Source organism: Ensifer sp. 38_S197, from assembly GCF_056924495.1.
Genome location: NZ_JBXOVZ010000001.1, coordinates 849,950 through 1,304,056, shown reverse-complemented (window position 1 = coordinate 1,304,056; position 454,107 = coordinate 849,950). Strand labels below are relative to the sequence as shown.

At 61.7% G+C, this 454,107-nt stretch carries 411 protein-coding genes, 20 pseudogenes and 3 riboswitches (2 of these 434 only partly in view); of the genes and pseudogenes, 221 read left to right on the top strand and 210 right to left on the bottom strand.

Annotation, left to right across the window (positions count from 1 at the left end; genetic code table 11):
* From AC1Z3V_RS05995 to tcuB, 10 genes are all read right to left on the bottom strand, one after another.
* Positions 1-603: the start of an NAD(P)/FAD-dependent oxidoreductase gene (locus tag AC1Z3V_RS05995; RefSeq protein WP_483497806.1), read on the bottom strand. The gene continues 681 nt to the left of window position 1, outside the view; 603 of the gene's 1,284 nt are visible here — the first part of the coding sequence; its start codon is at positions 601-603; its stop codon lies off the left edge, out of view.
* Positions 604-646: 43 nt separating this feature from the next.
* Positions 647-1,381, bottom strand: a complete 735-nt coding sequence (locus tag AC1Z3V_RS05990; protein ID WP_483497805.1) for an aspartate/glutamate racemase family protein — start codon at positions 1,379-1,381, stop codon at positions 647-649.
* Positions 1,382-1,445: 64 nt separating this feature from the next.
* Entirely contained in the window at positions 1,446-2,285 is an 840-nt protein-coding gene (locus tag AC1Z3V_RS05985) for a substrate-binding periplasmic protein (RefSeq protein WP_483497804.1), read from the bottom strand.
* Between the two features lie 23 nt (positions 2,286-2,308).
* On the bottom strand, positions 2,309-2,971 hold the full coding sequence (locus tag AC1Z3V_RS05980; RefSeq protein ID WP_483497802.1) for an amino acid ABC transporter permease: 663 nt from the start codon (positions 2,969-2,971) through the stop codon (positions 2,309-2,311).
* On the bottom strand, positions 2,971-3,615 hold the full coding sequence (locus AC1Z3V_RS05975) for an amino acid ABC transporter permease (protein WP_483497800.1): 645 nt from the start codon (positions 3,613-3,615) through the stop codon (positions 2,971-2,973). Before AC1Z3V_RS05975 ends, AC1Z3V_RS05980 begins: the two co-directional genes overlap by 1 nt.
* Complete coding sequence (locus AC1Z3V_RS05970) at positions 3,612-4,376, bottom strand: amino acid ABC transporter ATP-binding protein (RefSeq protein WP_483497798.1); 765 nt, start codon at positions 4,374-4,376, stop codon at positions 3,612-3,614. The genes AC1Z3V_RS05975 and AC1Z3V_RS05970 overlap by 4 nt, the downstream gene beginning before the upstream one ends.
* A 275-nt stretch (positions 4,377-4,651) precedes the next feature.
* Complete coding sequence (locus AC1Z3V_RS05965) at positions 4,652-4,996, bottom strand: hypothetical protein (protein WP_483497796.1); 345 nt, start codon at positions 4,994-4,996, stop codon at positions 4,652-4,654.
* A gap of 101 nt (positions 4,997-5,097) precedes the next feature.
* Positions 5,098-5,388 (bottom strand): type II toxin-antitoxin system RelE/ParE family toxin, encoded by a 291-nt coding sequence (locus AC1Z3V_RS05960; RefSeq protein ID WP_483497794.1) that lies wholly within the window; start codon positions 5,386-5,388, stop codon positions 5,098-5,100.
* On the bottom strand, positions 5,388-5,633 hold the full coding sequence (locus tag AC1Z3V_RS05955) for a CopG family ribbon-helix-helix protein (RefSeq protein WP_483497792.1): 246 nt from the start codon (positions 5,631-5,633) through the stop codon (positions 5,388-5,390). The genes AC1Z3V_RS05960 and AC1Z3V_RS05955 overlap by 1 nt, the downstream gene beginning before the upstream one ends.
* Before the next feature lie 390 nt (positions 5,634-6,023).
* Positions 6,024-7,163, bottom strand: coding sequence for a tricarballylate utilization 4Fe-4S protein TcuB (gene tcuB / locus AC1Z3V_RS05950; RefSeq protein WP_483499564.1), 1,140 nt, complete (start codon positions 7,161-7,163; stop codon positions 6,024-6,026).
* A 146-nt stretch (positions 7,164-7,309) separates the two neighbouring features.
* Here tcuB and AC1Z3V_RS05945 point away from each other — a divergent pair, with 146 nt between their 5' ends.
* A complete protein-coding gene (locus tag AC1Z3V_RS05945; protein ID WP_483497790.1) occupies positions 7,310-8,767 on the top strand; it encodes an ISKra4 family transposase in 1,458 nt (485 codons plus the stop codon).
* Here AC1Z3V_RS05945 and AC1Z3V_RS05940 read toward each other — a convergent pair.
* On the bottom strand, positions 8,733-9,077 hold the full coding sequence (locus AC1Z3V_RS05940; RefSeq protein WP_483497788.1) for a four-carbon acid sugar kinase family protein: 345 nt from the start codon (positions 9,075-9,077) through the stop codon (positions 8,733-8,735). The genes AC1Z3V_RS05945 and AC1Z3V_RS05940 overlap by 35 nt on opposite strands.
* 199 nt (positions 9,078-9,276) lie before the next feature.
* Between AC1Z3V_RS05940 and AC1Z3V_RS05935 the strand changes: the two are divergent.
* The 7 genes and pseudogenes from AC1Z3V_RS05935 to AC1Z3V_RS05905 form a co-directional block, all read left to right on the top strand.
* Positions 9,277-9,731, top strand: a pseudogene (locus tag AC1Z3V_RS05935) (ISL3 family transposase); the annotation flags it as partial.
* Positions 9,732-10,075: 344 nt separating this feature from the next.
* Positions 10,076-10,264 carry a periplasmic nitrate reductase, NapE protein gene (gene napE / locus AC1Z3V_RS05930; RefSeq protein ID WP_483497786.1) on the top strand — a complete coding sequence of 63 codons (189 nt, stop codon included), beginning with the start codon at positions 10,076-10,078 and terminating at the stop codon, positions 10,262-10,264.
* Positions 10,265-10,272: 8 nt separating this feature from the next.
* The gene (napF, locus tag AC1Z3V_RS05925; RefSeq protein WP_483497785.1) at positions 10,273-10,773 is read left to right on the top strand and encodes a ferredoxin-type protein NapF; all 501 of its coding nucleotides are present in this window, start codon (positions 10,273-10,275) and stop codon (positions 10,771-10,773) included.
* Positions 10,766-11,072, top strand: a pseudogene (locus tag AC1Z3V_RS05920) (chaperone NapD). Before napF ends, AC1Z3V_RS05920 begins: the two are co-directional and overlap by 8 nt.
* On the top strand, positions 11,047-13,554 hold the full coding sequence (napA, locus tag AC1Z3V_RS05915) for a periplasmic nitrate reductase subunit alpha (protein ID WP_483497783.1): 2,508 nt from the start codon (positions 11,047-11,049) through the stop codon (positions 13,552-13,554). Before AC1Z3V_RS05920 ends, napA begins: the two are co-directional and overlap by 26 nt.
* 104 nt (positions 13,555-13,658) lie before the next feature.
* Entirely contained in the window at positions 13,659-14,114 is a 456-nt protein-coding gene (locus AC1Z3V_RS05910) for a nitrate reductase cytochrome c-type subunit (protein WP_483497781.1), read from the top strand.
* A gap of 4 nt (positions 14,115-14,118) precedes the next feature.
* Entirely contained in the window at positions 14,119-14,817 is a 699-nt protein-coding gene (locus AC1Z3V_RS05905) for a NapC/NirT family cytochrome c (protein ID WP_483497779.1), read from the top strand.
* A 635-nt stretch (positions 14,818-15,452) separates the two neighbouring features.
* On the opposite strand, the gene AC1Z3V_RS05900 is transcribed toward AC1Z3V_RS05905, so the two are convergent.
* Positions 15,453-16,739: a phospholipase D family protein gene (locus AC1Z3V_RS05900; RefSeq protein ID WP_483497777.1), complete on the bottom strand. Its 1,287-nt coding sequence runs from the start codon at positions 16,737-16,739 to the stop codon at positions 15,453-15,455.
* Positions 16,740-17,487: 748 nt separating this feature from the next.
* On the opposite strand from AC1Z3V_RS05900, the gene AC1Z3V_RS05895 reads away from it, so the two are divergent.
* From AC1Z3V_RS05895 to AC1Z3V_RS05880, 4 genes are all read left to right on the top strand, one after another.
* Entirely contained in the window at positions 17,488-17,757 is a 270-nt protein-coding gene (locus AC1Z3V_RS05895) for a hypothetical protein (RefSeq protein ID WP_483497776.1), read from the top strand.
* The gene (locus AC1Z3V_RS05890) at positions 17,754-18,467 is read left to right on the top strand and encodes a hypothetical protein (RefSeq protein WP_483497775.1); all 714 of its coding nucleotides are present in this window, start codon (positions 17,754-17,756) and stop codon (positions 18,465-18,467) included. The genes AC1Z3V_RS05895 and AC1Z3V_RS05890 overlap by 4 nt, the downstream gene beginning before the upstream one ends.
* On the top strand, positions 18,457-19,185 hold the full coding sequence (locus tag AC1Z3V_RS05885) for a hypothetical protein (protein WP_483497773.1): 729 nt from the start codon (positions 18,457-18,459) through the stop codon (positions 19,183-19,185). The genes AC1Z3V_RS05890 and AC1Z3V_RS05885 overlap by 11 nt, the downstream gene beginning before the upstream one ends.
* A gap of 225 nt (positions 19,186-19,410) precedes the next feature.
* Positions 19,411-20,343, top strand: coding sequence for a DUF6615 family protein (locus AC1Z3V_RS05880; protein ID WP_483497771.1), 933 nt, complete (start codon positions 19,411-19,413; stop codon positions 20,341-20,343).
* Between the two features lie 207 nt (positions 20,344-20,550).
* Here the strand turns inward: AC1Z3V_RS05880 and istB (AC1Z3V_RS05875) are convergent.
* Positions 20,551-21,099, bottom strand: a pseudogene (gene istB / locus AC1Z3V_RS05875) (IS21-like element helper ATPase IstB); the annotation flags it as partial.
* Between the two features lie 197 nt (positions 21,100-21,296).
* Here istB (AC1Z3V_RS05875) and istA (AC1Z3V_RS05870) point away from each other — a divergent pair.
* Positions 21,297-22,850, top strand: coding sequence for an IS21 family transposase (gene istA / locus AC1Z3V_RS05870; protein WP_483497769.1), 1,554 nt, complete (start codon positions 21,297-21,299; stop codon positions 22,848-22,850).
* Between the two features lie 17 nt (positions 22,851-22,867).
* Positions 22,868-23,644 carry an IS21-like element helper ATPase IstB gene (gene istB, locus AC1Z3V_RS05865; protein ID WP_483497768.1) on the top strand — a complete coding sequence of 259 codons (777 nt, stop codon included), beginning with the start codon at positions 22,868-22,870 and terminating at the stop codon, positions 23,642-23,644.
* A gap of 95 nt (positions 23,645-23,739) precedes the next feature.
* Here the strand turns inward: istB (AC1Z3V_RS05865) and AC1Z3V_RS05860 are convergent.
* From AC1Z3V_RS05860 to AC1Z3V_RS05835, 6 genes and pseudogenes are all read right to left on the bottom strand, one after another.
* A pseudogene (locus tag AC1Z3V_RS05860) lies at positions 23,740-23,943 on the bottom strand (IS21-like element helper ATPase IstB); the annotation flags it as partial.
* A pseudogene (istA, locus tag AC1Z3V_RS05855) lies at positions 23,876-25,442 on the bottom strand (IS21 family transposase). The pseudogenes AC1Z3V_RS05860 and istA (AC1Z3V_RS05855), both read right to left, overlap by 68 nt.
* 330 nt (positions 25,443-25,772) lie before the next feature.
* Complete coding sequence (locus AC1Z3V_RS05850; RefSeq protein WP_483497766.1) at positions 25,773-26,351, bottom strand: VapC50 family PIN domain-containing toxin; 579 nt, start codon at positions 26,349-26,351, stop codon at positions 25,773-25,775.
* Entirely contained in the window at positions 26,341-26,787 is a 447-nt protein-coding gene (locus AC1Z3V_RS05845; RefSeq protein ID WP_483497765.1) for a MerR family transcriptional regulator, read from the bottom strand. Before AC1Z3V_RS05845 ends, AC1Z3V_RS05850 begins: the two co-directional genes overlap by 11 nt.
* A 277-nt stretch (positions 26,788-27,064) precedes the next feature.
* On the bottom strand, positions 27,065-27,913 hold the full coding sequence (locus AC1Z3V_RS05840; RefSeq protein WP_483497763.1) for a DUF932 domain-containing protein: 849 nt from the start codon (positions 27,911-27,913) through the stop codon (positions 27,065-27,067).
* Positions 27,914-28,391: 478 nt separating this feature from the next.
* Positions 28,392-28,538, bottom strand: a pseudogene (locus tag AC1Z3V_RS05835) (IS5/IS1182 family transposase); the annotation flags it as partial.
* A gap of 547 nt (positions 28,539-29,085) precedes the next feature.
* Here AC1Z3V_RS05835 and AC1Z3V_RS05830 point away from each other — a divergent pair.
* From AC1Z3V_RS05830 to AC1Z3V_RS05805, 6 genes and pseudogenes are all read left to right on the top strand, one after another.
* Entirely contained in the window at positions 29,086-31,005 is a 1,920-nt protein-coding gene (locus AC1Z3V_RS05830; protein WP_483497762.1) for a methyl-accepting chemotaxis protein, read from the top strand.
* Positions 31,005-31,427 (top strand): annotated as a pseudogene (locus tag AC1Z3V_RS05825) (chemotaxis protein CheW). The gene AC1Z3V_RS05830 and the pseudogene AC1Z3V_RS05825 overlap by 1 nt, the downstream one beginning before the upstream one ends.
* A 96-nt stretch (positions 31,428-31,523) precedes the next feature.
* Positions 31,524-31,724, top strand: coding sequence for a hypothetical protein (locus AC1Z3V_RS05820; protein WP_483497761.1), 201 nt, complete (start codon positions 31,524-31,526; stop codon positions 31,722-31,724).
* Positions 31,725-31,793: 69 nt separating this feature from the next.
* Positions 31,794-33,950, top strand: a complete 2,157-nt coding sequence (locus AC1Z3V_RS05815) for a putative bifunctional diguanylate cyclase/phosphodiesterase (RefSeq protein ID WP_483497759.1) — start codon at positions 31,794-31,796, stop codon at positions 33,948-33,950.
* Positions 33,951-34,573: 623 nt separating this feature from the next.
* A complete protein-coding gene (locus AC1Z3V_RS05810) occupies positions 34,574-35,104 on the top strand; it encodes a helix-turn-helix transcriptional regulator (RefSeq protein WP_483497757.1) in 531 nt (176 codons plus the stop codon).
* Positions 35,105-35,487: 383 nt separating this feature from the next.
* A complete protein-coding gene (locus AC1Z3V_RS05805; RefSeq protein ID WP_483496668.1) occupies positions 35,488-35,874 on the top strand; it encodes a transposase in 387 nt (128 codons plus the stop codon).
* 96 nt (positions 35,875-35,970) lie between these two features.
* Here the strand turns inward: AC1Z3V_RS05805 and tnpC (AC1Z3V_RS05800) are convergent, their stop codons facing one another.
* Genes tnpC (AC1Z3V_RS05800) through tnpA form a run of 3 tightly spaced genes read right to left on the bottom strand, consistent with a single transcriptional unit; the run spans position 35,971 to position 38,292 of the window.
* The gene (tnpC, locus tag AC1Z3V_RS05800) at positions 35,971-37,563 is read right to left on the bottom strand and encodes an IS66 family transposase (RefSeq protein ID WP_483496664.1); all 1,593 of its coding nucleotides are present in this window, start codon (positions 37,561-37,563) and stop codon (positions 35,971-35,973) included.
* A gap of 44 nt (positions 37,564-37,607) precedes the next feature.
* On the bottom strand, positions 37,608-37,961 hold the full coding sequence (gene tnpB / locus AC1Z3V_RS05795) for an IS66 family insertion sequence element accessory protein TnpB (RefSeq protein WP_483496665.1): 354 nt from the start codon (positions 37,959-37,961) through the stop codon (positions 37,608-37,610).
* Positions 37,945-38,292: an IS66-like element accessory protein TnpA gene (tnpA, locus tag AC1Z3V_RS05790; protein ID WP_483496666.1), complete on the bottom strand. Its 348-nt coding sequence runs from the start codon at positions 38,290-38,292 to the stop codon at positions 37,945-37,947. Before tnpA ends, tnpB (AC1Z3V_RS05795) begins: the two co-directional genes overlap by 17 nt.
* A 144-nt stretch (positions 38,293-38,436) precedes the next feature.
* Here tnpA and tnpB (AC1Z3V_RS05785) point away from each other — a divergent pair, with 144 nt between their 5' ends.
* Both tnpB (AC1Z3V_RS05785) and tnpC (AC1Z3V_RS05780) read left to right on the top strand, forming a co-directional pair.
* Positions 38,437-38,766 (top strand): IS66 family insertion sequence element accessory protein TnpB, encoded by a 330-nt coding sequence (gene tnpB, locus AC1Z3V_RS05785; RefSeq protein WP_483497755.1) that lies wholly within the window; start codon positions 38,437-38,439, stop codon positions 38,764-38,766.
* Positions 38,767-38,841: 75 nt separating this feature from the next.
* On the top strand, positions 38,842-40,461 hold the full coding sequence (tnpC, locus tag AC1Z3V_RS05780; protein WP_483499495.1) for an IS66 family transposase: 1,620 nt from the start codon (positions 38,842-38,844) through the stop codon (positions 40,459-40,461).
* Positions 40,462-40,537: 76 nt separating this feature from the next.
* On the opposite strand, the gene AC1Z3V_RS05775 is transcribed toward tnpC (AC1Z3V_RS05780), so the two are convergent.
* The 3 genes from AC1Z3V_RS05775 to AC1Z3V_RS05765 all read right to left on the bottom strand — a co-directional run bounded on the left by AC1Z3V_RS05775 (position 40,538) and on the right by AC1Z3V_RS05765 (position 43,463).
* Complete coding sequence (locus AC1Z3V_RS05775) at positions 40,538-40,723, bottom strand: hypothetical protein (protein WP_483497753.1); 186 nt, start codon at positions 40,721-40,723, stop codon at positions 40,538-40,540.
* Entirely contained in the window at positions 40,723-42,675 is a 1,953-nt protein-coding gene (locus AC1Z3V_RS05770) for a methyl-accepting chemotaxis protein (protein ID WP_483497751.1), read from the bottom strand. Before AC1Z3V_RS05770 ends, AC1Z3V_RS05775 begins: the two co-directional genes overlap by 1 nt.
* Positions 42,676-43,328: 653 nt before the next feature.
* Positions 43,329-43,463: a hypothetical protein gene (locus tag AC1Z3V_RS05765; protein WP_483497749.1), complete on the bottom strand. Its 135-nt coding sequence runs from the start codon at positions 43,461-43,463 to the stop codon at positions 43,329-43,331.
* Between the two features lie 178 nt (positions 43,464-43,641).
* Between AC1Z3V_RS05765 and AC1Z3V_RS05760 the strand changes: the two genes are divergently transcribed.
* Genes AC1Z3V_RS05760 through AC1Z3V_RS05750 form a run of 3 tightly spaced genes read left to right on the top strand, consistent with a single transcriptional unit; the run spans position 43,642 to position 46,606 of the window.
* Positions 43,642-45,579 (top strand): pilus assembly protein TadG-related protein, encoded by a 1,938-nt coding sequence (locus tag AC1Z3V_RS05760; protein WP_483497747.1) that lies wholly within the window; start codon positions 43,642-43,644, stop codon positions 45,577-45,579.
* A gap of 17 nt (positions 45,580-45,596) precedes the next feature.
* Positions 45,597-46,172 (top strand): TadE/TadG family type IV pilus assembly protein, encoded by a 576-nt coding sequence (locus AC1Z3V_RS05755; RefSeq protein WP_483497746.1) that lies wholly within the window; start codon positions 45,597-45,599, stop codon positions 46,170-46,172.
* On the top strand, positions 46,169-46,606 hold the full coding sequence (locus AC1Z3V_RS05750; RefSeq protein WP_483497745.1) for a TadE/TadG family type IV pilus assembly protein: 438 nt from the start codon (positions 46,169-46,171) through the stop codon (positions 46,604-46,606). Before AC1Z3V_RS05755 ends, AC1Z3V_RS05750 begins: the two co-directional genes overlap by 4 nt.
* A 167-nt stretch (positions 46,607-46,773) precedes the next feature.
* Here the strand turns inward: AC1Z3V_RS05750 and AC1Z3V_RS05745 are convergent.
* Both AC1Z3V_RS05745 and AC1Z3V_RS05740 read right to left on the bottom strand, forming a co-directional pair.
* Positions 46,774-46,925: pseudogene (locus AC1Z3V_RS05745) on the bottom strand (P-type conjugative transfer protein TrbL); the annotation flags it as partial.
* Between the two features lie 392 nt (positions 46,926-47,317).
* Complete coding sequence (locus AC1Z3V_RS05740) at positions 47,318-48,133, bottom strand: amidohydrolase family protein (RefSeq protein WP_483497744.1); 816 nt, start codon at positions 48,131-48,133, stop codon at positions 47,318-47,320.
* Positions 48,134-48,202: 69 nt separating this feature from the next.
* On the opposite strand from AC1Z3V_RS05740, the gene AC1Z3V_RS05735 reads away from it, so the two are divergent.
* The 7 genes from AC1Z3V_RS05735 to AC1Z3V_RS05705 all read left to right on the top strand — a co-directional run bounded on the left by AC1Z3V_RS05735 (position 48,203) and on the right by AC1Z3V_RS05705 (position 53,757).
* Positions 48,203-48,988: an amino acid ABC transporter ATP-binding protein gene (locus AC1Z3V_RS05735; RefSeq protein WP_483497742.1), complete on the top strand. Its 786-nt coding sequence runs from the start codon at positions 48,203-48,205 to the stop codon at positions 48,986-48,988.
* Positions 48,989-49,018: 30 nt separating this feature from the next.
* Positions 49,019-49,864 carry a glutamate ABC transporter substrate-binding protein gene (locus AC1Z3V_RS05730; protein WP_483497741.1) on the top strand — a complete coding sequence of 282 codons (846 nt, stop codon included), beginning with the start codon at positions 49,019-49,021 and terminating at the stop codon, positions 49,862-49,864.
* A gap of 36 nt (positions 49,865-49,900) precedes the next feature.
* Positions 49,901-50,548 carry an amino acid ABC transporter permease gene (locus AC1Z3V_RS05725; protein ID WP_483497739.1) on the top strand — a complete coding sequence of 216 codons (648 nt, stop codon included), beginning with the start codon at positions 49,901-49,903 and terminating at the stop codon, positions 50,546-50,548.
* A complete protein-coding gene (locus tag AC1Z3V_RS05720) occupies positions 50,545-51,336 on the top strand; it encodes an amino acid ABC transporter permease (protein WP_483497737.1) in 792 nt (263 codons plus the stop codon). Before AC1Z3V_RS05725 ends, AC1Z3V_RS05720 begins: the two co-directional genes overlap by 4 nt.
* A gap of 10 nt (positions 51,337-51,346) precedes the next feature.
* Positions 51,347-52,123 (top strand): GntR family transcriptional regulator, encoded by a 777-nt coding sequence (locus tag AC1Z3V_RS05715; protein WP_483497736.1) that lies wholly within the window; start codon positions 51,347-51,349, stop codon positions 52,121-52,123.
* Between the two features lie 146 nt (positions 52,124-52,269).
* Positions 52,270-52,749, top strand: coding sequence for a PaaI family thioesterase (locus tag AC1Z3V_RS05710; protein ID WP_483497735.1), 480 nt, complete (start codon positions 52,270-52,272; stop codon positions 52,747-52,749).
* A 3-nt stretch (positions 52,750-52,752) separates the two neighbouring features.
* Entirely contained in the window at positions 52,753-53,757 is a 1,005-nt protein-coding gene (locus tag AC1Z3V_RS05705) for an NADP-dependent oxidoreductase (protein ID WP_483497734.1), read from the top strand.
* Positions 53,758-54,094: 337 nt separating this feature from the next.
* Here AC1Z3V_RS05705 and AC1Z3V_RS05700 read toward each other — a convergent pair whose 3' ends face one another.
* On the bottom strand, positions 54,095-54,712 hold the full coding sequence (locus AC1Z3V_RS05700; RefSeq protein WP_483497732.1) for a TetR/AcrR family transcriptional regulator: 618 nt from the start codon (positions 54,710-54,712) through the stop codon (positions 54,095-54,097).
* 440 nt (positions 54,713-55,152) lie between these two features.
* Here AC1Z3V_RS05700 and AC1Z3V_RS05695 point away from each other — a divergent pair, with 440 nt between their 5' ends.
* The 3 genes and pseudogenes from AC1Z3V_RS05695 to AC1Z3V_RS05685 form a co-directional block, all read left to right on the top strand.
* On the top strand, positions 55,153-55,986 hold the full coding sequence (locus tag AC1Z3V_RS05695; protein ID WP_483497730.1) for an SDR family NAD(P)-dependent oxidoreductase: 834 nt from the start codon (positions 55,153-55,155) through the stop codon (positions 55,984-55,986).
* A 258-nt stretch (positions 55,987-56,244) separates the two neighbouring features.
* Positions 56,245-56,703, top strand: a complete 459-nt coding sequence (locus tag AC1Z3V_RS05690) for a DUF2147 domain-containing protein (RefSeq protein WP_483497728.1) — start codon at positions 56,245-56,247, stop codon at positions 56,701-56,703.
* 230 nt (positions 56,704-56,933) lie between these two features.
* Positions 56,934-57,008: pseudogene (locus AC1Z3V_RS05685) on the top strand (IS6 family transposase); the annotation flags it as partial.
* 176 nt (positions 57,009-57,184) lie between these two features.
* On the opposite strand, the gene istB (AC1Z3V_RS05680) reads toward AC1Z3V_RS05685, so the two are convergent.
* From istB (AC1Z3V_RS05680) to serA, 5 genes and pseudogenes are all read right to left on the bottom strand, one after another.
* Positions 57,185-57,919 (bottom strand): IS21-like element helper ATPase IstB, encoded by a 735-nt coding sequence (gene istB / locus AC1Z3V_RS05680; protein WP_483497727.1) that lies wholly within the window; start codon positions 57,917-57,919, stop codon positions 57,185-57,187.
* Positions 57,852-59,418: pseudogene (istA, locus tag AC1Z3V_RS05675) on the bottom strand (IS21 family transposase). The gene istB (AC1Z3V_RS05680) and the pseudogene istA (AC1Z3V_RS05675) overlap by 68 nt, the downstream one beginning before the upstream one ends.
* Positions 59,419-59,506: 88 nt before the next feature.
* Positions 59,507-59,992, bottom strand: coding sequence for a DNA-binding protein (locus AC1Z3V_RS05670; protein ID WP_483497725.1), 486 nt, complete (start codon positions 59,990-59,992; stop codon positions 59,507-59,509).
* A 1-nt stretch (position 59,993) separates the two neighbouring features.
* Positions 59,994-60,308: a hypothetical protein gene (locus AC1Z3V_RS05665; RefSeq protein WP_483497723.1), complete on the bottom strand. Its 315-nt coding sequence runs from the start codon at positions 60,306-60,308 to the stop codon at positions 59,994-59,996.
* Between the two features lie 435 nt (positions 60,309-60,743).
* Positions 60,744-61,982 (bottom strand): phosphoglycerate dehydrogenase, encoded by a 1,239-nt coding sequence (serA, locus tag AC1Z3V_RS05660; protein ID WP_483497722.1) that lies wholly within the window; start codon positions 61,980-61,982, stop codon positions 60,744-60,746.
* 170 nt (positions 61,983-62,152) lie between these two features.
* Here serA and AC1Z3V_RS05655 point away from each other — a divergent pair.
* Positions 62,153-62,851 (top strand): annotated as a pseudogene (locus tag AC1Z3V_RS05655) (site-specific integrase); the annotation flags it as partial.
* A gap of 771 nt (positions 62,852-63,622) precedes the next feature.
* Here the strand turns inward: AC1Z3V_RS05655 and AC1Z3V_RS05650 are convergent.
* The gene (locus tag AC1Z3V_RS05650; RefSeq protein ID WP_483497720.1) at positions 63,623-63,964 is read right to left on the bottom strand and encodes a hypothetical protein; all 342 of its coding nucleotides are present in this window, start codon (positions 63,962-63,964) and stop codon (positions 63,623-63,625) included.
* Positions 63,965-64,111: 147 nt separating this feature from the next.
* On the opposite strand from AC1Z3V_RS05650, the gene AC1Z3V_RS05645 reads away from it, so the two are divergent.
* The 3 genes and pseudogenes from AC1Z3V_RS05645 (at position 64,112) to AC1Z3V_RS05635 (ending at position 66,025) form a co-directional block, all read left to right on the top strand.
* Positions 64,112-64,966 (top strand): hypothetical protein, encoded by an 855-nt coding sequence (locus AC1Z3V_RS05645; RefSeq protein WP_483497719.1) that lies wholly within the window; start codon positions 64,112-64,114, stop codon positions 64,964-64,966.
* A gap of 265 nt (positions 64,967-65,231) precedes the next feature.
* Positions 65,232-65,363 (top strand): annotated as a pseudogene (locus tag AC1Z3V_RS05640) (integrase); the annotation flags it as partial.
* Between the two features lie 455 nt (positions 65,364-65,818).
* Complete coding sequence (locus AC1Z3V_RS05635) at positions 65,819-66,025, top strand: KTSC domain-containing protein (RefSeq protein ID WP_483497717.1); 207 nt, start codon at positions 65,819-65,821, stop codon at positions 66,023-66,025.
* A gap of 258 nt (positions 66,026-66,283) precedes the next feature.
* On the opposite strand, the gene AC1Z3V_RS05630 is transcribed toward AC1Z3V_RS05635, so the two are convergent.
* A complete protein-coding gene (locus AC1Z3V_RS05630) occupies positions 66,284-67,195 on the bottom strand; it encodes a nucleotidyltransferase and HEPN domain-containing protein (protein ID WP_483497716.1) in 912 nt (303 codons plus the stop codon).
* Positions 67,196-67,656: 461 nt separating this feature from the next.
* A complete protein-coding gene (ltrA, locus tag AC1Z3V_RS05625) occupies positions 67,657-69,135 on the bottom strand; it encodes a group II intron reverse transcriptase/maturase (RefSeq protein ID WP_483497715.1) in 1,479 nt (492 codons plus the stop codon).
* Positions 69,136-69,840: 705 nt separating this feature from the next.
* Between ltrA and AC1Z3V_RS05620 the strand changes: the two genes are divergently transcribed.
* From AC1Z3V_RS05620 to AC1Z3V_RS05600, 5 genes are all read left to right on the top strand, one after another.
* On the top strand, positions 69,841-70,818 hold the full coding sequence (locus AC1Z3V_RS05620; RefSeq protein ID WP_483497714.1) for a tripartite tricarboxylate transporter substrate-binding protein: 978 nt from the start codon (positions 69,841-69,843) through the stop codon (positions 70,816-70,818).
* 223 nt (positions 70,819-71,041) lie between these two features.
* Positions 71,042-71,503 carry a tripartite tricarboxylate transporter TctB family protein gene (locus AC1Z3V_RS05615; protein WP_429819447.1) on the top strand — a complete coding sequence of 154 codons (462 nt, stop codon included), beginning with the start codon at positions 71,042-71,044 and terminating at the stop codon, positions 71,501-71,503.
* A 10-nt stretch (positions 71,504-71,513) separates the two neighbouring features.
* Positions 71,514-73,019, top strand: a complete 1,506-nt coding sequence (locus AC1Z3V_RS05610; protein ID WP_483497713.1) for a tripartite tricarboxylate transporter permease — start codon at positions 71,514-71,516, stop codon at positions 73,017-73,019.
* Positions 73,020-73,571: 552 nt separating this feature from the next.
* The gene (locus AC1Z3V_RS05605) at positions 73,572-74,399 is read left to right on the top strand and encodes a helix-turn-helix domain-containing protein (protein WP_483497712.1); all 828 of its coding nucleotides are present in this window, start codon (positions 73,572-73,574) and stop codon (positions 74,397-74,399) included.
* A gap of 52 nt (positions 74,400-74,451) precedes the next feature.
* Complete coding sequence (locus AC1Z3V_RS05600; RefSeq protein ID WP_483497711.1) at positions 74,452-74,667, top strand: hypothetical protein; 216 nt, start codon at positions 74,452-74,454, stop codon at positions 74,665-74,667.
* A 55-nt stretch (positions 74,668-74,722) separates the two neighbouring features.
* Here AC1Z3V_RS05600 and AC1Z3V_RS05595 read toward each other — a convergent pair whose 3' ends face one another.
* The 5 genes from AC1Z3V_RS05595 to repA (AC1Z3V_RS05575) all read right to left on the bottom strand — a co-directional run bounded on the left by AC1Z3V_RS05595 (position 74,723) and on the right by repA (AC1Z3V_RS05575) (position 80,896).
* On the bottom strand, positions 74,723-75,877 hold the full coding sequence (locus AC1Z3V_RS05595) for an RHE_PE00001 family protein (protein WP_483497710.1): 1,155 nt from the start codon (positions 75,875-75,877) through the stop codon (positions 74,723-74,725).
* A 485-nt stretch (positions 75,878-76,362) separates the two neighbouring features.
* Entirely contained in the window at positions 76,363-76,653 is a 291-nt protein-coding gene (locus tag AC1Z3V_RS05590; protein ID WP_483497709.1) for a hypothetical protein, read from the bottom strand.
* Positions 76,654-77,296: 643 nt separating this feature from the next.
* Positions 77,297-78,592, bottom strand: a complete 1,296-nt coding sequence (gene repC / locus AC1Z3V_RS05585; protein ID WP_483497708.1) for a plasmid replication protein RepC — start codon at positions 78,590-78,592, stop codon at positions 77,297-77,299.
* Between the two features lie 156 nt (positions 78,593-78,748).
* A complete protein-coding gene (gene repB, locus AC1Z3V_RS05580) occupies positions 78,749-79,762 on the bottom strand; it encodes a plasmid partitioning protein RepB (RefSeq protein WP_483497706.1) in 1,014 nt (337 codons plus the stop codon).
* A gap of 3 nt (positions 79,763-79,765) precedes the next feature.
* A complete protein-coding gene (gene repA / locus AC1Z3V_RS05575) occupies positions 79,766-80,896 on the bottom strand; it encodes a plasmid partitioning protein RepA (RefSeq protein ID WP_483499563.1) in 1,131 nt (376 codons plus the stop codon).
* A 387-nt stretch (positions 80,897-81,283) separates the two neighbouring features.
* On the opposite strand from repA (AC1Z3V_RS05575), the gene AC1Z3V_RS05570 reads away from it, so the two are divergent.
* Positions 81,284-81,460, top strand: coding sequence for a hypothetical protein (locus AC1Z3V_RS05570; protein WP_483497705.1), 177 nt, complete (start codon positions 81,284-81,286; stop codon positions 81,458-81,460).
* A gap of 143 nt (positions 81,461-81,603) precedes the next feature.
* Positions 81,604-82,383, top strand: a complete 780-nt coding sequence (gene hutC, locus AC1Z3V_RS05565; protein WP_483499562.1) for a histidine utilization repressor — start codon at positions 81,604-81,606, stop codon at positions 82,381-82,383.
* 55 nt (positions 82,384-82,438) lie between these two features.
* On the opposite strand, the gene AC1Z3V_RS05560 is transcribed toward hutC, so the two are convergent.
* The 5 genes from AC1Z3V_RS05560 to AC1Z3V_RS05540 all read right to left on the bottom strand — a co-directional run bounded on the left by AC1Z3V_RS05560 (position 82,439) and on the right by AC1Z3V_RS05540 (position 87,423).
* The gene (locus tag AC1Z3V_RS05560; RefSeq protein WP_483497703.1) at positions 82,439-83,692 is read right to left on the bottom strand and encodes an adenylate/guanylate cyclase domain-containing protein; all 1,254 of its coding nucleotides are present in this window, start codon (positions 83,690-83,692) and stop codon (positions 82,439-82,441) included.
* Between the two features lie 244 nt (positions 83,693-83,936).
* The gene (locus AC1Z3V_RS05555) at positions 83,937-85,406 is read right to left on the bottom strand and encodes a sensor histidine kinase (protein WP_483497702.1); all 1,470 of its coding nucleotides are present in this window, start codon (positions 85,404-85,406) and stop codon (positions 83,937-83,939) included.
* Positions 85,403-86,077: a response regulator transcription factor gene (locus tag AC1Z3V_RS05550; protein ID WP_483497700.1), complete on the bottom strand. Its 675-nt coding sequence runs from the start codon at positions 86,075-86,077 to the stop codon at positions 85,403-85,405. Before AC1Z3V_RS05550 ends, AC1Z3V_RS05555 begins: the two co-directional genes overlap by 4 nt.
* Positions 86,078-86,198: 121 nt before the next feature.
* Complete coding sequence (locus tag AC1Z3V_RS05545; protein WP_429819471.1) at positions 86,199-86,576, bottom strand: hypothetical protein; 378 nt, start codon at positions 86,574-86,576, stop codon at positions 86,199-86,201.
* A 535-nt stretch (positions 86,577-87,111) separates the two neighbouring features.
* The gene (locus AC1Z3V_RS05540; protein WP_483497699.1) at positions 87,112-87,423 is read right to left on the bottom strand and encodes a hypothetical protein; all 312 of its coding nucleotides are present in this window, start codon (positions 87,421-87,423) and stop codon (positions 87,112-87,114) included.
* Between the two features lie 610 nt (positions 87,424-88,033).
* On the opposite strand from AC1Z3V_RS05540, the gene AC1Z3V_RS05535 reads away from it, so the two are divergent.
* Positions 88,034-89,140 (top strand): hypothetical protein, encoded by a 1,107-nt coding sequence (locus tag AC1Z3V_RS05535; RefSeq protein WP_483497698.1) that lies wholly within the window; start codon positions 88,034-88,036, stop codon positions 89,138-89,140.
* A 10-nt stretch (positions 89,141-89,150) separates the two neighbouring features.
* On the opposite strand, the gene AC1Z3V_RS05530 is transcribed toward AC1Z3V_RS05535, so the two are convergent.
* The 13 genes and pseudogenes from AC1Z3V_RS05530 to AC1Z3V_RS05470 form a co-directional block, all read right to left on the bottom strand.
* Entirely contained in the window at positions 89,151-90,233 is a 1,083-nt protein-coding gene (locus AC1Z3V_RS05530) for an ABC transporter ATP-binding protein (RefSeq protein ID WP_483497697.1), read from the bottom strand.
* A gap of 3 nt (positions 90,234-90,236) precedes the next feature.
* Positions 90,237-91,283, bottom strand: coding sequence for an NAD(P)-dependent alcohol dehydrogenase (locus AC1Z3V_RS05525; RefSeq protein ID WP_483497696.1), 1,047 nt, complete (start codon positions 91,281-91,283; stop codon positions 90,237-90,239).
* Between the two features lie 34 nt (positions 91,284-91,317).
* The gene (locus tag AC1Z3V_RS05520; RefSeq protein WP_483497695.1) at positions 91,318-92,139 is read right to left on the bottom strand and encodes a carbohydrate ABC transporter permease; all 822 of its coding nucleotides are present in this window, start codon (positions 92,137-92,139) and stop codon (positions 91,318-91,320) included.
* A complete protein-coding gene (locus tag AC1Z3V_RS05515; RefSeq protein WP_483497694.1) occupies positions 92,139-92,999 on the bottom strand; it encodes a carbohydrate ABC transporter permease in 861 nt (286 codons plus the stop codon). The genes AC1Z3V_RS05520 and AC1Z3V_RS05515 overlap by 1 nt, the downstream gene beginning before the upstream one ends.
* A 97-nt stretch (positions 93,000-93,096) precedes the next feature.
* Positions 93,097-94,374 (bottom strand): ABC transporter substrate-binding protein, encoded by a 1,278-nt coding sequence (locus AC1Z3V_RS05510; protein ID WP_483497693.1) that lies wholly within the window; start codon positions 94,372-94,374, stop codon positions 93,097-93,099.
* Positions 94,375-94,601: 227 nt separating this feature from the next.
* Positions 94,602-95,534 carry a cupin domain-containing protein gene (locus tag AC1Z3V_RS05505; protein ID WP_483497692.1) on the bottom strand — a complete coding sequence of 311 codons (933 nt, stop codon included), beginning with the start codon at positions 95,532-95,534 and terminating at the stop codon, positions 94,602-94,604.
* A 57-nt stretch (positions 95,535-95,591) separates the two neighbouring features.
* On the bottom strand, positions 95,592-96,824 hold the full coding sequence (gene pepT / locus AC1Z3V_RS05500; protein WP_483497691.1) for a peptidase T: 1,233 nt from the start codon (positions 96,822-96,824) through the stop codon (positions 95,592-95,594).
* Between the two features lie 111 nt (positions 96,825-96,935).
* A pseudogene (locus AC1Z3V_RS05495) lies at positions 96,936-97,210 on the bottom strand (type II toxin-antitoxin system RelE/ParE family toxin).
* Positions 97,210-97,356: pseudogene (locus AC1Z3V_RS05490) on the bottom strand (CopG family transcriptional regulator); the annotation flags it as partial. The pseudogenes AC1Z3V_RS05495 and AC1Z3V_RS05490, both read right to left, overlap by 1 nt.
* Positions 97,357-97,373: 17 nt before the next feature.
* A complete protein-coding gene (locus tag AC1Z3V_RS05485; RefSeq protein ID WP_483497689.1) occupies positions 97,374-98,810 on the bottom strand; it encodes a pyridoxal phosphate-dependent decarboxylase family protein in 1,437 nt (478 codons plus the stop codon).
* Between the two features lie 348 nt (positions 98,811-99,158).
* Positions 99,159-99,941 (bottom strand): sulfite exporter TauE/SafE family protein, encoded by a 783-nt coding sequence (locus AC1Z3V_RS05480; protein WP_429819492.1) that lies wholly within the window; start codon positions 99,939-99,941, stop codon positions 99,159-99,161.
* Between the two features lie 7 nt (positions 99,942-99,948).
* Positions 99,949-100,824, bottom strand: a complete 876-nt coding sequence (locus AC1Z3V_RS05475; protein WP_483497688.1) for an MBL fold metallo-hydrolase — start codon at positions 100,822-100,824, stop codon at positions 99,949-99,951.
* On the bottom strand, positions 100,817-102,316 hold the full coding sequence (locus AC1Z3V_RS05470) for an aminotransferase class V-fold PLP-dependent enzyme (protein ID WP_483497687.1): 1,500 nt from the start codon (positions 102,314-102,316) through the stop codon (positions 100,817-100,819). The genes AC1Z3V_RS05475 and AC1Z3V_RS05470 overlap by 8 nt, the downstream gene beginning before the upstream one ends.
* Before the next feature lie 100 nt (positions 102,317-102,416).
* On the opposite strand from AC1Z3V_RS05470, the gene AC1Z3V_RS05465 reads away from it, so the two are divergent.
* Entirely contained in the window at positions 102,417-102,899 is a 483-nt protein-coding gene (locus AC1Z3V_RS05465) for an Lrp/AsnC family transcriptional regulator (protein ID WP_334197309.1), read from the top strand.
* 30 nt (positions 102,900-102,929) lie between these two features.
* On the opposite strand, the gene AC1Z3V_RS05460 is transcribed toward AC1Z3V_RS05465, so the two are convergent.
* Both AC1Z3V_RS05460 and uxuA read right to left on the bottom strand, forming a co-directional pair.
* The gene (locus AC1Z3V_RS05460; RefSeq protein ID WP_483497686.1) at positions 102,930-103,622 is read right to left on the bottom strand and encodes an RraA family protein; all 693 of its coding nucleotides are present in this window, start codon (positions 103,620-103,622) and stop codon (positions 102,930-102,932) included.
* Positions 103,623-103,630: 8 nt separating this feature from the next.
* Positions 103,631-104,821: a mannonate dehydratase gene (gene uxuA, locus AC1Z3V_RS05455; RefSeq protein ID WP_483499561.1), complete on the bottom strand. Its 1,191-nt coding sequence runs from the start codon at positions 104,819-104,821 to the stop codon at positions 103,631-103,633.
* Between the two features lie 200 nt (positions 104,822-105,021).
* Between uxuA and AC1Z3V_RS05450 the strand changes: the two genes are divergently transcribed.
* The 12 genes from AC1Z3V_RS05450 (at position 105,022) to AC1Z3V_RS05395 (ending at position 117,459) form a co-directional block, all read left to right on the top strand.
* Positions 105,022-105,765 (top strand): FadR/GntR family transcriptional regulator, encoded by a 744-nt coding sequence (locus AC1Z3V_RS05450; RefSeq protein WP_483497685.1) that lies wholly within the window; start codon positions 105,022-105,024, stop codon positions 105,763-105,765.
* 111 nt (positions 105,766-105,876) lie between these two features.
* Positions 105,877-106,836 carry a substrate-binding domain-containing protein gene (locus AC1Z3V_RS05445; protein WP_429819503.1) on the top strand — a complete coding sequence of 320 codons (960 nt, stop codon included), beginning with the start codon at positions 105,877-105,879 and terminating at the stop codon, positions 106,834-106,836.
* A gap of 71 nt (positions 106,837-106,907) precedes the next feature.
* Positions 106,908-108,452: a sugar ABC transporter ATP-binding protein gene (locus AC1Z3V_RS05440; RefSeq protein WP_483497683.1), complete on the top strand. Its 1,545-nt coding sequence runs from the start codon at positions 106,908-106,910 to the stop codon at positions 108,450-108,452.
* A complete protein-coding gene (locus tag AC1Z3V_RS05435; RefSeq protein WP_334197304.1) occupies positions 108,449-109,441 on the top strand; it encodes an ABC transporter permease in 993 nt (330 codons plus the stop codon). The genes AC1Z3V_RS05440 and AC1Z3V_RS05435 overlap by 4 nt, the downstream gene beginning before the upstream one ends.
* 107 nt (positions 109,442-109,548) lie before the next feature.
* Positions 109,549-110,334, top strand: coding sequence for an SDR family NAD(P)-dependent oxidoreductase (locus AC1Z3V_RS05430; RefSeq protein ID WP_483497682.1), 786 nt, complete (start codon positions 109,549-109,551; stop codon positions 110,332-110,334).
* Positions 110,335-110,353: 19 nt separating this feature from the next.
* Complete coding sequence (locus AC1Z3V_RS05425; protein ID WP_483497680.1) at positions 110,354-111,466, top strand: mannonate dehydratase; 1,113 nt, start codon at positions 110,354-110,356, stop codon at positions 111,464-111,466.
* Between the two features lie 9 nt (positions 111,467-111,475).
* Positions 111,476-112,375 (top strand): SMP-30/gluconolactonase/LRE family protein, encoded by a 900-nt coding sequence (locus AC1Z3V_RS05420; RefSeq protein WP_483497679.1) that lies wholly within the window; start codon positions 111,476-111,478, stop codon positions 112,373-112,375.
* Positions 112,372-113,445, top strand: coding sequence for a hypothetical protein (locus AC1Z3V_RS05415; protein ID WP_483497678.1), 1,074 nt, complete (start codon positions 112,372-112,374; stop codon positions 113,443-113,445). The genes AC1Z3V_RS05420 and AC1Z3V_RS05415 overlap by 4 nt, the downstream gene beginning before the upstream one ends.
* Positions 113,446-113,538: 93 nt before the next feature.
* Positions 113,539-114,534, top strand: coding sequence for a phosphotransferase (locus tag AC1Z3V_RS05410; RefSeq protein ID WP_483497677.1), 996 nt, complete (start codon positions 113,539-113,541; stop codon positions 114,532-114,534).
* The gene (gene eno / locus AC1Z3V_RS05405) at positions 114,531-115,850 is read left to right on the top strand and encodes a phosphopyruvate hydratase (RefSeq protein ID WP_483497676.1); all 1,320 of its coding nucleotides are present in this window, start codon (positions 114,531-114,533) and stop codon (positions 115,848-115,850) included. Before AC1Z3V_RS05410 ends, eno begins: the two co-directional genes overlap by 4 nt.
* The gene (locus AC1Z3V_RS05400) at positions 115,847-116,689 is read left to right on the top strand and encodes a fumarylacetoacetate hydrolase family protein (protein ID WP_483497675.1); all 843 of its coding nucleotides are present in this window, start codon (positions 115,847-115,849) and stop codon (positions 116,687-116,689) included. Before eno ends, AC1Z3V_RS05400 begins: the two co-directional genes overlap by 4 nt.
* A 20-nt stretch (positions 116,690-116,709) precedes the next feature.
* On the top strand, positions 116,710-117,459 hold the full coding sequence (locus AC1Z3V_RS05395; RefSeq protein ID WP_483497674.1) for an SDR family oxidoreductase: 750 nt from the start codon (positions 116,710-116,712) through the stop codon (positions 117,457-117,459).
* Between the two features lie 116 nt (positions 117,460-117,575).
* Here the strand turns inward: AC1Z3V_RS05395 and leuB are convergent, their stop codons facing one another.
* From leuB to AC1Z3V_RS05340, 11 genes are all read right to left on the bottom strand, one after another.
* Positions 117,576-118,685 carry a 3-isopropylmalate dehydrogenase gene (gene leuB / locus AC1Z3V_RS05390; RefSeq protein WP_483497673.1) on the bottom strand — a complete coding sequence of 370 codons (1,110 nt, stop codon included), beginning with the start codon at positions 118,683-118,685 and terminating at the stop codon, positions 117,576-117,578.
* A 95-nt stretch (positions 118,686-118,780) separates the two neighbouring features.
* The gene (locus AC1Z3V_RS05385) at positions 118,781-119,014 is read right to left on the bottom strand and encodes a hypothetical protein (protein WP_483497672.1); all 234 of its coding nucleotides are present in this window, start codon (positions 119,012-119,014) and stop codon (positions 118,781-118,783) included.
* Positions 119,014-120,402: an amidase gene (locus tag AC1Z3V_RS05380; RefSeq protein ID WP_483497671.1), complete on the bottom strand. Its 1,389-nt coding sequence runs from the start codon at positions 120,400-120,402 to the stop codon at positions 119,014-119,016. Before AC1Z3V_RS05380 ends, AC1Z3V_RS05385 begins: the two co-directional genes overlap by 1 nt.
* A gap of 11 nt (positions 120,403-120,413) precedes the next feature.
* Entirely contained in the window at positions 120,414-121,388 is a 975-nt protein-coding gene (locus AC1Z3V_RS05375; protein ID WP_483497669.1) for an ABC transporter ATP-binding protein, read from the bottom strand.
* Positions 121,385-122,401, bottom strand: coding sequence for an ABC transporter ATP-binding protein (locus AC1Z3V_RS05370; protein ID WP_483497668.1), 1,017 nt, complete (start codon positions 122,399-122,401; stop codon positions 121,385-121,387). Before AC1Z3V_RS05370 ends, AC1Z3V_RS05375 begins: the two co-directional genes overlap by 4 nt.
* Positions 122,398-123,258 (bottom strand): ABC transporter permease, encoded by an 861-nt coding sequence (locus tag AC1Z3V_RS05365; protein ID WP_483497667.1) that lies wholly within the window; start codon positions 123,256-123,258, stop codon positions 122,398-122,400. Before AC1Z3V_RS05365 ends, AC1Z3V_RS05370 begins: the two co-directional genes overlap by 4 nt.
* Positions 123,258-124,208 carry an ABC transporter permease gene (locus tag AC1Z3V_RS05360; protein ID WP_483497666.1) on the bottom strand — a complete coding sequence of 317 codons (951 nt, stop codon included), beginning with the start codon at positions 124,206-124,208 and terminating at the stop codon, positions 123,258-123,260. The genes AC1Z3V_RS05365 and AC1Z3V_RS05360 overlap by 1 nt, the downstream gene beginning before the upstream one ends.
* Positions 124,209-124,351: 143 nt before the next feature.
* Positions 124,352-125,830, bottom strand: coding sequence for an ABC transporter substrate-binding protein (locus AC1Z3V_RS05355; protein ID WP_483497664.1), 1,479 nt, complete (start codon positions 125,828-125,830; stop codon positions 124,352-124,354).
* A gap of 43 nt (positions 125,831-125,873) precedes the next feature.
* Positions 125,874-126,620, bottom strand: a complete 747-nt coding sequence (locus AC1Z3V_RS05350; RefSeq protein WP_483497663.1) for a glucose 1-dehydrogenase — start codon at positions 126,618-126,620, stop codon at positions 125,874-125,876.
* Positions 126,621-126,694: 74 nt separating this feature from the next.
* Positions 126,695-128,140 carry an aldehyde dehydrogenase family protein gene (locus AC1Z3V_RS05345; RefSeq protein ID WP_483497662.1) on the bottom strand — a complete coding sequence of 482 codons (1,446 nt, stop codon included), beginning with the start codon at positions 128,138-128,140 and terminating at the stop codon, positions 126,695-126,697.
* Entirely contained in the window at positions 128,137-128,820 is a 684-nt protein-coding gene (locus AC1Z3V_RS05340; RefSeq protein ID WP_483497661.1) for a GntR family transcriptional regulator, read from the bottom strand. Before AC1Z3V_RS05340 ends, AC1Z3V_RS05345 begins: the two co-directional genes overlap by 4 nt.
* A 200-nt stretch (positions 128,821-129,020) precedes the next feature.
* Between AC1Z3V_RS05340 and AC1Z3V_RS05335 the strand changes: the two genes are divergently transcribed.
* Both AC1Z3V_RS05335 and AC1Z3V_RS05330 read left to right on the top strand, forming a co-directional pair.
* Positions 129,021-129,773 (top strand): DUF599 domain-containing protein, encoded by a 753-nt coding sequence (locus AC1Z3V_RS05335; RefSeq protein WP_483499559.1) that lies wholly within the window; start codon positions 129,021-129,023, stop codon positions 129,771-129,773.
* 139 nt (positions 129,774-129,912) lie between these two features.
* On the top strand, positions 129,913-130,287 hold the full coding sequence (locus AC1Z3V_RS05330) for a DUF427 domain-containing protein (protein WP_483497659.1): 375 nt from the start codon (positions 129,913-129,915) through the stop codon (positions 130,285-130,287).
* A gap of 40 nt (positions 130,288-130,327) precedes the next feature.
* On the opposite strand, the gene AC1Z3V_RS05325 is transcribed toward AC1Z3V_RS05330, so the two are convergent.
* Positions 130,328-131,272 (bottom strand): LysR family transcriptional regulator, encoded by a 945-nt coding sequence (locus AC1Z3V_RS05325; protein ID WP_483497658.1) that lies wholly within the window; start codon positions 131,270-131,272, stop codon positions 130,328-130,330.
* Between the two features lie 91 nt (positions 131,273-131,363).
* Between AC1Z3V_RS05325 and AC1Z3V_RS05320 the strand changes: the two genes are divergently transcribed.
* Complete coding sequence (locus AC1Z3V_RS05320; RefSeq protein WP_483497657.1) at positions 131,364-132,323, top strand: MBL fold metallo-hydrolase; 960 nt, start codon at positions 131,364-131,366, stop codon at positions 132,321-132,323.
* Between the two features lie 93 nt (positions 132,324-132,416).
* On the opposite strand, the gene AC1Z3V_RS05315 is transcribed toward AC1Z3V_RS05320, so the two are convergent.
* Entirely contained in the window at positions 132,417-133,142 is a 726-nt protein-coding gene (locus tag AC1Z3V_RS05315) for a glutathione S-transferase (RefSeq protein ID WP_483497656.1), read from the bottom strand.
* 160 nt (positions 133,143-133,302) lie between these two features.
* Here AC1Z3V_RS05315 and AC1Z3V_RS05310 point away from each other — a divergent pair, with 160 nt between their 5' ends.
* From AC1Z3V_RS05310 to AC1Z3V_RS05290, 5 genes are all read left to right on the top strand, one after another.
* Positions 133,303-134,304, top strand: coding sequence for a LacI family DNA-binding transcriptional regulator (locus tag AC1Z3V_RS05310; protein ID WP_483497655.1), 1,002 nt, complete (start codon positions 133,303-133,305; stop codon positions 134,302-134,304).
* 168 nt (positions 134,305-134,472) lie between these two features.
* Positions 134,473-135,507 carry a sterol desaturase family protein gene (locus tag AC1Z3V_RS05305; RefSeq protein ID WP_483497654.1) on the top strand — a complete coding sequence of 345 codons (1,035 nt, stop codon included), beginning with the start codon at positions 134,473-134,475 and terminating at the stop codon, positions 135,505-135,507.
* A gap of 8 nt (positions 135,508-135,515) precedes the next feature.
* Positions 135,516-135,827 (top strand): MocE family 2Fe-2S type ferredoxin, encoded by a 312-nt coding sequence (locus AC1Z3V_RS05300; RefSeq protein ID WP_429814475.1) that lies wholly within the window; start codon positions 135,516-135,518, stop codon positions 135,825-135,827.
* A gap of 162 nt (positions 135,828-135,989) precedes the next feature.
* Entirely contained in the window at positions 135,990-137,195 is a 1,206-nt protein-coding gene (locus tag AC1Z3V_RS05295) for an NAD(P)/FAD-dependent oxidoreductase (protein ID WP_483497653.1), read from the top strand.
* A complete protein-coding gene (locus AC1Z3V_RS05290) occupies positions 137,195-138,076 on the top strand; it encodes a sugar phosphate isomerase/epimerase family protein (RefSeq protein ID WP_483497652.1) in 882 nt (293 codons plus the stop codon). The genes AC1Z3V_RS05295 and AC1Z3V_RS05290 overlap by 1 nt, the downstream gene beginning before the upstream one ends.
* On the opposite strand, the gene AC1Z3V_RS05285 is transcribed toward AC1Z3V_RS05290, so the two are convergent.
* Positions 138,069-139,010 carry a LysR family transcriptional regulator gene (locus AC1Z3V_RS05285; protein ID WP_483497651.1) on the bottom strand — a complete coding sequence of 314 codons (942 nt, stop codon included), beginning with the start codon at positions 139,008-139,010 and terminating at the stop codon, positions 138,069-138,071. The genes AC1Z3V_RS05290 and AC1Z3V_RS05285 overlap by 8 nt on opposite strands.
* A 153-nt stretch (positions 139,011-139,163) precedes the next feature.
* Here AC1Z3V_RS05285 and AC1Z3V_RS05280 point away from each other — a divergent pair, with 153 nt between their 5' ends.
* From AC1Z3V_RS05280 to pcaD, 9 genes are all read left to right on the top strand, one after another.
* The gene (locus AC1Z3V_RS05280) at positions 139,164-140,345 is read left to right on the top strand and encodes a muconate/chloromuconate family cycloisomerase (RefSeq protein ID WP_483497650.1); all 1,182 of its coding nucleotides are present in this window, start codon (positions 139,164-139,166) and stop codon (positions 140,343-140,345) included.
* A 10-nt stretch (positions 140,346-140,355) separates the two neighbouring features.
* Positions 140,356-140,646: a muconolactone Delta-isomerase gene (catC, locus tag AC1Z3V_RS05275; RefSeq protein WP_429814388.1), complete on the top strand. Its 291-nt coding sequence runs from the start codon at positions 140,356-140,358 to the stop codon at positions 140,644-140,646.
* A gap of 74 nt (positions 140,647-140,720) precedes the next feature.
* Positions 140,721-141,659 carry a catechol 1,2-dioxygenase gene (catA, locus tag AC1Z3V_RS05270; RefSeq protein ID WP_483497649.1) on the top strand — a complete coding sequence of 313 codons (939 nt, stop codon included), beginning with the start codon at positions 140,721-140,723 and terminating at the stop codon, positions 141,657-141,659.
* A gap of 98 nt (positions 141,660-141,757) precedes the next feature.
* Complete coding sequence (locus tag AC1Z3V_RS05265) at positions 141,758-143,116, top strand: Rieske 2Fe-2S domain-containing protein (RefSeq protein ID WP_483497648.1); 1,359 nt, start codon at positions 141,758-141,760, stop codon at positions 143,114-143,116.
* Positions 143,113-143,601, top strand: a complete 489-nt coding sequence (benB, locus tag AC1Z3V_RS05260; RefSeq protein WP_483497647.1) for a benzoate 1,2-dioxygenase small subunit — start codon at positions 143,113-143,115, stop codon at positions 143,599-143,601. The genes AC1Z3V_RS05265 and benB overlap by 4 nt, the downstream gene beginning before the upstream one ends.
* A 39-nt stretch (positions 143,602-143,640) precedes the next feature.
* Positions 143,641-144,663: a benzoate 1,2-dioxygenase electron transfer component BenC gene (benC, locus tag AC1Z3V_RS05255; protein WP_483497645.1), complete on the top strand. Its 1,023-nt coding sequence runs from the start codon at positions 143,641-143,643 to the stop codon at positions 144,661-144,663.
* Positions 144,660-145,448, top strand: a complete 789-nt coding sequence (gene benD / locus AC1Z3V_RS05250) for a benzoate diol dehydrogenase BenD (RefSeq protein ID WP_483497644.1) — start codon at positions 144,660-144,662, stop codon at positions 145,446-145,448. The genes benC and benD overlap by 4 nt, the downstream gene beginning before the upstream one ends.
* Positions 145,449-145,489: 41 nt before the next feature.
* Positions 145,490-146,821 (top strand): MFS transporter, encoded by a 1,332-nt coding sequence (locus tag AC1Z3V_RS05245; protein ID WP_483497643.1) that lies wholly within the window; start codon positions 145,490-145,492, stop codon positions 146,819-146,821.
* Between the two features lie 95 nt (positions 146,822-146,916).
* Positions 146,917-147,768 carry a 3-oxoadipate enol-lactonase gene (pcaD, locus tag AC1Z3V_RS05240; RefSeq protein ID WP_483497642.1) on the top strand — a complete coding sequence of 284 codons (852 nt, stop codon included), beginning with the start codon at positions 146,917-146,919 and terminating at the stop codon, positions 147,766-147,768.
* 28 nt (positions 147,769-147,796) lie between these two features.
* On the opposite strand, the gene AC1Z3V_RS05235 is transcribed toward pcaD, so the two are convergent.
* The 4 genes and pseudogenes from AC1Z3V_RS05235 to AC1Z3V_RS05220 all read right to left on the bottom strand — a co-directional run bounded on the left by AC1Z3V_RS05235 (position 147,797) and on the right by AC1Z3V_RS05220 (position 151,857).
* The gene (locus AC1Z3V_RS05235) at positions 147,797-148,201 is read right to left on the bottom strand and encodes a cupin domain-containing protein (protein WP_483497641.1); all 405 of its coding nucleotides are present in this window, start codon (positions 148,199-148,201) and stop codon (positions 147,797-147,799) included.
* A 438-nt stretch (positions 148,202-148,639) separates the two neighbouring features.
* Positions 148,640-149,797 (bottom strand): annotated as a pseudogene (locus AC1Z3V_RS05230) (Do family serine endopeptidase); the annotation flags it as partial.
* Between the two features lie 187 nt (positions 149,798-149,984).
* Positions 149,985-150,431 (bottom strand): hypothetical protein, encoded by a 447-nt coding sequence (locus tag AC1Z3V_RS05225; protein ID WP_483497640.1) that lies wholly within the window; start codon positions 150,429-150,431, stop codon positions 149,985-149,987.
* Positions 150,432-150,726: 295 nt separating this feature from the next.
* Positions 150,727-151,857 (bottom strand): citrate/2-methylcitrate synthase, encoded by a 1,131-nt coding sequence (locus tag AC1Z3V_RS05220; protein WP_483497638.1) that lies wholly within the window; start codon positions 151,855-151,857, stop codon positions 150,727-150,729.
* A gap of 74 nt (positions 151,858-151,931) precedes the next feature.
* Here AC1Z3V_RS05220 and AC1Z3V_RS05215 point away from each other — a divergent pair, with 74 nt between their 5' ends.
* Positions 151,932-153,023, top strand: a complete 1,092-nt coding sequence (locus tag AC1Z3V_RS05215; protein ID WP_483499558.1) for a citrate synthase/methylcitrate synthase — start codon at positions 151,932-151,934, stop codon at positions 153,021-153,023.
* A 13-nt stretch (positions 153,024-153,036) separates the two neighbouring features.
* Here AC1Z3V_RS05215 and AC1Z3V_RS05210 read toward each other — a convergent pair whose 3' ends face one another.
* A complete protein-coding gene (locus AC1Z3V_RS05210) occupies positions 153,037-153,372 on the bottom strand; it encodes a MurR/RpiR family transcriptional regulator (protein WP_483497637.1) in 336 nt (111 codons plus the stop codon).
* Between the two features lie 188 nt (positions 153,373-153,560).
* On the opposite strand from AC1Z3V_RS05210, the gene AC1Z3V_RS05205 reads away from it, so the two are divergent.
* From AC1Z3V_RS05205 to AC1Z3V_RS05160, 10 genes are all read left to right on the top strand, one after another.
* Positions 153,561-154,820, top strand: coding sequence for an ABC transporter substrate-binding protein (locus AC1Z3V_RS05205; RefSeq protein ID WP_483499557.1), 1,260 nt, complete (start codon positions 153,561-153,563; stop codon positions 154,818-154,820).
* A 67-nt stretch (positions 154,821-154,887) separates the two neighbouring features.
* A complete protein-coding gene (locus tag AC1Z3V_RS05200) occupies positions 154,888-155,763 on the top strand; it encodes a sugar phosphate isomerase/epimerase family protein (protein ID WP_483497636.1) in 876 nt (291 codons plus the stop codon).
* Positions 155,760-156,557 carry a 6-phosphogluconolactonase gene (locus tag AC1Z3V_RS05195; RefSeq protein WP_483497634.1) on the top strand — a complete coding sequence of 266 codons (798 nt, stop codon included), beginning with the start codon at positions 155,760-155,762 and terminating at the stop codon, positions 156,555-156,557. Before AC1Z3V_RS05200 ends, AC1Z3V_RS05195 begins: the two co-directional genes overlap by 4 nt.
* Positions 156,557-157,483: an ROK family protein gene (locus AC1Z3V_RS05190; protein WP_483497633.1), complete on the top strand. Its 927-nt coding sequence runs from the start codon at positions 156,557-156,559 to the stop codon at positions 157,481-157,483. The genes AC1Z3V_RS05195 and AC1Z3V_RS05190 overlap by 1 nt, the downstream gene beginning before the upstream one ends.
* Positions 157,480-158,553: an ABC transporter ATP-binding protein gene (locus tag AC1Z3V_RS05185; protein WP_483497631.1), complete on the top strand. Its 1,074-nt coding sequence runs from the start codon at positions 157,480-157,482 to the stop codon at positions 158,551-158,553. Before AC1Z3V_RS05190 ends, AC1Z3V_RS05185 begins: the two co-directional genes overlap by 4 nt.
* Positions 158,554-158,557: 4 nt before the next feature.
* On the top strand, positions 158,558-159,466 hold the full coding sequence (locus AC1Z3V_RS05180; RefSeq protein ID WP_483497630.1) for a carbohydrate ABC transporter permease: 909 nt from the start codon (positions 158,558-158,560) through the stop codon (positions 159,464-159,466).
* A 1-nt stretch (position 159,467) separates the two neighbouring features.
* The gene (locus AC1Z3V_RS05175; RefSeq protein WP_483497628.1) at positions 159,468-160,307 is read left to right on the top strand and encodes a carbohydrate ABC transporter permease; all 840 of its coding nucleotides are present in this window, start codon (positions 159,468-159,470) and stop codon (positions 160,305-160,307) included.
* Positions 160,308-160,339: 32 nt separating this feature from the next.
* Positions 160,340-161,425 (top strand): Gfo/Idh/MocA family protein, encoded by a 1,086-nt coding sequence (locus AC1Z3V_RS05170; RefSeq protein ID WP_483497627.1) that lies wholly within the window; start codon positions 160,340-160,342, stop codon positions 161,423-161,425.
* A 33-nt stretch (positions 161,426-161,458) separates the two neighbouring features.
* Entirely contained in the window at positions 161,459-162,025 is a 567-nt protein-coding gene (locus tag AC1Z3V_RS05165) for a TetR/AcrR family transcriptional regulator (protein WP_483497625.1), read from the top strand.
* Positions 162,026-162,092: 67 nt separating this feature from the next.
* Positions 162,093-162,944 carry a cupin domain-containing protein gene (locus AC1Z3V_RS05160; RefSeq protein ID WP_483497623.1) on the top strand — a complete coding sequence of 284 codons (852 nt, stop codon included), beginning with the start codon at positions 162,093-162,095 and terminating at the stop codon, positions 162,942-162,944.
* A 99-nt stretch (positions 162,945-163,043) separates the two neighbouring features.
* Here the strand turns inward: AC1Z3V_RS05160 and minE are convergent, their stop codons facing one another.
* The 3 genes from minE to minC all read right to left on the bottom strand — a co-directional run bounded on the left by minE (position 163,044) and on the right by minC (position 164,984).
* Positions 163,044-163,304 (bottom strand): cell division topological specificity factor MinE, encoded by a 261-nt coding sequence (gene minE / locus AC1Z3V_RS05155; protein WP_173519484.1) that lies wholly within the window; start codon positions 163,302-163,304, stop codon positions 163,044-163,046.
* Entirely contained in the window at positions 163,301-164,116 is an 816-nt protein-coding gene (gene minD / locus AC1Z3V_RS05150) for a septum site-determining protein MinD (protein ID WP_429814349.1), read from the bottom strand. The genes minE and minD overlap by 4 nt, the downstream gene beginning before the upstream one ends.
* A gap of 118 nt (positions 164,117-164,234) precedes the next feature.
* Positions 164,235-164,984, bottom strand: a complete 750-nt coding sequence (gene minC / locus AC1Z3V_RS05145; protein WP_483497621.1) for a septum site-determining protein MinC — start codon at positions 164,982-164,984, stop codon at positions 164,235-164,237.
* Positions 164,985-165,315: 331 nt separating this feature from the next.
* Between minC and AC1Z3V_RS05140 the strand changes: the two genes are divergently transcribed.
* Both AC1Z3V_RS05140 and AC1Z3V_RS05135 read left to right on the top strand, forming a co-directional pair.
* Positions 165,316-165,501, top strand: a complete 186-nt coding sequence (locus tag AC1Z3V_RS05140; RefSeq protein ID WP_057252114.1) for a hypothetical protein — start codon at positions 165,316-165,318, stop codon at positions 165,499-165,501.
* A 139-nt stretch (positions 165,502-165,640) separates the two neighbouring features.
* The gene (locus AC1Z3V_RS05135) at positions 165,641-165,904 is read left to right on the top strand and encodes a hypothetical protein (RefSeq protein ID WP_483497619.1); all 264 of its coding nucleotides are present in this window, start codon (positions 165,641-165,643) and stop codon (positions 165,902-165,904) included.
* A gap of 135 nt (positions 165,905-166,039) precedes the next feature.
* Here AC1Z3V_RS05135 and AC1Z3V_RS05130 read toward each other — a convergent pair whose 3' ends face one another.
* Together AC1Z3V_RS05130 and AC1Z3V_RS05125 are read right to left on the bottom strand one after the other, a co-directional pair.
* Positions 166,040-166,606: a hypothetical protein gene (locus AC1Z3V_RS05130; RefSeq protein ID WP_483497618.1), complete on the bottom strand. Its 567-nt coding sequence runs from the start codon at positions 166,604-166,606 to the stop codon at positions 166,040-166,042.
* A 208-nt stretch (positions 166,607-166,814) separates the two neighbouring features.
* Positions 166,815-167,888, bottom strand: a complete 1,074-nt coding sequence (locus AC1Z3V_RS05125; protein WP_483497616.1) for a nucleotidyltransferase family protein — start codon at positions 167,886-167,888, stop codon at positions 166,815-166,817.
* Positions 167,889-168,782: 894 nt separating this feature from the next.
* On the opposite strand from AC1Z3V_RS05125, the gene AC1Z3V_RS05120 reads away from it, so the two are divergent.
* Together AC1Z3V_RS05120 and AC1Z3V_RS05115 are read left to right on the top strand one after the other, a co-directional pair.
* On the top strand, positions 168,783-169,187 hold the full coding sequence (locus AC1Z3V_RS05120; protein WP_429814338.1) for a DUF1236 domain-containing protein: 405 nt from the start codon (positions 168,783-168,785) through the stop codon (positions 169,185-169,187).
* Positions 169,188-169,443: 256 nt separating this feature from the next.
* Entirely contained in the window at positions 169,444-171,438 is a 1,995-nt protein-coding gene (locus AC1Z3V_RS05115) for a calcium-binding protein (RefSeq protein WP_483497614.1), read from the top strand.
* Positions 171,439-171,515: 77 nt separating this feature from the next.
* Here AC1Z3V_RS05115 and AC1Z3V_RS05110 read toward each other — a convergent pair whose 3' ends face one another.
* Genes AC1Z3V_RS05110 through AC1Z3V_RS05100 form a run of 3 tightly spaced genes read right to left on the bottom strand, consistent with a single transcriptional unit; the run spans position 171,516 to position 174,488 of the window.
* A complete protein-coding gene (locus AC1Z3V_RS05110; RefSeq protein WP_483497613.1) occupies positions 171,516-172,238 on the bottom strand; it encodes an ABC transporter ATP-binding protein in 723 nt (240 codons plus the stop codon).
* Entirely contained in the window at positions 172,235-173,476 is a 1,242-nt protein-coding gene (locus tag AC1Z3V_RS05105) for an ABC transporter permease (RefSeq protein WP_429814330.1), read from the bottom strand. Before AC1Z3V_RS05105 ends, AC1Z3V_RS05110 begins: the two co-directional genes overlap by 4 nt.
* Before the next feature lie 7 nt (positions 173,477-173,483).
* A complete protein-coding gene (locus tag AC1Z3V_RS05100; protein ID WP_483497611.1) occupies positions 173,484-174,488 on the bottom strand; it encodes an efflux RND transporter periplasmic adaptor subunit in 1,005 nt (334 codons plus the stop codon).
* A 146-nt stretch (positions 174,489-174,634) separates the two neighbouring features.
* On the opposite strand from AC1Z3V_RS05100, the gene AC1Z3V_RS05095 reads away from it, so the two are divergent.
* Positions 174,635-175,321 (top strand): TetR/AcrR family transcriptional regulator, encoded by a 687-nt coding sequence (locus AC1Z3V_RS05095; protein WP_429814324.1) that lies wholly within the window; start codon positions 174,635-174,637, stop codon positions 175,319-175,321.
* A 21-nt stretch (positions 175,322-175,342) separates the two neighbouring features.
* Here the strand turns inward: AC1Z3V_RS05095 and AC1Z3V_RS05090 are convergent, their stop codons facing one another.
* Complete coding sequence (locus AC1Z3V_RS05090) at positions 175,343-176,170, bottom strand: IclR family transcriptional regulator (protein WP_429814321.1); 828 nt, start codon at positions 176,168-176,170, stop codon at positions 175,343-175,345.
* A 313-nt stretch (positions 176,171-176,483) separates the two neighbouring features.
* On the opposite strand from AC1Z3V_RS05090, the gene AC1Z3V_RS05085 reads away from it, so the two are divergent.
* The 7 genes from AC1Z3V_RS05085 to AC1Z3V_RS05055 are packed head-to-tail and all read left to right on the top strand — an operon-like array spanning position 176,484 to position 183,145.
* Positions 176,484-177,542, top strand: coding sequence for an ABC transporter ATP-binding protein (locus AC1Z3V_RS05085; RefSeq protein ID WP_429814318.1), 1,059 nt, complete (start codon positions 176,484-176,486; stop codon positions 177,540-177,542).
* Positions 177,542-178,414, top strand: a complete 873-nt coding sequence (locus AC1Z3V_RS05080) for an ABC transporter permease (protein ID WP_483499556.1) — start codon at positions 177,542-177,544, stop codon at positions 178,412-178,414. The genes AC1Z3V_RS05085 and AC1Z3V_RS05080 overlap by 1 nt, the downstream gene beginning before the upstream one ends.
* Before the next feature lie 4 nt (positions 178,415-178,418).
* Positions 178,419-179,213: an ABC transporter permease gene (locus AC1Z3V_RS05075; protein WP_429814314.1), complete on the top strand. Its 795-nt coding sequence runs from the start codon at positions 178,419-178,421 to the stop codon at positions 179,211-179,213.
* Between the two features lie 6 nt (positions 179,214-179,219).
* Positions 179,220-179,534, top strand: coding sequence for a (2Fe-2S)-binding protein (locus AC1Z3V_RS05070; RefSeq protein WP_429814311.1), 315 nt, complete (start codon positions 179,220-179,222; stop codon positions 179,532-179,534).
* Complete coding sequence (locus AC1Z3V_RS05065; protein WP_483497609.1) at positions 179,527-180,933, top strand: FAD/NAD(P)-dependent oxidoreductase; 1,407 nt, start codon at positions 179,527-179,529, stop codon at positions 180,931-180,933. Before AC1Z3V_RS05070 ends, AC1Z3V_RS05065 begins: the two co-directional genes overlap by 8 nt.
* Positions 180,930-182,072: an NAD(P)/FAD-dependent oxidoreductase gene (locus AC1Z3V_RS05060; protein WP_483497608.1), complete on the top strand. Its 1,143-nt coding sequence runs from the start codon at positions 180,930-180,932 to the stop codon at positions 182,070-182,072. Before AC1Z3V_RS05065 ends, AC1Z3V_RS05060 begins: the two co-directional genes overlap by 4 nt.
* Positions 182,073-182,089: 17 nt before the next feature.
* Entirely contained in the window at positions 182,090-183,145 is a 1,056-nt protein-coding gene (locus AC1Z3V_RS05055; protein WP_483497607.1) for an ABC transporter substrate-binding protein, read from the top strand.
* Positions 183,146-183,224: 79 nt separating this feature from the next.
* Here the strand turns inward: AC1Z3V_RS05055 and AC1Z3V_RS05050 are convergent, their stop codons facing one another.
* Both AC1Z3V_RS05050 and AC1Z3V_RS05045 read right to left on the bottom strand, forming a co-directional pair.
* Positions 183,225-184,961 carry a peptidoglycan D,D-transpeptidase FtsI family protein gene (locus AC1Z3V_RS05050; RefSeq protein ID WP_483497606.1) on the bottom strand — a complete coding sequence of 579 codons (1,737 nt, stop codon included), beginning with the start codon at positions 184,959-184,961 and terminating at the stop codon, positions 183,225-183,227.
* Between the two features lies 1 nt (position 184,962).
* Positions 184,963-187,416, bottom strand: coding sequence for a penicillin-binding protein 1A (locus tag AC1Z3V_RS05045; protein WP_483499555.1), 2,454 nt, complete (start codon positions 187,414-187,416; stop codon positions 184,963-184,965).
* A gap of 312 nt (positions 187,417-187,728) precedes the next feature.
* Between AC1Z3V_RS05045 and AC1Z3V_RS05040 the strand changes: the two genes are divergently transcribed.
* Positions 187,729-188,652, top strand: a complete 924-nt coding sequence (locus tag AC1Z3V_RS05040; protein ID WP_483497605.1) for a LysR substrate-binding domain-containing protein — start codon at positions 187,729-187,731, stop codon at positions 188,650-188,652.
* Positions 188,653-188,959: 307 nt separating this feature from the next.
* On the opposite strand, the pseudogene AC1Z3V_RS05035 reads toward AC1Z3V_RS05040, so the two are convergent.
* The 11 genes and pseudogenes from AC1Z3V_RS05035 to AC1Z3V_RS04985 all read right to left on the bottom strand — a co-directional run bounded on the left by AC1Z3V_RS05035 (position 188,960) and on the right by AC1Z3V_RS04985 (position 202,917).
* A pseudogene (locus AC1Z3V_RS05035) lies at positions 188,960-190,505 on the bottom strand (SpoVR family protein).
* 11 nt (positions 190,506-190,516) lie between these two features.
* Entirely contained in the window at positions 190,517-191,836 is a 1,320-nt protein-coding gene (locus tag AC1Z3V_RS05030) for a YeaH/YhbH family protein (RefSeq protein WP_483497604.1), read from the bottom strand.
* 25 nt (positions 191,837-191,861) lie between these two features.
* A complete protein-coding gene (locus AC1Z3V_RS05025) occupies positions 191,862-193,811 on the bottom strand; it encodes a PrkA family serine protein kinase (RefSeq protein ID WP_483497603.1) in 1,950 nt (649 codons plus the stop codon).
* Positions 193,812-194,282: 471 nt separating this feature from the next.
* Positions 194,283-195,974 carry a cis-3-hydroxy-L-proline dehydratase gene (gene lhpI, locus AC1Z3V_RS05020; protein WP_483497602.1) on the bottom strand — a complete coding sequence of 564 codons (1,692 nt, stop codon included), beginning with the start codon at positions 195,972-195,974 and terminating at the stop codon, positions 194,283-194,285.
* Positions 195,971-196,972, bottom strand: a complete 1,002-nt coding sequence (locus tag AC1Z3V_RS05015; RefSeq protein ID WP_483497601.1) for a 4-hydroxyproline epimerase — start codon at positions 196,970-196,972, stop codon at positions 195,971-195,973. The genes lhpI and AC1Z3V_RS05015 overlap by 4 nt, the downstream gene beginning before the upstream one ends.
* 13 nt (positions 196,973-196,985) lie before the next feature.
* Complete coding sequence (locus AC1Z3V_RS05010) at positions 196,986-198,233, bottom strand: NAD(P)/FAD-dependent oxidoreductase (protein WP_483497600.1); 1,248 nt, start codon at positions 198,231-198,233, stop codon at positions 196,986-196,988.
* A gap of 7 nt (positions 198,234-198,240) precedes the next feature.
* Complete coding sequence (locus AC1Z3V_RS05005) at positions 198,241-198,963, bottom strand: amino acid ABC transporter ATP-binding protein (RefSeq protein WP_173519532.1); 723 nt, start codon at positions 198,961-198,963, stop codon at positions 198,241-198,243.
* The gene (locus AC1Z3V_RS05000; protein WP_429814275.1) at positions 198,956-199,606 is read right to left on the bottom strand and encodes an amino acid ABC transporter permease; all 651 of its coding nucleotides are present in this window, start codon (positions 199,604-199,606) and stop codon (positions 198,956-198,958) included. Before AC1Z3V_RS05000 ends, AC1Z3V_RS05005 begins: the two co-directional genes overlap by 8 nt.
* A 13-nt stretch (positions 199,607-199,619) precedes the next feature.
* Entirely contained in the window at positions 199,620-200,285 is a 666-nt protein-coding gene (locus AC1Z3V_RS04995) for an amino acid ABC transporter permease (protein WP_429814272.1), read from the bottom strand.
* Positions 200,286-200,357: 72 nt separating this feature from the next.
* Positions 200,358-201,164 carry an ABC transporter substrate-binding protein gene (locus AC1Z3V_RS04990; protein ID WP_173519535.1) on the bottom strand — a complete coding sequence of 269 codons (807 nt, stop codon included), beginning with the start codon at positions 201,162-201,164 and terminating at the stop codon, positions 200,358-200,360.
* Between the two features lie 235 nt (positions 201,165-201,399).
* Positions 201,400-202,917 carry an aldehyde dehydrogenase (NADP(+)) gene (locus AC1Z3V_RS04985; RefSeq protein ID WP_483497598.1) on the bottom strand — a complete coding sequence of 506 codons (1,518 nt, stop codon included), beginning with the start codon at positions 202,915-202,917 and terminating at the stop codon, positions 201,400-201,402.
* A gap of 158 nt (positions 202,918-203,075) precedes the next feature.
* Here AC1Z3V_RS04985 and AC1Z3V_RS04980 point away from each other — a divergent pair, with 158 nt between their 5' ends.
* Positions 203,076-204,113 carry an Ldh family oxidoreductase gene (locus AC1Z3V_RS04980; RefSeq protein WP_483497597.1) on the top strand — a complete coding sequence of 346 codons (1,038 nt, stop codon included), beginning with the start codon at positions 203,076-203,078 and terminating at the stop codon, positions 204,111-204,113.
* A gap of 106 nt (positions 204,114-204,219) precedes the next feature.
* Here AC1Z3V_RS04980 and AC1Z3V_RS04975 read toward each other — a convergent pair whose 3' ends face one another.
* Both AC1Z3V_RS04975 and AC1Z3V_RS04970 read right to left on the bottom strand, forming a co-directional pair.
* Complete coding sequence (locus AC1Z3V_RS04975; protein WP_483497595.1) at positions 204,220-205,182, bottom strand: dihydrodipicolinate synthase family protein; 963 nt, start codon at positions 205,180-205,182, stop codon at positions 204,220-204,222.
* 112 nt (positions 205,183-205,294) lie between these two features.
* Entirely contained in the window at positions 205,295-205,999 is a 705-nt protein-coding gene (locus AC1Z3V_RS04970) for a GntR family transcriptional regulator (RefSeq protein ID WP_483497594.1), read from the bottom strand.
* Positions 206,000-206,366: 367 nt separating this feature from the next.
* Between AC1Z3V_RS04970 and AC1Z3V_RS04965 the strand changes: the two genes are divergently transcribed.
* The 5 genes from AC1Z3V_RS04965 to AC1Z3V_RS04945 all read left to right on the top strand — a co-directional run bounded on the left by AC1Z3V_RS04965 (position 206,367) and on the right by AC1Z3V_RS04945 (position 209,002).
* Complete coding sequence (locus AC1Z3V_RS04965) at positions 206,367-206,513, top strand: DUF1127 domain-containing protein (protein ID WP_173519540.1); 147 nt, start codon at positions 206,367-206,369, stop codon at positions 206,511-206,513.
* Positions 206,514-206,708: 195 nt separating this feature from the next.
* The gene (locus AC1Z3V_RS04960) at positions 206,709-207,440 is read left to right on the top strand and encodes a GNAT family N-acetyltransferase (protein ID WP_483497593.1); all 732 of its coding nucleotides are present in this window, start codon (positions 206,709-206,711) and stop codon (positions 207,438-207,440) included.
* Positions 207,441-207,548: 108 nt separating this feature from the next.
* Positions 207,549-208,064, top strand: a complete 516-nt coding sequence (locus AC1Z3V_RS04955; protein WP_483497592.1) for an EVE domain-containing protein — start codon at positions 207,549-207,551, stop codon at positions 208,062-208,064.
* Positions 208,065-208,328: 264 nt separating this feature from the next.
* On the top strand, positions 208,329-208,583 hold the full coding sequence (locus AC1Z3V_RS04950; protein ID WP_483497591.1) for a type II toxin-antitoxin system Phd/YefM family antitoxin: 255 nt from the start codon (positions 208,329-208,331) through the stop codon (positions 208,581-208,583).
* On the top strand, positions 208,580-209,002 hold the full coding sequence (locus AC1Z3V_RS04945) for a PIN domain-containing protein (protein WP_483497589.1): 423 nt from the start codon (positions 208,580-208,582) through the stop codon (positions 209,000-209,002). The genes AC1Z3V_RS04950 and AC1Z3V_RS04945 overlap by 4 nt, the downstream gene beginning before the upstream one ends.
* Positions 209,003-209,267: 265 nt before the next feature.
* On the opposite strand, the gene AC1Z3V_RS04940 is transcribed toward AC1Z3V_RS04945, so the two are convergent.
* The 3 genes from AC1Z3V_RS04940 to AC1Z3V_RS04930 all read right to left on the bottom strand — a co-directional run bounded on the left by AC1Z3V_RS04940 (position 209,268) and on the right by AC1Z3V_RS04930 (position 212,159).
* Positions 209,268-210,074 (bottom strand): class I SAM-dependent methyltransferase, encoded by an 807-nt coding sequence (locus AC1Z3V_RS04940; RefSeq protein ID WP_483497588.1) that lies wholly within the window; start codon positions 210,072-210,074, stop codon positions 209,268-209,270.
* Between the two features lie 167 nt (positions 210,075-210,241).
* Positions 210,242-210,922, bottom strand: a complete 681-nt coding sequence (locus tag AC1Z3V_RS04935; protein ID WP_483497587.1) for an adenylate/guanylate cyclase domain-containing protein — start codon at positions 210,920-210,922, stop codon at positions 210,242-210,244.
* Between the two features lie 448 nt (positions 210,923-211,370).
* Positions 211,371-212,159 carry a helix-turn-helix transcriptional regulator gene (locus tag AC1Z3V_RS04930; protein ID WP_483497586.1) on the bottom strand — a complete coding sequence of 263 codons (789 nt, stop codon included), beginning with the start codon at positions 212,157-212,159 and terminating at the stop codon, positions 211,371-211,373.
* Between the two features lie 94 nt (positions 212,160-212,253).
* Between AC1Z3V_RS04930 and AC1Z3V_RS04925 the strand changes: the two genes are divergently transcribed.
* Positions 212,254-212,958: an SAM-dependent methyltransferase gene (locus AC1Z3V_RS04925; RefSeq protein ID WP_483497585.1), complete on the top strand. Its 705-nt coding sequence runs from the start codon at positions 212,254-212,256 to the stop codon at positions 212,956-212,958.
* 198 nt (positions 212,959-213,156) lie between these two features.
* Here the strand turns inward: AC1Z3V_RS04925 and AC1Z3V_RS04920 are convergent, their stop codons facing one another.
* On the bottom strand, positions 213,157-214,101 hold the full coding sequence (locus tag AC1Z3V_RS04920; RefSeq protein ID WP_483497584.1) for an AraC family transcriptional regulator: 945 nt from the start codon (positions 214,099-214,101) through the stop codon (positions 213,157-213,159).
* Positions 214,102-214,291: 190 nt separating this feature from the next.
* Here AC1Z3V_RS04920 and melA (AC1Z3V_RS04915) point away from each other — a divergent pair, with 190 nt between their 5' ends.
* The 6 genes from melA (AC1Z3V_RS04915) to melA (AC1Z3V_RS04890) all read left to right on the top strand — a co-directional run bounded on the left by melA (AC1Z3V_RS04915) (position 214,292) and on the right by melA (AC1Z3V_RS04890) (position 223,237).
* Complete coding sequence (gene melA / locus AC1Z3V_RS04915) at positions 214,292-215,755, top strand: alpha-galactosidase (protein ID WP_483497582.1); 1,464 nt, start codon at positions 214,292-214,294, stop codon at positions 215,753-215,755.
* A gap of 113 nt (positions 215,756-215,868) precedes the next feature.
* Positions 215,869-217,953, top strand: a complete 2,085-nt coding sequence (locus AC1Z3V_RS04910; RefSeq protein ID WP_483497580.1) for an ABC transporter substrate-binding protein — start codon at positions 215,869-215,871, stop codon at positions 217,951-217,953.
* 68 nt (positions 217,954-218,021) lie between these two features.
* Entirely contained in the window at positions 218,022-219,032 is a 1,011-nt protein-coding gene (locus AC1Z3V_RS04905) for an ABC transporter permease (RefSeq protein ID WP_429814227.1), read from the top strand.
* Entirely contained in the window at positions 219,029-220,156 is a 1,128-nt protein-coding gene (locus AC1Z3V_RS04900) for an ABC transporter permease (protein WP_483497579.1), read from the top strand. The genes AC1Z3V_RS04905 and AC1Z3V_RS04900 overlap by 4 nt, the downstream gene beginning before the upstream one ends.
* Positions 220,157-220,161: 5 nt before the next feature.
* On the top strand, positions 220,162-221,841 hold the full coding sequence (locus AC1Z3V_RS04895) for an ABC transporter ATP-binding protein (RefSeq protein WP_483497577.1): 1,680 nt from the start codon (positions 220,162-220,164) through the stop codon (positions 221,839-221,841).
* 22 nt (positions 221,842-221,863) lie between these two features.
* The gene (gene melA / locus AC1Z3V_RS04890; protein WP_483497576.1) at positions 221,864-223,237 is read left to right on the top strand and encodes an alpha-galactosidase; all 1,374 of its coding nucleotides are present in this window, start codon (positions 221,864-221,866) and stop codon (positions 223,235-223,237) included.
* A gap of 109 nt (positions 223,238-223,346) precedes the next feature.
* On the opposite strand, the gene AC1Z3V_RS04885 is transcribed toward melA (AC1Z3V_RS04890), so the two are convergent.
* Positions 223,347-224,717 (bottom strand): sensor histidine kinase, encoded by a 1,371-nt coding sequence (locus AC1Z3V_RS04885; RefSeq protein WP_483497575.1) that lies wholly within the window; start codon positions 224,715-224,717, stop codon positions 223,347-223,349.
* On the bottom strand, positions 224,714-225,388 hold the full coding sequence (locus AC1Z3V_RS04880; RefSeq protein WP_483497574.1) for a response regulator transcription factor: 675 nt from the start codon (positions 225,386-225,388) through the stop codon (positions 224,714-224,716). Before AC1Z3V_RS04880 ends, AC1Z3V_RS04885 begins: the two co-directional genes overlap by 4 nt.
* Positions 225,389-225,692: 304 nt before the next feature.
* On the opposite strand from AC1Z3V_RS04880, the gene AC1Z3V_RS04875 reads away from it, so the two are divergent.
* The 7 genes from AC1Z3V_RS04875 (at position 225,693) to AC1Z3V_RS04845 (ending at position 233,388) form a co-directional block, all read left to right on the top strand.
* Positions 225,693-227,114, top strand: a complete 1,422-nt coding sequence (locus AC1Z3V_RS04875; protein ID WP_483497572.1) for a patatin-like phospholipase family protein — start codon at positions 225,693-225,695, stop codon at positions 227,112-227,114.
* 210 nt (positions 227,115-227,324) lie between these two features.
* Positions 227,325-228,584: an ABC transporter substrate-binding protein gene (locus tag AC1Z3V_RS04870; protein ID WP_483497571.1), complete on the top strand. Its 1,260-nt coding sequence runs from the start codon at positions 227,325-227,327 to the stop codon at positions 228,582-228,584.
* Positions 228,585-228,787: 203 nt separating this feature from the next.
* Positions 228,788-229,708, top strand: coding sequence for a carbohydrate ABC transporter permease (locus AC1Z3V_RS04865; RefSeq protein WP_483497570.1), 921 nt, complete (start codon positions 228,788-228,790; stop codon positions 229,706-229,708).
* A gap of 7 nt (positions 229,709-229,715) precedes the next feature.
* Positions 229,716-230,576 (top strand): carbohydrate ABC transporter permease, encoded by an 861-nt coding sequence (locus tag AC1Z3V_RS04860; RefSeq protein ID WP_483497568.1) that lies wholly within the window; start codon positions 229,716-229,718, stop codon positions 230,574-230,576.
* A gap of 4 nt (positions 230,577-230,580) precedes the next feature.
* On the top strand, positions 230,581-231,642 hold the full coding sequence (locus AC1Z3V_RS04855) for an ABC transporter ATP-binding protein (protein WP_483497566.1): 1,062 nt from the start codon (positions 230,581-230,583) through the stop codon (positions 231,640-231,642).
* A 10-nt stretch (positions 231,643-231,652) separates the two neighbouring features.
* On the top strand, positions 231,653-232,405 hold the full coding sequence (locus AC1Z3V_RS04850) for a formylglycine-generating enzyme family protein (protein ID WP_483499554.1): 753 nt from the start codon (positions 231,653-231,655) through the stop codon (positions 232,403-232,405).
* A complete protein-coding gene (locus tag AC1Z3V_RS04845) occupies positions 232,384-233,388 on the top strand; it encodes a ScyD/ScyE family protein (RefSeq protein ID WP_483497565.1) in 1,005 nt (334 codons plus the stop codon). The genes AC1Z3V_RS04850 and AC1Z3V_RS04845 overlap by 22 nt, the downstream gene beginning before the upstream one ends.
* A gap of 142 nt (positions 233,389-233,530) precedes the next feature.
* On the opposite strand, the gene AC1Z3V_RS04840 is transcribed toward AC1Z3V_RS04845, so the two are convergent.
* From AC1Z3V_RS04840 to AC1Z3V_RS04830, 3 genes are all read right to left on the bottom strand, one after another.
* On the bottom strand, positions 233,531-234,604 hold the full coding sequence (locus tag AC1Z3V_RS04840; RefSeq protein WP_483497564.1) for a glycoside hydrolase family 25 protein: 1,074 nt from the start codon (positions 234,602-234,604) through the stop codon (positions 233,531-233,533).
* 167 nt (positions 234,605-234,771) lie between these two features.
* A complete protein-coding gene (locus tag AC1Z3V_RS04835; RefSeq protein ID WP_483497562.1) occupies positions 234,772-236,331 on the bottom strand; it encodes a B12-binding domain-containing radical SAM protein in 1,560 nt (519 codons plus the stop codon).
* Positions 236,328-240,440, bottom strand: a complete 4,113-nt coding sequence (locus AC1Z3V_RS04830) for an AAA family ATPase (RefSeq protein ID WP_483497561.1) — start codon at positions 240,438-240,440, stop codon at positions 236,328-236,330. Before AC1Z3V_RS04830 ends, AC1Z3V_RS04835 begins: the two co-directional genes overlap by 4 nt.
* Before the next feature lie 126 nt (positions 240,441-240,566).
* On the opposite strand from AC1Z3V_RS04830, the gene AC1Z3V_RS04825 reads away from it, so the two are divergent.
* Positions 240,567-242,312 (top strand): amidohydrolase family protein, encoded by a 1,746-nt coding sequence (locus AC1Z3V_RS04825; protein ID WP_483497559.1) that lies wholly within the window; start codon positions 240,567-240,569, stop codon positions 242,310-242,312.
* 34 nt (positions 242,313-242,346) lie between these two features.
* Here AC1Z3V_RS04825 and AC1Z3V_RS04820 read toward each other — a convergent pair whose 3' ends face one another.
* The 4 genes from AC1Z3V_RS04820 to thiO are packed head-to-tail and all read right to left on the bottom strand — an operon-like array spanning position 242,347 to position 244,891.
* A complete protein-coding gene (locus AC1Z3V_RS04820) occupies positions 242,347-242,952 on the bottom strand; it encodes a thiamine phosphate synthase (RefSeq protein ID WP_483497557.1) in 606 nt (201 codons plus the stop codon).
* Entirely contained in the window at positions 242,949-243,722 is a 774-nt protein-coding gene (locus tag AC1Z3V_RS04815) for a thiazole synthase (RefSeq protein ID WP_483497555.1), read from the bottom strand. The genes AC1Z3V_RS04820 and AC1Z3V_RS04815 overlap by 4 nt, the downstream gene beginning before the upstream one ends.
* Before the next feature lie 3 nt (positions 243,723-243,725).
* On the bottom strand, positions 243,726-243,923 hold the full coding sequence (thiS, locus tag AC1Z3V_RS04810; RefSeq protein WP_334197205.1) for a sulfur carrier protein ThiS: 198 nt from the start codon (positions 243,921-243,923) through the stop codon (positions 243,726-243,728).
* Positions 243,920-244,891, bottom strand: coding sequence for a glycine oxidase ThiO (gene thiO / locus AC1Z3V_RS04805; protein ID WP_483497553.1), 972 nt, complete (start codon positions 244,889-244,891; stop codon positions 243,920-243,922). The genes thiS and thiO overlap by 4 nt, the downstream gene beginning before the upstream one ends.
* 157 nt (positions 244,892-245,048) lie before the next feature.
* Positions 245,049-245,169, bottom strand: a riboswitch (TPP riboswitch).
* Between the two features lie 427 nt (positions 245,170-245,596).
* Here thiO and bioB point away from each other — a divergent pair.
* Genes bioB through AC1Z3V_RS04780 form a run of 5 tightly spaced genes read left to right on the top strand, consistent with a single transcriptional unit; the run spans position 245,597 to position 250,638 of the window.
* Positions 245,597-246,610, top strand: a complete 1,014-nt coding sequence (bioB, locus tag AC1Z3V_RS04800; RefSeq protein WP_483497551.1) for a biotin synthase BioB — start codon at positions 245,597-245,599, stop codon at positions 246,608-246,610.
* Complete coding sequence (locus AC1Z3V_RS04795; RefSeq protein ID WP_483497550.1) at positions 246,607-247,752, top strand: 8-amino-7-oxononanoate synthase; 1,146 nt, start codon at positions 246,607-246,609, stop codon at positions 247,750-247,752. Before bioB ends, AC1Z3V_RS04795 begins: the two co-directional genes overlap by 4 nt.
* Positions 247,749-248,387 carry a dethiobiotin synthase gene (bioD, locus tag AC1Z3V_RS04790; RefSeq protein ID WP_483497549.1) on the top strand — a complete coding sequence of 213 codons (639 nt, stop codon included), beginning with the start codon at positions 247,749-247,751 and terminating at the stop codon, positions 248,385-248,387. Before AC1Z3V_RS04795 ends, bioD begins: the two co-directional genes overlap by 4 nt.
* Complete coding sequence (locus AC1Z3V_RS04785; RefSeq protein WP_483497547.1) at positions 248,384-249,652, top strand: adenosylmethionine--8-amino-7-oxononanoate transaminase; 1,269 nt, start codon at positions 248,384-248,386, stop codon at positions 249,650-249,652. Before bioD ends, AC1Z3V_RS04785 begins: the two co-directional genes overlap by 4 nt.
* A complete protein-coding gene (locus AC1Z3V_RS04780) occupies positions 249,649-250,638 on the top strand; it encodes a beta-ketoacyl-ACP synthase III (RefSeq protein ID WP_483497545.1) in 990 nt (329 codons plus the stop codon). The genes AC1Z3V_RS04785 and AC1Z3V_RS04780 overlap by 4 nt, the downstream gene beginning before the upstream one ends.
* Positions 250,639-250,660: 22 nt before the next feature.
* Here the strand turns inward: AC1Z3V_RS04780 and ubiV are convergent, their stop codons facing one another.
* The 3 genes from ubiV to ubiT are packed head-to-tail and all read right to left on the bottom strand — an operon-like array spanning position 250,661 to position 253,099.
* Positions 250,661-251,605 (bottom strand): ubiquinone anaerobic biosynthesis protein UbiV, encoded by a 945-nt coding sequence (gene ubiV, locus AC1Z3V_RS04775; RefSeq protein WP_483497543.1) that lies wholly within the window; start codon positions 251,603-251,605, stop codon positions 250,661-250,663.
* A gap of 7 nt (positions 251,606-251,612) precedes the next feature.
* Positions 251,613-252,590: a ubiquinone anaerobic biosynthesis protein UbiU gene (gene ubiU, locus AC1Z3V_RS04770; protein ID WP_429814158.1), complete on the bottom strand. Its 978-nt coding sequence runs from the start codon at positions 252,588-252,590 to the stop codon at positions 251,613-251,615.
* Positions 252,581-253,099: a ubiquinone anaerobic biosynthesis accessory factor UbiT gene (ubiT, locus tag AC1Z3V_RS04765; protein WP_483497542.1), complete on the bottom strand. Its 519-nt coding sequence runs from the start codon at positions 253,097-253,099 to the stop codon at positions 252,581-252,583. The genes ubiU and ubiT overlap by 10 nt, the downstream gene beginning before the upstream one ends.
* A 128-nt stretch (positions 253,100-253,227) precedes the next feature.
* Here ubiT and AC1Z3V_RS04760 point away from each other — a divergent pair, with 128 nt between their 5' ends.
* Complete coding sequence (locus AC1Z3V_RS04760) at positions 253,228-254,739, top strand: UbiD family decarboxylase (RefSeq protein ID WP_483497540.1); 1,512 nt, start codon at positions 253,228-253,230, stop codon at positions 254,737-254,739.
* Positions 254,736-255,314: a UbiX family flavin prenyltransferase gene (locus tag AC1Z3V_RS04755; RefSeq protein ID WP_483497538.1), complete on the top strand. Its 579-nt coding sequence runs from the start codon at positions 254,736-254,738 to the stop codon at positions 255,312-255,314. Before AC1Z3V_RS04760 ends, AC1Z3V_RS04755 begins: the two co-directional genes overlap by 4 nt.
* A gap of 55 nt (positions 255,315-255,369) precedes the next feature.
* Here the strand turns inward: AC1Z3V_RS04755 and AC1Z3V_RS04750 are convergent, their stop codons facing one another.
* The 5 genes from AC1Z3V_RS04750 to AC1Z3V_RS04730 all read right to left on the bottom strand — a co-directional run bounded on the left by AC1Z3V_RS04750 (position 255,370) and on the right by AC1Z3V_RS04730 (position 259,124).
* A complete protein-coding gene (locus AC1Z3V_RS04750; protein WP_483497537.1) occupies positions 255,370-256,272 on the bottom strand; it encodes a GNAT family N-acetyltransferase in 903 nt (300 codons plus the stop codon).
* Positions 256,273-256,504: 232 nt separating this feature from the next.
* Positions 256,505-257,197: an NnrU family protein gene (locus tag AC1Z3V_RS04745; RefSeq protein ID WP_483497535.1), complete on the bottom strand. Its 693-nt coding sequence runs from the start codon at positions 257,195-257,197 to the stop codon at positions 256,505-256,507.
* 10 nt (positions 257,198-257,207) lie between these two features.
* Positions 257,208-257,636 carry a hemerythrin domain-containing protein gene (locus AC1Z3V_RS04740; protein WP_483497534.1) on the bottom strand — a complete coding sequence of 143 codons (429 nt, stop codon included), beginning with the start codon at positions 257,634-257,636 and terminating at the stop codon, positions 257,208-257,210.
* Positions 257,637-257,995: 359 nt separating this feature from the next.
* Entirely contained in the window at positions 257,996-258,679 is a 684-nt protein-coding gene (locus tag AC1Z3V_RS04735) for a DUF1326 domain-containing protein (protein WP_429814137.1), read from the bottom strand.
* Positions 258,680-258,968: 289 nt separating this feature from the next.
* On the bottom strand, positions 258,969-259,124 hold the full coding sequence (locus AC1Z3V_RS04730; RefSeq protein ID WP_089044838.1) for a hypothetical protein: 156 nt from the start codon (positions 259,122-259,124) through the stop codon (positions 258,969-258,971).
* Positions 259,125-259,306: 182 nt separating this feature from the next.
* Between AC1Z3V_RS04730 and AC1Z3V_RS04725 the strand changes: the two genes are divergently transcribed.
* The 6 genes from AC1Z3V_RS04725 to AC1Z3V_RS04700 all read left to right on the top strand — a co-directional run bounded on the left by AC1Z3V_RS04725 (position 259,307) and on the right by AC1Z3V_RS04700 (position 264,995).
* Positions 259,307-259,864 carry a cytochrome c oxidase subunit 3 gene (locus AC1Z3V_RS04725; protein ID WP_483497532.1) on the top strand — a complete coding sequence of 186 codons (558 nt, stop codon included), beginning with the start codon at positions 259,307-259,309 and terminating at the stop codon, positions 259,862-259,864.
* 5 nt (positions 259,865-259,869) lie between these two features.
* On the top strand, positions 259,870-260,148 hold the full coding sequence (locus AC1Z3V_RS04720; protein WP_429814133.1) for a cytochrome C oxidase subunit IV family protein: 279 nt from the start codon (positions 259,870-259,872) through the stop codon (positions 260,146-260,148).
* 155 nt (positions 260,149-260,303) lie between these two features.
* Positions 260,304-260,756, top strand: coding sequence for a c-type cytochrome (locus AC1Z3V_RS04715; protein WP_334197185.1), 453 nt, complete (start codon positions 260,304-260,306; stop codon positions 260,754-260,756).
* 106 nt (positions 260,757-260,862) lie between these two features.
* Positions 260,863-262,209, top strand: a complete 1,347-nt coding sequence (locus AC1Z3V_RS04710) for a nitric-oxide reductase large subunit (RefSeq protein ID WP_173519587.1) — start codon at positions 260,863-260,865, stop codon at positions 262,207-262,209.
* A gap of 63 nt (positions 262,210-262,272) precedes the next feature.
* The gene (locus AC1Z3V_RS04705) at positions 262,273-263,085 is read left to right on the top strand and encodes an AAA family ATPase (protein ID WP_483497531.1); all 813 of its coding nucleotides are present in this window, start codon (positions 262,273-262,275) and stop codon (positions 263,083-263,085) included.
* Positions 263,086-263,093: 8 nt separating this feature from the next.
* Complete coding sequence (locus AC1Z3V_RS04700; RefSeq protein ID WP_483497530.1) at positions 263,094-264,995, top strand: nitric oxide reductase activation protein NorD; 1,902 nt, start codon at positions 263,094-263,096, stop codon at positions 264,993-264,995.
* A 461-nt stretch (positions 264,996-265,456) separates the two neighbouring features.
* On the opposite strand, the gene hemN is transcribed toward AC1Z3V_RS04700, so the two are convergent.
* Positions 265,457-266,809, bottom strand: a complete 1,353-nt coding sequence (gene hemN, locus AC1Z3V_RS04695) for an oxygen-independent coproporphyrinogen III oxidase (RefSeq protein WP_483497528.1) — start codon at positions 266,807-266,809, stop codon at positions 265,457-265,459.
* Between the two features lie 223 nt (positions 266,810-267,032).
* Here hemN and AC1Z3V_RS04690 point away from each other — a divergent pair, with 223 nt between their 5' ends.
* The 4 genes from AC1Z3V_RS04690 to AC1Z3V_RS04675 all read left to right on the top strand — a co-directional run bounded on the left by AC1Z3V_RS04690 (position 267,033) and on the right by AC1Z3V_RS04675 (position 269,663).
* Positions 267,033-267,311 (top strand): DUF2249 domain-containing protein, encoded by a 279-nt coding sequence (locus AC1Z3V_RS04690; protein WP_376741699.1) that lies wholly within the window; start codon positions 267,033-267,035, stop codon positions 267,309-267,311.
* Between the two features lie 148 nt (positions 267,312-267,459).
* Entirely contained in the window at positions 267,460-268,839 is a 1,380-nt protein-coding gene (locus AC1Z3V_RS04685) for a hypothetical protein (protein WP_483497526.1), read from the top strand.
* The gene (locus tag AC1Z3V_RS04680; RefSeq protein WP_429814121.1) at positions 268,820-269,350 is read left to right on the top strand and encodes a DUF2249 domain-containing protein; all 531 of its coding nucleotides are present in this window, start codon (positions 268,820-268,822) and stop codon (positions 269,348-269,350) included. Before AC1Z3V_RS04685 ends, AC1Z3V_RS04680 begins: the two co-directional genes overlap by 20 nt.
* Entirely contained in the window at positions 269,337-269,663 is a 327-nt protein-coding gene (locus AC1Z3V_RS04675) for a metal-sulfur cluster assembly factor (protein ID WP_429814119.1), read from the top strand. Before AC1Z3V_RS04680 ends, AC1Z3V_RS04675 begins: the two co-directional genes overlap by 14 nt.
* Positions 269,664-269,729: 66 nt before the next feature.
* On the opposite strand, the gene AC1Z3V_RS04670 is transcribed toward AC1Z3V_RS04675, so the two are convergent.
* Positions 269,730-270,953, bottom strand: a complete 1,224-nt coding sequence (locus AC1Z3V_RS04670; RefSeq protein ID WP_483497524.1) for an NnrS family protein — start codon at positions 270,951-270,953, stop codon at positions 269,730-269,732.
* Between the two features lie 340 nt (positions 270,954-271,293).
* Between AC1Z3V_RS04670 and nirK the strand changes: the two genes are divergently transcribed.
* The 3 genes from nirK to AC1Z3V_RS04655 all read left to right on the top strand — a co-directional run bounded on the left by nirK (position 271,294) and on the right by AC1Z3V_RS04655 (position 274,375).
* Positions 271,294-272,430, top strand: coding sequence for a copper-containing nitrite reductase (nirK, locus tag AC1Z3V_RS04665; protein ID WP_483497522.1), 1,137 nt, complete (start codon positions 271,294-271,296; stop codon positions 272,428-272,430).
* Between the two features lie 98 nt (positions 272,431-272,528).
* Positions 272,529-273,446: an SUMF1/EgtB/PvdO family nonheme iron enzyme gene (locus tag AC1Z3V_RS04660; protein WP_483497521.1), complete on the top strand. Its 918-nt coding sequence runs from the start codon at positions 272,529-272,531 to the stop codon at positions 273,444-273,446.
* 230 nt (positions 273,447-273,676) lie between these two features.
* Positions 273,677-274,375, top strand: a complete 699-nt coding sequence (locus AC1Z3V_RS04655; protein WP_334197174.1) for a Crp/Fnr family transcriptional regulator — start codon at positions 273,677-273,679, stop codon at positions 274,373-274,375.
* Between the two features lie 32 nt (positions 274,376-274,407).
* On the opposite strand, the gene AC1Z3V_RS04650 is transcribed toward AC1Z3V_RS04655, so the two are convergent.
* A complete protein-coding gene (locus AC1Z3V_RS04650) occupies positions 274,408-275,211 on the bottom strand; it encodes a class I SAM-dependent methyltransferase (RefSeq protein WP_483497520.1) in 804 nt (267 codons plus the stop codon).
* 106 nt (positions 275,212-275,317) lie between these two features.
* Here AC1Z3V_RS04650 and AC1Z3V_RS04645 point away from each other — a divergent pair, with 106 nt between their 5' ends.
* The 4 genes from AC1Z3V_RS04645 (at position 275,318) to AC1Z3V_RS04630 (ending at position 279,462) form a co-directional block, all read left to right on the top strand.
* Positions 275,318-276,451 carry an ABC transporter substrate-binding protein gene (locus AC1Z3V_RS04645; RefSeq protein WP_483497518.1) on the top strand — a complete coding sequence of 378 codons (1,134 nt, stop codon included), beginning with the start codon at positions 275,318-275,320 and terminating at the stop codon, positions 276,449-276,451.
* 88 nt (positions 276,452-276,539) lie between these two features.
* Positions 276,540-277,649: an ABC transporter substrate-binding protein gene (locus AC1Z3V_RS04640; RefSeq protein WP_483497516.1), complete on the top strand. Its 1,110-nt coding sequence runs from the start codon at positions 276,540-276,542 to the stop codon at positions 277,647-277,649.
* A complete protein-coding gene (locus AC1Z3V_RS04635) occupies positions 277,646-278,716 on the top strand; it encodes a FecCD family ABC transporter permease (RefSeq protein WP_483497514.1) in 1,071 nt (356 codons plus the stop codon). Before AC1Z3V_RS04640 ends, AC1Z3V_RS04635 begins: the two co-directional genes overlap by 4 nt.
* Positions 278,710-279,462 carry an ABC transporter ATP-binding protein gene (locus AC1Z3V_RS04630; RefSeq protein WP_483497512.1) on the top strand — a complete coding sequence of 251 codons (753 nt, stop codon included), beginning with the start codon at positions 278,710-278,712 and terminating at the stop codon, positions 279,460-279,462. The genes AC1Z3V_RS04635 and AC1Z3V_RS04630 overlap by 7 nt, the downstream gene beginning before the upstream one ends.
* A gap of 58 nt (positions 279,463-279,520) precedes the next feature.
* Here the strand turns inward: AC1Z3V_RS04630 and AC1Z3V_RS04625 are convergent, their stop codons facing one another.
* The 5 genes from AC1Z3V_RS04625 to AC1Z3V_RS04605 form a co-directional block, all read right to left on the bottom strand.
* The gene (locus AC1Z3V_RS04625; RefSeq protein WP_483497510.1) at positions 279,521-280,807 is read right to left on the bottom strand and encodes a sugar MFS transporter; all 1,287 of its coding nucleotides are present in this window, start codon (positions 280,805-280,807) and stop codon (positions 279,521-279,523) included.
* Positions 280,808-281,022: 215 nt separating this feature from the next.
* Positions 281,023-282,069 carry a glutathione synthetase gene (locus tag AC1Z3V_RS04620; RefSeq protein ID WP_483497508.1) on the bottom strand — a complete coding sequence of 349 codons (1,047 nt, stop codon included), beginning with the start codon at positions 282,067-282,069 and terminating at the stop codon, positions 281,023-281,025.
* Between the two features lie 69 nt (positions 282,070-282,138).
* Positions 282,139-284,022 (bottom strand): peptidase MATCAP family protein, encoded by a 1,884-nt coding sequence (locus AC1Z3V_RS04615; protein ID WP_483497506.1) that lies wholly within the window; start codon positions 284,020-284,022, stop codon positions 282,139-282,141.
* A complete protein-coding gene (locus AC1Z3V_RS04610; RefSeq protein ID WP_483497504.1) occupies positions 284,019-284,843 on the bottom strand; it encodes an N-formylglutamate amidohydrolase in 825 nt (274 codons plus the stop codon). The genes AC1Z3V_RS04615 and AC1Z3V_RS04610 overlap by 4 nt, the downstream gene beginning before the upstream one ends.
* A 90-nt stretch (positions 284,844-284,933) precedes the next feature.
* Positions 284,934-285,827: a LysR substrate-binding domain-containing protein gene (locus AC1Z3V_RS04605; RefSeq protein ID WP_483497503.1), complete on the bottom strand. Its 894-nt coding sequence runs from the start codon at positions 285,825-285,827 to the stop codon at positions 284,934-284,936.
* A gap of 100 nt (positions 285,828-285,927) precedes the next feature.
* On the opposite strand from AC1Z3V_RS04605, the gene AC1Z3V_RS04600 reads away from it, so the two are divergent.
* From AC1Z3V_RS04600 to AC1Z3V_RS04590, 3 genes are all read left to right on the top strand, one after another.
* Positions 285,928-286,128 carry a hypothetical protein gene (locus AC1Z3V_RS04600; RefSeq protein ID WP_483497501.1) on the top strand — a complete coding sequence of 67 codons (201 nt, stop codon included), beginning with the start codon at positions 285,928-285,930 and terminating at the stop codon, positions 286,126-286,128.
* Between the two features lie 281 nt (positions 286,129-286,409).
* Positions 286,410-286,622 (top strand): hypothetical protein, encoded by a 213-nt coding sequence (locus AC1Z3V_RS04595; RefSeq protein ID WP_483497499.1) that lies wholly within the window; start codon positions 286,410-286,412, stop codon positions 286,620-286,622.
* A gap of 46 nt (positions 286,623-286,668) precedes the next feature.
* Positions 286,669-287,271 carry a nitroreductase family protein gene (locus AC1Z3V_RS04590; protein ID WP_429814072.1) on the top strand — a complete coding sequence of 201 codons (603 nt, stop codon included), beginning with the start codon at positions 286,669-286,671 and terminating at the stop codon, positions 287,269-287,271.
* Between the two features lie 51 nt (positions 287,272-287,322).
* Here the strand turns inward: AC1Z3V_RS04590 and AC1Z3V_RS04585 are convergent, their stop codons facing one another.
* The gene (locus AC1Z3V_RS04585) at positions 287,323-287,640 is read right to left on the bottom strand and encodes a potassium channel family protein (RefSeq protein ID WP_483497498.1); all 318 of its coding nucleotides are present in this window, start codon (positions 287,638-287,640) and stop codon (positions 287,323-287,325) included.
* Positions 287,641-287,929: 289 nt separating this feature from the next.
* Between AC1Z3V_RS04585 and AC1Z3V_RS04580 the strand changes: the two genes are divergently transcribed.
* On the top strand, positions 287,930-289,606 hold the full coding sequence (locus AC1Z3V_RS04580; protein ID WP_483497496.1) for a SulP family inorganic anion transporter: 1,677 nt from the start codon (positions 287,930-287,932) through the stop codon (positions 289,604-289,606).
* A 1-nt stretch (position 289,607) separates the two neighbouring features.
* Here AC1Z3V_RS04580 and AC1Z3V_RS04575 read toward each other — a convergent pair whose 3' ends face one another.
* The 3 genes from AC1Z3V_RS04575 to AC1Z3V_RS04565 form a co-directional block, all read right to left on the bottom strand.
* Positions 289,608-290,042: a GFA family protein gene (locus tag AC1Z3V_RS04575; RefSeq protein WP_429814063.1), complete on the bottom strand. Its 435-nt coding sequence runs from the start codon at positions 290,040-290,042 to the stop codon at positions 289,608-289,610.
* 227 nt (positions 290,043-290,269) lie between these two features.
* Entirely contained in the window at positions 290,270-291,643 is a 1,374-nt protein-coding gene (locus tag AC1Z3V_RS04570; RefSeq protein ID WP_483497495.1) for an ATP-binding protein, read from the bottom strand.
* On the bottom strand, positions 291,643-292,305 hold the full coding sequence (locus AC1Z3V_RS04565; RefSeq protein ID WP_483497493.1) for a response regulator: 663 nt from the start codon (positions 292,303-292,305) through the stop codon (positions 291,643-291,645). Before AC1Z3V_RS04565 ends, AC1Z3V_RS04570 begins: the two co-directional genes overlap by 1 nt.
* A 115-nt stretch (positions 292,306-292,420) precedes the next feature.
* On the opposite strand from AC1Z3V_RS04565, the gene AC1Z3V_RS04560 reads away from it, so the two are divergent.
* A complete protein-coding gene (locus AC1Z3V_RS04560; RefSeq protein WP_483497492.1) occupies positions 292,421-293,176 on the top strand; it encodes a L,D-transpeptidase in 756 nt (251 codons plus the stop codon).
* Positions 293,177-293,361: 185 nt separating this feature from the next.
* The gene (locus tag AC1Z3V_RS04555; RefSeq protein ID WP_483497491.1) at positions 293,362-294,078 is read left to right on the top strand and encodes a L,D-transpeptidase; all 717 of its coding nucleotides are present in this window, start codon (positions 293,362-293,364) and stop codon (positions 294,076-294,078) included.
* Between the two features lie 45 nt (positions 294,079-294,123).
* Here AC1Z3V_RS04555 and AC1Z3V_RS04550 read toward each other — a convergent pair whose 3' ends face one another.
* The 4 genes from AC1Z3V_RS04550 to AC1Z3V_RS04535 form a co-directional block, all read right to left on the bottom strand.
* Positions 294,124-294,945: a L,D-transpeptidase gene (locus tag AC1Z3V_RS04550; protein WP_483497489.1), complete on the bottom strand. Its 822-nt coding sequence runs from the start codon at positions 294,943-294,945 to the stop codon at positions 294,124-294,126.
* A gap of 82 nt (positions 294,946-295,027) precedes the next feature.
* Positions 295,028-296,017 carry a hypothetical protein gene (locus AC1Z3V_RS04545; RefSeq protein WP_483499552.1) on the bottom strand — a complete coding sequence of 330 codons (990 nt, stop codon included), beginning with the start codon at positions 296,015-296,017 and terminating at the stop codon, positions 295,028-295,030.
* A 333-nt stretch (positions 296,018-296,350) separates the two neighbouring features.
* On the bottom strand, positions 296,351-296,605 hold the full coding sequence (locus tag AC1Z3V_RS04540) for a hypothetical protein (RefSeq protein ID WP_429814048.1): 255 nt from the start codon (positions 296,603-296,605) through the stop codon (positions 296,351-296,353).
* 159 nt (positions 296,606-296,764) lie between these two features.
* Entirely contained in the window at positions 296,765-297,673 is a 909-nt protein-coding gene (locus AC1Z3V_RS04535) for an SDR family oxidoreductase (RefSeq protein ID WP_429814046.1), read from the bottom strand.
* Positions 297,674-297,760: 87 nt separating this feature from the next.
* On the opposite strand from AC1Z3V_RS04535, the gene AC1Z3V_RS04530 reads away from it, so the two are divergent.
* The 3 genes from AC1Z3V_RS04530 (at position 297,761) to AC1Z3V_RS04520 (ending at position 300,043) form a co-directional block, all read left to right on the top strand.
* On the top strand, positions 297,761-298,333 hold the full coding sequence (locus AC1Z3V_RS04530) for a TetR/AcrR family transcriptional regulator (protein ID WP_483497487.1): 573 nt from the start codon (positions 297,761-297,763) through the stop codon (positions 298,331-298,333).
* 99 nt (positions 298,334-298,432) lie between these two features.
* Entirely contained in the window at positions 298,433-299,380 is a 948-nt protein-coding gene (locus tag AC1Z3V_RS04525; protein ID WP_483497486.1) for a serine hydrolase domain-containing protein, read from the top strand.
* Positions 299,381-299,548: 168 nt separating this feature from the next.
* Positions 299,549-300,043, top strand: coding sequence for a GAF domain-containing protein (locus tag AC1Z3V_RS04520; RefSeq protein ID WP_483497485.1), 495 nt, complete (start codon positions 299,549-299,551; stop codon positions 300,041-300,043).
* Between the two features lie 41 nt (positions 300,044-300,084).
* Here AC1Z3V_RS04520 and AC1Z3V_RS04515 read toward each other — a convergent pair whose 3' ends face one another.
* The 3 genes from AC1Z3V_RS04515 to AC1Z3V_RS04505 form a co-directional block, all read right to left on the bottom strand.
* On the bottom strand, positions 300,085-301,101 hold the full coding sequence (locus tag AC1Z3V_RS04515) for a zinc-binding alcohol dehydrogenase family protein (RefSeq protein WP_483497484.1): 1,017 nt from the start codon (positions 301,099-301,101) through the stop codon (positions 300,085-300,087).
* A 124-nt stretch (positions 301,102-301,225) separates the two neighbouring features.
* The gene (locus tag AC1Z3V_RS04510) at positions 301,226-301,897 is read right to left on the bottom strand and encodes an SDR family oxidoreductase (protein ID WP_483497482.1); all 672 of its coding nucleotides are present in this window, start codon (positions 301,895-301,897) and stop codon (positions 301,226-301,228) included.
* Positions 301,884-302,282 carry a VOC family protein gene (locus AC1Z3V_RS04505; RefSeq protein WP_483497480.1) on the bottom strand — a complete coding sequence of 133 codons (399 nt, stop codon included), beginning with the start codon at positions 302,280-302,282 and terminating at the stop codon, positions 301,884-301,886. The genes AC1Z3V_RS04510 and AC1Z3V_RS04505 overlap by 14 nt, the downstream gene beginning before the upstream one ends.
* Positions 302,283-302,374: 92 nt before the next feature.
* Between AC1Z3V_RS04505 and AC1Z3V_RS04500 the strand changes: the two genes are divergently transcribed.
* Positions 302,375-303,292 carry a LysR family transcriptional regulator gene (locus AC1Z3V_RS04500; protein ID WP_483497478.1) on the top strand — a complete coding sequence of 306 codons (918 nt, stop codon included), beginning with the start codon at positions 302,375-302,377 and terminating at the stop codon, positions 303,290-303,292.
* 546 nt (positions 303,293-303,838) lie between these two features.
* Here the strand turns inward: AC1Z3V_RS04500 and AC1Z3V_RS04495 are convergent.
* The 6 genes from AC1Z3V_RS04495 to AC1Z3V_RS04470 all read right to left on the bottom strand — a co-directional run bounded on the left by AC1Z3V_RS04495 (position 303,839) and on the right by AC1Z3V_RS04470 (position 310,821).
* Complete coding sequence (locus tag AC1Z3V_RS04495) at positions 303,839-304,855, bottom strand: LacI family DNA-binding transcriptional regulator (RefSeq protein ID WP_429814459.1); 1,017 nt, start codon at positions 304,853-304,855, stop codon at positions 303,839-303,841.
* A gap of 124 nt (positions 304,856-304,979) precedes the next feature.
* The gene (locus AC1Z3V_RS04490) at positions 304,980-306,257 is read right to left on the bottom strand and encodes a D-tagatose-bisphosphate aldolase, class II, non-catalytic subunit (RefSeq protein WP_483497477.1); all 1,278 of its coding nucleotides are present in this window, start codon (positions 306,255-306,257) and stop codon (positions 304,980-304,982) included.
* Between the two features lie 5 nt (positions 306,258-306,262).
* Entirely contained in the window at positions 306,263-307,204 is a 942-nt protein-coding gene (locus tag AC1Z3V_RS04485) for a tagatose kinase (protein WP_483497475.1), read from the bottom strand.
* Positions 307,205-307,296: 92 nt separating this feature from the next.
* Entirely contained in the window at positions 307,297-308,259 is a 963-nt protein-coding gene (locus AC1Z3V_RS04480) for an ABC transporter permease (RefSeq protein ID WP_483497474.1), read from the bottom strand.
* Positions 308,256-309,767: a sugar ABC transporter ATP-binding protein gene (locus tag AC1Z3V_RS04475; protein WP_483497472.1), complete on the bottom strand. Its 1,512-nt coding sequence runs from the start codon at positions 309,765-309,767 to the stop codon at positions 308,256-308,258. The genes AC1Z3V_RS04480 and AC1Z3V_RS04475 overlap by 4 nt, the downstream gene beginning before the upstream one ends.
* Before the next feature lie 163 nt (positions 309,768-309,930).
* Positions 309,931-310,821, bottom strand: a complete 891-nt coding sequence (locus AC1Z3V_RS04470; RefSeq protein ID WP_429814005.1) for a substrate-binding domain-containing protein — start codon at positions 310,819-310,821, stop codon at positions 309,931-309,933.
* 294 nt (positions 310,822-311,115) lie between these two features.
* Between AC1Z3V_RS04470 and AC1Z3V_RS04465 the strand changes: the two genes are divergently transcribed.
* Positions 311,116-311,400, top strand: a complete 285-nt coding sequence (locus tag AC1Z3V_RS04465) for an acylphosphatase (RefSeq protein ID WP_483497470.1) — start codon at positions 311,116-311,118, stop codon at positions 311,398-311,400.
* Between the two features lie 211 nt (positions 311,401-311,611).
* Here AC1Z3V_RS04465 and AC1Z3V_RS04460 read toward each other — a convergent pair whose 3' ends face one another.
* Complete coding sequence (locus AC1Z3V_RS04460; protein WP_429813999.1) at positions 311,612-312,292, bottom strand: TetR/AcrR family transcriptional regulator C-terminal domain-containing protein; 681 nt, start codon at positions 312,290-312,292, stop codon at positions 311,612-311,614.
* 207 nt (positions 312,293-312,499) lie between these two features.
* Between AC1Z3V_RS04460 and AC1Z3V_RS04455 the strand changes: the two genes are divergently transcribed.
* A complete protein-coding gene (locus tag AC1Z3V_RS04455; RefSeq protein ID WP_483497468.1) occupies positions 312,500-313,696 on the top strand; it encodes a multidrug effflux MFS transporter in 1,197 nt (398 codons plus the stop codon).
* A gap of 88 nt (positions 313,697-313,784) precedes the next feature.
* Here AC1Z3V_RS04455 and nrdF read toward each other — a convergent pair whose 3' ends face one another.
* The 5 genes from nrdF to AC1Z3V_RS04430 all read right to left on the bottom strand — a co-directional run bounded on the left by nrdF (position 313,785) and on the right by AC1Z3V_RS04430 (position 318,709).
* A complete protein-coding gene (nrdF, locus tag AC1Z3V_RS04450; RefSeq protein WP_483497466.1) occupies positions 313,785-314,759 on the bottom strand; it encodes a class 1b ribonucleoside-diphosphate reductase subunit beta in 975 nt (324 codons plus the stop codon).
* A gap of 70 nt (positions 314,760-314,829) precedes the next feature.
* Positions 314,830-316,983: a class 1b ribonucleoside-diphosphate reductase subunit alpha gene (nrdE, locus tag AC1Z3V_RS04445; protein ID WP_483497464.1), complete on the bottom strand. Its 2,154-nt coding sequence runs from the start codon at positions 316,981-316,983 to the stop codon at positions 314,830-314,832.
* Positions 316,953-317,369, bottom strand: a complete 417-nt coding sequence (gene nrdI, locus AC1Z3V_RS04440; protein WP_483497462.1) for a class Ib ribonucleoside-diphosphate reductase assembly flavoprotein NrdI — start codon at positions 317,367-317,369, stop codon at positions 316,953-316,955. The genes nrdE and nrdI overlap by 31 nt, the downstream gene beginning before the upstream one ends.
* Before the next feature lie 12 nt (positions 317,370-317,381).
* The gene (gene nrdH / locus AC1Z3V_RS04435) at positions 317,382-317,603 is read right to left on the bottom strand and encodes a glutaredoxin-like protein NrdH (RefSeq protein WP_483497460.1); all 222 of its coding nucleotides are present in this window, start codon (positions 317,601-317,603) and stop codon (positions 317,382-317,384) included.
* 291 nt (positions 317,604-317,894) lie between these two features.
* Positions 317,895-318,119: riboswitch (cobalamin riboswitch) on the bottom strand.
* 278 nt (positions 318,120-318,397) lie between these two features.
* Positions 318,398-318,709: a hypothetical protein gene (locus AC1Z3V_RS04430; RefSeq protein ID WP_483497458.1), complete on the bottom strand. Its 312-nt coding sequence runs from the start codon at positions 318,707-318,709 to the stop codon at positions 318,398-318,400.
* A gap of 129 nt (positions 318,710-318,838) precedes the next feature.
* Here AC1Z3V_RS04430 and AC1Z3V_RS04425 point away from each other — a divergent pair, with 129 nt between their 5' ends.
* Entirely contained in the window at positions 318,839-319,783 is a 945-nt protein-coding gene (locus tag AC1Z3V_RS04425) for a LysR substrate-binding domain-containing protein (RefSeq protein WP_483497456.1), read from the top strand.
* Here AC1Z3V_RS04425 and AC1Z3V_RS04420 read toward each other — a convergent pair.
* From AC1Z3V_RS04420 to AC1Z3V_RS04400, 5 genes are all read right to left on the bottom strand, one after another.
* Entirely contained in the window at positions 319,741-320,478 is a 738-nt protein-coding gene (locus tag AC1Z3V_RS04420) for an aspartate/glutamate racemase family protein (RefSeq protein WP_483497454.1), read from the bottom strand. The two genes, AC1Z3V_RS04425 and AC1Z3V_RS04420, sit on opposite strands and share 43 nt — an antisense overlap.
* 5 nt (positions 320,479-320,483) lie before the next feature.
* Positions 320,484-321,305: an ABC transporter permease gene (locus tag AC1Z3V_RS04415; protein ID WP_483497452.1), complete on the bottom strand. Its 822-nt coding sequence runs from the start codon at positions 321,303-321,305 to the stop codon at positions 320,484-320,486.
* 1 nt (position 321,306) lies between these two features.
* Positions 321,307-322,221, bottom strand: a complete 915-nt coding sequence (locus tag AC1Z3V_RS04410; protein ID WP_483497450.1) for an ABC transporter permease — start codon at positions 322,219-322,221, stop codon at positions 321,307-321,309.
* 212 nt (positions 322,222-322,433) lie between these two features.
* Positions 322,434-323,732: an ABC transporter substrate-binding protein gene (locus AC1Z3V_RS04405; RefSeq protein WP_483497448.1), complete on the bottom strand. Its 1,299-nt coding sequence runs from the start codon at positions 323,730-323,732 to the stop codon at positions 322,434-322,436.
* 31 nt (positions 323,733-323,763) lie between these two features.
* Complete coding sequence (locus AC1Z3V_RS04400; RefSeq protein ID WP_483497446.1) at positions 323,764-324,852, bottom strand: ABC transporter ATP-binding protein; 1,089 nt, start codon at positions 324,850-324,852, stop codon at positions 323,764-323,766.
* Positions 324,853-325,275: 423 nt separating this feature from the next.
* On the opposite strand from AC1Z3V_RS04400, the gene AC1Z3V_RS04395 reads away from it, so the two are divergent.
* The 5 genes from AC1Z3V_RS04395 to AC1Z3V_RS04375 are packed head-to-tail and all read left to right on the top strand — an operon-like array spanning position 325,276 to position 330,310.
* Positions 325,276-326,118 carry a metallophosphoesterase family protein gene (locus tag AC1Z3V_RS04395; RefSeq protein WP_483497444.1) on the top strand — a complete coding sequence of 281 codons (843 nt, stop codon included), beginning with the start codon at positions 325,276-325,278 and terminating at the stop codon, positions 326,116-326,118.
* The gene (locus AC1Z3V_RS04390; protein ID WP_483497442.1) at positions 326,115-327,281 is read left to right on the top strand and encodes an ABC transporter ATP-binding protein; all 1,167 of its coding nucleotides are present in this window, start codon (positions 326,115-326,117) and stop codon (positions 327,279-327,281) included. The genes AC1Z3V_RS04395 and AC1Z3V_RS04390 overlap by 4 nt, the downstream gene beginning before the upstream one ends.
* Positions 327,274-328,188 (top strand): carbohydrate ABC transporter permease, encoded by a 915-nt coding sequence (locus tag AC1Z3V_RS04385; protein ID WP_483497440.1) that lies wholly within the window; start codon positions 327,274-327,276, stop codon positions 328,186-328,188. Before AC1Z3V_RS04390 ends, AC1Z3V_RS04385 begins: the two co-directional genes overlap by 8 nt.
* Positions 328,185-329,021: a carbohydrate ABC transporter permease gene (locus AC1Z3V_RS04380; RefSeq protein ID WP_483497438.1), complete on the top strand. Its 837-nt coding sequence runs from the start codon at positions 328,185-328,187 to the stop codon at positions 329,019-329,021. The genes AC1Z3V_RS04385 and AC1Z3V_RS04380 overlap by 4 nt, the downstream gene beginning before the upstream one ends.
* A gap of 23 nt (positions 329,022-329,044) precedes the next feature.
* Positions 329,045-330,310 (top strand): ABC transporter substrate-binding protein, encoded by a 1,266-nt coding sequence (locus AC1Z3V_RS04375; protein WP_483497437.1) that lies wholly within the window; start codon positions 329,045-329,047, stop codon positions 330,308-330,310.
* Positions 330,311-330,375: 65 nt separating this feature from the next.
* Here the strand turns inward: AC1Z3V_RS04375 and AC1Z3V_RS04370 are convergent, their stop codons facing one another.
* Positions 330,376-331,359: a LacI family DNA-binding transcriptional regulator gene (locus tag AC1Z3V_RS04370; RefSeq protein WP_483497435.1), complete on the bottom strand. Its 984-nt coding sequence runs from the start codon at positions 331,357-331,359 to the stop codon at positions 330,376-330,378.
* A 233-nt stretch (positions 331,360-331,592) separates the two neighbouring features.
* Between AC1Z3V_RS04370 and AC1Z3V_RS04365 the strand changes: the two genes are divergently transcribed.
* The 8 genes from AC1Z3V_RS04365 to AC1Z3V_RS04330 all read left to right on the top strand — a co-directional run bounded on the left by AC1Z3V_RS04365 (position 331,593) and on the right by AC1Z3V_RS04330 (position 341,478).
* Positions 331,593-332,621, top strand: a complete 1,029-nt coding sequence (locus tag AC1Z3V_RS04365; protein ID WP_483497433.1) for a substrate-binding domain-containing protein — start codon at positions 331,593-331,595, stop codon at positions 332,619-332,621.
* 60 nt (positions 332,622-332,681) lie between these two features.
* On the top strand, positions 332,682-334,226 hold the full coding sequence (locus tag AC1Z3V_RS04360) for a sugar ABC transporter ATP-binding protein (RefSeq protein WP_483497431.1): 1,545 nt from the start codon (positions 332,682-332,684) through the stop codon (positions 334,224-334,226).
* A 28-nt stretch (positions 334,227-334,254) separates the two neighbouring features.
* On the top strand, positions 334,255-335,244 hold the full coding sequence (locus AC1Z3V_RS04355; RefSeq protein ID WP_483497429.1) for an ABC transporter permease: 990 nt from the start codon (positions 334,255-334,257) through the stop codon (positions 335,242-335,244).
* 1 nt (position 335,245) lies between these two features.
* On the top strand, positions 335,246-336,256 hold the full coding sequence (locus tag AC1Z3V_RS04350; RefSeq protein ID WP_483497428.1) for a sugar-binding transcriptional regulator: 1,011 nt from the start codon (positions 335,246-335,248) through the stop codon (positions 336,254-336,256).
* A complete protein-coding gene (locus AC1Z3V_RS04345; protein WP_483497426.1) occupies positions 336,253-337,248 on the top strand; it encodes an aldo/keto reductase in 996 nt (331 codons plus the stop codon). Before AC1Z3V_RS04350 ends, AC1Z3V_RS04345 begins: the two co-directional genes overlap by 4 nt.
* Positions 337,249-337,260: 12 nt before the next feature.
* Positions 337,261-339,009 (top strand): glycerol-3-phosphate dehydrogenase/oxidase, encoded by a 1,749-nt coding sequence (locus AC1Z3V_RS04340; protein ID WP_483497424.1) that lies wholly within the window; start codon positions 337,261-337,263, stop codon positions 339,007-339,009.
* Positions 338,982-339,824, top strand: coding sequence for a class I fructose-bisphosphate aldolase (locus tag AC1Z3V_RS04335; RefSeq protein WP_483497422.1), 843 nt, complete (start codon positions 338,982-338,984; stop codon positions 339,822-339,824). Before AC1Z3V_RS04340 ends, AC1Z3V_RS04335 begins: the two co-directional genes overlap by 28 nt.
* A gap of 124 nt (positions 339,825-339,948) precedes the next feature.
* Complete coding sequence (locus AC1Z3V_RS04330) at positions 339,949-341,478, top strand: FGGY-family carbohydrate kinase (RefSeq protein ID WP_483497420.1); 1,530 nt, start codon at positions 339,949-339,951, stop codon at positions 341,476-341,478.
* A 110-nt stretch (positions 341,479-341,588) separates the two neighbouring features.
* Here AC1Z3V_RS04330 and AC1Z3V_RS04325 read toward each other — a convergent pair whose 3' ends face one another.
* The 9 genes from AC1Z3V_RS04325 to AC1Z3V_RS04285 all read right to left on the bottom strand — a co-directional run bounded on the left by AC1Z3V_RS04325 (position 341,589) and on the right by AC1Z3V_RS04285 (position 352,383).
* Positions 341,589-342,215, bottom strand: coding sequence for an outer membrane protein (locus AC1Z3V_RS04325; RefSeq protein ID WP_429813924.1), 627 nt, complete (start codon positions 342,213-342,215; stop codon positions 341,589-341,591).
* Positions 342,216-342,423: 208 nt separating this feature from the next.
* Positions 342,424-343,761 carry a sensor histidine kinase gene (locus AC1Z3V_RS04320; RefSeq protein WP_483497418.1) on the bottom strand — a complete coding sequence of 446 codons (1,338 nt, stop codon included), beginning with the start codon at positions 343,759-343,761 and terminating at the stop codon, positions 342,424-342,426.
* On the bottom strand, positions 343,758-344,432 hold the full coding sequence (locus AC1Z3V_RS04315; RefSeq protein ID WP_483497417.1) for a response regulator transcription factor: 675 nt from the start codon (positions 344,430-344,432) through the stop codon (positions 343,758-343,760). The genes AC1Z3V_RS04320 and AC1Z3V_RS04315 overlap by 4 nt, the downstream gene beginning before the upstream one ends.
* A 361-nt stretch (positions 344,433-344,793) precedes the next feature.
* Entirely contained in the window at positions 344,794-346,533 is a 1,740-nt protein-coding gene (locus AC1Z3V_RS04310) for a M14 family metallopeptidase (protein WP_483497415.1), read from the bottom strand.
* Entirely contained in the window at positions 346,530-347,384 is an 855-nt protein-coding gene (locus AC1Z3V_RS04305) for an ABC transporter permease (protein WP_429813913.1), read from the bottom strand. Before AC1Z3V_RS04305 ends, AC1Z3V_RS04310 begins: the two co-directional genes overlap by 4 nt.
* Positions 347,385-347,388: 4 nt before the next feature.
* Complete coding sequence (locus tag AC1Z3V_RS04300) at positions 347,389-348,312, bottom strand: ABC transporter permease (protein ID WP_173519662.1); 924 nt, start codon at positions 348,310-348,312, stop codon at positions 347,389-347,391.
* Between the two features lie 62 nt (positions 348,313-348,374).
* A complete protein-coding gene (locus tag AC1Z3V_RS04295) occupies positions 348,375-349,862 on the bottom strand; it encodes an ABC transporter substrate-binding protein (protein ID WP_483499550.1) in 1,488 nt (495 codons plus the stop codon).
* Between the two features lie 90 nt (positions 349,863-349,952).
* A complete protein-coding gene (locus tag AC1Z3V_RS04290) occupies positions 349,953-351,833 on the bottom strand; it encodes an ABC transporter ATP-binding protein (RefSeq protein ID WP_483497413.1) in 1,881 nt (626 codons plus the stop codon).
* A complete protein-coding gene (locus AC1Z3V_RS04285; protein WP_173519665.1) occupies positions 351,799-352,383 on the bottom strand; it encodes a winged helix DNA-binding protein in 585 nt (194 codons plus the stop codon). The genes AC1Z3V_RS04290 and AC1Z3V_RS04285 overlap by 35 nt, the downstream gene beginning before the upstream one ends.
* Positions 352,384-352,510: 127 nt before the next feature.
* Here AC1Z3V_RS04285 and AC1Z3V_RS04280 point away from each other — a divergent pair, with 127 nt between their 5' ends.
* From AC1Z3V_RS04280 to AC1Z3V_RS04240, 9 genes and pseudogenes are all read left to right on the top strand, one after another.
* Complete coding sequence (locus AC1Z3V_RS04280) at positions 352,511-356,131, top strand: hydantoinase B/oxoprolinase family protein (protein WP_483497411.1); 3,621 nt, start codon at positions 352,511-352,513, stop codon at positions 356,129-356,131.
* Between the two features lie 291 nt (positions 356,132-356,422).
* Entirely contained in the window at positions 356,423-358,324 is a 1,902-nt protein-coding gene (locus AC1Z3V_RS04275) for a methyl-accepting chemotaxis protein (protein ID WP_483497409.1), read from the top strand.
* A 355-nt stretch (positions 358,325-358,679) separates the two neighbouring features.
* Entirely contained in the window at positions 358,680-359,705 is a 1,026-nt protein-coding gene (locus AC1Z3V_RS04270; protein WP_483497408.1) for a substrate-binding domain-containing protein, read from the top strand.
* Between the two features lie 163 nt (positions 359,706-359,868).
* Entirely contained in the window at positions 359,869-361,374 is a 1,506-nt protein-coding gene (locus AC1Z3V_RS04265) for a sugar ABC transporter ATP-binding protein (protein WP_483497407.1), read from the top strand.
* Complete coding sequence (locus tag AC1Z3V_RS04260; protein ID WP_483497405.1) at positions 361,374-362,366, top strand: ABC transporter permease; 993 nt, start codon at positions 361,374-361,376, stop codon at positions 362,364-362,366. Before AC1Z3V_RS04265 ends, AC1Z3V_RS04260 begins: the two co-directional genes overlap by 1 nt.
* Positions 362,363-363,319 carry an ABC transporter permease gene (locus AC1Z3V_RS04255; RefSeq protein WP_483497404.1) on the top strand — a complete coding sequence of 319 codons (957 nt, stop codon included), beginning with the start codon at positions 362,363-362,365 and terminating at the stop codon, positions 363,317-363,319. The genes AC1Z3V_RS04260 and AC1Z3V_RS04255 overlap by 4 nt, the downstream gene beginning before the upstream one ends.
* Positions 363,316-364,333: pseudogene (locus AC1Z3V_RS04250) on the top strand (LacI family DNA-binding transcriptional regulator). Before AC1Z3V_RS04255 ends, AC1Z3V_RS04250 begins: the two are co-directional and overlap by 4 nt.
* A gap of 87 nt (positions 364,334-364,420) precedes the next feature.
* Positions 364,421-365,665: a Gfo/Idh/MocA family protein gene (locus tag AC1Z3V_RS04245; protein ID WP_483497402.1), complete on the top strand. Its 1,245-nt coding sequence runs from the start codon at positions 364,421-364,423 to the stop codon at positions 365,663-365,665.
* A gap of 273 nt (positions 365,666-365,938) precedes the next feature.
* Positions 365,939-366,775 (top strand): universal stress protein, encoded by an 837-nt coding sequence (locus tag AC1Z3V_RS04240; protein WP_483497400.1) that lies wholly within the window; start codon positions 365,939-365,941, stop codon positions 366,773-366,775.
* Between the two features lie 72 nt (positions 366,776-366,847).
* On the opposite strand, the gene AC1Z3V_RS04235 is transcribed toward AC1Z3V_RS04240, so the two are convergent.
* Both AC1Z3V_RS04235 and AC1Z3V_RS04230 read right to left on the bottom strand, forming a co-directional pair.
* A complete protein-coding gene (locus tag AC1Z3V_RS04235; protein WP_483497398.1) occupies positions 366,848-367,297 on the bottom strand; it encodes a pyridoxamine 5'-phosphate oxidase family protein in 450 nt (149 codons plus the stop codon).
* Positions 367,298-367,598: 301 nt separating this feature from the next.
* A complete protein-coding gene (locus AC1Z3V_RS04230) occupies positions 367,599-368,093 on the bottom strand; it encodes an Lrp/AsnC family transcriptional regulator (protein WP_483497396.1) in 495 nt (164 codons plus the stop codon).
* A gap of 159 nt (positions 368,094-368,252) precedes the next feature.
* On the opposite strand from AC1Z3V_RS04230, the gene AC1Z3V_RS04225 reads away from it, so the two are divergent.
* The 3 genes from AC1Z3V_RS04225 to AC1Z3V_RS04215 are packed head-to-tail and all read left to right on the top strand — an operon-like array spanning position 368,253 to position 371,904.
* Positions 368,253-369,458, top strand: a complete 1,206-nt coding sequence (locus AC1Z3V_RS04225) for a diaminopropionate ammonia-lyase (protein WP_483497395.1) — start codon at positions 368,253-368,255, stop codon at positions 369,456-369,458.
* A 3-nt stretch (positions 369,459-369,461) separates the two neighbouring features.
* The gene (locus tag AC1Z3V_RS04220) at positions 369,462-370,637 is read left to right on the top strand and encodes a M20 aminoacylase family protein (RefSeq protein ID WP_483497393.1); all 1,176 of its coding nucleotides are present in this window, start codon (positions 369,462-369,464) and stop codon (positions 370,635-370,637) included.
* Positions 370,638-370,665: 28 nt separating this feature from the next.
* Positions 370,666-371,904: an allantoate amidohydrolase gene (locus AC1Z3V_RS04215; RefSeq protein ID WP_483497392.1), complete on the top strand. Its 1,239-nt coding sequence runs from the start codon at positions 370,666-370,668 to the stop codon at positions 371,902-371,904.
* Positions 371,905-372,066: 162 nt separating this feature from the next.
* Here AC1Z3V_RS04215 and AC1Z3V_RS04210 read toward each other — a convergent pair whose 3' ends face one another.
* Positions 372,067-372,681: a hypothetical protein gene (locus tag AC1Z3V_RS04210; RefSeq protein WP_483497391.1), complete on the bottom strand. Its 615-nt coding sequence runs from the start codon at positions 372,679-372,681 to the stop codon at positions 372,067-372,069.
* Positions 372,682-372,862: 181 nt separating this feature from the next.
* Between AC1Z3V_RS04210 and AC1Z3V_RS04205 the strand changes: the two genes are divergently transcribed.
* Positions 372,863-373,042, top strand: a complete 180-nt coding sequence (locus AC1Z3V_RS04205) for a hypothetical protein (protein ID WP_483497390.1) — start codon at positions 372,863-372,865, stop codon at positions 373,040-373,042.
* 231 nt (positions 373,043-373,273) lie between these two features.
* Here AC1Z3V_RS04205 and thiC read toward each other — a convergent pair whose 3' ends face one another.
* The 3 genes from thiC to AC1Z3V_RS04190 form a co-directional block, all read right to left on the bottom strand.
* Positions 373,274-375,091: a phosphomethylpyrimidine synthase ThiC gene (gene thiC / locus AC1Z3V_RS04200; RefSeq protein ID WP_483497388.1), complete on the bottom strand. Its 1,818-nt coding sequence runs from the start codon at positions 375,089-375,091 to the stop codon at positions 373,274-373,276.
* Between the two features lie 90 nt (positions 375,092-375,181).
* Positions 375,182-375,310: riboswitch (TPP riboswitch) on the bottom strand.
* 96 nt (positions 375,311-375,406) lie between these two features.
* Positions 375,407-376,771: a sigma-54-dependent transcriptional regulator gene (locus AC1Z3V_RS04195; RefSeq protein WP_483497386.1), complete on the bottom strand. Its 1,365-nt coding sequence runs from the start codon at positions 376,769-376,771 to the stop codon at positions 375,407-375,409.
* A gap of 3 nt (positions 376,772-376,774) precedes the next feature.
* Complete coding sequence (locus AC1Z3V_RS04190; protein ID WP_483497384.1) at positions 376,775-378,643, bottom strand: sensor histidine kinase; 1,869 nt, start codon at positions 378,641-378,643, stop codon at positions 376,775-376,777.
* Positions 378,644-378,871: 228 nt separating this feature from the next.
* Between AC1Z3V_RS04190 and AC1Z3V_RS04185 the strand changes: the two genes are divergently transcribed.
* The gene (locus AC1Z3V_RS04185) at positions 378,872-380,197 is read left to right on the top strand and encodes a dicarboxylate/amino acid:cation symporter (protein WP_483497383.1); all 1,326 of its coding nucleotides are present in this window, start codon (positions 378,872-378,874) and stop codon (positions 380,195-380,197) included.
* 80 nt (positions 380,198-380,277) lie between these two features.
* Here the strand turns inward: AC1Z3V_RS04185 and AC1Z3V_RS04180 are convergent, their stop codons facing one another.
* Positions 380,278-380,997 (bottom strand): helix-turn-helix transcriptional regulator, encoded by a 720-nt coding sequence (locus tag AC1Z3V_RS04180; protein WP_483497381.1) that lies wholly within the window; start codon positions 380,995-380,997, stop codon positions 380,278-380,280.
* A gap of 94 nt (positions 380,998-381,091) precedes the next feature.
* Between AC1Z3V_RS04180 and AC1Z3V_RS04175 the strand changes: the two genes are divergently transcribed.
* A complete protein-coding gene (locus tag AC1Z3V_RS04175) occupies positions 381,092-381,703 on the top strand; it encodes a glutathione S-transferase family protein (protein ID WP_483497380.1) in 612 nt (203 codons plus the stop codon).
* A 42-nt stretch (positions 381,704-381,745) separates the two neighbouring features.
* On the opposite strand, the gene AC1Z3V_RS04170 is transcribed toward AC1Z3V_RS04175, so the two are convergent.
* The 8 genes from AC1Z3V_RS04170 to AC1Z3V_RS04135 form a co-directional block, all read right to left on the bottom strand.
* Positions 381,746-382,246: a hypothetical protein gene (locus AC1Z3V_RS04170; protein WP_429813856.1), complete on the bottom strand. Its 501-nt coding sequence runs from the start codon at positions 382,244-382,246 to the stop codon at positions 381,746-381,748.
* A 97-nt stretch (positions 382,247-382,343) separates the two neighbouring features.
* Positions 382,344-383,267 carry a response regulator gene (locus tag AC1Z3V_RS04165; protein WP_483497379.1) on the bottom strand — a complete coding sequence of 308 codons (924 nt, stop codon included), beginning with the start codon at positions 383,265-383,267 and terminating at the stop codon, positions 382,344-382,346.
* Positions 383,260-386,643: a hybrid sensor histidine kinase/response regulator gene (locus tag AC1Z3V_RS04160; protein WP_483497378.1), complete on the bottom strand. Its 3,384-nt coding sequence runs from the start codon at positions 386,641-386,643 to the stop codon at positions 383,260-383,262. Before AC1Z3V_RS04160 ends, AC1Z3V_RS04165 begins: the two co-directional genes overlap by 8 nt.
* A gap of 191 nt (positions 386,644-386,834) precedes the next feature.
* Positions 386,835-388,238: a CehA/McbA family metallohydrolase gene (locus tag AC1Z3V_RS04155; RefSeq protein WP_483497377.1), complete on the bottom strand. Its 1,404-nt coding sequence runs from the start codon at positions 388,236-388,238 to the stop codon at positions 386,835-386,837.
* 7 nt (positions 388,239-388,245) lie between these two features.
* Positions 388,246-389,349 (bottom strand): ABC transporter ATP-binding protein, encoded by a 1,104-nt coding sequence (locus tag AC1Z3V_RS04150; RefSeq protein WP_483497375.1) that lies wholly within the window; start codon positions 389,347-389,349, stop codon positions 388,246-388,248.
* A gap of 13 nt (positions 389,350-389,362) precedes the next feature.
* On the bottom strand, positions 389,363-390,196 hold the full coding sequence (locus tag AC1Z3V_RS04145) for a carbohydrate ABC transporter permease (RefSeq protein ID WP_483497374.1): 834 nt from the start codon (positions 390,194-390,196) through the stop codon (positions 389,363-389,365).
* Complete coding sequence (locus AC1Z3V_RS04140) at positions 390,196-391,104, bottom strand: carbohydrate ABC transporter permease (RefSeq protein WP_483497373.1); 909 nt, start codon at positions 391,102-391,104, stop codon at positions 390,196-390,198. The genes AC1Z3V_RS04145 and AC1Z3V_RS04140 overlap by 1 nt, the downstream gene beginning before the upstream one ends.
* A 108-nt stretch (positions 391,105-391,212) precedes the next feature.
* Positions 391,213-392,574, bottom strand: a complete 1,362-nt coding sequence (locus AC1Z3V_RS04135; RefSeq protein ID WP_483497372.1) for an extracellular solute-binding protein — start codon at positions 392,572-392,574, stop codon at positions 391,213-391,215.
* Between the two features lie 230 nt (positions 392,575-392,804).
* Between AC1Z3V_RS04135 and AC1Z3V_RS04130 the strand changes: the two genes are divergently transcribed.
* The 3 genes from AC1Z3V_RS04130 (at position 392,805) to AC1Z3V_RS04120 (ending at position 396,246) form a co-directional block, all read left to right on the top strand.
* Positions 392,805-393,845, top strand: coding sequence for a LacI family DNA-binding transcriptional regulator (locus tag AC1Z3V_RS04130; protein WP_483497371.1), 1,041 nt, complete (start codon positions 392,805-392,807; stop codon positions 393,843-393,845).
* Positions 393,846-393,856: 11 nt separating this feature from the next.
* Positions 393,857-395,794, top strand: a complete 1,938-nt coding sequence (locus tag AC1Z3V_RS04125) for a DUF5054 domain-containing protein (RefSeq protein ID WP_483497369.1) — start codon at positions 393,857-393,859, stop codon at positions 395,792-395,794.
* 89 nt (positions 395,795-395,883) lie between these two features.
* On the top strand, positions 395,884-396,246 hold the full coding sequence (locus AC1Z3V_RS04120) for a hypothetical protein (RefSeq protein WP_483497367.1): 363 nt from the start codon (positions 395,884-395,886) through the stop codon (positions 396,244-396,246).
* Here AC1Z3V_RS04120 and AC1Z3V_RS04115 read toward each other — a convergent pair.
* Positions 396,168-397,517 (bottom strand): adenylate/guanylate cyclase domain-containing protein, encoded by a 1,350-nt coding sequence (locus tag AC1Z3V_RS04115; RefSeq protein ID WP_483497365.1) that lies wholly within the window; start codon positions 397,515-397,517, stop codon positions 396,168-396,170. The two genes, AC1Z3V_RS04120 and AC1Z3V_RS04115, sit on opposite strands and share 79 nt — an antisense overlap.
* Positions 397,518-397,896: 379 nt before the next feature.
* Here AC1Z3V_RS04115 and urtA point away from each other — a divergent pair, with 379 nt between their 5' ends.
* The 7 genes from urtA to AC1Z3V_RS04080 all read left to right on the top strand — a co-directional run bounded on the left by urtA (position 397,897) and on the right by AC1Z3V_RS04080 (position 405,794).
* Positions 397,897-399,189: an urea ABC transporter substrate-binding protein gene (urtA, locus tag AC1Z3V_RS04110; RefSeq protein ID WP_483497364.1), complete on the top strand. Its 1,293-nt coding sequence runs from the start codon at positions 397,897-397,899 to the stop codon at positions 399,187-399,189.
* A gap of 178 nt (positions 399,190-399,367) precedes the next feature.
* Positions 399,368-400,984, top strand: a complete 1,617-nt coding sequence (gene urtB / locus AC1Z3V_RS04105) for an urea ABC transporter permease subunit UrtB (RefSeq protein ID WP_483497362.1) — start codon at positions 399,368-399,370, stop codon at positions 400,982-400,984.
* On the top strand, positions 400,981-402,141 hold the full coding sequence (urtC, locus tag AC1Z3V_RS04100) for an urea ABC transporter permease subunit UrtC (RefSeq protein WP_483497360.1): 1,161 nt from the start codon (positions 400,981-400,983) through the stop codon (positions 402,139-402,141). The genes urtB and urtC overlap by 4 nt, the downstream gene beginning before the upstream one ends.
* Positions 402,142-402,146: 5 nt before the next feature.
* A complete protein-coding gene (gene urtD, locus AC1Z3V_RS04095; RefSeq protein ID WP_483497359.1) occupies positions 402,147-402,911 on the top strand; it encodes an urea ABC transporter ATP-binding protein UrtD in 765 nt (254 codons plus the stop codon).
* Between the two features lie 34 nt (positions 402,912-402,945).
* Positions 402,946-403,641: an urea ABC transporter ATP-binding subunit UrtE gene (urtE, locus tag AC1Z3V_RS04090; protein ID WP_483497358.1), complete on the top strand. Its 696-nt coding sequence runs from the start codon at positions 402,946-402,948 to the stop codon at positions 403,639-403,641.
* Positions 403,642-403,991: 350 nt separating this feature from the next.
* Positions 403,992-404,450: an RrF2 family transcriptional regulator gene (locus AC1Z3V_RS04085; protein WP_429813813.1), complete on the top strand. Its 459-nt coding sequence runs from the start codon at positions 403,992-403,994 to the stop codon at positions 404,448-404,450.
* Positions 404,451-404,561: 111 nt separating this feature from the next.
* Positions 404,562-405,794, top strand: coding sequence for an acyl-CoA dehydrogenase family protein (locus AC1Z3V_RS04080; protein ID WP_483497357.1), 1,233 nt, complete (start codon positions 404,562-404,564; stop codon positions 405,792-405,794).
* An 86-nt stretch (positions 405,795-405,880) separates the two neighbouring features.
* Here AC1Z3V_RS04080 and AC1Z3V_RS04075 read toward each other — a convergent pair whose 3' ends face one another.
* Positions 405,881-407,278, bottom strand: coding sequence for an LLM class flavin-dependent oxidoreductase (locus AC1Z3V_RS04075; RefSeq protein WP_483497356.1), 1,398 nt, complete (start codon positions 407,276-407,278; stop codon positions 405,881-405,883).
* 79 nt (positions 407,279-407,357) lie between these two features.
* Positions 407,358-408,575 (bottom strand): SfnB family sulfur acquisition oxidoreductase, encoded by a 1,218-nt coding sequence (locus AC1Z3V_RS04070; protein ID WP_483497354.1) that lies wholly within the window; start codon positions 408,573-408,575, stop codon positions 407,358-407,360.
* A 394-nt stretch (positions 408,576-408,969) separates the two neighbouring features.
* On the opposite strand from AC1Z3V_RS04070, the gene AC1Z3V_RS04065 reads away from it, so the two are divergent.
* The 10 genes from AC1Z3V_RS04065 (at position 408,970) to repB (AC1Z3V_RS04020) (ending at position 420,617) form a co-directional block, all read left to right on the top strand.
* A complete protein-coding gene (locus AC1Z3V_RS04065) occupies positions 408,970-409,356 on the top strand; it encodes a BRA0787 family protein (RefSeq protein WP_173519712.1) in 387 nt (128 codons plus the stop codon).
* Between the two features lie 145 nt (positions 409,357-409,501).
* Positions 409,502-410,404, top strand: a complete 903-nt coding sequence (locus AC1Z3V_RS04060; protein ID WP_483497352.1) for a LysR family transcriptional regulator — start codon at positions 409,502-409,504, stop codon at positions 410,402-410,404.
* Between the two features lie 226 nt (positions 410,405-410,630).
* Positions 410,631-411,575 carry an ABC transporter permease gene (locus tag AC1Z3V_RS04055; RefSeq protein ID WP_429813796.1) on the top strand — a complete coding sequence of 315 codons (945 nt, stop codon included), beginning with the start codon at positions 410,631-410,633 and terminating at the stop codon, positions 411,573-411,575.
* On the top strand, positions 411,572-412,390 hold the full coding sequence (locus tag AC1Z3V_RS04050; RefSeq protein WP_483497350.1) for an ABC transporter permease: 819 nt from the start codon (positions 411,572-411,574) through the stop codon (positions 412,388-412,390). Before AC1Z3V_RS04055 ends, AC1Z3V_RS04050 begins: the two co-directional genes overlap by 4 nt.
* The gene (locus tag AC1Z3V_RS04045; protein ID WP_483497349.1) at positions 412,387-414,030 is read left to right on the top strand and encodes an ABC transporter ATP-binding protein; all 1,644 of its coding nucleotides are present in this window, start codon (positions 412,387-412,389) and stop codon (positions 414,028-414,030) included. Before AC1Z3V_RS04050 ends, AC1Z3V_RS04045 begins: the two co-directional genes overlap by 4 nt.
* 1 nt (position 414,031) lies before the next feature.
* Entirely contained in the window at positions 414,032-414,889 is an 858-nt protein-coding gene (locus AC1Z3V_RS04040; protein ID WP_483497348.1) for a serine hydrolase, read from the top strand.
* 35 nt (positions 414,890-414,924) lie between these two features.
* Positions 414,925-416,469, top strand: coding sequence for an ABC transporter substrate-binding protein (locus AC1Z3V_RS04035; protein ID WP_483497346.1), 1,545 nt, complete (start codon positions 414,925-414,927; stop codon positions 416,467-416,469).
* Positions 416,470-416,583: 114 nt separating this feature from the next.
* Positions 416,584-418,023 carry a M20 family metallopeptidase gene (locus tag AC1Z3V_RS04030; RefSeq protein WP_483497345.1) on the top strand — a complete coding sequence of 480 codons (1,440 nt, stop codon included), beginning with the start codon at positions 416,584-416,586 and terminating at the stop codon, positions 418,021-418,023.
* A gap of 258 nt (positions 418,024-418,281) precedes the next feature.
* A complete protein-coding gene (repA, locus tag AC1Z3V_RS04025) occupies positions 418,282-419,535 on the top strand; it encodes a plasmid partitioning protein RepA (RefSeq protein WP_483499548.1) in 1,254 nt (417 codons plus the stop codon).
* 5 nt (positions 419,536-419,540) lie between these two features.
* Entirely contained in the window at positions 419,541-420,617 is a 1,077-nt protein-coding gene (gene repB, locus AC1Z3V_RS04020; protein WP_483497343.1) for a plasmid partitioning protein RepB, read from the top strand.
* A gap of 254 nt (positions 420,618-420,871) precedes the next feature.
* Here repB (AC1Z3V_RS04020) and AC1Z3V_RS04015 read toward each other — a convergent pair whose 3' ends face one another.
* Positions 420,872-421,084, bottom strand: a complete 213-nt coding sequence (locus AC1Z3V_RS04015) for a hypothetical protein (RefSeq protein ID WP_483497341.1) — start codon at positions 421,082-421,084, stop codon at positions 420,872-420,874.
* A gap of 85 nt (positions 421,085-421,169) precedes the next feature.
* Positions 421,170-421,376, bottom strand: a complete 207-nt coding sequence (locus AC1Z3V_RS04010) for a hypothetical protein (protein ID WP_483497340.1) — start codon at positions 421,374-421,376, stop codon at positions 421,170-421,172.
* A 122-nt stretch (positions 421,377-421,498) separates the two neighbouring features.
* On the opposite strand from AC1Z3V_RS04010, the gene AC1Z3V_RS04005 reads away from it, so the two are divergent.
* On the top strand, positions 421,499-422,524 hold the full coding sequence (locus AC1Z3V_RS04005; protein ID WP_483497338.1) for an IS1595 family transposase: 1,026 nt from the start codon (positions 421,499-421,501) through the stop codon (positions 422,522-422,524).
* On the opposite strand, the gene AC1Z3V_RS04000 is transcribed toward AC1Z3V_RS04005, so the two are convergent.
* Positions 422,521-422,982: a hypothetical protein gene (locus AC1Z3V_RS04000; RefSeq protein ID WP_483497336.1), complete on the bottom strand. Its 462-nt coding sequence runs from the start codon at positions 422,980-422,982 to the stop codon at positions 422,521-422,523. The genes AC1Z3V_RS04005 and AC1Z3V_RS04000 overlap by 4 nt on opposite strands.
* A 38-nt stretch (positions 422,983-423,020) precedes the next feature.
* Here AC1Z3V_RS04000 and AC1Z3V_RS03995 point away from each other — a divergent pair, with 38 nt between their 5' ends.
* The 5 genes from AC1Z3V_RS03995 (at position 423,021) to AC1Z3V_RS03975 (ending at position 427,962) form a co-directional block, all read left to right on the top strand.
* Entirely contained in the window at positions 423,021-423,281 is a 261-nt protein-coding gene (locus tag AC1Z3V_RS03995; protein ID WP_483497334.1) for a hypothetical protein, read from the top strand.
* 657 nt (positions 423,282-423,938) lie between these two features.
* Positions 423,939-424,880: a toll/interleukin-1 receptor domain-containing protein gene (locus tag AC1Z3V_RS03990; RefSeq protein WP_483497332.1), complete on the top strand. Its 942-nt coding sequence runs from the start codon at positions 423,939-423,941 to the stop codon at positions 424,878-424,880.
* Between the two features lie 835 nt (positions 424,881-425,715).
* Complete coding sequence (locus AC1Z3V_RS03985; protein WP_483497331.1) at positions 425,716-426,300, top strand: toxin-activating lysine-acyltransferase; 585 nt, start codon at positions 425,716-425,718, stop codon at positions 426,298-426,300.
* 52 nt (positions 426,301-426,352) lie between these two features.
* On the top strand, positions 426,353-427,078 hold the full coding sequence (locus AC1Z3V_RS03980) for a hypothetical protein (RefSeq protein ID WP_483497330.1): 726 nt from the start codon (positions 426,353-426,355) through the stop codon (positions 427,076-427,078).
* Positions 426,976-427,962 carry an HlyD family type I secretion periplasmic adaptor subunit gene (locus AC1Z3V_RS03975; protein WP_483497328.1) on the top strand — a complete coding sequence of 329 codons (987 nt, stop codon included), beginning with the start codon at positions 426,976-426,978 and terminating at the stop codon, positions 427,960-427,962. Before AC1Z3V_RS03980 ends, AC1Z3V_RS03975 begins: the two co-directional genes overlap by 103 nt.
* A 224-nt stretch (positions 427,963-428,186) precedes the next feature.
* Here AC1Z3V_RS03975 and AC1Z3V_RS03970 read toward each other — a convergent pair whose 3' ends face one another.
* Positions 428,187-428,711, bottom strand: a complete 525-nt coding sequence (locus AC1Z3V_RS03970; protein ID WP_483497327.1) for a PIN domain-containing protein — start codon at positions 428,709-428,711, stop codon at positions 428,187-428,189.
* Between the two features lie 68 nt (positions 428,712-428,779).
* Complete coding sequence (locus AC1Z3V_RS03965) at positions 428,780-429,238, bottom strand: helix-turn-helix domain-containing protein (protein WP_483497326.1); 459 nt, start codon at positions 429,236-429,238, stop codon at positions 428,780-428,782.
* 156 nt (positions 429,239-429,394) lie between these two features.
* Between AC1Z3V_RS03965 and AC1Z3V_RS03960 the strand changes: the two genes are divergently transcribed.
* Positions 429,395-429,673, top strand: a complete 279-nt coding sequence (locus tag AC1Z3V_RS03960) for a type II toxin-antitoxin system Phd/YefM family antitoxin (RefSeq protein WP_483497325.1) — start codon at positions 429,395-429,397, stop codon at positions 429,671-429,673.
* Positions 429,674-429,989: 316 nt separating this feature from the next.
* Here AC1Z3V_RS03960 and AC1Z3V_RS03955 read toward each other — a convergent pair whose 3' ends face one another.
* Positions 429,990-431,027: an IS110 family RNA-guided transposase gene (locus tag AC1Z3V_RS03955; RefSeq protein ID WP_334197338.1), complete on the bottom strand. Its 1,038-nt coding sequence runs from the start codon at positions 431,025-431,027 to the stop codon at positions 429,990-429,992.
* Between the two features lie 50 nt (positions 431,028-431,077).
* Between AC1Z3V_RS03955 and AC1Z3V_RS03950 the strand changes: the two are divergent.
* A pseudogene (locus tag AC1Z3V_RS03950) lies at positions 431,078-431,481 on the top strand (plasmid maintenance toxin (PemK-like)).
* Positions 431,482-431,799: 318 nt separating this feature from the next.
* On the opposite strand, the gene AC1Z3V_RS03945 reads toward AC1Z3V_RS03950, so the two are convergent.
* Complete coding sequence (locus tag AC1Z3V_RS03945; RefSeq protein WP_483497324.1) at positions 431,800-432,591, bottom strand: transporter; 792 nt, start codon at positions 432,589-432,591, stop codon at positions 431,800-431,802.
* Positions 432,592-432,615: 24 nt separating this feature from the next.
* Positions 432,616-433,341, bottom strand: a complete 726-nt coding sequence (locus AC1Z3V_RS03940) for a DUF481 domain-containing protein (RefSeq protein WP_483499546.1) — start codon at positions 433,339-433,341, stop codon at positions 432,616-432,618.
* Between the two features lie 1,025 nt (positions 433,342-434,366).
* Between AC1Z3V_RS03940 and AC1Z3V_RS03935 the strand changes: the two genes are divergently transcribed.
* The 3 genes from AC1Z3V_RS03935 to AC1Z3V_RS03925 all read left to right on the top strand — a co-directional run bounded on the left by AC1Z3V_RS03935 (position 434,367) and on the right by AC1Z3V_RS03925 (position 436,217).
* Positions 434,367-434,633 carry a hypothetical protein gene (locus AC1Z3V_RS03935; protein ID WP_483497323.1) on the top strand — a complete coding sequence of 89 codons (267 nt, stop codon included), beginning with the start codon at positions 434,367-434,369 and terminating at the stop codon, positions 434,631-434,633.
* Positions 434,634-434,802: 169 nt separating this feature from the next.
* Positions 434,803-435,483 (top strand): hypothetical protein, encoded by a 681-nt coding sequence (locus AC1Z3V_RS03930; protein ID WP_483497322.1) that lies wholly within the window; start codon positions 434,803-434,805, stop codon positions 435,481-435,483.
* 386 nt (positions 435,484-435,869) lie between these two features.
* Entirely contained in the window at positions 435,870-436,217 is a 348-nt protein-coding gene (locus tag AC1Z3V_RS03925) for a hypothetical protein (RefSeq protein ID WP_429813692.1), read from the top strand.
* A gap of 238 nt (positions 436,218-436,455) precedes the next feature.
* Here AC1Z3V_RS03925 and AC1Z3V_RS03920 read toward each other — a convergent pair whose 3' ends face one another.
* From AC1Z3V_RS03920 to AC1Z3V_RS03890, 7 genes are all read right to left on the bottom strand, one after another.
* Positions 436,456-437,202, bottom strand: coding sequence for a hypothetical protein (locus AC1Z3V_RS03920; RefSeq protein ID WP_483499545.1), 747 nt, complete (start codon positions 437,200-437,202; stop codon positions 436,456-436,458).
* Positions 437,203-437,257: 55 nt separating this feature from the next.
* Complete coding sequence (locus tag AC1Z3V_RS03915; RefSeq protein ID WP_483499543.1) at positions 437,258-438,523, bottom strand: alpha/beta hydrolase; 1,266 nt, start codon at positions 438,521-438,523, stop codon at positions 437,258-437,260.
* Positions 438,524-438,617: 94 nt separating this feature from the next.
* The gene (locus tag AC1Z3V_RS03910; protein WP_483497321.1) at positions 438,618-439,193 is read right to left on the bottom strand and encodes a HupE/UreJ family protein; all 576 of its coding nucleotides are present in this window, start codon (positions 439,191-439,193) and stop codon (positions 438,618-438,620) included.
* A gap of 23 nt (positions 439,194-439,216) precedes the next feature.
* Positions 439,217-439,774, bottom strand: coding sequence for a HupE/UreJ family protein (locus AC1Z3V_RS03905; RefSeq protein ID WP_483497320.1), 558 nt, complete (start codon positions 439,772-439,774; stop codon positions 439,217-439,219).
* A gap of 68 nt (positions 439,775-439,842) precedes the next feature.
* A complete protein-coding gene (locus AC1Z3V_RS03900; RefSeq protein ID WP_483497319.1) occupies positions 439,843-440,883 on the bottom strand; it encodes a HupE/UreJ family protein in 1,041 nt (346 codons plus the stop codon).
* On the bottom strand, positions 440,880-441,752 hold the full coding sequence (locus AC1Z3V_RS03895; protein WP_483497318.1) for a peptidyl-prolyl cis-trans isomerase: 873 nt from the start codon (positions 441,750-441,752) through the stop codon (positions 440,880-440,882). The genes AC1Z3V_RS03900 and AC1Z3V_RS03895 overlap by 4 nt, the downstream gene beginning before the upstream one ends.
* Before the next feature lie 34 nt (positions 441,753-441,786).
* Complete coding sequence (locus AC1Z3V_RS03890; RefSeq protein ID WP_483499541.1) at positions 441,787-444,021, bottom strand: DUF3604 domain-containing protein; 2,235 nt, start codon at positions 444,019-444,021, stop codon at positions 441,787-441,789.
* 562 nt (positions 444,022-444,583) lie between these two features.
* Between AC1Z3V_RS03890 and AC1Z3V_RS03885 the strand changes: the two genes are divergently transcribed.
* Positions 444,584-445,627 carry an AraC family transcriptional regulator gene (locus AC1Z3V_RS03885; RefSeq protein ID WP_483499539.1) on the top strand — a complete coding sequence of 348 codons (1,044 nt, stop codon included), beginning with the start codon at positions 444,584-444,586 and terminating at the stop codon, positions 445,625-445,627.
* 332 nt (positions 445,628-445,959) lie between these two features.
* On the opposite strand, the gene AC1Z3V_RS03880 is transcribed toward AC1Z3V_RS03885, so the two are convergent.
* Entirely contained in the window at positions 445,960-446,439 is a 480-nt protein-coding gene (locus AC1Z3V_RS03880; protein ID WP_483497317.1) for a hypothetical protein, read from the bottom strand.
* Between the two features lie 801 nt (positions 446,440-447,240).
* On the opposite strand from AC1Z3V_RS03880, the gene AC1Z3V_RS03875 reads away from it, so the two are divergent.
* Positions 447,241-448,146 (top strand): hypothetical protein, encoded by a 906-nt coding sequence (locus AC1Z3V_RS03875; protein WP_429819831.1) that lies wholly within the window; start codon positions 447,241-447,243, stop codon positions 448,144-448,146.
* A gap of 55 nt (positions 448,147-448,201) precedes the next feature.
* On the opposite strand, the pseudogene AC1Z3V_RS03870 reads toward AC1Z3V_RS03875, so the two are convergent.
* Positions 448,202-448,300 (bottom strand): annotated as a pseudogene (locus AC1Z3V_RS03870) (transporter); the annotation flags it as partial.
* A gap of 422 nt (positions 448,301-448,722) precedes the next feature.
* Positions 448,723-449,769: pseudogene (locus AC1Z3V_RS03865) on the bottom strand (IS1595 family transposase).
* Between the two features lie 366 nt (positions 449,770-450,135).
* Between AC1Z3V_RS03865 and AC1Z3V_RS03860 the strand changes: the two are divergent.
* Positions 450,136-452,322 (top strand): adenylate/guanylate cyclase domain-containing protein, encoded by a 2,187-nt coding sequence (locus AC1Z3V_RS03860; RefSeq protein ID WP_483497316.1) that lies wholly within the window; start codon positions 450,136-450,138, stop codon positions 452,320-452,322.
* 20 nt (positions 452,323-452,342) lie between these two features.
* Here AC1Z3V_RS03860 and AC1Z3V_RS03855 read toward each other — a convergent pair whose 3' ends face one another.
* From AC1Z3V_RS03855 to AC1Z3V_RS03845, 3 genes are all read right to left on the bottom strand, one after another.
* On the bottom strand, positions 452,343-452,855 hold the full coding sequence (locus AC1Z3V_RS03855; protein ID WP_483497315.1) for a YHS domain-containing (seleno)protein: 513 nt from the start codon (positions 452,853-452,855) through the stop codon (positions 452,343-452,345).
* 13 nt (positions 452,856-452,868) lie between these two features.
* Positions 452,869-453,462: an ankyrin repeat domain-containing protein gene (locus AC1Z3V_RS03850; RefSeq protein ID WP_483497314.1), complete on the bottom strand. Its 594-nt coding sequence runs from the start codon at positions 453,460-453,462 to the stop codon at positions 452,869-452,871.
* A 270-nt stretch (positions 453,463-453,732) separates the two neighbouring features.
* Positions 453,733-454,107: the 3' portion of a TadE/TadG family type IV pilus assembly protein gene (locus AC1Z3V_RS03845; RefSeq protein ID WP_483497313.1), read on the bottom strand. 960 nt of this gene lie beyond the right edge of the window; 375 of the gene's 1,335 nt are visible here — the last part of the coding sequence; its start codon lies off the right edge, out of view; its stop codon occupies positions 453,733-453,735.

Here is a 454,107-nt window from a genome sequence, read left to right as displayed (position 1 = left end):
CGCGCCCGCCGCAAGGGCCGCCGTCGCCAGACCGCGCACATAGGCAAGGGGCTGCAGGGTGCCAGCGCGCATATCCAAAAGAGAACCGGCATAGGCACTGGTTCCCACCCGTTTTGCCGTCTCGGCCGCATCGAGCAGCGTCACAGGTGCGCCGCGCCGGCGCCACTGGCCTGCGCGATCGGTGATTTCCTTCAGGCCGGCCTCGCCGACGGCGCAATGCAATGTGCCGTTGCGCTCCAGCTCGCAAGCAATGCTATGCCGTTCGATCAGATCCATGACGAGCCTCGGCGCATTGCCGAGCATTTCGAGCAGACGCTCGCCATGGATCTCGCCCAGCTCGCCGGGAAGATCATCTGGCATCACCCACATTCCGGCATTGATGAGTCCGACATTGCGGCCGGCTCCGCCAAAGCCGATTTCGGCGCCCTCGAGCACAATGACCCGTCGTCCCGCTTCCGCAAGATGGAGGGCTGCAGAAATACCCGTGAAGCCGCCCCCGATGATCACGACATCGGCGCGCCTGTCACCCGCTAGCGCTACCGTTGCCGGTGCTGCTGGCGCAGTCTTTTCCCAAAGCCCGTGAGAGCGTGCATCGTTGAGCATTCCCGCATTCCTTTCAGCGCGCCCGTTCGTTCCGGCAGCCTGATTACATGTTGCCCGTATAAGGCCGGCGTGTCGTACTCTGCTGCACGTAATTAATCATCGTTATGAAATCGAAGACCGGCCTACCGGTGGCGGCCTGCACCGCGTGAGCATAAGGCGGCAGATCGCTGCATTCGAGCAGGATCGACCTGACGTCGGGGTTGTTGGCCACGAGCTGTCGCGCGACCTCGGTCACTTCCCCCTCGATCACGGCGGAATCAAGTGTGCCGCGTTCTTCGAGGATTGCCTCACGAAATTCCGTCTGACCTTCCATGCCGGCAACCGCCAACGGAACATGATCACCGACATTGCAGGCCGCGAAATGACGCGAGGTCAGCCGCGAGGCATTCGCGGTGATCACACCAACCCGGCCACCGCAGAGTGCATGCATGAAGGGTATCTGCATCAGGCTGGAAAGGAAGACCGGAATATCGACTGCTGCCGCCACCTCTTCCTGAAAATAGGCCATGAAACCGCAGGCTCCGGTGATCGCCTTAACACCGCGGTTCTGCAACTCGATGGCCGCCTCGACAAAGACTTCTTTCAGCGCTGGATCGCGCTGGTTGAGCAGCCGGTCGATCGAGGCACCGCGTACTTCCTGAAAGCGCACCGGGTAGTCATAGGTCGTTGCGTTGCCGACATTTCCAGGCACGCAAGGATAGGCCGCATCGAGGATCAGGATGCCGATCTGCTCGCCGTACCATGACTGCGTCTTGCGCGTGACCGTATAGACAGTCATCGTTTTGTCTCCGATTTCCATTTCAGGGGCTGTGCGGGGGAACACCCTCCCCCGCGATAACCGTTTACTCAACGAGGCGCGGTGCGCCGGTGTCTGCCGCAGTGCCGTCGAGACCGTACGATTTGAGGACGGTGACAATCGTGCCGTCAGCCTGCATTTCAGCGATCCCAGCATCGAGGGCGATGCCCAATTCCTTGGCGTTAAAGGAATAGGGGAAGGCCGCCTGTGCTGCTTCCTTGGTTGCCTTCACGCGATCATCGGGTGCCGCGACATTGACCTTGATGTCGCCGAGCGCGCCCTTCTGCGCGGCGATCACGCCGGTCGAATAACCGTCAACGGCGACATCGATACGGCCGGACTTCAGGTCCTGCTGCATGTTGACAGAATTCGGGTAGAGCTTGAGGGAGCCACCAAGCAGGGTCTTGAGGTCGGCGACCCAGAGATAACCCTGCACCGTGCCGACCTGCTTGCCTTCGAGATCGGAGACGTTCTTGAAGTCTTCCTTGGAATAGATGCCCATCTGGTCAGTGTAGAGCGGTGCGGAAAGGCTCATGACCTTCGCGCGCTCCGCCGTGCGGTACCAATCGCCGGTCGTGATATCGGCCTGGCCGGAGAGTACATACTGGATGGCTGCCGCCGGATCGACGGCGACTGCCTTGACTTTCAGGCATTCACGCTTGGCAAATTCCGCAGCAATGTCGCCGTCGATGCCTTTCATGTTGCCACTGTCATCAATGAAGGAATGCGGCGCATAGGTCGTCACGGCAACTGTCAGCGTGCCGGCCTCGACCGTGGCGAACCGGTGTTTGGGCGTGCAATCTTGCGCAGCAGCAAGCGGCGCCGAGATCAGGAACCCGGCAATGCCGGCAAGAAGAATCTGCGTAGTGGTGGTCATGCTGGTCATGCAGGCATCCTTTCAACTGAGGTTCAACGGTGGGCGTAAAGGCTCGCACGCTTCTCGACATGATTGACGAGGAGGGCAGCGGGGATGGAGATGCTGGCGTAGAGCGCGCCAGCCGAAAGCAGCGCCGGGAAATAACGGAAGGTCGTGGAGCCGATCTCGTAGGCGCGGCTCACCAGTTCCGGCAGCGCGATGGTGAAGCAAAGGGACGTGCCCTGGAAGATCAGGATCGAGAAGCCGAGCAGTGCCGGAAGGGCAACGCGCAGGCCCTGGGGCAGCAGCACGTAGCGCAGTTCGTCAAGCCGGTTGAGACCGAGGGCGACCGCAGCCTCCCGCTGACCATGGGCGACTGATTGCAAGCTGGCGCGGATGATCTCGCTGGTGTAGGCGCCGGTGTTCCAGGCAAGCGCGATCACCGCGGCGGCATAGGAGCCAAGCGTCAATCCTGTTGTCGGCAGGCCGAAATAGATGAACTGCAGGAGCACCAGTGCAGGCGCGCCACGGCCGATCTCGACCAGAAAGAGGCTGAGGCCTTTCACCGCCCTGCTCTTTGCGAGGACGCCGAGCGCCAGAACGAGACCGAAGGGAATACCGATCAGAAGGCTCAGCGCTGTCACCTGCAGGCTGATCGACAGCCCGCTAAGGAGATCCGGCAGCCAGCCGGAGATTTCGTCGTATGTCGGAACCATCAGCGCGCCACCCTTGCCTGGAGATAACCATCGGCGATGCGTGAGAGCCAGGCGATCGGCAGGCTCAACAGTACGTAGAAGAGGCCCACCAGCGCGAACACTTCGAGGCCGCGATAGGACAGTTGCGAGAGCTGGTTGCCCTGATAGGCAAGCTCTGAGACGCCTATGGCCGAGGCGACCGCCGTCTCCTTCATAAGGCCAATGAGGTAGCTCGCCGCCGACGGCAGCGCGACGCGGAAGGCCTGCGGCGCGATGATGTCGCGGAAGACCGACCAACGGCCAAGATCAAGGGCCTTGGACGCCTCCCACTGGCCCTGGTGGATGGAGGCTACAGCACCGCGATAGATCTCCGCCATGTTCGCAGCTGCGATCAGCCCAAGGCCAGTAAGAGCGGCGTTAAAAGGGCTGATCGGCATGAAGCCCATGCCGAGGCCAAAAAAGATGATGAAGAGCCAGAGGATGGGCGGGACGGCGCGCACGATCTGGATGACGACCATGGCGATAAAGCGCAACGGCAGAAGCCGGCTCTGGCGGGCCGCAAGCAGCGGCACGCCGAGCACGGCGCCGATGAGAAACGCCCCGGCCGTCAGCGTGATCGTCCAGGTCAGGCCGCGCAGGAGTGGCAGCAGGTCCGCAATGCTCATCGATCGTGCACCGCACGGAGGAAGCGCTTGGTCCGTTCCTGTTGCGGATTGCGCATTACCTCCTTTGACGGCCCCTTCTCAACGATATGGCCATCGGCCATGATCATGACGGTGTCGGAAACGTTTTCGGCAAAACCCATCTCGTGGGTAACGACGATCATGGTCATCCCGCTTTCGGCAAGCTCGCGCATGACGGCGAGAACCTCGAGGCCGAGTTCCGGATCGAGGGCCGACGTCGGCTCGTCGAACAGCATGATTTCCGGATCGAGCGCGAGCGAACGGGCAATGGCAATGCGTTGCTGCTGGCCGCCGGAACACCGCACGGGGAACTGTGCTGCCTTGTCGGCAAGGCCGACGCGCCTCAAGAGCTGCATGGAGCGCTCGTCGGCTTCCTTGCGGCTGCGGCCGAGCACGCGCTCTTGGGCGAGGCTGACATTGCGCAGCACCGACATGTGCGGAAAGAGATTGAAGGATTGGAAGACCATGCCGACACGCCGGCGAAGACCGGATAGCTCCGCCCTCGCCACAGGCCGTGTCGCGTCGATCGTGGTCGCACCAATCGTTATCGTACCGCCATCCGGCGGCTCGAGATAGTTGATGCAGCGCAGAAGCGTGCTTTTGCCCGAGCCGCTCGGCCCGATGATGGCGAGAACCTCACCCGAACGCACCTCAAGATCGATACCATCGAGGACGGTGTGACTTCCGTAGTGCTTGCTCAGGGCCGAGAGACGAATGAGCGCGTTATCCGACGTCGTCGTCATCGCAGGTTGCGCCCCGCCCAATTTAACGAGCGGTCGATCTTCGCCTCCGACGTAAAGGATGGCACCGTCCATATCATCATGTTCCCCATGCAACAGCAGTCCACCCGCCGCTTTCGCGGGCTGGTCGTTCGCTTGAACCGCTTTCGTGTGAGTTAGCCGTCGGAGTTTCCGAATTCCGGCCGTGTTCCCGTTGTTATGCCAGGAATGTTAGCATTCTGGCGCGCGCTGAGCAGGGCGAAAAAATTGCCGCCCTGCCAAACCTGAGGTTATGCAATTTACGAGAGGAAAGTTGCGACGAAATGCTGGATCCGCCCCCCCTTGTGGACAACAAAGGTGCCGGTGCTGCCAGCCGCTCCCGCGATTACCCCATGTTGATAAAGGCCCGATACATTATGCGATCCCAGACGCACAGAACCGGAACAAAACGGCACAATGATCGTCATGCGCTCCTTTCGCGACTGAAACCAAGATTGGGCCAACCGCTCTGAAGCTTCCAGGTTGCCGTCGAAAATTTGCGCTCGCGTCTGATCTGTCTGGCAGTGATGGGAAATACCGACCGAGTTGCGGGCGGGACCTGGCCGCGCGACGACAGCGTTGGCAACGATATCGCGTTGCGGCATGCTGGCGCCCGGAAGGAGGTTGATGCAAGGTCATGATCATGCGTTTAGATGAGCCGTAAGCGGTCCACCTAATAGAAAAGACGGGTTTTGTTTGGTCGTGACTAGAGAACCTGCGGCCATCGCTGGTGAGCGTGCATGACCGTGAGGATCTCGACGTCCCGACTCACTCGGTAGGGAATGATGTAGGGAATGTCGGCTAACACGAGCTCACGCGTGCTCTTGATACGGCCAGGCCGCCCACTGGCAGGGTACTCGGCCAACGCATCCACGGCAGTGACAATCCTCGCCACGACGCGAGCGGCCGCATCCGGATTGTCTTTCTCGATATACGCGCCGATCTCATCAAGCCGCCGCAACGCCCGAAGCGTCCAGCGAATACGTTTCACACTCATTATTGACGGGCAGACCTGACGTACTTCCCAACGACTTTCGCCACATCTTCATCGCGGGCGAACTCACCCCGGTCGGCCTCGGCCAACCCGGCTTCAATCTCGGCGAGCTGCCATTCCTGCTGCTCAACGAAAGCCTCGATGGCTTCGGCAGCCATGTAAGAACGGGACCGATCCAGTTTCTCAGCGAGCTGATCAAGCTTGCTCGCGATTTCATCTTTTACACGCACGGTAAACGCCGCAGTCATGGGACCTAACTTTCATTGGTTCACTTTGATTATTAGTGAACCGCTCTGGTGCGTCAAGGTTCAGCAAGGCACTTCAATCGGTTGTTGTCATGGCCAAGCTTCGACATCTCGCGTGACCAGTAATGAGCACTCCCGCAGGCCTCCATCCCTATCGAAGTATCTTGCAGGGCCATAAACGCGCGAAAATGCACTTAACTCCTCCGGAAAAGCAAAGCTCCAAAGACCTGAAAAACGTTCTTCGCTAGATCGACCCCAATCATCGTGTTGTATGCCATGCCGCCATCCTTCCAACCCGACCATCCTCTGATAGGACGTGCCGGGTGGGTAGAGCGGCAACCACTCTATCTATTCACATTCCAAAGCTCCTGTTCACCTGCACGCGATCATCGCTCATTCGCTCCCCGCCTGGACTGGATTGGGACGTCTCTTCTCAATGGCGTGCTTCAGCAGCGCGGCGCAACGGAAGATGCCGTGGGCGAATTTTCCGTAGGGCAGTGTCACGAAGAGACCCATCACGAAACCAAGATGAACTGCGAGAAGAAGCGGCATCGCCGAGCTATCCCGCCAAGCAAGCAATACCAGGCCAGTGAGGCTGATGAAAAACAGCAAGGCGATGAAGCCACGGTCCATCGACTTCTGCCTCTCGTCCATCTGCATCGGGTTGCGCCGCATATTCAGCCAGAAGAGCCCTGCTGGCCCTATGAGTAGACCGATGCCGCCAAGGGTGCCCAGGATGACAGGTAGGCTGAAGATCGGATACGGAGCTTCCATACCGAAGAGATAATGGTAGAGCGTCGCCACCGACGTCGAAGCGAAGCAAAGCATGAAGCCGTAGAAGGTAAAATGATGGAACCGTCGACGCCAGTGGGTGAAAGCATCATCCTGGTTGTTGCACCCATCGCCATGGCCACCGTCCAAGTACTGCAGTGTAAGGGCGGATTTTGCCGCCTCCCCGACTGCGTTCGGAAGCGGAACGGGTTTTCCTGGCTCGGAAATCTGCCGCCAGAAGCGGGTGATGCCAACCGCCAGCGCGATCACGGAAAACAGCGATGCTGCGCCGAACACGGCCGCAAGGAGATTATGGGGGAAGATCGCATAGAACTGGCCTTCCAGGCCATGTACGAACAGGCTTCCCTTGATCATGATGGTTGCGATCAGAAACGCAGCGACGCCAAGACTCACTGCCATGGCAATCGTCAGTCCATTGCGGCGATACAGCTCCCCAAACGCCTTCGGAAAGGCATACTCGATGTAGGTGTCTTGGCGAACCTGCGCCAAAGTCTTTGGGACGTTTACACCGAACTCGTGTGGTGGCGCATACTGACAGGCATAAAGGCAGGCCGAACAGTTGTGGCAGAGATTGGCGAGATAGTGCGCGTCGGCGACATTGAAATCCAACCTCCTGGTCATTGCGGGGAACACTGCGCAGAAGCTTTCGCAGTATCTGCAGGCATTACAGATGTGGAGAATCCGGTCGACCTCCGCAACATTGCCATCCAGTTCCCGTTTCGCCTCGTTGGCGAGATCCATCAGACTATCGATGGCGACCATCTCAGTTTCTCCCGATCGTATGGCCGGCGCGCGCCGCCGCGGCGAGACCGGTAACTTCTCTGGGGTGCGCACGAACTGTTAGTGCCGGCTGGGCCATCTTGGTTGCTTCAATGAAGGAGGCAATGATGGCAGTGGAATGGACGATCACGATCGAGGGCAAGAATGAGTTCGGTGATATTTGCCGAAAGGAGGTTCGCATCGACAAGAGCTGGGAGCGTTTGTTTGATGGTGACCTCGGCCTGTCGATCGAGGACGGCAAGATAATTATGGAAGCGCTGCAGAACGCCGTCGTGAATCATGAGGCCGAGACCTATTCCCTTTTTCGCCGGGTCTGCCCGGACTGCCACACGTTCCGGGCGGTCAAGGATTACACGACGCGTCGCATCAGAACCGTCTTCGGCATGGTGAGGGTTCGCAATCCTCGCTGGATGCTGTGCAGCGATTGCTATCCAGGCATGGCAGGTGCCTTCGCGCCGCTGAAGGAAATCTGCCCCGATCGGACGACAACTGAGCTGATGGAGTTGACGGCGCGATTGGGAAGCGTTCTGCCCTACCGGCAGGCAGCGAATTTGCTCACCAGATTTCTGCCTGTTGAGCCAACCGAGACACACGCGACCGTGCGCAAGCGTACCATCAGGGTCGGCGAGCGGATCGACGATCAGATTGCAAAGGAAGAATGGCACGCAAAAAGGGAGATGGAGGAGCGGCATCAACTCGAAATGCCGCTTCCCGGTGATCGACGCAGAGAGTTCGTCATCAGCATCGACACGGCCCATGTCCGTAGCGCCGAGCGCAATTCAGCGCGCTGCTTCGAGCTTGTTGTGGCCCGATGTGGTCGCGGTGGTAGGGGCGATGCCGGCGGCCGCTATTTCGCTACCGCCAGCACAGAGCAGAAGGCGATCCGAGATCGAACTCTGCATGCGCTTCGACGGGAGGGGTATTGCGGTTATGGCGACGTCACCGTGCTCTCCGATGGCGCTGAAATCCTCAAGCGCCTGCCGCGCGCCATGCCGAAACCGACAACCCATATTATCGACTGGTTCCACATTGCCATGCGGGTCCAACCCATGCAGCAGATTGCGGACGGCATGGTACGATCCCAATCCGGTCTCTCCGAAACTCTTTCGTCCATCGACAGGGAGATCAAAGCCGTCAAGTGGCGCCTATGGCACGGGCGTGTTGATCGCGCCATCCGTGACCTTGAAGGGCTATTGGCACGGCTGAAGCCCTCACAGCAAGAAGGCGCCTTTTCGATCGCAAGGCTTCACAGCCTCGGTTCGCATCTCCTGACCTATATTCGTTCGAACCGTGGTGCAATCGTCAACTATGGAAAGCGCTATCGAGCAGGGTGTCGCGTCGCCACCACTCTCGCCGAGTCAGCGGTGAACTCGTTGGTCGGCAAGCGGATGGTCAAGAAGCAACAGATGCGCTGGACTCTCCATGGCGCTCACATGCTCATGCAGGTTAGGACGGCCGAGATCAATGGCGAGCTTCGCGATCTTTTGCGGGCACCGTCCCGGCAGCCAGGGCCGAACGTGCCTTCCCTGTTCAATCCCAAACCTCCGCTCCTGCGCGCCGCCTAGCCCCAGACAAGTTACCGGTCTCCATGCCGTCAAGTTCGGCGGCGATATGGCCCTTCAGGCGCGAGTCGACCTTCTTGAATAGGCGCGTTCCAGAAGGCAAAGCGGTGAGAGCCTCGGATGCCGACTGCTTCGCCGTTTCGGCAGCCAGCTCGCGCGAGCCGAGGTTGATCGAAATGACGTCAGGCTTTTGCCGGAGGGCACCGTCAATTGCCTCGTTTACCAAAGCGACCTCGACATGCATGCCCCGCGCTGCAAACGGCGCGGCTGCGTCGAGCGCTCCCGTCAAATCATCAGCGACAATGGCCAACATGGTCGAGATCCGGAAATTTGTTGTTATCTTTATAACTACACGAGACATTGAAATGTCAATATTTTTTGCACATAAATGACAAATTAATGGCGGGCAAGTGGAACACCTTGTTGCCTTTCGACGAGATCCAGATTCCCTGGAATTCGTCTCTACCGTTCAGGCAGAGTTCGCAAGGAAAGCTTTGCGACGGCGTTTGGAAGCAATCAAGGAACAGATGAGCGTTTACGGTCACGCCCATGTGAGACCGATTCTCTCCGAAGATGCTATCGCCTGCGCCAGGTCACAACAGCGCCGTGCCCGCTTGGCGCACAGGCAATCTCGTCAGGAAATATTCGACACGTTTCAAGCTTTGCGTCACCAGGGCCTCACCCACAGCGAGATTGCAAGGCGGACCGGATACGAGCGCCGCGGCATCGCGAATTGGCTTACTACCAGCGCACCTCGAGACAGAAACCGGGCAGCATTGAATCCCACATCGCCACTGTATTTTGAAGCTTTCCTGGCTGAGTGCTGGAAAAGTGGAAACCGGGTTGGGCGCCATCTGTTTTAGACATCAAGAACCGCGGTTACACGGGCAGCCGCTCCAATCTGGAGCGCCTGTTGAAGGTGTGGCGTGAAGTCGAACACCATCATTGTGAGGGACGACCACCGGCCCTTCAAACCTGGCGGGCCGGGTTCCGCCCGTTACACCATCTTCCCAGCCCAAAAGGTGAACATCACAGCAACAAGCCGTGCGAGCTCGTGTCAGCACATTCTGTCTGCCCCTTAGGCGACGTCCACGCTCACGTATGTGAACGGCCGCTTTGCGCCCTCATTCTGACCATTGTAGCTGCCACGTTTGTGGTCGCCACTTCTGCAAAGCGCAAATGCGCTGACCCTGCCCCGCTCTGCCCGGCATTTACGTTGCGGGAAGACGCGGATTTGTCATCCTGAATTCATGGGATTGATTTTTATTTCGGGTGACGCATCTTACCGTAGATTGTGTTGGGGGACGCAGGATGTCAGAGCTCGTTCAGCAGCAGCCGATTGAAAACCGGCCACGGTCACGGCGCGCGGAGCTCTTCACCTTCCTCGTGCTCGCCTTCGGCATCTGGCCGATCGTCGCCGTCGGCGTGGTCGGCGGCTACGGCTTCCTGGTCTGGATGCTGCAGATCGTCTTCGGCCCGCCCGGCCCGCCCGGGCATTGAGGCGAGCCATGGGGGCAGAACCTCTCTCACGCCGTGAACTCTTTACCGGCCGCGCTGCCGCCAAGCCCGTGCGCATCCGGCCGCCCGGTGTTTCGGAGTTGAGCCTTGCGGCCTGCACCGGCTGCGGCGCCTGCACCGAGCGATGTCCCACCGGCATAATCCGTCTTGCCGACGGCCTTCCTTTCATCGACTTCGCGCGCGGCGAATGCACCTTCTGCGGCGCCTGCGAGGAGGCCTGTGCGGAGCCCGTATTCGCCGAGAAGGACGTGCGGCGCTTCCCCCATGTGGCCGCCGTCACCGACACGTGCCTGGCGCGCCGCAACGTCGCCTGCCAGTCCTGCGGCGAAAGCTGTCCGGAGCAGGCGATCCGCTTTCGCCCGCGCATCGGCGGGCCGTTCCTGCCCGAGATCAACGAGGCGAAATGCACCGGCTGCGGCGCCTGTCTCGCGGGCTGCCCGGTCAGCGCCATCGCGGTCAAGGCACCGGAAGCGGAGGGGGCTCATGTCTGAGGCCGCAACGGCAAAAGCGGGAACGCCCTATCACATTTCGAGCGCCGTCGTCGCCACGATGCCTGACAGCACCGAGGCGGTGATCGCGGCGCTTCAGGGAATGGAAAACGTCGAAATCCACGGCCACGGCGGCGGCAAGATCGTCGTCGTCATCGAAGGCGGAAGCACGGGCGCGCTCGGCGAATGCCTGTCGAGGATCTCGCTGCTTGATGGCGTGATCTCGGCCAACATGGTTTTCGAGCATGTCGAAATGGAAGAGGAAAGGCAGGAGCCATGAGCGGAGAACTGACGCGGCGTGACATTCTGAAGGCCCATGCGGCCGGCATCGCCGCCGCTACGGCCGGCATTGCGCTGCCTGCGGCCGCACAGCCGGTGCCGGGCGGTGTCAACGCGCTGGAGATCAAATGGTCGAAGGCGCCGTGCCGCTTCTGCGGCACGGGCTGCGGCGTGATGGTGGGCGTGAAGGAGGGCCAGGTGGTCGCCACCCACGGCGACATGCAGGCGGAGGTCAACCGCGGCCTCAACTGCATCAAGGGCTACTTCCTCTCCAAGATCATGTATGGCAACGACCGGTTGACGACACCGCTTTTGCGCAAGCGCGGCGGCGTCTACGCCAAGGACGGCGAGTTCGAGCCGGTGACCTGGGACGAGGCCTTCACCGTGATGGCCGAGCAGGCGAAGAAGGTCCTGAAGGAAAAGGGGCCGACGGCGGTCGGCATGTTCGGCTCCGGGCAATGGACGATCTTCGAGGGCTATGCCGCGACCAAGCTGATGCGGGCGGGCTTCCGCTCCAACAATCTCGACCCCAATGCCCGCCACTGCATGGCGTCCGCCGCCGTCGCCTTCATGCGCACCTTCGGCATGGACGAGCCGATGGGCTGCTACGACGACTTCGAGAATGCCGATGCCTTCGTGCTCTGGGGCTCGAACATGGCGGAGATGCATCCGATACTCTGGACCCGCGTCGCCGATCGGCGCCTCGGCCAGCCGCATGTCCGCGTCGCGGTGCTTTCGACCTTTACCCATCGCAGCATGGATCTCGCCGATATCCCGATCGTGTTCAAGCCGGGCTCGGATCTGGCGATCCTCAACTATATCGCCAACCACATCATCGAGAGCGGCAAGGTCAACGAGGACTTCGTCAACAAGCACACCAAGTTTGCCCGCGGCGTGACCGATATCGGCTATGGGCTCAGGCCCGACAATCCGGTCGAGGTCAAGGCCGCCAATTCCAAGGATCCGGGCAAGACCGAGCCGATCGACTTCGAGGCGTTCAAGGAATTCGTTTCGGAATACACGCTGGAAAAGACCGTCGAGCTGACCGGCGTCGAGCCGGAATTCCTGAAGCAGCTTGCCGAGCTCTATGCCGACCCCAACCGCAAGGTCATGTCGCTCTGGACCATGGGCTTCAACCAGCATGTGCGCGGCGTCTGGGCCAACCAGATGGTCTATAACCTGCATCTTCTGACCGGCAAGATCTCGGAGCCCGGCAACAGCCCGTTCTCGCTGACCGGCCAGCCTTCCGCCTGCGGCACCGCCCGCGAGGTCGGCACCTTCGCGCATCGCCTGCCGGCCGACATGGTGGTCACCAACCCCGAGCACCGCAAACATGCGGAAGAGATCTGGCACATTCCGCACGGCATCATCCCGGAAAAGCCCGGCTATCACGCCGTGCAGCAGGACCGGATGCTGAAGGACGGCAAGCTCAATTTCTATTGGGTGCAGGTCAACAACAACGTCCAGGCGGGACCGAACACCTCGAACGAAACCTGGCAGGGCTATCGCAACCCGGACAATTTCATCGTCGTTTCCGATGCCTATCCGACGATCACGGCGATGAGCGCAGACCTGATCCTGCCCGCCGCCATGTGGGTGGAGAAGGAGGGGGCCTACGGCAATGCCGAACGGCGCACCCATGTCTGGCACCAGCTCGTCCAGGCGCGCGGCGAAGCGCGCTCGGATCTCTGGCAGATGGTGGAATTCTCCAAGCGCTTCGTAACCGACGAGGTGTGGCCGAAGGAAATCCTCGACGCCAGCCCCGAATATCGCGGCAAGACGCTGTTCGAGGTGCTGTTCAAGAACGGCGAAGTCGACCGCTTCCCGCTGACCGAGGTCAGCGCCGAGTACGACAACAACGAGGCCAAGGAGTTCGGCTTCTACATCCAGAAGGGCCTGTTCGAGGAATATGCCACCTTCGGCCGCGGCCACGGCCATGACCTGGCGCCCTACGACACCTATCACGAGGTGCGCGGCTTGCGCTGGCCGGTCGTCAACGGCCAGGAGACGAAGTGGCGCTACCGCGAAGGCTTCGACCCCTATGTGAAAGCGGGCGAGGGCGTGAAGTTCTACGGCCAGAAGGACGGCAAGGCGGTCATCCTCGCCGTGCCCTACGAGCCGCCGGCCGAATCCCCTGATGAGGAATACGACACCTGGCTGGTGACCGGCCGCGTGCTCGAACACTGGCATTCGGGCTCGATGACCATGCGGGTTCCGGAGCTCTACAAGGCGTTTCCCGGCGCGCGCGTCTTCATGAATGCCGAGGACGCCCGCAAGCGCGGCATCAACCAGGGCATGGAAGTGCGCATCGTCTCGCGGCGCGGCGAAATCCGCTCGCGCGTCGATATCCGCGGCCGCAACCGCATGCCGCCCGGCGTCATCTTCGTTCCCTGGTTCGACGCCAGCCAGCTGATCAACAAGGTTACCCTCGACGCCACCGATCCCATCTCCAAACAGACGGATTTCAAAAAATGCGCGGTCAAGATTCTTCCCGTCACCCTCTAGGGTTTTCTCGGCTGAAGCGGATTTGCGGAAACGTCCTGTCTCGTCGTTTCGCGGCCGTTCCAAAACCGCTTCTGAGCGTCACTGGCCCGACGCGATCCGTCTGGATGGCGATCGCGGCCGGGCTGATGGTGTTCGTCACGACTGCCGCCGTGGCTCAAGTGGTGGAAAAGCTGGTGCCGCAGCTCGAAGGGCCGACGCCGCAGATGGCGACGGAGGCGGCAGCACCGCTGCCGAAATGGGTGGTCGACGACAAGCGCAAGATGCGCGCCTATCCCGACCAGCCGCCGGTTATCCCGCATTCGATCGAGGGCTACGAGCTTTCGGTCAATGCCAACCGCTGCCTTTCCTGCCACAAGCGCGAGTTCACCCAGGACTCCGGCGCGCCGATGATCAGCGTCACCCATTACATGACGCGCGACGGGCAGATGATCGCCGACGTTTCGCCGCGGCGCTATTTCTGCACGGCCTGCCACGTGCCGCAGGCGGACACCAGCCCGCTGGTGCCGAGCAACTTCAAGGATATGAGTGAGTTGGGTTTCAAGCCGGCCGGAAGCGAGTGACGACATGATCGCATGGATCAGGAAAGCCATCCTCTGGGCCTGGGGGATCATGACGACGCCGGCCGGCACGCTGGGCCTGGGCTTCCTCACGCTCGGCGGCTTCATCGGCGGCGTGATGTTCTGGGGCGCCTTCAACACGGCGCTCGAACTCACCAACACCGAGAAGTTCTGCACCTCCTGTCACGAGATGCACGACAACGTCTACCAGGAGCTGACGCGCACCATCCACTTCTCCAACCGCTCCGGCGTGCGCGCCACCTGTCCGGATTGCCACGTGCCGCACCAGTGGACCGACAAGATCGCCCGCAAGATGCAGGCCTCGAAGGAGGTCTGGGGCAAGATCTTCGGCACGATCAACACCAGGCCGAAATTCCTCGAGAAGCGGCTGGAACTGGCGCAGCACGAATGGGCGCGCATGAAGGCGAACGACAGCCTGGAATGCCGCAACTGCCATTCCTCCGTCGCCATGGACCTGCAGAAGCAGACGCAGCGGGCGGCCGAGATCCACACCCGCTACCTGCTTTCCGGCAAGGCCACCTGCATCGACTGCCACAAGGGCATCGCGCACGAGCTGCCCAACATGGAAGGCATCGACCCCGGCTGGAAGATGCCGCCGGAGCTCGAGGGCAAGAAGATGGCGGGCCAGACGCCGATCGACGATCTCCGGCAGGCGCTGGCGGAACTGCACACGCAGGCGCAGTAGAACGCATCCTCCTGGTTGCGCTATCCGCGCGTTTGGAGCTTGCGAAACGACTGGCCGAGCTTCTGACCAACCGGACGGAACTCCCCTGGCACTCGGCACCGTCCAGGCGGAACTCTCGATTTCGGCGTTCGCGGCAAATGGCTGGTGCGCTTCCTTATCCTGTTGCCATGGACCGCGCCAGTCTCGCTCAGCGTCATCGGCTGACTGTGGATGCTCGAATCCATCTTCAGCCCCAGCGCAGCAATCCAACAGTCAAGCCGTGAGGAGATAATTGCATGATGCGAGCACGGCAAAACTGTAGTGCCCCGGAATGTCGCGGCTGACGCAAGCGGAGCGGTTCCACGCCCGCTGGCGGCCTGAAGCGTCGCTCATTATGCGGCGCCTTATCGAACGCTTACGGTGACGATCACGCACCGACCGCCTGGAGGGGTCGGCAGCCCGGATGCGGCGCTGACCCAGTTCCGGACGATACATTATGCGATCTTCGAAGCACAAAACGACAACAGACGTGAACGCCGGCTCCTCTGCCATGCATTTCTCCTGTGCCTGCGCCTTCCGCCTAACTGAGGAAGTATACCTCCGCAGTCGCTTTCGACCCGAATAGATTGAACTTGGTTCGGACCGAGTGCTGCATTTCAAGCGTGCCTTTCGACATCGAAGCCAAGGAAACGCAATCCTTTAATTGTCCGGCTATTGAACGGGGGTCGGTCGGGCGTGGCCCAGCCAGTCAACTCCATGACGCAGGATTCCCCGAACCGTCCAAGGCGATAACGTTCATCAAAAATGCAATCGTATGCGCGCTGGACCACATCACCTGGCCCTCTAACCAAGTATTCGATTGTTTGCTTAATTGCGGCCAGTGAATTTCTTTTGGCAAAGTCCTTCCGCAATCCTTCAAGCCCTCCCTCCGTGAATCGCAGAAGCTCTAAAAAGGCGTGGCAGCCAGTTAGCACGTCGAATAGATCATCATAGCTCAGAGCGAAGAGGCGCTCTCGATCGCCAAGCTCAAGTCGGATACGTGCGATATTGGTGATCTCCCTGTCAGCCTGGAACATATCGCCAGCGACAATGTCGCCTGCCTCTTTCCAAAAAGAAAGATAGTCAGCCACCCTGCCTTCAAGCTCCCGACCAGCTAATACTGGCGCCTCACGCCATCCTTCCCCGGCACCATGAATCAAGCGAACCCAACCCAGGAAGCGTCCGATTTCGATCTGAGGATCAACATCTGCAAATTCCGGTCGACCAAATGCACCCCGGGCCAGGATTTCAGCCACTCGACGCTGCGCTGGCACCAGAACTTCATCGTATTTTCTACGGAATGTCTGCAGGAATGACCTTTCACGAGTGACTTTGTCGCTACCCACGCGAATTGTGGGAGGTGCACAGGGCTTGATGAACTTATGGATGTACTTCTCGAAGTCCTCTTCATCGCTAGGCCGTCCCGGAGACCGATACGCCTTCTCATACGCCCGAAGCACGTCAACGCTGAGTACATCGGCGTAATCCCAGAGTGAGTCGAAGATGCCTGGCAACTCAACGAACGCAGCGTCTCGTGACCGGTGGAGTATAATGGACACCTCCCGATTGGCGTACATGCCCGCATCGGTGAGATTGGCGGAGCCTACCATCGCAACATCATCTACTACGTAGACCTTCGCGTGGAACCGCCGATCGGTGAAGTATCTAACCGCAACGTTGGGGTCATTTACGGCAAATTGTAGTGCACCCGGTGTCGTTGCGCTGCTCAGTCGCACCAAAAGCCGAACTTGGCATCCTTTGAGAGTCAATGCTTGAATAGGCTTGTAGGTATCGTAGAAAGGACTGGCCAGCAGGGCATCGCGCGCCCCAGGCGCCGCTAACTCAAAGAAGTCGATGGAATGACCGGTGTGGGACGTATTTCCATACAGGCTTCTCAGCTTCATTTCGGTCCCCATAGCAATCTGTTGTGCCTGCCTGCCAGCATAAGTAGTCGCCGTTAGCAATTCGTCATCGGTCCCTTCGGTTCCGATTAGGGCAGGTACACCATAGCGAGTTGGGATTGGCGCACGATGTGTGAGGCAATAGAGAGGTGATAATCTGCCGCCTTGATGGGACCTGAAGTCGCGACCCCTTTGTTTAGTGGCCGCATCTTTATCAAACTTCGCAATCGTGGCAGCTACTTGCTTTATGGAATGGCAGGTCATTGGGCCGTCTGGTCCAGCCCGACAGGTTCACTCCAATAAGGGGTTAACATTCCGAGCCGATTGACATACGTGCCGCTCCAATCTCCGTATATGGAATGCCAGCGCCGCGGAAATTACATTGACTATATTGACAAAACAGTTGGATGCGCCCTAGTGTCCTCAGTCCTAGGACAAAGGACAGGCGCAATGAAAAGTCAGGATATTGTCGTCCTGCTGAAATTGATCAGCTTACAGGACCAAGAGCTCGAAGAAGGGCTCAGAGCGACTGCGATCGGAATCGATCGGCGGGGATCCCTATGCTGTCCGAAATCTGGAAAATCTTACGGGCATTAGCAAAACAGAAATTGCCCAATCCATCAAGCGAAGCGTAGCATCCGGCATCGCGCGAAAAGACAACGCGAAAAATGAGCCACGCCCACACCGACGAAACCTGTTCAATTTCATCATTCACGGTTTGAGGTTCGTGTTCCCCGCAAACCCGGGACCCATGCAACGCGGCATCCCGACGGCGTTCGCGGCCCCTATGCTGGAAGGATTGCTCGTCAGCGGCGGAAGCTACAACTACGTGTGGCCATACGCCGAAGGGCGAGAGATGGGGCAATCGGTGGAACCACTGTTCAAGAGCGTGCCGGAAGCATCCTTGAAAGACCAGCACCTCTACGAATATCTGGCTCTGGTAGATGCCATCAGACTTGGCAACCAGCGCGAGGTCGGACTGGCAAGCGATCACCTCAAATCAAGGATGCTTGCGAAATGACCGAGATCCGCGAGCAGCTGTTGGAGATGCTGAAGGCCGTCGCTACCGCACTTGGCGATGACCTCCGAAACCGTCTCGTCTTTGTCGGAGGATGCACAACTGCGTTGTTCATCACAGACCTGGTGACGCTGGAAGACGTCAGGTCGACGGACGATATCGATCTGATCGTCGATCTTGCCGGACGACATGAATGGGCAATGCTCCTGGGAGACCTGCGCGGCAGAGGTTTCGTAGAAGCTGCGGACGATGATGTGATCTGCCGGATGTGCCTCGGCCGGCTCAAGGTCGATTTCATGCCTGATGATGAAGCGATCCTCGGGTTCAGCAATCGTTGGTATGCGACCGGGATCGAAACGGCTCAGCCGTACATCCTCGATGCGGGCCTAGAAATAAAGGTGCTGACACCACCCATCTTTATAGCAACCAAACTTGAGGCCTTCCGGGGACGCGGCAACGACGATCTATACTCCAGTCGCGATGCGGAGGACTTGCTGCTGATGGTCGACGGTCGCGAAGAGTTGCTAGCTGAGATTTCTGCCGCCCCCGATGAAGTGCGTCAATTCACCGCCGACGGGTTCCGCGCACTCCTCGCCAACAGTGACTTCGATGACTTTCTCGAAGGAAATCTCCGTAAACAGCCTGGCCGTCCAGCCATCGTGAAAGCCCGTTATGTTGCGATCAGCCAGTGTGATGGCCAAAATGCGGGCTGATCTCGAATGGCGCACGCTGAAGGGGACCCGCACAAGCGACAACCGGGACAGCGCCGGCGTCAGCATGAATGCGCAGGCTTCGCTGATGATCGTCACCGACGGATCGACGGCCGGGGAGAGCAATGGAGACCTTGCCCGCACGCTGGTCAAGGAACTGGTCGACTGGTTCGCCACGACTTCTCTGGTTTCAGCTGAGACCCTACGCGACTTTCTACGCGGTCTGCATCGTGAACTTGCGCCACGCTTCCCAAGAGGCTCTGCGAGCTATCTTATTGTGATCTGCGGAGTGCAAGGCTGTTTTGCGGCCTACGCAGGAGATTGCACATTGGGCATCATGGATGCGGATGGAGCAATATCCTGGATAACCGTCCCACACACCCTGACAAATGCAATAAAAGACCTCCCGCTTGCTGAAATCGCGAAATCGAAGGCGCGGCATCTCTTGACGTCAAGCTTCCGCTGCAGGGAATTTACTTCCCCCACGATTGAGCAAATTGAAGGGTCCGCAACGCGTCTGATCATTGCAACCGATGGCTTTTGGGCCGAGTTAAGTCCCGATCAGCAGACATTATTCCTGAAGAACGGCAGCAGGGAGGTGTCAACCAATCAGGACGACTGCAGTGCCCTGTTGATCAGCCTTGCCTATACGGAGAGCGTGAACGAACTCCGTCTCATGGAGGGTGGCTCGGACGGACTCTACATTCGAAGGCTCGACTGACCGTCTGTCGGTCGTCTGTCGCGATGCTTACATGCATCTGGACGACGCGATCCATCCTCGGCACTAAGTGTGCCTCCGCAACAAAAGGGGATTGACCACCGCAAGTTGTCAGGTACGTCTTCGCCACGGCGACATTGCGGGTCTCCGAGGGAACGCCGCCAGCGTCCCCGGGTGCGCAGTCGGCCTGTCGGCTATTGCCGGCATCGGAAACGGCATATCGAAGGAATGGCAAGTTTGGATTTCCTATGCAGCTTCGCTCATCGCTTCCCATTCCTGGCTGCCGGAATTCTGGATCGAGATCAGCATAAGCGAAGAAACTTTCGTGAAGAAACGATCACCGACATACTGATGGCAGGGCTCGTACCCTTCGAGCCGTTCGGGATCCGCGTCGATTTTCCCCGTGATGAGTCCATAACTGGCGAGGACATGGACTGGGAATTTGTGAATGAAAAGGCGACCGATGGGCGTCGGTATCTCCGCCTCCACATCCAGGCCAAGCGAGCCATCTCCAACAAGGGCAAAAAGCCGTACTGGTTTTATCGGGAACTCGATCATGCGTTGGTCCCGCCTGTAACAAGTGGAGGCAGCGGTGCGACCGGCGCCCCGGCTACGCCTCCACCAGCCAAACAGTATGGGTTGCAGCACACGGCCCTCCTAAATGAATCCGCGAAGATCCCAGGCTGCGTGCCGATATACATGCTCTATAATCCTGGCGCAGCGGAAGATCCGAAAAGCGGTGCATTACCTGCGGTCGAAGGAGTAAATTGGATCTTCGCCGACAAGATCGCTAAGAAGGTCACTCCGGGCCGATGGCCGGTAGAGGCGAAGAAACTGACGACGTTGCGGCCGCATTTCCATCCGCTGTCGAAGCTTCTGTGCTCTGGCCGCTCCAATTTCATGGCATTCCCATCGAACGCACGACCACGCTTCGCGCTGATTTTCGATCAGCCAGCGTGTCCAACACCGGGTGAGCTGAGCGATCGGCTAAATGAGCTGCGCCCTCTCGCGGACGGGGCCAAAGTTGATCTACCGCCGGTCGAGGCCGTGCAGGATATCCCTTTAATTACTCTGGAGGCGATTCGCTCAGCCGGTGGTACAAGCAAAGGGAGAGCGGAAATCCCAAGACCACGCATCATTTTCAACTCCGGCGAATACTAGTGCGCTTAACGCCCGTCAATCCAGGGGCATATTGGTGTGAGCAGACTGAAGAAAGCACTCGCCGGGCCACTGTCAATCGGCGCGGAATGTTGACCCCTTATCGGCGTCCAATCTTCACCCCCCTGTAGACGATCAGCGCTTGGCCTGCCCGGCGCTGGCCGGAGTTGCAGAGGGTAGGCCAAGTGCGGGTGATGGGTATCTTTGGCTTTAGCTTTGAGAGCGGTTCTTGAAGCGCCAGGACTCGTTTCCTGTTTCCACGATCTCGCAGTGATGGGTCAGGCGGTCGAGGAGTGCCGTCGTCATCTTGGCATCACCAAACACCGATGGCCATTCGCCGAAGGCAAGGTTCGTGGTGACGATGATCGAGGTGCGCTCGTAGAGCCGACTGATCAGGTGGAAGAGGAGCTGGCCCCCTGCCTGCGCGAACGGCAGATAGCCGAGTTCATCGAGGATGATAAAGTCGAGGCGTGTAAGGTAGTCCGCCGTCCGCCCTTGCTTGCCGTTGCGCGTTTCTGTTTCCAACCGATTGACCAGATCGACAACGTTGAAGAAGCGGCCACGTGTGCTGTTGCGGATGAGAGCACGGGCAATCGCGATGGCCAGATGGCTCTTGCCGGTTCCCGTGCCGCCGACGAGGACGACGTTGCGCTGGTCGGCCACAAAGGTGCCGGTAGCCAGTTCTCGGACCAGGGGTTCATTCACGGGCGTGTCGGCAAAGTCGAAGTCGTCGATATCCTTTGCCAACGGCAGCTTAGCTGCGGGTTTCGGTAATTCGCGGACAGCGATTCCATTAAATCGCGGACAGCGTTTTCGCTAAATCCGGGACAGGGATTTCGCTAATTCCCGGACAGCGATTTCGGTAAATCCCGGACAGTTTTCTCGGCGACAAAAGATCGACTTTCGCCCGCGCCGTCTTTGTCATTCTGCACCTCGATTTGAGCGAGGTGGGGTGAATGGCGAGACGGAAGCAGGCGAGACTTACGAGTGTGAAGGACATTCGATCGATTTTGAGACTGGCGCACGAACAAGGGCTTTCTGTTCGGGCGATATCGGAACGGCTGAAGATCAGCAAAACGACCGTGTCGACCTACCTTCTGCGGGCTCGGGAAGAGGGTCTGTCATGCTGGCCCCTGCCGCCCGGCCTTGATGACGACGCCGTTTTGCAGCGTCGCCTGTTCCACCGCCGCGGGCGGCCGCCGCAGGATCTGGACGAGCCCAGTTGGGCGAACATCGCCAGCGAGCTGAAGCGCAAAGGGGTGACGCTGACACTGCTATGGCAGGAATATCGCGAGCGGCACCCGAATGGCTATGGATACACATGGTTCTGCGAGCGGTTTGCCGCTTTCGAACAGCGAGCCAATGCGACTTTCCGCAATCGCCACACCGCCGGCGCGGCGATACAGACGGATTATGCCGGACAGACCGTGGCCATCATCGATCCTCTAAGCGGCGAGATCCGGCCGGCGCAGATCTTCGTCGCGGTGCTGCCGGCGTCGCTCTTGACCTTTGCCTATGCGAGCTTCAGCCAGAGGCTGCCGGACTGGATCGAGGGCCAGCAACGGGCGCTGAGCTTCTTCGGCGGCGTGCCGAAAGCCATCGTCTGCGACAATCTGAAGGCGGGCGTTGCCAAGCCCTTGTGGTTCGAGCCGACGATCAACGCGACGTTTGCGGCCTTCGCCGAGCATTACGACACGACGGTCCTGCCTGCTCGTCCAAAACGGCCAAAGGACAAGGCGAAGGTGGAAGGCAGCGTCCTCATCGTCGAGCGCTGGATCCTGGCGCGGCTGCGCAACGAGCACTTCTTCAGCCTTGCCGACCTCAACATCCGGATCAGCCAGCTTCTCGACGATCTCAACAATCGGCCGATGCGCCGCATCGGCAAGTCCCGGCGTCGGCTCTTCGAGGAGATCGAACGCGCGGCACTTGCGCCGCTTCCGGCAACCGCCTTCGAATATGCCGAATGGAAATCGGCGAAGGTCCATCCCGACTACCATGTCGAGGTCGATAAGGCCTTCTACTCTGTGCCGCATCGCCTGATCGGCCGGCAGGTCGAGGTTCGCTTGACCTCCCGGATCGTCGAAGTCTTCCACGATCACAAGCGTGTCGCCAGCCACCGCCGCACCTCGCAGCGCGCCGGGCACGTCACCGTCAGCGAGCACATGCCGAAGACGCATCAGCACTACGCCAACACCACGCCGGCGAGCCTGATCAAGCAGGCCGCGAAGGTCGGCGGCAATACGGCGATTCTGGTCGAGCGGCTGATGCGCGACAGGCCGCATCCGCAGCAGGGATACCGCGCCGCGCAGGGCGTTCTGTCACTCTCGCGTCGCTACGGCCCCGAGCGTCTCGAGGCGGCATGCGAACGGGCGCTGACGATCAATGCGCTCAGCTATTCGTCCGTCAGCACCATCCTCAAATCCGGTCTCGATCAGGCTCCGCCCGCCGCCGAGCCGGTTAAGCCCGCTCCTCCACACAACAACATCCGCGGCAGCTCCTATTACCAGTGAAGAAAGGAAGCCTCTCAATGCTCACTCATCCAACCCTCGACCAGATGATCGCGCTCGGCCTGTCCGGCATGGCGACAGCTTATCGCGAACTGAGCGACCAGCCGCAGGGCAACGATCTCAGCCGCGATGAATGGCTCGGCCTGATGCTCGACCGGGAGATCGCCGTTCGTGCCGACAAGCGCCTGACCAATCGGCTGGTAACCGCCAAACTGCGCTTCCCCGACGCCTGTATCGAGAACATCGACTTCGCCGCAACACGGGGGCTCGACCGTCGGCAAATCCTCTCGCTCGCGCAAGGAGCCTGGCTCAAAGCCCATGAACATCTGATCCTCACCGGACAAACGGGAACAGGCAAAACCTGGCTCGCCTGCGCCATCGGACGACAGGCCGCGCGGCTCGACTATTCCGTTCTCTATGTCCGCATGCCCAGGCTCTTCGAAGATCTGGCGCTCGCCCGTCTCGACGGCCGCTTCCCACGACTGGTCGACAAGCTCGCCCGCGTCCAACTGCTGATCCTCGACGATTGGGGCACGCATGCCCTCACCGATCAGCAGAGGCGCGATCTCCTGGAAATCTTCGAAGAGCGCTATCGCAGGAAATCGACCCTCATCACCGCGCAACTGCCGGTCGCCCAATGGCATGAGATGATCGGCGAGCCGACGATCGCCGACGCTATTCTCGATCGTATCGTTCACAACGCCCATCGAATTGCCCTCGAAGGCGACAGCATGCGAAAACCAAAATCACGGCTGCTCTTGACCACAACGCAAAACGACGAAATCAATAGCCGCTGACATCAACCAGGCGGACGAAAGTCGATCCCGTGAAACTGTCCGGGAATTAATGAAACGACTGTCCGCGATTTACCGGAATCGGTGTCCCGTTAATCCGAAATCCGCAGCTTAGCGATGCTGAGCTGGTAGCGGATGGATCGGGCCTGCTTCTCGGCGATCTCCGACTGCAGGAGATCACCGACGATGCGTGGCGGTTCGTGCTGCCGTTTGATGCCGTTGCCCATGACCTCATCATAGGCGCTTCGCATTCCGTAGAGCTTCAGCGTGCTCATCAGTTCGAGAACCTGCGTGCGTTCCATCAACTTACCCTCCTGAGCCTGTCGTAACGGGCGCAGTCGGCGACCGGCTCATGGGCAAGCCGAAGCGCATCCGGGATTTGCAGGGGTGCAGCAGGAGCCGGATCGCGGCTTCGCGCCAGAATGTTGATGATCACCGAGGCCGAGCAGACGCTGTGATCGAGCGCTTCCTGGCAGGCAGCCTCAACGGCGGTAAGACCATCAGCAGGAACACATCCGAGTATGCTGACCATCTGCCGATCACCATCATCGACGCTCTTCAGTCGCTTGCGAACCTTTTCCATCGCGGCAGGCAAAACCCATTCCCGGAACGGAGCGCCGTTGCGCAAGGCACCGGGTTTGCGAGCGAGGACAGGGACATAGTGCCAGGGATCATAGACGGTCTCGCCACGGCCGAAGCTGCGTTGGTGCTCAGCGACCGTCACTCCATCCTGTTTGATGACGACCCGATCAGCATAGGCATGGACCTCGACAGGGCGGCCGACGGCAGTCGATAGAACCGAGTATTTGTTGTTGTCGAAGCGGACGGTGCAGGTTTTGGATACTGACGCTGGCACACAATGGAAGCCGTCGAACGGCCCCACATAGCGCACGAGGCAGCCGCGTTCGGCCTCGAACATCTGCCAGATCGTCTGTCCCGTCTGTTCGGGATGGCTATGGGCCTTGGCATAGGCAACGCATTTGTCGAGCAGCCAGACATTCAGTTCCTCCAGGCTTTTGACCCTGAGGCGTGGTGTGAAGAACCGCTCGCGCACGAGGCCGACCTGGTTCTCGACCTGTCCTTTCTCCCAGCCGGATGCTGGCGTGCAGGCTACGGGATGGACGAGATAATGGCTGCACATCTGCAGGAAACGGCGATTGTAGAGCCGTTCCTTGCCGATAAAGACGGACTCGACCGCCGTCTTCATGTTGTCGTAGATCCCGCGCGTGCAGGTGCCACGGAAGAAGTCGAAGGCCTTGTCGTGCGCGTCGAAGACCATCTCCTGGCTCTCACGCATATAGGCCCGCGCGAACATCATCCGACTGTGGCAGAGCCGTACATGGGCGACCTTCACCGTCGTCGTCACGCCCTGGATCAGGACGATCTCATGGCTCCAGTCGAACTGATAGGCTTCACCAGGTGCATAATAGAGCGGCACGTAGGCTTCCGCCGTCACGGCACCCCGGTCCTTCGACCATCCCTTCGCATAGCGCCGGATCGCATCGTAGCTGCCGTCGTAACCCAACGCCCGAAGCTCTTCGTAAATCCGGATCAGCGTCAGCCGTTCACGAGATGGCTTGCCTTCATTCGCGGCCAGGAAGCGCTCGATCTCACCTTTCCACCGACCAGTTTTCGGTAAAGGTTGCCGCTCTCGCTCGTAGGAAAAGTCCGTCTCATCAGATCGCAGTATCTTGCGGACAGTGTTGCGGGAAACATGCAGCTCCCGGACGATCTTCTTCACTGACCAGCCCTGCACATGGAAGGCCCGGCGAACACGCGCAATCGTATCCACTCGCTTCAACTCCCCCTCCATCCGTCAGCAAAAGACGGATGGTCAGACGAAACAGGTGGGGGGTCAAAATTGGACGCCGGTCACCCCGCCAGAGGGGTCAATATTCCACGCCGAAACACATGTTCCGCTGCGGATGTGCCGAAAAGCCTCTTTCAGGCCAATTCACGGGAATGCGCCGGTTTCAACGAGTGGTGAGCAGTCAATATCGATTGAGCGGAGGACAACTCGTTCCTATGTCGAGAAACAACAACTAACCCAGCATCCCGAGAGACATGGGCTTCGGCCGGTTGGGGCAAAAAGCCGGCGCAAGCCGGTTTTTTCATAACCGACGCGGCTCGATCAGGCGATCAACGTCGGCTTCTGGCGGAGAATGGCGGCGAAGTCGACCAATCCCAGACGCGCCAAAGCGTCGATGAAATCGTTGACCGATGGCAATGACGTTCGAAGGTTGCGCCGGGCGCGGGCAGCGCTGTCGGTCAGAGCATCCGGATGTCGAGCATAGAGGTCGACAAGGAAGGCGTCGGGCGAGATGCAGGCGATGCCATGCGGCTTCAGGGCTTTCGCCGGGAAATCCTTCTTGTTCCAGCTCACGATGAGCGTGGCCTTGCCGGCGATGGCAGCGGCCAGGACATGCCGGTCATCGGGATCGGGTAATTCGAGGCCGGCAACAAGGGGTTCGTAGCCGCCGACATCGGCCTCGGGCAAAACTTGCTTCATCCGATCCCGCGTCGCCAGGAGCCGGCCGACGGTTACGCTGGGCGCGTTCGCGACGAGATTGCGAATCCATTCGGCATGAATCTCGTCGGTCCAGCGCGCATCGAAGAGACCGTCAAATGCGGCTTGGATAAGCACGTTGCGGAGGTGAAAGGGATAGAGAACGCAGGCATCGAGGACCGCGACGAGCGGTTTAAAGGCCATGGGTGCCGATCAGATCCTCTGTATCCGCCGTCAAGGCATCCATCGTCTTCTGGCGGGTATCCAGTTTCGCCTTGAGCGCCAGGACATCCTTGAGCGCAGCACGCCGATGCTTGCCGACATAACGGAAGGGAAGATCGCCGCGATCCATGCGCAAGACGACGAGGGGCCGCGAGAGACCGAGGATTTCGGAGGCTTCGGTCGGGCTGAGTTCCTGCTCTTCGGTGAGGACAGCGACGCGCTCCCCGCGGAGTAGCCCTTCGATCAACGTCTCGACCGCATCGGCGGCGACCGGCGGCAGGGGCATCAGTTGATCCTGCCCGTCCTGGCGTCGAACATGCAGCTCGAAGCGATCGCCAGCCGCCAGTTTCGGCAAGTTCGCGACTTTTTTCCGATCCCGGTCGGACAGACCGGCAAATTTAACGACGTGGCTGGCCATGGTTCAATCTCCTGACCGCCAATATAGGGAAGAGCCATCCTAACTGCAATAACTGAAAATTGTCGCCTGAAAGATAGATCTATCACCGCCCACATTCCGAAGCTGCCGGGTGGGAAGGGAGCGCGAGGGATGGGGCTTTGGGGCATCCTCGTCCTGGTCCGCGCCGCTCGATGCGGCAAGGGACAGGCAAACGGCAAGCGCCGGCGATCCGCCTTAAGACCTCACAAACATGAAGGGTATTGCGCCGCCTCTTTCGGCGGCGCATTGGCCTGCCTGCTCACGCCTTCAGCGCCGCCATTCTTTCGCCGAGCAGCCAAAGGGCCTTGTTGAGCTTGATATCCTGATCGATGCCGTTGACGGCGCGGGACTTCACACGGCGCGGCCTGCCGAGATCGTCGCGGCCAACGCCTCTCAACCCGCCTTTGACGGCGTTTTCCTGAACCACGTTCCAGACGGTCCAGAGATCGTTTGCACGATCGTCGTGGCGGCGGGGCACAAGCAACTGTTGCGCCTTGATCGGCGTCGTGGTCTCGCCTTCGTTGTCTCCGAAGCGCAGCACATGGGCGGCGTCGGCGAGAATGTCGGCTTCCTCATGGTTCAGTCGCAAGGTTGACCAATCCTGCGGCGCGGCAAGGGTTCGCTCGGCCTCGCCGAGAACACGATAGGTGCCTTCGATGACCTTGTGCTGGACGTCGCCGGAATGGCGAACCTTGATCGCGTCGATGGTGCCGGTCTGCGTCACCAAGGAATTGAGGCAACGGACGCGAAAAAGCCCGGCCATGAGCTCGTAAGCGCTCGTTCCGTCATTGGCATTCTTGAGCAGGATTTCGCAAACGGTGTCTCCGACATTGTAGACCTTGCCGTCGTCCATGCGGCGCAGGCGGATAAGGTGCTTGGTGAAATCTGCCTTGCCCTCGGTACGGCTGCGCGACTGCTTGGCCCCGACCGGCATGAAGCCTTCGTTCATCAGGCCGCGCAACACCTCGATGGTCGGAATGGGTTTGAAACGCTCGGACCGGCTCTCATGGGCGGTCACGGCAAAGATCGACGGCGCGGCGCGGCGCATTTCGGATTCCGTCATGGCACGACCGGTGTCGAAACGGGCGGTCTGGGTGTAGATGCTCATTTTCTGTCTCCTGATGTTCCCATTTCCCGAAGGGAAAGGCCCCTTTCGGGCGAAGCCTCCCCGGTCTTCCGGGGGAATGGCCTCTGACATTCCCCGGGACAGAGGGGGGAGGGCATAGCCCGCCCCACGGCGGAGAACGGGACTGTCAAGTGGCGTGGCGCGGAAGGTGGGGGATCTTCTCGGGTCCGCTCGCGGACTGGCGCGGAAGATCATCCACCTTCACGGGCCGCTTGACCGGCCGGTTACTGCTGTCATGGGGGCGGAAACATATAGAGACGGTTCGGGACGAACCTCAGAGCCGGGGGCGTGAGCCACCGACGGGACAAGCGATCGTTACCGGAATTGGCGGAGACGGCCGAAGGCTGGCTCCGTGCCCGCGGCATAGAGCGCGGCCGCCCAGCCCGGGCGGTGGCTCGGGAGAGCCGATACCAAGCTAATTTCGGTTTGTTTGTTATAACATACCTTCTCCCGAGCCGCACCAGCGACCACCGGAGCGGACCATCCACAGCAGCGCGCGTAAGAACAGCCGGTTGTTCTTACCCGGACGGCGCTTCCCTTTCGCGCCGCCTGGCACAAGTCCCCTGAGACGTTCCCACTCATCATCCCCAAGCGCATCGCAACCCATGGCCAATCTCTGAAATTAGCCTTGATGAGCGCCTCCGGCGGGAACCCAAATCGTTAAATCGTCACCCACCCTCAAACGTGCGACCCTTGTTGGCTGAAGGCGGGCGGGGCCTTGGCCTATTCACAAGCGTCGAACCAAGGTGCAATCCACTTAGCGTAACCTTATCCGTTTTCCGTACCCCTCCGCATACCTTCCCTGGCGCTTAACCCTCTGTTCAGGAAAAACCACGTTGGTGGTCAGCGCTGCTTTGTTCGCCATTGTGATTTCGGGGTCGGATGTCCGTCCACTGGAGCAGTGACGTGGCAAATGCGATCGGCTCAATTGCCGTTCACACCTGCGGAATGAATCCGCGGTTTTCCATTACCTGTACTTCAATGCTTTGGCGCTTCGCACCCCGAGTAGGTGCGTGGCTGGCCACGCATTCGAATCCGAACCCCTCCGCCAATGTCGCGGAAATTCCTCCCGTTTTCCGAGGCGGAGGAAACGGAATGAATTCTTGATTAATCGCGACCCAGACGTCTGCGCTTACAGTTTGGAGGTAGTTATAGTGAAACGACCAAGTGTGAAACTTTCCCTCATCGGTTCTGCTGCCGGGATGGTTCTCTTAACCGCGGTCCTCTCTTGGGTATCCATCCGTTCGCTCTCGGCGATCGACGTCAAAAGTGACGAGATTGTCGACAACTGGATGCCAAGCATCGAGCGCTCGAAAGAAATGGATACGGCACTTTCCGATTTGAGAGTGGCCTTTAACCGCAGAGCTTTGGCCGCCACTGTTCAGGAAGAGGGAGAGGCCGAGAAGCTGGTTGAGGCGGAGAAAGCCCGCTTTTCCAAGGTCGTCGACGACTACGCAAGCTTGGCGACCGAGCCTGGCGAAAAGGCGGAGCTGTCGACGATAAGGGAAAAACAGACCACGCTTTTTGAAGCCGGGACCAAGCTCACGGCGGCCATGATCGAAGGCAATAGAGACATTGCCAAGCGGATTCTGGTCGAGGAAATGAGGCCTTATTTCTTGGAAATTGCCAAGGCGATCGATATGATCGTCGCGGTCAACAAAGAGGGCGCGGCCCGCTCTGGCCAGACGATTCAGCAAATGCTGGAGGAAGCTCTGCGTTTCGTCTATTTCCTCTGCGGGATCGCTCTCGCTATCGGAATTGGCGCCATCGGCTTTGCTGTAGCCGGTATCGCCAACCCCATCAGCCGCATTACGGCCGCGATGCGCAATCTTGCATCCGGCGATGCCGCGTCGATGATCCCCTTCGCCGGCCGCCGGGACGAAATCGGCGCGATGGCCGAGGCCGTCGAAGTCTTTCGCCAGAACGCACTCGCCAATGCACGCATGGAACAGGAAGCGGCCCAGTCCCGGAGCGCGCAGGATGCGGAACGGGCTGACGTTCAGCGTCGCACCGAGAGCGAAGCCGAGGCTCTGCGATTTGCATCGGAAAATCTGGCCGCCGGCCTGAAGCAGCTTGCCGGTGGCGACCTCGCTTTCCAGCTCAATGAGGCGTTTGCGCCGGACTTCGAGCCGCTACGCCAGGACTTCAACCAGTCGGTCCGCCAGCTCGGCGCAGCACTTGGCTCGATTGCCGAAAGCATCGGCACGATGGACAACGGCACCCGCGAGATCGCGGCTGGCGCACAGGATCTCTCCAAGCGGACCGAGCAACAGGCTGCCTCGCTCGAGGAGACCGCAGCGGCTCTCGACCAGATCACCGCCAATGTTGGCTTGTCGACGAAGCGGACCGAGGAAGCGCGAACCGTCGCAAGTCAGGCGAACCAGAGTGCCACGAAGTCGGCCGAGGTGGTTTCCCATGCGGAGGAGGCGATGCGGAGGATTGAGGAAAGCTCCCAGCAGATCTCCAATATCATTGGCGTCATCGACGAGATCGCCTTCCAGACGAACCTTTTGGCCCTCAATGCCGGCGTCGAGGCGGCACGTGCAGGTGACGCCGGCAAAGGATTTGCCGTCGTCGCTCAGGAAGTGCGCGAGCTTGCACAGCGTTCCGCCCAGGCTGCAAAAGAAATCAAGGGGCTGATCCGCAACTCAACGACCGAAGTCGAAAGTGGCGTGAAGCTCGTGCGCGATACCGGCGAGGCTCTGAATGTCATTGGCGGCTTCATCGGTCAAATCAACGGCCATATGAACGCAATCGCCGTTTCCGCGAAGGAGCAATCCACGGGGCTTGCCGAAATCAACACGGCGGTCAATTCGATGGACCAGAGCACGCAGCAGAATGCGGCCATGGTGGAGCAATCGACCGCAGCTGCGTCGAGCCTGGCGCAGGAGGCGACCAAGCTCCGCGACCTTATCGCCGGCTTCAAGCTCGATGGGGCGTCTCGGCCACGTGCCGCGAACCGTACGAGCGTACCTGTCGCCTCTCCGGCGCACGTTCTCGGCAACAAGGTGGCCCGCGCCTTCGGCGGCAAGGGAGCAGCGGCGGCTGCCGTCAATGAATGGGCGGAATTCTGATGAAAGTGGACACCGTGGCTCCCGGTCAGGCAACGGCGCTGGAAAACATCGCCTTCCACCTCGGCGATCAGCAGTTTTGCATCAAAACGACCTCGATTAGGGAAATCCGGGGATGGGCAGCGGCTACGCCGCTGCCCCACGCTCCGTCCCATGTCCTTGGGGTGATGAACCTGCGCGGCTCCGTTATCCCGTGATCGACCTTGCGGCAAAGCTCGGTGTCAACAGCGCCGTCGATACGAGCCGGAGTGCGATTCCGACATCCTCTCGATCAGCAGCAACAAAATACTATCTGTGCCGGAATTCGGCACCGCCTCCGATCCACCTTTTCGCACGGCATCATCCCCCTGGAACACGGCATGGTCTGTTTCATCAACCTCGATCACATGTTCGCCAGCCTCGATAACACGGCGAGTGCCGCCTAGATCGCCCCCGGCGTGACCTCTCCCTCATTGTAAAACCAAATAGAGAATTAACAGATGTCCCATCAAACAGCACTTCCACCTCGTGAGAGAATACACATGACCGGTTCAGTTGAACTCTCAAGGGTACTCAGCGATGCCGAGATTCACGCGGCGTTGGAACGCGAGCGTGAGGACATGCGCCAGATAGCCAACTATCTGGAGGCACTCTGTGCCAGGCTCGCTCGGGACGCCAACGGCGGACCGCCTTTGTCGATCGTCGCGGAAAGCCCGCGGACAAACGTAGCGCAAACGGCATAGGCCAATCTTCGCCGCCACGGACGCCAGATATGTAGCCCCCGACCTGCCACTCCTATTTCCGGACTCTTTATGTCGTTCAACAAGACCCCCAAACGCGTCCGAGCGCAGACCTATTCCGTTATTGCGGTGACGGTTTGTTTCGTCGCTGTCGCTCTCGTGCTCACCGCTTTTGTGGGGCGTGTCGTTACCAGGATGACTAACTCTGCAAACAAAATCGATGATGCCCGCGCCAGCCATATGACCAACACAGTGGTCGCTGAGCTATCAGAACGAATCAGTACCGCTACAAGGGACAACGCTGTCTGGAACGTTATCTCTCCCGCCATTGGTTCTAATAGCGCCGCAGACCTCGCCTACGAGAACTGGGGAAAAACGAGCGAGAATTATTCGTTCTATGACGGCGAGATTGTAAGCGGACCCCATGGCGCCATTGTCTCCGCGCACGCGAAGGGGCAACCAGTCCAGCCGCACGATTATTTCGGGGATGCCTTCAGACGGCAGGTCGAGCTCGCCGCAGATCCGGGGCAGGAACCGGTGGTCAATTTCTTCAAGACAAAAACTGGTGTGGCGCTGGTCGCCTCGCAGGCACTCCAGCCCACTGAAGCCAACTCCAAACTTCCTAAGCTCAGCGTCTTGAGCCTTTACAAGGAGCTTACACCGGACGTCCTCGACGCACTCGCGGAAGAGCATGAACTGGACGGTCTGCGGCTTCAATCAATGCCCGAACCCGGTCTTCTGAGCGCCGTTATCAAGGATAGGCAAGGCGTCGCCATTTCCTACCTCGTCTGGCCGAGTAGGGCTCCTGGAAACGCCGTTTTCAACGAGGTCTATCCCGACGTGGTTTCCGCGGCCGGTATCCTGGCCTTGTTTCTGGTGGCTGTCCTGCTGGCCGGCGTGTCTGAGGCGAGACGTCTGCGCCGACTTGTAGATGCAGCCCGCTTTGAAGCAACTCACGACGGCCTGAGCGGCTTGCTCAACAGACACGGGGTACTCAGTACACTGGAGCAATTGGAGAGTGACGCTACAGTTTGGCTTTATCTGATCGATCTCGATGGTTTCAAGGCCGTCAACGACGCCTGGGGACATGCGGTTGGGGACGAGTTGATCCGCATTGTCGCCAACGCGCTACAGACTTGCCATCCGGATGTCCTGGTTGCCGCACGGCTTGGTGGCGACGAGTTCGCACTGTTGCAGGTTGGATCGGTTGGCCGCCGCGAGATAGAAGAAGCAATCCTCGCGCTCTTTGTCGCGCCGTTCAGAATTGAGGGGCGGACAATCGAAGTTGGGGCAAACATCGGAGTGGCGGCTCGAATCGGGAATGTAACGCCGTTGGAGCTGCTTCGCAGAGCCGACATGGCACTCTACCGCGCCAAGGAGAACGGCAGGGGCCAGGCGTCTGCGTATGATTTGGAGCTTGATCGAGAACGGCAGCGCGTCGCTAAGCTGGAAGGCGAACTGAGAACGGCCATAGAAAACGGAGCAATCGAGCCTCTTTTTCAACCGCTTGTTTCCGCTTCGACTGGTGCAACCATCGGCGTTGAGGCGCTGGCGCGATGGCGGAGCACGGCCGGCAGCATCAGTCCGGAGGTCTTCATTCCGCTCGCCGAAAAGTCCGGTCTTATCGATGCGCTCGGCACCCACATGTTGCGAACCTCGGTCCGCCATGCAAGGAGCTGGCCGAATCTAACCTTGTCGGTCAACGTCTCGCCAATTCAGTTGTGCAATCCGGACTTTGCCGCGCACGTGAGTGCGGTGCTCCGGGAGGCCGATTTCGATCCCAAACGCCTTACTCTGGAGATAACCGAGGGCGTACTAATGTCAAACCCCGAACAGGCGCGCCGGTCGATAGACCAGCTCCGGCAGGTTGGTATCAAGTTCGCGCTTGACGATTTCGGCTGCGGCTACGCAAGCATCGGCGCCTTGCGCCAGTTTGGCTTCGATCGCATGAAGATCGACCGCTCGCTTGTGTCGGGCGTGGAGGAGAGCGCCAATGGGATTGATGTTCTTCGGGCGACGGTGGCCTTGGCAATGGCCCTCGACATCCCCGTTACCGCCGAGGGTATCGAGAACACGCACCAGGCATCGATCTTGCGGGACACCGGCTGCGACCAGTTACAGGGCTATCTCGTCGGCAGGCCGATGTCCGCCCAGGAGATTTCGAGAAAGCTAACGCAACAAGATTTCGATAATTGCGACCGGGCTGCGGTAGGCGGCAAAGGTGATTGAGCTTGCACATAGAACGTGACTAGACAATTTTATCCGATACAACAGAAAACTAAATTGTCACGCGGTTCCAAGCTGCCCGAACGGATTGTTGGTTTGCTCAATGGCTTCTGAACTTTTTCCAATGAGTTTGCTGCGCCGATCTGCTCTACTCCAAACTTCCCGGCTTTCCTATGAACAATAATTCCCACACCACAGAGCGATGCACCGGTACAAACCTCCAAAGCATGGTCGATACATTGGCTGGAGTTGCTCGGCTTGAGGCATCGCCCGTTGCAACGACTGAAGGCTTTAGTTGGGCCGGTGATGGATGGTCTAACGGAACAGTTACGTTTGCCGAATTGGCATGTAATACCGAATTTTACTGTCGGCCAACCTCAGACGCCCCGGCGTGGCTTATGGTTTACGTTCCCCGCGACGGTGTTTGCGGCATGAGGCGGGGGGACATCCAGGCAATAGCGTCGCCCGGCCAAATACTGCTTGGACACAATCATGAGTCAAGCGACTTTCTCGCGGGAGGAATCCTTCACAGATCAGAGACGCTTTCCATAGATTGGAATTTGATTTCAAAGGCATTCGTAGAATTCTTTGACGCTCCCTTGAGCGGATCGCTAGGCCTGCCTCCGGTGATCGACGACTCGAGCATGTCAGGCCCTCTGTTCAGAAATTTGGTTGAGACGTTGACCTCGGGTTTGCGTGAAGACGGTGGCTTGCGCCACTCGCCTTTGGCGATGGCGAGTCTCACCGAGGGATTTGCTCATTTGCTGATTGGGTCGATGCAGCACTGTTATTCCACACAACTGGAGCAGCGGAAATTCACACCAGCGCCGTGGCACGTTCGCCGCGCCGTAGATTTCATGCAGGCGCATATCGGAAAGCCGATCACGATTTCCACAGTGGCTCAATCAATCAATGTCTCAGTTCGTGCGCTAGAAAAGGGATTTCGTACTTTCAAGGGCACGACACCGGCAAGTTACCTGAGGGCATTGCGGGTACAAGCCGCCAGGAAAGACCTTCTCGACCCGTCAAATCGACAGAGCGTCAAGGCTATTTGTCTGAAATGGGGCTTCTTCCATGCTGGTCGCTTTTCGGCATTCTACAAGTCTGTCTACGGAGAGACACCGCAGGCTACGAAAGAGCGGCAATCTCGCAAATAGCGGCTGTGCTGGTATTCAGGAGTCAAGACGCCACTCACCGTCGGCCAACCAGTTCCGGCGAGTGTGAAGGAAAATATGCAACGCCACCGTAAGAAAAATCTCTCGGTCACAATCATCGAGTAGACAAGCCCTGACTGATCGAAACTGTATTTGGCGCGCTTTCGTTGATTTCGCCTGTCATCGTTGATGTGTCATGTCAACGATGACAGTCAAAAGCTTCAGTCGGCGAGGCAAAACAGAGAAGCTCGTGGCCATCAAGAAGGATCGAAAACTGAGAGCTCTTAGTCTGCCTTAGCGGGATCTATAGTAAGCGGGTAGGTCACCCCACGTATCTTTAAGGCCGCTGAGCGCGCATTCTCTGCATGAGTCATGCGGAGAAATCTATGAGCGACAGTGTGAATCATCATCGAACATTCGAGGTCCTGACGGCCGAGCCGGTGCGGTCTCGACGCAAGCCGCGTCATTGGTCGGACGAAGAGAAGGCACAGCTTGTCGCCGAGGCGCTCACGCCGGGGGCCAACGTGTCGGCGATTGCGCGGTCTCAGGGATTGGACCCGTCGCAGCTCTATGCCTGGCGTCGTAAGGCGCTCTCGTCGGGAATGGTCGCGCCATTAACGGAGGGAGCGCACGCACCAGTCAAGTTCACGCGCTTTGAGGCGGTGGCCGGTTCCATGGTGGAGATCGTCGTGGGCGATGTTGTGGTGCGCGTCGGCGGCGATGTCGATGCCGATCACCTGACCAAGATACTCCGGGTGGTCCGCACGGCATGATCGCTTCCGGTGTGGTGGTTTACGTGTCGTGCCAGCCGGTCGACTTCCGGTAAGCGCGCATTTCGCTGCGCGTTATAAGTGGGCTTGAGCCGGCGGTCAGGCAGGCTGCCTTTTGAAGTTGAATGGTAGCAGGTCATCGATGTCGGCGTTGTCGGGACGCTGCGGCAGTTCGGTTAGGACGTGGCGCAACCACGCGAATGGTTCGACGCCACAGGCGCGACAGGTCAACATCAGGCTATAGATGACGGCGCTGGCCTTGGCTCCATCGACGGTGTCGCTGAACAACCACGATTTTCGCCCAGTGGCAAAAATTCTAATGTCGCGCTCGAGTAAATTGTTATCAATCGGCATCCTACCGTCGTCGGTATAGCGGGTCAGATATTCCCATTGATTGCGCGTATAGGAGACGGCGTCGCCAAGCTTGGTGTCGGGCACGACCTTTGGAGCGATCGCGTCGAGCCACGCCTTGAGGGCGTTCAGGACTGGGACGCTGTGTTTCTGGCGAAAGCGCCGCATATAGTGATCTGGCGTTTCACCGTCATCCGGCCTCTCGTCCCGCACCTGCCTTTCAATTCGGTAGAGCTGGTCGAAGAACTTGATGGCTTGTGCCGGCGGCCCGCCGGGTTTCTTGCGCGCCTTGAGAGCATCGACAAACTTCCGCCTGGCATGGGCCATGCAGCCGACATGCGTGGCGCCTTTCAACGTGCGCCAGGCCTGATAACCGTCACTCATCAGGATGCCGCAGTAGTCGCCAAGGAAGGCCTGCGGATGCTCCTGCCCGCGGCCGGGCTGATAATCGAACAGCACGATCGGCTGTTTGCTGTCCTCGCCGCTGCGAAAGGCCCACATATACGACGTGCTGGTCGCTTCCTTGCCCGCTTCCTTCAGCACCTGGACTGTGGTCTCGTCACCATGAATGACGGTCTGCGATCGAAGCCGCAGCCTCAGCCTGTCATAGATACGAGACAGGTGCTTTTCGCTCGAACCGATCACCCAGTGGCCCAAAGCGCCGCGGCTGACAGGAACCCCAGCGCGCTCGAAGGCCTGCGCCAAACGATAGAGCGGCGTGCCGTCGACATATTTATGAACGAGCGCGAAGGCCAGCGTTGAGGCCGTGGCGATGCTACCCGGAAGCGGCTGCTTCGGCATCGGCGCGATGATAACAGGCGTGCTGATCCCGGTGCGGTCACAGTTACGGCACGCATATTTGGCTCGCGCATTCTGCAGAACCGTGGCCTTCACCTCGATGTGAAGCTGCTCGGTAACGAGCTCGCCCATGCGATGCATCGGGTGGCTGCAGCACGGACAGACCTTCTGGTCGTCGGCAAGGTCATATTCGACGCGCTGGCGCGGCAGGTTCGCCGGCAATGGCCTGCGGCCGGGTTTCCTGCCCTCCGGCTTTTCGATCTCCGGCAATCCCGTGTCCGGTAGAGCGACGGCATCATCGGCGTCTTCGCTGTCCTCGTCCCCCTCAAGGGCAGCCTGCTCGGCTTCGTTGAAGATGCGATCCATGTGCTTTTCGCTGCGAGGAGCAAAACGATGCAACTGCGCCAGCGCCAGTTCTTCCTCAAGCTTGAAGACGCGCTGCGCGAGGATATCCTTCTCGGCCTTCAGCGCGGCGATTTCTGCAGCATTCGCCGCCAAAAGCGCCATCAATTCCGCAACATCAGGGGTGTCGGCTCGAGTCATCATAGTCTTGAATCTGAGCCGTTCCCTTACGTCAACGGCAAAGTTCAGCCGACAAATTCATATTGCCGCACCGGATGGCGCACCATCGCGTCGAGATCAATGCCGTCGAGCAACCAGTGCAGTTGTTCAGCGTCAAGCGCCACCACCGCCTCCTGCCGCCGCGGCCAGCGGAACTTGTCTTCCGACAGCGCCTTCAACACGAGCACAAAGCCAGACCGATCGAAGAACAGCAATTTCATCCGGGTTCTGCGACGATTGCAGAAGGCGAACACCGCGCGCTCGAACGGGTTGAGGCCCATAGACTGCTCCACCAGGATCGCAAGGCTGTTGATTCCCGCACGGAAGTCGATCGGCTCCCGGTGAAGATAGACGCGCAGATCATCAGCCAGCCGGAACATCGCAACGCCCCAGTGCTTCGATCATCGCCGACAGAGCCTCAGCATCCGCATCTTCAAGCTCAAGCCGCACACCGTTCGGTAGTGACGCCCTCAACCGCAGCCGTGGCGATGTCGGCCGAGCCGACGGAGCCGGCGGTCGCGCAATCGGCGCGGCCGCAACCACCGGAACGAAGGCCGGCGGCGCGCTGTTCGGCAGAACCGTCAATTCCTTCTCGCTCGCTTGCCGGCGTCGCCGTAGCGCCACCCAATTGCGCAACTGATTGGCGTTGACCCCGTGCGAAAGCGCAAGCCCTGCAATCGATACTCCCGGCTCAAGGGCCGCATCGACCAAGCGCTCCTTCTCAACCGGATCAAATCGTCGCTTACCGTTGCCAAGAACCCGAACCACTCGAAGCGGCCCTGATCTTCCCGCGCCATCCAATGTCATGTGTCCATAGTCTCCGTTGTGGACACAGAATCCCTCACTGCCACGTCTATGAACAGGTGCGGCGAATTCCGCGCTTACGACTTCCGCAAGGGGGCCGCGTCTTTGATGGCGCTGGTCCGAGACGGCGGTCTCGACCCATTCAATGGCTCGCTTTACGTGTTCCGGTCGAAGCGGTCGGACCGTGTTCGCATTGTCTGGTGGGACGGCTCAGGCGTCTGCCTCTATTCGAAAACCCTGGAGGAGCAAGGCTTTTGCTGGCCGGGTATCTCGGCGGCGCGGATGCGTCTCGACCATTCGCAACTGATGGCGCTTCTGGCGGGGCTCGATTGGAAAAAGATCCGGCCGGCCAAGATCAGGCGGCCGTTGTCGACGGGCTGAAACCGGCCTGCGGCAAGATGAATCATGTGGCTGTAATGATTGGGAAAGCGGCTGTTCTTGTGCTCTATTGCCTCCATGGATTTGCCCGTTTCCGATCTGCCAGACGACGTCGATGCGCTGAAAGCGATGATCCTTGCGATGGCGCGCGAGCAGGCTGCGAACGAGACCCGGCTTGCGGCCGCGGCGGCAGAGGTCAAGCGGCTGAAGGCCGTCGAAGTGAGCGCCAACGAGCGGATCGCCAACCTCACGGCGATCCTGAAAGTTTTGCAGCGCACGCAACATGGCAAGCGATCCGAGCGGCTGCGCCTGGCCGTCAATGACGAACAGGTTTCCTTTGCGTTCGAGGAGGTCGAGACCGGCCTTGCAGCAATCCAGAGCGAACTCGACCGCGCGGCCGGGGACAAGCCGAAGCGTGCGCCGCGTCCGCGCAAGGGCTTTGCCGCTCATCTCGAACGCATCGAGGAGGTTATCGAGCCGGAAATCCCGGCCGACTGCGCGGGGCTGGAAAAGGTTCTGATCGGCGAGGATCGCTCCGAGCGGCTGGACGTCGTGCCGCCGAAGTTCCGGGTGATCGTGACGCGCCGCCCCAAATACGCTTTCCGGGGCCGCGATGGTGTGGCCCAGGCCCTGGCACCGGCACATCTTATCGAAAGCGGCCTGCCGACGGAGCGGCTGCTCGCCTATATCGCCGTGTCGAAATACGCCGATGGCCTTCCGCTTTACCGGCAGGAGGCGATCTATCTGCGCGATGGCGTCGAGGTCAGCCGGTCGTTGATGGCGCAGTGGATGGGGCATCTGGGCTTCGAATTGCAGATGGTCGCCGATTATATCCTCGAGCGGGTCAAGGAGGGCGAAAGGGTCTTCGCCGACGAGACGACCTTGCCCACGCTTGCCCCCGGTTCCGGGAAAACCACCAAGGCCTGGCTGTGGGCCTACGCACGCGATGATCGACCCTACGGCGGAACCAGCCCGCCGATGGTTGCCTATCGCTTTGAGGACAGCCGGGGCGGCGATTGCGTGGCGCGTCATCTCGCCGGATTCAGCGGCATCCTGCAGGTTGACGGCTACTCGGCCTACACCAGCCTGGCCAAGACGCGGGCCAAAACCGGCAGCAATGAACCCATCCAGCTCGCAGGGTGCTGGGCACATCTGCGGCGCAAGTTTTACGATCTGCACATCAGCGGGGTCTCTCAGGCCGCAACGGAATCGATCGTCGCCATGACCGAGTTGTGGAAGCTCGAGGACAAAGTCCGCGGCCAGAATACCGAGAGCCGCGCGGCGCGACGCCAAGAAGAATCCGCGACCATCGTCGCCAGCCTCTTCGAGCTTTGGGAAAAGGAGCTTGGCAAGGTCTCGGGAAAATCCAAAACCGCCGAGGCGATCCGCTATGCGTTCACCCGGCGAGAGGCACTGGAATGCTTTCTCACGGACGGTCGCATCGAGATCGACTCCAACATCGTCGAACGGGCGATCAGACCCCAAACGATTACGAGAAAGAACAGTCTATTCGCCGGCAGCGAGGGCGGTGGACGAACCTGGGCGACGGTGGCCACCTTATTGCAAACGGCCAAAATGAACAGCGTCGATCCGCTCGACTGGCTCTCGCAGACCTTGACCCGCATTGCTCAAGGCTGGCCAGCATCCGAAATCGAAGCGCTCATGCCCTGGAACTTCAAGCCCGACGTTATCGGCTGACCGCTTACGATCGATTTGGTCCGCTTGAGAAAAACCGATCGAGCATGGGTGGTGTTGCAAGGCGTTAGGTTGGCCGCTACGATGCAGGAACAGATGCCTTCGTCCTGCCCAACTCATCCTGAATGATTGCTAGCTTGGCGAACACGTCCTGGATTTGCTTAAGCGCCGTTTTCATGGCCTCCGTTTCAAATACAAAATCGCGTTCGCTCAATTTCGAAGGGTTGCCGGCATAGCCCCGAGGGAATGCAATAACATTGCTCATTAGAACTCCTCCCATTGCTGCGTGGCGGACGCGGTTCTGCCGCCAAACGCCGCTGAGATTTTCTGAATCATATTTGAAGGCACTGATGGCCTTGGCAGGGACGTCGGAATGGTCGAGCGGATCAAGGCGACCTCGGCTCCGTCGAAACGGAATTTGGCAAGCTGCGCCGAAAGTGCCGTTGCTGCTGATGCCAGATTTTGCCCGGCCGCCGACGTCTCCTCGACCATGGCGGCGTTTTGCTGTGTCGACTGATCCATCGCATTGACAGCGATGTTGATTTCCCGCAGCGCTGTAGATTGTTCTTTTGCCGATTCCACGATCGAATCGACGTGGCGATTGATCTCCTGCACCTCCAGAACGATCTCCGTTAATGCCTCTCCCGTTTCGTCGACTAGCGCTACACCGGAGCGCACCTGCTCGGCAGAGGTATTTATCAACTGTTTGATTTCCTTGGCGGCTGTTGCGGAACGCTGGGCCAATTCCCGCACCTCCTGGGCTACAACAGCAAAACCCTTGCCGGCTTCGCCTGCACGAGCCGCTTCGACGCCGGCATTGAGCGCCAACAGATTCGTCTGGAAGGCGATTTCATCGATGACACTGATGATGCTGTTGATCTCACTCGAAGACTTCTCGATCTGTCCCATCGCATAGACGGCGCGCTTAACCACGTCGCCGGATCGCTCGGCATTCTCCCGCGTCTTGGCAACAACGGTGCGGGCTTCCTCGGCACGCGCAGTTGAGTTGTTGACGGTTGCCGTGATCTCGTCGAGCGCGGCTGCGGTTTCTTCGAGCGAGGCCGCCTGCTGCTCGGTACGGCGAGCCAGATCGTTGGCTGCCGTGCTGATTTCGGCGGCCCCGGCGTCAATCGAAAACGCATTGCCGCCGATGGCCTTCAGTGTCGATTGCAGCTTGTCGGCGGAATTGTTGAAATTCACACGTAGCGCGTCCAAGGCCGGGCCGAATGACCGAGCAAGGCGGAAAGCGAGATTGCCATCAGCCATGGCTTCGAGCGCCTGACCAAGTTGTGCGACGGCATCGTTGGTTTCTGCCGCTGCGGCCTCGCGCTCCCTACCAGCGCGTTCGAGTTGTTCGCGTTCTGCAGCGGCACGTCTCCCTTCACTATCAGCCCGCCGTACTGCCTGTTCGTTGAGCGAATCGCGGACGGCGCCGACAGCGCGCGCAAGATCGCCAATTTCGTCGCGGCGCGTATCGAGGCTCCCATCAACTTCGCTGCCTTCTCCGCCTACCATATGGTGAAGAGCAGACTGCAGTTTGGCGATGGGCCTCGTGATCGAACGGCTGGCCAGAAAGGCTGCGGCGATCGCCAAGATGATGGCAGCCGCCAGCGAGCCGAACGCCAATGTCTGGAAACCACTGGCGGATTGACGAACCTGCCCGCCGACCGTCTGGTTCAGAGCCTCCTGGTAGTCGATGAACTTGTTGATCGCCCCCAGCCAGGCGACGAACAGCGGCCTTGCCTGTTCAAGCAGGATTTTCTTCGCTTGTGCCGCCTCGCCTTTTGCCTGCAGATCGATGATCTGGGCGACGAGTGGATTGGTCTTCGCCTGAATATCGGCGATTTCGGCAAGGATCGCCCTTTCTTCAGCCGAAGCGCCTGCAGGAGAGAATACCATCTCCGCCATCTTCTTTTCGTTGACAGCGTAGGCATTGGCCAGTTTCGCAATGAGGTCTACGGCCGCCTGCCGATCTGTCATCGTTTCGACCAGCGTAACATCCCGGATCGCAATCGCCCGGTCATGGACGCTACCACGGTAGTTGATTGCGAAGCGCTGCTTGACACTATTGACGTCATTGATCTGGCCGAGATTGCTGTTGATAGCGTTGACCTGCGTGACCGAATATTGCGTCAGCCCCAACATCAACAGGAGCAGAAAGCCAAAGCCGATTCCCAATCGCGTTCCGATTCCGAAGGTTAAAAGAGTGCGTTTCATGTATATGCTCCCGGAGATGAGTTATGTGAGGAAATACGGCGCGAACGTTTGGGGGATGCTTAGGATGACGCCGGCCAGGGACATTTCACTTCGTCGTTTCATTGTTCTCACTCAAAATCTTGATGCTGAACTGATCCGACTTCCAAAGAACTTGTGTTCCATATTGCGGACAGTGATATTCGGCTTGCATCAAAGAGAGGATTGCGCGAGGACACCTCCGACCACTCGTCCGGGAAGGTTAACAAAGACTTGACTTCACCGAAGCGCTATCTCTTGACCCCGCAAAACGGACACGTTGGCGAAAAGCGGATATCAATCTATCCGATGGTTGGAATGTGGATGACTGAATGTGGCCGTCGTCAGCATCACTTTTGCAATAGAGAACAGATCAGTCGCCGCTACCTGATACATTGACTGGCAAGTTGTTCTTCTCAGAGCTTAGTGGCTGGCACGCTGATAGGTTCGTGTGCCGGACTGCGTGGGCGATAGAGTGCGGCGGGCTCCGCTCGCTTCGGTGGTATACGGAGTGAATTAGAATAGTTCCGTCTGTCCGAAATTAGTTTCTGGCATCCGATTGGCGAAGCAAAGTTGAGAACCGCAACACAGACCCGGCCCGGTTAATGGTCCATTAACTGAGCATTCCAAATTTGGGGTCAATCGAGAGGGTGATTGAACGCCAGGCCGGCATGACGACGGGTTTCGATGTGATTGAGGCACGTGCCCAATCGCCGTTTCAGCCCATTGCCTCTGAGGTCGCGAATGTCGAGCCACTCTTCCTGTTCGGTCACGCGCTATCCGCTTCCAGGGCGAAGTATTCGAGTTCCGAGCGATGCAAAGTTCCAGCTCGTGTCGCTCCGATCGCCCGAGCGCGCATTTCAATTAGCAGCGCTGATCCTCTGACGCTGCGCGATCCCCATACACCACATCCATCTTATCGAGCGTTGGCTCCCAAGGAGAGCTTGGACCATGAAAACCTTTCATCATCTAATTTTGCGGTGGAGCGCCGATCGCCATGGCGGCATAGCAATCATGGCGGCGATATGTCTGCCCATTATCATTGGTTTTGCTGCACTGTCCGTTGAATATGGTTACGGATTGCTGGTGCGCGACGAAAACCAGCGCGCCGCTGATCTGGCATCTTACGCGGGAGCGCTCGCCTACAGCGACACGAATTCGCAGGACCGAATGAAATCCGCTGCGCTTCATGTCGCGAAGCTCAACGGGGTGGACCCCACGAATGTCGCTGTCTCACTCACCTCTTCGCCAAAGGACGCTCGGCTTCAGGCTGTGCATGTGGAAGTCAAGACGACGAACACTTTATTTCTGGCGCCGGTCCTTGGCGTGAAACCTCAGCTTGACGTGGCGGCGGCGGCCTATTCGTCGTTTGGTGTCGCCGAAAGTGCCTGCATCATCGCACTCGACAAATCGGGTTCGGGCGTGAAGCTTTCAGGCGGTGTTCAGGTCGGTGCGCCAAATTGCTATGTGGCTTCCAACTCCGACTTGATCGCTCCTTGTGGGACCAAGATCACAGCCGAGAGCGCCACTTACTTTGATGGTTCTTCGCAGCCCTGTCCGTGGACCGCGAACATTGTGAAAGGTGACGGCAGCGAAGCTCCCGTCAACAAGCAGTACACTTCCGATCCTTTGGAAAACCACGCAGGTGTGGCGGAACTCAATGCTCGCCTCGACATAATTAGGAAGGCGTCCTGGCCGGCCGAAGCTTCGGTCACCAAAGGCAAGGACATCGAATTCGGTGGCAACACCTCACCCCCGGACACTGCCGCCGCCCTAAAGTCGATTGGATGCAGCTACGACCCGGCCAACTACAATCAGTACTGGATGGACAAGTGGGATGTGAGCTGCACGGGTTCAAAGATCAGCATCGGTTCTCTGCTGGTCCACGGCAACGTGCAGGTGAAGTTCAACATCTCTGGAAGCAAATCGACGGTCTATAACTTCTCGGGCAGGATTCAGAACGACTTCGGCACGAAGCTGGAATTCGGCGACGGCACTTTCAACGTTAAGGACGGGGTCTACGGTGCGAACCTGACGTTCGGAGCTGGTTCGTTCCATTTTGGCATGGGAGGCGAGAAATGCGGCGATGCGCGCTATAGCCTCTGTGCGTCGGGCAAGGTTACCATTGATGGACCAAGCACCTTCGTGTTCGACGCAGGTTTCTACACGGGTGCCGGCGCTACACTCAAACTCGGGGCCGGTACGTCCAACAGCTACACCATCGGGAAATCCAGCGGCGATAACGCCATCGGGCTTGACGGCGGCTCCATTACGTTCATGGCCGACGCCAGCACCGGCAAGGGCGTCTTCCGCTTGAACGGCGATATGAACGGCGGTGGTGGCGGTAGCTGCATCACCATCCCCGCAAGCGCCGAGCATGACATATCCGGAAACGTCAATCTGGCAGGTGGCGCCCGACTTGGCGCTGGTACCTATACCGTTGACGGGTATTTCTCGGCCAATACCGGCGGCTCCGCATGCAGCGACAACGTCGCGGTCTCCGGCAAGGACGTCACCATCGTCCTGTCAGGTATCGAAACACCTTCCGATTGGGAATGTGGCGGAAAGTCATTCTGCCTGACTGGCGGTAACGCCATCACGCTCAACGCCCCGAAATCCGGCCCCTATGCGGAATTGGCGGTTATCGGTCCGCAGTCTTCCAAGAACACGACAGGCGCTGAGATCACCTCTGGCGGCAGGGCGAAAATCTCGGGCGCGTTCTATTTTCCACACGGCATGATCGATTTTGGAGGGGGCGGCCAGCTTGGAGATGCAGGCAACGGCTGCCTGCAATTGATCGGCACAAGCATTTCGTTGTCCGGCGGTTCCCAGGCGATGTCCGAATGTACGCAACTGAGTGGAACCGGCAAGGTGGCCTTGGTCCAATGAGGAAGTCCCTGAGAATAATGATCCTGCGAGGACGCGCCGGCATCGGCCATGCTATCAATGTTTTGAGGGATACAACGGGCAATGCCGCAATCGAATTTGCCTTGGTGGTTCCCATTTTCGCTCTCGTGTTCGTGGCAAGCGTCGATCTGGGAATGCTGGTGTTCTCGCGATTTCAGCTGGAGGGGGCCGTCTCGGCGAGCGCCAGCTATGCCATCGCGCATTCAGACCAGGTCGATGGCAGCAATGGCAGCGAGCTAGCCAAGAATCTGGCCCTTATGATCGCCAGCAATTATCGCGGCGATGCTACCGCGGTCATTCAGATCAACAATGGTCCGCAGGCCAGCTACGACGGAACGAAGATCAAGATCGGCGGCGTGCCCGCTCAGGCTAATGCCTGCTATTGTCCAAAGGGGAATGCGGCATCTCTTGAGTGGGGCGCGCAATTCACATGCAACTCGTCTTGTCCTGACGGCGGACGTGCCGGGCGATATGTTGCCGTGACAGCCACGCAGGCATACACGCCGTTCTTCAAGATGTTCGATGTTGTTCAGGACGGCTTCATTGCTGCCAACGCAATGGTGCAGACGAAATGAGGCATTCCATTAGCAGGTACGTTCGTGACCGTTCCGGCGCCAGCGCCGTTGAGTTCGCGTTGGTCGCGCCGGTCTTTTTCTTGTTGCTGTTCGGTATGATTGAATTCGCTCGATTGTTCTGGACGACCCACGCTCTTCACGAGACAGCAATCGCTACGGCCCGCTGCATGGGCATCCCACAGCTAGAGTGCGAAGACGGGGGAACCTACAGCTCGGAAAACGCTAGCGCTTTTGCGAAGGCCAAAGCGGCGGGGTGGCTGATCCAAATTGACCCGACCGCGATCACACTCGATCGGAATGCCAGTTGCAACGGCCTGGAGGGTCTTTCGAAGGCAAGGATCGAATATCAGTTCACAACCGTCGTGCCAAATCTCCTAATGTCCCTAGCGGGCGGCACTCAGCTGGAAGCCGAAGCATGTTACACCAACTACTGAATCTGTCGCCGAACGGTGCATCGGTACCACGATGCGCGTCTCAACGGTTTGATCTGCCGTGGATGAATGGCGGGCGTTCCTAGGATGCGCGCATTCAGAGGCGCATGTATCATTTACAACGGTGCCGCCACAAGGGGATTGTGCAATTCGCAACTTGTCCTCCGGGCGAGGACCATGGCAAAGAAGCCGGCTATCGCCAGCCCATTGTCCTCCCACAAACCGAATTTCGCCTGCTCAACATCTTTGACGCGACGCGGATACCTACGTCGAATATATTGGCTGGCGAGGCGGACCCGACGCCGATCTGATAGAGGCTGTTGATGATCGGCCGTTCCTTATCCCTTAAAGTCTTGGCCGATCGAAGCTCAAAAGATGGAAGTTCCGCAAACCGGGCCCGATAGTTGGCAGCAAACCGACCTTGGTGGGCAAAGCCCTATTTGCGTACGATGTTGCCGGTTGTGGCCGGTACGGCAAATGTGTGAGCGTGTTCCTAAGAACGGTCTGGTCGATTCCGATAACGAGGTGCGCCATAGCCCCGCCACGTCATACAATCGAGACGGCCGCTGGGGCGTGCACATATAAATGGACCACGCTCAATTCACCCCGAGATGCGGAAATCGTCGTGTCAACTCTTGCAGCCACCTATCTCACCTCCGCAATTTGGGTTCAAATTGGGCAAGGGCGACCGGAAAATCGGCATGGATTCAACATTCATACGAGGCGCAATAATCTCGCTGCGTTTTTGGCTAAGATGTTTTGGACGTTACCTGCTCCGACCCAATCGGAAAGCCAGCTCAGGCAGTCAGCGTAGGTGTGTCGGCCTTCAAATTGAGTCCAAGGCCAATCGCTTCCCCAAATGACCCTCTCTGTTCCGACGGTGTCGACCAGGATGGCCGCGCAATCTTTCCCTGCCTGACTGCCGAAACGGTAGGGAGCGGAAAACTTGAACCAAACATCTTTCCGTCGGGCGACGTCCAAGAGGGCGTCAAACCCACCGCTGCCATGTGTGACCGGAGTCCGGCCAAAATGATCGATGACGAGCTCACACGGTAAATCGGAAAGCCTGGATGCCATGTCGTTCCACTGGTTGCCCTCCGCCTGAATTTCCAGAAACAGATCAAGGTCCGCGAGAAGGCGCGCGAACTTGCGGTAGGTGGCCGACTCAAGGTCCGGTGCCAGGCGGCCGATCGCGTTAAGGCGAACGCCGACGATACCACCCTCTGCGAGATGTTGCATCGTTTCCCGATCGACAGAAGGATCGATGACAGCGACGCCACGAAACCGGTTGGGATAGCGAGCAAGAGCATCGAGGAGGTAGGTATTGTCAGTGCCGAGAAAGCTTGGTTGCACAATCAACGCCTTACCAAGGCCATGCTCCGTCAATGTTTCGATCAGTGCTTCCGGCGTGGCCTCATAGTCAGGTTGGTAGCGGCGGGATGGCGAGAGCGTCAGGTCACGAGTGAAGATGTGGACGTGGCAATCCACGGTGTCCGCCACGAACGGGCTGCTGATTTTCTCAAGTGTCATCATAGCCTCTTGCCATGTCTTATAGAGTTATATAAGACTATATGTATCGAAGTTGCGAAGGAGGCGCAAGTGCAGGTTTCATTTTCAAAAGACGGTGCGGCGAACTCGGCGCTGTCCGATCTGCCGGCGGTTCGTGTGGATCGGATCAACAAGTACTTCGGAGCGCATCATGCGTTGCGAGATGTGAGCCTCGACATTGCTCTCGGGGAGGTCGTGGTCATCATCGGACCTTCGGGTTCGGGGAAGTCTACGCTCTGCCGAACACTCAATCGGCTTGAATCGATCGACAGTGGCCAGATCCTCATTGAAGGTCGTCCACTGCCCCAAGAAGGCGAAGCGCTGGCCGCTATGAGGGCTGACGTCGGCATGGTGTTCCAGTCCTTCAACCTGTTCGCCCACAAAACTGTGCTCGAAAACGTGACGCTCGGTCCGATCCGAGTGAGGGGTGTGCCTCGTGCGCAGGCCGAACGGGATGCGATGGAATTTCTTGCCTCTGTCGGCGTGGAAGAGCAGGCCGCAAAGATGCCGGCGCAGCTTTCCGGCGGACAACAACAGCGCGCCGCAATCGCACGCGCATTGGCGATGCGTCCGAAGATCATCCTATTCGATGAGCCAACTTCGGCGCTGGATCCAGAAATGGTTAGCGGCGTGCTCGATATTATGCGCGATTTGGCTGAACGGGGCATGACGATGGTCGTGGTGACCCATGAGATGGGTTTTGCCCGATCAGCGGCCGACCGGGTCGTCTTCATGGATGCCGGTCAAATCGTCGAACAAGGATCGCCGGAGGACTTCTTCGCTGCGCCGAAGAGTGCTCGTGCACGAGATTTCCTATCGAAAGTACTGCAACACTGACGGAAACAACTATCCATCTGGGAGGATATGATGAAAGCTATTATCGCAACCGCCCTGGCGCTGAGCTGGGCTTTTTCTGCCGCTCAAGCACAGGCCGAAAAGTCGACCTTTGCGGTCAAGCCGGGTTCGAGCGTCGAAAAACTTATGCGAGCGGATCGCATCCGCATCGGCGTGAAGTTTGATCAGCCGCTTTTCGGCCTGCGCAATCTGTCAGGCAAGCCGGTGGGATTCGACGTCGAGATCGCGAAGCTCATCGCTGGGAAACTTGGGTTTACTGAAGACCGTATAGATTGGCTCGAGACGTCGTCGGCAAACCGCGAGCCCTTCCTCCAGCAAGGCAAGGTGGATTTCGTGATCGCCACCTATGCGATGAACGAAAAGCGCCGCAAGGTGATCGACTTTGCCGGCCCCTATATCGTCGGCGGCCAGGGACTTCTCGTCACGAAAGATAACCCCGCTTCTATCCAAGGTCCCGACACTCTGGCTGGACACAAGGCCTGTGTGATCAACGGCAGCGAAGGGCAAGCCGTGCTCACCTCAAAGTATCCCAAGGCCGAGGTTGTCCCCTTTGACGTCATCTCGAAATGTGTCGAGGCGCTCAAGAATGGATCGGTCGATGCGGTTGTCACCACCAACTTGATCGAGGCTGGCCTTGTCAGCCGCAACCCGGATACGCTGGCGTTGGCCGGTTCACCCTTCACAGTGGAACCTTGGGGTGTCGGGCTACCAAAGTCCGACTCCGAGATGTGTAAGTTCGTCTCACATGTGCTCACCGAAAGTGGTCGCGACGGCACTTACAAGGCAATTTACGACAAGATGCTCGCAGAAATCCTCGGGGGCGACGGCGCACTCCCTGAACTCGATCAGTGCCGGTGACGCGGCCTCGTCCGGCGAAGGGAGCTGAGAAACCACATGTATGCCATTCTTGATAATATCGACGTTTTTTTCGCCGGTTTCGTGACAACGCTCTGCCTGGCGGCGGTATCCGTCGCTGTGGCCTTGCCGGCGGGAACCGCCCTTGCGGCCATGCGGGTTTCATCGGCGCCGGGGTTGCGAATCGCTGCTGTCGTGTACGTCGAAATATTGCGCAACACGCCGATCACCGTCGTATTCTTCTTCTCAGCCTTCGTCCTGCCGCAGCTCGGCGTTCGGCTTCCCTATTTCGCTTTCGCCGTCTTGGCACTCATTGCCTATTATGCTGCGTTCTTTTGCGAGGCGGTTCGGTCAGGGATCAATGCGGTTCCCGTCGGCCAGGCGGAGGCGGCCCGCGCGATCGGCCTGACGTCAACTCGAATCCTTTCTGAAATTGTCCTGCCGCAGGCATTGCGCGCAGCAATTCCACCAATCATCAACGTGGTTATCGCACTCGTTAAAAGCACAGCGGTGGCTTCTGCCTTCGGTGTGGCCGAAGCGCTATCCACGATGGAACAACTGGCGAACCGCGAAAGCTCAGCCGTCATATCGGTTCTCGTTGGGACTGCCCTTCTCTATCTGGCAATTACCATCCCGCTCGGTCAAATTGCGGGACGGATCGAGCAGAAAGTGAGATTTGCAAAATGAACGACACTCTTTTCGATGTCGCCGGTCCGCGGGCCGCCAGGCGCGACCGTATTTTGACGCTTGCAACCTTGGCATTCGGGGTGGTGATCCTGATCTGGGCAGGAAGCACTCTTGCGCGCAATGGAAAACTCGACGCAACGCTCTGGACGACATTGGCGAACCCGGAACTTGTCGTCCTGCTGGCGTCAGGGCTCGCTGCGACCTTCAAAGTAGCCTTCGTCGCGCTCGTCCTTTCCGTCGCTGCAGGGACAATACTCGCATGGGGTCTTCTGTCCAAAACCGCTTGGCACCGCATCCTCCTCAAAGGCTGGATCGAAATCTTTCGCGGATTACCGCTGCTGCTCCTGATTTTCTTCATTTTTCTGGGAGGACCTGTGGTCGGGGTCGAAGTTTCGACGTTCTGGTCCCTTGTCCTCGGCATTGTGCTCTATAACAGCGCCGTCATCGCCGAGATTTTCCGCGCCGGAATCCAATCGCTACCGAAGGGGCAAGAAGAGGCGGCGCTAGCCATCGGTCTCGGCGAAGGCGAAACGTTTCGGATCATTCTCCTCCCACAGGCTGTGCGCCGGATGATGCCGGCATTGGTCAGCCAGATGGTCGTACTGATCAAGGAAACGTCCCTCGGCTTTGTGATCGGCTATACGGAATTCCTTCGGGATGCCCGCACCGCCGTCGAGTATCTTGGGGGCGAGTACTCGCTGCCTATCTACACACTCGTCGCCGTTGTCTATATCTCCATCAATTGCACGCTGTCGTTCATTGCACGGCTTATCGAGGCGAGAAGATAGGACTGACCCTATGGCTGCAGGAAGACGAGAACAATCGGTGCAAGCGGAATCAGGGCCAACCAGCCTTGATGGAGACGTACACTTGCCGCTCTATCGACGACTTAAGGTGACAATCGCGCGGAAGATCTCGAGCGGAGAGTACAAACCCGGCTTCGCTCTGCCAGCCGAATTGGAAGTTGCCCGCATATACAACGTTGCTCCGGGAACGGCGCGCAAGGCAATCGAGGAGCTCGTGAGTGAAGGGCTTCTCGATAGGAAGCACGGGGCCGGGACATTCGTCAAGCGTCCCGATTTCAACAATAGTATGTTGCGCTTTTTTCATTTCCGCGATGTCCGCGGGGGGGAACTGGCCCCTGAAAGCCAGATCGTGTCGCGAACGGTTGAGGCGGCATCGGATTCGCTGGCTGCCCACCTCGCGCTATCGCCGGGTGAAAAGGTAGTCCATTTGCGGCGTCTGAGGTTTTGGGACGGCAAGCCGCGACTCGTCGAGGATATTTATCTACCTTTCACTCTATTCAATCCCATAATCGATCTCACGGAGGAAGCTATTGGACCTCTCCTGTATCCCGCCTATGAGGCTCATTGCGGGCAACTCGTCAGCTTCATCAAAGAAGAAATCTCGATTACCGACGCGGATGTTGACGACGCGGCGGTACTTGGGCTTCCGCCTACCGACCTGCTGGTCATAATCGACCGCTTGGCCATGAACCCGTCGCACACACCGATCGAATGGCGCCGTTCACGGGGAGAAGCGCGCCGCTTCCACTATGTCGTCGATATTGCATAGTCCCTGGTTGCGAATAGGTTGACAATTGCGCAAGGGCGTTCTCGGGAAAGCAACGCCCTCGGCACCTTGTCAGCACCGAAGGATTTGTTAGGTGTTAGGTTCAGGCGCCACCACAGCTTGATGCTTGTCAATGAGGAAGCATTTTAATGAGTAAGACGAACGACAATAGGCCGGACGGGCTGGTCCAGCTTCAAGCGATGCTTGCCGCCGACCGTCGTGCACCCATCGGTGAGACTTTGAACTTCCACCTGATCGAGGTCGAGCGAGGAAGAGCTGTGTTCGAGGGCACATCCGACCGCAGCGTCTATAATCCGCTGGGCGCGGTGCATGGCGGCTATGCCGCCACCTTGCTCGACAGCGCCTGCGCCATCGCCGCGTATCCGACCTTGGTGCCGGGGCGCGGCCATACGACGCTGGAGCCGAAAATATCCTACCTGCGCGGGCTCGGCGCCGATAGCGGAACAGTGCGCGCCACTGGGCGGGTGGTCTCCTGTGGGCGGCGCGGCGCCTTTGCCGAGGCCGAACTGTACGACGGCGACGCGCGCCTGCGCGCGACGGCGACCTCGACGCTTCTGGTCTTCGACGTCGAGCCGCGCGCGCGAGTCGGTGGCTTCGACGCGAGGTGACCGATGAAGGCCTACGCCCTCGAACGCTACGGCGCGGCGCTGACACCCCACGACCTGCCCGAGCCGATCGCCGGTCCGGGCCAGGTGGTGGTCGACATCGCGGCGAGCAGTGTCAACCCGCTCGACGAGAAGCTGCGCACGGGCGCCTTCAAAGCGATCCTACGCTATGACATGCCGCTGATCCTTGGGCACGATCTTGCCGGCATCGTCGTTGCCATCGGCGAAGGCGTTCGGCGTTGGCAGGTTGGCGACCGGGTGTTCGCCTGCGTCGGCGGCGACCGCATCGGCACCTTTGCCGAGCGGATCGCGGTCGCCCAAGCGGACCTCGCCTCCATGCCGGCGAACCTGGATCCGCCCGCAGCCGCGGCGCTGCCGCTAGTGTCGCTCACTGCCTGGCAAGTGCTGGTCGAACGCGCGAAGGTGCGGGCGGGACAGCGAGTGCTCGTCCATGCCGGTTCGGGCGGCGTCGGCACGGTGGCCATCCAACTCGCCAAACATCTGGGGGCCCATGTCGCGACTACCGTCGGAACCGCCAACGTAGCGCTCGCCCGCGACCTCGGCGCGGACGAGGTAATCGACTACCGCCAGGAGTCGTTCGAAGAGCGGCTGAGTGGTTACGACATGGTGTTAGATACGCGCGGCGGCGATGTGACGATCAAGTCCCTCGGCGTACTCAAACCAGGTGGCATGCTAATCTCAATCGTCGGGCCGCCCGATCCCGCCTTCGCTCAAACGATTGGTGCCAACTGGATAGTCCGCCAGCTGATCAGACTCGGCAGCTTGTCCATCCGCCGTAAGGCGCGAGCGCGCGGCGTCGATTACGGCTTCCTGTTCATGCGCCCGGAGGGCGGCCAGCTGGCGGAAATCAGCAAGCTGATCGAAGCCGGCGCCCTGCGGCCGATCATTGACAGCGAATTCGCGTTCGAGGACACCCCCGCCGCGCTGGAGAGATCGGCGTCTCGCCGGGCGCGGGGAAAGGTGATCATCCGGCGAACCGTTGACGGGTGAGGTAGGGCACCGTTCTGGTTTCCAAGAGCGGGAAATGTCGGGTCTATTGCGGTCCGCGGAGATGACATTAAGCACACAGTAGGTTGACGGTCGTTGCGGTCAAGGGGCTGAGGCCAACTCAAAGAAAGCCTTCAAATGGCGAGCGTTGCGGCGATCAACATCGAGACAACCGCGAACGTTTCGACACGGGCATTGGTAACGTTGCACCCGCATAGCGAGCGCGAGGTTGATGTCGTGGGTTCTGTGCGGAATCAACACTTCGACGAAAGCTGCTTGATCCTGTGACGAAGCCTGGAACACGACATCGATTGGCCATGCGGCCCAGGCCTCGTATCAGCTAAGTGTTCGGCTGAGGGATTGCCAGCCCATCCACCAGAGTGGCAATGGCGGCCTCCAGCGGCGCCGATCCGACCTTTTCTGGCACCAGAAGTCCATCGATCGCGAGCAGGGTGATGCCGTGAATGAGCGCCCATGCGGCGGTCGCCTGTCCCCTGACTGGCCGCTTGCGAATGGTCTCAGCAGCCTGACCGCGTCCGAGCATGTCCAGCACCACCTCGAATACCGCGAGCGCCCTTTGATCGAGATGCATTCCTACGGCCCGCCCCTCCTCCGCGCTGAACATCAGGCGATATAGGGCCGGGTTGTCGGTTCCGAACGCGACATATGCCAGAGATATCGGAGTGATTTCCTCAAGCAGCGATTGGGGGGCTTCGGGTTTCGCCTCCGCCAGTGCCTCGCGTAGTCGATCGAACCCAATCATGGCGAGTTCAACGAGCAGAGCAGTTTTGTCGGGAAAGTGTTTGTAGGGCGCAGCGTGGCTGACGCCAGCCCGGCGGGCCAGTTCGCGCAGCGTAAATTGCCAGTTCTTTTCCGCTCGAAGCATGTCCAGAGCGGTTTCAATAATTACACGACGGAGATCACCGTGATGATAGGGGCGTTGGGATGCGGTCCGCATGGTAGCTCAAAGTTTCTCATGGATACATTGTTGACAATGGCAACTTAACCGTCTATGTAAGGACATATGTTTCTTATGTCTACATCAACGTACACCCAGAAAGCTATAGAAAAAATACCTACGCCGATCATGTGAGCAGTCTTCTCGCAGGCCATGCGCCGGTACCATCATGCATCTCGGGCAGGACGACTTGCCTTTGGGCGGAGGCGACGCCAGCTGCCTATCACGGCGTAGAGGGATTCAAGCGACCAAGCCATACCAAAGGCATCTATAAGTGGGGACCGCAGAACAGCGTCAAATTGTTCCAACCCCAATGCGGAATGCTGACTGAGCGCATCATGAACCTCATGCTCCGCCGAACGTTCGAATTCTGCACGGGCGAGCAAGGCCGACATCGTGCCAGCTCCTCCGAGAGATCCACGTAGTTAATAGGAAAACAGATGCAACACGTTGCTAACTCGGAAACGCAAACGTCCTTCGTAGGAAAATTGAATGGTGCCACTGGGAAGCGGGCCCTGATCACCGGCGCCTCCAGTGGCCTTGGTCTAGAATTTGCCGAACTTCTGGCAGCGCAGAAGATCAATCTCGTGCTCGCAGCTCGGAGAAGAGAGCCAATGGAAAAGCTCGCAGCCGAACTTCGAAGCAAGCATGGTGTCGATGTCGTTGTCGAGCCGATTGATCTTGCCGCACCCGGTGCCGCGGCACGCTTGAAGAGTAGCCTGGACGAAAAGTCGCTGCGGATCGATATCTTGGTGAACAATGCCGGATATGGATTGCACGGTGAATTTCTGAAGACCCCGCTTGAGCGCACCATAGATATGATACAGCTCAACATCACGGCGTTGACCGAACTAAGCTTTGTGTTCGGGCGGGATATGGCAACCCGTGGGTCCGGAAAAATCCTCCTCATTGCAAGTCTGTTGGCATTCCAGCCCGTTCCCACATTTGCTGCTTATGCTGCGACGAAGTCTTATGTGCTGTCTTTTGGAGAAGCTCTGCACGACGAACTCCGCCCTCACGGCGTGGTCGTCACCAGTCTCTGCCCAGGGCACACCGAAACGGGATTCGATGCAGCGGCCGGCGCTCCCGTCTCGCCCTTGCTGCGGCTTCTGACGATGAAGCCTCGTCCCGTCGCCGAAACTGGTCTTCGCGCGCTGTCACATGGGAAAGCGTCCGTGACTGCGGGGTTCATGAACAAGGTCGCTGCATTTTCAAATCGCCTGACACCGCGTTCAATGCAGCGAGCCATCATGAAAAACGTTACGGGGGCTTAGAACTGCAATCGGCCGGCAACCGACGCGCTCGTTGCCGGCCTGCTGGTCTTGGCAGCCAGTCTGCCTTTTCGGGAAGGTCTGCCTCCGGATGGCCGGCGAGGACAGGGAGGACGAAGTCGCGCTTGGAAAGGGCGAATTGCAGGCGCTCGATGCCGCAATCCAGTCCAAAAGCTGCCAATGACATATTCGGCACGGTCCACATCAGACCCGGTCGCGGTTGGCTTTCGAACCAATAAACATCAAACATCTGGAGACAATATGTTGACTTTCAAATATGCGGGCGTGCTCGCAATCGCCCTCGTTGCCACCGTCATGTCTTCCGCCGCATGGGCGGACAACTCTTCGCCGGTTGGCGTGTGGAAGAACATCGATGATGTCAGCGGGAAGCCGAGGGTACTGATCCGCATTACCGAAACGAACGGCACCCTGCGGGGCACGGTCATAAAAGCCTTCCCCGGCCCGGGTGAAGATCAGAACCCGAAATGCGGTAAATGCGAGGGCACGCTCAGAAACACGCCGATCGTCGGCCTCCAAATTCTCTCCGGGCTGAAAAAGGATGGCGACGGATATACAGGCGGAGAAATCCTCGATCCAGAGAATGGCGAGGTCTACAGCAGTAATTTGCATCTCATCGACGGCGGCAGGAAACTCCGCGTGCGCGGCTTTATCGGTGTATCATTGCTCGGCCGTTCACAGACTTGGATACGCCAGGACTAGGGAGGCCACCGCACACCTCCCCTAGCCGGCGGAAACTTGGAAGCAGAATGCCACGCTTGAGAACATAGCATGAAGCCCTCTTCATCGATCGCTACGGCAAAAACAGCGTTGCTCAAATCGGCGAGAGACTGGACCCGCAGCTCATGGACAATGAGGTGTTGGTCCAGGTCCATGCCGCCGGCGTAAACCTGCTCGATTCCAAGATCAGGGATGGAGAGTTCAAACGGGCTGTGCGGAAGGGTTTTGGCTTTTCCGGTAACTGGAGCGTCAACGATCAGAACGATCTGCTCGTGCGCCTCTTGGGGTCGTTTGCGGCAGGAGGCGAAATACTAAGCGATCTGGCGTGTCAATCGGCGCGGAATGTTGACCCCTTATCGGCGTCCAATCTTCACCCCCCTGTAGACGATCAGCGCTTGGCCTGCCCGGCGCTGGCCGGAGTTGCAGAGGGTAGGCCAAGTGCGGGTGATGGGTATCTTTGGCTTTAGCTTTGAGAGCGGTTCTTGAAGCGCCAGGACTCGTTTCCTGTTTCCACGATCTCGCAGTGATGGGTCAGGCGGTCGAGGAGTGCCGTCGTCATCTTGGCATCACCAAACACCGATGGCCATTCGCCGAAGGCAAGGTTCGTGGTGACGATGATCGAGGTGCGCTCGTAGAGCCGACTGATCAGGTGGAAGAGGAGCTGGCCCCCTGCCTGCGCGAACGGCAGATAGCCGAGTTCATCGAGGATGATAAAGTCGAGGCGTGTAAGGTAGTCCGCCGTCCGCCCTTGCTTGCCGTTGCGCGTTTCTGTTTCCAACCGATTGACCAGATCGACAACGTTGAAGAAGCGGCCACGTGTGCTGTTGCGGATGAGAGCACGGGCAATCGCGATGGCCAGATGGCTCTTGCCGGTTCCCGTGCCGCCGACGAGGACGACGTTGCGCTGGTCGGCCACAAAGGTGCCGGTAGCCAGTTCTCGGACCAGGGGTTCATTCACGGGCGTGTCGGCAAAGTCGAAGTCGTCGATATCCTTTGCCAACGGCAGCTTAGCGATGCTGAGCTGGTAGCGGATGGATCGGGCCTGCTTCTCGGCGATCTCCGACTGCAGGAGATCACCGACGATGCGTGGCGGTTCGTGCTGCCGTTTGATGCCGTTGCCCATGACCTCATCATAGGCGCTTCGCATTCCGTAGAGCTTCAGCGTGCTCATCAGTTCGAGAACCTGCGTGCGTTCCATCAACTTACCCTCCTGAGCCTGTCGTAACGGGCGCAGTCGGCGACCGGCTCATGGGCAAGCCGAAGCGCATCCGGGATTTGCAGGGGTGCAGCAGGAGCCGGATCGCGGCTTCGCGCCAGAATGTTGATGATCACCGAGGCCGAGCAGACGCTGTGATCGAGCGCTTCCTGGCAGGCAGCCTCAACGGCGGTAAGACCATCAGCAGGAACACATCCGAGTATGCTGACCATCTGCCGATCACCATCATCGACGCTCTTCAGTCGCTTGCGAACCTTTTCCATCGCGGCAGGCAAAACCCATTCCCGGAACGGAGCGCCGTTGCGCAAGGCACCGGGTTTGCGAGCGAGGACAGGGACATAGTGCCAGGGATCATAGACGGTCTCGCCACGGCCGAAGCTGCGTTGGTGCTCAGCGACCGTCACTCCATCCTGTTTGATGACGACCCGATCAGCATAGGCATGGACCTCGACAGGGCGGCCGACGGCAGTCGATAGAACCGAGTATTTGTTGTTGTCGAAGCGGACGGTGCAGGTTTTGGATACTGACGCTGGCACACAATGGAAGCCGTCGAACGGCCCCACATAGCGCACGAGGCAGCCGCGTTCGGCCTCGAACATCTGCCAGATCGTCTGTCCCGTCTGTTCGGGATGGCTATGGGCCTTGGCATAGGCAACGCATTTGTCGAGCAGCCAGACATTCAGTTCCTCCAGGCTTTTGACCCTGAGGCGTGGTGTGAAGAACCGCTCGCGCACGAGGCCGACCTGGTTCTCGACCTGTCCTTTCTCCCAGCCGGATGCTGGCGTGCAGGCTACGGGATGGACGAGATAATGGCTGCACATCTGCAGGAAACGGCGATTGTAGAGCCGTTCCTTGCCGATAAAGACGGACTCGACCGCCGTCTTCATGTTGTCGTAGATCCCGCGCGTGCAGGTGCCACGGAAGAAGTCGAAGGCCTTGTCGTGCGCGTCGAAGACCATCTCCTGGCTCTCACGCATATAGGCCCGCGCGAACATCATCCGACTGTGGCAGAGCCGTACATGGGCGACCTTCACCGTCGTCGTCACGCCCTGGATCAGGACGATCTCATGGCTCCAGTCGAACTGATAGGCTTCACCAGGTGCATAATAGAGCGGCACGTAGGCTTCCGCCGTCACGGCACCCCGGTCCTTCGACCATCCCTTCGCATAGCGCCGGATCGCATCGTAGCTGCCGTCGTAACCCAACGCCCGAAGCTCTTCGTAAATCCGGATCAGCGTCAGCCGTTCACGAGATGGCTTGCCTTCATTCGCGGCCAGGAAGCGCTCGATCTCACCTTTCCACCGACCAGTTTTCGGTAAAGGTTGCCGCTCTCGCTCGTAGGAAAAGTCCGTCTCATCAGATCGCAGTATCTTGCGGACAGTGTTGCGGGAAACATGCAGCTCCCGGACGATCTTCTTCACTGACCAGCCCTGCACATGGAAGGCCCGGCGAACACGCGCAATCGTATCCACTCGCTTCAACTCCCCCTCCATCCGTCAGCAAAAGACGGATGGTCAGACGAAACAGGTGGGGGGTCAAAATTGGACGCCGGTCACCCCGCCAGAGGGGTCAATATTCCACGCCGAAACACACCTGGAGAAACAAGACGCAGTCGTGAAGAGTTCGTAGCCGAGCGTCGCGGTGGTAGCCCTGCAGCCGACACAACATGCCGGACAGTAAAGCGGCCCGGCCCAGAACGTCCGCATCAGGCGTGAACACGCGATGGGCCGGCATCGCCTTAACCGTGGCTCTGATTTGTTGAATAGCTGTTTTCGTCCCTTTGTGCGCCGGGTCGAGCACGCCAACGGTATGCATCAACTCCTGGACGGCGATTGTAGAGTGATTGCTGTGGCGAATATCAAGCAAGTCCGCCACAAGCTCTGGGGCTCGCCCTTGCAGTCCATCAATGTAGACGCACGTATCGAGTAGCAGCTCCAGCCCGGCTTCAGCGGGCTCGTCGAGGAAGGGCAGCTCATTGTCGCTGCGCCTTGAAAGGGTCCGTCCGGGATCGAGCCTTCCCCAGCGAACCGCGCCGTCGAAGTCAAAATCCGACAAGTCAGAAACCGAGTTTCAGGTCAGGGTCGACCGTTCCGCGGGTCTTGCGAAAAGCCGATCCAAAATCGTCGTCCAGGGCGACGGCGGCCAAAGCGAACTCGATCAAATCAGTATCGGTTTTGATGCCCGTGTGCTTCTTGGCTTGTTCGATAAGAGCGGGGCTGATCCTACCGCCGATCCTTTTACTCTTTTCGCCCAGCAGGCCGGAATGCTCAGCCGCTTTCATGACCGCATCAATCCGCGCCTTGCTGCTAGAAGTAAATTTGCCGACTTTCGCATCGCGCACAGCCTTTGCAAGCAACGGCTCTTTTGCCACTGACCGTTCTCCCATTCCACTGTGCTTTCCCATAACGACCTCGTGTCTGACAAAATGTAATTTCGTCCAACATAGTGCCGATCCTCTTCGATATCAAATTAGAGCGGCGCAGCGGTGGTGTGACTTCTGCGACCCGCACCACACACAAAGCCAGACCTGTTGGGGACCGCGAACGAATAATGAACCGAAGCGCCATGACCCCAGGTGATCGGAACAACCTGGCGCAGGAAACGGCAGAGCTTTGGCGACGCTGCTCTTTCCGCGCCCCCTCGCCACGAGGCATCCGGCTCCTAATGGATCCGACGCCGCACTGCCGGTGAACTGACCAAAATTTCCACCCAAAAACTATGGCCAGTGCTTCGGCTGTGAAGCGTCGAGGAGCGCGGTGAGCTCACCAATGACCGGCGTGCGTGGAATGCGGCAAACGAGCAGCTGTCAATAGAGTAATCGAGTTCGTATCGTTCCAGGAATTTCGCGTAGGGACTGAAGAATCTCCTCGGCATTTGCGGAAATTCCTTCGGCCTCGATCACAACATAGCCCGTGTCGCTATACGTCTGAAGGAACTCAGCCATGATGTTTAGCCCGCGCGACGAGAAGATCTCGTTGAGCTGGATGAGCATGCCGGGGCGGTTTTCATGCACGTGAATGAAACGCGTGCCGTTCGGGCGTTCGGGCAGCTGTACCTGCGGAAAGTTGACGGCGCCCATCGTTGAGCCGATGTCGGAATACTCGACCAGCTTCCTTGAAACCTCCCCGCCGATGCGCTCTTGGGCTTCCTCAGTGGAGCCGCCGATATGCGGCGTCAGAATGACATTGTTCAAGCCTTGCAACGGCGTCTCAAAACGCTCGTTGTTCGATGCCGGCTCCTTGGGGAAGACGTCGACGGCCGCACCCGCTAGATGCCCGTCTTTCAGGACTTTCGCAAGCGCATCGAGGTCGACCACCGTGCCGCGAGAATTATTGATGAAGATGGCGCCCTTCTTCATGCGGCGCAATTCGGTCTCGGTGATCATGTTATGAGTCGATGGTGTTTCGGGAACGTGCATTGTCACATAGTCAGAAATTTCGAGAAGGTCACCGAGCGAAGCCATCGACTCCGAATTGCCCCGGCGCAGCCGATCGGAAAGATCGAAGTAACGCACGACCATGCCCATGCTTTCGGCAAGCGAGCTGAGCTGCGATCCGATATTGCCGTAGCCGACAATCCCGAGCGTTTTGCCGCGGACCTCCCGGCTGCCGACAGCGGACTTCTCCCACCCACCTTGATGCGCCGAAGCCGAGCGCGGAAAGATCTGCCTTGTCAGCATGATAATCTCGCCGATCACAAGCTCGGCCACCGATCGCGTATTTGAGTAAGGTGCATTGAACACGGGAATGCCGCGCCGCCGCGCCGCATCCAGATCGACTTGGTTCGTACCCACGGAAAAACAGCCAACGGCGATCAGTTTCTTGGCGGATTCGAAGATCTCGTCCGTCAGCTGCGTGCGGGAACGAATGCCGATGATATGAGCGTCGGCGATGTGGCGCCTAAGATCGTTGTCGTCGAGCGCCTTCGGCAAATGAATGAGGTTGGTGTAGCCGGACGACGAAAAGTAGTCCACCGCGGTCTGGCTAATGCCTTCCAGCAGAAGCACGGAAATTCGGTCGCGTGGGAGAGAAAGTTGGCGGCTCATAAATGTTGCTCCGATTTCCGAAAGGCCGATGTGGCTTCGGCGCCTATGAAGGTTTAAGCGGCCAGACAGGCAAATATCAACGCCTTGGTACCGCGAACAGATCTCAACGTACCGCAGTTTTCCATACTCTCTACCCAAAGGTTGGCAACAAAGGATGACCTAGGATTCGCCAGCTCGCCACTGGCACTCCCCTCCCTTGGCTCGCGCCCGAGCCTGCTGCTCAAATTCGTCGGCTACCAACTCTGGGATCCGGTGAAGCGCGCCGAGGATCCGACCCACGGCATGCCGGCGGAGGTGGAAGAGCGCCTGGTGGACGTGCCCGATCGGGCTCTGCTTCTCGTCGCATTCGCCTCCGGCGGCATCGACGGTCCGAATTGGCAGCACTGCACATCGAGGACCTCACTGACGAAGAGCCCGTCCGTCCCGATCCTGCCGATCAAGACTCCCCTCTCCTCCCCTGCCTCTCCATCCGCCTGGGCCGAACGAAGACGACCGCCAGCGACGACGACGAACATGCGCTCCTGATCGGCCGGCCGGTATCGGTGCTGAAACGCTGGCTCGATGAAGCCAATATCCAGGACGGCGCGGTGTTTCGGCGCATTGATCAATGGGGAAACATCGATCGGCGCCCGCTGACGCCGCAATCCGTCAACCTGATCCTGAAAGGCCGCTACAAGCAGGCCGGTCTCGATCCGGCATTGTTTTCGGCACATGGCTTGCGGTCGGGCTACCTGACCGAAGCTGCCAACCGCGGCATCCCCCTCCTCGAGGCCATGCAGCAGTCGCTGCACAAATCGGTCAGGCAGGCGGCGAGCTACTACAACAACGCGGAGCGCAAACAGGGACGAGCGGCAAGGCTCATCGTCTAGCCTGCAGGGTTAATCGCGGACGAATTCAACAAAGGACAAGTCAGTCCGGATCATGCGGCGAACACAGTCGCGAACATCACCACCGCAGCGGAAAATACGGCTAGGCTTACGGCTTCACAGATGAGCTTCATGGTGGTCTTTCGAGTGTCCAGTTAGAATTTTAACGCGTAGCCGGGGCTTAGTGTGCCGGATCAAACGATCGGCTGACGTGCTCGGACTTCGCTCCGCAGTTGTTTAACTGTTGCAAACAGCATGACAAAAAACATCAGAGCCGAAAACAGAACCACTTCTAGATCCATTTCATTTGAACGTTTAGAACTGACGCTCAATTAGCATTCGTCTTTAGCGGGAACTGTTTCCCAGGAAACAAGTCGGGTTCGGAACATGTCCCCCTCGTTCGCGGCTATGCCGGGCTTCGCGAGCCTATGACGACACGCAGCGATCAGCGGAAGTCGATCGCATGCTGGTGGCTGATTTGATGAAGGACACCAGCGTGCGGCGAACATAGGACATATTTGTCGCCGCTGGCGTGCTTTGCGGTGTCGCTCATCAAGCGGGGCGTTGGGCGTCGGAGCTACCGATTGTGCAGCGACTGCTGCATCACTTCAGGGGGAAACACCTCGGCCTCGGTCAGAAAGTCTGACCTTACGCCGTGTGCCGCAATCACGGCCGGCGCGAGCCCGCCTCTCATCCCAAGCACGGCGAACTCCAACAACCACAACAACACGGAGCGAAAGGCTGAACGATCAGCTCGTCTGTACGTCTCAGCGACTACGCGCCGAAGAACGAATCGGCTCGCTTCTCGAACGACTGCCATTCTTCCGGTTCTGCTTTCGCGTCCGATGTGTCGCGTTGGTCGGCGGCGGACGCTGTCTTCCACCAGGCTTCAGCACGTTGCAACAACGACACCATCTCTGCCTTCAAACGATGCGAACGCTCCAAGTCAGCGGCGTGCTCGGCGTTTTTGCGGAGATCGTAGAACACGTCGATCGCCTCGCTGCGCGCCTGTCGTGCCGCTTCCAATTGCTCTTTCAAGCTCTCCAGCTCAGCTTTCGCCGTAAAATACTGTTTCATAACCGCGATAAGCTCGCGGTCACTGACGCTCTTTTCCACGATCCGTCCTCCTTCCAATTCCGCGGGCAAAGCCTAGCCTATCGGAAACCTTATCGTTTCTCGATGCAAAAGGCATACCCTCCGCTCTAGTAACGTCGTCAGGTTGAGGTAGTCTAACGGCACGATCCGTGAGCGGGGGCGCATCAAGTGCAGGTTCAGTCATTAGCGTCGCATTTCGTGCCGGTGCTTTATGCGCTTTTGCTTGTCTTGCTGTCATCGGCGATCGCGCCGACGCAGCAAGCCGATGTGGTGCTGGCGGTCGGCACAATCACCGATGACAGCTATCCCGGCCGAGAGTTTGCCGGCAATGGTCTGGCAGAAGCTATCCTGCACCACACCGTCACCATGCTGGGCGACGGCGGGGAGGCTGAATGGTGCGCGGGCAAGGTCGTCGAATGGCGGCGGATCGACGAGGTGATCAAGGAACAGAAGTTTCAGCAGTCGAAATATGCTGACCCGACCACGGCGATAAAGAAGCTGGGCACCGAGGCCCCCGACTTTCTTATTGGCGGCCGCATCACATTCGGCGCCGGGAAAGCCAACTGGACCATAGAAACAAGAACCAACCCCGGCGGCGACCTTGTTGACAGCTTCTCCGGCTTCTCGGACGACGATGGGTTTCTCGACGAGGCTGCCCGGATTGCCGAGCACGTGCTGGACAAGCTTTGCCCCGGTCCGTGGGCGGTCACCGGCGGCGGCGCCCGGATCAAGGTGAGCGGAACCGTGGCGAAGTTGAGCGAGCCGTTCGAGGTCGTCGGCAAGTTCCCCGGTGGCACTGCGGATTTCGTCTACACGCCAACGTCGCGCTCCGGCGGGACTGTGAAATATGTGCTTGCGGGCGGCGGTTTTTCAGGCGCTGGCAGCGGCACCTATACCATCGGTCCGTCGGGCGACGGCTCTACGCTGACGATCAAGCAAACCACGAAGGGCTGCATCAACGGCGTACCGGGTTCGTGCAAGACCAACAGCGAGGTGCTGACCCTGACCCCGGTTTCGCGCTGATGGTCCGCTGTGGGGCGAGGCGCCTTTCAACAGGCCCCCGGATACCGACTGTCTTTCGTTCGATATCCCGACCGTACGCAAACTCAGCCTTCGCGAGCGCGTAATCTGGATGTTGCCGTACGCCATTGTGAGGCAACCGAGATCGATCGCAGACAAGGTTTCACCAAGAGCCTAGCCGCAAGACATTGGCGTGACCCGAAAACTCCGAACGCTTGCTAGACCCCATTTGGTCAGCTCTCTGCGTTCCCGATAGAAACGCGGAGGACAGGCCGCAAACCGCGGCATTCCACTGCCCGAGGCCATGTAGCAGTCGCTGCACAGATCGATCAGCCAGGCTGCGCGTTACTATGACTATGCGAAGCGAAAACAGGAGCGGGCGGCGCGCTTGCTTGTCTAAGAGCCGCCGAACCCGGCGGCGCTACAGTCAAACGCCGAACAGACTCTTATCCCAGCAGACGGTTGGTGAAGGCTAACGCCGATCGCCGAATATTCGGGATGAGCAGGAATGATGAGAATATTGCTGTCGAGCCTTGCGACGATGCTTGGCATAATCAGAACCGCACTCCGCTTTTGTAAGCGCCATTCCTCGCCAAACTGCTTGCAGACGACTGCCTGCATGGTGTCCCCGCCCGTATCGCGGTAGGGCTGACGGAAGCCGCCAATCGCGGCATTCCCTCCCGAGGCCATGCAGTGGTCGCGGCATAAGCTCAGAAACCCGTCAGTCTGGCAGCTCCCGAACTGGAGTCTTTGGCGAACACCCCCGTCGCAGAGCTGTGGGAGCCCAACATCGAAAGCTTATGAGTTCGAACTAGATATCAAACGAGAACCACTTGCTTTTCACGGAGGTTCCTAATGCCCTCCAATCTCATCAGGCGGGCCGACTACGATCCGCAGACGCGAACACTTTCAGTCTGGCTAGTAACGACACAGAACCGATACGACTATGAAAACGTGCCGCCAGAGACATACGAGGCTTTCCGACGCGCCTTCTCTAAAGGTCGGTTCTTCAACCGTCATATTCGCGATCGTTTTCGCTATCACGTGACGCCGCTCGGATAAGCAGTCCAGTCGGCTCAGTCCGCGCAAGCGCAAAACCGAGAACAAAAGAACGAACGAGCAGCCCGGATAATCGGCTAACAACGCCGTTTCCGATGAGAGGGCATAGCGGGGGCTTCCCACCGCGATGCACCTCAAATGGCGAAGAATTCCATTGCCCGGCAATTCTAGACAAGATCGCGCCGGCATATGCGAGGCTGTCGCATCATTGCGGGCGCCGAGGCTTCATGAAGCGCTGACTTGCGCAAGCGAGGCGAGGAGTTAGGTCGCGGCCGCTGCCCTAGCCAGTTCGCTCAGCCGCTCCTGACAGATCGTCTCGATGAGACTGAGGAGATGCTCGGTGCGCTCGAGAAGCCAGCTGAGCCCTTCCTCGGTGATCTCAAAGTGCTTGGAGTAGCGTGCTTTCACATAGGCTTCGTTGAGAATGTTATACCAGGCGGCATAGCGGTGCTGATCGCGCGGCCAGGCCTCGACCAGCCGCTGGTCGCGATCCTCGGCGAGACCGCGGAGAAATTTGAGATTGTGTGACGGCGGACTGTAGTTGGTGAGGGTGAGGAGCACGCAAGAATAGGCAGATTCTACGGCTTGGTGCAGCAAAAAGACAGCTCGTTTCTGCCAGCGATGCTCAATGGCATACGCGGCGAGTTGGTGAAATTCCGTAGTGCTTTGGGACTGCCTCTCGAAATGCTCCTTCGCCACCCTGAGCGCATCGCCAGGCGAGAGCCGTTTCGGCTCGGCCAGGGGTCGGTCGTCGAGCTCGTAGAGCACGACGCCCTCGCGCAGGATATCGACGAAGAAATACTGTCCGTCCGCAAGGAAGTTGTTCACCTCCCGGGCGCCATGGACGATCAGCCCAACCGGCGTCGACACTCCTTTGTCCCACATCAGACGGTCGGTCGCCTTGTCCCAATATTGCGGTTCTGCGAGCTTCTTCGAATTGACGATGACGAGGATATCGTAATCGGAGCGATAGCCCTTCATCGTATGCGGCTCGTCGACAAAGGTGCCGCGGGCATAGGAGCCGAACAGGATGATCTTCAAGATCCGCCCGCGCTTCTTGAAGTCGGCCGAGCCACCCTCGAGCGCATCGGCAAACTCCTCGTGGATGATCTCCACGACGCGGGCAAGCTCGCGCTGCTTCTTCTCGGGAAGATGGTCCAGGCTCGTTTTCATACTCAACCGATAGGATAAAGACGACTCCTCGTCTACTACTGGAATTATGAGTGAGCCGGCGCCTCTGACGCACGTCCATGATCCTGCGTCGCTTGCTTCCGGCGAGCTCGCGATCCGATCCGACCGTTCGCACTCAGGCTCTGGGAATGGAGCTCATTACTCTCCGAACCCGGAAATCAGCGTGTCGGCTCCGCGCAAGATGATGGTAACCACTGGGCCTAGGACGCCCAACGGATCGACAGTCGAATAAGTCGCCACTTAAGTCCCGCTAAGACCTGCGGCAGCGAGCAAATTCGACCGGATGCGGCATTGAGTATAGCGCGACAATCAGCATGATACCCTCGTGCCGACCGCGACATAAGAGTCTCATCCAGATTGTCGCCGCCGTATCGCGGTAGGGACGCCCATTGCTGAGCGCCCCCCGCACAGATCCACGCGGGCGGGTTTCCCGCACGTGGCTCTTACCTCGGGTGATTGACGGCGAAACGTACATTCGGCCATGGATGAAGGATGCAAGGCTTGGGTAGGTAGTCGTTGGCTAGTTTCACGATCCTCTCCCACGTGACGTCGGCCCTCTGACTGCGCCGCTGTAGGCATCGCCGCCAGAGACCAATCACCCGATATCGGAGCGCGGAGAGCGCCCGGAGGTTCGTTGGAACCGCGAAGTAGGCGAAGTGTCCGCCGACGATCTGCCTCAGCCACTTTCCCTGTTGGGAGATTGGCCAGTGCATCCGCCGCCGCAGGTCCGCCTTGATGTCCTTGAGCTTCGCCCGCATGCGGTCGCCTCGGGTCTTCCGCTGAAGCTGGAAGTGCCCTTTGCGTGTTTTCCCGCAGATGAACGTGAACCCCAGGAAGGCGAAGGTCTCCGGTTTGCCGAGCCCGCGTTGCTTGCGGTTGACCGCAGCGAAGCGACCGAACTCAATCAAGCGGGTCTTGTCCGGATGAAGCAACAGCATGAACTCCTCAAGCCTCGCGCGCATCGCAGCGAGGAAGCGACGAGCGTCGCCCTCGCGCTCGAAACCGACGATCAGGTCATCAGCATAACGCACGATGATCATGTCGCCGGTGGCCTCGCGCTGTCGCCAGCGTTTGGCCCACAGGTCGAGCACGTAATGCAGGTAGATGTTCCCGAGCAGCGGTGAGATCACCGAGCCCTGTCCCGTTCCCCTGTCATCTACGGTCACGATCCTGTCTTCGAGGATGCCCGCCTTCAGCCATTTGCGGATCAGGCGGATGATGCGCTTGTCGCCGATCCTGTGTTCCAAGAAGCGAACCAGCCATTCCTGGCTGACCGCCCCAAAGAAGTTCTGGATGTCAGCGTCAATTATCCAGCTCATCCTCCGCTGGTCGATCGCCACGCATAGGGCATCCAATGCATCATGGGGTCCTCGCCCGGGCCGGAACCCGTAGGAGAAACCACAGAAGTCGCCTTCGTAGATGGCATTGAGCACCAGTACCGTTGCTCCTTGGACGATCTTGTCTTCCAGAGCTGCAATCGCCAGCGGCCGCTGCTTCCCATCCGCCTTCGGTATATACGTTCGGCGTGACGGTTGCGGGCGGTACGCTCCCCGTTGGACCCGTATGTGCAGATCCTCAAGCCGAGGCTCAAGGTCCGCCTCGTAGTCCTGCCACGTCATGCCATCTACCCCGGGAGCGGCCTTGCGCTTCAGCGCGTAGAAAGCCGTCCGAAGTGTATCGACGTTGATATGGTGGAGAAGCGCAGTGAACTGATCCTTTTTCCTCAGCCTTGCGGCCTTCCGTACGCGGTCCAGCGACTGGGACATGCGATCCCGGCTCTGTGTCCGGTGCGTGCGTTGCTGTTCCGCGCTCCCCTTGGTCCCCGGCCTTGGCTCCACCAACTCCGCCGCCGGTCGTCCGGCTTTGTTCGTTGGCTTCGCAGCTACTATGCCGGAGTCTGACTTCTCCTGTCCGTCCATCATCGGCTACGGCTCCTCGCCTTTCCGATGCGGACCGGCGTGGCTGACGCCACCCGGCCAGACAGGAGATCTCCCAGGTTCCGACGCGTTCCTTTCATGCGTGGCATGGCCCTAGACCCCGGCAGGGCGACGGCGCCTCGCGTATCGGCTCCGCCCATGTTGCCTTCGACGGATGAGAAAGTCTCGGCCCCTGCGATCTGATCATTATCGTGGCTCACTCCCATACCCCGCATGATTGCTGTGTACGCTTCGCCGTGGTCGTCACCGCCCACGCCGCAACACTCACTATCGGGCGGGAGCTACCCCTTACCCGAGCCGGACTTTCACCGGCTGGAACGCGCCAGCTTGTCCTGGCGCACCTCATCCTGATCGCCGCGCAGCATTGAGGTCACCAGAGCGCGCTGCCAGCAGGTTATCGTCTAGATGTAGAGACTAAGGGGCGTCTCCGCCTGGTCGGCGTGAAGCTGACAAAACTCGGCGCCGATCTCCGCTTGAATGGAAATCGGCCTTGAATGGGTGGAAATCCACCCGTGCGATCGGCCGCATGTTTCCAAATCCACCCAAATCAAAGCCAAAGCCCGACAAATGCATTCCCTCGCCCGGCTAAACCGTTGTCTGTGCTATGATTGCGTTTGCAAATGGGGGCACCCAGAACCGGCGCGGGAGGAAACCTTGCCGGCTGGCCGATATTTCATCCGGGAGGAAGAGATGAAGACCCTGAATGCCCTGCTCGGCGCTGTTGCCGCCCTTTCGCTTGTCGCCGTTTCCGCCAACGCGCAGACCTACCCCGAACGTTCGATCACCATGGTCGTGCCTTTCTCTGCCGGCGGGCCGACGGATACCGTCGCGCGTCTCGTGGCCGAATCCATGTCCAAGGATCTCGGCCAGCAGATCATCGTCGAGAACGTCGGCGGCGCGGGCGGCACCCTTGGCGCCGGGCGCGTCGCCCAGGCCGATCCCGATGGCTACACGGTGCTGCTGCACCATATCGGCATGGCGACCAGCGCCACGCTCTATCGCAAGCTTGCCTACGACACGCTGAATTCCTTTGAGTATGTCGGCCTCGTGACCGAAGTGCCGATGACCATCGTCGCGCGCAAGGATCTCGAGCCGACCGATCTCAAGGGCCTCGTCGACTACGTCAAGGCGAACAAGGATACGGTGACGGTCGCCAATGCCGGTATCGGCGCTGCCTCGCATCTTTGCGGCATGATGTTCATGAGCGCCATCGAGACACAGCTGACCACCGTGCCTTACAAGGGTACGGGCCCGGCGATGACCGATCTTCTCGGCGGCCAGGTCGACATCATGTGCGACCAGACGACCAACACCACGAAGCAGATCCAGGGCGGCACGATCAAGGCCTATGCGGTCACCTCGCCACAGCGCCTCAAGGTCTTCCCCGATCTACCGACAACGACGGAAGCCGGCCTGCCGAACCTTCAGGTTGGGATCTGGCACGGCATCTACGCCCCGAAGGGCACGCCAGCGGAAGTGACCGAACGCCTGTCCAAATCGCTGCAGGTCGCGCTCAAGGATCCGAACGTTGTCGCCCGCTTCGGCGAACTCGGCACAGAACCCTCGTCGGACGCTGATGCGACCCCGGCCGCGCTGAAGGCGAAGCTTGAGAGCGAAATCGCCCGCTGGAAGCCGGTGATCGAAGCAGCTGGCCAATACGCCGACTGATCCGCCGCTCGTCTCGCCGCGCTCCGGCTCGCCCGGAAGCGCGGCGGTTCTGACATTGGGACACCGCGACTGTGCCCGGAAAGGTTAAACGCCGTCAACCGCCGTTGACAGCTGTCAACTTTCCGCCGCCCAATGCGCGAACCGGCATTAGGCCGGCAATGCCAATGCGGGAGGCCGCTAGAATGCCTCGGCCGGCTGCCCCGCTAGCACAAATGGGGACACGATGAAATCACTCTCCTTCGATACCACCAATGCGCTCTGCGGCGGGATATTAACGGCGGTCGGGCTGTTCTTCGCCTGGCAGGCCTTCAACCTCGAGCTTGGCACCGCCTTCCGCATGGGTCCCGGCTACTTCCCGCTCATGCTCGCGATCATTCTGACGCTGCTCGGCATCGTGATCCTCGTGCAGTCAACCCGCGTCCAGGGCGAACCCATCGGCCCGATCGCGCTGCGCGGCATGGCTTTCATTCTGCCGGCCCCCATCTTCTTCGGCCTGACGGTCCGGGGCCTCGGCTTCGTGCCGGCGCTGTTCTTCACGGCGTTGATCGCCTGCTTCGCTTCAGGGCGGATGAAGCCGCTCATGGCCCTGGCGCTTTCCCTCGCGCTGACGGCCTTCTCCGTCGCGGTGTTCAGCTATGGCCTTGGCCTGCCCTTCCAGCGCTTCGGCCCCTGGGTTCAGTTCTAGGAGACGCGCGATGGACCTCTTCAGCAATCTTGCGCTCGGCTTCGTAACCGCCGCCTCCCCTGCCAATCTGCTCTTCTGCCTGATCGGCGTTTTGCTTGGCACCTTGATTGGCGTGCTTCCCGGCATCGGGGCCACGGCGACCATCGCCATGCTGCTGCCGATCACTTTCCAGCTCGAGCCGGTCTCGTCGCTGATCATGCTCGCCGGCATCTACTACGGCGCCCAATATGGCGGGTCGACCACCGCCATCCTGATCAACATGCCTGGCGAATCCTCCTCGGCGGTCACGGCTATCGACGGCTACCAGATGGCCCGCAAGGGGCGCGCCGGCGCAGCACTTGCAATTGCCGCTCTCGGCTCGTTCTTCGCCGGCACCGTCTCGACCTTCCTCGTTGCGGTCTTCGCACCGCCTTTGACCGAGATCGCGCTGCAATTCGGCGCCGCCGAGTATTTCTCGCTGATGATCGTCGGCCTCGTCTCTTCGATCGCACTTGCCCACGGGTCGATCGTCAAGGCCTTGGCGATGGTGGCACTTGGCCTGCTGCTCGGGCTGGTCGGTACCGACATCTATTCCGGCACGCCGCGCTTCACCCTCGGCATCCGCGAATATGCCGATGGCCTGAATTTCGTGGCGCTTGCCGTCGGCGTCTTCGGAATTGCCGAGATCCTGCGCAACCTGGAGAATGAACGTACCCGTGAAGTGCTGATGGCCAAGGTCACGGACCTGATGCCGACGCGGGATGATTTCAAGCGCATGTTTGCACCCGTCGTGCGTGGCACGATCATTGGCTCGGCGCTCGGGATTCTACCCGGCGGCGGTGCGATCCTTGCGGCCTTCGCCTCCTATACGGTGGAAAAGCGTGTCTCGGACCGACCCGAGGAATTCGGGCATGGGGCGATTGCCGGTGTTGCCGGTCCGGAAAGCGCCAACAATGCCGGCGCACAGACCTCGTTCATCCCGCTCCTGACCCTCGGTATTCCCGCCAACCCCGTCATGGCGCTGATGATCGGCGCGATGATCATCCAGGGTATCGTGCCCGGCCCGAACGTCGCCACCGAGCAGCCCGCACTCTTTTGGGGCATCATCGCCTCGATGTGGATCGGCAATCTGATGCTGGTGGTCCTGAACCTGCCGTTGATCGGGCTTTGGGTGAAGCTGCTCAAGATTCCCTATTATGTCCTGTTCCCGATTATCATGGCGTTCTGCTCGATCGGGGTCTACAGCGTCAACTCCAACGTCTACGACCTCTATGCCGTCGCCTTCTTCGGCCTGGTCGGCTACCTGCTGTTGAAACTACGCTGCGAGCCGGCACCGCTGTTGCTCGGCTTCGTGCTCGGACCGCTGCTGGAGGAGAACCTTCGCCGCGCCATGATCCTGTCGCGCGGTGATCCCACGACCTTCGTGACCCGCCCGATCAGCGCCATCCTGCTCCTGATCGCCGCACTCGTGCTTGTCGTCGTGTTCCTTCCGAGCGTAAAGGCCAAGCGCCAGGAGGTTTTTGTCGAGGAGGACTGATCTCTGTCGCCCGTTTTTGCGGTATTAGCAATATTAATCAATGACTTAATGTGCCGCGCGTCCACTCGATCGCGCGGCATTTTGCTGCCATGCGGCATTCTGCCCCTGCGCGGTTTGCCACATTGAGCTTTGTCAATCCCCTCGCCTATTTCTGGTTCATCGAAGAGACGCGAGGACGAACCTGAGCGATGACGTATCGCACGAAATCAAGATGGGACAGAGCTTTGCGCATCCTGTGCGCCATGGCCCTTTGCCTGCTCGGTTTCGCTCATCTCGGCCCGGTACTCGCCGCTTCGCTGCCTGCGGCCGAATATGCCCGCTATGCCCTGCCTGATGGCTCATTGCCGGATTTCTGCCAAGCGGGCAGTGATGAGAACGGAAAGGAAAAGCCGGCCCCCGAACATGTCTGCAGCGCCTGCCGGTTCTTTTGGGCCCTATTGGCGCCGCCAGGCGATTCAATCGGGGAGCGCCTGCAAGGAAGCCTCTCGTCCGCCGTTGCGGTGACGGCCGCGCCCCCAGCGATCCAGGTGCATTTTCCAAACTCCAGCCCGCGTGGACCACCCGGAGCCGTTACCCGGCTTTGAAACTGCGTTGACAGCTGTCAACGCTCCTCCTTCGACGTCGGATGTCAGCGAGGCGCTGTGCCTCCTTGCATCCGCAACGCGGACATTTTCCATGCCAGAAACCCAATCCGCTGCCGCCTCTACTGCGGGTCCTCCCCTCGCGTCCTTCGCGAGACCGGCGCGTTTGCCCGCCCGCAGCCGTGTGGTCGGTGAAAACTTCACGCTGCTTTTTGAGGGTGGCCGCAACCGCTCGCTCTTTCGCGTGCTCGACGGTTGTATCGTTCTCTCTCAACTGCTCGACGACGGGCGCAGACAAATCACCGATGTGCTCGGCCCGGGTCGGCTCTTCGGCTTCACCATCGATGGGCGCAACATTGCCACGGCCGAGACTCTAAGCATTGCGCGCATCGAAGCCCTGGGAGATGCCGAACTTCTCGCGAACAATTCGGCGATCGCCAGTGAGTTGAAGATGACACTGCACCGGCTGCAGGCGCATGCCACCCTGCTTGGTCGCAAGACCGCAAGCGAGAAGGTGGCAAGTGCATTGGTCGAACTGTCGCGCATCTTCAGTCACAGCGGTCGCCACGGCAATCCTGCAAGACTGGGCTTTCACCTGCACCTCACGCGGGCAGATCTTGCCGACTGGCTCGGCCTCACGGTCGAGACCGTCAGTCGCTGTCTCAATCGTTTCAAGCGGGAAGGGCTGATCGATTTCAACCATCCGAAAACCATCCGCTTGCTCGACCCCGAACGCCTCGAAGCTACCGCCGGCCTTACGCGCCAACGGTTGGCAGGAATCGGACGTCCCCGGAACTGAACGCCTCTCAACAGTCCCCCCCACCCGGACGCCCCCAAGGAAAGGAAGAAGAATGATTGCAAGACTGGTTTACAACGTGCCGATATTTGGCTGGATGCTGAAGGAAGCGGTGCAGGGATCGCAGACAGCAAAGGTGCTGTTTCTGATCAACTGCGTACTGATATGGTTGCTCGCGATCGTCGCCTTCGGCTACCCGGCGATCATCATTCCGGCGCTGGTTCTCGTGCCGACGGTCTTCGTCGTGTTGATCCTGATCACCATGGGCTGACATCAAGGCACCTCACCTTAGCGTCTCCCGTGGCGACGCAAGCGCCGCCCTGTAGCTAAAGCACCCCCCAGCCGCGGTAGCGTCCGCGGCCGGTCATTTCACGGATGCCGAGTTCCCGTATGAGGTTCAACGCACCACGCGGCGTCACCCCGGCATGTTGGGCGACGAGCGCAGCAGAAACGATCGGACGGGACAGGAGGAGCTCGATCAACGCGGGCAGGCTGCTGTTGGAACGGCGATCGCGGATACGCATCTCCATCTGGGTCTTGGCGAGCGACAGTCGGTCGAGCTCTTTCAGGCCGAGTTCTGCGGTTGCCGTCATCACTTCGAGGAATGCGCTCCACCGTGTCACCGGATCCTGCGCGCGCCGCCGTTCATGGCGAACCGCTTTCTGCCCGGTGTTGAAGGCGAGAAGATGCGAGGTAACCTTGCCGCGCGATCTCAGATAGGCGCTAACGAGCAGCGAGCCCAACCAGTGTTGGCGACGCAGCGGCTCGAGCCGTTCCCAGGCGTCGAAGAGAAGCGCAGCGCCGAGAGTGGCTGGTAGCTGATCCGCGGTCGTAACGGCATGGCGCCATTCGTCAATACGTGCATCCTCGTTCCATTCCTCGTCAAAGAGCAGGCCCAATTGCCCGACAGGCTCCTTTGCGGTTACACGGGCCACCCGTTCGGCGATTTCAAGGCTGTCCTTGTCGTGGGCTTCGAGCAGTTGCTGCGAACGGGCAATGGCCGCATCGATGGCCGCAAACTCGGCGGCCATGGGATTTCCCTCTTCTTCCTCCTCAAGCTCAGCACTATCGTCTGACGTCGATGGTGGCTCAGACCGAGCAGTTGCGAGCACGTCGCCGGCGTTGGCGACGTTCCCCTGTTCGCCTCGAAGGGCAGCGAGGCCCGGCAGCGAAAGCGCCCAGACCGGCTCGGCCAGCCAGATACGCCGCCGCGCCCGAAGAATCGAATGCGCTATCGTCAGTTCGTGCGTGGGGGCACGCGCATCCATATGGGCATCGTGCAATACCAGGTCTTCGACATGGACGAGTTCGCCGGCCACCCAAAGGGCCGCCGCTGCGTCGAAGAAGTGACCACGCTCACGAAAGCCGTCTTCGACCGCATGGCGGCTTGCACGTTCATCGAGTCGCGCCAAGGCGTCTTCCGCCGAAATCATAAGCGGAAGCAGCGCCGGATGATATGGATCGGGGATCTGGTATCTCATTTCAAACTAAGGATGTTGCCGTCGAAACGGAACGTAACACGATAATCATTTCCGTCACAGAGGCGACCCCTTCGGGGTCAGGTCGTCCAAACGCGGCACAGCCCAAGGTGTCGATCGAGGGAATAGGATCCGGCAAACGCGCAGGGCAAATCCTCGGATCTCAGTTCACCGGCCTGGGAATTCGATGCGTATCGATTGTTGACAGCTGTCAACGCGTGTCACCGCGAGCAAGGTCGCGACTCGGAGACGCCCCACGAACACGTCAGGCGGGCCGGAACGATTGGCCATCAGACAAGTTCGTTTCCGTGGCCGGACGCGGCCAGATACTTCCAGGATTGGCAATTGCTTCGCAGATCGTCTGAGCGGTCAACTCCGGCGTTCTCTGTATTTGGAACGACCTGCCCAAGCAGATGCAGGTTGCGTTCGATCGCCTGGTATGTCCGCAACACCATATCCCCCAATCGCTCGCGCTCAACGCGGTTTGCTTACCGATCGATAACGCGATCGATTGGTGCCCAAAGCGTGAAGACAGAGACGGGTGTCTTATCGGGTAATCCGCTGCAGAACAGATCAAGCATTTCGGCGTCGTCGAAAATGTATTCGAAGAGAACCTTGGTAGCTCCCATTGTCAGATAGGCAGTGGTGAGTGCCGCGCCGGCCCTGTAGGTGGAACCAGGCCCCAAGGTATGTCGAACGTCTTCAGGGGCGAAATGACGCAAAGCGTCGCCGGCAATGTTGATCGCACCGGGATGGCGTCTTGCCAGAATCCGACTCACCGTTGTCTTCCCGACCCCGGCCGGTCCGTTGATAACGATAACATGTGACATCGATTGAAGGCCTCTGCTGTTTGGTGCATCAACACTATTGTCAGAAGCTCATCGGTGTTGATGGCATGCACGTTTCGCTAAGAGGAAGGGCTAGATTTATAGTTGGGACAGGTGCGTTGCTGGCGGGACTTGGGTCCTAGCCGTTTGGCTCAGAATAAAACCTATCGCCTCATGCGGTTGACAGCTGTCAACATAAGAGCCGCGTTCAGTCCGAAGCCAGACCATCTGCGCCGTTCCCGGACCCGCCTAGCGTGCGAAACCTAGGCAATAGAACTGATCTTACGCTGGCCACTCCGCTTCGCTGAGAGCCAGCCGCTCTCACCTTCGCACCCGTCCAATAGGGTTTACCGCACGGTCGTCCGAGCGACGGAAAAAATCAGCCAATTTCCTTCCGTAACGGGTGAAAACATCAATCTTTTCTTGGAGATGGCGGGAGGCTGATTTGAATCCCGAGCGTTAGATTATCCCAAAGATATCAACGAATCCCTTCACAGCAGTTTCCCGCATTTACGCGCCTTAGACAAGATCACGCTGCCGACTATCGAAGAAGCACCGGCTGCCGGAAGATCGGTCTCAGCTCCCAGCGTGGCAATCATCCATCCATTGCTGCAACCGACGTCTGGGCGCGTAGGCGTGCCGCCAACATCGCGGAGACAGCAAACGACTGGGTCTTCGCCCGGCGCGTCAGATCCCTCAGATAGGCGCCTGCTGAATGAATGTGCTCTGCTCGTTCTAGAAGGCAGGCAAGCACGGTGGCGGTCGTTTCTGGGCCGAGTGTGGCGCAGGCTTCGTCATAAGCATCAGGGCTGATCGCAAGCATGTTTTTGACCACAGTTGCAGCCGTCAGAAGATCGCGCCAGTTGTCGATACGACCGGATGGGCCGTAGTCACGGATCTGCGGGCAGGCCTTCAAAACGAGCGGCAGGGGCACTGCGCGGTTCAGGGAAGGGGTTTCCCCGCGATGCTGATGGAGCTTTTGCACCGCAGATGGTTCGATCTTTGCGGCTTTATCTATATCCTGGCTGAGTTCCGGGATCCCTGTTGAAGGCTTGCGCGACGATTCCATCCCAACTCTTTCATCAGCCGGTTCAGATTCAGAAAGATAATCGGATTCTGAATTCTGTATGTGCCGCTCATTTTGGCGTTCATTGGCAGCCGTATTTTGCGTTTTCAGTAGGTTTTCCAGACGATTAGTGAGTTCGTCCTGCAGTTGGGCAAGAACGGGAAGGACGCGCTCGATTTCAGCGATGGAAGGCTTGCGCGACAGCGACATATAAACGGCCTGGCAGCGGGCTTCCGCCTGCTCTGCATAGGCGAGGTCAGAGGAGCGCAGCAGATCGACCAGCTTCGCAACGTCGCGGCGGCTGAGGCTCATGCGTTCACGCATCACCTGAAGATAGCGCCGTTCCGCTTCGAGACGCGCAGCCTCCGCTTCGAACTCGGCCATACGGGCGAGCAACGGAGCAAGGTCGAACCCGAATGCCTGGCCGATTGCGCCTTGACGGTCGCGCCGAGCGTAGCGTTTGCCGTTGGGGCTGTCGCGCCGGAGAATAAGGCCGGCCTCGATCAGGGTAGCGAGATGCCGCCTGAGCGTTGTCTCAGCCATACCGTGCGTTCTCAGCGAAAGCTGAGCGTTGGAGGGAAACACGACGAGGCCGTTGGCCGCCGCAAGTTCCGTCTTCGGGTAGAACGATAGCAAGGCGTTCAAGACGGCAAGTGACCGATCAGAAACCCCAAGGCTCGACTTGGCGGCGCAGACCGTTCGAAACAATTTCCATTTGTCGACCTTGCCTTCGTCGACGGCCGAAGTGCTGGAAAGTTGGTGTGCCAACATTCCAAGCGACATCGCCCGCCGCCCAAAGGGCGTCGTGACAATCCCACAATCCATTCGTCTTCACCTTTTTCAAGGCAAAAGAAATCCGTTCGCCGAAACGACGTTGAAAACTCTTGACACCGATTCGCGGAAATGGGATTCTCTAGTTGCTACACGAGAGAAGGGTTTCCGCAGCGCTAGTCGTTCGGAAGCCTTTTTCTTTTGCTCTGTTTAGTCTCCTGTTTCCTCTTGGTATTCGAGGTACAGAGATTTGAGCCTCTGCCTCACGAAATCTGCAAAGCCCGGCGCCTGTCTCCTATTGAAAGACAGCGTGGTTTCGCCGTCCGTTTCACGGATCCGGACCGGGGTTGTATCATCGGGCGCTACCCACGAGATGGCTTTGGCGCGCGCCTTGGGAGTGTTCAGGAAGGCACAAAGCGCATCAAAGCGCTGATCGCTTCCTGCCGCCTGGAATTGTTTGTCCTGCACGAAGACGTTGGCAGCCTCGCTCTTTCCACCTTGTGCCAGCAACTCGGCGAGCTCGAGCCAACGACGCCGGCCGACCGACGGTGCCGGCCCGACAGCCTCGATCAGTGCGATCGGTAGCCGACGAATGATGGAAATCATCTTTGACAATGCCGCCTTGTCGACACCAAGCGAAGACATGATGATCTCACGGGAGAAACCGCGATCCTCAAGCCGCGCGGCAAATAGCGCCCGTTCGATGAAGGACAGATCCGTGCGGGTGTTGTTCTCCTGCCCTTGCGAGACGACCAGTTGTTCGTCGCTGAGATCGCGGACAACCGCGCGAACCTTATTTCCAAGTGCGCGAGCGGCTTCTAGCCGGCGATGGCCATAGGCAACCTGGTATCGCCCATCGGCGTCAGGATGCGGCCGAACGAGGATCGGAACCTGTTGTCCGTGTTCGCGGATTTGCTCCGCGAGCGCGGATTGTGCATCCGCAGTGATCTCAAGGCGGTCGACGATGAAGGAAGCGTCGATAAGCGTCGGGTCTAAATCGACGACGACAAGTCCTTCGGCAAGTTGGCGCTCCAATTCCTGGGCGCGCTCAACTTTCTGAGTGATGTTCGACAGCGAACGGGTGATGCCGCCGACAGCGCTTGCAGGCCGGGCGCCGACGCTCAGGCCGGCGATCGGTCGCGCTGTGGTCAGGCGTTCCAGAGCCACTTCGGTGCCGTTTTCGAGTTGGTCAGCGGTAATTCCGATCAGATTTTTGCGGGCCACGGCTTACTTCCTCCCCCAAACCTGGCGGATCAGTTCTTCGATCTCGCCATTGACCTGGTTCAGCGAATCCATGGCGCGGTCGTAGGTGCCGCGGACGAATTGCGAGCGCTCGACTTCGTAAAGTGTCTGCTTCGTCACGCCGGCATCGGAAATGGCCGTCGATTTCACCATCGCGCTCTGCAGCATGCGATTGCCGAAAATGGCGCGCATGAAACCGGTCATCTGGCTTTGTGGACCGTCATTCGGCTCGAAACGCGTGCCGAGATAGCGCATCCAGTCGTAACTGGTGCGACCGCCGGCCTTCTCGACGACGCTCATCAACTCGCTCGTCATCGACAGGAACTGCGACATCGACATGACGTCGAGCATCTGTGGATGCACCGTTATCAGGACTGATGTCGCGGCGCAGAGCGCCGACATGGTCAAAAAGCCGAGTTGCGGCGGGCAGTCGATGACGACGATATCGTAGAAACTCTCGATTTCCGACAATACGTCGCCGATGCGTGCGAAGAAAAGGGTCTCGGCAGCACCACCCATCATCATTGCCTTCGGGGTCTCGTGCTCGAATTCCATGAGCTCGAGATTGCCGGGAATGAGGTGAAGATTGGTCGTATAGGTCGAACGCACGATGTCGGCGATCGGCCGCGGCTCGTCGTAGCGGATCGCACCGTAAAGCGTCTCGCCTTCGCCAACGTCTAGTTCCGGCTGGTGGCCGAAGAGGGCGGAGAGAGAGGCCTGTGGATCGAGGTCGATCGCAAGCGTCCGATAGCCGCGCAGCGCCAGATATTGGGCAAGATGGGCAGACGTCGTCGTCTTCGCCGACCCACCCTTGAAATTCATGACCGATAGAACCTGCAGCTTCTCGTCGCCGCGGCGGTGTGGGATGTATTTCCCGGACTTTCCGCCTTCGTCGAGAACGCGGCGGATGCGTTCGATGTCCTCTACGGCGTACATGCGACGACCGTTTGACAAGGGAGCGGGCCCATGGCCCTCTGAGGCAACCTGCCTTAGATAGCCTTCACCGATTCCAATGAAGGCGGCAGCTTCGGCAGGACTAAAGAGGCGCATTGCCTTCTCAGCTTGCGGAGGGAAGATCTTCTTTTGATGCTGCTGCAGCTGATGCGCCAGTTCCAAAGCGTCGGCAGCCAGAAGCGTCGGCAGATGCTCCTGTACGTCGTGACCTTGAATTTTCTGTTGCAACATTGAGTTCCCCAAAAACTGCGCAAAAATCGTCAGATCGCAACAATCTGCGCAGCTGCACTATGCTCCGATTCGGTTCGGTTTTACAAATGCCTAGCGAGTTATACCCAATGCCCCATTTTGCCGGCGAATGAACGCCCATTCCCGGCCAGTTGTCCGCGGACAACTGGCGTTTTCTGTTCCGGGGCGTTAGGGCTGTCGATGCGAATTCTCTGCCATCGCGAGAAGATCTGAAAGAGTATAGAATTTATAGACTATTGACAGGTGAGCGGATTGTGTCACCATTGCCTCCATCAGAGACGTGACGCGAGAAGGTTCGTTATGTTCTATCTTGGTGGAATGACCCTTGGCTATCTGGCGCCGCCGCCACCGAAGGCCGCACGGCAGTCGAGAGTAGAGATCGAGCCGGCACCGGTTGAAAAGTCCGACTGCGAAGAGTCCGATCGCAATCAGGAATGGGCGCGTGCATTCCTGACGCCCTGGCATCTCCTCTATTGACGATCAAGTGACAAGCGCTTGGCCGCACTGCGGTTGTTGACACCTGTCAACAGTGCGCCGGGACATCCGCCGCTATGGTGGAAAAGCACGAAACAGCGAGAGAAGGGCTGTTTCGCCGCCGGGAAATGATTAAGTTCGGTGTCATGGACACCAAGCAAGACCGAACCGTTTCGAACGATCAGCCCGACGATGCCGTCGACAATCAAGGGCAGCCCTTGTCTTTGCATCAGCGTATTCTCGGGGACGTGGAAGGACGCATCCTCTCCGGCGAATGGCCGCCGGGCCATCGCATCCCGTTCGAACACGAACTGACGGAACAGTATGATTGCTCGCGGATGACCGTGAACAAGGCGCTGACCGAATTGGTCAAGCGCGGCTTGATTGAGCGGCGTCGCAAGTCGGGTAGTTACGTCACCTTTCCCCAGGTGCAGTCGGCGGTCATGGAAATCCACGACGTCAAGCTCGAGGTCCAATCGTTGGGCCTCGATTACAGTTTTCGACTGGACGAGCGAAAGATCCGCAAGGTGGAAGGCCGGGACGTCGAACGCCTGGATCTTCCGGCATCGGCAAGACTGCTGGAAGTAACGTGCCGGCACTTTGCCGGCGGTCGTCCTTTTTGTTTCGAAGAACGCCTGATCAGCCTCGCGGCGGTGCCGGAGGCGGAGGCGGAGTTGTTTGAGGCCGCCGCGCCCGGTTCATGGCTGCTCGGCAAGGTGCCGTGGAGTACGGCCGAACATCGCATTCGCGCTGTCGCGGCGAACAAAATCGCAGCGCAAGCGCTCGACATTTCGACCGGCACTGCCTGCCTGGTCATCGAGCGCCGCACCTGGAGCGGGCGCGCGCCGGTCACGCATGTGCGGTTGACCTATCCAGGCGACCGCCACGAACTCGTGGCCCAGTTCGCGCCGAGCCAAATCGGATAGCCGGCTAACGCTCCTCTGTCCCGCTGACGTCCCGGCAGTTGTCCGCGGACAACCACTATTCTCCGACCGCGCGCAGAACCGGTGCCGGGCCATTGCCGGAAAAGGCGAAGACCTCGATCGGCTCGCCAATTCCTCTGACCGGATAAGAACCCAGATGCTCCATGCTGGAGGCGCAGCCTGCCAGTTCCACGAACGCCCGGGACAGAAGCACGGGCCGCTTTGTTTCCTTGGTCAGGCTCTCCAGCCGCGAGGCGATGTTGACGGCGGGGCCGATCACCGTGAAGTCCAGCCTGCGGCGCGAACCGATATTGCCGTACATGACATCCCCGACATGGACGCCGATCCCGTAGCCAAGGGGTTCACGACCCTTTTCGAGGTTATCCTTGTTGAGAAGGGCGATTGCCGCTTCAGCCTCACGGATTGCCTGCAGCAGATTTTCGGCGGCATTGGCATTGCTGAGCGGAAAGATTGCCAGCAGGCCATCGCCCATGAATTTGAGGATCTCGCCCCCGTGCCGCTCGATCGGCTCCGACATCGCGTCGAAATAGGCATTGAGCAGATCGATTACGTCGTCACGCGGCCAGAGGTCAGAGAGTTTCGTGAAATTGCGCAGGTCGCAAATCAGGATGGCGGCACCGACCGTGACGCCGCTGCCGCGCGTCGTGGCGCCGGCGAGGATCTGTTCGCTGGCATGCGGGCCGACATAGGTTTCAAGCAGCGTGCGCACGAACCGGTTCTTCAGTCGGATCTCGCTGACCAGCGCCAAGGCGGGTAGAAGATCCGACAGAAACGCGACGTGCTCATCCTCAAAGCCGCCCTTTCGGTCGGTGGTGAAGGTCACGACGTGGCGTTTGCCGAGCGTGTGTTCAAGCGGCCAGGCAATGTATTCCGTCAGCCCTTCAGCCTTCAGGTCGACATAAAGGGAGTTCTGAGCGTGCTCTTCCGCGAGCGCTTCCAGGTTCGTGCGAACCTCGGTACCGCCGTTGTTGATCACATAGAGCGGGCTGTTGAGATAGAGCGCGGTGTTTTGGACCCCATAATCGTAGAGATCGATTTCAGCCTCCGCCAGGCCCTTGCGCCAAAGAATGCGAGCACCAAGCCACTGCGGATGATTGATCCGGAAATGCAGGGTCGCACGCGCAACCGGCACACCTGCCGCCTGGAGCCGTTCGCACATTTCAACAAGGATGTTGTCGATAAACCGTTCGTTGCGCGTTTCGATGATCAGCCAGTCCAGCACGCTGCGGCGTCGAGTGGGCCAGCTTCCTTCCTCAAGCGAAGGGGAGGGGACCTGCGAAGACATCTGCATTTGCAATTCTCCATTCTGGTCGAACGCTCAGCCGCTCTTCGGCGACCGTTCGCGATGCATCGCTGCAAATGTGGAGCATCAGTGGCGCCTTGATAAGAGGGAGGCGGAGAGCTTTTGAAGAAAGGCGATGGCTACCGCATGTTTCCTTTGATCGTCGCTGGTCAAAGAAGAAAATCATGCAGCAATTCAAAGTTCTGCGGCGACCTTTGTGCATGTGGTAGACGCGCGGCGCCGTAGGGCGTGGTCACACGGATGCCGGCGTCGATTGCTGCGCCGGGCAGCCTCCGTCGAGAAGCGGCAATTGCAGCCGTACGCGCGCGCCCTGCCACGGGCCGACAAGAATATCGATGCGGCCGCCATGCAGGCGGGCGATCTCCCGTGCCAGATTGAGCCCCAGGCCGGCACCGGTGGATCGCGGACGCAAGCGATAGAAAGGTTCGAAAACGCGTTCGCGCTCCTCGACGGGAATGCCGGGCCCGTCGTCGTGGATTTCAAGGCCGCCCTCGGCATTGACCAGCACGGTGATCGTGCCGGTGCCGCCGCCATGTTCGATGGCATTGCGCAACAGATTGGCGACGGCCTGTTCGATCTGGCGTGGCCGGGCGCTGACACGCGCCGTCGGCACCTCGGTTTCGAACGCCAGTTCGTAGCCGGCTTCGAACGCTAAAGGCGCAAAGTCTGCAGCGATGGCTCTTGCCAGAGCAACGAGGTCCACCACCTCGAGCGCGCCACCGGCATGCTCGAGCACTTGTCGGTCGAGGAGCTGTTGGGCGAGGTGAGACAGACGTTCGATATCCAGCCGTAGACGGGTGTTTTCCGGAGCCTCCTGGAGAAGTTCGGCCCGGGTCCTCAAGATCGCAATCGGGGTGCGCAATTCGTGGGCTGCGTCGGTGAGGAAACGGTTGCGCTGATCGTATCCTTCGCCCAGCCGCGCCAGCGCCTTGTTGAAGGCGCGCACCAACGGTGCGATCTCGGTCGGCACCTGTTCGGTCTCGAGCTGGACCGCTCGATTGTCGATATCGATGCGGCCGGCCTGATCAGCCGTCGATATGAGGCCCGCCAAGGAACGCCGAACGACCGCCGGCGCCGTGACCAGCGTGGTCACGCCCATGACCAGAACGATCGGTAGCAGAAAGCATAGGATAAGCAGTGCGATCATTGGAACGACCTCGGTCCAGGTCGTCGTGCCGTCGAGGTCGCGCGCCATGTCGACATTGATGCTGATCTGCACATCCAGCGGTCCGTTGTCGCGTCGCGAGGAAACGGTCGAGGCGATGATCTGGACGCGGCCGGCGTCGGTGTCGGCATTGTGGAGGACCGCGTCCGGCAGCGTTCCGCCCTCATCGAAAAGCAGGTTCGCGCCCTCCACGCGTCGCAGCAGGTCGCCACCGCTTTCGTCATAGGGAGGAGGAACGTTTCCCTGTCGCAGAACCTGACCGGCGTCGTCGCGGATGATGAACCAGAGATTGGGGTAGGACTGGCGCAGCTCACGAAGGTCTTCGGTCTCACGGACAATCAAGGCGCCGCTCGCATCGCGCCCGACGGCGCGGTCGAGAACATCCACCGCCGCTTCGTTGTCGACGAGAAGGCGCGGCTGGACGATGAACATGGCCAAAAAAAGCAGCCCGATAAAGACAAACAATGTCGCGGCCTGCAGCAGGATGAGGCGGCGCACGAGCACCCATTGCAGCGAGCGGGGCCGAGCCTTCGTCATGTCGTTGCGCGCAGGAGATAGCCGAGGTTGCGGATGGCCCTGATCTCGACCCCGGCACCGACATCATCGAGCTTTCGACGCAGGCGCGACAGATGCGAATCGAGCGCATTGGATCCGATCTCGTCTTCCATGGCGTAGACCGATTCTTCGAGCGTCGCCCTGAGCACGGTGCGACCCGGCCGACGCATCAAGGCTTCGAGCGCAAGGCGCTCTCTGCGCAAGAGATCGAGCGGCTTGTCGTCGACGGCCGCTTCGCGGTAGTGGAAGTCGTAGATCAGGCGTCCAACCTTGGTTTGCTCGGCTTTCAATGAGACCGGGCGGCGGGCGAGCGCCCGCAAGCGGGCCATGAGTTCTTCAACGGCAAACGGCTTGGAAAGATAGTCGTCGGCGCCGGCATCGAGACCGGCGACCCGATCGTTGATCGACCCCAATGCGGTCAGCATCAATATGGGCGCCGCGACCCCGAGGTTGCGCAGTTTCGGAATGAGGTTCAGCCCCTCCCCATCCGGCAACCGGCGATCGAGCACGACGACGTCATAAGGCCAGAGCTCGGCGACGGCTTCGGCATCGGCCAGCGTCGAGACGTGATCGACGATCACCTGACGCCGCTCCAGCGCCGCCTTCAGGGCCGAAGCCATTTCCGGCTCGTCTTCCAGCAGCAGGATGCGCATGCAATTTCTCCCGATTAAAGGTATTCCTGAGCCGATCAATCAATGAAAAAAGGCATAAATTCAAACACTTATAGCAAGTCTCGTGTAATCCTGTGCGCCTTGCCGAAAGCGGCGGAAGCCGTCACTCGCATTCCAGCTTCGGCTGGCGGAAATTGGTGATGTACCAACGGCCCTGCTGCATCCGGGCATAGAAAGTGTAGAAGCATTCCTGTTCCTCGACATAGCCCGGCGTCGTGTACTCCTCGTAGCGCATTCCGCGCCGGGTGTCTCTGATTTCACCGCTCGACGTGCCTGAGACGACATTCGTCGAGATCTTGCGCCATTGATAGGCTCGCTCGTTCCAGCCGAGATCGAGAATGTTCGTCGGCGGGCCGTAGTCGATGATGACGGATTCGACCGGCTGGCCGATGTAGGTTTTCATCGTGTCGGAAGCGCAACCGGTCAGGAAAATGGCGGCGGCGAGGCATGCGAGGGCGCGACGCCCATTGCTGAAGAACATGACGGATCCCACTTTGCGCGCGGTGTGCCGCGCCACCCGGACGCACAACTGCGGTCGTTCATTGACTTGCCGCTTCCTCTGATCGATCGCGAGTCCGGAGTGGTGCAGCGCGAGACCGGGTGCTAAAGGCGCAAGATTACAGGGACATTGCGGGATCCGCGGCATCAGCGCAGGACGTAGGCGCGCTGCCATCGAACCAGAGCCGAATCGGAGAAGATGCAGCGGCTGGCGATGGGCAAGACGATGCAAAAAAGTTGCGGGCCTACGAACCGATGTTGCGCGTGCTCGGCGTCGTTCTGAGAGATCAGGGCCAACGAAAACCTACTGGAGGCGCAGATGCTTGCGGACGGCTTCCGTTCCGGCCGATAACTCCAGTGGATTCACTGCAGAGGTGATCGAGGTCAAAGTCATCGCACGGGCAGAGCCAACGGCAAATAGCCGCAATGTTCAGCTCTGCGAGACGAAAATGGCTGAGACATTGAGCCAGTCGACGCCTTGGATCGTGCGCTATGGACCATAAACCGGTAGGCTGCTGTCAGGCTGCGCGGTCCGCTTCGTTCGGCGTGGCACTCTCTTTCGTATCCGCCGCGTAGACGAGACCGGGCAGCACGATCCATTCGCCGGAGCGAAGTGCCAGCACGTCGAAACCGCCGCCAGGCAGGCGTGGCGCCACGCCGACGAAACGGTAGCACAGGCCGTCGCGATCGGTCACGGCTTCGCGGATGGGGCGGCCGGCGAGGTAACCGATGACGCCGCCTTCGAACGCGATATCTGCGAGCACGAAGTATTCGGTCGGCAAGCGGCGGCTTGCCTTGGAGGTGAGTTTGAACCCATTCCTGAATTTCATTGTCTTGCTCGTTGCGAGGCGCCTCGCGAAACCGGGGGAGGGCCGGTGGTGGCGGAGGCTGCGCTCTTTTCTGCTTTCGCGGCCCGCGGCTACGGCGGATACCCGCCAACCGAAACCAGGCCGATTTCTGTAAAGGTGGAACGTGCCGAGGGCTCCAAGGGTTCCGGGCGGCACGGCGCGTCTGAAGCCATCGAAAAGCGGCGCCATAAAGGCGAAGCCATTCATGACACCGTTGGCATTTGCTCGCGATCTCCTGTTAGCGCGAATGGAGGTAGGAAATCGCTTGGGAAGATTGGCCAGGCGAATAAGGAAAACGTAAGGGCTGGTGCACCGGGCGACGCTTGGGGGTACAAGATCGCTGGCATTTGTGAGGGCGCACCTTGGGCCAACCGCGTCAAAAAAATTCTGTTCCCACCGTTGGATCGTATCACTCGGCCATATTCTCGACACCGAGATTGTTGACCTCTCCGGCAGGCTGGGGACCACCCGGCGCTCACCGAGCGCCCGCTCCCGCTTCCTATCGGGGAAGCAGGAGCGGGCGTTTTGCGCCTATTGAAAGATCATCCACTTGTCATTCGACAGACCCTCCGGGCACGTCACGAAACGAATCGTGCTGCACTTTCCGGGCTTTGAGCCCTTGGACGCCGTCAAACATCAAGCGCGCTACAAGCGATCGGCGGTGAAGACCGCCACTCTTCACGATATCGAGGTCCAGGTGGGACCGGTGCAGATCGAAGGGCCCAGCCGCTACTTCGATGTGAACAGTCAAGGCGAGGATTGGCGAACGACGAGCCGCGTCTACGTCTTCGATCACGACGAAATCGTCAAAAGGCTGAACGGCCGGTCGACGCTGCACAGAATGGTTTCGGGGTATTTGAGTGCTGCGCGGGTCGTCTGGGAAGGTGGCGCCTTGTCCTACTTCAAACATGCGTGGCGCTTTGGTCTGTTCTTCCTGTTCCCGTTCCTGCTGGTGGCAATCGGCCTCGCTCTGAGCGTGCTGACCGGCACGGCGCCCTATTGGCTCGGACTTGACACATCGCTTCTGATCTTAGGCGCAATCGTCGCATATGTGGTCTTCTTCCGGCTCTTTCTTCCCTGGTCGGACAGATGGCACACGCTGCACCTCTTTTCCGATTGGGAGCTGGCGGTCGCTGTCGCCAGTCTGGAGAAACCCTATTTCAAGCAATGGGTTGAAGATAGCTTGGCGTCCGTACGCGCTGCGCTTGCCGAGCCCGCCGACGAATATGTCATCAGCTCCCACAGCATGGGCTCCAGCATCGCCACCCAGGTCATCGGCACTTTGGTGGAAAGAGAGCCCGGCCTGTTTGCGGGAAAACGCATCACCTTCGTCACCCTCGGCGGCGCGATTCTGCAATGTGCGCTGCTTCGCTCGGCCGAGGTCTTGCGGGCACGCGTCGGCGCCATTGCCCGTATGAAGGAGATCTTCTGGTTCGATGTTCAATGCCTGACCGATGCGATCAATTTTTACAGATGCCAGGTCGTGGCGCTCGCCGGACATCATGATGCACCTCAGCCGCCGATCGTCTTCATCCGGCTGAAGCACATGCTTTCACCGGAGCGCTATCGCAGGATCAAGCGCGATTTCCTCCGAGTTCACCGGCAATATGTGCTCGACGCCGACGTCCGAGCGCCCTTCGATTTCACGCTGATGACGTCCGGACCACGCCCGGCCGCCTCGTTCGCCAATCCGAGCTGATAGAGACATCTCAGGATTTCAGCAGGGAGATGCCGCTTTCCCGGTCAAAGAGATGCAGCCCTTCGGGTTCGACCGCGAAAGCGACGGCGTCGCGCGGCCTTGGGCAGGCGCTGGCCTTGACCAGCGCGCCGATTTCCTTGCCGGCAAAAAGAAAGGTCACCAGCGCGTCATTGCCGTGAAATTCGACGAGATCGGCGATGCCCGAGATAAGATTGGGCCCTGTCTCAGCCATCTTCAGATCGGCCGGCCGAATCCCGAGCATCAGCGACTGGCCATGGCGCAAGGCGAATTTTCCATCCGAAATAGAGAAGCTGCCACCGGCGCTGCGCAGCAACCACCCGCCTTCGGTCTTCTCGGCGGTGACATCGATGAAGTTCATGTTCGGCGTACCGATGAAGCCGGCGACAAAAAGGGTGCGTGGCCGCTCGTAGATCTCGGCGGGCGTGCCGACCTGCTCAATTGCGCCGCCTTTCATGAGCACGATCCGGTCGGCAAGCGTCATCGCTTCCAGCTGGTCATGCGTCACATAGATCGTCGTGGTCTTCAGCTTCTGGTGCAGCCGCGCGATCTCGACGCGCATGTGGTTGCGGAGCTTAGCATCGAGATTGGAAAGCGGCTCGTCGAAGAGGAAGACCCGCGGCGTCTTGATCATCGCGCGAGCGATCGCCACCCGTTGCTGTTGACCGCCCGACAACTCGGTCGGCTTGCGCGCAAGATATGGCTCGAGCCCGAGCGTTGCGGATACGGCGCGAATGCGCGTGTCGATTTCCGCCTTCGGCACCTTCATGCGTTTCAGCCCGAAGGCGATATTGTCGTAGATCGTCATATGCGGATAGAGCGCATAGTTCTGGAAGACCATGGCGACGCCGCGCTCGCGCGGCGGCAGGTCGTTGACCGTCCGGCCGCCGATCGACACGGTGCCGCCGGAGATGTCCTCGAGGCCGGCGATCATGCGCAGCAACGTGGATTTGCCACAGCCGGAAGGCCCGAGAAACACGATGAATTCGTGATCGGCCACATCGAGGTTGAAACCCTTGATGACATCGACGGCACCGTATTGCTTGTCGACGTTGGAGCAGACGATATTCGCCATGGCTCAATCCTTCCCGCTGTCCATGAGGATCTGCAGCTTGATATCGGTCGGCCGCGCCGAGGCGGCGCGTTCGAAGGCCTTGATGCTGTCTTCGAACCGGAATGTGTCCGTGATCAGTGGTTTCAGGTCGACCTTGCCGGAGGCGATCAGTTGCAGAGCCCGATCGAAGATGTTGGCGTAGCGAAACACCGTCTCGATGCGGACCTCCTTCGAGATCGCCCCCGGCACGTCGAATTGCACCGCTTCCACCGGCAAGCCGACCAACACGATGGCACCGCCCGGTCGGACCAGATCGAAGATCCCCGAGAACGCCTTGGCGCTGCCGCTCGCTTCGAAGACGACATCGGCACCCCAGCCGCCGGTCTCGGCGGCAATCACATCCGCAAACGAGCCCTCGGCGATGTTGACCGGTGTGATGCCCGGATATTGCGCGGCAATCGCCAGTTTCTCGGCGCTGAAATCGGAGATGAAAACGCGGCTGCAGCCGCCGGCAAGGGCGGCGAGCGCCACCATGATGCCGATCGGGCCGCAACCGATGACTGCGGCGACGTCGCCGGGCGCTATGCGTGCGCGGGCGGCTGCCTGCATGCCGATCGCGAAGGGTTCGACCATGGCGCCCTCGGCAAAGGAGACGTTGTCAGGGAGCTTGTAGGTGAAGGCGGCGGGGTGCACGGCGAACGGGGCGAGTACGCCATGGACCGGCGGCGTCGCCCAGAAGCGTACCTTCGGGTCGACGTTGTAGATGCCGAGCTTGGCGGCGCGTGACGCCAGATCGGGAATGCCCGGTTCCATGCAGACCCGATCGCCGACTTCGAGCGTTTCGACATTGCTGCCGACGGCGACGACAGTGCCGGCCGCCTCATGGCCGAGTACCATCGGCTCGCGCACCACATAAGGGCCGATGGCACCATGGGTGTAATAATGCACGTCGCTACCGCAGACGCCGACGGTGTGGATGGCAATCTTGACGTCATCGGGGCCGAGCTCCAGGGGGAGATCGATCTCCCTGATCGCGAGCTTGCCTTTTTGCTCGAGGACCAATGCTTGCATGTGGGACTTCCTTGTTTTTACCAGGTCTCGGTCTTCATTGGGTCTTGCGCTTGAAAGCGCTGTTGAGCATGCCGCTGAGAACCCCGATGAAGAGCAGGGGCGGGATGGAGAGCAGCACGACGGAAGCATTGAGGATGCCCCAGGGCACGTCGCGGCCGAGCTGGGTCAGTTCCGAGGCGACGATCGGCAGCGTCTTGGCGTCGGACGTCGTCAGCATCAGCGCGATCAGGAACTCGTTCCAGACGAGCACGAAGGCAAAGGCGACGGCACCGATCAGCGAGCGGAGCGCGATCGGCAGCGCGACCAGGAAGAAGACCGCGTAGGGGCCATAGCCATCGACGCGCGCGGCCTCCTCGACCTCCTTCGGCACGCGGGCAAAGGCCGGGACGCTCAGCCAGATGATGGTCGCTAGCGTCAGCAGCGAATAGGTGACGATCATCGACAGACGCGTGTCGTAAAGCCCGAAGTCGAGCCAGATCACCATCAGGGGAATGGCGATCGCCACCGGCGGCAGGAAGCGCAGCGATAGAACGAAGAACTGGATGTCGCGCGACCAGCGGTTCGGATAGCGTGCGATCGCATAGGCCGCCGGAAGCCCGAGGATCGCGCCGATCAGCACCGAAGCGCCCGATATCAGCAGCGAATTGATGAGACCGGCAAAGACGCTTTCGCGCCCGAGCACGTAGGCGAAGTTGTCAAGTGTCGGCTCGAAGATGAAGAGCGGCGTCGGTGTGACGATGTCGACGCGGTTCTTGAAGGCGTTGAGCGTCGTCCAGAACATTGGAAACACGGCAGAGAAGGCGGCGATGCCGAGGATCAGCCGGCCAACGAAGCGGCCAAGAGTGTGGGCGGTCATCACTGCACCCTCTTCCAGATGAAGGTGAAGGCGATCGAGGTAGCGATCATCATCAGAACAGCCATGCTGGAGGCATAGGAGATGCGGCCGGACTCGATGAAACCTTGCGAGAAGGCGTACATGTCGAGCGTCTCCGTCGCGATGCCGGGGCCGCCGCGGGTCATGACATAGATCAGATCGAAGGCGCGCAACGACTCGATCATCTTGACGAAGGCGAGCGAGATCAGCGGCGCCTTCAGCATCGGCAGCGCGATGAAGGCATAGATTTCGAAGGTGCGGGCATGGTCGAGCCGTGCTGCCTCGAAAGGTTGCGGCGGCAGGGTTTCCAAGAGCTTCAGCACGATGACGGCGAAGAACAGGCCCCATTGCCACACGTCCACCAGCGCCACGGTCGCAAGCGCCGTCGTCGGATTGGAGAGCAGATCGAGCGGCTCGCCGGTTATCGCCTTGTAGGGGTAGGTGGCGATGCCGTAGAGCGGATGGAAGGCAAACTTCCAGACGAAGGCTGCGGAAACGCGCGGCAGGATCACCGGTACCAGAAACAACAGCGCCAGCAGGTTGCGCATGCGCGGCGAGACGCATTCGAAGAGCAGGATGCCGAGGCCGACGGCGATGAGGAGGGTCATGCCGACCGTTACCGCTTCCCAGGTCAAGGAGACGCCGATCGCGTTGATGAAGCGCCGATCCGAGAAGAGGTCGACGTAGTTGGCGAAGCCGACAAAGCTGCCATCAGGGCGGCTGAGCTCCCGGTTCTGGAAGGATATGTAGATCGCATAGGCCGTCGGCACGAGAGCCAGAACGGCAAGGATCCCCATCGCCGGGGTGAGAAATACCGCCGGCAGGCTGTTTTTCTGTTTCATATGATGATGTCCTACGGCTAAGCGCGACGCGCTCCCGATGGTGCGGGGCCACCGGCGAAACTCACGCCGGCCGGTGGCCCCCTTGGGAGGAAGCGGCTTATTGGCTGCGGGCGACCAAGTCCTTGGCAAAGCCGTCGAGTTCGTCGAGACCTTCCTTGATGTCGGTGCGCGTGCCGGTGATCAGCTCTTCGAGGATGATGCCCCAGCGGTCGCCGAGATCAGGCCATTGCGGGCTCTGCCAGAAGTTGACGGCGGTGACCTTGCCGGTGTCGGCAAGTGCCTGGCCGAGATCGGGACCATAGAGCTCAGCGAATTTTGAGCTGGTCATGATGCTGGTGCGGTTGAGTTCGCTGAACTGGTTGGCTTCGAGCCGGCGCGCCTCGTTTTCCTTCGAAGTCGCCCAGGCGATGAAGAGACCGGCACAAGCCTTGGAGGCCTCATCCTTATTGGCTTTGGTGCCGATTGCCAGGCCATGGCCATAACCGCCGCCCGTCAGCGGTGCCGGGGGCGGCAGGTAGCCGACCTTGCTGGCGACCTTCGAGGACTTCGGATCGATCGCCATGCCGACGAGCGGGGTGGATTCGATCAGCATCGCCACCTGTCCCGAAGTGAAGGCGCCGACCGCCTCGTCCCAGCCACCGGTCTGGCTGCCCGGTGCCGAATACTTGAACAGTTCGAGATAGGTTTCGGTCGCCTTGACCGCTTGCTCGCCATCGAAGACGGGCGTCTTGCCGTCGAACCAGTTGCCGCCAAACCCTTTGAAGAGCGGCATCCAGCGCCAGACATTGGCACCCGAGCCACGCTGACCGCGAAGGGCGGTGCCATAGATGCCCTGGTCGGGCTGGTTGAGCTTCTTTACGGCCGCGATGTATTCGTCGAGCGTCTTTGGCGGCGCGATGCCGGCTGCTTCGAGCAGGTCCTTGCGATAGACCATGAGGTCGCCGCCGCCGGTGATCGGTGCAAACCAGACCTTGCCGTCATAGGTCGCGACCTTCTGCCGGCCGGGATCAAAATCGGCGTAGTCGTACTCTGCAGGATAGTAGTCCATCAGCGGCGCGACCCAGCCGGCGGACGCAAAGAGCGCCACATTGGCTTCATCGATGTAATAGACGTTGTATTTGCCGATGGTCGAGGCGTCGGCCTTGGTCTTGGCACGCCGGTCGTTTTCGTTGAGATAATCGATCTCGAAGGATGCGCCGCCGGAGAGTTTCTCGAATTCGGACTTGTAATCTTCGAGCAGCGTCAGGCCGTCACGCGGCTGGGCGAGCACCTTGATCGTGCCGGAGCATTCGGCAGCAGCTGCCAGCGTCGTGAGCCCGGTGGAAAGAAGGCATGCGAAGGCGATGCTCGAAACGAGCGTCTTGGCTTTTGTCATGTGAAGGACCTCCCCAGGTCTGCGATGCGCGCTGGAAACTCCTCAGATCCGGCGCGTTTTTCCGATAGCGAACCGTTTCGCTGATCCCGATGATAGGCGCAATGACGTGTCGAACTAGCGTGCGCGATGCGGCGATTCTATACTTTCATGCGCTATTGCAAGCTCGATCGATCTATTTGCGGTGCAGCAAATGCAAGGATTCATTGTTTTGCTATCGCGGAAAGGATCTAGAGGCGTGCCGGTCGACGTTGTCCCGTCAGCCGCCGATAGGCCGACGGCGTCATCTTGTGCTGACGCAGGAAGGTGCGGTTGAAGTTGGAGATGTTGAGGTAGCCGACTTCGAAGCAGATGTCGGTGATCGGCATGTCGGTTTCGGCAAGCAGCTTGCAGGCCTGCCAGATGCGCAGCTTGTTGACGTGGTCGGTAAAGGTGTTGCCGGTGTTCTTCTTGAAGAAGCGGGAAAATGCCGTCTCGCTCATCCCGGCGCGTTTGGCGAGGTGGGCAAGGTGGATGTCGGTGGCGATGTTCTCGTAGATGAAGGCGAGTGCGCCGCGCAGTACGTCGAGCGATTGCGCCTCTAACTCCGGCGCGAATTCCGGCGAAGAAAGCAGCTCGAACTCGTCGGTGTTGACGAGAAGATCGAGGAGCTGGATGAACAGCGAGAAGCGTGAGAGCCCCTTGAGATCGCCCATGCGCTCGATCAGCTCGGCACCTTTTGCGCGGGTCTCACCATGAAAAACCAGACCGCGTTCAGCGCGGGAGAAGAAGGCCTCGAGTTCGGCAAACTCCGGTAGGGCATCGATGATCGCGCGCATGCGATCCGGATGAAACTGGATGACGATGTCACGCCCTTCGATGATCTCGTCAGGTTCGGTGGCCGTTACCCAGTCGTGCGGCAGGTTGCTGCCGATGACCGTGAGATAACCCGGGCCGAACTCTCCGATGTGATCGCCGACGAAAGCAAGGCCCGAGGCCTTCCGGATGAGATGGATCTCGATCTCCGGATGGAAATTCCAGACGTTTCGCTCCCAAGGATAGTCGTCGAGACGCCAGAGAAACGTTTCGTCGACGTTGGTGACGATGTGCTCGAACGTCGGCGGATTGGCTGCAAGCGAAGCGGGCCTTGCCGGCGCGCGCCTGGTGCTTCGCGTCGTGCTCATTGCCCAGCCCCTGTTCGTGCCGTTCCGATCGCTCGTCTCCCTCGCAGAATACTTGCCTTAGGCGCGCTCCGCCCAGATCTTTGCCAGTTCGACGAGCGTCTTGACGCTCCTCTCCATGTCCTGTCGGCTGACCCACTCGAGCGGCGAGTGGAAGGCATGGCCGCCTGCAAAGAGGTTGGCCGAAGGTAGGCCCATGAAGGAGAGCCGCGAACCATCGGTGCCGCCGCGGATGCTGCCGCGTACAGGCTGCATGCCGGCGCGCCGGATTGCCTCGATCGCGTTCTCGACGATTTCCGGATGGCGGTCGAGAACGGCCTTCATGTTGCGATACTGCTCCTTGACCTCGAAGCTGAAGGTGGAGCCGGGGTAGGCGCTCATCACGTCCTTGACGATTGCTTCGAGCATCGCTTCTTTTTGGGCAAGTCCGGCCTCATCGAAATCGCGTACGATGAAACCGAGCTGGGCCTTGTCCATGGAACCCGTGACACTCGTCGGGTGCACGAACCCGTCGCGGCCTTCCGTTCCTTCAGGCGACACGTCACGCGGTAGCCGGCTGATGATTGCGCTGGCGATCTTGATGGCGTTCTCCATCTTGTCCTTGGCAAAGCCCGGATGGATGGCAACGCCGTGGATGACGATCTCGACGCCATCGGCGGAGAAGGTTTCATCCTCGATATGGCCGGCGGTTTCGCCATCGACCGTATAGCAGAACTCAGCGCCAAGCTTGTTCAGGTCGACCTTGTCGACACCGCGGCCAATCTCCTCGTCGGTGGTGAAGAGCAGCTTGATCGTACCGTGCTTGATATCGGGATTGTCGACGAGGATCTGCGCGGCCGTGACGATTTCGGCAAGGCCGGCTTTGTCGTCGGCACCGAGCAGCGTCGTACCGTCTGTCGTGATGATGTCATTGCCGATCTGGTCGTTCAGGACCGGATGGTCGCTGACGCGGATCACCTGTTGCGGATCGCCCTTGAGCTGAATGTCGCCGCCCGGATAGTTGCTGACGATCTGCGGCTTGACGTTCGTACCGGTGAAGTCAGGAGCCGTGTCCATGTGCGAGCACCAGCAGATGACCGGCACCGGCTTGTCCACGTTCGAAGGGATCGTGGCATAGACATAGCCGTTTTCGTCGAGATGGGCGTCGGCAAGCCCGATTGCCAGCAGTTCCTCGACAAGCACGCGGCCGAGGTTCTTCTGCTTCTCCGTGGAAGGCTGGGTCTTCGACCTGGCGTCGGACTGCGTGTCAATGACGACGTAACGAAGGAAGCGGTCGAGAACGGTATCGGTCATGGCGGGAATCCAATGAAGGTGGGCTTGGAACCGCTATACCCCCGCCACATGATTTCTCAAAATTGGAATTGATGCAGACGTGGGCGCGATGGCTCAGTTGATGCCGATGGTTCATCGATCTTCGCGTGTATGCCAGATACGAGGTATGTGGATCGTCGTCTCATGAGTGTCATAGCGCATCTCGTAATGCCCAACGAGCGGAGCCGAACTTCGCGAGGTGCAAATTCGTCAAGCCGCTCGCCGAGACGAGGCTATTCGATCAGCCGGTCGGGGCGCTTACCAGGGATTGGACGGTTCGCGCCGCCGCCTTCCTGTTGACGGGCGCCAGAAACGCGAAGAGGCGTGTGCCAGATCGGTAACGCCTTTTTCGTCCATTTCAGTCCCATCATTGCGGAATGGAAAGCGCCGTGTCGCTGTCGAGGCTGTCCGCCCAGGCCTGCACGGCCTGGTGATCGATAACACCTCCGGCATCCACATCGGCCAGCGCTTCGAGCGTCAACCGGCGCCGCTCTTCTTCCTGGTCCACCCAAGCGGGAAAACGGAGATGGTTCATGGGTTGGCTTCCGTCTGCTTCTGATGCTTATTCAGCGCGGCAGCGACTTCGATGATGACTTCGAAAGCGGTTTCTGCGTCCGCCTCCGTCATGTCGAACTGACCCGCCTGGAAGCGGATCGCGACGCGACCGTCGACACGGGTTTGCGTCAGATAGATGCGGCCGTCGTCGTTGATCGCGTTGACGAGCGCGATGTTGTGGGCGTCCGGATCCCCTTCACTGCGGTGGCGGAACGAAAACAGTGACAACATCGGCAGAGTCACGACTTCGAAGTTCTTGTGCTCCGCAAGCCGTTCCGCCAGTTGCTCCGACCAGCGCACATGGTTGCGGATCATTGTCTGCAGACCCTCCAGCCCGTGGAAGCGCAACAGGAACCAGAGCTTCAGCGCCCGGAAGCGCCGGCCGAGCGGGATCGTCCATTCGGAATAGTTGATGATACCGTCGCGGCCATGGGTTTTCAGATATTCCGGCTGGATCGCCAGCGTCTTGACCAGATCATCCGGGCTGCGAATGAAATGCGCCGAGCAATCGAACTGCGCGCCCAGCCATTTGTGCGGATTGAAGACGATCGAGTCCGCCTGCTCGACGCCGGTCCAAAGTTGCCGGAATTCCTCGCAGATCATCGCGGCACCGGCCCAGGCGGCGTCGACATGGACGTAGAGACCATGGGCGTGCGCGACCCGTACCACCTCCGCGATATCGTCGCAGGCGCCGGTGCTTGTGCCACCGGTGCAAGCGATCACGCCGGCCGGCAGCAGGCCCGCCGCCTTGTCTCTAAGGATGGCAGCTTCGAGCGCCTGGCAGTCCATGGCCCGCCTTGGACCCTTGGCCGGGATGCGCACCAGGTTTTCCTCGCCAATGCCAGAGACCCAAATCGCCCGGTCAATCGAGGTATGCACCTGATCGGAGGAGTAGATGCGAAGCTGCGGCTGGCTTGCCAGCCCCCTCTTGTTGCCCTGCCAGTCAAGCGCGCGCTCGCGCATGACCAGCACGGCCGAAAGCGTCGCCGAGGAGGCAAAGTCCTGGATCACCCCGCAGAAGCCGTCCGGCAGGCCGATTGCCTGGCGCAGCCAGTCGAGCACTTTCGTCTCAAGTTCGGTTGCCGCCGGTGAGGTCTGCCAGAGCATGCACTGCGCCGCCATGGCGGTGACGAGATACTCGGCAACGACGGAAACCGGTGCCGCATTCGCCGGGAAATAGGCGAAGAAACGAGGATGCTGCCAGTGGGTCATGCCCGGCAGGATGATCTTCTCGAAATCCTCGAAGATCGCCTGCATATCCTCGCCCGTTCGCGGCGGCCGCGATGGTATCTGCGCGGCAATCGCACCGGGTGCCGTCCTTGCGCGCACCGGCCGGTCGCGCAGCGAAGCACGATAGTCGGCACCCCATTTTGCGGCCTTTAGTGACCACTCACTGAAACTCTTCTGGTCCATTTACTAACTCCCGTTCGCTCCGCCTGCACTAGCCTTCGGTTTGGTTGGCATCCTCTACGACCGGACACTGCTCGGCAAGGACCTGACCGGCAGGCCGCGACCTGGAGATGGTGTCGGCGAGCCTGTTGCTCAGCTGGCCCGGCTGCAAAGCCTCTTCGGCGATTTCGAGGGCTGAACAGTTTCGGTAAAGGCACGCGGCCGCGCGGCACCTGCGGAATATAAGCCAGCCCAATGTCGATCAAGGCCGGCTGCCCTCCGAGGAAGAGTTCGCCGATGTCGACCCCGAGCCTCCTCGCGATAGCATCCAAGCGCGCTTTGCGGTCGCCGGCTAAAGACCGGGGGATGGGATCACGGCGCTATGTAGCTGCGCCAGAGAACGTAGAGGCTGACGGAAAAAATGATGCCGCGGAAGATCTGGGTCAGCGCATCGCGGTGGGTCGACAGTCGGGTGGAGACGATCGTGCCGACAATCCCGCCCGCAATGCCGCCGGTGATGAAGTAGCCGGCGACGCGCCAATCCACCAAGCCCGAGGATGCATAGTTGATCGCCGTCGTCAGGCCGAAGGTGCCGACGGCGAGAAGCGAGGTGCCGACCGCGTTGATGAGCGGCATGCCGGTCGCAAGCAGTAGTCCGGGAACGATGAGGAAGCCACCGCCGATGCCGAAGAAGCCGGAACAGGTGCCAGTCAGCAAGGCCGTCAGGCCGGTCTTGCCATGGGTGAGCGCAGAGAGCGATTGCGGCGTGCTGGCCGCCTGGCCCTTCGCCTTTCGCATCGCGAAACTGACGAACATCATCACGAGGCCGAAGAGAAACAGCAGCCGCTGTCCATCGACCAGCTTGCCGAGGCTGGAGCCGAAATAGGCGCCGAGCGAGCCGGCGACGGTGAAGATCAATGCACACCGCCACCACAGATGGCCGCGAAGCGCATGGCTGATAAGGTTGAGATAGGCGTTGGCGGAAACGGCAAGCGCACCGGTGCCGAGCGCTGTATGCACGTCGCGGATGCCGACGACATAGATCAGCAGCGGAGTTGCAAGGATCGAGCCGCCGCCGCCGATCAGGCCGAGCGTGAAGCCGGTCAGTGAACCGGAGCCGATCGCGAGCAATATTTGCTGGAAGGGGTCCGCCACGATGCCGCTACCCCCAGACCGAACCGGGAAGGGCGTCGAGCGGTATCTTCAGGTAGCGCCGGCCGTTGTCTTCGGCAGCCGGCAGTTCGCCGCCACGAACGTTCACCTGCAGCGCATGCAGAATGAGCTTTGGCATCGGCAAGGTCCGGTCGCGCGCCTCGCGCAGGCTGATGTAGTCCGCCTCGGTCTTGCCGGTGACGTGCGGGTTTGTGGCCTTCTGCTCCGCTACGGTGCTTTCCCAGCGTGCCTCGCGGCCGCCGTGGCAATAGTCGTGGCCGGTGAAGAGGCGTGTCTCGTCCGGCAACGCCAGGATCGCCTGGATCGAACGCCAGAGATCCCTCGCACTGCCGCCGGGAAAATCGGCGCGGGCCGAGCCGCTGTCGGGCATGAACAGCGTGTCATGGATGAAGGCTGCGTCGCCGATTACATAGCTGATCGATGCCAGCGTATGGCCGGGAGAATGGATGACTCGGGCCTTGAGTTCGCCGATCCGGAACGTCGCGCCGTCGACAAACAACCGGTCCCATTGCGAGCCGTCGCAAGCAAAATCCGGCCAGTTGTAGATCTCCCTCCAGATCCGCTGCACGCCTTTGACGTGTTCGCCGATCGCCGTCGGGGCGCCGGTCCGGCTCTTCAGATAGCGCGCTGCCGAGAAATGGTCCGCATGGGGATGGGTGTCGAGGATCCACTCGACCGTCAGACCCTTGGCGGCGATATGGTCGAGCATCGCGTCGGCATTCCACGTGGCGGTCGAGCCGGACTTCTCGTCGAAATCGAGTACCGGATCGATGATCGCGCATTTGCCGGTCGCCGGATCGGCAACGACATATTGTATGCTGCCAGTGCGGGGATCGTAGAAGCCGGTAACATCGGGCTTATGCATAGGCGAGGGCCTCTTCAGCCGTGGCGCACGGGAAGAAGATCGCGCGGGCGGGGTCGAAATCGTAGTCGGCTTCGAAGGCGGGCGCGTCCGCCGCGAGCTGCGTGACGCAGTCGAGGATGTACTTCACCTTTTCGTCCGAGAGCAGGACGCTGAAGTTCAACCGCGTGAAGCCGGGCTTCTCGATCTCCTCGCCGGCGAGGATCGCCTGGCGGATCTGTTCGGAATGCGCCGCATCGATCGATAGCAGCCGGTGAACGTAAGGCCCGGCACAGGCACAGCCGCCGCGCGCCTGAATGCCGAAGCGGTCGCTGAGCATGCGGGTGACGAGCTGCTGGTGGACATAGCCGCCCTTGCCGTTCCTGATGCGGAAGGAAAAGATCGGCAGGCGATCCGGCTCTTGAAGACCGAGCAGCTCCAGTTGCGGCACGGCCTTCCAGGCGGCAAACGCCTGCCTGGACAGCGCGCGGTTGCGGCTCGCGATCTCCTCAAGCCCGATCGCATGTTTGACGATGAAGGCGAGTGCGGCACGGATGTCGCCGACGACGTTCGGCGTTCCGGCTTCTTCGCGTGCCTCAAGGCTGCCGCTGTAGTCGTGCGTATCGGGCGAAACGAACTTGACCGTGCCGCCGCCCGGCCAGGTCGGCTTGTTCGTGGCGACGCCGTCGCGGCGCACGATCAGAATGCCGGAGGCACCCGGGCCGCCGATGAACTTGTGCGGCGAGATGACGACGGCGTCGATCTCTGCTCCGGCGGCTGGCGCCATCGAGACCGGAACGTAAGGGCCGGCGCCGGCATAATCCCAGATCATCTTGGCACCGGCAGCTTTGACCATCTTCGTGATCGCGACGACGTCGCTGGTGATCCCGGTGATATTCGATCCGGCCGAGAGGGTGCAGACCGTCAGCTCAGGCGAACCGGCATTGAGCGCTTCGCTAAGTTCAGCAAGATCTGGCCCGCCCGCCGGGCACTCGGTCAGTTCGATGATCTCGGCACCGCTTTCGCGCCAGGGCAGGATGTTGGAGTGATGCTCGTACGGGCCGATAATGACCCGGACCCGTTTGCCTGCTGCTGCAGCTTCGGCGACGCCGAACAGCTTGACCAGGCGGTTGATGCCCGAGGTCGCGCCCGACCCGGTGAAGATCACCGCGTGTTCTGCCGTCGCATCGCAGAATTCGCCGATCAGCGCGCGCGCTTCCCGGCGCATCCGGGTCATGAAGCCTCCGCAATAGGAGGCCTCCGTGTGGCTGTTGGCGTAATAGGGCAGCACCTCTTCGAGCACGAAGTCTTCGATCACACGCAAAGCGCGGCCCGAGGCGACATAGTCCGCGTAGACCAGGTCCTTCATCCCATAGGGACCGGCGATCTTCGCCTTGGCACCGACGAGACCGTCGCGAAGGTCGGCAACCACGTCCGGGCCACTCAAAGCCTGGCGGAAACGGGAAAGGGGGGTAAGGGCCTCTAAGGGCTGGCGGTGGACGGCAGGCACGATCATCTCGCTGACTCCTCGGAGCGAACATTGACAGCAATTGTAATCTCGTCCACGGTCGAAAAGTTCACCTATTTTCTGCAGTTTCGGCCATGGATTGTTTCAAATGATCGAATCTTCGTTCAAAATCGATGGCTTCGATCTGAACATCCTTACCGCATTGCAAAAAGATTCGTCGCTCTCGCAGCGCGACCTGGCTGAAAAGGTCGGCTTGTCACAGAATGCATGCTGGCGGCGCCTTCAGCGTCTGCAGTCGATCGGACTGATCCGGGGCTCGCACGCAGACATCGATCTGAGTGCGCTGGGGTTGGATCTGACCGTGTTCGTGATGATCCGCACCCGTCATCACTCCAAGGAGTGGAGCGATGGTTTCCGACAGCATGTCGAGCGGCTGCCGGAGGTGATCGACTTCTATCGGATCGGGGGTGATTGGGACTATCTGATCAAGGTGGTGACCAAGGGCATGCGTGGCTACGATAGTTTCTATCAGAAGCTGATCACCAATTTCGACCTCGCAACCGTCACCGGCTTCTTCTCGATGGAAGCGATCATCAACAATCGCCCCGTGGACCTCAGCCGGTTGAAATGAGGCGCCGGCGCTCCCGGCGCTCCACATCGATCACATGACGCCGAAACGCTCGAACGCCTCGACGGTGCTCATGCCGGCCTCGATCGCGAGGCGAACCTTGTTTTCGGTTTCGGCCTTTTCCAAAGCCAGCGCGATTGCTTCCCGCTCAGCCTCGCGCGGAATGACGAGCACGCCATCGCGGTCGCCGAAGAGAATGTCGCCCGGCCGGATACGGATGCCGCCGATCTCGATCGGAATGCCGTAGTCGACGACCTTGCCGCGCGGGCCCTGGTCCTGTGCATAGGATCCGTAGCAGAAGGTCGGGAAATCAAGCGCAAGAATACCGGCGCTGTCGCGGCAATAGCCATCGCAAATCGCACCCGCCGCCTTCAGCTTCAGCGCCCGTGTCGACATCAACTCGCCCCAGACGGCATAACGCGGCGAGGAGCCGGAGCAGACATAGATCTCGTTGGGCTTCAGGCTATCGAGCGCGTGGAACATCAGGCCGAACGGCTTGGCGCTGAACGCCGAATTTCCACTTGTCTCGGCGGCCGCGAAGAAATCGGCCTCGAGCACCGGCATTGCCCGCCCGACAGCGACCATGTCGTCGCGAAGCGCCCGGATTTGCGGTGGCAGGAACTGATGCTGCAGGCCCATGGTGTCCAGGATATCGCCGACCACGGCCGTGAACAGCCGACTGCGCATGGCGGCAAACAGTTCGGTATCGTCTTCAAAATGGTTCATTTCTTCCCTCAAGCCTTGTGCGCCATGGCGGTTGCGATGCCCTGCATGACGCCTCTGATTTCCGCGAGGCCCTTCAGCCGGCCGATCAGCGAATAACCGGGATTGATCCGCTCCTTGCCGATATCGTCGGCCAGCAGGTGCCCATGGTCCGGCCGCAGCGGAATCTGCCAGTCGCGGCGGCCGTCGCGCACACGCCGTTCCTGTTCCTGCATCAGCGCGAAGATCACCGCCGGCATGTCGCTCGATCCGCCGAGATGGTCCGCCTCATGGAAGGAACCGTCCTCCTCGCGCTGAACGTTGCGCAGATGGGCGAAATGGATGCGCGGGCCAAATTCGCGGACCATGGCCGGCAGGTCGTTTTCCGCGCGGGTTCCATAGGAGCCGGTGCAGAAGGTGATGCCGTTGGCCGGACTGTCGACGGCGGCGAGGATTTGCCGGACATCCGCCGCGGTGGAGACGATGCGCGGCAGGCCGTAGAGCGAAAAGGCCGGATCGTCGGGGTGAATGCAAAGCCGGATACCGACTTCCTCGGCGACCGGTACGATCTCCCTGAGGAAGTGCGCCAGGTTGGCATGCAGGTGATTGGCCGTCACGCCATCGTATTCGGCAAGGGCGGCTAGAAAGCTCGCCCGGTTGAACTGGCGCTCGGTTGCCGGCAGGCCGGCGATGAGATTGCGCTCGATCCGGTCGATCTTCGCCTGGTCCATCTCATCGAAGCGCTCGCGGGCGGCGAAAATCTGCCGCTCGGCGTAGCTATCCTCGACATGCGGGCGCTTCAATACGAAGAGGTCGTATGCGGCAAAGTCGACCGCATCGAAGCGTAACGCGTAGCCACCGTTCGCCAAGGGCTGCATCAGCTCGGTGCGCGTCCAGTCGACCACCGGCATGAAGTTGTAGCAGACGATGGTTATGCCCGCCCGCGCCAGGGCGCGAAGCGTGTCCTTGTACCAGCCGATGTAGCGAGCGCTTTCGGCGGTGGCGAGCTTGATCGAATTGTGCACCGGAATGCTCTCGACGACGCTCCAGCGCATGCCCGCGGCTTCGATCAGTGCTTTCTGCTCCAGGATCGCTTCGTCGGGCCACGGCGATCCGTCGTAGATGTGGTGCAGCGCCGATACGATCCCTGTCGCGCCTGCCTGCCGGATATGGCTGAGCGGCACCGGATCGTTCGGCCCGTACCAGCGAAAGCACTCTTCCATCAGTCTCATGCAGAACTCCTACCCGCTTCCGTGTCTATTGTTGGACCACGTTGATCAATAATGTCCGATTGGTCCAACAATTCAAGCCGTGAAACGAGGATTTAGCCCAGTTATCATGCCGTGATGCAGATTTTTCGAGTTTGCGCTTGACTGACGCCGCAATCTGGACCAACAAATAAACATCGCAGGGAGGATGGCCGGTGAGCAGTTCGGTACGGGAAGATGCATTGTCGGGGGTGGAGGCGGTCGAGCCAGGCAAGACCTCGGCCGTCGATCGTCTCGTCGAGCAGATCCGCGACATGATCTCCGAGCGCGGCCTCGGCATCGGCGATGCACTGCCGACCGAGCGCGATCTCGGCGAGCAGTTCCAGGCCGGCCGCAACACCGTGCGCGAAGCGCTGCAGGTGCTGCGCGCCTATGGCATGGTCGAGACACGGCCGAAGGTCGGCGCCGTCATCAGCGGCGGACACGGCGAGGCGATCCGGCGGCTCTTCGCCTTTCACAATGGGATTTCACCCGACTCGTTCCGGGATCTCCAGGGCTTCCGGCGCATCATCGAGACAGGCGTCGGCGAGCACATCATCCTGACGGCTGCCGATGACGACTTAGCCCGGCTGGATGCGATCAATGCGCGGATCCTGGAGGCCGAGACCGTCGAGGATGCGGCGCGCTGCGACTACGAGTTTCATTCGGCGATCGTCGAGCTCTCAGGCAACCGCACGACGATGGCCGCCTACCACATGCTGCGCTCGGTGATCGAGGAGGTCATGCGGCTCGGCAAGGCTGAGCGCACGGTGCATGCGGAAACCTTCGAGGCGCACGCCGAGATCATCCGGGCGCTCAAGGCTCGTGACCGCATTGCCTATGTCTACCTGATGAGCCGGCATCTGGAGTTCGGTATCCGCTTCGTCGATGCCGTGCCGGGCGGTCAGCAGGCGCGATGAACACATTGGAAATTTGAGCCACGCCGCCTTGGCGGTGCTGGCGGCCGTTTGCCGGATCCACTCGCCCGTTGGTCCGGCGGCACGCACAGGGCACTTGGGAGGAGAACCAATATGAGCAACATGAAACGTCTGGCGCTTGCCGCGCTACTTGCCACCGTCAGCTTTGCGCCGGGCGCGGCCTTTGCAGGCGGCAAGGCGATCGCCGGCATCGTCTTTCAGCAGGACCAGTATTTCCGCGGCATCCAGATCGGCATGGAGAAGGCAGCGGAAGCGGCCGGAGACGAGCTCCTTGCCGGCAATAGCGACAGCAAGCTGGAGAAGGAAGCCCAGCTGATCGACACCTATATCGCTCGCGGGGTGAACTCGATCGTCGTCGCGCCGCTCTCGGCCGATGCCTCGGTGCCGGCGCTGAAGAAGGCGCGCGACGCCGGCATCACGGTCGTGACCTATGGCACATCTGCCAACGGTGACGTCGCCCAGGCGACCGTGACGAGCTCGGACCGCGATATCGGCATCGGCACCGGCAAGGCTGCGACCGATTTCTTGAAGACGCTCGGCAATGGCGAGAAGGTCAAGATCGGCACGCTCGCCTTCAAGGCGCTGCTGCCCGAACAGTCCAATGCCCGCGTCGAGGGCTTCTTGAGCGTCGTCAAGGATCAGGTCGACATCGTCGCTCAGCAGGACGCCTGGCTTGCCGAGAAGGCCCTCGCTGTTGCAAGCGACATGCTGACAGCCAATCCCGACATCCGGGTGATTTATGCCGCCAACGAAGGCGGCACGATCGGCGCCGTTCAGGCGGTGAAGAAGGCAGGCCTCGAAGGCAAGGTCTTCGTCTTCGGCACCGACGGTTCCGAGCAACTCGCCAACATGCTGCTGAATTCCGACAATGTGCTGCAGGCAACGACGGCGCAGCAGCCGCTCGAGGTCGGCAAGCAGGCGATCGAAGCCGCGCAGAACCTACTCGACGGCAAGAAAATAGAGACGAAGGTCAACGTGCCGGTTCTGCCTCTGACCCGCGCCGACGCGGAAGGCGTCGCTGCCTACAAGGAAGGCCTCAAGGCCTTGAAGTAAGGGCCCGGAAGTGAACTGGCGGCGGGAGCCTTGTCCCGTCGCTCCTTCACCGCGCACAGTAGGAAATCCGCATGAGCTATCCGCAACCAAGGTCAGCCGCGTTGCAAGGGATTCAGGGACGGCTGGACTTTCGGGCCGTGACCAAGCGTTACGGCCCGACTGTCGCCCTTTCCGAATTCACCCACAGCTTCGCACCCGGCCAGGTGCATGCCCTGATGGGCAAGAACGGCTCGGGCAAGTCGACGCTGGTCAAGCTTCTCGCTGGCGTCACCGAGCCGACATCCGGCATGATCAGCGTCAACGGCGAGGACCGCCACTTCACCTCGCCGCATGACGCCTTCGCCGCCGGCATCGTCACCGTGCATCAGGAGCTCTCGCTGGTGCCGGAGCTTTCGGTCGGCGAGAACATCTTTCTCGGCCGGCTGCCGCATCGGCGGCGCGCCGGCTTCAGCGTCGTTGACTGGGCGGGCCTGCACCGGCGCGCTGGCGAACTGCTCGCCGACATGGGGCTTGCGCTCGATTCCCGCCAGCCGGTCTCCGCCCTCAGCGTCGGCCAGCAGCAGGTCGTGGAGATCGTCAAGGCGATGTCCTTCAACCCGTCGATCCTGTTGCTCGACGAGCCGACCTCGGCGCTCGCCACCCGCGAGGTCAAGCAGCTCTTCGCGCTGATCGAACGCTTACGCGCCCGCGGCGTGACGATGATCTATATCACCCACCGCATGAGCGAACTCTTCGAGATCGCCGACACCTGTACGGTGATTCGCGACGGCCACTACATCGGCTCGGTTGCGATGAAAGAGACGACGCCTTCGGCCATCGTCGGCATGATGTTCGGCGATGCAGCGCGCGCCACGCGTCCGCCGCGGCGCGCGCTCGATCGCACCAAACCCGTGCTCGAAGTGCGCGAGCTCAGCCGGTCAGGGCATTTCCACGACGTCTCCTTCGACCTCTATCCGGGCGAAATCCTCGGCATCGCCGGCTTGCTTGGCGCCGGGCGCACGGAACTGATGCGCGCGATTTTCGGCGCCGACCGGGTCGACGGCGGTTCCGTCAGGTTCGATGGCCGCATCATGACTGGCGCGAGCCCGCGCGATATGCGCAAGGCGGGGCTCGGCTACACGCCGGAAAACCGCAAGGAGGTCGGGCTCGTACAGTCGCTCTCGACCGCCGACAATCTCTGCATGGCCAGCCTCGGCCCGATCTCGAACAGGGGCTTCATCTCGCGCCGGCGCGAACAACCGCATGTGCGCCGCCAGATCGCCGATCTGCATATCAAGTGCGGCGACCCGGAAATGCCGGTGTCGTCGCTTTCCGGCGGCAACCAGCAGAAGGTGGTGATCGGCAAATGGCTGAACCGGCAGCCCTCGGTGATGTTCTTCGATGAACCGAGCCGCGGCGTCGATGTTCAGGCCAAGCGCCAGATCTTCGACATCATCTGGCAGAAGGCGGCCGACGGCCTCGCTAGCATCTTCGTCTCGACGGAACTCGAGGAGGTCCTCGAAGTCGCCGATCGCATCCTGGTGATGCACCACGGCGCTGTTGTCGCCGAAGTCGATCCGACGAAAACCGATCTTACCGAACTCTACGGCCTGTGCATGGAAGGGGCCAAGCAATGACACTTGTGAGCCAAACGACCGAGGCCGGCGGACAGAACACACCGCTCAAGTTCCTCAAGACCTATCCGATGGAGATCATTCTCGCGGCGCTGGTGATCTTCCTGATCCTGGTCGCGCCCGGCTTTGCCTCGACCAGCAACGTCTTGAACGTACTGCGCACGGTCTCGATGCTCGGCATTATCGCCTTCGGCATGACGGCGGTCATCATCAGCGGCGAGATCGACCTTTCGGTCGGGGCGGGCGCGGCCCTTGCCGGCTGCATCGTTGCCTGGTTTGCCGACCGCTTCACCGATGCACTCGGCGATTGGGGCGCGGTCACGGTCGGTTTTGCCGTGGCGCTGTTGCTCGGCTTCATGCTCGGCTATCTCACCGGCCGTTTCCGGCAATGGTTCAACGTGCCGACCTTCATCACCACGCTTGCGCTTTTTGCGGCGCTCCGCGGGGTCGCCAATCTCATCACCGGCGGCTTCCCGATGTCGTCCTTCCCGCTCGGCTTCGATTTCCTCGGCGGCGGCTATCTCTTCGGCATCCCGTTCCCCGTCTATATCTTTGCGCTCACCTTTGCCGGCATGCATTTCCTGATGAAGTATACGAGCTTCGGCCGCGAGGTTTATGCCGTTGGCGGCAACATGGAGGCAGCCCGCCTCTCCGGCATCGATATCTGGAAGGTAAAGGCGCTGACGCTGGGGCTCACTGGCGCGCTCACCGCCGTCTCCGGCACGCTGATTGCCTCGCAGATCGGCGCCGGAACCGGGACGACGGCAACGGGCATGGAGCTCGACGTCATCGCGGCCGTGATCATCGGCGGCACCTCGCTCTTTGGTGGCAAGGGCCGCATTTGGGGCACGCTGATCGGGGTCCTGTTCCTCGGTTGCATCTCCAACGGCATGACGCTGATGAATGTCAGCGAATATTGGCAATACGTCGTGCGCGGCGGGATCATTCTCGGCGCCGTGCTCTTGAACCAGGTTCTGGAACGGGTGCGCTGAGACCGGCGCGGGGTGCTCGCATCCCGCGGCCCTCACGAAAATCGATCACGCTTATGATCTTGGGTCGCCGCCGATCCAAATCATCGCGATCCATCGCGGAGACAATCATGACTGAATTCAAAGGAAAAATCGCACTCGTCACCGGCACGTCCGGTATCGGTCTCGCCTCGGCGATCCGCCTGGCCTCCTCCGGCGCAACCGTGCTCGCCTGTGGCAACGACCTTGCGACCAACGAGACATTCGACAAGATCGCCGGCGAGCGCAACCTGCCGATGTCGACGCGGCTGACAGATGTCTCCGTGGAAGCCGAGGTCGAAGCGGCGGTCCGCGAGGCGGTGCTGCGCCACGGCGGCCTCGACATCATCGTCAATGCCGCCGCCGTCCATCCCTATGGCACGGTGCTCGATACCAGCGCCGAGACCTTCGCGCGCTGCCTGTCGGTCAATGTCGGCTCGATCTATCTTACCGGTCGCTTCGGCATTCCCGAAATGGTGAAGCGTGGCGGCGGCGCCATCGTCAACATTTCCTCGGTGCAGGGCCATGCCTGCCAGCAGAACGTTGCCGCCTATGTTGCCTCCAAGGGGGCGATCCACGCGCTGACCCGCGCCATGGCGCTCGACCACGCGGCGGTGAAGGTTCGGGTGAATTCGGTCAGCCCCGGCTCGGTGCGCACGCCGTTATTGTCGCTCGCGGCTCGCACCTATGGCGGCGAGGGCGTTAGCGAGGCGGAAGCCTTTGCCCGCTTCGGTGCGGCGCACCCGATCGGCCGCATTGGCGAACCGGAGGAGGTGGCCGAACTGGTCGCCTACCTCGCCTCCGACCGCGCCGCCTTCGTCACCGGCTCGGATTTCCGCATCGACGGTGGCCTCACCGCTGGTATCGGCGTCAAGTAATCAGACAGGAAACGTCAACATGAAGATCGGCCTTGGGCTCTACCGGGAGCAACTCACCCCGGATAATTTCCAATTTGCGTTGCAGGCGGGTGCGACCCATGTCGTCGCGCATCTGACCAATTATTTCGCCGGCAAAGATCCGAAGATCGACAGTGGCGATCAGGGCGGCTGGGGCGATTGCTCCGGCGATCGGCTCTGGTCTTTCGAGGAGCTGTCGGCGCTGGTGAAGGATGTGCGCGCCGGCGGCCTTGAGGTGGCGGCGATCGAGAATTTTTCGCCGCGCTTCTGGCATGACGTGCTTCTCGACGGACCGGAACGGGCGCAACAGATCGAGGGCCTGAAGCAGCTCATCCGCGACGCCGGCCGCGCCGGCATCCCCTGCATCGGCTACAATTTCTCGCTCGCCGGCGTCTATGGCTGGACCCGCGGGCCCTACGCCCGCGGCCGTGCCGAGTCCGTCGGCTTCGGCGTCGAAAACAGCATTGCGCCGGCCCCGGATGCGCCGATCCCTGACGGCATGGTCTGGAACATGCGCTATCGCCGCGGCGTCGCCGGCGCCATCCCCGTTTCCGTCAGCTCGGCGGAACTTTGGGACCGCCTCGGTCGCTTCCTGAAGGAGGTCGTGCCGGTCGCGGAAGAGGCGGGTGTCGTGCTGGGCGCCCACCCCGACGATCCGCCGGCGGAGGAACTGCGCGGCACGGCGCGGCTCGTCAACCGCCCGGAGAAATACGATCGGCTGATGGCGATCGTCGACTCGCCCTCGAACGGGCTGGAGCTCTGCCTCGGCTCGCTGCAGGAGATGCCGGGCGGCGACATCTACGATCATGTCCGCCGCTTTGCCCGCTCCGGCCGCATCGGCTACATCCATTTCCGCAACGTGCGCGGAAAGATGCCGCGTTATGTCGAGACCTTCGTCGATGAGGGCGACATCGACATGGCCGAGATCATCCGCATCCTGCGCGACGAGAACTACCAGGGCGTGATGATCCCCGACCATACGCCGGCCATGACCTGCGGCGCCTCCTGGCATGCGGGCAAGGCTTTTGCGCTCGGCTACATGAAGGCGCTGGTGCAGAACGCCGAGGCGCTCGGGCCATCGCGCTCGATCCCTGCAAGCATGGCGGCGGAATAGGAGGCAGCGATGGCCCGTAAGCTTGTCTGTGTCGCGCCCGTCGGCGACCGCTGCGGTGAGGGCGCCGTCTGGTCCGCGGACGAGGCGGCCGTCTACTGGACGGACATCAACCGTTTTCTCGTGCACCGCTACGACGAGGCAACGCAAGCGGTCAGAACCTGGCTGTTCGACGAACCGGTGGTCGCCATCTCGCTGACAAAGGATGCCGGCCGCCTGCTCGTTGCTCTCGGTTCGAAACTCGTCTGGTGGTGGCCGAAGGCCGACCGGCGCGAAGATCACGGCTTCCGCCTGCCTGGCGCGCCGCGGGTACGGCTCAATGATGGCCGTACCGATCCCGCGGGCAACTTCTGGGTTGGTTCGATGAAGAACAACGTCCTGCCCGATGGTGAACTTGGCGAGGCCGGCCCGGACGAAGGCGTTCTCTACCGGATTGCGCCCGATGGCGCCGTCACCGAGTGGTGCCATGGGCTCGGCATCTCCAATACGCTCTGCTGGAGCCCGGACCGGCGCACCTTCTACTTCGCCGACACGTTGGCAAACGAAATCTATGCCTTCGACTATGACGCAGCCGAGGGGGCGATTTCAGGCGAACGGCATTTCTTCGCCGGATTCGATCGCGGCTCGCCCGATGGCTCGACGATCGACAGCGAAGGCTTCCTCTGGAACTGCCGTTTCGGCGGAAGCTGCATTGCCCGGATCGCGCCCGATGGCCGCCTTGCCGAAGTGATCGACATGCCGGTGACCAACATCACCACCTGCACCTTCGGTGGTGCCGATCTGAAGACGCTCTATATCACCACCGCCGGCATTCTTTCCGGCCCCGGTGAACGCCTCGCCGGCAGCCTTTATGCCATGCGCGTCGAAGTTCCCGGCCTCCCGGAAAACCGGTTTGGAGTGACAACCAGGTGAGCACGGAGACGAAACGACGCGCGCTTGCCTGGGCGCATGGCTGCCTCTCGGTGCAGTCGCTCGGCGGAATGCTCGGCCCCGTGCTGTTTTTGCTGCCGAACGGGCGGCAGGTCAGTCCCTTGCATGTGGCACCTTGGGGGAATGATCTCGAGCGCGAGGCGCTGCCCGAAATCCTGCAGGAATTGCGCGGCGAATGGCCCTGCGTCCCCTTCGGCGGCGATGCCGATCGGGCGCTTCCCGCAGGCTGGTCTGCGACAGGCGAAAGTTTCGATGGCGCCGGCGTGCCCCATGGCCATAGCGCCAATGCGCACTGGGGTTGGGGCGCTTGCGACGACCATCAGATCACCATGGAATGCCGTTACCCGGAGGACCATCCGATCGGCCTCTTGCGGCGGAGGATTATGCCGGATCCAAACGCGGCCGCCGTCGACATCACCCTGGAAATCGAAGCGCGGCGGCCATGCCGCCTGCCGATCGGTTTGCATCCGACGTTCCGGCTGTCGAGCCGCCCGGGTTCGGTCACTATCGAACCCGGTGCCTATGATGGCGTCTGGAGTTTCCCCGGCGACGTCGAACCGGGCGCGGCCTTGTTCTCGCCCGATCGGCAATGGCCATCGCTCGGCGAAGTCGAGACGCGCAGCAGTGCGACAATCGACGCCTCGCAGGTGCCGCTTAACGAAGAAACCGAGGATCTGCTGCAGCTCTTAGGTGTCGACGGCAGTCTCGCGCTCCACTACCGCGACAAGGGGTTTCGCGCGCGGCTCACCTGGCAGAAGGATCATTTTCCGAGCCTGCTACTCTGGTTCAGCAATCGCGGCCGCAAGGCCTATCCCTGGAACGGGCGCCACGTGGCGCTCGGCGTCGAGCCGATCGCTTCTGCCTTCGATCTCGGACCGGCGGTCTCTACGGCGGCCAACCCGCTGGCGTTATCGGGCGTTGCAACGGCGATTGCGTTCGAGCCGGGTCAGACCTTCACCACCCACTATCGGCTTTCGGTCGAAGTCGCTCCCATCAGCAATCCTGCCGGGCACGCGGCCGCGACAAGCCTGGCTGCAGTTCGACAAGTTTAGTGGTCACTGCTGGCCGACTAATGCCTGGCCGGTCAGCATTTTTCATTGGGGCAAGTCATGTCTCGTCTTGCGTGCATACTCGGGGCCGGAAATGTGGATCCCGCCATTCTCGAATTCCTTCACAGGTCCGGGCAGGTCCAGGATGAGCAGGCGTGGGCGATCGAGCCGCTGACCGGCGGCGTCGCATCGGACATTTGGAAGGTCACGACGAATGAAACGAGTTTCGTCGTCAAGAAGGCGCTGGCGAGCCTGCGCGTAGCCCAGGACTGGAAAGCGCCGGTCACGCGAAACGCCAGCGAGGTCGAATGGATGCTCGAGGCTGCAAAGGTCGCTCCGGATGCCGTCCCGCGCATCCTTGCACATGATCCGTCGCTCGGTGCATTCGCGATGACCTATTTCAATCCTTCCGAAAACCCGGTCTGGAAGGAGGAGCTGCGCAATGGGCGCGTCGATGTGACGTTCGCGCGTCGTCTGGGGAGCGTTGTCGCGGTAATTCATGCGGCGACCGCGCACTCGCAAGATATCGGCCGCCGCTTCGCCAATGACGAGGTCTTTCACTCGATCCGCCTTGAGCCCTATCTTGAAGCGACGGCGCAGGTGCATCCTGATCTTGCAGCACCGCTTCTTGCACTGTCGCGGGACGTGATGAACACGAAGACCGCACTTGTTCACGGGGACGTCAGTCCAAAAAACATTCTGATTGGCCAGGACGGCCCGATCATCCTCGATGCAGAATGTGCCTGCTATGGCGACCCATGCTTCGATCTTGCCTTCTGTCTCAATCACCTGCTGCTGAAGTGTATCTGGCGACGGCAAGATGCGGCGGAGCTTCTGTACAGTTTCGAGGCTCTCGTGAAATCATATCTCGCGGGAGTGACCTGGGAGCCGGCAATTGTGCTTGAGGCCCGGGCTGCGAGGCTTTTGCCAGCTCTTCTGCTGGCGCGCGTCGACGGAAAATCGCCGGTCGAATACATCACGACACGCACGGACAAGGACTTCGTCCGCCAATTTGCCCGTAACCTGATCCAGTCACCCCCAGCCACCCTGGCCGATATAACGCGGGCCTGGGCCGAGGAACTCTGCAAATGAAAGACACGCAAATCGCCGGGATAAAGGGCCGGCGCGTTTGGGACTCGCGGGGAAACCCGACCGTCGAGGCCGAAATTACGCTTGCCAGCGGAGCGCAAGGCCGCGCGATCGCACCGGCCGGCGCCTCGAGAGGAACCCGCGAAGCCACCGACTTGCGTGATGGCGGCAGCAGCTTGTGCGGCAAGGGCGTTGCAAAGGCCGTGGCAAATATCGACGAGCCGATTGCGAGGGCGCTGATCGGAAGGGACGTCTTCGATCAATCAGGAGCAGACGCTGTCCTCTGCGCGCTCGACCCGTCGCCATCAAAGGCGGTTCTCGGCGGTAACGCCACAGTCGCCGTGTCACTTGCGGTGTTGCGCGCCGCTGCTGCGGCCGCCCGCGAGCCGTTGTGGCGCCGTGTTGCCAGCGCATATAGCCGGCAGGCGTCCATCCCTCTGCCCGAGATCCAGATATTCGGCGGAGGGGCTCACGCAGGCAGGCGCGTGGACGTGCAGGATTTCATGATCATGGTTCCGGGCGCCTCGAGTTTCGAAGAGGTGATGGAGATCACCAATGCCGTTTACTTCGCCGCCGGCGATATTATGGCGAGAAAAGGCCGGCTTGCGGGGGTGGCGGACGAGGGCGGATGGTGGCCCGCTTTCGATAGCAACGAAGAGGCGCTCGAGACGTTATGCGACGCTATCGTGAAAGCGGGCGAGACACCGGGCGACCGGGTCGTCATCTCGCTTGACGTTGCTGCCTCGGAGTTCGGACGGAGCGGCCGCTACAAATTGGCGCTGGAAAATCGCGAACTGGATTCGGGCGAGATGATCGACCAGCTGGGCCGATGGCTCGATACCTATCCGATCGCGTCGATCGAAGACCCTCTGGCCGAGGACGATATCGAAGGTATGGCGGCATTTACGACCCGCTTCGGGGGGCGTGTCCAGATAATCGGCGACGACTATCTCGTGACAAATGCGGCTCTCGTCCGCGATGCAGCCAGCAATGGCGCCTGTAATGCCGTGCTGATTAAGGTCAATCAGGTAGGAACAGTCACGGAAGCCGTGGAAACCTATCTCACCGCCGAAAGGGCTGGTTGGCGATCGGTCGTATCGGCACGTTCGGGAGAAACGGAGGACGTATCCATCAGTCATCTCGCCATAGGGCTCGGCGCCGGCCAGCTGAAGGTTGGCTCTTTCACGCGATCGGAGCGGATGGCCAAGTGGAATGAGTGCATTCGAATCCAGGAGCAGCTCGGTGCCAGCGCGTTCGTGGCCGGCGCGCCGCTGCACAACACCTGGTGGTCTAAAAAGAACAATAGGACAACGGTATGAAATTGATCCGGATAGGCGACATCGGTCGCGAAAAACCGTGCATACTCGACAAGAACGGCAAAGCACGGGACGTATCCTCGTTGATCGAGGACGTCACGCCCGAAACGATTGGAACTGTAAACGCGCAGCTGGCAGAGGCCGATTTCGACGCACTTCCCGAGGTTGCGCTTTTGTCGACGCGTATCGGCGCTCCCATCAAACAACCGCGCAACATTTGGTGTATCGGCCTCAACTATTCGGACCATGCTGCTGAAGCCGGGCTGCCGGTGCCTGCTGAACCAATCCTCTTCAACAAGGCGGCCGGTACCTATTGCGGTCCGAACGATCCGATCCTCCATTCGAAGACGATGTCCAAGCTCGACTGGGAGGTCGAGCTCGGCATCGTCATCGGCAAGCGGGCATTGAATGTTTCGCGTAGCGAGGCGATGGACCATGTCTTCGGCTACACCGTTGTCAACGATGTCTCTGAACGCGCCTGGCAAATGGAGCGCGGCGGCCAATGGGTGAAGGGCAAGAGCTTCCCAAACTTCTGCCCGACGGGTCCGTGGCTCGTCACCCGTGACGAGGTGCCGGATCCGCAGGCGCTTTCGATGTGGCTCGACGTCAACGGCGAACGCATGCAGGCAGGCACGACCGAGCGCATGATCTTCGATGTCGCGACCATCGTCTCCTACATGAGCGAGTTCTGCGTGCTTGAGCCCGGCGATCTCATCTGCACCGGCACCCCGCCAGGCGTCGGCATGGGCAAGAAGCCACCGCGTTATCTGAAACCCGGCGACGTGGTGGAACTCGGCATCGACGGGCTCGGCCGCCAGCGCCAGATCGTTCAGTCACTCTAGGCTTACAGAAAGGGCTCACCATGAATCGAAAGACGGAACGTTTGGCCGGACGCGTGGCCGTGGTCACGGCGGCCGGCCAGGGTATCGGCCGTGCCGTCGCCGAGCGGCTGATGTCGGAGGGCGCCGAGGTTCACGCCAGCGACATCAACGCCGACCTGCTCGCCACCCTTGACGGCGCCGCGACGACGCGGCTCGATGCGACCGATCACGCAGCTGTCGCCGCCTATTTCGACACCTTCGCACGGATCGATATCCTGGTGCATGCCGTCGGTTATGTGCATCAGGGCACGATCGAGGAATGCTCGGCTGCCGACTGGCGCCGCTCGGTAAACATCACCCTCGACAGCGCCTATAACGTCATCGCCGGTGCGGTCCCGAAGATGAAGGCTGATGGCGGCAGCATCATCACCATCGGTTCGGTCGCCTCCTCGATCAAGGGCTTTCCGCGGCGCGCCGCTTACGGCGCCGCCAAGGGCGGCGTCATCGGCCTGACCAAGGCAGTCGCGGCGGATTACGTGTCGGAAGGCATTCGCTGTAATTCGGTCTGCCCCGGAACGGTCGCCTCGCCCTCGCTAGAGGACCGCATCGGCGAACTCGGCGAGAAACTCGGAAGCCGGGACGAGGCTTACCGGTCCTTCATCAGCCGACAGCCGGCCGGGCGTTTCGGCACGGTGGAGGAGGTCGCTGCCATCTGCGCCTTTCTTGCTTCCGACGAGGCGGCCTTCATCACCGGCCAGGCGATCAACATCGACGGCGGCATCACGATCTGAGGCGATACTGTCGCTCAAGGCGTCAAACGCAAGACACCTCCGGATGCGCTCCGGAGGTGCCTGTTTGTCGGGTGGTGGCCGGCGCCGGGCCGGTGCCATGCGGCATCGTCCGCTGATCAGGCCGACAGCGCCTTGAACTCGGAAAGGATGGCGTCGCCCATCTCTGTCGTGCCGACCTTCCTCGCGCCTTCGGCCATGATGTCGCCGGTGCGGATGCCCTGGTCGAGCACATTGGCGATCGCCTTTTCGAGATTGTCGGCCTCCTTCGTCAGGTTGAAGGAGTAACGCAGGCACATGGCGAACGAGGCGATCATCGCGATCGGGTTGGCAATGCCCTTGCCGGCGATGTCCGGGGCCGAGCCATGCACCGGCTCGTAGAGCGCCTTGCGCTTGCCGCTGACCGCATCCGGGGCGCCGAGCGAGGCCGACGGCAGCATGCCGAGCGAGCCGGTCAGCATCGCCGCCACGTCCGACAGCATGTCGCCGAACAGGTTGTCGGTGACGATGACGTCGAACTGCTTCGGCTGGCGCACCAGCTGCATGCCGCCGGCGTCGGCCAGCATGTGCTCGAGCTGAACGTCGGCATATTTCGCCTTGTGCGTCTCGGTCACCACCTGGTTCCACAACACGCCCGACTTCATGACGTTGCGCTTTTCCATCGAGCAGACGCGGTTCTGCCTTGTGCGGGCGAGCTCGAAGGCGACGCCGGCGATGCGCTCGATCTCGTAGGTGTCGTAGACCTGGGTGTCGATGCCGCGCTTCTGGCCGTTGCCGAGATCGACGATCTCCTTCGGCTCGCCGAAATAGACGCCGCCGGTCAGCTCGCGCACGATCAGGATGTCGAGGCCTTCGACGAGCTCCGGCTTCAGCGACGAGGCGGCCGCCAACGCCGGATAGCAGATCGCCGGGCGCAGGTTGGCGAAGAGCTCGAGGTCCTTGCGCAGGCGCAGCAGACCGGCTTCCGGGCGGACCTCGTAGGGCACCGCATCCCACTTCGGACCGCCGACGGCGCCGAACAGCACCGCGTCGGCGGCCAGCGCCTTCTTCATGTCCGCTTCCGAGATCGCCTGGCCGTGGGCGTCATAGGCCGACCCGCCGACCAGGCCCTCGTCCGTCACGAAGCCGGCGCCAAGCTCGGCATTCATGTAGGCGATGATTTTGCGGACTTCCGCCATGGCTTCCGGGCCGATGCCGTCGCCGGGAAGGATGAAAAGCTTACGAGCCATTTCGGCACTCCTGTGATTTCAGTCTGATTTAAGCGGCATGGCCGCGTTGGGGTTCGTTGAGAGTTTTGCCCGGCTATGAGGCCGCGGCGCCATGTTCAAAGCTTGACAGCGGTCGAGCGCCCTCGATTTGCGCGATGCGTTCCCTGAGCGTGTTGGCTATGGCGTGCGAAGCCGAGGACACGGCGATCTTCGAGGTTCGCCTTGCCTCCATCCACCTCTATGGCGAGCTTGGAAACGCTGACGCCGAGTCGGCGAACGATGTCGAGCAGACGGGACACGATGTTTTCCAGGTCGCCGTTCTCGATGGTGTAGCGCATCGTGTCGCTCATCATGCGACCTTCGGCCAAGGCCGCTGCTCAGGGCGCATGGTTTCAAAGGCGTGTGCGAGACGCAGCACACCGATGTCGTCGAAGGACTGGCCGATGATCTGCAGACCGATCGGCAGGCCGCCCGAAGTATAGCCACAGTTGATCGAAATCGCCGGTTGCCCGCCCATGTTGGCGGCGACGGTGAAGGCAATATGCTCGAACGGTTTTTGCGGGTCGTTGATGGGCGACGCCCATTCGGCCGGATAGGACGCCGTCGGTGCGGTCGGCGAAAGGATGAAATCGAAGCCGTTAAGGGCCGCATGCAGCGCGTTGCGCATAGCCTCGATCTGGGCGAAGCCGGTATAGACTTCGCGACCGGAGAAATTCTCGGCCGTTTTGATCCACTCGAAGATGTAGGGCAGGATCTGCGCCTGTTTTTCCGGCGAAAGGCGCGACACATCCTCCCAGCCGCGCGCGCGCCAGAAGCGGTCGAGGCCGTCGATCATCTCGCGGCTGAGGAACGGGCCGACCGGTTCGATGATCGCGCCGGCATCGGCGAAAAGCTTCGCCGCTTGGCTGATCGCCTGTTCCGTTTCCGCGGTAACCGACTGGCCAAAGCCGGCGTCGAGCCAGAGACCGATCTTCAGGCCCCTCATGTCGCAATCGAGGTCGAGCCACGGGAGTTCCGCGTAGGGCAGAGCCATCGTGTCGCGGGCATCGGGCTTTGAGAGCACGGACATATAGAGCGCGGTGTCGGCGACCGTCCGGGTCATCGGTCCGGCGACGCGGCCGATGAAGGGCGGATTGATCGGGATCCGGCCCGCCGAAGGTTTCAGGCCAACGATGCCGCACCAGCCGGCCGGCAGGCGGACCGAGCCGCCGATATCAGTACCGATATGTAGGGGGCCATAGCCCGCGGCGGCCGCCGCTGCGGCGCCGGCGCTTGAGCCACCGGGATTGGCCGAAAGATCCCACGGGTTGCGGGCAAGCTTGTGGAAGCTGGAAAGGCCGGAGGAAAGCATGCCGTAGTCGGGCATGGTGGTCTTGGCGAGCAGAATGCCGCCCGCCTCTCGGGTGCGTGCGGCCGGCGGCGCGTCAGCGGCGGCCGGTGTGAGCGTTACGGCGGCGCAGCCGAGCGGGACGGCTGTCCCCTTGGTTGCGATGTTCTCCTTGATCGTCACGGGCACGCCATCGATCGCGCCCAGAGGAGCGCCTTTCGCCCAGCGTTCTTCCGAGGCCTTTGCGGCCTTCAGCGCTTCGGCCGGGTCATAGGCCCACAGCGCGTTCAGTTTCGGTTCCGAGGCGTCGATGCGGGCGATGACGGCTTCGGTGACCTCGACGGGGGAGAGCTTTTTCGAGCGGTAGGCCTCGACAAGATCGACGGCGGAGAAATCGGCAAGTTCGGACATGGGATCAATTCCTAGGCGAAATGGCAGCGGGCGGACCAGGCCGGCGTCACCGGCTTGGCCTCTGGCGTTCGGGTCAGGCAGATCTCCTGCCTCATCGGACAGACGGCGGCATAGGCGCAGCCGGCTGCGGTCGTTGCGGTATGGACGGGCGTTTGCACCGGTGCATCAGAGCGGATCCGCCTGCGACGGCCGGAAAACGGTTTCGGCACGGCAGCGACCAGCGCCTGGGTATAGGGGTGGCGCGGATTGTCGAAAACCTCGGCCGTCGGTCCCTCCTCGACGATCCGGCCGAGATGCATGACCGCGACGCGATCGGTGATGGCGCGCACCACGCCGAGATCGTGGCTGATGAAGAGATAGGAGAGGCCGAGCTTCTCCTGCAGGTCCATCATCAGGTTCAGGACCTGCGCCTGGATCGAGACGTCGAGCGCCGAAACGGGCTCGTCGGCGACGATCAACGCCGGCCGGGTAATGAGCGCGCGGGCAATGGCGATCCGCTGGCGCTGTCCGCCGGAGAATTCGTGCGGATATTTGTCGGCAGACGCAAGCGGCAGGCCGACGGCTTCCAGCACTTCGGCGATGCGCTTGTTGCGCTCCGCCATGCCGGTGCCGCGTTCCAGCGAAACGATCGGCTCGGAGATGATCGTGCGGACCGTATGGCGCGGATCGAGTGAGCCGTACGGATCCTGGAAAATCGCCTGGAAACCCTTGCGCGCTTCGCGCAGTCCGGCGCGGTCGAGCGCATAGATGTCCTTGCCGGCAATATTGACCTCACCCGATTGCGGCGGCTCCAGTCCCATAACCGCCCGTGCCAGCGTCGATTTGCCAGAGCCACTTTCACCGACGATGCCGAGGCTCCGGCCGGCTGCGAGTTCGATGCTCACGCCGTGCAGCACCCGCAGGCGGCTTTGCTTCGAAAAGATCGAAGGGCGCGGCAGATCGTATTCGCGCACAAGATCAGTGGTTTTGAGAATAACCTCGCTCACGGTGCCACCATCCTTTCGCGCGGATGAAAGCAGGCGGCGCGATGCTCGACATTTTCATCGGTGCTGATCAGATCCAGCGCCGGGATCGCCCGCCGGCAATCCGGCTGAACGTAGGCGCAGCGCTCAGCGAAGGAACAGTGGAGCGGCCGACCGAAAGGATCGGGAACGATGCCGGGGATAGCGTTCAGTCGCGGCCGTCCTCCGCCCGCTTGGCGTGGCGCAAGGGCTGCGCCATGTGGCGAGGCGGCAAAGAGGCCGCGGGCATAGGGATGCGCCATGCGCGCGAAGACGTCGTCGGTCCGCCCGGTTTCGATGATGCGGCCGGCATACATGACCGCGATGCGGTCGGTCATCTCGGAGACGACGCCGAGATCGTGGGTAATCAGCATCAGCGCGGTGCCGGTGTCTTCGATCAGCTCGTCCAAGAGGTCGAGGATCTGCGCCTGCACGGTGACGTCGAGCGCGGTCGTCGGCTCGTCGGCGATCAAGAGGTCTGGTTCGCAGGCGATCGCCATGGCGATCATCACGCGCTGCCGCTGGCCACCGGAGAGCTGGTGCGGATAGAGATCCAGATCGAAGCGCGGCGCCGGCAGACCCACCCGGTCGAGTAGCGCGCGGGCCCGCTTTTCAGCATCGGCCCTGGTTTCGCCGAGGTGAAGCCGCCGTCCCTCGGCAATCTGCGCGCCGATCGATTTCACCGGGTTCAGCGCCGTCATCGGCTCCTGGAAGATCATCGCCATGCGCCGGCCGCGATAGCCGCAATAGTCGGCTTCTGGCAGCCCCGCGAGATTGCGGCCGTCGAAGGAAAGTTCGCCCCGCACCCGCATGCGTTGCGGCAGCAGGCCCATGACGGCAAGCGCGGTCATGGATTTGCCGCTGCCGGATTCGCCGACGATTCCGAGGCGCTCGCCACGTTTGAGCTCGAGATCGATGTCGCAGACGATATCGACCTGGCTCGTGCCTGCCGTGAGTTCGACCGACATGCCGGTCATTCTAAGCAAGGGTTTCGTCATCGTTGCCGCCTCACGCGCGGGTCGAGAATGTCGCGCAGGCCATCGCCCAAAAGGTTGAGGCCGAGCACGGCAAAGGTGATCGCCAGCCCCGGGAAGATCGCGAGCCAGGGCGCCTGGTAGATGAAGGTCTGGGCGTCGTTCAGCATCTTGCCCCAGCTCGGCATCGGCGGCTGCGTGCCGAGGCCGACATAGGAGAGGCCCGCTTCGGCGACGATCGCCAAGGCGAACTGGATCGTCACCTGGACGAGCAGCACGTGGTTGATGTTGGGCAGGATGTGCAAAAGGGTGATCGCCACGTCGCCGCGGCCGGCGCAGCGCGCCGCTTGCACATATTCGCGCTTCCAGAGCCCCATCGAGGCGCCGCGGGTGACGCGGGCAAAGACCGGGATATTGAAGATGCCGATCGCGATCATCGCATTTGTTGCACCGGGGCCGAAGATGGCGGTGATGATGACGGCGGTCAGAAGCGCCGGAAAGGCGAAAGCAAGGTCGCTCATGCGCATGACGAGGCCATCGACAAAGCCGCCGCGTGCGGCAGCCCAGGCGCCGAGCGGCACGCCGATGCCGGCGCCGACGAGAACCGCGACGATCGAAACGCTGATCGAGTTGCGGGCGCCGACCATGATCATCGACAGGATGTCGCGGCCGAAATTGTCGGTGCCGAACCAATGGGCAAGACTCGGCCCCTGCAGCTTGTCACGGAAGTTCATCGCGGTCGGCGAATAGGGCGTCCAGACATAGGAGACGATCGCCATTGCCAGGAGGATGACGGTGACGGTGGCGCCGATCGTCAGGCTTCTGCTGCCGATGAGCTTGGAGATTATGCCGGGTTCGGAGGCAACTGTGGGACTGGACATCAGTGACCTCCTCGCGACAGCCGCGGATCCAGATAGCCGTAAACCAGATCGACGAGGAAATTGATGGTGATGACGGAAGCGGCGAGCAGCGTCACCAGCGTCTGCACCGTCACCAGGTCGCGCTGGGCGATCGCCTGGAAGACCAGGCGGCCGATACCCGGCAGGTTGAAGACGTTCTCGATGATGATGGTGCCGGCAAGCAGGAAGGAAAACTGCAGGCCGATGATCGTGACGACAGGGATCAGCGCGTTCGGAACCGCATGCTTCCACAGCGCGCCGGACCGGCTGAGCCCCTTGGCGCGGGCGGTGCGGATGAAATCCTCGCCGAGGGTCTCTATGACGGCCGAGCGCGTGACGCGCCCGAGAATGGCGGCAAGCGGCAAGCCGAGCGCGAAGGCCGGCAGGATCAGCGAATGCAGGCCGTTCCAGATGCCGCCTTCCCAACCGGCAAAGCCGGAGGCCGGAAACCAGGCAAGCTTCAGCGCGAAAAGCAGGATGAAGAGCAGCGCCAGCCAGAAATTTGGAATGGCGACGCCAACCTGGGCGATGCCCATGACCACCGTGTCTGCGGCCTTGCCGCGATTGGCGGCGGCATAGACGCCGATGGCGATGGCGACGACCACGGAGATCGCCATCGAGACCAAAGCCAGCGGCAGCGTTACCAGGATGCGCGGACCGAGCAACTCGCGGATCGGCACGGAATAGGTGAGGCTCATGCCGAAATCGCCGACAACGAAGCCGCCGATCCAGTGGAGGTAGCGGATCCAGATCGGCTGATCGAGGCCCAGTTGCCTGTGCAGCGCCGCAATCGCGTCCGGGTCCGCGTTCATGCCAAGCATCAGCACCGCCGGGTCTCCGGGCAATACCTGCATCAGCAGAAAGACGATGACTGAGGCGACCAATGTCGTCAAAACCAGCGACACGAGGCGACCGCCAATGAAGGAAATCACATCAACCTCCCGGAAAGAGCGAGCGTTGACCGGCGCCGGGTGCGGCGGTCAACGGCAGATCTGCAACCGCCCTTCCCGACGAGGAGGGCGGGATGCCGGAGCGGGGTGCGGTTTCCGCCCGCATCCCGCTCATTGATAGTCGATCAGTTTTCCCAATAGGTTTGGGTCTGATCGTCGGCCGGTACCGGCATGTTCTTCCACAGCCCCTTTACCTTCTTGTTCCAGACGCCGATCTTTGGCAGCGCATAGAGGAAGACGTTCGGTTCGTCGGCTGCCAGCTTGCGCTGGAGTTGGCCGATGAGGTCCATCTGCTCGGCTTCGGTCGAGGCGAGCGTGTAGGACTTGTAGAGCGCCTTGTATTCCGGGTTCTGGTAGTTGAAGTAGTATTTGTCGCGGGCATAGATATCGAGGTCGCGGGCCTCGGCATGGGCGATGATCGTCGCGTCGAAGTCCGAGTTCTTGAACACCTGATCCAGCCATTGCGCGAACTCGATCGGGACAAGGTTCACCTTGACGCCGACTTCGCTGAGCATGGCCGCGATGATCTCGCCACCGCGGCGGGCATAGGCCGGCGGCGGCAGCATGATGGTGATCTCAAGACCCTGGACGCCTGCTTCCTGCAACAGTTGCTGCGCCTTGCCGGGGTCATAGGGGTAGGTCTCGTTCAGATCGACATAACCCGGTTCGACCGGCGAATAGTGCGAGCCGATCGTCGTGCCGAAGCCGGAATAGGTGCCTTCGACCAGCGCCTTGCGGTCGATTGCATAAGCGAGCGCCTGACGGACACGCACGTCGTCGAACGGCTTCCTTGCATTGTTGAGGGCGAGGACCACCTTGCCCGAGGTACTGCCGACCTCGACCTGAAGGTTCGGATCGCTCTGGAACTGGCTGACGAGTTCGGCCGCCTGGAACATTGGGAAGGCATCGACATTGCCGGCGAGAACGGCAGCCGCGGCGGCGGAAGGATCGCTGATGAACTTGAAGGTCACTTCGCTGAGCTTGGCGGGTTCGCCCCAGTAGTCGGCGTTCTTTTCGAGTACGACCTTGTCGCCCTTTGCCCATTCCTTGAACTTGAACGGACCGGTGCCGACAGGCTTGGTCTTGTTGTCGGCGGCCGATGACGGCGCAATCATCACCGCGTCGCCCCAGGCCATGTTGAAGAGGAAATTCGACGCCGGGCGCTTCAGCGTCACGACGGCGGTGGCCGGATCCGGGCATTCGGTCTTTTCGATCGGCTCGAACAGGCCCTTCTGCGCATTGGTGGAGTCCGCCGCGACCGCGCGTTCATAGGAGAACTTCACGACCGAGCAGTCGAACGGCGTGCCGTCATGGAACTTGACGCCCTGGCGAAGCTTGAAACTGTAGGTCTTCTGGTCGCTGGAGACCGTCCAGCTTTCGGCAAGCAGTGGCTTTACCGTGCCGTCTTCCACCACGCGCACCAGGCCCTCGAAGAGGTTGCCGTAGGTGATATAGCGGATCGGTGCTGCGGCACCGGCGGTCGGGTCGAGGCCCGGCGGCTCCAGCACCTGGCCGACGGTGATCGTGTCCTTGGCCATCGCCGCCGTCGTCAGCGACGCGGCGAAGAAGCACGAGGCAAGTGCCCATTTCGTCAAGTTCATCATGGTTCCCCCGCTTTGCGGTTTCGTTGTATATGGTCCCAGTTACTTAGATCGAGCGTCCGCCGTCCACATCCAGTGCGACGCCGGTGATCATCGAGGCCTGCGGCGAGGCGACGAAGGCAGCGGCCTCGGCGAGATCCTCGGGCTTCAGCAGGCGTCCGAGCGGAATGGAATCGCGGAACTTCTTGCGGATTTCCTCGGTGTCTTCTCCCATGAAGGTCGAAAGCAACGGCGTCTCGCCGGCGACCGGATTGAGCGCCACCACGCGGATATTGAACGGCGCAAGTTCGATCGCCAGCGCCTTGGTGGCGGAGACCACCCAGCCCTTGGTCGCATTGTACCAGGCCAGATTCGGCCGCGGCCGGTTGGCGCCTGTCGACGCGATGTTGACGATGACGCCGGCCTTATTCGCCTTCATGTGCGGCAGCAGCGCCCGGGTCATCAGGTAGACGCCGCGCACGTTGACGCCGAGGATGCGATCGAACTCATCAGGCTCGACCAGTTCGGCGTTCTGCGGCTTGTGGCCGATGCCGGCATTGTTGATCAGGATATCGACGCGGCCGAACGTCTCGATACCGACCGCAACGGCGGCTTCGACATCGGCCTGCTTGGCGATATCGGCAACGACGGCAATCGCATTGTCGCCGAGTTCCTTGGCAACGCGCTCGGCGCCGACGGCATCGCGGTCGACGACGATGACCTTGGCGCCGCCTGCGACGAAGCGTTTCGCAATGCCCTCGCCGAAGCCCGAACCCGCGCCGGTGATGAGAGCGACTTTACCTTCTAATGACACGTGTTCCTCCAGGGGCAAGCTTGGATCAGAAATGAGAGCGGGATGTGGGCGGAAAACGCCCACGGTTCCTGGCTCTAGCCATGGTAGACAGAAATGGTTTTCATGCTGGCAAAGCCGTAGAGGGCCTCGAAACCCTTTTCGCGGCCATGGCCCGATTTCTTCACGCCGCCGAAGGGCAGCTCGACGCCGCCGCCCGCGCCATAATTGTTGATGAACACCTGGCCTGCGTGCACGGCGCGCGCCATGCGCAACTGCCGTCCACCGTCATTGGTCCAGACGCCGCAGACGAGGCCGTAGGCGGTGCCGTTGGCAAGGCGGATCGCCTCCTCTTCGCCGTCGAAGGGCATGATCACCTGCACCGGTCCGAAGATCTCTTCCTGCACAGTGCGGTGTTCGTGCGGCACGTCGCGCAGAAGCGTAGGGGCGACATAGGCACCCTCGGTGGGTGCGTCAGCGACGATCTCGCCTTGAGCCGCGATCTTCAGGCCATCCTTTGCAGCGTCGGCAAGGAAGCCCTCGACGATCGCCTTCTGCCGCTGCGAGACGACCGGACCGACCGAGAAATCGGCGCCAGCCGGGCCGACCTTGAGCGCACGATATCTCTCGCTCATGCGCGAGACCACCTCCTCGTAGACCGTCCGCTCAACGAGAATGCGCGACGACGCCGAGCAGGTCTGGCCGGCGTTCTGAATGCCGGCATTGACGAGGAAGGGAATGGCGCGGTCGAGATCGGCATCGGCAAAGACGATCTGCGCCGACTTGCCGCCGAGTTCCAGCGTCACCGGCACCGCATTCTTCGCGGCCGCCGCCTGCACCATCTCGCCGGTGCGGACCGAACCGGTGAACGATATGTGGTTGACGTCAGGATGTTCGGAAAGGGCTGCACCGGCCTCCGCGCCGAAGCCGGTGACGATGTTCAGCGCGCCCGAGGGCAGGCCCTCTTCTTCGGCGATGCGGGCAAATTCCAGAATGGTGAGGCAGGCTTCTTCCGCCGGCTTGACCACCGCCGCATTGCCCATCGCAAGGGCGGCACCCAGGCTACGGCCGAGGATCTGCATCGGGTAGTTCCAGGGGATGATATGGCCGGTAACCCCGTGCGGTTCATAGACCGTCAAGACGGTGAAGCCGTTCTGGTAGGGGATCGTGTCGCCATGCACCTTGTCGGCGGCGCCGCCATAGAATTCGAGATAACGGGCGAGCGCCACGACGTCGGCGCGCGCCTGCGTCAGCGGTTTGCCGACATCGCGCGCCTCGAGCTCCGTCAGCAGATCGATATTGCGCAGCACTGCCGCCGAAATCCGGCTCAGCGCCCGCCCGCGCTCCGTGGGCGTCATGCGCCCCCAGTCGCCGGTAAGCGCCGCGCGTGCAGACCGCACAGCGAGATCGATATCCTCCCGGGTGCCCCGGGCAATGCGCGCGAATTCCTGGCCGTTGGAAGGGTCTCTGACGGCGATGAACTCTCCGCCGGCTGCATCCTGCCATTTGTTCGCGATGAAATTGCCGTAGGTCTTCACGATCATGCCTCTTTGTCAGTCTCGCGCTCCTCGAGGAGCGCTTTCAATCTCGTTGCGGTCGCGTGGATATGCGCGCGCGCCAGCTTCTCGGCCTCGTCGAGGTTCCGTGCCGCAATCGCCTCGACAATCAGCCCGTGTTCGGCGACGGCCGCGCTAGCGCGTTCGCTCGAAAGCGAAAAGGCCGGCGCAAAGACCTGTGAGGTCATGCGCAAAAGCGGGCCGAGCGGTGCCAGCGACGCATTGCGTGAGGCGGCGACGATCGCCTCGTGAAAAAGGACGTTGGATTGGGTGTAGGCCCCGGGATCCCAATTCTCGACGATCTTGCGCTGTCGCTCGACCTGCTTTGCGAGATCCTTGATTTCGGCCGATGTCGCGCGCTCCGCGGCGTTGCGCGCCGCGACACCGTCCATTGCCTCGCGGACAGCATAGGCGTCGAGAAGTTTCGGCAGGTCGGCAGTCGCGACCCTGACGCCGCTGCCCGGCTTGTTGACCACGAGCCCGTCGCGCTCCAGCACCCGCAGGGCTTCGCGCAGCGGCGTTCGGCTGATGCCGAATTCGGCAGCGATCCGCTCCTGGCGGAGCGTCGCTCCGGGGGCGTAGACACCGGCATAGATGCGTTCGCGAAGCGCCTGCGCCACTTCGTCGAGTAGGCGCGATTGGCTTCGCCATTCGAAGGACTGGTTCATCGATCCCTCCCAAGACCGAGGCAAATTGTATCCAGGATACAGATCGTGTCAATCCGTCGATGAAACGTAAGTGGCTGGGGTGTTCAATCCGCGAGGCCCGCGACCCCGCCCATGGTCAATCCCGACAACGCCGACGCGTTGACGAGTCGCGCGTCGCGGCTTCTATTAGGAATAGCTGTGGTGGGAGGCTGGCCGTGCAGATGCTTGATTGGATTGCGATTATCCTGTTCCTCGCGACCTGGGTGGGATTGGAGCCGATGATGGCACTTGGCTGGCCGCGTCGAACGGACAGCCTGATGCTGGACATGGTGCGTATCCGGCGGGCCTGGATGCGCGAGGTCCTGACGCGGGACACTAATTTCATCGGTGATGCGGCCATCCTTGGCCACACGATCAATTCGGCCTCGTTCTTCGGTTCGGCCAATCTCATCGTCATTGTTGCCATGAGCAGTGCGCTTTTCATCCAGCCGACGATCGGCCTTCAGGCGGGGATCATCGCGATGTTCGCGCCAATCGAGCCGCTATGGCTGTTTCAATGCAAGGTGCTGCTCGTCATGGCGACACTGCTGCGAGGGCTTTCCGAGTTCATTTGGGCTGTGCGGCAGATCAACTATTGTCTCGCGGCGATCGGAGCCAGCCCGTCGCGGGATGAAGTCCGAGACATCACTGCCTGGACCCACGCCCTGTCGCTGATGATCAATCCGGCGCTTCGCTCCTTCAGCCAGGGCGTTCGCTCGTACTACTTCACAGTTGCCGCGGCTCTGTGGTTCCTGGGCCCGGTCGCGTTTCTCGTCGGCATCGTCGGCTCGGTAGGACTTCTCGTCTGGAGACACAGCTGGTCGGATACGGCCAAGGGCGTGATGGAAGTGCGTAAGCTGCTCGACGAGAGCAATCCACCCGCCGGCGTGCCACAGCCAACCACAGCGATCAGTTCTCCGGCCGCGGATAGCTGAGGACGAACAGCAGTGAGGACCTGCGAATTCGGTATGTTCCGCTGTCCAAGGCGTAGCGGCTACTTTTGGCTGGATGGGTTGGAATTCGCCGACAAGGCAACCATCTAGAGATGACCAAGGTTTGAAAAAGGCGGCGCCTATGTCCGACAATCAGATCAAGATTCCCGGCCCCGATCATCCGATCAGTATCGATCGAAACACGGCGCGCGTCGTCGTCATGCTCGATGGACGCATCATTGCCGACACCCGCGACGCATTGACGTTGCGCGAGGCGTCCTACCCGCCGGTTCAATACATTCCGCGTGAGGATGTCGACATGTCCTTGCTTCAGCGCACGGATCATGCGTCGCATTGCCCTTACAAAGGCGAAGCCTCCTATTACAGCATCCCGCTCGGCGGCGAGCGGTCGAAGAATGCCGTTTGGACCTACGAAAACCCGCATGCGGCGGTGGCCGAAATCAAGGGCCGCCTGGCCTTCTATCCGGAACGGGTGGATATGATCGGGGAATTGTAGTTAGTCACCTTGCCCGTCCGCCTCATGGGTTGCCGAGGCGTCATGGCACGATCGTCGTTCTTGAGGCCGGCCATTGCTCAGTCCGAACACGGAACGTCTCGCGCACGGCCTTCAGGAATTGCGCCACTTTCGGCAGATCGCCCAGTTGCTGATGATAGAGGTAGTAAAGGGTCGTGGGCGGCCCTGACCATTCGGCGAGAACCGGAACCAGCCGCCCCGTGGCGACCCCGTCGGCGGCGAGCGCATCACTGAGCAGACCGATACCGAGGCCCTCGGCAATCACGCGCTCCCCAATGGCAGGATCGTCGACCACGATGGATGGTGGGCGCTCCAATGTGAAGTGCCGGCTGCCGTCCGACAGCAGCCAGTGGGCGAGTTCCCGCCGCATGCGCGTCCGATGCGCCACCAGGGCGACTTCCATGAGGTCTTCGGGTGACGACAGGGTCAGGCCGCTGGAGTAGGCCGGGGCGGCGTAGAGGCGCTGCGCGATCGTTCCGATCTTCCGGTAGATCATCTCGCTGTCGACCGGCTCGCCCATCCTCAGCGCCACGTCGACGCTTTCGCCGATCAGGTCGACATTGTGATGCGTCGTCTGCAGGTCGACCTGAACGTCGGGGCAGAGATCTGCGTAGCGCTTGAGGATCGGCGGCAGGTAAGTGCGCGCGAAGGCCACCGACGTTGCGACCCGCAGCCGCCCGCGGGCCGTTCCGTCGGCGGGGCGGAAACCGGCAATGCCGCGATCGATCAACTCCACTGCTCCGCCAATCGACTCCAGCAGCTGCTTGCCGGCTTCGGTCAGGGAGACGCGGCGCGTCGAGCGCAACAACAATGCGACGCCGAGCGCAGTCTCTAGCTCGAGCAGGCGTCGGCTGACCGTGCTCGGTGGAAGGTGCAGGCGAAGTGCTGCGGCGGAAAAACTCTCTGTGCGGGCGACCTCGAGGAAGATCCTGAGGCTATTGAGATCGGGAGACTGGGGGGATTTCATGCGTTTCCGGAACAATCACTTCCATGATCGAAGGATAATCGACGAAGGGTTGAATTGATAGCTTCATCGCATCCAATCGAAGGAGCAGATCATGACCACCCGCAGACAAGCTTTGGGTCTTCTCGCCGCCACCGCCCTGTTGCCACTCGCGCCGCGCCTGGCCTTTTCCGCCGCGCCGTTCTCGACCGTTGCCAACGCCGGTTTCTACCGCTTCCGCTTCGGAAAATATGAAGTCACCGCGCTGTCGGACGGCACGCTGGCGCTGCCTATGGCGACGATCTATCAGAACGAACCGGTGGACGACCTGCAGCGCAAGCTCGACGACAACTTTCTCGGCAAGGAGCCGCATCTGTCGATCAATGCCTATCTGGTGAACGACGGCGAACGCCTGGTGCTGATCGACGCGGGGTCGGGTGCGCTGCTCGGCGCCGCTGCCGGCAAGCTCCTTCGCCACCTGGCGGCCTCCGGCTACGGAGCCGATCAGGTCGACGCCGTGATCCTGACGCATGTGCACGCCGATCATTCGGGCGGCCTTACCGCCGATGGCAAGCCGCAATATCCGAATGCCGAGATCCATCTCGCCGATCGCGAATATCGGTTCTGGATCGGGCGCGAAGGCGTGACGTCCATGACCGAGGCACAGAAGACCGACTTTCAGCGTGCCCACGATGCTCTCGCTCCCTATATAGCCGCCGGAAAGGTGAAGCGTTTCGCCGACAACGCCGACGTTTTGTCGAACATCGGTTCGATCCTCAGGGCCGGGCATACGCCCGGACATTCATCGATCGTGTTGAAATCCGATGACGGTCAGCGCCTCGTCTTCTGGGGTGACGTGATCCACGGCGACCACATCCAGTTCGATGCACCCGACGTCTTCGTTACCTTCGACGTCGACGGCGCTGCGGCGATTGCAACTCGCGCCGTAGCACTTGCAGATGCGGCGGACGGCCGTTACCTCGTCGCCGGCGCGCACCTGCCGTTTCCAGGCATCGGTCACGTGGCCAGGGACGAAACGCTCTATCGCTTCATTCCCTGGAATTACGTCGAGTAGCGCGCGCTCTCGCCGCTGCCTGAGGCGACGAGATCACCTCGAAACGAACGGTTTCCCTCACGCGGCGAAACTGCGAAGGGAGGCCGGTTCGCTTTAAGGCTCGATATCCAGCTCGCGATAGCGACGGAAGATGCCGTCCTCGTTGAAGGCCAGCCGTCGCGGCGAAGCGAGATAGGCGCCAAGCCTTGGCCTTGCCTTGACCGAGGCATGCAGCTTCAAGAGGTTGGGGTACAGGTGCTCATAGTGCCGCATCGCCCTGGGAAAGGCATAGCGCAATCCTTCGATCACCTGGAACAGCGAGAGATCGACATAGCTAGCGGCGCTGCCAACGGCGTAACCGCCGCCCTCAGGGTTCTGCGCAAGAACGCGCTCGAAATAGCCGAGAAACTTCGGGATGCGGTTCGTGACGAATTCGGACGCGCGGGCTTTTGCCTCTTCCTTCTGGTCTTCGTAGTATTTCGACGTTGCGATCGGGTGGTGTGTGTCATGCACTTCGGCGACGAAATCGGTGATGGTGAGCTGCAGGCCGTTGGCGTACCAGCGCAGCGTCTCCTCGTTTGGTGCAAGGCCGAGCTTGGGACCGAGGTAAAGGAGGATGTTCGCCACATGCGAAATGATCTGGTCGCCGTCTCTTAGGAACGGCGGCGCGAAAGGGATGTGTGCGGCGGTGGTACTTCCCATGAGCTTCATCATCTCGCCGGTGCCGCGGTCAGCGACGCGTGTGACATCGACGTAAGCGGCACCGGCATCTTCGAGCGCCAGTCGTACGAATTCGCCACGGCCCTGAATGCCGTTCCAGTAGTACAATTCATAAGTCATGGAAGCCTCTGTGGTTCTTGGGGCATCCGGTTGATATAGGCCATCGGTGGTAAGCGGCGAGGGTAACTGAGCAATTGCGGCGCGCACGCTGTCGAACGGGCTGCGCCGCATGCTATGGCGCTGTGGAGATGCATCGGAAATCCAGGCGAGGGATGCTGGGGTGAGCAAACCGAACTATCGCGATATCGCCAAGCTGGCAGGCGTCGGAACCGCGACGGTCGAGCGGGTGCTGAACGGGCGCGGCGGCGTTCGCCCGGATCTGGTCGAAAAGGTCGTCGTCGCTGCCCGCACGCTGAATTACCCGCGCACGCTTCCCGATACCCATCGTGGGCTGCTGCGCATCGATGTGCTGATGGTGCGGCCCGAAACCACGTTCTATCGGCGGCTGTCCCAGGCGTTCCAGCGGATTGCCGAGACGCTCGATCCGCTCGTCGTCGTCCAGCGCAGCTTCGCCGAGGAAATGAAGCCGGAGGAGATTGCCGGGCGGATTCTGTCGAGCGAGGTGCCGCGTGCCGGCCTGATCCTTGCAGTGCCCAACAGTCCGCTGATCAGCGCCGCGGTCGAAGCGGTCGTCGCGCGCGGCGTGCCGGTGGTCCACGTCGTCACGCGGGCGTCCGAGACGCTCGGAGAGTTCGTCGGGATCGACAACCATGCGGCCGGAAGAACGGCGGCCCTCTTCATCGCCCGCATGGCGCGTCGGTCCGGTCCTGTCGTTGCGCTCTGCCATCCGATCTATCAGGTCCATCGCGATCGTATCAGCGGCTTTTCGGCTTATTTCCGCGAACACCCGGGCGAACGCCGGTTCGAGTGGCTGGGCTTCACCCGCGATGAAGAACTCTACGGCGCCGAAGCGTTGCGATCGGCGCTCGAGATCTATCCCGATATGGCCGGTCTCTATAATGCGGGCGGGGCCAACGCCGCTCTGATCGACGTGCTTCGCCGGCATCCGCGCGGCAAGGAGATCTTTTTCGTCGGCCACGAACTCACCGACTATACGCGCAACGCTCTTAGCGACGGCATCATGGACGTCGTGCTCGATCAGGCACCTGAAGCTCAGGCCCGTCGTGCGCTTGATATTGTGCTCCGCCGGATGCGCCTTAGCGAAATGGAACCCGACAGGGCGCCCATTCGCTTCATCACCGTCACGGCCGAAAGCCTTTGATCTGATTTGATCAAACTAGGTTTCGTCGTTCAGGCCGTCTCCTGCTAGATTTTGTCAAGAAGGAGGCCGGGCTCCAGCGGCGAACCGGAATCGGCAAAAGCGCCGAAGGCGCCTCCTCCATCATTGAAATTGTGCGGAGTGCAGGCGGTCCGCCGGGAGGAGAGTGTCATGGATGATCTGAAGTATGGAACGCGCAACAAGCGCGGCGACTGGGCGCCGAACCAGCCGATCGAGACGGCGCCGCTGTTTGCCTTTCCACCGAGGCTCGTCGCCCTGATCAAATGGCTGCCGCACTATTTCTTTCCGTGGAATGCCATCTTCGCCGCTTCGGCGGTCGCCTATTGGGCCTGGGTGATCCCGCCGATGGAAGCGATGCAGACGCTTGGTATCGGCTGGATCGCCTGGCTTTATGTGGTGAACGCCGTCTGCGTGTTCCTCTTTTATGGCGCTTTCGAACTGCATCTCTATGTGCTGAAGCGGCAGGAAAACCGCTTCAAGTACAATGGCAAATTCCCGGCCGAGCAGAAAAGCAAGGCCTTCTGGTTCGAGAGCCAGAACCTCGACAACATCCTGCGCACCTTCCTTTCGGGCGTGACCATCTGGACTGCCGTCGAGGTCATCATGCTCTGGGCCTATGCCAATGGTTATGCGCCATGGCTGAGCTTCGAGGAAAACCCCTGGACGCTCGCCGCGGTCGCGCTCGTCGTGCCCGTGATCCACGAATTCCACTTCTTCTGCATCCACCGGCTCATCCACATACCGTTCCTCTACAAATGGGTGCATTCGGTCCACCACAATTCGGTAAATCCATCGCCGTGGTCGTCGCTGTCGATGCATCCGGTCGAGCACCTGCTCTACTTCGGAACGGCCTTCTATCATCTGATCCTGCCGTCCAACCCGATCCTGATGCTCTATCAGCTTCACTATGCGGGCTTCGGCGCCATTCCCGGCCACGTCGGCTTCGACAAGGTCGAGGTCGGCGAAGAGACCCTCGTCGATAGCCACGCCTATGCGCATTACCTGCACCACAAGTATTTCGAGGTGAACTACGGCGACGCGCTCATCCCGCTCGATCGGTGGTTCGGCACCTGGCACGACGGCTCGGCCGAGGGTGAGGCGCGGATGCAGGAACGCTACCGCAAACGCAAGGAAAAACTCGCAGCCCGCAAGGCACGCAACACGATCGGGGAGGCCGCCAAATGAGCAACGTGATCACCTGGGTACCAGCCTGCAGGCTTGAGGACATCGAACAGGAAGGGGCGATCCGCTTCGACCATGCCGGTCGCACCTATGCGGTCTACCGCGGCCCGGACGACAGCGTCTATTGCACCGCCGGCCTCTGCACCCATGAGGCGATCCATCTCGCCGATGGGCTGGTCATGGACTTCGAGGTGGAATGTCCCAAGCATTCCGGCGCTTTCGACTATCGCACCGGCGAGGCCCTCAGGCTTCCCGCCTGCGAAAACCTCAAGACCTACCCCGCCGAAATCGTCGACGGAGAGGTCCGCGTGGCGCTCGGCTAGAGCCGCCTTCGGCGCCGCCGTGCCACGATTGATCGGGCCTGCCGGCCTTCCGGATGCGATCGGGTGATCCGGCACCCATTCGGAGGATATCATGAAATCCATGTACCTGGCGGCAGCGCTTGCCGTTTTGCGGGAAGTGCTGCCTCGGCGGAGGAGCAAGTCATGAACGGCATCGTCATCATCGGCGCCGGAGAATCCGGTACCCGCGCGGCCTTTGCACTCAGGGAAACTGGTTTTACCGGCTGCGTCACGCTGGTCGGCACGGAACCGCATCTGCCCTATGAGCGCCCGCCGCTGTCGAAACCGCTTGATGGTGCGGTGCAGATGAAGCCGATCTGCGGCGCTGAAGCGCTGGAGGTTGCGGGCATTGGCTACCTACAGGGTGTATCAGCTTCGCAGCTCGATGCCGATGCTCGCTCCGTCACCTTGAGCGATGGGCGGACGCTTGTCTACGACAAGTTGCTGCTGGCCACCGGCGCCCGCCCGCGACGGCTCAATTGCCCAGGGGTCGACCGTGCGCTCGATTTTCGCAGCTATGCCGATGCGGCGCTGATCTTCGCCCGTGCCGAAGCCGGCAAAAGGATTGCGATCATTGGCGGCGGGCTGATCGGCATGGAGCTTGCGGCCGTGCTGCGCGGCAAGGGTATCGCCGTCAGCGTCATCGAAATGGCGCCGAAACCGCTTGGCCGCGCCGTTCCTGCGCGCTTCGCTACAAGGCTCCACGCCCGCCATCAGGATGAAGGTGTTGTGTTTCATCTCGGGCGGGGTATCGCCGAAATCACTGACGATGCGATTGTTCTCGCCGATGGCGTTGCGTTGCCGGCCGATATTGTTGTTGCAGCGATTGGCGTTCAGCCGGATATCGCGCTCGCCGGGGCGGCGGGGCTTGCGACAGGAAACGGCATTCTGACGGATGGTCATCTGCGGACCAGCGACCCGAATATTTATGCGGCTGGCGATTGCGCGGCCGTGGCGCAGCCGGGTGGAGGGCATATGCGCTTTGAAAGCTGGCGCAATGCGCGCAGCCAGGCGGAGACGGCGGCTCGGAACTTAGCCGGCGGCCAAGAAACATTCATGGCCATCCCCTGGTTCTGGTCCGATCAGTACGATCTCGGCCTGCAGGTGGCGGGCTTGCCACATCCAGACCATCAGAGCGTCACACGCCAACTGGACGGCGGCGAACTCGAATTCTACCTGGATGGCGGGCGTCTCGTCGCGGCTGCAGGCCTCGGTCTCGGCAATAGTCTCGCCAAGGATATCAAGCTGGCGGAGATGCTGATTGCCGCCGGCGTCAGACCCGACCCTGCCGCACTCGCCGACGCGAGCGTGAACCTCAAGGCACTGCTCAAAAGCGCGCGGGCGGCCTGATGCAGAAGCTGCTTGTCTTTCAATCACTCTGGGCGATGGAACGCCGGCATGCCGACGGCTACGAGCGCAGCCTCGAAGAAAACATCGCTGATATCGTCGCGGCCGGGTTCGACGGCATCAGCGCACACTACACCAGCCGTCGCGACGTCGTTCGCCTTAACGAAGCGATCCGGGGCACCGGCCTGAAGATCGAGGGCGTCTGCTTTCCACGGACTGTCGAGGACCTGCGGCTGACGCTGGAACTGGCGACGGAGTTTCCCGTCAGCCACATCGATCTGCAGGCGGATGTCCGTCCGCGCCGCATCGAGGACTGCCTGCCGCTTCTCGACGGGTGGATGCGGCTCGCAGAGGAGACAGGCGTTCCCGTCTATATCGAAACCCACCGCCACCGGATCACCAGCGACCTGTTGTTCACGCTCGATCTCCTCGAGCATCGACCCGATCTGCCGATTCTCGCCGACCTTTCGCACTATCTGGTTGGTCGCGAATTCGCCTTCCCGGTCGAAGAGGAAAGCCAAGCGCAGATCCGGCGCATCCTCGACAACGCCGAGGCCTTTCACGGCCGTATCGGTTCGTGCCAACAGATTCAGGTCGAGATTTCCTTTCCGCACCATCGCCCCTGGGTCGATCTCTTCTGCGGCTGGTGGAGCTATGGTTTCGCCAACTGGCAATCCCGTGCCCCTGCCGATGCCGAACTGGTGATGACCTGCGAACTCGGTCCCAGGCCCTATGCGATCACCGGGGCGGACGGCGAAGACTCCACGGACCGGTGGGCCGAAGCGCTTGCGCTTCGGCAAATCGTGCGGCAGCTATGGGGTGAGAGCAAAGGCGCGTCGGGCATCCTGTTGCCCGACGCTCGAAGGCCGAACCTCATCACGTAACGAAGGAAGGCCGGAACGGGAGATTGTGCTCGAGGCCGAGCCAGGGCGGGTTCTCCGCATACATTTCCTCGATCAGCTTCTTGATCAGCTCGATATGGCGCGAATTGTCGCCGACCCGATGGTTGAGGATGACAGGCGAGGTCGCGCGTTCCCCCTCGATCATGCGGTAGTGGAGATCCGAGCGCACCTGGCGCGCCGAGGAGGGGACAATGCAAAGACCCGCTTCCGAGGCGACAAGGCCAAGGGCGCTCTGGATCTCGCGCACTTCCTGCACCTCGGCCGGGCGCACATCGTGGGCGTGAAGCAGGCTTAGCACGTGGTCGGCATAGCTCGGGCGCGGCTCCTTCGGATAGACGATCAGCGTCTGGCCACCAAGCGCACTTAAGGGCAGGGGCGACGTTTCCTCGGCCAACGGCGTGCCCTGGGGTATCGCCAAGGCGAGGCGTTCCTCACGCATGAGGATGCCAACGACGTTGGGATCGCTGTGGTGCAGCCGGCCGAAGCCGACATCGATCCGTCCTTCCTTCAACGCCGCGATCTGCTGCACCGACACCATCTCGAGCAACCGGATATCGAGCTCGGGCGCGTTCTGGCGCAGCTTGCGCACGAGCGTCGGCAAGCCGCCATAAAGTGTGGAGGCGACGAAGCCGATGGACAGGACGCGGTTCTGGTTGAGGCCAACGCGCCGCGTGGCCTCAACCATCTGCTCGACTCGTCCCAGAACCTGCATCGACTGTTCGTAGAACAACCGGCCAGCCTCAGTCAGCCGCACCGGCCGGCTCTTGCGGATGATCAGCGGGACACCCAGCTCTTCTTCCAAAAGCTGGATCTGCCGGCTGAGCGGGGGCTGGGCGATGTGCAACTGCTCGGCGGCGCGCGTGAAATTGCGCTCACGGGCGACGGCGACGAAATAGCGAAGCTGGCGCAGATCCATGGTCGAGCTCCCGATATTTTCCTACTGTTACGGTATGTTGCGATGCGGCAACTGCCTGAATACCTGAAATCTTTGTTATACTATATCATAAAGGTATCATAGCGAACCTAATTGGTGTTGGACGCCGGCGGGTCAGCGGCGCACAGTCACGCCATGAACAAGATCCTTGCCCCCATTGCTCCGACCGCAGCCCTTTCTCCCGTTGTCGAACGGGTCGAAACGATGCTGGTCGACCTGCCGACCATCCGGCCGCACAAGCTCTCGGTTGCGACCATGACCGGCCAGACGCTGATGCTGGTGAAGGTGCACTGCAGTGACGGCACGGTTGGCATCGGCGAGGGCACGACGATCGGCGGTCTCGCCTATGGGGGCGAGAGCCCGGAAACGATGAAGCTTGCCATCGATACCTATTTCGCGCCTGTCATGATCGGCGAGGACGCGAGCCATGTCCGCGGCTTGATGATCCGGATCGGCAAGGCGGTGAAGGAAAATCGCTTCGCCAAGAGCGCGGTGGAAACCGCCCTGCTCGACGCCCATGGCAAGCGTCTTGGCCTGCCGATCAGCGAACTGCTGGGTGGGGCATTGCGCAAGCGGCTGCCGGTCGCCTGGACGCTTGCCTCCGGTGATACCGCAAAAGACATTGCCGAGGCCGAGACGATGCTCGACCTTCGCCGCCATCGGATCTTCAAACTGAAGATCGGCGCAAGGCCTTTGAAGGACGATATCGCCCATGTGGTGGCGATCAAGCAGGCGCTGGGTGACCGCGGCGCCGTGCGTGTCGACGTGAACATGGCCTGGAGCGAATTCGAGGCGGCCTACGGCATGGCGGCGCTGGCGGAGGGCGGCTGCGAACTGGTCGAACAGCCGGTCGCTTCGACGGCGGCGCTCAAGCGCCTGGTCCGCCGTTTCCCCGTCGCGCTGATGGCGGACGAGTCGCTCACCGGTCCGGAATCTGCCTTCGAGATGGCGAAGAGCAAAGGCGCCGACGTTTTTGCCGTCAAGATCGAGCAGAGCGGCGGCCTCTTCAATGCCCAGCGCGTTGCGACGATCGCCGATGCCGCCGGCATCGAACTCTATGGCGGCACGATGCTGGAAGGCGGCGTCGGCACAGTGGCGTCAGCCCATGTGTTTTCCACCTTCGCTCATTTGCAATGGGGCACGGAACTCTTCGGCCCGCTGCTTTTGACCGAGGAAATCCTCACGACGCCGCTCGATTACAGCGACTTCGAACTGGCGGTGCCGGATGGACCGGGCCTCGGGATCGAACTCGACGAAGACCGCCTGAAGTTCTTTGCGCGCGATGGGCTGCGCAAGACGATCAGCGTTGCAAAGTGAGGAGCAGGTCATGCTGTTTCACGTCAGGATGGACGTCCGCATTCCTCATGATTTCCCCGCCGAACAGGCGGCCGAAATCATCGCTCGGGAAAAGGCCTATTCGCAGGAGCTGCAGCGCAACGGCAAGTGGCGGCACATCTGGCGGATCGCCGGTGCGTACGCGAACTACAGCGTCTTCGACGTAAAGGACAATGCCGAGCTGCACGAGGTCCTCTCCGGCCTGCCACTCTTCAAGTTCATGGAGATCCAGGTCACGCCGCTGCTTCGGCACCCGTCCTCGATCCGTGAGGACGATAGCTGAGTATTCGTTCGGCCGTCGCCGGGAGGTTGGTAGACGGCACCCGATTTCAAACTGATCCAAGTGGAGGAATTGATATGAGCGTGAAGATTTTCGACCGACCGGAGACCCAGGACTTCCTGAAGATCTTAAGCGGCCTCGACAAGGACGGCGGTAACCCGCGCGTCAAGCAGATCGTGCACCGGTTGATGTCAGACCTGTTCAAGGCGATCGACGACCTCGACATCACCCCGGACGAATACTGGACGGGTATCGCCTGGCTGAACGAGATCGGCGCGGCCGGCCAGGCCGGCCTGATCTCGCCCGGTCTCGGCCTTGACCACTTCCTCGACGAACGCCTCGACGCGATCGACGAAGCGCTCGGCATCCAGAACCCGACGCCACGCACCATCGAAGGGCCGCTTTATGTCGCCGGCGCGCCGGCATCGGAAGGTTTTGCCCGTCTCGACGACGGCCGGGACACCAATGGCAAGACGCTGATCATGCACGGCACCGTCTATGGTTCCGACGGCAAGCCGCTCCAGGGCGCGACCGTCGAAGTCTGGCACTGTGATACCCGCGGCTTCTATTCGCACTTCGACCCGACCGGCCTGCAGGCACCGTTTAACATGCGCCGCACGATCGTGACCGATACCAAGGGCTGTTATAAATTCCAGAGCATCGTGCCGCATGGTTACGGCGTCCCTCCGGGAAGCCCGACCGAACAGTTGCTCTCCGCGCTTGGACGCCATGGCCAGCGCCCGGCCCATATCCACTTCTTCATCAGCGCCGATGGCCACCGGAAGTTGACGACCCAGATCAACATCGCCGGCGACCCGCTGGTCAATGACGATTTCGCCTATGCGACGCGTGATGGCCTGGTGCCTGATGTCACCGAGCGGACCGACGAGGCGAGCATCAAGGCCAACGATCTCTCCGGCCCATTTGCCGAAATCGAGTTCGACATCCACCTTACCGCCTTGGTGAATGGCGTCGACAACCAGATCAACGAGCAGCGCAAACGCGCTGCCGCCTGATCCTTTCCAGCGGCGGCCAAATGAGCCGCCGCCCCCGACACCGACATTGTTGCAATCGCCGAGCCGAACACGGGTCAGCCGTTTGCGGGAGAAGAACCATGTCTGCGATTATCGATAAAGCTGAGGCCCTCGACAACCTGCTCGCGACCGCAGTCGAGGATGATCATGAGGCCGGCACGTTCCGCTGCCGTCGCGACATCTTCACCAACGAAGACCTCTTCGAACTGGAGATGAAGCACATCTTCGAAAGCAACTGGGTCTACCTCGCCCACGAGAGCCAGATCCCCGAGAACAACGACTATTACACCACCTATATCGGCCGGCAGCCTGTCGTCGTCACCCGTGACAAGACAGGTGAGCTACATGCGGTCATCAATGCCTGTGCCCACCGCGGCGCGATGCTCTGCCGGCGCAAGCACGGCAACAAAGGCAGCTTCACCTGTCCCTTCCACGGCTGGACCTTCTCCAACACCGGCAAGCTCTTGAAGGTGAAGGACGAGAAGACGACACAATATCCGCCGCAATTCGGCAAAGACGGCTCGCACGATCTGAAGCGTGTCGCTCGTTTCGAGAGCTACCGCGGCTTCCTGTTCGGCAGCCTGAATCCGGACGTCTCGTCGCTCGAGGACTATCTCGGCGAAACCAAGGTCATCATCGACCAGATCGTCGACCAGGCCCCTGGTGGTCTCGAAGTGCTGCGCGGCAATTCCTCCTACATCTACGACGGGAACTGGAAGCTGCAGATGGAGAACGGCTGCGACGGTTATCACGTCAGCTCCGTACACTGGAACTATGCCGCCACCATGGGCCGCCGCAACGAAGAGGGCACCAAGGCGGTCGACGCCAGCAGCTGGAGCCGCTCGATCGCCGGCGTCTATGGCTTCGATAATGGCCATATCCTGCTCTGGACCAATACCATGAACCCGGAGGTTCGGCCGATCTTCCGCCATCGCGAGGAGATCAAGGCGCGCGTCGGCGAGGTCCAGGCGGATTTCATCGTCAACCAGACGCGCAACCTCTGCCTCTATCCGAATGTGTTCCTGATGGATCAGTTCAGCACGCAGATCCGCGTGACCCGCCCGATCAGTGTCGACAAGACCGAGATCAGCATCTTCTGCTTCGCGCCGAAGGGCGAAAGCGCTGCCGATCGCACGCTGCGCATCCGCCAATATGAGGATTTCTTCAACGTCTCCGGCATGGGCACCGCGGACGATCTCGAAGAGTTCCGCGCCTGCCAGCAAGGCTATGCCGGCATCACCGCGCTCTGGAACGACCTGTCGCGCGGTGCCCCGCTCTGGATCGATGGTCCGGACGAGAATGCCAGGCGCATGGGTATCGAGCCGCTGATTTCGGGCGAGCGCAGCGAGGACGAAGGCCTCTTCGTTCGCCAGCACGAGTATTGGGCGAAGGTGATGCGCGCAGCGCTCGCCTCTGAAAGGAAGGGAGCGGTCGCATGAGCATCTCCTTTGAAGCCGCCTGCGCCTTCCTCTACCGCGAAGCGCGCCTGCTCGATGACCGGCAATGGGACGAATGGCTGACCTGTTATGCGCCCGACGTCAGCTACTGGATGCCGGCCTGGGACGACGACGATCAACTGACCGAGGATCCGCAATCTCAGATTTCGCTGATCTATTATCCGAGCCGCGACGGCCTGGAAGATCGCGTCTTCCGCATCAAGACCGAACGCTCCGGTGCGTCGACGCCGGAGCCGCGCACGAGCCACAACGTCACCAATGTCGAACGGTTGGCTGATCGCGGTGAGGAGGCGGACTTCCGCTACAACTTCCACACGCTCAACCACCGCTACAAGGTCACCGACCATTTCTTCGGGACCATGTTCGTCACGCTGCGCAAGAGCAGCGCTGAGCTCATGATTTCGCGGAAGAAAATCGTGCTGAAGAACGACTACATCCGCCAGGTCATCGACGTCTACCACATCTGATGATCGTCGCCTGACAAGCCAGGAATGGGAGGAGCAATCATGGCCAGCTACAGGATCGCTTTGAATTTCGAGGACGGCGTCACTCGCTTCGTCGAATGCAGGGACGATGAGAAGGTGCTCGACGCCGCCTTCCGCAACAAGATCAACCTGCCGATGGACTGTTCCGACGGTGTATGCGGCACCTGCAAGTGTCGCGCCGAAAGCGGCGCCTACGACCTCGGCGACGACTTTATCGACGATGCGTTGACGGCGGACGAGGCTCAGAGCGGACTGGTCCTGACCTGCCAGATGAAACCGTCGAGCGATTGCGTCATCGCGGTGCCGACGACATCGGCCGCCTGCAAGACGGGGCAGCAGACGTTCTCGGCCACCGTGGCGCGCGTCGTCCCGCACAATGATGCGGCGATCGTCCTCGAACTGGACGTGGACGCGGCGCCGGCCTTTCTGCCGGGTCAATACGTCAATATCGACGTGCCGGGCAGCGGCCAGAGCCGTTCCTATTCCTTCTCGTCAGCACCCGGTGAACAGCGCATCGGCTTCCTGATCAAGAAGATCCCGGGCGGCCTGATGAGCACCTGGCTGGACCGTGCCGAAGTCGGCGCGAAACTCAACCTGACAGGCCCACTCGGCAGCTTCTATCTGCGCGAGGTCCATCGTCCTCTCTTGCTTCTGGCTGGCGGCACCGGCCTTGCGCCGTTCCTGTCGATGCTTGAACAGCTCGCCCGCACAAACGCCGAGCAGAAGGTCCATCTGATCTACGGCGTCACCCGCGATCTGGACCTGGTGCTGGTCGATAAGATCGAGGCCTACGCCAAACAACTTCGCAACTTCACGTACGCGACCGTCGTCGCGGACGCCGCCACCAGCCATCCGCGCAAGGGGTGGGTCACAGAGCATATGCCGGAAGAGCTGCTCAACGGCGGTCATGTCGACGTCTATCTCTGCGGTCCGCCGCCGATGGTCGACGCGGTGCGCAAGCACTTCGACGAGAGTGGCATTACGCCCAACAGCCTCCACTACGAGAAGTTCACGCCGAATGTCGTGGCGAAGGAGGCAGCATGAAAACGGTCCGCTTCGCCGACCGTTTCGCCGGCAAAGTAATCGTGGTGACCGGTGCCGCCCAAGGCATCGGCCGTGCCGTGGCGCTCCGGGCCGCGGCGGAAGGCGGCAAGGTGCTGTTCGTCGACCGTGCCGATTTCGTCGCCGAAGTGGCGGCGGAGGCCGACAGTGAGCGGGCGGCCGCTTTCGAAGCCGATCTCGAAACCCATGAGGGGGCGGCAGCGGCGATGCGCTTTGCCGCCGAAAAGTTCGGCGGCATCGACGTCCTGATCAACAATGTCGGCGGTGCGATCCGTATGCGTCCCTTCGAGGAATTCGAGCCGACGCAGATCGACGCGGAGATTCGCCGCTCGCTGATGCCCACGCTTTATTGCTGCCATGCCGTGCTGCCGCATCTCTTTGCCCGTGGCGGCGGCACCATTGTCAATGTGTCCTCAAACGCGACGCGCGGCATTCATCGTGTGCCCTACTCGGCGGCGAAGGGCGGCGTCAATGCCATCACCCAGTCGCTGGCCATGGAGCTTGCGGAGCGCAACATCCGGGTCGTCGCAACAGCGCCGGGCGGGACAGAGGCGCCGCCGCGCCGCATTCCGCGCAATGCGGAGGGTGACAGCGAAGCCGAGAAGGCCTGGATGGGAGACGTCGTTGCCCAGGTAAAGAAGTCGAGCTTCATGAAGCGCTACGGCAGCATCGAGGAGCAAGCGGCGCCCATTCTGTTCCTGGCCTCGGACGAGGCCTCCTACATCACCGGCAATGTGCTGCCGGTCGCCGGCGGCGATCTCGGCTGACGGTTCCTTGTTTAAACGCGCAAACACCTGGGGAGGAGACGATGCGCACGATCGATGTGAATGAGGCAATAGACGGGAGCCCTCTCGGCGGCTTCCAGTGGATGGTGGTGGCGCTCTCGGCGCTGCTCTTGATCGTCGACGGTTACGACGTCTTCGTGGCCGGCACCGTGCTGCCGACACTGATCGCGGAATGGGGCCTGAGCAAGCCACAGGCCGGCGCGCTGCAGGCCTGGGCGCTCTTCGGCATGATGTTCGGCGCCCTGATCTTCGGCCCGCTTGCCGATCGGGTCGGCCGCAGGAAGGGGATCGCCATCAGCTTCTTGCTGTTCACGGTCTCGACCCTTTTAACCGGCTTTGCCAATTCGCCGGAGCAGTTCAAGATCTTCCGTTTCTTCGCCGGTCTCGGCTGCGGCGGGCTGATGCCGAACGCGGTGGCGCTGATGAACGAATATGCGCCGAAGCGCCTGCGCGGCACGATGGTTGCGCTGATGTTCTCCGGCTATTCGGTCGGCGGTATGGTGGCCGCCGGTCTCGGTATCGGCATGATACCGTCCTATGGCTGGAAGCCAATGTTCTTCATCGCCGCAGTTCCGCTGCTGATGCTGCCGGCGATCTTGTGGAAGCTGCCGGAGTCGCTCGGGTTCCTCATCCGCCAGGGCAAGCAGGAAGAGGCGAAGCGGATCTATGCCAAAATCGCTCCCGCTTCACGGCTGGCTGCTGCCGACAGGCTGGTCTTTTCGGAAACGAAGGGCGCTTCGGCATCGGTTCTGGAACTCTTCCGCCACCAGCGGACACTACGAACCCTCATGCTCTGGATCGCGTTTTTCTGCTGCCTGCTGCTCGTCTACCTGCTCTCCTCCTGGCTGCCGAAGGTGCTGCAGGAAGCCGGCTACGCCGAGAAGGCGAGCTTGCTCAGCCTGTTCTCGCTCAATTTCGGCGGCATGGCGGGCGCCATTGCCGGCGGCTGGCTCGGCGACCGCTTCGGCCTGCCGAAAGTGGTGGTCGGCTTCTTCGTCGCGGCAGCGCTGTCGATCGCGCTAATCGGCTTCAACCCGCCGGCGGTGTTCCTGTTCCTGATGGTGTTCGTCGCCGGCGCCACCACGATCGGCACGCAGATCCTGCTCTATGCCAGCGTGGCGCAGCTCTACAATCTCTCAGTTCGCTCGACGGGGCTGGGCTGGGCCTCCGGCGTCGGTCGTATCGGCGCGATCGTTGGGCCGACGCTCGGCGGCGTACTGCTGGCGCAGGAGTTTCCGCTGCAGCAGAACTTCCTGATTTTTGCCGTCCCGGCGGCGATCTCGGCGCTCGCCATGCTGGTGTTTGCGATCAGCAATGCCCGTAGCGTGGAGGTCGGCCAACTGGCGACCGCATAGATGGCAATGGTAGCCGGATTACGAAGAGTTCGGCCGCCACCCCTTGAGTGCGTTCTGTCGCTATCTACGTATGCAGCGCACAAGACACCTGAGCCGTGGTGTCGCCAGCAACATCGAAGCCGCCATCGCCGGCGGCTTTCCCGATCGGAGTTCCTGTCTCATGGCCTATCTTCGAGTTACCCAGCCATCGCCTTCATTACCGCATCGACGGTGATCAGAATGGCAGCGCGCCATGGCTGCTCTTCTGCAACTCGCTCGGCACCGACCTTTCGATGTGGGACGCCCAGATCGAGGCGCTTTCGCCGCATTTCCGTGTGCTGCGTTATGATCGTCGGGGCCATGGTCGTTCCTCCGCACCGCCGCCACCCTATACGCTCGCCGATCTCGGCCATGACGTGCTGTCCCTTCTGGACGCCTTGGAGATCGAAAAGGCGCATTTCTGTGGCCTGTCGATCGGCGGGCTGACAGGACAATGGCTCGGCGTGCACGCGGGTAAGCGGCTCGACAAAATCGTACTCTGTGCGACAGCGGCCCGCATCGGCACGCCCGAGGGCTGGGCCGCGCGCATCGACGCCGTCAGGGCGAGCGGCCTTGAGGGCTTGACCGCCGCTACGGCCGAGCGCTGGTTCAGTCCGGCATACGCAGCCAGCCATGGTGATGCCGTCGATCGCGTCATTGAGAGCTTCGGCGCCACCTCGGCCGATGGTTACATCGGCGGCTGCACCGCGCTGGCGGCTGCGGATTTGCAGGAAGAAATCGCAAAGATCGCCAATCCCTTGCTGGCGATTTCCGGCGAGGGGGATCCGGTATGCCCACCGGCGGACCTCAAAAATATCGTCACGCGCGTGCAGCGCGGCCGGCACCTGTCGCTGCCGGGCCGCCATATCGTCAACGTCGAGTCCGCGGCCAGGTTCAACGCGGCGCTGCTCGAATTCCTTCATGCCTGAAGGCGCCTTCGCATGGCGCCGCGCCGATCTACTTGACGGGAACAAGAAGCGGCGCGTCCTTGCTGACGATGTAGGTCGCGAGTTCAGACGCCTTGGTGGTGCCAACGTTCTTCGCCACATGGGCAACGCCAGCTGGAATGAACAGCGCCTGTCCCGCCTGAAGCGTCACCGGCGCACGGCCGTCGAGCTGGTATTCCAGCGAACCTTCGAGCACATAGGCGATCTCTTCGCCCGGATGCGAATGTTTGATCGAGGTCGTGCCCGGTTCGATGTCGACGCGGACCTGCACGGCTTCGTGCCCGGGCACGCTGAGCTCGTTCTTGATCAGGTCCGTGCGCTGAATGCCCTGCATCTGCTGGGCCTGTGCTAGGTGAAGTGTCGTCACGCTGCCGGCGATCAGTAATGCGGCGGCGAAGATGCGGGTGGTTTTCATAAGATCCTCCGAGAGTTGGTCGCCTGTGTGTCGTTGAAAGCACGCTCATTTCAGCGGAGGCGTGTATTGGCGGTGTGTCGGCCGGGCGGCGCTTTTGTAAGCCTTTGTATTCTGCGGCATCGGGTTCGGAAGAGGGCGGCGGAAGGCGGAGCTGCCTGTCCGGGCGGTGATGCGTATCGCTGCTCGCGTTGCGATTTCACCAGCCGCTAATCGCCGAGGCTCTGCTGCAATGCCTCGCTGGCGAGCTTGATGATATCGGCGTGGACGAAGTCCAATTTCAATCGCGAGTTCCGCCGGGTGACGGCTCTCAGTCCCGCGGCCTGGCGGGAGCAGAGCCGGATTGAAAAGATGGCCGGCTAAATGCCGGCTGGAAATTGCCCGGCCGCGAGGCGGCCGGGCAGTCGGGATCGCGGCTCGCCGCTATTGCCGATCCGCAGCATTGCTGCCGACGGTGATCGAGAGAGCCTTGGTCTTGCCGGTGCGCCAGACGCTCAGGCTCTTCGGCGTGCCGGGCGCGAGGTCGGCAACCATGCGCGAGAGATCGCGCGGTGATTTGACCGGGTTACCGCCGAAGGCGGTGATGACATCGCCGGCCTTGAGGCCCGCCTTGGCAGCTGGCGTTCCGCCGTTGACGCCGGCGACAAGCGCGCCTTCAGCCTGGGGGAAGCCGATCGCATCGGCGATGTCAGCGGTCACCGGTTGAATTTCGACGCCGATGAAGCCGTGCTGGATCGAGCCGTCCTTCATCAGTTCGGCGACCACCTTCTGGGCCTGATCGGAGGGAATGGCGAAGCCGACGCCGACGCTGCCGCCGTTGGGCGAGTAGATGGCGGTGTTGATGCCGACCACGCGGCCTTCGGCATCGACCAGCGGTCCGCCGGAATTGCCACGATTGATCGGCGCGTCGATCTGGATGAAGTCGTCATAGGGACCGCTGTTGAGATCGCGGCCACGCGCCGAAACGATGCCGGCCGTCACGGTCGTGCCGATACCGAACGGGTTGCCGATCGCCAGCACCTGGTCGCCGACCCTGAGAGTGTCGGAATCACCCCAGGCGACGGTGGCAAGCGGTTTCGTGGGCTTGACCTTCAGCACAGCGAGATCGTTCTTTGGATCGGCGCCGACAAGCTTGGCGGGCACTTGCGTGCCGTCGTCGAGGGTCACCGTGATGCTCGACGCCTTGTCGATGACATGGTTGTTGGTGACGATGTAGCCATCGGACGTTACGACGAAACCAGAGCCGAGCGCTTCGGCCCGTTGAGTCGGGCGCCGCTCAGGCGCCTGGTCCGGCAGCGGAATGCCCTGGTCGCGGAAGAATTGGCGAAACTGCTCGTCGAAGGGCGAGTCTCCGCTGAGTTGTGACGTTTCGTCGTTGTCGGCCTTGATCACGGTCGTGATGGTGACGACCGCCGGCTTGTCCGCCGAAACGATCGGGGCGAAGGAGCCGGCGGATGTGGCCGGAACGGCAACCGCAGCGCCGGGCGCGGCGGCCGCAGCCACGTCACGACCAACGAAACTTGCCACGGACAAGGGCGCGATGATGACGGCTGCGCCGAGGAGGGCGGCAGCACGATATCTCTTCAGACTGTTTGACATGATCTTTTCCTTTCGCTGCCAAAGCCGAGCGATCCCCGCCGAGTGCCCGTCATGGGCGCTGAACACGGCTCATTGCTTCGATCGGCTTCGTGCAAGACTTGTGTTGATTGCCGAGGGACCGGGCTCGATGAGCGAACCCGGCGCCGTCAATACGCTCACCCGCAAGCCGGGTGAGACGGTCGGCCGATCAGGCCATTCGGGCAATGTCGCGGTCGAGGTGCCGAACTTCCTTCTGCAACCGCGCATAGGATTGCGTCGGCAGCATGCCGTGATGGGCGGCGGCGGCCCTGACCGCCTGGGCGCGGACTGCGCCGTCTTCCCGCTCGAGCTTCCTGTAATTTGCCGCGGTCAGCTTGCCCTGTTCGCGATCGGCATGGATTCTATGATTGTCGACCCGGAGTTCGTGCAGAACGCGGTCGAGCCGCGACGACGCCATGTGAGTGGGTGCGCGGTAGGCAGGCATGGCCGGGGCCGTCATGTCGTCCTGGGTGAAAATGCCCTGGTAATAATCACCGGTATAGGCGCCCTTGTCATTGTCGCGACCGAAGTCGTGGTGATCGGCCGCAAAGGCACCACCGGCGAAAACGACGAGGGCAAGAGTTGCAATGGCAGTGGTCTTGAGGGGCGAGCGCATATCTGCTTCTCCTTCAACTCGGGAAGCGGGAGGAGCTTCCCTGCGAGGCCGTCTCCTATTGTCGCGTCGCGGCCAAAGCGGTCGCCGGCAATATTCAGCCTCGGCTCGAAGGTAATGCTGCCGTGGGTCGTCGTCACGTTAATATCGTGTAATATTACCTCGAAGTTTATCTGAGGTTGGCGTCCATTAAATTTGTGTAATGAAAGTCGATTTGCGCGTGTATTGCGGATTTCTTTGTGCGAATGGCGTGCGGCTTACTGGAGGTTCAGCTTGTATGCTTGCGCTGCATGGCGGCTTACGAGCCGGCGTAGTGCGCGCGGGGACGGATCAATTCACCGCTTTCCACTTGCTCCATCGCGTGGGCGAGCCAGCCGACGGTGCGCGCAAGCGCGAAAATGACGAGGGGCGCGTCTGGCGGAAGGTCGTATGTCGCCGCCAGCGCGGCCAGCGAAAAGTCGAGATTGGCGGGCTCTCCGAGCAGTTCTTCACCGGCTTCGGCCAACGCGGTATAGAGCGCCGGCACATCGAAGCTCGCCATGATCGCCTTGGCGCGCGGATCGCCATCGGGATAAAGGCGATGGCCAAAGGCCCTGACCACGCCCTCCGAGGAGAGCATTCCCCGGATCGCCTCGCGGACGCCGCTCGTCGCCGCCTGTTCGGCCAGGCGCGTGACGCTGAGCCACGCACCGCCATGTCTCGGCCCGGTCAGCGTGGCAAGCCCCGAGAGGGTGGCGGCGGAAAGCGCAGCACCCGAGGAGGCCGTGACCCTGGCCGCGAAGGCCGAAACATTGAGTTCGTGCTCAGCGGTCAGCACCAGGCATTTGCGGATCGGTTCCGCCGCCTCCGGCCGCCCCCAGCCCAGTGCCAGCCGCTGGTGCAGCGGCATTGGTTCTCGTGACGGCGCCAGCCCCGCCGCGGCGGTAGCAAGCACCTCGGCGGCTTCGGCCTTGAGTATCGCCGGCCGTCTCCCGAGTGCCGGTAGGTCGCTCTCGATCCGTGCAGCCAGGCGTCCGAATGTTGCGGTCAGGCGCGATTGACTGCCACCATGGTCATCGGCGGGAACGGTCACTGCCTCGAATGATTGCCAAAGCAGTGTGGCAATCTCCTCCAATGTCGCGTCGCCGGAGAGTTCGACCGCATCGCGGCCGCGATAGAATAACCGTCCGCCAGCGATACTGGAGATCGTTGTCTGCAGAACCGGTTCGCCCCAGCGGATCGCTTCGGCGGCAACGACCGCCGCCTGCCGCCGCCCGGCATGGCGTTCGGCCAACCGGTGCACGTCGTCTGCCTGGTAGAGGCTGCGGCGCGGATCAGTCGGGTCGGGCTTGGCGCGAATGCGCCCGCGACTGACATTGGCATAGAGCGTCTGCCGCTTGCTGCCGAGCCGGGCGAGCGCCTCTTCGGCGGTGATCCAGAGTGTCTTCATATTGATCAATTGCATCAAGATTGACGTCAATAGGTCTAGGTCGGATCATCCTTCGCGTAAAGGAGAAACTGATGATGAAGAACGGACTTGAAGACGTCGTCGCCGCCGAGACGCAGCTTTCCCATGTCAACGGTGAGGCCGGCGAATTGATCATTCGTGGCGTATCGCTCGATCACTTGGTCGGTTACGCCAGCTATGAAGATGTCGTGGCCCTGCTAGTCGACGGGTTGGTGGGGAATGCTCCAGATCGCACCGAGCTTGCCCGGGGCCTCGGACAGAAGCGTGCAGAGGTGTTCGCCCATGTCGGCGCGATCGACGACGCGCTACTGGAACTGCCGCCAGTCGACATCATGCGCGCGCTGATCGCCCGGCTTCCGGATGGTGATGATCTCGATACGGCGCTGCGCTTGCTTGCCGCCCCGGCCGTTTTCCTGACGGCTGTGCTGCGCCTGAAAAGGGGTGAAAGCCCGGTTGCGCCGAGGCCGTCGCTGTCGCACTCCGCCGATATCCTGGCGATGCTCGGCGCAAAGGTGCCGATGAGGCAAGAAGTGGCGGCGCTCGATGCCTATCTGGTGACGATTTCGGACCACGGCCTCAACGCCTCCACCTTCGCCTCACGTGTGGTCGCGTCCACGAAAGCCGGCCTCACATCTTCGGTGCTCGCTGCAATCAGCGCTCTCAAGGGGCCGCTTCACGGCGGCGCGCCGGGTCCGGTGCTGGACATGCTCGATGCGATCGGAACACCGGAGAATGCGGAAATCTGGCTCACCCGAGCACTCGACCGCGGCGAGCGGCTGATGGGCTTTGGCCATCGCGTCTATCGTGTCCGCGACCCCCGTGCCGACGCGTTGAAAGGCGCATTGAGACAACTGATCGCCGCCGACCCAGCGAACCGTAATCGTATTCAGCTGGCCGAAGCGGTCGAACGGTCGGCGCTCGCGATCTTGAAGGTGCGCAAGCCCGACCGTCCACTCGACGTCAATGTGGAGTTCTATACCGCGCTTCTGCTCGATGCGCTGAATTTCCCGCGCGAGGCCTTTACCGGCGTTTTTGCGATCGGCCGCACTGTCGGCTGGGTCGCCCACGCGCGCGAGCAGGCGCTCGAAGGCCGGCTTATCCGGCCGCGCTCCATCTATGTCGGGCCTCTGCCGCAACAGGCGGCCTGAGCGCGGGCGTGCTCTACGGTGAGACGGAGACCATCAGCGTATTTCGCAGGTGTCGTTGAAAGAACACCTTCAGGTCACGGAAATCGTCGAAACCGAGGACGGTCGCAAAACGGGCGACCGTCGTCGGCGAGACGGCGCAGGCAAGCGCGATCGAGCGGGCGCTGCCGAAAGCGACGAGGTCCGGCTTCGCCAGCGCGACCAGGGCGACCTGTTCGAGCTGCGGCGGAAGTCTGAGCGCTCGGGACGCAAACATCCCCTTCAATTCCCTCATGTCGCCGGGGCGCCTTTGCGCCGCGTTCGTTTCGACGACCGCATTCTCATGGCTTGTCGACATGGTGGTGCTCTCCATCGCAATCCTCCTCACCGCGCCTGCGTAGGCAGGGCGAGTGCATCCTCTCGAAGGCGGCCGGACTATTTCCCCACCGTCCTGATCGCTTCCACGATTTTTCACTTTACTGTACCGTCCGGACGGTATAGTAAGCATTTATCGCTGATCGCAACAAAACGTTTTCTGGGGAGGAGACGAGAATGCGTTGGATGAAGTGCTTCAAGGCGGCCGCCATGGCCGGTGTCGCTTTTGCCGCCATGCCGGCGGCTGCAGCCGAAGTCTCGATTTTCTGCAGCTCGGCCGGCGCCGAGCTCGAGCTTTGCCAGTCGGCCTCCGAGGCCTGGGCCAAGGAAACCGGCAACACCGTCAAGATCAACAAGATGCCAGCCAACTGGGGCGAGGCGCTGCCGCTCTACCAACAGCTGCTCGCCGGCAAGTCCGGTGATGTCGACGTCCTGACCCTCGACAACATCTGGGTCGGAACGCTGGCGCCGCATCTAGTCGACCTGCGTGAAAAGGTTCCGGCCAACGAAATCTCCGCCCATTTCGAATCCTCGCTCGCCGACGCCACCATCGGCGGCAAGCTTCTGGCAATGCCCTGGTTCGTCGATGCCGGCTTGATGTTCTACCGCAAGGATCTGCTCGAGAAATACGGCAAGGGCGAACCGAAGACCTGGCAGGAGCTCACCGAAACGGCGAAGTTCATCCAGGACAAGGAACGCGCCGGCGGCAGCCCCGACATGTGGGGTTATGTCTGGCAGGGTCGCGCCTATGAGGGGCTTACCTGCGACGCGCTCGAGTGGGTCGCTTCCTTCGGCGGCGGCAATTTCATCTCGCCGGATGGTACCATCACCGCGAACAATCCCGAGGCCGTCAAGGCGCTCGATCTCGCCCGTTCCTGGATCGGCAACATCAGCCCCGAGGGCGTGCTGAACTACGACGAAGAAGGTTCGCGCGGCGTGTTTGAGGCCGGCAATTCCGTTTTCCACCGCAACTGGAGCTATGTCTGGGGCACGACTCAGGCCGAGGATTCCTCGCTGCGTGGCAAGATCGGCGTCATGGCGCTGCCGGTCGGGGCGGAAGGCCAGAAATCGAGTGGCTGCTACGGCGCCGGCCTGCTCGGCGTTTCCAAATATGCCGACGATGTCGATGCGGCTGTCAGCCTGGTGCGCTATCTGACTGGCGCCAAGGAGCAGAAGCGCCGCGCGCTGCAGGCCTATAGCCCGACCTTGAAGGCGCTTTACGAGGACAACGACATCCTCGCCGCCAATCCGTCGCTCGCCTTCGCCGAGAAGGCCTATGCCGAAAGCGCGTCGCGGCCGTCACAGGTGACCGGTGCCTCCTATAATCGCGTCTCGCAGCGGATATTCAACGGCGTTCACAATGTGCTGAGCGGCAAGGAGAGTGCTGCGGACGCGCTCGCCAAGGTCAGCAGCGATCTGGAGCGGCTGAAGGCGCGGGGCTGGTAAGTCCGCCTCGACGACACGGGGGTCCGGCGTGACGGATCCCGCCACAACAGGATCTGAGGAAACCGACGTGAATATTGCGATCGCACCGTGCTGCTGGGGCATCTATTGGCCCCAGGGGAATGCTCTCGGCTGGACCGACTATCTCGACCGCACCCATGCGGCTGGCTACCGGCACACCGAGCTCGGCCCCTATGGCTACTTTTCCACGGACGCCAAGGTGCTTTCGTCCGAGTTGGCAAGCCGCGATCTCAAGGTCGTCGCGGCGGCCCATGTCCATACCCTTGCCGATGCATCCACCTGGCCGGTGCTTGAGGAAAAGACGCAGGCCGTCTGCAAGCTGCTTTCGCAAATCGGCGGCACGCATTTCATCCTGATGGACGAGTCGGAGTTCTACCCAAAGGACCGCATGGGCGTCGTCGATGGGGCCGGCTGGTGCGCGATGATCGACCAGACGAACCGGGCGGCGGCGATTGCCCGCAGCTATGGGTTGCAGTTCAGCTTCCACCCGCATGTCGGCACCTGCGTCGAGCTTGAGGACCAGATCGAGCGGCTACTAGCCGACACCGATCCCGATCTCGTCGGGCTTTGCCTCGATACCGGCCACCATGCCTATTGGAAAACCGACCCGATCGCCTTCTATCGACGCCACCACGGCCGCATCAATTCGGTTCATCTGAAGAATGTCGATGGTGCCTTTCGCGAGCGGGTGCTTTCCGAAGGCATCCACTCGGACCGCGCCTTCGAAGAGGGCATCATGACCGATCTCGATCGCGGCGTCGTCGATATCGCCGCCTTCGTGTCGGTGCTGCGCGAGACCGGTTACGATGGCCCGCTGGTGGTCGAGCAGGATCTGGCGCTGAACCATCCCGATACGCCGGAAACGATCGCCCGTCGCAACTATGACTTCGTCTCGACGCTCCTTGCGAACGGGGCCGGCGCATGAAGATCGAAATCCACGATACGCCCGTCGCCATCGGCGATCGCCTTGCGGCGCGGATTATTGCCGGAATTCGCGAAGCGACTGCCGCAAGCCGCAACTACGTTCTCGGCTGCCCGGGCGGCCGCAGTCCGTTGCCGGTCTATGAGGCGCTCGGACGCCGTCTTGCCGGCGAGCCCATCGATTGCTCGCGGCTGATCATCGTCATGATGGACGAATATCTCCGTCCCGCGGAAGGTGGCGGTTTTGCCCCGCCGCCGTCTGAGGCGCATTATTCCTGCCGTGGCTTCGGTAAACGGGAGATCGTCGGCCGCATCAATGCGGCGCTGCCGGACAACTTCCGCATTCCGTCCGAAAACTTCTGGATGCCGGATATCGCGGCACCTGGCGGCTACGATGAGCGCATCGCTGCCGCCGGCGGTATCGATCTCTTCCTGCTTGCTTCCGGCGCCGGTGACGGCCACATCGCCTTCAACCCGCCGGGCTCTGCCCGCGACAGCCGCACGCGCATCGTTGCCCTTGCCGAACAGACGCGGCGCGACAATCTCGCGACCTTTCCGGATTTCGCCGGCATCGACGACGTGCCCTCGCATGGAGTGACGATCGGCATCGGCTCGATCGCCGAACAGTCGAAGGCGGTGGCGATGATCGTCTGGGGCGAAGGCAAGAATCACGCCTTCTATCGCCTGACCGGTACGCGCGTCTATGATCCGACCTGGCCGGCCACCATCGTCGTCGAATGCCAGGGTGCAGAACTCCATGCCGATGCGGACGCTGCCGGCGAATGGGGAGCGCGGTGATGGGCCAGCATGCCATCGGCATCGATGTCGGGGGAACGAAGACCAAGGCCTGCCTTGTACGTCTTGCCGACGGCGCCGTGATCGCCGAACGCACCGAGCCGAGCCATTGCCAGGGGGGCGGTGCCGCCGTGCTCGAACTGGTGGTGTCGCTTGCGGAAACCATTCGCCGCGAAGGCGAAGCGCTTGGTGTCGAGACGACAGGGCTCGGCGTTTGCCTGCCGGAGCTGGTGACAGGTAACGGCGAGCCGGCCTCCGCCTGGAATTTCGATTGGCGCGGCCTCGACTACCATGGCCGTCTCGGCGGCTACGGGGCGCTGCATGTCGACAGCGACGTGCGCGCCGCCGCCTTCGCCGAAGGCTGGATTGGCGCAGGTCGCGGTATCGATCCCTTCGTCTACGTGACTATCTCCACCGGGCTTTCGCATTCGTTGGTCATCGGCGGGGCGCCGTATGCGGGGGCGCGTGGCTTCGCGATCCATTTCTCCGGCAGCGATCTCGTCGCTTTCTCGGGCGAAAGGCGGGACCAGGCGGTTCGCCACAACCTCGAGCTTTTTGCGAGCGGGAAGGCCTTGGGCGAGCGTTACGGCCGGTTGATTGGCCGACCGGACGCAAGCGCGCTGCAACTCTTCGAAGCCGAAGCTGACGACCCGCGGGCAGCACGGATGGTGGCCGACGGTCTTCTGTCGCTCGCCTCCTATCTCGGCCAGCTGGTGAACACGCTGGATCCGGCCGTGCTCATTCTCGGCGGCGGCATCGGCGGCGACCCGTCGGTCAATGCGCGGCTCGCCGCGCTGACGCGGCCGTTCATCTGGGCCGACGGTGCGCGCGACATGCCGATCGTTCCAAGCCTCCTCGGTGATGCGGCCTGCGCCATCGGCGTTGCCGCGCTTGCAAACAGGACTGCCAACCAGACGGTGCGCCAATGAGTGGAATTGCCCTTACCAATGTCGTCAAGCGCTTCGGTGCGCTGACCGTGATCGACAAGGTCAACCTTTCGGTTGGAGAAGGCGAATTCGTCGTCTTCGTCGGCCCCTCAGGCTGCGGGAAGTCGACGCTCTTGCGCATGATCGCAGGGCTCGAGGAAATTACTGACGGCGAGTTGCAGATCGGCGGCGCGCGCATGAACGAAACGCCGCCGGCGCGTCGTGGCATTGCCATGGTGTTCCAATCCTACGCGCTCTATCCGCACATGAGCGTCGAGCGCAATCTCGGCTTTGCGCTGGAAACGGCGCGGCTTGCCGGCGGCGAAATCAAGGAGCGCGTGGCGAAGGTCGCCCGGTTCCTGAAGATCGAACATCTGCTCGCGCGTCGTCCGGCCCAGCTCTCCGGCGGCCAGCAGCAGCGCGTCGCCATCGGCCGCGCGCTCGTGCGCTCGCAGAAGCTCTTCCTGTTCGACGAGCCGCTGTCTAACCTCGACGCCGATCTGCGCATGGAGATGCGGGTTGAAATCGCCCGCATCCACCGCGAGCTCAAAGCCACAACCGTTTATGTCACCCACGACCAACTGGAGGCCATGACGCTGGCGGATCGCATCGTCGTCCTGAAGGACGGCCGCATCTCCCAGGTGGGCACGCCGATGGAGCTTTACGAGCGCCCGGCCAACAGATTCGTCGCCAGTTTCATCGGCGCGCCGCGCATGAATTTTCTCACCGGAAAGCTTGCCAATGACGGCGGCGGAAGCCGCCTCGAAGTGCTCGACGCCCGCCATGGGCTTGAGGATCTGGGCTATGAAGGCGAGGTCAGCGTCGGCATCCGGCCGGAAGACCTAATCCTTGGCGGCGGCGACGTCCGCCTGCCGGCGACCGTGCAGCTTGTCGAGCCGCTCGGTGGCGAGGCGCTCGTCCATGCGCGGCTCGGCAACGGCCAGTCGCTGGTCGTCAAGGCGCAAGGCAAACTCGATCTCAAGCCGAATGCCGACATTACCGTCGGCTGGCTGACTTCGAAGGCGCATATCTTCGGTGCCGACGACCTGGCGCTCTCGGCCAAGGGAGCGTGAGATCATGACGTCGGCTTCACGATCGACGGGACTGCGGCAGGCGCGTGTTCGTACCGCCTGGCTGTTTCTCGCGCCAAGCCTGCTCGTCCTGACCGGCGTGGCGCTCTGGCCGCTGGGCCGCACCTTTCTCTTTTCCTTCACCGATGCCCTGCTGACAGAGCCGGACTTCTACAGCTATGTCGGCTTCGACAACTATTACGCGCTGTTCGAGGATCCGCTGTGGTGGCAGTCGGTCCGCAACACGCTCTATTTCACCGTCATTTCCGTTTCGATCGAAACGGTGCTCGGCCTGACGATCGCGCTGCTCCTCAACTCACATATTGCCGGCCGCGGCATGATGCGGGCGATCATCCTGATCCCCTGGTCGATCCCGGTCGTCGTCAGCGCGCGCATGTGGCAATGGATGCTGCATGACCAGTTCGGCATCGTGAACCATGTGCTGAAGCTTGCCGGCGTGATTGAAAGCGGCGTTGCCTGGACCGCTAACTCGGTGCTGGTGATGCCCGTGATCATCGCCGTCGATGTTTGGATCACTACGCCCTTCATGGTGCTCCTGATCCTCGCAGGCCTCACGATGCTGCCGCGCGGTATCTATGAGGCAGCTTCGATCGACGGCGTGCCGGCATGGAAACAATTCATCTCGCTGACCTTGCCGCTGCTGGCCCCCAGCATCGCCGTCGCCGTGCTCTTCCGCCTGCTCGATGCGCTACGCATGTTCGACTTGAGCTACGTGCTGTCCTCCAACAGTGACGACACCAAGACCGTCTCGATCTATGCCCGCGAGGTTCTCGTCAATTTCCAGGATATGGGTGTCGGCTCGGCGGCCAGCACGGCAGTTTTCCTGATGATCGCGCTGGTTACCGCTATCTACGTTACCGTCTTCCGTCTCAATCGCCGCCTCATGGGAGTTTGACATGGTCAGAAGCAACACCGGCAAGCACCTGCACACAATAGCAATCTACTCCCTCTTCGGCATCGTTGCGCTCTATACGTTGTTTCCCTTCTATTGGATGATCGCGTCGTCGCTGAAATCCGGGCAGGCGATCTTCGACGTAACGTTCTTCCCGGATCTGAAGTTCAACAATTACGCGGCGATCCTTTCGGACGGGGTGTTTCTGCGCTCGCTGCTGAACTCGCTGATCGTCGCCTTCTCGGTCGTGGCGCTGTCGCTGATGCTCGCGGTCGGCGCGGCCTATGCGCTCGGACGCATCGAATTCCGCGGTCGCTCGCCGATCATGCTTTTGGTGCTGGCCGTCTCGATGTTCCCGCAGATCGCGCTGCTCTCGGGCCTCTTCGAGATGATCCGCTGGCTTGGGCTCTACAACACGATTGGCTCGCTGATCTTCGCCTACATGATCTTCACGCTGCCCTTCAACATATGGGTGCTGACGACCTTTATGCGCGACCTACCGAAGCAGATCGAGGAGGCGGCGATCATGGACGGCTGCTCGCCGCTGCGTATCGTGTGCCGCATCTTCCTGCCGATGATGGGGCCGGCGCTGATCTCAACCGGACTGCTCGCCTTCATCGCCTCGTGGAACGAGTTCATGTTCGCGCTGACCTTCATTCTCACCGACGAGAACCGCACCGTGCCGGTGGCGATCGCGCTGATCTCCGGATCGAGCCGCTACGAATTCCCCTATGGTGCGATCATGGCCGCCTCGACCATCGTCACGGTGCCGCTCATCGTTCTCGCTCTCATATTCCAGAAACACATCGTCTCCGGCCTGACGGCCGGCGCGGTCAAGGGTTGATTGCCTCGGTTAGAGGCGGAAAGGGTACTCCCATGCGTGTCGTTCGCGTTGGTTTGATCGGGCTTGGCGAGGTGAGCCAGCTCATGCATCTGCCGATCCTGGCCGATCACCGCCATCTCTTCGAAATAGCCGGCGTCTATGACGTTTCGCCGAGCCTGACGGCCTATTGCTCGGCCCGTTATCCCGGCGCGAGAAAATTCGAAACTGCGGAGGACCTTGTCTCTTCGCCTGACATCGACGCGGTCTTCATCCTGACGCCGGACCAGACGCACAGTTTCTATCTTGAGATGGCGCTGAAGGCAAAGAAGCACGTCTTCCTCGAAAAGCCCGCCTGTCTCACGCTCGGCGAAATCGACGCCGTAGCGCCGCTGGCGGAGGCCGCCGACCGGCTGCTCTTCATCGCCTATATGCGCCGCTATTCGCCAAGCTTCCTGCGCGCCAAGGCGATGATGCCGGCGCAGAGCGATGTACGCTATGTCCGCGTCCGCGACATCATCTGCGAAGGCCCGTTCTTCATTCGCCAGACCCGCAACATCTTCTATCCCACGGATCTCGATCAGGCGTTCCTGGCGGAATCTCGTGCGCAGACGACGGCGCTTTTGAAGCAGGTGGTCGGCGGGGATGCGCCGGCTGACCTGATGCGTGCCTACCAGGTGCTGACCGGGTTGTCGTCGCACAGTCTGTCGGCGATGCGCGAACTGATCGGCCCGCCGAAGCGGGTCATCGCCGCGCACCACAAGGCCAATGGGGAGTCGATCGTCGCGCTCTTCGACTACGGCCACTTCACCGCGATCTACGAGGCATTGATCGACAATGTTGCCCGCTTCGACGCGCGCATCGAGGTGCTGTCCGACCGTCGCCAACTGCGCGTCAGCTACGATACGCCCTATATCCGCAATCTGCCAACTTCGCTCGAAGTGATCGATTCCACCGACACCGAGACCGAAACGCGGACCTTCGGCCCGGACTATAGCGACCCATTCGCTCTGGAGTTGCGTGCCTTCCACGACCATCTCACCAACGGCACGAAACCAAAGACGACACTTGCCGACTCGCGCGAGGACCTGGCGCTGATGACCGAGATCGTCGGTCGCCTGCGGGAGAGTTCAAGGCTATAGCAGGACGATATTTCGAACACCTGGATTGACGACATGGCAAAACGCGAAACTGCACGTGACCGCATCCTGACCGCCGCCGAAGCGATCGTCGTCGGCAAGGGCGTGTCATCTCTCACCTTCGACGAAGTGGCGGAACAGACCGGCCTCAGCAAGGGCGGAATCCTCTACCATTTCGCCAGCAAGGACGCGCTAGTGAGGGCGATGGTCGAGCGTTTCGTCTACCGTTTCGAGACTGGGCTGGCCGGTCTCGAAACCGCGGACGAGGATCCGCATGGCCGCTACACCCGCGCCTATGTGCGTGCCACTCTCGGCGAGGCCGCGAGCACCGGCGATCAGTACGACCGTCTCGGCGCCAGCATTACGGCAGCGCTTTCGAACTTTCCCGACCTTCTGGAGATCGTACGCCAGCAAAACATCCGCTGCCAGGCGGCTGTCGAAAACGACGGCCTCGATCCGGTCGAGGCGACAATCACGCGCCTGGCGGTGGAGGGCATGTGGCTGGCGGAGGTCTTCAATGTCATGCATCTCGACCCGGATATGAAGCGCGCCGTCACCGCCCGGCTCCTCGAGCGGACGCACGCGCCCGCACCGCCGAAATAGCGCGCTCCGCGCGCGGACATCCCCACATCGGCGCGCCGCTTCGCGCCCAGAACCAAGGAGTTTTCCGATGGGATACAAGCCGTCGCCCCGTCCCGTTTTCGATCGTCCTACGCCCATCCCCTATGCGAACGTCACGCGGCATCTCTGGGGCGAGGAAAATGCCGGTCTCGTCGACGACTGGATCTATGCCTCGACGGAAAGCATCCACCAGATCGTCTTCGGCATGCAGCCGGGTGGCTGCTTCAAGCACACGGAAGCTTTCCGTACAATCTTCGGGGCGGACGAGGTTCTCTACGTGCTGAGCGGCACACTTGGCCTTGCCAATCCGGAGACTGGCGAATTCTGCGTCGCTCGTGAAGGCGAGGCGCTGTTCTTCCGCAAGGATACCTGGCACCACGGTTTCAACCTCGGTAACGAGCAGGTCCGCGTCCTCGAGTTCTTCGCACCGCCGCCGGCCAAGGGCACGTCAGGCCCCTACGCGCGCACCAAGCCCTACCTCGAGATCGATCAGTCGCGTTATGGCCAGAGCGAGTTCATCGGCCGCTGGCCGATGAAAGCGGAAGAGCAGCGCAAGGCCAGGACAATCCATCCGATGCGCGATGCCGATCTGCTCTGGAGCCTCGACCAGCAAACGCAGGGCGCCTATACCGGCCTCTATTGCGCCACCGATCAGCTGACCGTCGGCAAGACGACGCTGCTTGCCGGAAAGCGCACCGGCATCGAGAGCCACAAAGGCGACGAGTGCCTTTACATCGTTTCCGGTACGCTGAACATCCACGTGCCGCAAGCGGAAGGGCAAGTCTGGTTCGAGCTCAACCCGCGCGACGGCTTCTATATTCCGGCGGGGACCGACCACCAGTATTTCAACATGTCGGGTGAGAAGGTGGAGTTTGTCTTCGGCGTCGCGCCGGACTTCTGATAACCGGCGAAGAGGTGGCAGTATCCGCTGGGTACTGCCACGCCGAAATGCCCGGAAACCGTCAGCGACGACGTTGCTTCCGAAAATAGTAGGCGGCCGTCAGGCCGCCTTCTTGGCGTCGAACGGGATCTCGATATCGACTGCGAGCGTCGAGACCTGGGCGCCGCGCTCCATCGTCACGCGGACCTTTTCATCGTCGATCTGCATGTGCTTGGAGATCGCCTGGAGGATTTCGTCGCGCAGCTTGGTGACGAGATCGGAATCGCCGGCGGATGCGCGCTCGTGGGCCAGCAGCACCTGCAGCCGTTCGCGGGCGGCCGGAGCTGACTGGGAGCGGGAGAAGAAACGGAACGGGTTCATGCCGCCTTCCTTCCGAAGATTTTGCCAAGGAAGCTGCGCTTTTCACCGGGAATGGTAATCGGCAGGGCTTCGCCCTTGAGCCGGCGTGCAGCGTCGAAATAGGCGAGCGCCGGGGCTGAACGGTTGTCTGCGAGCGTGACCGGCGAGCCGACGTTGGAGGCGCGCAGCACGTCAGCGCTTTCCGGGATGATGCCCATCAGCGGGATCGACAGGATCTCCAAGACGTCGTCGACCTTCAACATGTCGCCACGCTCGGCGCGAAGGGGGTCGTAGCGGGTGAGCAGCAGATGCTTTTCCATGCGCTCGCCGTTCTCGGCCTTGAGCGTCTTGGAATCGAGCAGGCCGATGATGCGGTCGGAGTCGCGCACCGACGAGACTTCCGGGTTGGTTACGACGATGGCGATATCCGCATGGCGCATGGCCAGCGTCGCGCCACGCTCGATGCCGGCGGGGCTGTCGCAGATAACCCAGTCGAAGGCGTTCTGAAGGGCGGCAATGACCTTCTCGACACCTTCCGGCGTCAGATTGTCCTTGTCGCGGGTCTGGGAGGCTGGCAGCAGGTAGAGCGTCTCCAGGCGCTTGTCGCGGATCAGTGCCTGCGACAGCTTGGCCTCGCCTTGGATCACGTTGACCAGGTCATAGACGACGCGCCGTTCCGCGCCCATGACTAGGTCGAGATTGCGAAGACCGACGTCAAAGTCCACGACGACGACCTTCTCGCCATTCTGCGCGAGGGCGGCGCCCAATGCGGCGCTGGACGTCGTCTTGCCGACGCCGCCTTTGCCCGAAGTAACCACGACTACCTTGCCCATTCGTCTCTCCAAGTATCTAGAATTCGCCTTCGCCTGCGTCCTGATGATTTCGGCCGGATTGACCCAAATCATCAGCGGGATGCGGGCGGCTGCCGCCCGCACTCGTCCTCGTCTCGCCCTAGCCGAGAGTTCCCGCCTTGAGCGCTTCGCCGTCGAGCCAGATCTGCACGGCCTTGCCGCGCAGGTTTGGCTCCATCTCGTCGGCCGTCTTGTAGAAGCCGTCGATCGCAATCAGTTCCGCTTCGAGCTTGCGGCAGAAAATCCGCGCAGACGCATTGCCCGTGGTGCCGGCCATCGCCCGGCCGCGCAGCGCGCCGTAGATGTGGATCGAGCCGCCGGCCACGACCTCCGCGCCAGAGGCGACCGAACCGACGATCGTCACGTCGCCTTCGGGGAAGAACAGCGATTGGCCGGAGCGCACCGGCTGGGTCACGACGATCGATGGCGTTGCCTTGGCGGCAAGCGGCTCGGCCGTGATGACGGCTTGTGTTGCCGTCTCCGGGACCTCGGCCGCTCTTTCGGCCTGCTCCGCCATCTTCGCTTCGTAGTCGGCTGCCGGACGCCCGTCATTCATCGCCGGCGGCAGATCGGCGCCGAGCAAAGACTGGCGTGCGCCTTCGATGCCCATGATCCGGACGTTGCGTTTGCCCAGTTGATCGACGAGGTCGCGCAACTGTGAACGATCGATGTCGAGCCCTTCGACATCGAGCACGACCGGCCGTCGCAGGAAAAAGCCAGCGGAGCGGGAAGCCAGATCGTCGAGCCGGGTGAGCCAGTCCTCGAGAGGCAGCTCGGGGGTTAGCGCTAGAGCAAGGAAGGAGCGCCCCTTGAGGCGGATCGGCCGGGATTCAGTTAACACGTCGTTCATCTTGGTAAATTTTCCGTTGCTTCGGTGTACCGAGGAAATGGTTAACAAAAGGTTAATTCGGCAATGCGAAGGTTAATGAGGCAGGTCCCGCGACTAGCCCGTCGATATTGAAAAACAAGGGAAATCGGTCTCTTGGAAGAGGCATATCTTTTGACTGTTGGTGCCTTGGCGATGGAGGACTGATTGTCTGCCGGCCGCTGAGGGGAGCGTGAATCGTCGAGCCCCGGCGATCGCGATTCGGCCGGTTGCCGCGAAGGGAGTTGACATGGGAGTGCTAAAATAAGAACATAACGTGAACAAATGGAGGTTTCCCATGAGCCGGACAGAAACCATGACCCATACGGAAGAAGTGATCGAACGCGCCATGGCTGCCGTCGCAGCCGCCCGGAAGAAGCGGGAACGCGAAGCCGAGTGGCGCAAGCGCACCTTCGGGCGCATCGACATGACGCCGCCTCTGCCGCGGTTGAAGCGCGGCGGCGTGCAGCTTTCCCTACGGCTCGACGGTTCTGCCCGGTGATCGAAGAAACGGTTACTCATGGGATTGCGGCTCTGACGACGATGCAAGCGCGTTGGCCGGGACGCCGACTACTGTAGCCGTCCATAAGCCGCGGCTGACTGCACGATAGGGATCGGACGAAGCTTCGAGAGGACTGATTATGAGGCATCGTCGAAGCATCGATCTGATGCCGCGCGAAAATGCTGCCGACTACGGCTCGACGCTGGAACTGTTGCCGGAATGGTATGTGCTCGTGGCAAAATGCGCAAAGTGCCGGCATCAGGGGCAGGTTGATCGTCGGCTGGTTGCCAGCACATGCGGATCGGGCATCCGCCTCAATTCAATTGGTCAAACGCTCAAATGCTCGCGCTGCGGAAACAGGGAAGGAAACAAACTGCTTCTTGGCAGGTTGCCCCGCGACTAAGATGCGTCGCGATCGTTCAGGTTCGCTCCTTTTGCCCTAAGTTCCTGATATCGCGCATGTCGTAATTCCGAACTGCTTGCATTACGCGACATGCTCTGCTGGGCCGTCAGAAACGCAAGCGGCCCGGCGATTTACTCACAGCGTTCGCAACTCAATCCAGATAGAAGACTTTTGTGCGTTGGCCTTGAGGCCGTCCAGCTCGCAGCTGAAGACGGCTGCATACTGCCGAACGGAGAAGCCATCCTCCGCTCCTTCGACAACGAATGAGATCGTCGTGAACGGATATATTCCTTGTTTGCTGCGTTCGAGGTTCCACGCGGTTGCGTCGAATTCGTAGTTGTCGAGAGCCGCGCTCGGGAAGCCACCCAACGGCATGTCGAGGGCGGTTCCCATGCCTGCGAACTTCTCGAGTTCGGTTGGCGAATAGTAAGGAAAATGGTTGGCGAACGCGCTTGAGCGGATATCCATCAGCTGATCCTTGCAGGAATCGACCAGCTTCCTAAGCGTCCCCGGATCTGCGTTCAAGGCGTTTCGCCTGTCCTCGTCCTCCTTCAAGGACAGCACTTCAGCGAGGCTGAAGGTGATCTTGCCGTTGATCTCACGGCGCAAGAGGCGTCTGGCTCTGACCCGGCGCTCCAACAGATCGAGATCAATACCGAGGATTTCGGCAGCTTCCGCCGGTGTGATCTCACGGCCAGCCATCGGAGGCGGCGGGCCGTCTGTCCCGAGCAGCCGTTCTCCCTCTCCGAATTCGACCTTAAGGCGTCAGTTCGTCTTGGTAGATGAACCATCAGTTGGCGCGATACAGCGACCATGCAATGTCGCGATCGATGGGCCGTGTCGGGTTCTGTTCCAGCACAGGCTCGCAAGGCCGGGGAAGTCCGCGGGCACTATTTCCGCTGTCATGTCGCTACCCTTTCCCGAGATCGTTCACTTCCACACCGAGGGCGTCCGCTAGCGCCTCCTTGCCCTTGTCAGGCATCAGGGCGATGCCTGCCGCAAGGCCTTCCTGCCACGAGGCCCCTCGATCCCATGCCTCCTGGTATGCGTCTGCCAAGACGTCGCCCTGCCGGGTTTGGATTATGGCCTCGAAGAGTGTGGCTGCTTGCAGGAGGTCTTTGTCCCGTTTCGCTCGCCCAAGCGCGTCCGTGAGCCGCCTAGAGGCCACAATGAGCTTGTGGACGGCATACCGTTCGGGAGCGGGGACATTGACGCTCACGCCTTCCCGATGGAGCAGCACCGTTCGCACAGGCTCGTAGATCAGGAAATCAAGGAACCGCAGGTTTTCCGCTGACGCACCACCGAGGGCAGGCATGGGGGAAGGCTTGCCCGTATACTCGTCCGATCCCCGATTGCTCGTCAAGAATTCGACCCGGTAATTGGTCTTGTTGACGAACGCCGTCACGCGCGCCTTGTCGGCCTGATGAGGAACGGCCCGGAACGAGGGATCGACTGCCTCAAGGATACCCAAGATCGGCGGCAGGCTGTCATCGACCTCCTGCGAGATCGCGAAATCCATAGCCAGGTCGGCATCGCCCGTCTGCATTGCCGTCGTGGGCAACCTGACGCCAAGAACGCCCGAGTAGCAGCCATAGGCAACCGAGCCGACGAGAACACCACGCAGGCGAAAGAACCCCGCATCCGCGAGCGCCTTCGTGACATCGCCGGCGAACCGATCGGGAGCCGACATGCCGCCCGAGCGAATAAGCGTGGACACCAATCGTCGCCGCTCCTTGATGTTGTCCTTGATCTCGCGATGTCGCCGGACACGCGCTGCGATCTCTGGATCAGCTGCGGGGCCAACATAGCTCCGCTTGTCCTTGCCCTCGGGAGTAGGGATGTCGAAATAGATATAGTCTTTGCCCTTCACGGGGACCGTGACAAAGCGGCCCTCGAGCGGAAAGTCCGATTGCCATTGCGCATCAAGGGTCTGCTGGGCGAGTTCCGCGAACATGGTGCGGAATACAAGGTCTATATCTCTCATTTTCCTCGACGGCCTCGGTTATAATGTTTGCGCGAACTCATTATAACTTCGCTCGGTTATAATGACCCTGCAAAAACATTATAACTCGCCTGCCGTCTGTCAAGGCAGATGGCGAGAGGACCGCGGCAAGGCGGATAAAAAAATCCGGAAAAACGAGTAGGTTAAATGCACGTCGTTCAGTTCAAGGCGCTGGCTGTTCGGCCTGCCTACCGGCCTCCACAGCTATATCCACCATATGGTACCAGAGGAACGCGTCGATGAGGTAATCGGCATAATCCAGTGTCAGCGGCATCCTGGAAAAAATGGTTGTCGATGCAGTCGCCAGGGTCGCACAGCTTACGGGTCAGGGCTTCATTCTCGGGCTCGATCCGATCCACGACCTTTTCGAAAACGCGGTTTGCAATCTGTATGAGCGCGGCCCTTTGATCTCCGTTTAGAGGCAGCGTTTCAATCACGGCACGGGAATCCGTGTCGGTTATCCTTTGAGGATTTGGCGGAATTGGTCATCAGCATTTTCCGATCGCCAACCGATGCTGGTTCTTAGCTTCGCGGTCTGTATTCCATGACGCCAGGCGGCCGCCTTATGCTCACATGCGCGAGTGTAGGATATGCGCAAGCGCATCCCGAGCGGCGGAAACCCGCTCGCGACTCAGTGACGGCCGGCGCTTTGAAATGAGTCCACGCACGCCGGTCGAAAAATGAGAGTAAGGTCATTGCCAATCCAAAGTATCTGTCTCAGTTTCTGGTGAGCGAAAGGCATACTTCACATCTGGCTCGAGAATTCCCGAAATTATTAACAAAAGTTATCAAGCGTGATGCAAAAGCAGGAACCGCAACCTGGAACATTTTATTATCCCTTTCGTTGAGTTGATGATCGAACGAAAGGATGAGATCATGAAGAAGCTTGTAATCACGGCGGCAGTTGCTGCTCTAATGGCAGGCTCCGCCTTTGCTCAGGATACCAATAGGGAAGCCGGTACGGCCGCAGGCATGGCCGGTGGTGCGGCAGCGGGTGCTGTCGTCGGTGGCCCGATCGGTGCCGGTGTCGGCGCCGTGGTGGGTGGCGCGCTCGGTGGAGCGCTGACGCCTCCGCCGCCGGAAGTGGTCACCTATGTCACGCAGCAGCCGGCTCCGCCGTCTGTCGTCGTTCAGGAACGGATCGTGGTCGGTAAGCCGATCCCGTCGGCCGTCGTCCTGACGCCGGTTCCGGACAACCCGCGCTACGCCTATGCGGTCGTCAACCACCAGCGGGTGATCGTGGAACCGCAGTCGAGAACAGTGGTGCAGATCGTCAACTGATCCACACTGCAATAATCTCTCCCCTGGGGCAGCGTTCACGCGCTGCCCTTTTTGCGGTTCCACCCGACCGTCGCGGCCAATTCTGGATTGCAGTATTGTTGCTGTGATATCTAATATATATTTCAAACTAAATTGCCGATATTTGGCAAACTTATTTACTGTTGCTTTGAATCTTTATTCGAATACATTCCGTTCTAGTTAAATTTATTCGTGGTAGCGCGGGTATTGATATAAATCGGCCGAAGTGGATGGCGATATGGCGAAGATCGCAGGTTCGTACTCAGACGATGTTTTGAAAGGTTCGGAGGAAACCGACTACATTTGGGGCCTTCCCGGTATCGATACGATCGATGGCGGCGGAGGCGACGATTTTGTCGATGGTGGGACTGAAAACGACATCCTGACGAGCGCGAGCGGTTACGACCGGATCGACGGCGGCGCCGGTGATGACCAGATCACTCTCGCCGGGACCGGCGCCGCGGTTACGGGAGGCACGGGCTATGACGCTCTCGTCGTCGACTTCTCGCAAAGCGCTGACCGGATGGTCTTCAACGGCGCCGGGGGCCATGGCTATATCGGCGACCCGAACGCCGCCAACCGGCACATCTTCTTTCACGATATCGAGTGGTTGCGGCTCTTCGCCGGCAGCGGTGACGACAGGATCATTGGGACTGACGGAGGCGATCGGATCTCGACCGGTGCCGGCAACGACGTCGTCAATGCGGGCGCGGGACACGACATCATCACCAATACGGGCGGTCACGATCGTCTCGACGGCGGCGATGGAACTGACCGCTTTGTGCTTGTCGGGACGGGCAGCACCGTCTTCGGGGGGGGCGGAGACGATACGTTGGTCGTCGATCTTTCTGGATCGGCTGCTCCGGTCGTGTTCAACCTGGAGAATGGTCACGGCATCATTGGAGACGGGACGCCGGCGGAGCGGCACCTTTTCGTCCAGCATCAGGACGTCGAGCAGGTTGAGCTGATGACCGGACGCGGAAGCGACCATGTTATGGGAAGTGCGCTTGGCGACTTCATCAAGACAGCCGGTGGCAACGATGTCGTCGATGCCGGCGCGGGCGACGACATGATCACCGATGGGTCCGGTGCTAACCGTCTTTTTGGCGGCGACGGCAGTGATGGGATCATCTCCACACTCTACTCCGCCGAGATCGATGGCGGTGCGGGCGAGGACTGGCTCGCTATCAGCGAGATGGAGCGCACGAGCGATCTCACCGTCGATTTCGCTGCTGGCAAGGTTTCGACCGGCACCGTGCTGCGCGGCTTTGAGCAGGTGAGCCTTGCGCTCGGCAGCGGCAATGACCGAGTCATCGCGGGTGATCTCGGCTCTCTCGGGGTCGATGCCGGCGCCGGAAACGATCATCTCGAAGGTGGCGCCGGGCGTGACCGGTTCGATGGCGAGGGGGGAAACGACACCATCGATGCCGGCGCCGGCGACGACATGATCGAGACGGGCGCCGGCGATGACGTGGCCTTTGGCGGTGATGGCCGGGATAGGCTCGCCAATGACGGCGGCAGCGACGTGCTCGATGGCGGCGCCGGTGACGACTGGCTGCAGGACAGCGTTCCTGACAGCGGCGGCCTTGGCGTCGCGTCGATCCTGCGCGGCGGCGCGGGCAACGACACCATCAATGCCCGTTACCTCGGTGAGGCCGATGGCGGTGAAGGGCGGGATCTGTTGTCCCTCAATTATGGCGGCTTGCGTGAAGCGACGGATTTCGATGCGGCACGCGGTGTGACGCATACCGGACTGACCTTCGCCAATGTCGAATATTTCAACATCACGACCGGGCGCTATGCCGACGTGTTGCGCGGCGCCGACGACAACGACACGCTCAATTCGCTGGGCGGCAATGACATCCTCGACGGACGCGGCGGAAACGACGCGCTATACGGCGCCACGGAAAACGACCAGCTCTTCGGCGGTGACGGTGCAGATATCATCGACGGCGGTGCGCACAATGACCTTCTGAGCGGCGGCAACGGCCCCGATCGGCTGACGGGTGGCAGCGGCGCCGACACGTTTCTCTGGTCGTCGGAAACTTCCGGCCACGCAGGCCTTGATCGCGTTGTCGACTTCGCCCGCTGGCAGGGCGACCGGATCGCCTTTTCCGAGGAAGCCCAGGATGCCACCGGCATTCACAGCTATGCCGATTTTCTCGCTGCCGCGCATGATACGGCCGACGGCGTGTTCGTCGCCTTCAACGGTTCCGATGCCGAGGGCATCTGATCGAGGACGTTTCGCTTTCGGTTCTGACGGAAAGCGAAATCCTCTTCGGCCTCGGCTGACCTGTTCGTCGGGGGCGGCTAGGTTTCCGGGGCCGCGCTGTCGCCCCTGGTCATTACCTTGTCCGTCTCCGTGGTCAGGCGTCCATCGATGAGATCAATACGCCGGTCCATGCGCGAGGCCATGTCGAGATCGTGGGTGACCGCCACCACGGTCTTTCCCTGCTCGCGCACCAGCCTTTCCAGAATCTGGAACACCTGTTCGGAGCTCTTGCTGTCGAGGCTACCGGTTGGTTCGTCGGCGAGGATCAGCGGCGGATCGTTGGCCAGCGCGCGGGCCACGGCCACGCGCTGTCGCTGGCCGCCGGAGAGCTGGTCTGGCCGTTTGTCGAGATGATCGGCAAGGCCGAGTGCCGCAAGCAGGTCGCTTGCCCTCTCGCGCATCTCGTGCCGCCGAAGACGATCGAGCTTGCGCATGGGGATCTCAACATTCTCGCGCGCAGTGAATTCCGGCAGCAGGAAGTGGAACTGGAAGACGAAGCCGATATTGGCAAGCCGCGTGGTGGCCCGCTCGCCCTCGTCCATCCGGGCCGTGTCTCGGCCGCGGATCATGAGCGTGCCGCCGGTCGGTCGGTCGAGGAGGCCGAGCAGATAGAGAAGCGACGATTTGCCCGAGCCGGAGGGACCGGTGACCGCGACGAATTCCTGTTCGCCGATACTGAGAGAGATGTCCTTTACCAGGGTCACCGGCACCGTCTCCCTGAGGACGCGTGTCAACTCCCTTGCTTCGATCAGCGTGCTCATGTGGCGCCCCTGATGATGTCGACGGGGTTGGCGCGGGCCGCCCGCCTTGCCGGCAGATAGCCGGCGACGGCTGCCGATCCGAGCGCGAAGGCCGCGGCGATCAGATAGTGCAGCATGCTCCAGGAGATCGGTAGCCGGGTCATTTCCTGGCCGGTTGCCGATATCTCGAAGCGCACGAGCGAGAGCGCATAGACCATTGCGAAGCCGAGCGCCCAGCCGAGGAGCGTGCCGGCCGTGGCGATTGCCACACCTTCGAGCACGAACAGGATGCGCATGTCCGTCTCGGTGAAGCCGAGCGACTTCATGATGGCGATGTCGCGCGCCTTCTCGTGCGTGATCGTCGAGATGATGTTGAAGATGCCGAAGCCTGCGACCAGCATGATCGCCGCAACGACCGTGTACATGATGACATTGCGCACGACGAGCGCCTCGAGGATCGACTCGTTTGCCTCCTGCCAGGCGACCGCCTTGTAGCCGAGCTCGGCCTCGATGCGGCGCGCTACCGTGGGCGCTGCGTTCGGATCGTTCAGCTTGATGTTGATCTCGTTGATCGCGTTCGGTCGGGCTGAGAGGATCTGCGCGTTCTTCTGCAGCACATAGGCCTCGCCTTCGTCGCGCGCCGTGGTGCCGGTATGGAAGAGGCCGACGATCTTGAAGCGGCGACTGAGACCCTCGGAAGAGACGGCGGTGATCGTATCGCCGAGCTTGGCGCCGAGCCTTGAGGCCATGGTATCGCCGATCACCACATTGTTGCCGCCTGCGGCAAGTGCGGCGAAGCTGCCTGCCTTGAAGTCGTCGATGATCGGCGAGACGCGAGGCTCTGCCTGCGGATCGATGCCGATGACGGCGGCGCCGACCTCCTGGCCGGAATAGCGAATGACGCCTTGCGCCTTGAGGGTCGCGGCAAAACGGCCCGGAATCCAGCCATCGAGCCAGGAAAGCGCCGCGGTGGGATTTATGATGCCGCGGCGGTCATCGCGTGGTCTTAGTCCGGAAATGGCGGCGGTATCGAAAAAGTCTTCCGCCGGCTGCCGCCGCGCGGTGCGCTGCTCGTCGGTCATCTGGACATGCGGCATGGTGTCGACGAGCTGGCGGACGAAATCGTCCTGACCACCCTGCATCAGGGCTGCCATGGCGATGGAAAAGCCAACGCCGACCGCCACGCCCAGCATCGCAACGATCGTCTGCCGGCCCCGGCCGGAGATGTGGGTCAGTGCAATGTCGAAGATGAGGCGCATGGCGAACTCATTTCCCTGGGGCAGGCGTGCCCTTGACGCGCGTATTATCGGCAAGGCCGGTCGGGAAGGGCGAGACGACGCGCGCTCCATCCTCCAGTCCCGAGAGGATTTCGACACCGCCCGCGCCGCGTATGCCCGTTTTCAAATCGCGGATCCTGGCACGATTGCCGTCGATCACCACGGCCTTCGTCCCTTCCAGCGCGACGGTCGGGATGATCAAGGCGTCATGCGCTACCCGCACGATGATGTTGACGTCGGTTGACATGCCGATCCGAAGGGGTGTGTCCTCGGGGAGGCGGAAGCGGACGCGATAGGTCTTCGTCACCGGGTCGCCCTTGGGGGTGATGCTGTCGACGGTTGCCTCCAGCTTTCGGTCGGGGAAGGCATCCGATCGCAACAGCGCGCGCTGACCGACTTCGACGCGCGGAATGTCCTCTTCGTTGACGTCGGCCGTCACGATCAGGGGCTTCGGTTCCCCGACCCAGAAGAGCACCGTGCCGAGATCTGCGACCTCGCCGATCTCGCCGTCCTGCCGGAGCACCTGGCCAGCGCTCGGTGCTCTCAGCACATAGGTCGCGAGCCGCGCCTGACGACCAGCGACGAGGGCTTCGAGCTGGCCGAGTTCGCTGCGTGCCCGGTCGACTTCCTGTTCACTGATCGTGCTGCGCTCGGAGAGCGCCAGCTTCCGCCGATACTCTTCCTGCGCCAGTGTCAACCGCGCCTGGAGTTCGCCGAGGGCTGCCCGCGCCTCGGTGTCGTCGAGACGGGCGAGCACATCGCCCTTGGCGACGCGTTCGCCTTCGCAATTGCATTGTTCGACGATCCGTTCGGAGACCGTTGGCGTAACCTTCGCCCAGGTGCGCGGCTCCACGACGCCATCCGCGTAGATGATCTCCGCCGCGTCGCCACGCTTCGGGGCGATTGTGGAAACGGGTGTCGGACGAAACAGATACCAGGAGCCGGCCGCGCCGATGGCGACGATAACCGCCGCTCCGATTGCATAACGAGCCATCCGCACGAGACTCTCCTTGAATGCTTCCAGTCCGTTCGGTATAAATAGACCGACGGTCGGTTTGTTTCAAGGATGCGTGTCATTCTTGCCGTCGGGGCGACGTGGACCGCACAGTGAGCCCCGTGCCAAGTGTTTTGGGAGAGCTTATGGTCAGAACGAAGAAATCGCCGGAAGTCCGATCGAACGAACTGATCGATTGCGCCGAGCGGCTGTTCTTTCAGCACGGCTATGAGAACACGACGGTCAACGACGTCATCCGCGAAGCCAATGTCTCGAAGGGTGCCTTCTACCACTATTTCGCCTCCAAGGAGGCGTTGCTGGAGGCGGTCGCCACCCGGCTGGCGCAGCGGAACCTGAAGGAATTGCAGCCGCTCTTCGAAGACCCGTCGCTTGACGCGGTTGGGCAGTTGAATGCGCTTTTCGCCGGTTCGCGGCGGCTGAAGCTCGATTTGGCGCCGCAACTGAAGAACACCTTCAACGCCCTCTTCAAACCTGAGAACGTCGCTCTCTACCACCGCATCGACGAAGCGCTTCTCGCCGTCAGCCTGCCCCTGGTGGCGGAGATGCTGCGGCGCGGGCACGAGGAAGGAACCCTCGATGCGCCCGACCCGGAAGCTGCGGCCATGATGCTGCTGCAACTGCGCCTGAGCGTCGCCAAGGTGATGCACAAGGCGCTGCAGCGCTACGAGGTTGGCGATCTCGATGGTGCGGCAGCGATGCTCGACGGCTGGATGCGAACCTACGGCACCGCCATCGAGCGCTTCCTGAAGCTTCCGGACGGATCGATCGAGGTGACCGAACCGGGCTTTGCCCGCGCCTTCCTCGAGGCGTGAGCGGCTGCGGCAAGTGCGTCCTCAACCGCCCTTCTGCGCGGCACGCAGGGCCGAAGCCGGATAGCGCAGTGTCGGGTCGAAGGGGTTGAGCTTGCTGCTGATCGCCTGCGCTTCGGCTTTCAAGAGATCGGTGATGGTGCCGCTTCGCGTTTCTGTCAGGCGCGACGCCAGGGTGCCGATGCTTAAGGAGGCGACCGCGATGCCGTTGCGGTCGAGGACGGGGACGCCGAGACCTGCCATGCCCTCGATCATCTCGAAATTCATCTGCGCGGCGCCGATGCGTCGAACCTCCTCGATCTTGATCCGCAGGTCCACCTCGTCGATTGCGGCCCGGTCCATGATGCGCGGCATGTTGAATTTGATGATCGCCTCACGTTCCTCCTCCGGCAGGTGGGCCAGGATGGCGATGCTGCCCTGGCCGATGCCGAGCGGCACCTTGCCGCCGATGTCGCCGGTAAAGGAACGAATTGGGAAGGGGCCTTCGACACGGTCGAGACAGATCGCATCGAAGTTGCTGCGCACCAGCAGGAAGACGGTGTCGTTGAACGTGGCGGACAGCCTCAGTAGCGACGGCCTGGCGATGTCGAGGATGCCTTCTCTTCTGCGTGCCTGCGATGCGATCGAGAAGAACTCCAGCGACAGGCGATAGGATTTTCCTTCCGGCATCTGCTCGACGAGGCCTTCGGCAATCAGGCTCTTCAACAGTCGATGCGCCGATGGCTGGGTGAGATTCAGCCTGCGCGCGAGATCGATCACCCGCACACCTTCGCTCGCGTTCTCCGCGAGGTCTTTCAGGATGTGGATCGCCTTGGAGAGGCTGGAACTTCCGGCATTCTCTAATTCCGACATTTGCGTGCTTCTTTCGAAATTCACATGACAGGATTCCGTATTTCGGATTTTTCTAACAAAAAAATCCGAAATAGAAAATTGCGTTTGTGTTTTTCGTCAATTTCCTGGAGTTAATTCACAAGCCTTACTCAGGGGTGAGCGTGCACAACGTGGATAGCCGATCCGGCTGTCGCGAACGCTAAGCCGCGTCTTCGCCGGATCGTGTCGCCTGAAGCGAGGTTTGATGGTTGACGACGTGTCGTCGCCGCCGGGATCGCCGACAAGAAAACGGGGCAGGCGATCCCTGGGGGCAGCGACCCACGGGAGAGTGAGCATGAGTTTCCTGAACCTCGAGAAGGTCTCCAAGTTCTATGGATCGGTTGCGGCCGTTCACGATTTCGACCTGGCAGTCGAAAAGGGCGAGTTCATCTCGCTGCTCGGGCCCTCCGGCTGCGGCAAAACGACGACTTTGCAGATGATCACCGGGCTCGTTCGTCCCTCGGCCGGCGCGATCACCATGGGCGGCCGCGACATCACCCACCTGCCGCCACCGCAACGCGAGCTCGGCGTTGTCTTCCAGAGCTACGCGCTTTTCCCGCACATGACCGTCGCCCAGAATGTTTCCTTCGGCCTGGAAATGCGCAAGGTCGCCAAGGCGGAGCGCGACAGGCGCATCAAGGAGATCCTGGCGCTCGTTCATCTCTCGGCGCTGGCGGATCGCTATCCGCGTGAGATGTCGGGCGGCCAGCGCCAGCGCGTGGCGATCGCCCGCGCCCTCGTCATCAATCCGCCGGTGCTGCTGCTCGATGAGCCGTTGTCGAACCTCGACGCGCAGCTTCGCGAGGAGATGCAGTTCGAACTGCGCCGTATCCAGCAGACCGTCGGCATCACCACGATCATGGTGACCCATGACCAGGCGGAAGCGCTGTCGATCAGTGATCGCGTCGTCGTCATGGAGAAAGGACGCATCACCCAGGTCGACACGCCCTACGAACTCTACGAACATCCACGCAACGACTTCATCTCGTCCTTCGTCGGCAAGTCGAACTTCCTGCGCGCGACGTCAGCCTTCAACGGCAAGGGTGCGTCGATCAGTATCGACAACACGCCGATCCGCTTCAACACCGATCGCCGTGAGCCGGAGGGCAAGGTCTCGGTCTTCATCCGTCCGGAAAAGCTGCGGCTGACCGTGCCCGGAGAAGGCCAGATTCAGGGCAAGGTGACGACGCGCTATTTCATGGGCAGCCAATGGCTGGTGAGCGCCGAGACCCCGGCGGGCGTTCTCGCCGTCGCGGTTCCCAATCTCGGCGCGCCGCCGCCGATGGAAGGAGAAAGCATCGGGCTCGCCTGGCAGAATGGCGATTGTCGCGTTCTGGCGGGAGCCGCCAAATGATGGGCGCTCAGACTTCCGCCATCAAACCGCGTCTGCTGGCAGCGTTTGCCCTTTCCGGACCGGCGACCCTGTTCTTCATCGGCCTCGTACTGCTGCCGCTGCTGTTGACGATCATTCTTTCCTTCAACACATACGACTATACGGCCGGCATCCAGAGCGACTTCACCTTCGCCAACTACCTGACGGTGCTGCGGGACGAATATTATCTCTCGACCTTCTGGCGGACGCTGCGCCTGGCGCTGCTGACAACGGTCATCACCGTGCTGATCGGCGTGCCGGAGGCCTATGTCCTCTCGAACATGCGCAAGCCGTGGCGGTCGATCTTCCTCTTGGTGATCATCGGTCCGCTACTCGTCTCCGTCGTGGTGCGCACCTTCGGCTGGAGCATGCTGCTCGGCAAGAACGGCTTCGTGAACGGCGCGCTCGCGATCGTCGGCCTCGATCCGGTCCAGCTGCTCTATACCGAAACGGCGATCGTCATCGGCCTCGTGCATATCATGCTGCCATTCATGGTAATCCCCGTCTGGACGGTCCTGCAGAAGCTCGACCCGACCGTCGAGGCGGCAGCACTCACCCTCGGCGCCTCACGTTTCACGGCTCTGCGCCGCATCGTCTTCCCGCAGGCAGCACTCGGCATCCTCTCGGGCAGCCTGATCGTCTTTGCGCTTTCGGCAAGCTCCTTCGCCATTCCCGGTCTGCTTGGTGGCCGGCGGCTGAAGATGGCGGCGACGCTCGTTTACGACGAATTCCTGATCGAGCTGAACTGGCCGCTCGGCGCGACCATCGCGATTATCGTGCTCGTCGCCAATCTCGTGATCATGCTTGCCTATAACCGCCTCATCGAGCGGCAGGCAAAGCGCAAGCTGGGTTGAAGCCATGCAGAGAAACGGACCCATTGCTCTCGCTTTCCATAGCCTCGTCGTCGTCTTCATGCTGGCGCCGATGGTTGTGGTCTGCCTTGTGGCCTTCACGCCGGAAAACACGCTGGCGATGCCCTGGAATGGGCTCTCGCTGCGCTGGTTTGAGGCGGTCTTCCATCACGGCGACTTCATGTCGTCCTTCGGCAACAGCGTCCGGCTCGCTCTGCTTGCGGCGACTATCTCGACGCTCTTTGCCGTGCCGGCGGCACTGGCGATCACCCGCTACGAGTTCCGCGGCCGCGAAGCGCTCAATGCCCTGTTCCTGTCGCCGCTGATCATTCCACACCTGGTTCTCGGCGTTGCCTTCCTGCGTCTCTTCTCGCTAATGGGTATGGGCGGTTCCTTCGGCTGGCTGGTCGCCACCCATGCGATCGTTGTCACGCCCTATACGCTGCGCCTGATCCTTGCGTCTCTGACCAGCATGGACCGCAACGCCGAGAATGCGGCGCGCACGCTCGGAGCTTCGGAGTGGACGGTATTTCGCCGGATCACCATGCCGTTGATGCTGCCGGGGATCAGCGGCGGCTGGCTGCTCGCCTTCATCAACAGCTTCGACGAGCTGACCATGTCGATCTTCGTCACCTCGCCGTCGACCGTCACCTTGCCGGTGCGCATGTATATGTATGCCAGCGAATCCATCGATCCGATGATGGCGGCCGTTTCGACGCTGATGATCGCGCTTGCCACCGTCACGATGATCATTCTCGATCGCCTCTTCGGTCTCGACCGGCTTCTGGTGGGCAAGGGCTGAGATCTGATGTCGATGCATCCGTTGCTCCGGCGGCGCTACCGCCAGGACGAGACACCCGTGCCCTTCATGCTCAACGGAGCGCCCGAAACCGGCCGCCGCGGCGACACGGTGCTGACCGCAATCCTTTCGGTCAGCAGCCGCCTGAGAACGAGCGAATTCAGCGGCGAGGACCGGGCGGGCTTCTGTCTGATCGGCGCCTGCCAGGATTGTTACGTCATGTTGGCGGATGGCAGCCGCGTCAGGGCCTGCAGCACGGCATTGCAGCCGGGCATGGCCTTCATCACCAATCTCAGCGCGATGGCGGAGGCGGCCCATGAGTGAGCCGCTGCAACCGGTCATCGTCGGCGCCGGACCGGCGGGTATTCGTGCCGCTGAGCGCCTCGTCCGCGCTGGCCTCAGGCCGATCGTGCTCGACGAAGGCCAGCGCGCCGGCGGCCAGATCTATCGCCGCCCGCTGATCGAGGACGGGCGTTCCTATAGCAGCCGCTATGGTTCGGAAGCCGGCAAAGCAAGAAAGCTGCACGAGAGCTTCGAGGCGCTCTTGCCCGAAATCGACTACCGGCCCGAAACGCTCGTCTGGAATGTTTCCCCGCCTGAGCGTGGCAATCAGCTCGATGTTCTCTCGTCGGGTGTGCATCGGCAGATCGGCTTTTCGCAAATGATCCTGTGTACCGGTGCGACCGACCGCGTGCTGCCCTTCCCGGGCTGGACGACACCCGGCGTCTATACGCTCGGCGCCTCGCAGACGGCATTGAAGGCGCAGGGCTGCACGATTGGCGATCGCATCGTCTTCATGGGCTCCGGGCCGCTGCTCTATCTCGTCGCCTGGCAATATATGAAGGCCGGCGCGCAGGTGGAAGCGGTCCTCGATACAGCGCCCTTCGCATCGAAGCGGCACCTGCTGTCGCTTGCCGTAAGCGCACCCCGGATCGTCGGGCTCGGCCTCTTCTACGGGTTGCAGCTCCAGCTTGCCGGTGTGAGGATCCATTACGGCGTAAGGCCCGAGGCGGTTTTCGGCAAGGGCCAAGTCGAGGGTCTGCGTTTCCGCCGGCGGACGCTCATGGGCGTGGCGAGCGAGACGATTTCCTGCGACGCGCTCGCCTATGGTTTTGCGCTCCGTCCGGAAACCCAGCTTGCCGACCTTGCCGGCTGCCGTTTCCGCTTCGACGAGCGCGACCGTACCTGGCTGCCGGAACGCGACGCTCTGGGCCGCACGAGCCGGCCGGATGTCTATGTTGCCGGTGACGGCAGCGGCATTGCCGGCGCCGATGCGGCGGAGATTTCGGGCGAAGTCGCGGCGATGGCCCTTCTTGAGGATAGGGGGCAAGCATCGGCGGCGGATGCGGCGCGCCTGGTAGCGGCGCGCGACACGATCCTGCGTCAGCGCGATATCCTCGAACGCGCCTTTCCCTTCCCGGACGATTGGTTCGAGAGCGTGCCGGACGAAACGACGCTCTGCCGTTGCGAGGAGATCACCATTGCCGAAGGACGCCGAGCCATTGCGAGCGGGTCCCTCACCGAGATCAACCGCCTGAAGGCGCTGAGCCGTGTCGGCATGGGCCGCTGCCAGGGGCGGATGTGCTCTGCTGCCGCGGCCGAACTCTTGAGCGGCACCTGCGGTACCTCCGCAGGTAAGGTCGGCCGTCTGCGTGCACAGGCGCCGGTCAAGCCGATCCCGCTCGGCTTCGGCGATGGCCTTGAAACGGAGGGGCGTTCATGAGCCGGCGTATCTCCGTCGACGTCGCGATCATCGGCGGCGGGCTGGTCGGCAGCTCCGCAGCGCTCGCGATGCGCCAGGCCGGGCTTTCCGTCGCGCTCGTCGACAAGGGCTATTGCGGTGCCCAGGCCAGCGGCGTGAACTATGGTGGCGTACGCCGGCAGGGTCGCCTTCCCGAGCAACTGCCCCTTTCGCAGCGGGCGCACCGCATCTGGCCGCAACTGAAGGCGATGATCGGCATCGATGCCGAATATATGCGCTCCGGCCATCTGAAGCTTGCCCGCACCGAGAAGGATTTCGCCAAGCTCGAAGCCTATGCCGAGACGGTCAGGGACTATGGCCTTGGCCTCGAACTCATCGCTGGTTCGGCGTTGGAGCTTCGATTTCCCTGGCTTTCGGCGAAGGCGGTCGGCGCGTCGCTCTGCCCCGAGGACGGCCATGCCAATCCGCGTCTCGTTGCGCCCGCCTTCGCCCGAGCCGCTGAGCGCGCCGGCGTGGCAGTGCTGGAATTGACGCCGGTGCGCGACGTCGTAGCGACCGGCAACGGCTTCGAGATCCTTGCCGGCGACGGCATCGAGATCGGCTGCCGGCAACTGGTCAACAGCGCTGGCGCCTGGTCCGATCGTTTCGCGGCCCAGTTCGGCGAAGCGGTGCCGCTCACCCGGATCTATCCGTCGATGGTGGTGACCGAACCACTGCCGCTACGCCTGCCTGTCAGCATGGGCGAGCAAGGCGGCAGCTTCTATGGCCGGCAGGTGGCACGCGGCAATTATGTCATGGGCGGCGGCCGCGGCCTGCCGCTGGCCGACCCCGATTATTCACGCCCGTCGGTGACCGCGGCCTCCTCGGTCATGCAGCGCGCAATCGCGCTCTTTCCGCACCTCGCCCATGCCCAAGTCATCCGCTTCTGGTCCGGCACCGAGGCCGAGATGCCCGACGGCAACCCGGTGATCGGCCCGAGCGAAACGACATCAGGCCTCTTCCACGCCTTCGGCTTCTGCGGCGCCGGGTTCCAGACCGCGCCCGCCGTCGGCGCGGTGCTTTCGGAACTCGTCACAAAGGGGCGGAGTACCACGCCCATTGAAGCCTTTTCCATTGGCCGCTTCCGCAAGGTGACGGCCGAGACTGCAGCCTCGTTGTAAACAGAAAGGGGAATACCATGTTCGACCAACGGCTTACCAAAACCACCGCACTCGCGGCTCTGGCCTTCGTCCTGCAGCACAACGCTGCGTCAGCAGAAACCAAGACGCTCTATATCGGCATGAACGGCGGCAACTTCGAGCGCGCCTATACCGAACACGTGTTGCCGCCGTTCGAGAAGGCGAACGACGTCAAGGTCGTCATCGTGCCCGGCACCTCGGCCGACATTCTCGCCAAGGCAACCGCCGCCAAGGACAATCCGCAAATGCATGTCATGCTGCTCGACGATGGCGTGATGGTACGCGCGATCGGCGGAGGCCTCTGCCAGAAGATCGCCGCCGATCCGGTGCTCGACCAGATTCAGCCGGCCGCTCGCCTGAAGGACGACATGGCCGTGGGCGTCGATATGGGCATGACCGGACTCGCCTATAACAAGAAGCTTTTCGACGAGAAGGGTTGGCCGGCGCCGACCTCGTGGATGGACATGGCCGATCCGAAGTTCGAAAACGCCGTCGTCTTCCAGTCGGCTTCCGCATCGAGCTTCGGCCTGCACGCCTTCCTGATGTTCAATCGCATCCAGGGCGGCGACGAGACCAATGTCGAACCCGGCTTCGAAAAGTTCTCCGACACGATCGGCAAGAACGTCATCGAGTTCATCCCGAGCTCGGCCAAGATCTCGGAGATGGTGCAAACCGGCGAGGCCGCGATCTTCCCGTTGACCCCGACGGCCGTCAACAACCTGAAGGACAAGGGCATCCCGGTCGAATACGCGCAGCCCAAGGAAGGCTCCGTGGTGCTCGCCGTCACCGAATGCGTGATCGCCAACAACAGCGAACCGGAACTCAGCCAGAAGCTCGCTCACTACCTGCTTTCGGCCGAGGCGCAGAGCCTGGCGCTCGACCATGGCAACATCATCCCGTCGAACATCAATGCGAAGGCCGGCACGGATGCGGCGAACGAGAAGCTTGCAACCTTCAAGGCCAACATGCAGACCGCCAAGGTTCTGGATTGGGACGCGATCAACCAGAACCGGCAGGAATGGAATAAACGCTGGAATCGCATGATCGAAAGGTAAGCATCGTCTAACCTTTGTTTGCCTTTGCGCTCGCCCTCGCGGAAAACGCGGGGGCGTTGCCGCATTCCGGGATGGCGCATCAAAGCGCGCCGTCGATCGGAGAACTGTCGCGCTCGCCCGCGCCAGCCGATGACGGAAAGAGCTGGGAACCGAAGACCCCCTGGCTGCTGATCTCGGGAAAGCCGACATCGGCGATCTCGAAATCGGGCATCAGCGCAAGCATCGGGAGGATACGCTCGAAGACGGCGCCGCCAAGCGGTACCGCGTTCCATCCCGACGTGCGGAAACCGTAGGTCTCCGGTAGGCCCTTGGGTTCATCCAGCAGGGTCAGAAGCAGATAGCGCGGCTTGTCCACTGGAACGATGCCCATGAAGGATGTGACGTTGAGCTCCTTTGAGTAGCGGCCGCCGATCACCTTCTCCGCCGTGCCGGTCTTGCCGCCGATGAAATAGCCTTTGATCTCCGCCTTTTTCGCCGAGCCGGTCTTGGCATTGAGCCGCAGCAGATAGCGCAGCGCCTCGCCGGTCTCCGGCTTGATCAGGTCGTGGGCCAGCAGGCGATCTTCGAGCGGCGCACCCTTGATCAGCGTCGGCCTTATGAGACGACCGCCATTGACGAGCGCCGCAACCGCGATGCTCGCCTGCAGCGGCGTGACGGCGATGCCGTGGCCGTAGGAGGCGGTCGCCGTGTCGATCTCTCCCCAGCGCCGCGGCAGTTGCGGATGGGCGCTTTCCGGCAGTTCCGTCGTCAGCCGCGACATCTGGCCGAAGCGCGTCAGGAACGTACGCAGATTTTCGGGACCGATCGCGATCGCCATCTTCGCCATCGAGATGTTCGACGAGTAGATAAAGGCCTCGGGCAGCGTCAGCGGCCGGTTCTGGCCGCGGTAGTCGTTGATGCGGAAGCGGCCGAAGGCGAGCGGCTTGCTGGCGTCGACGACGGAGCGAAGGGTGAACCTGCCGGAATCGAGCGCCATTGCCGTCGTCAGTGCCTTGAAGGTCGAGCCCATCTCAAACGTAGCGGCGGCGATGCGGTTGATGCGGTCGGGTTTCATCGCGTCGACCGGTAGGTTCGGGTCGAAGTCCGGGTAGGAAGCGAGCGCCAGGATCTCGCCATTGCTGACATCGAGCACCAGCCCGGCTCCCGCCTTAGCGCTGAACTTGACGATCGCCTTGCGAAGCTCGGTCTCGAGCGCATGCTGGATGCGGATGTCGAGTGTGAGGCTCACCGGCTCGAGGTTGCGGTGGGAGAGATCCATGCCGCTCTGGCGCAAGACCTCCAGCCCCTGTCCCTCGATCCAGCGCTCGATGCCGGCGATGCCGATATTGTCGATGTCGACGGTGCCGAGCACGTGCGCGGCGAGCGAGCCGTTGGGATAGAAGCGCTGCTTCTCGCGCTGGAAGCCGATGGCCGGAATGCCGGCGTTCCAGGCCGCCTGTTCCTCCGCCGGCGTTACCTGACGCTTGATCCAGGCGAAGGCCGCGCCGCTCTTCAGCCGTCGATAGAGGTCACGCCGGTCGATGTCGGGGAAGATCGCGGTCAGCTTCTCGACGGCCTCGTCGACATCGACGATCAGCCGGGGTTCGGCATAGAGCCCGGAACTCGGCACGTCGATCGCCAGGAGATCGCCGTTTCGGTCGAGGATCGATGGACGGCCGAGGCTGGGTGGGGGCGGAATGTAGCCGGTTCGCTCGTAGTCTGCGACGCCAAGCTGGACAAGGCGCGCGAGCATGAGCCCGAAGACGAGCGCGAAAGCGCCGATGACGAAGAGCAACCTGCCGCGACGATCCGGGCGGAGCTGAACCTGGCGTGTCATGTCAGTAGAGCCCGTTGCCGTTGGTAAGAAGCTTTTCACGCAGTTCGGGCGAGAGGTCGGCGTCGGCGGTTGCCGACGTGCTCGCCGTCTCGAAACCGTCGATGACGGGGCAACCGCCGGCGCAGGGCGCAGTTCCCGGCTTGAACGCCTCGAGAATGGCCCCGGGCGTGTCCCCAGGCACCGGTTGGCCGCTCTTCCTGTCGATTGCCTCGACCGTCATGCCTGCCGGCGCCTGGAAATCTGCCGCCGGACGTCCCTGCAGCGCCACTTTCATGAAATCGATGAAGATGGGTGCGGCGAGGCCACCGCCGGTTTCGCCGTAGCCCATCGGCTTCGGCGTGTCGTAGCCGAGGAACACACCAGTCACGATGTTCGGGGTGAAACCGACGAACCAGACATCCTTTTCGTCATTGGTGGTGCCGGTCTTGCCGGCAATCGGTACGCCGAGGGTGCCGACATTCCTGGCCGTCCCCCGCTCGACGACGCCGCGCAGCATCGAGGTCACCTGATAGGCCGTCATTGGATCGAGCACGTAGTCGCGATCGTCGACCGGGACGGGCTCTCCCTGGCTGGCCCAGTCGGAGGCGTTGCAGTCGTCGCAGCGGCGCTGGTCGTGGCGAAAGATCGTACGGCCATAGCGATCCTGGATACGATCGACCATCGAGGGCGTAACTGCCTTACCGCCATTGGCGATCACGGCATAGGCGGAGACCAGCCGCAAGAGCGTCGTTTCGCCGGCGCCGAGTGACATCGGCAGGTATGGCTTCAGATCGTCATAGATACCGAAGCGCTTGCCGTAGTCTGCCACGAGATCCATGCCGAGATGGCGGGCGAGGCGCACCGTCATCAGGTTGCGGCTGTTTTCCAGGCCCACGCGCAAGGTCGAAGGACCGCTGAAGCGCCCGTCATAGTTCTTCGGCTTCCATGTCCTGCCGGCGCCGTCGGCAAGTGCGATCGGCGCGTTCATCACCAGCGTTGTCGGCGAATAGCCGTTGTCCAGCGCCGCGGCATAGACGAAGGGCTTGAACGACGATCCCGGCTGGCGATAGGCCTGGGTCGCGCGGTTGAATTCCGACTGGGCGTAGGAGAAGCCTCCGGCGACCGCGAGCACGCGGCCGGTGTTCGGATCCATGGACACGAGTGCACCCTGAACGAGCGGCGGCTGCCGCAGGACATAGCCGTTCCCCTTTTTCTCGACATAGACGACGTCGCCGGGCGACAGGACGCTGTCGATCCCTGTGGCACAGTTCCGTTTTGCCTTGATCGAGCGGCAGAGCGCCCAGGCGAAACCCTGTTGGTCGAGACGGATCATTTCTGCCGCAGTGGTCCCGTTTGACGGTGCGGCCTCGGGACGGAGCCCGATTTCCGCGTCCGCGTTCCCTGCGGCAAGGACCACGCCCAGCCGCCATTCCGCTACGTCGGAAAGCGGCCGGAGCTTGATGAGCGCGGAAGCCCAGTCCTCGGTTGCGGGGAGCCTGGCGACCGGGCCGCGGTAGCCTTTCGCCTGGTCATAGGCGATGAGCCCCCTGCGCAGTGCCTTCATCGCAGCCTCCTGCAATCGCGGGTCGAGCGTCGTGCGTATCGAAAAGCCGGCGGTGTAAAGGGCGGTCTCGCCATATTGGCCATTGAGCTGGCGGCGGACCTCTTCAGTGAAATAGTCGGAACTCGAGATCGCGGACGAAGGCTGGCGTTGCTGGACGCCGAGCGGGGCGGCGGATGCCCTGGCGGCAGTCATGGCATCGATGACTCCATTCTGACGCATCTGGTCGATGACCCAGTTGCGGCGGCCCATTGCGCGTTCCGCCTGGCGATCGGGATCGTAGTTGTTGGGTGCTTTCGGCAGGGCTGCGAGGAAGGCTGCCTCCGAAACCGAGAGCTCGCTTACCGGCTTGTCGAAATAGGTGAGTGCGGCCTGTGCCACGCCGTAGGCGCCGCGCCCAAGATAGATGTCATTGAGATAGAGCTCGAGAATGCGGTCCTTGGAATAGGTCTGGTCGATCCGCAGCGAGAGGATCGCTTCGCGCAGCTTGCGTTCAACCGTGCGGTCGGAAGACAAGAGGAAATTCTTGGCGATCTGCTGCGTGATCGTTGAGCCGCCGATCATGCGCCGGCCGGAACCGTAATTGGCGAGATTGGACAGAAGAGCCGTGCCGATGCTCGCAACGTCGATACCGGGATGGAGGTAGAAATTCTTATCCTCCGCCGAAAGGAATGCCTGGCGGATACGCGCGGGGATCGCGCCAATCGGCAGGAAAAGCCGGCGTTCGCGCGCGAGTTCTGCGACCATCGTACCGTCGCCGGCATAGAGGCGAGTGGTGACCGCGGGTTCCCAATCGGCAAGCGTGCGGTGATCGGGCAGATGTCGCGTCAGTGCCGCGACGATGGCGGCCGCTGCGAGCGCAACGACGGTCGCGAGATTGAGGGATGTGCCAAGCAGACTTGCGATGAACTTCATAACGGCGAAATGGACCTTTGCGGCAAAAGCAAAGCCCGGCCGGCACGGATGCCCGTGCGGCGCGCGGCCAATCTGGAACGGCATTTGGATTCGCCGGCATCCGAGATGCCGGCTGTGGCGACGATGCGAGCGGGCGCTATGGCCAGGCAAGACGACACATGGGACCGATCCCCATAAGCGGCGCGATCAGCAGCATCTTCCCGAGCTGCCGAGCGACAGCGGCGTCAGTCGATGAAGTTCACCGTAAAGGGATTGTGCTGGAGCAACAAACCACGTTTATTTGCGAGACCCATTAGATGATTTAGGGCATTCATGGTCAGGCCATATCTTCCGCTCAATGCGTTGCGCGCCTTTGAGGCATCGGCGCGCCATCTAAGCTTCACCCGCGCGGCGATCGAACTCTGCGTGACGCAAGCCGCGGTGAGCCATCAGGTCAAGCTGCTCGAAAGCCGACTGAACGTCACCTTGTTCAAGCGTTTGCCGCGCGGACTAATGATCACGGCAGAGGGCGAGGCATTGCTGCCGGTGCTGCGCGATTCTTTCGACCGGATGGCGGATATGCTCGAGCGCTTCGAGGCTGGACATATTCGCGAGGTGCTGATGATCGGCGCGGTCGGCACCTTTGCCGTCGGCTGGCTGTTGCCGCGGCTTGCCGACTTCCAGGCCAAGTATCCGTTCATCGATGTTCGGCTTTCGACCAATAACAATCGAGTCGACATGGCGGCGGAAGGCCTGGATTTCGCCATCCGCTTCGGCGGCGGCTCCTGGCACAATATAGAGGCGACCCGGCTGTTCGAGGCGCCGCTTTCCGTGCTCTGCATTCCTGAGATCGGAGATCGGCTGAAGACACCCGCCGATCTCCTGAACGAAACGCTGCTCAGGTCCTACCGGGCCGATGAATGGGTGAACTGGTTCGACGCGGCCGGCATTGCCTATCCGGCGCCGCTGCTGAAAGGCATCGTCTTCGACAGTTCGCTGGCGATGATGGAGGCGGCGGCCCAGGGGATCGGCGTCGCGCTCGCGCCGCCGCTGATGTTCTCGCGGCTGTTGTCGAACGGCACGATCCGACAGCCGTTCGGCGTTCACACCTCAATGGGAAGCTACTGGCTGACACGGCTGAAATCACGGCCCATCACACCGGCGATGAAGGCGTTTGGCGAGTGGCTCTCCGCCGCGGCGGCGCAGGAGGCAGCCGCCTTGCCATCGCCTCCGGGACAAGAGCTGCTCGCTGGCTGAAGCCGAAGATCTGTTCCTCCTACAGCGCCGCGCGTCTTATGAGACGCGCAAAGGTCGCTGTAGCACTCTGATTTACTGCATGTCTTTGTCCTTAAATCGAAGTCGATTTAAAGAGACGTGCAGTAGGCGTAAGCCGGGTTCCGCTCCGCGGAGCGGCTTCACCGCGCTGGGGAGCCCCGCAAGCCATCGAGGCCGTCACAAGACCAAATAATTCTAATGTCTGCCCTGAGTTCTTGTGATGCCCGTTTTGATGGCCCTCCCGGGCGCCTTGGCCGGCACCAGCGGCGAAAAGCCGTTCGCGTCTTGCTCAGGCGTTTTTTGCCGTCGAACATTCATACACTGTGCGCCCCGTTTGCGGGTCGACGCCGGCAAGGCTGACTTCGTAGCCCCAGAGGTGGCGTACATGACGCAGCGTCGCGTCGCGGCTGCCTTCCTCGAGCAGGATTCCGCTCTTCACATTGTGTTGCAATCGAAGATGCCGGTCGCCGAGGAGATCGACGTCCATCACCTGGATGTCGGGCTGGTTGGCGCCGAGGTCGTAACTGTTGGCGAGGGCAGAGCGAACGGCCGAATAGCCGCGCTCGTTGTGGATCGAAGCGACCTCGACAAAACGCTCGGACGCACGGTCTGCGAGGTGGAACAGCCGGAATTTGCGTATCACCGCCGGGCTCAGATATTGCAAGATGAAGGATTCGTCGCGGTGGTTGGCCCAAGCGTCGCGCAGCGTTTCCATCCAGTCGCCGTTGCCGGCAAGGGAAGGGAACCAGTCGCGATCCTCGTCCGTCGGCTCGGTGGCGATCCGCTGGATGTCCTGCATCATTGCGAAGCCGAGCGCATAGGGGTTGATGCCTGGATAGCGCCGGTCGTCGAAATCCGGCTGGAAGACGACGTTGGAGTGGCTCTGCAAGAGTTCCAGCATGTGGCCCTCGCCAATCCGGCCCTGGTCGTAGAGCCGATTGATGATGGTGTAGTGCACGAAGGTGGCGCAGCCTTCGTTCATGACCTTCGTCTGGCGCTGCGGGTAGAAATATTGTGCGATGACCCGAACGATCCGCAGTAGCTCCCGCTGCCACGGTTCCAGGATCAGGCTGTGCTTCTTCGAGAAAATAAAGCAGGTTCTCTTCCGGCAGGTTCAGCACTTTCTTGCGCTCGGAAGCGTCCCGCTCGGCGTCGGCCGGGTCATGGCTCTCGGCCGTCTGCGGTAGCGTCCTCCAGAGATCGCTGTAGGTCTGTTCCTCATATTCCAGCCGTTCCCGTGCCCGTTCCCGAACCTTTTCGGAGGAGAGCCGCGGCGGCCGGCGATAGCGGAAGACGCCCTGGTCCATCAGCGCGTGGGCGGAATCGAGGATCGCCTCCACCGCGGCGGTTCCGTGCCGTTCCTCGCATTTGGCCACGTATTTCTTGGCGAAATCCATGTAGCTCAGAATGGCTCCGGCATCGGTCCACTGGCGGAAGAGGTAGTTGTTCTTGAAGAAATGATTGTGGCCGAAGGCCGCGTGCGCCGTGACCAGCGCCTGCATCGCCATCGTATTCTCTTCCATGAGATAGGTGATGCAGGGATTGGAATTGATCACCAGCTCATAGGCAAGGCCGCGGTGGCCCTTGCGGTAGTGGTGTTCCTCATAGGCGAAGCGCTTGCCGAAAGACCAGTGCTGGTACATGAGCGGCATGCCGACCGAGGAATAGGCGTCGAGCATCTGCTCCGAGGTGATGATCTCCAGCTGGTTCGGGTAGACGTTGAGGCCCATTTCCTCGAGCGCAACTTGCTCGATCGCGTCATAGGCACGGGAAAGTGTCACGAAATTCCAGTCCGAGCCCTGGAACAGGAGACCTGAAGTCGCACGTCGAGCCATCCGGTCGTCCCTCATTTCCGGGTGCGTGTGGCCGGCTGCCGGGCAAAGAGCCTGCGGAAGACCGGGTAGATGTCCGCGGGCTTGGCGATCCGGGTCATCTGGAAATTCGCCTTCTCGCCATCCACCGTGCGATAGGCGCGCCAGAGCGCGGTGCCGTTGTCCGTCGATCCGAAGATTTCCGTCTCGCGCTCGTCGATGATCTCGACATAGGCGTAATACTGGCAGAGCTTCGTCAGCTTCTCCCGGAGCAGCGCGGCGCAGTGCTCGCTGTCGCCGATGATGTTGTCGCCGTCCGAGGCCTGCGCCGCATAGATGTTCCAGATCTGCGAGGGGTAGCGCTCCTCGATGACCCTGATCATCTCCTCGAGCGCGGTCGAGACGACCGTGCCGCCGCTCTGGGTGCTGTAGAAGAACGTCTCCTCGTCAACCTCGCGGGCTTCGTCCGTGTGGCGGATGAAGACGATGTCGATGCGTTCGTAACGCCGCTTCAGGAACAGATGCAGAAGCACGAAGAAGCGCTTGGCGAGGTCCTTCTCGCGTTCGCCCATCGAGGCCGAGACGTCCATCAGGCAGAACATGACCGCGTTGGCGTTCGGCAGCGGTTGCGCTTCGAAGCGGTTGAAGCGGATATCGACGGGGTCGACATAGGGAATGCGACGTCGCTTGCGCTCGATCCTCTCCAGTTCGCTGCGAAGCTCGCTGAGCCTTTGGCGGTCTTTCGGTGAAAGCTCCGGCGTCGCCTCCAGTCGCGCGATCTCCTCGGCGATGGCGGTCAGCTCCTTTTCCTTCGGTCGATGCAGCGCCAGGCGTCGGCCGAAGCTGTTGCGCATGGTCCGCCCGACATTGATGTTGGTCGGCGTGCCCGCGGTGGCGAAGCCTGCGCGACGCGGTTTGAACAACACCGTTTCCTTGAGGCTGAGCTTGATCATGTCGGGCAGTTCCAGATCCTCGAAGAAAAGATCGAGCACCTCTTCGCGTGAAAGGACGAACTGGAAGTCGTCTTCGCTTTCTCCGGTCCCGGGACGTCCCCGGCCGCCTCCGCCCCCACCTGCTTCCGGCTTCGGCAGGCGGTCGCCTGCCGAAAACTCCTTGTTGCCGGGAAGCACATAATTGCGTTCGCCGCTGCCACGGGCCGGCTGGAACGTCGGCTCAGTGGCGCCATCCGTCGGCATCGGCACGCCATGGGCGGCATCGACGTCGATGATCCTGTCGGTTTTGACCTGTTCCTTGATGACCCGCTTGAGTTCTTCGCGGGCCCGTTTCAGAAATCGCTGTCGGTTGCCGAGGCTCTTGTCCTTCGGATTGAGCCGCCGGTCGATGAAATTCGGCATATACCAATCCCCTGCTTCGGCATCGTCAGCCCGCCTTGTTGACCCGCATGTACCAATCGACCAACCGCCGGACCTGGCGCTCGGTGTAGCCGCGCTCGGTCATGCGCTGGACGAATTCGGCATGCTGCTTCTCGGTGGCGCTGTCCTTCTTCGAGCCGAAGCTGATGACCGGCAGCAGGTCTTCGACCTGGCCGAACATGCGCTTCTCGATCACGTCGCGAAGTTTCTCGTAGCTCGTCCAGGAGGGGTTGCGCCCATGATTCTTGGCGCGGGCGCGCAGGGTGAACTTCACGACCTCGTTGCGGAAATCCTTGGGATTGGCGATGCCGGCCGGTTTTTCGATCTGCGACAGTTCGCTGTCGAGGATCTCGCGATTGAGGATCTGCCCGGTGTCGGGATCCTTGAAATCCTGGTCTTCGAGCCATGCGTCGGCATAGGCGATATAGCGGTCGAACAGGTTCTGGCCGTATTCGCTGTAGGATTCGAGATAGGCCTTCTGGATCTCGTGACCGATGAATTCGGCGTAACGGGTGGCAAGCTCGGACTTGATGAAGTCGAGATAGCTCGCTTCGGTCTCCTTCGGGAACTGTTCGCGGCGGATCGCCTGTTCCAGGATATACATGAGGTGCACGGGATCGGCCGCAACCTCCTTGGTGTCGTAGTTGAAGGTCTCGGACAACACCTTGAAAGCAAAGCGGGTGCTGATGCCGGTCATGCCCTCGTCGACGCCGGCGGCGTCGCGATATTCCTGAACGGACTTCGCCTTGGGATCGGTGTCCTTCAGGTTCTCGCCGTCGTAGACGCGCATCTTGGTGTAGAGCGGCGAGTTCTCGTGGCGGGCAAGGCGTGTCGATACGGTGAAGCGGCTAAGGCATTCGAGAACTTCCGGTGCGCACGGGCTCTTGGTGAGCTCGCTTTCGCGCAGCAGCTTCTCATAGATCTGCCGTTCCTCGGTGACGCGCAGGCAGTAGGGAACCTTGACCACCAGGATGCGGTCGAGGAAGGCCTCGTTGTTCTTGTTGTTCTTGAACTGCAGCCATTCGGATTCGTTGGAGTGCGCAACGACGATGCCCTGATAGGGAAACGCGCCGAAGTTTTCCGTGCCGTTGTAATTGCCTTCCTGTGTCGCCGTCAGCAGCGGATGCAGGACCTTGATCGGCGCCTTGAACATTTCGACGAATTCGAGCAGGCCTTGCGTCGTGCGGTTGAGGCCGCCGCTGTAGGAATAGGCATCCGGATCGGCCTGGCTGTAGTGTTCGAGCTGGCGGATATCCACCTTGCCGACCAGCGAGGAAACGTCCTGGTTGTTTTCATCACCTGGTTCGGTCTTGGCGATCGCGACCTGGCGCAGGCGCGAAGGCGTCAGCTTGACGACGCTGAACTTGGAGATGTCGCCGTCGACCTCGTCGAGCCGTTTCGTTGCCCAGGGAGAAATCAGGCCGGTGAGACGCCGCCGTGCAATGCCGTATTTGTCTTCGAGCAGGTCGGCCATGCGGTCGGGATGGAAGAGACCGAGCGGCGATTCGAAGATCGGGCTGATCTTGCCGCCAACTGCGAGCGTGTAGATCGGCTGCAGTTCCATCAGTTTCTTGAGACGTTCGGCGAGCGACGACTTGCCGCCGCCGACCGGCCCGAGCAGGTAGAGGATCTGCTTGCGCTCCTCAAGCCCCTGGGCGGCGTAGCGGAAGTAACCGACGATCCGTTCGATCGTATCCTCCATGCCGTAGAAGTCGGCAAAGGATGGATAGATCTTGACGGTACGGTTTGAAAAGATGCGGCCGAGACGTTCGTCCGCGCTGGTGTCGATCAGGGTCGGATCGCCGATGGCAGTGACCATCCGCTCTTGCGCGGTGGCATACATGCTTTTGTCGTCGCGACATGCGAGAAGGTATTCTTGAAGGCTGATTTCTTCCTGCGCTGCACTCGTGTAGATCTCGGAGAAGAGATCAAAGACATCGCATTCACTCTTTTGCATCATGCTCTCCCGCGGCCGCTGGCTGAGACGGGGATCGCTGCTTATCGGCTCGCTCATTCGAATAAACGGCGTCCCATGCGCAATGTTCCCTCAGATTACTCGCTTTCTTCTGATTCTCGAAGGGGTTGCTTTCAAGGATTGAAAGATCGTGACCGCAGGCTCACGAAATCCTGATCCGGATCGTCGTGCTGGCGCGCTGGCGGAACGTTTTTCTTCTTTTTCTTCGGACAGGAGCCGCGACGGGGTGGTGATCCTGCAACGTGCGTAGAGGGCACTGTCCATGGGTCTCGATGCGACACGCACCGGCGTCGAGCATAGCAGCAGCACGGAGCGGTGGGCGGCGAGCGCCTACAGCGCCGCGCGTGTTATCAGACGCGCAAAGGTCGCTGTAGCACTTTGATTTGCTGCATGTTTTTGTCCTTTAATCGGCTACGATCAAAGGAGACATGCAGTAGACCCGCGGCAAAGTCGTCAGGACAGCCAGGCCGGCAATCGCGCCGGCACGCGTCCCGTCAGCGCCGCCTCGACGCAATCGGCAAGGCTGCCGAAGCGAACGGTGCGGCCGGAGAGGCCCGGTCCGTAATGGGCATATTTGCCGGAATTGGTCATCAGCGCCCGGGTCTTCGTCGGGAAGACCGGCTCCGAGATCGAGCACCAGCAGAGATCGGGCAGCACCTGAATGCCGCTTGCTTCAAGGCGCGAGAGCAACCCTTCTTCCTTCGCCTCGGCGATCGCGTCGCGTCCGGCCGTCACGATGACGGCGACATCGCCGTGCCGCTTCCGACCGTCGAAGGCTTCGGCCAGCGCGCGGCATTCCTCAAGCGAAGCGTGCGGGCTGCCGATGGCGACGAGCTCGACTTCCGCAGGGCCTTCGTTCAGGAGAGACCAAGCTTCGGCCATGTCGGCGCGCGTGATCTTCGTGCGGTCAGCGTCCTTCGCTGCAGTACCTTCTGCTTCCGGGGTCACGCCCAATACATGCAGCATGGGAGATGCTGAGGTCGTGCCGAAGGCGGCGCAGAGCGCCTTGAGGTCGTCGCGCGAGGGTTTTGCCGATGCAAGACCACGCAACAGCGGGATGCGGTCGGGAGCGGCCTTGCCGGCGAGGTAGCCGATCAGCGGCCAGAAGGCATCGTCGACGTTCTCAGGCAGTTCCACGTCGATGATGCGCTTCGCCTTGCGATGTTCGTCGAGATAGACGCCGGACAGCGGCGCGCGTCCCGTGAGCGCAATGCACAGATCGAGGAAGTCAGGATGCTTTGCCGTGCGTGCGCCAAGCACCGTGTTGGCGAAGATGACGGCGTTGGACTCGGCCCAGGCAATGGATTCGCCCGCCTTCGGCGCGCTGTCGAGCAGATAGGGCGAGCAGGTGAAGGTCGGGCGGCAGCCCATGCGCACATAGGCGTCGGCAAGCCTTGCAGCCGGATCGCCGAAGCTCTCCGGTACGCCCTGTGCCTGCCAGTTGGCACGGTCGACCGAAATCGCGTTCATCGTCGTCGGCACACGGACCTTGGCGCCCATGTCTGCCATCTTCTCGGCGAAGGTGAGGTTCGCCGGGCTTGCATAGATGCAGCCGTCGATGTGGCCTTGCACCACGTCCACGAGCTTTTCCGCACCCTGCTGCGCCGCCATCGCCGCGATGATGCGCATCGCCTGTTGCACGGCGATGCCGTCACGACCGTCGAGCATAGCGCGATCGTCGTCGGTGAGGTCGAGCGCCGTCGTTGCCGGCGGAGCGACCGGAATTGTCATGCCATCGGCTTCGATTGCCGTATCGCTGATGCGCGCGGTCTTTGCCTGCGAGAGCGCCTTGAAGGCTTCGCGCGAAAGCCTGAGCACCGGCAAGGATTTGCCGAACATCTCAGCCGCAATCAGCGCGCCGAGTGTCAGCACGTCCTCGGCTTCGGAAAAGACCAGCGCGGCGGGTGCACGGCCGGTCAGCGCCATGTCGAGCAGCACGCCCGACCCGGTGCAGGAGCCGCGGCTCGACGGCATCATCAGGATGCCGCCGGTGAGACAGAGGCCATGCAGCGGATGGTGCACATCGATCACCCGGCCCGTAGCGGGGTCGACCCCACCCCAGAAGCTCAGCGCCTCCTCGGTGGCGATTACAGGGCCGTCGGCGGAGCCAGTAAGAATGCTGCGGGCGGCGATCGATTGGGTCATTTTACGATAAATCCGTGGGCGAAGGGGTCGCGGTCATCGATGAAGATCGTATTGATGCCGGTCATGCGGGCCCAGCCGGCGATCGAAGGAATGATGGCATCGCGCTCGGCGACCTTGGTCGCTGCCTCGACGCGGCCCTTGAACAGCGAGCCGATGATCGATTCATGCACGAACTCGTCACCGACCTTGAGCCTGCCCTTGGCAGCAAGCTGGGCCATGCGCGCCGAGGTGCCGGTGCCGCAGGGCGAACGGTCGATCGCCTTTTCGCCGTAGAAAACGGCGTTGCGCGCGTGCGCCTCGGCCTGCGTCGGCTTGCCGGTCCACTGGATGTGGCTGAGGCCCTGGATCTCCGGGTGCTCCGGATGGACGAACTCGTATTTGGCGTTCAACGCGGCGCGCAGCTTCGGGCTCCAGCCGATGAGTTCGCCGGCCGTATGGTCGGCCATATCGCGGAAATTCTTCTGCGGCTCGACGATGGCGTAGAAATTGCCGCCATAGGCGACGTCGACGATGATCTCGCCGAGGCCCTCGACCTCCGCCGTCAGCCCTTCGGCATAGAGGAAGCCGGGCACGTTTGTGAGGCGCACTTCCTCGACGAAGCGGCCCTCCTGGCGATAGGTGATGTCGACCTTACCGGCCGGTGCGTCGATCGAGAGCTTGCCGGGCTCGCGCGGGGTGATGAGGCCATTCTCGATCGCCATGGTAATGGTGCCGATCGTGCCGTGGCCGCACATCGGCAGGCAGCCGGAGGTTTCGATGAAGAGCACTGCCACATCACAATCGGCGCGCGTCGGCGGATAGAGGATCGAGCCGGACATCATGTCGTGGCCGCGCGGCTCGAACATCAGGCCGGTGCGGATCCAGTCGAACTCACGCAGGAAATGGGCCCGCTTCTCCAGCATGTTGGCCCCTTCGAGCCGCGGTCCGCCGCCGGAAACGAGGCGGACTGGATTGCCGCAGGTGTGGCCGTCGATGCAGGAGAAGGTATAGGTGGCCATGGTCGATGCTCTGTCAGAACCTTTGAGGCGAGAAGGATTGGATATCGATCGCCGGACGCTGGCCGGTCAGCAGATCGGCAACGAGCCGCGCAGTGCCTGCCGATTGGGTCAGCCCGAGATGGCCGTGGCCGAAGGCGTAGACGACGCGGCCGGTCGCGCGGGCGCGGCCTATCGCCGGCAAGCTATCGGGCAGCGACGGACGGAAGCCCATCCATTGTACGCCACCTTCGCTCTTGAACCCGGGCAGGAAGGTCTGCGCCTTCTTCAGCATCGCGTCCGAACGGCGGTAGTTCGGCGGCAGCTTCAAGCCGCCGAGTTCGACCGCGCCGCCGACGCGGATGCCGGTTGAAAGCCGCGTGACGACGAAGCCGTGGCCGCCGAAAGTGACCTGCGTGCGCAGGTCAAAGGCATCCTGTGGAAGCGTGGTGTTGTAGCCACGTTCCGTTTCCAGCGGGATGCGTTCGCCGAGCGTGCGGGCGATCTGGTGCGAGAAGGCGCCAGCCGAGAGCACGACTTGGTCAGCACGCCGCGTCTTGCCGTCCGCCGTCAGCTCCACCCCGCCCTCGACCGGCTTCAAAGCCGTAACGTCGGCACGCTCGATCGTGCCGCCCTTGGCGCGGAAGTGGTCGGCAAGTGCCAGCGTATAGAGCTTCGGATCGGCGATCGAGTACCAGCCGGGGGTGAATGTGCCATGAGTGAAGCGCGGCGCCAGACCGGGCTGGATGTCGGCCATTTCGGCCGCACCCATATGACGGAATTCGATGCCGTGCTCGGCCCGGGCCTTCCAGCCGGGAAACGAGGCCTTCAGTTCGGCTTCGCTTTCATAGACCTGGAGATTGCCTTCCTTGCGCAGCATCGGCAGCGTGCCCGTCGCGGCGAGGAAAGGTTCGAGCTCCGTTTTGGAGAGGTCCATCATCGCCGTCTGCGCGGTCGTCGAATGGGCGACGCGGCTTGGCGAGCAGGCGCGCCAGAAGCGGAACATCCAAGGGGCGATCTGCGCAGCATAGGCCGGGGGGACGCTCAAGGGCCCAAGCGGGTCGAGCAGCCACTTCGGCGCCTTCTTGAGGATGCCCGGCGAAGCGAGCGGCAGGATGTCGGTGAAGGCGAAGGCCCCGGCATTGCCGGCGGAGGCTCCCGCCGCCGGACCTTCCCGGTCGAGCACGGTGACGGAAAGCCCCCGTGCCTGGGCGGCGATTGCCGCAGAAAGGCCGACAACGCCGGCGCCGATGACAATGACGTCAGGCTGAACTGCATCCTTCATGATCGGCTCAGTGCGTTGCTGCCAGGAACTTCTTGAGTTCCGGATCCTTCGGCGCGCCGAAGAGCGCCTCGGGTGCCGCGATTTCCGCCATCACGCCCTTGTGGAAGAAGGCGACGCGATCGGAAACTTCGCGGGCAAACTTCATTTCATGGGTAACGCAGATCATCGTCATGCCTTCGGAGGCAAGCATGCGCAGCGTGTCGAGCACTTCGCCGACGAGCTGCGGGTCGAGTGCCGAGGTCACTTCGTCGAACAGCATGTATTCTGGCGACATGGCGAGTGCGCGGGCAATTGCCATGCGCTGCTGCTGGCCGCCCGACATGCGGGTCGGGTAGACCGAGAGCTTTTCGCCGAGGCCGACATGGGTGAGCTGCTTGACGGCGATCTCCTCGGCTTTCTCCTTGGAGAGTCCGAGCACCTTGCGCGGCGCCAGCATGACGTTTTCGAGCACGGTCAGGTGCGGGAAGGCGTTCCATTGCTGGAAGACGATGCCGACTTTGGCCCTGAGCTTGTTGAGGTCGGTCGACTTGGCGTGGACCTCGGTGCCATCAACCAGAATGCGGCCGGCATCGATCGGTTCGAGGCCGTTGATGCAGGTGAGCAGCGTCGACTTGCCGGAGCCGGAGCCGCCGATGACGGTGACGACTTCACCCTTGTTGACGGTGAGGTCGATACCTTTGAGAACCTCCAGCGAACCGAAGGACTTGCGGACGTTTTGGATCTCAATCATTGGACCACCGTTTTTCAAGGTAACCGCCGAGCCGGGCGATTGGGAAGCTGATGAGGAAGTAGATGGCGCCGCAGATCATCAGGATCAGCAGCGGTTCCTGCAGGCGTGTGACGAGCACCTGCGAGGCGCGCAGCAACTCGATCAGGCCGAGCCAGAGGACGAGGGCCGAGTCCTTCATGACGCCGAGCGTCAGGCCGATCCAGGACGGCAGCGAAACGCGGGTGGCGAGCGGTGCCACGATGTAGCGCATGTCCTGCCACCAGGTCATGCCGAGCGAACGGGCCGCGCGGCGCGTCGTCGGCGGTACCGACGAGATGCCGCCGCGTACGATCTCGGTGCAATAGGCGGCCGTATAGAGCGACAGCACCACGCAGGAGGTCGTGAACGGAGCCCAACCAAGCTTGGCAATCGCCTGGAAGGCGTTGGCGAGGACGAGTTGGATCAACAGTGGCACCGAGCGGAAGACGTCCAGCACGAAGGTCAGTGGTGCGCCCCAATAGGGGCCGACCTGGTTGCGCACGACGCCGAAGACGATGCCGAGCACCGTGCCGGCGGCGACCGAGACGGCGGTGACCGCAAGCGTCATCAGGGCGCCTTGGAGCAGGAAGCCGAGATCTGCGAGGGTGAGGGCGGTATTGAACATCTCTCACCTCTCCTTAGTAGCGGAACATGCGCGCGGCGAGCAGACGTGCCCCGAGCGTCACGACCTTGGCGATGACATAGTAGATCACCGCGGCGATGGCGAAGAATTCGAAGGTGCGGAACGAGCGGGCGTTCAGTTCCTGCGTGATGCCGGCAAGGTCGGTGTTCATGCCGACGGTGACGCCAAGCGACGTCATCAGGATCGCCCAGACCATCTGGTTGGTAACCGGCAGGAAGGCGATGCGCAGCATCTGCGGCAGCACGATGTAGCGGAAGGCCTGCACCGAGGTCATGCCCAGCGAACGGCCGGCACGCGTTTGGGTATCCGGAATGGCCTTGAGGGCGCCGCGGAAGTTTTCTGCGAGATAGCCGGCATTATTGAAGGCGATCCCGGCGAGCAGCGCCGTATAGGGGCTCAGATGAATGCCGAAATTGCCGAGGCCGAAATGGGCCATGTAGATCTGGAACAGCGCCGGCGTATTGCGGGCGATCTCGACCCAGGCGGTGGCAAAACCACCGAGGATGCGATTGCCGGACAGGCGGCAGGCCGTCAGCGCCAGCGCCAGGGCTAGGCCGATGACCATCGAGAGCAGAGCCACCTGCAAGGTGACCAACGCTCCATCGAGCATCTGCGGCAGAGCCTTCAGCGCCTGGTTCCAATGGAAGGTATAACTGAACATTGTTCGTCTCACCTCTGCGGAAACGAATAGCGGCGCGAGGCCATACCTCGCGCCGCCAGATGGACGGCCAGATTAGCGGTAGACGCCCTTAGCCGTAAGGTCCGGAAGTTCGCCGCCGACCCACTTTTCGTAGAGTTCTGCGTAGCGGCCGGTGCGGACCTGCTGGTTAATGAAGAGGTTGAGGAAGTTGATGAAGCCGTATTCTTCGCGGTTGGTGAAGAGCGCGACGTAGTCGGTGTCGAACGGAGCCTTGCCGACGACGGAGATGCCGGCGAACTTGCCACCCTTGACGTTGGCCTGGGCAACCGTCGAGGTCGAAACCGTGGCGTCGATCTGGCCCTGGCTGAGCGCGAGGAACACGTCGGCCTGGGTCTGGTACGGGCGGAACTCGCCGGCGCCCCATTCCTTGACCTGCTTTTCGAGCGCGATCGCTTCGAAGGTGCCTGCGGTGGCGCCGACAACCTTGCCCTTCATGTCTTCAAAGGACTTCACGCCCGACTTGTCGTTGGCGGTCACGGCCATTTCGAAGGCGAAGTAGGGGACCGTCATGCCGACGGTCTTGGCACGCTCAAGCGTATCCGAGGTCGAGGCAACGCCGACGTCGACACGGCCCGACATCAGTGCGGGAATGCGCTCAGGGAACGGGGTCTCGACGATTTCGGCGGTGACACCGAGTGCCTTGGCCAGATCGTTGCAGTAGTCGACGTCAAAGCCGATCGGATTGTTGTTCTCGTCGCGAGAACCCATCGGCGGAAAGTCGAGTACGACTGCGCAACGCAGCGTTCCCGAGCCGATAACGTCATCCAGCTTGTCGGCATGGGCCTGGCTGGTCAGAGCAGCGGCCGCAACGAGGCCGAGTGCGAGCACCGAAGTCTTCATTCTCTCTCTCCCTGAAATGAGTGCCGTAAGAGGCTGAGCCACTATTTCGTTTTAGCGAGCGCAAATCAATAGAAAAATACAACTAGTATACAAAAAGTATAAGTTCATAACGCAGGATGTGCGCAAGGTTCCCATTTGTTTCGCCAAATGGGCTCCTTGCGCAGCGATCTGTCGTGGCTCACTGGTGAGAACGGGATGCGGGCGGAAGGTCGCCCGCACTTTTCCGCACCCGGCTTTAGCCCCGGAAATCCTCAGGCAGCAGGTCTTCCGGCATGTTCTGGTAGGAAACGGGACGCAGGAAGCGGCGGATCGACATCGTGCCGACGCTGGTCGCGCCGAAGTTGGTCGAGGCCGGGTAGGGCCCACCATGCACCATCGAATCCACCACCTCGACGCCGGTCGGGAAGCCGTTGACGAGCACGCGGCCGGCCTTGCGCTCGAGGATCGGACGCAGACGACGGGCGGTCTCGAGGTCCGCCGGATCCATATGGATCGTGGTGGTCAACTGGCCCTGGAAGCCGCGGGCAAGCTGTTCCATTTCGGCGGTCGAGCCGACGCGGACGACGAGGCCAAGCGGTCCGAAGACTTCTTCGCCGAGCGCATGGTCGGCCAGGAACTGTTCGCCTGAAGTCTCGAAGAGATTCGGCGAAGCGGATCGGCCCGAGGATTCGGTTGTCAGCAGCGGCTTCACGGTGTTGCGGCTTTCAAAGCGCGCCTGCCCGTCGTGATAGGCCTTGGCGATGCCGTCGGTCAGCATCGTCTGCGGCGCCACCTTGCCGAGAGCTTCGACGGCCGCGGTGGTGAAGCGATCGGCGTCAGCGCCTTCGACGACGACGGCGATGCCGGGATTGGTGCAGAACTGGCCGGCGCCCATGGTCAGCGAGCCGGCCCAGCCCTGGCCGAGCGTTTCGGCCCGTGCCTTCAGTGCTTCCGGCAGCAGGAACATCGGGTTGACCGAGCCGAGTTCGCCGAAGAACGGGATCGGCTCGGGACGCGCGGCGCAAAGGTCGAACAGGGCGCGGCCACCGGCCAGCGAACCGGTGAAGCCGACGGCCTTGATCAGCGGATGCTGGACGAGTGCGTGGCCGACCTCGCGGCTGCCGCCCTGGATCAGCGAAAACACGCCCGGATGCATGCCGGTCTTGCGGATCGCGGCTTCGACGGCTTGCGCAACGATTTCACCGGTGCCCGGATGAGCCGAGTGTCCCTTGACGACCACGGGGCAGCCGGCGGCAAGGGCGGCAGCGGTATCACCGCCGGCCGTCGAGAAGGCGAGCGGGAAGTTCGAGGCGCCGAAGACGGCGACCGGGCCGATCGGCCGCTGGATGAGCCGGATCTCCGGGCGCGGCGCCGGCTGGCGCTCGGGCAGAGCCGCATCGAAACGGCGGTCGAGATACTCGCCCTTCTCGATGTGGTCGGCGAAAAGGCGGAGCTGGCCGGTGGTGCGGCCGCGTTCGCCCTGCAGGCGGGCTTCGGGCAGGCCGGTTTCCTGGCTGCCGATCTCGGTGATGGCCTCGGCGCGTGCCTCGATCTCATCGGCAATCGCACGCAGGAAAGCGGCGCGTTCAGCCCGGTTCGAATAGCCGTAGTTCAGGAAGGCTTCTTCGGCGGCCTCGGCGGCGCGATTGACCAGTGCGACGGTGCCGGTGGCAAACTGATGGACCGGACCGTGCGCAGGCGCCGAGGCGAAGGTGCCCGCTCCGTCGAGCCATTCGCCGGCGACCAGGTGTTTTCCTTTGGGGGTGAAGGCCATCTGCGGATCCTTTCTTTCGATCCCGGATTGCCTTTTGTGGCAGAGGGGATCATGGCTGAATTGCACTCGTGGGATCTTTGTATACTATATGTATGCAGAACATCAATCGCCTGACTGGCCCATCTGGATCAGGCGCAGCATTTGAGAGGGAGAGAGAGATGAGCGAGACCAACACCCTGACGATCGCAGCGCTTTTCGAGCGCGTCGAGGCGATCTTCCTGAAGGCGGGGCTCAACGCCGTCCAGGCCGGCGCGCTTGCCCGCGTGATCGTGGCCGGCGAGCGGGATGCCTGTAAATCGCATGGCATCTACCGCATCGAAGGGGCGCTTCGCACCGTCAAGGCCGGCAAGGTGAAGCCGGATGCCGTGCCGGAACTCGATGCACAGGAAGGTTCCGCGATCGTCAAGGTCAATGCCAAGGGCGGTTTCGCCAACCCGGCTTTCGAACTCGGCCTGCCCGTTCTCGCCGAGCGTGCCCGTTCGCTCGGTCTTGCCGCGCTCGTCATCAATGATTGCACCCATTTCTCCGCGCTCTGGCCCGAAGTCGAGGGGCTGACGGGAGAAGGGCTTGCCGGCCTCGTCATGTGCCCGAGCTACGCGACTGTTGCACCGACCGGCGGCAACAAGCCGCTGCTCGGTACCAACCCCTTCGCGTTCGGCTGGCCACGAAAGAACCAGCCGCCCTACGTCTTCGACTTCGCGACTTCGGTTGCCGCACGCGGCGAGATCGAGCTGCACCGCCGCGCCGGCAAGCCCTTGCCGGAGGGCTGGGCAATCGATGCCGAGGGCAATCCGACGACGGATCCGGAAGCAGCTCTCGCCGGCGCCATGCTGCCCTTCGGCAGCCACAAGGGCTCGGCGATCGGCACGATGATCGAGCTTCTCGCCGGCATCATGATCGGCGACCTGACGAGCCCGGAAGTGCTCGACTACCTCGGTACCACGACGCTGGCACCCTTCCATGGCGAGCTGATCGTTGCCTTTTCGCCGGAGAAATTTGCAGCCGGCCGACCGGGCAATCCGTTTGCCCGCGCGGAGGCTCTATTCGAGGCGATCGTCGGTCAGGGTGCCCGTCTTCCGTCGCAGCGCCGCTTCGTTGCGCGCGCCAAGTCGGAGGCCGAAGGTGTCGTGCTCAACACGGCCGAAATGGAGCAGCTCGACCGACTTCTCTCGCTCGGGCTCGACGCCGTCGCGTAAGCGGCGGCTCACCCATGCAGCGGTCGTTCGGCGCATAAGCGAAGCCGCCAAACAAAAAAAGGCCCTCCAACCGGAGAGCCTTTTCTCTTGTGACCGATACGGGCGATCAGGCCTTGTACTTCTGGACGGCGCCCGGAAGCTTGCTCCACTCGGCGTACCAGGTGTTGAACAGCTTGAACTGGGCCTCGACGTAGCCGCGCTGGCTTTCCGAAAGCACGTCGCTCTCGTTGAAGTGCAGCGTGTATTCCTTGTCGCCCTTCAGCACCATCATGTGCTTGAAGTAGAGAACGAGGTCCGGACCTTCGTCGAAGGAGGAGAGCACGGCGAGTGCCTGCTCCAGTTCCAGCGCGCGCTGACGTGCGTCGACGTCGCCTTCGGCGGCGGCGCGCGACAGGTTGCACATGTGGATGACTTCCTTTGGCAGCACGCAGCCGATGCCGGTGATGGCGCCGGTCGCACCGCAGTTGACGAAGCCGTGGAAGACCGCGGTGTCGACACCGATCATCAGCGAGACGCCGTCGTCACGGCTGGTGATGTTCTCGGCCGCATAGCGCATGTCGGCGGCGCCACCGAATTCCTTGAAGCCGACGAGGTTCGGATGTTCGGCACGCAGCGCGAAGAACAGGTCGGCGCGGGTGGCGAAACCGTAATAGGGGCTGTTGTAGATGACAGCCGGCAGGTCCGGAGCAGCCGAAAGAATGGCCTTGAAGTGGTTTTTCTGGGCGGCGACGACCGATCCACGCGACAGCACGCGCGGGATGACCATCAGGCCCTTCGCGCCGACCTTCTGGGCATGGGCGGCATGGGCAACGGCCGAGGCGGTGTTGACGGCGCCGGTGCCGACGATGACCGGGATGCCGGCCTTGACCAGGCGCTCGACGCCTTCCATGCGCTGCGCGTCGGTCAAGAGCGGCCAATCACCCATCGAGCCGCAATAGACGACGGCGGACATGCCCTGAGCAATCAGCTCCTTGCCCTTGCGCACCAGCGCGTCGAAGTCGGGGGTGCGGTCTTCCTTGCAGGGGGTCATCAGCGCCGGGATGACGCCGGTGAAAATCTGAGCCTTCATCTGAAACTCCTCTCGGCTTTGGCTTGGGGCAACGGTGCACGCGCGCCCTTGCCTTTGATCTAGACAATAGCCGTTTGTATTTTATTTGTCGACAAGAAAAATACAAAGTCTGCTACAAAGCGATGTCGAGCTTGTTGTTGCGGGCAAAAAGTTTTTGCACCTGCTCGACGATCTGCTCGGCATGAGCCTTGCCGAGACGGTCCGCCGCCTCGACGTCGCGCGCTGCGATCGCGGCGATGATTTCCGCGTGCTCGTCGACGAAGCGCTGCGGGAACTGCTCCTCGTAGGACTGGTAATAGAGACGCAGGATGCGCCGCCCCTCGTCGAGCAACCGGCGGAACAGGGTGGTGAAATAGGGATTGCGGCCGGCCTCGGCGATTGCCGCATGGAAAGCGGCATTGGTGGCGATCATCGTCAGCGCGTCGCGCGATTGAACGGCCGCTGCATAATCCTCGTGGAAGCCGCGAATAATCGGCAGGTCTTCTGGGCGATGGTTCTGCGCCGCAAGCCGTGTTGTAACCCGGTACATGAGCACCAGCGCGTCGAAGAACGGATTGAGATTGAGGAAGTCGATGTTGGCGACCATCGTCGAACGGTTCGGCAACGTGTCGATAAGTCCCTCGCCGGCGAGGCGCACCAGTGCCTCCCGGATCGGCGTGCGGGACATCTTCAGCCGTTCGGCGAGCTGCACCTCGTCGATCGGGCTGCCAGGCGGCAACACGAGGTCAAGGATCTCGTCGCGCAAGAGGTCATAGACCATCTTCACGCCGGAGCCGCGCTTGCGTTCGGGGGTGGGGCTGTTGTCGGTGTCGGTCATCTCAGAATCCTTTGTCGACAAAAGAAATACTTGTCTCCGTCGCGCGGATCAACAGCTTCCGTGTCAACGATTGTGCGAGGCTTACATATTCAGACGCAGTGCATTGCCCGCTGGCGCTTTGTTCACGGTCACCCGCCGGCGCGGTCAGGCCCGTCCGGATGGCGTTGCGGCAATTCTTGCTGATCTGATGCGAGCAGAAGGGGGCTCGGCAGCCGTCGTAACGACCCATGCATTTCCCACATGGGAGCGCTGACTTTTGAGCGCTGCAACTTACCAAAGCCCTGAGCTATAAGGTGTTCATCGAAGCGAAACGAGGCGCCACGGACTGGCTGCCAGGCTTCGAAAGCCCATTGAAAGGGGGATCAAGATGAATATCGCACGCTCTTTTAACAACTGGCGCAAGTATCGTCAGACGGTCACCGAGCTGGGCCGCATGTCCAACCGGGAACTCCGGGACCTCGGCATCGAACGCGCCGACATCGACCGCGTCGCACGCACGGCCTTCGCCCGCTAAGGCGATCTACAAGACTGACTAAATTGCCCAAGCGCCTGCATCTCCTGCGGGCGCTTTTGTTTTGTGCGGCCTTTTTTGCGCCATCGTCTTCCTTCACTTCAATCTCGCTTTTAATTAATCGACTAGTTTATCCAATTAAAGCGCCGTAGCTCCTGCCGATTAAGAGCTTGCGCGCGCTCGACAAGGTTTGGCTCCATGCCCTTATTTTCCTCGACGATTACCAGTTACTGGCAGGCGACGTTTTCGAGCGGCAATGTCGTTCTAGGTGACAACGGCTTCACCGTTGCGATTACCCCTGATCTGGATGAGGAATGTGCGGCGACGGTGCTGAGGACTGCCGATGGGAGGGGCATGGCTGCCGTCACGCCTACGCTCTCCGAAAAACTGGCACTATCCGCTCGGAGCAGCCTGTCCGAGCCGGTCTTCCGGCAAATGCTGCTCGAGGCGGGCATCACGCTCCACGACGCCGACTACCTCTACTATTTTGCGGAAGCCGAGAAACCGGCGTTGCTCGAGGAGCAGTCGGCGGGACTCGTTCGTCTGTTGACGGCGCAGGATGCGGCGGCTTTCGCTGAATTCCAATCGTCCGCGTCGGCGGAAGATCTGGATGCTGCCTATGTCGAGCTCGATCATTGGACCGTGTTCGGTGCCTTCGAGGACGGCCGGCTGGTCTGTGCTGCGAGCATGTATCCTTGGCAAGGCGACAGCCGGCTTGCGGATCTCGGTGTGCTGACCTTGGCGACGCACCGCGGCAAGGGCCATGCACGCGGCGTCGTGCGCGCCATCAGTCGGTACGCGCTCGGAAAGGGGTATGAACCGCAGTACCGCTGCCAGCTCGACAACCATACATCGGCCGCGCTCGCCAAGGCCACGGGCATGACGTTGTTTGGCGAATGGGAGCCGGTCTCACCGGCTTCGGACAGCTGATTGTGAGCAAAACGGCATAGAGGCGGCATGTCGCTGCGACAATGCTGACAGAATCTGGCAGGGGTCGCGCGTAAAGTGTTCCCATGATCAGAGATCGAGGGATGACCGATGTCGGCGCAGGATATGTTTCAGGTGGGCGTAGGAAGCAGACCGGGCGAGCGCAACTTCTGGATCGGCGTGGTTGCCGGCGATGACGGGCAGCATGCATCGCAAGGCGGCTTCTCGCAGTTTGGCTACGGCAAAGTTCAATCGTTGACGCGTATGAAGGCGGGCGACGGTTTTGTCGGCTACGCACCCAACGCCGCCTTCCGAGGGCGCGGACCTCTCCCATGCTTTACCGCCATCGGTGTGGTCAGAGAGCGCCTGCCCTATTTCTTCGGCATGAGCGGCTTTGCCCCGCACCACGACGACATCGACTGGGCCGACAGCATAGAAGCTCCGGTTCGTCCATGGCTGGACAGCCTGGAATTTGCCGAAGGCAACCGCAACTGGGATCAGAAGCTCCGCTTTGGTCATCTTGCCCTCAGCGAGCGCGATTTTCGCGTCATTGCCCAGGCAATGCATGCCGATCTCGGTTTGATCTTTCCGAGAGTCCAGGCTTTTCCCCAGCAACTGGCCGTGTAATCGCCAGCGTTTGGGACCCTTGCCGGATACCGCGTGATGAAGTCCTGCGCAGACGACCATGCGCGCTGTCCCCGGAGAGCGTATGCGCCAAGATTGACCGCAACCAGACGGACCGAAACCAAGCTGCAGCCTCTGCAGCTCGACCAGGATCGTCATGTATTGACCGGAATGGACCAGCGCCGGGTATTGGTCGAGCAAATGCTGGGCTTGTTATTTCAACCTCCCATGCTACATGTAGGTTAGTACCTACATGTAGGGTGACCCATGAGCATTACGACCCTTTCCAGTCGAGAATTGAATCATGATGTCAGTCGTGCCAAAAAGGCGGCAAAAGCCGGTCCTGTTATCATCACGGACCGCGGCAGACCTTCCCATGTCCTCATGACCTACGATGATTTCGAACGTTTGAGCGGCCGGCGTCGCAGCCTAGTCGAGGCTCTTGCCATGCCCGGGCTCTCGGAGATCGAGTTTGAACCGCACCGCGTCGAAATCGGGTCGCGCGAAGTAGACCTGTCTTGAAATACCTTTTGGATACAAACATCATTTCGGAACTGCGCAAGGTCGGTGACGGCAAAGCTGATGCCAATGTGGTAAAGTGGATAGGACGAGAAGATGCAGCCCATTTCTTCATTTCGGCCATCACGATTCTTGAATTGGAGCGAGGAGTGCTGGGCGTGCAGCGCCGGGACGCTGCGCAGGGCGCTCGGTTGCGCTCTTGGCTAGATGGCCAAGTCCGACCGGAGTTCGCAGGTCGTATCCTGGCGGTTGACGATACGGTTGCGACCCGCTGCGCACACCTGCATATTCCAGACCGGCGCACCGAAGCCGACGCGCTCATTGCCGCGACCGCTTTGGTCCATGATATGACCGTCGTGACACGCAATGTCAGAGATTTCGAAGGCACCGGCGTCGTTGTGGTCGATCCATGGCGGGGCTGACGATCGTCTCTTTAGCCGGGCCTAGATAACTCCTCCTGACATCAAAATCGAACTCGGTTGCTCCAGTCCGAATCCCAAGAGAAAGATTGTTTGGACAGTACGCCGATTGGTGGAGGTGCTCTCGCTCGCCGACGGTGCATATTCGAAGATCGGCTGCATCCCGCCGATCTGGTCGGGCTAGGGATCCCGTGTAGCAGGCTGCGTCCTCATGTGAAGAGCGGCTCGCGCTTCTAACTCAGGTTCTCTCAGGACGGCGCCTTGATGGTTAGCGCCTATTGTTGGGTTTGACCTCACCGCGCACGGCCCAGAACAAGGTGGTAAAGGCGCGTGGGCCGTCCGCCATTCCACAAAGATATGCTGCTTTGACATGGCGCTCCAATTCGCTCCGGTGCGCGTCTTCGAGGTTGGTGACATAGCTACCGGTCTTTCCCTGCCCCGTGAGAAAGCCAGACCAATAGTCTCCGAACGATCGATACTCGAACATCGCGCTGAGTTGTTCTTCCACTACATTCGCGAAACCAACGGCACCGAACAGTCTCGCGAGCCCGCCATGCCAACCCAGCGGCTTGGACACCATTTCGTCGCGCATCGCTGCGCCATCAGGGTCGAGCACCGCTGCTGCGTCCCAGACCAAGCTGAATGGCGTCCAGCCGCAGCGGAAGTTGTTGACGACCACCGCTACGGTGCCGGCCGGCTGCGTGACCCGCTGGAGTTCGCTTAAGCCTCGGGCCGCGTCGGGAAGCAAATCCAGAGCGAGCATAGACAACGCGCGTTCAAAAACATCATCCGTGTACGGCAGATCCAGGGCATCACCAACGTCAAACGTGACCGTCTCGTCGGCGGTCGCGCGTCGCGCGAAATCGACATAGGGCAGTGACAGATCGATGCCGGTTGCGCGTGCGTTCGCTGCTGCGATTGCACGTGTCAAATGCCCCGTGCCACAGCCGACGTCCAGAACGCGTTCATTGGCTGAAACACCGGCGAAGCGCACGAAGACAGGGGCGAGATGCTGACTGCCCCGCCCAACATACGCTTCATAGGCTTCGGGGTTTGTTGCCACGAACCCAGCCATGTCACACACCTCACCAGGAATTGACTGATCATTTCACTGCCGTCGCTACGCGGTCAAGGCGCAGCCAGTACGAGAGCGCCGAAAGCAAGCTACGGTTTCGGCGTGGTGCAACCTGTTCGAGCGCCCTTTGCGAAGCGATTGGTCGAAAGGCATGCAAGGTTCAGTCATCATTGTTCCTTAGCGATCTTCATCTTGAGCGCGTATGTCTGTGGTGATTTTCTATACGCATCCTCGCAGAGCGGTGAGCAGAACCAGAGGCCTTCGCGAGCTGCGCGCTTGTAAGCTGAATAGGGCGCGTGCATTTTACAAACCGGATCGACCCATCCCGGGTCGGCTGACGGTGCAAGCTCGATCTCAAACAGTTCAACTTCGCTTGCCACGGAGCGCAGTGCCTTAGGACCGAGGTTCTTGATCATGACGCCTCTTGCTTGAGCGGCCTCGGCGATCGGGCGGGTTGCGAGTAACTGGCCCGGGGATGCAAGAGCGGCAACACGGGCTGCGATATTGACCGTCGAGCCGAAAATGTCGTCATCCCTGCGAATGACCGGTCCGTGATTTACGCCAGCCCGCGTCAGGGGCAACCGCGAATCCTTCCGGCACGCCTGCAACAACGTGCCAAGTGCCTGAATTGCCAGGTCTGGATCCGGAAAGGCGAGCATCGCCTCGTCGCCAATCCATTTGAGCGGCGGCTGGTAATCTCTAAGAGAAGTACGAACCATGTTCTCGAAAAGTTCGAGTATGTAAATTGCAGAAGCGTCGCCATAGACGTCGGCAATTGCACTGAACCCGGCCAGGTCGACGAAAGCGACGGTGGTAGATGCGTTGGAGTATGTCCCGTTCCGTCTCATGACGCTTCCCACCGCTTCATGTGTCTTGTCGCAGTCTAGCCCACCCAGCAGGGTAAACCCAACGTCCGATTTTGACGATGCGCGATCACTTCGGGGCGGTGGCACATAGCTATCGTCGTTCAGTTGCCCAATCGGCTGAAACGGCGGTCAACTTTTGCCATCCAATTACTGAGGTGGATCGAAAGAGCGAGGAGATCCCACTTCCACTCCAGAATGATCAGCCTAAGGCTCATTCCGTCAGCGGAGAATCCGTATGCTGCGAGTTGAGCGCGAAGCATGTCCATCTTTGCCGAGGGTGAACAAAATTCGAAGCTCTCGTGAGCGGCGCATGCGAAATCCACAACCCGGTCCGGGTAGGGCGCTGAAATTGCTCGATCCTCGATCATCGCAACCGGTAGGTTCGCTCTTGCCACTCCTGGTCTCCACATGGATCGAGCGATCTGAACGGTCAGGCAGGCCGGGGCTCAGTTGTCCTTTTTGCTCCTACTGGCGGGTAACCGTACTTGCGCGAGAACGCTCGAGAGAAAGCGGCGGCGCTGCCAAATCCCACCCGCGCCGCTGCCGTTTTCACGCTGCTGCCTGCTTCGAGCGCGGCTCGCCCCAACGCCAGGCGCCATGCGGTCAGATATGCCGTCGGCGTCAGACCGACCACGTTCGTGAAGAGGGCGACGAAATGGCTGCGGGACATGCCCGCAAGCCGAGCAAGGACGTCGGTGCGCCACTGGCGCGCCGGGTCGTCATGCACAGCGACCAGGCAAGGATGAAGTGTCGGATGGGCAAGCCCAGCCAATAGCCCCGCATTGACTGTTCCCTGGTCAATCGCTCGCCGGACAGCCAGTACGACAATGATCTCACAGATGCGGTCCTGGACGGTCCCTCCGCCACATCGGCTGTTCTCTACCTCGGCGACCAAGATGTCGGCCAATCCGCGCATCTGTGGTTGCTCTTCCAAAGAGAAGACCAGCTCTTCAGGCAGCGCGCCAACGAGCGGATTGGCCGCTCCGCCAAAGTCGATCTTGGCGGCCGCAAGAATGGCAAGGCCGCTTCTCTGCGAGGGACCGCCCAGGACCCGGAAGAGGATATGCGTGGGACCTCCGGCATCGCTATCGCCGACCACGAAAAGGTTGGCAGAGTTGGTGCCAACGGTGTCTGCGCTGGAGACCGCACGCAAACCAAAAGCCTTGAGGAAGGCGGTCAATCGATCATGTTTCTTTTGAAGCGGCGGTGTTTCGATCATGCATTTACTCAAAATAATGATCGCTTTTATGCGACTCTGAGCCCCATGTACAATTGGGAGCGGCGCTGCCCTCCAAAATCTGGAAAGGGAAGCCATGGCCGTGGATGCCGCGGAAAAATTCGATGCCTCACGCACCGCCGAATATGAAAGACAAAGCAGGATTGCGCTCGCCGGCTATGACGCCTGTCACGAACTGGCTGCATGCATGCTCGCCGCGTCCCTCGGAGCCGACTCCAGCGCGACCATCCTGGTCGCCGGCGCCGGTGGCACGGCGAGCGAAATTGTCGCTGCCGGCAGGCTCGAGCCGAGCTGGAGCTTTGTTGCGGTCGATCCATCGCGTTCCATGCTGGACTTGGCCTTGTCGCGCGTGGCGGCTGCGGGCCTTCTGGAACGCACGGAACCGGTTCTGGGTGTCGTCGCGGACCTGCCCGCTGGCCGGCTTTTCGATGCGGCGACGCTCATCGGCGTATTACATCACCTTCCCGGTCAGGACGCCAAGCAGTCGATCCTTCGCGACATCGCTACGCGGCTCAAGAGGGGAGCGCCGCTGATCCTCGCGGGAAACCACTACGCATATGCCTCGCAGCCTCTGATGATGGCGGCTTGGGCGGAGCGCTGGCGCATGAACGGCGCGAGTGGAGACGAGATCAAGGCCAAGCTCGGCAAGATCCTGCAAGGTGCCGACCCACCGGAATCCGAGGATGCCGTGGCGGCCCTGTTGATCGCCGCGGGGTTCGAAAAGCCGCAGCGCTTCTTCTCGAGCCTGTTCTGGGGAGCCTGGATCACTCGGCGCATATGAATAGGCGCCCCTCCGTAGGAGATCGCGCAGCTTCTACCTCTTTCAGCGGTGCTGTTCGCCCAAGACCGATGCGGAACGTTTGCCACGGGCGATCTGACTCGATCCGCATTGAGGAGGTCCTTGCCGCGTGAGCGACGCTGCCCTTCCAAAGCACCGGGGCTGGCATGCGGGTCCGAGGTGCAACGAGCACGGAAGTGGCTAGGCCAGCTTCGCCCGGTCCGGCTGTTGGTTCGTGTCCACCGGCGGGCTCTCCACCGAGCCCGTCGGCACGCTTGCATACATCCCGGTCGTACGGAATTCGGTCGGACTCAAGCCGAAGGAACGACGGAAGACCTTCGCGAAGTAATTGGGGTCTTCGAATCCCGAGAGGATGGCCACTTCCTTGACCGGCAGGCTCGCCGTTTTCGTCAGCAATTTCACGGCCCTCTGCAATCGCTTCTGCAACACATATTCGGCCGGGGCCATGCCTTCGCTGGCGGCAAAGACGCGAGAGAAATGGGCGCGGCTCAGGCCCGAGACGCGCGCCAGTTCCTCGACAGGCAGCGGGTGCTGAAGGTTGTTCATGATGTGGTCGACGACCCGGTGCATCGTTCGGTGCTCATGGCTGAACACCGGGTGCGAGCCAAAGACGTCGTCATAAAGCGCCATCGCCGCCTCGTAAGCGATCGCGGAAGCGCGCCCCGGCGTCTCGCCGCCGCGGATGAGCCGCAGGCTGCAATCGGCGAGATGCTCGATGGTTTCCGGCTGCAGCTTCAGCACAGGCCCGGTGACGGCGAGAATGGCGCGGTGGATGCGGAGCGCCTCGTCGCCGTTCATCGAAATCCAGAAGAACTCCCAGCGCCCGTTATCCTCCAGCCAGTAGCGATGATTGTGCGGCACGAGCAACAGCAGCGTCTCGCCCTCGCGCACCCGATAGCTGCGGTTCTCGTAGCGCAGATTTCCGGCGCCGGCGATCGTGTGCTGGAGCACCGTAAACGGCGTGTTGCCGCGCTTTCTTCCATCCCAGTCGTAGGTGGCGTTGGTGCGGATTTCATAGCCGGTGCTGGTCGGCATGGTGTGCAGGCTCTGGCGTCCCCGCGGCAGCGAAACGGTCCGCATGACCGGGCCGTTATTGATTAAATCTTGCAGCATAAAATTACCCATGAAAGCACAATACCGCTCTGGCGGGGTCGGTAATTATAAACATAATGACGACCAATCGCGCAATGGCCGGCGCTTTCGGCTGAGCCAAAAGCCGGAACCGCGCGGAAGTTGCGCATAGCAGCGGGGCAAATCCGTGAATTGATTTTACCCTTCTTATGAAGGGGCGCAGTCCAGGAGGAGTGAAAAGGGCATGGCACGTTTCAAGATCGCCATCATCGGCGCCGGCAGCATCGGCTTCACCAAGAAGCTCTTCACCGACATTCTCGCCGTGCCGGAGCTCACCGACATCGAAGTCGCGCTCACCGATCTCAGCGCCCGCAATCTGGAGATGATCAAGGCGATCCTCGACCGGATTGTCGCGGTTAACCGCTTGCCGACGAAGGTAACGGCTACGACCGATCGGCTGAAAGCGCTGGAAGGTGCGCGCTACATCATTAGCTGCGTTCGCGTCGGCGGCCTCGAAGCCTATGCCGACGATATCCGCATCCCGCTCAAATACGGTGTCGATCAGTGCGTCGGCGACACGATCTGCGCCGGAGGCATCCTCTATGGCCAACGCAACATCCCGGTCATTCTCGATTTCTGCAAAGACATTCGTGCCGTCGCCGAACCGGGGGCCAAGTTCCTGAACTATGCCAACCCGATGGCGATGAACACCTGGGCGGCGATCGAATACGGCAAGGTCGACACGGTCGGTCTTTGCCACGGCGTCCAGCACGGCGGTGAGCAGATCGCCGAAATCCTCGGCGCCGGCGAGGGCGAGCTCGATTACATCTGCTCCGGCATCAACCACCAGACCTGGTTCGTCGATGTCAGGCTCAAAGGCCGTAAGATCGGCAAGGACGAACTGGTCGCCGCCTTCGAGGCGCACCCGGTGTTCTCCAAACAGGAAAAGCTCCGGATCGACGTGTTGAAGCGCTTCGGCGTCTATTCGACCGAGAGCAACGGTCATCTCTCCGAATACCTCCCCTGGTATCGCAAGCGCCCGGAGGAAATCACCCGCTGGATCGACATGTCGGATTGGATCCACGGCGAAACCGGCGGTTACCTCCGGTATTCGACCGAAACTCGCAACTGGTTCGAGACCGAGTTTCCGCAGTTCCTGGAGGCAGCCGGTCTGCCGCTCGACCCGAAGAAGCGCTCGAACGAGCATGCGAGCCATATCCTGGAGGCGCTGGAAACGGGCCGGATCTATCGTGGCCACTTCAACGTCAAAAACACCGGCGTCATCACCAATCTGCCTGCGGATGCGATCATCGAATCCCCCGGTTTCGTCGACCGCTTCGGCATCAACATGGTTTCCGGCATCACGCTGCCCGAGGCCTGCGCCGCCACCTGCCTTGCCTCGATCAATGTCCAGCGCATGTCGGTGCATGCGGCCATCACCGGCGATCTCGATCTCTTGAAGCTGGCAATGCTGCACGACCCCTTGGTCGGCGCCATCTGCACGCCGGAGGAAGTCTGGCAGATGGTCGACGAGATGATCGTCGCGCAGGCCCAATGGCTGCCGCAATACGCCGACGCGATCGATGGCGCCAGGGAGCGCCTGAGCCGCGCCACGGTCAAGACGCGTGAGTGGAGCGGTGCCGCACGCCGCCAGGTCCGTTCGCTCGACGAGTTGCGCGCCGAGCGGCAGGCCCGCGTAGCGGGCTGATCTTTTTGCAGCACGTGTCCGCGTGAGGAGACGCCGGCCCGTGCTGCGCAACTGCAGACTTTCTAAGGAGGAGGCCGCGCTCCGGCGCGGCGAAAGAGGGAGAATCTGAGCCAATGACCAGCCACAGACTGACGAAGATGGCGAGCTTGCTGCTCGTCGGCATCTCGACCTTCGCGCTTCAGGCGGCGGCGTCCGAACCAACCGTCGTGCCCGAGCAGCCGCCATTTCCGGCGCAGGGCAAGATCACCTATGTGCCACGCGACTCGATCGCCGAGTTCAAGGCCCTGCCGGAATATAAGGAACCGGCCTGGGTCACCGAGAAATACGTCAAGACCGGCAAGCTGCCACCGGTCGCCGAGCGTCTTCCGAAGGAGCCGATGGTCTTCAAGACCGGCAACATGCCTGATGGCGTCGGCGTCTATGGCGATACGCTGCGTCACGTCATCGGTGGCCGGCCGGAGGGCTGGAACTACTCGGCCGGTCAGAGCCAGGGCTGGGGCGGCATCGACATCGGTATGTCCGAATGCCTGACCCGCACGGCGCCGCTCTTCCAAGTGGAAGCCAAGGACGTCGAACCGCTGCCGAACCTTGCCAAGAGCTGGGAATGGTCCGCCGACGGTCACAAGCTGACGATGCACCTGGTAGAGGGCGCCAAGTGGTCCGACGGCGACCCCTTCGATGCCGATGACGTGATGTTCTATTGGGAGGACAATGTTCTCGATCCGAGCGTGACGCCGCTGAACGGGGCGACGCCCGAGACCTTCGGCGTCGGCACGACCCTGAAGAAGGTCGATCAGTATACGGTCGAATGGACATTCAAGGAGGCCTTCCCGCGCCAGCACCTCTACGCCATGGCCTATGGTACCTTCTGCCCCGGCCCGTCGCATATCCTCAAGGCCAAGCATCCGAAATATGCGGGTACGACCTACGACCAGTACAAGAACGCATTCCCGCCGGAATATATGAACATTCCCGTCATGGGCGCCTGGGTGCCGGTCGCCTATCGTCCCGATGACATCATCGTGCTGCGCCGTAACCCGTATTACTGGAAGGTCGACGAAGCCGGCAACCAGCTCCCCTATATCAACGAGCTACACTATAAGCTTTCGACCTGGGCCGACCGCGACGTTCAGGCGATCGCCGGCTCCGCCGATCTTTCCAACCTCGAGCAGCCGGAAAACTTCGTCGAGTCGCTGAAGCGTGCCGCCCAGGATACGGCACCCGCGCGGCTTGCCTTCGGCCCGCGCCTCATCGGCTATAATCTGCACATGAATTTCTCGGCCAATGGCTGGGGCGAGCCGGACGAACGTGCCCAGGCCGTGCGCGAGCTCAACCGCAACGAGGATTTTCGCAAGGCGGTGACCATGGCCGTCGACCGCAAGAAGCTCGGCGAAGCGCTGGTCAAGGGACCGTTTACGGCGATCTATCCGGGTGGTCTTTCCTCCGGCACGAGCTTCTATGACCGGCAGTCGACGGTCTATTATCCCTACGATCTCGACGGCGCGAAGGTGCTGATCGAAAAGGCGGGCCTCAAGGACACCGACGGCAACGGCTTCGTCAACTTCCCGGCCGGTACCGCCGGCGGGCGCGATGTCGAGATCGTGCTTCTGATCGATAACAGCTACAACACCGACCGCAACCTCGCCGAAGGCCTGATCGGCCAGATGGAGAAGATCGGCCTTCGCGTCGTGCTGAACTCGCTTGACGGCAAGCAGCGCGATGCCGCCAACTATGCCGGCAAGTTCGACTGGATGGTTCATCGTAATGCGGCGGAATACGCCTCGGTCGTGCAGAACACGCCGCAGCTTGCGGCGGCCGGACCGCGCACAAGCTGGCACCACCGCGCACCGGAGGGCGGCCAGCTCGACCTGATGCCGTTTGAACAGGAACTCGTCGACATCATCAACAAGTTCATTGCCACCAATGACAATGCCGAGCGCGCGGACTTGATGAAGCAGTATCAGAAGGTCGCCACGACGCATCTCGATACGGTGGGCCTTACCGAATATCCGGGCGCACTGATCATCAACAAGCGCTTCGCCAACGTACCGACCGGAGCGCCGATCTTCATGTTCAACTGGGCCGAGGACACGATCATGCGTGAACGCCTCTTCGTGCCCGCCGACAAGCAGGGTGACTTCGAGCTCTTTGCTGAACAGCTTCCGGGCAAGCCCGGTGAGAAAGGCCTCAGCAATTAACGCCAAGCGCTCCTCCGACTGCAGGTCGGAGGAGCGCTTCATCACCCCAACCGACAGAAGGAAACGGCATGTTCAGGTTTCTGCTTGTCCGCATCGCCTCTGCCATCCCGGTCCTTTTGGTCCTGAGCGTGGCGACCTTTGCCATCATCCAGGCGCCGCCCGGTGACTACAGCGACTACATCCGCTCGCAGCTCATCAACCAGGGTGGCGCTTCCTACGAGGAAGCGGAAGCCCAGGCGCAGGCCTATCGCAAGGAACATGGCCTCGATAAACCGCTGCCGGTGCAATACGTCAACTGGATGACCGGCATCCTGACGCGCGGCGATTTCGGACACAGCCTCTACTACAACAAGCCGGTTGCCGATGTCGTCGGCGAGCGCCTGCCGCGCACGCTGGCCCTGGCGCTCGTCTGCCACATCCTCGCGTCTGTCATCGGCATTTCCTTCGGCATCATCGCCGCAACCCGGCAATATTCCTGGATCGACAGCCTGCTTTCGACCGTGTCCTTCCTCGGCATGACGGTGCCGCGCTTCCTGATGGCGCTGATCATCGTCTATGTCCTCGTCTTCCATTTCAATGTCAGCGAGATCAACAGCTTCCACTCGGCCCGCTACGGCGGCGCGCCCTGGTCCTTTGACAAGTTCGTCGACCTCGTCAAGCATGTCTGGCCGGTCGTTGCGATCGCCACCTTCGGCGGCCTCGCCTACAATATGCGGGTGATGCGCGGCAATCTGCTCGACACGCTGAATGCGCAATATGTCGAGACGGCGCGCGCGAAGGGCCTGAGCGAGGGTGCCGTGGTCCTGCGCCACGCCGTTCCCAACGCGCTGCATCCGCTGATCATGTACCAGGGCGTGGTGCTGCCCTATATGCTGACGGGCGAAATCGAGACGGCGATCATCTTCGCGTTGCCGACCGTCGGGCCGGCCATCGTCGGCTCCATGTGGGTGGGCGACGTCTATGTCACTGCCACCTTCATGCTGGTGCTTTCGGCCACCCTCATCCTCGGCAACATCATCGCCGACATGCTGCTGGCCGCGCTCGATCCGCGCGTGCGTCTGGGAGGAGCCCACGCATGACCGTCGAGATTGAGACAGCCCTTCCGCTCACCGTCGAACCCAAACAGGAGCATCACAACGAAAGCTACCAGGCGCTCGTCTGGCGCCGGCTGAAGCGTTCCTGGACCGGCATGCTTGGCCTGGTTCTCGTCGGCCTGCTGATCTTCATGGCAATTTTTGCCGACTTCCTTTCGCCGGTCGATCCGAAGGCCACGGGCGTCGCCTTTGCGCCGCCGCAGGCGATCAGCTTCACCGACAAGGACGGGAATTTCGTCCTGTCGCCGCGCAGCTACCCTTTGACCGAGGGTGCAGAGCTTGATCCGATCACGTTCCAGCCGATCATCGGCCCCGATTACAATAATCCGCAGATCCTCGGTTTCTTCGTCAAAGGGGCGCCCTACCGGCTCTTCGGCCTGATCCCGTCCGAACGGCATTTCTTCGGCGCGGTCGACGGCTCGCCGGTGCATCTGCTCGGCACAGACAAGTTCGGCCGGGACGTGCTGTCGCGCATTCTCGTCGGATCACGCATCTCGCTGATGATCGCCCTCGTCGTCGTCTCGATCGTTACCGTCGTCGGCACGACTGTCGGCATGGCGTCCGGCTATTTCGGCGGCCGCTTCGATGTCTGGACGCAGCGCTTCGTCGAGCTGGTGCTCGCCTTCCCGCAACTGCCGCTCTACCTGGCACTGACCTCGCTAATCCCGGTGACGGCGCCGACCAATGTCTTCCTCGCCTTCGTCATCATCGTCATGTCGGCGCTTGGATGGGCGCAGATGTCACGCGAGGTGCGTGGCAAGACGCTGGCGCTAGCCCGCATCGACTATGTGCGAGCGGCGATTGCTGTCGGCGCCAGCGACCGGCGCATCATCTTCCAGCACATCCTGCCGAACGTGATGAGTCACGTGATCGTCGCGGTCACGCTCTCGATCCCGCAGGTGGTGCTGCTCGAATCCTTTCTTGGGTTCCTGGGCTTTGCGGTCAAGCCGCCGCTGATTTCCTGGGGGCTGATGTTGCAGGACACGTCCACCTATTCCGTCATCGGGTCCTATCCCTGGATCCTATCGCCCGTCGCCTTCGTGCTTGTCACAGTCTTCGCCTTCAATGCCCTCGGCGACGGCCTGCGCGATGCCATCGACCCCTATTGAGGAGGATGCTCATGACAGAAACTATCGACGTCCTCTCCGCCGCTCCCGCCGAGAGAAAGGATCTTCTGGAACGGAATGGCCGGCCGATCATCGACGCGCGCAACGTCGCTGTTCGCTTCAAGGTCGAGCATGGCACGGTGGATGCGGTGAAGGACGTGTCCTTCCAGCTCTATCGCGGCGAAACCATCGCCATCGTCGGCGAGTCCGGCTCGGGCAAATCGGTGACGGCGCGCAGCGTCATGGGGCTTCTCTCAAAGCGGGCCACGATCGCCCGGCAATCGCGTATCGAATTTGACGGCAAGGATGTGCTCAAGTTCTCGTCACGCGGGCGGCGGGCGCTCCGCGGTGATCGGCTGGCGATGATCTTCCAGGAGCCGATGAGCTCGCTCAATCCCGTCTATACGGTCGGCGCGCAGATCATCGAGGCGATCCGGGCACATCGCAGGATCAGCCGGCGCGCAGCAACCGAACGCGCGCTCGAACTGCTGCGCCATGTGAAGATCCCCGATCCCGAGCTCCGGCTCAACCAGTATCCGCACCAGCTTTCCGGCGGCCAGCGGCAGCGCGTGATGATCGCCATGGCGCTTGCCAACGACCCGGATGTGCTGATCGCCGACGAGCCGACGACGGCGCTCGACGTGACCGTCCAGGCGCAGATTCTCAATCTGATCCGCGACCTGCAGCGCGAGCTCGGCATGGCGGTGATCCTGATCACCCACGACCTGACGGTCGTGCGCCAGTTCTCGGACTATGTCTATGTCATGCAATATGGCGAGGTGAAGGAGCACAACACCACCGCGGCGCTCTTCGCCAATCCCTTGCACCCCTATACCAAGCGGCTGCTTTCGTCGGAGCCTTCAGGCGCCGCCAATCCGCTACCGGACAATGCGCCGATCGTCCTCGATGGACGGGATGTGAAGGTCTCCTTCATGCTGAAGAAGGGCGGCCTGTTCCGTTCGCAGTTTTCCGAGCTGGTCGCGGTCGACAAGCTCAGCCTCAATCTGCGCAAGCATGAGACGCTCGGGCTCGTCGGCGAATCCGGTTCGGGCAAGACGACCTTCGGCCAGGCCCTGATCAGACTGCTCAATGCCGATGGTGGCGAGATCTTCTTCGACGGGATCCCGATCCACAACAAGGACCGCACCGCAATGCGGCCGCTGCGTTCGCGCATCCAGATCGTGTTCCAGGATCCCTTCGCCTCGCTCAATCCGCGCATGTCGATCGGCCAGATCATCGAGGAGGGGCTGGTCGTCAACGGCATTGGTGCCAATCGCAAGGAACGGCTCGACCGGGTGGTCGATGCGCTGACAGCGGCAGGAATGCCCGGCAACATCCTGTCACGCTTCCCGCATGAGTTTTCGGGCGGCCAGCGTCAGCGTATAGCGATCGCCCGTGCCATCGCGCTCGAGCCGGAATTCATCCTGCTCGACGAGCCCACTTCGGCGCTCGATCTCTCCGTTCAGGCCCAGATCATCGAACTGCTGCGCAAGCTGCAGGACGAGCGGGGCCTCAGCTATCTCTTCATCTCCCATGACCTCAAGGTCGTGCGCGCACTCTGTCACCGGGTCGTGGTGATGCAGCACGGCAGAATAGTCGAGGAGGGGCCGGTGAGCGAAATCCTGTCCAATCCCAAGACCGCCTACACCGAACGGCTTGTGAAAGCCGCCTTCGATGTGGCCGCATGACACCAGAAAGCAGAGGCAATCCATGACCAGACAACCCAAGATCACCTTTATTGGCGCTGGCTCCACCGTCTTCATGAAGAACATCATCGGCGACGTACTGCAGCGCCCGGCGTTGTCAGCCGCGACCATCGCGCTGATGGACGTCAACCCTCAACGTCTCGGCGAAAGCGAAATCGTCGCCGGCAAGCTGGTGCGCACGCTCGGCGTGAAAGCTGATATCGAGACCCATTCCAACCAGAAGAAGGCGCTGGAGGGTGCCGATTTCGTCGTCGTCGCCTTCCAGATCGGCGGCTACGAGCCCTGCACCGTCACCGATTTCGAGGTGCCGAAGAAATATGGTCTGCGCCAAACGATCGCCGATACGCTCGGCGTCGGCGGCATCATGCGCGGGCTTCGCACCGTGCCACATCTGTGGAAGATCTGCGAGGACATGCTCGAAGTCTGCCCCAACGCCATCCTCTTGCAATACGTCAACCCAATGGCGATCAACACTTGGGCGATCGCCGAGAAATATCCGACGATCCGTCAGGTGGGCCTCTGCCACTCGGTCCAGGGCACGGCCTACGAGCTTTCGCGCGATCTTGATATCCCGGTTTCGGAAATCCGCTACCGCGCCGCCGGCATCAACCACATGGCGTTCTTCCTCAAATTCGAGCACAAGCAGTCAGACGGCAGCTACCGTGATCTCTATCCGGATCTCGTGCGCGGCTACCGCGAAGGCCGTTTCCCGAAACCCAGCCACTGGAATCCGCGCTGCCCGAACAAGGTGCGCTACGAAATGCTGACGAGACTCGGCTACTTCGTCACCGAAAGCTCGGAACACTTCGCCGAATACACCCCCTATTTCATCAAGGACGACCGGCCCGACCTCATCGAGAAGTTCGGCATTCCACTCGACGAATATCCGAAACGCTGTGTCGAGCAGATCGAGCGCTGGAAGGGGCAGGCGGCCGCCTTCAAGGAGGCCGAGACGATCGAAGTGGCCGAAAGCCATGAATACGCCTCCTCAATCATGAACTCGGTCTGGACCGGCGAGCCCTCTGTCATCTACGGCAACCTCCGCAACAATGGCTGCATCACCTCGTTGCCGCAGAACTGCGCCGCCGAAGTCCCTTGCCTGGTCGACGCCTCCGGCATCCAGCCGACTTTCATCGGCGATCTGCCGCCGCAGCTCACGGCGCTGATCCGCACCAACATCAACGTCCAGGAGCTGACGGTGCAGGCGCTGATGACCGAAAACCGCGAACATCTCTACCATGCCGCGATGATGGATCCCCACACGGCGGCCGAACTCGACCTCGACCAGATCTGGTCGCTCGTCGACGATCTGCTCACAGCCCATCGTGACTGGATCCCGGAATGGGCGCGGGTGTCGAAGAAGGTCCAGGCGGCCTGACATTTTCTCCCGGTCAGGTCGCGTCGAGCCCCGGAACCTCATGTCTTTCTCCCTATGTCCTAGCCGATTCAAGGGCAAAGCAGGCAGCAGGTTCCGGGGCTTGTTCTTTTCAAACCGAAGTCGTCGCCTCCCGCGGCAGCACGATGCGCATGCAGGCGCCGCCGGACGGCGCGCGGGCGACGTCGACATAGCCGCCGTGCAACTGGACGATCTTCTGCACCAGGTTGAGGCCCAGGCCCGCGCCCTTGCCGTCCTTGCGAAGTCGCTGGAACGGCTCGAAGATCCGGTCCGTTTCGCTGCGCGGGATGCCGTCGCCGTCGTCGCATACATCGATCGCGCCTTGCGGGTCGACCTTGACCATGATCGTGCCCCGTCGGCCGCCATGGTCGATGGCGTTTTGCACGAGATTGGTGAGCGCCCGCTCCAGAGATGCTTCGTCCCCCGTTACCATCACGGGGCGTCGATCCGCCTCGAAGGTCACCTCGTAGCCGGCGCCAAAGGCAAGCGGTGCGAGCGCAACGATCACCCGTTCGGCAAGGGCCGCGAGGTCGACGGGCCTGAATTCGTCCTTCTGGGCGTCGAGCCGTTCGAGGTCCAGAAGCTGACCTGCCAGGATTGAAAGGCGCGTCACGTCCTCGTTGAGGCGGGTCTTGTCTGGTCCCGGTGGCAGCGAGGCGATGCGGGCGCCAAGGATGGCGACCGGTGTGCGCAGCTCATGGGCGGCCTGTGCCAGGAAGCGCTTGTGCCTCGTATAGCCTTCGTCAAGGCGTTCGAGAGCATCGTTGACGGCCCTCACCAGCGGCAGGAATTCCGAGGGAACGCCTGCGACCGGCATCTGGATGCCGCGCCGGTCGTATTCGATATGCGCCGCATGCGAGGCGGCATGGGAGAGGCCCGACAACATTCGCCGTACGACGACGGGCGTAACGATCACGGTCGCAAAGGCGAGCAGCAACAACATCGGCACGAAGATGGTGAGGAAGGCGCCGGTCGTGCTGAGCAGCAGACGGCCGAAGGTCAGTTCCCCCTCGGTGCCGCTGAAGATCTGGACGCTGCCCGCTGGCGACTCGAGCCATTTGACGACGGCTTCGGGGCGCGCGTTCTTGTCCGGTGAAAGCCTGAAACGGGCGTCGTTCATGTGCTCGAGGCCGGTGATCGCAAAGGCGAAGGCTTCGGGCACCTTGCCCTCGGCGAGGCTCTGTCCTTGCTTGTCGTGTACGATGAACCAGATATTTGCCGCCCGCTGGCGCAGCCGGATCAGGTCAGGCGTTTCCTGAAGGACGAGCTTACCCTCGGCGTTGCGTGTGATCGCATCCTTCAACACGTCGACATTGCCGTTCTCGTACCCGTCGATGAGATAGCCGGTCACCCAGAGCAGCCCGACGGCAATGGCGATCACAACCAGCGTCGCGACCGTTTCGAACAGCACCAGCCAGCCGACGAGGCGCCATTTGAACGAATGCGGGGCTCTGCCGCTCATGAATCTTCCCTGAGGAGATAGCCCACGCCGCGGATGCCATTGATGATCACTCCGGCATCCGCATCGGCAAGCTTGCGGCGAACGCGCGAGATATGGGTGTCGAGCGCGTTCGACTGGATGTCGTCATCGAGGCCGAAGACGGCTTCCATCAGGGCGGCGCGCAGCACCATCCGGCCCATGCGCCGGGTCAGCGTCTCAAGCACCAGAAGTTCGCGCCGCGGCATCTTCAGCGGCGCTCCGGAGATACTTGCCTCGCAGTGCGCAAGGTCGAAGGAAAGACGCCCGACGGTGACGATATCGGATTGCACGGGCACGGGACGCCGCGCCAGCGCCCGCAGCCGCGCGAGCAGTTCCTCGAAGGCAAAGGGCTTGCCGATATAGTCGTCCGCCCCGCCATCGAGCCCGGCAACCCGTTCTGCGAGATCATCGAGCGCGGTCAGCACCAGCACCGGCACATTGTTGCCGCGCGACCGGATCACCGGAATGAGCGAGAGCCCGTCACCATCGGGCAGCTTTCGATCCAGCACGACCACATCGTAGACGGCATCGTTCAGGATCAAGGCGGCCTCAGTGAGGTCGCGCGCATGGTCGGCGACCATCCGGTGATGGCTCAAGGCGGCCCTGAGCGCTCCCGCGAGTTCCTTCTCATCCTCGACCAGCAAGACCCGCATGAATGCTTTACCTCGTACAGTGTGCTCACGCGCGCGATCCTGGCGCCGCTTCATTGAGGGAACCTGTCATCCTGCCGCAAAGTAATCCCGATCGCCGCTGCCGTACAATCTTTCGTTGCGAATGTCGTTCATGACATGCTGTCTCAATGTAGATCCTTAGGCTGGGCGGCAATTGCTCGCGAACGTCAATTCTTGCGGGCAAAGCCAACCTGGATCAGGGCGCATGAAGGTCAGCAATCGAAAGCGACATTCAATCAAGGAAAAAGGAGAAGGGGCTGCTCGCCGCCACACCGTGCGGCAGGGTGTGGTTGCGCACACAAAGCGGCTCCTGCGATATGGAGCGCTGGCGCTTGCACTTGCTGCGGCCGGCTGCGCCGGCCCGGATGTGACGCCGACCAACAAGCGGCTCGAACTGACGACCGGAGCCGTGCCCCGGCAGCAGCCAGTCTCGGATGCCGGCGACACCGGTATCGTCCTTGCCTTTTCCGGAGGCGGTGCCCGCTCTGCCGCCTTCGGCTACGGCGTGTTGTCGGCGCTGGCGGAAGAGCCATCTCCGGCGGCAAAGGGGCGCCGTCTTGCGGATGATGTCGCTGTCGTCGCCGGTGTTTCCGGCGGCGCGGTGCTTGCCTCTTATTTCGCCCTCTACGGCCGTTCGGGCCTTGAAGATTTTCGCAAGCGTTTCCTCGGGCGCGACGTCGAGGCCTCGCTTAGGATGTCGTTTTCGCCGGCGAATATCCTGCGCGGCTATCGCGGCGGGGTGAACGATCTATCCGGCTTTCCTGCGTGGCTCGATGCGAACCTGTTCAAGGGAGCGACACTTGGCACCGTTGCACGCCCGGGCCACCCGCGCCTGGTGATCCATGCGACCGACCTCTATAACCGCGCGCCGTTCATCTTCGATCGAGCGTCCTTCACCGCCATTTGCAGCAGCTACGACGACTATTCGCTCGCCTATGCCGTCGCGGCCTCGGCCGCAGTCCCGGTGGTGTTTGCGCCTCTGACCTTAAAGAACTTCCGGACCGGCTGTGAGGCTTTGCCGGAAGTGCGCGCAAAGGCGGCGCGATCGCAGCCGCCGGGCTCGCTCGTCGCGCGCGAATACGCCGATTCACTCAGACGCTACGAAACGGCGAAGGATCTCAACTACCTCAAGCTCTACGACGGTGGTCTGGTCGATGGCGTCGGAACGCAGAGCCTGCTGCATCTGATGGGGCGGTCGGCGCCCGAACCGATTCCCGAGGAACGGGCCCTGCGCCTCAGGCGCCTGATCGTCATCGTCGTCGATGCCTCGACCCGGATCGGAGGGGATCTGTCGCAAACCGTCGACAGCCCCAAGGCGCCGGATGCGATCGTCGCGGCCATCGACGCGATGATCAACATCCCCAACCTTCAAAGCTTCGATGCCTTGCGCGACCATCTGCCCGCCTGGCGCAACAAATTCGTGAAATGGCGTTGCAGTATGGAGGGCGCAAGGCGAGGCTGCGGCAATCTTGATGTCGATGTCATCCGGCTGGCCTTGACCGATATCGTCGACCCGCCGGTGGCGCGGCGGATCATGAAGCTCCACAACAGGCTGGCATTGGATGCGGAAGATGTCGATTTCCTGTCGGGCCTTGGGCGGCGATTGCTCATCGAGCATCCCGGATACCAGCGATTCCTGAACCGCATCAGGCGGGGCACGACGGATGGGCATATCAGCGCCTTGTCGGCGCTCGCGCAGCCTCAATAACAGTAAATACTAATGCAACCTCTCTGAATAAGCCTTTTGATGTGATAAACTCATCGCGGGAGCAACAGCCGGCTAAGGAGATGCCGGCCTCCATTTCATCTTGCTGTTCAATTGTTTGTGGATGTCGAGGCAGCGTCTCCACCATGCCGGGCAAGGTCGGGTCCATTGCGAAGTGGCCTTTGACCAACAACTCGGATTGGGAGGTGTACAATGGTTCGCAAACTGTTTCTCGTTTTGGCTGCCGCGGCGTCTGCACTTGCGATCAACGGAGCTGCATGGGCCGATTTCACAATCCTCGTGCCATCGAGCAGTGAAGGCGACGGCCTAAGAGCCGCTGCCGCCGACTACTCGAAAATGAAGAGCACGAAGGTGGAGATCGTGCAGGCGCCTTATGCCAATGTGTTTGAGCAGGGCGCCAATGCAGGAGCGACCAAATCCGGCGTGTTCGACATCATTCTGATGGATGACCCATGGATTCCGTTTTTCGCGGAGAACGGACATCTGGAGGATCTGACGCCGTTCTTCAAGAAGGCGGGCTTGGAGGGGCCGGACACCGATTTCCTCTCGAAGTCGCTGGCAATATGCCGCAACCCTTACAACACCGGTCCCTATGTCTGCCTGCCCTATGTGGGAAACGCGCAGATGTTCTTCTACGACGCCGCGAAATACAAGGAAGCCGGTGTTGACGCCCCGAAGACCTGGGACGACGTCTTGAAGGCGAGCCAGGCCCTGACCAAGGAAGGCGGCGGTCGCTATTTCGGTTACGTTTTCCGTGGCGGCCAGGGTAACCCGGTCGTCGCCGATTTCATGCCGATCTTCTGGTCCTACGGCGCCAATATGTTCAACGAGGATCGTACGAAGGTGACGATCGATACGCCGGAAGGCGCGGCCGCGATGAAGACATTCATGGCGCTCCGCGACGTTTCTCCAAAGGGGATCGAGAGTTATAACGCCAACGAGGTAGGCACTGCGCTTGCCGCCGGCACCGCAGCGTCGTCAATCAACTGGCCGAACTGGGTTGCGACCTTCGAGGATCCGACCCAATCGAAAATGGTCGGCAAGATATCCTACAGTCCGATTCCGGCGGGCACGAAACCGGGCAGCTCCGAAATCGGGCATTGGACCATGGGCATCATGTCGGCTTCCAAGAACAAACAGGAGGCTTTCGACTTTATGATCTGGGCGACCTCGCCCGAGCAGATCAAGATCTCCGCCGAGCGCGGTAATCCGCCGGTCCGCACCTCAGTCTTCACCGACCCGGAACTGACCAAGCAGGAGAAATTCCGCCACTACCCTGTGCTGATGGAGGCGATCCAGGCCTCGACGCCACGGCCGCGCCATCCGAAGTGGCCGGAGATCGAAAATGCCTTCGGGATCGAGCTTTCCAAGGCGGTCGCGGGCACGATCACGCCGGAGGAGGCGCTGAAGAACTCACAGAAGGCGGTCGAAGAAATCACCGGCCTTAAATAGGCGGACGCCTATAACGGTAGGGCCACAGGCTCTGCTCCCGCGGCCGCACCGGAACCGACCGGTGGGCCGCATCCGACGTCAGTAGCGAGAGCGCCCGACGTCTTATCAGGGACGTAACGGTCGCTGTCACATTTTGAATTGCTGCATGTTTGCATCCTTGATTGGGCTACGGACACATGCAGTAGCGCCTGCGGGAGGAGCCAATGTTGAGGCCCGACAAAGGCATGCCGATGGCGCCGCCCAGAGGTGGCGCGCTTGAGCATTGGACCGAGCGTCACCTGCGCTACCTGATGCTTGCGCCGACGATGATCGTCCTTCTGGCACTGACGATCTTTCCCAGCTTCTACATGTTTTATGCGGCGGTCCACCGGATCAGCCCCAATCCTGATCTGCCCTGGGAATTCGTCGGCTCAGGCAATTTCGCGCGGCTGTTGACCGACGCCCAGTTTCACGTCGCGCTGCGCAACACCGCGGTGTTCACGATCGTGGCGGTGACGTTTGAATTCTTGCTCGGACTGGGCCTGGCGCTGCTGCTTGATAAGTTCATCCGCCGGCTGACCTTTCTGAAAACCGTCCTAATGATCCCGATGATGCTGCCGCCGATCGCCGTCGCGATCACCTGGAAGATCATCTATGAGCCACAGTTTGGCGTCCTCAACGAGATCATGTTCCGTCTCGGTCTTCCATTGCAGGCCTGGGCGGGCGACGTGAATTTGGCGATGTTTTCAATCATCGTTGCTGATGTCTGGCAGTGGACGCCATTCATATTCCTCTTGATGTTGGCGGGGCTGGCAAGTCTGCCGGTCGAGCCCTACGAGGCGGCGGCGCTCGACGGCGCCTCGTCCTGGCGGCAGTTCTGGGATCTGACGCTGCCCTTCCTGAAACCGGTCATCGCGATTGCCGTGCTCCTGCGCGTCATGGATGCGCTGCGCCTTTTCGATCTGGTCTTCATCCTGACGGGGGGAGGTCCGGCGGATCGAACGAAGGTCCTGAGCCTGTACATCTATCAGGTCGCCTATCGCTTCGCCGATCCCGGCTACGCGGCGGCGATCTCTCTCTTCGTGCTGTTCGTGACAATCGTGCTGAGCACCTGGTTCATGAAGCGCATGCGGCTGGCGGAGTGAGGCGACGATGGCGACGATAAGAACACGCAGCCGCGGCAGCGAAATGCTTCTCCGCCTGACCGCCTATCTGACGATCCTCGTCGCGCTGATCCTGACGCTATTTCCCGTTTATTGGATTGCGGTGAATTCGTTCAAGTACGACATCGACATTTTCGCCGTGCCGCCCGAATGGCTGCCGCGCAACCCGACCTTGAAGCACTATGACGAAGCGTTCATCCAGCGCCCGTTCCTGCGCTACGCACTGAACAGCTTGCTCGTCGCGGTCGGAACCACGATCATTTCCGTTGGCTTCGGCACGATGGCTGGTTATGCCTTGGCGCGATTCAGCTATCCCTGGCAATGGCGCAAGCAGATCTCGTTCTGGATTCTTTCGACGCGGATGATGCCGCCGATCGTCAGCATCATCCCGCTCTATCTGTTCTTCAACGCCTTCGACATGCTCAACACCAAGTCGGCGCTCATCATCGCCTACACCGCCTTCAACCTGCCGTTCGCCACTTGGATGATGAAGAGCTATTTCCAGGACTTGCCCGTCGAATTGGAAGAGGCGGCGATCGTCGACGGTGACACGCAATGGGGCGCCTTCCTGCATGTCGCCTTGCCGCTGGCGCGCCCAGGGCTCGCGGCTACCGCCATCTTCTGCCTGATCATCTCCTGGAATGAGTTCCTGCTTTCCCTGATCATCACGCTCACCGAGCAGTCGCAGACGCTGCCGATCGGCATTGCCGGGCGGGTGACGCAGTACAAGACCTATTGGGGGGAAATCAGCGCCGCCGGGTTCATGGCCTGCGTGCCGATCGTCATCTTCGCGTTCATCGTTCAGAAGCATCTGGTCCGGGGGTTGTCTCTCGGGGCGGTCAAGGGGTGAGGCCATGGCGTCCGTGACGTTCAACAACGTCTCCAAGAAATTCGGCGAATTCGTCGCGGTGGCCGACTTCAACCTGGAGGTCAGGGACAAGGAGTTTCTCGTCCTGCTTGGCCCTTCCGGTTGCGGCAAGACCACGACGATGCGCATGGTCGCTGGCCTCGAGGAGGCGACCTCCGGCGATATCTACATCGATGCGGAACGCATTAATGGCGTCCTGCCGAAGTATCGCGACGTCGCGATGGTCTTCCAGTCCTATGCGCTCTACCCGCACCTGACCGTCGAGCAGAACATCGGCTACCCTCTCAAGATCCGCAAAGTGCCACCCGAGGAAAGCAAACGGCGCGTCGCCGAAGTCGCGCGTCGGGTGGAACTCGAGACCATGCTGTCACGCCTGCCAAGGGAACTTTCGGGCGGCCAGCGCCAGCGCGTCGCGCTTGCCCGTGCGATCGTGCGCACGCCGCGCGTCTTTCTCATGGACGAGCCGCTCTCCAATCTCGACGCGAAGCTGCGCACCCAGATGCGCTCGGAGCTGAAACATCTCCAGCATGAGCTCCAGGTCACGACGATTTACGTCACGCACGACCAGATCGAGGCGATGACGCTGGCGCATCGGGTGGCGGTCATGAACAAGGGGGTGATCGAGCAATTGGGTACGCCGCGGGAAATCTACAGCGATCCGCGTACGCTTTTCGTCGCCGGCTTCATCGGCTCGCCGCCGATGAACCTCATTCCGGGCGAGGCGCGGGACGGCATCTTCACCAGCGCTGGGCTGAGGGTCGGCGGGCTCGGCCAGGCAAGCGCTCCCCACGCGGTTCTCGGCGTTCGCCCAGAAGACATCCATGCGACGGGAGCCGGGGGGCACGATGCCAATCTGGTCGCCCCAATCTATTCGGTCGAGCTCACCGGAGAGAACACGCTTGTCAGCCTCAGGCTCGGCGCCCAATTGCTGACCCTGCGGGCAGACAAGAATTTCGTCGGTCAGATCGATCAGCCGATTGGCATCAAGGTCGCGGCCGATCGGGTGTTTCTGTTCGATGGCGAGTCTCAGCGTCGTGTCGACTTCTGATCTCCGGATGATGGCTGTGGCGATCGCGCTGACGTTTGCGCCGGGGGCGGCCACCGCTGATGACGGTCCGATCGCCGGCAATCCGCTTATCGACATTCCCGCCGGCACTTTCGTGTTCGGCCGTGACGACGGCCCGGATAACGAACGTCCGCGCCGCCTGGTGTCCGGCGACGCCTTTGCGATCAACCGCACCGAAATCACCAATCGGCAATATCGGGCCTTCGTGGAAGCGACGGGCCATCGTCCCGCTTTCTACGCGGGGCATCCGATTCTCGGTTTGGACGATTATCCCGTGGTCGGCGTAAGCTGGGGAGACGCCGATGCCTTTTGCCGTCATTATGGCCTCACTCTCCCTTCGGAACAGCAGTACGAGAGGGCGGCGCGCGGGACCGAGGGGCAGGCGTTTCCATGGGGTATTGCGCCTGCGGATGACCGCCGCGCCAACGCCGGCGCTGCGAATTGCTGCGCTGGCGACGTGAGCGATGGCTATCCGATGACCGCCCCCGCCCTGTCTTTTGCCGATGGCGCAAGCAGCGAAGGGGTACTCAACCTCGTCGGCAATGTCTGGGAATGGACGAGCGATCTCTATGCGCCCTATGCCGCCACGCCCGCGAGCAGCGGCGCCAAATCGTATCGCGTGCTGCGCGGCGGGGCCTGGAACAGCGATCCCACACATCTTACCACAACCTATCGTTTGGCCTATGATCCCAACTTCCGGTTTTCGGGGAATGGCGGTTTCCGATGCGTCCGTTCCGGCAAATGACGATCCTCATCGTCTTCCTGCTTCTCGCAGCAGGTACCGCTGCCGAGCCGGCGGTCGCGCCGGGCTACCGGCTTGAAAGCTTCAGCAAGGCCGGTGCTGCCTTCGGCGGCCTTTCTCGCGACGGCGAGGCTCTTCTCGTTACCGATCTTGCCAGTGGCCGGCTCTATCGGCGGATCCCCGCGGGCGACCTCGAAGCGTTCGGTCCGGTCTTTCCCCATGGCCTCGACGTGATCGGCGATCCGACCGGTCCCTATCGGGTGCTTCGCGCCGGCGACAAACTGGTCGTCGCCCAAGGATGGACGCCGGCCAATGCGGATGCCGGGCCTTATGACCATGCCCTCATCGCGATCGACGGCGCCGGCCGGCGCCGCGTCATCAACGCCGACTTCTGGAATCCTTTCGACCTCGTCGCCGCCGCGGATGGCTATTACGTCGTCGATTCGGCGCGCAACAGCGTCGAGCGACTTGGAACCGACGGTCGCAAGCAGCCGCTCATGAGGTTTCGTCGCCTGCGTCAACAGGCGGCCGCGCTGGAAACACTCTCTCCGACGGAGTTCAACAAGGGAAGCTACGAGGTCGATGCCGTGCCGACCGGGATCACGCTTCGCCAGGGGCGTCTCTATGTTGCGCTTTTCGGCGGCTTTCCTTTCCTCGCCGGTGCTGGAAAGGTCGTTTCAATTCCCGAGAAGAGCGAGGGCGCCGAGCTGCGGCCGGAGGTTGATGGCCTGAATGCACCGGTCGCTATTGCCTTCGACGAAAAGGGACGGATGCTCATTCTTGAACACGGCCTGTACGACCAGCAGCAGGGGTTCCAAGCAAACAGCGGGCGGTTGCTGCTGTTCGATAATGCGACGGGCAGCCGGCAGACGGTGGTCGACGGGCTGACGCGACCGGTCTCCGTCCTCGTGTGGGACAACAGGCAGATCGTCATCTCCGAACTCGGAGGCACGCTGCTCTTTCTGGCCCGCCAAGAGGGGCGGTGAAGGCGCAAGGAGCGCCGCGCGCCTTATCAGACGCGCAAGGGTCGCTTTAGCACGTTGAATTGCTGCATGTTTTTATCCTTGGACCGGCGACGATCTAAGGAAACATGCCGTAGCGGGCCACTCGCGGCCCGTTGCTGCCGGCTCAGTTCGCCCGTGCCTCCAGCCAGTCATACCACTCGTCTTCGCTACCGTGGAAGACGTTGAGGTCGATCTTGCCGTCGACGCCGTGCGACAGGCCGGAGCCCGAATATTGCCAGAAGAGCCATTTGCGGTTCGGGTAGACCTTGGATGGATGCTGGGCCACTGCGCGCAGCCAGAACGGATATTTCTGGAACGCGCCCTGCAGGTTGTCGGCATAGAAGTCCGGCGCCGTATAGATGATCGGACGCTGGCCGTAATGCGCCTCGAGCTTGTCCATGAAGACCTGCATCTTTTCGCGCACGCGTTCGGGTGACAGGCGCCGCTTGCAGCTGGATTCGCCGTTGTATTCGACGTCGATCACAGGCGGCAGCGCGCCGGGTTCGCGCGGCACGTTGCGGATGAACCAGTCGGCCTGCTCGCCGGCGGTGCGGCACCAGTAGAAGAAGTGATAGGCGCCGCGCCGCATACCGGCTGCCTTGGCGGCGCGCCAGTTCTTCTTGAACATCGGGTCGAGATGGTCACCGCCGTCCGTCGCCTTGATGAAGGCGAAATTCGCGCCCTGGGTGCGCAACTTCGACCAGTCGATCTCGCCCTGCCAGCGCGATACATCGACACCGTGGACGGCCATCTTTCGCGGATTTTTGGCGCGGCCGAAATTGATCGGCTTGGCATCGCGGAAACGGTGGCCGTAGATCCGCGAGCGCCCCTGCGGCATCGCCTGTGTGACCGGATTGGCGGGGGCCACGAAGGCGACCGGCCGAGCGCCGGGGACGGGCATGTCCATGGTCGCCGTTGTCGTCGTCGTATTGGCCGCTGGCGTAAAGGCTTCAGGCTCCGGAACCGGGCCGGCCCAGGCGAGCATCTCCTGCGGCGGTGCGGACTGGACGGTCTGCGGTGGCGTTACCTCGGAGACCCTTGCGCCGACATTGGCGGCGGGTACCGGTGCGGCAGAAAGCACGACGGAGCTGGTCGTTTCACGCGAGGGCCGCGGTGCTATGGTGTCCAGGCTCGAACTGGAAGTGCAGCCCGAAACAAGGCCGGCAAAAATGATTGCGGTCGCAGCTGAAAGACGCATGGGCACCCGTACGCAGAACAAGGTCGACGGCAATCGCCGGCCGACAGGTGTGAATAGCTAACGGAAGCTTACCCAAAAAGATTGAATCCAATCTTACCAACCCGACCCAACTTCACGCACTGGAGGTTGCAGTGACGAGAGCACATTGACGCAGTTGCCGGAGTGTTTCAGCCAGGGGCGTGTTCCATGCCGGTACCGGTCCGCCGCCGCTGGCCGGCGCGGAATTCGAGATTGCGGGCAATGGTCTCGTCAAGCGCGCCCGAGGCGTCGGTGATCATCGTCGGCGCAAAATGCGAGCGGAAGCCTTCGCCGACCCGGAAAGCTGGCGTGTAGAGCGGTCCGAGCGGCTGCGTCGTCGTGACATAAGTGAGATTGTCGTCGCTCCCCGAGCGCATCGGGAGACCATGGCGATGCATGACCGAGGGCAAGGCAAGTCGCAGGCTGTTGGCAAGCAGGTGGATCATCTGCCGGCCCGAAAGCGAACGGCGGTAGTTGCGGTAGAAGCCGAGGCAATGGCGCAGGATTAGGGCGCGATTGCCATCGAGGCGCGACAGCTTGCGGGCAAACAGGGCGACATCGTCAAGGTTGTCGAGGGGGCGGGTCATCAGTGTGAACCCATCCATGTCGCGCAGCTTGGCAGAAGGAAGGAAGCGACCCTCTGCGGCGCATTCGTCAAACAGCGGGGTGCCAAGCAGTGGGATCGTCAGGCTCAGGAAGGCCGGCAATGGCATTCTGCTCTCGCCGGTGATGAAGGCCAGCTCGTCCTGCATCGCCTGCATCGTCTGCGCTGCCGGATCGAACATCAGTCCGTATTGGAAGGCGACGCCGGCCTTGAGACAGGTCTGAATGGCTTCCAGTTGCGGCACCACCAGGTTCTGCTTCTTCTGGTAGCGCTTCAACTGCGCTTCGTTCAGCGTCTCGACGCCACTGAAGAGCCCGAGACAACCGGCCGCGCGCACCGCTTCGAGATTGTCGGGGTCTCGGAAGAAATCTCCGGTGACGAGCGCGAACCAACCCTGAAACAGACCCTGGCGCCAAAGCGACCGGATCAGCTCGAGCTTGGCGTGGAAGGCGTCCTTGCTGTTGCCGTAGAAATTGTTGTCGATGAACAGCACGTATTTCTTGGGCGGGGCATTGCGAAGTTGTGCTTCGATGTAGCCGAGATCGTAGCCGTGGTAGCGGCGGCCTTCCGCGGTGAGCGCGCAGAAACTGCACTTGAAATTGCAGTAGCGACTCGTCTCGACGTAACTGACCGGGCTGCCCCAATTGGCGAGGTCGAAGCGTGGCAGGATCGTTTCGGAGACCGCCCATTCCCCGAAGACCTCTTTGATTACGGCCTGCATCTCCTCGACGTCGCCTTCGCAGGCGTAGTCGAAGGTTTCGGCGCTCGAAACCGGCAGATTGCGGACGACCGGTCCACCGGCGACGATGACGCAGCCTGGCGATTTCGTGCGGGCATAGGCGGTCAGGTGGCGCATCCGGTCGAAGGCGGCGGTGACCCCCGTCAGCACCAGCATGTCCAGTTCCGCAAAAGCCGTCTCGTCGACGAGCGGCCCGTCGTGAAATTCGCTGTAGGCGCGAAGGTGCACGCGATTGCGGGCAAAGGCGCCGGCCAGAAACAGGTGGCCGGTCCCCTGCGGAATGAAATCGGGGCGACCTTGCGGATTTCTGGTCTCGTCGAAATGGGCAAGCACGATCAGGACGCGGGGCACTCGAAACTGGTTCATGCATGGCCTCCCTCGAACGCAACGATCGGAAGATGGGTCTGGAACTCGGCCTGATCGAGTTGGAGCACCTCGCTCCAGGTGTTTTGCCGAACGACAAACATTGTCTCCAATGCCTGCCACGCCGCCGCATCCTTCGGCCCGGCCGGATGGTGCAACGAAGCGAGCGCCACCGCCGGCATCTCCAGCCGGATCGCCTCCGCGAAGGCGTATCGCGCCACCCGCTCGGCGCGGCGCTGCTGGCCGCGATGCAGGTACAGGGTCGCCTCGCCGAGCGCTGCCGCCGGGCGACCGATAGGATAGACGCGCGCGAAGCGCTCAAGCTTTCTGAGGACAAGCTGCGCCGCAGCCGGGTCACCACCGTCCGGATCGCTCGCCACGTCGAACAGGCGGGCAAGTGCCGGCAGGGTTCGCGTCTTCATTGCCGGGTTGAGCGTCTGGCACCAGGAGAACGCGCGCTCGAACCAGGCTCTTGCTGCGCCCGTGTCGCCCTGCCGTCGCGCGGCTTCCGCCAGAAGAGACGCGCCCTCGATGCAATGTACGAGTTCCAGCCCGTCGGCCTTTGCGGTGATGATCTGCTTGAGCTCATCGAGATCGGCGTCGATGGCAGACCATCGGCCAAGGGCCGTGTGACCCCTGAGACGGCCAAGCAGGCCGCAGCCAAGCACCTGGATGTCGCCGCGCCTGCGGCCCTCTTCGCAGATCCGCTGAACCAGAATCTCCCAGGGAGCAACGCCTTCGAAAGCCGAGGTCAGCAGCCAGGGACCGGAAATCGTCTCCAGGCCAACGGCCACTTCGCACCACCGCCTCAAATCGCCGACGGTCGAGGCATTGTTGAGGCCGGCCTCGAACGCTTGCTTGCCTTCGCGCCAATGGCCGATGCCGATCTGATACATGCCCGACAGGAGGTCGACACGCACGCGCGTTCCCAACTGGTCGACGCGCTCCGAAAGGGCGGCGGCCAGGCGGCTGTAGTGCTCGGCCTGCTTGTGCAGCGGGATGACGCCGCATATGGCGCCGAGGCTTGCATAATTGGTGGCGGTCGTCGGCGAGACGTATTTGTTTCTTTCGGCAAGGTTCGTCGCGCGAAGCGTCGCATGGATCAGCCGCAGTTTCTCGCTGGTGAAGTAGTAAATACGCGTCAGGTCCTCATGCGCCTTTGCCGCGAGGAGGAAAGGATCGGACGGCGATCGCGAGATCTCCCGTACCAGGATCCAGTCCTTGTCTCCATGGGTAACGCGGCGCCACACCTGTTCTGCAAGATCGAGAAGCAGATGCAGTGCGAGGCCGACCGAGGTGCGTGGAAGCGGCAGGCCGGAAAGCCGCAGACCCTCCTCATAGGCATGCCGCGCAGCTTCGGCGCGGCCGAGATTGAGATTGGCTTCGCCGAGCAGGAAACAGGCGGCCGCCCGCCGTGCCGACGTGATCGTGATTGAGAGATCGCGCGCAGTTTTGAAAAAGCGCTCGATCAGGTCGACGACGGCGGCATTGTCGAACTGGCGCAGGCGCAGTTCGGCGACGCGGTCCAGATAGTTGAATGCAAGTGCGGCCTCGCCGGCGCGCTCCCAATGGCTCAAGATGCGTGGCAGGTTTTCCGCATTGTCGGGCTGTCTGCTTTCCTCCATCGCTTGCGCGATCGCACGATGTGCCTCACGTCGCTGTTCCGAAAGCATGCTGTCGTAGATGGCCTGGCGGATGACGGCGTGGCTGAATGTGAAGCGCCCCGGGCGGTCATCCATGGGCTTGATCAGATGGGCCGCCTGCAGCCGCTCGATGCTTGCCTCGATGTCCAGGGCGGACTTCCTGATCGGCGGAAGCGCCTGGAGTTCCGCGGCGGAAAAAGTCGCGCCCATGGCGCTTGCGATCTTCAGGAGCGCCTGGAGCTCGGCCGGGAGCTGGTCGGTTCGGGCAATCACGGTGACCTTGGCCGTATTGAGCAAGGTCGCTTCGTTCGAATGGGCTTCGGGGAGTGACAGGGGCGCTTGGGTCTCTGTGGTCTTCGGCAATCGCCGTTCGCCGATCATCCGGCAGATTTCGTGTATGAGCAGCGGGTTTCCGGCCGACTGCGCATAGACCGCTTCGCAAAAGCCATCTGCCGGGGAACTGCTGCCGATCGATGCGCGTACGAGTGAAATCGTGCCCTCGAAATCGAGTGGCAGGAGATCGAGTGTCTGCGCACCATTGTGGTGTTGTCCGGTCCATCGCGTCAGGTCTTGTTGCGTCCTGGCCGTCCGGGTGGAAACGACGACCGGGATCGGTGCCGGTCCGCAAACCAGGCGGCCGAGCAACTGGCCGGATGCCTCGTCCAGCCAATGGACATCTTCGAGCACGACGAGACCGCGCCCCCAGGAAAGGCTGTCGGTCATGAGATCGCGCAGCAATTCACGCAGGCGGTGGGACCGCCCGTCGCCCGACATCGCCCGGGTCTCGGCCGTGTCGGTCAAAGTGAGGTTGATGGCATCGTTGAGCAGCGGCGCCAGATGAGCGAGTTCGGGTCGGTGGGCGAAGAACTGCATTACCTGATCGGAGGCATTGGCGCCGCGCAGGTCGCCGATGCCAAGCAGGTCGCGGATCACCCCACGCCAGGCGAAGTAAGGCACGTCACTTTCGATATCGTCGGCATGGCCGACCAGAACCTGGCTTCCATGGTCACGGCATGTTTCGACGAAGGCACGAAGCAGAGCCGATTTGCCGACGCCGGAATCACCCTTGACGATCATCACCCCGGCCTGTCCTCGGCCCGCGCGCTCCACATAGGCGTTGAGTGCCGCGAGTTCGGCGGCCCGGTTGAAAAGAACGGGAGATTTGGTGTCGATCGTCGCGACGGTCTCGGCAATCGGCGCAAACGCGACCACGCCACCACGCATGCCGGGCACAGCAAGTGTCCAGGGACCGGAAAAAGCAATCTGGCCGGCGGTTTCCTTCGCCGTTGCCTGGTCGACGAGAATGCGGCCTGCGGCGACGCTCGCCAGCCGTGAGGCCATGTTCACGGCAGCGCCGACGACGGTGTAGTCGGCGCGATGGATCGTACCGAGTGCGCCGCAGAAGCTCTCGCCGGTCGAGATGCCCGCCGACAAGCCGAGATCCGGTTCGTCGAGTTCGTTCGACAGGCGCAGGGCAGCGATGATCGCTCGGCGCGCATTGTCGGCGTGCTTCTTGCCGGGCAGGCCGAAGACGGCGAAGACTTCGAGCCCGCCTGAATGGAGCGCTGTGTGCAGGATCTCTCCGCCGGTGCGGCCGACGACGGCGATCGAGCGCGCCACGAGCTTGTTTAACCGGTCGAGATCCGTATCGAGGTCGCGGCCGACGATATGCACGAAAAGCGCGGTCACGGTCCTGAGGTCCGCGAGCCATTGCGAAAGCGGTGAGAGCAGGCGGCTGCGCAACGAAAGGGGGAGATAGGCCTCGAGCCGCTCGGATGTGGCGCCCGGCTGGGTACGGGGCGCTTCCTTCGTGGTCGAGCAGGGTTCGATGCTATCGAGGCGCGCTGTCCCTTCGCGGTTCAGCCCGCCCTTGGCCCGCTTGCCGATCAACTGCCACACGGCATCGGAAACGAGAATCTCGCCGGCGTCGCTCAATTGGCCGCCATGATCGGCCTGGGCCAGGCAGTCGCCTCCGACGATCAGCCAACGCTGGTCCGCGCGGGGGAGCAGATGCAACAGGGTGATGGCGCCGGCGCCGACGGCGATGCGCAACTGAAGGGCATCTTCGAGATTGCCCGGCCCGCCGATTTGCTCGCGGATCCGTTCGGCGCAATAACAGCTGCGCCAGGCCGTCAGTTCGAGATCTTCGGCAGACGACGCCCGCCAGCCGGCAATCAGGCTGTCGCCGGCGAAACTCAAGACCGTACCGCCATGCTCCTCGATATGGCTGATGAGCTCGCCCATGAAGGCGTTCAGAAGCAGGCTGACGCGTTCGGCGCCGGCAGCGCGGTCACTTTCGGACCATTTGGCGGTCAGGCGCGTAAAGCCGGAAATGTCGGCGAAAAGCAGCGAGCCGAGGAAGTCTTCGCGTGCCGGGGCAGCCGATTCCGTCGCTGCCGGGGAGGACCATTGGACCAGGGCTCCGGACAGGTAACGTTGGAACTCATATTTGCCGGCGCCACCAACCACGCAAAATTCTCCCCAAGATTTTAGAGTAACACGCCTCCTGTCTGACTGAAAGACGACTCACGCTGATCTTCGATCTTCCAGTAACGGCAAGTAAATACCTGTTTCGCGAGGTGGCAGGACGGAGTAATGTTTGCCCGATTGTTCGAGGGGGTCTCGCAACAGGAGGGGACGATGGGGGTCGACTGGGCTGGTCCGGTTGCCGCCGTGGCGCGCCGCGATTTCTTGCGGCTGGTTTCGGCGGGCGTTTTTGCAAATGTGCTTTCCGGATGCCGGCATCTGCCTTCGCCCGGCGCCTGCAGTCTCAGTCATCCGATCATCGACGTTCATTGCCATTTCTTCAACGCGGCCGATGTGCCGGTGGACGGTCTGGTTCGCTACGTGGCGTTGCGGGAGAAGATGCCGGAGAAAAGGCTCTCTTCAAACGCGCAGGAGGCGAAGGGGCTGGAAAATGCCTTGGTGGTCTTTCTCGTTACCGCCCTTGGCGACGTCGCGCCCAAAGCCAAGCATGAACTTGCCGTTCTAAAAAAAAGGGAGCGGCGTCTTTCAGACACCGAGCTCGCACGGCGCAGGGATGAGCAATTGCGCGTCGCGATAAAGGATCTTGTCGCGCGCGCCAACGAGCAACGCTCGACATTCTCGAGGCGCAACTTTGGTGAATCCCCTGATTATGACGGTCTGTTGCGCCAGCTTGGCGGCACGCCCAATCTGCCACAGACATTCCAGAGGCGTTTGGACCAGCGGAGCTCCGGCGGCGGCATGAGTGACGAGGAGGTCGATACCCTTGCCAACAACGCAAAGGCGCACGACCAGATCGGAACCTATCTTTCCTTTGTCCGGCTGATGCAGGACTACCGCGAAAATCTGGCGGAAGCCTATGTCAAGATCTTCGCGTCCAAATGCCGGCTTTCGCTGATCACGCCGAGCATTCTGGACTTCGACAAGTCGCTTCACGGGACATCATCGCCGCAGCGCGACCAGATCGACGTCATGGACGAGGTCCAGCAGATCGTCACCAGGAAGCACGGCATCCGCATGCACAGCTTCGTCGGCTTCGATCCGCACCGGGAAGCGCAAGGGCCGGGTTCATCGCTTGCGAATGTCCAGTATGCGATCATGGAAAAAGGCTTCATCGGCGTTAAGGTCTACCCGCCGATGGGTTTCAAGGCTTGGGGCAACGCGGATCCGGCGATCGATGCGGCGCTGAAGCGCCTTTACGTCTGGTGCCGCGACAACGACGTGCCGATCATGGCGCATGCGGAAAACAGCATCGGCGCCGGCTGTGGCTATGGCAATCTGGCAAGCCCTGCCTATTGGAAGAAGCTGCTCGATACGAACCAATACGACAAGCTGCGGATCAACCTGGCGCATTTCGGTGCCTTTGACGAAATCCTGCGCCCCGGGGCACCGACGGGCGTCATGGTCTCTTGTCCCCAGGACAAGTTTTCCGGGCCGCCGAGCTGGGAGGAGATCATCGGCAGAACGATCGACCACGAGCGCCGCCCGAACCTCTTTGCGGATTTAAGCTATCTCAGTGAGCTGGTCAGCAGCGACGACAAAACTCTTCACGCCGAGATCCGTCAATTGCTGGACAAATGGCTGGCCGCCTACGATCCCGACGCCCGCCATCTGATGTTCGGGACCGACTGGTCGATGATGGCGCTCGAGAAGGATTACAACGCCTATGTTTCGCGGATCGCCGAGCAGCTGACGCTCGCCAGCGTCAGCGACGAGCATCAGCAGAACATCCTCTGGAGGAACGCTTCCCGCTTTCTCGGTCTCGATCGGCCAGGCAAAACGCGCGACCGGCTTATGGCCTATTGCCGCAAGCGCGGCCTCGATAGCGCCTGGCTCGCGGAACTGGCGTTCGCCTGAGATGAGGTCGTAGCACCTGCCACGTCACGGAGACTCATCGCCAGCGCGCCGTGCGTGCAATCCATTCGCGCGTCCGCCCTTCGGGATCAGCATTCAGCGTGATGTCGGTGACGACCGCGGCACTGTCGGCGCCATGCTCGAAGACGCCGGCAATCCGGTCGGTATTGAGCCCACCGATCGCAATGAGCGGCAGCGGCGTGACGCGCTCCCGCCAGGCGGAGAGGCGTGGCAGCCCTTGCGGATCCCATTTCATCTGCTTGAGGATCGTCGGATAGATCGGCCCGAGCGCGACGTAGTCGGGCCTGGCGGCGAGGGCCGTCTCCAGCTCGGCCTCGTCATGGGTGCTGAGGCCGAATTTTAGGCCTGCGGCGCGGATCGCAGCGAGATCGGCGCCGGCGAGATCCTCCTGTCCGAGATGGACGAAATCGCAGCCCTCTTCGATCGCGAGGCGCCAGTAGTCGTTGACGACGAGCTGGCAACCGTGGCGGTCACAGATCGCCTTGGCCGCGCGGATCTCGTCGCGAAGCTCTGCATCCGGACGATCCTTGACGCGAAGTTGCACCAGCTTGACACCGAGCGGCACCAGCCGCTCGATCCATGCCGCGCTGTCGACGATGAGGTAGAAGGGATCGAGCTTCACGCGAACACCGCCTTTCCGATGACGGGCGTGGAGGGGACGGCAAAATCGCGCGGTTCGAGCATGCCTGCCTCGAAGGCATCGCGTCCGGCATCGATCGCCCGGGCGAAAGCGGAAGCCATGAGGGCCGGCTTTGCCGCCCCGGCGACGGCAGTATTGAGCAGCACCGCATCGAAGCCGAGCTCCATCACCGCCGTTGCGTGCGACGGGCGGCCAATGCCGGCATCGACGATCAGCGGCATATCCGGAAAATGGGCCCGCATGGCTCTCAAGGCGGAGATGTTCTGCGGTCCCTTGGCGCTGCCGATCGGCGCACACCAGGGCATCAGCACCCTGCATCCGGCTTCCACAAGGCGCTCGCCGACCACCAGGTCGTCGGTCGTATAGGGGAAGACCTCGAAGCCTTCGGCCGAGAGGATGCGTGCCGCCTCGACCAGCCCGAAGACATCCGGCTGCAGCGTATCCTGATGGCCGATGACTTCGAGCTTGATCCAGTTCGTGCCGAACACCTCGCGGGCCATCCTGGCGGTCAGCACCGCCTCCGACACCGAGTGGCAGCCGGCGGTGTTCGGCAGCACGCGCACGCCGAGCGCGCGGATCAGTTCGAAGAAGGCGCCGCCTTGTTTCCCGCCGGCGGTTTCTCGACGAAGCGAGACCGTGACGACCTCGGTTGCCGACGAACGAACCGTGTCTTCGAGGGAGGCAGGCGAAGGGTAGCGGGCGGTGCCCAGAAGCAGGCGGGAATGCAGTTCCTGTCCGTAAAGCGTCAGCATGTCTCAGCCTCCTTTCATCGGCGAGAGAATTTCGATCCGGTCGCGATCGTTGAGGGAATGGGCCGAACGGTCGGCCCGGTGCACCAGCTCGCCATTGACGGCGGTAGCAAGCCAATCCCCTTCGAAGTCGAGTGTCGCCAGAAGCTCGGCAAGGGTCGTGACTGCGAGGTCGTGATCCTCGCCGTTGACAATCAATTTCATGCGGCGTCTCCCTTCAGGTTCCAGGCAAGCGCAAGGTCCGCCGCTTCCTCGGCCAAAGCCGGCGAAAGCAGGAAGCCGTGGCGGTAGAGCCCGTTGAGCGCGATGGTATTTCCGGCGCGGTTGATGCGCGGCAGGTTGTCTGCAAAGGCCGGTCGGACGCCTGTGCCGGTTTCCAGAAGGCGCGCCTCGCCGAAGGCAGGGTGCAGCGCATAGGCGGCATTCAGCAACTCCATCAGGGAGCGGGCGGTGATCGGACCGCTGTCATCGGTTTCGATCATGGTGGCCCCGCACATGAAGAGGCCGTTGCCGCGCGGCACGATGTAGAGTGGGATGCGCGGGTGGATGAGACGAACCGGCCGCGACAATTCCACTTCATCGCTCTGCAGGTAGAGCATCTCGCCACGCACCCCACGCAGTCCGGCAGTGCTGTTGATTCTTGCCGCGCCTCGGCAGTCGGCGATTAGATCGTAGCCGCCGTCGCTATCGGTCTCACCGATGAGGGCGACACCGCGTTCGACGAGCTTTTGCCTCAGCAGACAAAGCGCTCGGCGCGGGTTAAGATGCGCCTCGCTCGGAAAGAACAGCGCCTCCCGGAAGCGCCCGGCAAGTGCCGGCTCCAGCACTGCGAGCGCCTCGGCATCGAGCCACTCGAAGCCGGAGGTGCGCGAAGCGAAGCGTTTGAGTTCGCCGGCGTCGCGTGGCGGGGCGACGACAAGGGTGCCGTTGCGCGATACCTCTCCGGGAAGCACCCGATCCCACCAATCGATGGCGGCGATGCCGCGTGTCAACACCGGTTCCTCGGCGCTCTCGCGCTCGCACCAGGGCGCAAGCATACCGCCGGCAAACCAGGACGCGGCCCCGGAGAAGTCTGGCTGCCGCTCCTCAACCGTCACTTCGACGCCTCGGGCGGTCAATTCATGGGCGAAGGCCAGCCCGACGACGCCGGCGCCTTTGATGAGGGCGCGCATGGTCAATGCGCCCAGTCGCGGCCAGCGGGACGTGTTGTGGGAAAAGTCGCGGTGAAGATACGCATTGCCGAGGCTCCATGGTTGGAGACCCAGTTCGAACCGGAAGGGAAGGAAGGACGCCTTGCCAAAGTCTGTCCGCGCGAACGCGATGATTGCGGCAGCGATGTCTGCACCGTCCCTACGCCAGTATGAACTGGATCAGGTTCAACGGGTCACTGCGCCGCGCAAACCGCCTAGCAGAATCTCAGCCCCTTGCCGGGACACCCCTGGTGAATGTTTCAAGACTGACGGGCTGGACCAGTTTTTGTCAAGAGCCGCCGTCGCGCACATCGCGTGTGGCCGTTCGGATTGGGTTCGGACCAAAAATTATCTATAAAATTGAGATGACCGCACATTTCGGTGTTGCCGATTCACTGCTGATAGTGGACGGATAGCGGGTATCGAATGCCTGACAGAGGCATGGATAGCGGACCTTCACTTTTATCGTCCTGCCTTCTGCCGGGAGCGCTGTGGTTCTAAATCGTGGAAATTATTTGAGTTCTCTCCCACACGACGTCGAGCTCGGCTTTTGTCTATTCGCTCTATGGTTGCACTTTTGTCGAGTCTCTCCTTTTGAATGGTTGCCCGGGGTCACTTCGAAAGAAATTATAGATAATATTAGATTCTATCTATTATGCCTTGCTGCGAATAGGGAAATGAACGCGCATGCTGGATGCAAACAGTACGATCGAGCCGACTTCGGTTGCCGCCAAGCCCGCCGAAACCGCGTGGGAATTGGCCAAAGCACAAGAAATCTATCATTCGCCCTTCAACGATCTGCTGTTTCGAGCGCATTCCGTTCACCGCGTCCATTTCGATCCGAACGCGATCCAGATGAGCAGACTGCTCTCGATCAAGACCGGCGGCTGCGCTGAGGACTGCGGCTATTGCAGCCAGTCGGCGCACTACCCGACCGGACTCAAGGCATCGAAACTCATGGAGGTCGAACGGGTCCTTGCCGAGGCACGGAAGGCAAAAGCGGGCGGTGCGACCCGCTACTGCATGGGTGCCGCCTGGCGCAGCCCCAAGGAGCGCGACATGGAGGCGATTGTCGCCATGATTAGCGGCGTGCGGGCGCTGGGCATGGAGACCTGCATGACGCTCGGCATGTTGACGCCGCAACAATCCGAAAGGCTCGCAGACGCCGGGCTCGATTACTACAACCACAATGTCGATACGTCGGAGCGTTTCTACGGCGAGATCATCACCACCCGCAGCTTTGCCGACCGGTTGGAAACGCTTGCCAATGTCCGCGACGCCGGCATCAAGGTCTGCGCCGGTGGCATCCTCGGCATGGGCGAAACCGTTGAAGACCGGGTATCGATGCTGGTGACGCTCGCCAATCTGCCTGTGCCGCCCGAAAGCGTGCCGATCAATATGCTGATCCCGATCCCGGGCTCGAAGCTCGCCGACGCGGCACCGGTGGATCCGATCGACTTCGTCCGTACGATCGCGCTTGCGCGCATCCTGATGCCCAAGTCCCACGTCCGCCTCTCGGCCGGCCGCACCGACATGAGCGACGAGATGCAGGCGCTCTGTTTCTTCGCCGGCGCCAATTCGATTTTCGTCGGCGAGACGCTGCTGACCGCCGACAACCCGGGCGAGGACCATGATGCGGGCCTCTTCCGCCGCCTCGGGTTGGAGCCGATGGCGCTTGCCGCAAAGCAGGACGCCGAATGACCGCGAGCCTCATTACTCGCCACGAGAAGACGCTACACGGCCTCGAACGCAAGGGGCGCCGCCGCGGACTTGTCGCCGGGGGCGGCATCGACTTCACCTCCAACGACTATCTGGCGCTTGCCGGGTCACCGCGGTTGAAGGCCGCGATTGCCGCTGCGATCGAGCGCGGCGTGCCGGTCGGGTCCGGCGGTTCGCGGCTCCTGCGCGGCAACCATGCGGAACACGCGGCGCTGGAGGCGCAGGCAGCCGCCTTCTTTGGCGCGGAGAGGGCACTCTTCTTTGGCAGCGGCTATGCGGCCAATGCCGCCTTGTTTTCGACGCTCCCGCAGCGCGACGACATCATCGTCCACGACGCCTTGATCCATGCGAGTGCCCATGAGGGTATCGCCGCAAGCAGGGCCGGCGCGGTCGCGGTCAAGCACAACGACGTCGACGCCTTCGCCGATGCGATCGGCACATGGCGCAAGCGCGGCGGCACGGGGCATCCCTGGATCGCCGTCGAAAGCCTCTATTCGATGGACGGCGACCGGGCGCCGCTTGCGGATCTTGCGGCACTTGCCGCGCGGCATGATGGATTTCTGGTCGTCGACGAAGCGCATGCGACCGGGGTTTTTGGACCGGACGGCCGCGGTTTGGCCGCAGAATTGGAAGGCCGACAAAATCTCGTCGTGCTCCACACCTGCGGCAAGGCGCTCGGCGTCTCCGGTGCGCTGATCAGCGCAAATGCGGTCCTGTGCGACTATCTCGTCAACCGTGCCCGCAACTTCATCTATTCGACGGCGCCTTCGCCGCTGATTGCCGCCGCCGTCCGGGAGGCTCTCGTGACGCTCGTAGATGAGCCTCGGCGTCGAGCAGCGTTCGATGATCTCCGGACCTTCGCCAATCGCGCGTTCACCGACACCCTCGGCATCGAAGGCAGTGGCTCGCAGATCCTTCCGGTGCCGATCGGCGACAACGGTTGCGCCGTACGGATTGCCGCGCGCATGCGCAAAGAAGGCTTCGATATCAGGGCCATCCGTCCGCCGACCGTCCCAGAGGGGACCGCGCGGCTCCGGATCGCGATTACGCTGAATGTCGACCGTCCGACGATCGCGAATATGCTGGAGCGCTTGGCGCTCGCAATGGCGGAGGAGCGGCCATGATGCCCCGTTTCGTCGTCACCGGCACGGACACCGGCATCGGCAAGACGATATTCTCTGCGGCGCTGACCGATGCGCTTTCCGGCAGCTACTGGAAGCCAGTGCAGTCGGGGCTAGACGGCGAAACCGACAGCGAAGTCGTAGCGCGGCTCGGCAGGGTCCCACCCGAACGGGTATTGCCCGAGGTCTATCAACTCATGACGCCGGCCTCGCCCCACCTGTCGGCGCGGATCGATGGCGTGACGATCTTGCCTGAAGCGCTCTCTCCGCCGGCAGCGAACCGACCGCTGGTCATCGAAGGGGCGGGTGGGCTCCTGGTGCCGCTCACCGAGCGGGTGGTCTTCGCCGACGTGTTTGCGCGCTGGCAAATCCCGGTGGTCCTCTGTGCCCGCACCGGGCTCGGTACGATCAATCACACCTTGTTGTCGCTCGAGGCGCTGCGCCGCCGTGTTATCCCGGTCCTGGGAGTGGCCTTCATCGGCGACGAGCAGGCGGACAGCGAGGCGATCATTGCAGAACTGGGGGAGGTTCGGCGGCTTGGCCGGCTGCCGCGGCTCGATCCGTTGACACCGGATCGCCTGCAACAGGCCTTTCGCGAAAACTTCGACATCGGCTGCTTCCATGAGGTGACGGCATGAGACGATCCCCGGTATGGCACCCCTTCACCCAGCATGCACTGGAACCGGCAATGCGACGCGTCGTCGGGACCGAGGGCGCCTATCTCATCGACGAAGACGGGGCGGCGATCCTCGATGCGATCTCGTCCTGGTGGGTCATCACCCACAGCCACCGGCATCCTGCCATCATGGAAGCGATCCGTGCTGCAGCGCAAACCTACGACCAGCTCATCTTCGCTGAGTATACCCATGCGCCAGCGGAGGAACTGGCGAGCGGGTTGATCGAGATTGCGCCACCCGGCCTCGCCCATGTGTTCTATTCCGACAGCGGCTCGACGGCGGTCGAAGTCGCACTGAAGATGGCACTTGGTTTCTTCCACAATCTCGGCCGGCCGCGCAACCGCATCTGCGTCCTCGAAAATGGCTATCACGGCGACACGATCGGCACGATGTCGACGGGAGAAAGGGGCGTCTTCAATGCGCCCTACGCGCCGCTGCTCTTCGCCGTCGATCGGCTGCCGTTTCCGGAGGCGGGTGAAGAGCAGACGACGCTGGATGCCTTCGAGGCGGCCTGCGTCTCCGGCGCGGTCGCGGCCCTGTTGATCGAACCGTTGCTTCTCGGTGCGGGCGGCATGAAGGCCTACCCGGCTTCCATCCTTTCCGAGTTGAGACGGATCGCCGAGCGGCACGGCGCCCTGCTGATCGCCGACGAGGTGATGACGGGATGGGGAAGGACGGGCAGCCTGTTCGCTTGCGAGCAGGCTGGCATCACGCCCGATATCCTTTGCACCTCGAAAGGGCTGACCGGTGGCGCGCTGCCGCTGGCGGCGACGCTCTCGACGGCCGAGATATTCGAGGCACACCTCTCGACGGATCGACGCAAGACCTTCTTCCATTCGAGTTCCTATACGGCCAATCCTATCGCCTGCGCTGCAGCCGTCGCCAATCTCGCCGTCTGGAAAGAGGAGTTTGTGCGAGAACGCATCGACGCGTTGACGGCGCGGCAGCGTCGGCATGTCGCGCGCTTTGCCGAAGATCCCCGCTTCAGTGATACCCGCCAGCTTGGTACGATTGCCGCCCTTGATCTCAAGGTTCCAACCGCCGGTTATCTTTCCGAAGCCGGCCCGCGGCTCAAGGCGTTCTTCCGCGAGCGCCGATTGCTGATCCGCCCGCTGGGCAACGTCATCTATCTTATGCCGCCCTATTGCGTCACGGATGCCGATCTCGACCGGGCCTATGACGCGATCGACGAGGCGGCGTCGCTATTCGTGGCAGGACGGCTGTGAGCGTCGCGCGCTCATCCCGCCTTGTCGGTTTCGGCCATGCGGTGCCGGCGCGGCGTGTTGAAAACGCTGAGATCGAAACGCAGCTCGGTCTCGATCCCGGTTGGATCGAGCGCCGTACCGGCATTCGCGAGCGGCGTTGGGTCGAGGCTGGCGAGACATTGACGGGACTTGCATCGAGAGCCGGTGCGGCGGCACTCGATGATGCCGGCATCCCGCGGGACGATATCGCCCTGACTTTGCTCGCGACCTCGACGCCCGATCATCTCCTGCCACCTTCGGCGCCGCTTCTTGCCCATCGGCTCAGGCTAGGCCGCTCGGGCGCGATCGATCTGGCCGGGGCATGCTCGGGCTTCCTCTACGCCTTGACACTCGCCGATGGCTTCGTCCGTTCGCAGGGAAAGCCTGTGCTGGTGGTGGCGGCCAACATTTTGAGCCGGCGCATCAATCCGGCGGAAAGGGCAAGCGCCGTTCTCTTTGCCGACGCGGCCGGCGCCGTTGTCGTTATGCCTTCCGATGATCCGCGGACCGGCTTGCTTGGTGTTGATCTTGCCGCCGACGGCAGCGGCTACGATCTGATCTCGATCGCCGCCGGCGGCAGCAGCCAACCATTCTCGCCGGGCATGCCGCCCGAGGATTTCCTGATGACGATGCGCGACGGGCGGGAAATGTTTGCCCGGGCGGTGGAGATGATGGCGACGTGTGCCGTCCGCGCCATGAACGTCGCAGGCTGTACTGCGTCGGAGATCAGCCGCTTCGTGCCGCATCAGGCCAATGCCCGGATCTTCGACGCCGTCTGCGATCGTCTTGCCATCGCGCCAGCAAGAACCGTGCGCACGATCGCGAACTATGGCAACTCTTCCGCCGCGACGATCCCGTTCTCGCTATCGTTGGAGCGAGAAGAGCGGCCGTTTGAGCGCGGCGAGAAACTGCTGCTGACGGCGGCCGGTGCCGGGCTCACCGGAGGCGCGGTGGTGCTTGGTTTCTAGCTGGCTGAGAGCACGGACGCTTTCATGCAGTCGGGGCTTCGCCGGCAATCGGTACCTTGACCCACGCCGCTCCCGTCTGGCCGTGGTGGAAGCCGTTGGAAAACGGGATGCCCGGATAGACGGATTCGAGCCGTACCAGGCTTTCCCCGATGGTGCGCCGGCCGGCAATCGCGTCGTCGTAGATTTCGGCGACGGCGACCATGTCGCAATCCTGTGGCGACAGCCGGATCCGGGAGACCCCGGCGGCGGCCAGTTCAGGGAGTTCCTGCATCAGCGCCTGGCAGGTGTGCGACATGGTCTGCACGCCGTTGAGAGCAAGGAAGGGCTGGCGGTCGAGCGTCTCGACTGTCAGGCCATCCGTGTCCTCGCCGCAGATGAACTGGCAGTTGTCCTTGATCAGGCCCTTGGAACGGGCATGGGCGCAGCGCGCCGAGATCGCCAAGGGTACGCGGCCGAAGGCGAAGACCTCGAAAGCGACGCCGGGATTGTCCTGAATGATGTCCCGCACCGATGCCATCGGCAGCTCCGGCGGCAAACAGATGCTCGCCGCCCCTCGTGATGCCAGCAGTCTTGCCGTGGCGCCGTTGTAGATGTTGACCAGCGGTCCGATCGAATGCGGCTTGCCGGCAAGCAGGTGCAGGGCGGATAGGTCGTTGGCCTCGATCGGATGGGCGCTGTCACGTACCAGTCCGCGTACAAGTTGGCTCTCTCGCTCCAGCGTCACGAGCGCCAGCGAGGCGAGGCTCACCTTTTTGCCGGCGCTTTCCAGCCGTTCGATGACATCGCCGATATGCGGTTCGATGAAATGCAGTCGCTTCGAGCAGACGGCCTCGCCGATCGTTACGTGGGCGATCGGCGCTTCGTCGGCGATGCGGAAGTAGAAGTCGCGCCACTTGGGGCCGTCCCAGAGATAATAGACCGGGCCGAGGCTCAAGGCCGGTTTGGATGGGCTGATGGACGTGGTCATGGGCCGGTTATCTCCAGCGCTTCTCATAGGCGCCTGTTGTCGTCTTTTGGCCTTCGCTCAGAGCTTTCAGCCGCGATACAAGCGCGGGCCGTTCGGCGGCGCCGGCGGTCAGCGCCCGCCGCATGACCGAGACGACTTCGGCAACATAAGCCTTGCCGCGTTGTCGTCCCTCGATCTTCAGTGCGCTGACGCCGGCGCTGCGCAGCGCATCGATATGATCCATGACGTCAAGCGAGACCGGATCCTCGAAGGCGTAGCCGCGTTCCTCGGCAATGTCGAAGCGCCCCTTGCAGAGCGTCGGATAGCCCGCGGCCTCGCCGGCCGGGAAGCGGTTGATCGTGTAGTTGCCGAGCTCGGAGACGAGTTCGCGCCCGTCCTGGCGGTAGCGCACGTGGCTGGCGGGCGAGCAGACGCCGTTCATGTTGGGCGACTTGCCTGTGGCATAAGAGGACAGCGAACAGCGCCCCTCGGCCATCACGCAGAGCCCGCCAAAGGCGAAAACCTCGATCTCGCAATCGATCTGCTTGGCAAGGCGGGCGATGTCGGCAATCGTCAGCGTGCGCGGCAACACGATGCGTTTTGCCGCGAAAGCCTCGACGAGGAACCGCACGGCATCGGCATTGGAGGCGGAGGCCTGCACCGAGACGTGCAGCCGCTGCTGCGGATGGCGCTCTACCGTGTAGGCCATTAGGCCGAAGTCGGCGAGGATGACGGCATCGGCACCGAGTGCCACGGCGTCGTCCACCGCCTGGTGCCAAAGCTTCTCCTGGCCGGCGCGCATAAAGGTATTGATCGCGACGAAGGTCATCACCTTGCGCTGCTTGGCATAGGCAATGGCCGTTCGCAGTTCCTCTCGCGAAAAGTTCAACCCGGGGAAATTCCGGGCGTTGGTCTCGTCGCGAAAGCCGCAATAGACGGCGTCGGCGCCGGCATCGACGGCTTCGCGGAAGGCGGCCGGCGTGCCGGCGGGGCAGATCAGTTCCATTGGGAAGCCTCCTCCTTGAGAACGCGGCCAAGTGCGCGTTCTCGGATCTCCTCCCCGGCGCGGCGTATGAGTGGCGCGAGCGGCCCGCTCATGCGCGCGAGATCGTTTGGAAGATCGATTTCGCAATCGTCGAGGGCATTGCGCAGCGCCAGCATCGCCTCCATGTCGCCGCTGACCGTGAGATCACGGGAGAAGAAGACGGCGTCGCCATCGATGCGCCCTTCGAGCAACGCCAGCAGCAGGACGAATTCGCCTTCCATGCGGGCGTCTGACGCGGGCGCGCGCTCCTTGCGATGGACGGAGATACGCCGCACCGACGGCTCGACCAGAAAGCTGATCGGCAGATCGGACGGCAGGAAGGCGTAGCGCTTGGCGGCATGGTCGGCGAGGCGATCGAAGAGGCCGGGATGGGCCGCGATCACGCGGGCAAAGACCCGTTGCACCACGCTTTCGATGGCGACGATGGGAACGAAGCTGAGGGGTGCGGTGATCGCGAGCGGAAGGGTCATTTACTACCTGTGGGGCGGGCTGCGGAGCGACGGAATCGGACGATGCGGCGCATGCTAGACGCCCGCCGCCGGCGGTTGTTTGCGCCACATCAAAGACAAGGGCCATTCGCCGCCACAAAACAGGCTCCATGAACAGGACCTTTCGCCCATCTCAGGGCTTCGCAACGCTTCGGGATTTTGTCGATACGCTTGAACGTGAAGGCGACCTGAAGCGCATCTCGCGACCCGTTTCGCTGGTGCACGAGGTGACCGAGATCCACCGCCGCGTGCTCGCGGCCGACGGGCCCGCGCTTCTTTTCGAGCAACCGGTCGATGCCTCTGGTGCCGTGCAGCCCATCCCGCTTCTTGCTAATCTTTTTGGGTCGGAACGCCGGATCGAACGTGGTTTCGGCCTGATGCAGGGAGGACTCGATGCGCTTGCCGGCGCCTTGGCGGAACTGCGCGATCCACGAGCGCCGCAATCCCTGCGCGATGCCTGGGACAGGCTGCCGCTGTTGAGATCGGCGATGTACATGCGGCCGCGAAAGGTGGCGCGTGCGCTTTGCCAGGAAATCGTGTGGCGCGGTCAGGAAATCGACCTCGGCCGCCTGCCGGTTCAATGGTGCTGGCCCGGCGAGCCGGCGCCGCTCATCACCTGGCCGCTGGTGATCACGCGTGCGCCGGATGATCCACTGGATGTCAATGTCGGCATCTACCGCATGCAGGTGCTAGGCCCTGATCGCGTGATCATGCGCTGGCTCGCCCACCGCGGCGGCGCCCGCCACCATCGCCTGTGGCAACGCTTGGGTCAGGACATGCCGATCGCGGTCGTCATCGGCGCGGACCCGGCGACCATCCTTGCCGCCGTCATGCCGCTGCCGGACGGATTGAGCGAACTGAATTTCTCGGGATTGCTCAGGAGGGGCAGGACGCCGCTCGTCACGGCGAAGACCGTGCCTCTTTTGGTTCCGGCCAATGCCGAGATCGTGCTGGAGGGCACCGTTTCGGCAGCCGAAACGGCGCAAGAGGGCCCCTATGGCGACCACACCGGCTATTACAATTCGATCGAGCCGTTCCCGGTCATGCGCCTGTCGGCAATCACCATGCGCCGGACCCCGCTCTATCTCTCGACCTACACCGGCCGGCCACCGGACGAGCCTTCGCGGCTCGGTGAAGCGATGAACAGGCTGTTCGTACCGCTGGTCCGCAAACAGTTTCCGGAGATATCCGATCTCTGGCTGCCGCCCGAAGCCTGCTCCTACCGGGCGATGGTCGTTTCGATCGACAAGCGCTATCCGGGACAGGCCAAGCGCGTGATGATGGGGCTTTGGTCGATGCTGCCGCAATTCAGCTACACCAAGCTGATCATCGCCGTCGACCCGGACATCGACGCGCGCAATTGGTCCGACGTGATGTGGGCGCTTGCCACTCGCTTTGATGCCAGCCGCGACGTGACCGTGATCGAGGGTACGCCGATCGATTATCTCGACTTCGCTTCGCCGCGCCCTGGCCTCGGCGGCAAGCTTGGGCTCGACGCCACCAACAAGATCGGTAGCGAAACCGATCGTGAATGGGGGCGTGTTCTGGCGATGTCGCCGGAGGTCATCGGTCGGGTCGACGCGATCTGGACTGATCTCGGGCTTGGAGACCTGACGCGATGAACAGGATGAAGGTCGTACTCGGCGTCACCGGCGCTTCCGGCGCCGCGATCGCCGTGCGTATTGCTGAGCGGCTCAGCGACATCGAAGGCGTCGAGCTGCATCTCGTCCTGTCGCCTGCGGCGAACCGCACACTCGCACACGAAGTTGGCGAGGAAGCGCTTCCGTCCTTGTTGCGTAAGGCCGCGCGAACCTATGACCACGCAGACATAGGCGCGGCAATTGCGAGCGGGTCGTTCTCGACGGCAGGCATGATCGTCGCGCCATGCTCCATGCGCACGCTTGCGGCGATCGCCAGTGGCATGGCCGACAATCTCGTGGTTCGTGCCGCCGACGTGCATCTGAAGGAGCGGCACAGGCTGATACTGATGGCGCGCGAGACGCCGCTGCATCTCGGCCATTTGCGCAACATGTGCGCCGTCACCGAAATGGGGGCGATCGTCATGCCGCCGGTGCCGGCCTTCTACCATCGGCCTGAAACCATCGAGGCCATTGTCGATCATCTGGCGGCCCGTGCGATCGATCTCCTGGCGTTGCCGATCGCCCCATTGGCAAAGGCCTGGCAAGGCGAAGGCTAAGATTTTCCGGGAAAGGCGGAGCCGCTCCGCGAAAACTCTGTCAGCAGAAAACTGATCACATGAACCCGGGATTTCGCGGCAAATACTGCGTCCAGTCGCCATAGCCGGGCGACGCCATCAATAGCATTGGAAAGGTGATCCGCATGCCTTGGCTAACTGCGAGGCTTAAGACGCCGTCGCATGTACCTGGCAGGAACGCCGATATCGTCGCAGCGGAGCCATTTGCCGCCAGCTTCAACGCCGTCGCAAACGCATCTCGAAGAACGTCACGTCGCGTGACAGCGAGAGGACCGATGTGCCCGTTGGCGCCGATATAGCCGTAGCCGACAGGCATGTCGCCAGCATAGAGCAAGACTCCTTTCGTTGCCGGGTCGCCGAGCAGGTAGCGATGATGTTTCTGCCGCGAGACGCCGATGGCGCGGGCGTCGATCTCGGCGAGCTTTGCCATGGTCGCAGCGTCGCCGTCGATTGCGACTGTACGCAGCGGCGGCTCCGGCGATGCCAACGCCACCCGTTCGCGCGAGACGTTGAAAAAGTAGATCGGCATCCTGGGAAAGAGGCCGTGTCGCATGTAAAGCCCCTGCGAGACACGATTGAAAGTGAAAGTGATGAGTGCCTTGTGCGCTGCTCCAGATTTCCGCGCGTGCTCCAGGGTGCGTTCCAATAGCTGATTTCCGATGCCATGGCCCTGCCGGGCGGGATCGACGAATAGCTGGGCGAGGAACCAGACATCCCCACAAACCCAACTCCACGCAAAGCCCAGAATATCCCCACCGTCCTCTGCAATCCAAAGGCCGTCCGGATCGTCTTTCAGCGAAAACAGTTGAAAGCTGGGAGGGCTGGCGGTTGCCATCGGGCCGAAGCCATGCCGAACGGTAAGATCGTTGATGCTGGCAACCACCAGAGCATCGGTCGCAGCCAAGTCGTCCGCCTGCGCGGGTCGGTAAACAAGCGACATCGGTACCTCCAACAGGGAATCCGGGCAAAGCGCCGACAGCAGAAGGCAACATACCAGTTCCCGTGACCGCGGTCTTGGCCACCACGGCTCACGTCACATTCAGAGGTCCCCTTTTTGAACGCCGATGGTCTAGAGCGGGATGCGCCCACATGCGTTCGTGCCGCCGCCGTAACCAATTGTTTTTGCTGAATTATCACGACGTCAGGTAATTCCACCTGACTGCAAAAATACTCTAGTCGAGCACGGTAGCCTGGAGCAGGGGGTCGGCTCCGAAGAGGACCTCGTGCCCGCCGAGCAGCAGCCAGACGGCAATCGCGACGGTCGCAAAGGCGGCGATGATCATGACGGGGTCAGCGCGCAAACGGGTTTCGCCCCGGATTACCGCTGCAAAGGGCCAGACCGATGTTCCCTTCGAGGCTGCCCGCCAGCCCTCACCGAGACGCCGGCGGGCGCGCTTTTCGAGCATGAAGAAACCGCCGACGGAAAAGAGCGCGAAGCCGCCGAAAAGCACGAGCGAGCGCAGGTCGCCATTCGGTACGATATGGCCGGCGGCCCAGAGCAGGAAGCCCCAGAGCACCGGATGGCGGGTGATCGTCACGATGGCGCCGGGCCGTTCGTTTCCCTGGTAGATCGAGATCGACAGCGCGTTCTCGCTGAAGAGGCCGGCCAGCACGAGAAAGATCCCTAGCGGCGCCAGAACGAAGGTCACCCAGGCCTGCCAGGCGGCCGGGTCCCAGAGCGGGATGAAATCGAGCTGCAGCGCCGCGTGAAAGACGAAGCCGAGGGCGAGCACGGAGAGCAGCGAATAGACCGCGAAATAGGTCGAGCGGCCGAGCTGGTCGATCAGGCCCTGGCGAAGCGCCGGCCAGGCCGGCACGAGATGGAGCAGGAGGAAGACGACGAAGGCGAGGAGAAAGTAGGTCATGTCGGTCGCCTCACCCGTGGCGCCATAGAAGCAGGCGCTCCGTTGCCACATGGCGGCGAACGGTTTCGAAAAAGCCCCGTAACATATAGCCGATCGCGTCCCAATTGAGCGATGCCCTGTTGTCGAGAACTGCTCTCAGCACGCGCACCAGTTCGATAGCGGCCCGATCGTCCTGGTCATGCTCGGCGCGCAGCCGCGCGATCAAGGCGCCGCGATCTTCGCCAGCCCGCTGGTCTTCGACTGCAGGAAACAGGATCATTTCCTCCAGCGCATGGACCCGCCTGAGCTTTTCCGGCAGTTCCGCCATGATCACGCGGCAACTCGCCGCGTCGATGCGGCGCGGAATGGAATCGGCAAGTGTCTCGAGGCGATCACACAGAGAAAGAAGGTCGCGGTAAGCCTGTCCCAGCTCGTGGTGTTCAGAAAATCGCTGCTGCATAGAACCTGCTCCATTGGGTGTTGATGCCTCAACTACACCCGCTGAAGGCGGCCATCTTTGACATTTCTCAAAGTCTGCGGCGCGACCCCTCGCCGCTTCGGAGAACCTCTGCGGCTACTGGCAGGGCGCGGCAGAGCGCATCGAGGACCAGGTCTGGACCGAGAAGTCCAACGCGTACTGACAGTTCCACCAGGACGCTATTGATGGTTTCACCAGCATGCTATTGACACTTTCACCAGATTTCCATTGAGACTCTTCACGCTACGCTATTACAACTTTTGCCATATCGGTTTGCTGAGAAAGTGACCATCATGGACGAAAGCTCGTGAGCGCATGACGATTGCCGGATTTGTTGTGGATCACGGACGCGGGCTCATGCGCTCGAGCCATGCGGTGAGCCTCGATCTCTCCCGGACCAGACCATGCTGGTTGAAGTGGTGAACGCAAAAATGTGCCCATGAATCGTCGAACGCCATCTCCATATCCCCGGTGATCGAGGTCGTACCGAGTCCGATCTCTGCATAGGTGAACTCGAAGCTGCCACTCGGACGCGCCAGCGCAATGTGGAACGGCTGACCGGTAAACTCGTTGATCATCGGCCTGCCGCGGCTCACCATGACGCCGGGTATCTCTACCCTGGCGGTTCTGAGCTCCAAGTCCGCTTCAAGCTGAATCGGCAGGAACAATGTCTTGCAAAATTCGGAGCATGTGGACGCGAATATGGAGAAGAGATTGCTCAAGGGTTCGCCGGCCTCGCCGGAGATGATCGCTTCAAGCGCGATCCGTTGAGCTTGGTTTGCGCGCTCGTCGATAACGATCTGGCGTCGGCCGTTTCCGTCCTTGATTTCGCCGGGCCACTTGTAGATCGCTGCCCAGTTGAGGCCCGCGATCGGCGTATCACCGTAGTAGCCCTCAACCAGGTTGCCGACGAAGGCCGACTGACAGTAGCCGCGTGTGCTCGGCAGATTGAACTGGCAGCCGCAATTCATGGCGCAATTGCAGTTGTCGTAGGTCTCGCTCTTAAACAGCCATTGGTCGACCATCCCTCCAATCCTCCTCTTGAGCGGTCGCATTTGTGAGAGGGCATTTCTTCCGCTCAGCGCCTCGATGCCGTGATCGTCCTCTCAAGGAGGCATACCCTGACCGACTTTGTCTGCGGCGCGAATGGTAGTATCGCCCCGCGCCTGCTTCGGTCACGGGACCGCTCCTGTTTGGATGCGGAAGAAACGAATTTTAGCAGTGTCGAAAGGTCGCTTCAATCGGCACCGCCCGGCACGAAGGGCGAACTCCACGGGGTCTCCGGCATCCGATCGCGTCGGCGACGCTGCGGGCTCAGCGGTCGAGGAAGAGAACGATGGCGATCGCGACGGAGGAGAGGATCGCCGACAGCGTCGCGCCGCGCTGCAGCACGCCCATGCGATAGAGCACGAGGGCGAAGACGATGATGATGGGGGTGGCAACGGAAAGGCCGATCTGTGCGTCTGTCATCGGAGGGCTCCTTTGTCACCGCCAATAGCGCGGCCCCCTGCCGCCTTCTTTGCTCAATCGCAAAGACACGGTGTGCGCTCGCGCCTAGCTCAAGCCTCGAGTTTTTGAAGCGGGATGAAAAACGTGTGCTGTTTTCCGGCCGCTTCCCGCTCCAACCCATGAGACCTGACGGAGGCGCTGACATGGATGCCCGCAGTTATCCGATTGCCGGAGCGGCGGAAGAGGACACCACGGACACCCTGCTGCTATGGGCACTCGTCTGGAGCGAACTTGCTGCCTTCGGCATCCTGCTCGTCGGCTTTCTCGTTGTCGGCCTCCTCCAGCCGGATGCGTTTGCTGTCGCTCGTTCGCATCTCGATCCGCTGCTTGCCGGCATCAACACGCTCGTTCTCCTGACCAGCGGCTGGCAGGCAGCCCTGGCGACAAGGCCTCGGGCCTCGCTCGGGCAGCGTCGGCGGGCGCTGGTGAATGCCGCGCTCTTCGGCTTTGCCTTCGTCGCGATCAAGCTCTTTGAATACAGCGCGGAAGCAGGTGTCGCCGGAGATCCCGCATTCGGCTCCTTCTTCGAGCTCTACTTCCTCGTTACCGGCTTTCACCTGCTGCACGTGGTCTTCGGCGCCCTCGTGCTGTTCATCGTCGCCTGGCGGCCGACTCCCGGCAACGTCGCGCTCATCACCACGCTCTGGCACGTGATCGATCTCGTCTGGATCGTGGTGTTTCCGCTCGTCTATCTCGTGTAAGTGCTATGACCGACCGCAATCCCAGACAATTGTTCAACACCTGGCTCGTGCTCGCCGCGATCGTGATCTCGAGCATGGCGCTGATGGCGGTCGCCGGGCCGACGGTGGTCGTCATCGCCGTCCTGCTCGGGCTCGCCATCGTCAAGAGCCGGTTCGTCGCGCTCAATTTCATGGGGCTCAGCCATGCGCCATCTGCTCTCCGCCTGGGTCTTTTGATTTGGCCCGCAGCACTCGTCCTGCTCGCTGCCGCGAAACTGGTGCTGGGCGCCGTTCTCCTCATCTGAGGTCACCCGCCGACTTGTTTGCCGAAACGCAAAGAAGCCGCTGCCGATTTCCCTAGACATGGGGTCGCCCCGATTGTTGCCGACGCCACACGGGGAGGGGATCAGATCAGCCAGCCGCGCTCGTTGCGGCCATCTGAAATCGAAAGGACCACGTGATGGCAGAACGCCTCACCAAAACCGGGGCCCGTAACGTCTTTTACGGCGGGTCCTTCTTTTTCTTCGCAATCTTCGTCGGGCTGACCGCCCACAGCCACTACTATATGCGGACGACCTCGACGGACGAAACGACGCTGACCGACTCGGTCGCGCGCGGCAAACACGTCTGGGAAAAGAACTCCTGTATCAACTGCCACACATTGCTGGGCGAGGGCGCCTATTTCGCACCCGAGCTGGGCAACGTCTGGAAGCGCTTCGGCGGCGAGGCCGATCCGGATGGCGCCCGCGAAACGCTGAAGGCCTGGATGGCCGCCCAGCCGACCGGCATCGAAGGACGGCGGCAGATGCCACAGTTCAATCTCACTGAACAGGAACTCAACGACCTCGCCGACTTCCTGGAATGGACGAGCCGCATCAAGACCCAGGATTGGCCGCCGAACGAGGCAGGCTAGGGCGCCGTGCGTTCAAAGAACGCACTAAGGACGCCCTCCTTTGAATTCAGAGCATCTTATCCGCCAATCGGCGGGATGCTCTGTGAAGCGATCGGAGTGTGACACCATGAAATACCAAACCCAAAAGGTCGCGATGCTCTATTTTTACGGAGCGCTCGGCCTGTTCCTCGCCCAGGTGCTGTTCGGCGTGCTTGCCGGTACCATTTACGTCCTGCCCAACACGCTCTCCGAGCTCCTGCCTTTCAACATCGTGCGCATGGTCCATACCAACGCACTGATCGTCTGGCTGCTCATGGGCTTCATGGGTGCAACTTATTATCTGCTGCCCGAAGAAGCGGAAACCGAACTCTACAGCACGAAGATCGCCATCGCGCAGTTCTGGATCTTCCTGATCGCCGCGGCCGTCGCCGTCGTCGGCTATCTCATGCATATCCACGAGGGCCGCGAATTCCTCGAACAGCCCTTCGCGATCAAGGTCGGCATCGTCATCGTCGCGCTGATGTTCCTCTACAACATCACGCTGACGGTGCTGAAAGGCCGCAAGACCACCGTTACCAACATCCTGATCTTCGGGCTCTGGGGTGTGGCGATCTTCTTCCTCTTCGCCTTCTACAACCCGATCAACCTGGCGCTCGACAAGATGTACTGGTGGTACGTCGTCCACCTCTGGGTCGAAGGCGTCTGGGAACTGATCATGGCATCGGTGCTCGCCTTCCTGATGATCAAGCTCAACGGCATCGACCGCGAAGTCGTCGAGAAGTGGCTCTATGTCATCGTCGGCCTGGCGCTCTTCTCCGGCATTCTCGGCACGGGCCATCACTACTACTGGATCGGTGCGCCGGGTTACTGGCAGTGGATCGGTTCGCTGTTCTCGACGCTGGAAGTCGCACCCTTCTTCACCATGGTGATCTTCACCTTCGTGATGACCTGGAAGGCCGGCCGCAAGCATCCGAACCGCGCAGCCCTCCTCTGGTCGATCGGCTGCTCGGTCATGGCCTTCTTCGGTGCCGGCGTCTGGGGCTTCCTGCACACGCTGTCTTCGGTGAACTACTACACTCACGGTACCCAGGTGACCGCGGCCCACGGACACCTCGCGTTCTTCGGCGCCTATGTGATGCTGAACCTCGCAGTCATGGCCTATGCAATCCCGGAGATCCGCGGCCGCGCCCCCTATAACCAGTGGCTGTCGATCACGAGCTTCTGGATCATGTGCACCGCCATGTCGGTCATGACCTTCGCGCTGACCTTCGCCGGTGTTCTCCAGGCGCACCTGCAGCGCGTGCTCGGCGAAAGCTACATGGACGTTCAGGATCAGCTTGCGCTGTTCTACTGGATCCGCCTCGGCTCCGGTGCCGTCGTCCTGATCTCGGCGCTGATGTTCATCTGGGCGGTTCTCGTGCCCGGCCGGGAGCGCAGCGAGAAGCTCAGTGGCGTGGTCCAGCCCGCCGAATGACCAATCAGCCGGCGCGGTTCCCCGCGCCGGCACCCCCAAGAATTTTCAGCATGGAGACTTGCCATGAGCCCTGTCCAAACTGCCGTCAGTCGCGCGGCACTCGATATCCCCGCCTATAGTCCCTCCGGCAATGAATGCGCGCTGTTCGAAAGCGCCTGGGTGCGGCAGCTGCCGCTGCTCCTCAAGGGACCGACCGGTTGCGGCAAGACCCGTTTCGTCAGCCACATGGCAGCGAAGCTCGGCCTGCCGCTTTCGACCGTTTCCTGCCATGACGATCTTGCCGCCGCTGACCTCACCGGTCGCTATCTCCTGAAGGGTGGCGACACCGTCTGGGTCGACGGCCCCCTGACCCGCGCCGTGCGCGACGGCGGCGTGTGCTATCTCGACGAGATCGTCGAGGCTCGCAAGGATGTCGCCGTCGTCCTGCATCCGCTAACCGACGATCGCCGCATGTTGTCGCTCGAACGCACCGGCGAACTGCTCGAAGCCCCCTCGAGCTTCATGCTGATCGTCTCCTACAATCCCGGCTACCAGAACCTGCTGAAGAGCCTGAAGCCCAGCACCAGGCAGCGCTTCGTGGCGATCGAATTCGATTTCCTGCCGAAGAACCAGGAGATCGCCGTCGTTTCCCAGGAAAGTGGATTGCTGGAAAGCCAGGTGGCGCCGCTCGTCAATCTCGCGCAACGGCTGCGCGCCCTCAAGGGGCATGACCTGGAAGAAGGCGTGTCGACCCGGCTGCTCGTCTATTGCGCTTCGCTGATCGATGCCGGCATGCCGGTCAAGGACGCGGTGCGGGCTGCGATGATCGAACCGCTCACCGACGAACCGGATGTACGCGCAGCACTTCTCGAAGTGGCCGGCTCGCTGATCGCCTGAGGTGAGCCATGCTTGATTTCCTCGAGCTCGAAGAGACCGTCGGACGGGCGTGGCACCGTTTCGTCGGCAACACCAGAACCTGGCGGCGCTATCCGGACGAAGCGGTGAAGCTCACCGACATGATGCCGGTGCTCGGCGTCTCCTTTCGCGGACACGGCGGCGAGGCGGCTGTGCAGATCGTGCCGGCCCGTGGTCGAACCTCGACCCATCGATTGCGGTGGCGGCAGCGCATGGGGCTCGGCGAAGAGAAGCTCGTGCAGCCCGCGCGCGACCACGCATCGCTGATGCTGCCCGGCGAGATCGATATCTTTCCGACGAAGGACCTCAACCGGGATCTCTATCACTGGCTGGTTGCATACATGGCAACGATGCCGGTCGACCCCGTCAGTGAAACCGATCCGCTCCGCCGCGACCTGGCGCTCGTGTCGCGCGCCCAGGAAACGGTCGAGGAGGTGTTCCAGCGGTTTCCGGGACTTCGGCGGCGCTATCGGCGCCTGGCGGAAGCGACGCTTGCCGAGCGGCAGCGGGGCGCGTTGCCGACGATCGAGCAACATCTCGAAAACCATATCCTGCGCCTCCTGCGCAAGGCTGCAGGTCAGGCGGATGCGACGCTGCCGGTGATCTTCCCGCATCGCGCACCACCCGGCTACCTGCCGATGCTGCCGATGCCGCTCTGGCCTGACACGCTGTTGCGTACGGAAACCACGACCACCCGCGACGAGGATGTTGCCGCGACGCCGGGCACTCAGGCCGCGGTTACCGAAGTCGAACGCCATATCGCCGTTCGCGAAAACCCAGAAAACCGCAAGGGCGAGCGCAGCCCCTTCATTCTCAACCGCTTCGAGAAGATCCTGGCCATGGCCGAGATGGTCAATGTCGACCGCCCCGGCGATGACAGCGACGACCACGACAGCAAGGCTGCCGAGGAACTCGACGACATGACGCTCGGCGAGCGCAAGGGGCGGCCCTCGGCGCGCTTCCGCTTCGATCTCGACTTGCCGCCGGAAGCGGTCGATCCGATGCCGCTGACGGCCGAGCTCACCTATCCCGAATGGAATTACCGGACAGGCCAATATCTCAAAGACCATTGCCGCGTGCTGGCGATGCCCGCCTCCGGCCACGAAGAGCGCCCTGAACTCACGGATGAAAGCAAGAGCCTGATCCGCCGCGTGCGACGCCAGTTCGAAGTGCTGCGCCCGCGGCATGAGATGCTACGCGCCCAACTCGACGGCGCCGATCTCGATCTCGACGCGGTCGTGCGTGCCCGCACCGACCTCGCCGCCGGCGGCCAAGGTAGCGATCGCATCCATTTGATGAGTCGGCCGCAGGTGCACGATTTAGCGGTGACGATCCTCGTCGATGTGTCGCTGTCGACCGACTCCTGGTCCGACAACCGGCGGGTGCTCGACGTGGAGAAAGAGGCTCTGCTCATCCTTGCGCACGGGCTTTCCGCTTGCGGCGACAACCACTCGATCCTGACCTTCACGTCGCGACGGCGCGACTGGGTGCGGGTCGAAACGGTCAAAGCCTTCAACGAGGCGATGGGACCGCTGGTCGAGGCGCGTATTGCCGCGCTGAAGCCCGGCTATTACACCCGCATCGGTGCGGCCATCCGCCATGCCTCGGCCGAGCTTCGCCGGCAACCGAACCGCAAGAAGCTTCTCCTGGTACTGACCGACGGCAAGCCCAACGACATCGACCATTATGAGGGACGCTTCGCGCTTGAAGACAGCCGCCGGGCGGTCACGGAGGCGCGACGGAGCGACATCAACACCTTTGCCGTCACGGTCGACCGCGAGGCGAAGTCCTACGTGCCCGCCATGTTCGGCCAGAACGGCTACGCGGTCGTGGGCAACATCTCGCGGCTACCCGCGGCGCTGCCGGCGATCTACCGCAACCTGGTCGGGTGAGGCGGTCAGCCAGTCAGGAAACAAAGGCCCGGCAATCGTCGGGCCTTTTGGGTTCAAGGTCAGGGTATGCGGGCGCCCATCGTCTCCCGCGGGTTCGAGCCGCGGATCCCCAAACTTCGCGTTCGCGGCGCCCCTGTGAGCAGGGGCTGCATCGGGATGCTCGGGGCAAGCCCGATAATGACGGAGAGAATGGGCGCTCGGTTGACTTCGTATCGGCGCGAAGGCTCCCGCATTCGCCAGTGTTGGTGGTCGCTGAAAACAGTGAAGCGATCGGCTTTTAATGCGAGGCAGCCCAAACGCAATCACCCTCGCCCCTGAGGCGAGGACCCAAGACGCGATGCCCGGACGTATGTGAGGAGATAAAGAGGGGTGAGCCGGAGCAGTACGGCGGCGCTCCGGCCTGCGTTGATTACTGTGACAGAAGACTCGGCAATGGCCGAGCCTTCCTGGCGAAAGAGCCCTCAAGCAGCCTTGCTGTGCACTCGCTGAGTTTCATCGATATAAGCATCGAAGGCCGCCGCCACCGCGCGGATGACGAAGCGGTGCTGGGGCCTGACCGTGATGACGCCATTAGCGATATCGATCACACCGTCCTGTTGCAGTTCGGCCAATTTGCCGTTGCCTTCGATGAGCGACTGCCAGTCCCGGCCGTGCGCCGCGGCGATTGAGGAAATATCCGCGCTGAAATCGCACATCAATCGTTCAATGATCACGGCACGCAGCCTGTCCTCGTCGGTCAGCCGGTAACCCTTCGTGGTTGCGAGCCGGCCCGAGGCGATGCGGCTTGCGTAAACACCCGGCGGTACCTCGTTCTGGACATAACCGTCGCGCGAGCGGCCGATCGCCGAGGCGCCAAAACCGATCAGCGTCTCGCAATTGTCGGTCGTGTAGCCCTGGAAGTTGCGGCGAAGCCGTCCGGCTGCCTGGGCGGTGACGAGATCGTCATCAGGCAAGGCAAAATGATCGAGGCCGATCTGCCGGTAGCCGGCCTTGACGAGCGCCTCGCTGATCGCCATCGCCTGTTCGGCGCGGGCGCTACTGTCGGGCAGTGCCTTCTCGTCGATCATGCGCTGGTGCTTCTTGAAGCTTGGCACATGGGCGTAGCCGAAAACGGCGAACCGTTCCGGATACATCGCCACGGCCGCTTCGACCGTCTCGACGCAGGAGCGAACCGTCTGATGCGGCAGGCCGTAGATCAGGTCGAAATTGATCCCGCCAATGCCGGCCCTGCGCAGATGGCCGACGGCCTCGGCCGTCTGCTTCTCGCTCTGAATGCGATTGATCGCCTTCTGCACGACGGGATCGAAGCTCTGCACGCCGAGGCTTGCGCGCCGCACGCCACCTTCGCCGAGCGCCTCGGCCATGGCGAGCGTCAACCGGCGCGGATCGATCTCGACGGCGACGTTGGTCGACGGAGTGAGAGCGAAGCGTTCGCGCATCAATGTCATCAGCGCCAGGAATTCGCGCGGCTCGATGATTGTCGGCGTACCGCCGCCGAAGTGCACTTCCGCCACCGGCAAGGGGCGTCCGACGGTATCGGCGACCATGCGGATTTCGTCTCTCAGCACGTCGAGATAATCGAGGATCGGATCATCCTTCTTGGTGATCGTAGTGTGGCAGCCGCAATACCAGCACATCGATCGACAGAAAGGGATGTGCAGATAGAGCGACACATCCTGCCCCTTTGGTATCGCCTTCAGCCAGGCGCCGTAGGTTTGCTCGTCGACCGCTGCGGCAAAGCGTGGCGCGGTCGGGTAACTCGTGTAGCGCGGCAGGCGCATTTCACCGTATTTCAGGAGCGCGGAAGCTAACATTTCGTCCTCATCTGGGTGGCGATGGATGCATCCTTCTAGGCTGCGTGGCCCGGTAACTCTTTGCGAAAAGTCAAGGACGGGGGGTGGTCTCGGGCAAACCGGGATTTGTTTGCGCTTCGACAAAATGTCGCGGTGCGGTCGTCGTTAGGTTGCGGAAATCCGGGGCGTGTGCGCCGGCGTTTCCCGGATCATCAAGCAACGACGGCGACTAGAGCGGATGACCATGAGCATTGCAGAGACCGACAAGCCCTTCATCGACGTGCGGACGATCCCGCCGGTGGAGCGCCATCCCAAAATCTTCGGCATGTTGAACGCGCTTGCCGAGGGCGGCGCCTTCATCATCATCAACGATCATGACCCGCGTCCGCTGCACTACCAGTTGGAAACGCGTTATCCGGGCGAATTCACCTGGGAATATCTTGAGCAGGGACCTGATGTCTGGCGTGTCGAAATCGGCCGGCAACAATCCTCCGGCTGCGATTGCTGCTGCGGCGGGCACTGAGCCCCGTCGGTGCGCCTCAAGAGCGGGACGAAGAAAAATCTGGGCGGTCTTCCGCTCACATCCCGCTCTAACTTACGAGAATCGATCACGTTTATTGGTTTTTGATCGGCTCGGCCAAAACCCATCGTGATCTAGGGGATGAACCGCCATGTTCGCAGCCACGCTATCCCGCTGGACGATGTCCTATTTCGCGGCCGCGCTGATCTTTCTCGTCCTTGGCGAGATCATGATGGTTCTCGGCTACGGCTACCCGGTCTCGGCCCTTGAGGCGCCGGAAACGCTGGCGCTCGTCCATATCGTTGTCCTGGGCTGGTTGAGCTTGCTGATGACCGGTGCGTTGCTGCAATTCGTGCCGGTTCTCGTCGGCCGGCCGCTGTCCTTCCCCAGCGTCGCCCTACCGGCACTCCTGTTGCTCATCGGCGGCATCGCCAGCCTGACGCTCGGCTTCGTCAGCCTCTCGGGCACGATCTATCTTCCGGTGACGCTGCTTCCTCTCGGAGCGGCGTTCTCGATTGTCGGGTTCTCAGTGCATGGCTTCGACTTCGCGGCGACACTCTGGCATGCGCGCCCGCTGCCGCTCCCGGCCCGCTTTGTCGCGGTCGGTCTCGCTGCGCTCTTCGCCACGATGCTGCTCGGCGGCGTCTATGCCTGTGTACTTTCGGGCTTGATCGATGCGGAAGGCGCGATCGACCTGACGATCGACGGACTGTCACTTCATGCTTCCCTGGGCCTTTGCGGCTGGTTGAGCTTCACCACCATGGGCGTCAGCTACCGGCTTTTGAGCATGTTCATGCTGTCGCCGGACAAGGAACGCGCAGGCAGTCGGCTCGTCTTCGTGCTCGGTACGCTTTGTCTCGGCCTTCTGGCCGCAGCGGTCCCTGTCATTCTCGTGGGCACATTCGGCCGTGTGCCGCTTCTCATCTTTGCCGTCGCTTCCGGCGCTGCGGTGGTGGCGATCTATGTCGGCGATATCCTGCGCATCTATCGGCAGCGCCGACGCAAGGCGATCGAGCTCAACAGCCGCGCCAGCATCGGCGCCTTCGCGTCCCTGATCGCCGCGAGCCTGCTCTTCGTGGCGCTGCTGGCGCTCGGGCGTCTCGATGCGGGCACCGGAGCCGTCACCTATCTCGTTACCTTCGGCTGGCTGACGGGCATGGGGCTCGCCCAGCTCTACAAGATCGTGCCGTTCATGACCTGGCTCGAATGTTATGGGCCGGCACTCGGGCGTATGCCGACGCCGCGGGTCCAGGACCTCGTCGTCGAGGCCGCAGCCCTTCGCTGGTTTCAGCTCTATTATCTGACGGTTGCGGTCGCGACGCTGGCCCTGCTGATCGGTAGCGCGATCCTGTTTCGCTTTGCGAGCCTCGGCCAGTTGATTGCCGTCAATGCGCTCATCCTGGAGTTCGTGCAAACACGGCGGCTGATCAATGTTCCGGCCGAACTTCGACTGCCTGGCGGACTTGTTCGACCAGGCCTGTTTCTGCCATCCATTCCTCACGGAGGTTCCCATGAGCCAAGATCCCTTTGAACTCGACGTTCGACCGCTTTTACGCGGCGGCAGCGATCCGTTTCAGGCCATCATGAATGCTGTCGATAGCCTGGCGCCAGGCCAGGCGCTGAGGCTGATTGCCACCTTCAGGCCCGTTCCGCTCTTCAGCGTCATGGCCGGACGCGGTTTCACGCATCAGGACCGCCCGCTCGACAACGGCGACTGGGAGGTTCTGTTCACGCCCGAAGGAGAGGTCGACGGGATCCGGCTTTCGGCCGGCGAAACGGATCTGGACACCTGGCCGGATCCAAGCCGCCAGCTCGACCTGACCGATCTCGATCCGCCCGAGCCGATGGTGCGCATTCTGGCGACCGCCGAGAAGATGACAGAGGGCGAAGTGCTCTTCGCATTGCTCGCGCGCGAACCGCTGTTCCTCTATCCGGAGCTCGCCAAGCGCGGGCATAAATGGGCCGGCAATTTCGATGCGACCGGCGAGACCTACCGGATCCTCATTCGCATCGGCGGAGGACGTACCCATGCCGGCGCCTGAAACCCTGGATCTCGAAGAGAAGATCCGCGATGCGCTGCGCATCATCATCGATCCCGAAATGGGCAAGAACGTCGTCGATCTCGGCCTGATCTATGACATCGACGTTCAGGAAGGCGGTATTGCCCGCGTCACGATGACGACGACGATCAAGGGGTGCCCGGCGACGGCCTTCCTCAAGGAAGCGGTGCAGAACTGCGTCTGGTATGTGCCGGGTGTCGAGTACGCCGAAGTGCGCCTGACCTACGAGCCGCCCTGGACCCCTGAGATGATGGCTGACAGTGCGGTCGAATTCGCGCAGGGCAGCATCTTCTGAGAGTGGTCTTGCAGGAAAAAAGGCGCCGCTGATCCGGCGCCTTTTGCTTTGGGTTCGAACGGGCCGTCAGGATGACGCACGAGGCGACCGGCGTTCGCACACCAGCATCGGCCCATATTCGGCTGTGAACAGCGCGAAAGCGGCGATCCACAACGCACCCGAAAGCGCGATCAGGTGGTGATAGTGCGCAGGCAGCACCTCTGCCAGTGGACGGATCAGTGCTGCGGTCATGATCGCGACATAGGAGGCGTTGGTGAGCGCCGAGCCGACCAGCGGCCTGCCGGTGTGGCCGCGGCTGGCGCGGGTCATGACGGCGAGCATCATGGACGCTATGACGCCGACGGTCAGCACATGCATGACCGGGTATTCGCTCAGAAGTTCGATCGCACCGGCTGCTATCGCGAGGAAGCCGAGCGGCACGAAGGCATAGGCCGCGTGCAGCACGAAGAGCAGCTTTTCCGGCCAGGTCGCCAATCCGCGCCAGCGGAACAGCCGCACCGTATGGAAAGCGCAAGCGACGAGCGCGATCGCCGCGGTGACGATGTGAACAGGTGCGAAGGTCCAGGCGGCAAGCGCCGCGACGCCGATCAGGATCGCCGCCGTGTCGAAGCGGTTATAGGGCACTGGGAAATTGGTGCGCTCGACCTTGTTCAGCCAGTTGCGCGTGAAGCTTGGCACGATGCGCCCGCCGACGATCATGATCAGCATGGTGTAGGCGCCAATCGCCAGCCGCGCTGCGGCATCGACGTCGAGCTCGCTGAGAACCGAGAGATGGAACCAGATGTTGGCGGCGGACAGAAGCACCAGCCCGCCGATGACCTTTAGGTCCTTCCACTTCCGGCCGACAATCACCTCGCGCGCGCAGATCAGCAGGAGCACCGGCAGGAACAGCGCTTCGATACCCGCAGCCACGGGCAGGCCGATGACTCCGCTCGACAGCAGCGCGACCCGACCGACGACCCAGAGCCCGAAGAGGGCGGCGAGCGGGCGACCGGAAACCGGCAGCCTGCCGGTCCAGTTCGGGATCGCCGTCAGCAGGAAGCCGCCGAGCACGGCGGAGGAGAAGCCGAACAGCATTTCGTGAGCGTGCCAATGAGCGGCGCCGTAGTTGCCGGCAAGGTTGATCCCGAGAATCAATGCGGAGATCCAGAGTGCCATGGCGCCGATCGCCCAAAGGGTGGCGCCCAGAAAGAACGGCCGGAAACCGTAGGAGAAGAGCACCGGGCCGGTGGTCGAGAGCCCGCGCGGAATGCCGCCGCTCGGTTTCGGTCTTATGAGTCTGTCCAACATGATCACCGTCCTCGTCGTGCGTGCTTGCGGGATTGCGGATGAGGCTTGATCTATCAATGGCTTCGGAGGCGCTCTTTGCGAAAACGCAAGTACCGTTACCCCGCTTCGCCATGTGTGTTCATGCGGCGGCAAAGAAATGCGCTCTCCGCGAAAGGATTTGTTCCAAGACAAAGACGCGATTCGTCTCTGGTTCTACTTCTCTTGTGACTGCTGGGGGACCGGTGGTCGAGACCGGAGGTGAGGCCGCCCAAGTCGGCGTCGCCCACCCTAACTCGTTGAATACAGGCGCGTTTCGCAGAAGGCCAATCCCGGCCGCTGGAGTGCGCCGAAGGAGAGCAAGATGACTGAACAACTTCAGATGACCCGCCGGACGATGCTTGCCGGTGCTGCCCTGGCGGGCGCGGTTGCGCCGCTTCTCCATACCGCGCAGGCTAAGGCGGCCGGCGCCGCCACGGCAGCGGGTGCTGCCCCCGTCGATGTCTCGACCCTGCCGCGCGTGAAGGTTGATCTCGTCAAGCCGCCTTTCGTACATGCCCACGAGCAGGTCGCCAAGACCGGACCACGCGTCGTCGAATTCACCATGACGATCGAGGAAAAGAAGCTGGTGATCGACCGTGAGGGCACCGAGATCCACGCGATGACCTTCAACGGCTCGGTGCCTGGCCCGCTGATGGTCGTGCATGAGAACGACTATGTCGAGCTGCGGCTGATCAACCCGGCGACCAACACGCTGCTGCACAACATCGACTTTCACGCCGCGACCGGCGCTCTGGGCGGTGGCGCGCTGACCCAGGTCAACCCGGGCGAGGAGACGACGCTTCGCTTCAAGGCCACCAAGCCCGGCGTCTTCGTCTACCATTGCGCGCCTGAAGGAATGGTGCCCTGGCACGTCACCTCGGGCATGAACGGCGCCATCATGGTGCTACCGCGTGAAGGCCTGAGGGACGAAAAGGGCCAGCCGCTGACCTATGACAAGATCTACTATGTCGGCGAGCAGGATTTCTACGTGCCGAAGGACGAGGCCGGGCACTACAAGAAATACGAGACCCCCGGCGAAGCCTATGAAGATGCGGTAAAGGCGATGCGCACATTAACCCCGACCCACATCGTCTTCAACGGCGCGGTCGGTGCGCTGACCGGCGACAATGCCCTGACCGCGGCCGTGGGCGAGCGCGTGCTCGTCGTCCATTCGCAGGCCAACCGCGATACGCGGCCGCACCTGATCGGCGGACATGGTGACTATGTCTGGGCCACCGGCAAGTTCCGCAATCCGCCGGACCTCGACCAGGAAACCTGGCTCATTCCTGGCGGAACCGCGGGCGCTGCCTTCTACACCTTCCGCCAGCCGGGTGTGTACGCCTATGTCAACCACAACCTGATCGAGGCGTTCGAGCTGGGTGCTGCCGGCCACTTCAAGGTCACCGGCGAATGGAACGACGACCTCATGACCTCGATCGTCAAGCCGGCGTCGATGTAGCCTGAAGCAAGGTAACCGTGGGGCCGCGGTCTCAGCGACCCCACACGCGAACGAGGGCACGCGCCTGCCAGCGCGTGCCGTTCCCCCGGAGACCTCCCATGCCCAGCAAAAAGAAATCTGCGATTTCGCTCCTGTCGCTCGCAGCGCCGGCCGTCCTTCTGGCCGCAATCGGCGGCGTACTTTCGGCGAAGGTGGGGCTGTTCGACGATCTCAAGGAAGGCGTCGACCTGTCGGTCAAGGCGCCGTTGACTGTGACGATCGCGCCGCGTGAAATGAGCTATCGGGCAGAGGGACACTTCCTGAAGAACGGTTTTGCCGTCGATGCGCCCATCGTCGCCGCAGCGCTTAAAGAACCGCTTGAGATCATGAAATACCAGGTGACACGTCAGGACTATGAACGTTGCGTTGCCGACGGCGCCTGCCAGCAGCCGGAAGGCGGGCATGGTGCGGGCCTGCCGGGTGTGCCGATGACCGGGGTCAACTATACCGACGCGACTGCATATGCTGCGTGGCTGACGAAGAAGACCGGCGTGGTCTGGCGCCTTCCGACCGACCAGCAATGGGCCTTTGCCGCCGGTTCCAAATTTCCGGACGATGCGCTCGGGATCGACGGCACCAAGGACAATCCGGCGCTGCGCTGGCTGGCGGACTACGAGCGCGAAGCGAGCCGGCAGCGCGCAGAGAACCCGATGCCGCAGCCATCGGGCGCTTTCGGCGAAAACGAGTATGGGGTTGCGGACCTGGACGGCAATGTCTGGGAATGGACCGAGACCTGCCACCGCCGCGTCACCATAGGCGAAGACGGCGAGGTACTGAAAGAGTCTCCGGCCTGTGGCATCTTCGTCGTCAACGGCAAGCACCGGGCGTCGATGAGCTTCTTCATCCGTGACCCGAAAAGCGGCGGCTGCGCCGTGGGCGTACCGCCGGATAATCTCGGCTTTCGGCTGGTGCGCGACGGTCGTTGGTATTCGGGTTTCCTCTATGCATTCGAACGCCGGCTCCAGGGCGCTGGGTGAGATGGCGCGGCCGGTAGAGCCGCCAGGGCTCTCACGCCTTAGCGGGCATAGGTTCCGATACATGCTTTTGCCCCTGGGTCGTCGCCGGTCCAGGGGCAAAAACATGTGACAACCGAGGTGCTGCCGCGACCCTTTGTGCGTCTGACCGGTCGTGCGGCGCTCTGGTCCTTTTGCAGGGTCCTGGGCTGTGCTAGATCAGGGCAACTCAAACGGCAGGATGTAGGGCCAAAGTGGCTGCACTCGATCGCACACTCGTCAAATCGCTCCCTCTGTTCCAGAAGATGAGCGACCCGGAACTGGATTCGCTGTTGACGCGCGCCACGGTGCGGCGCGTTCCGCAGAACGAAGCCGTGTTCGAACAGGGCGCGACGGCCGATTTCTTCTTCCTGTTGCTGCATGGCCGGCTGAAGGTGACCCAGGTCACCAAGGACGGGCAGCAGATCATCGTCCGGGTCGTCAATCCCGGCGATCTCTTCGGCTTTGCCCGTGCGCTCCAGCGCAGCGACTACCCGGGAACCGCGACGGCGGCGACCGAGAGCCTCGTTCTCGCCTGGCCGACGGAGCTCTGGAACGTCTTCGTTGAGAAGAACCCCCACCTCGCCGTCAATGCCATGCATACGATCGGCCAGCGTCTCGACGAGGCGCATACCCGTATCCGCGAAATGTCGACGGAGGAAGTCGAGCGCCGCGTCGCCCATACGGTGCTGCGGCTGGCCGAGCAGGCCGGCAAGCCCGATGGCGGCGGTATCCGCATCGATTTCCCGATCTCGCGCCAGGATATCGCTGAGATGACGGGAACGACGCTGCATACGGTCTCGCGCATCCTCAGCGCCTGGGAAGGCCAGGGCCTCGTCCAGGGCGGTCGGCAGAAGCTGACGCTCAAGGACATTCCAGGTCTGCGGCGTCTCGCCGAACGCGTCGGCGGCTAGATTTCGGATGCTCCGGCGGATTGACGCAACAGCTACGGTTTTGCGGCGCGAATGGCGTAGCGGTGCTGTGACTGCCGCGCCAGACCTTTGAAGATATTCCAGTTCCTCGCCTGGGCGCGATGGATCTCACCAAGATCGGTATCGGCCTCGATATCGACAAATCCGGCCCTCTGCAGAAGATCGACCACGGCCTCGGCGCGCGCGCCCTCGGAGAAGTGAACGCGCGAGAGAATGCTGCGATGCGTCGCCATCATCTGTGATGAGCCGCTCGGCGTTTCCGACTTGAACACGCGGAGGCGTTGTCCCCAGGCGCTGAGTTTCGAGAACAACCGCTCGAGCGCGCTGGTATTCACAAAGTCGCCATCGACGATCAGCAGCGTTCCGCCCGGCTTGAGAACGCGAAGCCACTCCGCGAAGGCTGCGGCCGGATTGACGAGCGTCCAGACGAGATGCCGGTTGACGACGACATCGTAGTGGTCATCGGGCTCCATGGTATTTTCGGCATCACCCAGACCGAAGCGAATGGAACGACCCCGCTTGCGGGCCTTTTCACGGGCGCGTTCGAGCATTGGCTCGGCCCAGTCCAGGCCCTGTACCTTGAAGCCGAGATCGTCGAGCAGGTGGGAGATGACGCCGGTGCCGCTCGCAAGATCCAACGCGCTGCGGCCGGAGCCCGGTCCGAGATGGCGTAGAAGCAGCCTGTGCCAGGCCGCGCGCTCGTCCTCCGAGAAGATCTCGTGTCCTGGCGACAGATCGAAGGTCGCGGCGCGCTCCGACCAATAGGTCTTGATTTCATCCCGCAGGTTGTAGTTCTGCCGATCCGTTACATCGCTCATATCGATACCGCTCGCCCCTGTTTGGAGGCGTTCTAAAAGATAAATGTTGACTAATAAAGTCATGAAACATTAGATCGCGTCGATTTTCCCAGCGGAGCAGAAAACAATGCAGCTTTTCAACAGGGTGGCCGCGGCCGCCACGGGCTTTTGCGTGCTTTTTTCAACGGCAGCCTTCGCTGATGTCGTGACGTTGAAAGATGTCACGGGTCGTGACGTCGAGGTCAATGTGCCGGTCGAGCACCTCATCCTCGGTGAAGGGCGCCAGATCTATTTCCTCGGCGCCCTCGACCGCGATGACCCGTTCAAACGCGTCGTCGGCTGGCGCGACGACCTGGCAAAGGCGGATCCTGAAACCTACGCCGCCTATCTCGCGAAATATCCTGCTATCGCCAAGCTGCCGACTTTCGGCGGCATGAAGGACGGGACTTTCGACATCGAGCAGGCGGTGGCGCTGAAGCCCGATGTCGTCTTGATGAACGTCGATGCCAAGACGGCGACGGAGGAGGCCGGCTACATCGAAAAGCTCGCCAAGGTTGGCATCCCGCTCGTCTATGTCGACTTCCGCGAAAAGCCGATGGAAAACACCGAGCCGAGCATGCGTGTGATGGGCAAGCTTCTCGGCAAGGAAGAAAAAGCCGAAGAGTTCATCGCGTTCCGCGCCGAGAACATTGCCAAGGTGACCGACGTGCTGGCGAAGGCAAATCCGAAGAAGCCGCTCGTCTTCGTCGAGCGCGCCGGTGGTTACTCCGACGATTGCTGCATGTCCTTCGGCAATGAGAATTTCGGCAAGATGGTCGAATTTGCCGGCGGCGTGAACATGGCGAAGGACATCATTCCCGGCACCTTCGGCACGGTCAATCCGGAGCAGATCATCGCCGCAAACCCGGATCAGATCATCATCACCGGCGGCAACTGGCAGGGTTATGTGCCGGGCGGTGCATGGATCGGGGTCGGCTATGGTGCCGATGAAAAGGAAGCCGCCCGCAAGCTCGAAAACCTCACCAAGCGCCCGGCCTTTACCGGCGTGCAGGCGGTCAAGGACGGCCAGGTCCATGCCATCTGGCACCAGTTTTACAACAACCCCTACCAGTTCGTCGCGATCCAGCAGATCGCCAAGTGGCTGCATCCCGACCTCTTCGCCGATCTCGACCCGGAGGCGACGTTCAGGGAGTTGCACGAGCGTTTCCTGCCGCTTTCCTACAAGGGTGGCTACTTCGTTTCGCTGACGACGAGCAAGTGAGTGCATCGGCGGCTGGCGGAACGGGAGGCCGCCGGCGCCGCGATCGAAAGGTATGAGAATGTCGATCTTCAGGAAAATCGCGTCCGCGATGATTGCGGCGGTCGTGTTGGCGGCTCTGCCGGCCGGCGCTGCGGAAATCGTCGACGTCACCGGCCGTCGGGTCGAAGTCGTGCTTCCCGCCAAACGGATACTGCTTGCCGAGGCGCGACAGATTCACGTCGCCGCGGCGCTGAAGAGGGAGCGCGTCTTCGATACGATCGTCGGCTGGCGTGACGATCTCATCAAGAAGGATCCGGATTCCTACGCCGCCTATGTCGAGCGGTTCCCGGAGATCGAGAAACTGCCGCGCTTCGGCTATATCCCGACGGGGGATTTCAGCCTCGAAGCGGCCATTGCCCTGAAGCCTGACGTGTTGACGCTGAACCTCGAAGCGCGAGATGCGGTCGAGGAATCGGGTTTCATCGAAAAGGCCGCGGCTGCCGGGATTGCCGTCGTCTATGTCGATTTCCGCGTCGATCCGGCGGCCAACAGCGAAAAATCCGTCGAAATCCTCGGCCAGCTCTTTGGTGCTGAAGCAAGGGCGCGCGAATTCATCGAATACCGCAACGCCCAGATCGCGCTGGTCACCGACCGCCTGACCAAGGCCGGGGCGATTGCGCGTCCGAAGGTGTTCATCGAACGCTCGCCCGGCATCACCGGCGAATTCGCCTGCTGCCGAACCTTCGGCCCGGCCAATTTCGGCGAGATGGTGGAAAAGGCCGGCGGCCACAATATCGGTTCGGACGTCATCAAGGGCACCTTCGGTGACCTCAATCCCGAGCAACTCATCGTTAGTGATCCGGACCATGTCATCATTACCGGCAGCAACTGGTCGGCGGAATCCGATCTCAACCAGTTCGTCAGCGTCGGCCGCGGCGCCGATGCCGCGGTGGCCGAGGAGCGGCTGCGCGGCCTGATGCAGCGCCCGGGCTTCCCCGGCCTGAAGGCGGTAAAGGAGGGCAACGTGCATGCGGTCTGGCACCAGTTCTACGGTGCGCCCTACGAGTTCGTGCCGATCCAGCAATTCGCCAAATGGTTCCACCCGGAACTTTTCGCCGACATCGATCCGGATCGGACCTTCCGCGAGTTTCATGAGAAGTTCCTGCCGGTGACCTATCGCCCGGGTTACTTTGTCTCGCTTGCGAAGGGAGGTGAATGATGGTTGCCATGACCGACCATATTTCCGGCATTCAGGGACAAGGGCGCTACCGCGCCCTTGTTCTGCGCCGTCTGGTCTTGATCTTCTGCCTCATCGGCGCGCTCTTTGCATCGGTCGCAGTCGACATGGCGCTCGGGCCAGCAAACTATCCACTCGCCGACGTGCTGACGGCGCTGTTTCGGCCTGAGACGGTGAGCGACCAGCTTCGGGTGGTCATATGGGACATCCGCATGCCGATCGCGCTGATGGCGGTGACGGTGGGCGCCTCGCTGTCGGTCGCGGGTGCACAGATGCAGACGATCCTCGCCAATCCGCTCGCAAGTCCGTTCACGCTCGGGATTTCCGCCGCTGCCGGTTTTGGCGCAGCCCTCGGCCTCGTTGCCGGCGTCGCGGTCTTTCCGGTCGCAGTCCAATACATGGTGCCGATCAACGCCTTCCTGATGGCGATGCTGGCGGCACTCTTCATCCATTTCGCCTCCACCATGCGCGGCGTCACGGTGGAAACGATCGTGCTGCTCGGCATCGCGCTCGTCTTTACCTTCAATGCCGCGCTGTCGCTGCTCGAATATCTCGCCTCCGAACAGGCACTGGCCGCAGTCGTGTTCTGGACGATGGGCAGCCTCACCAAGGCAACCTGGCCGAAGGTCTGGATCACCGGCGCCGTGCTGCTTTTCGCCGTGCCGCTCTTTGCACGCCACGCCTGGGCACTAACGGCGCTTCGGCTCGGTGACGACAAGGCGGCGAGCTTCGGCATCAATGTTCGCCGGCTAAGGCTCGAAGCGATGATGACGGTGAGCCTGCTTGCGGCGATTCCGGTTTCCTTCGTCGGCACGATCGGCTTCGTCGGCCTCGTCGCGCCGCACATCGCCCGGATGCTGGTCGGCGAAGATCAGCGCTTCTTCCTTCCCGCCTCGGTTTTGTGCGGCGCGCTCTTGCTCTCGGTCACCTCCGTCGTCAGCAAGATGCTCATCCCGGGTGCCGTGCTGCCGATCGGCGTCATCACCGCGCTGGTCGGCGTGCCCTTCTTCTTCGTGCTGATTTTCACCAACAGGAGGCGCGCATGGTAAGTCTGACGCTGGAAAAAGTCGGCGCGACCTATGGCCGGCGAACCGTGCTGTCCGACGTCAATACCGGCGTGCTCAGAGGCGGCGGCCTGACGGCGGTGATCGGTCCGAATGCGGCCGGCAAGTCGACGCTGTTCAAGCGCATCGCAAGCCTGACGTCCGGGCCCGGAACCGTCCATCTGTCCGACACCGCCAAGGGAGCCGAGGGCATCTGCTACATGCCGCAGGATACCGGCGCCAATGCCGTGCTCACGGTCTATGAATCGGTGCTGCTGTCGGCCAAGCAGGGCTCCGGCTGGAAGGTGAAAGACAGCGAGCTCTCGGAGATCGATCGGGTGCTTTCAGAACTGCGGATCGCCGATCTCGCTTTTCGCGGCCTCGGCGAGCTCTCCGGCGGCCAGCGCCAGCTCGTCTCCATTGCCCAGGCCCTGGTGCGTAAGCCCGAAGTGCTGTTGATGGACGAGCCGACCTCGGCGCTCGATCTCTTCCGCCAGATCGAGGTGCTCGGCTTCATGAAACGCCTATCGGCGCAATCGGGAATGGCGGTGCTGATCGCGCTGCACGATCTGAACCATGCGCTGCGCTATTGCGACGACACGATCGTCATCGGCGGTGGTTCGGTGCTGGCGAGCGGTCCGACCCATGAGGTCATCACCGCGGACATGCTGCGCTCCGTCTACCGCGTCGAGGCGCGTGTCGAGGCTTGCTCGATGGGGCGTCCTGTCGTCATCGTCGACGAGTCGCTGTAGGCGTTATTCCGGCAAAAGGCACCTCGCCGCTAAGGCGGCGAAGTGCGGACTCTCATAATCAGGTCGGCCTGTGCCCCTTCAAGCCGTAGAAGGCGATATAGGCGTAGCAGGCGACGGGCATCAGGAAGGCGAGATGGATGCCGACCGTGTCGGCGAGCCCGCCCTGGATCAGTGGCAGGAGCGCGCCGCCGACGATCGCCAGGCACAGGACGCCGGAGCCCTGGCTCGTGTATTTCCCGAGACCGTAGAGCGCCAGGCTGAAGATCGTCGGGAACATAATCGAGTTGAAGAACCCGATCGCCAGGACCGACCACATAGCAACGCTGCCGCCGGCAAAGACGGTGAGGAGCAGCAGCACGATCGCTGCGACCGCGTTGGAGGCGAGCGCCTTGCCATCGTCGACGAAACGCATCGCAATCGCGCCGATGAACCGGCCGACCATCGCTCCGCCCCAGAAATACATGACATAGTGGGCGGCGTCGGCTTCCGAGAGGCCGGCAATGTCGGGCTGGTTCAGGAAGTTGACGAGGAAGCTGCCGATGCTGACCTCCGCCCCGACATAGACGAAGATGCCGATCGCACCGAGAACCAGGTGCCGATAGTGCCAAGCCGACTTGCCGTCGGTGATCGGCTCGATCTCGTCATGCACTTCGACGGTCGGCAGCTTCAGGGCGGCGAAAAGCGCCGCAAGCAGCAGGAAGGCGGCGGCAAGGAGCAGGTAGGGCATCTTGACCGCGCTCGCTTCCGCGAACCTTAGAGCATCGAACTGCTCCGGCGTCGCGTCGGCGGTTGCGACGACCGCAGCCGACAGGATCAGCGTCGCGCCGAACATCGGGGCGAGGGTGGTGCCGAGGGAGTTGAAGGCCTGGGTCAGCGTCAGGCGGCTCGCGGCCGTGTCCGGCGGACCAAGCACGGTCACATAGGGGTTGGCCGAGACCTGCAGCAGCGTGATGCCGCTTGCCAGCACGAAGAGAGCGCCGAGGAACAGCGCATAGATGCGATAGCTTGCCGCCGGCACGAAGAGCGCGCAGCCGACTGCGGCGATGACGAGGCCGAGCACGATCCCCCATTTGTAGCTGATGCGCTTGACCAGCGCGCCGGCAGGAAGCGAGACAATGAAATAAGCGCCGAAGAAGCAGAACTGGATCAGCATCGACTGCGTGTAGTTGAGCGAGAAGACGTTCTTCAGATGCGGGATCAGAATGTCGTTCAGGCACGTGATGAAGCCCCACATGAAGAACAGTGAGGTGAGCGCGAAGAGGGCAAATCGATAGCCCGTGGCGTCCGATGACGCGGATGAGACCGCGCGCGCGGGCTCGGAGCCCTTGGTGATGATACCTGCCAATGGTTTAACCTCATGATGTCGTTGGCGCCGGATCTTGGGCCTTGGGAGGACGTCCAATTGGACGCGCCGGCGGCAGCCAGTGATCTTCGCTTGGGAGCACCAAGATCCCCGGGCTGCGTGGCGCTTATACCGCGCGAGCGGGGCTTTGACAGTGCGAAGGGCAGAATTTCCCCGGTCTCCGGGCAGGTTGGTCTGCCGCAGGCACTGAGTGCAGGTCAGAGGGTAGCAATCTCGCGATTTGAAAGGGTGCCGCCGTTGGCCCGCTTGATGTCGAGCTTCTGTTCAAGCGCCGCCACGATATCCTCACTGAACTCGATCGAGGTGAGTTCGGCGATCTCGGGCAGGGCCCCGGGGGTAAAGACATTCACCTCAACGAGCTTGTCGCCGACCACGTCGAGGCCGACAAGGAACATGCCGTCGCGCACCAGCTTGGGACGCATCTGTTCGGCGACGACGAGCATTTCGGGCGTTATCACCGCGGTGGTTGGCCTGCCGTTGACATGCATGTTGGACCGCAACTCGCCGTCCGCAGGCACGCGCCGAACCGCGGCATAGGTATCGCCGCGTTTGAGCGGCCGCCCGTTCATCAGGAACAGCCTGACATCCCCTTCAGTCGCTGCCGGCAGATATTCCTGCGCGATCACATAGCCCATCTCGGAAACCACCTCGAATATCTGGTTGAGGTTCGTCTCGTGGCTGGAACTGACCTTGAAGACGTTCTTGCCACCGGAACCTTGCAGCGGCTTGAGGATGACGCCCCCGGGGTGCTCGTCGACAAAAGACTTTATCTCCTCGATATGCTTCGAGATCAGCGTGGTCGGCCGAACGATTTCGGGGAAGTCCTGGAGATAGAGCTTGTTCTGCGCCCGTGCCAGGCCGTCGGGGTCGTTGACGACTATTGTCCCGCGTTCGGCTGCAAGCCGTCCGAAGATCACGCCGGCGTGGGCGGCCCAGGAGCGAGGGCCGGTGTCTTCCGACGGATCGCTTCTGAGAAACAGAACCTGGATTTCGGCAATGTCCAGGATGTCGCGCCGTGTGGCGCCGCTTCGCAGCGCGGCGATGAAGGCCTCGGCCTTGCGCGGCTTCGCCGAGCCGAGGCTCAGGGCATGGATCGTCAGCCGACCGTCGGGTCTCAGGGTGAAGTCGCCAGGCGTGACGTAGGCGATCTCGTGGCCTCGGGCGAGCGCTGCAAGCGCCAGCGACGTCGTCGCGTAAAACGTCTCTTCACCCTCGATCGAGTTGACGAGAAAGGCGATGCGCATCCGGTTTCCTAGCGGTCCGACTCCAACATATCCTGCGATCTCAGTGCGTTCATCTGAACGCACGGCGCTTTAGTCTGCGACCATGTCGAGCGGGGTCATTCCCCTCTCGGCTCGCTGAAGCCGGTCGCGCGCTTTGACGTCATCGAGAAAAATAGGGCGAATGGTCGCGGCACCAAGGAGGCCGCGCAAATTGAGTTCCTGGATTGCGCCGAAATGCGATGCGGCGATCTTGCCCATCCAGAAGGGTTCGAGATTGCCGCCGTCGGCGAGGTGGTCGAGAAGCTGCAGCAGGCCGCGCATGTAGATCGCGTCCTTGACCAGTCCGCCGCCGCGATAGATGCGCAGCGTAATGTTGAAGGCCTCGGCGGTGCCGAAACCATGGTCGTCGACGAGCAGCCGGTAGGTGTCCGGAAACTCGGCGCCGTCAAGCAGGGCCGCGCAGCCGACCACTCTCGCCGCAAGCACCCGCAGCCGATCCGCGGTCATGCCGGCGCTCAAGTATTCGGCGAAAACGGCGAGCCCTTCCTGCATGCCCTCGTAGCCTGCAAGGCCGGAGCGCAGTATCCTGAGGCCCTGTGCCGAGCCGTTGAAGTAGGTCAGCAGGTGCACGCCCACCTCATGGTTGAGCAGCGCCTCGACGCGGTCGGCGTCGAGTGCCGAGCTTCGGGCGATCAGCAATTGGCCACGTGAGACGAGCAGGCCGGCCGGCAGATCGTCGCGAATTTCGGCGGACGCGGTGAAATCGGGCGATTGGCGCCGATAGGCTGATATCATCGCCTGCGCACGCTCCCTTATGTAGTCGCAGCCGCGCTTGTTGCCGGATGTCGGCGACGTGTCGCCATCGGCGGCGGCTTTCGCAAGGACGTCGGAAGCGGCATCGAGAAGCTCGTCTTCGACCGGGCCGTAGAGAGCACGACCGAGTTCGACGAACTTGCGGGTCTCGCGGGCGGAAATCATCGAGAGTTGGAGGTCGACCTCCTGCTGCTTTTCGCGATAGAGGGCGTAGAGCAGCGGATCTTCGAGATGCTCGAAATTGAGGGTGAAGAGTTTGCGCTTGGCCGTTTCGATCTGCAGCGTCAGCGGGCGATAGTAGAGGCGAGGGCTTCGCGAAAAGCCGCTCGACGCGAACTCGGCCCAGGCGGCCTCGGCGTTGATCGGCGTTACCGCGAGCAGGAAATCGAAGCTTGAGGCGATGTCGTCCATGCCGCGGTCGGCGCGCACGACCGCGTCGACGAAGGCCTTCCGGCCAAGGGCACGGTGCGTCGGTATCCGGAAGTCGTCGGACCTGGCGCGGGCGAAGGCTGTGATGGCCCGAAGGCCGGCATCGAAGACGCTTGCGACCAGCCGCTCGCGCAATTGCGGATAGATGCGGCGGGTGCCGGGCTCGCAATAGATCGGCGCGAAGCGTACGGTGAGATGAGGATAGTCGATCGCCAGGGATTTCCGCCGTGCGGTCGCATCCGGCCTTCGCTCGACGAGCGTCACATGGGGCGTTCGGAACTTTCCTTCGATCGTTGCGGCTGTCTCGATCAGTGCTTTCGCAGCAACCTGCTCGGCGCCGGTCGTCCCGGCGACAACCTCGAACAGGAACGGCGGCAGGAAAGGCGCGTCCTTGGCGGGCGGATCGTCGCTTTCGAGTTCCGCAAATTCGAGAACGATGAATATGCCCAGTCGTTCTTCGATCACGCGGCCGACCCGTTCGATGACTGCGGCGGCGATATCGACGCTCGGCGCCAGCAGATAGGCGGCATTCGCCTGGGCGATGTCGCGCGCGACCGGCTGCTGTTGCTCGGCGGCGATATGAACGCACAGGAAGGGAAGCAGGCGGTCGATGTGCAGCCGTCCACCCTCGCCGAAGTCCCGTCGCACGGCGCGACCATCCGTCAGTCGGACAATGGCTTCATCGAGCCACTCCATGCTGGGGCCCGTCTGCATGGGTCTCTGGTCCGTCATCGTTGTCTCGCGAGCGCCTCGGTCAGGACCGGAACGAGTGATCCGACCAGTGTGCGCAGCGACCGCAGCGCTTCGAGGTCCGGCTTGCCAGTCCACTCGTCCATGAATGTTTTCTTGAACTCGATCGCGATCGCGCAGCCCGTATCAGGAAAGTGCTCGTGGATGAAGCGCGTCTGTTCTCCACGCCCCTGGAAGGCGATGTTCTCGCGCACGTCCACCGGCCGGCCCGCGACCGTGGTGGCGCCGACGGTTGATATCAGCGTGTCGATGACGTCGGCCCATTTGTCCCGGTCCATGGACGAGGTTCCGATATTGACCTCGGGCGCTTCGGCGCCGTCGGCCGGTTCGGCCTCTGGCCCCTGACGTCGATGGTTGTAGCTGTGCACGTCAAGAACGATGAAATGTCGGTGGCGGCGCTCGATTGCCGTCAGCATCGACCGCAGCATGGCATAGTATTCGTCATGGAGGGCAAGGGAGGCCTCGATCAGCTCCGCCGGTGGCGGCTCCCGCCAGACGGAAAGGCCCCAAGCCTGAGCCGGCTGGAGGTAGACCGCACCGGGACGAGCACGATTGATGTCGACTTCGAAGCGGGATCGATGGACGACGATGCGGTTGGCGAGATCCCGGATGATGAACTCGGTGAACGGATCCTCCTCGCGTAGCCTTTGCTCGTCCGTCAGGGCCGCTAGCGCCCGGGCGTCACGGCGCATGGCATGCCCGTTGTGGATCGCGGTGCCGACGATCGGTCCATCGCCGCGATGGACAGTCCACCAGGCATTCTCAGTGGCTGAACGGAACTGTTCCGTCGGCGCGCGTTGCATGTTCGCTCCCGTTACCCTCGTTATGGGCGCTTCGGGAATGCAACTCCTGGGGATGCCCGAGAGTTCCGGGACGAGGCAAAAATGTTTGGCTCAGGTCGCTGCGAGCTCGCCCAGGATCCATTGACGGAAGGCGCTGATCTTCGACGAATTGCGCCGCGTTTCCGGGTAGACCAGCCAGTAGGCCTGGTCGTCGTTGCAGAGGAGATCGAAGGGCTGGACGAGCCGCCCATCGGCCAATTCCGCGGCAAAGAAGGCGGGCGTCAGGATTGCGACGCCCTGGCCGGCCGTCGCGGCATTGCCCTCATAGACCTGTGCGCCCATGCTTGCGCCGGGACGGCTCGAAAGGCCCTCGGCCGGCACATTCGCGGCCATGAACCACTTGGCCCACCAGGGGTCGCCCGGATCGAGCAGCGGCAGACGCAGGAGATCGGCCGGCTCCTTCACCCCGCCGATGCTTGCGGCGAGGCTCGGGCTGAGCATCGGCGTGAAATCGGCGTTGATGAGCCGGTGTGCCGCAAGCCCCGGCCAGTCGCCGCCGCCTGAGCGAATGCCGATATCGACCTCTTCGCGGCTGAAGTCGACCAGGTGGGGCTCGGTTTGAAGGCGGACGGCAAGCGAGGGGTGAGCGATCTGGAAGGAGCCAAGGCGCCGCGCCAGCCAGTTGGAGGCGAAGGTGGCGATCGTGCTGATCACCAGCGTTCCCTGGGCACCGCCGCGCGCTGTCACGTAGGCTTCGCTGAGCTGCTCGAAGGCCTGCGTCACGGGGGGCGCGAGCCGTTGCCCCACCTCGGTCAGAGCGATCTGGCGCGGTCGGCGCAAAAACAGGGGTGCGCCGACACGATCCTCGAGAACCTTGATCTGATAGCTCACCGCCGCCTGGGTCATGCCGAGCTCGGTTGCGGCCTTGGTGAAGCTTCCATGCCGGGCAACCGCCTCGAAGACGCGTATCGCCGTCAATGGCGGGAGCGGAAGTGTCTTATGCATTAAATGGCCTTATGTATGGTGAGCGAAATTCGATTGGAAGGTGATGTGGTTCATAACCATTTTCAAGGTCCGTCCATTAGACGGACTGATGAAGAGGATGATGGCTATGACAACCATTCAAGTACGTCGTTTTTCGTCGACAAACGATTTTTCCGCGGGCTCCTGGCTGGCGTTTCTGTTCGCCCGGAAGCGCCCGGCGCCTGATGTCGTCGACGTCAGAGACCTGTCGGATCACCTGAAGCGGGATATGGGTTTCCTTGATGGCAACCGCCCCGACGCGAAGGACCTGCCGACCGCTTGACGTCTCCCGACCTGGGCGGGCCTCCCATCGCCCAGGTCCACCCCATGCCACCGGGCTGACAGGGTTGTCGGCAACCCCAACTCATCTCCCCGCCGCTTGCACTTGCGGCATGAACCAAAGGCGGTGCAGTTTTTTCACGCCTCGCACGCTCTTTGGGTCAGAATTCCTTTAATCTACCATTTGCGTGGATAATCTCGGAGAAGCTCGGTCAGGAACCGGGCCGGGCAGAAACGCCCTCCGGTCGGCGCGGATTGCGGCGACCGGCTGAAAGGAGGTCTGAGATGAGTATGCTGCGGCAATATGAACGCTTGAGCGCAATCCGCGAGGTCTTGCAGGGGCGGCTGGAACTGCACGAGGCGCGGGACTGTTTCGGTTTCGACGATATCGAGGACGGAACGGCCAATGAGCTCAGGGACCGTATCGCCGAACTCTCCGATGAGATCTCGACCTTGAGAAGTCGTTGCGACCGGTACGAAAGCCTCGGCCGCCAATGACCAACCCGATGGCGGCCATGCGTCGCCGATGAATGGACCATCCCCCATGACATTGCATGTGAACTCACGCGTCGCGGACCACGCGATCAATCCGCTCTTCCTCGAACGCTGGTCGCCACGGGCCTATTCCGGCGAAGAGATTTCCGAGGCCGCGCTGTTCGAAATCCTGGAGGCCGCCCGCTGGGCGCCATCCGCCTACAATGCCCAGCCGTGGCATTTCGTCTATGCCCGCCGTGGCGGGCGCGACTGGGAGAAGCTGCTCGGCCTTCTAAACGAGTTCAACCGCAGTTGGGCAAAAGAGGCCTCGGCCCTCATCTTCGTGTTGTCGAAAACGTCGCTCTTGCCGCCAGGCGCCAGCGAAGAGGTGCCCTCCTACACCCATTCCTTCGATGCGGGCGCAGCCTGGGGTGCGCTCGCCCTGCAGGCGGCCCATTCCGGCTGGCAGGCGCATGGCATGGCCGGCATCGACTATGATCGCGCGCGCGCCGAACTCGAAGTGCCAGAAAACTTCCGGATCGAGGCAGCCGTCGCGATCGGCCGTCAGGGCGACAAGGCACTGCTGCCTGAGGCCCTGAAGCAGCGCGAACAGCCGAGCCCGCGCAAGGCCCTCTCCGAGATCGTGTCCGAGGGACGCTTCGTGGCCGGCTGAGCGCTGTAGGCTTGCGCCGGAGAGCGGGCATGCATGGCCGGTTCGCTCTCCTCAGCGTTCGTCCATTTCATTCCTGCTGGTTGCATTCAGCGCCTGCACGCTGATGGCCGCGACGAGGCCTGTCAGGATGATGCCGGAAAAGCCGATCACCAGAGCCAGCAGCCGTGCGCTCAAGTGTTTCGGCGTGATGTCGCCATAGCCGATTGTCAGCCCGGTAACGAAGGTGAAATAGAGAGCCTCATCGAGCCGCCAGTCCTCGATGCGGCCGATGACGACACCGGACCCGGTCATCACGATCAGGATCGCGGAGAAGATCGGCCACAGCACCTGAAGCTGCTGGTAAAGATTGGAGAAGAACAGGCGCCGCATTCTTTTCGAATGGCTCCTGCGATGAGATTCCGCCACGCAATCCTCCCTCTCGCCGGGCAGGAAGCCCGTCCTGCCAACGATCCCGCTTCGCGTCTGTCGCCGAGATCTTCTCTCGGCTCTGCGTCCGCCGTCGTCAAGATAGCCGCAAGTCGAGCAGCCTGCCAGCGCCTGCTTTGGAAGACCGGAAGCGACGTTGGATCTGCCGCTCGGGCGATCCTTGCAACCGATTTGGCCCGGTGCTATCGCTTTAGAATTGCTTCATGAAAGCTTCTGTCAGAGGGCAGTCCGGATGGCATCGAACGAGCATTCGCCTGTCGGCGACGGTCGGGGTTTCACCACGGGTTTACGGCTCGATGTGATTGCAGGTCTTACGGCCGCTGCCGTGGTTCTGCCGAAGGCGATGGCCTATGCCACGGTCGCCGGTCTGCCTGTCAGTGTCGGTCTCTACACCGCCTTCGTGCCGATGATCGTCTACGCGCTTCTCGGCACCTCCCGGGTCCTGAGCGTCTCGTCGACGACCACCCTTGCGATCCTCGCCGGAACGCAGCTCGGCCTTGCCGTCCCGGATGGCGATCCCGGCAAGCTGATAACGGCAACCGCGACGCTGACGGCGATGACCGGCGGCCTTCTTATCCTCGCTTCGGTTCTCCGCTTCGGCTTCGTCGCCAATTTCATCTCCTCGCCGGTCCTGATCGGCTTCAAGGCCGGCATCGGCCTGGTCATCGTGCTCGATCAGGTGCCGAAGCTGCTTGGCCTTCACATCACCAAGGAAGGCTTCTTCCGGGATATCCTCAGCATCGCCGGCCACCTGCCTGAAACCTCGACGCTCACCTTGGCGATCGCGGCTGCGGCCCTAGTGGCGCTTCTGGCGATGGAACGGCTCTGGCCGCATTCGCCGGCGCCGCTTCTGGCGGTGGCGGCGGGCATTGCGCTTTCCTGGTTTGCCGGTCTCCAGGCGCTCGGCGTCTCCATCGTCGGCTTCATTCCGCAGTCGCTGCCCTCGATCACCCTGCCTAGCCTCGGTCTTGCCCGAGAACTGCTGCCCGGTGCTCTGGGGATTGCGCTGATGAGCTTCACCGAGACCATCGCCGCCGGGCGTGCATTTGCCGCTCCCTCCGACCCGCCGATCAGGGCGAACCGCGAGTTGCTGGCGACGGGCGCCGCAAATCTCGCCGGTGCCTTGTTCGGCGCGATGAGCGCCGGTGGCGGCACATCGCAAACCGCCGTCGTGCGTGCCGTCGGCGGGCATTCGCAAGTGGCGTCACTGGTCACTGCTGCGGCCGCGGCGGCGACCATGCTCGTCCTGGCGCCTTTGCTCGGCCTGCTGCCGCAGGCCGTCCTCGCGGCGATCGTCATCGTTTACTCGGTTGGCCTCATCAAGCCGGCCGATTTCTGGTCGGTTCGCAAGGTCAGGCGGATGGAGTTTCAATGGGCGCTTGCGGCCTTCCTCGGCGTTTTGTTCTTCGGCACGCTCCAAGGCATCATCATCGCGATCATCCTGTCGTTCATCGGGCTGGCCCGCCAGGCTTCGGCACCGAAGGTGCATGTCGTCGGTCGCAAGCCTGGCACCGATCGGCTCCGGCCGCTGACACGGGATCATCCTGACGACGAGACATTTGAAGGCTTGCTGATTCTTCGGCCGGAGGGACGCCTGTTCTTTGCCAATGCCCAGCAGGTGGCAGACCAGGCGCAGATGCTGGTCGCCAAACACAGGCCCCGCGTTCTCGTGCTCGACATGAGCCGCGTCTTCGACATCGAGTATTCCGCGCTGCAGATGATGATGGAAGGCGAGCGTCGCATCAGCGAACACGGGGTCACCGTGTGGCTGGCCGAACTGAACCCGGACGTGCTCACCTATGTGCGGGCCTCCGGTTTTGCCGATCAGCTCGGCCCCGACCGCCTGTTCGTCAACACCCGCACCGCCCTCCAGCACTACCTGGCGAACGCCGCTTCGGCGGCGGCCTGACTCATTCCCCGATCAATTCCCCGGTCCCGCCGAAAGCGGGTGGGAAATCGCGATATTTGGGCAAGCCGTCCTTCATTGGCAGCACGGTCTCCTGATAGTTGACGTGGAGCGCGGGCTTGAATGGCAATGCCGGGATGACGGCAGCAAAGACGTCCGTCACGCCCCAGAGCGGATGCTCGGTCATGAGGTGCCCGCCGCAGACCTTGCACCATTTGCGCACGCTCGTCGGGGTCTTCTGATAGCCGACGAAATTATCCGCGCCCTTGACGATCCGGACCTTCTCCGGCGGCCAGAGCGTGAAGGCATTCACTGGCCCCGCCGACCACGTCCGGCACGAGCTGCAGTGACAAAAGCCCATGGCGGCCGGGTCGCCGCTCACTTCGATCTCGACTGCGCCACAGAAGCACTTTCCGTTGTAGCTACCGTTCCCTGCCATGACTCGTCTCCTCTCGGCTCGCGCCACCCGGAGTTTGGTCCTCGCGGATGACCGATGTGACCCACGCCTGAGCGTGTCACGCCTGAGTGTGAGGTCAACGCCTCCTTTCGAGCTAGTTTGAGTTGCCGGGAGTCCTGGCCGCGCCGCGAAGGGTGAAACGGTTTTCCGCGGGAATTGCGGAACGGCAGTCCGTTGGGCAAAGCCGCGCGTCCGGCTCTGGCGCAAGCTCACCGCACGAGGCCCGGCGGCAGCACGATGCGCGCTGACAGGCCGCCGGCTTGGCGATTGCGCAGTTCGAGTTCCGCGCCGGTGCGGTCCAGCGCCCGTTCGACGATGCTCAAGCCGAGGCCGCTGCCGATCGCCGTCTTGAAGCGTCCGCGGAAGAAGCGCTCGGTAACATGCGGCATCTCCTCGTCGGGGATGCCGGGTCCCATGTCTTCGATCGCGATGACGAGGTGGTCCACCTCCATCTCGCAGCTGCAGGAGACCGTTGCGCCCGGCGGCGAATGGTTGAGGGCGTTTTCCAGGAGGTTGCGTGCCGCCAGCCGGAAGAGGTCCGGATCCATGCCGATCCTGAGACCGAACAGCTGCGCGTCGATGGCGACGTCGACCCGGTAGGCTTGGCCGGCGAGCTCAGTCCGAAGGGCCGCCAGCATTTCACCGACATTGCAGCCGGCTGCTGGTTTGGCGCTCTCTGAGGCCTCGACCGAAGCGATGTCCAGCAATTGTCGCACCAGCTTTCCGGTGCGGTCGACCCCGGCGACGATCTGGCCGAGCGCCTTTTCGCGGATTTCGCCATCGTCGCTCGCGAGCGCGACCTGGGCTTGCGTCTTCAGGCCGGCCAGGGGCGTGCGTAACTCGTGCGCGGCAAAGGCGATGAAGTTCTGTTCGCGCGCGCGGGCGCCGGCGACACGGGCGAAGAGACCATTCAGGGATTTCAGAACCGGGCTGATTTCGCGGGTCGTGCCGAGGTCTTCGATCGCGTGCAGATCCGAGGCGTCGCGCGCTGCGAGATCGCCGGCGAGTTTCCTGAGCGGTGCCAACCCGCGCCCAACGCTGAGCCAGATCAAGACGGCGAGCAACGGGATGATCAGCAGGGCCGGCAGCAGCAATCCCTTGACCAGATCGTTGACCAGCCGGTCGCGGATACGCAGGTTGTCGCCGACGAGGACGCGCACGCCGAGGCTGGCGTTCTCAACCGCGAAGACCCGCCAGGTCTCGCCGTTGATGACGGTTTCCGAGAAGCCCATCGCGTGTGGCGCAAGGATCGTGTCGGGAGCGCTGTCGGATTTGCCGATCAGCGTGCCGTCCAGCGACCAGATTTGACAGGAGAGTTGGCGATCGTAGTGCGGATGCTCGAGCAGCGGGATCTTGGTCGCGCTTGGTGTCAGGCGGTTGGCGCCTGCGTCGCCTTCTTCCTTCAACATTTCGGGGCTGACGATCAGCGAATTCACCATGCGCGCGGCCTCCATCAGCCGTGCGTCGAGCACCCGCTCGACTTCGGCGCGGGTGCTGAGAAAGATCCAGACCGTGGCCGACAGCCAGAGAAGGCCCGTCGTGATCAGCAGAATGGCGAAGAGGCGCGTGCGCAACGATCGCATCAGCCGGCCCCGCCCAACCGATAGCCGATGCCCCTGACGGTTTCGATCAGACCGGGCCCGAGCTTGCTGCGCAAATGATGGATATGGACCTCGACGGCGTTGCTTTCGATTTCCTCCTGCCAGCCGTAGAGCCTGTCTTCCAACCTGGTCTTCGAGAAGATGACGCCGGGGTGTGCCATCAGCGTATGCAGGATGGAGTATTCGCGCCGGGAAAGCTGCACCGGCTTGCCCGCCTGTTCGACCGACTGTCGAGCGGGATCGAGCCGCAAGCTCGCCCATTCGAGCGCAGCCGTTGCGCGCCCCGTAGACCGCCGGGACAACGCCCGCAGCCGTGCTGCCACCTCGTCGAGGTCGAACGGTTTTCCCAGGTAGTCATCGGCCCCGGTGTCGAGGCCGGCCACCCGATCGCGAACTGTGTCACGGGCGGTCAGCAGCAGCACTGGAGTGTCATTCTGAGCTGAGCGCAAGTCCTTGAGGATATCCATGCCAGAGCCATCTGGCAGCATCAGGTCGAGCACGATCGCGTCGAAGCTGTTAGCGGCGAGCGCAGTTGCTGCCGCGTCGCAGGTGCCGACGGCATCGGTGGTGAAGCCGGCCAGCACCAGGCCCACCTTCAAGCCGTCTCTGAGGATATCGTCGTCTTCGACGATCAGGATTCGCATTGCTGTTCCTCACATTTTTGAGAGCCGAACTCTCAAGGCGCTCCCTTAAGGCAGCCTTAAGGTAGGACTCCCCTGTGAATCGGCATTGCAACAACCGAGTCGTTGAATGCCCGATATGACCGAATCAAACGAGCCCTCTTCATCCACCGTCGATCACAAGACCGGCATCACGCTCACCCGCCGCAGCCTTTTCGTCGGCGCGGCCTCTCTGTTTGTCACCGGCTGTGCGACTGCACGCACGACGCCTGTGGTAATCCCGACAGCGGCACCGGTACGGGCAACGCCGGGATCGGCCGTGCCGCCGATGTACTCTGCGATGCCGGACGAAGAGTTCCCGATCCCCGAAGTCAAGGTCGCCGAGGTCGATCCGAAGTTCTGGCGGCAGGAGGTGGACTATCCGTCCGATGAGCGGCCCGGCACGCTGATCGTCGATACGCCGGCGAAGTATCTCTATCACGTGCTGCCTCGCCGACGGGCGATGCGCTACGGCATCGGCGTCGGCCGTGAAGGGTTCGCCTGGTCGGGGCGCGCGGTCGTCGCCTACAAGCGCAAATGGCCGCGCTGGACACCGCCCGACGAGATGGTGGCGCGCCAGCCGAAGCTCGCTCCCTACAGCATCGCCAATGGCGGCATGCCCCCGGGCCTGAAGAACCCGCTGGGTGCGCGTGCCCTCTACATCCACAAGGACGGCAAGGATACGCTCTACCGCATCCACGGTACCCCCGAGGCGCATTCGATCGGCAAGGCGGTTTCGTCCGGCTGCATTCGCCTGCTCAATCAGGACGTCGTCTATCTCTACGACCAGGTGCGGGACGGCAGCACCATCGTCGTCATTCCAGATCCGACAAAGGGTGACCTGGCGATCGGATAGAACGGGCAACCGTGGCGGCGCGGGAATTCTGCAACACTCCGAATGCGAGTGCCTTCCGTGGGTGGCGATCCACGCCAAAGAATGATTTTCACCACATTTCGGTCACGGTTCGGCCCAAGAGCCTGGGGCCTCTCCTCGGAAAAATTTCCAACTGAAATCCCAACCTGGAATAGAATAAAGTGTCGATGAATTTGTCCCGCCGGTCGCTGCTCGCGGTGATCGCCAGCTCCGTCTTGAGCGCCTGTACGCAGATCCCGAAACCCGAACCGAAGCCGAAGCTGATTGAACCGATCGCCGGAAACGGCAATCCGCCTGGCGAGGGAGCGGGCGCAGCGGTCGAACCGACGAAGACCTTCGATTATGCAAAGGCCTATGCACCGATAAAGGACGAGAGCTACGACGTTCCCGGCATCCAGTACGGTGAGATCAAGCCGGAATTTCTGCGCCAGGAGGTGGCTTACGTGACCAGCGAGCCGCCCTATTCCATCGTCGTCGATACCCAGAAGATGTTCTTGTACTGGGTGCTGCCGGGCGGTCGCGCGATCCGCTACGGCGTCGGTCTCGGCGCCGCGGGCCGCGCCTGGAAGGGGCGCGCCGTCGTCCACTGGAAGCGGAAATGGCCGCGCTGGACCGTGCCTGACGACATGATCGCGCGCCAACCGCATCTCAAGAAATACGGCATCGAAGCCGGCGGTATGGATCCGGGCCTCGACAATCCGCTCGGCGCCCGCGCCATGTACATCTTCCAGAACGGTCAGGACACACTCTACCGCATTCATGGCTCGCCGCAGTGGCGCTCGATCGGCAAGAACGCGTCCGCCGGATGCGTACGCATGCTGCAGCAGGACGCGATCGATCTCTATGATCGGGTGAGGGGCAAGACGCCGCTTCTCGTTCTGTAAGGCGGCGTTACGGCCTGGTGTAACGCTTGAACCGGACGGGGCGCCTTACAGGGGCTGCGGAGGCGGCAGTCCGTCCGGGCCCATCTGCATGTAGTCCGACGGCTCAGGCAACGGCTGCTGGTCTGGAAGTGGCTGTGACTCCGGCATCGGCTGCGATTGTACCATGCCGCCGCCGGTCAGGTCGGTGACGACGATCGGCGTGCCGTTCGGCACGCGATTGTAAAGGTCAACCACGTCCTGGTTGATCATGCGCACGCAACCCGACGACACGGACTTGCCGATGGTCCACCATTCCGGCGAGCCATGGATGCGGTAGAGCGTGTCTTCTCCGTTCTGGAAGATGTACATGGCGCGGGCACCGAGCGGGTTCTTCAGGCCGGGATCCATGCCGCCCGCCTCGATGCTGAACTGCTGCAACTCGGGCTGGCGGGCCACCATTTCGTTCGGCGGCTTCCAGCGTGGCCATTCGCGCTTGTACTGGATGACGCCGCGGCCGGCCCAGGCAAAGCCGGCGCGCCCGAGGCCGACGCCGTAGCGCATCGCCTGGCCGTTCTCGTAGACCCGGTAGAGAAAGTGGCTGCCGACGTCGACGACCAGCGTGCCCGGCTTTTCGCCGGTCGGATCGGCAACCATCTGGCGATAAAAGCGGGGATCGATCTTCTCGTAGGGAATGGCCGGCAGCGGATAAAGTTCGTTCGGCTTCTCGCCGTACATGTCCGCAAGGAAGGCGTTCGCCTCGGGGACGGGCTCCGGCGCATAGGAGCGCGTCACCGTCGGTCGGGTCGAAGCGCAACCCGCTAGACCGGCAGCCGCGATCCCCGCGGAGAGTTGCAGGAAGGTGCGGCGGCGGATCTCTCTTTCAGGCATGGAACCCTCGATGGTCCTGTGTTCGCTTCTGGCGATGCAACCGACCTTTCAAGTCAATTGTCCGTCGCCAGCCGACGAACGATTACAGGCCGGCGTAGGGATCCGCCAGCGCCGCTTCGGGTCGGCTGATAGGATACTTAGTTCCCGAGATCTTCGCGGCCAGCTTTTCCGCACCGTTTTTCTCAAGAAGCGCCCGGAAGCTTGGATGCATGCCACCGTCGACATAGGCGTTGAGCGGGGCCGGCGTCTCGCTTGCCATCAGGCTCGCGAGCTTCGCGTCTTCCGATTGCAGCTTCGCAACGAGCCCGGAGTCAGGTGTCGATACCGCGGGCCGGCAGGCGGCGAGCGGATCGGAAGGCTCGCCGTCGGCGAACTCGGTGTTGAAGACATAGCGGCGACCACAGGCGGATACCTTCGGCTGGCGCTTCGTCGTCTCGAAGATGTCGTAGCCCTGCTTGATGTTCTTCCAGAAATCGAAATTCGGATCGCCGCGGTGTTTGGCCATGTTTTCAGCCGTCATGCGGAAGGGATAGGCCTGCACCTGGAAGGTGCCCTGGCCACCGGCAAGGGCACGCTGGACCACAGAGTAAATCTCGCCGACGCCCTGATCTGTCAGGGCGTAGCAGCCTGACGACGAGCAGGCGCCGTGCACCATCAGCGCTTCACCGCTATAGCCGAGCGCCGACTCCAGCCGGTTCGGGTAGCCGAGATTGAAGGACAGGAAGTACTGCGACTTCGGATTCAGCATGCCGGCGGAGACATGGTAAAAACCTTCCGGCGCCTGGCGGTCGCCGATCTTCGTCTTCGGCCCGAGTTTTCCAGACCAGCGGCACATGGGGTAGGTCTTCAGAAGCGCATATTGCCCCTGCTTGTTCTGTTTCCAGACCTCCAGTTCGCTTTCCTGCTTGAAGATGCGAACCAGTACCGGGCTCTCCGGCTTGCTGCCGTTCTTCGCCATGGCGGCAATGAGCTTGGCGGGGATCGGCGGCGGTTCTCGCACGTCGTCTGCATCGAGCGCCGTGCAGCCTGACAGTACAAGCGCCATTGCTCCGATCGCCAGCGCATACCGCATGCGGTGCAGTTGCGCGAAAAACTTGGCCGTCTGAGGTGTTTCGGAAGAAAGGCTCTTTGTTGTCTCGCGCCGCATGCGGGCTCCTGGAAATACTCTCGCCGCAAGCGTCTTTCCGGCGGTACGGGTGCCGGTCATTCGCAAAACAACGCGTGTCGGCTCGGCTTCAACGTCAGCGATTAAGCGGTGGCAGCTCTGGCCGCAAGCCTTTGCCGCAGGGGTCCGCGATCAACAAAACTTGAACGCGCGCCGCCTTAGCTGCCCGCTGATTGGGTCGATGTTGAGACAAGATGGTGAATTTTTTCTCAACGCCGACGGCCGGATTGCGGTGGCGCGTCAGTCCCGCGGTTCGCTGCCGGGGGCGTAGACGGTCTTCTGTTTGAAGGCGAAGACGTTGCCGCAGCGGCAACGGACCATGTGCTTGGCGGGATCGGGAGAGGTGCGTTCGGTCGAAAAGCCTTTCGGCATGACATCGATGAGAAAGCCGCGATTGCCGCTCTTGGCATTGTCGTTCTCAGACGCTTCGGCGAAGCCGGAGGCTCCGCATTTCGCGCATTCCAGCTTTCTCGAATAACGATCCCGCGATGCCATCTTCAATAACACTCGATAGCGCCGCCTTCGCATAAGGAGCGGCGGCGCGCTGGGTTTGCCTGGAACTCCGACTATAGGAGGCGGCGCGCCGTTTCAAGTTTGCTGCACGGCCATCACGATGGATTGCGTTTCTTCGCGAGCGGTAGTGCCTGGCTCGCTTCAGCGATATCCAGTGGCATCGGCCGGCCTGTTGGCCTCCATCACCTCGCGCATGTAGCGCCAGCAATCGGGCTGCGAGCCGTCGAGATCGGTGAAGCCGTAAACCTGAGCCAGCCCGCCACTCGAAAGCGACTGGCCGTTCCAGCGGGCCTTCTCCGGATCTGCCGCGAGGGCCGCGACGGCGCGGCCGACGAAGCGTGGTGTTTCGGAAATGACGAAGTGCGGCTGCACCTTCGCCCCATCCAGCCAGTTTTCTTCGGTTGCCTGAAAATGCTCCAGCATCATCTCCGAGCGCATCCAGCCAGGCGTGATCGAAACCGACGTCGCGCCATGCGGTGCCAAGTCCTTGGCGTGCGCCCAGGCCATGCGGTTGGCCGAAACCTTGGCAAGATCGTAGAAGGGCGACAATCGATAGTTCTCGGCATTGTACTCGGCGGTGCCGTCGGTCACCTCGACCAGCAGGCCGCCCGGCCTTTCGATCATCAGCGGCAGGGCGTAGTGGGCGGTGATCAGGTGGGTGTCGACGCCGAGGCGCAGCAGCTTCAGGCCATTTTCCAGATTGTGCTCCCAGACCGGCTTGTTCCATTCGAACAGCAATTCACCGCCCCAGACATCGTTGACCAGGATGTCCAGCCGTCCCTGTTCCTCGCGGATGCGATCGATGAGTGCTTTTACCTGGGCTGGCTGCAAATGATCGACCTGAACGGAAATCCCCTTGCCGCCGAGACCGGTTACGATCTCAGCCGTCTCTTCAATCGTCTCGGGCCGTCCGTAGTCGGATTGTTGCTGCCGCGTGGTTCGCCCTGTCACGTAGACGGTGGCACCGGCGGCGCCGAGTTCGGCGGCGATGCCCCGCCCGCCGCCTCGCGTCGCGCCGGCGACGAGCGCGATTTTTCCTTCGAGAGACATGTTTTCCTCCGTTGGGCCGGTTGCCGTCTGGCGTTTTCTTTCGACTGTGATATATAAATGATTGTTCGGTTATAAATGAGAGTCAAGATGCCCCGCCCGAAAACGATGCCCGACGAGGAGGTGCTGGCCACTGCATTCGCGTTGATGCGGGCCGAAGGTCCGGATGGACTGACCTTTGCCGCGCTCGCTGCCAGGACAGGGCTCTCCGGTGCCACGCTGGTGCAGCGTTTCGAAAACAAGGCGCGATTGATCCAGAGTGCGCTGACGCAAGCCTGGGACGGTCTCGATCGGCAGACGGCGGAACTGGCGGCGACCGTCCGTCGCACACCGGAGGGCGCCATTACGCTGCTCGTCGGCCTTTCCGGCGACTATGGCGCCATCGAATCCTATGCCGACGATCTCCGGATTCTTCGCGAAGACCTACGCGATCCGAAGCTCCGCGCGCGGGGCGCCAAATGGCGCGACGTACTTTCGGGTGTGCTTGACGAGTGTCTGTCGGGATTGCCCGCAGCGGCTCCAGGACTAGGTTTGCTGATGGCGGCGCAATGGCAGGGGGCGCTGCTCTGGTGGAGCTTCGATCCGCAAGTACCGGTCACGGAATTCGTCGAACAAAGCCTGCGGCGCTTCGTGGGGGCCTTTGCAAGGCAGCCGGCGGCCTGAAGTCGGCATCACGGCCCGGCGGTCACCCGGATTTCAAATCACCGTGAAATGGCGGCGCGGCGGATGACGCAGGGGCCGGGCGGTCTTAGATGCTGATCCATGATCAGATTCGCCATCGCCGTCTTCGCCCGAACACTCTTGGCCCCGACGTTCGTCTTCTGGACGTTCTTCATCCTGCCGGCTGCCGCCGAGGTGCAGGCGCCGGTTTCGGCTCTCCTCAAGGAATTGGCATCGCGCACAGAACTCGAACCGCTGAAGACCGTGATCGTCGGCCGCGACGGCGAAATCCTGGCGGAACGCGGCTATCGCGGCAACCGGGTGACGGACGCGACGAACATCAAATCGGCGTCGAAATCGATCATCTCGGCGCTTGTCGGCATCGCCATCGATAAGGGGCTGCAGGCCGGGCTTGGGCGTCTTTCAGGACCGAACTACGGCCGTTGGGTCGCCAGCCGCAACTGGGTGCGCACGGCGCTCGCGCAGCCATTCGATGATGATCCGGGCGGCCAGATGCTCTATTCGACCGCCTCGACACATCTTCTTTCCGCGATCCTGACGAAAGTGAGCGGCAAGTCGACCCTCACCCTGGCGCGCGACTGGCTCGGGCCGCTCGAAGGCTTCCGCATCGGAGCCTGGGATCGCGACCCGCAGGGGATCTATCTCGGCGGCAACCAGATGGCGATGAGTGCCCGCTCGCTTCTTGCCTTCGGCGAACTCTACCGAAATGGCGGCCGCACGGCGTCAGGCGCGCAGCTCGTGTCTCCGGCATGGATCGAAGCGTCCTGGCAGCATCGCACCAATTCGCGGTTTTCCGGAGACTCCTACGGCTATGGTTGGTTTGAGCGCCGAATTGCCGGTGAAGACGTGCATTTCGCCTGGGGTTATGGCGGCCAGATGCTCTACATCGTGCCGAGCCTCGATCTGACCGTCGTCATGACATCGGCCGAGAGCGGGCCTTCGGCCCGTAATGGCTACCGCGATGCGCTGCATCTGGTGCTCGGCGAAATCATCACGACGGTGAAGGGCGATCCAGAAACGGATGGCTGAGAACCTGGGCGGACTGTATCGATATATCGCCTGATCGCAATTTTGCTGTCTCCGAGGATGGTGATATTGCTGGGCCAATGGTCGCAAATGCCGCGATCAGCCGTTGGCGAGCCGCCATGATCATTGAGCGACCAAGCGGCGTGATGCCGAGATTTGAAAGGTAGGACCGTGTTTGCCTCGAAAACTATCGAAACCGCCGACAAGTCCGAATTCTATCGTGAACTCGCCGGCCAGCTCGGTGGCCTGCTGCACGACGAGCGCGACTTCATCGCCAATGCCGCCAATCTCTCGGCGCTTGTTTTCGATCTCGTGCCGAATCTGAACTGGGCTGGCTTTTATTTTCTGCGCTCGAACGACGAGCTCGTGCTCGGGCCGTTCCAGGGGAAGGTCGCCTGCGTACGGATACCCGTTGGTAAAGGCGTCTGCGGCGCCGCCGCCGCGCAACGGCGGACGATGCTGGTCCCGGACGTCCATGCCTTTGCCGGGCATATTGCTTGCGATGCCGCGTCACGCTCGGAGCTCGTCGTGCCGCTGGTCAAGGACGGGAAGGTGCTTGGCGTGCTCGATCTCGACAGCCCGAGTCCTGGCCGGTTTGATGCCGAAGATCAGGTCGGGTTCGAGGCGCTCGCAGCCATCTATGTCGCGGCGAGCGATTTCGCTTAATCAGGCCGGTAGCGCCGTGACGGCCGCGGCCTGCTCGGGCATCAGTCGCCAAAGCCTTCGATGACGATCTTGCCCTTGGCAGCCCCTGTTTCGATGCGCCGATGCGCTTCGCGCAGATTTGCGGCATTGATCGGCGACAGGACCTCGGCAAGCGTCGTCTTCAGCCGGCCTGCATCGATCTCGTCGGCGACGAAGGACAAGAGACGGTGTTGCTCGATCATGTCGGGCGTCTGATGCATCGGCCGGGCGAACATGAACTCCCAGTGGAGGCTGGCCGCCTTGGTCTTCATGCCGGCCATCGGCATCGGCACATCGGTATTGTCGATCGAGACGATGCCGCCTTGAGGGCGGATCAGTTCGACGGCGGCGTCCCAGTGGCGCATGTCGTTGAAAATGGCGATGTGGTCGACATGGTTGAAACCAAGCGCACGGACCTGTTCGACCATCGGCTCGCGATGGCTGACGACATGGTCGGCGCCAAGCTCTTTCACCCAGGCGATGGTTTCCGGCCGCGACGCCGTGGCGACAACGGTGAGGCCCGCGCGTTTGGCAAGCTGGATGCCGATCGAGCCGACGCCACCGGCACCGCCGACGATCAGGATCGACTGGCCGCGGTCGGCACCGTCCCGGTCGATCCCCAGGCGATCAAAGAAGGCTTCGTAAGCGGTGATCGTCGTCAGCGGAAGGGCGGCCGCTTCGGCAAAGGAGAGGCTCTTCGGCTTGCGTCCGACGATGCGCTCGTCGACGAGGTGGTATTGCTGGTTGGTGCCGGGCCGCGTCAGGTCGCCAGCGTAGTAGACCTCGTCACCGGGCTTGAACAGCGTCACGGCGGGCCCGACCGCCTCGACCACGCCGCTCGCATCCCAGCCAAGGACGCGCGGCGTCTCCTCGATCTTGTCCTTCGGCGCGCGCATCTTGACGTCAACCGGATTGACGGCGACGGCGCTGACAGCGACCAGGATATCGCGCCCCGCGGGCACCGGCTTCGGCAGGGTGACGTCGAGGAAGCTCTCCGGGTTGGAAACCGGAAGATAACGGGTGAGGGCGACGGCTTTCATGGTGTGCTCCTTATGGGTAAACGGTCTGCTGTTGCGAATTCTCTCGGCCGTCACGGCTGGCGCCGATGATCCAACCAGAATAGGCGCCGCGCATGCTGCGAGCAAAGCCTTCGGGCGGCCTCAGTCAACTGATGAGCGCGCCGCCTTCGATGTCGATCACTGATCCGGTGACGAAGGGATTATCGATGGCGAAGAGATAGCCGCTGGCGATATCTTCGGGCTGCCCGAAGCGGCCGGTGGGCAAGGTTGCGGCGGCGCGGTCGAACATTGCGTCGCGCGCCTCGCCGGTCATGCCGGCATAGGCTTCCGTCTGCGTCAGCCCGGGGCTGACGACGTTGACGCGCAGCGGTGCAAGTTCCTTGGCCAGCACCTTCGCCGTGGCTTCGAGGGCGGCATTCATCGCCGTCTTGACGAAGGTGCCGGGTACTGTCCGACGGGCGAGGAACCCGGAGGTGAAGGTGATGGTGCCGCCGGCAGGCATGTAGCGGGCCGCTTCGCGGGCGAGCACGACCGAACCCCAGAACTTGACGTCGAAGGTAGCCTTGGCGGTGCCCAGATCGATATCGCTGATCTTGCCGCCCGGAGCGGCGGAACCGGCCGTGACGATCAAGTGGTCGATCGGACCGAGCTTGCGGAAGTATGCGGTAACCGCTGTGCTGTCGGCAATGTCGAGGCCGGTGGCGCGGCTGGCGATCTCGACCCGGCCGGGGCGCTGCATCAGCGCCCTGGCGACGGCGGCGCCGATGCCGCTGGTGCCACCGATGACGACGGAGACGGTGTTGTTATTGAATGTCATGGTCATTCTCCACGGGAATGGGTTCGCAAAAGACGGCTTCGAGCAGCGGACCACCGGGCGCGCGCAGGAAAAGTCGGCGTTCGCCGATTTCGGCGAGATCCATCGTCGAATAGGGGATCGCAAGCCGGTCTAGCCGGGCGCGAAAGGTGGCATAACCTTCGAGCCGGAAGCCGACGTGATCGATCGCTTCGGCCGCACGGTCATAACCGTTGCCGTAGCTGCCGATGATATGAACGATCGGCCTACCCTCGGCGTAGAGCCAGAAGCCGGGGATGCGCCGGATGGCCGACGGACGCTCGCCGATGGTGAGATCGAAGACCGTTTCGAAGAACGCGCGCGTTGCGTCGATGTCGCCTGTGCGGATTGTGACGTGGTCGAGCTGCATCTCGCGCCTCCTTTTCGATTGGGAATTTAGCTATTGCGACGCATCCGGATAATTGGCTTAGTTCCAAAATTATATTTCGGAGAAAGCGAAAGATGCTGCTCGACAACCTCGCCCTGTTTCTCCTGATCGTCGAAAAGGGTGGGCTTTCCGCCGCCGGGCGCGAGAAGGGATTGTCGCCGGCCTCCGTTTCCGAGCGGTTGGCCGCACTCGAAGCGCACTATGGCGCAGCCCTGCTGAAGCGAACGACGCGGGCGATCAGCCTGACGGAAGAGGGGCGCCTTCTGGTGGACGGTGCCCGCCGCCTGCTGGCGGAGGCCGGAGAACTGGAGGCCGGCATCCGATCGGGAACCCGTACCATCTCCGGACCGATCCGCCTGAGTGCGCCCGAGGATATGGGTCGGCGCTACATCGTGCCGATCCTCGATCGCTTTCTTGCCGAACACCCTGATGTGACCGTGGATCTCAACCTCACCGATGGCTACGTCGATCTCGTCGGACAGGGCATGGACTTCGCCATCCGCCACGGTGTTCTGGCCGATAGCACGCTTCGGTCGCGCATCCTCGGCGAGAACCGCCGCGCCGTCTGTGCGGCGCCTGCCTATCTTGAAGCCATGGGCAGGCCGCAACATCCGGACGATCTCTCCCGTCACGACTGCATCGTCATGCGCTTCGGTGCCAATCTCGATCGTGAATGGGCCTTTCAGGTCGATGGCAAGCCACACAAGATCATGGTGCGCGGCAGACGCGTTGCCAATGACGGCGGGTTGGTAGCCGAATGGTGCCGTGCCGGCCACGGCATCGCGCTGAAATCCGTCTGGGATATTGCGGAGGACCTGGCCTCTGGCGCGCTCGTCGAGTTGCTTGCGGACTTCGCGTCCGGAGAAACAGGACTGCAGATCGTCTATCCGCCGGCAAGCGTGCAGCCGCGGCGTGTGCGGCTGTTGATCGATCGCATCGCCTCGGAACTGACTTCCATGGCGAACGTGCTGGCGAGCACGCGACGCACCTGACATCGGCGGTCGCACTCATGCCATCGTCGGCTGCCGTGGCCTCCGTGCAACAGTTCTTTTCCAATATAGGGCTTCACCGGCCCCGTTGCGGTTTCGTTCTTCGTGCCGCAGGTCCGCTCATGGTTGCCGCTGTCACACCAGCGTTCCGAAGCTCCGCCAAGCGTGCTATTCCGCGCTCGATGAACACGGTCCGGGCGATTTGACGTTGAGTGGAGCGAGACATTGATACGAAAACTCGGCGCATAGAACCTATTGTCCGAGGATTTGTATCGCCTTTCACAGACTTGAGAGAGCCCTTAGTTTGCGCGGGCGGTGACCATGAAGCAAAAATTCAGCACTTCTCGACGATGGGCTAAGGCGCTTCGTCATCGATGAGACGATGGTGTTTTGCGCAGAGCAACATGAGATAGAGTGTCCTTCGCGCGTACACCATGAACACATGGCTATCCGGACACCGCGGTGGCGATATCGTTCCGCTTCGGCTCCGTCCCTCCGAGACGGCCGAAACCCAGGCGGAAAACCGATTCCGGTTATTGCTGGATCGGCCTAGGCCGAACCGCGCAGCATGATCTCGGCGCTCAAGAGAATGCGCTCGTTCTCGGGGAAGGCACCGCCGTCGTCGGAGGTTTCCCCGAGCTTGAACAGAAGCAGTTCGATGGCCAGCCGGCCGATCTCGTTGTAGTTCTGGGCGACCGTCGTCAGCGGCGGACAGGTGTAGCGCGAGAGCGGATGGTCGTCGTGGCCGGCGACGCGCAGGTCGGAATCTGCATCGCGCCCGACCTTGAGGCCCGACTGGAAGGCGGCGGCGATGACGCCGAAGGCGACGCGGTCGTTGGCACAAAGCACCGTCTGCGTCGGAAAACCACCGGCACCGAGGATGCGCAGCGTTTCATCAAAGCCGAATTTCTCGAAGTCCCAGGAGGCGTTCGGCGTGGTCTCGACCAGCGCCGGCTCCATCTTCAACTGCTGCATTGCCTCGAGATAGGCGTCGCGCCGGGCGATTGCATTGTTGTTGACCGGCGGCATGCCGAGGTAGCAGGGCGGGCTGCCGGAGCGGCAGAGATAATCGACCATCAGCCGGAAGCTCTGACGGTTGTCGGTACCAACGAAGGAGGAACTGTCGTCGAGGGGCGAGTCCACATAGATCAGTGGAATGCTCTCGCCGAGCGCCGTCAGCGTCTTATGATGCGATTGCACGCCGAGCGGCGCGATGATGGCCCCGGCGACGTTCATCGACTTGAAGGTCTCGATCGCCCGCTCTTCCATCTCCGGCCGGCCGTCGGAGGACAGCACGAAGGCAAGAAAACCCGCCTGGTTGGCAATGTGCTCGATCCGGCGCGTCAGGGCCATGTAGAACGGGTCGGTCGAGTTCGGTACGATGACGCCGAGGATATTGGTGCGGCGGCGGTTGAGATTGACCGCGAAGATGTTGGGGCGAAAGCCCGACTGCTTGATCGCCGCCTCGATAGCATCGCGGGTCTTCTTCCGAACAGAGCCCGGATCATTGAAGTATTTGGAGACCGTGGGGCGCGACAAGCCGACGAACTCCGAAAAATCCTCCATCGTCTTGATCTGTCTGTCCACGGCCGCAATACCCCATATTGTTTTGATTTCATTTATAGGTTCATTTCGAGGGGATAGGCAGTACCGGCTCAGAAATATTCACCGAACATACGGCCTGGCGCTATTAGCGGCAGGCCATGAAGTAATCCTCGAGAACCCTGTCGACGGCAGCAATCGCCAGCGGCTTTGCTTTGGCAGCGACTTTGCCATCGCGTACGCTCTCGTAGCTGCCCGGGAGATACTGGCTGATCAGTGTCTCGGGGATCGCCACGCCATCGAGGAGCGCGAGCAGTTCTTCGACGGCCGCGGCCACCTTCGGGTGCGGCCAGTAATAACGGATGCGGTCACTATAGGAGAAATGCCGTTGCAGCCGCTGGGCTTCAGGCGAACCGTAGTAATACTTGCCCCAGTTCGCCGGCTCTTCGCGCATCACGCTCTCAGTCACCGCAGCCAGCGTCTGCTTGCGCGCTTGCGGAAAGAGGAAGGCGGCGATCTGGTCGAGGCCGTAGAGGGCTTCGCGCAGTGCAAAGGTGAGGCCGGGGCCGACCTTGAGAATGGCAAAGCCGTCGGCGACCAGATCTCTCAATGCTTCCGGCGTCTGGTAGTCGGTCGAATGGGCCTCGAAGACGATACCGTCGAGCTGTTTCAGGCTGGCGCTGAGCCTTGCTGCCTTCTGCCTGTCATAGGCGATGACGTTCTCGTTGCCGAACTCGACGCCCGGCTGGACGACTGCGCCGACGACACGCCTGAAGGCGTCGGCAGCGCCAGCCTGTTCGAAGGCATCGCGATGAACGGCTACGGTCTCGATCGCTGCTTCCGGTGCGGTGACTTCCAGCGTGTCCAGCTCTTCCAGCGCGCCGCCCGGAACCGGCACCTCCGTGCCGATAATGTAGACAGGGGCAATGCCGTCCTCACCGCGGATGGCGGCTTCGGCCGCCGCCGCGAGCCGCGCGGCACGCTCCGCCGTGATAGCGTCGGGCAGGGCCACGGGCTCGCCGGCGCAGCCCATGCTGGTGTCGAGATGCAGCTTGGTGAAGCCGGCCTTGGCATAGGCTTCGATCATCATCTCTGCCTTGGCCATCGCCTCGTCCGCCGGCAGATGTTTCCACGGGTTCGGGCCCAGATGGTCGCCGCCGAGAATAATCTTGTCTTTGGGAAAAGAGACGCGATCGGCGATGCCGGCGACGAAACGGGTGAAATCGGCGGGCGTCATGCCGGTGTAGCCGCCATCCTGGTTGACCTGGTTGCAGGTCGCCTCGATCAGCAGGGCGGCATCTTCCTTGAGCGCGCGAAGCATGGCGGCTTCGATCACCAGCGGATGGGCGGAGCAGACCGAGGGAATGCCGCGCGGGCCGGGACGTTCGGACCAGCGGGCAATGTCGATCAGAAGGTTCTGCTGCATGGCGGTCAGCCCTTTCGTGTATTGATGAAGGTTTCGAGATTGGCTCGCGTCGAGGCGCCTTCCATCGGGCCGGAGATCATGACGGCACGGGCGCCCGAGGCATTGGCGAACTCCAGTGCTTCAGCGGGTTTCGCGCCGTTCAGCCAGAAGGTGACGAAGGTCGCGCCGAAGCAGTCGCCCGCACCCGTGGGGTCGATTTCGTCGACCGGAAAGCCCGGATGCGACAGCGTCGTGTCACGGTCGAAGTAGCTGGCGCCTTCCGCGCCACGCTTGACGACGACGACCTTGATGCCGGTGGCGAGCAGTTCGGCAACGGCCTCGGCTTCTGTCTTTGCCTGCGTGAAGAGGAAGAGCTCTTGCCCACTCGGCAGGAACACGTCGGTCTTCGCGAGCACCGTCTGCAGCGCCTCGCGCATGCCGGGGCTGTCGAGAATTTCGGGGCGAAGGTTCGGGTCGAAGGAGACCGTGCCGCCGGCTGACTTGATGATCTCGATCGCCGCGGTAATGCTTTCCACCACGCTCGGGGCGTAGAGCGACGAACCCATCACGTGCAGGTGGCTGCAGGTTCTGACCAGCGCGCGTGCCGCGTCGTCGAGTTGGATCGTGCCGCAGGCGCTGTGGCGAATGTTGAAGACGAAGGCGCGACTTCCGTCAGCGCGATAGCGCACGAAGGCGCTGCCGGTGGTGCCGAACGGATCGACGGATATCCCCGAGGTATCGACGCCGTCGGCTTTCAGCCGGTCGAGGTTGACGTGGCCGAAGTCGTCTTCGCCAACCCGCGAAACGATTGCGGCGGCCTGGCCGAGCTTGCCGACCTGGTCGATGAAGATTGCAGGCGCACCCGAGGGGTAGGGGCCGATCAAAGGGGTGGCCTGGCGAAAGCCGTCGCCCCTTTCGGTGGCGATGATCTCCACGAGAATTTCGCCGATCGTCAGTATCTTATGCATGGGTGTGTCACTCGTTGGATCACGATGATTAGGTCAGGGCGGGATGCGGGCGGAAAACCGCACACGCTTTTCCTCATCCCGCTCTTAAGGGATCAGCGTTTTGCCTGCTTGGCGCGCACGTCGAGCCAAACGGCGATCAGGATCACCAGGCCCTTGACGATGAGCTGGTAGAAGTACGGGACCGACAGCATGTTCATGCCGTTGTTCATGACGCCGATGATGAGCGCGCCGATCAGCGTACCGACCATGGTGCCGACACCGCCGGCGAGCGAGGTGCCGCCGAGCACGGCGGCCGCGATCGCGTCAAGTTCGTAGCTCATGCCGGCATTGGTCTGGGCCGAGAACAGGCGGGAGGACAAGAGCACGCCGCTGATCGCCGCCATCACGCCGGAGATCATGAAGATGGTGATCTTCAGCCTGTCGACCTTGATGCCGGAATAGACGGCCGCTTCGCGGTTGCCGCCGGTCAGATAGGCTCGACGGCCAAAGCTCGTCTTGCTCAAGAGGATATGATTGACGAGGAAGAGGACGGCGACGACCCAGATGATGACTGGCAGGCCGAAGAAGCTTTCCGTGCCGATCGCCGTCCAGGTCGGATTTTCGATCATCGCCGGGACGCCGTTGGTCGGTAGGCTGACCATGCCACGGTAGATGCCCATGGTCGCGACGGTGACGATGAAGGACGGGAGCAGCAGCTTCGCCGTCAGCACGCCGTTCAGCATACCCATCAGCGCGCCGGCGAGAAGCGTGAGCACGATCGCCGGCGCGAAGCCGAGGCCGAAGGCAAAACACTGCGCGCCGACCATACCGGCAACTGCGATGATCGAGCCAACCGAAAGGTCGATTTCGCCAAGCAGGATCACCCAGGTCATGCCGAAGGCGGCGATCGCCACCACGGCCACCTGCTGCAGGATGTTCATGAAGTTGACGACCGACATGAAGCGCGGGTTGAGAAAAGAGAAGACGACGCAGAGCATCACCAGCGAGAGCAGGATGCCGCCGTATTGTTTCAACGCCCGCAGGAGGGCAGCCTGGGCTTCGGATTGCTGTGTCATGATTTAAATCCTGTTGCGTGCGCCATGATCGTTTCCGGGTTGAGGTCGGCGCCGGAAAGGGTTGCGCCAATGACACCCTCATGCATGACGACGACGCGGTCGCTCATTCCCAGAACTTCCGGCAGCTCGGAGGAGATCAGCAGGATCGCCGTTCCCTCGGCCGCCAGCTGGCGGATGATCTTGTAGATTTCGAACTTGGCGCCGACGTCGACGCCGCGGGTCGGCTCGTCGAGGATCAGCACCTTGGGCCGGGTGAGCAGCCACTTGGCGAGCACGATCTTCTGCTGATTGCCGCCGCTGAGCGACCCCGACGGCGTGTCGAGCGAATGCGTCTTGATCGCGAGCCTTCCGACTTCCTGGACGGCTGCTGCGCGTTCGGCGCGGCTGCGGGTGAAGCCGAGCGGCCCGGTGAATTCGCCGAGTGCTGCCATCGAGATGTTCCAGCCGACGCTGTGGCCAAGAACGAGGCCCTCTTCCTTGCGGTTCTCGGTGACGAAGCCGATGCCGCGCGCGATCGCCTCGGCCGGCGAGCGAAAGCGAACTGTCTCGCCATCGAAGCGGACGGTGCCGCTGGCGGTCTTCATGCCGAAGAGAGCGTTCATCACCTCCGATCGGCCGGAGCCGACCAGCCCGAAGAAGCCGAGGATCTCGCCAGGGCGGACGTTGAAGGAGATGTTTTCGAAATCGCCGTCGCGGGTAAGATCTTCGACCGAGAGAACCGGAGCCGCGTCCGCCTTGCGTTCGTGTGCCGCTGGCGGATAGATCTCGTCCATGCGGCGGCCGACCATCAGCGCGATCAGCGCCTCGATGGTGACACTGTCGCGGTCGTGGGTCGACACATACTCGCCATCGCGGATGACGGTAATGTCGTCGCTGAGCCGCATGATCTCTTCCATGCGGTGCGAGATGTAGATGACGGCGACGCCACGCTGCTTGAGCCGGGCGATGATGGCGAACAGGATTTCGGCTTCGCTGTCGCTGAGCGACGAAGTCGGTTCGTCGAGGATGACCACCTTGGCGTCGTGGCTCAGGCCCTTGGCGATTTCGACCAGCTGGCGCTGGGCGATCGAGAGATTGCCGACCTTCTCGCTGACATCGATCGGCAGGCCGAGATCGGCGACGATCGCGCGGGCCCTGGCGACCAGCGCCTTGTCGTTGATGAAGCCGAAGCGACGCGGCTCACGGGTGGCGAGAATGTTCTCGGCCACCGTCAGGTTGCTGCAGAGGCTCAACTCCTGGAAGACGATGGCAAGGCCGAGGGCGGCGGCATCCTGTGGATTGCGCGGCCGGTAGGGGCGGCCGTCGAGAGCGATCTCTCCCGAGGTCGCCTCGTGTACCCCCGCAAGGATTTTCATCAACGTCGATTTGCCGGCACCGTTTTCGCCCAGCAGAGTGTGCACCCGACCGCGCCGGACGCGAAGGCGCATGCCCTTCAGCGCCGCGACCTGGCCGAAGGATTTCGTGACGTTGTCGATTTCGAGAATGATATCCGTGGTCGAACCATGCATGGCGGCCTCCTTCGGGTCAGCCGAGGGGGAGCGCCTTCGACCATAGGCCGGAAGCGTGCACCCCAATGGGGTGCCGCCGCCTTCAGATCAGAGCAGGATGCGGGCGGAAAACCGCACACATTTTTGCTCATTCGCGCGAAGGCGGCGGCGGTCCTGGGAGGACTTACTTGGCGGTGTAGACGCCGGGCACGATCGGCTGTTCGGCCGGAACCGTCTCGCCGGCGGCAACCTTGACGGCGGTGTCGACCGCCTGCTTGCCCATCTGGTCCGGGAACTGCTGGATGACACCGACCATAACCGGGTTGGTGTCGACGGCGTCACGGGCTTCCTTCATCCCGTCGAAGCCGATGACCTTGACCTGGGATTCGAGACCCGCGGCCTTGACGGCAACGGCGGCGGCAAGTGCCGCATCGTCGCCAAAGCCGAAGATGCCGGTGATATCCGGATTGGCCTGCAGCATATTCTGGGCGGCTGCCAGCGCTTCGGCGCGAGTGATGCCGGTCTGGATCGCGACGATCTCCATATCGGGATGCTTGGCGATCGCTTCCTTGAAGCCATTGACGCGGTTTACGACCGACTGGACCGTCGGGTAGTCGATCACCGCGATCTTGCCCTTGTTGTCGAGGACCTTGGCCATGAGTTCGCCGGCCTTGACGCCGCCGGTAAAGTTGTCGGTGCCGATATGCGAGGTGACGGTCGTGCCGTTGGCCGGAACGTCGACGGTGATCACCTTGATGCCGGCCTTTTCAGCTTTCTCGATCGCGGCGCGCACGCCCTGGCTGTCGACCGGCGAGATGACGATGACGTCGACGCCCTTGACGATGAAATCCTCGACGTCGGCGAGCTGCTTGTTGAGGTCCTGGTTGGCGATCGAGACTTCGAGCGCAACGTTCTTGGCCTTGGCTTCGGCTTTCATCGCGTCGGCGAGCTCGATGTAGAACGGATGCTGTTGGGTCAAGAGCGAAGCGCCGATGCCATCGGCGAAGGCCGCGGAGGCGAAGAGAGACAGCGCCGTGCCGGCGACGAGCGATTTCAGAATGCGGGACATGTTCATGGTTTCCTCCCTGGAAACGGCGCGGGCCTTCGGTGTCTCGATCCAAGCTGGCGAGGCCCTCCCACCGCCGTCTTGGTAGCGGTGTAAAAGCCACAAAACTTTTCGCGCGTCAACTTTTAAAAATACACGAACAAAAAATAAAAGGGATAGCGAGGAAATTTGTTACGCTTTCTGCGATTCTTCGCCAGCCTGCGAGGCCGTCGGAAGAGCTCCCTCCAGCTTCGTTGCGCGGATGACTTGCCTTTGCCCAACCTAGCGCCAGATAGCGTGGGAGACGGTGACGGAGACGAGACCATGAATGAGACCAGCAAGACGGCGTTGGTCCGAATCCTCGGGCGGGTGCAAGGCGTTAGCTTCAGGGTTTGGGCGCGTGACGAGGCGCAGAAGCTCGGTCTCGTCGGGTGGGTCCGTAACGAAGCCGATGGCTCGGTCGCCGCTCTGATCAGCGGTCCGGACGAGGCGGTTACCCGCATGCTCGAGCGTCTGCATGAAGGACCGCCGGCAGCATGGGTCTCGAAGGTCGTGACCGAATTCGTCGAGGCGCCGGAGGGCGTCAGCGGTTTTCGCATCACCAGATAGGATCAGCGTCCGCGCAAGCGTCTGTCACTTATGTGCAGGACAGGGAAGTGCTCGCATCGGACCGTCGGTCAGCAAGATCGATCAGATCAGAGACGAGCTAGAACCGGTGCTGGAGCAGTCGGCGCAGCAGGAACGGACCGTTGGCGTCGTCCATGAGCTGGCGACTGCCGAAGAGCGCGGCCTGATCCGGCGGCGACCATCCGCTCGCCAATCAATGTTGAGCTTCGAGACTGCCCTTTTTCTGCCCGCGGCCATAGGCGCGCAGGAAGGTTCGGACCGCCTTGCGGGCGCTATCTTCGAGTTCCGTGTCGCTTGGGGCTTCGCCGAAAAGCCCGCCCATCTGCAGGTCTGCCTTTATCAGCGCGATGAATTGCCGCGCCGCGAGGTCGAAGTCATCGATTTCGAGCGGTGCCAAGTGGGCGAGCCGCGCAAAGAGTGCCGCAAGCGCCCGATCCGTCTTGCCCGGGCCCTGTTCCCGCCAGAACTGGAAGAGATGCGGATAGCGGTTGCCTTCCGTCGCGATCAGCTTCTGGATGAACTTGGCGTCCTGGTTGCAGATGCAGTTCTTGTTGAGACGCACCGCGAAAGCGGCAAGGTCTTCTTCGAGATTGTCGGCCCGTTCCGGAAAGGTCGCCAGGATCGAAAAGAGGACGCCATTGGTGCGATCCATTATGTCCTGGATCACTGCCATGAACAGCGTCTCTTTTTCGCGATAGTGGTTGTAGACCGTCTGCCGCGACACGCCGGCTTCGGCGGCTATCTCGTCGATGCTGGCACCGGAAAAGCCCTCGCGGCAGAAAACGTCCGCAGCCGCCTCCAGGATCGAGACGCGCTTCGCGAGCTGTCCCTTGTGCACGTGGGCGTCGGTCGAGGCGAGGTCATGTTTTTTCATCGACTGAAGATAGAGCCCATTGACGATTTAGACAATGGTGTCTAATTTTACACAACTGTCCAAATTATTGGACTAAGTAGTCAGCGCAGGATGCGTTTCCCAAACGTCCGATCCTGGCACGACCGTCATCTTTCGAGTTTCAATCCAGGTGGCAGCGATGCCGGCCTCGTGCCGGTGCGTTGCCACGATTTCTGAAAGATCATTGCCATGACAGCGTCCTTCCTTCGCACGGCCATCGTTCTCGGTTTGATTTCGGCGATCGGTCCCTTCGCAATCGACATGTATCTGCCTGCCTTGCCGTCGATCGGCAAAGACCTGGCAGCGGAGAACGGCGTGGTGCAGCTCAGCCTGCTCTCGTTCTTCATTTCCTTTGCGGTCTCGCAGCTCATCTATGGGCCTCTTTCCGATATCTGGGGCCGCAAGGCGCCTCTCTACCTCGGCATGGGCCTCTTCACCGTCGCCAGCATCGGCTGCGCGCTTGCAAGCGATATCGAAACGCTGATCGTCTTCCGCTTCCTGCAAGGGATCGGCGGCGCCGCCGGCATGGTCATTCCGCGTGCGGTCGTCCGTGACATGCACACGGGCGTGCAAGCCGCGCGGCTGATGTCGTTGCTGATGCTGGTCTTCAGCATTTCGCCGATCCTGGCGCCGCTCGCCGGCAGCGCCGTGATCCAGTTTTACGGCTGGCGCGGTGTCTTCTATGCCGTGATGATCGCCGCCTTCATCGGCCTGATCCTCCTGTCGACACAATTGCAGGAGACTCGCCCGAAAAAGGACCGAGCCGACAGCAGCGTGGCAAGTGCGCTTGCCGCCTACCGCCTGCTGCTTTCCGACCGCAACTTCCTGACGCTCACCTTCATCGGCGGGCTCGGGATCTCCGGTTTCCTCGTCTATCTCGCCAACTCGCCCTTCGTGCTGATCGACCACTACGGGTTGACGCCAACGCAATACAGCATCGCCTTCTCGATGAATGCCGTATCGTTCTTCTCGGTGTCGCAGGCGACCGGCTGGCTCGGCGAGCGCTTCGGCCTGGTGCGGGTGATGCGCCTCGCCGTCGGCGCCTTTGCGCTCACCATGGTTACGATGTTCGTCGTCATGAGCCTCGGCTTCAACCAACTGCCTGTCATGGCTGCCTTCCTGTTCGTCGGCTATGGCGTGCTCGGCCTGGTGATCCCGACCTCGGCGGTGCTGGCGCTGGAAGACCACGGCGAGATCGCCGGAACGGCCTCAGCGCTGATGGGCACGCTGCACTTCGTCACCGCCGCCCTAGCGATGGTCATTGCCAGCCTCTTCTTCGATGGAACTGCGCTGCCGATGGCCGGCGCCATCGCCGCCTGCGCGCTCGCCGCCTTCCTGCTGACGCAGGCAACGATCGGCCGCAGCCGCGTGGTTGCGGCGGAATAACCGCACTTCGTTGATATGCAGAGCCACCCGAAGACAGCATGTCCTCGGGTGGCTCTTCGTGTGTCAGCCGGTGTCCCTGGACGCGCGCTCAGAAATCCCAGTCCTCGTCTTCGGTCGCCACCGCCTTGCCGATGACATAGGAGGAGCCGGAGCCTGAGAAGAAGTCGTGGTTCTCGTCGGCATTCGGCGACAGCGCCGAGAGAATGGCGGGGTTCACCTTGCAGGCCTCGGCCGGGAACAATGCCTCGTAGCCGAGGTTCATCAGCGCCTTGTTGGCGTTGTAGTGCAGGAACTTCTTCACATCCTCGGTAAGGCCGACGCCGTCATAAAGCGCCTCGGTGTACTTCGCCTCGTTGTCGTAGAGTTCAAGAAGCAGGCCGAAGGCGAAGTCCTTGATCTCCTGCCGGCGTTCGTCGCTCAGCCGCTCCAGGCCGCGCTGGAACTTGTAGCCGATGTAATAGCCGTGCACGGCTTCGTCGCGGATGATCAGCCGGATCATGTCGGCGGTATTGGTAAGCTTGGCCCGGCTCGACCAGTACATCGGCAGATAGAAGCCGGAATAGAACAGGAAGCTTTCGAGGAAGACGCTCGCGGCCTTCTTTTTCAGTGGATCGCCCGAGGCGTACTCTGCCATGATCAGCGCCGACTTCCTCTGCAAAAACTCGTTCTCCTCCGACCAGCGATAGGCATCGTCGACATCGGGGGTAAGGCAGAGCGTGGAAAAGATCGAGGAGTAGGAGCGGGCGTGCACCGCCTCCATGAAGGAGATGTTGGAAAGCACTGCTTCTTCGTGCGGGGTGACGGCATCCTCCATCAACCGGACTGCGCCAATGCCGTTCTGGATCGTATCGAGCAGCGTGAGGCCGGTGAAGACGCGGATGGTGAGTTTCTGCTCCTCCGGCTTCAGCGTCGCCCAGGAGAGGATGTCATTGGAGAGTGGCACCTTCTCCGGCAGCCAGAAATTGCCGGTGAGTCGGGTCCAGACTTCCAGGTCCTTGTCGTCCTCGATGCGGTTCCAGTTGATCGCGCGGATGCGGCTTGCGGGTTTGGTGTGCATGTTCATGTCGTTGTCCTCTGGAGTGTGTTGTTGCCCCTCATCCGCGCGGTAAAGGGCACTTTTCCGGAAATGCGGTCTACAGCGTGCAGGAGACGCAGCCCTGGACCTGTGTGCCTTCGAGCGCCATCTGCCGAAGGCGGACGTAGTAGATGGTCTTGATGCCCTTCTTCCAGGCGTGGATCTGGGCGCGGTTGATGTCGCGCGTCGTTGCTGTGTCACGGAAGAAGAGGGTCAGCGACAGGCCCTGGTCGACGTGCTGGGTCGCCGCTGCATAGGTTTCAATGATCTTCTCGGGCCCGATCTCGTAGGCGTCCTGGTAGTATTCCAGGTTGTCGTTGGTCATGAAGGCAGCCGGATAATAGACGCGGCCGATCTTGCCTTCCTTGCGGATCTCGATCTTCGAGACGATCGGGTGGATCGAGGAGGTCGAATGGTTGATGTAGGAGATCGAGCCGGTTGGCGGCACGGCCTGAAGGTTCTGGTTGTAGAGACCGCTCTCCATCACCGCCCGTTTCAGCTCGAACCAATCTTCCTGCGTCGGGATGGGGATGCCGGCTCTCTCGAAGAGGCCTTTCACCTTTTCTGTCGCCGGCAGCCATTCAGCCTCGGTGTATTTGTCGAAATATTCGCCTGACGCATATTTCGAGTTCTCGAACCCTTTGAAGCTCTGGCCTTTCTCGACCGCCAACCGGTTCGAGGCTTTGACGGCGTGATAGGTCACCGTGTAGAAATAGATATTGGTGAAATCGATGCCTTCCTCGGAGCCGTAGAAGATGTGCTCACGGGCGAGATAGCCGTGCAGGTTCATCTGGCCGAGGCCGATCGCGTGGCTGTCGTCGTTGCCCTTCTCAATCGAGGGCACCGAGGAGATGTGGCTCATTTCGGAGACGGCGGTCAAGGCGCGGATCGAGGTTTCGATCGTGTGGCCGAAGTTTGGTGAGTCCATCGCCGCGGCAATGTTCAGTGAGCCGAGGTTGCAGGAAATGTCCTTGCCCATGCGGGCGTAGGAGAGGTCCTCGTTGAATTCGCTGGCCTCGCTCACCTGCAGGATTTCCGAGCAGAGATTACTCATGGTGATGCGGCCGGCGATCGGGTTTGCCCGGTTCACCGTGTCCTCGAACATGATGTAGGGATAACCACTTTCGAACTGGATCTCGGCGATGACCTGGAAGAACTCGCGCGCCTTGACCTTCTTCTTGCGGATGCGCGCATCCTCGACCATCTCGCGATACTTCTCCGTTACCGAAATCTCGGTCAGCGGCATGCCGTAGACGCGCTCAACATCATAGGGCGAGAACAGATACATGTCCTCGTTGTTGCGGGCGAGCTCAAAGGTGATGTCCGGGATCACGACGCCGAGGGACAGCGTCTTGATGCGGATCTTCTCGTCGGCATTCTCGCGTTTGGTATCGAGGAAACGCATGATGTCGGGGTGGTGGGCATGCAGATAGACGGCGCCTGCGCCTTGGCGGGCGCCAAGCTGGTTGGCGTAGGAGAAGGAGTCTTCGAGCAGCTTCATGATCGGGATGATGCCGGACGACTGGTTCTCGATCTGCTTGATCGGTGCGCCCATCTCTCTGATATTGGTGAGCGACAGCGCCACGCCGCCGCCGCGCTTGGAAAGCTGCAGCGCCGAATTGATCGCGCGCCCGATACTCTCCATGTTGTCCTCGATCCGCAGCAGGAAGCAGGAGACGAGCTCGCCGCGGCTCTTCTTGCCGGCATTGAGGAAAGTCGGTGTCGCTGGCTGGAAACGGCCGGAAATGATCTCGTCGACGAGATCGCGGGCAAGCTGCTCGTTGCCGCGCGCCAGCGTCATCGCCACCATGCAGACGCGATCCTCGTAGCGCTCCAGGTAGCGCTTTCCGTCGAAAGTTTTCAGCGTATAGGAGGTGTAATATTTGAACGCGCCGAGGAAGGTCGGAAAACGGAACTTCTTGGCATAGGCGTGGTCATAGAGGTCGCGCACGAAGTTGAAGGAGTACTGGTCCAGCACCTCCTGTTCGTAATAGCCCTCGGTCACCAGATAATCGAGCTTTTCCCTAAGGTTATGGAAGAAGACCGTGTTCTGGTTGACGTGCTGGAGGAAGTACTGTTTCGCCGCCAGCCGGTCCTTGTCGAGCTGGATCCGGCCCTCTTCGTCATAGAGGTTGAGCATCGCGTTCAGTGCGTGATAGTCCAGCGCCGCTTCCGTCGCCTTCAGGGGGTGTTCGCGTGTTGTGACGTCCAAAATCGTTCCATCCCGTTTTTGACATTAGCGACGTCTTCGTCCGTTCCGATTAGCTCGAAACGATAAAGATAAGGCACGCAGCACTTGGCCGAGATGACGTCGCCGGCGACCCCGTAGGTCGCGCCGAAATTGCTGTTGCCCGCGGCAATTACGCCGCGGATGTGAGAGCGGTTGCCCGCGTCGTTCAAGAAGCGGATTACCTGTTTCGGCACGGCACCCCGGCCGTCGTCGCCGCAATAGGTGGGCACGACCAGCACATAGGGTTCGGTGACGGTAAGCGTATCCTTACCTTCCGCGAGTGGTATGCGCTTCGCGCGAAGGCCGAGTTTTTCGACGAAGCGATGGGTGTTTTCCGAGCGGCTGGAAAAATAGACGATAAGCCCCACCGCCTGTCTCCTCTAAGAAAGCGTGCTGATCTTGTCGGGGCGGAAACCCGCCCAGTGTTCGGGGCCGGCGACGACGACGGGGAGCTGCATGTAGCCGAGGCCCTTGACCGTCTCGAGTGCGTCCTGGTCGACGGAGATATCAATGACCTCGTAGCTGACGCCCTGGCGATCGAGGGCCCGATAGGTCGCGGTGCATTGGACACAGGCGGGCTTGCTGTAGACGGTGATGTTCATTTCTTCCTCGTTTGGTCGGCTGGATAGGGGCAAGAGAAGGCACGTGGACACGCGACCGCGATCCGGCGAAATGCGGGGGCTGTCATGGCTGTGGCTTGCTCGGATATGGAGCCCGGGCACGCCTCTTCTTCAGCTGCGCGGGAAACCGCGCCTCTTGATTGGCGAGTGATAGGATTTCGATGACGCAGACATGACTTCACCCCGAAGCTTTCGACAGGCTGCCGGGGAGACGTCGAGACGATCAGGCAGGCTCATCCTGCCGTACTCAACCCCTCCGGACACCCCGCCCGTGGACGTTTGTTGCTCGAGGCAGGTCTCCTGGCTCACGGGTCGACGCTTCCATCCCGACCTTCCCGAGGCCTCATGCCTCAGTGGTCCAATTCCGGACAGTTGCTCGCCGTCTACAGTTGCGGGGGCAGCTACGGGATAGCCGGGCGGAAAGCCGCCGGCGCACCGTATTCCCGTCTTAGCTCCCAATCCTTGCGAATCGGAAGAACCTCGAACACTAGATATAGTATCTGATCGCAAATTTGCGTCAATAGGTGCGCGATGTCAAAGACCCGGTGCGGAGGGTCGTTTCTTTCTCGGTATGGATAACGGGAAGTAAACGGCAGACTGCAGCGGAACCTACTGGGGGAGGCTTGTTGGCTTCAATCTGGCGCGCTCCGCCAATGTGCGTCGTGGCGCCGCCGCGGCGATTGCGAGGATTCTGGCCGAAGGTCTCTGCGGTGTGGTCCGCTCGATCGCGGGATGCTGCACCAGAAGATCCGGACAGGTTCTGTCTCGGCAATCCATCAGTCGCAAAGCGAGATGCTGACGTCCCTGTTTTCGCCGGGCTGCGCGCGCGGCGAGATCGTCACGGCTGGCAGCGTGTTGGTGCGGTCCCTCTTTGGTGAGGGTTTCGGCCCGGATGACGTGTCTTCCTTCGACCAGTGCCATGGATCGGCAACGTCGCCGACGCGCGCGCGGATGGTCTCGTGATCCCGCGTCAGGCCGATATCCCGGAGCTGGAATTCGCTGAACGTATCGATGGCGATGGTCGAGTTGAGGGCGCTCCCGGCCTGCTTCAGGACATGAAGGATCGTTGATCGCACTGCGTTAAGCATTGCTATCCTCTTTGTTTTCGCTGTTGTGTTCGCCAAAAAAGTGAGGAATTTTGCTGCTTCGCGCAAAGCGATTTCTCGCATGCTGGCATAAAGAATGCTTATCTCAGCGCCATGAGCAAGATACCTCCCATGAGTGCGGTGCGCGCCTTCGAAGCCGCCGCCAGGCACCTGAGTTTCACCCGCGCGGCCAAGGAACTCGGGATGACTCAGGCTGCCGTCAGCTACCAGATCCGGCTGCTGGAGGAGCGCATCGGCACGCCGCTCTTCGTGCGGCTTGCGCGCGAGGTGCGGTTGACGGCCGCCGGGCGGCAGTTGGCGCCGAAGGTGACGGAGGCGATCGATCTGCTGGGCGCGGCCTTCTCCGAGATTGCCGACAAGACCGAACATCACCTGCACATTTCCGTGCTTCCGACCGTCGTTTCGAGCTGGCTCGGCCCCAGGCTCGCCTCGTTCCAGACCGCCCAGCCGAACATCAGCATAAGGGTGCACATGTCGACCGATCTGGTCGACTTCAAGCGCGACGCCATCGATCTTTCAGTGCGCAGTGGCAGCGGCGACTGGCCGGGCAACGACGTGTTCCCGCTGTTCCCGATCGATTACATGCCGGTCTGCACCCCGTCATTCCTGGAAAAGCACCAGCTGAAGCATCCGTCGGATGTTCTGCGGGTGCGCCGATTCGGCAACGCCAGCTGGTGGCGGCGGTGGATGATCGAGACCGGCGTAGAGCCGCCGGAAAGCAACGGCACGGAGCTGATCTTCGACGTCCAGGCGATGGATGTCGCGACCACCCTGGCGGAACATGGCATCGCCATTGCCGTATCAACCTTCCTGATGGAGGAACTGAAGAGCGGCAGGCTCATTCGGCCGTTCGAACATGTGGTCAGGGACGGTCGCGCCTATTGGCTGGTCTATCCGCAAAGCAGCCGGCGGCAGAAGAAGATCCAGGCCTTTCGCGACTGGATCATTGCCGAGGCGGACGCGTCGAACGCGCTGCTCGCGATCGCGATGGATGATGCGAGGTCGGTATCCCCTCAGGCCGTGGTCGGCGCAAGTGCGCTCATGAAGCCTGAATAGGTCTTGCTGAGCGGTGATGCATACGAACCGCGCTTGCTGGTCATAAGTCCTTGCGACACCAACGCCTCCGCCTGCTTGACGGCGGCGGAGACGCCATCGATTACCGGAACGCCGTAATCGGCTTGCAGGTCCCGGGCAAGGTCTGCCATGCCGGCGCAGCCGAGCACGATCGCCTCGGCGCCGTCCTGAGTAAGTGCCAGTTCGATCTCGCGTCGCAGTTTGGCAAGGGCGTTCGAGGCCTTGTCTTCCAGTTCGAGCACCGGAATATCGGCGGCGCGCACCTTGGCCCTGCTGTCCATGCCGTAGTGCCGGACGAGATTCTCGATCAGGACGCGGGAACGTTCGAGCGTCGTGACCACAGTGAAGCGTTGCGCCAACATGGCAGCGGTCGCGACGGCGGACTCGCAGAGCCCGACCACTGGAATGCGGGCAAGCGCGCGGGCGGCTTCAAGGCCCGTGTCGTCGAAGCAGGCAATGACCGCAGCATCGGCGCCGGCCCTTTCCCCGTCGCGAATTTCTGTAAGCAGGCCCGGAAGTGCGACCGCGCCGTCATAATGCCCCTCGATCGAGGCCGGTCCGGACTTCGATGTGCGGGCGAGAATTTCCGTGGTGGGGCCGGCGACGGCCCGCGCCGCCGCGGCGGCCTTGGCCGTCATCGACGAGGTGGTATTGGGATTGACGATCAGGATGCGCATCTGGCCTAGCTCAGCTCTGCCTGGCGGCGCCGCAAGACCACAATGACCGCAAGCGCAACGAGGATGACGGTGAAGGAGAAAAGCGTGGTGACCGTGCCGAGTGCATAGAGCACCGGCGTCGTCACATTTGTGGTCATGCCATAGATCTCGAGCGGCAGGGTGTTGTAGCTGCCGGAGGTCATCAGCGTGCGAGCGAACTCGTCATAGGAAAGTGTAAAGCCGAAGAGACCGACACCGATGAGGCTCGGGGCGATCATCGGCAGGAGCACGTGGCGAAAGGTCTGCCATGAGGTCGCTCCAAGATCGCGCGCCGCCTCCTCATAGGACGGTGAGAACCGGTTGAAGACGGCAAACATGATGAGCACGCCGAAAGGCAGGGTCCAGGTGAGGTGGGCGCCGAAGCCGGAGGAATACCAGGCGGGCTTCAGGCCGAACTGCTGGAAGACGACACCGATACCGAGCGAGATGATGATCGACGGCACGACGAGGCTTGCGACGGTCAGATAGAAGAGCACGCTGGCGCCGCGGAAGCGCCGGCGGAAGGCAAGGCCGGCGAGCAGCGCGACCACGACGTTGACCGCCATCACCATCAGGCCGAGCGTGAAGGAACGGCGGAACGAGGCGCCGAAATCGCCGACCGCCTGTTTTTCGAGGAGATTGTAGAACCAGTGCAATGAAACGCCGTTCAATGGAAAGGTCAGACCGCCGTCCGGTCCCTGGAATGACAGGATCAGCACTGCCGAAAGCGGTCCGTAGAGGAACAGCACGAACAGGGTAAAGAAGATTGCGAGCAGGTAGAATTCCTTGCCGCGTCTTTCGTTGCTCATGTCAGAGCTCCTTACGAATGTCGACGACGCGCAGGATCGCGGCGACCATCGATAGCACCACGATCAACAGCACCACCGCATTGGCGGCGGCTGCCGGATATTGCAGCAGCGACATCTGGTTCTTCATCATCAGCGCCACGGACGCGCTCTGGCCGCCGGACATGACCTGCACGGTCGAGAAATCCGCCATGACGAGCGTGACGACGAAGATCGAGCCGATCGCCATGCCCGGCTTGGCGAGCGGCAGGATGACGTTCCAGAGGATCTGTCCGCCGGTAGCGCCGCAATCGCGTGCCGCCTCGATCAGCGAGCGGTCGATGCGCACCAGCGTGTTGAAGATCGGCGTCACCATGAACAGCGTGTTGAGATGAACCATGGCCAGGACGACAGCGAAATCGGAATAAAGCAGCCATTCGATCGGCTGCGGGATCAGCCCGAGTTCGATCAGCGTGGAATTGACGAGGCCATTGCGGCCGAGCACCGGGATCCAGGAGATCATGCGGATGATGTTGGAGGTCAGGAACGGTACGGTGCAGACGAGGAACAGCACCATTTGCATGGTGGTGGTGCGGACATGGAAGGCGAGGAAATAGGCCACCCAGAAGCCGATTGAGAGTGTCAGCGCCCAGACGAGGACGGTGAACTTCAGGGTGTTGAGATAGGTCTTCCAGGTGACCCAGGAGCCGAGCGTATCGGCGTAGTTCATCGTCAGGAAATCCGGATAAAGCCCTGCGAAGTCGTAATCCCAGAAGCTGACGACGACGATGGTGAGAATCGGCAGCACGAAGAAGAAGCCGAGGATCAAGAGGAGGGGCGTGGCCTGAAGGTGGGAGGCCAGCGCACGTGGAACGACCCAGCGGCGGATTGGCTTGTCCGCACTGATTTCCCCTGACTGCGAAGTCGCAAGTGTCGCCATCTTCGTTCCCCTCTGGATTTCCTCGGATGGGGGCTGTCCCTCATCCGCTTGCCGCCACATTCTCCCCGCGCGCGGGGAGAATGGACAGCACCGTTTTGCGCCTCTAGCCTTACCCATGTGGCATGTCCCCTCTCCCCGCATGTGGGGAGAGGGCTAGGGTGAGGGGCAAAGCCTTAGCCAGAACGGTCGTTCCAGCCCCGACGGAAGCCCCATTATGCAGCGATGAACTCGTTCCAGCGCTTGATCATGTAGCGATCCTCGTCCATAACCGAGTTCCAGCAGGCAACCTTGCCCATGCGTTCCTCGAACGAGCCGCCATCGCGCACGGCACCGGCCTTCTCCATCACCTTGCCTTCCGGCGACAGGATATCGCCCTTGGCGGGCTTGCCTTCCACCCAGAAGCCCCACTCGTCCTCGGACATGAAGCCTTTGGCGGTTTCCATGGCGGCGGAATAGTAGCCCTGGCGGTTGAGATAGGCGCCAACCCAGCCGGACAGGTACCAGTTGATGTATTCATAGGCCGCGTCGAGCTGGGCGCCCTGAAGATGGGCGGCAAGGCCGAGGCCGCCGCCCCAGGCGCGGTAGCCTTCCTTCAGTGGCTGGTACTTGCAGGCGATACCCTTGGAACGGACGGCGGCGACCGCCGGCGACCACATGGACTGGATGACGACTTCGCCCGAAGCCATCAGGTTGACGCTTTCGTCGAAGGATTTCCAGAAAGCGCGGAACTGGCCGTCCTGCTTGGCCTTGATCAGGAAGTCGATCGTCTTGTCGATCTCGTCCGTGGTCATGTTGCCCTTGTCGGCATATTTGATGTTGCCCATGGCCTCCATGATCATCGCTGCATCCATGATGCCGATAGAGGGGATGTTGAGGATCGCCGTCTTGCCCTTGAAGGCGGGGTCCATGATGTCGGCCCAGGTCGAGATCTCGCGGCCGACGAGATCAGGACGAATGCCGAGCGTGTCGGCATTGTAGATCGTCGGGATCAGCGTCATCCAGTCGGTCGGCGACTTGGCAAAGGTCTTGGAATCCTGCGCGTCGACGAAGCCGACGGTATGCGGCGCCGTGCCTTGCGCGACCACGCTTTCGGGCTTCAGCTTGCCGTCGATGAAGAGTGGCACGATCTTGTCGAAGTACTTGATCTTCTTGACGTCCATCGGCTGCATTACGCCGGCCGGGAAGACCTTCTTGGCGATCCAGTACTCGATGTCGGCGATGTCGTAGGAGTCTGGCTGGGTCACCGCCCGCTGGGCAGCGGCGTCGGAATCCGTCGCCGTCATCTCCAGCGTGATGCCGAGGTCTTGCTTGCACTTCTCGGCAATGGCGTTGATGTTGGAAACGCCGGTGCCGAACTGGCGCAGCGTGATCGGGTTCTGGGCCCAGATCGTCGGGAAGCCGGTGATGGCGCCCGACCCGGCGATCGCGCCGACGGCGGCAGCGCCGGTCTTTAGCAGTGACCGGCGTGTCAGGCTGGCACCAGGCTTTTCGGTCTTGTTTTCAGTCGTCATGCGCAGTTCCCCTTTTGTGATGGTTGGTAGCTCATGCGGAAAGGCGGCCGAGGGGGACGACGTCCTCCAGGGTCCAGCTCAGGGAGACCGCGTCGCCGACCGACACGGGTTTCCTGAAATAGTCGCTGTCGCTGACGATCAGCGTGAAGTCGTCGCTGCCGGCGCCGATGGCAGTCAGCTTCACCGACGCGCCGCGATATTCGATGTTGGAAACCACGGCCTGGAAGCCTAGGCCCTTCTCACTCGGCGCATCGAGCCGCACGCGATCGGTGCGGATGCCAATGTCGATCGGCCGGCCGATCTCCTGGGCGATGTCGCGCACCGCAAAGACCTGACCCTCCGCCGTCTCCATTTCGACGATGCTGTCGGTGATCGCCCGGACCTTTCCCGAGAGCACGTTGTGGTCGCCCATGAAGCGTGCAACGAAGGCGGTTGCCGGCCGCTCGAACACCATGCGCGGTGCCGCCGCCTGCTCGATCCGGCCGTTGTTCATCACCACGATCAGATCGGCGAGCGCCATGGCCTCTTCCTGGCTGTGGGTGACGTGCACGAAGGTGATGCCAAGCGTCTTCTGCAGTTTTTTCAGCTCTGCCCGCATGCGGATCTTCAGGAACGGGTCGAGCGCCGACAGCGGCTCGTCGAGAAGCAGCGCCTCCGGCTCGGTGATGAGTGCACGGGCAAGCGCCACGCGCTGCTGCTGGCCACCAGAAAGCTGGGCCGGACGCCTGGAACCATAGGCCTCCATCTGCATCAGCTTCAACATGTCGAGCGCCTTGGCGCGACGGGCGTCGCGGTCGACCCCCTTCATCTTGAGGCTGAAGGCGACGTTGTCGACGAGGTCGAGATGGGGGAACAGCGCGTAGGACTGGAACATCATCGCCGTATTGCGCTTGGCCGGCGGAAAATCGGTGACGACGACATTGCCGAGCCTGAGGTCGCCCAACGAGATGCTCTCATGCCCCGCGATCATGCGCAGCGTCGAGGTCTTGCCGCAGCCCGATGGGCCAAGAAAGCAACAATAGCTGCCGGCGGGGATTTTCAGGCTGATCGAATGTACGGCTGTCGTCGAGCCGTAAATCTTGGAAACGGACACGATATCGATCTCTGCGGCTTTCGACATGACGCTTTCTCCTTGCAACAGAGGAGAAGCATCAATCGTGCCAGTTTCGATCGGCGCGTCTAAGGCTGTGTTTTCATGGGGTATTGCCCTTTCCCGTCATCGCCGGTGAAAATCCCTGTTTTGAAGCGACTGCTCATGAATTGAGCTTTTCGTCGCCAATATGCGCAAATTATTGTATACAATAGTATGAATTTTTGGGCACGGGCGCCGCAAAGCCTCCGAGGGGAAGGGCTTCGGCGGATTTCGCGACCGCCTGTTTTTCCGAAACGTGAAGCTTTCATGGAAAAACTGAAAATCAACTGAGGACGACTGTTACCAAACTGACATGGCAGCTCCCTAAAGACTGCGGCCAACCGCAGCCGGAGGGGGAGATGAAAGCCCTCCGACGCGCACGCCTTGAAGCCATCGTCGGAGGCCATTTCCATGAAGATCGTCCAGATCAGCGACACCCATCTCAGCCCGGTGAAGAGCCATTTCAACGACAATTGGGAGCCGCTTCGCGCCTGGATCGAGGCGACGGCGCCCGATCTCGTCATCCATACCGGCGACGTGACGATCGACGGCGCCGATCACGAGGACGACATCACCTTTTCGCTCGAGCTGATCGGCCAGCTCTCGATGCCGGTGCTGATCGTGCCCGGCAATCATGACGTCGGTCACCTGCCGGGTTCGCATCAGCCGGTGGATGCGCAGCGGCTTGCCCGCTGGCGCGGGCTCGCCGGGCCGGATTATTGGGTCTCCGATTACGAAGGCTGGCGGCTGATCGGGCTTAACAGCTTGCTGCTCGGCTTCGAGGACGAGGAAGAGGAAAAGCAGTTCGCCTGGTTCGAGGAACAGTTGCAGAGCCGCGACGGACGCAAGGTGGCGATCTTCGCCCACAAGCCGCTTTTCGTCGACGCGCCGCAGGAAGGCGACACCGGCTATTGGAGCGTTCGTCCCCGCCAGCGCCAGCGTCTTTATGACCTGATCGCAGGTTCCGACGTGGCGCTGCATGCGAGCGGGCATCTGCACTGGGCGTGGACGGGTGAACATGCCGGAGCGGCGCTCGTCTGGGCGCCGCCGACCTCTTTCATCATCGATACTTTGGAACGGCCGATGCCGGGCGAGCGGCTGGTCGGCGCCGTCGTCCACACGTTCACCGATGCGAGCGTTTCCAGCGAAATCGTTGCGGTTCCGGGGCTGACGAGCCACGTGCTCGATCCGATCGTTGAGGAGGTCTATCCGCAAGCGGTGAAGACGAAGCCTCACGTGGAGGCGGCGCAATGAGCGTTCTTTCGCTTCGCGGCATCACCAAGTCCTATGGCGGCAATGCCATATTGAAGGGCGTCGGCCTGGAGGCGGAAGCGGGCGAGTTCATCGCCCTCGTCGGCCCGTCCGGTTGCGGCAAGAGTACGCTTTTGCGCATCGCCGCCGGCCTCGACCATGGCGACACCGGCGAGATCGTCATCGGCGGCCGGGACGTTGCCCGCATGGCGGCGGCCGATCGCAACATTGCGATGGTCTTTCAGTCCTACGCCCTCTATCCGCATCTGACAGCTGGCCAGAACATCGCCGTACCGCTCGCCATGCGACGCCTGACGGCAATGCAGCGCCTGCCTGGAATCGGCAATTTCCTGCCGGGACAAAGGCAAATCCGCACCGACATCCAGCGCCAGGTCCAGGAAATGGCCTTGGCGCTGAAGATCGACCATCTGCTCGATCGCAAGCCCGGCCAGATGTCCGGCGGCCAGCGCCAGCGCGTGGCACTCGCCCGCGCCATGGTGCGCCGTCCGGCCGTCTTCCTCATGGACGAACCACTTTCCAATCTCGATGCCAACCTGCGTGTGCATGCCCGCGGCGAGATCGTCGACCTGCATCGGCGCGCCGGCGTGCCGACGCTCTATGTCACCCACGACCAGTCGGAAGCCCTGTCGATGGCCGACCGGGTCGCGGTGATGATCGGCGGCAACTTGCTGCAACTGGCGACCCCCAAGGAGATCTACGACAATCCCTCGCATATCGAGGTCGCCCGTTTCCTCGGTCAGCCGAAGATCAACGTGCTGGAAACCCGTACCGATGCCGCTGGCCTCGTGCGCTTCGGCGACCTGGTGCTGCTGGCGAGCCGGGGACAGGTGTCGGATGCATCGGTGAAGCTCGCTATCCGTCCGGAATTCGTTCGCTTCCATCCGGCAACTGCCCGCCGGTTGAGCGCACGGGTCGAGCGCATGGAGTTTCTCGGCTCGGAAGTCATCGTCCACGCCCGCCTCGATGCGATCGGCGAGGTGATGGCGTCGAAGGCGACACCTGCCGAAACTGCAGCTTGGACCGTCGGCCAGCCGGTTGACGTCGAGATCATGCCCGAGCGGACGATGCTCTTCGATGAGCAAGGTGTCCGGCTGCTGGCCGAACCGGTCGCTTCCGCTGCCGCGCTGGAGAAGATTGATGGTTAGCGCTTCGACATTGGAGACGGGGATCGCGGCGCCCGAGATACGCGAAGCCCGCATCGCCTGGCTGCTCGCCTTGCCTGCGATCGTGCTGCTCTTCCTCTTCATTCTGCTGCCGACGGCGGCGGTGATCGTGCTCGGCTTCACCGATTTCGAACTCGGCTACAGCAACTGGCGCTTCGTCGGCTTCGAGAACTATGTCGAACTCTTCAGTGATCGCACCTTCCGCCGCTCGCTCTGGAACACCGCAGTCTATACGGCGATCGTCACGCCGGTTTCGATCGTGCTGGCGCTGGTAATCGCCATGCTGATCGAGGCCGAGACCAAGGGCAGGGCCTTGTTCCGCACGGTCTATTTCCTGCCGGTCGCCTCGCTGCTGGTCGCCATGGCGACCGTCTGGCAGTTCCTCTTCCATCCGACCATCGGCCCGATCAACACCTTCCTTGCGCTCTTCGGCATCGCCGGTCCCAACTGGCTCGGCGCCTCCGGCACGGTCCTCTACGGCCTGTCGATCATCGGCACCTGGCAGTCGGTCGGCTTCAACATGGTGCTGTTTCTCGCCGGCCTCACCGCAATCCCGCGCGAGCTCTATGCCGCCGCAGAAGTGGACGGCGCCAAGACCTGGTTCGATCGCTTCCGGCTGGTGACCTGGCCGATGCTCGGGCCGACGACGCTATTCGTGACCACCATCAGCATCATCAATTCGGTGAAGGTGTTCGAGACGGTGAAGACGCTAACCGAAGGCGGTCCGAACAAGGCGTCGGAAGTACTGCTCTTCACCATCTACCAGGAAGGCTTCGTCTATCTGCGCGTCGGTTATGCCTCGGCGATGACCGTCGTCTTTCTCGCAATCCTCGTCGTCTTGATGTTCCTGCAGTACCGCGTGCTCGACCGGAAGGTGCATTACGCATGACCAGCAACGCTTTCTCCGTCGCCCGCATCGCCCGCCTGACGGTCCTGTCGCTTGGCGCTTTGCTCTTCCTTGCGCCCTACATCTTCATGGTCTCGACCGCCGGCAAGCCACAGAGCGAGATCTTCTCCTCCTCGCTCTCGCTCATCCCGCAGCAATGGTCCTATGTCGAGAACTTCACGAAGGCGCTGTCGCGCGTCTCGATGACGACCCTGCTTTTCAACGGCGTCATCGTCTGCGCGCTGATCTTCGTCATCCAGATCGTCGTCGCCATCCCCTGCGCCTATGCCATGGCGAAGCTGAAGTTCCGCGCTGCGCGGACGATGATGGTGCTGGTCATGCTCGGACTGCTCGTGCCGATCCATGCGACCGCGCTGCCGATCTATGTCGCCTTCGACAGGCTCTCGGTGCTGAACAGCTACACCGCGCTGGTGGCACCCTTCTCGATCTCGGTCTTCGCGATCTTCCTGTTCCTGCAGTTCTTCCGCGCCATGCCCGACGACCTGATCCATGCAGCCCGGCTCGACGGCATGTCGGAAGCGGGCATCGTCGCGCGCGTCATCGTGCCGAATGCCTGGCCGGCGGTCACCGCCTTCGCGATCTTCTCGGTGGTCGCCCACTGGAACGATCTCTTTTGGCCACTGATCGTCGTCACCAACCAGGATTACGCTACCCCGCCGCTCGGCCTGCTCTATTTCCGCGCCGCCGAAGCCGGCGACGACTACGGCGCGCTGATGGCCGCCACTCTCATCATCACCCTTCCCCTCGTGACTGCTTTCCTGCTGGCGCAGAAACGCTTCGTCGAGGGCATCACCATGACCGGACTCAAAGGCTGAACGGTCCAACCAGGAGCGCATCCATGAAACATCTGAGAGAGCTTTTCACCGCGGCTGCCGCATCGCTGATGCTCGCCGCACCGGCCCATGCAGAGACCGTGCTGACCGTCCATTATCCGATGCCAGGCTTCTTCAAGGACGTGATGGACACGATCTCGAAGAAGTTCATGGAAGAAAACCCAGACATCAAGATCACCTTCGCCAATCCTTCGGCGACCTATGAGGAAGGCATCCAGACGATCATGCGGCAGGCCGGTACGGCCGAGATGCCCGATCTCACCTTCATCGGTCTCAACCGCCTGCGCATGGTCAACGAGCGCGACATTCCCGTCGATCTCGGCCCGTTCATCGCCAAGGACGGCAACATGGCCGAGCAGGGCTTTTCCGAAAACATCCTGAAACTCGCCCAGGTCGGCGGCAAGCAGGTGGGCCTCGCCTTCGCCACGTCCAACCCGATCATGTATTACAACGCCGATCTGGTGCGCAAAGCTGGAGGCGATCCGGAAAACCCGCCGAAGACCTGGGACGAGGTCATCGCGCTTGGCGGCAAGATCAAGGCGCTCGGCGACGGCAACGAGGGTATCGACTTCCGTTGGCAGGGCGACGACTGGATGTTCTCGGCACTGCTCTTCGGCGCCGGCGGCGAGATGCTGAGCGCAGACGAAAGCAAGGTTGCCTTCAACGGTCCGCAGGGTGAGAAGGCCGTCGAAGTGCTCGACCGCATGGTGAAGGAAGGCGGGCTGCCGGTTCTGACAAAGCAGGCCGGCGAGCAGGCCTTCGTTGCCGGCAAGGTCGGCTTTGCCTTCCAGACCACCGGGGCGCTGCGCAACACGATCAAGAATGTCGGCGGCAAGTTCGATCTGCGCACCGCCCATATTCCGCTTATCGATCCGGCAAAGGGCAAGCTGCCGACCGGCGGCAATGCCGTCGTCATTCTGACGCGAGATGCCGAGAAGCAGGAAGCCGCCTGGAAGTTCGCGAAGTTCGCCGCCGGCCCCTATGGCGCCTCGGTTGTCGTTCCGGGCACCGGCTACGTGCCGAACAACGAACTTGCTGCCAAGTCGCCTGAGTATCTCGCCAACTTCTACAAGGAAAACCCGCTGTTCCGCGCCGGCCTCGAGCAGATGCCGCTGATGCGCCCCTGGTATGCCTTCCCCGGCAGCAACGGCGTAAAGGTCACCCAGACGATCGTCGAGAACCTGTCGCGCATCGTCGAGCAGTCGGCGGCGCCGAAGGAAGCACTGGACGAGGCTGCGGCCGAAGTCGAAAGCCTGCTGCCGCGCAGCTAAATTCGATTGGCACGATGATTGTCGCCGCCCCGGAGGAAACTCTGCGGGCGGCGTTCTCATGTCAATCAGCCGAGGCGTCGAACCGTCCCGCCGGCATAGAGCCGGCACTCAAGCGTGAGATGACGGCAGTCGGAGGCATTTTCGGCCATGTCGAGCAGTAACGCTGCAGCGGCCAGTCCCATGTCGCCGTCGGGCATGGCGATCGTGGTGAGCGTCGGGCTCATCAGTCGTCCAAGCGCAATGCCGTCGAAGCCCGCGACAGAGACGTTATCGGGAACGGCAAGGCGCTCGCGCCGGAGCGCCGCAATCACGCCCAGCGCCAGGAGATCGTTGGAGGCGATGATCGCGGTCGGGCGGTGCTGCGTCAGGACCGTCCCGAGGTCGAGGTTCTCGTAGCCATCGACGAAGGGGATCTCGACCGCCTCGATTGGTGGAACGCCTGCCTCCTGCATGGCGGCCACATAGCCATCGTAGCGCAGGCGTGCCCGGTCGGACGAGCGGAAGTGGCCCGAGACGACGAGGATGCGCCGATGGCCATGGTCCAGAATGTGGCGGGTGAGCTCGAAACCGGCCCGGTAATTGTCGACGGTGACGGCGGCGGCAAAACGGGCGACCGGCAGGTTGTTGAGAAGTACCGTCGGCGGCAGCGCCGCCGAAAGCGCCTCGCTCGTGCGGGCATCGCAAAGCGTCAGGATCAGGCCGGTCGGGCGCTGCTCGAGCAGCGAGCGCACCGCGCGTGCCTCGAGCGCCGGGTCGTAGTTGGATTGCGCGATCAGCACCCCGTGGTTCGCCGCCTGCATGCGATGCTGGATGCCGCCGAGCGAGGCGGCAAAGACAGGATTGGTGACGCTCGGCACCAGGACACCGACGACAGGCTGGTTTCGCACCGTGGTGCGTCCCGCCTGCACCGGCCGATAACCGAGTTCAGCTGCCGCGCGGCGCACGCGCCGCACCATCTCGTCGCTGACCGGGCCCTCGCCGTTCAGCACGCGCGAGACGGTGGCCAGCGAGCAGCCGGCGTGGAAAGCGATCTGCTGCAGGGTTGCCATCGGCGTTGTCTAGCTGCGCTCCATGACAGCAGATTGAAGTCTTCCGAAAGCGATCCGAGGCATGGTGCGTGAATTATTATTCATGCAGTGAATTATATTGACAGTCGCTGAATCCACGGCTTTAATCGCCATTGTCGGAAGTCGAGGAGGAGTTCCGACGAACTCATCATTCAGTGGCCGCAAGCAGGCGGCCCATCGGTTTTTGGGAGGGGCTTCGGCCTCGAGGAGGACGCGTGCGCAAATTTTTCAGCACGACCGCTCTGGCGGTCATTGCAACGTCATATTGGGCCGCTCCGGCGAGCGCCGAAACGGCCAACCCGTTTCGCTGCCAGCCCGGCGAAAAATACGTCATGAACGTCATGGTATCGGGCGTCGAATACTGGTTCCCGGTCTATGAGATGTTCAAGCAGGCCGGGCAGCAGTTCGGCTGCGAGACCGAATATACCGGCACGCCGGAATACGACGTCAACAAGCAGATCGCCACCTTCGACCAGGCGCTTGCCCAGAACCCGGCCGGCATCCTGGTGCATCCGATGAACTCGGATCCGTTCATCGAGCCGATTAACCGGGCGATCGATCAGGGCACGGCGGTCGTTACATTCGCTGCGGATTCGCCGCTGTCGAAGCGCGTCTCCTTCATCACCTCTGACAATACCCGCGAAGGCATCTACGCGGCCGATGCGATCGCCGAGAAGATGGGCGGCAAAGGCGAATATGCGGTTCTCGAAAACCCTGGCCAGGACAACCACGACAAGCGCATCGCCGCCTTTGTCGGCCGCATGGCCGAGAAGTGGCCGGAGATGAAGCTTGTCGGTCGCGCCGCCTCGAACCAGGATCCGAACAAGGCCTATCAGGGTCTGATGAGCATCATCCAGGCCAATCCGAACCTCGGCGCCGTGTTCATGCCGGAAGCCAACTCCGCCATCGGGGCGGCCCAGGCCAGCAAGGAAAGCGGCGGCAAGGTGCTCGTCATGTGCGCCGACGTCAACGCCAACATCCTCGACATGATCAAGGCTGGCGAAGTCTTCGGTTCGATCAACCCGAACCAGGGCATGCAGGGGTATATGGGTTTCATGCTGCTCTGGCTCGCCAAGCATCCGGATCTGATCGATCCGATGAACGACGCCAAGCGCACGGGCTTCAATCCGATGAGCATCCCCTTCGTCGACAATGGCCTTTCCATCGTCACCGCTGACAATGCCGACGACTTCTACTGGGACAAATACCTGAAGCGTCGTGGCACCAAGGGCATTGACGAGTAGGGATATGAATTGGCTGCCCGGCCTGTTCCGGGCAGCCAAGAATGCGGAGTGGAGGATGGCATGGCAGCACAACCGGTTCTGGAGGTCCGGCGCGTCACCAAGCATTTCGGTGCGGTGAAGGCGTTGACGGAGGTGGATTTCCTGTTGGAGCGAGGAGAGATCCACGCGCTCTGCGGCGAAAACGGCGCCGGCAAATCCACGTTGATGAACATCATCGCCGGCGTGCTGCAGCCGAACGACGGCGAGGTGCTGGTCGATGGAGCGTCTGTGAAGATCACCTCACCGGCAACCGCCCAGGCGCTCGGCATTGGCCTGGTCCACCAGGAAATCGCGCTGTGCCCCGATGCGACGGTGGCAGAAAACATGTTCATGGCCGCCACCAACCGCCGAGGCTCGCCGCTGATGAACTATGGCGCGCTGGAACGCGAGGCTCAGGTCGTGATGAACCGGCTTGCGCCGATCGACGTCCGGCGCAAGGTCGCCGATCTTGCCATCTCTAGCCAGCAGTTGGTCGAGATCGCCAAGGCACTGACGCTCGATTGCCGTGTGCTGATCCTCGACGAGCCGACCGCGGCGCTGACGGAGGCGGAAGCACAGGCGCTCTTCGGCATCATCCGCGACCTCAAGGCCGCGGGCATTTCCATTATCTATATCAGCCACCGCATGGCAGAGATTTTTTCGCTCTGCGATCGGGTCACCGTGTTCCGCGACGGCCGGCATGTCGTTACCGAGAAGATTGCCGGCGTGACGCCTGACGATATCGTGCGCCGCATGGTCGGCCGGGAGATCAGCCAGCTCTATCCGCCGAAACAGGCGCCGGAAACACGCTCGGATGAGACCATCCTTTCGGTTCGGGAGCTCAGCGACGGTGACCGCATCGACACCGTGTCCTTCGCTCTTCGCCGCGGCGAAATCCTTGGGTTTGGCGGCCTGATCGGTTCGGGTCGCACGGAGATCGCCGAGGCGATCTGCGGTCTCAGGGCCAAGTCGAAGGGTGAGATCGCTCTGTGCGGAACGCCGCAGCGCATTGCCAATTACCGCGATGCCGTCGATGCCGGCATCGTCTACCTCTCGGAGGACCGGAAAGGTTCCGGCGTGTTCGTCGATCTCTCGATCGCGCAGAATATTTCCGTTCTGGATCTGGAGACGCTGACCGGGCGGCTCGGATTGCTGAATACCAGGGCGGAGGCCGACCTTGCCCGCGACTTCGTGCGGCGTCTCGGCATTCGCATGGGTGGCATCGACATGCCGGTGTCGTCGCTGTCAGGCGGCAATCAGCAGAAGGTGGCGATCGCGAAGCAGCTTGCGGTGCGGCCTCAGGTCATTCTGATGGACGAGCCGACGCGCGGCATCGATGTCGGCGCGAAGTCGGAAATCCACCGGCTGCTGCGCGAGCTCGCCGAAGCCGGCATCGGCATCGTCGTGATCTCGTCCGAACTGCCGGAACTGCTCGGGCTCTGCGACCGGGTCCTGGTCGTGCGCGAAGGCGCGATCGCCGGTGAGCTCGATGAGACGGAAATGAGCGAGGAGGCGGTGATCCGCCTGGCGTCCGGAGTGACGCAGACGGATCACACCGCGATGGGCAGGACGGCAAATGTCGCCTGAAAGAAGGGAAAGAGCCGGGGAGGCGGAAATGGCTGTTGACACGATGATTGTAAGCGAGAGGCAGGCGCCTGCCTGGAAACGCATAGGCGCGATGCGCGAGGCCGGGCTGATCGCCATCATCCTGGCGCTCGGCATCGTCATGAGCTTCGCCTCGCCGCATTTTCTCACCTTCGGCAACCTGCGCGCCATGCTGATGAGCTTTTCGGTCGAAGGCATCGTCGTCGTCGGCATGACGATTCTCCTGATCGTCGGCGGCATCGATCTTGCCGTCGGCTCGGTCGTCTGCTTCGCCATGGTGCTGGCAGGCTCCCTGTTCCTTGCTGGGGTCGATCCCTGGACGGCCTCGTTGGTCGGCATTCTCGCGAGCAGCCTGATCGGCATGATCATGGGCTTCTTCGTCACCGTCGTCGGGCTCAACCACTTCATCACGTCGCTCGCCGGCATGGTGATCGTGCGTGGCCTCTGCCTCGTCATCACCAAGGGCACGCCGCTGTCGCTCTTCACGCTGCCGGCCTCCTTCAAGGCCGTGGGGCAGGGCACCTTGCACGGCATCCCCTATGTCATCCTGATCTTCGTCGCCGTCGTCGTGCTTTTCGACTTCCTGCTGCGCCGGGCGACCGCCTTTCGCAAGGTGTTCTATACCGGCAGCAACGAGAAGGCGGCGTTGTACTCGGGCATCAAGACGAAGCAGGTGAAGTTCTGGGTGACGGTTCTATGCTCGACGCTGGCGGGTGTCGCGGGCGTGATCTACATGTCGCGCTTCGGTGCTGCGACGCCGACCTTCGGCGTCGGCATGGAGCTCAACATCATCGCCGCCGCGGTCATTGGCGGCGCCTCGCTCAACGGCGGCTCGGGCACCATCCTCGGCGCCATTCTCGGCATTGCGTTGCTTTCGGTCGTCACCAGCTCGTTGATCCTGCTCGACGTCTCCGTCTATTGGCAAGACATGATCAAAGGCTGCATCCTGCTCGCCGCCGTTTCCATCGACCACTTGCTTCATAAGCGGAAGGCCGCCTGACATGCCGATTGCCAAACCCACTTTGACCCCGGTTTCAAACGCGCGCGAGGAACTTGTCGTCGCAAGGCAGATGCACCAGGCGCTCGTCCTGCATTTCCTGGAGGGGCTGACCCAGTCGCAGATTGCCGACCGGCTCGGCATCTCCCAGCCTACCGTCAATCGGTTGATCAAGCGCGGCCGGCAGCTCGGCCTGGTCGAAATCAAGATCAAGTCGCCGATCGAGCCGCTGGTCGACATGGAGGAGCAATTGCTGGCGATCGGCGGCATCCGTCGGGCGATCGTCGTGCCGACCGTTTCCGACAACCCGCAGACCGCGCTCCAGGCGGTGGGCGAAGCCGCGGCGCGGTTGCTGCTCGAAGAGATCGGCGACGGCGATACCATCTGCATCACCGGCGGCAAGGGCGTCAGCGCCGTCGTCGCCGGGTTGCATGCGCCCCGCCGCTTCGATGTCGAGGTCATCCCCGCGACCGGCTGTGTCCAGGGCAAGCACTATACCGACGTGAACCACGTCTCGACGCTGATGGCCGACCGGCTCGGTGGGCGATCCTACCAGATCCATGCGCCGCTCTTTGCCGACAGTGCGGCAGAACGGGCGATGCTGATCAACATGCGCTCAGTGGCGGACGTCTTTAAACGAGCGCGCGAAGCGAAGGTCGCGGTCGTCGGCATCGGTTCGATCCTCTCCGACGATTCGAGCTACTACGACCTCCATCCGTCATCCAGCACCGACCGGGCGGCAATCGAACGTTCAGGCGCAAGCTGTGAACTGCTCGCTCACCTGCTCAACGATAAGGGCCAGGTCTGCGATTACAGCCTCAACCGGTCGCTGGTGTCGCTGACGCTCGAGGAGTTTGCTTCGATCCCGACGAAGATCGGCGTGGCGAGCGGACCGAACAAGGCGGGGCCGATCTTGAGCGTCATGCGAGGGCACCACCTCGACACGCTGGTGACGGACGAGGCGACCGGCGAGCGCGTACTCGCCATGGCAGACGAAAAGGGACTTCTGGCATGAGCGGGGACCAATTGATGCGCGAGATCGGCCGATCGGGCGTGAAGGCTTCGGCCGTCGGGCTCGGCACCTGGGCGATCGGTGGTTGGATGTGGGGCGGCACCGACGAACGGGAATCGATCGCCGCGATCCAGGCCTCGATCGATGCCGGCGTGACGCTGATCGACACTGCGCCGGCTTATGGTCTCGGGCGCTCGGAAGAGATTGTCGGCAAGGCATTGGCCGGCCGCCGTGACAAGGCGGTGATCGCCACCAAATGCGGGCTCGTCTGGCACACGGACAAGGGTCGGCACTTCTTCGACCAGGACGGCAGGCCGGTGCATCGCTATCTCGGCCGCGACGCAATCCTCCATGAGGTGGAACAGAGCCTGAAACGGCTCGGCACCGACTATATCGACCTCTACATCACCCATTGGCAGGACCCGACGACGCCGATCGAGGAAACCATGAGTGCGCTCGACGAGCTGCGCCAGGCCGGCAAAATCAAGGCGATCGGCGCCAGCAATGTCGGCCGCGGCGAATTGGAGCAATACATCGCCGTCGGCGGGCTCGATGCGATCCAGGAGCGCTTCAGCATGATCGATCGCCAGATCGAGACGGAGCTGCTGCCGCTGACCAGGCGCAGCGATGTCGCGACGCTTAGCTATTCCTCGCTGGCGCTCGGGCTTCTCTCCGGCGGCATCGGGCCGGAGCGTGTCTTCTCGGGCGACGACCAGCGGCGGGACAATCCACGCTTCTCGGTCGGCAATCGTGAGAAGGTGGCGGCCTTTGCCAGGTCGATCCGTCCGATCGCCGAGAAGCATGGCGCGACGGTCGCCCAGCTCGTCATCGCCTGGACGCTTGCGCAGCAGGGCGTGACCTTCGCGCTTTGCGGCGCGCGCAATCCGGCGCAGGCGCTCGACAACGCCCGGGCCGGAACGATCCGGTTCGATCCTGACGACCTTGCAGGGATCGACGCGGCCATAGCGGCGACGCTCGTAAACATGGACAGCTAACGGACTGCCATCATGAACCGTGAAGAGATTTTCAACGGGCTCGCCAAGAGCCCGAAGGTGGACGTGTGTGTCCTCGGCGGCGGCATCAACGGCCTCAGCGTCTTTCGCGAGCTGGCGTTGCAAGGGGTGAACGTGCTGCTCATCGAGAAGCACGACTACTGCTCGGGCGCAAGCGCGGCTTTGTCGCGCATGGTGCATGGCGGGCTTCGCTATCTCGAAAACGGCGAATTCAGCCTGGTGCGGGAATCACTCGTCGAGCGTGACCGGTTGCTCAAAAATGCGCCTCACTATGTGGCGCCGTTACCGACGACGGTGCCAATCTTCGATATCTTTTCAGGACTTGCGAATAGCGCCGTGCGGTTCCTCGGGCTGACGCGCCGCCCGAGCCGTCGCGGCGCGATCGCAGTCAAAGTTGGCCTCGGCATCTATGATTTCCTGACGCGCAGGCGGGCGCTCATGCCGCGGCATGCCTTTCGCGGGCGGCGCGCGACGCTCGCTCGTTGGCCGGCGCTCAATCCCCAGATCAAGAGCTCCGCCACCTATTACGACGCCTGGGTCAGCCAGCCGGAACGTCTCGGCATCGAGCTCTTGAAGGACGGTCTCGCCGCCGGTTCTCATGCTCGTGCGATCAATTATGCGCAGCTGCGACTCTCAGCTCCCGGGCAATACGAACTGGAGGACGGCATTACCGGCGCCGTTGCTCCGATCGAGCCCAGCCTCATCATCAATGCCACCGGCGGCTGGATCGATATCGCCAACGGCGCTCTGTTTCCCGCGACGTCAAAGCCGGCACCGTTGATGGGCGGCACCAAGGGATCGCACCTCATCATCGACAACCCAAAGCTCATGCATGCGCTCGATGGCCACATGATCTACTACGAGAACGAGGATGGGCGCATCTGCATCCTTTTCCCGTACCTCGGCAAGGTGCTGGTGGGCTCGACGGACATCCGTGTCGATGATCCATCGACGGTGCGCTGCGAGCGCGACGAGCGCGACTACATCCTGCAATCGCTCGCCTTTGTGCTTCCATCGATCCGGATCCATCCGGAAGAGGTGGTCTTCCAGTTCTCCGGCGTGCGCCCGCTACCGGCGAGCCAGGACAGTTTCACCGGCCGCATCCCGCGTGACCATTTCTGTACGTTCGTGGGTGGAGCCGAAGACGGCGCGCCGGTGCTCTGCATGATCGGCGGCAAGTGGACGACGTTCCGCTCCTTCGGCGAGTTGGCGGCCGACCTCGCGCTGGAGCGACTGGGACGCCAGCGCCGCGTGTCGACCGGCGAGCGCGCGATCGGCGGCGGCCGGCACTTCCCGTCAGATCGAGACGCATGGATCCACGATGTCGCCTTGGCGACCGGCCTTTGCGAGGCGCGGATCGACGTCCTGTTTAAGCGTTACGGAACGGACTCGACGCTGGTCGCCGATTTCATCGCCGGCGGTGCCGATCACGCCCTGCCGCATCCTGGCTATTCGACACGCGAGATGCAGTTCCTGATCCGCAACGAGGAGGTCGAGCATCTCGACGACCTGCTGCTGCGCCGCACAACGCTGGCGATATCAGGTGAGCTCTCGCTTGATATGACCGACGCCGTTCTCGCCTTGCTCGCGACCGAAAAACACTGGCCGCCGGTGCTGGTTGCCGCGGAGCGTAAGCGATTTCTTACCATTCTCACCGAGCGCCATGGCGTCGGCGAGGAAACCCTTTCCGCACGGAATGAACAAAGGAGTGCATTATGCGAAACAACCGCAAGGTCCGGATGAACCGTCTCTTTGGCGGGGGGCGTTGTCTCGATGTGGCGATCGATCATGGCGTCTGCAACGAACCGTCCTTCCTCAACGGCCTCGAGAATATGTCCGCCGTGGTGAAGGCGCTGGTCGCCGCCGCGCCGGACGCGATCCAGATGAATTACGGCCAGGCGGACCTGCTGCAGGATGTGCCCGGCAAGGACAAGCCGGCGCTCGTCATGCGTCTCGACATGGGCAATCCCTACAACCGCATCCGCCACCGGCACATGTGGGCGGTGTTGCAGAACGAGGCGGAGCCGCTGATCGGCGCGCTGGCGATGGACGCGGCCTGCGTCGTCGTCAATCTCTTCATGCTGCCGGATGAGCCGGAACTCTTCCGGCAATGTGTCGTCAACATCTCGCGGGTCAGGGCCGATTGCGAGAAATACGGGATGCCGCTGATGATCGAGCCGCTGGTGATGCAGCCGGTCACCGAACATGGCGGTTACATGGTCGATGGCGATGCCGAGAAGATCGTGACGCTGACCCGGCTCGCGCGCGAAATGGGCGCGGATATCGTCAAGGCGGACCCGACCACCAATGCCGAAGATTTCCACCGGGTCGTTGAGGCAGCGCGCTGCCCGGTTCTGGTGCGCGGCGGCGGCAAGGAGGATTTGCGCAGCGTCTTCGTCAAGTCTTCGGCCTTGATGCGCCAGGGCGCAATGGGCATGGTCTATGGCCGAAACATCTACCAGCACGCCAATCCGAGCGCCGTCGTGCGCGGCCTGATGGCGATTGTGCATGAGGACGCAAGCGGCGAGGAGGCCTACGCGCTCTACCAGCGCGGTTGAGGCTTCGCGATGGGACATTGCTCTGGAAGCGCGAGTCTTCCGTTGACGGAGGAAGCGCTGCTGCTGTGAATACGGCGGCGGCGCTGCATGCAAATGAGTTCAGAACCTTGGGAGGGGTTCGGCGATGGGAGAATATCTGCTCGGGATCGACGCCGGGAACACTGTGATCAAGGCTGTGATCTTCGATCGTCGCGGCAACGAGATCGCGATGGCGGCGGAGGAAGGGCATAGTCATGTGCCGAAACCCGGTCACGTGGAGCGAGGGCTCGGCGAGCTCTGGAATCATGCAAAGGTGGTGATCCGCGCCTGTATCGAGCGCGCCGGTATCCCGGCGAGCGAGATCGTGGCCATCGGCTGCGCCGGCCATGGCAATGGCCTCTATGCCCTCGATCGCGACGGCGAACCGTTACTAGGCATCCAGTCGCTCGACACCCGCGCCGCCGGCCTCGTCGAGGAATGGCAGGCTGAAGGCGTCGGTGAACGCACCTACCCGGTTGCCGGGCAGAGGCCCTGGCCATCACAGACGCCGACGCTGCTTGCCTGGCTGAAGCGCCATCGGCCGGAACTCTTTGCGAGGATCGGTACGGTGTTTCTCTGCAAGGATTTCGTCGTAAATCGTTTGACCGGAGCCCGCGTCAGCGAAGTCTCCGATATGAGTGGTGCGGGCCTGATCGACGTTGCCGCCCGGCGCTACGATGCCGCGCTGATGAAGGCATACGGGCTCGGCGAATGCCTGGGCCTGCTGCCCGATCTCGCCGAGAGCGCCGACATCGTCGGCAGGGTGAGCGAGGATGCCGCGGCGCAAACCGGGCTCGTCAAGGGTACGCCGGTTGTCGGCGGTCTCTTCGACGTCGTCGCCTCGGCGATCGGCTCCGGCGTTACCCGCACTGGCGCGGCCTCCATCATCGCGGGCACCTGGAGCATCAACCAGGTGATCATCGATCAGCCCGATCTATCGAGCCCGCTTTTCATGTCGGCGACCTTCGATCGCAAGCGCTATATGGCGATCGAGGCAAGCGCGACATCGGCTGCCAATCTCGAATGGCTGGTGCGCGAATTCTTTCCGCACGATGCCAGCGACGGCCGATCGCCCTTCGACCTCTGCTGCCAGCTGGCGGCGGAGGTCGAGCCGGCGGCAAACGATCCGCTCTACCATCCATTTCTCTATGGCGCACAGCAGGATGGCAATGCGCGTGCCGGCTTCTACGGTATCGCCGGTTGGCACACGAAGGGCCATCTCGTCCGTGCCGTGCTCGAAGGCGTCGCCTTCGGCCACCGACAGCATATCGCGACACTGCGTGCCGCCGGCGCGCTCTTCGACGAGGCGGTGCTCTCGGGCGGCGGATCGCGTAGTCTCATCTGGCCGCAGATCTTTGCCGACGTGCTTGGTGTGCCGGTCACGGTTGCCCGCTCGCGAGAGACCGGCGCGTTGGGTGCCGCAATCGCGGCTGGTGCCGGGATCGGCCTCTTCGCAGACATCTCCGCCGGTGCTGCCGCAATGGTCCAAACCGAGCGCCACTACCGACCGGATACTGCGCTCAGTGCACACTATGACCGGCGTTTCACGCTCTACGGTGAGATCGCCGCCGCCATGGCGCCGATTTGGCGCCGGCTGGCCACACCCGCGCCATTGGTGAGGGAAGCTGCGGAGTGATCCGGCTTTCGGGGTGGCGCTCTGCCGTTTGCCGGGCCTGCAGGAGGCAGATCCGCTTTCGGGAGGGAGCGTCGGCTTAGCGGGGGCACCGCCGCGCACCCACCGCCTCGTCAGAACCGCATGTTGATGCCGGCCTTGATGACGTGGCTGTTGAGGTCCTTTTCGCTGGAGCCCGAAATGGTGCTGGTGCGGACATCCGGCGTGGTGATGTAGTTGTATTCGATCTTGGCCGAAAGACCGCCGGCAAACGCTTGTTCGATGCCGGCGCCGAGCAGATAGCCGCCCTTGAAGCCCACATCGTTGCGAACGTCGCCGCCTTTCTTGTAATTGGTCATCGCATAGCCGGCGGTACCGTAGACGAGTGTCTGGTCGAAGGTGAGACCGGCCTTCGCCTTGATCGCACCGCGCCATTTTTCCTTGAGCTTGCCGCCATTGACCTTGTGCTCGGTGTCGCCGAGATAGGAGCCCTCGATTTCGGCGCCGACGATGCCGGGACCGGCCTGCATGTTGTAACCGGCCTGGACACCGAGCGCGACGCCGTTGCGATCGGCGAAGGGGTTAGGGCTGCCGGTGAAGCCGAGGCCGCCATGCGCACCGAGATAGGCACCGCTCCAACTAAAGGCTGGCGGATCTTGATAATCGTTCGCGGTGAAGTCGGCCGCCTGGGCCTGCTGGACACCGAGGACGGTTAACAGGGTCAGACTGGACCAGATCGAAAACTTGCTGGAATGCCGCATGATATTGCTCCGTGGATTGGATGGGGCGCCCTTCGCGACGCCTTCGGTCTTCCGTTTCGCGTCTCGTGCCGGGTAGCGCGGTCGCGAAGCTTGGAAGATGCGCATCTTTTGTCGGCTCCACGGATTGCGCCAACATTGCGCAAATCTACTAAGCTGCTGATTTTACTATTAATTATATGTTAACTACGTTCCCCGTGCCGACCCTGGTTTACACGGCAGGCAGATTGATGCGGAAGCAGGCGCCGCCGGAGGGCTCGTCGACGACGGAGATATGGCCCTTGTGGCGGCCAATGATCTCCCTCACCAGATGCAGGCCGAGACCAGCGCCGTGATCGCGCGGCTGCAGGCGATGGAACGGCTCGAAGATTCGTTCGCGCTCGCGTTCGGGAATGCCGGGGCCCTCGTCGGTGACTTCGATCACGCCGCCGCGTTCGACGCGAATGGTGATGAGCCCGCCGGCATGTTCGATGGCATTGCGCACGAGGTTGGTGACGGCGCGCCCGATGGCGCCGGCGTCGCCGCGCACGAGGGCCTGGTCGATGCCAGGAGCGAAGGAAAGGTCGCAACCGGCCGAAAGCGCCAGCGGAGCGAGATCCGCGGCCACGTCTCGGCAGAGCGATACCAGGTCAAGCGAGATGAAGTCCGCGTCATCGCGATCGATCCGTTCGAGATCGAGGAGCTGTTCGGCAAGCCCGGCGATGCGATTGGAATCGATCAGCAGCCGGTTCCTGAGCGGCCCGGCATCCATGCTTTCCAGCCGCGTCTGCAGGATCGCCACCGGGGTCCGGAGTTCATGCGCCGCATCCAGGATGAAACGCTGTCGCCGCTCGTATCCCTCATCGAGCCGCTGCAGGGCGCCGTTGAAAGCCTCGACCAGCGGTCGCACCTCGGCCGGAACGCGGTGATCCGACAGGCGGGCGCCACGGCGATCGACATCGATCTTCCTGGCCTGATCGACCATATCGGAGAGACCGGCAAAGGCGCGCCTGACGATGATCGGGATGGCGAAGGCCGGGATCAGCACGACGATCAACACGATCGGCAGCAGCAGCAGATTTGCCAGCAAGAACACGGCGAAGGACGCGCTCCACAGGCGACCGCCGCCCGCAAGCACCGTGTACGTGCCGCTTTCGGTGCTGACCGAGCGCACGATCGATGAGAGGGTGTAGGGTTCGATGCCGTCTCGTATGTCGCCAAAGGCGATCCGATCCAGGTGCTCGCCGATGTTGCGGTAAGCGTCGGGCACGGGCCCGCTGCGGATTATGTCGCCGCGTTCGTTTCTCGCGATGAACCAGAAATCGGGGGACTCGGCCCGCATGGCGAGCAACTGCGCCGTCTCGACCAGCGTCAGTCCGCCGCCCGGTTCCGATCGGATGGCCCCGGCTGCGACCGAAGCTGCATCGGCATCGAGGAATTTTCCGCCAAGATCGGCACGGGTCAACAACGCCATGAAGCCGGCGATGACCGCCATCAACAAGAGCACCTGAAAGGTGAGGATCTGCCAGATCAGGCGCTTCTTCAACGAGTTGACGGATGACGTGCTCATGGCGAGGGTCTCAGCAAATAGCCGACGCCGCGGATGCTGTGGATCTCCACGCCGGCAGCGGAATCAGCAAGCTTCCGCCGCAGCCGCGAGACATGCGCGTCGAGTGAGTTGGATTGGATCTCGTCATCGTAGCCGTAGACGGACTCCTCCAACGTCGAGCGCTGCACGGTGCGGCCTTGCCGCCGCGCCAGCGTTTCCAGCACCAGCAGTTCTCGGCGCGGCAGGTCGAGCAACTGGCCGTTCACCTGCGCCTGCCTGCCCTCGAAATCGAAGACGAGTTTGCCGATGCGCGCCGTCATGGGGGCGATATCCGGCGAACGCCGCATCAGGGCGCGAATGCGCGCCAACAGTTCTTCGACGGCAAAGGGCTTGGCGAGATAATCGTCGGCGCCCATGTCGAGGCCACGGACACGTTCATCGACCGCGCCGCGCGCGGTCAGAACGATCACGGGAATTCCGGATTTCAGCGCTCGGACGCGTGGGATGAGCGAGAGCCCGTCGCCGTCGGGCAATTGCCGATCAAGAATGATGCCGTCATGCACCCGACTGGTCAGGGCAGTCAATGCATGGTCGAGCGTTGGCGCATGATCCAGGATCATGTCGTAGCGACCGAGCGCGGCGCCGAGCGCCGTCGCCATTTCCAGCTCGTCCTCGACAAGGAGCAGGCGCATTGAATTCTCCGAACACGATTGATGTCGCCTCACGTCTGGTCGACGAGGATTGCAGCAACGTTGCGGCGCATGCGTGCGCAGCGTGTGCCGGTTCTACAGCGCCGCGCGTCTTACAGACGCGCAAAGGTCGCTGTAGCTCTTTGAATTGCTGCATGTCTTTGTCCTTAGATCGAAGTCGATTTAAGGAGACATGCAGTAGCGGGACACGCAAGGGCACGGCAATGCAGCCACGCCCGGCTTTACCGTATCCGGTCGCGGTCGTGTCGGATCGCTAAGGTCGCCAGCGGCGGCTTGCCGCTGGCAGCGACAATTCAAGGGCCGCTGTGGCGCGGCGGCATTGGATACCGTCGCTCCGTGGGGTTTAGGCGACGGCCATTATCCGCTGGAACGCCTCGTAGGCCGCGAGAACCGTTTCCTTCTGGGCGTCGTGGCCGGCGATGAAGGCATCGCCGTAGATGGTTTCATCCGGATATTCGGTGATCAGCGTCAGCGGCGCCGTATGGCGCTCGTCGACAGAGATCATGCAGGGGAAGCCATTGATGATGCGGAAGCCGGTTTCGCCGGCATGGGTCTCGTAAAGCGCGATCTGGGCGTCGTTATAGGCGAGCAGGCCCGGGACGGCGGCGAGCCTCACGGTGACTTCCGCGATCAACTGCTCGGCACGTGCCGCCCATTCGCCATGGTGCCGCATGATCAGGAAGAAGCCCTTGGGCAGGGTCCACATGGCAAAGCCGCGGGGCACGTAACCCGACAGCGGCCGGGTCCACTCATGCGACGGATAGCCGTGCAGATTGACGTGGAGCTGCGCACCGGTCAGGCGCTCGGCCTCTTTACGGATTTCGCGCTCGTTGAGCGCGGTGCCGGTGCGATATTCGAGGTCGTCGCCGAGCGCCGTATAGCGGGCGGCATGGTGCATGTGCAGCGGGTTGTCCGCGCGCAGCCGCTGGTGCACGGCGTAACCGTCGGGGTTTTCGAGCGGCGAGATGGTGAAATGCGTGCCCGGTCGGGCGGCGAGCACTTGAGCGGCGCGAAGTGCGCCGACGATGCCGGTCGTCTCGTTTGGATGCTGACCGCCGCTGATCATCACAGCAGCATCACTTCCCTTGTGATAGCGGGCCTTGACGGACCGGCCGGCACGCGATTGCGCTTCGAACGGCTGCCCGGCGATCGCGGCCAACTCGGCATGGATCTGGGCGACCGTGAGCGGCATTTCAGCGGTTTCGATCGGCTGGGCTTCGCCCTCGGCATCACCTACCTGCAGGGGCCTTGCTTTGACGATGACGGTGGGCCTGCCGACACCGAAGACGATCTCCGGAATGATCTGCCCAGGTTTCAGCCCGCGGTCGCCGAGCGGCCGGCCGGACTTCTTTTGGAAGACTTCGAGCAGCGAGAAGTAGAAATCCTCGTGCAGGGCCTCGCGAAGGCTCACCACCTCTTCGCCGACGGGCAGGCGGAAGTCGGTGATTGGCAGGGTCACGCGGATGTTGAGCTCTTCGAAATAGGGCTCGCTTTCGCCCCAGGCATGATCGGCGATCGCCCGCATGGTGCCGGAAAAGAGACGCTCATAGTCGGTCTCGAGAGGGCATTCGCGGCATTTGTCGCAGCCCTCATCGAGACGGACCCAACCTGTCGGCGACAATAACGTTTCGCCGACGAAATCGGAGTGAATGCGGTTGGGCGCAAAGACGGTATGGTTTTCCTGACGCCCATCGCGGAAGGTCAGCGCGACATCATAGGTAAAGGCGGCCTTGCTGCCGGCCTCGAAGCGGATCTCCGCGTCGCCAACGAGTGCCGCGAGCGGATAAGCTTCCAGCAGGAAGCGGTTCTGCGGCGCGCCTTCATGCTGGGGATAGCTGACGATGACACGGGCGAGCGTCGTGCGATCGACTTCCTCGAGGAAGAAATGCAACAGTGGTTTGTAGGCGCTGCGGAGCTTTGCCTTGACACCGAAGCTCGCGAGCTTCTGTTCGGCTGCCTTGCGGCTGGCGGCATCGTCGAAAAGCCAGGCTTCGAGCTTGGTGCCGCGGGCGGCTTCCTTGCCGTAGGTGGTAAGAAGGGTGTCGAGCGTGCGCTCGAAAGCGCCTTCGAAAATCGTCGTCATCGTGAAGTTCTGCCGGTTGGGTCGAGACTGTCGCGCAGCCAGTCGCCGAGAAGATTGAGGCCGAGAACGGTGAGCAGGATCGCAAGGCCCGGGAAGACGCTGACCCACCAGGCGTTCTGCAGATAGGTGCGGCCGTCGGCAAGCATGCCGCCCCAACTCGGGATCAGCGGGTCGACGCCGAGGCCGAGGAATGTAAGGCTGCTTTCGAGCAGGATGTTGTTGGCGACGTTGAGCGTCATCAACACGATGACCGGCCCGATCAGATTGGGCAGCAGATGCTGGAAGAGAATCTTGTAGTCGCGCACGCCGATGGCACGAGCCGACTGGATGAACTCGCGCTCACGCAGCGACAGCACCGATCCGCGAACGAGCCGGGCATATTGCACCCACTGCGATACGATCAGGAGGATGATGGTATTGGTAAGCCCGCCGCCGACGATGGCGATGAAGGTGATCGCAAGCAGGATGAACGGCAGCGCGAGCTGCACGTCGGCGAAACGCATGACGAGCATGTCCCAGAAGCCACGATAGTAGCCGGAGACGAGCCCCATGATCACGCCGACGACGACGGCGCCGGCAACCGAGGTCAGACCGACGAGCAGCGAGATCTTACCGCCGGCGACCACGCGGGCGAGCACGTCACGCCCCAGCGGGTCGGTGCCGAGCGGATGCGCCCAGTTGACGAAGGGCGGGGTGAGGCGCGCCATCAGGTCGATCTTGTCGACACCTCCCGGAAAAAGCACGCCGGAGAAGATGACGGCGAGGCAGATGCTGCCGGTCAGGAAAGCGCCGAGGATGAATTCGAGGTTGCGGAAACGGGCGAAACGGGCGCTGGCGGCCTTGGTGGTCATCGGCTCACTCCGTCCGGATGCGTGGATCGACGAGGCCGTAGGCGATGTCGACCAAGAGGTTGACGAACACGATCATCAGCGAAAGCACGGTAATGACGGCTTGAAGCACGGGGTAGTCGCGCGAAGCGACCGCGTCGAAGGCGAGCGTGCCCATGCCCGGCCAGTTGAAGACGAGCTCAACGACGACGATGCCGCCAAGCAGGCCGCCGAATTGGAGGCCGAAATAGGTGATCAGCGGGATCGCGCAGTTACGCAAGGCATGTTTGTAGAGCACCTTGCTCTCACTGAGGCCTTTGGCGCGGGCGACCATGATGTATTGCGACTGCAGCGTTTCCAGCATGGCGGTGCGCACCAGTCGCACGTTCGTCGCCGTCAGGATGATGCCCATGGTCAGCGCCGGCATGATGAAGCTTGCAAAGCCGTCCATGCCGCTCGGCGGCAGCCATTTGAGCACGATCGAGAAGAGCAGCACCAGCATGATCGCCAGCCAGAAGTTCGGGAAGGAAAGCCCGATCAGCGACAGGATACGGATCGTCTGGTCGGCCCATTTGCCGCGGGCGACGGCGGCACGGATGCCGAGCGGAATGGAGATGGCGATCGAGACGATCAGCGAGGCGAAGGCAAGCAGCATGGTCGCTGGCAAGGCCGAGGCGATCAGTTGCGAAACGGGCGTGCCGCCGAGGAAGGAGCGGCCGAAATCGAGCGTGAACAGGCCTTTGATGAAATCAAAATACTGCGCCAGGAACGGCTGGTTGAGGCCGAGCCCTTCGCGGATGCGCACGAGGTCTTCCTCGGTGACGCTGCCGGCGCCCTGCGCCAGCATCAGTGCGGGGTCACCGGTGAACCGAATGGCATAGGAGACGGTCAGCGTCACGACGAACACGACGAAGACCGCCTGCAGAAAACGTTTGATCAGAAATCCGGCCAAGTGACCCGCCCTTTTTAAAAGTGGTCCGCCGCCTCACGGGGTAAAGCGGCGGACCGGATTGTTTACTCGACCGTCACGTCCGTCAGCCGCAGGCGGCTGTCCGGTACTGGCGCGAAGTTCTTGACCCGCTTGCTCACGCCGAAGATGGCGTTGAGGTTATAGAGCGGCATTTCGAGCGCGCGGTCGGCGGCGTAATTGGCAATCTGCTTGAGGATCTCCTCGCGCTTGGCACGATCGGTGATCGAACGCTGGGATTCGAGCAGCTTGTCGAGATCCGCGTCCTTGTCGTAGGGGTTCCACTTTTCGCCGGAGTGGTACATCGAATAGGCGGTGTTGTCATAGTCGAGCGTCCAGCCGCCCCAGGACTGCTGGAACATCGCGCCGGTCTTGCCGGCCGGGATGATGTCGTTCAGGAGAACGTTGGTTTCGTAAGGCTTGATCGTCGCGTTGATGCCGATGAGCTGCAGGTAGCTCGCGATTGCCTGCACCACTTCGTTGAAGGTCGCGTCGTTACCGCGAACGTCGATCTGCACCGAGGCACCGGGTGCTACGCCGGCTTCCTTCAGCAGCGCCTTGGCCTGTTCCGGATCATAAGGCAGCGGCTTCATCGCCGGGTCGAAGCCGAAGGAGAGCTTACCCTGGAAGCTGGCGATCGGGTCCGCCTGGCCGCCGAGGATCGACTGGATGATCGTGTCGCGGTCGACGCCGAGGATCAGCGCCTTTCGGACCTTCGGATCCTTGGTGATGCCGTCGCGCGTGTTGAAGCGCAGCGCGTAGACCGTCGGTCCCGGGCCGGTGACGATTTCGAGGTTGCTGTCGTCCTGGATGGTCGGGATCATACCGATCGGAATGGTCGGTGGGATGACGAGATCGACGCGGCCGGCCTGCAGTTCAGCGACGGCGGTCGCCGGCTCCGAGATGAAGCGGTAGTTGAGGTTCGAGAGCTTCGGCGCGCCGCCCCAATGGTCGGCAAAGGCTTCGAGCTTGATCCCGACCTTCGGCTCATAGGAGACGAACTTGAACGGGCCGGTACCGACCGGATGGGCGTTGAAATAGTCCTCGCCCTTTTCCTTTATGTAGTTCGGCGGCACGATCATCGCGCCATAGCCGGCAAGCTTGGTGAGCAGCACCGGGTCTGGAGTCTTGAGAACAAGATCCACGGTCTTCTCGTCGACGATCTCGACCTTCTCGATCACGGCATAGTTGGACTTCTGCGGGCCCTTCGAGCCTTCCTCGCCGAGCAGGCGGTCAAAGGTGAATTTCACCGCTTCGGCGTTGAAGGGCTCACCATTGTGGAACTTGACGCCCTCGCGCAGCTTGAAGCGCAGGCGCTTGCCGCCGTCGAGCTCTTCCCACGACGTGGCAAGGCCGGGCACGAGCTTGAGATCCGGACCGCGATAGGTGAGGCCATCGTAGATGTTGGTGGCAACGGATGCCCAGTTGACGAGGAAGGTGTCGACCGGGTCCCAGCTTCCCGGATCCTGCGGCGACGATACCGTCAGCGTGCCGGCGGCAGAGGCTGGGGCTGCGGTCATGAAACTGCCGGTCATCGCGAGCGCGATGAAAGCGGCCTGAATCCCCTTTTTGTTGATCATTTACTCACTCCTGTTTCGACAGCCTTCTCTAGGAAAGAAAGCGGCTTACGCGTCCACGGCCACGAAATGGCCAGGGGCGATTTCTTTGCGCGGAAGGACCACGGGTTCGTTGCCGACACGGCGGATAGGGCTCGGGATTTCGCCCTCCAGCATCGCGCGCTCACGGCCCTTGCCGGGCTCGGCGACGGGGACGGCCGAAAGCAGCCGGCGCGTATAGGGATGGGATGGCGTTTCAAACACTTGGCTGCGGCTGCCGAACTCCATCACTTGGCCGAGATAGAGCACGGCGACGCGGTGGCTCATGCGTTCGACCACCGCCATGTCGTGGCTGATGAAGAGATAGGCGAGGCCTTCCTGTTCCTGCAGTTCCATGAACAGGTTGATGATCTGCGCCTGGATGGAGACATCAAGCGCCGAAAGCGCCTCGTCGGCGATGATCAGCTTGGGGCGAGAGGCAAGCGCGCGGGCGATGCACACGCGCTGACGCTGGCCGCCGGAAAATTCGTGCGGATAGCGCTTGGCGTGCGCCACCGTCAGGCCGACGCGCTCCAAGAGTTCGTGAACGCGCTTTTCGATGTCCTTCTCGCCAAGGATCAGGCTATGGGTACGGATCGGCTCGGCGATCGAGAAGCCCACGGTCTTGCGCGGATCGAGCGAGGCGAAGGGATCCTGGAAGATGTACTGGATTTCCTGCTTCAGCCGCTGCCGCTCAGCATAGCTCATGGCCGAGACCGGGCGGCCGCCGAAGAGGATCTCGCCCGATGTCGCGGCCTGGAGCTGCTGGATCGTGCGGCCGATCGTCGATTTCCCCGAGCCGGATTCACCGACGAGCGCCAGGGTCTCGCCCGGGAAGATTTCGAAGCTGACGTTTTCGATGGCATGCACGCGGTGCGTCGCCTTGCCGAAGAGGTTCTTGCGCACGTCGAAGCGGGTCACGAGATCGCGCACCGAGAGGATCGGTGCGGTTTCGTAACGGGCGGTGCGCTGGATATGGACGTCGCCGACGCGCTTCGGCTCGCCGTCCACCATGACGGTCAACGGCAGGCGCTTCGGGAATTCCTCGCCCGCCATGCTGCCGAGTTTCGGCACGGCGGAAAGCAGCGTCTGGGTATAGGGGTGCTTGGGCGCGGCGAAGATCTCGCCGACGGGACCTTCCTCGACCTTGCGGCCCTTCCACATGACAACGACGTCGTCGGCCATCTCGGCGACCACGCCCATGTCGTGGGTGATGAAGATCACCGCCATGCCGAGTTCCTTCTGCAGGTCTCGGATGATCGTCAGGATTTGCGCCTGGATGGTAACGTCGAGTGCCGTGGTCGGCTCGTCAGCGATCAGCAGCTTCGGCCGGCAGGCGAGCGCCATGGCGATCATGACGCGCTGGCGCATGCCACCGGAAAGCTGGTGCGGATAGCGGCCGATCAGCTCGGCGGAATCGGGAAGCCGCACCATGTCGAGCAGACGGCGCGTCTCGGCGAGTGCTTCTGCCTTCGTCATCTTCTCGTGCAGCATCAGCACTTCGGCGACCTGGTCGCCGATGGTGAAGACCGGGTTCAGCGACGTCATCGGCTCCTGGAAGATCATTGCGATCTCTTTGCCGCGGATGGCGCGCATGGTCTTCTGCGGCGCGGCGGTCAGGTCGATCTCGCCGTCCTTGCCGCGAAACAGGATGCGTCCCGTCGGGAACTGGCCGCCCATCATGTCGGCAAGCCGCATGATGGAGAGCGAGGTCACCGATTTGCCGGAGCCGGACTCGCCGACGATCGCGAGCGTGCGTCCCGCCGTCACGGCGAAGCTCAGGTCTTCCACGACCGGATTGCCGTTGAAGGCGACGGAAAGCTTCTCAACGGCAAGCAGTGGCGCAGGCGTATCGACGGTCACGCGGTCTTCCTCGTTACAATGTGGTCGCGGCGCGCGCGGACTGTTCATAGGCGCCCGACATGAAACGCAGGACGGCGGCGATCTCGGAAAGCGTCTCCTCGGAAGGGCGCGCTTTGGCGGTAGAGGAAACCAGCAGGCGCTCGCGGATCTGGGCGTAGCGCGTACAGGCCTCTGCCCCCTTGTCAGTGATGCGGATGGTCTTTTCCTTGCCTTCTTTGCCCGTCGTCACCAGGCCGGCGGCTTCGAGCTTGCGGATGGCATAGGTCGCGACATGAGTGTCTTCGATATCGAGCACCAGGCAGATGTCAGCGAGTTTCTTGCCGCGATCGCGATGGCGGATCGTGTGCAGGATCAGGATTTCAATCGCGGAAAGACCGGGTACGCCGGCGGCTGCCATGCAGCGTATCATCCAGCGGTGAAAGGCATGCGATGCGAGGATCAGCCCGTACTCCACTTCGGAGAGCCCGGGGGAGCCGCCTTCGGCAAGGTGCGCGGAAGAGACAATTGGGCCGATGGCCGCGACGGGCTTTAGGTGTTCGGGCAGGGCATTTTCGGCCCATTCCCGACCTTCGAAGCTCTCCTCCGACTTCTTCGTCATTCAGCTCTTCCTCATCTTGACGATTTTATGTCATCATTTTATCGACATTTTGTCAACGAACTGCTTTGATGAATTTCCGGGCTTCCGCAGCGATAATGATGCGGCTCGCGAACGAGAGGGATGGACAATGAGCGCACGCGAAACCGGCAGTTGGGACTTCTGGATCGACCGCGGCGGCACCTTCACCGATGTTATCGGTCGCGATCCTGAGGGGATGCTGCATGCGCGCAAGGTGCTTTCGGAAAATCCGGAAGCCTATCGCGACGCCGCCGTCCAGGGCATCCGTCTGCATCTCGGCCTTGCGACCGGTGCTGCGATCCCGACCGGCCTCATTGGCGAAGTGCGCATGGGAACGACGGTCGCCACCAACGCCCTGCTCGAGCGCAAGGGTGAACCGCTGGCGCTGGTGACCACCAAGGGTTTCCGCGATGCCCTGAAAATCGGCTATCAGGAGCGCAAGAAGATCTTCGCCACCGAAATCATCAAGCCGGAAGCGCTCTATCAGGACATTGTCGAGCTCGACGAACGTGTTCTGGCCGACGGCGTTGTCGAGCAGCCTCTTGATGAAGCAAGGGCGCGCGCGGCACTCGAAGACCTCAAGGGCAAGGGCTACAAGGCCGTCGCCATCGTCTTCATGCATGCCTATAAATATCCCGAGCATGAGGCGACCGTCGCCCGGATTGCGCGCGAGCTTGGCTTCGAACAGGTCTCCGTCAGCCACGAAATCTCGCCGCTGATCAAGTATGTCGGGCGCGGCGACACCACTGTGATCGACGCCTATCTCTCCCCGGTCCTTCGCCGCTACGTCGCTCAGGTTTCGAGCGAACTCGACGTCGCGCGCACCGGTGCGCGCGTCATGTTCATGATGTCGTCGGGCGGCCTGACTGCGGCCGATATGTTCCAGGGCAAGGATGCGATCCTCTCCGGCCCGGCCGGCGGCGTGGTCGGCCTTGCCAAAACTGGTGAAGCCGCAGGCTTCGATCGTGTTATCGGCTTCGATATGGGCGGGACCTCGACCGACGTCGCCCATTTCGACGGTGAATATGAACGCGCGTTTGAGACCGAAGTGGCCGGTGTGCGGGTGCGTGCGCCGATGATGTTGATCCACACGGTGGCGGCCGGCGGTGGCTCGATCCTGCATTTCGACGGCGAGCGTTTTCGCGTCGGTCCCGATTCAGCCGGTGCCAATCCCGGTCCTGCCTGCTACCGCAACGGCGGCCCGCTCGCGGTCACCGATGCCAATGTCATGCTCGGCAAGCTGCTGCCGGAGTTCTTCCCGGCGCTTTTCGGCCCGAACCAGGACGAACGCCTTGACGTCGAGACCGTGCGCGACCGTTTCGCTGCGATGGCAGCCGAGATCGGCGATGGTCGAAGCCCCGAGGATGTCGCCGATGGTTTCATCCGCATCGCGGTTGCAAATATGGTCGAGGCGATCAAGAAGATTTCCGTACAGCGCGGCTATGACGTGACGCGCTATGCGCTGAGCTGCTTCGGTGGCGCCGGTGGGCAGCACGCCTGCCTGGTTGCCGATCAGCTCGGCATGAAGAGCATTCTCGTACACCCGATGTCAGGCCTGCTTTCGGCCTATGGCATGGGTCTTGCGGATATCCGCGCCACGCGCCAGAAGGCGCTCGGCGTCCCGCTCGATGACAAGGCGCCGGCGGCGCTTGGCGCCCTCGGCGCAGAACTGGAAGTCGAATGCCTCGGCGAACTCGAAGCGCAAGGTATTCCCCGCGACGCGATCCGTACGCACCTGCGCGCCCATATCCGCTATGCCGGCACGGATACGGTGCTCGCCGTCGAGGCGACATTCCCTGATCATGATGACATCACCCGCCTGCGCGCCGAGTTCGAGATCCTGCACAAGCGCCGCTTCGGCTTTGTCGCGGAGAACAAGGCGCTGGTCATCGATGCCGTCGAAGTCGAGACGGTCGGCGGCGGTGCCGCCCAGATGGAACGCGAAGGCGGCTCGGTCACCGAGGGAACGCCGGCTATCGCGCGGCGTACCCGCTTTTATTCGCAGGGCCAGTTCCATGATGCGCCGGTCCTATTGCGCGCGGAGATCGCCCCCGGCCAGCGGCTCGAGGGTCCGGCGATCATCATCGAGCCGAACCAGACCATCGTTGTCGAGGATGGCTGGGAGGCGGAGCTGACGGCCAAGGACCATATCGTGCTCACCCGCGTGAAGGCTCTCAAGCAGCAGAGTGCGATCGGCACCCATGCCGATCCGGTCATGCTGGAGATCTTCAACAACCTTTTCATGTCGATCGCCGAGCAGATGGGCGTGACGCTGCAGAACACCGCCTATTCCGTGAACATCAAGGAGCGGCTCGATTTCTCCTGCGCCGTCTTCGACAACCGGGGCAACCTCGTCGCCAACGCGCCGCACATGCCGGTGCATCTCGGCTCCATGGATGCGTCGGTCGCGACCGCGATCCGCGAGAACCCGGTGATCCGGCCAGGCGATGTGTTCCTCATCAACGCACCCTATAACGGTGGCACGCATCTGCCTGACCTCACCGTCTGCACGCCCGTCTTCGACGACGCCGGCAAGGAGATCCGTTTCTGGGTCGCAAGCCGTGGCCATCATGCCGACATCGGCGGCATATCGCCGGGCTCGATGTCGCCGCTTGCCACCAACATCGAGGAAGAGGGCGTCTATATCGACAACTTCAAGCTCATCGATGCTGGTCGCTTTTGTGAGGAGGAGCTCGAAGCGCTCCTCAATGGCGCGCGCTACCCGGTGCGCAACATCCTGCAGAACGTCAACGATCTGAAGGCGCAGGTGGCTGCCAACGAGAAAGGCGTCGCCGAACTCAAGAAGATGATCACCCAGTTCGGCGAAGACGTGGTCGAGGCCTATATGGGCCACGTCCAGGACAATGCCGCCGAGAGCGTCCGCCGTGTGCTCGACCAATTGCCGGATGGCGAATTCTCCTACGAGATGGACCAGGGCTGCAGCATCGTGGTCAGGATCACCGTCGACCGCGACAAGCGCGAGGCAACGGTCGATTTCACGGGCACGTCCGAGCAGCGCGGTGACAATTTCAACGCGCCGGGGCCGGTGACCCGCGCGGCGGTGCTCTATGTCTTCCGCGTCCTCGTCGAGGCCGATATCCCGATGAATGCAGGCTGCCTGCGTCCGATCCACATCGTCATCCCCGAGGGCACGATGCTGACGCCGCGCTATCCGGCCGCCGTCGTCGCCGGTAACGTCGAGGTCAGCCAGGCAGTGACCAACTGCCTGTTCGGTGCGGTCCAGAGCCAGGCGGCCGCCCAAGGTACGATGAACAATCTCACCTTCGGCAACCAGAACTACCAATATTACGAGACCATCTGCTCCGGCGCTCCCGCTGGCCCCGGCTATGGCGGCGCCGACGCGGTCCATACCCACATGACCAACTCGCGCCTCACCGATCCGGAGATCCTCGAAACCCGCTTCCCGGTGGTACTCGAAGACTTCCACATTCGCGTCGGTTCGGGCGGTCGGGGCCAATGGAATGCCGGCAATGGCACGAAGCGCACGATCCGTGCCCGCGAGACGCTGGATTTCGCCATCCTCTCCGGCCATCGCCGTATAGCGCCCTTCGGCATCAAGGGCGGTAGCCCGGGCGAGCTTGGCCGCAACCTCGTGCGCCGCAATGACGGCCGGACGGAGGAGTTGCCCGGTTGCGCCCACACGATTCTTAAGGCCGGCGAAGCCTTTACCGTGGTGACGCCGACCGGCGGCGGCTACGGCCGGCCGTAAGTCTCGAAGAATAACGATCTCCCAAGACTGCTGCGGCGGTCTGCGGGCGGACGAGGAATCGTCCGCCCGCTTTTGTTTGGTTCCGGCCCACTGCCAGTTTTGCTGCGCCTGCGAAAAGCAGCAGGCGCTTCCTTAACCCTAATTTAAATTCGAAATTACTAAGTACTCATTGGTCAGTGCGCGCCCCGGTTTCTCCCTTTCGGGCGCAGCAAACAGCCGGTCCTCCTCCCGCCGGTATGGCTGACCATGTCCTCCCAACAACGCGATCGCGACATCACAGGAGTCACGGCAGTGACCTTCAACAATCTCTCGATATTGACCAAGGTCGGCCTTGTGGTCGTGGTCATGGGCATATCTTCCATTCTGATCGCGCTTGCCGGTGCGCGCGGTCTTTCGTCCCTCGGCGCAACGATCATCGATGTCGGCGCGCGCGAAGAGGCGGCGCGCGAGGCGATGGACCTGCGCGTCGACATCATTGCCATCAGCCGCATGACCTACCAGCTCGCCGCAGCCCCCGAGAAGGCCGCCGATTTCGGCCAGGAAACCGAGAAGCGCGCCGAGGAAATGCTCGGTCGTCTGACGAAGATCGAGGCGGTCGCGGACGACGCCGAAGACAAGCTGCTCAATGATGTCCGCATTACCCTCAACGGCTATTTCGACGAGATCCGGGCGATGGTTGCCGTTGCCGCCGAGAAGGGCACAGACAAGGCGGCAGTCAAGGCTGCACTCGACAAGGCGCTCGAAGCCCAGAAGACTGTGACGGCGACAGTCAAGTCCTACAGCACCTACTCCGGCGATGAACTGGCCGCTGCCCGCGCCGAAGCGCTCAACTCATCGTCCGTCGCGATGAGCATTCTTGCTGCCGCCGCTGCGGCCTGCGTTCTCTTCGGCGTCGGCGTCAGCCTCGTCGTCGCCCGCCGCGGCATCGTCATGCCGGTGCGCGAACTCACCGCGACCATGAGCGAACTTTCCGATGGCAAACTCGACGGCAACAGCACGGATGTCTCGCGCCAGGACGAGATCGGCGAAATGGCCCGCGCCGTCGAAGTCTTCCGCAAGAACGGTATCGCCATGCGCGCGATGAAGGCGCAGGAAGCCGCACTCCATGCCCGCAGCAGCGACCTGCAATCGAACATCAGCGTCGTCGTCGCCTCGGCCGTTGCCGGCGATTTCACCGGCCGCATCACCAAGGATTATGAAAACGACGACCTCAACCGCTTTGCGGCGAGCGTCAACGAGCTGGTCTCAAGCGTCGATCAGACGGTCAATGAAGTCCGTCGCGTCATCGCCGCACTCGCTGACGCTGACCTGACGCAGAACATGCGCGGCGAGTTTCACGGCGCGTTTGCCGAACTGCAGAAGAACGTCAACCAGACGATGGTGACCTTGCGCTCGACCATGCAGAATGTGCGCACGGCCGCAAGCACCATCAACGATAATTCCGCCGAGCTAAGCTCCGCCGCCAACGATCTCTCGAAGCGGACGGAACAGCAGGCGGCAGCACTTGAAGAAACCGCTGCGGCGCTCGACGAGATCACCTCGACCGTGCGTACCGCGTCCGAGCGCGCGAACGAGGCGCACGAGATGGTGCGTGCTACCAAGGAAAGCGCGGGCCGTTCCGGAGCAATCGTGCGCAGCGCAGTCGATGCCATGGGCCGGATCGAGGATTCCTCCAACCGCATCAACCAGATCATCTCGGTGATCGACGAGATCGCCTTCCAGACCAATCTTCTGGCGCTGAACGCCGGCGTCGAGGCGGCGCGCGCCGGCGAGGCCGGCCGTGGCTTTGCGGTCGTCGCCCAGGAGGTCCGGGAACTGGCCCAGCGCTCGGCCAACGCCGCCAAGGAGATCAAGACGCTGATCCACAGCTCGGCATCGCAGGTCGAGAACGGCGTGGCGCTGGTGCGTTCCACCGGCGAGGCGCTGCTCGAAATCGAGACGCTGGTCAACAATGTCAGCGGCCACGTCAATACGATCGCCACCGCCGCCCGCGAACAGGCGACCGCGCTGCAGGAGATCAACGCCTCGGTCAATCACATGGATCAGATGACCCAGCAGAATGCGGCGATGGTCGAGGAAACGACAGCGGCCAGCGGCACGCTGGCCGAGGAAAGTCGGCAGCTTCGCGCCATGCTGGCGAAGTTCAAGCTCGAAGCGCAGACGGGCCGCGAGAGCTGGAGCCGTGCGGCCTGATAGAGAGACGGAATCTGAACGCGAACGGGCCGGCCCTTGCCGGCCCGTTGTCGTTTCAGCAGATCGGTATCGATCAGCCTTCCGGGGAACAGCCGAAGAGGACGGCGAGGAGCGGGTCGAGGACTTCTTGCAAGCGATCGGAACGTCGGGCTTTACCTTGTCGGGGGGGAGCCAAGGGGCACTGCACCTTCCGTGGTCGCTCTTGCGATGCGTTCCATGGATTGTCGCCGGCGCGTGCTGAAATGCTGGGCACGGCTTGTGACGGGAAGGAAACCACACAAAATCGCTGAAAGCTCCCATTGAAATCGATTACATTTTCTGGCTTCATGGATTTCGCAAGATTTGGGAGGATCTTATGAAGAAATTTATCGCCGCAGCGCTTGGCGCTGTCGCAACCATTGCTATTTCCGCTTCTTTCGCCAACGCCGAGACCTTCAAGATCGGCCTGTCCAACGGTTGGGTGGGCAGCGAATGGCGCACGCAGATGATCGACGAGGCCAAGGAGGCCGCGGCGAAATGGAAGGAAAAGGGCGTCGACGTCGAAGTCTCCGTCCAGAGCGCCAATGTCGACGTGCCCGGGCAGATTGCGCATGTGCGCAACTTCATCGCCGAGGGCGTTAACGCCATCATCATCAACCCCAACAGCCCGACGGCCTTCGATCCGATCTTCGCCCAGGCGAAGGAAGCCGGCATTCTGGTGATCGCAACGGACGCCGAAGTTTCCTCGCCGGATGCGACTTATGTCGGCATCGACCAGACGGCCTGGGGTGCGGCCGGTGCGAAGTGGCTCGCCGAAACGCTCGGCGGCAAGGGCAAGGTGGTTGCGATCAACGGCGTCGCCGGCCATCCGGCCAACGAGATGCGCGTCGCCGGCTACAAGAGCGTCTTCAAGGACTATCCGGATATCCAGATCGTCAACGAGGTCAATGCGAACTGGGATCAGGCGCAGGGCCAGCAGGCCATGCAGAACATTCTTGCGACCTATCCTGACATCAACGGCGTCGTCGTGCAGGACGGCATGGCGGCGGGTGCATGGAAGTCGATCATGGATGCCGGCAAGACCAGCCAGATCGCCGCGACCGGCGAAATTCGCAAGGACTTCATCGATCTCTGGGTGAAGGACAAGCTGAACTCCGGCGCGACCGTCAACCCGCCGGGTGTCATGGCAAGCGCGCTGAACGTCGCGGTGCTGATGCTGCAGGGCAAGGAGTTGAAGGAACCGGCAACGGCGGGGCAGTACAAGAACGCCATGTATCTGCCGATCCCGTTCATCGATTCCAAGAACCTTGCGGAGGCGGCCAAGCAGCTCGACGGCAAGCCCGGTTACTACTCCTACACCAATGCGCTTTCGATCGACGACGCGACGGCGTTGTTCAAGTAAGCCCTGGTTCCGCCGGGCAACGTCATTGGAGTTGTCCGGCGACCGTCGCCGACGACTGCCTAGGGCGGAGCCGTGACGGGCATGAAATCAGTTGCAGCGGAGCCCGCGCCGAGGCCGGCTTGATAGGTGATGCGGCAAGCAACCAAACGACGGACGACAGCCGATGTCGAAACTGAGATTGAACGGCGTGAGCAAGGCTTACGGCGCAACGCTGGCGCTACGCCGCGGCGACCTCGAGATCGCCGCCGGCGAAGTGCATGTGCTGATGGGCTCCAACGGCTCCGGCAAGAGCACGCTCTGCAAGATCATCGCGGGCAGCGTTCGCCCTGACGCCGGCCAGATTCTGATCAATGACAAGCCGGGGACGATTTCCGGGCCGCAAGCCGCGCGGGTTGCCGGCATCGGCATCTTCTATCAGGAGCTCAGTCTGGCCAGCCATCGTTCGGTCGAGGAGAACATCTGCCTTTCCGCGCTGCCGGTGAAGGCCGGCCTCTTCATCGACCGCCAGGCGTTGAAGGCGCGGGCGGCGCGCTACATCGCTCTGTTTTCGGAGGTGGCCGGCGAAGGTTTCCATGCGCAGGCGCTCGTCGGCAATCTTCGGGCCGACCAGCGGCAACTGGTCGAAATCATGAAGGCGCTCGCGAGCGAAGCGCCGATTCTGATCTTCGACGAACCGACCTCGGCGCTCGACCGCGCCCAGGTCGATCGCTTCTTCGAAATCCTGCGTGGCCTGAAGTCGCAAGGACGTGGCATCGTTTTCATCTCGCACCGCATGGACGAAATCACCGCGATCGGCGATCGCGTGACGATCATCCGCGACGGCGAGACCATCGAGACACTGAAGCTTTCCGACACCGACCCGGCAACGGTCATCCGGCTGATGGTCGGCGGCGCCAGCGATATGCCAGCGGCGCGCTCCTCCGCGCCTGCGGTGGTGGAAACTGAGGCGAAGGCGGCAATTTCTGTGCGGAACCTCTCAGGTAAGGGTTTTCGCGATGTCAGCTTCGAGGTCGCGCGCGGCGAGATCCTCGGCCTCGGCGGCCTGCACGGTCAGGGTCAATCGGCGCTGCTGCGGGCGATTTTCGGCGCCAACCCCGTGACGTCGGGCGCGGTGACGATCGGCGGCGAGCGCTATGACGCCAAAAGCCCGCGCGATGCCATCCGGCGCGGCTGCGCCTATGTCTCGGGTGACCGCGGACGTGACGGAGTGATCAGCGGCCGTCCGATCATCGAGAATGTCACGCCGATCCATTATCTGCGCGACCGGCTGATGATCGCGCGGCCTTCTCGTCTCAGGAACAAGGCAATGCCGGCGCTGGAGGCGATGAACACGAAACTTGCGAGCCTCTTCCATCCGATCAATTCGCTTTCCGGCGGCAACCAGCAGAAGGTGATCATCGCCCGCTGGCTGATCGACCGACCCGACCTGCTCCTGCTCGACGATCCGACCAAGGGCATCGACCTTTCGGCCAAGGCCGATCTCTTCGCTCTGATCCGGCAACTCGCGGTCGAGGGGCTCAGTATTCTGCTCTATTCGTCCGAGGATGCCGAACTGCTCGGCAATGCCAACCGTATCCTTGTCTTCAATGGCGGCTCGGTGACGCGCGAACTGACCGGCGACGATCGCACCCGTTACAATCTCTACCAGGCTGCATACGAGGCCGCGTGATGACATCGACCGTGACAGACATTCGATCTTTCGGGGCAGGCGGCCTCCGTTCCTGGCTGGAGCGCTACCCCTTCCTTCCGGCGCTTGTCATCATTGTCGCCTTGCTGGCGCTCAACGGTTTCTTTTCGCCGAACAGCCTGAGCTTCCGCTCGCTGACGGGTCTTCTCAGCACCTATCTGGCACTGGCCATGCTGGCGATTGCGCAGACCTATGTCGTCTCCGCCGGCGACATCGATCTTTCCGGGGGCGCGACGCTGTCGCTGGTCAACGTCGCCATCGTCGTGCTGATGGAGCGCTGGGGTGGTGGCGCCGGCGCCGTGCTGCTCGCGCTGGCGCTCGGTGTACTGATCGGGCTTGCCTGCGGCCTGGTCAACGGGATCGTCGTTGCCGCGCTGCGGCTGCAGGCGATCGTCGCTACCTTTGCGACCAGCATCTTCTTCACCGGCCTGGCGCTCTATGTGATGCCGGTCGCCGGCACGCCGGCGCCGGCGCTCTTCTGGCGCACCTATGGCGGGCGGCTTCTCGGCGTCCCCTTCGTGTTCTACGCGCTCACGGCACTCGCCGTTCTGCTCTTTCTGCTATCGCGCACGCGCATCGTCACCGAACTCCTGGCGGTCGGCGACGACCAGCAGGCGGCCTATCAGACGGGACTTCCCGTCGTTGCCGTACGTATCAAGGGTTACCTGCTCTGCGGGCTGTTCTCGGCGCTCGCAGCCTTCTGCCTGACCGGCGACACCGCAAGCGGCGATCCGCTCGTCGGCGGCAAGATGACGCTCTACAGCGTCGCCGCCGTGGTGCTTGGCGGCAGCGCGCTTGCCGGCGGCTGGACAACGGTGGTCGGCTCGATCCTGGGTGCGCTGACGATCGGCCTCGTCAATTCGCTGGTCTTCTTCATGGGCACGCCGTCGGAATGGCAGAACTTCGTCCAGGGCCTCGCCATCCTCCTGGTGCTGATGGCGGGCGTGCTCGCCGGACGGAGGGCACGCGCATGACAGCGATCACCACCTTTTTCAAACAGCCGTTGGTCGTGGCGCTCAACCTCATCGTCATGCTGCTTGTCCTCGGCGAAAGCCTGTCTCCCGGTTTCGCTTCGGCCGATCAGATCCTGCGCCTGCTGATCGTCGCCTCGCTGCTCGGCATCGTCGCGGCCGGCCAGAACGTCGTCATTCTCGGCGGCCGCGAGGGCATCGATCTCTCCGTAGGCGGTGTCGTCTCGCTCTCCGCCATCATCGCCGGCAACGTCATGAATGGCGCCGACGGCGGGATCCTGCCGGCAGTGCTTGCCTGCCTTGCTGCGGGTGCTTTTTTCGGCTTGCTGAATGGCCTCGGCGTCACGCTTCTGCGCATCCCGCCGCTGGTGATGACGCTCGGCATGCTCGGCGTTTTACAGGGCCTGCTCGTCGTCATCCGCCAGGGCATTCCTTCGGGTCGGGCGGCACCCGGCCTCTCCGCCTTCGTCACCCAGCCGCTTATGCTTGGCATTCCCGGCATCATCTGGCTCTGGATCGCGATCGGCCTGTTCATGGCCCTCATGCTGAACCGGACCGTATTCGGCCACCGCATCTATGCAATCGGCTCGAATGAACATGCCGCCTACATGGCCGGCGTTCCGGTCCGCCTCATGCGCATCGGCCTCTTCATGATCTCGGGCATGTTTGCCGCGATCGCCGGGCTCTGCCTGCTCGGTTATTCCGGCTCGTCTTTCGCCAATGTTGGCGAGCAATATATGCTTTCCTCGATCATAGCGGTGGTCTTCGGCGGCACCTCGCTTGCCGGCGGCAAGGGTGGTTACACCGGCACCATGGCGGGCGCGTTGCTGCTCGTCATCCTCCAGGGCATCCTGACCACGGTCAACATCGACGAATCCGGCCGCCAGATGGTGTTCGGTGCGACGCTGTTGCTTCTCATGCTGTTCTACGGCCGCGGGCGGGCGATGCGGGCATGAGCGAGCGACCGAAGATCAAGGATATCGCAGAGCGCGCCGGCGTCTCGGTCGCCACCGTTTCGCGCGCGCTCAGCGGCTCTTCGCTGGTGACCGACGAGACGCGCAAACGCATCCACGAACTTGCCCGTGAGCTCAACTATCGGCCGAATGTCAGTGCCCGCAATTTGCGAACCCGCCGGTCGATGTCGGTGCTGCTCGTCGTCCGCGACGTCGGCAACCCTTTCTATCTCGAAGATCCTCAAGGGCGTTGAGGCGACGGCGCGCGAGGCGGGCTACGCTGTTCTCATGGGCAACACCGAGAACGACCCGGATCGCGAGGTTGAATATTTCAACATGCTGCGCGACGGCCATGCCGACGGCATGATCTTGATGACCGGCAAGCTGCCGGCGCCGCGACCGGGTGAAAGTGCCGGTCTTTCACGTCTGCCAGTCGTGGTCGCACTGGAACTGATCGAGACCTCAGGTTTTCCGCATGTGCAGATCGACAACGCCGCGGCGGCGCGTAGCGCCGTGGAGCATTTGATCGGGCTCGGGCACCGCCGCATCGCCCACATCGCCGGGCCATTGCCGGAGGTGATGGCGACCCATCGTCGCGATGGCTACCGGGCGGCGATGCAGGCGGCCGGTCTGCCGATCCCTGATGGCTATGAAGTCCGTGGCGATTATCTGCTGGAGAGTGGCGAAGCGCGCGCGGCCGAGCTCTTCGATCTGCCGGAACCGCCGACGGCGATCTTTGTCGCCAACGACGAGATGGCCTATGGCGCGATTCATGCGCTGCGACGTCTCGGCTGCGACGTGCCCGGCGATGTGTCCGTCGTCGGCTTCGACGACCTCTACTTGAGCAAGGCCTTTTATCCGCCGCTGACGACGGTCAGCCAGCCGCGCGCGGATATCGGCCGCACCGCCATGTCGCTGCTTCTCAACATTATGTCCGGCGACGATGTCGCTGCGCCGGCAATCGTCCTGCCGACCGCTCTCAATGTTCGTGGCAGCACTGCGCCGCCGCGGAAATGATCTGACTCTTTGAAATGACGCAATTCCGGACGGAAGCCCGTTTCACCCTTTTCCTGGAATTGCGTTGAAACAGCCCGGGAGAAGAGAATGACACAGCTACCGAAGCAGACGCTGCGCGTGGGTTTCGTCGGATCGGGTTTCATCGCCCATTTCCATCTGAAGTCGATGATCGGCGTGCGCAACGTCGAGGTGACCGGCGTCTTCAGCCGCAAGCCGGAAAACCGGGAGAAGTTTGCGAAGGGGGTCGCCGCGCTCGGTCTCGGTACCTGCCGCACCCATGAAAGCCTGGAGGCGCTTCTGACGGCGGATGACGTCGACGCAATCTGGATCCTTTCGCCCAACTACACCCGCCTCGACGTGATGCGTTCCTTGCACAAGGCAATCAAGGACGGCCGCAGCAAGGTCTTCGCCGTTGCCTGCGAAAAGCCGCTGGCCCGCACCGTTGCCGAGGCGCGCGAGATGCTGTCGCTTGCCGAGGATGCCAGCCTCAACCATGGCTATCTCGAAAACCAGGTCTTTTGCACGCCGGTGCTGCGCGGCAAGGAGATCATCTGGCGGCGTGCCGCCTCCACCACAGGTCGGCCCTATCTGGCGCGGGCGGCCGAGGAACATTCCGGCCCGCACGAACCCTGGTTCTGGCAGGGCGACAAGCAGGGTGGCGGCGTGCTCTCGGACATGATGTGCCACAGCGTCGAGGTGGCGCGCTACCTGCTGACGGCGCCCGGAGCGCCGCGCAATTCGCTGAAGATCAAGGCGGTGAACGGCACGGTCGCCAACCTGAAATGGACGCGCCCGAACTACGCCGAGCAACTGCGTAAGCGCTTCGGCAGCGAGGTCGACTACCGCAACCGGCCGTCGGAGGATTTCGCCCGTGCCACGGTGACGCTCGAAGACCAGGATGGCAACGAGCTGATGATCGAGGCCACCACCTCCTGGGCCTATGTCGGCGCCGGGCTGCGCATCCAGCTGGAACTGCTCGGGCCGGAATATGCGCTTGAATACAATTCGCTGAGCACCGGCCTCAAGATCTTCATGTCGCGCGAGGTCAAGGGTTCCGAAGGCGAGGATCTCGTCGAGAAGCAGAATGCCGAACAGGGTCTGATGCCGGTGCTTGAGGACGAAGCCGGCGTCTACGGCTATACGGATGAGAACCGCCACATGGTCGAGTGCTTTCGCAAGGGCGAGAAGCCGCTCGAAACCTTCGAGGACGGACTAGCCGTCGTCGAGATGCTGATGGGCCTCTACCGCTCGGCGGAGATCAACGCGACACTCAACTTCCCGGCGCCGGAACTCGAGCATTATGTGCCGGTCGTCGCGCGCCGGAGTGCCTGATGCTGTATTTCCGGTCTCATGCTCTATCAAACGGCAAGGTCCAATTCTTGGATGTAGCGTAATCTAGCGGCAGAGGCCGTCGCGGACTCTGCCGCCCGCGCCCGTTGGCGGGCAGGCAATGGCGGCGCGAAGACCTTGGCAAGCTATAACATGGAGCCTCCCTCGGAATTATACGCCCATGTCCGCGATTTCTGTTGACGGGGATCAATGCCGTCGCTCCGGGTTCTACTACGCTGATTCAGACCCAAGATCTGGTCACGAGGAGAAAACGCGATGACATACAAGACCATTCTCGCCGTCGTCGGCGTCGATCATTCCGCAGAGCATCTGCGTGCGGCAGCACAAGTCTGTGCATCCGCAAACGCCCACCTCTCCCTGTTGATCGTCAAGCTCGCCGCATCTCCACCGATCGGCGATTATGCCGCCGCCATCTCCGTCGATTGGCTGAGCGAGCGACAGCGCGATGTCGACAATCTCGAGTCCTGCGTGGCAAGAGCAACCGATGTTCTGACCAAGGAAGGCATCTCGTTCAGCGTCGAGACGAAATACACCGAGGCCGCCTGGGCCGACGACGAGATTGGGGAGCGTGCCCGCTACGCCGACCTGACGCTGGTCGGTGATGGTCTGACGCTGGATCCGGAGTTGCGTTCACGCACCGTCGATGGGACGTTGTTCAGCTCCGCTCGCCCGGTCCTCATCATGCCCAGGGGCAAGCCCGCACGGCTTGATCCGAAGACCGTGGTACTCGCCTGGAATTCCAGACTGGAAGCTGCCCGCGCAGCACGTGAAGCGCTCGACATGCTGACCGGAGCCGAGACCGTTTACGTCACGATGGTCGATCCTCGTGCCGCCTATGGCAAGAACGGCGAGGAACCCGGCGCCGATATCGCCGGCTACCTTGCTCGGCACGGCGTTTCGGTCTCCGTCGAGAGACTGCCGAGCGGCGGACATCCGGTTGACGACGTGATCAACCGGTTTGCGTCGGATGTGGCGGCCGATCTGATCGTCATGGGTGCCTACGGACATTCCAGAATGCGCGAGCGGGTCTTTGGCGGGGTCACCCGCTCGATGCTCGAAAACGCCGTGATCCCCGTACTCATGGCGCATTGATCTTCATGCTTATGGCATCAGCGGCAGGGCCGGAGCCCGGCGCGCAGCCACTTGCCTGCGCGCCTTCGGCGGTCAACCGGCAGAGGCCGCTCGTCCGCTTACGTCATCGATCTCGATTTCGAAGAAGAGATGCGGGGATGTGCCGGCAACGGGCTGTTTCCCGGGCTTCAGCCCGCCCGGTTCCCACCAGTTGACGCGCTGTTCGAGCAACGACCAGGCGTTCATGCGCTCGCGATGCCATTGTTTCGTGTCCGGCAGCTCCTGATAGCGCCCGTGGATGACGACGCTTCGCCAATTCTGCTGGTCCGTTGCCGTGTCGATCTGTACGCAGACACGCGGATTGGCGCGCATCCAGTTGATCTTCTGCCCCGGCATGGAAAAGCTGTAGAGCCGGTTGGCGGCCAAGGCATACTGGATGGGAACGACATAGGGCTGGCTATTTCGGGCACAGCCCAGACGGGCGATGTGGTTCTCAGCGACAAGGTCGAGACATTCCTGCCGCGTCATTTCTCTGATCAACATGAGGCTCTCCTTTTCGAAAGAGATCATCAAACCGTCAGTCTCCGCCAATCGGGTATCGAGGCATTGATCTCGCTCAAGTTCGGTCCGCCTCAGGGGCGCTGCCGTTCCCCGGAGTGTGTCCGAGGAAGACCAGAAAATCTCTGACGGCAGACACGATTGGTCTCCGCCAGCCCGAAGGCGGATACGGGTGCCCGCCTCGTCGCTCGGAACCGTCGACGCCTTCCCGACATCGGTCGGCGCCGGTCAACCGCTCGATGCGGCAGCGACGAAAAAGGCGCTCGGGGAGAAGTAGCCGCGTGGCTCAGAGTGACGTTTCGATCGGCACGGACAGGCTGACCTTGACCGGGTCCATCGTCACGAAAGTGCGAAAGCGCTTGATGTTCGGATTGCCGAAAAACATCCGCCGCGTGAAGGCTTCATAATCGGCCATTGTCGGCACGATCACGACGAGCATGAAATCGACGTCGCCGGTGACATAGTAGCATTGCTGCACCTCGGGCGCGGCGGTGAACGCCGCCTTTGCCGCGTCGAGCAGGGCGATCTGTTCACTCTCGACCTCCACCTCCACCAGGATCGTCAGCGCCTGATTGACGCTCGCGGGATCGACCAGCGCGACATTGGCGCGGATGACGCCGGTTTCCTCCATGCGCTTGATCCGCCGCTGGACGGCTGGAGCGGACAGATTGACCGCCTCGCCGATCTGGCGCTGGGGTGTTGAATTGTCCTTCTGCAGGATGGCGAGGATCGCAAGATCGAAGCGGTCGAGTTCGATCTGGGGCTTTTTCGAGGGGGCCATCTGGTGCCTGTCGGTTGCTGAGTTCGGAGTGAGCCGTGAGCGGGACATCGGCCCCTTTGGCCGGTCCAAATTTACAAACTTGCATTTGCTTTGGCCATTTAGAGCGCATTTCTCGTCCGCAATGAAATAGATTTTCGCAAGGTCTACGGAGATTGCACCATGTTCCTTGCCAATACCCATGCCGATTTTGGCCATCATCTTGCGCCTGAAGATGCCGATATGCTGTCGCTCGCGGCCGCCGAAAAGGTCGAGCAGCAGCTTGCCCGGCGCGCGGATCATCGGCCAACACCGCTTCATGCTTTGCCCGCCTTGGCGAGTGAGCTCGGCGTCGCCGGTGTCTTCGTCAAGGATGAGGGCCATCGCCTGGGTCTTGGAAGCTTCAAGGCGCTTGGCGGCTCCTACGCGGTGATCCGCCTGGTGATCGAGGAGGCGGAACGGCGCCTCGGGCGTAGCCTCGATCTCGACGATCTCGAACAGCCTGAGGTCCGGGCGATTGCCGCCGGCATGACCTTCGGCTGCGCCACGGACGGCAATCACGGCCGCTCCGTCGCCATGGGCGCCAGACTCGTCGGGGCGAAGTCGGTGATCTTCGTGCATTCCGGTGTCAGCGAGAAGCGCATAGACGCGATCGCTCACTATGGCGCCGAGATCGTTCGGGTGGCCGGGACCTACGACGATTCCGTCGAGGAGGCCGCGCGGGTTTGCGAGGCGCACGGCTGGACCGTGGTCTCCGACACGTCCTGGCCGGGCTACGAATATATCCCTGGTCTGGTGATGCAGGGTTACACGGCGCTCCTCAGCGAAGCACTTCGGCAAATGGATCGGCCGCCGACCCACGTCTTCGTACAGGCGGGCGTCGGTGGTATTGCCGCCGCCACCGCGGGACATCTGGCGCTGCGCTATGGCGCGAAGCGTCCGCGTTTCATCGTCGTCGATCCGGCGCGGGCTGCTTGCCTTTACGAAAGCGCCAAGGCCGGACATCCGGTGAAGGTGGCGCATGGCGAACCGACGATCATGGCGATGCTCGAATGTTACGAGCCGTCACTCGTTGCCTGGCGTATCCTGTCGCGCGCGGCCGATGCCTTCATGACCGTCGCCGAAGAGGATGCCGTTTCGGTGATGAATAGGCTGGCGCGCCCTGCCGGCGCCGACCCGGCGATCGTTTCCGGTGAAAGCGGTGGCGTCGGTCTGGCCGGGCTGCTGGCGGTAGCCCGGGATCCGGCACTGCGCGAAGCGCTCGGATTGACGGCCCAGTCGCGTGTCTTCGTCATCAATACCGAGGGGGCGACGGACCCTGAGCGTTATGCCGCCCTGGTCGGATTGCCGTCCGAGGCGGTTGCAAATAGCTCGAGCGAAAGAGGGTGACCCATGGCGGAACTGGATTTTGATCAGCTTGTCGAGGAAATGACGGCTTGGCGGCGCGATCTGCACGCGCACCCGGAATTCGGCTTCGAGGAGCAGCGCACCTCGTCCTTCGTCGCGGCGAAGCTGAGAGAATTCGGGATCGACGAAGTGGTGGAGGGTGTCGGCGGTACCGGTGTCGTGGGCCGGCTGAGACGCGGCAGCGGCAATCGCGCAATCGCGCTTCGCGCCGACATGGATGCGCTCCGCATTGCGGAGCAGGGAGAGCGATCCTATCGCTCGACCCGGCCGGGCACCATGCACGCCTGCGGCCATGATGGCCACACGGCGATGCTGCTGGGCGCTGCCAAGATGCTCGCCGAAGACGGCGGCTTCGACGGAAGCGTGTGCTTCGTCTTCCAGCCGGCGGAGGAGTGGGGCAAAGGCGCGCTCGCCATGCTGAACGACGGCCTGATGGAGCGCTTCCCCTTCGACGAGATCTACGGCCTGCACAACATGCCGGGGCTGCCGGTCGGCCGCTTCGAAACCCGCGTGGGCGCGATCATGTCGGCAGAGGACAATTTCGAGATCGTGCTCAGAGGCGTCGGCGGACATGCGGCGCGGCCGCATTGGGGCAACGAGACGCTTGTTGCCGCCTGCGCCACCGTCGTCAATCTGCAGACGATCGTCTCGCGCCGCTTGTCGCCGACGGATATCGGCGTCGTTTCGGTGACCGAGCTTTTGACCGACGGCACGCGTAATGCCTTGCCGGGACTTGCCCGCATCCTCGGCGATGCCCGCAGCTTCCGGCCGGAGGTCAGCGCGAAGATCGAGGCGGAGATGCGCGTGATCGCCAAGGGCACGGCGGACGCCTATGGCTGCGAAGTCGAGGTCAACTACACACGCGAGTTCGTGCCGCTCATCAACGATCCGGTGCTGACCGGCCATGCCTTTGCCGCGGCGGAATCAGTGTTCGGCCCCGAGAACGTCGCAACGGCCGCCGAGCCGATGACCGGTTCGGAAGATTTCGCGCGGTTTCTCGAGCATGTGCAGGGCTGCTTCGTCTTCATCGGTAACGGTCAGGCGTCGGCGCCGCTGCACAATCCGCGTTACGACTTCAATGACGATGCCCTGATCTTCGGCGCGCGTTACCACGCCGAGATCGTCCGCCAGCGACTGGCGCCGGCCGACACTAGGCCCTGATCAGAAACCGCATGAAAGCAGGACAAAGATGCCATTGCATTCCATCAACGCCGCGCGCCTGATCGGGCGCATCCGCGAGCTTGGCGAAATCGGCCGCGATCCTCAGGGGCAATTGACGCGACTGGCCGGGTCCGACAACGACAGAGCGGGGCGCGACCGTCTCGTCGCCTGGATAAGGGCGGCCGGGCTCGACGTCGTGATCGACCGGATCGGCAACATCTTCGGTGTCTGGCGAGACGCGAGCAGTGCCGACGCAGAACCGCTCATGCTTGGCTCGCATATCGACACAGTCATCAATGCCGGCATCTATGACGGCTGCTACGGCGTGATTGCCGCGCTGGAAGTGATAGAGACGTTGAAGGAGCGTGGCGTGACGCCGGCCCGGCCGATCGTCGTTGCCGCCTTCACGAATGAGGAGGGCGTGCGTTTTGCACCCGACATGCTCGGCTCGCTCGTCTATGCCGGCGGCCTCTCCCTCGAGACGGCGCTTGCGATCATCGGCACGGATGGCACGGTGCTCGGCGAAGAACTGGCGCGGATCGGCTATGCCGGCACTCTCGAGCCGGGGTTTCTCGAGCCTCATGCCTATGTCGAACTCCATATCGAGCAGGGACCGGTGCTGGAGCGTGAAGGGACGGCGATCGGTGCGGTCGAAAACCTGCAGGGCATCTCCTGGCAACGCGTCACCATCGATGGCGTCGCCAACCATGCCGGCACGACGCCGATGGCGATGCGCTGCGACGCCGGGCTTGCCGCCGCCCGCGTTGGCCTGTTCCTGCGCGAGCACATCGCCCGCTCGAACGCGCCGAGCGTGGCCACAATCGGCACCATGCGTTTCGAGCCCGATGCCATCAACGTGATCCCCTCGCGTGCGGTCTTCACCGTCGATCTGCGCGATCCGGACGAGGATCGGCTGCAGGCGCTGGAGACGGTGCTTGCAGATTTCCTTGTCCGCATCGGCGAGGAAGAGGGTGTCGAGATCTCGGTCGAGCGCCTGGCACGCTTCCAGCCGGTCGCGTTCGATCAGGGCATCGTCGCGGCCATCGAGGCCTCGGCGCATGCGCGCGGGCTGAAAAGCCGGCGGATGACCTCCGGCGCTGGTCACGATGCCCAGATGATCGCCCGCATCGCGCCGACGGCGATGATCTTCGTTCCGAGCCGCGACGGCATCAGCCACAATCCGCGCGAACACACGGAGCCTGATGAGCTCGTCGCCGGCGCCAATGTGTTGCTCGATGTGGTCGAGCGGATGGTGGGTAGTCGCTAGAGGGGTAGGGGCATTGCGCGTCCGTTGATTAAACGGGATCGATATCGCGCCTCCCTCTGCTCCGTCATGCTCGGGCTTGGCTCGAACATCCAGACATAGGCGCTCCTTTGTCCGCGATGACCAGCGCACGTCATCCTTCGGCGCGACGAAGCAGACGCCTCTTCAAGGCAATGTTTTCGTGTGAACGGCGCTTCTGCGGGATCCTGCATCGCTCTTCTGCCGGGTGGATGACTCTGGCCCGCTCCCCTCGGCAGGCTCTTCCGGTGTCCGGCGGAAAAGGTTGAGGAAACTGCTGCCGCCGTGCCAGACGCTGCCGGTCGGTCCGTAATCTCGGGAGTCGCGCGAAGGGGATGAGGGACGCTCGCTATCCAAACCGACGGCGCCGCCTCCGCCGCCTGCGCCGGTCCCGCCGGGCTCGCCGTTTGTGCCGCCACCGTCGCCGGTGCCCGCATCGCCGCCGCCCTCTGCGCCGTTGCTTTGGACGCTTCCGCCACCAGGGCCCCTGAATGTGGCGCTTCCGCGTCCACCGCTGCCTGCGAGACGTCGATCGCCAGAGATGCTTGCACCGCTCTCGCCGTTTTCGCCACCTTGGTCGCTGCCGCCCGCGCCATTTTCACCGTTGCCGCCGCCGACATCGGCGTCGTCCGCATGGGCGGCGGGAATCCAGGAAAAGCCCGCGGCAAAACTCCCGCTGTCGTCGAGGCGCGGCAAATCTCCAGCGAGTGCCAGAAAGCCGCCTATCGACAGGGCCGTCAGTCTCAGCAGGCTTGTCCTCAAGTCTTTCTCCTTATGTAACCGGCGTCGTCTTGCAAGACCTTCTGTGCGGCAGAGGACGGCGGCTGAGCGCGAATGAAGGTTCGCCGGCGGCGACTTTTGCGCGAGCCCTACATATCGTTCAACCGATGAGGGGACAAGCTATTCCACGAGCGGCGCGGTGGAACGCCGGAAGGAACGCCCATTGACGGACCAGACTTTCTCGCTGCTGGTCTTGGTCGGCGCAGCCGGTGGCGATGGACTGGCGGACACTGATGCGATGCAGGTCGCCGGCCCTGTCGATCCGCGCTTGTTCGCCATCCTCGACCAAGCCGCTTCGCGAGAGGAAATCGCGGTCGGCGAAGATCTGGGGACGCTTCGCTGATTTTGGCTCTCGAACTCGGCTGCGGCCAGCTCTGCCGCGAAAACGAACTGGCGCAGCCCGGCCAGTCCGGCCTCGTCACTGGAGACCGGGCGATACCTAATTGACCTCGATCGGCGCCGGGCGACGGCTGGGCGCCGAGGTGGAAGGAAGGCGCCGGCTCGAAATAGACGAGAGCATTTGCCTTGCCGTCGGAAGGGAATGCAATGGCGCTCCCTCCCGACGCGTTTCGTTTTACCCTTCGGCTTCGACTTCGCCGACTGGCATATAGAGGTCGCCGCCTTCGCGATACTTCGCGGCCATCGCCTCCAGCCCTTCCTTCTGCGCTTCGGCGCGGATGTCGTGCGAGATCCGCATCGAGCAGAACTTCGGGCCGCACATGGAGCAGAAATGCGCCACCTTGTGCGCTTCCTTCGGCAGCGTCTCGTCGTGGAAGTTGCGGGCTGTCTCCGGGTCGAGCGACAGGTTGAACTGATCCTCCCAGCGGAACTCGAAGCGGGCGCGTGACAGCGCGTCGTCGCGCACCTGCGCGGCGGGATGGCCCTTGGCGAGATCGGCGGCGTGGGCGGCGATCTTGTAGGTGATGACGCCCACCTTGACGTCATTGCGGTCCGGCAGGCCCAGATGCTCCTTCGGCGTGACGTAGCAGAGCATCGCAGTGCCGAACCAGCCGATCATCGCGGCGCCGATGCCGGAGGTGATGTGGTCGTAGCCGGGAGCGATATCCGTCGTCAGCGGTCCGAGCGTGTAGAACGGCGCCTCGCCGCAGACGGCGAGCTGCTTGTCCATGTTTTCCTTGATCTTGTGCATCGGCACGTGACCGGGGCCTTCGATCATCACCTGACAATCCTTGGCCCAGGCGATCTTCGTGAGCTCGCCGAGCGTCTCCAGTTCGGCGAATTGCGCCGCGTCGTTGGCATCAGCGATCGAGCCGGGGCGCAAGCCATCACCGAGCGAGAAGGAGACGTCATAGGCGCGGCAGATATCGCAGATCTCCTCGAAATGCTCGTAGAGGAAGCTTTCCTTGTGATGATGCAGACACCACTTGGCCATGATCGAGCCGCCGCGCGAGACGATCCCGGTGACACGGTCGACGGTGAGCGGGATGTAATGCAGCCGCACCCCGGCATGGATGGTGAAATAGTCGACGCCCTGTTCGGCCTGCTCGATCAGCGTGTCGCGATAGACTTCCCATGTGAGGTCCTCGGCAATGCCGTTGACCTTTTCCAGCGCCTGGTAGAGTGGCACGGTGCCGATCGGAACCGGCGAGTTGCGGATGATCCATTCGCGGATGTTGTGGATGTTGCGGCCGGTCGAAAGGTCCATGACCGTGTCGGCGCCCCAGCGGGTCGCCCAGACCATCTTTTCGACCTCTTCGGCCATCGACGAGGTGACGGCGGAGTTGCCGATATTGGCGTTGATCTTCACCAGAAAATTCCGACCAATGATCATCGGCTCGGATTCCGGATGGTTGATGTTGGCGGGCAGGATCGCTCGGCCGCTGGCGATTTCCTGGCGCACGAATTCCGGCGTGACATGATCGGGGATATGGGCGCCGAAGCTCTCGCCATCGCGAACTTTCGCGCGCGCATCGCGGCCGAGGTTTTCGCGGATCGCCACGAACTCCATTTCCGGCGTGATGATGCCGGCGCGGGCATAGGCAAGCTGGGTTACCGCCTTGCCGGCCACTGCCTTAAGCGGCGCATGCTGGAACGGGAAGGTCGGCGTCAGCCGGTCGCCGCTGGCAAAGCCGTTGTCCTCCGGCCGGACAGTGCGCCCCTCGTAGGTTTCCACATCGCCGCGGGCGACGATCCAATTGCGGCGGAGCCGCGGCAACCCCTCCTCGATGCGGATTTCGGCATCGTCTGCGGTATAGGCGCCGGAGGAATCATAGACCGTGACCGGCGGTTCGCCCGAGGTCGGGTGCAGCGCGATCTCACGCATCGGCACGCGGATATCCGGATGCAGGATGCCGGCCTTGTGGACTTTTCGGGATGCCGGAAGCGGACCTTGGGTGACCGAGAGAGGGGTGGGCTTTGTGGCAATATTCATGACGAGGCTCCAAGTTTGCGATTGGAGACCCAGTTCTGATGCCGGAAGGATGAAAGACGCGCCGCCAGGTGCTGAATGCACGGAATCCTGGCTTCGATATCTGCACCGTCCCTACGCCAGTATGAACTGGATCAGGTTCAACGGGTCACTGCGCCACAGCCGGCGAGCCGGCCATCCAGCAGAATCTCAGCCCCTTGCGGGACCCCCCTGGTGAATGCCTAGAAGATAGCCATCGAACGGCACGGGTCGTCAAGCGCGAAATCGCTCGTTGCTCAATATGCACGTTAAACGGGTATTCCGGATGTAGACTCGACGCTAGTGGTCAGGTTTTTCCGGAACGCCGCGCTCCGCATAATCGGCGCGGTTGATGCCGTGGCGCTGGAGCTTGTCGTAAAAGGTCTTGCGCGGAATGCCGAGCGCTTCGATGGTCGCCTTGACGTCGCCGCGCTGGGCTCGGAGCGCCTCCTTCAGGATCTCCGCCTCGTAGCGTTCGAGCCGCTCCGGCAGCGCGAAACCGGACTGTTCGGTCGAGACAACGGGTTGCCCCAACGGGCCTTCGACGCCAAGCGCGACGCGTTCGGCAAAATGCGAAAGTTCGCGCACATTGCCAGGCCAGTTGTGCGTCATCAGGTGCTGCTGCACGGTCGGTGAGATGACGGGCACGTCACGCTTGAAGCGCTCGACTGCCCGGGTCAGGAAATGCGAGAAGAGCAGCGGGATGTCGTCACGGCGTTCGCGCAGCGGCGGGATCGACAACGTCACGACGTTCAATCGAAAGTAGAGATCTTCGCGAAAGTCACCGCGCTGCGCCGGGTCGCCGAGATCGATTTTTGCGGCGGCGATGACGCGGATATCGACGGGACGGACCTGATTGGTGCCGAGTGGCGTAATCTCGCGGGCTTCAAGAACACGCAGCATCTTGACCTGAGTTGCCGGCGGCATTGCCTCGATCTCGTCGAGGAACAGCGTGCCGCCGCTGGCGTGTTCGATGCGACCGACGCGCTTCTTCAAGGCGCCGGTGAAGGCGCCCGGCTCGTGGCCGAAGAGTTCGCTTTCGATCACCGTTTCCGGCAACGCGCCGCAGTTCAGCGCGACGAAGTTGCCGTTGCGGCGCCGGCTCCAATTGTGGAGCAGGGTGGCGACCACCTCCTTGCCGCTGCCGGTTTCGCCGGCGACGAGGACGTCGACATCCGTGTCGGCGATGTGCCGGATCGTCTGCCGCAGCCGCTCCATGACCGGTGTTTGGCCGATCAGCGGCAGGCTGTCGCCGGCCGTCTCCGCCGCCCGTTTCAACGCGCGGTTCTCCATGACGAGCCGGCGCTTTTCGAGGGCGCGCCGCACGCTCTGCACCAGCCGATCGGCGGCAAAGGGCTTGGGAATGAAGTCATAGACGCCATCCTGCAATGCCTGCACCGCCATCGGGATATCGCCGTGGCCGGTTACCAGAATCACCGGCAGGTCGGCATCGAAGGCGGCGATGCGGCGATGAAACGCCAGGCCATCGATGCCCGGCATGCGGATATCGCTGACGACGATGCCGTCGAAATCGGCATCGAGCGTCTCCAGCGCTTCAGCGGCACTTGCAAGCGAGGTGACGGCAAGGCCGGCAAGCTCCAGCGTCTGCTTCATCGCCTTGCGCAGATCGTTGTCGTCGTCGATGAGGTAAACGGACGGCTGCATCGCTCAGGCCCTTTTCAGGCGGACCGTGAAGACGGTGCCCCTGTCGCTGGTTTCGACTGATATCTCGCCGCCATAGTCGGCGACGATCTCCTTGGAGATGGCAAGACCGAGGCCGAGTCCTTCGTCCTTGGAGGTGTTGAATGGCGTGAACAAATCTTCGTGGATATGCTGCGGGATACCCGGGCCATTGTCGGCAACGACAAGCGAAACGCTGCCGGAAGGGCCGTCCTCGCAACGCACGCGGATTTCGGCGTCGGTCCGATTGCCGAGCGCTTCGAGCGCGTTCTGCAGGAGATTGATCAGGACCTGTTCAAGACGGATACGGTTGCCGAACACGCTGAGGCCGTTTTCCGGCAGGTCGACGACGATCGCATCCATGCGGCCGGCAAAGCGGCTGCGAAGGAGCATCAGCGCGCCTTCGACCACATCGCGCATCGGTGTCGGCTCGGCGACGAAGCGGCCCTTGCGGGCAAAGCTCCGGAGTTCGTCGGTGATGGTGCCGACCCGTTCGGTAAGGTCTGCGATGCTGGCGAGGTTCTCCACTGCCGTTTCCTGCTGGCCGCGTTCGAGGAAGGTGCGGGCGTTGTCGGCATAGGCGCGGATGGTGGCGACCGGTTGGTTGATCTCGTGGGCGACGCCGGCGGCCACCTGGCCGAGGATCGCCAGCCGGTTCGCCTGGACCAGCTCTTGCTGAACCGCCTGGAGTTTCTCGCCGGTGCGCCTGTGGTCGGCGATCTCCGTTTCCAGATGATCGCGGGCAAGGCTCAAGTCACGGGTACGCTCCGCCACGCGGCGCTCCAGTTCGTCACGGGCGGCACGTTCCCTCGCCGCCGCCAGCGTCAGCGCCTGGCGGCGACGCAGGAGGAAGGCGACCAGCGCCAGCAGCGGCACGGTCACCGCTAGCGCGATCAGCCGGGCCTCCCGGGTTGCCGCGGCCAGGGCGCCGTCCAACGGGGCGAGCTGTTCGAGACGCCAGTTGGTGGTCGGGATCATGGTTTCGACCCGCAGGAACCGTCGCTCCCTATCGCCCGGCAGCAGCGCGCGCAACTCGCTGGAACCGTTACTGGTGGGCTCGATATCGCGAAACGGCAGCGGCAACAGGGAAGCGTTACCAAATTGCAGGCTGTCACGGATCGCGGCGAGGCGATCGCGGGGAATGGTTCTGGTCGTCATGAAGCGCCAGGATGGAAAGCTGGTGATCAGCACGATGCCGCGCCGGTCGGTGACATAGACGGGTTTGCCGGACGCAAGCCACTCCGTCTCGACGTCGTCGAATTCGAGCTTGGCGACGACGACGCCGATCGGGCCGTCAGGGCCCTGGACCCGACGCGAGATGTAAAGGCCCGGCCGCTTGCTGACGGTGCCCATGGCGAAGTGCTCCGCCTTGCCGTCGCGCATCGCTACGCGGAAATATTCGCGGAAGGCGTAGTCGTTGCCGACGAAGCTCGTCGGCTCGTGCCAGTTGCTGGCGGCAACCGCAACGCCGTCAGTGCCGATCACATAGATGACGGCCGCGTCCGTATTGGCGGCGAGCGCTTGCAGCTTTTCGTTCAGCCGCTGCAGCGCCTGGCCATCACGTGTCGAAAGTGCCGCCTTCACCTCGACGTCGTCGGCCAGCACCAGCGGCGTCGAGCGTTGGCGCTCGAGCACGGCGCGCAGCAGCGAAGCCTTCAGATTGGCGTCGATCCGGCTTTGGGCATCGACCGTCTCGAGTGCCTGGCTGCGACCATATTCGCCGGCGAACAGAAGCCCGGCGACGAGCAGCGCCAAAGCGAGGCCGGCAAACACCAGCCAGATGCGGCGCATGGACCTGTCGAGATCTGCCAGGTTCAGGGGGGCGGATGGGGCATTGAACATCGCCTGATTGTGCATTTTTCCGCTCAGACTTCCAGGTGACTTGTGCGGAAATCCGCTCAACTCTTCGTGCGCGTCGACCCGCATGCGCAAAAGGTCTTCATCGATTCAATGGTTTGGCTCTGACCGCAGAGAACTGGCACGCCTGTTGCAATTGGCATCCTCATGACAGCCCGAGCTGTCGCGCATCGGAAATTGACCCGGGAGGCCCGGCATGACGCCGGACTGGGTCCAGTGGAGGATCTCATGATTATCGACCAATCCGCGGAACCGCGCGGCAAGACACCATTCTATCGGCATCTCTATGTCCAGGTCCTGGCGGCGATCGCGGCCGGCATTCTGCTCGGCCATTTCTATCCGTCGCTCGGCACCGAGCTGAAGCCGCTCGGCGACGCCTTCATCCGCCTCGTCAAGATGATCATCGCGCCGGTCATCTTCCTGACGGTTGCGACCGGCATTGCCGGCATGACTGATCTCGCCAAGGTCGGTCGCGTCGCCGGAAAGGCAATGATCTACTTCCTGACCTTCTCGACGCTGGCGCTGGTTATCGGCCTGATCGTCGCCAATGTCGTCCAGCCCGGCTCCGGCATGCACATCGATCCCGCCTCGCTCGACGTCAAAGCCGTGACGACCTATGCCGAGAAGGCGCATGAGCAGACGATCACCGGCTTCCTGACGAACATCATCCCGACGACGCTGGTCGGTGCTTTTGCCGAAGGCGACATCTTGCAGGTACTATTCGTCTCCGTTCTCTTCGGTCTCGCGCTGGCGATGGTCGGCAAGAAGGCCGAGCCGGTCGTCGACTTCCTGCACGCGCTGACGCTGCCGGTCTTCAAGCTCGTCGGCATCCTGATGAAGGCCGCCCCGATCGGCGCCTTCGGGGCCATGGCGTTTACCATCGGCAAATACGGCGTCGGCTCGATCGCCAACCTGGCGATGCTGATCGGCACGTTCTATCTCACGTCCTTCCTCTTCGTGTTCCTGGTTCTCGGCGCCGTCGCCCGCTACAACGGCTTCTCGATCATCGCGCTCATCCGCTACATCAAGGAAGAACTGCTGCTGGTGCTCGGTACCTCCTCGTCGGAAGCTGCACTGCCGGGGCTGATGAGCAAGATGGAAAAGGCCGGCTGCAAGCGCTCGGTCGTCGGTCTCGTCATCCCGACCGGCTACTCGTTCAACCTCGACGGCACCAACATCTACATGACGCTGGCGGCTCTCTTCATCGCCCAGGCGATGGATATCCCGCTGTCGCTCGGCGACCAGGTACTGCTGCTGCTCGTCGCCATGCTGAGCTCCAAGGGTGCCGCCGGCATCACCGGCGCCGGCTTCATCACGTTGGCCGCAACGCTCTCGGTCGTACCAGCCGTGCCGGTCGCCGGCATGGCGCTGATCCTCGGCATAGACCGCTTCATGTCGGAATGCCGTGCACTCACCAATTTCGTCGGCAATGCGGTCGCCACGATCGTCGTCGCGAAGTGGGAAGGCGAGTTGGATGAAGCGCAGATGGCAGCGGTCCTTGGCGGTCGCGCGCCGGAAGCCCTGCCGCAGCCGGCGCTGCAGCCAGCCGAATAAGCTTGCCTCCCAAGGCATGACTGCCTAAGCGCAGTCCGGACGCGGCTCGTGGCGACACGGGCCGCGTCGTCGCTTGGACCCTATTGATCGCTCAACGTCATCTTCGACTTCTCAGGCGCGCCGGCGTTGAGATAGGCGATGAAATCCCGGAGCATAGGCACCCGGCGCGGACGGAAACTCTCGTCCGTCATCCTGATGTCGGCGATGCGGTCGACGCGGAACTTGCGGAAATCCTGGCGCAGGCAACACCATGCGAGCAGCACCAGCATCCGCTCCAGATAGACGATCGCGAGCGGTAATACCTTTCTGTCAGTCCGTTTCTGCCCGGCGTCCACATAACCGATGACGACGGCGCGCTCCTGCCAGCAGGCCTCGCGCAAAAGGCTGACATCAGCCACCTGCGGATCCCTGCGCTCGAAGCGATAGACCTGCGACGCGGCATGCAGTGCCTGGCGCTGCAGCCGGTCGGGCAACGTCGCCGTTATCTTGGAAAGCACCGCGCCTGCTGCCGCCGCGAGGTCCGGTTCGCCCATGTGCTGCACTTCTGCGAGGCCGAGCACGAGCGCCTCGATCTCCAGTCGCGTGAAGGTTTGCGGCGGCAAGGCGATGTCCTCCGTCAGCCGGTAGCCAAAGCCGCGTTCGCCGTCGATAACGGCGCCGGCAGCACGCAGGCTGTCGATGTCGCGATAGAGCGAGCGCAACGACACACCGGTTTCCTCGGCAAGGCGCGCGGCTGTCACCGGAGAGGGCAATGTGCGAAGCGCCTGGAGCAGGCGGAACAGACGATCACTACGGGCCATGGCTTTGGAAGATGGACGAAGCCTACTGACGAAAACTGGCAGTTGGGCGACTGTATAAGACCCGCATCCGCAAAGGCAACCGAGGAACCTTATCATGCTGACGCTGTTTCACGCCCCGCGCTCGCGCTCGTCGCGCATCATCACGCTGCTTCGCGAACTTGACGCCATCGACAAGGTGGAGATCGAGATCGTCGACATCACCCGCGGCGATGGCAATGGTCGGAGGGACCCGAAGAACCCGCATCCGGAGGGCAAGGTACCACTGCTTGTGCATGATGGCGTGGTGCTTTGGGAGAGCATTGCGATCATTCAGTATCTGACCGACCTTTTCCCGGAAAAGAAGCTGGCGCCGCTTGCAGGCGACCGGGAGCGCGGCCGGTATCTGAGCTGGCTCGCCTGGTATGCGGGCGTGGTCGAGCCCGTGCTGATCATGCAGGCGGCGGGGCTTTCCCATCCCTACCTGAATTTCACCTTCCGCGGTCCGAAGCAGATGGCCGAGCGCCTTGAAAGCGCGCTGAAGGATAGCCCCTATCTGATGGGCGACCACTACACGGCTGTAGACCTGCTGCTGCATTCACCTTTTGCCTGGTATCCTGCAGCGACACCGGACAGCAATGCCGTCAAGACATGGGTCGAGCGTTGTGGCGCACGTCCCTCGCTGCAATGGACCGCCGACTACGATACTCGCGCCGCGGCCGCGGCCTGACTGCACTGAGTGGCCGCTCGCCCAGAGGGCAGCATTCCTCCGCTATTTTCGTTTGAGGTTTATCTCGCTCGTTACCACTTGCTTGCCCGAAGCGGGATCGACATCAATCGTCGTCAACTGCATTCCATTGGCGCCGATCTTGCGTACGGTCAGATCGGCGCGACGATCGCCGTTGACGTCCTTGGCCCAGCGGATGGTGAGATTGATCGCGTCGCCGCGGCGACTGCCGTTGAGCCCGGCGCGCCCGCCACGGGGGCCGAGATAAGAGCCGCTGTAGGTCGAACCTGTGTAGCGCAGCTTCGCGTCGATAGCGCGCGAGATCAGCAGCATCCCCCGGCAGACGCCGGCCATCGACAGCGCGAGGCCGGTTGCCTCGGAGTTGAAGCTGCAGGAAACGGTGATTGGAGACATGTTGGTCCGGATACGAACGACGCCAACGCCCGCCCAGCTACCACCCAACGACTTGAGGAATGCACCCTCATCCGCGCGCCCAACGCCAGGGGCGAGCGCGGTCATGACGACAAGCAACAACCAACGGGGCATGGATGCAACCCTCCGTTCAGCGGCGTCGATAGTACATCAGTGGGTGTCGTGATCACCAGCCGAACGCGTCAGTGTGGCGGATGTTCCGTTCTTCGCCTCAGATCCCGTGCAGAACCTGCGTGGCCTTGACGGCGGCCGACGCCCGGTTCTCGACGCCGAGCTTCACATAGATCTGTTCTAGATGCTTGGTTACGGTACGCGCGCTCAGGCCCAGGATCTCGCCGATGTCGCGGTTCGCCTTGCCCTTGGCGATCCAGAGCAGCACTTCGGATTCCCGCTGCGTCAGCACGAAATGCTGGCGCAGCATTTCATCGTCCGTCAGCCGGTTCTCGGCCGTCAGGCGAAAGAGATACTCGTTCGGGCCGATACCACCGAGATAGGATATCTGCAGGCCCGATTGGCCCGGCTGGTCGAGCGTGAAGCTCTCCTCGTGCGATGACGCTCCTCGGGTGCGGCTTTCCATCCAGCGCGCGATGCGTTTCGTGACCGTACCCAATCCATCGTCGCGGCCGGTTGCGGCATTGACGAGGCGGGTCGCCTGAGGCGTCGACCAGCAGATACCGCCATCGGCGCGAACCGCCAGCAGGTGGCGCCCGGCGGCATCGAGCGCGACCCGCGCGCTTTGGGCCGAGCGCGCATTGGACAAATGAACGCGGATGCGCGCCCTGAGTTCGTCGATGTTGATCGGCTTGGTCAGATAGTCGACGCCGCCAGCCTCAAGGGCGCGAACAACATGCTCGGTCTCCGTCAATCCGGTCATGAACAGTACCGGTGTTTGGCCGACGGCGGCATTGGCCTTGAGGCGTCGGCAGGTCTCGAAGCCGTCCATGCCAGGCATGACGGCGTCCAGCAGAATGACGTCGGGGGTTATGCGCTCCGCGATCGACAGCGCGGCATGGCCCGACGTGGCGATCAGCGCGGAAAAGCCCGATTGCTCCAGGGCCTCGGTGAGGAAACCGAGGGCTTCCGGTGAATCGTCGACGAGCAGAACGATGTCCCGGCGGTCGTAGGTCTCAGCCACGAGCGTCGCCTCCTTCTTGGGTGCAATTCTTGAGGAAGGCGTCGTAGCCCGAGAGATCGAAGGCCTGCACATAGGAACGGGCTTCTTCGACAAAGGATTGATGTTCGGGCTTCATCGCGATCTCCGTCAGTTTGGCCTCGATGCCCCGGATGTAGCCGATCTCGCCGAGGCGGATCAGTTCCTGAACATGGTGGAAGTGCGGGCGCGTCATCGGCCGGGCAATTGGGACGGTATGCAGTTTTTCTTCGCCTTCGTGGATCCAGGTCAGACCGAGATGGACCGCAAGCTTGTCGACGAGTTGCCCGACGACGAAGGGCTTGGCGAGCGTGTCGTCGTGGCCGGTGAAAGAGCCGGTGGTCGATCCGTCGCCGATGTTGGCCGACAGCATGATGATCGGCGCCATTTGTCCGATTTCGCGCAGTCGTCCGGCGAGTTCCCAGCCGTTCATGCCCGGCATCGAAATGTCGATCAAGAAGAGGTCCGGGCTGACGTCTTCAAGGAGAGAGAGGCAGTCGCCTCCGGATGGAACGGCGAAGACCGTGAAATCCATGGGCAGGAGGATTTCACGCATCAGGGCGCGATGATCGGCATTGTCGTCGACGACGACGATCGTGCGCTGCGGGCCGAGGTAGGAGGTGATGCGCCGGACGGGCGCTGCAAGCGCCGGACGGTCGACTGCCGAAAGCATCAAGCGGACGCGAAAGCTGGTGCCTTCGCCGAGCTTACTGGTCACGGCGATTTCGCCGCCGAGCGTCTGCGTCAGAAGTCGGGTGATCGTCAGCCCTAGGCCGAGGCCCGGCATGTTGCCTTGATGCTCGGCCTCGCCGCGCTGGAAGGGGTCGAAAATGCGCGGCAGATCCTTGTCCGCAATGCCGCGGCCGCTGTCGGCAATCGTGAAGGTCGCAACCTGGCTGCGATAGGCGACGTCCAGGCGGATGCCGCCGCGCTCGGTGAACTTCAGCGCGTTGGAGAGAAGGTTGACGAGGATTTGGCGCAGACGCTTCTCGTCGGTCTTCACATAGCGCGGTAGGCTCGCGGCGCGCTCGTGTTCGAAGGTGATGCCCTTGGCCTGCGCCTGCGGCCGGAACATTTCGACGATCTGGTCGAGGAAGTCGTGAATGTTGATCTCGTTGGAATAGATCTGCAGCTTGCCGGCCTCGATCTTGGAAATATCCAGCAACCCGTCGATCAGGCCGGAGAGATGATCGGCACTGCGCTTGATCACCTTGATCGCGCCCTGTCGGGCCGGCGGAATGGTCTCGTCGCGCTCCAGCACCTGGGCATAGCCGAGTACGGCGTTGAGCGGCGTCCTGAGTTCGTGGCTGAGGCCGACGACATAGCGGCTCTTGGCACGATTGGCCGCCTCCGCCGTTTCCTTCGCCTGCTGCAGCGCCGCGTCCGTCTTCTTGTGAGCGGCGATTTCTTTAAGAAGGAGCGTGTTCTGGCGCGAGGATTCTTCTTCCGCAACGACGCGGCTGTCATGGGCGAGCACATAGAACCAGGAGACAATGCCCGCGAGCACGGCGAAGACGAAGAAGACGACGGCGATGGTGCGTTCGACGACGGCGGCGGTCTCCGGAGTAGCGCCGGCGGTCTGGTGCGCGATCATCGCCAGGATCAAGCCGATGCCGGCAATCGAGAGGATCGCGCAGATCGCGTAGCGGCCGAGGCGTGTTGCCAGCTTTTCCGTGACGGTGCGCGGAAGCAGGATGTTGGCGACGGCTGCGACCTGAGCGTTGAAGCGGGCCTTCGGCTTGCACATGTCATGGCAACGGCTGTCGAGCGAACAGCAAAGCGAACAGATCGGTGCGGCGTAGGCCGGGCACCAGGCCATGTCCTCCGGCTCGAACGGATGCTCGCAGATCGAGCAGGCGATTTCGCTCTGGTTTGCCCAGCTTCTGCGTGGTTTGCGGGCGAGGTAGAATTTGCCGTCTGTCAACCAGGCAATCAGCGGAGAGGCGATGAAGGCGACGACGAGCGCGATATAGGGCGCAAGCGAAGCGGCGATCTCGCCGAAGGCGCCGAAATGTGCCGTCAGGGCTACCGTCGCCGAGATCGCCATGGCGCCGAGCCCCACCGGGTTGATATCGTAGAGATGGGCGCGCTTGAACTCGATGCCCTGCGGTGAAAGGCCGAGCGGCTTGTTGACGAAGAGGTCGGCCGAAATCGTGCAGAGCCAGGCCATGGCGATGATCGAGAAGACGCCGAGCGTTTCTTCGAGCAGCCGATAGATACCGAGTTCCATCAGGAGAAGCGCGATGGCGACATTGAAGACCAGCCAGACGACGCGGCCCGGGTGACTGTGGGTCAGGCGCGAGAAGAAGTTCGACCAGGCAAGCGAGCCGGCATAGGCGTTCATGACGTTGATTTTCAGCTGCGACACGACGACGAAGACGACCATCAAGAGCAGCGCAGCCGTTTCGGACGGGATCATGTAGCCGAAGGCGGTGTAGTACATCTGCGCCGGATCAGCGGCCCTGGTCGAGGGCACGCCGCTCGAAAGCGCCAGCACGACGAGAAAGGACCCGGCAAGCAGCTTCGGCGCGCCGACGATCACCCAGCCGGAGCCGGCGAGGAAGACGGCGATGCGATGATGCAGCTTGCGCTGCCCGTCCGGCGGCAGGAAGCGCAGGAAGTCGACCTGCTCGCCGATCTGCGCCATCAGCGCGAAGATCACGGCCGACGCTGCACCGAATTCGACGAGACCGAAGGGCGCAAGCGTGCCGGGAGGGCCCGAGGCGTGATGAATGCCGGAATAGGCAAGCCAGGCGCCGACCTTCTCCCAATCGGCGAACGCGATGAAGACGAAGGGCAGGATGTTGAGCACGATCCAGAAGGGCTGGGTCAAAAGCTGGAACTTGCTGATCAGTCGCACACCGTGGGTGACGAGCGGGATGACGACGGCAGCGCTGACGATATAACCGACCCACAAGGGGATGCCGAGCGCCAGTTCGAGCGCCCCCGACATGATCGAGGCCTCGATCGCGAAGAGGATGAAGGTGAAGCTCGCATAGATCAGCGAGGTCAGCGTCGAGCCGATGTATCCAAAGCTGGCGCCGCGGGTGAGCAGATCGATGTCGACCCCGTGGCGGATGGCATAGCGGCTGATCGGCAATCCTACGGTCAGGATCATCAGGCTTGCGACCAGGATCGCGACGATCGCATTGGTGGTGCCATAGGACATGGTGATCGCGCCGCCGATGGCTTCCAGTGCCAGGAAGGAGATGGCGCCGATGGCGGTCTGCGAGATGCGCTCCGAGGAGAAGCGCCGCGCGCTCTTGGCGGTGAAGCGCAGCGCATAGTCTTCAAGCGTCTGGTTGGCGACCCAACGATTGTATTCCCGCCTTATGGGAATGATGCGCTGGCGTGCCGCCATGGGGGTCCTAACGTGCCGTCGAGGGAGTTTCTGCACTTTTTCTTAGCACGGAATATTTCTGCTTAAAATTGCTGCAACAGGGAAAATGTGATGGTCCGCACGGAAAAACCGGGCCCTCCGGTTTCGGGCTGTAAGTGCCGAACCGGATGGTTGCCCAGGACGGCCCGGAAGTTCTTGAATGCAGTACGCCGTTAGCTGGGCCGGCAATAGATCGGGTTGCTGATGGCGCGGCGGATCGTACGGTTCGCAAGATCGTCCTCGGAAAGCTGCCAGGGCAAGCCCTTGCCGCCAAGGGCCTCCCGGAATGCCTCGACGATCCCGCCGCGGCTTGCGGCTGAAACGATCTCGGTGCGCAGGAAGCGATCGGGCGAGCCGACATACTGGCCGGTCCAGTCGTCGGCTTCGATCACCTGTTCACCGATGACGCCCGAGGCATCGAGCCACATCAGCTTGTCGCCTTTGGCGCCGCGAACCTGCGCATCCGCTGCCACGGGGCCGGAGACGGTCGATCCCATCGGCTCACCATTGGCAGTGAGTTCCAGATGCGGTCCCGTTGGGCTCTCCGTGACATAGCCGCGGCCGCATTTCATGGCGCCGAGCACGGCCTCTTCGGATAGTTCCTCGAGATGAAGTACTGTCGTCGGACGGGCGAGGACCAGGGGGGCCTCCGGCATCAGGCGGGCCGGCTGGTGAAAGTCGCTGCCGCCGATGGCGGAGATCTTCATGCCTGAGGCGAGGCGCTGCTGGTAGCGCTCCAAGGACACCCAGTTCCAGGCAAGCCAGTGGGATTGCCAGACCTCTATGCAATCGATCTTCGGCAACTCGTAGTCCCAGGGGATCGTCGGCTTGTCGTGGTTGATCGAAAGTAGTCCGCCGCGCTCATGCACCATGCGCGCGAGCGTGTGGGCGTGCTCGGGTCTCGTCATGCGGAAATCAATCCAGTCGTCGACGCCAAAGACATTGGCGTGGCCGACCGCAGTGGTGACTTCCATGGCACGCACGAAGACGAGGTTTGGAGAAGAGTGCGGATGAAAATAACGTCGCTGGGTGATCGTGTTGTGGTCGGCAACCGCGAGGAAGTCGAGCCCTGCCTGGCGCGCTGCCGCGTGCAACAGTTCCGGCGAGCCTGCCGCATCCGAATGGAAGGTGTGGCAGTGCAGGTCGCCGCGATACCAGCCGGGTCCCTTGCGTATCGGGAACTGTCGCACCGGCTGCGGTGCGACCGCGCGCGGACTGCTGTCATAGTCGATGGTCACCAGTGCCTCGACGCCGTCGTCAGGGATCTTGTAGAGACCCAGCATGACCTTCCATCGTCCGGGTGGTATCGCGCCATGGACATAGCCGGGCGTGGCGTCGTCGGTGGCGACGAAGAAACGGTTGCGTGCGCCGCCGCTCCAGCCGCGAAAGCCCCGCTCCGTCGGATAGTCCGTGGCACGCGGATCAAGCACGCCGAGATCGACGATGCACCCCTCAGACTTCGGATAGCTGAGCGTCACGTCGATCCGTGTCACGCCGTCCGGCACATCGAAGGGCACATAGAAATAGGGATCGGCGGCCTGGTGCTTGCGGGTGATCCGCACGGCGAATTCCTGCATGGCCGCCTCAGCGCTCGCCGGCCGCGGGAATGCGTGCGCCGTTGTCGTCGAAGAGGGTGACATGCCTGGTATCGAAGGCGAGGTGCACCGAGGTACCGACTTTGATCTCGTCGTCGGTAAAGATGCGCGCGGTGACGCGGCCATTGTCGCCGCGCTCGAGGGTGACGAGGCTTTCCGGCCCCATGTTCTCATTGGCGAAGAGTTCGCCGGAAAGAACGTTGTGGTCGGTGGGACCGGCGACGCGCAAATGCTCCGGTCGGACGCCGAGCGTCATCTTACCGGCCTTTGCCGCTTTGGCGATGGCGTTGTTAAGTTCGATCGGCGCGACCTGAAGACCGCCAGCGCTGAGATGCAGCACGCCTTCGCCGATGGATGCTTCGACGGCAACAAGGTTCATCGGCGGGTTGCCGACGAAATTGGCGACGAAGGTGGTCGCCGGCCGGCGATAGATCTCGATCGGCGGCGCAAACTGCACGATCCGGCCCTTGTCCATGACCGCGATGCGGGTGGCGAGCGCCATGGCCTCGGCCTGGTCGTGGGTGACATAGACCGCCGTCATGCCCATGTCGCGCTGCAGATGGTTCAAGAAACCGCGGGCTTCGAGGCGCAGTTTCGCGTCGAGGTTCGAGAGCGGCTCGTCGAAAAGGTAGACCTCGCTCGGATAGACGAGCGCGCGGGCAAGCGAGGTGCGCTGCTGCTGGCCGCCGGAAATCTGGCTCGGCAGGCGCTTCAGGAGATCACCGATCTTCAGCACGTCAGCCACCTCCTTGGCCCGGGCGTGGCGCTTGGTTTCCTGCTCGCCGCGCACCTTCAAGGGATAGGCGATGTTGTCGGCGATGTTCATGTGCGGATAGAGCGCATAATCCTGGAAGACCATGGAAATGCCGCGGTCCTTCGGATGCAGATAGGTGACGTCGCGGCCGCCGATCATCACCCGGCCCGACGTTGGCGTTTCGAGGCCGGCGATCATGCGAAGGCTCGTCGTCTTCCCGCAGCCGGAAGGGCCGAGCAGGCAGATGAACTCACCATCGGCGATTTGGAGGCTGATGTCGGGAACGGCGACGAAGGCGCCGAAGCTCTTGGAGACGTTTTGGAATTCGACAGAGGCCATGGCGGATTTCCGATTAAGACTTGATGCCACCGAAGAACCGGAAACCGAATTTCCAGTTCACGAAGAGGTAGAGGGCGATGACCGGCAGCGAATAGATCAGCGAATAGGCAGCGAGCAGCGTGACGATCGGCGTGCCGGCTTCCGAATAGAAGGAATAGATCGCAACGGACGCTGGCATCAGCCTGTCGCTGCGCAGCAGGATGAAGGGGATGAGGAAGCTGCCCCAGATGTTGACGAAGGCCCAGACGACGACCACGACGATGCCGGGTCGGATGACCGGCAGCGCGACATCGAGGAAAGCCTGCAGCGGCGAGGCGCCGGCGACCATCGCGCTTTCCTCATACGAGCGCGGGATTGCGTCGATGAAGTCGCGAAGGATGAACATCGCCGTCGGCAACAGCCCGCCGGCGAAGACGAGGATGACGGCGAGATGGGTGTCGATCAGCCCGGCCGCCGAGATGATCAGGAAAATCGGCACCATCGCCGCCGAGCCTGAAACCACGGACGAAAAGAGCAGCAGGATATAGGTGACGGCGCCTTTGCCCGGGATCGGCGAGCGCGAGAGCGCATAGGCCGCAAGCGTCGCCGCCGCGCCGACCAGCACTACGCCGCCTGCCGCCTGGATGAGACTGTTCAAGAGCGCCTGCATGGCGAAGGTGTTCTCAAAGACGGTCACGAAATTCGACAGCGTGAAGGGCGAGGGGATGGCAAGCCCGAGTTCGGCGCGGGCATTGAACGGCGCGAAGATGAACCAGACGAGCGGCAGTGCGAAGACCGTGCCGAGGACGGTGGCGGCAGCCGCAAAGACCGTACGCCTTACGAAGATGTTCTGCGTCCTCTTCTGCATCATTCCGCCTCCACCGGCTTCTTATGGGCTATGCGAAGATAGATGAGCGCGAAGGCCAGGTTGATCAGCATGATGACGACGCCGACGGCAGCGCCCTTGCCGAATTCGAAATCCTTGAAAGCGATGCGATAGGTGTAGATCGAGAGGATCTCGGTGCGATAGGACGGCCCGCCATGGGTGAGCAGGAACGGCGTGAAGACGTTGAAGGTCCACATGGTGATGAGGATCAGGTCCGTCACGACATGACCGCGGATCAGCGGCAGCGCGATGTCGCGCAGCTTCTGCCAGGAGGTGGCGCCGGCAACGTCGGCAGCTTGAAAGTAGCTCGGCGGGATCGACTGGAAGGCCGAGTTGAACAGCATCATCGAGAAGGCGGCACCCCGCCAGGTGTTGAAGAAGACGATCACCCAGAAGGGCTGCTGCAGCAGCCAGTCGCCGGGCGGCAGGCCGAGGCCGCGCAGGATCATGTTGAGGGTGCCGTTGTCGTAGTCGAGAAAGGCGAACCAGGCGAAGCCGATCACCACTTCCGGCAGGATCCAGGCGGCGATGACGGCCGTCTGCAGGAAGGATTTGAGCGTCGGTGTGACCGACTGGCTAAGCCAGGCGAGCAGCAGACCGAGAAGCGCCTGGCCGATCAGCGCCGAGAGCAGCACGAATTGGATCGTCAGGGTCAGTGAGAAGCCGAACTGGCCGCGGGTGAAGAAGGTCGCGGGGTTGAAGAGGGCGAAATAATTCTGCAGCCCGACGAAATCAGGGTCGACCGCCGTGCGCCCGAGCAGCGTGCGATTGGTGAAGGAGACGAAGATCACCCAGAAAAAAGGAATGATGACGAAGACCCCGACGAGAGCCGTCGCGGGCGCAAGGAAGAGTGCGCCGGCGCGCGTCGAAAGCAGTGAGAATTTCTTCATGCCCTTTTTCCGGATCGGTCGCCCGGCCGCTGGAGGGCCGGGCGCGCTGGTCACTGGATGGGGGGATGAGGGAGCCGTATGGGTTCCCGTTTTCACCCCGCGCGGCTTTTAGAGCGTGCTGACGGTGTTTTCTTCGCCGACGATGGCAATGACCGCCGCCTTGTATTGGGCCATCGCATCCTCGGGCGACAGCTCGCCGGAAACGACGCTTTCGGTCATGCGTTGGATCTCGGTCGAGACTTTGTTGTAATTGGCGTCATTCGGCCGGGCCGTAGTGATTGGCAGCAGTGTCGTCGCCGTTTCCGTCAGGAACGGCGAATTGGGGATTGCCACGTCGTCGCGGATGCGGATCGCCGGCTGGATCTCCTGGAAGGCCGTGAGTTGCTCCTTGCTGTTCATGAAGGAAAGCAGCGCCCAGGATTCCTGGGGCGCATCGGTATGCGGATTGATGACGAAGCCGGTGCCGCCCGAGACGGTGACGAAATCCTGGCCGCGAAGCCCCTTGCCGGGTGCTGTGGCCGGCATCTTCTTCCAGGTCATGACATTGTCGCGATCGGCCACCGCAAACTCGGCGCCGGGCGCCGTGACGGAGCGGTAGAACCAGTCGCCTTCGACGAGCATCGCGGTCTTGCCGTCACGGAAATTGGCGAAGGTGCGGTTGCGGCCGTCAGCAAGCAACTGCGCGCGTTGATCGCCGAGCTTCTCATCGACATAGATCGTCTTGTAGAGCTTCAGCGTGTCGAGAATGCCCTGGCTCGAAACGATGTATTTTCCGCTCTCGTCGGTGACTTGCTCGCCGGTACCGAGCAGTGCCATCCAATAGCCCTGCATCGTCGTTGCCTCGCCCATCGAGACGCCCGCATTGAGCTGCAGCGGGAAGCTCTCGGGTGCGGCCGCCTTGATCTTGCGGGCGGCGTCGAGCAACTCCTCCCAGGATTTCGGCTGCCAGTTGTCGGCGTCGAGCCCGGCGGACTTGAAGAGGTCCTTGCGTACGAAGATCATGCGCGCGTCGGTACCAAGCGCGATGCCATAGGGCCTGCCCTGGTAGCTCATCAGAGCTTTGGTGCCGTCGGAAATGTGCTGCCAGCCGTCCCATTTCGCAGCGTCGGGACCGGCCACTTCCTCGAGTGATTTGAGAAGGTTGCCCTGAACGAAGCTCGGGATGAGAAAGCCGTCGAAGCCCGAGACGTCGGGGCCGGCGCCGGTGGAGAAGTCGAGTGCGAGCTGCTGTGTCAGCTGCTCGTCTTCGCCACCAAACTGCGTCAGCTTGACGGTGACGTCCTTGCCTTCGGCCTTCATCTTCTCGGTGAAGGCTGGAATGACCTTCTGTTCGATCCACTCGGCCATGCCGCTGTTGACGCCGCCGACGACGCAGCGGCAGGTGATGTTGAGTTCGGTGGCGCTCGCCGGCGCCGCAAAGGCAATGGCCGCGGCCGCGCTGAGCAATAGGGAATGAAACCTGGTACGCATGTTTTCTCCTCCCGGCGGTCCACTGCGGACCAAAGTGTCTGGCTGTGACAGTCCGGCCCTCCTCCAGGTCCGCTGTCCCGACGACGATCAAGAATGAACACGCTTTCATTTTTGTCAACATAGACCATCGGTTCTTTCTACGATTACGACGGGAATTGTTATTCCGCTTGACGAAATCGATAGGTTGTTCTCTTTTGCTGGTGAACACGTTTTCATTTTGTGACGAATAGATGAACGATCGCGCCGACAAGAAAGCCGCCCGAGCCACCGCTGACCAGGTGGCGCGCGAAGCCAATGTTTCCCGCGTTGCCGTATCTCGGGCTTTCAACCCGAACGCCTCGCTGAAGCCGGAGAAGCGCGACCGTATCCTCAAGGTGGCGCGCGAACTGAACTACACGCCCGACATGGCGGCGCGTTCGCTCGTCACCGGCCGTTCGCACCTTGTCGGCATGATCGTGCCCGACGTCTGCAGCCCTTGGGAAAGCCAGGAGATCGACGCGCTGACGACGGCATTGCAGGCGGAGGGTTTCGCAACCCTTCTCTTCAAGGTGAAGGCCGATTTCAGCATGGACCCGCGCTTGCTTACCTATATGCGCGGCTTCAATCCGGATTCGGTAATCGCCTTTACCGAGAACATCCTGCCGGACGTGCTCTGCGGTTTTCTCGATCGCGCCGTGCCGATCTATGTGATCTACGACGACGTCGCGCAGTTTGCGGGGGCGGCATCCGGCACCCTCTACGACCGGCTGCTTGTCCGGCAGAAGAACGGCATCGAGCAGGCCGTGGCCCTGCTTCAGGGCTATGGCGCGCGCCGCATCGCCTATCTCGGCGGCAAGGCGCAATCGCTCGCCAATGCCGAGCGCGAGCGCACGCTGAAGGAGACGCTTGCCGAGCGCGGCATGGATGCGCCGATCGTGCTTCCCGGCGACTATACCTACGAAACCGCCTATCAGGCGACGCTCGACCTCTTTCGGATCGGTGAGGGGGCCGACGCGATCTTCGCGGCCAACGACGTCGGCGCCTTCGGTGCCATCGATGCGCTCCGCCATGAACTTGGCCTTTCCGTGCCTGATGACGTCAAGGTCGTCGGCTTCGACGACATCCCGCAGTCGCACTGGAAGAGCTACAACCTCACCACCGTGCGCATCGACCTCGAAGAGCGGGTGCGCGCGCTCGTTCGCCTGATCCTCATGCGACTTCGGGCACCCGATGCCGAGCCGCTCACCGAGACACTCAACACCCGCCTGATCGTGCGGGGCACCGTCGGCTGAAGGTAGTGAACATGACCGAAAAGCGCATTCACGTCGTCTTCAAGACTCATCTCGATATCGGCTTTACCGATCACGCCGAAAAGATTCGTCAGCAGTATCACGAGCGCTTCATTCCGCAGGCGATCGAAACCGGGGCGCATTTCTACAACGAGAATCCACACGAACCGCAATTCATCTGGACGACCGGCGCCTGGCTGATCTGGGACCACCTGCATTCGCGTTCGAAGAACGAGGTCGCGCGACTGGAACAGGCGATCGAGCGCGGCCTGATCCGCTGGCATGCGCTGCCCTTCACGACCCATACGGAGCTGATGTCGCCGGAGCTTTTCCGCGCCGGGCTCTCCCATGCCCAGGAGCTCGACCGTCGCTTCGGTTTGACGACGACCGCCGCCAAGATGACCGACGTGCCCGGCCATACGCTCGGCATGGTGCCGCTGCTTGCGGAAGCGGGCGTGCGCTTCCTGCATATCGGCGTGAACTCGGCTTCGCCGCCACCGGAAATTCCCGATGTCTTCCGCTGGCGGGCGCCGGGCGGCGAGGAAATCGTTGTCATGTATCAGCGCTCCTATGGCGAGACCTATTTCCCGCAAGGCCTTTCCGATGGCCTGAGCTTTGCCCATACGAGCGACAATATCGGCCCGCAGAGCGTGTCGCAGACGGCCGAGGCGTACCGCGATATTCTGAAGCACGAGCCGGGCGCCACCGTGCGTGCCGCGACGCTTGAGGATTACGGTGCGCTTATGTGGGATGCGCGCGCGCGTTTTCCGGTCGTGGAGAAGGAACTCGGCGATAGCTGGATCCATGGCAGCGGCACGGACCCGGAAAAGATCGCCCGTTATCTCGCGTTGCAGCGGCTCTATGGTCGCTTCACGGAAGAGCAGATGACGGCGAGCCGTCAGGCTTTCGGGCGCAAGCTGACGTTGGTCGCCGAACACACCTGCGGCGTCGATATCAAATCCTTCCTGCGCGACGAAAAGGCCTGGGCGCGCCCTGCCTTCGAGGCGGCACGAGGGACCGATCCGCGCTTTCAGTACACGGAGGCTTCGTGGTGGGAGCAGCGCGCCTATCTCGACCAGGCGGTGGCGGAACTGGAAGTCGAGGATGCAGCCCGCGCCGAGGCAGCTCTTGCCGATCTCGCGGTTGCGCCGCGACCCGTGCCCGCCGGTGCCGCAACGCGGCTTGAGGTCGGCGGATGGAGCATCGATCTCGATCCGGGGACGGGCGACGTCGCCGCGCTGACTGCACCCGACGGCCGAGAGATTCGCGGCGCCAATGGATCGCTAATGGCCTACCGCTATGAAAGTTATGATGCCGGCGATGTCCGCCGACACATGGATAGCTATCTGACTCATTGGATGGACTGGGCCGTGCTCGATCATGACAAGCCCGGACTTGCTCACGTCGCCGAGGCCCGTTCGCAAGCCTATCGACCGGAGCTTCGAGGCACGACCGCCACATCGATCGTCGCAGCGATGCCGGCCGAGGCGGTAGAGCAATGCGGTGCCCCGGCTGATATTGCGCTGGAATTTTCCGCGACCTCAACCGGCCTAGACGTCCAGCTGACACTTTACGGCAAGAAAGCCAACCGAATGCCGGAGGCGAGCTTCCTGTCTTTCACACCCGAGGGGCGCTCTGCCTGGACCGTGCGCAAAATGGGCCTCTGGCACGACACCGACAATTTCGCCCGTGCCGGCGGCGCCCAGTTGCAGGCGGTCACGGCCGTGCGGGGGCGGCCGGAATCGGGCACAGAGTTGATGGTCGAGAACCTCGACACGCCGTTGGTCGCGCCTCAGGCATGGCCGTTCATGGCCTTTTGCAAGGACCTGCCCGACTACTCCGCCGGCGTCCGCTTCAACATCCACAACAACAAGTGGGGCACCAACTTCCCCATGTGGTGGGGCGGCGATTTCACCACACGCTTCAAGCTCAGTTTCGTCGACGGCTATTGAGCGCAAGGTTCGAGATTGCGCGCATTCCGAGTGCGGGGCTGCGCCATCGATGATAGGATGGCGCGGCGGCCGAACCATGGGAGGTCGGAATGCATCGCCCTGTCATCTCCCTCGTCGCCGGAGGGCTATCCATCACAAGCGCGATCGCGGGAGAGCCGGCGGTCTTCCATGCGGAACATTTCAGCGACGACACGGTCGTCAGCCTTGCACTTGCCGGCAATCGCGCGGCACTGCTGCCCGATTACGACTACGATGTGCTGATCTCGATCTCCTCCCGACGGGTTGTCGATGGGAGCGTGTACAATGATCCCGGAAAGCACCGTGCGCTGGTGAAGTGCAGCGATCCGGCGAAAGTCTCCGTCCGGGGCGTCGACTATCCGGTGCTGGCGTCGGCGCCGGTTGATTGGAAAGCCGATCTCTGGAGAGCTGTTTGTATGGTGCCGGTCTCGTAAGGCGAAGTCACGGCGGCGGTCATGCCGCCGGCGTGGCGGGGCAGATACCAGGCATCGACAGGCAGTCTGCGTCCGGAAAGCGTGACGTCCCTCTGCGCCATCCAGTTGGCGGGCGGGATCGGAGTCATGAGGCGCGCCATCAGCGCAGCCGATACCGCCAGCGGCGCATCAAGCGATTTGGTCAGGCTTTCCAGGCGCTGGGCGACATTGACCGCGTCGCCAATGACGGTGAATTCGCTGTGGCAACCGCTGTCCAGCACGCCGCCGACCACCTTGCCGTAATGCAGGCCGATGCCGGCATCGAGGGCGGGGTGGCCGTTGAGGGCGTTGTGGTTCTTCCAGTCGTTCAGGGCGTCGACGAGATCGAGGGCGCAGGCCATTGCCCGATCTGCATCGTCGTCCATGGGCCTCGGTTGACCGAAGACCGCCATCACGCCGTCACCAATGAATTTGTCGACGGTGCCGCCATGTTCGAAAATCGTCTGTGAGACGAGTTGGCGATACTCAGCCAGCACGAAGGCGAGTTCCGGAGCAGCTGCGGTCTCAGCGAAACGAGTGAAATCGCGCAGATCAACGAACATGATTGCCGCATTCCGGCGTTCCAGACCAAGAGCGCCTCCACGCTCCTCAAGTTCCGAGACCACCAGCGGCGAGAAAAAGCGGGAGAGGTTGAGGCGCCGCTGGTCAGCCTTGAGGGCCTCCTTGCGCGTCCGGTCGTGATCCCGCGCGAGAAGATAGATGGCGAAGGCGGTGAAACCGAAACTGACGGTCAGGCCGAGATCCTGATTGAAGAACGAGCCGAGCAGCGGGAGCACCCCCGCGGTAGGATGTCTTGCGGCCGTAATTGCCAGCATCGCCACCCAGGACGTGAGCACGATGCCGGAGAAAATAAGGACGAGCCGTCTTTCCAGCTTGAGGCCGACATGGACGAGCAGAATGAACGCCACGACCAGGCTCGTCGTCGTCAGATTGTGGCTTTCGTTGACCGGCCCGGCGAGGATGTGTGCGTAAAGGAGCAGCGCGACCAACAGGGCGTCAAAGACGACGAAGGCCGTCTTCAGCCACGAGCGCCCGGGCAGGTAGCGCGCAACTGCCACCGAAGCGACGCTGATGACCAGATAGCTGACGACCACGATCGAATGCATTCGTTCGGTACCCTCGTTGCCACCAAGCAGGAGGTTTGCCAAAAGGATCGCAAAGGCGACGAAGCGAAGAAGGATCGAGCGTATCTCGCGGGCAGAATCCCATTGGGGGTGTAGTGAGGACGTCATGTTTGTCGGCCCTGAGATTTGAATATCCTGCCCGTGCCCGCGGACGACCACCGGCTAAAAGTTGTCACCAAAAGTTGCCAACTATCAGCCCTGCTACCGTTCGATTCGCGTCGAATGTTTGGCGAGGCCAAAAGGTCCACTGAGGGTGGGTCGGTCTGGTTTAGGGCTTCCAACGATGGCAAGGTCAAGCGTTGGCGGGATCGAAGGAAACGAACGGGTGGCCTCGTCTGCGGCGCGCATCGCCAGGCACTTCCTCTTTGCCCCCCGCATCTACGTAGAATGACGTATGTGCAGTGCAGCGTGACTGTCCGATGATCCCTCAAGCAACGGCTAAAAAACTCGAAAGCCGCGCTGCTTAGAACGAGAGGGGTTCCATCAGATGACTATCAGGGCAAGCGTCACCGGCGCATTCCTCGCAGCCGTCCTGTCGACGACGGCATTCAACGGCGCCTTTGCCGCCGATGACACGATCAAGGTCGGCATCCTGCATTCGCTCTCCGGTACCATGGCGATCTCCGAGACGACTCTGAAAGATGCCATGCTGATGCTGATCGACGAGCAGAACAAGAAAGGCGGCCTGCTCGGCAAGAAGCTCGAAGCCGTCGTCGTCGACCCGGCGTCCGACTGGCCGCTCTTTGCCGAAAAGGCGCGCGAACTGATCTCGGTCGACAAGGTTTCGGCGGTCTTCGGTTGCTGGACCTCGGTGTCGCGCAAATCGGTGCTGCCGGTCTTCGAGGAGCTCAACTCGATCCTCTTCTATCCCGTCCAGTACGAAGGCGAGGAAAGCCAGCGAAACGTTTTCTACACGGGGGCCGCGCCGAACCAGCAGGCAATCCCGGCCGTCGACTACCTGATGGAGAACGAAAGCGTCGAGCGCTGGGTGCTCGCCGGTACCGACTACGTCTATCCGCGCACGACCAACAAGATCCTCGAGGCCTACCTGATTTCCAAGGGCGTGAAGCCTGAAGACATCATGATCAACTACACGCCTTTCGGCCATTCCGACTGGCAGACGATCGTTTCCGACATCAAGAAGTTCGGCTCGGCCGGCAAGAAGACGGCGGTCGTCTCGACCATCAACGGCGACGCCAACGTGCCCTTCTACAAGGAACTGGCGAACCAGGGCGTCAAGGCCGAGGATATCCCCGTCGTCGCCTTCTCGGTCGGCGAAGAGGAACTCGCCGGCCTCGATACAGCCCCGCTTGTCGGGCATCTCGCGGCGTGGAACTACTTCCAGTCGGTCGACACACCGGCCAATGCCGAGTTCATCAAGACCTGGAAGGCCTATACCAAGAACGACAAGCGCGTGACCAACGACCCGATGGAAGCGCACTATATTGGCTTCAATATGTGGCTGAAGGCCGTCGAGAAAGCCGGCACGACCGATACGGATGCCGTTCTCGACGCGATGATCGGCATCTCGGTGCCGAACCTTTCCGGTGGCTATTCGACGATGATGCCGAACCACCACATCACCAAGCCGGTGCTGATCGGCGAGATCCAGGGCGATGGCCAGTTCGAGACCGTCTGGGAAACCCCCGGCCTCGTCGTCGGCGACGAATGGTCCGACTATCTGCCCGACTCGAAGGACCTGATCTCCGATTGGCGCGCGCCGATGTCCTGCGGCAATTTCAACGTCGCCACCGGCAAATGCGGCGGCAAAGGCTCCTGATTTCATCACGTAGTCGTAGACCGGGCGGGCAGTCCGCCCGGCCAATCCTTGCATGACGAAATCCGGGGGCGAGCATCCCTCCGTCCGGTGATGCGGCCGGGCGGAGGGATCTTAACGCCAAAACCTCGACCGAAGCGCCGGTCGCCAGCGCGATGCGCAAGACCCGAGCGAGAGGGCAATGTACCGAATTCTGCAGATCCTGTTTGTTGCGCTCTGCCTGTTGATTTCGACCCATGTGGTCGGATCCCGTGCGGCGGACGACCTTGGCGCGTTGGTCGATCAACTCGGCGTCGCGAAACTCTCTGATATGGACGAACGCATCTCGGCGCTCGCCAAGACCGGTGATGCCAAGGCCATTCCCGTGCTTGAGGCTCTGGGCGAAGGCGAACTCTACCAGCGCAAGTCCGACGGCAAGGTCTTCCTGGTCAAAGCGCAAGGCGCGGACCTGCTGCTGATTGATCCCGTGACGGGAATGGAAGCTGGGCAAGCGCCGAAGGCGGCCATGCAGAAGGTCAAGGTCAACAATGCCGTGCGTCGCGCCGTGCGCAGCGCGCTCGGCGGCCTGACCCTTTTCAGCGATGACACGAGCGCGCGGCTGAAGGCGGCGCAATCCATGCTGCAGGCGCCGAACGCCGATGCGCTCGAGGCGATCGAGGCCGCGATTGCGACCGAAAAGGATGCAACTGTTCGCAAGGTTCTCGACGAGGCACGCGCCGTGACGCTCCTCCTGTCAGAGCGAAGCGACGAGGAAAAGCGCCAGGCGATGACACTCCTCGCCGAGGGCAATGGGCGCACCGGGCTTGCCGTTCTGACATCCGCACTCGCAAATGCCGATGCTGCGCTCAAACCCGATATCGAAGCGGCGATTGCCCGCATCGAACAGACCCAGGCGCTCTGGAGCGCCGGCCAGAACGTCTGGTACGGCCTGTCGCTCGGCTCGGTCCTTTTGCTGGCGGCGATTGGGCTTGCCATCACTTTTGGCGTCATGGGCATCATCAACATGGCCCATGGCGAGATGGTGATGCTTGGCGCCTATACGACCTTCCTCGTGCAGGAGGTCATACGCAACTCTTATCCCGGCCTTTTCGACTGGTCGCTGGCGATCGCGCTGCCGCTCGCCTTTCTGGTGACCGGCGCCGTCGGCCTTGCGATCGAACGCGGCGTCATCCGCTTCCTTTATGGCCGCCCGCTGGAGACGCTGCTTGCCACCTGGGGCATTTCGCTGATCCTGCAGCAGGCGGTGCGATCGATCTTCGGGCCGACGAACCGCGAGGTCGGCAACCCCTCCTGGATGGCTGGTGCCTTCGAGCTCGGCGGGTTGACGATCACCTGGAACCGGCTGTGGATCATCGTCTTCGCGCTGACGGTTTTCGCGGCACTTCTGTTCCTGCTCAAGAAAACGCCGATGGGCCTGCGCATGCGGGCCGTCACACAGAACCGACGCATGGCGTCCTCCATGGGCATCCGCACGCCCTTCGTCGATGCACTCACCTTCGCGCTTGGTTCCGGCATCGCCGGCATGGCGGGAGTGGCGCTTTCACAGATCGACAATGTCTCGCCCAATCTCGGTCAGGGCTACATCATCGACAGCTTCATGGTCGTCGTCTTCGGCGGCGTCGGCAATCTCTGGGGCACCCTCGTCGGCGCCTTCTCGCTCGGCATCCTCAACAAGTTCCTGGAACCCTATGCCGGCGCCGTGCTTGGGAAGATCCTCGTCCTGGTTCTGATCATCCTCTTCATCCAGAAGAAACCGCGCGGCCTCTTCGCGCTCAAGGGAAGGGCGGTTGAAGCATGATCACCTCGTTTCTGATGAAATCGCTCGATCGCAGCATCCTCATTGTCGTGGCGATCCTCGTTGGCCTCGCGCTCCTCATTCCAGCGCTCAACCTTTTGACTGCACCCAACCATTCGTTGCATGTGCCGACCTACCTGGTGTCGCTGTTCGGCAAGTATCTCACCTATGCGCTGCTGGCGCTGGCGCTCGATCTCGTCTGGGGTTTCTGCGGTATCCTTTCGCTGGGCCATGCTGCCTTCTTCGCGCTCGGCGGCTATGCCATGGGTATGTACCTCATGCGCCAGATCGGTGCGCGCGGCTCCTACGGCAATCCGCTGCTGCCGGATTTCATGGTGTTCCTCAACTGGAAGGAACTGCCCTGGTTCTGGTACGGCTTCGACATGTTCTGGTTCGCCGCATTGATGGTCGTACTGGTGCCGGGTGTGCTTGCTTTCGTCTTCGGCTGGTTCGCCTTCCGCTCGCGCGTCAACGGCGTCTATCTCTCGATCATCACTCAAGCGATGACCTATGCGCTGCTGCTCGCCTTCTTCCGCAACGACATGGGCTTCGGCGGCAACAACGGGCTGACCGACTTCAAGGAGATTCTCGGCTTCAACATCCAGGCGGATGGCACGCGCGCCGTACTCTTTGCCGCCTCTGCACTGATGCTGGCGAGCTGCCTTGTTCTCACTGCTGCGATCGTGCGCTCCAAATACGGCAAGGTGCTCGTGGCGGTACGCGACGCCGAGAGCCGAACCCGCTTCCTCGGCTATCGGGTGGAACACATCAAGCTCTTCGCCTTCACCGTCTCGGCGATGATGGCGGGCATCGCCGGTGCGCTTTATGTGCCGCAGGTCGGCATTATCAATCCCGGCGAGTTCGAACCCGGCAATTCGATCGAGGTGGTGATCTGGACGGCGGTCGGCGGCCGCGGCACGCTGATCGGGCCGATCGTCGGCGCCATTTTCGTCAATGGTGGAAAAAGCATCTTCACGGCGGCGTTTCCAGAATTCTGGCTCTTTGCGCTCGGCGGGCTCTTCGTGCTCGTCACCCTGTTCCTGCCGAAGGGCATCGTCGGAACGGCCGGCACCTATTTCACCCGCCGTCGCGCTGAACGAAAGGCGCGTGCGAACGAAGCGCCGGACAATCTGGCGGTTGAACCTATGGCGGCGGAGTAAGCGACATGAACCAGACCATCGGCCAGAGCAAGCCCACGAGCATTCTCTATCTTGACGGCGTTTCCGTCTCCTTCGACGGCTTTAAGGCGCTGAACGCGCTCTCCTTTGTCATCGAGCCCGGCGAACTCCGCGCGATCATTGGCCCGAACGGCGCCGGCAAGACGACGATGATGGACATCATCACCGGCAAGACCCGGCCTGATGAGGGGCAGGTCTTCTTCAAGGGCGAGATCGACCTGACGAAGAAGGACGAGGCGGAGATTGCATCGCTCGGCATCGGCCGCAAGTTCCAGAAGCCGACCGTCTTCGAAAACCATACGGTGTGGGACAATCTCGAACTTGCTCTCAACCGGAAACGGGGAGTGTTTCCAACGCTCTTCTATCGTCTGACGGTCGAGGACAAGATCCGCATTGAGGAAATCCTTGCGACCATCCGGCTCGTGGCTCGCCGCGACGATCTCGCTGCCAACCTTTCGCACGGCCAGAAACAATGGCTGGAGATCGGCATGCTGCTCGCTCAGGAACCGGAACTGCTGCTGGTCGACGAACCGGTCGCTGGCATGACGGACGCGGAAACGGCCGAAACGGCCGTTCTGCTCAAGGAGATTGCCAAGACCCGATCCGTCGTCGTCGTCGAGCACGACATGGGCTTTATCCGCGAATTAGGGGTCAAGGTTACCTGCCTTGCCGAAGGTATGGTGTTGGCGGAAGGCTCGATCGACTTCGTCAGCAGCGATCCGAAGGTGATCGAGAACTATCTCGGGCGCTGATTTCGATGCCGGAATTGTTTGAGGAGGGCGAGTCATGCTGAGCGTCGAAAACATCAATCTTCACTACGGTGCCGCGCAGGCGCTGCGCAATGTGTCGATCACCGCCGAGATGGGCAGCATCACCTGCGTGCTCGGGCGCAACGGCGTCGGCAAGTCGAGCCTGCTTCGGGCCGTCACCGGCCAGCATCCGGTCAGCGCCGGTGCGATCGGCTTCAACGGCGTGGCACTCGCGGGCATGGCACCTTACCGTCGCGCCAAGGAAGGCATCGGCTACGTGCCGCAGGGCCGTGAGATCTTTCCACTGCTGACGGTCAAGGAAAACCTCGAAACAGGTTTCGCGCCGTTGAAGCGCGCGGATCGCTCCATACCGGAGGACGTCTTCAATCTCTTCCCGGTTCTTCGCTCGATGCTCGGGCGTCGCGGCGGGGATCTCTCCGGTGGCCAGCAACAACAATTGGCGATCGGCCGGGCGCTGGTTACGCGCCCGAAGATACTGGTGCTCGATGAGCCGACCGAGGGCATCCAGCCTTCGATCATCAAGGATATCGGTCGGGCAATCCGCTACCTCCGGGATTCGACCGGCATGGCAATCCTGCTTGTCGAACAATATCTCGATTTTTGCCGGGAACTTGCCGACCACGTCTATATCATTGACCGCGGCGCCGTGGTTCACGAGGGGCCGCCCGAGACGTTGGATACGGTAGAGGCGCGGCGTCATCTCACGGTGTAATCACTTTCGCCGGCATCGGTGACGGCGGCTCGACGCCGTGTGGTTCAAGTGCGACGCTACCGTTCCCCTTTTCGCTCCGACAGAGGCTGCTGATTTCGCCTTCTGGGGATTGTTTGCCTCCGGAACAAGCTGCCGCCAGCGGTCTTCTCGGTGAAAATCTCACCTTGCCATGAAAGCGCCAATAAAGCGCACTAAATCTATGCAGTAACTTACGTAATTTCTTGAGAATGGTGCGGTTTGGGTGTAGGACATCCTAAGCGAAAGAGTGCGGCCGTCACAACCCGTTGCTTCTGGCGGATGCCTGAGGAGCGGACTTGTGGCGGCCTTCTTGTTCACGAAAGCGAAGTGACATGTTGACCAAAAAAGGAAAATACGGGCTCAAGGCCCTAGTCGACCTGGCTCAACTGGAGCCCGGAGAGACCGCCTTCATCACCGAGATCGCAACGCGGAACAATATTCCGAAGAAGTTTTTGGACGCGATCCTGCTCGAATTGCGCAATGCCGGCATCCTTCGTTCGAAGAAGGGCCCTGGCGGGGGGTACTCGCTCTCCCGGCCTGCCTCCGACATTCGCATCGGCCAGGTGATCCGCACGCTGGATGGGCCGCTGGCGCCGATCCGCTGCGCCAGCCGCACCGCCTTCGAGGCCTGCGACGATTGCGCCGATCCGGTGAACTGTCATGTGCGCAAGTCGATGAGCGATGTCCGCGACGCGATCGCCTCGATCCTCGACAACATGACGCTGGAGCAGTTTGCAGCCAACGACAATGCTTCTGAGATCGTGGCGCTGCGCGATGCGGAGGCCGGTTGAGGCGGTCAACGGCCGGTAGGACATTTCCAGCGGCCGCCTCCGCGTGGAAACACGTTGCTGTTATTATCTATAGAATAAGTGCATTATTCTGCCTCAACCAAGGAGAGGCGGATGAGCAACGTACATTTCCTCAGGGAACAAACACCGGCCAGCAGCAGCGCCGAACAAGATGAAACGCGGCAGGAACTGTTTGTCCGCGCCGAGGCACTATCACAGGACCTCACCCGCAGAGGCGCCGAGCTCGATCGCGTCGGCGCACCGCCGCGGGAAGAGATCGAGGCTCTCCGCCAGGCCGGCCTTTTGACCGCGCTGCATTCGCCGGAGGTCGGCGGTGCGGGCTTGAGCTGGGTAGACGGGCTTCGGCTGGTGCGTATCATCGCGCGTGGCGAAAGCTCGATCGGCCAATTGCTTGGCTATCATTACGTCAACAGCCAGTACGTCTACTGGGCCGCTGCCGATCCCAAACAGGCCTGGGTGCTTGGAGCGGAGACCGTCGAGCGTCAGCTCTATTGGGGAGCCGCGGTCAACCCGCGCGATCCGGGCCTGACATTGGAGCGGCGTGGTGGCCATTATGTGCTGAACGGCCGCAAGACCTTTTCGACCGGGGCCCATGTCTCCGACCGCATCAACGTCAACGCTACGATCGGCGGCAAGGTCGCCAATTTCGTCGTGCCCATCGATCGTCCCGGCTATGTCGTCAACGACGACTGGGACAATATCGGCCAGCGCCTGTCGGACAGCGGCAGTGTCGAGTTCCGCGATTTTCCCGTCTACGAGCGCGATTTCATCTTGCCGCTGGCCGATCCCTCCGATCCGCCCCCGGTGCAGGCGACTTTCAACACGCCGCTGATCCAGCTCGTCTTCGTGAATTTCTACCTCGGCACGGCCGAAGGCGCGCTTGCCGCGGCCCTCGACTATGTCCGTAGCACGACGCGCCCCTGGATCACATCTGGCGTTGAACGCGCCAGCGATGATCCCTATATCCTCGAACGGATCGGCGAGCTCCAGGCGAGCCTGAAGGCGTCGGTCGCCTTGGCCGATGCGGCAGCCGCGACCGTCGAGGCGGCTCTGGCGCAGGGCCGGTCGGTGACGGCTGAAGCACGTGGCCAGGCTGCGATCGAGGCCTACGCGGCCAAGGTTCACTCGAACCACGTTGCGCTCGACGTGACGACGAAGGTCTTCGAGTTGATGGGCGCGCGGGCAACGGCGGGGCATTATCGCTTCGATCGCTACTGGCGCAATGTCCGCACCCACACGTTGCATGACCCGGTCGCCTACAAGGCCCGCGAGGTTGGCGACTTCGTCCTGAACGGGCGGATACCGCCGGTCAGTCTCTATAGCTGAACCTACCCACGCGCACGATTGGTTCTCCCTGCAAGAAAAAACGCCGCCCGGACCAGGTCCAGGCGGAGTTTCTCTGATAGCTCGACTCACGCAGAAGCTGCGATCTCTGTTCTCGTTGCCCCAAGATCCCGATAGCCGGCGCCCGGATGGGGTGCCACCAGCCTTGGCCCGGCGCCGAAGAGCTTTTCCCTGAATGTGCCCTGGCGATAATCGGTCTTGTAGACGCCACGCTTCTGCAGTTCCGGTACCAGCAGATCGACGGCGTCTTCGAAGGTTTCCGGCGTCACCGCATAGGCAAGGTTGAAGCCGTCGACGTCGGTGTCCTCGACCCATTCCTGCAAGAGGTCGGCGACAGTCGAGGGTGAGCCGACGAAGACGGGCCCGAAGCCGCCGATGCCCACCCAGTCGGCCATTTCACGAACGGTCCAGACCCGGTCCGGATCGATGGTCGTGAAGGTCTCGACGGCGGATTGAACTGCATTGGTGTAGCGATGGCGCAAGGGTTCGTCCGGCGCGAACTGGCCGAAATCGATGCCCGTCCAGCCGGAGATCAGCGCCAAAGCACCTTCGTAGGAAACGTGCTTGCGGTACTCGTCGAACTTCTTCTTCGCCTCGGCATCGGTTTCGCCGAGGATCACCGTCTGCAGATTGAAGGCAAGGATTTCGCGCGGGTTTCGGCCGGCGCGCAATGCCGCCTCCCGAACATTGGCGACATAGCGTTTCAGCACCGCCTTCGACGGTGCCGCGACGAAGATGCATTCGGCGTGCGCCCCGGCGAAGTCCTTGCCTCTGCTTGAAGAGCCCGCCTGGTAGAGCACCGGCGTGCGCTGCGGCGATGGCTCGCTCAAATGGATGCCTGGAACCGCGAAATAGCGGCCGCGATGGTTGATCGGATGCACCTTGTCTGGATGGGTGAAGATGCCGGTCGCGCGGTCGCGCACCACCGCTCCGTCTTCCCAGCTCCCCTCCCAGAGCTTGTAGCAGACTTCAAGATATTCCTCGGCCAGATCATACCGGTCGTCATGGCGCGTCTGCTGCGCCTGGCCAATGTTGAGTGCGCCGCTGTTCAGGTAGGAGGTGACGATGTTCCAGCCGATGCGCCCTTTGGTCAGATGGTCGAGCGTCGAGATGCGGCGGGCGAAGGTGTAGGGGTGTTCGAAGGAAAGCGACGCCGTCAGGCCGAAGCCGAGATGTTCCGTTTCATAGGCCATCGTCGGTACGAGCTGTAAGGGGTCGTTGACCGGGATCTGGGCCGAATGCCGAAGCGCCGCCTCGGCATTATCGTTCAGCACATCATAGACGCCGAGCACATCGGCGATGAACAGCCCGTCGAATTTGCCGCGCTCGAGCGTCTTCGCCAGATGGACCCAATAGTCGAGATCCTTGTAGCGCCAGGACTGGTCTTGCGGATGGGTCCACAACCCCGGCGACTGATGGCCGACGCAGTTCATGTCAAAGGCATTCAGCCGGATTTCGCGACTCATGGAGCCCTCCTTCGGGCAAGGTTGGGCATTACCCGAAGCGCCGATCACGCCTCCGGCCGCCTGTGTGCTACGGGTGGGATCAAAGCGCGCCGTTCTTCGGCGGCTTGACGCCGTTCAGGTGGTAGTTGCCGACGACGTGATGCTTCCAGCGCACCGGGTCGTGCAGCGTGTGGGTGCGGGCGTTGCGCCAATGCCGGTCGAGGTTGAGCCCGATCTTCGTCGAGGCGGTTCCCGACAGTTCGAAGAGCGTGTTGCTCGCTTCCAAAGCGATCTCGGTGGTCAGAACCTTCGCCGCGGCAACGGCAAGCGTTGCCTCGACGACGCTTTCCTCGGTGCCGTTGATCTGCGCGACATCGACCTTCTTGCCCGCCCGTTCGACGGTGGCTGTCGCCGCCTCCAGGCGGATGGCGAGTTGGCCGATGCGGGCGATCGTGAGGGGATCATCGGCTGCACGCTCGACGCCGCTGTCCATCCAGGGGCGTGCATGGTTGCGTACGAACTCGAGCGTTTCGGCAAAGGCTGCCCGCGCGATGCCAAGGTCGATGCCGGCGTGGATGATCTGGCCGACGGAGCCGATCGTTGTCGGTCGCTCGAAGCCGCGGTGGTGGCGCACCACCGCATCGGCGGTGACATGGACATTTTGTAGCACGGTCGTGCCGCTGCCGGTCGTGCGTTGTCCGAAGCCATCCCAGTCGTCGATGATCTGCAAGCCTTCCGCACCGCGCGGCACGAAGGCCATGGTCAGCTTTTCATTCGGATCGAGCGCGAAGACGACGATCCATTCGGCAAACAGCACGCCAGTCGAATAATACTTGCGGCCGTTCAGTCGGAAGCCGAGACCATCGGGCGTCAGCCGCGTCGCATAGTCGCCGACGGTTTTCGTGCCGCGCTCGGAAAGGGCGTTGCCGAAGCGGTCGCCGGCAAGCGCCCGACCGAAGAAGAAGGCCTTTTGTTCCTCCGTGCCGTCGGTGCGCAGCGCTTCCAGAATGTAGAAATGGTTCTGCGGGATCTGACCGATCGAGGAATCGGCTTCCGAGAGGATGGCGGTGATCTCCGCCAGAACCGCATTGGAAACGTCGATGCCGTCATATTCCGGCGGCACGGTGATCGCGAGCAGGCCGGATTGAGCCAGCGCATCGAGTTCATCGAAGGGCAGGATACGATCCGTATCCCGCTCATTGGCGCTCTTGGCGAATTCCGCAGCCAAGTCCCGGGCGATCGACAGAGCTTCCTCCTCGCTCTCGATCCGGTGCGCCGGGGCTCGTGTTTTCTCTGAAAGCCGCGAGATCGTTCCCATGTGACTGCTCCCTATCGATTGAGGTGCATATCAGTGAATTATCTGGCAAGACCGAGTAAGATAGTATATTCTATAGAAATTATCGATTTGAGATTTTCGTTTCTGCCGCGATGGCGACCGGTGTTTACCTTCGGGGCTGGATCGTTAATATCGAGTCGGGGGGAGACCATGAGACGATACCTAGGTCGAGGCACGCGGCGTTCATGCGTGCCGGCTTTCCGCCAAAAATGTCTGCGGCACAGGGAACCATCGCCCGATTTGCGCATTGCCTCATCGCCCGCAGTTTGACCAGTCGCGTGGCCACAGAGTATCGGCCACCCGACACGAACACAAATACATGCTGACAGAATTGGCCATTCGCGTTTCCCGGCCTTGAACACTGAAGGAGACACAAATGACGAATTTCCTGCCTGCTCTACACGAAGGGCACGCCCCCATCACGCTGCAGAACCTGTTTCGCGATGCTCTGGAGGCCTATGACGACTGGGGCGCAGGTATGCCCGAGCCGCTCGTTGCGTTCGAAGGTAAGCTGCTTCCGATCAGCGAGGTCTTCGAATGGATGAAACCTTGCACCGACATCATGCCGGCGAACCTCATCGGCATTGTCACGGATCGGCTGAACAAACCCTGGAGCGGTGAAGGTCCGCTCGATGAAATGACGGTGTCGACTGCGGCGAGGGTCATGTCTGTCTTGACCAGGCGCCAGTTGCGCAACTTCGGCAGCGGATCGATCGAGGTCTTTGCCGAGCGCTTCAATCATCCGGTGCGTGCCAACGCCTGACGAAACCGCTTTTCGAGGAGCGCGTTCGCGCGCTCCTCACGTTGAAGCGTCCATTCGATTTTACCGCATTCAACCCACCCTCTTCCTTGACGGAGCGCCTTCCCGTAAACACGGGAAAAGGTTGTAGCTCGAGGGGCGACGCGGCGTGAATTTTCGACAGTTGGAAGTGTTGCGCACGCTCCTGGCGACCGGATCGACGATCGCGGCCGCCAAGACCATGGGGCTCAGCCAGTCCGGCGTCAGCCGGCTCCTGCAGCAGCTCGAGGAAGACCTGTCTCTGACGCTGTTTGCTCGCGACAAGGGCCGGTTGATACCGACACCCGAGGCGATGAAACTTGCCGAGGATGCCGAGCACATCCTCTTGGGTATCGACCGCTTCACCAACCTGGCGCAAGATCTGCGCAGCGGCGCCGTCGGTCCCGAGGTCGTGCGCATCGGTCTGCCGAACAGCATGTCCGAGACCTTTGCTCCGGCGATGCTTTCCGACTACGCCAAGGATTTTCCCGGCGTGCGGATCGAGACCTTCTTCGATACGACCGTGGCCATCGCCCGTCTGGTTGAACAGCGCATCATCGACTTCGGCTTCCTGCGCTATGAGGGGCAACTGAGCGCCGGCATCGAGATGCAGCCGGTCGCAACCGGGGTCAGCGTCTGCGTGATGGAAAAGGGACATGCCCTATCGGCACTCGATACCCTCACGCCCAAGGAACTGCGCGGCGTGCCATTGATCCTGATCGGCCGCCGCCGGCCGACACGGGTCATGCTCGACGAGATCTTCCGCAAGGCGGGCGTGCCGCAGAAGGTCAAGATCGAGACCCACAGCAACAGTTCGGCATGCGCCTATGCGGCCTATGGCCTCGGCGTTGCCATCATCAGCAGCTTCTTCGCCAACCTGCATCGCCATCTGCCGATCGAGATCCGGCCATTCTCGCCGCACCTGACCCAGGATTTCGGCGTTGCGACTGCGTCCGGTGTTCCCTTGTCGCTCGCGGCTCAGGCGCTCATCGACTGCCTGAAGCGACAGGTCGCCACCGTCCACGAGCTGTGAGAGGTTGGGCGGATCGGCCAGCCCGCGGCAAATAATACTTTGTTTTAGCTATTGTATTTGGCACGCCGAACGGTCCAGTGGTGCTCGCCTGACCGTTGTCATAGATGTATGACGTTTACTCATAATATTGCGTCATTTTTTTCATTCGATCATAGTTTCCGTAACAAAAGCCGGCGGGCTGGAGAATCGCGGTAACGCGGGTGGCCAGCCTCAGTACGGGGAACCCATGATCAAGTTCATTCTCAATCGCCTCGTGATGGCGATACCGACGATTGTTATCGTCTCGGTGGCCGTCTTCACGCTCATCCGTCTCATTCCCGGTGATCCGGCGGCGCTGATGCTCGGCGACATGGCCGAGCCGCAGCAGATTGCCGCGATGCGCATGGAGCTCGGCCTCGACCGCAGTATCCCGGAGCAATTCGTCATCTGGGCTGGCAACATTCTTTCCGGTGACTTCGGTACTTCGATCGTAACCAGCGAGCCGGTGCTGCATCTCGTCGTCAGCCGCTTCCTGGTGAGCGCCGAAATCGTCGTCATCGCCGTGTTCCTGGCGAGCTTGATCGCGGTACCAGCCGGCGTCATTGCCGCCTGGCGACAGAACAGCCTGACCGACCTTGCGCTTGTCGGCACGGCAACGGTGCTTCTGTCGATCCCGACCTTCTGGCTCGGCCTTCTGTTGCTGCTCGCCTTCGGCCTCAAGCTCGGCTGGCTGCCGGTGCTGGGCTACGTGCCGATTTCGGAGAACTGGAAGGCCGGCCTGCTCTATCTGGTGCTGCCGGTCATGACCCTTGTCATTCACGAGATGGGCGTGATTATCCGCATGGCGCGTGCATCGACGCTCGAAGTGCTCAGGCTCGACTACATCACCCATGCCCGCGCCAAGGGCCTCTCCGAAAGCGCCGTCCTCTGGCGCCACGCCTTCAAGAATGCCTTCGGTCCGACCTGGACGATGATCGGCCTGATCCTCGGCAACCTGCTTGGCGGCATTGCCGTGATCGAGACGGTCTTCACCATTCCGGGGCTCGGACGCCTGATGGTCGACGGCATCTTCCAGCGCGACTACCCGGTCATCCAGGGCTGCCTGCTGCTCGTCGCCTTCTCCTATGTTGTCGTCAACCTCGTGGTCGACCTTCTCTATCCTCTCTTCGATCCGCGGGTGGTGGCAGAATGAGACAGCTCACTTTCAACGGCGTCATCGGTGGTGGCCTGATTGGGCTGCTGGTTTTCACCGCGCTCGTCGGCCTGATCTGGACGCCTTACGATCCGATGGCGCTCGGCTTCACTTCGCGGCTTGCCGCACCCGGTGCGGCCCATTGGCTCGGCACCGACGAGTTCGGTCGCGACGTCACAAGCCGGCTGATGGTCGGCGCCCGCGCCAGCGTCTGGATCGGTTGCCTAACCGTCGCCTTTGCCGTCGTCTGCGGCACCTTCATCGGCCTCGTCAGCGGCTATGCTCGCGGCTGGGTCGACGGCGTGATCATGGCCATCAACAATGCGCTTTTGGCCTTCCCCGGCATCCTCTTGGCGCTCGGCCTGCTCGCGGTCTTCGGCGCCAACCAGTACGGCATCATCTTCGCACTCGGCATCGCCTACACACCGTCGATGGCGCGCGTGGTACGCGGCGCGGTTCTGTCGCTGCGCGAACGCGAATTCATCGAAGCGTCGCGCGTCATGGGCAATGGCGAGATCTACACGATGCTGCGCCATATCCTGCCGAACTGCGTGGCGCCGATCACGGTGCTGGCGACCTCGATGTTCGGCTGGGCGATCCTCTCGGAAAGCGCGCTCTCCTTCCTCGGCCTCGGTGTACCGCCACCGGCGCCGACCTGGGGTAACATGCTCGCCGCCGGCCGCCCGTTCATCGAACAGGCCGTCTGGCTCGGCTTCTTCCCCGGTCTCTGCATCGCTCTCACCCTGCTCGGCATCAACCTCCTGGGCGACGCACTGCGCGACAAGCTCGACCCCCGCATGCGAGGCCTGAAATGATCGGCAAGACTTCTCTCAGCGTCCCTCTTCTGAGTGTTCAGGGCCTCTCGCTTGCCGTCGCCCACTCCGGCAACCAGGTGGTCAGGAACGCCAGCTTCGACGTCGCTCCCGGCGAGATCGTCGGCATTGTCGGCGAAAGCGGCTCGGGCAAGACGCTTGCCACACGGGCGATCGTCGGTCTCATCCCGCCGGCCATCCGCCATGTCGGCGGCACGATCCGCTACCGGGGCAGAGACGTACTCGGCATGAAGGATCGGGATCTCCGCCAACTTCGCGGTGGCGAGGTGGGCATCGTCTTCCAGGAACCTATGACGTCGCTCAACCCGTCGATGACCATCGGCCGCCAGCTCGAAGAAGGGCTGATCCTGCACACGAGGAAGTCGGTGGAGGAGCGCCGCACCGCGATCCTCTCGATGCTGAACCGCGTCGGCATCCGCGAACCCGAACGGGCATTGACCGCCTATCCGCACGAGTTCTCCGGCGGCATGCGCCAACGCATCATGCTCGCCTCGGTGATGCTGTTGAAGCCGGCCCTCTTGATTGCCGACGAGCCCACGACGGCGCTCGACGCCGTCGTTCAGCGCGACGTCATGGAGCTGATGGTCGAGCTGACCCAGGCCGAAGGCACGGCAGTACTTTTGATCAGCCATGACCTGCCGATGGTCGCCCGCTACACCAACCGTTTCGTCGTGATGGAAAGGGGCGTCGTCGTCGAGCAGGGCCTGACCGAAGAGATCCTGCAGGCGCCGCAGCATCCCTACACGCGCAAGCTGCTCTCATCGTTGCCGTACCGCGGCGCGGTGCGTGAACTCGACACGACCCGCACGCCGATGGTTTCGGCGCGCAACATCGTGGTGGAATATCCGGGCCGCAAGGGGCTGTTCCGCAAGCACGAGTCAAAGCGCGCTCTGCATGGCGTCTGCGTCGATATCCATGTCGGCGAGGTCGTGGCGCTTGTCGGTGGCTCCGGCTCCGGCAAGACGACGCTCGGCCGGACCATTGCCGGTCTGGTCCAGCAGACGGAAGGCGAGATCCTGTTCCAGGGGCGGGAGCGCAGCGCCGACTGGCGCGACTACCGTCTGAACTGCCAGATGGTGTTTCAGGATCCCTATTCCTCGCTCGATCCGCGCATGACCATCCAGGGGCTTGTCGAGGAGGCGCTGCGGCTTGTGCCGGATCTTGACACGCCAGCCAAGCGCCGCCGTGCGCTTGAAACGCTTGAGGAAGTCGGGCTCAGCGCCGATTTCGCCAACCGCTATCCGCACGAGCTTTCCGGCGGGCAGCGCCAGCGCGTCGCAATCGCCCGGGCGATCGCCCGGCGACCGAAGTTCCTGATCGCCGACGAGCCGGTCTCCGCGCTCGACGTCACAGTCCGCGCACAGGTGCTGGAGCTCTTCTCCAGCCTGCAGAAACGCTACGGCTTCTCGTGTCTGTTCATCAGTCACGATCTCGGCGTCGTTGAACAGGTGGCCGACCGCGTCATCGTCATGCAGGACGGACGCATCATCGAAGAAGGCGATCGCGATCGGATCTTCGATGCGCCTAAGGAAGCCTATACCCGCAAGCTGCTGTCGGCGATCCCGGCGCTCGATCTCAACCAGACCGGCGGCGTCACCCTCAAATGGCGTCTGGAGGCCTGAGATGAATAACGAACTCAAGGCGAGCGCGATCGCCGCCGAACTCAACGCGATCGCTGACGCCGAGCCCTTCGTCACGCGCTTCCTGGTACGCAATCTTCTGACCGGCGTAACCATCGGCCGCGGCGAGCGCGAAGAGACGCCGTCCGCCAGCACCCGCAAGACCTCGATCATGATGGCGGCGCTGAAGGCGGTGGCCGAGGGGCGGCTTCATCTCGACGAGCGCATCACCTACGAGGCGCGCCTCGCCCAGGACGTGGCGAGCGGCATGTTCCGCTACCTGACGCCCGGCATCGTCATTTCGCTCCGTGACGCGATCGTCGGCATGATGGTGTTGAGCGACAATGTCTGCACCAAGATGGTGTTTGAACGCCTGACGCTCGAAGAGGTCGATCGCTACTGCAAGGCGCTCGGCATGCTGGGCACGCACCACCGCTTCCTTATCCCGCCGCTGACGCTGCAACCCAACCACTCGCTCGCCGACGTTACCACGACGACCGCAGCCGACCAGGTGATGCTCCTGGAACTGATCCTGGCGGCTGAGCAGGACGCTGGGGCCGCGGCCAGGCTCGGCATCACTGTCGAATTGGCCGGCTTTGCCGTGCAGACACTCAAGAACCAGGTGCTGCGCTACGGCATCCGCTCGAGGCTGCCGTTCGACACGGTGGTGGCGAGCAAGGGCGGTCGAGGAAAACGCGGCCGTATGGATACCGGCGTCGTCTATCGAGACGGCAAGCCGCTCTATGCCATCGCCGCCTTCACCGATGGTGTGCCCACCCTGATGTCGGGCGGCACGCCCGGCTACACCATCGCCCTCGAAACGATCGGCAAGCTGTCACAGGCTTGCTGGCGCGCCTTTTGAACCGACAACCAACAAGCAGAAAAGAGAGAGGAACCATGAAGACCATACTTCTTGCTGGGACCATGCTGATGAGCGCCTTCGCGCTCGGCCATGCACGCGACCTGACAGTCGCCCAAAGCTCCGACATCCGCAGCAACGAGCCCGGCGTCAACCGTGACGGCAATACGGACTCGGTGATCTTCCACATCGTCGAAGGTCTCGTCGGCTATGCGGAGAACGGCGAAGTGAAGCCGCTGCTCGCCAAGAGCTTCGAGGTTTCTGCCGATGGCCTGACCTATACGTTCAAACTGCGCGACGACGTCAAGTTCCACAATGGCAAGGCGCTGACAGCCGAAGACGTGGTCTGGAACTGGAACCGCTACATGAAGCCGGAGACCAAGTGGACCTGTGCGGCCGACTTCGATGGCAGCAAGTCGATCAAGGTGACGAACGTTGCTGCCGTCGATGCCACCACCGTCACCATGAGTATCGAGAAGCCGTCTGCCGTCTTCCTCGGCCTGATGGCACGGCCGGAATGCGGTTACACCGGCATCGTCTCGAAGGACGCCGTTGGCGCTGACGGCGCTTACGTTGCCCCCATCGGCACAGGACCATTCAAATGGGCCGAGTGGAAGAAGGGCGAATATGTCCGGCTCGAAAAATACGCCGACTACGTCTCGCCCGCCAATGACGGCAAGCCGGATGGTATGGTCGGCTCGAAGCGACCGCTCGTTGACGGCATCAAGTTCATGGTGATCCCGGACGCCTCGACGGTGAAGACGGGCCTGCTCTCCGGTGCGCTCGATACCGCCGAGGTCTCGGCCGATCTCATCGCCGAGTTCAAGGACAGCGACACGATGCAGCTCATCGTTCAGCGCAACAACGGCAAGAACCTGCTCTACTTCCAGACCCGCGACAAGGTGCTGGGCAACGTGGCCGTCCGCCGCGCCATGGCCGAGGCGCTGGATCTCGACCAGCTCGTCGCCGCCGTCTCCAACGGCACCGGCGAAGCCAACGCGTCGATGGTCTCGGCGGACTCGATCTTCTACTCCGACGTCCAGAAGACGAAGATCCCGATGGATCTCGAAAAGGCGAAGAAGAACCTGGCTGATGCCGGCTACAAGGGGGAACAGATCACCATCATCGCCAACAAGCGCGGCAACGTGCCGAGCTTCCCCGCGGCCGTCATCGCCCAGGCCATGATGCAACAGGTCGGTCTCAACGTGCAGATCGAAGTGCTCGACTACGCCACCCAGGTCGATCGCCGCCGCTCCGGCAACTACCAGGTGATCTCGCAATCGGTCGCGCCGCGCCTCGATCCGGCACTGATGTACAGTTTCTATGTCGGCAACAAGGACAAGAACGCCTCGCTGATGTGGGACAACCCGAAGGCGGTCGAACTGATGAAGGCGGCGTATGTCGAGGCCGACCAGGCCAAGCGCCAGGCGATCTTCGACGAATTCCACAAGCTGATGCTCGACGAGGTCCCGGGCATCTTCATGTACGACATGGTCGACATCTGGGGCGCTACGAAGAAGCTGCATGGCCAGCCGGTCTGGCAGTCCAACACCCGCCTCTGGGAAGTGACCCTCGACGACTGATCGGCCGTAGCCTGATCTGACCATAGGGATGGCGGCGGCCCTGCCGCCATCTTTGACCCCATCGACAGACATACCGATGCGACCGCAGCCCGTGTCGTCGCAAGAGGAAGATTTATGCCAAAGCCAGCCGTACTGACCGCCCTTGCCGAAACCGTCGAAGCGTTGAAGCCCGAATTCGCTGCGATGAGCGATGCGATCTGGGGCCATGCGGAACTGAGCTTTCACGAAGAGAAGTCGGCTGCCGCCCAGATCGCCATGCTGGAAAAGCACGGGTTCCGCGTGACGCGCGGGCTCGCTGAGATAGCCACCGCCTTTGTCGGCGAGATCGGCGAGGGTAGCCCGGTGATCGCCTTCCTTGGCGAGTTTGATGCGCTGGCCGGCTTGAGCCAGGTGGCCGGCGTCGCCGAACCGCAGGCGGCGGTCGAGGGTGGTACGGGCCATGGCTGCGGCCACAATCTGCTCGGCACCGGCTCGATGCTCGCCGCCGTCGCGCTTGCCCGCTACCTCAAAGAGAACAGGCTTCCGGGCACGATACGCTATTACGGTTGCCCCGGCGAGGAGGGTGGTTCCGGCAAGACCTTCATGGCGCGCGCCGGGGTCTTTGCCGATGTCGATACGGCGCTGACTTGGCACCCGGCGCCCTTCAACGGTGTCCGCTCGACCAACAATCTCGCCGTTCTCGAAATCTATTATCGCTTCAGGGGCGTCTCGGCGCATGCGTCGAACGGCGCGCATCTCGGCCGCAGCGCGCTCGATGCGCTGGAACTGATGAATGTCGGTGTCAATTTCCTGCGCGAGCACATGCCGCAGGATTGCCGCGTGCACTATGCGATCACCGATGCCGGCGGCAAGGCGGCAAACGTCGTCCAGGCGCGCGCCGAGGCGCTCTATCTCGTTCGCGCTCCGCAGATGCCGGAAGCGCTGGCGCTTGCCGCTCGCATCGACAAGATTGCCAAGGGCGCTGCCATGATGACCGAGACCGAGGTCGAGATTGCCTTCGACCGGGCGGCGACGAATCTCCTGCCCAATCTTGCCTTGGAAACGGCGATCCACCAGAACATGGTGGCGCTCGGCCCGGTTCCCTTCGACGAGGCCGACATCGCCTTTGCCAAGGAAATCCAGAAGACGCTGACGCCGGAGGCGATCTCAAGCAGCATCCGGCTTTACCAGATCAAGGCTGACGTCTTCGCCAACAGTCGTCTCGACGGTTCGACGGGCTTGCATGTCGGTCTCCGGGATTTCGAGGGGCAGTCGCATTTCCGCGCCGGCTCGACCGATGTCGGCGATGTGAGCTGGATCACCCCGACCGCACAGTGCTGGGCGCCCGCCTGGGCGATCGGCACCGCGCCGCATACCTGGCAGGTCGTCGCACAGGGCAAGAGCGCGGCCGCGCACAAGGCCTTCGCCCATGCGGCGAAATCATTGGCGGCAACGGGTCTCGATCTGATCCTCGATACCAATCTGCTGGCGCGTGCAAAGGCGGAGTGGCGCGAAAAAACGGAGGATAAACCCTATCAGTGCCCGATCCCGCCTCACATCGGCCCCAAGCTCTGATCGCCGATTTGACGGCTTTATCGAACGTCCGCGCCGCCGTTCGCGGGCGTTTTTCTTTGCGAGATTGGCACCTTCAGCCCGCCGTTCGCTATTGCCTCCGATCGTGGTCCAAGTCTTGACGCGAATCATAAGCTCAGGCATCTCTGTTACGGACTTTTTCGAATAAGTGCTGATCGGCCGTATTTGAATGGAATCTCTGTTAATGCTCTCCGGCCGCGTGGGCCGTCAGGTGCATGCAAGGAGTATGGCGGAATGAATATGACGGCAACCCAGGCAAGGCAGGACGCGGATCACTCCCAGGCTCGCCGTCCGGCCGACGAAGCGATCGCCGCGGATGCGCGCGCTCTTTCCGAACAATTGAAGGCGATGCGTGAGCGGCTGTTCCCGCCGACCGCGATGAAGACGCTACGAAGCTTCACCTCCGGCGAGGCGGCCAAACTGATCGGCGTCTCCGACGGCTATCTGCGCCAGCTCTCACTTGCCGGAGAAGGGCCGCAGCCGGACACCGGGCTCGGAGGTCGCCGTTCCTATACGCTCACCGACATCAACGCGCTGCGCCGTCATCTGGCCGAACAGGCGCTGGCCAAGGGCAATGCCGCCAAGGCTCGCAGCTATCTGAAATGGCGCGACGCAGACGCGGGCGAACATCTTCAGGTCATCTCGGTCACCAACTTCAAGGGCGGCTCCGGCAAGACCACCTCGTCGGTGCACATCGCTCAATATCTCGCCATGACTGGCCACCGGGTGCTGGCCGTCGACCTCGACCCACAGGCCTCGCTCTCGGCACTCTTCGGCTACCAGCCGGAACTCGACCTCACCGGTAACGACACGCTCTACGGCGCGATCCGTTACGACGCCGAAGCCCGCCCGCTCAAGGACATCATCCGCAAGACCTATTTCGACGGTCTTGATCTCGTGCCCGGCAATCTCGAACTTCAGGAATTCGAACACACGACGCCGCAGGCACTCAGCGCCCGCCACAATGGCAGCGATGCCGGCCCGCTGTTCTTCGCTCGCGTGCAGACCGCACTCGCCAGCGTTGCCGACGACTATGATGTCGTCATCATCGACTGCCCGCCGCAACTCGGCTACCTGACGCTCTCGGCGCTCTGCGCTTCGACATCCGTCATCGTCACGGTGCACCCGCAGATGCTCGACGTCGCCTCGATGAACCAGTTCCTCTATATGACGTCGGATCTCCTCAGCGTCGTGCGCGAGGCCGGCGGCGAGCTGAATTTCGATTTCCTGCGCTACCTCGTCACCCGCTTCGAACCGAATGACGGACCGCAGGCGCAGATCGTCGGCTTCATGCGCTCCCTCTTCGGCGACCGTGTCTTGACATCGGCCATGGTGAAATCGACGGCGGTTTCGGATGCCGGCCTGACGAAGCAGACACTCTACGAGGTTGGGCGCGAGAATTTCACGCGCGCCACCTATGACCGCGCGGTCGAATCGCTGAACGCCGTCAACGGCGAGATAGAAGCACTCATTCATGCGGCATGGGGGCGCTGATCGACATGGCTGGTAACCGCAAGAACGAACTGCGCGCCCTTTTCTCCGGCAACGTGCCGGCATCGGTCCCGGCCGCGCCGGCTGACCAAACGCAGCCTGCCGCCGGAACGAACGCCCAGCCAGCCAAGCCATTGGCGGCCAAGGCGCCGCTCGCCGAAGTGCCACGGGCAGCCTCTGGCGCGATCAAGGCCATGGGCCTTTCGCTCGGCACCATCACCCGCGAAGCGGAAGAGGCGCGCGCGCTCCGTGAAGCCTTGCACCAGGGCGAGCGCGTGGTCGAACTCGATCCGGACCTGGTCGATGCCTCCTTCATCGAGGACCGGCTGACCGACGGTGAGACCGATGATCCGGACTTCCTGGCGCTCGCCGACAGCATTCGCGACAGCGGCCAGCAATCGCCGATCCTGGTGCGACCGCACCCGGAGAAGCAGGGCCGCTACCAGACGGCCTATGGCCACCGGCGCCTCAACGCCGTCCGTAGCCTTGGCATCAAGGTCAAGGCGATTGTCCGGCCGCTGACCGACGACGAACTGGTGCTCGCTCAGGGCAAGGAGAACGCCGAGCGTCGCAACCTCTCCTTCATCGAGCGGGCGATGTTTGCTTCCGCGCTTGCCGACCGCGGCTTTGACCGCAAGGTGATCGGCGAGGCGCTTGCCGTGCAGAAAAGCGAGCTATCGCGTCTGATCCAGGTGGCCGAAGGCGTGCCTCCGGTGATCGCGCGCGCCATCGGCCCGGCGCCCAAGGTCGGCCGCGAGCGCTGGATGGCGTTTGGCGCGCTGCTCGAAGACGATGCTGCGGTGCAGGTCGCGCAGGAGGAAAGCCGCTCACGCCGCTTCCTAGAAGCCGAAAGCGATCATCGCTTCCAGATTCTCTTCACCCGGCTGTCGCGCAAGCCGAAGTCGGAGACGGTGAAACCGGAGACGCTGGTCGACGCCGGCGGACGAGCCTTCGCCAAGCTCAAGCGCGATGGCAAGAACGCCCGAATCGAATTTGCGGCGGATGTCGATCCGGCTTTCATCGACGAGGTGGCTGAGCTGCTCGCTAAGCATCATGCCGCCTTTGCATCCGGCCGCGAGGGCTGACGACGGCCCCGCAGCCAATTTCAGCTTAAATCCATCGCCATCCCCCGTCTAATCACCGGGGATGTTCTGAAACAGCTGAAAGCCTGGCCGCGCGGGCAATGGCCGAGGCAAGAATCGTGACTTTCTATCTATTCGTCGATGGAAAGGTATCAATCCCTACATGGTTCCGGCATTAGGTAGCAAAAGCCACCAAATGCGGCCTATGTATTTGACTCGCATGAGAAATTCAGTGTTCGGCGAGTGCGTCGCGGGTTTTAAGATAGCACCTGCAAGAGAGCCGACGGTGAACTGAGGAAACCGCCAACTACCAGGCCAACGAATCCTAACGCCAACGCTCCGACGATGCCGTGGTTTTCCCAGCCGATGTAAGCACCTACAGTGGTTGCTGTCGCGATGATCGAAACCGCCCATAGGATTTTGATCAGCGAAACCGCACGACGAATGGCTGTTGGCTTGTCTTCGGTCATGCGCACATCAACTTTCTAAAACGCCTGTGTCTTCGATGTAAGTATGGAAAACCCATTCCACCAGAGGTTCAGGTCCATCATCCATTTACAGCGGATCATTTCCGTTCTGGCCAACCGCTTTTGCGGCCTCGACAATTAACCATTTGAGCCTTTCTCCGATCGACTCCAGCGGAAAGTCCAGGTAAGAACCTGGGTCATGTTCAGGATGATACGCATACAGCTCTGATCTCCCCGCGGCCATTTTCAGCCGCCGATCCGCTGTGCCTGCCGTCGACTTCTGGAGCCTGAACATGACCCTCAACGCCATCACTACCCCTGTCCATCGTCCGCAGGCTGCGGCGTTGGCCGTCAGTGCCTTGGGCGGGGGCTTGGAAATACGCCCGGCCTTCCTCCGGATCGCGGAGGGGTTGAGCCATGGCGAACCCCGAAGACACGCCCAAGGGCCAGCACTTCCTGCTGTCGCCAGAGTGCCGAACGCTGACGGTGCTCGATCTCGCCAAGATGCGGGATACGACTGCCTACAACTGGTTTAAACGCCTGCGCTGGCACGAGACGGAGGGCGAGCCCTACTGCCCCAAGTGTGGAACGTTGCGCTGCCACACGATGAGCCGCAACCGCTTCAAATGCACCGAGAAGACCTGCAAGGCCGTGTTCACCGTAACCTCAGGCACGGTCTTCCATGCGCGGAAGCTGGGCTTCAAGAAGATGCTCATCGCCATCTGGTTCTCGGCGAACTCGGTGAAGGGCAAGGCGGCGCTCCAGCTCTCGCGCGAGATCGGCGTCCAATACAAGACCGCTTGGGTCCTCCTGATGAAGCTGCGCGAGGCCATCGCGTGGCGCAGGGAGGAGATGGTGCTCGATGGCGAGGTCGAGATTGACGGCAAGTACGCTGGCGGCCACATCCGCCCTGAAAACAAGGCTGAGGATCGCATCGACCGCCGCCTCAGGAAATACCAGAACATGAAGCGTCTGTGCGCTCTTGCGATCCGCCAGCGCGGACTGGGAGGCCAGACGTTTACCCGGATCATCCGAGACGAAGACAGCAACGCAGCCTGGGCGGCCGTCCGGGATCACGTGTCGCGGGAAGCCACGGTCTTCGCGGACGAGCATGGCAGCTATAACGACCTCGCTGGCCTCAACGAGCTGCAACGCGTCAACCACTCAAAGGCCTATCAGACCGACGATGGCACGAACACCAACCAGGTCGAGAGTTTCTTCTCGCGGGTCCAACGGGCCTATGTCGGCATCCACCATCGGTTTTCGTTGAAATACTTCGACTGGTATGTGGCCGAGCTCGCGTGGCGCGAGGATTGCCGACAGGTGAGCAATCGCAGTCATACGTTCCAGGTGCTGGGCCAGGCACTGTCTCGCCCGACGTCACGCTATCTGTGTGGGTACTGGCAGGGCAACAAACCGCCGGACCTGATCTGGGAAGGCTAAGCGGCGACCTCCCACAGAACCTTACGACCGTCGAACTGGCCCGACTGCCGAACGCGTCCCGCCGTCGTCAGTTGGGTGAGGACTGCCGACAGGCGGTGTGCGATGTCTGAGAGATTGGCTGGCTCGCTCGCGATGCCGATCTTGGCTGCAAACTTCGCTGCGCAGTCGGTCACCGAAATCGGTTCCCCTGCCTCGCGCAGGACCTCCAAGACGGCTTGGCGCTTGTTTACGCCGTTCATGGCCGCTTTCACCTCGGACGACGACGGCTTGGCCTTTCGAGAGCGGTTACCCTGTTCAGGTCCCGTTAGCGCCGATCCCTGATAGTCGGGCTCGTAGCTCAGGATGACACGGTCCAGCGCTCTCATCAGCTCCTGAATGTCTACCCGCTCCCTTTCAAGCTGCTGCAGCCTGTCAGTCAAGGCGGCTCGCTTCTGCTTCAACTCGTACGCTACACTCATTCGAGGCTCCGTTTTCACCGGAAACCAGGGTAGTCGGGATGCCATTTCAGGTCTGGTGGTTTTTGCTACCTAATGCCGCATGGTTCAATGCTGCCGCCGTTGTCGCTGTACGGAAAACGAAGACCGGGCACAGCGTTATCATCGCCGAAACTGGCACATCCACGCTTGTTGCCGAGACCTATGAGCAGGTCCTAGCCGCTTTGACTGCTGCAAACGTGATGGAAACGCCAAGGCGTGTCGGGGCCAACAAAGTGGCCAAGCGCAGCGCTACCGATAAGTTGCGTGAGGTCAGAGCCTGACGGTACTGTTAGGCGAGGTAGAGCGCTCGTTTCGCGGTTCACTTGAGGGGGCGCTGGATAAGGGCGATGGTATGGACGGGTTCTTCATCAGCTCCCTTGCTGACGTCAGTTGCGTTCAGTCAGCGACGGCCGTGATACGTCGCGGCCGTGAATATCGCCGCACCCGCCAGCGATCTTGTTCGGCGCGAAGCGGCTTGAAGGCGGCAGCGAATTCGGTTTGCGGCTAGCCGACGTTAACGAGCTTGGGGCGCCGAAATTGTACACCCACCGAACAATCAGCTCCGGTATTCGCTAGCTTTATCGAGAACGAGGTCGCGGTTCCATTCCGCTCAAGGCGAGCGAGACAACATGTTGCCGGCTTCCAACCGGCTCTGTTGGGCGGAGTTCCCTCTACTTCCTTTGCTCTGAACGCCGAGTAAGTATCAGAAGCGTATGCGGCCAGCGTGCCCCCGCCTGCGTCTCAAGTGGGGCCGTTTGCGGTCCGACGGCTTCCCGAATGCAAGAAACGAGAGCGTTTAGACCGCCTTGCTTTTCCGGAGGCGGACGGCTGCATACGTACAGTGGAATACGTGTGAAACTATCGCCTCGCTACTTGGTGGGGAACTTGCGAAAGCCTATATTAGACCCTTCATACAAACAGTATCCGCGAGGTCTGAGTTGGCTGTCACCGCTTTCATTTCTTACTCGCATGCCGACACGAAACATCTGGAAAGACTTCATAAGCATATGGCCCAATTGCGCAGAGATGGCGTCTTTGAGACGTGGACCGACCACGCGATTGTGCCTGGATCGAACCTCGACAGCGAGGTCTTCACAGCATTGCGTGCCAGCCAAGTTTTCATCGCATTGGTCAGCCCCGATTATCTCGCTTCGAATTACTGTTACGAGAAGGAATTCGAAGAGGCGCAAAAGCTCGAAGCCGAAGGCCGCCTACACATCGTGCCAGTTATCGTGGAGCCCTGCGACTGGCTCTCGTCGCCCCTAAAGAGCCGGATGGCGCTGCCGAAGGACGGTAAACCAATTCCGGAATGGACAAACGAGAATGTCGCATACTTAAACGTCATCCAGGGGCTTCGTGCTGTAGCGACATCCACGCACAAAAAGCCTTTGGGTCTAGCTGGTGGACGGGACGCAGCGGACGTTGGCGGTCGTCGCCTAAAGATCAAGCAGGAGTTCGACACCATCCAACGGCGAGAATTCGCGGACGAGGCCTTCCGTGTCATCCGGAATTACTTCAAAACCTCCTGCGAGGAACTGAACCAGGTCGAGGATCTCCGAGCCCGCTTTGAGAGCATGAGCGACAGCGCTTTCACGTGCACTGTGGTAAATCGCGGCTACAAAGGCGGCCGTGACGCGCACATCACGGTCCACAACAGCAAGGGCAGCCGTTATCACTTCGGCGACATCAATTACTCATGGCAATCCCATAGTGAGTCAAATACGTCGAACGGTCACGTCAAAGTCGACGCAGACGAGTACAACATGTTCCTCTCGCTGAACGATTTCATGAGCAGCGAGAAGAAACGGTATGACGCGAAACAGGTCGCCGACGTCCTCTGGCTCGAATTCACCAAGCAGGCAGGGATCGAATATGACTGAGGTGAAGCGCTTCCAATGTCTGAACTGCGGTCATCGCTTCGAGATTGACGTGTTGACGCCGGATGAGAAAAAGGAGGCGAGGAGGAAGGACGAGCCGGTCTACCCAGTGGCTTGCCCGCAATGCCGGCGGACCGATGTAAGGGGTGGCTGGGGCTAGGCGCCGTTTAGGCCTCGCCGAGATACTGGACGGACAGGCGTAGCTTTGGAACCGCCTCGGTCCCGAGGAGGAGGTTTCATTGTCGAACGAAGCGGAAGCTGAAGGTATTGGTGCCATTGACCAACTCTACGACATCTTAGAGATGCTCGAAGAGGATATAAAGGATCTAGAGGGAGCGAGGCGAGAGCGAGTAAACGTCTTCTTGTACCAGGGCATCTTTGAGGCGATCAGTTTTTTGAACGAACTCGGGATGGCGGGTCGGCTAGGCCTATCTGCGATGGACCTCGGTCTTCGCCCCTGCTGCCCAGGTCGGTTCAGACGCCTCATCTCGTAGGATGCGAACAACGCGATCAATGTCGCCGTAAGCAACCCCATTCGCACGACTTTAGGCTCATGGCGTAAATCTGAGAACTGCCAGCTCCGCCGAATGGAAGAGGCGGCTGTCGCGCCGCCCAGACGGTTGTTTGCGCCACTGGCTCCTCAGCCCGGTGAGCGGACGGCGCATGCCCCCCAGCATTCCTTCCCCTTCTTAACGATGGGTGGGCGTCCTCTGTTTTGATTTCCGAAGAAAATATGCTGTGTTGCAATATGCAACTTGAAATCGAAGTGTATTGCGGTCTAGCATGCGACTATGGGCTGAGTAGCCGTTGCTAGATGTTCGGCAACGGGGTAGGGGGAATGGTGCTTGCAGGGGCGTTGAGTGGCGCGGCTTCGAATGGAGCTGTGTCCGAACAGGATGATGCGACGGCCGAGAAATTGGCTGAAATTAAGACAAAAGTGCATTCGATCTTTGGCGAAGTCGTGCTGGCGATGAGCTCTGTACCTCGCTACAGAACTCAGTCACTGGCAGACCTTGCACACCTGATCATAGAGCCTCTGGCTCGTGACCGCATTGCGGTGGCTTCTCCAAAAGCGAACCCGAGCGAAAGCTCCCCGCTCTCGCCAAGTGCCGTTGCCGTATGGGCAAGCGTTTCTGTTGAAGTGGACGCCAAGATAGCGGAACAAACGAAGGCTGGCGTCTTCCCGATCCGTCTGAAGCCCGATGATTGGGCAAGTGGAGAGATCGTGTGGCTGTTGGACGTGATCGCGCCATCGCGCGAAATGGCAACGGCTGTGCTTGCTAACTTCAACCGCGTTGCCAAACGCAATGCGGTGAAAATCCACCCCTTGGTCGCCCGGTTGGTTGATGCGGAAGTGCTGCAAAAACTTGTCCGCAAAGGCGACGACGACAGTTCTTCCCAAGACTCTAGTTCGATTAATTGAAGCCATTGTACCTTGCCCGCGTTCGCTACGCGAGCACCGGGATAAACTGGGCATGTGGGCATCGATGACCCGAACGCGAATTGCATCGTTGATCTTGTGGGCCGCTGTTCTGGCGACTCTGCCGGGCTGCGGGTTGTTTGGCTTCCAGGATTGGACCTGGCATCAGAAGCTGACGGTCGTTGTTGAAACCCCCCGCGGCGAAATTACTGCCAGCTCGGTTACCGTTGCAGAGTGGGAAATGCCACCCAAGTGGTTCAAAATTGGAGATTCGGGCGGCGGCGGCGGCGCAGGTACACTCAAGGGCGAGGCTGTTGTTCTCGAAGTGGTGCCCGGTCGGTACCTGTTTGTTCTGCTGAAAGGGTACAGCCCGGAAACGGCTGTCTTCGTCTTGGCAGATCCGCCATTGAGAGGCTATGGACGCGAGGAGTTTAAGCGTGGTCTCGACAACCTCGAATCAACCCGCGGCAAACGCGAGATTTCCCGGAATTTCTACCCAGTCTTCGCAACGATTGATGATGTGACCAACCCGTCGAGCATCAAGCAAGTCGATCCTGATCACCTCGAGGCCTCTTTTGGACCTGGCGTCCGATTGAAGTCCATCTCGCTGTCCGTAACCGAAGAACACAGAACGAGAGGCTACGTCGAGGCCGCTCTTGGTCCTGATTTTTTCAAGAAATGGGTCGTTCTGATGAAGGAGGACTTCAAGAAGAACGGGCCGTTCGTGACGCCGTCATTCGCATTTCAGATTTCTCCAAACGACTTTTTTGTAAGGGATTAGACCAATGTCCATTTCGCGGCAGCTGTTCACTGCGATCCTATCCATGGATTCCTACAATCGGGCAGCAGCGCATCGGTCAGTTGCAGCAGGAAGCCGATGGACTGACGGCGCGCCGGTCGGCCAAGGACGACGAGTTGCGATTGATTGAGCAGGAAATTGCCGGCATCTCGACCTTGCACGAGAAGGGCTTGATGCCGTTCTCGCGCCTGGCAGAGCTGCAGCGCATGCGGGCGCAGCTCTCGGGCGAGCGCGGACAGTTGACGGCCGAGATTGCCCGCGCCGCCACCCGCCGGACCGAAACCGAACTGCAGATCCTGCAGCTCGACCAGGACCGCCGCTCGGAAGTGCTGACCGAACTGCGCGACGTCGACAACAAGCTGGCAGAGCTCACGGAGCAGCAAGTGGCAGCGCAAGACCAGCTGAAACGCGTCGACCTGCTGGCGCCGCAGGACGGTATTGTCCACGAAGTGGCGGTGCATACCGTCGGCGGCGTGATTTCTCCGGGTGAGACGGTGATGCAAATCGTGCCGGTCAACGACAGTCTCGTTGTCGACGCCCGCGTTCAGCCGGCCGATATCGATCAGTTGCATCTCGGACAGAAGGCGGTTCTGCGCTTCTCGGCCTTCAACCAGCGCACGACGCCCGAGATCGCCGGTGAGGTCCGGACGATCGCCGCCAATCTGAGCACGAACCCACAAACCGGCGAGGCCTGGTACACGGCACGCATCCAGATCCGAAAGCCAGAGCTTGATCGTCTTGGCAGTCTCGCTCTGCATGCCGGCATGCCGGTGGAAGCGTTCATCCAGACTGGCGAGCGTACGGCGCTTTCTTACCTCATCAAGCCGCTTGCCGATCAGATCGCCCGCGCAATGCGGGAGGAGTAGAGACCTGGCCGCTTTGGGCGGCGACCTTGTATTGACCGCTTGCTGGCGGTTCGATTCCGTTCACATCAGGATTTTTGTCAGTCCATTCGAGTGTTCCGATTGCTCTTCTCCAAGGGCTTCACGGGCAATGTGCTGTGTTTGTTTCCGATTTGTGCGTTTAGGATCGCATAATGTATCAACGGGAATAAGACGATGGGCTACGGCGCGCCTCGCCGGTCAGGAATCTAAAGCGACAGGAGGTGAGGCTTTAAGACGTCCACGGTTTCCGTAAGGCCGTTCGCCTCCATATCTAAAAGCAGGATATCCGCGGTTTTTTCCGGCTTTCTGAAGCGCTCTCTCATACGCCTAATCGCTGCCACCGCTCTGCCGGTATCCAAGGCGACAGTATCAGCAATAAAGGCATCCGCCGACTTCGCTTCAAGGTTCAGTCTGCGGAGCAAACCCTCGGGGAAGTCTTTCAGATTTTCGGTCACGATTACCGCAGCCTGCGTTTTCAGAGCGGCTGCAACTACATGCGCGTCGTTTTCGTCAGGAAGACCGTCACAGGCGGAGAGAAACTGATCAAAATCAACGACCATCGCTTCCTCGAATGCAGCCTCCATGCTTGCTCTCGCGCGCGATGCTCGTACGGATGCGTCGGCGACGTCCTTATCAGCCAGGATCTTCTCGATAGCCTTCTGGGTTTCATCAAGAACAATTGCCGACCAGCGGAGGCGGTAAAATTCCGCTTCCGCAAGTGTCAGCAGCAAGTTTCGCTTTAGTGCACTTGCTAGTGTGCACGCGTCGACGAAGGCAGTGAAGCGATTAGCGAACAAGCCTACAGATACTCCGCGTCCAGCTCGGCAAGATCTGCAAGGGCCTTACTCCGCCTCTCGTCGCGCTCCTTCTTGTATTTGAAAAGATGATCCGCCTGAATTCTTCGATGCCGGCCAACAAGTGAGTACTCGATCTCGCCCTTGTCGAGCAAGGAAACCAGGAATGGCCGCGATACATTGAGAATGTCTGCAGCCTGCTGCGTCGTCAGCATTTTGCTGACGGGAACGAGTGTCACCGCGTCGCCTTTGCCAATATGCCTCAATAGCTCCATGAGCAGACTAGATAGCGCCGGGGTAAGGGTGATGTCCGTTGGCTGCTGCGTCTCATCGTCGAGCACGCGCAATTTCGCGTCGCCGGTAGCATGCGCCGCTAATATCTTCCGCAGGTGGTTTGCTGCAGCTTTTTCAGAGGCCGATGGCAGGCGTCCGCCGAGTTCCTGGGCTGCTGCTGGAACTGTCATTTTTATAGCCCTCCGTTGAAACCCATTTCTACGCTATATTCGCAGCAGACGCAATAAACGAAATAAACGAAAGTAGCCGAAGCGCTCTGGGGCTCCCGTTGGCATCTTGTAATTTTTCCGTAAAGTACGTATTTTACGGAAAAATGGAGGTGCATGATGACATCCACCGTGACCGCCGCTGCGGTCTCCAAGAATTTTGGAGCCTATCAGGACGCAGCCGTGCGCGAGCCGCTGATTATCACCAAGAACGGCCGACCGCGCACGGTTCTGATCGCCTATGAGGACTATCTTCGCCTTATGCGGCGCGAGCGCCAAGTCGAGCTGACGAGCGCGTTGGATGCAGACGAGCTCGCTGCAGTCGAAAAATCCACGATGGATCCCGGACTTGACCATCTCAATGCCGAATTGACGAAGGACGATAATGCTGCCGACTGAGCCGAAGGTAGGCTGGGTCTTCCGCTATTCCTTATGTGGACGGCCCCCTGCTCGCAAGATATTCTGAGACGATTTTGATCCGATCGCTTGCGCCCATATGTCCGGCCTGTTGTTGCGCTCACATAAACGCTGGCCAAGATGGTTTCCGCAACGCGAGTTCCAAACATCTCTGCGACCTTGTAAAAGGCCAAGGGATAAGACGGATTGTCTCACGTCTCGGATCGATCGATCACACCATCTGCTCCTATCTTGCAAGTTCGGGAATCAGCAACTCAACGCGGATTGTAAGTTAGAACTTCTCGTGTCGAGCGGATCATCATGTCGCGTCAGCCACCAGAGCGGACGCATATTTTGCGTTGTACCTTTCTCCGGATACCATGATCTTCCAGGCGATACGCGCCATCTTGTTGGCAAGTGCGACCGCTGCGAGTTTCGACGGCTTGCGCTTGAGCAGTTCGGCCAGCCACGAAGAGGCCTTACCGTGTCGTCGAGCATGTTGAATGACAGCCGTTGCCCCGGCCACCAGCACCGCTCGCAATGCCTCATCGCCTGCCCGCGTGATGCATCCGAGTCGCAGCTTTCCGCCGGTCGAGTGATCCTTTGGTGTCAGCCCAATCCACGCCGCGAATTGGCGGCCGGATCGGAATAGCTCTGGCGCCGGTGTCTTCATGATCAGAAGCGCCGCGCCGATCGGGCCGATGCCGGGAATAGTATTGAGACATTGGCAGCGTTCGTCGGCTCGCTGCCATGCCATGAGCCTGGCATCCACGTCCGCAATCTTTTCTTCCAGCTGGGCGTATTCCTCCGCCTGACTCGCGAACAATTCCCGTGCCAGCTTCGGCACGGTCTCGTCGGACTGTATCCGTTCAAGCAGCAAGGGAATATGCGCCAGCCCCTTGGCGACGGAAATGCCAAATTCAGTGGCGTAACCTCGCATTGCATTGGCGAGTTGGGTGCGGTTGCGGATCAAGCGATCCCGGACGCCGACCAACATGGTGGCGGCTTGCTCATCGGCTGCCTTGACCGGCACGAACCGCATCGTTGGGCGGCTCATCGCCTCGCATAATGCCTCAGCGTCGGCAGCGTCATTCTTGCTCCGTTTCACGTAAGGCTTCACGAGCTGCGGCGCGATCAACTTCACCTCATGCCCGAGCGAGGTCAGCAGCCGAGCCCAGTGATGGGAGCCGCCACAGGCTTCGATGGCGATTACGGTTGGCGGACAGATCCTGAAGAAGTCGATCATTTCCTTGCGGCGCATCTTCTTGCGCAAGACCGGTTTCTCAGCGGCGTCCACGCCGTGGAGCTGAAAAACATGCTTTGACGTGTCCATGCCGATGCGAATAATCTTGTCCATGGGCGGCTCTCTTTGTTTGAGATCTTAACGACTCACTCTGGCACGTTTCGATGCCGTTCGGGGGCCGTCCACACCAACATCTCTGGCACTGGCAGCATTTGGAAGGAGGGACAAGGATCGCCCGACGCTCGTTCTTGCCATCGTTGCCACCTTGGAAGATGGAACGCCGGTGGTCCGCGTCCTTCCGATCACGCATACGCCACCTTCCGACTCGGCCGATGCCGTCGAGATCCCGCCGGCGACAAAGCGTCGTTTGGGGCTGGATGACGAACGCTCCTGGATTGTTTTGACGGAAAGTAACCGCTTTGCCTGGCCAGGGCCGGACGTCCGGCCGCTCGACACGGAAAGCGGCTACCACGGCCCGTTGCCTCCGGCCCTGTTCGAAGAGGTGAAGCGTCGTTTTGTCGGACTGGCGCGCAGCCAAAGACATCAGGCGACCCCGCGTAGTTCCTAAAAGCGCTTCCGGCAATTTCTGCAAAATGGCGCATCGCATGGCGTTCCGGAAGAGACGGGAACCCATCCCGGCAATCATGCGGTTCGCCAGCATATTGCGCTGGGATATTGATGCCGTAAAAATGCAACCGAACTCCCGTGAAGCCACTGTCAAGCCGAACGGCAGATCAACCCTGGGCAAAGGCTCGTTGCGTGTATGTTCACGGTCTGGGCCAAGCAGATCGCAAAATGTATCGTCTGGAAGGTGCCGTTCTCCGATGCTGGAGCGCTTTTGCGTAGCCTTTCTGACCCCTAAGCACTTGTCGCACTAATGTGGCGCTCACTTGGGGAACAGGAATGTAACGGCGGCGCGAACGCCCCAATCCTGCGGGCCGCCCTCCGGGGATTTCGCCCAGTAACGTGCACCGACCTGGAAGCTGACGGGTTGCTTGTCAAAGGTCACGAGCTTCGACACCGAGAGGTTGATGGGTACGCTCCATTGGTCGCTTTTCCAGTCGTACGTGCTTTCGGTGTCCAAAGTGAAGGTCCAGGCATCATGCGTCGTGTAGGAAGCGAACGGCTGCAGGAACGTCGAACTGATGTCCGCACGCCCGCCGTCACCCGCGACCGACCAGATATGATTGGCAAGCGTGCCGTAGGTCCATGGTCCCTCCTGCTTCAAGACTACACCTGTGGGACCGAGCCCCAGCTTCCCCCCGCCAAGCAGCGGCTCCGTCGCAGTTGGAATAAGGATGGCGGGACCAGCGCCCCAGATCAGCCCGCCGACCGTGGGTTCCTTGGGCGAGAAGAAAAAGCTCTGGAGCGTATCTCCAAGTCCGAACTGGCTTCCGCTGCCCCCCGCGATGTCGTCCTGCGATGTTACCGGGACAATAGTCCTCGAGATGACATTCCAATCCTCGTTCAGCTCAAATGGAATGACCGGCTGAATGTTCAGAACCGCCTTGTGTCCGTCGCTTGGACCATATCCGCTGTCGTAGTTGAACTGGAACGGTACGCTCACCAGCGAGGCAATCGGATTTGACAGTTTCTTCGCCAGATCGGCGTCCTGAGCGGCGGCGCTGGCTGCACCTCCGATAAGCGTCGCCAAGAGTGCGAGCAACCGAGAAGCCATCTGTTATCCCTTCCCAAAGCCAGATTAGAACCGGATAGTCATGCCGAGGATCGGCCCGTGCTGGATCATGTCGTAGGTGAAGCCGTCGTTGCGGTAGTTGACGCCCTGGGCACGGTAACCTGCTTCTGCCGAAATCGTGTCGTTGAACTTGTAGCCGACTGCTCCGAGCACATCCCAGTCGATGTCCGCACCACCCGCGCCGATCATGCCCCAGCCGGTGACGTAGACGGTGTCGGTGAACGAGTACCGGCCTTTTACGCCGGCGAGACCATCTACCCAGTTTCCCTCATCTGAACGGGAAAGGCTTCCGATAAGCCCGCCGTTCAGCGAAATCGTCGTCTCCGCGTGCCAGTAACGAGCCCCAGCAAGGACGTCGAAGCGAGCCTGCTGATCTTCATAAACTGTGTAGGCTGCGCCAAGCATCGTGGTGAACGTCACCGACTTGAGGCTGAGGTTGTCGGCGAGGATGCCTCTTGGTGTGGCTGCGTCGGTCGAAATCCGAACGTAGTTCATATCTGTGAACACGCTGAAGCGGCCGTAGCGGGCATCGCCAGCGGCCATGAAGGCAAAATCCAGATCGGAAAGGATGTCGCCGAAGTCTTGGCTGACGGCGACGGTCGGCAGGCCGAAAACCTGCGACTTGCCATTAAGACCCGCGGCCCAAAAGTAGGGCGAGAACGAAAACGTCCAGTCGTCAGAGTTTACGTGGACAGGCTGGGATGCGGTCGCCGGGAGAAGGTCGGCCGCCATCGCGGCAGGGCAAAAGGCCAGTGCCGTGACAAGACCAGTAATGTATTTGATGTTAGTTCGCATAAGTTCCCGCAAATGCCATGTCCTCAGCGGTCTGGATATCGGCTCGCTTGAAGCGCGAAATGAATTGGAAAGCTTGAACGCCACCCAATGCCCGGTCGCCCATCGCTGCTTTCGATTGCCAGCGCCCTCACCTGAATGTCCGTCCAACGCCCAACGACAGATACATGCTGAATTAGGTTTTCGTCGCGTAACATCTGGTATGTTCTGACCGTGCGGCTACTTCCTATTGCCAATACCCCACGTATTTTCGACGGGGCAGAGTCGCATCGTCGACCACCAATTCATAAAAGGTCTGGAGGCGAAGATCGCGGGTGGATTGGCTGGGACAGCTCCCGCCATGATGCCGTCGGCTGTTCAACGTTCAACAGGGTACAAATGAACGACCGCTGGTAATGACTTTTGGCGACACCGTGCGATTGAGTACCTCTGCCGTAAGGTAACGGGTGTCGCGAAGCGATGCCAAGCTTTTGGCGGAATAGCCTCGGCAGTATGAATGCGGACAGTGTCTCAAGGTCGGCAACGAGATAGTAGCGCTCGGGGCCGGCGCAATCGTCCCGCCTCGATGCGGACGACAGGTCTAAAGAGAAGCTTTCGCTTCTCTGACAATTGAGAGCGCGATCGACTAGCCCTTGATGCGGTCGGCTCTCCAGTAAGCGTCTGAGGCTTGCTCCTCCCATTGAGGGATGCTGCCACTGTCTCTCAATTAGGTAGTCGAGATTGCGGCCACGCAACGTGGCTTCAAAAGCGCATTTGTTGCAATCGAGCTAGGCCCAAACGCCAAATCAATGCCTTATCAGCAATCACATGCCACACCTTACGCGAGTAAAACGTGTCGTGCTCCCGTAGCTTACAGTTACGTACCTTGCGCCTTCCCCGCCAGCGCTCACGATGGCCGAAAAGCACGCCGGAATTTGGCATCGTCCTCTCCTGAAGATCAGGCCTCTCACAAACGGATAGACTGAATGGGAAAGGGTGTTGAATTCGTAACGAGCTACTTCAACACGAGCGCCCAGGCGATTGAGGAACTCGCCGCCCAATGTGAGGCCTTCCGCGACATCTGTGACGATTTCGCCTTAGCCAACGAGGAGAAGGATCGATGGCGGCGCTCCACATCTTCCGCTCGGCAACAGCGGATCGCCGAGTATCAGGAACTCATAGACAGCATCCTTATCGAGATCGAGCGGGAACTGGAAAGGTTCGGTAAGGGCCCTTTCGCAAAGCCATACTAATCCGAGAAATCATCTTTCAGATCACGCGACAGGAGGCAGTTGGATGATGAACGCGCAGAGTGGTCGACCGATTCCGGCCATTTCGTGTCCGCTGACAATAGGTGCGCACTGATAATCAATCTGGGGCTCCTGCAATAGGGCCAACCGGGACAAGACGGGAGTGATACAGATGAACAAATTATCCGGAATATGCCTCGTCGCTCTGGCGACGGGCCTGCTATCCACGGGGCCAACGTTCGCACAGGACGCCATGTCAGCGCCGGCGCAGAAGACGATCGGCGCGACAAAATCGCAAATGGTACCGTCTCTTGCCGTTCTCAATTCTGCGGGAGCAAAACTCGAAAACGGCAAGCTCACTATGTCTGGCGTCACCGCCAATTCGATCGTCTTCGCCGATCGGCCGGTGCGATCTGCCGGTCACGTCCTGACCTCCGAGTTCATCAAGCAATGGGGTGAGGGAACGGACAGCTTCGCCAAGGACCCTCCTAATGCAACAATATCAGTCCTGAGCAGCAAAGGTGACTCGGTCGCCGATGCCGTGGTCGTCTTGAAGGCGCCCAAGCTCGAGGGTGGCAATCTGACTTTCGACGTTGCCATCCTGGAAGGTGATCTGGCTGGGGCGGACGGCCCGGCATCGCTGTTTATCGACTGGTTTGCTGCTCGAGGCCCGTATGGCGGGGTAGCGGTTGGTGGTCGTGCCCCGGTGTGGCGCGGGGGATGGTATGCGCACCCGGGAGCCTATTACGGTGCAGGCGTAGTGGCCGGGGCTGCGATCGGCGCGGCGGCTGCCGAGCGTCGCTACTACGCTCCTGCGGCCTGTGGCTACTATCCCCAGCCGCCCTGCTACTAGGAGCGCGTTGCGGCATGAGCCAACACCAATCGTATACAAGGGAATGGCTTCGCGAGATCCGCATCTTTGCATGCCTTGGCTCTTGCCTGACGGGCCGGTATTGGGCCTGCGACGAAGAAAGGCTGCGAGGCTCGATCCTTGAGAGGACACGAGAGGCGCGCATGAGCAGCCTACCGGCATAGGAGCACACGCGACTCCGACGCAAAGGCATGGTTCGCGAGGGCGGTCATCTTTCAACCGCCACCCGGGGCCGTATTTGCACCGCCTCAACAAAATATAGCCATCCGGCGCCGTTCCGGCCCGTGCGGTCGTGACGGGACAGGCCGGTAACCACGCGTTTCGTTGCCGCTTGGGCCACGAGCGCAACCCAAGAGAGGAGCATGACAATGAAACGCATTGCAATGTTTTCCGTGATCGCCGCCCTGTCCGCCTTGAGCTTTGGCGGAATAGCTTATGCTCAGGCCGAAATGAACTGGCCGGCCAATATCGAAAAGTCGGTGAGTGAATTCAAGGGCGATAAAGTCAACGTCGTTCAGATCAGCACGCTGGCAGAACAGAATCAGACCCGCTTATGGGTGGAAAACGCGACGCCGGAACAACGTAAAGCCCTGGTCACGGCGATCGAAGCCAACAAGCCGCTTGCGGAACAGTTGAAGGCGCAAAATGTCGAGATAGAAAATATCGGCGGCGCCGAACAGGCCACCGACGGCGGACTGACGATCTACGTTCGCTAAGCGTCCCATGCCGATGAAGCGGGATACGGAACATAGCGCGTCCCGCTTCATTCTCATTCCATAAGCAATTTCCGCGCTAATCCTCCGACGCTCCACATTTATCGGCCTAAGGATTGCACGGGCATGCAGGGCCGCTGACACCGACGCCACTGCCGCTAGATACTGTGCGGATGCCAATGGCAACTTGATCCCGTGTCGATGCCGAGGTGGTCGGATATGAGATTAAGAGCGATAAGCCTTAGAATTTTACGGTGAGCCCGAGGATTGGGCCCTGCTGGACCGTATCAAACAGGAAGCCATCGTCATCGTAGTCGACACCCAGTGCACGATAGCCGGCGATCGCCGATATTTGATCGTTGAACTCATAGCCGATACCCAGCGCGACATCCCAATCAATGTCGGCGCCGCCTCCACCCACCAGTCCCCATCCCGTCAGATATACTTGCGGGGTCAGGGAATATTTGCCGCGCAATCCGACTATGCCATCAAGCCAGGTGGCATCATCGTTCCGTTCAATGCCGCCGAGAATGCCACCGTTGAAGCGGATCGTGGTTTCAACCGACCAGATCCGAACCCCGCCAACGAGGTCCAAATGCCCCTGCGGCGCATCGATGACTGCGTATCCAACGCCCAACAGGCCAGAGAATGTCTGCGAAGTCACATCGACGCGGGTTGCCAGGATCCCGTCGGGCGTGTCGCCGTCGGCTCCAAGCTTCGTGTACATAATGTCGCCGATAACGCTAAAGGGACCGTTGCGAGCCTCGCCTGCAGCCATAAAGGCGAAATCGAGATTGCTGAGAATGTCCCCGAAGTCTGCATCCATTTCCACCGTCGGCAGCCCGAACTGCTTCGTTTCACCGGACAGCCCTGCCATCCAAAAATACGGTGCAACGGAAAACGACCATCCGCTCGGGCCTTCGACCGTTTGCTGACCTTTCGTGAGAAGAGGGGAAACGTCGGCGGCAAGCGCGTTCCCGCCAACCATTGTCACGATTGCTGCCGCCAGGCCGAGATTGATATAGCAGTTCATAGGCTGATCCTCATTTTTCGTGCGAGCGACATGTGGGAGCGCGCTCCAAGCTCTGATTTGAAACACACTCCTTGGCGGCGTTCGCTGGCTTGCTGCCCGACGGGCCGGCTAACTCGTTCACATGGTGAGCGTAGTTTTCGCGTGTCGCTTGATCGACAGCGGCAACCGGTGCAGCGAGGATGAGGCCCGCAGCGCTGCCTGCTGCTGCCGCAACCCCGGTCGTTCCAGCGATAAGATGATCCCCAAGGCCCATCTTGCTGTCGGTCAACGTCTGGCCCTCTGATATCCGGGCGCCGATTAGCTGGACCACCTGCGGCGATTCTGCGAACTTGCCATGGTGCATGCTATCCCCGGCCTTCACCTTGGTCAGATCAATGACGGTGATATCATGGTCCGCCAACTCTTGCTTATAAGGGGCCTGCTCCGGATCGATCGATCCCAGCCGGGGGATGTCCCCCCAGACCCTGCGCGAGAAAGCGAGCGCCCGGTCGTCCTGCGATACGAAGAGGGTGAACCGCGGGTGCTGATTGCCCATGTCCTCGATCTGCGAGCGGAACACATCGACGTCGACGTCAGGCGCCGCGAGCATCACGTTTTTGAACTTTGTCGGTAGGCGTCCATTACGGATTGCCATTTGGCGAAGCGCTTCCAATGTCAGCCAGTTCCCCATGGAATGCGCAAGGATTGAGACGTCTTTCACTTGCTTATCCGCAGCCAGATATTGGAACAGCGATTCCAGCGCATTGCGGGTATAGTTGGTGCTTTCACGGTCATAGCCATAGGCCAACAGGCTGCCCCGCGACGGCCAGGTCACCAGAACGGGCGCGCTTTTGACGCCGGAATCATGGACGATCTGGGCAAAACGATAGACGGAGTCTTCGAAGCGATTGTTGAACCCGTGGATGAACACGAGCACGCTGCGGTCAGGGCTTTTCTGGACCGAAGTGCTCAGCCAAGCCTTAGCCTCGTCCTTCGTCAGTTCGTCCGCCTTCAGGGTCGCAAAGTCGGTGGCCGGGTTGGGGGGTAGCTTCTTCGGCCAAGCCACGTCACCGACCTTCCGCACAGCGGGGATGGATACGGTGATGTCGGCGAACCTTGGCGCACGCGCCCTCTCGCCCGAGAACATTTCTCCGGGCACTTGCGAGCGATCACGCGTTGTCGTGATCAACATGTCCACCCGGCTTGCGTCGGCTTGCGTCTCGGCGACCGGCGTCAATACACCCTTCGGATGGCCACCGCATCCCGAAACCACGATGAGCGTCAAGCAAAGGCTGATCACGTGGCGGCTGCCTGCATACCCTGTCCGACCGAAGACTGAATTCGTCAAAAGCGTCTCCACAAATCTGCTGTTCTACGACGTCACTAGTGAACTAACCTTGTCTGGCGATGACCCAACCCAAGGAGAGAAGACCGACAGCTGCAGTCCAACTGCCCAGCACGCGGCAAGCGACCCGCAACGGAAACGCTGTGGCCGAAACGACCAGCGCTGTGGCTACCACTATGATCGATGTCGCACCGGCGGTCGTTCCCAGAAGCGTAATGAGGCCGGCATCGTCGACCTGTATTTCTATCCCGTTCTGGAAACCGAAAAGCCCGCCATAGGCAGCTGCCACAGGGATGGCGAATCTTGGCGGCAGTTGAAGATCGGCGGCTATCGCAGCGCCGATCAGGAAAAGCGCGGCCCTGTTCACAATTTCCAATGTGCCTGTGGTGCCGAGGCTTTGACCAGCCAGGCTTGTGAGAAACAATGCGATCGGCGCGGCAAGCACGATTGCTCGCGCGGAGGCTGGTCGCTGTGCGCCCGCCAGGAGACTAAGTGCAATCAGCCGAATGACGTCCGTCGGGCTCAGGAGCAGGTGGATCGCACCATCGTAGAAGGGACCCACTCCAGAATTTACGAGATGCGCATGGGCGATCGATGGCGCTGACCACGCCAACAGTGCCATCACTGTCCCGACGCTATGCGGTTTCACGCCAATGCACCCAATAGAAAGTAGGAGCCGCCCAGCAGCACGCCTCCGCCGAGAAAGCGCACCGCAGTTCTGCCCCTTGGGAGCTTTTCCACCGCGCCAATTCCGATGCCCACGGCATGGAGCAGCCCGGTCCCAATGACGAACCCGGCGCTATAAAGGACTGCGTCGGCGCCCGGAGCGAGTTCCGTTCCATGCGCGTGCCCATGAAACAGGGCGAAGACCATCACCAATGGGATCGCGATCGCCAGGCTGATGCGCACGTCGGTCAGGATGAACAGCCCGAAGATGATCGAAGAAGCCGCAATGCCAATTTCGACCCAGGGCAGGGGAATTCCGAGAAGCCCCATCATCCCCCCGGCCGCCATGGCGACAGGAAAGACGATCGGGAGGATCCACAGCGCCGGAGGCCCAAGCAGGGCACCCCAAAGACCGACCGCGACCATCGCAAGCACATGGTCCGATCCGCTGACAGGATGGCTCAGCCCCGAGAGGAGCCCGCTGACGTGTCCCCCTTCCGCGTGCGCAAAAGCGGCTTCGGCATAACCCACAAGCATCGCGCATACGATTGCCGCGAGGAAAAACTGTGAGACGTATCGGTGTATCATTGGGCCTCGATGACAGTTTAGAAGAGAAGCAGCGTTCGTTCGATTGTCCAGTAGGCGCCCAGGGAACCGACGATATAGCCGGGGGCATAGCGCGCCCAGCCGGACAGATCGAATTGAAGCAGGCGCAGCGCGCGGTGGAGCATGAGGATCAGCAAAACAAATGCCAATTGCCCGATCTCTACCCCGACGTTGAAGAAGAATAGAGCGAGGGGAATATCGCCTTTGGGTAGTCCAGTCGTCACCAGACCGCTGGCAAATCCAAACCCGTGCAGCAGGCCGAAGGCAAAGGCGACAATCCATGGTTGGCGGAGCGTAAAACTTGTTTGGCCCCGCCAAAACCGCACGATCTCAACACCCAGGAACAGGATCGAAAGCGCAATCGCGGCGTTGAGAGGGCCGGTAGAGATTGAGACATAACCAAGTGTGGCTAGAGCGAGCGTGATGCTGTGCGCAACTGTGAAGGCGGTGATGGTCTTAAGTAACGAGCTTGCCGTGCGAACGATGATCATCAGGCCGACAACGAAAAGCAGGTGGTCGATTCCGAGAAGAATGTGCTCGATACCGAGCGACGCATAGGTTTTGGCCACTTGCCAGATGGTCTGATTGTCGGAGAGTTCGATCCACGGCCGCGCCGGTTTGATAATCTCCGTCACTTCCCGGCCGTCAAGCCAAGACATGCGGACCAGCACATCTGTAATCGTCGCCTGCAACCCCACGAAATCGATCCGCCGGCCTGCAATGTCGCCTTCGTCGAGCGCAATGCGGCGTCGTTCGATCGTGGAATCACTCAGGCGCTGAATGAGTGGATCAGCTCTGTCGCGAGAACCCTCGGGCATTTGCAGTAACACGGGCAATGGCATGCCGGCGTTGACTGGTGTCCGCCAAAGGACATCGTATTGTTTCGGCCCAATCTCCCGTATCTGAAGAAAGGCGGGTCGGGATTCATGCGCGTAGGCGACTTGCGTCGTGCCGACGCATGCAACGCAAAGCGCTGCGGTGAATTGCACGATCAACAGCCATAGGCAGCGCAAATGACGGAATCGGCCGGTCACGATCATGGAGTGCGGGCCCCCGAAGGCGGTTCTTCGCGATCGACAGCGGGAAGGGTAACCTTGTACTTTTCGCGCATCATTCGGTAGGCTTCTTCCCGGAACTCCGCACGTCGAGCATTGAGCCAGGCAACCCGAACCTCGTCCTCGACTTCGTCGAAGCTCGGCTTTGTCGGGAGCGTCTTGCGCTCGACGAAGACAGCATGCCAACCATATCCGGATTCGACCGGGCCGGCCCATTTCCCCGGTCCAAAATCAAAAACGTTCTGGGCGAACGTCGGGCCGAAAATTGTCTGAAGGTCCGTTTTCGTTCGCTCCGCATAGGAATTCTGGAACATGAACCGATCGCCGTCCTGCGGGTCGGTCATGGCCGCCACGGCTTGCGCAGCAGCGCGTTCGGCGTCTTTCCCGCGCCGGTCTCTCGAATAGTAAATATGGTGGAAGCTAATCCTTGGCGGCAGAACGAACTCGTCCGAATGCGAGTTGAACCACTCGCGCAGTTCCTCAGCCGTTGGGTCGTGAAGTGTCGACAGGTCTTCCGCCAGAAAATCCATCTTTTGCGCCAGTCGACGTTTGACGATGATGTCGTCTTGGTCGAGTCCCATGGCGATTGCTTCGCGATAGAGCACTTCCTCGCGAACCTTCGCCTCCACCAATCCCTGAACGATTTCTTTTGAAGGGGGAGGGAGCCCTTGAGACCGCCACGCGACGAGTAACTGATCAATGTCGCCTTCGCTGATGACGATCTCGTTTTGCTGACGCGCGCCCGTCGGCCCCTCCTGGCCGACCACCAGAAAGAGCACCCCGCCAATTACCGTGAAATGGACAAGCGGCTCACGGACGAGCCGCTTCAAAGCTTCATTCACTCGATTGCTCAAGATACGCCCTCAACCAAGCTGTTGTCGCTCAAGCCTAGCGCTTGACCGTGTTGAGGTCCGTCAGCGTTTCAGGTGCGGGAATGACTTCGTAGTTGGCATAGCCGAACTCATTGCTACGCGCGAGCAGCGTCCGCTCGCTGACCTGGTAGGCGGTCCAGCTCAGCAGTTCATTGCCGAAGTTCTCGACGATTTTCCCGTCTGTGACTTCGTAGTGAACTGGAACACCGAGGTAGGCATCTTGCGCGCTGTTGCCGAAGTGCTGCGGTATCGGGTGACTGGGGTCGAGATTGAGCAATACCCGCTGCCCCGTTGCGTCCCACACCGTACGAAACACGTCGCCGGTGACCAGGTTCTTCAACCAGACCGTTTTGCCCACGATCAGCCCGGTCAGAGCCTGCTGGTCGAGTGCCTTGCCGCCTGTGCCGATATCGGCGATGCGAACGCCTGCCGCTGCCCGCTCCTTGCTCTCACCTGGCGCATACCAGATCGGCGAGGTCCAGGCACGCTCCTGAACCGTCGCTGGAACGACTTGCGGGACCTTGATGCCCAATTCCTTGGCCTGAATCGTTGTCCAGCGGGGGGTCGGGATTTCCAGTACGCGTGCGTAGTAGAAGGCATGAACGGATGGATCGAAGTCCGGGTCAGTCCAGACCTTGGAGAGTTCGGCTGATCCAACGCTGTTCTCGTAGGTCGCTTTCTCGAGGTTGACCGTAGAAGGGATGGCCGGCACTTTGCCGGTGACCGGGTCGGGCTTCCGGTCGCCCGACCACACGACATCATAGACTTTCTCGAAGGACTGACCGCTCGCAGACCATCCCTTGACGATCTGAACGCGATCGAGGTTCCCCGATGTCGGATCCTTGACGGCCCAGACGAGGAAAGACGGTGCCTTGTCCGTCTCCGTCGAGGGTAGATCGGATCCCATCGGCACGCCTCTCTTGTAGGCCTCCTTGACCCAATGCTCGCTCCAGCGCTCGCCCCAGAGAGAGCGGTCGGAGAAATCATAACCACCGAAGAGGCGGACCTTTATGCGGGTGCCGCTCGTTGCATAGGTTTCCTTGCGTTTCATTGCTTCAAACAAGGAATCGCGCGTGTTCTCCTCGGCCCAGAGCGCACTCAGGCCGGCGGGGTTCTCGTATTTGGGATCAAGGCCGGCAAACATCTTGCCTTCCATGCGACCCTTCATGTCGCCGTCGCCAGCGGCGTGTCCGCCGTAGAAATTGTCCTGACGGTAGGGAGCCGCAGCGTTGTGGGAGTCCGAGCCGCCGACAAAGCCAGGTTTATACGGATTGTAGCCACGCGTGTCCTCGAACGCGAGGCCGTTGCGGAGGGCGTCACGCACGAAGCTGCCCCTGATCCCGTCAAAGCGGCCGGCCGGATCGCCGAGCAGATAGCTCATGATCTCGAAGTTGGCGAACTCGTCGTTCGGGGAGAGCAGAGGATGGGTTTCAGACGCGCCCTTGATCTGCTTGATTTCGATCAGCGGCTCATTGCGCATGCGCGAGGCCGCCCATGCCTCGTCGATCGGCCGGCCCTTGCTGTCGACTTCGGTCGGGTACATCAGACCATCGGACAGATTGGCGTTATGCGAGATGGCAAGGAGCTCTATGCCGGCCGCCCGCTGCTTATCCATCCATGCCCACAGATCTTCGGGCGCCTCTGAATCGAAGGACGAGAAGGGGAATTCCGGAAGATGCGCCGAATCCTTGAAGTAGATGTTACGGTGCATGTTGCGGCTGTTCGGCGTCGACGTCCATTCATAGGCGTTGAAAGCGGTGAATTTGCCGGGCTCGTTCGCCGCGTTGGCCATCTCATTGTTGCGGTCCCAGACCGATGACATTAGTTCGGGCGAAACCAGCTCCTTGATCGGCTGGTTCGATGTCATGGTCCGACCGAGCTGCAGATAGACGCGCTGGATGTCTGCCGGCGTCTTGATCTGGAGTTCCTTTCCGAGTTCGCTCTTGGCGAGAGCCGCGCTTGGATCGTTTGCCTGCTGGATCACGCCCACATATTCGGAGTGATCCGTGACACCCATCCAGTCGAGCGGCTGCTCGATCTTCATGTCGAAACCCAATGCGTGCTTCAGCGGCTTGCCCTTGGCGTAATCATAGGCGTCTGCCGGCGTGGCCTTCGTGTTGCCGAAAATATAAGCGTCGAACGACCAACTTGTATGGATGTGTTGCTCTCCGAAAAAGACATCCCTGTCGGGATTGGGATCGGCGAGCGCCGGAGATGAGGAAAGAGTGGCGAGCACGCTAACCCGGGCCATCCAAATAGCGACTGAAGAACTATGAAGTTTAGACATATCCCCTCCAAGACCCGCAAAACGGGGTAAAGTATCGATCAGACCAGACAAGCTCGCCAACGAGGTCAGCATCTCTCGGCGAGAACTTAGCTTCAGCCACCGATCAAACTTTTCATTTTACGCCAAAGGCGCTCCTTTGATGTGTCCGGATTCGCCTAGGTGGCAAAGCGCGCCCGATAGTAGTCGAAGAGAATCATGCTTGAGATGCGAATGCCTGGCGTCTCGCAAGCCCTCGTTGCGTTCGGCCGCTTCCAGACAACCGCTCAACCGCCGTTTTGTCAACGGAGTCCGCAGAGATTGTCGAGCCGGCCGCCTGCTGGGGTAATCAGAACCGCTCTGACCGCTTCGACGCCGCAGTCGCGCTGCCCTTCAAGGGGCCCGCGAATCTGAGGGTCCAGTTGGTTCCAACTACCGAATGGACAACATTGACGTAAGACACGTCCGCGCTTCTTTTTCAGCCCTGATAATACCAACCATCTGTTGCGTTGCGTACGTCCCGCATATATATGATTGAACTACTTTAACGATAGCGTGGGGAGCGCCGTCAATAGCCGAAGTCCCTGTCATCTCCAGCCATGTCCTGCATGGCATACCCAGCTTCGTACGCGATGAGATCGGGGAAAAAGCGCTGAGCCGCGCGAACCGGGCTGCTGGATTCGATGTCGATTTGATTGAGGATCGGAATTTTTTCATTCCGCAGCGGGCCCTATTGAACTTCATCGATGAGATCGTAAAGGCCGCAGGAGAGCCCAACCTCGGGCTGTTGTTGGCTCCAAGCATGAATGTGGCCGCGTATGGCAGCTTCGGCCGCTTCATTTTTGAAGCAGAAACCCTCGGTCAAGCGATTGAACGCAGTGTGGCAGGCCTGAGCTATCACAGCACATACGATCGCCTGTCGACGACGGTACGCGGTGACGAGGTCCTCTACAGCTACGCCTTCGCGTTGGCTGGCTCACCAGGATATGTCGCGGTGGCAAGCGCCGCGGCCGGAGAACTGTTAAGTGTCGCAAAGGCATTTCTGCCAACGAGTTGGCGACCGCTGCGTGTCGAGCTCGATATTCCGAAGCCGACAAACACATCTGTTTTTGAAGATGTCTTTCAATGTCCTGTGATGTTCAATGCGCCCGCGGTCGGGGTCGCCTTTGAACGTCACCGGTTGTCAGCCTCGACGAAGCGAACGTCACCGGCTGCCCTAACGATTGCCGACCTAGCGCGCGAGCGGCTGGGAGGTGCTCCACAAAACCTTATCCAAGTTACTGTCGAGCAGATCCGAACACAGCTAATGGCCGGTAACATCATGATCGACGATATCGCCCGGTCGATGGATACCAGCGTCCGGACCCTTCAGCGGGAACTTGGCCGCGCAAATACGGATTTCCGCAGTTTGACAAACACAGTGAGAACGCAACGCGCCATCGAACTCCTTCAGCACACGGGATTATCGATAACCAGCATCTCCGGCGATCTGGGCTATTCGTCTCCCACCGGGTTCACCCGCGCCTTTCGAAAAGCAACCGGCTGCGGACCACGCGAATTTCGTGACAAAAACTCAGATAGCGCCGCCGGATGACGTTCTGCGTCAGGCGAATGCCGCGGCGGGGCGTCTGAGCGAGCATCACAACTTCAGGCGAACAGTTGGACGATATGATTCCCCCGATGCGCTCTCACCGGCACACTTGCGCCGAACGAACGCGGCGCCCCCGCCGGCGCTATTGCCGAGGCTGCATCCGAGCAGCCCGACAAACGAACTGGGCAGATGCACCCAGGGACACCGCATTGGGCTGCAGACGGTGAGCCAGTTCCGCATACAGTGCCCACCGGGTGTTTTGGCGGATCGTCGCGCCTAAGTGTTGGGGAGGAGGGCCGGTGGATGGGTCAGAGGGGTGTGACCCACCGGCGAGCCTAGTGAGTGGGAGATTGATGGTCGATGGCCTGCTGTTGCGATGGCCAAACCGCTTGAAACATCGCAAACATGAAGGCAGTGGTGAGACCGAACAGCAGCAGACCGGCCAGCGACTGGAGCACGCCCATCATCTGCCAGTGCGGCGGCAACGAGACGTTCCCAGTCCCAAACCCCGTCATGGCCCCCAGTGAATAAAGCATGGCAGATTTTGTATCCGGGATGGCGCCGAGCGCGAGGTAGGCGAGAGCCCAGCTGATCGCTTCAATCCCGTGCAACGCCACGATCAGGAAGACGGCTGTGTTCATGGCTACCGCAAAGCGGAACATGAATTTGCGCCGTCGGTCTATTTCCTGAAGGAGAACGGTGAAGCCGTCGTAGATGAACGCCAAGCCGAACACGTGGATGATAACATTCAAGAGAATGAGTGGCAGGCTCCAAGTCCAATCGGTGCCCCACGGCGTCTCATCGAGAACATTCATGCAGTGTTGTCCCATCCAAATTGGATTCCAGTGAACCCAGCGCGTCAACAACGCAGCGCGCAATTAGCGTCACGGCCGCGGCCCGGATCTCAATAGTACGCAAGGGCGAGAGGAATTTAGGCTTGTCTTGCAGATATGCACAAGGGCAATGTTCTTGTTGTCTGGAGGCTCGGTCGGTTAGGGCGGTCGCTCTCACCTGATAGTTTCTGCATATTCGCCGCCACCGAGCGTGGCAAGAGGGGTTGGGGGACGCTTGTCCATGCAACCCCGCGCTCGCGTTTCTGACGCTGATCTCGCAAGGGCAGGTGACGTGGCTGGCTGGCGCGTGCCTGCCAATTCGCTGAGCTGAACGGCCCGTGCTGCTGCACGAGCAACGCAGCCCAGCGTTGCAGGGATGCGGTGGGGGAAGTGCCTGATCAAGACCGAGCGGCTTGATAGCGCAAAATGCGGACTGCCCAGTCTGAGGTGCCACCGATTCTGGCGGATGAAGCAATGTCAACGACTGCTTGGCGTCAAATGGTAAGAACCGGCCACGAGAGTGTAGCAAGAGACAGAGCACCCGCTCGGGAGAGCCACCACCGGTGAGCACAATCGGTTGGCTAAAGCCTGTGCGACAAATCTGTGATTGTGGCGACTGCTTGCGTGGTGGGGGAGCAATTGATGGACATATCCGTGACACAGAGGTCGCAGGACTCAGAAGGATCGCAAAGATCTTCGCCAAGCCCAGCAGAGGTTCGTGATCAGCTCGCGCGCATCATGTCCAGTCCGGAATTTCCGCGAGCGGGCCGCGGCGCGGCTTTCTTGACTTTCGTCGTCGAGGAGGCCCTGGCGGGCCGCGCGCAGCGCCTGAAGGGATACACCATCGCGATCGACGTGTTCAAGCGCAGCAAAGACTTCACCCAGGACGATCCCGTCGTCCGCATCGAAGCCGGACGGCTGAGGCGTGCTCTCGAGCGCTACTATCTTGTCGCCGGACAGCTCGATCCTATCAGGATTGACATTCCGAAAGGGCATTACGCACCTTTGTTCGCTTGGAACAGCCAGATACCAACAGCCCCCAAGACAGCTTCGGTCGAGGATGGTGGCGTGCAGCCCGGCCGATCCCGGCTACGTCGCTGGTGGCCGACGCTTGGTCTTGTCGGCTTCATCGGCCTTGCCGCGCTGACATACTGGGCGAGCGAGCATGCAATTGGGGCCGCGCAACGAGACAGTACTTCGAAGGCGCCTAATGAGCCGACGCTCGTGATTGCACCGTTCGCCAATCTGGGTGACGGGCCGCAGGCGGAGCTCTACACTCTCGGTCTGACCGAGGAGCTGCTCAGCGCTCTGCCACGGTTCAAGGAAATCAAGGTCTACAGTCGTGAGACGTTACGACAGCTTGCCCCAGGGAGCAGAGCTTCGGAAGTTCTTGGCGGGCCGGGCGCTCGCTATCTGCTGGCAGGCGGTGTCAGGGTGTCCGGATCCAAGGTCCGGGTGACGGCCCGTCTCATGGATACATCTGACGGAGCAATCCTCTGGTCGCAGAACTACGACGACGACCTTAGCAGTCGAGAACTCTTCATCATCCAGTCCGACGTCGCCCGCAAGGTTGCGACCGCTGTCGCCCAACCTAACGGCATCGTCGCGCGGGCCGTCGCCGACAACCCTCCTTGGGTGGCCTCGGGATCCACGACTCGCCTCGCTTCTACCCATATCGGTCGAAACTGATCTTGGAGACGCGCCTGGCCGCCATAGACTGTCTTTAAAAGCGCCGTGGCAGGACCTACTTCGAAAAAAAGGTAAGATCGAGCCGGAAGCCCAGACCGCTGTGGCCGTTTTCCGGCGCCTCCGCCCAGTAGCGGATGCCGGCTGTGAGATTGATCGTTTTCCACGACGAGGCGTTTCGCGACATGTGCGACGACTTTCAGACTGCAAATGACGAGAAGTTGCTTTGGGAACGATCGACCGCTCCAGAATGTGGCGAGCGCATCGCCGAGTATCAGGAACTTATGGACGTCCTCCGAACAGAAATAGCGCAGGCCCTCGTTGTGCCATTCAAGCCCCAGCGACAATAACCACCAAGCATTTCGACCGAAATTACGCTATCAATCGTAGCGACCCAGGGCCGAATTGTATCAAATTTCGAGCACCTCGAACTCGGCAACAAACACCCGCCCCGACCTCAGCTAACGTGTACCTCACGGCGTCGCAGTGACCCGGCGTCAATTCACGAGTCCATGTACGGCGTGTTACGCAATGTTCACGTTTTGAGCCAAAATGATCGCATAATGTATCAGGCCCTTATCAACCAAAGACAGCGACTGCTGATTTGACGATGATGCCACCATCCGGACTTCTGCGCAGTTGACGGCCGGTCGCGGCGCGAAAGACTTGCAGCAATTGCAGCGCCGGTGGCACGCGTGACCAAGCCCGCAGCATGCCGACCTGTATTTCCACGAGATCGGTTTCCGCTGGTCACAGCGCATTGTGACGGGCCAAGCAGTGCGGAAGACGCCGGCAATGGTGCGGCGGACGCGGGCATTGAAACCTTCGACCGAATTGACATGGACGGCGTCACGAACGTATTCGCGGCTCGAATGCTTCACAGTGTCATGCCTGGCATAGTTCGCGCCAAGGGCCATGAACGCTGTCGCCTCATCGCTCATCAAATAGGCGTCGGGGTCGATCTGCTGTTCGGTGGCGCGCGCCGCTGCCCGGAGCGAAAGACCAGTCACCACCGCAGCACGCGCGTCACCGGCCGGAGTGCCGGGTGTGACGTCATCTGGTCGCTGCACGATCACCATGACAGGCGTCTTCTGGGTATTCGGCAGACCTTTTCGGCCTCGTCCAGGCGGTGGATCGTCCGATTTATTCTTGCTCGCCCACCGAGATAAAAATGGTCGATCTCCACCGTGCCATCGAGCATGTGCTCGCGCGCCGCCATGAGACGCAGCGCGTGTCCCATCCGCCAGGCCGTCGGTTGGCTCACCCCCAGAGCCTCGGCCAGGCGCACCGAGGACAAACCTTTATCCGACTGCAGCATCAGCCACATGCCCTTCAGCCAGACACGCAGAGGAAGCTTTGTGGATGCAGCGGCGTGTGGGTCGTCACCGTAAACTGGAAGCGACAATCGCCGCTGGAGCATTGATAGAGACCCGGACGCGCACGCCGCTTGCCCATATCGCGCCCGGCGATTGCGATCGAGCGCTTGTAACCGCAGGCAGGGCAAACTCTCCCGGCTGGCCACACCATGCTTTCAAGCAATCGCCGACACTGCTCCTCATCGCGAAAGGCCACGATCATATCTTCCGCGGTTCGAATGTTGGTAAGCGCCGCAAGCATCTCCGACATTCTCATCTCCTTCGGATCATGCCCGAAGAATCGCACGGTAACCCCTGAGCATCAAGCTTCTTGCTGTCTTTGGTTGATAAAGGCCATGTATCAAGTGGAATGGCCATCTTAGGTATCGCAAGCACTCTAGCGCTCAGATGGTACACGACCAGCGTCGAGATCCATATCAATCGCGTTGGCGACGTATTTGCCTGAACCATTAATATGGCGAAGCATTGCCGACTGGCTTAGCGCCCTGATCCCGAAGCATTCGCACCAAGACTGCGACGCGACATAAGCTCGCGATTGCATCACCAGGGACTTGCGGTGCCTGCACGCCCTCGAAGTGGTAGGATAAAGTTGGCCATTGGAAGGGTGGGCAGGGAAATGGAGAGGCGGCTCACCGCAATACTTTCTGCCGATGTGGTTGGCTATAGCCGCCTCATGGGAGAGGATGAGGTTGGCACCCTGGAGCGGCTGAAGGCCTGCCGCCGGGAGTTGGTTGATCCCGCCATACGCGACTTTCATGGCCGCATAATTAAGCTCATGGGCGATGGTGCGCTCGTTGAGTTCGCAAGCGTTGTGGACGCGGTTCAATGCGCCGCCGTGATCCAGCGGAAAATGGCCAGCCAGGGCCAGGGCGTCACCGCGGCACAGCGAATTCAGTTCCGTATCGGCATCAACCTCGGCGACGTCATTGTCGAAGGCGATGACATCTACGGCGACGGCGTCAACATCGCCGCGCGCCTGCAAACTCTGGCCCAACCCGGCGGCGTTTGCATATCCGGGACTGCCTTCGATCACGCCGTGCACAAGGCCGATGTCGGCTTCTCGGCTCTCGGTGAGCAGCACCTGAAGAACATAGCCGACCCCATCCGTATCTATCGCGTTCTTCTCGAGCCCGCCGAGGCGGGAAAGGTAGTTGCCGCCACACGCAGGCAGGGCCGTCGGACTATCATCATCTTGGCGAGCGTCGCAGCGCTGCTGATCGGAACCTTCGCGATCGTCTTTGCTTGGCAATGGCCGTTTGCGCCGCAGCGTACATCGATTGCGGTGCTACCATTCGCCAATCTGAGCGGCGATCCGGCCGAGGATTATTTCACCGACGGCATTACCGACGACCTGATTACCGATCTCGCCAGTCTTTCGGATCTGGAGGTCACCGCCCGGAATTCGGTGTTCGCCTACAAAGGCAAACCCGCCGCTACCGCCGACATCGGACGCGATCTCGGCGTGCGCTTTGTCGTCGAAGGCAGCGTTCGTCGAACGGGGGATCAAGTCCGCGTCAATGCCCAACTGATCGACATCGCAAGCGGCGGCCATCTTTGGGCCAAGAGGTTCGACCGCGGCGCGGTGGACGTGTTCGTGCTACAGGACGAGATGAGCAGACAGATCGCCGAGGCACTTGGGTTGGAGTTGACCCGATCCGAAACCGAACGGATTGCCCGGCCGCCGACCGCGAACCTTGAGGCATATGACAATTATCTGCGTGCCGAGCAGGCGACGAGGACCGGACGCCCTTCCTCGTTGCTGGAGGCGCTGGCCCTGTTTGACAAGGCGGAGGCGCTCGACCCCCATTTTGCCGGGGCCTTCGCCGCCGACGCGCGCGCCACTGCTTACGTCTGGCGAAACGCCTTCGACGACGTACTCCAGAGCGCGTTGGCGCGAAAAAGGGCCTACGACAAGGCAAGTCGTGCCTTGGCGCTCGACCCCGATCTATCATCGCCATACGCGGTTCTCGCCGTCATTCAGGTCGTGGAGCGACGCTATGAGGAGGCGATCGCCTCAGCGCGGCAGGCGGTATCCCTCGGGTCCGCCGACGCCGAGGCGCAAATGGCCGTCGCATACGTTCAGCTGTTTTCCGGAAACCTTGCCGAAGCCGCTGCAGCCGTCGAGAACGCTCTCAAGCTTGATCCGAACCTATCGGCCGTCGACTGGTACACCGCTGGGCTGATTTCTTATCTACAGCGCGACTACAAGAAGGCCATCGAAAATTTCGCGCGCGCACGCGACGGTTCGCCGGGGAACGGCTATTTCGTTACGCCTCTCGCTATGGCCTACGTCCGTGCCGGCCGGCTTCAGGACGCCCGCGCGGCTGTCGCCGAAGGAATCCGGCTGCTCGGCGGAAGTCAATCCGTCGAATCCCTGGCGGGCTGGCGGATGGGTCATGCCCACTTTCGCAACGAGCAGGACTTGGCGTTCATCCTCGACGCCCTGGGCGAGGCCGGTATGCCGGAATGGCCGTTCGGATTCCAGGGCGACGCGCACGACCGCTTGAACGGTGACGAGATCGCGAATGCCGTCATGGGGAAGCTTCTGCAGGGCAAGATCGGACCCTCCGGAAGCCCGGCACTCATGCAGGTCGATCGCGATGGCAAGGCGGCATTCCGCTCGGCAACGCAGATGATGACCGAGACGGTTTTCGTCAAGGGGGACTTGCTCTGCGAGCAGAGTGAAAACGCATTTGGTCAAGCCGATTGCGGCCCGGTTTACAGGCGTGCAAGTTCGCCCGATGAAACCGGCTATGCTTACGTGAACTCGAGCAAGGTCTTCTACTTCTCGCCAGTCAAATAGACAGGGGCGTCCGTGGCGGTTCAGTGATATTGATCCAGTTTGAGTTCGGCCGCGATCTTCGGCCAGTTGCCATCGGCTTTGGGGACTGCTTCCGCCGCGTGGGCCGCGAACCAGTTCGCGCCACCCTGATCGTAGGTCAAGTAAAGCTTGCCGTCGATAATCTTGAATGCTTCTGGATCAATGTTGACTGTGACAGACCCGAAAGCTACCTCGCCCGCGCAGTAGCCGCCATATTGCGGCGCATATTTCATCGGCTCACTGATAAACATTTCGCGGTGCTTGGCATTGGCGAAATGCCAAGGTGTTCCCAACCATTCGTATGAGAATTTCTCGGAGCCCTTCATCGCCTTGCCTTTGGTGAAGTAGGCGACCGGGTCGTATCCCATGATCGCTACGCCGCCGAAGTAGCCCGTGTTTACCGAGTCATCGGCGTAAGCCGATGGTCCGCCAACGTACGCTGCGACCGCCAGGACGAACATCGCGACAGAGCCGCGAAGACCCCGCGTGGAAGCGTTTTTGCTCACTGTAAGCATCGTTCCCTCCTGCTCAATCGTGGATTCCCATGCACTTCACATAATCCTCGTCGCCGAGGACGCTGGCCGGAGCACAGGTCGCGCCATGCCGCTTGAACAGCCGGACGATGTCGGCGTTGCCCTTCCAGAAAGCCCGCGTGATCGGCGTGTAGCCGTGAACCTCCGCATGGCCGATATCGGCTCCCCTCGTGAGAAAAAACGTTGCGAGGGCGACGTGATTTTCCTCACCTGCCACCATCAGCGGTGTCACACCCGCTTTGTTGGCCGCGTCGTCGAGCGTCGCGCCATGGTCGAGCAGCAGCTTGCTGATCGACAGGCTGCCGGAGAAAGCCGCGGCATGAAGCGGCGTAAAACCGCCCGAGTTGCGCGCCATGACGTCCGCACCTTTACCGATCAGCATTTCGGCGATTGCGAGCTGGTCTGCCAGTGCGGCGTTCATCAGAGGGGTTGCCTGATCGCGCGCCCGGCTATTGACATCGGCGCCCGCTGCCAGAGCCTTCTCGACGGCGGCGGAATCTCGGGCTGTAACGGCATCGAACAACGGATTTCCCGCGGCGGCGATCGTCGCCGTGAAGATCAGCGCTACCAATGAAAACAACCCGCGCATGGCTGGCCCTTCCGTTCCTAAAAATAGCACGGACCCTGTTTTTTAGGTAGGCGGCGACGCCCGTCAGTCTGGTGTCCAAGGACGCTCTGGCCGTTTTATCTTCGGTCGTTAGTTAAGTACCGGCGGAGCCCATGGGGAAGCGTCGTCGGACATGGTTGTCCGGATCCCATTGCCGAGGATCTGGCCTTCACAGGAACTGCTGGCCACACTCGGAGCTAGGGTACGAAACAGCGTCGCCCCGCGCTGTTCCAGCCGCCTGATTGGTTCTTGTTATCTGAGCAGACGGATTGCACCAGGATTGTTGATGGTGTTGTTTGCGAGCGTCGCCTTGCAGTCCAGCTTGAAGCTGCTGTTGCCGATCATGGTGATCTCCTGTGCGACGATGCGCACGCATTCGCCGCTCGCAGAACCGCTGCCGGCGTACTGGATCTCACGCGATGCCGGCACGTAGATGATGCCCGCAAGTGAGGAGGCGCTGTTGCCGTTGATTGTCGCCGGCGCCGTGTTGTTCCGGGCGGCAACGATCGAGAAACCTGCCCAGTCGCCCGTAAGCGAAGGCGTGACCTTGAAGGTCGAGCCGCCGTGAATGTCGAGCTGGGCACCGTTCATCAGGAAGAAGGTGACGCCCTCAGCGGTGATCACCGA

Bases quoted from the DNA above. Each gene is read 5' to 3' on its own strand.
- AC1Z3V_RS05990 (WP_483497805.1), bottom strand. From the start codon at position 1,381: ATGACTGTCTATACGGTCACGCGCAAGACGCAGTCATGGTACGGCGAG.
- AC1Z3V_RS05985 (WP_483497804.1), bottom strand. From the start codon at position 2,285: ATGACCAGCATGACCACCACTACGCAGATTCTTCTTGCCGGCATTGCC.
- AC1Z3V_RS05980 (WP_483497802.1), bottom strand. From the start codon at position 2,971: ATGGTTCCGACATACGACGAAATCTCCGGCTGGCTGCCGGATCTCCTT.
- AC1Z3V_RS05975 (WP_483497800.1), bottom strand. From the start codon at position 3,615: ATGAGCATTGCGGACCTGCTGCCACTCCTGCGCGGCCTGACCTGGACG.
- AC1Z3V_RS05970 (WP_483497798.1), bottom strand. From the start codon at position 4,376: ATGACGACGACGTCGGATAACGCGCTCATTCGTCTCTCGGCCCTGAGC.
- AC1Z3V_RS05965 (WP_483497796.1), bottom strand. From the start codon at position 4,996: ATGCCGCAACGCGATATCGTTGCCAACGCTGTCGTCGCGCGGCCAGGT.
- AC1Z3V_RS05960 (WP_483497794.1), bottom strand. From the start codon at position 5,388: ATGAGTGTGAAACGTATTCGCTGGACGCTTCGGGCGTTGCGGCGGCTT.
- AC1Z3V_RS05955 (WP_483497792.1), bottom strand. From the start codon at position 5,633: ATGACTGCGGCGTTTACCGTGCGTGTAAAAGATGAAATCGCGAGCAAG.
- tcuB (WP_483499564.1), bottom strand. From the start codon at position 7,163: ATGGATCTCGCCAACGAGGCGAAACGGGAACTGGATGGCAATGTTGCG.
- AC1Z3V_RS05945 (WP_483497790.1), top strand. From the start codon at position 7,310: ATGGCAGTGGAATGGACGATCACGATCGAGGGCAAGAATGAGTTCGGT.
- AC1Z3V_RS05940 (WP_483497788.1), bottom strand. From the start codon at position 9,077: ATGTTGGCCATTGTCGCTGATGATTTGACGGGAGCGCTCGACGCAGCC.
- napE (WP_483497786.1), top strand. From the start codon at position 10,076: ATGTCAGAGCTCGTTCAGCAGCAGCCGATTGAAAACCGGCCACGGTCA.
- napF (WP_483497785.1), top strand. From the start codon at position 10,273: ATGGGGGCAGAACCTCTCTCACGCCGTGAACTCTTTACCGGCCGCGCT.
- napA (WP_483497783.1), top strand. From the start codon at position 11,047: ATGAGCGGAGAACTGACGCGGCGTGACATTCTGAAGGCCCATGCGGCC.
- AC1Z3V_RS05910 (WP_483497781.1), top strand. From the start codon at position 13,659: ATGGCGATCGCGGCCGGGCTGATGGTGTTCGTCACGACTGCCGCCGTG.
- AC1Z3V_RS05905 (WP_483497779.1), top strand. From the start codon at position 14,119: ATGATCGCATGGATCAGGAAAGCCATCCTCTGGGCCTGGGGGATCATG.
- AC1Z3V_RS05900 (WP_483497777.1), bottom strand. From the start codon at position 16,739: ATGAAGCTGAGAAGCCTGTATGGAAATACGTCCCACACCGGTCATTCC.
- AC1Z3V_RS05895 (WP_483497776.1), top strand. From the start codon at position 17,488: ATGCAACGCGGCATCCCGACGGCGTTCGCGGCCCCTATGCTGGAAGGA.
- AC1Z3V_RS05890 (WP_483497775.1), top strand. From the start codon at position 17,754: ATGACCGAGATCCGCGAGCAGCTGTTGGAGATGCTGAAGGCCGTCGCT.
- AC1Z3V_RS05885 (WP_483497773.1), top strand. From the start codon at position 18,457: ATGCGGGCTGATCTCGAATGGCGCACGCTGAAGGGGACCCGCACAAGC.
- AC1Z3V_RS05880 (WP_483497771.1), top strand. From the start codon at position 19,411: ATGGCAAGTTTGGATTTCCTATGCAGCTTCGCTCATCGCTTCCCATTC.
- istA (WP_483497769.1), top strand. From the start codon at position 21,297: ATGGCGAGACGGAAGCAGGCGAGACTTACGAGTGTGAAGGACATTCGA.
- istB (WP_483497768.1), top strand. From the start codon at position 22,868: ATGCTCACTCATCCAACCCTCGACCAGATGATCGCGCTCGGCCTGTCC.
- AC1Z3V_RS05850 (WP_483497766.1), bottom strand. From the start codon at position 26,351: ATGGCCTTTAAACCGCTCGTCGCGGTCCTCGATGCCTGCGTTCTCTAT.
- AC1Z3V_RS05845 (WP_483497765.1), bottom strand. From the start codon at position 26,787: ATGGCCAGCCACGTCGTTAAATTTGCCGGTCTGTCCGACCGGGATCGG.
- AC1Z3V_RS05840 (WP_483497763.1), bottom strand. From the start codon at position 27,913: ATGAGCATCTACACCCAGACCGCCCGTTTCGACACCGGTCGTGCCATG.
- AC1Z3V_RS05820 (WP_483497761.1), top strand. From the start codon at position 31,524: ATGACCGGTTCAGTTGAACTCTCAAGGGTACTCAGCGATGCCGAGATT.
- AC1Z3V_RS05815 (WP_483497759.1), top strand. From the start codon at position 31,794: ATGTCGTTCAACAAGACCCCCAAACGCGTCCGAGCGCAGACCTATTCC.
- AC1Z3V_RS05805 (WP_483496668.1), top strand. From the start codon at position 35,488: ATGAGCGACAGTGTGAATCATCATCGAACATTCGAGGTCCTGACGGCC.
- tnpC (WP_483496664.1), bottom strand. From the start codon at position 37,563: ATGACTCGAGCCGACACCCCTGATGTTGCGGAATTGATGGCGCTTTTG.
- tnpB (WP_483496665.1), bottom strand. From the start codon at position 37,961: ATGTTCCGGCTGGCTGATGATCTGCGCGTCTATCTTCACCGGGAGCCG.
- tnpB (WP_483497755.1), top strand. From the start codon at position 38,437: ATGAACAGGTGCGGCGAATTCCGCGCTTACGACTTCCGCAAGGGGGCC.
- tnpC (WP_483499495.1), top strand. From the start codon at position 38,842: ATGGATTTGCCCGTTTCCGATCTGCCAGACGACGTCGATGCGCTGAAA.
- AC1Z3V_RS05775 (WP_483497753.1), bottom strand. From the start codon at position 40,723: ATGAGCAATGTTATTGCATTCCCTCGGGGCTATGCCGGCAACCCTTCG.
- AC1Z3V_RS05770 (WP_483497751.1), bottom strand. From the start codon at position 42,675: ATGAAACGCACTCTTTTAACCTTCGGAATCGGAACGCGATTGGGAATC.
- AC1Z3V_RS05760 (WP_483497747.1), top strand. From the start codon at position 43,642: ATGAAAACCTTTCATCATCTAATTTTGCGGTGGAGCGCCGATCGCCAT.
- AC1Z3V_RS05755 (WP_483497746.1), top strand. From the start codon at position 45,597: ATGATCCTGCGAGGACGCGCCGGCATCGGCCATGCTATCAATGTTTTG.
- AC1Z3V_RS05750 (WP_483497745.1), top strand. From the start codon at position 46,169: ATGAGGCATTCCATTAGCAGGTACGTTCGTGACCGTTCCGGCGCCAGC.
- AC1Z3V_RS05740 (WP_483497744.1), bottom strand. From the start codon at position 48,133: ATGACACTTGAGAAAATCAGCAGCCCGTTCGTGGCGGACACCGTGGAT.
- AC1Z3V_RS05730 (WP_483497741.1), top strand. From the start codon at position 49,019: ATGAAAGCTATTATCGCAACCGCCCTGGCGCTGAGCTGGGCTTTTTCT.
- AC1Z3V_RS05725 (WP_483497739.1), top strand. From the start codon at position 49,901: ATGTATGCCATTCTTGATAATATCGACGTTTTTTTCGCCGGTTTCGTG.
- AC1Z3V_RS05720 (WP_483497737.1), top strand. From the start codon at position 50,545: ATGAACGACACTCTTTTCGATGTCGCCGGTCCGCGGGCCGCCAGGCGC.
- AC1Z3V_RS05715 (WP_483497736.1), top strand. From the start codon at position 51,347: ATGGCTGCAGGAAGACGAGAACAATCGGTGCAAGCGGAATCAGGGCCA.
- AC1Z3V_RS05710 (WP_483497735.1), top strand. From the start codon at position 52,270: ATGAGTAAGACGAACGACAATAGGCCGGACGGGCTGGTCCAGCTTCAA.
- AC1Z3V_RS05705 (WP_483497734.1), top strand. From the start codon at position 52,753: ATGAAGGCCTACGCCCTCGAACGCTACGGCGCGGCGCTGACACCCCAC.
- AC1Z3V_RS05700 (WP_483497732.1), bottom strand. From the start codon at position 54,712: ATGCGGACCGCATCCCAACGCCCCTATCATCACGGTGATCTCCGTCGT.
- AC1Z3V_RS05695 (WP_483497730.1), top strand. From the start codon at position 55,153: ATGCAACACGTTGCTAACTCGGAAACGCAAACGTCCTTCGTAGGAAAA.
- AC1Z3V_RS05690 (WP_483497728.1), top strand. From the start codon at position 56,245: ATGTTGACTTTCAAATATGCGGGCGTGCTCGCAATCGCCCTCGTTGCC.
- istB (WP_483497727.1), bottom strand. From the start codon at position 57,919: ATGGAACGCACGCAGGTTCTCGAACTGATGAGCACGCTGAAGCTCTAC.
- serA (WP_483497722.1), bottom strand. From the start codon at position 61,982: ATGAGCCGCCAACTTTCTCTCCCACGCGACCGAATTTCCGTGCTTCTG.
- AC1Z3V_RS05635 (WP_483497717.1), top strand. From the start codon at position 65,819: ATGCCCTCCAATCTCATCAGGCGGGCCGACTACGATCCGCAGACGCGA.
- AC1Z3V_RS05630 (WP_483497716.1), bottom strand. From the start codon at position 67,195: ATGAAAACGAGCCTGGACCATCTTCCCGAGAAGAAGCAGCGCGAGCTT.
- ltrA (WP_483497715.1), bottom strand. From the start codon at position 69,135: ATGATGGACGGACAGGAGAAGTCAGACTCCGGCATAGTAGCTGCGAAG.
- AC1Z3V_RS05620 (WP_483497714.1), top strand. From the start codon at position 69,841: ATGAAGACCCTGAATGCCCTGCTCGGCGCTGTTGCCGCCCTTTCGCTT.
- AC1Z3V_RS05615 (WP_429819447.1), top strand. From the start codon at position 71,042: ATGAAATCACTCTCCTTCGATACCACCAATGCGCTCTGCGGCGGGATA.
- AC1Z3V_RS05610 (WP_483497713.1), top strand. From the start codon at position 71,514: ATGGACCTCTTCAGCAATCTTGCGCTCGGCTTCGTAACCGCCGCCTCC.
- AC1Z3V_RS05600 (WP_483497711.1), top strand. From the start codon at position 74,452: ATGATTGCAAGACTGGTTTACAACGTGCCGATATTTGGCTGGATGCTG.
- AC1Z3V_RS05595 (WP_483497710.1), bottom strand. From the start codon at position 75,877: ATGAGATACCAGATCCCCGATCCATATCATCCGGCGCTGCTTCCGCTT.
- repC (WP_483497708.1), bottom strand. From the start codon at position 78,592: ATGGATTGTGGGATTGTCACGACGCCCTTTGGGCGGCGGGCGATGTCG.
- AC1Z3V_RS05570 (WP_483497705.1), top strand. From the start codon at position 81,284: ATGTTCTATCTTGGTGGAATGACCCTTGGCTATCTGGCGCCGCCGCCA.
- hutC (WP_483499562.1), top strand. From the start codon at position 81,604: ATGGACACCAAGCAAGACCGAACCGTTTCGAACGATCAGCCCGACGAT.
- AC1Z3V_RS05560 (WP_483497703.1), bottom strand. From the start codon at position 83,692: ATGCAGATGTCTTCGCAGGTCCCCTCCCCTTCGCTTGAGGAAGGAAGC.
- AC1Z3V_RS05555 (WP_483497702.1), bottom strand. From the start codon at position 85,406: ATGACGAAGGCTCGGCCCCGCTCGCTGCAATGGGTGCTCGTGCGCCGC.
- AC1Z3V_RS05550 (WP_483497700.1), bottom strand. From the start codon at position 86,077: ATGCGCATCCTGCTGCTGGAAGACGAGCCGGAAATGGCTTCGGCCCTG.
- AC1Z3V_RS05545 (WP_429819471.1), bottom strand. From the start codon at position 86,576: ATGTTCTTCAGCAATGGGCGTCGCGCCCTCGCATGCCTCGCCGCCGCC.
- AC1Z3V_RS05540 (WP_483497699.1), bottom strand. From the start codon at position 87,423: ATGAAATTCAGGAATGGGTTCAAACTCACCTCCAAGGCAAGCCGCCGC.
- AC1Z3V_RS05530 (WP_483497697.1), bottom strand. From the start codon at position 90,233: ATGGCGAATATCGTCTGCTCCAACGTCGACAAGCAATACGGTGCCGTC.
- AC1Z3V_RS05525 (WP_483497696.1), bottom strand. From the start codon at position 91,283: ATGCAAGCATTGGTCCTCGAGCAAAAAGGCAAGCTCGCGATCAGGGAG.
- AC1Z3V_RS05520 (WP_483497695.1), bottom strand. From the start codon at position 92,139: ATGACCGCCCACACTCTTGGCCGCTTCGTTGGCCGGCTGATCCTCGGC.
- AC1Z3V_RS05515 (WP_483497694.1), bottom strand. From the start codon at position 92,999: ATGAAACAGAAAAACAGCCTGCCGGCGGTATTTCTCACCCCGGCGATG.
- AC1Z3V_RS05510 (WP_483497693.1), bottom strand. From the start codon at position 94,374: ATGACAAAAGCCAAGACGCTCGTTTCGAGCATCGCCTTCGCATGCCTT.
- AC1Z3V_RS05505 (WP_483497692.1), bottom strand. From the start codon at position 95,534: ATGAGCACGACGCGAAGCACCAGGCGCGCGCCGGCAAGGCCCGCTTCG.
- pepT (WP_483497691.1), bottom strand. From the start codon at position 96,824: ATGACCGATACCGTTCTCGACCGCTTCCTTCGTTACGTCGTCATTGAC.
- AC1Z3V_RS05485 (WP_483497689.1), bottom strand. From the start codon at position 98,810: ATGGACCAGAAGAGTTTCAGTGAGTGGTCACTAAAGGCCGCAAAATGG.
- AC1Z3V_RS05475 (WP_483497688.1), bottom strand. From the start codon at position 100,824: ATGCATAAGCCCGATGTTACCGGCTTCTACGATCCCCGCACTGGCAGC.
- AC1Z3V_RS05470 (WP_483497687.1), bottom strand. From the start codon at position 102,316: ATGATCGTGCCTGCCGTCCACCGCCAGCCCTTAGAGGCCCTTACCCCC.
- AC1Z3V_RS05465 (WP_334197309.1), top strand. From the start codon at position 102,417: ATGATCGAATCTTCGTTCAAAATCGATGGCTTCGATCTGAACATCCTT.
- AC1Z3V_RS05460 (WP_483497686.1), bottom strand. From the start codon at position 103,622: ATGAACCATTTTGAAGACGATACCGAACTGTTTGCCGCCATGCGCAGT.
- uxuA (WP_483499561.1), bottom strand. From the start codon at position 104,821: ATGGAAGAGTGCTTTCGCTGGTACGGGCCGAACGATCCGGTGCCGCTC.
- AC1Z3V_RS05445 (WP_429819503.1), top strand. From the start codon at position 105,877: ATGAGCAACATGAAACGTCTGGCGCTTGCCGCGCTACTTGCCACCGTC.
- AC1Z3V_RS05440 (WP_483497683.1), top strand. From the start codon at position 106,908: ATGAGCTATCCGCAACCAAGGTCAGCCGCGTTGCAAGGGATTCAGGGA.
- AC1Z3V_RS05435 (WP_334197304.1), top strand. From the start codon at position 108,449: ATGACACTTGTGAGCCAAACGACCGAGGCCGGCGGACAGAACACACCG.
- AC1Z3V_RS05430 (WP_483497682.1), top strand. From the start codon at position 109,549: ATGACTGAATTCAAAGGAAAAATCGCACTCGTCACCGGCACGTCCGGT.
- AC1Z3V_RS05425 (WP_483497680.1), top strand. From the start codon at position 110,354: ATGAAGATCGGCCTTGGGCTCTACCGGGAGCAACTCACCCCGGATAAT.
- AC1Z3V_RS05420 (WP_483497679.1), top strand. From the start codon at position 111,476: ATGGCCCGTAAGCTTGTCTGTGTCGCGCCCGTCGGCGACCGCTGCGGT.
- eno (WP_483497676.1), top strand. From the start codon at position 114,531: ATGAAAGACACGCAAATCGCCGGGATAAAGGGCCGGCGCGTTTGGGAC.
- AC1Z3V_RS05400 (WP_483497675.1), top strand. From the start codon at position 115,847: ATGAAATTGATCCGGATAGGCGACATCGGTCGCGAAAAACCGTGCATA.
- AC1Z3V_RS05395 (WP_483497674.1), top strand. From the start codon at position 116,710: ATGAATCGAAAGACGGAACGTTTGGCCGGACGCGTGGCCGTGGTCACG.
- leuB (WP_483497673.1), bottom strand. From the start codon at position 118,685: ATGGCTCGTAAGCTTTTCATCCTTCCCGGCGACGGCATCGGCCCGGAA.
- AC1Z3V_RS05385 (WP_483497672.1), bottom strand. From the start codon at position 119,014: ATGAGCGACACGATGCGCTACACCATCGAGAACGGCGACCTGGAAAAC.
- AC1Z3V_RS05380 (WP_483497671.1), bottom strand. From the start codon at position 120,402: ATGTCCGAACTTGCCGATTTCTCCGCCGTCGATCTTGTCGAGGCCTAC.
- AC1Z3V_RS05370 (WP_483497668.1), bottom strand. From the start codon at position 122,401: ATGACGAAACCCTTGCTTAGAATGACCGGCATGTCGGTCGAACTCACG.
- AC1Z3V_RS05365 (WP_483497667.1), bottom strand. From the start codon at position 123,258: ATGTCCAGTCCCACAGTTGCCTCCGAACCCGGCATAATCTCCAAGCTC.
- AC1Z3V_RS05355 (WP_483497664.1), bottom strand. From the start codon at position 125,830: ATGATGAACTTGACGAAATGGGCACTTGCCTCGTGCTTCTTCGCCGCG.
- AC1Z3V_RS05345 (WP_483497662.1), bottom strand. From the start codon at position 128,140: ATGATCGTGAAGACCTACGGCAATTTCATCGCGAACAAATGGCAGGAT.
- AC1Z3V_RS05340 (WP_483497661.1), bottom strand. From the start codon at position 128,820: ATGAACCAGTCCTTCGAATGGCGAAGCCAATCGCGCCTACTCGACGAA.
- AC1Z3V_RS05335 (WP_483499559.1), top strand. From the start codon at position 129,021: ATGCTTGATTGGATTGCGATTATCCTGTTCCTCGCGACCTGGGTGGGA.
- AC1Z3V_RS05330 (WP_483497659.1), top strand. From the start codon at position 129,913: ATGTCCGACAATCAGATCAAGATTCCCGGCCCCGATCATCCGATCAGT.
- AC1Z3V_RS05325 (WP_483497658.1), bottom strand. From the start codon at position 131,272: ATGAAATCCCCCCAGTCTCCCGATCTCAATAGCCTCAGGATCTTCCTC.
- AC1Z3V_RS05320 (WP_483497657.1), top strand. From the start codon at position 131,364: ATGACCACCCGCAGACAAGCTTTGGGTCTTCTCGCCGCCACCGCCCTG.
- AC1Z3V_RS05315 (WP_483497656.1), bottom strand. From the start codon at position 133,142: ATGACTTATGAATTGTACTACTGGAACGGCATTCAGGGCCGTGGCGAA.
- AC1Z3V_RS05305 (WP_483497654.1), top strand. From the start codon at position 134,473: ATGGATGATCTGAAGTATGGAACGCGCAACAAGCGCGGCGACTGGGCG.
- AC1Z3V_RS05295 (WP_483497653.1), top strand. From the start codon at position 135,990: ATGAACGGCATCGTCATCATCGGCGCCGGAGAATCCGGTACCCGCGCG.
- AC1Z3V_RS05290 (WP_483497652.1), top strand. From the start codon at position 137,195: ATGCAGAAGCTGCTTGTCTTTCAATCACTCTGGGCGATGGAACGCCGG.
- AC1Z3V_RS05285 (WP_483497651.1), bottom strand. From the start codon at position 139,010: ATGGATCTGCGCCAGCTTCGCTATTTCGTCGCCGTCGCCCGTGAGCGC.
- AC1Z3V_RS05280 (WP_483497650.1), top strand. From the start codon at position 139,164: ATGAACAAGATCCTTGCCCCCATTGCTCCGACCGCAGCCCTTTCTCCC.
- catC (WP_429814388.1), top strand. From the start codon at position 140,356: ATGCTGTTTCACGTCAGGATGGACGTCCGCATTCCTCATGATTTCCCC.
- catA (WP_483497649.1), top strand. From the start codon at position 140,721: ATGAGCGTGAAGATTTTCGACCGACCGGAGACCCAGGACTTCCTGAAG.
- AC1Z3V_RS05265 (WP_483497648.1), top strand. From the start codon at position 141,758: ATGTCTGCGATTATCGATAAAGCTGAGGCCCTCGACAACCTGCTCGCG.
- benB (WP_483497647.1), top strand. From the start codon at position 143,113: ATGAGCATCTCCTTTGAAGCCGCCTGCGCCTTCCTCTACCGCGAAGCG.
- benC (WP_483497645.1), top strand. From the start codon at position 143,641: ATGGCCAGCTACAGGATCGCTTTGAATTTCGAGGACGGCGTCACTCGC.
- benD (WP_483497644.1), top strand. From the start codon at position 144,660: ATGAAAACGGTCCGCTTCGCCGACCGTTTCGCCGGCAAAGTAATCGTG.
- AC1Z3V_RS05245 (WP_483497643.1), top strand. From the start codon at position 145,490: ATGCGCACGATCGATGTGAATGAGGCAATAGACGGGAGCCCTCTCGGC.
- AC1Z3V_RS05235 (WP_483497641.1), bottom strand. From the start codon at position 148,201: ATGAAAACCACCCGCATCTTCGCCGCCGCATTACTGATCGCCGGCAGC.
- AC1Z3V_RS05225 (WP_483497640.1), bottom strand. From the start codon at position 150,431: ATGCGCTCGCCCCTCAAGACCACTGCCATTGCAACTCTTGCCCTCGTC.
- AC1Z3V_RS05220 (WP_483497638.1), bottom strand. From the start codon at position 151,857: ATGAAGACACTCTGGATCACCGCCGAAGAGGCGCTCGCCCGGCTCGGC.
- AC1Z3V_RS05215 (WP_483499558.1), top strand. From the start codon at position 151,932: ATGAAGAACGGACTTGAAGACGTCGTCGCCGCCGAGACGCAGCTTTCC.
- AC1Z3V_RS05210 (WP_483497637.1), bottom strand. From the start codon at position 153,372: ATGGAGAGCACCACCATGTCGACAAGCCATGAGAATGCGGTCGTCGAA.
- AC1Z3V_RS05205 (WP_483499557.1), top strand. From the start codon at position 153,561: ATGAAGTGCTTCAAGGCGGCCGCCATGGCCGGTGTCGCTTTTGCCGCC.
- AC1Z3V_RS05195 (WP_483497634.1), top strand. From the start codon at position 155,760: ATGAAGATCGAAATCCACGATACGCCCGTCGCCATCGGCGATCGCCTT.
- AC1Z3V_RS05190 (WP_483497633.1), top strand. From the start codon at position 156,557: ATGGGCCAGCATGCCATCGGCATCGATGTCGGGGGAACGAAGACCAAG.
- AC1Z3V_RS05185 (WP_483497631.1), top strand. From the start codon at position 157,480: ATGAGTGGAATTGCCCTTACCAATGTCGTCAAGCGCTTCGGTGCGCTG.
- AC1Z3V_RS05180 (WP_483497630.1), top strand. From the start codon at position 158,558: ATGACGTCGGCTTCACGATCGACGGGACTGCGGCAGGCGCGTGTTCGT.
- AC1Z3V_RS05175 (WP_483497628.1), top strand. From the start codon at position 159,468: ATGGTCAGAAGCAACACCGGCAAGCACCTGCACACAATAGCAATCTAC.
- AC1Z3V_RS05170 (WP_483497627.1), top strand. From the start codon at position 160,340: ATGCGTGTCGTTCGCGTTGGTTTGATCGGGCTTGGCGAGGTGAGCCAG.
- AC1Z3V_RS05165 (WP_483497625.1), top strand. From the start codon at position 161,459: ATGGCAAAACGCGAAACTGCACGTGACCGCATCCTGACCGCCGCCGAA.
- AC1Z3V_RS05160 (WP_483497623.1), top strand. From the start codon at position 162,093: ATGGGATACAAGCCGTCGCCCCGTCCCGTTTTCGATCGTCCTACGCCC.
- minE (WP_173519484.1), bottom strand. From the start codon at position 163,304: ATGAACCCGTTCCGTTTCTTCTCCCGCTCCCAGTCAGCTCCGGCCGCC.
- minD (WP_429814349.1), bottom strand. From the start codon at position 164,116: ATGGGCAAGGTAGTCGTGGTTACTTCGGGCAAAGGCGGCGTCGGCAAG.
- minC (WP_483497621.1), bottom strand. From the start codon at position 164,984: ATGAACGACGTGTTAACTGAATCCCGGCCGATCCGCCTCAAGGGGCGC.
- AC1Z3V_RS05140 (WP_057252114.1), top strand. From the start codon at position 165,316: ATGACCCATACGGAAGAAGTGATCGAACGCGCCATGGCTGCCGTCGCA.
- AC1Z3V_RS05135 (WP_483497619.1), top strand. From the start codon at position 165,641: ATGAGGCATCGTCGAAGCATCGATCTGATGCCGCGCGAAAATGCTGCC.
- AC1Z3V_RS05130 (WP_483497618.1), bottom strand. From the start codon at position 166,606: ATGGCTGGCCGTGAGATCACACCGGCGGAAGCTGCCGAAATCCTCGGT.
- AC1Z3V_RS05125 (WP_483497616.1), bottom strand. From the start codon at position 167,888: ATGAGAGATATAGACCTTGTATTCCGCACCATGTTCGCGGAACTCGCC.
- AC1Z3V_RS05120 (WP_429814338.1), top strand. From the start codon at position 168,783: ATGAAGAAGCTTGTAATCACGGCGGCAGTTGCTGCTCTAATGGCAGGC.
- AC1Z3V_RS05115 (WP_483497614.1), top strand. From the start codon at position 169,444: ATGGCGAAGATCGCAGGTTCGTACTCAGACGATGTTTTGAAAGGTTCG.
- AC1Z3V_RS05110 (WP_483497613.1), bottom strand. From the start codon at position 172,238: ATGAGCACGCTGATCGAAGCAAGGGAGTTGACACGCGTCCTCAGGGAG.
- AC1Z3V_RS05105 (WP_429814330.1), bottom strand. From the start codon at position 173,476: ATGCGCCTCATCTTCGACATTGCACTGACCCACATCTCCGGCCGGGGC.
- AC1Z3V_RS05100 (WP_483497611.1), bottom strand. From the start codon at position 174,488: ATGGCTCGTTATGCAATCGGAGCGGCGGTTATCGTCGCCATCGGCGCG.
- AC1Z3V_RS05095 (WP_429814324.1), top strand. From the start codon at position 174,635: ATGGTCAGAACGAAGAAATCGCCGGAAGTCCGATCGAACGAACTGATC.
- AC1Z3V_RS05090 (WP_429814321.1), bottom strand. From the start codon at position 176,170: ATGTCGGAATTAGAGAATGCCGGAAGTTCCAGCCTCTCCAAGGCGATC.
- AC1Z3V_RS05085 (WP_429814318.1), top strand. From the start codon at position 176,484: ATGAGTTTCCTGAACCTCGAGAAGGTCTCCAAGTTCTATGGATCGGTT.
- AC1Z3V_RS05080 (WP_483499556.1), top strand. From the start codon at position 177,542: ATGGGCGCTCAGACTTCCGCCATCAAACCGCGTCTGCTGGCAGCGTTT.
- AC1Z3V_RS05075 (WP_429814314.1), top strand. From the start codon at position 178,419: ATGCAGAGAAACGGACCCATTGCTCTCGCTTTCCATAGCCTCGTCGTC.
- AC1Z3V_RS05070 (WP_429814311.1), top strand. From the start codon at position 179,220: ATGTCGATGCATCCGTTGCTCCGGCGGCGCTACCGCCAGGACGAGACA.
- AC1Z3V_RS05065 (WP_483497609.1), top strand. From the start codon at position 179,527: ATGAGTGAGCCGCTGCAACCGGTCATCGTCGGCGCCGGACCGGCGGGT.
- AC1Z3V_RS05060 (WP_483497608.1), top strand. From the start codon at position 180,930: ATGAGCCGGCGTATCTCCGTCGACGTCGCGATCATCGGCGGCGGGCTG.
- AC1Z3V_RS05055 (WP_483497607.1), top strand. From the start codon at position 182,090: ATGTTCGACCAACGGCTTACCAAAACCACCGCACTCGCGGCTCTGGCC.
- AC1Z3V_RS05050 (WP_483497606.1), bottom strand. From the start codon at position 184,961: ATGACACGCCAGGTTCAGCTCCGCCCGGATCGTCGCGGCAGGTTGCTC.
- AC1Z3V_RS05045 (WP_483499555.1), bottom strand. From the start codon at position 187,416: ATGAAGTTCATCGCAAGTCTGCTTGGCACATCCCTCAATCTCGCGACC.
- AC1Z3V_RS05040 (WP_483497605.1), top strand. From the start codon at position 187,729: ATGGTCAGGCCATATCTTCCGCTCAATGCGTTGCGCGCCTTTGAGGCA.
- AC1Z3V_RS05030 (WP_483497604.1), bottom strand. From the start codon at position 191,836: ATGCCGAATTTCATCGACCGGCGGCTCAATCCGAAGGACAAGAGCCTC.
- AC1Z3V_RS05025 (WP_483497603.1), bottom strand. From the start codon at position 193,811: ATGCAAAAGAGTGAATGCGATGTCTTTGATCTCTTCTCCGAGATCTAC.
- lhpI (WP_483497602.1), bottom strand. From the start codon at position 195,974: ATGACCCAATCGATCGCCGCCCGCAGCATTCTTACTGGCTCCGCCGAC.
- AC1Z3V_RS05015 (WP_483497601.1), bottom strand. From the start codon at position 196,972: ATGGCCACCTATACCTTCTCCTGCATCGACGGCCACACCTGCGGCAAT.
- AC1Z3V_RS05010 (WP_483497600.1), bottom strand. From the start codon at position 198,233: ATGAAGGATGCAGTTCAGCCTGACGTCATTGTCATCGGCGCCGGCGTT.
- AC1Z3V_RS05005 (WP_173519532.1), bottom strand. From the start codon at position 198,963: ATGATTGAGATCCAAAACGTCCGCAAGTCCTTCGGTTCGCTGGAGGTT.
- AC1Z3V_RS05000 (WP_429814275.1), bottom strand. From the start codon at position 199,606: ATGTTCAATACCGCCCTCACCCTCGCAGATCTCGGCTTCCTGCTCCAA.
- AC1Z3V_RS04995 (WP_429814272.1), bottom strand. From the start codon at position 200,285: ATGTTCAGTTATACCTTCCATTGGAACCAGGCGCTGAAGGCTCTGCCG.
- AC1Z3V_RS04990 (WP_173519535.1), bottom strand. From the start codon at position 201,164: ATGAAGACTTCGGTGCTCGCACTCGGCCTCGTTGCGGCCGCTGCTCTG.
- AC1Z3V_RS04985 (WP_483497598.1), bottom strand. From the start codon at position 202,917: ATGGCCTTCACCCCCAAAGGAAAACACCTGGTCGCCGGCGAATGGCTC.
- AC1Z3V_RS04980 (WP_483497597.1), top strand. From the start codon at position 203,076: ATGAGCGAGACCAACACCCTGACGATCGCAGCGCTTTTCGAGCGCGTC.
- AC1Z3V_RS04975 (WP_483497595.1), bottom strand. From the start codon at position 205,182: ATGAAGGCTCAGATTTTCACCGGCGTCATCCCGGCGCTGATGACCCCC.
- AC1Z3V_RS04970 (WP_483497594.1), bottom strand. From the start codon at position 205,999: ATGACCGACACCGACAACAGCCCCACCCCCGAACGCAAGCGCGGCTCC.
- AC1Z3V_RS04965 (WP_173519540.1), top strand. From the start codon at position 206,367: ATGAATATCGCACGCTCTTTTAACAACTGGCGCAAGTATCGTCAGACG.
- AC1Z3V_RS04960 (WP_483497593.1), top strand. From the start codon at position 206,709: ATGCCCTTATTTTCCTCGACGATTACCAGTTACTGGCAGGCGACGTTT.
- AC1Z3V_RS04955 (WP_483497592.1), top strand. From the start codon at position 207,549: ATGTCGGCGCAGGATATGTTTCAGGTGGGCGTAGGAAGCAGACCGGGC.
- AC1Z3V_RS04950 (WP_483497591.1), top strand. From the start codon at position 208,329: ATGAGCATTACGACCCTTTCCAGTCGAGAATTGAATCATGATGTCAGT.
- AC1Z3V_RS04940 (WP_483497588.1), bottom strand. From the start codon at position 210,074: ATGGCTGGGTTCGTGGCAACAAACCCCGAAGCCTATGAAGCGTATGTT.
- AC1Z3V_RS04935 (WP_483497587.1), bottom strand. From the start codon at position 210,922: ATGAGACGGAACGGGACATACTCCAACGCATCTACCACCGTCGCTTTC.
- AC1Z3V_RS04930 (WP_483497586.1), bottom strand. From the start codon at position 212,159: ATGATCGAAACACCGCCGCTTCAAAAGAAACATGATCGATTGACCGCC.
- AC1Z3V_RS04925 (WP_483497585.1), top strand. From the start codon at position 212,254: ATGGCCGTGGATGCCGCGGAAAAATTCGATGCCTCACGCACCGCCGAA.
- AC1Z3V_RS04920 (WP_483497584.1), bottom strand. From the start codon at position 214,101: ATGGGTAATTTTATGCTGCAAGATTTAATCAATAACGGCCCGGTCATG.
- melA (WP_483497582.1), top strand. From the start codon at position 214,292: ATGGCACGTTTCAAGATCGCCATCATCGGCGCCGGCAGCATCGGCTTC.
- AC1Z3V_RS04910 (WP_483497580.1), top strand. From the start codon at position 215,869: ATGACCAGCCACAGACTGACGAAGATGGCGAGCTTGCTGCTCGTCGGC.
- AC1Z3V_RS04905 (WP_429814227.1), top strand. From the start codon at position 218,022: ATGTTCAGGTTTCTGCTTGTCCGCATCGCCTCTGCCATCCCGGTCCTT.
- AC1Z3V_RS04900 (WP_483497579.1), top strand. From the start codon at position 219,029: ATGACCGTCGAGATTGAGACAGCCCTTCCGCTCACCGTCGAACCCAAA.
- AC1Z3V_RS04895 (WP_483497577.1), top strand. From the start codon at position 220,162: ATGCTCATGACAGAAACTATCGACGTCCTCTCCGCCGCTCCCGCCGAG.
- melA (WP_483497576.1), top strand. From the start codon at position 221,864: ATGACCAGACAACCCAAGATCACCTTTATTGGCGCTGGCTCCACCGTC.
- AC1Z3V_RS04885 (WP_483497575.1), bottom strand. From the start codon at position 224,717: ATGAGCGGCAGAGCCCCGCATTCGTTCAAATGGCGCCTCGTCGGCTGG.
- AC1Z3V_RS04880 (WP_483497574.1), bottom strand. From the start codon at position 225,388: ATGCGGGTCTTGCTGGTCGAGGATGAGAAGGAACTCGCGGGAGCGCTC.
- AC1Z3V_RS04870 (WP_483497571.1), top strand. From the start codon at position 227,325: ATGGTTCGCAAACTGTTTCTCGTTTTGGCTGCCGCGGCGTCTGCACTT.
- AC1Z3V_RS04865 (WP_483497570.1), top strand. From the start codon at position 228,788: ATGTTGAGGCCCGACAAAGGCATGCCGATGGCGCCGCCCAGAGGTGGC.
- AC1Z3V_RS04860 (WP_483497568.1), top strand. From the start codon at position 229,716: ATGGCGACGATAAGAACACGCAGCCGCGGCAGCGAAATGCTTCTCCGC.
- AC1Z3V_RS04855 (WP_483497566.1), top strand. From the start codon at position 230,581: ATGGCGTCCGTGACGTTCAACAACGTCTCCAAGAAATTCGGCGAATTC.
- AC1Z3V_RS04850 (WP_483499554.1), top strand. From the start codon at position 231,653: ATGGCTGTGGCGATCGCGCTGACGTTTGCGCCGGGGGCGGCCACCGCT.
- AC1Z3V_RS04845 (WP_483497565.1), top strand. From the start codon at position 232,384: ATGCGTCCGTTCCGGCAAATGACGATCCTCATCGTCTTCCTGCTTCTC.
- AC1Z3V_RS04840 (WP_483497564.1), bottom strand. From the start codon at position 234,604: ATGCGTCTTTCAGCTGCGACCGCAATCATTTTTGCCGGCCTTGTTTCG.
- AC1Z3V_RS04835 (WP_483497562.1), bottom strand. From the start codon at position 236,331: ATGAACCAGTTTCGAGTGCCCCGCGTCCTGATCGTGCTTGCCCATTTC.
- AC1Z3V_RS04825 (WP_483497559.1), top strand. From the start codon at position 240,567: ATGTTTGCCCGATTGTTCGAGGGGGTCTCGCAACAGGAGGGGACGATG.
- AC1Z3V_RS04815 (WP_483497555.1), bottom strand. From the start codon at position 243,722: ATGCTGACGCTTTACGGACAGGAACTGCATTCCCGCCTGCTTCTGGGC.
- thiS (WP_334197205.1), bottom strand. From the start codon at position 243,923: ATGAAATTGATTGTCAACGGCGAGGATCACGACCTCGCAGTCACGACC.
- thiO (WP_483497553.1), bottom strand. From the start codon at position 244,891: ATGCGCGCCCTCATCAAAGGCGCCGGCGTCGTCGGGCTGGCCTTCGCC.
- bioB (WP_483497551.1), top strand. From the start codon at position 245,597: ATGCTGGATGCAAACAGTACGATCGAGCCGACTTCGGTTGCCGCCAAG.
- AC1Z3V_RS04795 (WP_483497550.1), top strand. From the start codon at position 246,607: ATGACCGCGAGCCTCATTACTCGCCACGAGAAGACGCTACACGGCCTC.
- bioD (WP_483497549.1), top strand. From the start codon at position 247,749: ATGATGCCCCGTTTCGTCGTCACCGGCACGGACACCGGCATCGGCAAG.
- AC1Z3V_RS04785 (WP_483497547.1), top strand. From the start codon at position 248,384: ATGAGACGATCCCCGGTATGGCACCCCTTCACCCAGCATGCACTGGAA.
- ubiV (WP_483497543.1), bottom strand. From the start codon at position 251,605: ATGACCACGTCCATCAGCCCATCCAAACCGGCCTTGAGCCTCGGCCCG.
- ubiU (WP_429814158.1), bottom strand. From the start codon at position 252,590: ATGGAACTGATCTGCCCCGCCGGCACGCCGGCCGCCTTCCGCGAAGCC.
- ubiT (WP_483497542.1), bottom strand. From the start codon at position 253,099: ATGACCCTTCCGCTCGCGATCACCGCACCCCTCAGCTTCGTTCCCATC.
- AC1Z3V_RS04760 (WP_483497540.1), top strand. From the start codon at position 253,228: ATGAACAGGACCTTTCGCCCATCTCAGGGCTTCGCAACGCTTCGGGAT.
- AC1Z3V_RS04755 (WP_483497538.1), top strand. From the start codon at position 254,736: ATGAACAGGATGAAGGTCGTACTCGGCGTCACCGGCGCTTCCGGCGCC.
- AC1Z3V_RS04750 (WP_483497537.1), bottom strand. From the start codon at position 256,272: ATGTCGCTTGTTTACCGACCCGCGCAGGCGGACGACTTGGCTGCGACC.
- AC1Z3V_RS04745 (WP_483497535.1), bottom strand. From the start codon at position 257,197: ATGACCTACTTTCTCCTCGCCTTCGTCGTCTTCCTCCTGCTCCATCTC.
- AC1Z3V_RS04740 (WP_483497534.1), bottom strand. From the start codon at position 257,636: ATGCAGCAGCGATTTTCTGAACACCACGAGCTGGGACAGGCTTACCGC.
- AC1Z3V_RS04735 (WP_429814137.1), bottom strand. From the start codon at position 258,679: ATGGTCGACCAATGGCTGTTTAAGAGCGAGACCTACGACAACTGCAAT.
- AC1Z3V_RS04730 (WP_089044838.1), bottom strand. From the start codon at position 259,124: ATGACAGACGCACAGATCGGCCTTTCCGTTGCCACCCCCATCATCATC.
- AC1Z3V_RS04725 (WP_483497532.1), top strand. From the start codon at position 259,307: ATGGATGCCCGCAGTTATCCGATTGCCGGAGCGGCGGAAGAGGACACC.
- AC1Z3V_RS04720 (WP_429814133.1), top strand. From the start codon at position 259,870: ATGACCGACCGCAATCCCAGACAATTGTTCAACACCTGGCTCGTGCTC.
- AC1Z3V_RS04715 (WP_334197185.1), top strand. From the start codon at position 260,304: ATGGCAGAACGCCTCACCAAAACCGGGGCCCGTAACGTCTTTTACGGC.
- AC1Z3V_RS04710 (WP_173519587.1), top strand. From the start codon at position 260,863: ATGAAATACCAAACCCAAAAGGTCGCGATGCTCTATTTTTACGGAGCG.
- AC1Z3V_RS04705 (WP_483497531.1), top strand. From the start codon at position 262,273: ATGAGCCCTGTCCAAACTGCCGTCAGTCGCGCGGCACTCGATATCCCC.
- AC1Z3V_RS04700 (WP_483497530.1), top strand. From the start codon at position 263,094: ATGCTTGATTTCCTCGAGCTCGAAGAGACCGTCGGACGGGCGTGGCAC.
- hemN (WP_483497528.1), bottom strand. From the start codon at position 266,809: ATGTTAGCTTCCGCGCTCCTGAAATACGGTGAAATGCGCCTGCCGCGC.
- AC1Z3V_RS04690 (WP_376741699.1), top strand. From the start codon at position 267,033: ATGAGCATTGCAGAGACCGACAAGCCCTTCATCGACGTGCGGACGATC.
- AC1Z3V_RS04685 (WP_483497526.1), top strand. From the start codon at position 267,460: ATGTTCGCAGCCACGCTATCCCGCTGGACGATGTCCTATTTCGCGGCC.
- AC1Z3V_RS04680 (WP_429814121.1), top strand. From the start codon at position 268,820: ATGAGCCAAGATCCCTTTGAACTCGACGTTCGACCGCTTTTACGCGGC.
- AC1Z3V_RS04675 (WP_429814119.1), top strand. From the start codon at position 269,337: ATGCCGGCGCCTGAAACCCTGGATCTCGAAGAGAAGATCCGCGATGCG.
- AC1Z3V_RS04670 (WP_483497524.1), bottom strand. From the start codon at position 270,953: ATGTTGGACAGACTCATAAGACCGAAACCGAGCGGCGGCATTCCGCGC.
- nirK (WP_483497522.1), top strand. From the start codon at position 271,294: ATGACTGAACAACTTCAGATGACCCGCCGGACGATGCTTGCCGGTGCT.
- AC1Z3V_RS04660 (WP_483497521.1), top strand. From the start codon at position 272,529: ATGCCCAGCAAAAAGAAATCTGCGATTTCGCTCCTGTCGCTCGCAGCG.
- AC1Z3V_RS04650 (WP_483497520.1), bottom strand. From the start codon at position 275,211: ATGAGCGATGTAACGGATCGGCAGAACTACAACCTGCGGGATGAAATC.
- AC1Z3V_RS04645 (WP_483497518.1), top strand. From the start codon at position 275,318: ATGCAGCTTTTCAACAGGGTGGCCGCGGCCGCCACGGGCTTTTGCGTG.
- AC1Z3V_RS04640 (WP_483497516.1), top strand. From the start codon at position 276,540: ATGATTGCGGCGGTCGTGTTGGCGGCTCTGCCGGCCGGCGCTGCGGAA.
- AC1Z3V_RS04635 (WP_483497514.1), top strand. From the start codon at position 277,646: ATGATGGTTGCCATGACCGACCATATTTCCGGCATTCAGGGACAAGGG.
- AC1Z3V_RS04630 (WP_483497512.1), top strand. From the start codon at position 278,710: ATGGTAAGTCTGACGCTGGAAAAAGTCGGCGCGACCTATGGCCGGCGA.
- AC1Z3V_RS04620 (WP_483497508.1), bottom strand. From the start codon at position 282,069: ATGCGCATCGCCTTTCTCGTCAACTCGATCGAGGGTGAAGAGACGTTT.
- AC1Z3V_RS04615 (WP_483497506.1), bottom strand. From the start codon at position 284,022: ATGACGGACCAGAGACCCATGCAGACGGGCCCCAGCATGGAGTGGCTC.
- AC1Z3V_RS04610 (WP_483497504.1), bottom strand. From the start codon at position 284,843: ATGCAACGCGCGCCGACGGAACAGTTCCGTTCAGCCACTGAGAATGCC.
- AC1Z3V_RS04605 (WP_483497503.1), bottom strand. From the start codon at position 285,827: ATGCATAAGACACTTCCGCTCCCGCCATTGACGGCGATACGCGTCTTC.
- AC1Z3V_RS04600 (WP_483497501.1), top strand. From the start codon at position 285,928: ATGGCTATGACAACCATTCAAGTACGTCGTTTTTCGTCGACAAACGAT.
- AC1Z3V_RS04595 (WP_483497499.1), top strand. From the start codon at position 286,410: ATGAGTATGCTGCGGCAATATGAACGCTTGAGCGCAATCCGCGAGGTC.
- AC1Z3V_RS04590 (WP_429814072.1), top strand. From the start codon at position 286,669: ATGACATTGCATGTGAACTCACGCGTCGCGGACCACGCGATCAATCCG.
- AC1Z3V_RS04585 (WP_483497498.1), bottom strand. From the start codon at position 287,640: ATGCGGCGCCTGTTCTTCTCCAATCTTTACCAGCAGCTTCAGGTGCTG.
- AC1Z3V_RS04580 (WP_483497496.1), top strand. From the start codon at position 287,930: ATGGCATCGAACGAGCATTCGCCTGTCGGCGACGGTCGGGGTTTCACC.
- AC1Z3V_RS04575 (WP_429814063.1), bottom strand. From the start codon at position 290,042: ATGGCAGGGAACGGTAGCTACAACGGAAAGTGCTTCTGTGGCGCAGTC.
- AC1Z3V_RS04570 (WP_483497495.1), bottom strand. From the start codon at position 291,643: ATGCGATCGTTGCGCACGCGCCTCTTCGCCATTCTGCTGATCACGACG.
- AC1Z3V_RS04565 (WP_483497493.1), bottom strand. From the start codon at position 292,305: ATGCGAATCCTGATCGTCGAAGACGACGATATCCTCAGAGACGGCTTG.
- AC1Z3V_RS04560 (WP_483497492.1), top strand. From the start codon at position 292,421: ATGACCGAATCAAACGAGCCCTCTTCATCCACCGTCGATCACAAGACC.
- AC1Z3V_RS04555 (WP_483497491.1), top strand. From the start codon at position 293,362: ATGAATTTGTCCCGCCGGTCGCTGCTCGCGGTGATCGCCAGCTCCGTC.
- AC1Z3V_RS04550 (WP_483497489.1), bottom strand. From the start codon at position 294,945: ATGCCTGAAAGAGAGATCCGCCGCCGCACCTTCCTGCAACTCTCCGCG.
- AC1Z3V_RS04545 (WP_483499552.1), bottom strand. From the start codon at position 296,017: ATGCGGTATGCGCTGGCGATCGGAGCAATGGCGCTTGTACTGTCAGGC.
- AC1Z3V_RS04540 (WP_429814048.1), bottom strand. From the start codon at position 296,605: ATGGCATCGCGGGATCGTTATTCGAGAAAGCTGGAATGCGCGAAATGC.
- AC1Z3V_RS04535 (WP_429814046.1), bottom strand. From the start codon at position 297,673: ATGTCTCTCGAAGGAAAAATCGCGCTCGTCGCCGGCGCGACGCGAGGC.
- AC1Z3V_RS04530 (WP_483497487.1), top strand. From the start codon at position 297,761: ATGCCCCGCCCGAAAACGATGCCCGACGAGGAGGTGCTGGCCACTGCA.
- AC1Z3V_RS04525 (WP_483497486.1), top strand. From the start codon at position 298,433: ATGATCAGATTCGCCATCGCCGTCTTCGCCCGAACACTCTTGGCCCCG.
- AC1Z3V_RS04515 (WP_483497484.1), bottom strand. From the start codon at position 301,101: ATGAAAGCCGTCGCCCTCACCCGTTATCTTCCGGTTTCCAACCCGGAG.
- AC1Z3V_RS04510 (WP_483497482.1), bottom strand. From the start codon at position 301,897: ATGACATTCAATAACAACACCGTCTCCGTCGTCATCGGTGGCACCAGC.
- AC1Z3V_RS04505 (WP_483497480.1), bottom strand. From the start codon at position 302,282: ATGCAGCTCGACCACGTCACAATCCGCACAGGCGACATCGACGCAACG.
- AC1Z3V_RS04500 (WP_483497478.1), top strand. From the start codon at position 302,375: ATGCTGCTCGACAACCTCGCCCTGTTTCTCCTGATCGTCGAAAAGGGT.
- AC1Z3V_RS04495 (WP_429814459.1), bottom strand. From the start codon at position 304,855: ATGGAGGATTTTTCGGAGTTCGTCGGCTTGTCGCGCCCCACGGTCTCC.
- AC1Z3V_RS04490 (WP_483497477.1), bottom strand. From the start codon at position 306,257: ATGCAGCAGAACCTTCTGATCGACATTGCCCGCTGGTCCGAACGTCCC.
- AC1Z3V_RS04485 (WP_483497475.1), bottom strand. From the start codon at position 307,204: ATGCATAAGATACTGACGATCGGCGAAATTCTCGTGGAGATCATCGCC.
- AC1Z3V_RS04480 (WP_483497474.1), bottom strand. From the start codon at position 308,259: ATGACACAGCAATCCGAAGCCCAGGCTGCCCTCCTGCGGGCGTTGAAA.
- AC1Z3V_RS04475 (WP_483497472.1), bottom strand. From the start codon at position 309,767: ATGCATGGTTCGACCACGGATATCATTCTCGAAATCGACAACGTCACG.
- AC1Z3V_RS04470 (WP_429814005.1), bottom strand. From the start codon at position 310,821: ATGAACATGTCCCGCATTCTGAAATCGCTCGTCGCCGGCACGGCGCTG.
- AC1Z3V_RS04465 (WP_483497470.1), top strand. From the start codon at position 311,116: ATGAATGAGACCAGCAAGACGGCGTTGGTCCGAATCCTCGGGCGGGTG.
- AC1Z3V_RS04460 (WP_429813999.1), bottom strand. From the start codon at position 312,292: ATGAAAAAACATGACCTCGCCTCGACCGACGCCCACGTGCACAAGGGA.
- AC1Z3V_RS04455 (WP_483497468.1), top strand. From the start codon at position 312,500: ATGACAGCGTCCTTCCTTCGCACGGCCATCGTTCTCGGTTTGATTTCG.
- nrdF (WP_483497466.1), bottom strand. From the start codon at position 314,759: ATGAACATGCACACCAAACCCGCAAGCCGCATCCGCGCGATCAACTGG.
- nrdH (WP_483497460.1), bottom strand. From the start codon at position 317,603: ATGAACATCACCGTCTACAGCAAGCCCGCCTGTGTCCAATGCACCGCG.
- AC1Z3V_RS04430 (WP_483497458.1), bottom strand. From the start codon at position 318,709: ATGCTTAACGCAGTGCGATCAACGATCCTTCATGTCCTGAAGCAGGCC.
- AC1Z3V_RS04425 (WP_483497456.1), top strand. From the start codon at position 318,839: ATGAGTGCGGTGCGCGCCTTCGAAGCCGCCGCCAGGCACCTGAGTTTC.
- AC1Z3V_RS04420 (WP_483497454.1), bottom strand. From the start codon at position 320,478: ATGCGCATCCTGATCGTCAATCCCAATACCACCTCGTCGATGACGGCC.
- AC1Z3V_RS04415 (WP_483497452.1), bottom strand. From the start codon at position 321,305: ATGAGCAACGAAAGACGCGGCAAGGAATTCTACCTGCTCGCAATCTTC.
- AC1Z3V_RS04410 (WP_483497450.1), bottom strand. From the start codon at position 322,221: ATGGCGACACTTGCGACTTCGCAGTCAGGGGAAATCAGTGCGGACAAG.
- AC1Z3V_RS04405 (WP_483497448.1), bottom strand. From the start codon at position 323,732: ATGACGACTGAAAACAAGACCGAAAAGCCTGGTGCCAGCCTGACACGC.
- AC1Z3V_RS04400 (WP_483497446.1), bottom strand. From the start codon at position 324,852: ATGTCGAAAGCCGCAGAGATCGATATCGTGTCCGTTTCCAAGATTTAC.
- AC1Z3V_RS04395 (WP_483497444.1), top strand. From the start codon at position 325,276: ATGAAGATCGTCCAGATCAGCGACACCCATCTCAGCCCGGTGAAGAGC.
- AC1Z3V_RS04390 (WP_483497442.1), top strand. From the start codon at position 326,115: ATGAGCGTTCTTTCGCTTCGCGGCATCACCAAGTCCTATGGCGGCAAT.
- AC1Z3V_RS04385 (WP_483497440.1), top strand. From the start codon at position 327,274: ATGGTTAGCGCTTCGACATTGGAGACGGGGATCGCGGCGCCCGAGATA.
- AC1Z3V_RS04380 (WP_483497438.1), top strand. From the start codon at position 328,185: ATGACCAGCAACGCTTTCTCCGTCGCCCGCATCGCCCGCCTGACGGTC.
- AC1Z3V_RS04375 (WP_483497437.1), top strand. From the start codon at position 329,045: ATGAAACATCTGAGAGAGCTTTTCACCGCGGCTGCCGCATCGCTGATG.
- AC1Z3V_RS04370 (WP_483497435.1), bottom strand. From the start codon at position 331,359: ATGGCAACCCTGCAGCAGATCGCTTTCCACGCCGGCTGCTCGCTGGCC.
- AC1Z3V_RS04360 (WP_483497431.1), top strand. From the start codon at position 332,682: ATGGCAGCACAACCGGTTCTGGAGGTCCGGCGCGTCACCAAGCATTTC.
- AC1Z3V_RS04355 (WP_483497429.1), top strand. From the start codon at position 334,255: ATGGCTGTTGACACGATGATTGTAAGCGAGAGGCAGGCGCCTGCCTGG.
- AC1Z3V_RS04350 (WP_483497428.1), top strand. From the start codon at position 335,246: ATGCCGATTGCCAAACCCACTTTGACCCCGGTTTCAAACGCGCGCGAG.
- AC1Z3V_RS04345 (WP_483497426.1), top strand. From the start codon at position 336,253: ATGAGCGGGGACCAATTGATGCGCGAGATCGGCCGATCGGGCGTGAAG.
- AC1Z3V_RS04340 (WP_483497424.1), top strand. From the start codon at position 337,261: ATGAACCGTGAAGAGATTTTCAACGGGCTCGCCAAGAGCCCGAAGGTG.
- AC1Z3V_RS04335 (WP_483497422.1), top strand. From the start codon at position 338,982: ATGCGAAACAACCGCAAGGTCCGGATGAACCGTCTCTTTGGCGGGGGG.
- AC1Z3V_RS04330 (WP_483497420.1), top strand. From the start codon at position 339,949: ATGGGAGAATATCTGCTCGGGATCGACGCCGGGAACACTGTGATCAAG.
- AC1Z3V_RS04325 (WP_429813924.1), bottom strand. From the start codon at position 342,215: ATGCGGCATTCCAGCAAGTTTTCGATCTGGTCCAGTCTGACCCTGTTA.
- AC1Z3V_RS04320 (WP_483497418.1), bottom strand. From the start codon at position 343,761: ATGAGCACGTCATCCGTCAACTCGTTGAAGAAGCGCCTGATCTGGCAG.
- AC1Z3V_RS04315 (WP_483497417.1), bottom strand. From the start codon at position 344,432: ATGCGCCTGCTCCTTGTCGAGGACGAGCTGGAAATGGCGACGGCGCTC.
- AC1Z3V_RS04310 (WP_483497415.1), bottom strand. From the start codon at position 346,533: ATGACGACGATTTTCGAAGGCGCTTTCGAGCGCACGCTCGACACCCTT.
- AC1Z3V_RS04305 (WP_429813913.1), bottom strand. From the start codon at position 347,384: ATGACCACCAAGGCCGCCAGCGCCCGTTTCGCCCGTTTCCGCAACCTC.
- AC1Z3V_RS04295 (WP_483499550.1), bottom strand. From the start codon at position 349,862: ATGACCGGCAGTTTCATGACCGCAGCCCCAGCCTCTGCCGCCGGCACG.
- AC1Z3V_RS04290 (WP_483497413.1), bottom strand. From the start codon at position 351,833: ATGAACAGTCCGCGCGCGCCGCGACCACATTGTAACGAGGAAGACCGC.
- AC1Z3V_RS04285 (WP_173519665.1), bottom strand. From the start codon at position 352,383: ATGACGAAGAAGTCGGAGGAGAGCTTCGAAGGTCGGGAATGGGCCGAA.
- AC1Z3V_RS04280 (WP_483497411.1), top strand. From the start codon at position 352,511: ATGAGCGCACGCGAAACCGGCAGTTGGGACTTCTGGATCGACCGCGGC.
- AC1Z3V_RS04270 (WP_483497408.1), top strand. From the start codon at position 358,680: ATGAAGAAATTTATCGCCGCAGCGCTTGGCGCTGTCGCAACCATTGCT.
- AC1Z3V_RS04265 (WP_483497407.1), top strand. From the start codon at position 359,869: ATGTCGAAACTGAGATTGAACGGCGTGAGCAAGGCTTACGGCGCAACG.
- AC1Z3V_RS04260 (WP_483497405.1), top strand. From the start codon at position 361,374: ATGACATCGACCGTGACAGACATTCGATCTTTCGGGGCAGGCGGCCTC.
- AC1Z3V_RS04255 (WP_483497404.1), top strand. From the start codon at position 362,363: ATGACAGCGATCACCACCTTTTTCAAACAGCCGTTGGTCGTGGCGCTC.
- AC1Z3V_RS04245 (WP_483497402.1), top strand. From the start codon at position 364,421: ATGACACAGCTACCGAAGCAGACGCTGCGCGTGGGTTTCGTCGGATCG.
- AC1Z3V_RS04240 (WP_483497400.1), top strand. From the start codon at position 365,939: ATGACATACAAGACCATTCTCGCCGTCGTCGGCGTCGATCATTCCGCA.
- AC1Z3V_RS04235 (WP_483497398.1), bottom strand. From the start codon at position 367,297: ATGTTGATCAGAGAAATGACGCGGCAGGAATGTCTCGACCTTGTCGCT.
- AC1Z3V_RS04230 (WP_483497396.1), bottom strand. From the start codon at position 368,093: ATGGCCCCCTCGAAAAAGCCCCAGATCGAACTCGACCGCTTCGATCTT.
- AC1Z3V_RS04225 (WP_483497395.1), top strand. From the start codon at position 368,253: ATGTTCCTTGCCAATACCCATGCCGATTTTGGCCATCATCTTGCGCCT.
- AC1Z3V_RS04220 (WP_483497393.1), top strand. From the start codon at position 369,462: ATGGCGGAACTGGATTTTGATCAGCTTGTCGAGGAAATGACGGCTTGG.
- AC1Z3V_RS04215 (WP_483497392.1), top strand. From the start codon at position 370,666: ATGCCATTGCATTCCATCAACGCCGCGCGCCTGATCGGGCGCATCCGC.
- thiC (WP_483497388.1), bottom strand. From the start codon at position 375,091: ATGAATATTGCCACAAAGCCCACCCCTCTCTCGGTCACCCAAGGTCCG.
- AC1Z3V_RS04195 (WP_483497386.1), bottom strand. From the start codon at position 376,771: ATGCAGCCGTCCGTTTACCTCATCGACGACGACAACGATCTGCGCAAG.
- AC1Z3V_RS04190 (WP_483497384.1), bottom strand. From the start codon at position 378,643: ATGCACAATCAGGCGATGTTCAATGCCCCATCCGCCCCCCTGAACCTG.
- AC1Z3V_RS04185 (WP_483497383.1), top strand. From the start codon at position 378,872: ATGATTATCGACCAATCCGCGGAACCGCGCGGCAAGACACCATTCTAT.
- AC1Z3V_RS04180 (WP_483497381.1), bottom strand. From the start codon at position 380,997: ATGGCCCGTAGTGATCGTCTGTTCCGCCTGCTCCAGGCGCTTCGCACA.
- AC1Z3V_RS04175 (WP_483497380.1), top strand. From the start codon at position 381,092: ATGCTGACGCTGTTTCACGCCCCGCGCTCGCGCTCGTCGCGCATCATC.
- AC1Z3V_RS04170 (WP_429813856.1), bottom strand. From the start codon at position 382,246: ATGCCCCGTTGGTTGTTGCTTGTCGTCATGACCGCGCTCGCCCCTGGC.
- AC1Z3V_RS04160 (WP_483497378.1), bottom strand. From the start codon at position 386,643: ATGGCGGCACGCCAGCGCATCATTCCCATAAGGCGGGAATACAATCGT.
- AC1Z3V_RS04155 (WP_483497377.1), bottom strand. From the start codon at position 388,238: ATGCAGGAATTCGCCGTGCGGATCACCCGCAAGCACCAGGCCGCCGAT.
- AC1Z3V_RS04150 (WP_483497375.1), bottom strand. From the start codon at position 389,349: ATGGCCTCTGTCGAATTCCAAAACGTCTCCAAGAGCTTCGGCGCCTTC.
- AC1Z3V_RS04145 (WP_483497374.1), bottom strand. From the start codon at position 390,196: ATGCAGAAGAGGACGCAGAACATCTTCGTAAGGCGTACGGTCTTTGCG.
- AC1Z3V_RS04140 (WP_483497373.1), bottom strand. From the start codon at position 391,104: ATGAAGAAATTCTCACTGCTTTCGACGCGCGCCGGCGCACTCTTCCTT.
- AC1Z3V_RS04135 (WP_483497372.1), bottom strand. From the start codon at position 392,574: ATGCGTACCAGGTTTCATTCCCTATTGCTCAGCGCGGCCGCGGCCATT.
- AC1Z3V_RS04130 (WP_483497371.1), top strand. From the start codon at position 392,805: ATGAACGATCGCGCCGACAAGAAAGCCGCCCGAGCCACCGCTGACCAG.
- AC1Z3V_RS04125 (WP_483497369.1), top strand. From the start codon at position 393,857: ATGACCGAAAAGCGCATTCACGTCGTCTTCAAGACTCATCTCGATATC.
- AC1Z3V_RS04120 (WP_483497367.1), top strand. From the start codon at position 395,884: ATGCATCGCCCTGTCATCTCCCTCGTCGCCGGAGGGCTATCCATCACA.
- AC1Z3V_RS04115 (WP_483497365.1), bottom strand. From the start codon at position 397,517: ATGACGTCCTCACTACACCCCCAATGGGATTCTGCCCGCGAGATACGC.
- urtA (WP_483497364.1), top strand. From the start codon at position 397,897: ATGACTATCAGGGCAAGCGTCACCGGCGCATTCCTCGCAGCCGTCCTG.
- urtB (WP_483497362.1), top strand. From the start codon at position 399,368: ATGTACCGAATTCTGCAGATCCTGTTTGTTGCGCTCTGCCTGTTGATT.
- urtC (WP_483497360.1), top strand. From the start codon at position 400,981: ATGATCACCTCGTTTCTGATGAAATCGCTCGATCGCAGCATCCTCATT.
- urtD (WP_483497359.1), top strand. From the start codon at position 402,147: ATGAACCAGACCATCGGCCAGAGCAAGCCCACGAGCATTCTCTATCTT.
- urtE (WP_483497358.1), top strand. From the start codon at position 402,946: ATGCTGAGCGTCGAAAACATCAATCTTCACTACGGTGCCGCGCAGGCG.
- AC1Z3V_RS04085 (WP_429813813.1), top strand. From the start codon at position 403,992: ATGTTGACCAAAAAAGGAAAATACGGGCTCAAGGCCCTAGTCGACCTG.
- AC1Z3V_RS04080 (WP_483497357.1), top strand. From the start codon at position 404,562: ATGAGCAACGTACATTTCCTCAGGGAACAAACACCGGCCAGCAGCAGC.
- AC1Z3V_RS04075 (WP_483497356.1), bottom strand. From the start codon at position 407,278: ATGAGTCGCGAAATCCGGCTGAATGCCTTTGACATGAACTGCGTCGGC.
- AC1Z3V_RS04070 (WP_483497354.1), bottom strand. From the start codon at position 408,575: ATGGGAACGATCTCGCGGCTTTCAGAGAAAACACGAGCCCCGGCGCAC.
- AC1Z3V_RS04065 (WP_173519712.1), top strand. From the start codon at position 408,970: ATGACGAATTTCCTGCCTGCTCTACACGAAGGGCACGCCCCCATCACG.
- AC1Z3V_RS04055 (WP_429813796.1), top strand. From the start codon at position 410,631: ATGATCAAGTTCATTCTCAATCGCCTCGTGATGGCGATACCGACGATT.
- AC1Z3V_RS04050 (WP_483497350.1), top strand. From the start codon at position 411,572: ATGAGACAGCTCACTTTCAACGGCGTCATCGGTGGTGGCCTGATTGGG.
- AC1Z3V_RS04045 (WP_483497349.1), top strand. From the start codon at position 412,387: ATGATCGGCAAGACTTCTCTCAGCGTCCCTCTTCTGAGTGTTCAGGGC.
- AC1Z3V_RS04040 (WP_483497348.1), top strand. From the start codon at position 414,032: ATGAATAACGAACTCAAGGCGAGCGCGATCGCCGCCGAACTCAACGCG.
- AC1Z3V_RS04035 (WP_483497346.1), top strand. From the start codon at position 414,925: ATGAAGACCATACTTCTTGCTGGGACCATGCTGATGAGCGCCTTCGCG.
- AC1Z3V_RS04030 (WP_483497345.1), top strand. From the start codon at position 416,584: ATGCCAAAGCCAGCCGTACTGACCGCCCTTGCCGAAACCGTCGAAGCG.
- repA (WP_483499548.1), top strand. From the start codon at position 418,282: ATGACGGCAACCCAGGCAAGGCAGGACGCGGATCACTCCCAGGCTCGC.
- repB (WP_483497343.1), top strand. From the start codon at position 419,541: ATGGCTGGTAACCGCAAGAACGAACTGCGCGCCCTTTTCTCCGGCAAC.
- AC1Z3V_RS04015 (WP_483497341.1), bottom strand. From the start codon at position 421,084: ATGACCGAAGACAAGCCAACAGCCATTCGTCGTGCGGTTTCGCTGATC.
- AC1Z3V_RS04010 (WP_483497340.1), bottom strand. From the start codon at position 421,376: ATGTTCAGGCTCCAGAAGTCGACGGCAGGCACAGCGGATCGGCGGCTG.
- AC1Z3V_RS04005 (WP_483497338.1), top strand. From the start codon at position 421,499: ATGGCGAACCCCGAAGACACGCCCAAGGGCCAGCACTTCCTGCTGTCG.
- AC1Z3V_RS04000 (WP_483497336.1), bottom strand. From the start codon at position 422,982: ATGAGTGTAGCGTACGAGTTGAAGCAGAAGCGAGCCGCCTTGACTGAC.
- AC1Z3V_RS03995 (WP_483497334.1), top strand. From the start codon at position 423,021: ATGCCATTTCAGGTCTGGTGGTTTTTGCTACCTAATGCCGCATGGTTC.
- AC1Z3V_RS03985 (WP_483497331.1), top strand. From the start codon at position 425,716: ATGGTGCTTGCAGGGGCGTTGAGTGGCGCGGCTTCGAATGGAGCTGTG.
- AC1Z3V_RS03980 (WP_483497330.1), top strand. From the start codon at position 426,353: ATGTGGGCATCGATGACCCGAACGCGAATTGCATCGTTGATCTTGTGG.
- AC1Z3V_RS03975 (WP_483497328.1), top strand. From the start codon at position 426,976: ATGGGTCGTTCTGATGAAGGAGGACTTCAAGAAGAACGGGCCGTTCGT.
- AC1Z3V_RS03965 (WP_483497326.1), bottom strand. From the start codon at position 429,238: ATGACAGTTCCAGCAGCAGCCCAGGAACTCGGCGGACGCCTGCCATCG.
- AC1Z3V_RS03960 (WP_483497325.1), top strand. From the start codon at position 429,395: ATGACATCCACCGTGACCGCCGCTGCGGTCTCCAAGAATTTTGGAGCC.
- AC1Z3V_RS03955 (WP_334197338.1), bottom strand. From the start codon at position 431,027: ATGGACAAGATTATTCGCATCGGCATGGACACGTCAAAGCATGTTTTT.
- AC1Z3V_RS03945 (WP_483497324.1), bottom strand. From the start codon at position 432,591: ATGGCTTCTCGGTTGCTCGCACTCTTGGCGACGCTTATCGGAGGTGCA.
- AC1Z3V_RS03940 (WP_483499546.1), bottom strand. From the start codon at position 433,341: ATGGCGGCCGACCTTCTCCCGGCGACCGCATCCCAGCCTGTCCACGTA.
- AC1Z3V_RS03935 (WP_483497323.1), top strand. From the start codon at position 434,367: ATGGGAAAGGGTGTTGAATTCGTAACGAGCTACTTCAACACGAGCGCC.
- AC1Z3V_RS03930 (WP_483497322.1), top strand. From the start codon at position 434,803: ATGAACAAATTATCCGGAATATGCCTCGTCGCTCTGGCGACGGGCCTG.
- AC1Z3V_RS03925 (WP_429813692.1), top strand. From the start codon at position 435,870: ATGAAACGCATTGCAATGTTTTCCGTGATCGCCGCCCTGTCCGCCTTG.
- AC1Z3V_RS03920 (WP_483499545.1), bottom strand. From the start codon at position 437,202: ATGGTTGGCGGGAACGCGCTTGCCGCCGACGTTTCCCCTCTTCTCACG.
- AC1Z3V_RS03910 (WP_483497321.1), bottom strand. From the start codon at position 439,193: ATGGCACTGTTGGCGTGGTCAGCGCCATCGATCGCCCATGCGCATCTC.
- AC1Z3V_RS03905 (WP_483497320.1), bottom strand. From the start codon at position 439,774: ATGCTTGTGGGTTATGCCGAAGCCGCTTTTGCGCACGCGGAAGGGGGA.
- AC1Z3V_RS03900 (WP_483497319.1), bottom strand. From the start codon at position 440,883: ATGATCGTGACCGGCCGATTCCGTCATTTGCGCTGCCTATGGCTGTTG.
- AC1Z3V_RS03890 (WP_483499541.1), bottom strand. From the start codon at position 444,021: ATGGCCCGGGTTAGCGTGCTCGCCACTCTTTCCTCATCTCCGGCGCTC.
- AC1Z3V_RS03880 (WP_483497317.1), bottom strand. From the start codon at position 446,439: ATGAATGTTCTCGATGAGACGCCGTGGGGCACCGATTGGACTTGGAGC.
- AC1Z3V_RS03860 (WP_483497316.1), top strand. From the start codon at position 450,136: ATGGAGAGGCGGCTCACCGCAATACTTTCTGCCGATGTGGTTGGCTAT.
- AC1Z3V_RS03855 (WP_483497315.1), bottom strand. From the start codon at position 452,855: ATGCTTACAGTGAGCAAAAACGCTTCCACGCGGGGTCTTCGCGGCTCT.
- AC1Z3V_RS03850 (WP_483497314.1), bottom strand. From the start codon at position 453,462: ATGCGCGGGTTGTTTTCATTGGTAGCGCTGATCTTCACGGCGACGATC.